425 protein-coding genes and 10 tRNA genes (2 of these 435 only partly in view) are annotated in these 461,373 nt (G+C 43.5%); 239 read left to right on the top strand and 196 right to left on the bottom strand.

What is annotated here, in order from left to right; genetic code table 11:
* The 3 genes in view from OZ660_RS10305 to OZ660_RS10295 are tightly spaced (at most 37 nt apart) and all read left to right on the top strand, a layout consistent with a single transcriptional unit that may run on beyond the window.
* A protein-coding gene (locus tag OZ660_RS10305) for a glycoside hydrolase family 13 protein (RefSeq protein ID WP_274743450.1) crosses the window boundary here: on the top strand, positions 1-1,538 show its 3' portion. The gene continues 277 nt to the left of window position 1, outside the view; the window shows 1,538 of its 1,815 coding nt (coding positions 278-1,815); its start codon lies off the left edge, out of view; it ends in the stop codon at positions 1,536-1,538.
* A 37-nt stretch (positions 1,539-1,575) separates the two neighbouring features.
* Complete coding sequence (locus OZ660_RS10300; protein WP_159624353.1) at positions 1,576-3,057, top strand: MFS transporter; 1,482 nt, start codon at positions 1,576-1,578, stop codon at positions 3,055-3,057.
* A 4-nt stretch (positions 3,058-3,061) separates the two neighbouring features.
* Positions 3,062-4,762 (top strand): alpha-amylase family glycosyl hydrolase, encoded by a 1,701-nt coding sequence (locus OZ660_RS10295; RefSeq protein ID WP_274740816.1) that lies wholly within the window; start codon positions 3,062-3,064, stop codon positions 4,760-4,762.
* A gap of 89 nt (positions 4,763-4,851) precedes the next feature.
* Here the strand turns inward: OZ660_RS10295 and OZ660_RS10290 are convergent, their stop codons facing one another.
* On the bottom strand, positions 4,852-5,889 hold the full coding sequence (locus OZ660_RS10290) for a LacI family DNA-binding transcriptional regulator (RefSeq protein ID WP_274740815.1): 1,038 nt from the start codon (positions 5,887-5,889) through the stop codon (positions 4,852-4,854).
* Between the two features lie 249 nt (positions 5,890-6,138).
* Between OZ660_RS10290 and glnS the strand changes: the two genes are divergently transcribed.
* Positions 6,139-7,806: a glutamine--tRNA ligase gene (glnS, locus tag OZ660_RS10285; RefSeq protein WP_202261535.1), complete on the top strand. Its 1,668-nt coding sequence runs from the start codon at positions 6,139-6,141 to the stop codon at positions 7,804-7,806.
* 92 nt (positions 7,807-7,898) lie between these two features.
* Here the strand turns inward: glnS and OZ660_RS10280 are convergent, their stop codons facing one another.
* Positions 7,899-8,642, bottom strand: a complete 744-nt coding sequence (locus OZ660_RS10280; RefSeq protein ID WP_226434309.1) for a YciK family oxidoreductase — start codon at positions 8,640-8,642, stop codon at positions 7,899-7,901.
* A 307-nt stretch (positions 8,643-8,949) separates the two neighbouring features.
* On the opposite strand from OZ660_RS10280, the gene OZ660_RS10275 reads away from it, so the two are divergent.
* From OZ660_RS10275 to OZ660_RS10260, 4 genes are all read left to right on the top strand, one after another.
* On the top strand, positions 8,950-11,562 hold the full coding sequence (locus tag OZ660_RS10275) for a VolA/Pla-1 family phospholipase (RefSeq protein ID WP_274740814.1): 2,613 nt from the start codon (positions 8,950-8,952) through the stop codon (positions 11,560-11,562).
* Between the two features lie 202 nt (positions 11,563-11,764).
* Positions 11,765-14,296 carry an acylase gene (locus OZ660_RS10270; RefSeq protein ID WP_274740813.1) on the top strand — a complete coding sequence of 844 codons (2,532 nt, stop codon included), beginning with the start codon at positions 11,765-11,767 and terminating at the stop codon, positions 14,294-14,296.
* 121 nt (positions 14,297-14,417) lie between these two features.
* Positions 14,418-15,440 carry a protease SohB gene (sohB, locus tag OZ660_RS10265; RefSeq protein ID WP_274740812.1) on the top strand — a complete coding sequence of 341 codons (1,023 nt, stop codon included), beginning with the start codon at positions 14,418-14,420 and terminating at the stop codon, positions 15,438-15,440.
* A gap of 61 nt (positions 15,441-15,501) precedes the next feature.
* Positions 15,502-16,146, top strand: a complete 645-nt coding sequence (locus OZ660_RS10260; protein ID WP_274740811.1) for a TetR/AcrR family transcriptional regulator — start codon at positions 15,502-15,504, stop codon at positions 16,144-16,146.
* 50 nt (positions 16,147-16,196) lie between these two features.
* On the opposite strand, the gene OZ660_RS10255 is transcribed toward OZ660_RS10260, so the two are convergent.
* Complete coding sequence (locus OZ660_RS10255) at positions 16,197-16,553, bottom strand: hypothetical protein (protein ID WP_274740810.1); 357 nt, start codon at positions 16,551-16,553, stop codon at positions 16,197-16,199.
* A 232-nt stretch (positions 16,554-16,785) separates the two neighbouring features.
* Here OZ660_RS10255 and OZ660_RS10250 point away from each other — a divergent pair, with 232 nt between their 5' ends.
* Both OZ660_RS10250 and OZ660_RS10245 read left to right on the top strand, forming a co-directional pair.
* Positions 16,786-17,547, top strand: a complete 762-nt coding sequence (locus tag OZ660_RS10250; protein ID WP_274740809.1) for a Nif3-like dinuclear metal center hexameric protein — start codon at positions 16,786-16,788, stop codon at positions 17,545-17,547.
* A gap of 13 nt (positions 17,548-17,560) precedes the next feature.
* Complete coding sequence (locus OZ660_RS10245) at positions 17,561-18,301, top strand: methyltransferase (RefSeq protein ID WP_274740808.1); 741 nt, start codon at positions 17,561-17,563, stop codon at positions 18,299-18,301.
* 2 nt (positions 18,302-18,303) lie between these two features.
* On the opposite strand, the gene OZ660_RS10240 is transcribed toward OZ660_RS10245, so the two are convergent.
* Together OZ660_RS10240 and OZ660_RS10235 are read right to left on the bottom strand one after the other, a co-directional pair.
* Positions 18,304-19,329: a 2-hydroxyacid dehydrogenase gene (locus tag OZ660_RS10240; RefSeq protein WP_274740807.1), complete on the bottom strand. Its 1,026-nt coding sequence runs from the start codon at positions 19,327-19,329 to the stop codon at positions 18,304-18,306.
* Positions 19,330-19,359: 30 nt separating this feature from the next.
* The gene (locus OZ660_RS10235; RefSeq protein WP_202261512.1) at positions 19,360-19,842 is read right to left on the bottom strand and encodes a glutathione peroxidase; all 483 of its coding nucleotides are present in this window, start codon (positions 19,840-19,842) and stop codon (positions 19,360-19,362) included.
* A 121-nt stretch (positions 19,843-19,963) separates the two neighbouring features.
* Here OZ660_RS10235 and OZ660_RS10230 point away from each other — a divergent pair, with 121 nt between their 5' ends.
* Positions 19,964-20,824, top strand: coding sequence for an NAD(P)-dependent oxidoreductase (locus tag OZ660_RS10230; RefSeq protein ID WP_274740806.1), 861 nt, complete (start codon positions 19,964-19,966; stop codon positions 20,822-20,824).
* A gap of 27 nt (positions 20,825-20,851) precedes the next feature.
* On the opposite strand, the gene OZ660_RS10225 is transcribed toward OZ660_RS10230, so the two are convergent.
* A complete protein-coding gene (locus OZ660_RS10225) occupies positions 20,852-22,438 on the bottom strand; it encodes a response regulator (protein ID WP_342455371.1) in 1,587 nt (528 codons plus the stop codon).
* Between the two features lie 294 nt (positions 22,439-22,732).
* On the opposite strand from OZ660_RS10225, the gene OZ660_RS10220 reads away from it, so the two are divergent.
* The 4 genes from OZ660_RS10220 to OZ660_RS10205 all read left to right on the top strand — a co-directional run bounded on the left by OZ660_RS10220 (position 22,733) and on the right by OZ660_RS10205 (position 26,542).
* Positions 22,733-23,887 (top strand): acyl-CoA dehydrogenase family protein, encoded by a 1,155-nt coding sequence (locus OZ660_RS10220; RefSeq protein WP_274740804.1) that lies wholly within the window; start codon positions 22,733-22,735, stop codon positions 23,885-23,887.
* A gap of 13 nt (positions 23,888-23,900) precedes the next feature.
* Positions 23,901-25,025: an enoyl-CoA hydratase/isomerase family protein gene (locus OZ660_RS10215; RefSeq protein ID WP_274740803.1), complete on the top strand. Its 1,125-nt coding sequence runs from the start codon at positions 23,901-23,903 to the stop codon at positions 25,023-25,025.
* A 123-nt stretch (positions 25,026-25,148) separates the two neighbouring features.
* Positions 25,149-25,982 (top strand): putative RNA methyltransferase, encoded by an 834-nt coding sequence (locus OZ660_RS10210; protein WP_342455318.1) that lies wholly within the window; start codon positions 25,149-25,151, stop codon positions 25,980-25,982.
* Positions 25,979-26,542: a D-glycero-alpha-D-manno-heptose-1,7-bisphosphate 7-phosphatase gene (locus OZ660_RS10205; RefSeq protein WP_274740801.1), complete on the top strand. Its 564-nt coding sequence runs from the start codon at positions 25,979-25,981 to the stop codon at positions 26,540-26,542. The genes OZ660_RS10210 and OZ660_RS10205 overlap by 4 nt, the downstream gene beginning before the upstream one ends.
* A 67-nt stretch (positions 26,543-26,609) precedes the next feature.
* On the opposite strand, the gene OZ660_RS10200 is transcribed toward OZ660_RS10205, so the two are convergent.
* Positions 26,610-28,127, bottom strand: a complete 1,518-nt coding sequence (locus OZ660_RS10200) for a DUF3413 domain-containing protein (protein WP_202261502.1) — start codon at positions 28,125-28,127, stop codon at positions 26,610-26,612.
* 9 nt (positions 28,128-28,136) lie between these two features.
* On the bottom strand, positions 28,137-28,355 hold the full coding sequence (locus OZ660_RS10195; protein WP_202261501.1) for a DUF1414 domain-containing protein: 219 nt from the start codon (positions 28,353-28,355) through the stop codon (positions 28,137-28,139).
* Between the two features lie 159 nt (positions 28,356-28,514).
* On the opposite strand from OZ660_RS10195, the gene yejK reads away from it, so the two are divergent.
* From yejK to OZ660_RS10180, 3 genes are all read left to right on the top strand, one after another.
* A complete protein-coding gene (gene yejK / locus OZ660_RS10190) occupies positions 28,515-29,621 on the top strand; it encodes a nucleoid-associated protein YejK (RefSeq protein WP_226434337.1) in 1,107 nt (368 codons plus the stop codon).
* Between the two features lie 65 nt (positions 29,622-29,686).
* Positions 29,687-30,562 (top strand): 6-carboxytetrahydropterin synthase, encoded by an 876-nt coding sequence (locus OZ660_RS10185; protein WP_159624398.1) that lies wholly within the window; start codon positions 29,687-29,689, stop codon positions 30,560-30,562.
* A 32-nt stretch (positions 30,563-30,594) separates the two neighbouring features.
* Positions 30,595-31,497 (top strand): M23 family metallopeptidase, encoded by a 903-nt coding sequence (locus OZ660_RS10180; protein WP_274740800.1) that lies wholly within the window; start codon positions 30,595-30,597, stop codon positions 31,495-31,497.
* A 90-nt stretch (positions 31,498-31,587) separates the two neighbouring features.
* Here OZ660_RS10180 and OZ660_RS10175 read toward each other — a convergent pair whose 3' ends face one another.
* Positions 31,588-33,393, bottom strand: a complete 1,806-nt coding sequence (locus OZ660_RS10175; protein WP_274743416.1) for a M61 family metallopeptidase — start codon at positions 33,391-33,393, stop codon at positions 31,588-31,590.
* A 177-nt stretch (positions 33,394-33,570) separates the two neighbouring features.
* On the opposite strand from OZ660_RS10175, the gene OZ660_RS10170 reads away from it, so the two are divergent.
* From OZ660_RS10170 to OZ660_RS10150, 5 genes are all read left to right on the top strand, one after another.
* A complete protein-coding gene (locus OZ660_RS10170) occupies positions 33,571-34,254 on the top strand; it encodes a PilZ domain-containing protein (RefSeq protein ID WP_202261497.1) in 684 nt (227 codons plus the stop codon).
* 88 nt (positions 34,255-34,342) lie between these two features.
* On the top strand, positions 34,343-34,804 hold the full coding sequence (locus tag OZ660_RS10165; RefSeq protein WP_202261495.1) for an Mpo1 family 2-hydroxy fatty acid dioxygenase: 462 nt from the start codon (positions 34,343-34,345) through the stop codon (positions 34,802-34,804).
* A 148-nt stretch (positions 34,805-34,952) separates the two neighbouring features.
* On the top strand, positions 34,953-36,026 hold the full coding sequence (locus OZ660_RS10160; RefSeq protein WP_274743415.1) for a sensor histidine kinase: 1,074 nt from the start codon (positions 34,953-34,955) through the stop codon (positions 36,024-36,026).
* Position 36,027: 1 nt separating this feature from the next.
* A complete protein-coding gene (locus OZ660_RS10155; protein ID WP_159624409.1) occupies positions 36,028-36,855 on the top strand; it encodes a LytR/AlgR family response regulator transcription factor in 828 nt (275 codons plus the stop codon).
* Between the two features lie 180 nt (positions 36,856-37,035).
* Positions 37,036-37,671, top strand: coding sequence for a DUF2799 domain-containing protein (locus OZ660_RS10150; RefSeq protein ID WP_274743414.1), 636 nt, complete (start codon positions 37,036-37,038; stop codon positions 37,669-37,671).
* An 88-nt stretch (positions 37,672-37,759) separates the two neighbouring features.
* Here the strand turns inward: OZ660_RS10150 and OZ660_RS10145 are convergent, their stop codons facing one another.
* The gene (locus tag OZ660_RS10145) at positions 37,760-38,755 is read right to left on the bottom strand and encodes an ATP-dependent 6-phosphofructokinase (RefSeq protein ID WP_202261491.1); all 996 of its coding nucleotides are present in this window, start codon (positions 38,753-38,755) and stop codon (positions 37,760-37,762) included.
* A gap of 213 nt (positions 38,756-38,968) precedes the next feature.
* On the opposite strand from OZ660_RS10145, the gene OZ660_RS10140 reads away from it, so the two are divergent.
* The 4 genes from OZ660_RS10140 to OZ660_RS10125 all read left to right on the top strand — a co-directional run bounded on the left by OZ660_RS10140 (position 38,969) and on the right by OZ660_RS10125 (position 43,260).
* Positions 38,969-39,811 (top strand): DUF6279 family lipoprotein, encoded by an 843-nt coding sequence (locus OZ660_RS10140; RefSeq protein WP_274743413.1) that lies wholly within the window; start codon positions 38,969-38,971, stop codon positions 39,809-39,811.
* Positions 39,812-40,176: 365 nt separating this feature from the next.
* Positions 40,177-41,094 (top strand): alpha/beta hydrolase, encoded by a 918-nt coding sequence (locus tag OZ660_RS10135; RefSeq protein WP_274743412.1) that lies wholly within the window; start codon positions 40,177-40,179, stop codon positions 41,092-41,094.
* A gap of 47 nt (positions 41,095-41,141) precedes the next feature.
* Positions 41,142-42,080, top strand: a complete 939-nt coding sequence (locus tag OZ660_RS10130) for an alpha/beta hydrolase (protein WP_274743411.1) — start codon at positions 41,142-41,144, stop codon at positions 42,078-42,080.
* 280 nt (positions 42,081-42,360) lie between these two features.
* A complete protein-coding gene (locus OZ660_RS10125; RefSeq protein WP_274743410.1) occupies positions 42,361-43,260 on the top strand; it encodes an AraC family transcriptional regulator in 900 nt (299 codons plus the stop codon).
* Positions 43,261-43,314: 54 nt separating this feature from the next.
* On the opposite strand, the gene OZ660_RS10120 is transcribed toward OZ660_RS10125, so the two are convergent.
* On the bottom strand, positions 43,315-44,955 hold the full coding sequence (locus OZ660_RS10120; protein WP_274743409.1) for a tetratricopeptide repeat-containing response regulator: 1,641 nt from the start codon (positions 44,953-44,955) through the stop codon (positions 43,315-43,317).
* A gap of 136 nt (positions 44,956-45,091) precedes the next feature.
* Here OZ660_RS10120 and OZ660_RS10115 point away from each other — a divergent pair, with 136 nt between their 5' ends.
* The 3 genes from OZ660_RS10115 to OZ660_RS10105 all read left to right on the top strand — a co-directional run bounded on the left by OZ660_RS10115 (position 45,092) and on the right by OZ660_RS10105 (position 47,104).
* Positions 45,092-45,658, top strand: coding sequence for a VC2046/SO_2500 family protein (locus OZ660_RS10115; RefSeq protein WP_274743408.1), 567 nt, complete (start codon positions 45,092-45,094; stop codon positions 45,656-45,658).
* A gap of 149 nt (positions 45,659-45,807) precedes the next feature.
* The gene (gene trhO, locus OZ660_RS10110; protein ID WP_274743407.1) at positions 45,808-46,803 is read left to right on the top strand and encodes an oxygen-dependent tRNA uridine(34) hydroxylase TrhO; all 996 of its coding nucleotides are present in this window, start codon (positions 45,808-45,810) and stop codon (positions 46,801-46,803) included.
* A 58-nt stretch (positions 46,804-46,861) separates the two neighbouring features.
* Positions 46,862-47,104: an EF-hand domain-containing protein gene (locus OZ660_RS10105; protein WP_159624429.1), complete on the top strand. Its 243-nt coding sequence runs from the start codon at positions 46,862-46,864 to the stop codon at positions 47,102-47,104.
* Between the two features lie 131 nt (positions 47,105-47,235).
* On the opposite strand, the gene OZ660_RS10100 is transcribed toward OZ660_RS10105, so the two are convergent.
* The 3 genes from OZ660_RS10100 to OZ660_RS10090 all read right to left on the bottom strand — a co-directional run bounded on the left by OZ660_RS10100 (position 47,236) and on the right by OZ660_RS10090 (position 50,030).
* A complete protein-coding gene (locus OZ660_RS10100; protein WP_274743406.1) occupies positions 47,236-48,576 on the bottom strand; it encodes a DEAD/DEAH box helicase in 1,341 nt (446 codons plus the stop codon).
* A gap of 93 nt (positions 48,577-48,669) precedes the next feature.
* Entirely contained in the window at positions 48,670-49,323 is a 654-nt protein-coding gene (locus tag OZ660_RS10095) for a CoA transferase subunit B (RefSeq protein WP_202261474.1), read from the bottom strand.
* Positions 49,323-50,030 carry a CoA transferase subunit A gene (locus tag OZ660_RS10090; RefSeq protein WP_159624431.1) on the bottom strand — a complete coding sequence of 236 codons (708 nt, stop codon included), beginning with the start codon at positions 50,028-50,030 and terminating at the stop codon, positions 49,323-49,325. Before OZ660_RS10090 ends, OZ660_RS10095 begins: the two co-directional genes overlap by 1 nt.
* Positions 50,031-50,134: 104 nt before the next feature.
* On the opposite strand from OZ660_RS10090, the gene OZ660_RS10085 reads away from it, so the two are divergent.
* Positions 50,135-51,022, top strand: a complete 888-nt coding sequence (locus OZ660_RS10085; protein ID WP_274743405.1) for a LysR family transcriptional regulator — start codon at positions 50,135-50,137, stop codon at positions 51,020-51,022.
* Positions 51,023-51,088: 66 nt separating this feature from the next.
* Here the strand turns inward: OZ660_RS10085 and OZ660_RS10080 are convergent, their stop codons facing one another.
* The 3 genes from OZ660_RS10080 to OZ660_RS10070 all read right to left on the bottom strand — a co-directional run bounded on the left by OZ660_RS10080 (position 51,089) and on the right by OZ660_RS10070 (position 53,509).
* The gene (locus OZ660_RS10080) at positions 51,089-51,916 is read right to left on the bottom strand and encodes a substrate-binding periplasmic protein (protein WP_274743404.1); all 828 of its coding nucleotides are present in this window, start codon (positions 51,914-51,916) and stop codon (positions 51,089-51,091) included.
* Positions 51,917-51,952: 36 nt separating this feature from the next.
* A complete protein-coding gene (locus OZ660_RS10075; protein ID WP_274743403.1) occupies positions 51,953-52,711 on the bottom strand; it encodes a hypothetical protein in 759 nt (252 codons plus the stop codon).
* A gap of 96 nt (positions 52,712-52,807) precedes the next feature.
* The gene (locus OZ660_RS10070) at positions 52,808-53,509 is read right to left on the bottom strand and encodes a sensor histidine kinase (RefSeq protein ID WP_226434501.1); all 702 of its coding nucleotides are present in this window, start codon (positions 53,507-53,509) and stop codon (positions 52,808-52,810) included.
* Between the two features lie 207 nt (positions 53,510-53,716).
* On the opposite strand from OZ660_RS10070, the gene cysB reads away from it, so the two are divergent.
* Positions 53,717-54,691 (top strand): HTH-type transcriptional regulator CysB, encoded by a 975-nt coding sequence (cysB, locus tag OZ660_RS10065; protein WP_039220248.1) that lies wholly within the window; start codon positions 53,717-53,719, stop codon positions 54,689-54,691.
* Positions 54,692-54,761: 70 nt separating this feature from the next.
* On the opposite strand, the gene OZ660_RS10060 is transcribed toward cysB, so the two are convergent.
* The 3 genes from OZ660_RS10060 to pabB all read right to left on the bottom strand — a co-directional run bounded on the left by OZ660_RS10060 (position 54,762) and on the right by pabB (position 58,309).
* On the bottom strand, positions 54,762-56,135 hold the full coding sequence (locus OZ660_RS10060) for an L-serine ammonia-lyase (RefSeq protein WP_202261465.1): 1,374 nt from the start codon (positions 56,133-56,135) through the stop codon (positions 54,762-54,764).
* Positions 56,136-56,280: 145 nt separating this feature from the next.
* Positions 56,281-56,853, bottom strand: coding sequence for a CoA pyrophosphatase (locus tag OZ660_RS10055; protein WP_274743402.1), 573 nt, complete (start codon positions 56,851-56,853; stop codon positions 56,281-56,283).
* Between the two features lie 22 nt (positions 56,854-56,875).
* Positions 56,876-58,309 carry an aminodeoxychorismate synthase component I gene (gene pabB / locus OZ660_RS10050; RefSeq protein WP_274743401.1) on the bottom strand — a complete coding sequence of 478 codons (1,434 nt, stop codon included), beginning with the start codon at positions 58,307-58,309 and terminating at the stop codon, positions 56,876-56,878.
* 230 nt (positions 58,310-58,539) lie between these two features.
* Between pabB and OZ660_RS10045 the strand changes: the two genes are divergently transcribed.
* Together OZ660_RS10045 and rmuC are read left to right on the top strand one after the other, a co-directional pair.
* Positions 58,540-60,069: a fumarate hydratase gene (locus OZ660_RS10045; RefSeq protein WP_274743400.1), complete on the top strand. Its 1,530-nt coding sequence runs from the start codon at positions 58,540-58,542 to the stop codon at positions 60,067-60,069.
* 126 nt (positions 60,070-60,195) lie between these two features.
* Positions 60,196-61,584: a DNA recombination protein RmuC gene (gene rmuC / locus OZ660_RS10040; protein WP_274743399.1), complete on the top strand. Its 1,389-nt coding sequence runs from the start codon at positions 60,196-60,198 to the stop codon at positions 61,582-61,584.
* Positions 61,585-61,712: 128 nt separating this feature from the next.
* Here the strand turns inward: rmuC and OZ660_RS10035 are convergent, their stop codons facing one another.
* The gene (locus tag OZ660_RS10035; RefSeq protein ID WP_274743398.1) at positions 61,713-65,684 is read right to left on the bottom strand and encodes a S8 family serine peptidase; all 3,972 of its coding nucleotides are present in this window, start codon (positions 65,682-65,684) and stop codon (positions 61,713-61,715) included.
* A gap of 546 nt (positions 65,685-66,230) precedes the next feature.
* Here OZ660_RS10035 and OZ660_RS10030 point away from each other — a divergent pair.
* From OZ660_RS10030 to rmf, 28 genes are all read left to right on the top strand, one after another.
* Complete coding sequence (locus OZ660_RS10030; RefSeq protein WP_274743397.1) at positions 66,231-67,418, top strand: thiamine pyrophosphate-dependent dehydrogenase E1 component subunit alpha; 1,188 nt, start codon at positions 66,231-66,233, stop codon at positions 67,416-67,418.
* Positions 67,418-68,395 (top strand): alpha-ketoacid dehydrogenase subunit beta, encoded by a 978-nt coding sequence (locus OZ660_RS10025; RefSeq protein WP_202265804.1) that lies wholly within the window; start codon positions 67,418-67,420, stop codon positions 68,393-68,395. The genes OZ660_RS10030 and OZ660_RS10025 overlap by 1 nt, the downstream gene beginning before the upstream one ends.
* A gap of 17 nt (positions 68,396-68,412) precedes the next feature.
* Positions 68,413-70,098 carry a dihydrolipoyllysine-residue acetyltransferase gene (locus OZ660_RS10020; protein WP_274743396.1) on the top strand — a complete coding sequence of 562 codons (1,686 nt, stop codon included), beginning with the start codon at positions 68,413-68,415 and terminating at the stop codon, positions 70,096-70,098.
* Positions 70,099-70,312: 214 nt separating this feature from the next.
* Positions 70,313-71,164, top strand: a complete 852-nt coding sequence (locus OZ660_RS10015; protein ID WP_274743395.1) for a 23S rRNA (adenine(2030)-N(6))-methyltransferase RlmJ — start codon at positions 70,313-70,315, stop codon at positions 71,162-71,164.
* Between the two features lie 23 nt (positions 71,165-71,187).
* Positions 71,188-73,050, top strand: a complete 1,863-nt coding sequence (locus OZ660_RS10010; protein WP_274743394.1) for a serine/threonine protein kinase — start codon at positions 71,188-71,190, stop codon at positions 73,048-73,050.
* The gene (tesB, locus tag OZ660_RS10005; RefSeq protein WP_159624460.1) at positions 73,043-73,900 is read left to right on the top strand and encodes an acyl-CoA thioesterase II; all 858 of its coding nucleotides are present in this window, start codon (positions 73,043-73,045) and stop codon (positions 73,898-73,900) included. The genes OZ660_RS10010 and tesB overlap by 8 nt, the downstream gene beginning before the upstream one ends.
* An 18-nt stretch (positions 73,901-73,918) precedes the next feature.
* Positions 73,919-74,440 carry a gamma carbonic anhydrase family protein gene (locus OZ660_RS10000; protein WP_274743393.1) on the top strand — a complete coding sequence of 174 codons (522 nt, stop codon included), beginning with the start codon at positions 73,919-73,921 and terminating at the stop codon, positions 74,438-74,440.
* Positions 74,441-74,930: 490 nt separating this feature from the next.
* Positions 74,931-76,052: a pyridoxal-phosphate-dependent aminotransferase family protein gene (locus OZ660_RS09995; RefSeq protein ID WP_274743392.1), complete on the top strand. Its 1,122-nt coding sequence runs from the start codon at positions 74,931-74,933 to the stop codon at positions 76,050-76,052.
* A gap of 233 nt (positions 76,053-76,285) precedes the next feature.
* The gene (locus OZ660_RS09990; RefSeq protein WP_274743391.1) at positions 76,286-76,981 is read left to right on the top strand and encodes an SIMPL domain-containing protein; all 696 of its coding nucleotides are present in this window, start codon (positions 76,286-76,288) and stop codon (positions 76,979-76,981) included.
* A gap of 12 nt (positions 76,982-76,993) precedes the next feature.
* Complete coding sequence (locus OZ660_RS09985) at positions 76,994-77,449, top strand: GAF domain-containing protein (protein WP_232369746.1); 456 nt, start codon at positions 76,994-76,996, stop codon at positions 77,447-77,449.
* 2 nt (positions 77,450-77,451) lie between these two features.
* Positions 77,452-77,742 (top strand): hypothetical protein, encoded by a 291-nt coding sequence (locus OZ660_RS09980; protein WP_159624468.1) that lies wholly within the window; start codon positions 77,452-77,454, stop codon positions 77,740-77,742.
* Positions 77,743-77,758: 16 nt separating this feature from the next.
* Positions 77,759-78,427, top strand: a complete 669-nt coding sequence (gene proQ / locus OZ660_RS09975; protein ID WP_274743390.1) for an RNA chaperone ProQ — start codon at positions 77,759-77,761, stop codon at positions 78,425-78,427.
* Between the two features lie 2 nt (positions 78,428-78,429).
* Positions 78,430-80,472, top strand: coding sequence for a carboxy terminal-processing peptidase (gene prc, locus OZ660_RS09970; protein ID WP_202265787.1), 2,043 nt, complete (start codon positions 78,430-78,432; stop codon positions 80,470-80,472).
* Positions 80,473-80,554: 82 nt separating this feature from the next.
* Positions 80,555-81,889, top strand: coding sequence for a sodium-dependent transporter (locus OZ660_RS09965; protein ID WP_274743389.1), 1,335 nt, complete (start codon positions 80,555-80,557; stop codon positions 81,887-81,889).
* A 42-nt stretch (positions 81,890-81,931) separates the two neighbouring features.
* A complete protein-coding gene (nhaC, locus tag OZ660_RS09960; RefSeq protein WP_274743388.1) occupies positions 81,932-83,407 on the top strand; it encodes a Na+/H+ antiporter NhaC in 1,476 nt (491 codons plus the stop codon).
* Between the two features lie 30 nt (positions 83,408-83,437).
* Positions 83,438-86,047, top strand: a complete 2,610-nt coding sequence (pepN, locus tag OZ660_RS09955; RefSeq protein WP_274743387.1) for an aminopeptidase N — start codon at positions 83,438-83,440, stop codon at positions 86,045-86,047.
* The gene (locus OZ660_RS09950) at positions 86,034-86,276 is read left to right on the top strand and encodes a DUF2835 family protein (protein WP_274743386.1); all 243 of its coding nucleotides are present in this window, start codon (positions 86,034-86,036) and stop codon (positions 86,274-86,276) included. The genes pepN and OZ660_RS09950 overlap by 14 nt, the downstream gene beginning before the upstream one ends.
* Positions 86,277-86,534: 258 nt before the next feature.
* Positions 86,535-88,598, top strand: coding sequence for a DUF1302 domain-containing protein (locus OZ660_RS09945; protein WP_274743385.1), 2,064 nt, complete (start codon positions 86,535-86,537; stop codon positions 88,596-88,598).
* Positions 88,599-88,610: 12 nt separating this feature from the next.
* On the top strand, positions 88,611-89,978 hold the full coding sequence (locus OZ660_RS09940; protein WP_202265775.1) for a DUF1329 domain-containing protein: 1,368 nt from the start codon (positions 88,611-88,613) through the stop codon (positions 89,976-89,978).
* Between the two features lie 79 nt (positions 89,979-90,057).
* Positions 90,058-91,104, top strand: a complete 1,047-nt coding sequence (locus tag OZ660_RS09935; protein ID WP_274743384.1) for a WD40/YVTN/BNR-like repeat-containing protein — start codon at positions 90,058-90,060, stop codon at positions 91,102-91,104.
* Between the two features lie 15 nt (positions 91,105-91,119).
* Positions 91,120-93,438: an efflux RND transporter permease subunit gene (locus OZ660_RS09930; RefSeq protein WP_202265771.1), complete on the top strand. Its 2,319-nt coding sequence runs from the start codon at positions 91,120-91,122 to the stop codon at positions 93,436-93,438.
* 194 nt (positions 93,439-93,632) lie between these two features.
* The gene (locus OZ660_RS09925) at positions 93,633-98,471 is read left to right on the top strand and encodes an NAD-glutamate dehydrogenase (protein WP_202265769.1); all 4,839 of its coding nucleotides are present in this window, start codon (positions 93,633-93,635) and stop codon (positions 98,469-98,471) included.
* 72 nt (positions 98,472-98,543) lie between these two features.
* Complete coding sequence (gene pyrD / locus OZ660_RS09920; protein WP_274743383.1) at positions 98,544-99,551, top strand: quinone-dependent dihydroorotate dehydrogenase; 1,008 nt, start codon at positions 98,544-98,546, stop codon at positions 99,549-99,551.
* Positions 99,552-99,617: 66 nt separating this feature from the next.
* Positions 99,618-101,714 carry a bifunctional 23S rRNA (guanine(2069)-N(7))-methyltransferase RlmK/23S rRNA (guanine(2445)-N(2))-methyltransferase RlmL gene (gene rlmKL / locus OZ660_RS09915; protein WP_274743382.1) on the top strand — a complete coding sequence of 699 codons (2,097 nt, stop codon included), beginning with the start codon at positions 99,618-99,620 and terminating at the stop codon, positions 101,712-101,714.
* Complete coding sequence (locus OZ660_RS09910) at positions 101,711-101,944, top strand: glutaredoxin family protein (RefSeq protein WP_274743381.1); 234 nt, start codon at positions 101,711-101,713, stop codon at positions 101,942-101,944. The genes rlmKL and OZ660_RS09910 overlap by 4 nt, the downstream gene beginning before the upstream one ends.
* Positions 101,941-103,881: an ATP-binding cassette ATPase Uup gene (uup, locus tag OZ660_RS09905; protein ID WP_274743380.1), complete on the top strand. Its 1,941-nt coding sequence runs from the start codon at positions 101,941-101,943 to the stop codon at positions 103,879-103,881. The genes OZ660_RS09910 and uup overlap by 4 nt, the downstream gene beginning before the upstream one ends.
* Positions 103,882-103,893: 12 nt before the next feature.
* Positions 103,894-105,657 carry a DUF3466 family protein gene (locus OZ660_RS09900; protein ID WP_202265758.1) on the top strand — a complete coding sequence of 588 codons (1,764 nt, stop codon included), beginning with the start codon at positions 103,894-103,896 and terminating at the stop codon, positions 105,655-105,657.
* A 286-nt stretch (positions 105,658-105,943) separates the two neighbouring features.
* Positions 105,944-106,120 carry a ribosome modulation factor gene (rmf, locus tag OZ660_RS09895; protein WP_159624501.1) on the top strand — a complete coding sequence of 59 codons (177 nt, stop codon included), beginning with the start codon at positions 105,944-105,946 and terminating at the stop codon, positions 106,118-106,120.
* Positions 106,121-106,206: 86 nt separating this feature from the next.
* On the opposite strand, the gene fabA is transcribed toward rmf, so the two are convergent.
* Positions 106,207-106,725 carry a bifunctional 3-hydroxydecanoyl-ACP dehydratase/trans-2-decenoyl-ACP isomerase gene (gene fabA / locus OZ660_RS09890; protein WP_202265756.1) on the bottom strand — a complete coding sequence of 173 codons (519 nt, stop codon included), beginning with the start codon at positions 106,723-106,725 and terminating at the stop codon, positions 106,207-106,209.
* Positions 106,726-106,858: 133 nt separating this feature from the next.
* On the opposite strand from fabA, the gene OZ660_RS09885 reads away from it, so the two are divergent.
* On the top strand, positions 106,859-107,146 hold the full coding sequence (locus tag OZ660_RS09885) for a hypothetical protein (protein WP_202265754.1): 288 nt from the start codon (positions 106,859-106,861) through the stop codon (positions 107,144-107,146).
* Between the two features lie 40 nt (positions 107,147-107,186).
* Here the strand turns inward: OZ660_RS09885 and OZ660_RS09880 are convergent, their stop codons facing one another.
* Positions 107,187-108,740, bottom strand: a complete 1,554-nt coding sequence (locus OZ660_RS09880) for a cryptochrome/deoxyribodipyrimidine photo-lyase family protein (RefSeq protein ID WP_274743379.1) — start codon at positions 108,738-108,740, stop codon at positions 107,187-107,189.
* Positions 108,741-108,761: 21 nt separating this feature from the next.
* The gene (locus OZ660_RS09875; protein ID WP_274743378.1) at positions 108,762-110,093 is read right to left on the bottom strand and encodes a DASH family cryptochrome; all 1,332 of its coding nucleotides are present in this window, start codon (positions 110,091-110,093) and stop codon (positions 108,762-108,764) included.
* A 113-nt stretch (positions 110,094-110,206) separates the two neighbouring features.
* Here OZ660_RS09875 and OZ660_RS09870 point away from each other — a divergent pair, with 113 nt between their 5' ends.
* The 8 genes from OZ660_RS09870 (at position 110,207) to OZ660_RS09835 (ending at position 119,909) form a co-directional block, all read left to right on the top strand.
* Positions 110,207-111,631: a cryptochrome/photolyase family protein gene (locus OZ660_RS09870; RefSeq protein ID WP_274743377.1), complete on the top strand. Its 1,425-nt coding sequence runs from the start codon at positions 110,207-110,209 to the stop codon at positions 111,629-111,631.
* Between the two features lie 3 nt (positions 111,632-111,634).
* Complete coding sequence (locus OZ660_RS09865) at positions 111,635-113,173, top strand: cryptochrome/photolyase family protein (RefSeq protein WP_274743376.1); 1,539 nt, start codon at positions 111,635-111,637, stop codon at positions 113,171-113,173.
* Positions 113,160-113,324 (top strand): DUF2256 domain-containing protein, encoded by a 165-nt coding sequence (locus tag OZ660_RS09860; RefSeq protein ID WP_274743375.1) that lies wholly within the window; start codon positions 113,160-113,162, stop codon positions 113,322-113,324. Before OZ660_RS09865 ends, OZ660_RS09860 begins: the two co-directional genes overlap by 14 nt.
* A 136-nt stretch (positions 113,325-113,460) precedes the next feature.
* Entirely contained in the window at positions 113,461-114,438 is a 978-nt protein-coding gene (locus tag OZ660_RS09855) for a putative oxygenase MesX (RefSeq protein WP_274743374.1), read from the top strand.
* A 20-nt stretch (positions 114,439-114,458) separates the two neighbouring features.
* On the top strand, positions 114,459-115,487 hold the full coding sequence (locus OZ660_RS09850) for a methionine synthase (protein WP_274743449.1): 1,029 nt from the start codon (positions 114,459-114,461) through the stop codon (positions 115,485-115,487).
* A 70-nt stretch (positions 115,488-115,557) separates the two neighbouring features.
* Positions 115,558-116,847 carry a DUF2254 domain-containing protein gene (locus tag OZ660_RS09845; protein ID WP_274743373.1) on the top strand — a complete coding sequence of 430 codons (1,290 nt, stop codon included), beginning with the start codon at positions 115,558-115,560 and terminating at the stop codon, positions 116,845-116,847.
* A 1,380-nt stretch (positions 116,848-118,227) separates the two neighbouring features.
* Positions 118,228-119,316 carry a tyrosine-type recombinase/integrase gene (locus OZ660_RS09840; RefSeq protein WP_274743372.1) on the top strand — a complete coding sequence of 363 codons (1,089 nt, stop codon included), beginning with the start codon at positions 118,228-118,230 and terminating at the stop codon, positions 119,314-119,316.
* 224 nt (positions 119,317-119,540) lie between these two features.
* The gene (locus OZ660_RS09835) at positions 119,541-119,909 is read left to right on the top strand and encodes a hypothetical protein (RefSeq protein ID WP_274743371.1); all 369 of its coding nucleotides are present in this window, start codon (positions 119,541-119,543) and stop codon (positions 119,907-119,909) included.
* Here the strand turns inward: OZ660_RS09835 and OZ660_RS09830 are convergent.
* Both OZ660_RS09830 and OZ660_RS09825 read right to left on the bottom strand, forming a co-directional pair.
* Entirely contained in the window at positions 119,906-120,274 is a 369-nt protein-coding gene (locus OZ660_RS09830) for a diacylglycerol kinase (protein WP_202265713.1), read from the bottom strand. The two genes, OZ660_RS09835 and OZ660_RS09830, sit on opposite strands and share 4 nt — an antisense overlap.
* A 153-nt stretch (positions 120,275-120,427) precedes the next feature.
* Complete coding sequence (locus tag OZ660_RS09825; protein WP_274743370.1) at positions 120,428-120,850, bottom strand: universal stress protein; 423 nt, start codon at positions 120,848-120,850, stop codon at positions 120,428-120,430.
* A 141-nt stretch (positions 120,851-120,991) separates the two neighbouring features.
* On the opposite strand from OZ660_RS09825, the gene OZ660_RS09820 reads away from it, so the two are divergent.
* A complete protein-coding gene (locus tag OZ660_RS09820) occupies positions 120,992-121,465 on the top strand; it encodes a c-type cytochrome (protein WP_274743369.1) in 474 nt (157 codons plus the stop codon).
* Between the two features lie 28 nt (positions 121,466-121,493).
* On the opposite strand, the gene OZ660_RS09815 is transcribed toward OZ660_RS09820, so the two are convergent.
* Positions 121,494-123,125, bottom strand: coding sequence for an FMN-binding glutamate synthase family protein (locus OZ660_RS09815; protein ID WP_202265707.1), 1,632 nt, complete (start codon positions 123,123-123,125; stop codon positions 121,494-121,496).
* A gap of 288 nt (positions 123,126-123,413) precedes the next feature.
* On the opposite strand from OZ660_RS09815, the gene OZ660_RS09810 reads away from it, so the two are divergent.
* The 3 genes from OZ660_RS09810 to bfr (OZ660_RS09800) all read left to right on the top strand — a co-directional run bounded on the left by OZ660_RS09810 (position 123,414) and on the right by bfr (OZ660_RS09800) (position 126,062).
* The gene (locus OZ660_RS09810; RefSeq protein ID WP_274743368.1) at positions 123,414-124,985 is read left to right on the top strand and encodes a cation:proton antiporter family protein; all 1,572 of its coding nucleotides are present in this window, start codon (positions 123,414-123,416) and stop codon (positions 124,983-124,985) included.
* A 133-nt stretch (positions 124,986-125,118) separates the two neighbouring features.
* Entirely contained in the window at positions 125,119-125,595 is a 477-nt protein-coding gene (bfr, locus tag OZ660_RS09805; RefSeq protein WP_159624555.1) for a bacterioferritin, read from the top strand.
* Complete coding sequence (gene bfr / locus OZ660_RS09800) at positions 125,595-126,062, top strand: bacterioferritin (protein WP_159624557.1); 468 nt, start codon at positions 125,595-125,597, stop codon at positions 126,060-126,062. The genes bfr (OZ660_RS09805) and bfr (OZ660_RS09800) overlap by 1 nt, the downstream gene beginning before the upstream one ends.
* Positions 126,063-126,128: 66 nt before the next feature.
* Here the strand turns inward: bfr (OZ660_RS09800) and OZ660_RS09795 are convergent, their stop codons facing one another.
* Positions 126,129-126,524 carry a hypothetical protein gene (locus OZ660_RS09795; protein ID WP_232369744.1) on the bottom strand — a complete coding sequence of 132 codons (396 nt, stop codon included), beginning with the start codon at positions 126,522-126,524 and terminating at the stop codon, positions 126,129-126,131.
* A gap of 312 nt (positions 126,525-126,836) precedes the next feature.
* Here OZ660_RS09795 and ccoN point away from each other — a divergent pair, with 312 nt between their 5' ends.
* The 12 genes from ccoN to OZ660_RS09735 all read left to right on the top strand — a co-directional run bounded on the left by ccoN (position 126,837) and on the right by OZ660_RS09735 (position 137,993).
* On the top strand, positions 126,837-128,270 hold the full coding sequence (ccoN, locus tag OZ660_RS09790) for a cytochrome-c oxidase, cbb3-type subunit I (protein WP_159624561.1): 1,434 nt from the start codon (positions 126,837-126,839) through the stop codon (positions 128,268-128,270).
* Between the two features lie 15 nt (positions 128,271-128,285).
* Positions 128,286-128,891: a cytochrome-c oxidase, cbb3-type subunit II gene (gene ccoO / locus OZ660_RS09785; protein WP_159624563.1), complete on the top strand. Its 606-nt coding sequence runs from the start codon at positions 128,286-128,288 to the stop codon at positions 128,889-128,891.
* A gap of 1 nt (position 128,892) precedes the next feature.
* Positions 128,893-129,054 (top strand): cbb3-type cytochrome oxidase subunit 3, encoded by a 162-nt coding sequence (locus tag OZ660_RS09780; RefSeq protein ID WP_131094652.1) that lies wholly within the window; start codon positions 128,893-128,895, stop codon positions 129,052-129,054.
* A 16-nt stretch (positions 129,055-129,070) separates the two neighbouring features.
* The gene (gene ccoP / locus OZ660_RS09775; RefSeq protein WP_202265699.1) at positions 129,071-130,024 is read left to right on the top strand and encodes a cytochrome-c oxidase, cbb3-type subunit III; all 954 of its coding nucleotides are present in this window, start codon (positions 129,071-129,073) and stop codon (positions 130,022-130,024) included.
* 168 nt (positions 130,025-130,192) lie between these two features.
* Entirely contained in the window at positions 130,193-130,672 is a 480-nt protein-coding gene (locus OZ660_RS09770; protein WP_159624567.1) for a FixH family protein, read from the top strand.
* Positions 130,672-133,074 (top strand): heavy metal translocating P-type ATPase, encoded by a 2,403-nt coding sequence (locus OZ660_RS09765; protein ID WP_274743367.1) that lies wholly within the window; start codon positions 130,672-130,674, stop codon positions 133,072-133,074. The genes OZ660_RS09770 and OZ660_RS09765 overlap by 1 nt, the downstream gene beginning before the upstream one ends.
* Before the next feature lies 1 nt (position 133,075).
* Positions 133,076-133,354 (top strand): cbb3-type cytochrome oxidase assembly protein CcoS, encoded by a 279-nt coding sequence (gene ccoS, locus OZ660_RS09760; RefSeq protein WP_226434400.1) that lies wholly within the window; start codon positions 133,076-133,078, stop codon positions 133,352-133,354.
* Positions 133,341-134,000: a sulfite exporter TauE/SafE family protein gene (locus OZ660_RS09755; protein WP_202265695.1), complete on the top strand. Its 660-nt coding sequence runs from the start codon at positions 133,341-133,343 to the stop codon at positions 133,998-134,000. Before ccoS ends, OZ660_RS09755 begins: the two co-directional genes overlap by 14 nt.
* Before the next feature lie 51 nt (positions 134,001-134,051).
* Complete coding sequence (gene fnr / locus OZ660_RS09750; protein ID WP_159624573.1) at positions 134,052-134,792, top strand: fumarate/nitrate reduction transcriptional regulator Fnr; 741 nt, start codon at positions 134,052-134,054, stop codon at positions 134,790-134,792.
* A gap of 170 nt (positions 134,793-134,962) precedes the next feature.
* A complete protein-coding gene (uspE, locus tag OZ660_RS09745) occupies positions 134,963-135,886 on the top strand; it encodes a universal stress protein UspE (protein ID WP_202265693.1) in 924 nt (307 codons plus the stop codon).
* Between the two features lie 163 nt (positions 135,887-136,049).
* Positions 136,050-137,003, top strand: coding sequence for a tRNA 2-thiocytidine(32) synthetase TtcA (gene ttcA / locus OZ660_RS09740; RefSeq protein WP_274743366.1), 954 nt, complete (start codon positions 136,050-136,052; stop codon positions 137,001-137,003).
* Positions 137,004-137,993 carry a patatin-like phospholipase family protein gene (locus OZ660_RS09735; protein WP_159624579.1) on the top strand — a complete coding sequence of 330 codons (990 nt, stop codon included), beginning with the start codon at positions 137,004-137,006 and terminating at the stop codon, positions 137,991-137,993.
* Here OZ660_RS09735 and OZ660_RS09730 read toward each other — a convergent pair.
* The 8 genes from OZ660_RS09730 to OZ660_RS09695 form a co-directional block, all read right to left on the bottom strand.
* On the bottom strand, positions 137,985-138,620 hold the full coding sequence (locus tag OZ660_RS09730) for a DUF2987 domain-containing protein (protein WP_274743365.1): 636 nt from the start codon (positions 138,618-138,620) through the stop codon (positions 137,985-137,987). The two genes, OZ660_RS09735 and OZ660_RS09730, sit on opposite strands and share 9 nt — an antisense overlap.
* Positions 138,617-139,408 (bottom strand): glucosaminidase domain-containing protein, encoded by a 792-nt coding sequence (locus OZ660_RS09725; protein WP_274743364.1) that lies wholly within the window; start codon positions 139,406-139,408, stop codon positions 138,617-138,619. Before OZ660_RS09725 ends, OZ660_RS09730 begins: the two co-directional genes overlap by 4 nt.
* The gene (locus OZ660_RS09720) at positions 139,401-140,132 is read right to left on the bottom strand and encodes a stress protein (RefSeq protein WP_274743363.1); all 732 of its coding nucleotides are present in this window, start codon (positions 140,130-140,132) and stop codon (positions 139,401-139,403) included. Before OZ660_RS09720 ends, OZ660_RS09725 begins: the two co-directional genes overlap by 8 nt.
* Before the next feature lie 76 nt (positions 140,133-140,208).
* Positions 140,209-140,835 (bottom strand): LysE family translocator, encoded by a 627-nt coding sequence (locus OZ660_RS09715; RefSeq protein WP_159624586.1) that lies wholly within the window; start codon positions 140,833-140,835, stop codon positions 140,209-140,211.
* 24 nt (positions 140,836-140,859) lie between these two features.
* A complete protein-coding gene (gene cobB, locus OZ660_RS09710; RefSeq protein ID WP_446698979.1) occupies positions 140,860-141,582 on the bottom strand; it encodes a Sir2 family NAD+-dependent deacetylase in 723 nt (240 codons plus the stop codon).
* Between the two features lie 35 nt (positions 141,583-141,617).
* A complete protein-coding gene (locus tag OZ660_RS09705) occupies positions 141,618-142,445 on the bottom strand; it encodes a sulfurtransferase (RefSeq protein WP_274743361.1) in 828 nt (275 codons plus the stop codon).
* A 45-nt stretch (positions 142,446-142,490) separates the two neighbouring features.
* Positions 142,491-142,985: a thiol peroxidase gene (gene tpx, locus OZ660_RS09700; protein ID WP_159624591.1), complete on the bottom strand. Its 495-nt coding sequence runs from the start codon at positions 142,983-142,985 to the stop codon at positions 142,491-142,493.
* 62 nt (positions 142,986-143,047) lie between these two features.
* Positions 143,048-143,749 (bottom strand): tRNA-uridine aminocarboxypropyltransferase, encoded by a 702-nt coding sequence (locus OZ660_RS09695; protein ID WP_226434410.1) that lies wholly within the window; start codon positions 143,747-143,749, stop codon positions 143,048-143,050.
* 272 nt (positions 143,750-144,021) lie between these two features.
* On the opposite strand from OZ660_RS09695, the gene OZ660_RS09690 reads away from it, so the two are divergent.
* On the top strand, positions 144,022-145,023 hold the full coding sequence (locus tag OZ660_RS09690) for an EAL domain-containing protein (protein ID WP_274743360.1): 1,002 nt from the start codon (positions 144,022-144,024) through the stop codon (positions 145,021-145,023).
* Between the two features lie 28 nt (positions 145,024-145,051).
* On the opposite strand, the gene OZ660_RS19885 is transcribed toward OZ660_RS09690, so the two are convergent.
* A complete protein-coding gene (locus OZ660_RS19885; protein WP_226434412.1) occupies positions 145,052-145,453 on the bottom strand; it encodes a winged helix-turn-helix domain-containing protein in 402 nt (133 codons plus the stop codon).
* A gap of 243 nt (positions 145,454-145,696) precedes the next feature.
* Here OZ660_RS19885 and OZ660_RS09685 point away from each other — a divergent pair, with 243 nt between their 5' ends.
* Positions 145,697-146,095, top strand: a complete 399-nt coding sequence (locus OZ660_RS09685; protein ID WP_274743359.1) for a DUF3718 domain-containing protein — start codon at positions 145,697-145,699, stop codon at positions 146,093-146,095.
* A 26-nt stretch (positions 146,096-146,121) separates the two neighbouring features.
* On the opposite strand, the gene OZ660_RS09680 is transcribed toward OZ660_RS09685, so the two are convergent.
* The 13 genes from OZ660_RS09680 to OZ660_RS09620 all read right to left on the bottom strand — a co-directional run bounded on the left by OZ660_RS09680 (position 146,122) and on the right by OZ660_RS09620 (position 156,374).
* Positions 146,122-146,208: transfer RNA gene (locus OZ660_RS09680), tRNA-Leu, on the bottom strand.
* 59 nt (positions 146,209-146,267) lie between these two features.
* Positions 146,268-146,341: transfer RNA gene (locus tag OZ660_RS09675), tRNA-Cys, on the bottom strand.
* A 39-nt stretch (positions 146,342-146,380) separates the two neighbouring features.
* Positions 146,381-146,456, bottom strand: a tRNA-Gly gene (locus tag OZ660_RS09670).
* A 163-nt stretch (positions 146,457-146,619) separates the two neighbouring features.
* Positions 146,620-147,198: a CDP-diacylglycerol--glycerol-3-phosphate 3-phosphatidyltransferase gene (gene pgsA / locus OZ660_RS09665; RefSeq protein WP_159624618.1), complete on the bottom strand. Its 579-nt coding sequence runs from the start codon at positions 147,196-147,198 to the stop codon at positions 146,620-146,622.
* A gap of 111 nt (positions 147,199-147,309) precedes the next feature.
* Complete coding sequence (gene uvrC / locus OZ660_RS09660; RefSeq protein WP_274743358.1) at positions 147,310-149,142, bottom strand: excinuclease ABC subunit UvrC; 1,833 nt, start codon at positions 149,140-149,142, stop codon at positions 147,310-147,312.
* 17 nt (positions 149,143-149,159) lie between these two features.
* Positions 149,160-149,804, bottom strand: coding sequence for a UvrY/SirA/GacA family response regulator transcription factor (uvrY, locus tag OZ660_RS09655; protein WP_202265674.1), 645 nt, complete (start codon positions 149,802-149,804; stop codon positions 149,160-149,162).
* A gap of 183 nt (positions 149,805-149,987) precedes the next feature.
* Positions 149,988-150,695, bottom strand: a complete 708-nt coding sequence (locus OZ660_RS09650) for a pirin family protein (protein WP_274743357.1) — start codon at positions 150,693-150,695, stop codon at positions 149,988-149,990.
* Positions 150,696-150,878: 183 nt separating this feature from the next.
* Positions 150,879-152,123, bottom strand: coding sequence for an aminotransferase class I/II-fold pyridoxal phosphate-dependent enzyme (locus OZ660_RS09645; protein ID WP_274743356.1), 1,245 nt, complete (start codon positions 152,121-152,123; stop codon positions 150,879-150,881).
* A gap of 10 nt (positions 152,124-152,133) precedes the next feature.
* A complete protein-coding gene (gene ovoA, locus OZ660_RS09640) occupies positions 152,134-154,248 on the bottom strand; it encodes a 5-histidylcysteine sulfoxide synthase (RefSeq protein WP_274743355.1) in 2,115 nt (704 codons plus the stop codon).
* Positions 154,249-154,586: 338 nt separating this feature from the next.
* Positions 154,587-154,678 (bottom strand) — tRNA-Ser (locus OZ660_RS09635).
* Positions 154,679-154,799: 121 nt separating this feature from the next.
* Positions 154,800-154,891, bottom strand: a tRNA-Ser gene (locus tag OZ660_RS09630).
* Between the two features lie 132 nt (positions 154,892-155,023).
* On the bottom strand, positions 155,024-155,836 hold the full coding sequence (locus tag OZ660_RS09625) for a dioxygenase family protein (protein ID WP_274743354.1): 813 nt from the start codon (positions 155,834-155,836) through the stop codon (positions 155,024-155,026).
* Between the two features lie 91 nt (positions 155,837-155,927).
* On the bottom strand, positions 155,928-156,374 hold the full coding sequence (locus OZ660_RS09620; protein WP_159624632.1) for a DoxX family protein: 447 nt from the start codon (positions 156,372-156,374) through the stop codon (positions 155,928-155,930).
* Between the two features lie 148 nt (positions 156,375-156,522).
* Between OZ660_RS09620 and OZ660_RS09615 the strand changes: the two genes are divergently transcribed.
* Positions 156,523-157,428: a LysR family transcriptional regulator gene (locus OZ660_RS09615; protein WP_274743353.1), complete on the top strand. Its 906-nt coding sequence runs from the start codon at positions 156,523-156,525 to the stop codon at positions 157,426-157,428.
* 70 nt (positions 157,429-157,498) lie between these two features.
* Here OZ660_RS09615 and OZ660_RS09610 read toward each other — a convergent pair whose 3' ends face one another.
* From OZ660_RS09610 to OZ660_RS09595, 4 genes are all read right to left on the bottom strand, one after another.
* Entirely contained in the window at positions 157,499-158,965 is a 1,467-nt protein-coding gene (locus OZ660_RS09610; protein ID WP_274743352.1) for a DUF3360 family protein, read from the bottom strand.
* A 96-nt stretch (positions 158,966-159,061) separates the two neighbouring features.
* The gene (locus tag OZ660_RS09605) at positions 159,062-160,120 is read right to left on the bottom strand and encodes an alpha/beta hydrolase (protein ID WP_274743351.1); all 1,059 of its coding nucleotides are present in this window, start codon (positions 160,118-160,120) and stop codon (positions 159,062-159,064) included.
* Positions 160,120-160,548: a hypothetical protein gene (locus tag OZ660_RS09600; protein ID WP_274743350.1), complete on the bottom strand. Its 429-nt coding sequence runs from the start codon at positions 160,546-160,548 to the stop codon at positions 160,120-160,122. Before OZ660_RS09600 ends, OZ660_RS09605 begins: the two co-directional genes overlap by 1 nt.
* 276 nt (positions 160,549-160,824) lie before the next feature.
* Positions 160,825-160,916 (bottom strand) — tRNA-Ser (locus OZ660_RS09595).
* 236 nt (positions 160,917-161,152) lie between these two features.
* Between OZ660_RS09595 and OZ660_RS09590 the strand changes: the two genes are divergently transcribed.
* From OZ660_RS09590 to OZ660_RS09570, 5 genes are read left to right on the top strand one after another with little or no spacing between them, the layout of a single operon-like run.
* The gene (locus tag OZ660_RS09590; protein WP_202265656.1) at positions 161,153-161,818 is read left to right on the top strand and encodes a Bax inhibitor-1/YccA family protein; all 666 of its coding nucleotides are present in this window, start codon (positions 161,153-161,155) and stop codon (positions 161,816-161,818) included.
* 55 nt (positions 161,819-161,873) lie between these two features.
* Positions 161,874-162,263 carry a sulfurtransferase complex subunit TusD gene (gene tusD / locus OZ660_RS09585; RefSeq protein WP_274743349.1) on the top strand — a complete coding sequence of 130 codons (390 nt, stop codon included), beginning with the start codon at positions 161,874-161,876 and terminating at the stop codon, positions 162,261-162,263.
* Positions 162,263-162,631, top strand: coding sequence for a DsrE family protein (locus OZ660_RS09580; RefSeq protein ID WP_274743348.1), 369 nt, complete (start codon positions 162,263-162,265; stop codon positions 162,629-162,631). Before tusD ends, OZ660_RS09580 begins: the two co-directional genes overlap by 1 nt.
* The gene (locus OZ660_RS09575; RefSeq protein ID WP_274743347.1) at positions 162,631-162,930 is read left to right on the top strand and encodes a DsrH/TusB family sulfur metabolism protein; all 300 of its coding nucleotides are present in this window, start codon (positions 162,631-162,633) and stop codon (positions 162,928-162,930) included. The genes OZ660_RS09580 and OZ660_RS09575 overlap by 1 nt, the downstream gene beginning before the upstream one ends.
* Positions 162,930-163,277, top strand: a complete 348-nt coding sequence (locus OZ660_RS09570) for a TusE/DsrC/DsvC family sulfur relay protein (RefSeq protein WP_274743346.1) — start codon at positions 162,930-162,932, stop codon at positions 163,275-163,277. Before OZ660_RS09575 ends, OZ660_RS09570 begins: the two co-directional genes overlap by 1 nt.
* A gap of 101 nt (positions 163,278-163,378) precedes the next feature.
* On the opposite strand, the gene OZ660_RS09565 is transcribed toward OZ660_RS09570, so the two are convergent.
* The 12 genes from OZ660_RS09565 to lrp form a co-directional block, all read right to left on the bottom strand.
* On the bottom strand, positions 163,379-164,077 hold the full coding sequence (locus OZ660_RS09565; RefSeq protein ID WP_274743345.1) for an SOS response-associated peptidase family protein: 699 nt from the start codon (positions 164,075-164,077) through the stop codon (positions 163,379-163,381).
* A gap of 21 nt (positions 164,078-164,098) precedes the next feature.
* The gene (locus OZ660_RS09560) at positions 164,099-164,434 is read right to left on the bottom strand and encodes a ribonuclease E inhibitor RraB (RefSeq protein ID WP_274743344.1); all 336 of its coding nucleotides are present in this window, start codon (positions 164,432-164,434) and stop codon (positions 164,099-164,101) included.
* Positions 164,435-164,636: 202 nt separating this feature from the next.
* Entirely contained in the window at positions 164,637-164,945 is a 309-nt protein-coding gene (locus tag OZ660_RS09555) for a hypothetical protein (RefSeq protein WP_274743343.1), read from the bottom strand.
* A 55-nt stretch (positions 164,946-165,000) separates the two neighbouring features.
* Positions 165,001-165,195, bottom strand: a complete 195-nt coding sequence (locus OZ660_RS09550; protein WP_274743342.1) for a hypothetical protein — start codon at positions 165,193-165,195, stop codon at positions 165,001-165,003.
* Between the two features lie 82 nt (positions 165,196-165,277).
* Positions 165,278-165,763 (bottom strand): helix-turn-helix domain-containing protein, encoded by a 486-nt coding sequence (locus tag OZ660_RS09545; RefSeq protein ID WP_274743341.1) that lies wholly within the window; start codon positions 165,761-165,763, stop codon positions 165,278-165,280.
* A 139-nt stretch (positions 165,764-165,902) separates the two neighbouring features.
* Positions 165,903-166,316 (bottom strand): DUF6559 family protein, encoded by a 414-nt coding sequence (locus OZ660_RS09540; protein ID WP_274743340.1) that lies wholly within the window; start codon positions 166,314-166,316, stop codon positions 165,903-165,905.
* Between the two features lie 204 nt (positions 166,317-166,520).
* Complete coding sequence (serS, locus tag OZ660_RS09535; protein ID WP_274743339.1) at positions 166,521-167,816, bottom strand: serine--tRNA ligase; 1,296 nt, start codon at positions 167,814-167,816, stop codon at positions 166,521-166,523.
* Between the two features lie 10 nt (positions 167,817-167,826).
* Positions 167,827-168,210 carry a fluoride efflux transporter CrcB gene (gene crcB / locus OZ660_RS09530; protein ID WP_202265634.1) on the bottom strand — a complete coding sequence of 128 codons (384 nt, stop codon included), beginning with the start codon at positions 168,208-168,210 and terminating at the stop codon, positions 167,827-167,829.
* Positions 168,211-168,292: 82 nt separating this feature from the next.
* A complete protein-coding gene (locus OZ660_RS09525) occupies positions 168,293-169,600 on the bottom strand; it encodes a replication-associated recombination protein A (RefSeq protein WP_274743338.1) in 1,308 nt (435 codons plus the stop codon).
* Between the two features lie 12 nt (positions 169,601-169,612).
* Positions 169,613-170,353 (bottom strand): outer membrane lipoprotein chaperone LolA, encoded by a 741-nt coding sequence (gene lolA, locus OZ660_RS09520; RefSeq protein ID WP_274743337.1) that lies wholly within the window; start codon positions 170,351-170,353, stop codon positions 169,613-169,615.
* A gap of 15 nt (positions 170,354-170,368) precedes the next feature.
* Positions 170,369-173,113 carry a DNA translocase FtsK gene (locus OZ660_RS19870; protein WP_342455362.1) on the bottom strand — a complete coding sequence of 915 codons (2,745 nt, stop codon included), beginning with the start codon at positions 173,111-173,113 and terminating at the stop codon, positions 170,369-170,371.
* A gap of 234 nt (positions 173,114-173,347) precedes the next feature.
* Entirely contained in the window at positions 173,348-173,833 is a 486-nt protein-coding gene (gene lrp, locus OZ660_RS09505) for a leucine-responsive transcriptional regulator Lrp (RefSeq protein ID WP_274743336.1), read from the bottom strand.
* Positions 173,834-174,061: 228 nt separating this feature from the next.
* Here lrp and ald point away from each other — a divergent pair, with 228 nt between their 5' ends.
* Positions 174,062-175,195 carry an alanine dehydrogenase gene (gene ald, locus OZ660_RS09500; RefSeq protein WP_159624671.1) on the top strand — a complete coding sequence of 378 codons (1,134 nt, stop codon included), beginning with the start codon at positions 174,062-174,064 and terminating at the stop codon, positions 175,193-175,195.
* Positions 175,196-175,298: 103 nt separating this feature from the next.
* Here the strand turns inward: ald and pyrF are convergent, their stop codons facing one another.
* The 10 genes from pyrF to gyrA form a co-directional block, all read right to left on the bottom strand.
* On the bottom strand, positions 175,299-175,997 hold the full coding sequence (pyrF, locus tag OZ660_RS09495) for an orotidine-5'-phosphate decarboxylase (RefSeq protein WP_202265626.1): 699 nt from the start codon (positions 175,995-175,997) through the stop codon (positions 175,299-175,301).
* A gap of 6 nt (positions 175,998-176,003) precedes the next feature.
* Positions 176,004-177,173 (bottom strand): lipopolysaccharide assembly protein LapB, encoded by a 1,170-nt coding sequence (gene lapB / locus OZ660_RS09490; RefSeq protein ID WP_159624674.1) that lies wholly within the window; start codon positions 177,171-177,173, stop codon positions 176,004-176,006.
* A complete protein-coding gene (locus tag OZ660_RS09485; RefSeq protein WP_232369740.1) occupies positions 177,173-177,433 on the bottom strand; it encodes a LapA family protein in 261 nt (86 codons plus the stop codon). The genes lapB and OZ660_RS09485 overlap by 1 nt, the downstream gene beginning before the upstream one ends.
* A gap of 116 nt (positions 177,434-177,549) precedes the next feature.
* A complete protein-coding gene (locus OZ660_RS09480; RefSeq protein WP_274743335.1) occupies positions 177,550-179,892 on the bottom strand; it encodes a PilZ domain-containing protein in 2,343 nt (780 codons plus the stop codon).
* Positions 179,893-180,124: 232 nt separating this feature from the next.
* Positions 180,125-180,412 (bottom strand): integration host factor subunit beta, encoded by a 288-nt coding sequence (ihfB, locus tag OZ660_RS09475; protein ID WP_014949641.1) that lies wholly within the window; start codon positions 180,410-180,412, stop codon positions 180,125-180,127.
* Positions 180,413-180,488: 76 nt separating this feature from the next.
* Positions 180,489-182,159, bottom strand: a complete 1,671-nt coding sequence (gene rpsA / locus OZ660_RS09470; protein ID WP_159624680.1) for a 30S ribosomal protein S1 — start codon at positions 182,157-182,159, stop codon at positions 180,489-180,491.
* 120 nt (positions 182,160-182,279) lie between these two features.
* A complete protein-coding gene (cmk, locus tag OZ660_RS09465) occupies positions 182,280-182,951 on the bottom strand; it encodes a (d)CMP kinase (RefSeq protein WP_159624682.1) in 672 nt (223 codons plus the stop codon).
* Positions 182,952-183,117: 166 nt separating this feature from the next.
* Complete coding sequence (aroA, locus tag OZ660_RS09460; protein ID WP_274743448.1) at positions 183,118-184,401, bottom strand: 3-phosphoshikimate 1-carboxyvinyltransferase; 1,284 nt, start codon at positions 184,399-184,401, stop codon at positions 183,118-183,120.
* Position 184,402: 1 nt separating this feature from the next.
* The gene (serC, locus tag OZ660_RS09455) at positions 184,403-185,488 is read right to left on the bottom strand and encodes a 3-phosphoserine/phosphohydroxythreonine transaminase (RefSeq protein ID WP_274743334.1); all 1,086 of its coding nucleotides are present in this window, start codon (positions 185,486-185,488) and stop codon (positions 184,403-184,405) included.
* Between the two features lie 95 nt (positions 185,489-185,583).
* Positions 185,584-188,298: a DNA topoisomerase (ATP-hydrolyzing) subunit A gene (gyrA, locus tag OZ660_RS09450; protein ID WP_274743333.1), complete on the bottom strand. Its 2,715-nt coding sequence runs from the start codon at positions 188,296-188,298 to the stop codon at positions 185,584-185,586.
* A 304-nt stretch (positions 188,299-188,602) separates the two neighbouring features.
* Here gyrA and ubiG point away from each other — a divergent pair, with 304 nt between their 5' ends.
* From ubiG to yfaE, 4 genes are all read left to right on the top strand, one after another.
* Positions 188,603-189,307 (top strand): bifunctional 2-polyprenyl-6-hydroxyphenol methylase/3-demethylubiquinol 3-O-methyltransferase UbiG, encoded by a 705-nt coding sequence (gene ubiG / locus OZ660_RS09445; protein ID WP_274743332.1) that lies wholly within the window; start codon positions 188,603-188,605, stop codon positions 189,305-189,307.
* A 603-nt stretch (positions 189,308-189,910) separates the two neighbouring features.
* On the top strand, positions 189,911-192,232 hold the full coding sequence (gene nrdA / locus OZ660_RS09440) for a class 1a ribonucleoside-diphosphate reductase subunit alpha (RefSeq protein ID WP_274743331.1): 2,322 nt from the start codon (positions 189,911-189,913) through the stop codon (positions 192,230-192,232).
* Between the two features lie 122 nt (positions 192,233-192,354).
* Positions 192,355-193,485 (top strand): class Ia ribonucleoside-diphosphate reductase subunit beta, encoded by a 1,131-nt coding sequence (nrdB, locus tag OZ660_RS09435; RefSeq protein ID WP_159624692.1) that lies wholly within the window; start codon positions 192,355-192,357, stop codon positions 193,483-193,485.
* 12 nt (positions 193,486-193,497) lie between these two features.
* Positions 193,498-193,770 carry a class I ribonucleotide reductase maintenance protein YfaE gene (gene yfaE, locus OZ660_RS09430; RefSeq protein ID WP_202265610.1) on the top strand — a complete coding sequence of 91 codons (273 nt, stop codon included), beginning with the start codon at positions 193,498-193,500 and terminating at the stop codon, positions 193,768-193,770.
* Between the two features lie 4 nt (positions 193,771-193,774).
* On the opposite strand, the gene OZ660_RS09425 is transcribed toward yfaE, so the two are convergent.
* Both OZ660_RS09425 and OZ660_RS09420 read right to left on the bottom strand, forming a co-directional pair.
* Positions 193,775-194,017, bottom strand: coding sequence for a DUF2164 domain-containing protein (locus OZ660_RS09425; RefSeq protein WP_159624696.1), 243 nt, complete (start codon positions 194,015-194,017; stop codon positions 193,775-193,777).
* A 75-nt stretch (positions 194,018-194,092) separates the two neighbouring features.
* On the bottom strand, positions 194,093-195,025 hold the full coding sequence (locus OZ660_RS09420) for a LysR family transcriptional regulator (RefSeq protein WP_274743330.1): 933 nt from the start codon (positions 195,023-195,025) through the stop codon (positions 194,093-194,095).
* A gap of 93 nt (positions 195,026-195,118) precedes the next feature.
* Here OZ660_RS09420 and OZ660_RS09415 point away from each other — a divergent pair, with 93 nt between their 5' ends.
* Positions 195,119-195,868 (top strand): SDR family NAD(P)-dependent oxidoreductase, encoded by a 750-nt coding sequence (locus tag OZ660_RS09415; protein ID WP_274743329.1) that lies wholly within the window; start codon positions 195,119-195,121, stop codon positions 195,866-195,868.
* Positions 195,869-195,969: 101 nt separating this feature from the next.
* On the opposite strand, the gene OZ660_RS09410 is transcribed toward OZ660_RS09415, so the two are convergent.
* Positions 195,970-197,013, bottom strand: coding sequence for a helix-turn-helix domain-containing protein (locus OZ660_RS09410; protein ID WP_274743328.1), 1,044 nt, complete (start codon positions 197,011-197,013; stop codon positions 195,970-195,972).
* A 154-nt stretch (positions 197,014-197,167) separates the two neighbouring features.
* Here OZ660_RS09410 and OZ660_RS09405 point away from each other — a divergent pair, with 154 nt between their 5' ends.
* From OZ660_RS09405 to OZ660_RS09395, 3 genes are all read left to right on the top strand, one after another.
* Positions 197,168-198,289, top strand: a complete 1,122-nt coding sequence (locus tag OZ660_RS09405) for an alkane 1-monooxygenase (protein WP_274743327.1) — start codon at positions 197,168-197,170, stop codon at positions 198,287-198,289.
* Positions 198,290-198,369: 80 nt separating this feature from the next.
* On the top strand, positions 198,370-198,684 hold the full coding sequence (locus tag OZ660_RS09400; RefSeq protein WP_274743326.1) for a hypothetical protein: 315 nt from the start codon (positions 198,370-198,372) through the stop codon (positions 198,682-198,684).
* 103 nt (positions 198,685-198,787) lie between these two features.
* Entirely contained in the window at positions 198,788-199,882 is a 1,095-nt protein-coding gene (locus OZ660_RS09395) for an NADH:flavin oxidoreductase (RefSeq protein WP_274743325.1), read from the top strand.
* Positions 199,883-199,995: 113 nt separating this feature from the next.
* Here OZ660_RS09395 and OZ660_RS09390 read toward each other — a convergent pair whose 3' ends face one another.
* From OZ660_RS09390 to dapA, 5 genes are all read right to left on the bottom strand, one after another.
* Positions 199,996-202,341 (bottom strand): sensor domain-containing phosphodiesterase, encoded by a 2,346-nt coding sequence (locus OZ660_RS09390; RefSeq protein ID WP_274743324.1) that lies wholly within the window; start codon positions 202,339-202,341, stop codon positions 199,996-199,998.
* 125 nt (positions 202,342-202,466) lie between these two features.
* A complete protein-coding gene (locus tag OZ660_RS09385; protein WP_274743323.1) occupies positions 202,467-203,354 on the bottom strand; it encodes a DMT family transporter in 888 nt (295 codons plus the stop codon).
* A 127-nt stretch (positions 203,355-203,481) separates the two neighbouring features.
* Entirely contained in the window at positions 203,482-204,195 is a 714-nt protein-coding gene (purC, locus tag OZ660_RS09380) for a phosphoribosylaminoimidazolesuccinocarboxamide synthase (protein ID WP_202265590.1), read from the bottom strand.
* 12 nt (positions 204,196-204,207) lie between these two features.
* Positions 204,208-205,311, bottom strand: coding sequence for an outer membrane protein assembly factor BamC (gene bamC, locus OZ660_RS09375; RefSeq protein ID WP_274743322.1), 1,104 nt, complete (start codon positions 205,309-205,311; stop codon positions 204,208-204,210).
* A gap of 12 nt (positions 205,312-205,323) precedes the next feature.
* On the bottom strand, positions 205,324-206,208 hold the full coding sequence (gene dapA / locus OZ660_RS09370) for a 4-hydroxy-tetrahydrodipicolinate synthase (RefSeq protein ID WP_159624715.1): 885 nt from the start codon (positions 206,206-206,208) through the stop codon (positions 205,324-205,326).
* Between the two features lie 449 nt (positions 206,209-206,657).
* Here dapA and OZ660_RS09365 point away from each other — a divergent pair, with 449 nt between their 5' ends.
* The 3 genes from OZ660_RS09365 (at position 206,658) to OZ660_RS09355 (ending at position 208,119) form a co-directional block, all read left to right on the top strand.
* A complete protein-coding gene (locus OZ660_RS09365; RefSeq protein WP_202265584.1) occupies positions 206,658-207,221 on the top strand; it encodes a glycine cleavage system protein R in 564 nt (187 codons plus the stop codon).
* On the top strand, positions 207,199-207,663 hold the full coding sequence (bcp, locus tag OZ660_RS09360; RefSeq protein ID WP_159624719.1) for a thioredoxin-dependent thiol peroxidase: 465 nt from the start codon (positions 207,199-207,201) through the stop codon (positions 207,661-207,663). The genes OZ660_RS09365 and bcp overlap by 23 nt, the downstream gene beginning before the upstream one ends.
* A 156-nt stretch (positions 207,664-207,819) precedes the next feature.
* Positions 207,820-208,119: a hypothetical protein gene (locus OZ660_RS09355; RefSeq protein ID WP_274743321.1), complete on the top strand. Its 300-nt coding sequence runs from the start codon at positions 207,820-207,822 to the stop codon at positions 208,117-208,119.
* Between the two features lie 41 nt (positions 208,120-208,160).
* On the opposite strand, the gene OZ660_RS09350 is transcribed toward OZ660_RS09355, so the two are convergent.
* Complete coding sequence (locus tag OZ660_RS09350; RefSeq protein WP_274743320.1) at positions 208,161-208,883, bottom strand: CPBP family intramembrane glutamic endopeptidase; 723 nt, start codon at positions 208,881-208,883, stop codon at positions 208,161-208,163.
* 100 nt (positions 208,884-208,983) lie between these two features.
* On the opposite strand from OZ660_RS09350, the gene OZ660_RS09345 reads away from it, so the two are divergent.
* On the top strand, positions 208,984-209,892 hold the full coding sequence (locus OZ660_RS09345) for a LysR family transcriptional regulator (RefSeq protein WP_274743319.1): 909 nt from the start codon (positions 208,984-208,986) through the stop codon (positions 209,890-209,892).
* A 47-nt stretch (positions 209,893-209,939) separates the two neighbouring features.
* On the opposite strand, the gene OZ660_RS09340 is transcribed toward OZ660_RS09345, so the two are convergent.
* Positions 209,940-211,016 (bottom strand): AI-2E family transporter, encoded by a 1,077-nt coding sequence (locus OZ660_RS09340; protein ID WP_159624725.1) that lies wholly within the window; start codon positions 211,014-211,016, stop codon positions 209,940-209,942.
* A 301-nt stretch (positions 211,017-211,317) separates the two neighbouring features.
* On the opposite strand from OZ660_RS09340, the gene bepA reads away from it, so the two are divergent.
* Positions 211,318-212,781 (top strand): beta-barrel assembly-enhancing protease, encoded by a 1,464-nt coding sequence (gene bepA / locus OZ660_RS09335; protein WP_202265576.1) that lies wholly within the window; start codon positions 211,318-211,320, stop codon positions 212,779-212,781.
* Between the two features lie 8 nt (positions 212,782-212,789).
* On the opposite strand, the gene OZ660_RS09330 is transcribed toward bepA, so the two are convergent.
* A complete protein-coding gene (locus tag OZ660_RS09330) occupies positions 212,790-213,314 on the bottom strand; it encodes a TlpA disulfide reductase family protein (RefSeq protein ID WP_274743318.1) in 525 nt (174 codons plus the stop codon).
* Positions 213,315-213,497: 183 nt separating this feature from the next.
* On the opposite strand from OZ660_RS09330, the gene arsC reads away from it, so the two are divergent.
* From arsC to OZ660_RS09310, 4 genes are read left to right on the top strand one after another with little or no spacing between them, the layout of a single operon-like run.
* Complete coding sequence (arsC, locus tag OZ660_RS09325; RefSeq protein WP_159624731.1) at positions 213,498-213,851, top strand: arsenate reductase (glutaredoxin); 354 nt, start codon at positions 213,498-213,500, stop codon at positions 213,849-213,851.
* Positions 213,851-214,450: an NAD(P)H:quinone oxidoreductase gene (gene wrbA, locus OZ660_RS09320; protein WP_274743317.1), complete on the top strand. Its 600-nt coding sequence runs from the start codon at positions 213,851-213,853 to the stop codon at positions 214,448-214,450. Before arsC ends, wrbA begins: the two co-directional genes overlap by 1 nt.
* Before the next feature lies 1 nt (position 214,451).
* Positions 214,452-214,871 (top strand): DUF2069 domain-containing protein, encoded by a 420-nt coding sequence (locus OZ660_RS09315; protein WP_274743316.1) that lies wholly within the window; start codon positions 214,452-214,454, stop codon positions 214,869-214,871.
* A 10-nt stretch (positions 214,872-214,881) separates the two neighbouring features.
* Positions 214,882-216,828: a hypothetical protein gene (locus OZ660_RS09310; RefSeq protein ID WP_274743315.1), complete on the top strand. Its 1,947-nt coding sequence runs from the start codon at positions 214,882-214,884 to the stop codon at positions 216,826-216,828.
* A gap of 17 nt (positions 216,829-216,845) precedes the next feature.
* Here OZ660_RS09310 and hda read toward each other — a convergent pair whose 3' ends face one another.
* On the bottom strand, positions 216,846-217,583 hold the full coding sequence (gene hda, locus OZ660_RS09305; protein ID WP_274743314.1) for a DnaA regulatory inactivator Hda: 738 nt from the start codon (positions 217,581-217,583) through the stop codon (positions 216,846-216,848).
* Between the two features lie 6 nt (positions 217,584-217,589).
* Complete coding sequence (locus tag OZ660_RS09300) at positions 217,590-218,990, bottom strand: DUF2066 domain-containing protein (RefSeq protein WP_274743313.1); 1,401 nt, start codon at positions 218,988-218,990, stop codon at positions 217,590-217,592.
* Between the two features lie 334 nt (positions 218,991-219,324).
* On the opposite strand from OZ660_RS09300, the gene purM reads away from it, so the two are divergent.
* The 4 genes from purM to fadE all read left to right on the top strand — a co-directional run bounded on the left by purM (position 219,325) and on the right by fadE (position 224,566).
* Complete coding sequence (gene purM / locus OZ660_RS09295) at positions 219,325-220,365, top strand: phosphoribosylformylglycinamidine cyclo-ligase (RefSeq protein ID WP_274743312.1); 1,041 nt, start codon at positions 219,325-219,327, stop codon at positions 220,363-220,365.
* On the top strand, positions 220,362-221,012 hold the full coding sequence (gene purN / locus OZ660_RS09290) for a phosphoribosylglycinamide formyltransferase (protein ID WP_159624744.1): 651 nt from the start codon (positions 220,362-220,364) through the stop codon (positions 221,010-221,012). The genes purM and purN overlap by 4 nt, the downstream gene beginning before the upstream one ends.
* Positions 220,972-221,715 (top strand): DUF3108 domain-containing protein, encoded by a 744-nt coding sequence (locus OZ660_RS09285; protein WP_274743311.1) that lies wholly within the window; start codon positions 220,972-220,974, stop codon positions 221,713-221,715. The genes purN and OZ660_RS09285 overlap by 41 nt, the downstream gene beginning before the upstream one ends.
* Positions 221,716-222,100: 385 nt before the next feature.
* Positions 222,101-224,566 (top strand): acyl-CoA dehydrogenase FadE, encoded by a 2,466-nt coding sequence (gene fadE / locus OZ660_RS09280; RefSeq protein ID WP_274743310.1) that lies wholly within the window; start codon positions 222,101-222,103, stop codon positions 224,564-224,566.
* A gap of 128 nt (positions 224,567-224,694) precedes the next feature.
* On the opposite strand, the gene OZ660_RS09275 is transcribed toward fadE, so the two are convergent.
* Positions 224,695-225,330, bottom strand: coding sequence for a response regulator (locus OZ660_RS09275; protein WP_202265560.1), 636 nt, complete (start codon positions 225,328-225,330; stop codon positions 224,695-224,697).
* Positions 225,331-225,501: 171 nt separating this feature from the next.
* Between OZ660_RS09275 and cmoA the strand changes: the two genes are divergently transcribed.
* The 9 genes from cmoA to OZ660_RS09230 all read left to right on the top strand — a co-directional run bounded on the left by cmoA (position 225,502) and on the right by OZ660_RS09230 (position 235,680).
* Complete coding sequence (gene cmoA, locus OZ660_RS09270) at positions 225,502-226,233, top strand: carboxy-S-adenosyl-L-methionine synthase CmoA (RefSeq protein ID WP_274743309.1); 732 nt, start codon at positions 225,502-225,504, stop codon at positions 226,231-226,233.
* A gap of 20 nt (positions 226,234-226,253) precedes the next feature.
* Positions 226,254-227,252, top strand: coding sequence for a tRNA 5-methoxyuridine(34)/uridine 5-oxyacetic acid(34) synthase CmoB (cmoB, locus tag OZ660_RS09265; RefSeq protein ID WP_274743308.1), 999 nt, complete (start codon positions 226,254-226,256; stop codon positions 227,250-227,252).
* A 94-nt stretch (positions 227,253-227,346) separates the two neighbouring features.
* Entirely contained in the window at positions 227,347-228,219 is an 873-nt protein-coding gene (locus OZ660_RS09260; protein ID WP_274743307.1) for a kinase, read from the top strand.
* Entirely contained in the window at positions 228,216-229,025 is an 810-nt protein-coding gene (locus tag OZ660_RS09255; RefSeq protein ID WP_159624758.1) for an HAD-IIB family hydrolase, read from the top strand. Before OZ660_RS09260 ends, OZ660_RS09255 begins: the two co-directional genes overlap by 4 nt.
* A 12-nt stretch (positions 229,026-229,037) precedes the next feature.
* Entirely contained in the window at positions 229,038-230,261 is a 1,224-nt protein-coding gene (locus OZ660_RS09250; protein ID WP_202265550.1) for a glycosyl transferase, read from the top strand.
* A 5-nt stretch (positions 230,262-230,266) separates the two neighbouring features.
* Complete coding sequence (locus OZ660_RS09245; RefSeq protein WP_274743306.1) at positions 230,267-232,021, top strand: sugar phosphorylase; 1,755 nt, start codon at positions 230,267-230,269, stop codon at positions 232,019-232,021.
* A 109-nt stretch (positions 232,022-232,130) separates the two neighbouring features.
* Positions 232,131-232,796, top strand: a complete 666-nt coding sequence (locus OZ660_RS09240) for a phosphoglycolate phosphatase (RefSeq protein WP_274743305.1) — start codon at positions 232,131-232,133, stop codon at positions 232,794-232,796.
* A gap of 195 nt (positions 232,797-232,991) precedes the next feature.
* Entirely contained in the window at positions 232,992-234,206 is a 1,215-nt protein-coding gene (gene moeA / locus OZ660_RS09235; RefSeq protein ID WP_274743304.1) for a molybdopterin molybdotransferase MoeA, read from the top strand.
* 109 nt (positions 234,207-234,315) lie between these two features.
* On the top strand, positions 234,316-235,680 hold the full coding sequence (locus tag OZ660_RS09230) for an MATE family efflux transporter (protein ID WP_274743303.1): 1,365 nt from the start codon (positions 234,316-234,318) through the stop codon (positions 235,678-235,680).
* An 82-nt stretch (positions 235,681-235,762) separates the two neighbouring features.
* On the opposite strand, the gene OZ660_RS09225 is transcribed toward OZ660_RS09230, so the two are convergent.
* From OZ660_RS09225 to OZ660_RS09215, 3 genes are read right to left on the bottom strand one after another with little or no spacing between them, the layout of a single operon-like run.
* Positions 235,763-236,464 carry a nucleotidyltransferase family protein gene (locus tag OZ660_RS09225; RefSeq protein WP_274743302.1) on the bottom strand — a complete coding sequence of 234 codons (702 nt, stop codon included), beginning with the start codon at positions 236,462-236,464 and terminating at the stop codon, positions 235,763-235,765.
* The gene (locus OZ660_RS09220) at positions 236,461-237,642 is read right to left on the bottom strand and encodes a vWA domain-containing protein (RefSeq protein ID WP_226433612.1); all 1,182 of its coding nucleotides are present in this window, start codon (positions 237,640-237,642) and stop codon (positions 236,461-236,463) included. The genes OZ660_RS09225 and OZ660_RS09220 overlap by 4 nt, the downstream gene beginning before the upstream one ends.
* Positions 237,642-238,478: an AAA family ATPase gene (locus OZ660_RS09215; RefSeq protein WP_025255415.1), complete on the bottom strand. Its 837-nt coding sequence runs from the start codon at positions 238,476-238,478 to the stop codon at positions 237,642-237,644. Before OZ660_RS09215 ends, OZ660_RS09220 begins: the two co-directional genes overlap by 1 nt.
* Positions 238,479-238,692: 214 nt before the next feature.
* Here OZ660_RS09215 and cysK point away from each other — a divergent pair, with 214 nt between their 5' ends.
* From cysK to OZ660_RS09180, 7 genes are all read left to right on the top strand, one after another.
* Positions 238,693-239,658, top strand: coding sequence for a cysteine synthase A (gene cysK, locus OZ660_RS09210; protein WP_274743301.1), 966 nt, complete (start codon positions 238,693-238,695; stop codon positions 239,656-239,658).
* Positions 239,659-239,954: 296 nt separating this feature from the next.
* Complete coding sequence (locus tag OZ660_RS09205; protein WP_274743300.1) at positions 239,955-240,245, top strand: hypothetical protein; 291 nt, start codon at positions 239,955-239,957, stop codon at positions 240,243-240,245.
* A 131-nt stretch (positions 240,246-240,376) separates the two neighbouring features.
* Positions 240,377-240,655 (top strand): hypothetical protein, encoded by a 279-nt coding sequence (locus OZ660_RS09200; RefSeq protein WP_274743299.1) that lies wholly within the window; start codon positions 240,377-240,379, stop codon positions 240,653-240,655.
* Between the two features lie 129 nt (positions 240,656-240,784).
* Positions 240,785-241,117 (top strand): Imm58 family immunity protein, encoded by a 333-nt coding sequence (locus tag OZ660_RS09195; RefSeq protein WP_274743298.1) that lies wholly within the window; start codon positions 240,785-240,787, stop codon positions 241,115-241,117.
* 131 nt (positions 241,118-241,248) lie between these two features.
* Positions 241,249-241,683, top strand: a complete 435-nt coding sequence (locus OZ660_RS09190; RefSeq protein ID WP_274743297.1) for a hypothetical protein — start codon at positions 241,249-241,251, stop codon at positions 241,681-241,683.
* Positions 241,684-241,806: 123 nt separating this feature from the next.
* Positions 241,807-242,154 (top strand): hypothetical protein, encoded by a 348-nt coding sequence (locus OZ660_RS09185; RefSeq protein WP_274743296.1) that lies wholly within the window; start codon positions 241,807-241,809, stop codon positions 242,152-242,154.
* A 125-nt stretch (positions 242,155-242,279) separates the two neighbouring features.
* The gene (locus OZ660_RS09180; protein ID WP_274743295.1) at positions 242,280-242,567 is read left to right on the top strand and encodes a hypothetical protein; all 288 of its coding nucleotides are present in this window, start codon (positions 242,280-242,282) and stop codon (positions 242,565-242,567) included.
* A 683-nt stretch (positions 242,568-243,250) separates the two neighbouring features.
* Here the strand turns inward: OZ660_RS09180 and OZ660_RS09175 are convergent.
* The gene (locus OZ660_RS09175; RefSeq protein ID WP_057791737.1) at positions 243,251-244,288 is read right to left on the bottom strand and encodes an IS110 family transposase; all 1,038 of its coding nucleotides are present in this window, start codon (positions 244,286-244,288) and stop codon (positions 243,251-243,253) included.
* A gap of 181 nt (positions 244,289-244,469) precedes the next feature.
* Here OZ660_RS09175 and OZ660_RS09170 point away from each other — a divergent pair, with 181 nt between their 5' ends.
* The 16 genes from OZ660_RS09170 (at position 244,470) to OZ660_RS09095 (ending at position 253,092) form a co-directional block, all read left to right on the top strand.
* Complete coding sequence (locus tag OZ660_RS09170) at positions 244,470-244,865, top strand: hypothetical protein (protein ID WP_274743294.1); 396 nt, start codon at positions 244,470-244,472, stop codon at positions 244,863-244,865.
* 117 nt (positions 244,866-244,982) lie between these two features.
* Positions 244,983-245,252 carry a hypothetical protein gene (locus OZ660_RS09165; RefSeq protein WP_274743293.1) on the top strand — a complete coding sequence of 90 codons (270 nt, stop codon included), beginning with the start codon at positions 244,983-244,985 and terminating at the stop codon, positions 245,250-245,252.
* A 132-nt stretch (positions 245,253-245,384) separates the two neighbouring features.
* On the top strand, positions 245,385-245,873 hold the full coding sequence (locus tag OZ660_RS09160; protein WP_274743292.1) for a hypothetical protein: 489 nt from the start codon (positions 245,385-245,387) through the stop codon (positions 245,871-245,873).
* Positions 245,874-246,006: 133 nt separating this feature from the next.
* Complete coding sequence (locus tag OZ660_RS09155; RefSeq protein WP_274743291.1) at positions 246,007-246,288, top strand: hypothetical protein; 282 nt, start codon at positions 246,007-246,009, stop codon at positions 246,286-246,288.
* Between the two features lie 120 nt (positions 246,289-246,408).
* The gene (locus OZ660_RS09150) at positions 246,409-246,798 is read left to right on the top strand and encodes a contact-dependent growth inhibition system immunity protein (protein WP_274743290.1); all 390 of its coding nucleotides are present in this window, start codon (positions 246,409-246,411) and stop codon (positions 246,796-246,798) included.
* Between the two features lie 105 nt (positions 246,799-246,903).
* Positions 246,904-247,362 carry a hypothetical protein gene (locus tag OZ660_RS09145; protein WP_274743289.1) on the top strand — a complete coding sequence of 153 codons (459 nt, stop codon included), beginning with the start codon at positions 246,904-246,906 and terminating at the stop codon, positions 247,360-247,362.
* Positions 247,363-247,475: 113 nt separating this feature from the next.
* On the top strand, positions 247,476-248,030 hold the full coding sequence (locus OZ660_RS09140) for a CbrC family protein (RefSeq protein WP_274743288.1): 555 nt from the start codon (positions 247,476-247,478) through the stop codon (positions 248,028-248,030).
* 124 nt (positions 248,031-248,154) lie between these two features.
* On the top strand, positions 248,155-248,454 hold the full coding sequence (locus OZ660_RS09135; protein ID WP_274743287.1) for a hypothetical protein: 300 nt from the start codon (positions 248,155-248,157) through the stop codon (positions 248,452-248,454).
* Positions 248,455-248,576: 122 nt separating this feature from the next.
* Complete coding sequence (locus tag OZ660_RS09130) at positions 248,577-248,861, top strand: hypothetical protein (protein ID WP_202265509.1); 285 nt, start codon at positions 248,577-248,579, stop codon at positions 248,859-248,861.
* 125 nt (positions 248,862-248,986) lie between these two features.
* Complete coding sequence (locus tag OZ660_RS09125; protein WP_274743286.1) at positions 248,987-249,535, top strand: hypothetical protein; 549 nt, start codon at positions 248,987-248,989, stop codon at positions 249,533-249,535.
* Between the two features lie 121 nt (positions 249,536-249,656).
* The gene (locus OZ660_RS09120) at positions 249,657-250,037 is read left to right on the top strand and encodes a hypothetical protein (protein ID WP_274743285.1); all 381 of its coding nucleotides are present in this window, start codon (positions 249,657-249,659) and stop codon (positions 250,035-250,037) included.
* A 116-nt stretch (positions 250,038-250,153) separates the two neighbouring features.
* On the top strand, positions 250,154-250,609 hold the full coding sequence (locus OZ660_RS09115; protein WP_274743284.1) for a hypothetical protein: 456 nt from the start codon (positions 250,154-250,156) through the stop codon (positions 250,607-250,609).
* Positions 250,610-250,720: 111 nt separating this feature from the next.
* Positions 250,721-251,395 carry a hypothetical protein gene (locus tag OZ660_RS09110; protein WP_274743283.1) on the top strand — a complete coding sequence of 225 codons (675 nt, stop codon included), beginning with the start codon at positions 250,721-250,723 and terminating at the stop codon, positions 251,393-251,395.
* A gap of 320 nt (positions 251,396-251,715) precedes the next feature.
* Positions 251,716-252,261, top strand: coding sequence for an NMCC_0638 family (lipo)protein (locus OZ660_RS09105; protein ID WP_274743282.1), 546 nt, complete (start codon positions 251,716-251,718; stop codon positions 252,259-252,261).
* A gap of 37 nt (positions 252,262-252,298) precedes the next feature.
* Positions 252,299-252,688 carry a hypothetical protein gene (locus tag OZ660_RS09100; RefSeq protein ID WP_274743281.1) on the top strand — a complete coding sequence of 130 codons (390 nt, stop codon included), beginning with the start codon at positions 252,299-252,301 and terminating at the stop codon, positions 252,686-252,688.
* A gap of 116 nt (positions 252,689-252,804) precedes the next feature.
* Entirely contained in the window at positions 252,805-253,092 is a 288-nt protein-coding gene (locus tag OZ660_RS09095) for a hypothetical protein (protein WP_274743280.1), read from the top strand.
* Between the two features lie 154 nt (positions 253,093-253,246).
* On the opposite strand, the gene OZ660_RS09090 is transcribed toward OZ660_RS09095, so the two are convergent.
* The 3 genes from OZ660_RS09090 to OZ660_RS09080 all read right to left on the bottom strand — a co-directional run bounded on the left by OZ660_RS09090 (position 253,247) and on the right by OZ660_RS09080 (position 254,166).
* Positions 253,247-253,501 carry a hypothetical protein gene (locus OZ660_RS09090; RefSeq protein WP_202265495.1) on the bottom strand — a complete coding sequence of 85 codons (255 nt, stop codon included), beginning with the start codon at positions 253,499-253,501 and terminating at the stop codon, positions 253,247-253,249.
* Positions 253,502-253,603: 102 nt separating this feature from the next.
* Complete coding sequence (locus OZ660_RS09085; protein WP_274743279.1) at positions 253,604-253,921, bottom strand: CcdB family protein; 318 nt, start codon at positions 253,919-253,921, stop codon at positions 253,604-253,606.
* A complete protein-coding gene (locus OZ660_RS09080) occupies positions 253,921-254,166 on the bottom strand; it encodes a type II toxin-antitoxin system CcdA family antitoxin (protein ID WP_202265493.1) in 246 nt (81 codons plus the stop codon). The genes OZ660_RS09085 and OZ660_RS09080 overlap by 1 nt, the downstream gene beginning before the upstream one ends.
* A 193-nt stretch (positions 254,167-254,359) precedes the next feature.
* On the opposite strand from OZ660_RS09080, the gene OZ660_RS19880 reads away from it, so the two are divergent.
* The 14 genes from OZ660_RS19880 to OZ660_RS09010 all read left to right on the top strand — a co-directional run bounded on the left by OZ660_RS19880 (position 254,360) and on the right by OZ660_RS09010 (position 262,318).
* Entirely contained in the window at positions 254,360-254,632 is a 273-nt protein-coding gene (locus OZ660_RS19880) for an excalibur calcium-binding domain-containing protein (protein WP_274743278.1), read from the top strand.
* A 66-nt stretch (positions 254,633-254,698) separates the two neighbouring features.
* Positions 254,699-255,064, top strand: coding sequence for a hypothetical protein (locus tag OZ660_RS09070; protein WP_274743277.1), 366 nt, complete (start codon positions 254,699-254,701; stop codon positions 255,062-255,064).
* Between the two features lie 132 nt (positions 255,065-255,196).
* Positions 255,197-255,664 (top strand): nuclear transport factor 2 family protein, encoded by a 468-nt coding sequence (locus tag OZ660_RS09065; RefSeq protein ID WP_274743276.1) that lies wholly within the window; start codon positions 255,197-255,199, stop codon positions 255,662-255,664.
* An 89-nt stretch (positions 255,665-255,753) separates the two neighbouring features.
* Positions 255,754-256,227 carry a nuclear transport factor 2 family protein gene (locus OZ660_RS09060; protein ID WP_274743275.1) on the top strand — a complete coding sequence of 158 codons (474 nt, stop codon included), beginning with the start codon at positions 255,754-255,756 and terminating at the stop codon, positions 256,225-256,227.
* A 96-nt stretch (positions 256,228-256,323) separates the two neighbouring features.
* Positions 256,324-256,608: a hypothetical protein gene (locus OZ660_RS09055; protein WP_274743274.1), complete on the top strand. Its 285-nt coding sequence runs from the start codon at positions 256,324-256,326 to the stop codon at positions 256,606-256,608.
* 105 nt (positions 256,609-256,713) lie between these two features.
* The gene (locus OZ660_RS09050) at positions 256,714-257,211 is read left to right on the top strand and encodes a DUF3592 domain-containing protein (RefSeq protein WP_274743273.1); all 498 of its coding nucleotides are present in this window, start codon (positions 256,714-256,716) and stop codon (positions 257,209-257,211) included.
* A gap of 66 nt (positions 257,212-257,277) precedes the next feature.
* Positions 257,278-257,736 carry a nuclear transport factor 2 family protein gene (locus OZ660_RS09045; RefSeq protein ID WP_274743272.1) on the top strand — a complete coding sequence of 153 codons (459 nt, stop codon included), beginning with the start codon at positions 257,278-257,280 and terminating at the stop codon, positions 257,734-257,736.
* 145 nt (positions 257,737-257,881) lie between these two features.
* On the top strand, positions 257,882-258,415 hold the full coding sequence (locus OZ660_RS09040; RefSeq protein ID WP_274743271.1) for a hypothetical protein: 534 nt from the start codon (positions 257,882-257,884) through the stop codon (positions 258,413-258,415).
* Between the two features lie 127 nt (positions 258,416-258,542).
* Positions 258,543-259,265 (top strand): SIMPL domain-containing protein, encoded by a 723-nt coding sequence (locus OZ660_RS09035; RefSeq protein ID WP_274743270.1) that lies wholly within the window; start codon positions 258,543-258,545, stop codon positions 259,263-259,265.
* 72 nt (positions 259,266-259,337) lie between these two features.
* Positions 259,338-259,646 (top strand): hypothetical protein, encoded by a 309-nt coding sequence (locus OZ660_RS09030; RefSeq protein ID WP_274743269.1) that lies wholly within the window; start codon positions 259,338-259,340, stop codon positions 259,644-259,646.
* Positions 259,647-259,657: 11 nt separating this feature from the next.
* Positions 259,658-260,014 carry a hypothetical protein gene (locus OZ660_RS09025; protein WP_274743268.1) on the top strand — a complete coding sequence of 119 codons (357 nt, stop codon included), beginning with the start codon at positions 259,658-259,660 and terminating at the stop codon, positions 260,012-260,014.
* Between the two features lie 141 nt (positions 260,015-260,155).
* Positions 260,156-260,617 carry a hypothetical protein gene (locus tag OZ660_RS09020; protein ID WP_159624813.1) on the top strand — a complete coding sequence of 154 codons (462 nt, stop codon included), beginning with the start codon at positions 260,156-260,158 and terminating at the stop codon, positions 260,615-260,617.
* 106 nt (positions 260,618-260,723) lie between these two features.
* A complete protein-coding gene (locus tag OZ660_RS09015; protein WP_202265477.1) occupies positions 260,724-261,233 on the top strand; it encodes a hypothetical protein in 510 nt (169 codons plus the stop codon).
* Positions 261,234-261,508: 275 nt separating this feature from the next.
* Positions 261,509-262,318 carry a PhzF family phenazine biosynthesis protein gene (locus tag OZ660_RS09010; RefSeq protein ID WP_274743267.1) on the top strand — a complete coding sequence of 270 codons (810 nt, stop codon included), beginning with the start codon at positions 261,509-261,511 and terminating at the stop codon, positions 262,316-262,318.
* Positions 262,319-262,381: 63 nt separating this feature from the next.
* Here OZ660_RS09010 and ggt read toward each other — a convergent pair whose 3' ends face one another.
* On the bottom strand, positions 262,382-264,139 hold the full coding sequence (ggt, locus tag OZ660_RS09005; RefSeq protein WP_274743266.1) for a gamma-glutamyltransferase: 1,758 nt from the start codon (positions 264,137-264,139) through the stop codon (positions 262,382-262,384).
* 14 nt (positions 264,140-264,153) lie between these two features.
* Positions 264,154-264,918 carry an enoyl-CoA hydratase gene (locus tag OZ660_RS09000; protein WP_274743265.1) on the bottom strand — a complete coding sequence of 255 codons (765 nt, stop codon included), beginning with the start codon at positions 264,916-264,918 and terminating at the stop codon, positions 264,154-264,156.
* A gap of 113 nt (positions 264,919-265,031) precedes the next feature.
* Between OZ660_RS09000 and rrtA the strand changes: the two genes are divergently transcribed.
* Positions 265,032-265,616: a rhombosortase gene (gene rrtA / locus OZ660_RS08995; protein ID WP_274743264.1), complete on the top strand. Its 585-nt coding sequence runs from the start codon at positions 265,032-265,034 to the stop codon at positions 265,614-265,616.
* A gap of 105 nt (positions 265,617-265,721) precedes the next feature.
* On the opposite strand, the gene OZ660_RS08990 is transcribed toward rrtA, so the two are convergent.
* The gene (locus OZ660_RS08990) at positions 265,722-268,211 is read right to left on the bottom strand and encodes a S9 family peptidase (RefSeq protein WP_274743263.1); all 2,490 of its coding nucleotides are present in this window, start codon (positions 268,209-268,211) and stop codon (positions 265,722-265,724) included.
* 225 nt (positions 268,212-268,436) lie between these two features.
* Between OZ660_RS08990 and OZ660_RS08985 the strand changes: the two genes are divergently transcribed.
* Positions 268,437-268,946, top strand: coding sequence for a glutathione peroxidase (locus OZ660_RS08985; RefSeq protein ID WP_274743447.1), 510 nt, complete (start codon positions 268,437-268,439; stop codon positions 268,944-268,946).
* Between the two features lie 126 nt (positions 268,947-269,072).
* On the opposite strand, the gene OZ660_RS08980 is transcribed toward OZ660_RS08985, so the two are convergent.
* A complete protein-coding gene (locus OZ660_RS08980; RefSeq protein WP_159624829.1) occupies positions 269,073-269,672 on the bottom strand; it encodes an FMN-dependent NADH-azoreductase in 600 nt (199 codons plus the stop codon).
* A gap of 257 nt (positions 269,673-269,929) precedes the next feature.
* Here OZ660_RS08980 and OZ660_RS08975 point away from each other — a divergent pair, with 257 nt between their 5' ends.
* Complete coding sequence (locus OZ660_RS08975; protein WP_274743262.1) at positions 269,930-272,401, top strand: CHRD domain-containing protein; 2,472 nt, start codon at positions 269,930-269,932, stop codon at positions 272,399-272,401.
* A gap of 60 nt (positions 272,402-272,461) precedes the next feature.
* On the opposite strand, the gene OZ660_RS08970 is transcribed toward OZ660_RS08975, so the two are convergent.
* Both OZ660_RS08970 and OZ660_RS08965 read right to left on the bottom strand, forming a co-directional pair.
* Positions 272,462-273,703: a cystathionine gamma-synthase family protein gene (locus OZ660_RS08970; RefSeq protein ID WP_274743261.1), complete on the bottom strand. Its 1,242-nt coding sequence runs from the start codon at positions 273,701-273,703 to the stop codon at positions 272,462-272,464.
* A gap of 81 nt (positions 273,704-273,784) precedes the next feature.
* Positions 273,785-274,420, bottom strand: coding sequence for a 1-acyl-sn-glycerol-3-phosphate acyltransferase (locus OZ660_RS08965; RefSeq protein WP_274743260.1), 636 nt, complete (start codon positions 274,418-274,420; stop codon positions 273,785-273,787).
* 191 nt (positions 274,421-274,611) lie between these two features.
* Between OZ660_RS08965 and OZ660_RS08960 the strand changes: the two genes are divergently transcribed.
* The 4 genes from OZ660_RS08960 (at position 274,612) to OZ660_RS08945 (ending at position 279,866) form a co-directional block, all read left to right on the top strand.
* Complete coding sequence (locus OZ660_RS08960) at positions 274,612-275,397, top strand: NRDE family protein (protein WP_274743446.1); 786 nt, start codon at positions 274,612-274,614, stop codon at positions 275,395-275,397.
* 239 nt (positions 275,398-275,636) lie between these two features.
* Positions 275,637-276,827 (top strand): amino acid aminotransferase, encoded by a 1,191-nt coding sequence (locus OZ660_RS08955; protein ID WP_274743259.1) that lies wholly within the window; start codon positions 275,637-275,639, stop codon positions 276,825-276,827.
* Positions 276,828-277,003: 176 nt separating this feature from the next.
* On the top strand, positions 277,004-277,693 hold the full coding sequence (locus tag OZ660_RS08950; RefSeq protein ID WP_274743258.1) for a TorF family putative porin: 690 nt from the start codon (positions 277,004-277,006) through the stop codon (positions 277,691-277,693).
* 43 nt (positions 277,694-277,736) lie between these two features.
* The gene (locus tag OZ660_RS08945) at positions 277,737-279,866 is read left to right on the top strand and encodes a methyl-accepting chemotaxis protein (RefSeq protein ID WP_274743257.1); all 2,130 of its coding nucleotides are present in this window, start codon (positions 277,737-277,739) and stop codon (positions 279,864-279,866) included.
* Between the two features lie 65 nt (positions 279,867-279,931).
* On the opposite strand, the gene OZ660_RS08940 is transcribed toward OZ660_RS08945, so the two are convergent.
* The 5 genes from OZ660_RS08940 to OZ660_RS08920 form a co-directional block, all read right to left on the bottom strand.
* Positions 279,932-281,494, bottom strand: a complete 1,563-nt coding sequence (locus tag OZ660_RS08940; RefSeq protein ID WP_274743256.1) for a hypothetical protein — start codon at positions 281,492-281,494, stop codon at positions 279,932-279,934.
* A 228-nt stretch (positions 281,495-281,722) separates the two neighbouring features.
* Positions 281,723-282,184, bottom strand: a complete 462-nt coding sequence (locus OZ660_RS08935) for a YaiI/YqxD family protein (RefSeq protein ID WP_202265453.1) — start codon at positions 282,182-282,184, stop codon at positions 281,723-281,725.
* A 23-nt stretch (positions 282,185-282,207) separates the two neighbouring features.
* Positions 282,208-282,969, bottom strand: a complete 762-nt coding sequence (locus tag OZ660_RS08930; RefSeq protein WP_202265451.1) for an SDR family oxidoreductase — start codon at positions 282,967-282,969, stop codon at positions 282,208-282,210.
* A 63-nt stretch (positions 282,970-283,032) separates the two neighbouring features.
* Positions 283,033-283,800, bottom strand: a complete 768-nt coding sequence (locus OZ660_RS08925) for an SDR family NAD(P)-dependent oxidoreductase (RefSeq protein ID WP_274743255.1) — start codon at positions 283,798-283,800, stop codon at positions 283,033-283,035.
* 149 nt (positions 283,801-283,949) lie between these two features.
* Positions 283,950-285,752, bottom strand: coding sequence for an acyl-CoA dehydrogenase (locus OZ660_RS08920; RefSeq protein WP_159624851.1), 1,803 nt, complete (start codon positions 285,750-285,752; stop codon positions 283,950-283,952).
* 137 nt (positions 285,753-285,889) lie between these two features.
* On the opposite strand from OZ660_RS08920, the gene OZ660_RS08915 reads away from it, so the two are divergent.
* Both OZ660_RS08915 and OZ660_RS08910 read left to right on the top strand, forming a co-directional pair.
* On the top strand, positions 285,890-286,879 hold the full coding sequence (locus OZ660_RS08915) for a GlxA family transcriptional regulator (RefSeq protein ID WP_274743254.1): 990 nt from the start codon (positions 285,890-285,892) through the stop codon (positions 286,877-286,879).
* A gap of 224 nt (positions 286,880-287,103) precedes the next feature.
* A complete protein-coding gene (locus OZ660_RS08910) occupies positions 287,104-289,380 on the top strand; it encodes a TonB-dependent receptor (RefSeq protein ID WP_202265443.1) in 2,277 nt (758 codons plus the stop codon).
* An 82-nt stretch (positions 289,381-289,462) separates the two neighbouring features.
* Here OZ660_RS08910 and OZ660_RS08905 read toward each other — a convergent pair whose 3' ends face one another.
* From OZ660_RS08905 to OZ660_RS08895, 3 genes are all read right to left on the bottom strand, one after another.
* Positions 289,463-289,819 (bottom strand): hypothetical protein, encoded by a 357-nt coding sequence (locus tag OZ660_RS08905; RefSeq protein WP_226434214.1) that lies wholly within the window; start codon positions 289,817-289,819, stop codon positions 289,463-289,465.
* Between the two features lie 136 nt (positions 289,820-289,955).
* The gene (locus OZ660_RS08900; protein WP_274743253.1) at positions 289,956-293,108 is read right to left on the bottom strand and encodes an efflux RND transporter permease subunit; all 3,153 of its coding nucleotides are present in this window, start codon (positions 293,106-293,108) and stop codon (positions 289,956-289,958) included.
* Positions 293,108-294,340 (bottom strand): efflux RND transporter periplasmic adaptor subunit, encoded by a 1,233-nt coding sequence (locus tag OZ660_RS08895; protein ID WP_274743252.1) that lies wholly within the window; start codon positions 294,338-294,340, stop codon positions 293,108-293,110. The genes OZ660_RS08900 and OZ660_RS08895 overlap by 1 nt, the downstream gene beginning before the upstream one ends.
* 427 nt (positions 294,341-294,767) lie before the next feature.
* On the opposite strand from OZ660_RS08895, the gene OZ660_RS08890 reads away from it, so the two are divergent.
* Positions 294,768-295,076 carry an isoamylase early set domain-containing protein gene (locus OZ660_RS08890; RefSeq protein WP_159624863.1) on the top strand — a complete coding sequence of 103 codons (309 nt, stop codon included), beginning with the start codon at positions 294,768-294,770 and terminating at the stop codon, positions 295,074-295,076.
* 100 nt (positions 295,077-295,176) lie between these two features.
* Here the strand turns inward: OZ660_RS08890 and OZ660_RS08885 are convergent, their stop codons facing one another.
* Together OZ660_RS08885 and OZ660_RS08880 are read right to left on the bottom strand one after the other, a co-directional pair.
* Positions 295,177-296,103, bottom strand: coding sequence for an electron transfer flavoprotein subunit alpha/FixB family protein (locus tag OZ660_RS08885; protein WP_202265435.1), 927 nt, complete (start codon positions 296,101-296,103; stop codon positions 295,177-295,179).
* On the bottom strand, positions 296,100-296,852 hold the full coding sequence (locus tag OZ660_RS08880; RefSeq protein ID WP_274743251.1) for an electron transfer flavoprotein subunit beta/FixA family protein: 753 nt from the start codon (positions 296,850-296,852) through the stop codon (positions 296,100-296,102). The genes OZ660_RS08885 and OZ660_RS08880 overlap by 4 nt, the downstream gene beginning before the upstream one ends.
* A gap of 371 nt (positions 296,853-297,223) precedes the next feature.
* Here OZ660_RS08880 and OZ660_RS08875 point away from each other — a divergent pair, with 371 nt between their 5' ends.
* From OZ660_RS08875 to fldA, 5 genes are all read left to right on the top strand, one after another.
* Positions 297,224-298,873 (top strand): electron transfer flavoprotein-ubiquinone oxidoreductase, encoded by a 1,650-nt coding sequence (locus OZ660_RS08875; protein ID WP_274743250.1) that lies wholly within the window; start codon positions 297,224-297,226, stop codon positions 298,871-298,873.
* Between the two features lie 117 nt (positions 298,874-298,990).
* On the top strand, positions 298,991-299,389 hold the full coding sequence (locus OZ660_RS08870) for an H-NS histone family protein (protein ID WP_202265431.1): 399 nt from the start codon (positions 298,991-298,993) through the stop codon (positions 299,387-299,389).
* A gap of 85 nt (positions 299,390-299,474) precedes the next feature.
* A complete protein-coding gene (locus tag OZ660_RS08865; RefSeq protein WP_274743249.1) occupies positions 299,475-300,248 on the top strand; it encodes an alpha/beta fold hydrolase in 774 nt (257 codons plus the stop codon).
* Between the two features lie 154 nt (positions 300,249-300,402).
* Entirely contained in the window at positions 300,403-300,621 is a 219-nt protein-coding gene (locus tag OZ660_RS08860; protein WP_159624996.1) for a DUF2788 domain-containing protein, read from the top strand.
* Positions 300,622-300,647: 26 nt separating this feature from the next.
* Positions 300,648-301,172: a flavodoxin FldA gene (gene fldA, locus OZ660_RS08855; RefSeq protein WP_202265427.1), complete on the top strand. Its 525-nt coding sequence runs from the start codon at positions 300,648-300,650 to the stop codon at positions 301,170-301,172.
* A gap of 83 nt (positions 301,173-301,255) precedes the next feature.
* Here fldA and OZ660_RS08850 read toward each other — a convergent pair whose 3' ends face one another.
* Complete coding sequence (locus OZ660_RS08850) at positions 301,256-303,262, bottom strand: methyl-accepting chemotaxis protein (RefSeq protein WP_274743248.1); 2,007 nt, start codon at positions 303,260-303,262, stop codon at positions 301,256-301,258.
* 313 nt (positions 303,263-303,575) lie between these two features.
* Here OZ660_RS08850 and fur point away from each other — a divergent pair, with 313 nt between their 5' ends.
* On the top strand, positions 303,576-304,004 hold the full coding sequence (gene fur / locus OZ660_RS08845; protein ID WP_159624877.1) for a ferric iron uptake transcriptional regulator: 429 nt from the start codon (positions 303,576-303,578) through the stop codon (positions 304,002-304,004).
* A gap of 57 nt (positions 304,005-304,061) precedes the next feature.
* On the opposite strand, the gene OZ660_RS08840 is transcribed toward fur, so the two are convergent.
* The 4 genes from OZ660_RS08840 to OZ660_RS08825 are packed head-to-tail and all read right to left on the bottom strand — an operon-like array spanning position 304,062 to position 307,393.
* Positions 304,062-304,928, bottom strand: coding sequence for a D-amino acid aminotransferase (locus OZ660_RS08840; RefSeq protein ID WP_202265423.1), 867 nt, complete (start codon positions 304,926-304,928; stop codon positions 304,062-304,064).
* The gene (locus OZ660_RS08835) at positions 304,925-305,875 is read right to left on the bottom strand and encodes a 5-oxoprolinase subunit C family protein (RefSeq protein WP_274743247.1); all 951 of its coding nucleotides are present in this window, start codon (positions 305,873-305,875) and stop codon (positions 304,925-304,927) included. The genes OZ660_RS08840 and OZ660_RS08835 overlap by 4 nt, the downstream gene beginning before the upstream one ends.
* Complete coding sequence (locus tag OZ660_RS08830; protein WP_274743246.1) at positions 305,865-306,608, bottom strand: 5-oxoprolinase subunit B family protein; 744 nt, start codon at positions 306,606-306,608, stop codon at positions 305,865-305,867. The genes OZ660_RS08835 and OZ660_RS08830 overlap by 11 nt, the downstream gene beginning before the upstream one ends.
* Before the next feature lie 59 nt (positions 306,609-306,667).
* The gene (locus tag OZ660_RS08825) at positions 306,668-307,393 is read right to left on the bottom strand and encodes a 5-oxoprolinase subunit PxpA (protein WP_159624884.1); all 726 of its coding nucleotides are present in this window, start codon (positions 307,391-307,393) and stop codon (positions 306,668-306,670) included.
* 65 nt (positions 307,394-307,458) lie between these two features.
* Between OZ660_RS08825 and OZ660_RS08820 the strand changes: the two genes are divergently transcribed.
* From OZ660_RS08820 to OZ660_RS08800, 5 genes are all read left to right on the top strand, one after another.
* Positions 307,459-308,349 (top strand): CvfB family protein, encoded by an 891-nt coding sequence (locus OZ660_RS08820; protein WP_274743245.1) that lies wholly within the window; start codon positions 307,459-307,461, stop codon positions 308,347-308,349.
* A gap of 8 nt (positions 308,350-308,357) precedes the next feature.
* Positions 308,358-308,750, top strand: a complete 393-nt coding sequence (locus OZ660_RS08815) for an OsmC family protein (protein ID WP_159624888.1) — start codon at positions 308,358-308,360, stop codon at positions 308,748-308,750.
* 198 nt (positions 308,751-308,948) lie between these two features.
* Positions 308,949-310,058, top strand: a complete 1,110-nt coding sequence (locus OZ660_RS08810; RefSeq protein WP_159624890.1) for an efflux RND transporter periplasmic adaptor subunit — start codon at positions 308,949-308,951, stop codon at positions 310,056-310,058.
* Positions 310,059-310,083: 25 nt separating this feature from the next.
* Positions 310,084-313,428 carry an efflux RND transporter permease subunit gene (locus OZ660_RS08805; protein WP_274743244.1) on the top strand — a complete coding sequence of 1,115 codons (3,345 nt, stop codon included), beginning with the start codon at positions 310,084-310,086 and terminating at the stop codon, positions 313,426-313,428.
* Positions 313,425-316,535, top strand: a complete 3,111-nt coding sequence (locus OZ660_RS08800) for an efflux RND transporter permease subunit (protein WP_274743243.1) — start codon at positions 313,425-313,427, stop codon at positions 316,533-316,535. The genes OZ660_RS08805 and OZ660_RS08800 overlap by 4 nt, the downstream gene beginning before the upstream one ends.
* Positions 316,536-316,642: 107 nt before the next feature.
* Here OZ660_RS08800 and OZ660_RS08795 read toward each other — a convergent pair whose 3' ends face one another.
* Together OZ660_RS08795 and OZ660_RS08790 are read right to left on the bottom strand one after the other, a co-directional pair.
* Complete coding sequence (locus OZ660_RS08795) at positions 316,643-316,990, bottom strand: DUF3718 domain-containing protein (RefSeq protein WP_274743242.1); 348 nt, start codon at positions 316,988-316,990, stop codon at positions 316,643-316,645.
* Positions 316,991-317,382: 392 nt separating this feature from the next.
* Positions 317,383-318,177, bottom strand: a complete 795-nt coding sequence (locus OZ660_RS08790; protein ID WP_226433130.1) for a DUF2189 domain-containing protein — start codon at positions 318,175-318,177, stop codon at positions 317,383-317,385.
* Positions 318,178-318,442: 265 nt separating this feature from the next.
* On the opposite strand from OZ660_RS08790, the gene OZ660_RS08785 reads away from it, so the two are divergent.
* Genes OZ660_RS08785 through OZ660_RS08775 form a run of 3 tightly spaced genes read left to right on the top strand, consistent with a single transcriptional unit; the run spans position 318,443 to position 321,626 of the window.
* A complete protein-coding gene (locus OZ660_RS08785) occupies positions 318,443-319,663 on the top strand; it encodes a pyridoxal phosphate-dependent aminotransferase (RefSeq protein ID WP_159624898.1) in 1,221 nt (406 codons plus the stop codon).
* 1 nt (position 319,664) lies between these two features.
* Positions 319,665-320,264, top strand: a complete 600-nt coding sequence (gene yfbR, locus OZ660_RS08780; RefSeq protein WP_159624900.1) for a 5'-deoxynucleotidase — start codon at positions 319,665-319,667, stop codon at positions 320,262-320,264.
* 18 nt (positions 320,265-320,282) lie between these two features.
* Complete coding sequence (locus tag OZ660_RS08775) at positions 320,283-321,626, top strand: anti-phage deoxyguanosine triphosphatase (protein ID WP_274743241.1); 1,344 nt, start codon at positions 320,283-320,285, stop codon at positions 321,624-321,626.
* Between the two features lie 8 nt (positions 321,627-321,634).
* Here OZ660_RS08775 and OZ660_RS08770 read toward each other — a convergent pair whose 3' ends face one another.
* Complete coding sequence (locus OZ660_RS08770; protein WP_274743240.1) at positions 321,635-322,459, bottom strand: hypothetical protein; 825 nt, start codon at positions 322,457-322,459, stop codon at positions 321,635-321,637.
* A gap of 267 nt (positions 322,460-322,726) precedes the next feature.
* Here OZ660_RS08770 and msrP point away from each other — a divergent pair, with 267 nt between their 5' ends.
* Both msrP and OZ660_RS08760 read left to right on the top strand, forming a co-directional pair.
* The gene (msrP, locus tag OZ660_RS08765; RefSeq protein ID WP_274743239.1) at positions 322,727-323,734 is read left to right on the top strand and encodes a protein-methionine-sulfoxide reductase catalytic subunit MsrP; all 1,008 of its coding nucleotides are present in this window, start codon (positions 322,727-322,729) and stop codon (positions 323,732-323,734) included.
* A 15-nt stretch (positions 323,735-323,749) separates the two neighbouring features.
* The gene (locus OZ660_RS08760) at positions 323,750-324,403 is read left to right on the top strand and encodes a sulfite oxidase heme-binding subunit YedZ (protein ID WP_274743238.1); all 654 of its coding nucleotides are present in this window, start codon (positions 323,750-323,752) and stop codon (positions 324,401-324,403) included.
* Here OZ660_RS08760 and OZ660_RS08755 read toward each other — a convergent pair.
* The gene (locus OZ660_RS08755) at positions 324,395-324,826 is read right to left on the bottom strand and encodes a YqaA family protein (RefSeq protein ID WP_226433135.1); all 432 of its coding nucleotides are present in this window, start codon (positions 324,824-324,826) and stop codon (positions 324,395-324,397) included. The two genes, OZ660_RS08760 and OZ660_RS08755, sit on opposite strands and share 9 nt — an antisense overlap.
* A gap of 224 nt (positions 324,827-325,050) precedes the next feature.
* Between OZ660_RS08755 and OZ660_RS08750 the strand changes: the two genes are divergently transcribed.
* The 3 genes from OZ660_RS08750 to OZ660_RS08740 all read left to right on the top strand — a co-directional run bounded on the left by OZ660_RS08750 (position 325,051) and on the right by OZ660_RS08740 (position 327,079).
* A complete protein-coding gene (locus OZ660_RS08750) occupies positions 325,051-325,449 on the top strand; it encodes a deoxyguanosinetriphosphate triphosphohydrolase (RefSeq protein ID WP_202265401.1) in 399 nt (132 codons plus the stop codon).
* 239 nt (positions 325,450-325,688) lie between these two features.
* Complete coding sequence (locus tag OZ660_RS08745) at positions 325,689-326,093, top strand: YchJ family protein (RefSeq protein ID WP_274743237.1); 405 nt, start codon at positions 325,689-325,691, stop codon at positions 326,091-326,093.
* A 224-nt stretch (positions 326,094-326,317) separates the two neighbouring features.
* A complete protein-coding gene (locus OZ660_RS08740) occupies positions 326,318-327,079 on the top strand; it encodes a substrate-binding periplasmic protein (RefSeq protein WP_274743236.1) in 762 nt (253 codons plus the stop codon).
* Here OZ660_RS08740 and OZ660_RS08735 read toward each other — a convergent pair.
* From OZ660_RS08735 to OZ660_RS08720, 4 genes are all read right to left on the bottom strand, one after another.
* A complete protein-coding gene (locus OZ660_RS08735; protein WP_202265395.1) occupies positions 327,064-327,645 on the bottom strand; it encodes a DJ-1/PfpI family protein in 582 nt (193 codons plus the stop codon). The genes OZ660_RS08740 and OZ660_RS08735 overlap by 16 nt on opposite strands.
* A 78-nt stretch (positions 327,646-327,723) precedes the next feature.
* The gene (locus OZ660_RS08730; RefSeq protein ID WP_274743235.1) at positions 327,724-328,083 is read right to left on the bottom strand and encodes a DUF4870 domain-containing protein; all 360 of its coding nucleotides are present in this window, start codon (positions 328,081-328,083) and stop codon (positions 327,724-327,726) included.
* Positions 328,084-328,259: 176 nt separating this feature from the next.
* Positions 328,260-328,595, bottom strand: coding sequence for an iron chaperone (locus OZ660_RS08725; protein WP_274743234.1), 336 nt, complete (start codon positions 328,593-328,595; stop codon positions 328,260-328,262).
* Positions 328,596-328,633: 38 nt separating this feature from the next.
* Positions 328,634-328,807: a hypothetical protein gene (locus OZ660_RS08720; protein WP_201283836.1), complete on the bottom strand. Its 174-nt coding sequence runs from the start codon at positions 328,805-328,807 to the stop codon at positions 328,634-328,636.
* 249 nt (positions 328,808-329,056) lie between these two features.
* Between OZ660_RS08720 and OZ660_RS08715 the strand changes: the two genes are divergently transcribed.
* Complete coding sequence (locus OZ660_RS08715) at positions 329,057-330,877, top strand: M2 family metallopeptidase (RefSeq protein ID WP_202265365.1); 1,821 nt, start codon at positions 329,057-329,059, stop codon at positions 330,875-330,877.
* Positions 330,878-331,079: 202 nt separating this feature from the next.
* Positions 331,080-331,715 (top strand): SDR family oxidoreductase, encoded by a 636-nt coding sequence (locus tag OZ660_RS08710; protein WP_274743233.1) that lies wholly within the window; start codon positions 331,080-331,082, stop codon positions 331,713-331,715.
* A 65-nt stretch (positions 331,716-331,780) separates the two neighbouring features.
* Here OZ660_RS08710 and OZ660_RS08705 read toward each other — a convergent pair whose 3' ends face one another.
* From OZ660_RS08705 to yceD, 14 genes are all read right to left on the bottom strand, one after another.
* Positions 331,781-332,338, bottom strand: coding sequence for a pyridoxamine 5'-phosphate oxidase family protein (locus OZ660_RS08705; protein ID WP_274743232.1), 558 nt, complete (start codon positions 332,336-332,338; stop codon positions 331,781-331,783).
* A gap of 25 nt (positions 332,339-332,363) precedes the next feature.
* Positions 332,364-333,143: a TatD family hydrolase gene (locus OZ660_RS08700; protein ID WP_274743231.1), complete on the bottom strand. Its 780-nt coding sequence runs from the start codon at positions 333,141-333,143 to the stop codon at positions 332,364-332,366.
* Positions 333,144-333,205: 62 nt separating this feature from the next.
* Positions 333,206-334,087: a DNA polymerase III subunit delta' gene (gene holB, locus OZ660_RS08695; protein WP_202265359.1), complete on the bottom strand. Its 882-nt coding sequence runs from the start codon at positions 334,085-334,087 to the stop codon at positions 333,206-333,208.
* Positions 334,087-334,743, bottom strand: a complete 657-nt coding sequence (gene tmk, locus OZ660_RS08690; RefSeq protein WP_159624930.1) for a dTMP kinase — start codon at positions 334,741-334,743, stop codon at positions 334,087-334,089. The genes holB and tmk overlap by 1 nt, the downstream gene beginning before the upstream one ends.
* Positions 334,744-334,831: 88 nt before the next feature.
* The gene (mltG, locus tag OZ660_RS08685; protein ID WP_274743230.1) at positions 334,832-335,851 is read right to left on the bottom strand and encodes an endolytic transglycosylase MltG; all 1,020 of its coding nucleotides are present in this window, start codon (positions 335,849-335,851) and stop codon (positions 334,832-334,834) included.
* 50 nt (positions 335,852-335,901) lie between these two features.
* Positions 335,902-336,753, bottom strand: a complete 852-nt coding sequence (gene pabC, locus OZ660_RS08680) for an aminodeoxychorismate lyase (protein WP_274743229.1) — start codon at positions 336,751-336,753, stop codon at positions 335,902-335,904.
* A gap of 128 nt (positions 336,754-336,881) precedes the next feature.
* Entirely contained in the window at positions 336,882-338,120 is a 1,239-nt protein-coding gene (fabF, locus tag OZ660_RS08675; RefSeq protein ID WP_159624936.1) for a beta-ketoacyl-ACP synthase II, read from the bottom strand.
* A gap of 83 nt (positions 338,121-338,203) precedes the next feature.
* On the bottom strand, positions 338,204-338,443 hold the full coding sequence (gene acpP / locus OZ660_RS08670) for an acyl carrier protein (RefSeq protein WP_012518211.1): 240 nt from the start codon (positions 338,441-338,443) through the stop codon (positions 338,204-338,206).
* 199 nt (positions 338,444-338,642) lie between these two features.
* Positions 338,643-339,383 carry a 3-oxoacyl-ACP reductase FabG gene (gene fabG, locus OZ660_RS08665; RefSeq protein ID WP_274743228.1) on the bottom strand — a complete coding sequence of 247 codons (741 nt, stop codon included), beginning with the start codon at positions 339,381-339,383 and terminating at the stop codon, positions 338,643-338,645.
* Positions 339,384-339,392: 9 nt separating this feature from the next.
* Positions 339,393-340,322, bottom strand: a complete 930-nt coding sequence (gene fabD / locus OZ660_RS08660) for an ACP S-malonyltransferase (protein ID WP_274743227.1) — start codon at positions 340,320-340,322, stop codon at positions 339,393-339,395.
* Between the two features lie 66 nt (positions 340,323-340,388).
* Positions 340,389-341,354: a beta-ketoacyl-ACP synthase III gene (locus OZ660_RS08655; protein WP_159624942.1), complete on the bottom strand. Its 966-nt coding sequence runs from the start codon at positions 341,352-341,354 to the stop codon at positions 340,389-340,391.
* Entirely contained in the window at positions 341,351-342,376 is a 1,026-nt protein-coding gene (gene plsX, locus OZ660_RS08650) for a phosphate acyltransferase PlsX (RefSeq protein ID WP_202265347.1), read from the bottom strand. Before plsX ends, OZ660_RS08655 begins: the two co-directional genes overlap by 4 nt.
* A 15-nt stretch (positions 342,377-342,391) precedes the next feature.
* Positions 342,392-342,562: a 50S ribosomal protein L32 gene (rpmF, locus tag OZ660_RS08645; protein WP_012518206.1), complete on the bottom strand. Its 171-nt coding sequence runs from the start codon at positions 342,560-342,562 to the stop codon at positions 342,392-342,394.
* 3 nt (positions 342,563-342,565) lie between these two features.
* On the bottom strand, positions 342,566-343,099 hold the full coding sequence (yceD, locus tag OZ660_RS08640) for a 23S rRNA accumulation protein YceD (protein WP_159625001.1): 534 nt from the start codon (positions 343,097-343,099) through the stop codon (positions 342,566-342,568).
* 166 nt (positions 343,100-343,265) lie between these two features.
* Here yceD and OZ660_RS08635 point away from each other — a divergent pair, with 166 nt between their 5' ends.
* Entirely contained in the window at positions 343,266-343,886 is a 621-nt protein-coding gene (locus OZ660_RS08635; protein WP_274743226.1) for a Maf family protein, read from the top strand.
* On the opposite strand, the gene OZ660_RS08630 is transcribed toward OZ660_RS08635, so the two are convergent.
* Positions 343,883-344,575 carry an HAD family hydrolase gene (locus OZ660_RS08630; RefSeq protein ID WP_274743225.1) on the bottom strand — a complete coding sequence of 231 codons (693 nt, stop codon included), beginning with the start codon at positions 344,573-344,575 and terminating at the stop codon, positions 343,883-343,885. The two genes, OZ660_RS08635 and OZ660_RS08630, sit on opposite strands and share 4 nt — an antisense overlap.
* Positions 344,572-345,519 (bottom strand): 23S rRNA pseudouridine(955/2504/2580) synthase RluC, encoded by a 948-nt coding sequence (gene rluC, locus OZ660_RS08625; RefSeq protein WP_159624950.1) that lies wholly within the window; start codon positions 345,517-345,519, stop codon positions 344,572-344,574. The genes OZ660_RS08630 and rluC overlap by 4 nt, the downstream gene beginning before the upstream one ends.
* Before the next feature lie 787 nt (positions 345,520-346,306).
* Between rluC and rne the strand changes: the two genes are divergently transcribed.
* The 8 genes from rne (at position 346,307) to OZ660_RS08585 (ending at position 357,864) form a co-directional block, all read left to right on the top strand.
* The gene (gene rne / locus OZ660_RS08620; RefSeq protein WP_274743224.1) at positions 346,307-349,693 is read left to right on the top strand and encodes a ribonuclease E; all 3,387 of its coding nucleotides are present in this window, start codon (positions 346,307-346,309) and stop codon (positions 349,691-349,693) included.
* Between the two features lie 109 nt (positions 349,694-349,802).
* Entirely contained in the window at positions 349,803-350,873 is a 1,071-nt protein-coding gene (locus tag OZ660_RS08615) for a phosphotransferase (RefSeq protein ID WP_274743223.1), read from the top strand.
* 89 nt (positions 350,874-350,962) lie between these two features.
* Positions 350,963-352,525 (top strand): sensor histidine kinase, encoded by a 1,563-nt coding sequence (locus OZ660_RS08610; RefSeq protein WP_274743222.1) that lies wholly within the window; start codon positions 350,963-350,965, stop codon positions 352,523-352,525.
* A gap of 50 nt (positions 352,526-352,575) precedes the next feature.
* Positions 352,576-353,250: a response regulator transcription factor gene (locus OZ660_RS08605; protein WP_274743221.1), complete on the top strand. Its 675-nt coding sequence runs from the start codon at positions 352,576-352,578 to the stop codon at positions 353,248-353,250.
* An 85-nt stretch (positions 353,251-353,335) separates the two neighbouring features.
* A complete protein-coding gene (locus OZ660_RS08600) occupies positions 353,336-354,142 on the top strand; it encodes an RDD family protein (protein WP_274743220.1) in 807 nt (268 codons plus the stop codon).
* A 433-nt stretch (positions 354,143-354,575) separates the two neighbouring features.
* Positions 354,576-355,037: a (2Fe-2S)-binding protein gene (locus tag OZ660_RS08595; protein ID WP_159624962.1), complete on the top strand. Its 462-nt coding sequence runs from the start codon at positions 354,576-354,578 to the stop codon at positions 355,035-355,037.
* A gap of 2 nt (positions 355,038-355,039) precedes the next feature.
* Positions 355,040-357,229 (top strand): xanthine dehydrogenase family protein molybdopterin-binding subunit, encoded by a 2,190-nt coding sequence (locus OZ660_RS08590; protein WP_274743219.1) that lies wholly within the window; start codon positions 355,040-355,042, stop codon positions 357,227-357,229.
* A complete protein-coding gene (locus tag OZ660_RS08585; RefSeq protein ID WP_274743218.1) occupies positions 357,226-357,864 on the top strand; it encodes a hypothetical protein in 639 nt (212 codons plus the stop codon). The genes OZ660_RS08590 and OZ660_RS08585 overlap by 4 nt, the downstream gene beginning before the upstream one ends.
* A 42-nt stretch (positions 357,865-357,906) precedes the next feature.
* On the opposite strand, the gene OZ660_RS08580 is transcribed toward OZ660_RS08585, so the two are convergent.
* The 4 genes from OZ660_RS08580 to OZ660_RS08565 all read right to left on the bottom strand — a co-directional run bounded on the left by OZ660_RS08580 (position 357,907) and on the right by OZ660_RS08565 (position 361,288).
* A complete protein-coding gene (locus OZ660_RS08580) occupies positions 357,907-358,422 on the bottom strand; it encodes a GNAT family N-acetyltransferase (RefSeq protein WP_274743217.1) in 516 nt (171 codons plus the stop codon).
* A 143-nt stretch (positions 358,423-358,565) separates the two neighbouring features.
* A complete protein-coding gene (locus OZ660_RS08575) occupies positions 358,566-358,817 on the bottom strand; it encodes a YfhL family 4Fe-4S dicluster ferredoxin (RefSeq protein WP_274743216.1) in 252 nt (83 codons plus the stop codon).
* Between the two features lie 3 nt (positions 358,818-358,820).
* Entirely contained in the window at positions 358,821-360,263 is a 1,443-nt protein-coding gene (trhP, locus tag OZ660_RS08570; protein WP_274743215.1) for a prephenate-dependent tRNA uridine(34) hydroxylase TrhP, read from the bottom strand.
* A gap of 116 nt (positions 360,264-360,379) precedes the next feature.
* Entirely contained in the window at positions 360,380-361,288 is a 909-nt protein-coding gene (locus OZ660_RS08565; protein WP_274743214.1) for a LysR family transcriptional regulator, read from the bottom strand.
* Between the two features lie 219 nt (positions 361,289-361,507).
* On the opposite strand from OZ660_RS08565, the gene OZ660_RS08560 reads away from it, so the two are divergent.
* Positions 361,508-362,158 carry a glutathione S-transferase family protein gene (locus OZ660_RS08560; protein ID WP_274743213.1) on the top strand — a complete coding sequence of 217 codons (651 nt, stop codon included), beginning with the start codon at positions 361,508-361,510 and terminating at the stop codon, positions 362,156-362,158.
* A gap of 3 nt (positions 362,159-362,161) precedes the next feature.
* Complete coding sequence (locus OZ660_RS08555) at positions 362,162-363,148, top strand: pyridoxamine 5'-phosphate oxidase family protein (protein WP_274743212.1); 987 nt, start codon at positions 362,162-362,164, stop codon at positions 363,146-363,148.
* A 27-nt stretch (positions 363,149-363,175) separates the two neighbouring features.
* Here the strand turns inward: OZ660_RS08555 and OZ660_RS08550 are convergent, their stop codons facing one another.
* The 4 genes from OZ660_RS08550 to topA form a co-directional block, all read right to left on the bottom strand.
* The gene (locus tag OZ660_RS08550; RefSeq protein WP_274743211.1) at positions 363,176-363,961 is read right to left on the bottom strand and encodes a leishmanolysin-related zinc metalloendopeptidase; all 786 of its coding nucleotides are present in this window, start codon (positions 363,959-363,961) and stop codon (positions 363,176-363,178) included.
* 125 nt (positions 363,962-364,086) lie between these two features.
* Positions 364,087-364,644, bottom strand: coding sequence for a GNAT family N-acetyltransferase (locus OZ660_RS08545; protein WP_274743210.1), 558 nt, complete (start codon positions 364,642-364,644; stop codon positions 364,087-364,089).
* 18 nt (positions 364,645-364,662) lie between these two features.
* Entirely contained in the window at positions 364,663-365,214 is a 552-nt protein-coding gene (locus tag OZ660_RS08540) for a DUF2058 domain-containing protein (RefSeq protein WP_202265247.1), read from the bottom strand.
* 110 nt (positions 365,215-365,324) lie between these two features.
* Positions 365,325-367,985: a type I DNA topoisomerase gene (topA, locus tag OZ660_RS08535; RefSeq protein WP_274743209.1), complete on the bottom strand. Its 2,661-nt coding sequence runs from the start codon at positions 367,983-367,985 to the stop codon at positions 365,325-365,327.
* Positions 367,986-368,380: 395 nt separating this feature from the next.
* Between topA and astB the strand changes: the two genes are divergently transcribed.
* The gene (gene astB / locus OZ660_RS08530) at positions 368,381-369,721 is read left to right on the top strand and encodes an N-succinylarginine dihydrolase (RefSeq protein WP_274743208.1); all 1,341 of its coding nucleotides are present in this window, start codon (positions 368,381-368,383) and stop codon (positions 369,719-369,721) included.
* Between the two features lie 86 nt (positions 369,722-369,807).
* Here the strand turns inward: astB and OZ660_RS08525 are convergent, their stop codons facing one another.
* Positions 369,808-372,354 carry a beta strand repeat-containing protein gene (locus tag OZ660_RS08525; protein WP_274743207.1) on the bottom strand — a complete coding sequence of 849 codons (2,547 nt, stop codon included), beginning with the start codon at positions 372,352-372,354 and terminating at the stop codon, positions 369,808-369,810.
* Positions 372,355-372,469: 115 nt separating this feature from the next.
* On the opposite strand from OZ660_RS08525, the gene OZ660_RS08520 reads away from it, so the two are divergent.
* Positions 372,470-373,816, top strand: a complete 1,347-nt coding sequence (locus OZ660_RS08520; protein WP_274743206.1) for a dicarboxylate/amino acid:cation symporter — start codon at positions 372,470-372,472, stop codon at positions 373,814-373,816.
* A gap of 132 nt (positions 373,817-373,948) precedes the next feature.
* Here the strand turns inward: OZ660_RS08520 and OZ660_RS08515 are convergent, their stop codons facing one another.
* The 8 genes from OZ660_RS08515 to dnaQ form a co-directional block, all read right to left on the bottom strand.
* Positions 373,949-375,175: a lipoprotein-releasing ABC transporter permease subunit gene (locus tag OZ660_RS08515; protein ID WP_274743205.1), complete on the bottom strand. Its 1,227-nt coding sequence runs from the start codon at positions 375,173-375,175 to the stop codon at positions 373,949-373,951.
* Positions 375,175-375,873, bottom strand: coding sequence for a lipoprotein-releasing ABC transporter ATP-binding protein LolD (gene lolD / locus OZ660_RS08510; protein ID WP_274743204.1), 699 nt, complete (start codon positions 375,871-375,873; stop codon positions 375,175-375,177). Before lolD ends, OZ660_RS08515 begins: the two co-directional genes overlap by 1 nt.
* A 242-nt stretch (positions 375,874-376,115) precedes the next feature.
* A tRNA-Asp gene (locus tag OZ660_RS08505) sits at positions 376,116-376,192 on the bottom strand.
* A 31-nt stretch (positions 376,193-376,223) separates the two neighbouring features.
* A tRNA-Asp gene (locus OZ660_RS08500) sits at positions 376,224-376,300 on the bottom strand.
* A gap of 30 nt (positions 376,301-376,330) precedes the next feature.
* Positions 376,331-376,407, bottom strand: a tRNA-Asp gene (locus OZ660_RS08495).
* A 30-nt stretch (positions 376,408-376,437) separates the two neighbouring features.
* Positions 376,438-376,514, bottom strand: a tRNA-Asp gene (locus OZ660_RS08490).
* Between the two features lie 226 nt (positions 376,515-376,740).
* Complete coding sequence (locus OZ660_RS08485) at positions 376,741-378,225, bottom strand: TIGR03503 family protein (protein WP_274743203.1); 1,485 nt, start codon at positions 378,223-378,225, stop codon at positions 376,741-376,743.
* Positions 378,226-378,331: 106 nt separating this feature from the next.
* Positions 378,332-379,051, bottom strand: coding sequence for a DNA polymerase III subunit epsilon (dnaQ, locus tag OZ660_RS08480; RefSeq protein ID WP_274743202.1), 720 nt, complete (start codon positions 379,049-379,051; stop codon positions 378,332-378,334).
* A 146-nt stretch (positions 379,052-379,197) separates the two neighbouring features.
* Between dnaQ and rnhA the strand changes: the two genes are divergently transcribed.
* The gene (gene rnhA, locus OZ660_RS08475) at positions 379,198-379,665 is read left to right on the top strand and encodes a ribonuclease HI (RefSeq protein ID WP_202265231.1); all 468 of its coding nucleotides are present in this window, start codon (positions 379,198-379,200) and stop codon (positions 379,663-379,665) included.
* A 21-nt stretch (positions 379,666-379,686) separates the two neighbouring features.
* Here rnhA and OZ660_RS08470 read toward each other — a convergent pair whose 3' ends face one another.
* Entirely contained in the window at positions 379,687-380,664 is a 978-nt protein-coding gene (locus OZ660_RS08470) for an NAD(P)H-quinone oxidoreductase (protein WP_274743201.1), read from the bottom strand.
* Positions 380,665-380,857: 193 nt separating this feature from the next.
* Here OZ660_RS08470 and OZ660_RS08465 point away from each other — a divergent pair, with 193 nt between their 5' ends.
* A complete protein-coding gene (locus tag OZ660_RS08465) occupies positions 380,858-382,051 on the top strand; it encodes a class I SAM-dependent rRNA methyltransferase (RefSeq protein ID WP_274743200.1) in 1,194 nt (397 codons plus the stop codon).
* A gap of 59 nt (positions 382,052-382,110) precedes the next feature.
* Here the strand turns inward: OZ660_RS08465 and OZ660_RS08460 are convergent, their stop codons facing one another.
* The 7 genes from OZ660_RS08460 to OZ660_RS08430 form a co-directional block, all read right to left on the bottom strand.
* Positions 382,111-382,344, bottom strand: a complete 234-nt coding sequence (locus tag OZ660_RS08460) for a DUF2061 domain-containing protein (protein ID WP_274743199.1) — start codon at positions 382,342-382,344, stop codon at positions 382,111-382,113.
* A gap of 178 nt (positions 382,345-382,522) precedes the next feature.
* Complete coding sequence (locus tag OZ660_RS08455; RefSeq protein WP_159625017.1) at positions 382,523-382,825, bottom strand: PilZ domain-containing protein; 303 nt, start codon at positions 382,823-382,825, stop codon at positions 382,523-382,525.
* Positions 382,826-383,017: 192 nt separating this feature from the next.
* A complete protein-coding gene (hrpA, locus tag OZ660_RS08450) occupies positions 383,018-386,977 on the bottom strand; it encodes an ATP-dependent RNA helicase HrpA (protein WP_274743198.1) in 3,960 nt (1,319 codons plus the stop codon).
* A gap of 265 nt (positions 386,978-387,242) precedes the next feature.
* Positions 387,243-388,574, bottom strand: a complete 1,332-nt coding sequence (locus OZ660_RS08445; RefSeq protein ID WP_274743197.1) for a Na+/H+ antiporter NhaC family protein — start codon at positions 388,572-388,574, stop codon at positions 387,243-387,245.
* A gap of 224 nt (positions 388,575-388,798) precedes the next feature.
* Positions 388,799-389,218, bottom strand: a complete 420-nt coding sequence (locus OZ660_RS08440) for a CBS domain-containing protein (RefSeq protein ID WP_159625033.1) — start codon at positions 389,216-389,218, stop codon at positions 388,799-388,801.
* A 222-nt stretch (positions 389,219-389,440) separates the two neighbouring features.
* Entirely contained in the window at positions 389,441-390,427 is a 987-nt protein-coding gene (locus OZ660_RS08435; RefSeq protein ID WP_274743445.1) for an isoaspartyl peptidase/L-asparaginase family protein, read from the bottom strand.
* Between the two features lie 243 nt (positions 390,428-390,670).
* Positions 390,671-394,246, bottom strand: coding sequence for an ATP-binding protein (locus tag OZ660_RS08430; protein WP_274743196.1), 3,576 nt, complete (start codon positions 394,244-394,246; stop codon positions 390,671-390,673).
* 200 nt (positions 394,247-394,446) lie between these two features.
* Between OZ660_RS08430 and sbcB the strand changes: the two genes are divergently transcribed.
* Positions 394,447-395,877 (top strand): exodeoxyribonuclease I, encoded by a 1,431-nt coding sequence (gene sbcB / locus OZ660_RS08425; RefSeq protein WP_202265221.1) that lies wholly within the window; start codon positions 394,447-394,449, stop codon positions 395,875-395,877.
* A gap of 94 nt (positions 395,878-395,971) precedes the next feature.
* Positions 395,972-397,627 carry a DUF342 domain-containing protein gene (locus OZ660_RS08420; protein WP_226433212.1) on the top strand — a complete coding sequence of 552 codons (1,656 nt, stop codon included), beginning with the start codon at positions 395,972-395,974 and terminating at the stop codon, positions 397,625-397,627.
* Here OZ660_RS08420 and OZ660_RS08415 read toward each other — a convergent pair.
* The 4 genes from OZ660_RS08415 to OZ660_RS08400 form a co-directional block, all read right to left on the bottom strand.
* Positions 397,624-399,012 (bottom strand): diguanylate cyclase, encoded by a 1,389-nt coding sequence (locus tag OZ660_RS08415; protein WP_274743195.1) that lies wholly within the window; start codon positions 399,010-399,012, stop codon positions 397,624-397,626. The genes OZ660_RS08420 and OZ660_RS08415 overlap by 4 nt on opposite strands.
* Positions 399,013-399,200: 188 nt before the next feature.
* Complete coding sequence (gene kynU / locus OZ660_RS08410) at positions 399,201-400,436, bottom strand: kynureninase (protein ID WP_274743194.1); 1,236 nt, start codon at positions 400,434-400,436, stop codon at positions 399,201-399,203.
* Entirely contained in the window at positions 400,426-401,391 is a 966-nt protein-coding gene (locus OZ660_RS08405; RefSeq protein ID WP_274743193.1) for an alpha/beta hydrolase, read from the bottom strand. The genes kynU and OZ660_RS08405 overlap by 11 nt, the downstream gene beginning before the upstream one ends.
* A 109-nt stretch (positions 401,392-401,500) precedes the next feature.
* Complete coding sequence (locus OZ660_RS08400; protein ID WP_274743192.1) at positions 401,501-402,676, bottom strand: thiolase family protein; 1,176 nt, start codon at positions 402,674-402,676, stop codon at positions 401,501-401,503.
* Positions 402,677-402,995: 319 nt separating this feature from the next.
* Between OZ660_RS08400 and OZ660_RS08395 the strand changes: the two genes are divergently transcribed.
* The 6 genes from OZ660_RS08395 to OZ660_RS08370 all read left to right on the top strand — a co-directional run bounded on the left by OZ660_RS08395 (position 402,996) and on the right by OZ660_RS08370 (position 410,036).
* On the top strand, positions 402,996-403,403 hold the full coding sequence (locus OZ660_RS08395) for a MerR family transcriptional regulator (RefSeq protein WP_159625046.1): 408 nt from the start codon (positions 402,996-402,998) through the stop codon (positions 403,401-403,403).
* Complete coding sequence (locus tag OZ660_RS08390; protein ID WP_159625048.1) at positions 403,400-404,569, top strand: isovaleryl-CoA dehydrogenase; 1,170 nt, start codon at positions 403,400-403,402, stop codon at positions 404,567-404,569. Before OZ660_RS08395 ends, OZ660_RS08390 begins: the two co-directional genes overlap by 4 nt.
* A 79-nt stretch (positions 404,570-404,648) precedes the next feature.
* Positions 404,649-406,256, top strand: a complete 1,608-nt coding sequence (locus OZ660_RS08385) for a carboxyl transferase domain-containing protein (RefSeq protein WP_274743191.1) — start codon at positions 404,649-404,651, stop codon at positions 406,254-406,256.
* Positions 406,257-406,267: 11 nt separating this feature from the next.
* Positions 406,268-407,086, top strand: a complete 819-nt coding sequence (locus OZ660_RS08380) for an enoyl-CoA hydratase/isomerase family protein (protein ID WP_274743190.1) — start codon at positions 406,268-406,270, stop codon at positions 407,084-407,086.
* 2 nt (positions 407,087-407,088) lie between these two features.
* Positions 407,089-409,131 carry an acetyl/propionyl/methylcrotonyl-CoA carboxylase subunit alpha gene (locus OZ660_RS08375; RefSeq protein ID WP_274743189.1) on the top strand — a complete coding sequence of 681 codons (2,043 nt, stop codon included), beginning with the start codon at positions 407,089-407,091 and terminating at the stop codon, positions 409,129-409,131.
* Between the two features lie 5 nt (positions 409,132-409,136).
* Complete coding sequence (locus tag OZ660_RS08370; protein WP_274743188.1) at positions 409,137-410,036, top strand: hydroxymethylglutaryl-CoA lyase; 900 nt, start codon at positions 409,137-409,139, stop codon at positions 410,034-410,036.
* Between the two features lie 60 nt (positions 410,037-410,096).
* Here OZ660_RS08370 and OZ660_RS08365 read toward each other — a convergent pair whose 3' ends face one another.
* The 3 genes from OZ660_RS08365 to OZ660_RS08355 form a co-directional block, all read right to left on the bottom strand.
* Positions 410,097-411,320 (bottom strand): MFS transporter, encoded by a 1,224-nt coding sequence (locus tag OZ660_RS08365; protein WP_274743187.1) that lies wholly within the window; start codon positions 411,318-411,320, stop codon positions 410,097-410,099.
* Between the two features lie 102 nt (positions 411,321-411,422).
* Positions 411,423-411,956, bottom strand: a complete 534-nt coding sequence (locus OZ660_RS08360) for an SRPBCC family protein (RefSeq protein ID WP_159625059.1) — start codon at positions 411,954-411,956, stop codon at positions 411,423-411,425.
* Positions 411,957-411,999: 43 nt separating this feature from the next.
* Positions 412,000-412,977, bottom strand: coding sequence for a nucleoside hydrolase (locus OZ660_RS08355; protein WP_274743186.1), 978 nt, complete (start codon positions 412,975-412,977; stop codon positions 412,000-412,002).
* A gap of 270 nt (positions 412,978-413,247) precedes the next feature.
* Between OZ660_RS08355 and glgC the strand changes: the two genes are divergently transcribed.
* The gene (gene glgC / locus OZ660_RS08350) at positions 413,248-414,534 is read left to right on the top strand and encodes a glucose-1-phosphate adenylyltransferase (RefSeq protein ID WP_274743185.1); all 1,287 of its coding nucleotides are present in this window, start codon (positions 413,248-413,250) and stop codon (positions 414,532-414,534) included.
* Between the two features lie 10 nt (positions 414,535-414,544).
* On the opposite strand, the gene OZ660_RS08345 is transcribed toward glgC, so the two are convergent.
* Both OZ660_RS08345 and OZ660_RS08340 read right to left on the bottom strand, forming a co-directional pair.
* The gene (locus OZ660_RS08345) at positions 414,545-415,354 is read right to left on the bottom strand and encodes an alpha/beta fold hydrolase (RefSeq protein WP_274743184.1); all 810 of its coding nucleotides are present in this window, start codon (positions 415,352-415,354) and stop codon (positions 414,545-414,547) included.
* Positions 415,355-415,420: 66 nt separating this feature from the next.
* The gene (locus OZ660_RS08340; RefSeq protein WP_274743183.1) at positions 415,421-416,746 is read right to left on the bottom strand and encodes a spinster family MFS transporter; all 1,326 of its coding nucleotides are present in this window, start codon (positions 416,744-416,746) and stop codon (positions 415,421-415,423) included.
* Between the two features lie 169 nt (positions 416,747-416,915).
* On the opposite strand from OZ660_RS08340, the gene OZ660_RS08335 reads away from it, so the two are divergent.
* A complete protein-coding gene (locus tag OZ660_RS08335; RefSeq protein ID WP_226433196.1) occupies positions 416,916-417,731 on the top strand; it encodes an acyl-CoA thioesterase in 816 nt (271 codons plus the stop codon).
* Positions 417,732-417,796: 65 nt separating this feature from the next.
* On the opposite strand, the gene OZ660_RS08330 is transcribed toward OZ660_RS08335, so the two are convergent.
* A complete protein-coding gene (locus tag OZ660_RS08330) occupies positions 417,797-418,636 on the bottom strand; it encodes an HDOD domain-containing protein (protein WP_274743182.1) in 840 nt (279 codons plus the stop codon).
* A 347-nt stretch (positions 418,637-418,983) separates the two neighbouring features.
* Between OZ660_RS08330 and OZ660_RS08325 the strand changes: the two genes are divergently transcribed.
* From OZ660_RS08325 to OZ660_RS08305, 6 genes are all read left to right on the top strand, one after another.
* A complete protein-coding gene (locus OZ660_RS08325) occupies positions 418,984-420,243 on the top strand; it encodes a glycosyltransferase family 4 protein (RefSeq protein WP_274743181.1) in 1,260 nt (419 codons plus the stop codon).
* 81 nt (positions 420,244-420,324) lie between these two features.
* Positions 420,325-420,648: a hypothetical protein gene (locus OZ660_RS08320; RefSeq protein WP_274743180.1), complete on the top strand. Its 324-nt coding sequence runs from the start codon at positions 420,325-420,327 to the stop codon at positions 420,646-420,648.
* A 10-nt stretch (positions 420,649-420,658) separates the two neighbouring features.
* Positions 420,659-420,853 carry a hypothetical protein gene (locus OZ660_RS08315; RefSeq protein WP_274743179.1) on the top strand — a complete coding sequence of 65 codons (195 nt, stop codon included), beginning with the start codon at positions 420,659-420,661 and terminating at the stop codon, positions 420,851-420,853.
* Positions 420,850-420,936 carry a zinc ribbon domain-containing protein gene (locus OZ660_RS19875; RefSeq protein ID WP_446698978.1) on the top strand — a complete coding sequence of 29 codons (87 nt, stop codon included), beginning with the start codon at positions 420,850-420,852 and terminating at the stop codon, positions 420,934-420,936. Before OZ660_RS08315 ends, OZ660_RS19875 begins: the two co-directional genes overlap by 4 nt.
* A gap of 10 nt (positions 420,937-420,946) precedes the next feature.
* A complete protein-coding gene (locus OZ660_RS08310; protein ID WP_274743178.1) occupies positions 420,947-421,540 on the top strand; it encodes a rod shape-determining protein in 594 nt (197 codons plus the stop codon).
* 127 nt (positions 421,541-421,667) lie between these two features.
* Complete coding sequence (locus OZ660_RS08305) at positions 421,668-421,892, top strand: hypothetical protein (RefSeq protein ID WP_274743177.1); 225 nt, start codon at positions 421,668-421,670, stop codon at positions 421,890-421,892.
* A 65-nt stretch (positions 421,893-421,957) separates the two neighbouring features.
* On the opposite strand, the gene OZ660_RS08300 is transcribed toward OZ660_RS08305, so the two are convergent.
* Both OZ660_RS08300 and OZ660_RS08295 read right to left on the bottom strand, forming a co-directional pair.
* On the bottom strand, positions 421,958-422,347 hold the full coding sequence (locus OZ660_RS08300) for a SufE family protein (protein WP_274743176.1): 390 nt from the start codon (positions 422,345-422,347) through the stop codon (positions 421,958-421,960).
* A 40-nt stretch (positions 422,348-422,387) separates the two neighbouring features.
* Entirely contained in the window at positions 422,388-422,780 is a 393-nt protein-coding gene (locus tag OZ660_RS08295) for a DUF2750 domain-containing protein (RefSeq protein WP_274743175.1), read from the bottom strand.
* 157 nt (positions 422,781-422,937) lie between these two features.
* Here OZ660_RS08295 and OZ660_RS08290 point away from each other — a divergent pair, with 157 nt between their 5' ends.
* From OZ660_RS08290 to OZ660_RS08270, 5 genes are all read left to right on the top strand, one after another.
* A complete protein-coding gene (locus tag OZ660_RS08290) occupies positions 422,938-423,615 on the top strand; it encodes a biliverdin-producing heme oxygenase (protein ID WP_274743174.1) in 678 nt (225 codons plus the stop codon).
* 120 nt (positions 423,616-423,735) lie between these two features.
* Entirely contained in the window at positions 423,736-424,545 is an 810-nt protein-coding gene (gene xthA, locus OZ660_RS08285) for an exodeoxyribonuclease III (protein WP_274743173.1), read from the top strand.
* A gap of 28 nt (positions 424,546-424,573) precedes the next feature.
* Entirely contained in the window at positions 424,574-425,215 is a 642-nt protein-coding gene (locus tag OZ660_RS08280; protein ID WP_274743172.1) for an energy-coupling factor ABC transporter permease, read from the top strand.
* A gap of 125 nt (positions 425,216-425,340) precedes the next feature.
* On the top strand, positions 425,341-426,531 hold the full coding sequence (locus tag OZ660_RS08275; protein WP_274743171.1) for an FIST signal transduction protein: 1,191 nt from the start codon (positions 425,341-425,343) through the stop codon (positions 426,529-426,531).
* The gene (locus tag OZ660_RS08270) at positions 426,528-427,928 is read left to right on the top strand and encodes a GAF domain-containing sensor histidine kinase (RefSeq protein ID WP_274743170.1); all 1,401 of its coding nucleotides are present in this window, start codon (positions 426,528-426,530) and stop codon (positions 427,926-427,928) included. The genes OZ660_RS08275 and OZ660_RS08270 overlap by 4 nt, the downstream gene beginning before the upstream one ends.
* Before the next feature lie 126 nt (positions 427,929-428,054).
* On the opposite strand, the gene OZ660_RS08265 is transcribed toward OZ660_RS08270, so the two are convergent.
* Positions 428,055-428,618 (bottom strand): phosphoribosyltransferase, encoded by a 564-nt coding sequence (locus OZ660_RS08265; RefSeq protein WP_202265170.1) that lies wholly within the window; start codon positions 428,616-428,618, stop codon positions 428,055-428,057.
* Between the two features lie 77 nt (positions 428,619-428,695).
* Positions 428,696-429,958 (bottom strand): lipoprotein-releasing ABC transporter permease subunit, encoded by a 1,263-nt coding sequence (locus OZ660_RS08260; protein ID WP_274743169.1) that lies wholly within the window; start codon positions 429,956-429,958, stop codon positions 428,696-428,698.
* A 136-nt stretch (positions 429,959-430,094) separates the two neighbouring features.
* On the opposite strand from OZ660_RS08260, the gene OZ660_RS08255 reads away from it, so the two are divergent.
* The 4 genes from OZ660_RS08255 (at position 430,095) to OZ660_RS08240 (ending at position 436,419) form a co-directional block, all read left to right on the top strand.
* Entirely contained in the window at positions 430,095-430,694 is a 600-nt protein-coding gene (locus OZ660_RS08255) for a PilZ domain-containing protein (protein WP_159625097.1), read from the top strand.
* 67 nt (positions 430,695-430,761) lie between these two features.
* A complete protein-coding gene (gene mfd, locus OZ660_RS08250) occupies positions 430,762-434,277 on the top strand; it encodes a transcription-repair coupling factor (RefSeq protein WP_274743168.1) in 3,516 nt (1,171 codons plus the stop codon).
* A gap of 1 nt (position 434,278) precedes the next feature.
* The gene (locus OZ660_RS08245; protein WP_274743167.1) at positions 434,279-435,883 is read left to right on the top strand and encodes a CsiV family protein; all 1,605 of its coding nucleotides are present in this window, start codon (positions 434,279-434,281) and stop codon (positions 435,881-435,883) included.
* A gap of 20 nt (positions 435,884-435,903) precedes the next feature.
* Complete coding sequence (locus OZ660_RS08240) at positions 435,904-436,419, top strand: cob(I)yrinic acid a,c-diamide adenosyltransferase (protein ID WP_274743166.1); 516 nt, start codon at positions 435,904-435,906, stop codon at positions 436,417-436,419.
* A gap of 50 nt (positions 436,420-436,469) precedes the next feature.
* Here OZ660_RS08240 and OZ660_RS08235 read toward each other — a convergent pair whose 3' ends face one another.
* Positions 436,470-437,285: a putative porin gene (locus OZ660_RS08235; RefSeq protein WP_274743165.1), complete on the bottom strand. Its 816-nt coding sequence runs from the start codon at positions 437,283-437,285 to the stop codon at positions 436,470-436,472.
* 144 nt (positions 437,286-437,429) lie between these two features.
* Entirely contained in the window at positions 437,430-438,440 is a 1,011-nt protein-coding gene (gene nagZ / locus OZ660_RS08230; protein ID WP_342455368.1) for a beta-N-acetylhexosaminidase, read from the bottom strand.
* Positions 438,441-438,538: 98 nt separating this feature from the next.
* Here nagZ and OZ660_RS08225 point away from each other — a divergent pair, with 98 nt between their 5' ends.
* A complete protein-coding gene (locus OZ660_RS08225) occupies positions 438,539-440,860 on the top strand; it encodes a penicillin acylase family protein (protein WP_274743163.1) in 2,322 nt (773 codons plus the stop codon).
* The gene (gene ybaK, locus OZ660_RS08220; RefSeq protein WP_274743162.1) at positions 440,857-441,324 is read left to right on the top strand and encodes a Cys-tRNA(Pro) deacylase; all 468 of its coding nucleotides are present in this window, start codon (positions 440,857-440,859) and stop codon (positions 441,322-441,324) included. The genes OZ660_RS08225 and ybaK overlap by 4 nt, the downstream gene beginning before the upstream one ends.
* Here the strand turns inward: ybaK and OZ660_RS08215 are convergent.
* From OZ660_RS08215 to pheS, 5 genes are all read right to left on the bottom strand, one after another.
* Complete coding sequence (locus OZ660_RS08215; protein ID WP_274743161.1) at positions 441,321-442,082, bottom strand: Npun_F0296 family exosortase-dependent surface protein; 762 nt, start codon at positions 442,080-442,082, stop codon at positions 441,321-441,323. The two genes, ybaK and OZ660_RS08215, sit on opposite strands and share 4 nt — an antisense overlap.
* Before the next feature lie 207 nt (positions 442,083-442,289).
* Positions 442,290-442,844: a hypothetical protein gene (locus OZ660_RS08210; RefSeq protein ID WP_274743160.1), complete on the bottom strand. Its 555-nt coding sequence runs from the start codon at positions 442,842-442,844 to the stop codon at positions 442,290-442,292.
* 114 nt (positions 442,845-442,958) lie between these two features.
* The gene (gene ihfA, locus OZ660_RS08205) at positions 442,959-443,258 is read right to left on the bottom strand and encodes an integration host factor subunit alpha (protein WP_131094149.1); all 300 of its coding nucleotides are present in this window, start codon (positions 443,256-443,258) and stop codon (positions 442,959-442,961) included.
* A 3-nt stretch (positions 443,259-443,261) separates the two neighbouring features.
* The gene (gene pheT, locus OZ660_RS08200) at positions 443,262-445,649 is read right to left on the bottom strand and encodes a phenylalanine--tRNA ligase subunit beta (RefSeq protein ID WP_274743159.1); all 2,388 of its coding nucleotides are present in this window, start codon (positions 445,647-445,649) and stop codon (positions 443,262-443,264) included.
* Positions 445,650-445,663: 14 nt separating this feature from the next.
* Positions 445,664-446,644: a phenylalanine--tRNA ligase subunit alpha gene (gene pheS, locus OZ660_RS08195; protein WP_274743444.1), complete on the bottom strand. Its 981-nt coding sequence runs from the start codon at positions 446,642-446,644 to the stop codon at positions 445,664-445,666.
* A gap of 353 nt (positions 446,645-446,997) precedes the next feature.
* Here pheS and OZ660_RS08190 point away from each other — a divergent pair, with 353 nt between their 5' ends.
* Together OZ660_RS08190 and OZ660_RS08185 are read left to right on the top strand one after the other, a co-directional pair.
* Positions 446,998-448,905: an acyltransferase family protein gene (locus tag OZ660_RS08190; RefSeq protein ID WP_274743158.1), complete on the top strand. Its 1,908-nt coding sequence runs from the start codon at positions 446,998-447,000 to the stop codon at positions 448,903-448,905.
* Positions 448,906-448,993: 88 nt separating this feature from the next.
* Complete coding sequence (locus OZ660_RS08185; protein WP_274743157.1) at positions 448,994-449,845, top strand: glycosyltransferase family 2 protein; 852 nt, start codon at positions 448,994-448,996, stop codon at positions 449,843-449,845.
* A 96-nt stretch (positions 449,846-449,941) separates the two neighbouring features.
* Here the strand turns inward: OZ660_RS08185 and OZ660_RS08180 are convergent, their stop codons facing one another.
* On the bottom strand, positions 449,942-451,039 hold the full coding sequence (locus tag OZ660_RS08180; RefSeq protein WP_274743156.1) for a glycosyltransferase: 1,098 nt from the start codon (positions 451,037-451,039) through the stop codon (positions 449,942-449,944).
* A 294-nt stretch (positions 451,040-451,333) separates the two neighbouring features.
* On the opposite strand from OZ660_RS08180, the gene OZ660_RS08175 reads away from it, so the two are divergent.
* On the top strand, positions 451,334-453,814 hold the full coding sequence (locus OZ660_RS08175; RefSeq protein ID WP_274743155.1) for a right-handed parallel beta-helix repeat-containing protein: 2,481 nt from the start codon (positions 451,334-451,336) through the stop codon (positions 453,812-453,814).
* Positions 453,815-453,889: 75 nt separating this feature from the next.
* Here OZ660_RS08175 and OZ660_RS08170 read toward each other — a convergent pair whose 3' ends face one another.
* From OZ660_RS08170 to OZ660_RS08140, 7 genes are all read right to left on the bottom strand, one after another.
* Positions 453,890-454,543: a PEP-CTERM sorting domain-containing protein gene (locus OZ660_RS08170; protein ID WP_274743154.1), complete on the bottom strand. Its 654-nt coding sequence runs from the start codon at positions 454,541-454,543 to the stop codon at positions 453,890-453,892.
* 139 nt (positions 454,544-454,682) lie between these two features.
* The gene (gene wcaK / locus OZ660_RS08165; protein WP_274743153.1) at positions 454,683-455,927 is read right to left on the bottom strand and encodes a colanic acid biosynthesis pyruvyl transferase WcaK; all 1,245 of its coding nucleotides are present in this window, start codon (positions 455,925-455,927) and stop codon (positions 454,683-454,685) included.
* Positions 455,928-455,942: 15 nt separating this feature from the next.
* On the bottom strand, positions 455,943-457,115 hold the full coding sequence (locus tag OZ660_RS08160) for a glycosyltransferase (protein WP_274743152.1): 1,173 nt from the start codon (positions 457,113-457,115) through the stop codon (positions 455,943-455,945).
* 48 nt (positions 457,116-457,163) lie between these two features.
* Positions 457,164-458,588, bottom strand: coding sequence for an oligosaccharide flippase family protein (locus OZ660_RS08155; protein ID WP_274743151.1), 1,425 nt, complete (start codon positions 458,586-458,588; stop codon positions 457,164-457,166).
* A gap of 194 nt (positions 458,589-458,782) precedes the next feature.
* Positions 458,783-459,880, bottom strand: coding sequence for a glycosyltransferase family 4 protein (locus OZ660_RS08150; RefSeq protein WP_274743150.1), 1,098 nt, complete (start codon positions 459,878-459,880; stop codon positions 458,783-458,785).
* 4 nt (positions 459,881-459,884) lie between these two features.
* Positions 459,885-461,204, bottom strand: coding sequence for an O-antigen ligase family protein (locus tag OZ660_RS08145; RefSeq protein WP_202265124.1), 1,320 nt, complete (start codon positions 461,202-461,204; stop codon positions 459,885-459,887).
* 2 nt (positions 461,205-461,206) lie between these two features.
* Positions 461,207-461,373, bottom strand: the end of a protein-coding gene (locus tag OZ660_RS08140) for a glycosyltransferase (RefSeq protein ID WP_274743149.1). The gene runs 973 nt beyond the window's last position; only the last 167 of its 1,140 coding nucleotides appear in the window; the start codon falls outside the window, past its right edge — the gene reads right to left on this strand; its stop codon occupies positions 461,207-461,209.

The raw sequence follows: 461,373 nt of genomic DNA, 5'->3' as shown, positions 1-461,373 counted from the left end.
CATATTCTTTGCTTAAACGAAAAGCGGGTTCAGCACAGCGACAGGGCTTTAGTCCCAAAGATGCAATTTATCTAATAGCGCCAGATCGATTTGCTAATGGTGACCCTTCAAATGACAACGTCGAGGGCTATAAGGACACAGTCGATAGGGCTGCAAAAGGCGGTCGACATGGCGGTGATATCAAAGGAATAATAGATAACCTCGATTACGTTAAAGAGATGGGCTTTACCCAAATTTGGACGATGCCTTTACTTGAAAATGCGATGGATAATTACAGCTATCACGGCTATTCAACAACAGATTATTATCAAGTAGATCCGCGCTTTGGTTCCAACCAAGATTATGTCGAGCTTAGCGAAAAAGCGAGTGAAGCGGGTATCGGTATTATTATGGATATGGTCTTAAACCATATAGGCAGCACTCACCAATGGATGAAGGACAAGCCTTCGCAAGATTGGATTAACAATAATGGTATATTTGTCGGTACGACGCATAAGCGTGAATCACTGCATGACCCTCACGCCGTAGAAAGCGATAAAATTGGGTTTAGCGATGGCTGGTTTGTTCCCACAATGCCAGACCTAAACCAGCGCAATCCTCACCTTGCTAACTACCTTATTCAAAACGCTATATGGTGGGTCGAGTTCGCAAATTTAAGTGGTATCCGCGTAGATACATACTCTTATCCTGATAAAGATTTTCTTAGCCAGTGGACTACACGCGTTATTGAGGAGTATCCAAACCTTAATATTGTCGGTGAAGAATGGTCAGTGAACCCTGCTATAACCGCATACTGGCAACGAGGCAGTCACAAACATGACGACTACGTCAGCGCCTTACCATCGGTCATGGATTTTCCATTACAAACTGCTCTGGTAAAAGCACTTGATAGTGCAGAGAGTTGGAATTCAGGTTTCATCAGTGTTTATGAAACACTGGCAACTGACTTTTTGTATGCAGAGCCAAATAACCTCGTTGTCTTTGCTGACAATCACGATATGAGCCGTGTGTTTACTCAACTTGGACATGATGTGCGTAAGTGGAATATGGCGATGACGTTTTTCTTAACAACGCGCGGTATACCTCAGGTGTTTTACGGCACAGAAATCTTAATGCAAAACGAGGGGACAACAGACCACGGCGTTATTCGTACTGACTTCCCGGGGGGCTGGAAAGAGGACACTGATAAAAATGCGTTTAATGGCAAAGGTTTGTCTGAAGAGGAGCGCTGGGCACAGCAACGAACAAAATCGCTGCTTTCACTACGCCGCGAGTACCCAGCACTTTTTGAAGGCGAGTTGAAACATTTTGCACCAAAGGATGGCTTGTACACCTACTTTAGAGTGAATGAAAACGATAAGTCTCGCGCACTGATGGTCATTTTAAATAAAGAAGAAACCGACGTTACTTTAAGTCAGTACAGAGAACTGTTAGGGCGCTACACTAAAATTACACGATTAGACGATGGCAAAGTTATGCGCACTTCAGATGTGCTATCTTTACCAGCAATGTCTGCCACAGTCTTCATTGCACAATAACTCGCAGTTTTAATATTAACAATAAATAGAGCAAACTATGCAAACAACACAACCTCGCCTGTCTTTTTGGCAAATTTGGAATGTCAGCTTTGGCTTTTTAGGTGTTCAATTTGGTTTTGCACTGCAAAACGCGAATGTCAGTCGAATCTTGTCAGATTTAGGTGCAGATCTACATTCACTGTCTTTGTTTTGGTTAGTCGCGCCTATTATGGGCCTAATTGTACAACCTATAGTGGGTTCAGCTTCTGATAGAACATGGAATAGGTTAGGGCGACGACGTCCGTTTATATTAGCGGGGGCGATTGCTGCGGTAATTGGTATGATCCTGTTGCCAAATGCGCCAATCTTTGTTGCCTTTTTAGCGCCTATGCTAATGGGGGCATTGATGGTGGCACTAATGGATGCGTCATTTAATGTATGTTTTCAACCATTCCGTTCGCTTGTATCAGATATGGTGCCTCCTTCGCAGCGCAATGTCGGATATTCGATTCAATCGCTCTTAATCAACATTGGCGCGGTTATTGGCTCTATTCTTCCGTTTGTGTTAACGAACGTAATCGGTCTTGAAAACACTGCTCAAATGGGAGAGGTTGCTCCTTCAGTAATGTGGGCGTTCTATATTGGAGCTACTGTTTTACTTGGTACCGTTATTTGGACGGTCATTCGCACTAAGGAGTATGCTCCAGATGAGTACAATCGCTACAAGGGCTTAAGCGATGCCGATGTGGCTGAAATGTCAAAAGAAAAGGCACCACTTTTGAAGCGTTTGGGCGAGTTCTTTGACCTTGTTGTTAATATGCCCAAGACTATGAAGCAACTTGCTGTAGTGCAGTTCTTTTCGTGGTTTGCACTTTTTATTATGTGGGTTTACACCACACCTGCTATTACGCAGCATATTTGGAACGTGGATAAGCAGTGGTTTGACCCTGCATTTATTGCTGCTGCACCTGTAGTGCCAGAAACTATCACAATGGCGAAAGGCGCTGCCGGTGATTGGGTGGGCATTCTCTTTGCTGCTTATTCAGTATTCGCTGCTATCTTCTCAATTTTTCTTGCGCGTTTAGCCGATAAATTTGGCCGAAAAATGGTTTATGCGGGGGCACTGGCGCTCGGTGGTATAAGCTACGTTAGTTTCTTGTTATTCCAAGATCTGACTATGGTTAACGTAAACTTACTTATCACTGAGGTTACTGTTCCTCTAGGCGCCGTAAAATTACTTATCCCAATGATAGGCGTAGGTATAGCATGGGCCGCTATTTTAGCGATGCCTTATGCCATGTTGGCGGGGGCGCTACCAGCAAATAAAACAGGTGTGTACATGGGTATATTTAACTTTACCGTTGCAGCACCTCAAATTGTATCGGGTTTAACCGCAGGCTGGATCTTAAGCAGCGTATTTGAAAATGATGCAAAATACATCATCGTAGTTGCGGGTATCTCAATGTTAATTGGCGCAATAGCAGTATTCTTTGTGAAAGAAGCAGATACAAGCGCATTACAAGAAGCAAAAGGAGAGTAGCGCGATGTCTTTTAAGCTAAAAGCACTTGCAGTAACCTTGACCTCGCTATTAACTGGCGCGTGTTCAACGCAACATGTGCACAACGACAGCCAGTTACAAACTAATGAAACGGCAATTGTTGGAACTACTGTGCCTTTTGCCAGCGAAGCGGTTTATTTTGTCGTTACCGACCGATTTGTTGATGGTGATCCTAGCAACAACCATGAAGACCAGGGTGGCGACCATCCAACTTGGCAGCTACCACTTGAAGGGCCCGACGGAAAAAAAGCCTATGTGGGTTATATGGGCGGCGATCTTAAAGGCATTTTGAATAATGCAGATTATATAGCCGATTTAGGTTTTACTGCTGTATGGATGACACCAGTAGTAGATAACCCCGATTATGCATTCAATGGTGATGAGCCTATTACTTATGGTGGCGCTTTTAAAGATGGTGGTAAAACAGGTTACCACGGCTATTGGGCCACTAATTTTTACAAAGCCGATGAGCACCTGATAAGTGATGATCTCAGTGTAAAAGATTACACAACACAAATGCGCGAAAAACACGGGCTTAAATCGGTATTCGACATTGTTGCCAATCATGGCAGCCCCAGCTTTACCATGGAAAAAGATCTACCGGGATACGGAGAGCTGTATGATGCTCAAGGAAAATTGGTGGCAGACCATGAAAATTTGGCACCTGAAGAACTGGACCCAGAAAATAATCCACTACACACTTTTTTTCATAACTATCCAGATCTAGTAAAGCTTTCTAACTTAGACGATGAAAATCCATTGGTGAGAGACTATTTGATTAATAGTTATCTGTATTGGATATCGCAAGGTGCTGATGCGTTTAGGATAGATACTATACGCCATGTCCCGCATTCATTTTGGCGAGAAGCTTCAGACCGAATCCGTGCAGAAAACCCTGACTTCTTTATGTTTGGCGAAAGCTTTGACTATGAAGCGAATAATATTGCGCAGCATACACTGAAGAAAAATGGTGGCGTAAGTGTTCTAGATTTCCCAATGCAAAAAGCGATGGTTTCAGTGTTTGAAAAGCCACTTGAAAGTGACTTTTCAGCACTTGAAAAGGTGCTATATCTTACGCACGGCCCTTATCAAAACCCTTATGAACTTACTACGTTTTACGACAACCACGATATGGCGCGTATGAATGCTACTGATGAGGGATTTATTAACGCACACAACTGGTTGTTTACGGTGCGTGGAATACCTGTTGTATATATGGGGTCAGAGGTAGGTTACATGCGTGGTACGGCTGAACATGCTGGTAACCGAAACTACGTGGGGCAAGATGTACTCGATAGTGCTATGTCTCACCCCATAGGTATCGCGCTAAAACGCATTGCAAACGTGCGAAAGACAACACCAGCGTTGCAGCGCGGCATTCAAGTTAATGTGGAATTAAATGGCCACAAAGCAATATTTTACCGCGTACTGCAAAATCAAGATAACGCACAAACAGCATTGGTGCTATTGAATAAAAGTGACCAGGCAGACAATTTCACTGTGAGCAACTATTTGCAAGAAGGCGAATGGGTTGAGCGCCTAAGCGGTGAAAAACGCACAATAGAAAAAGGACAAGTGTTGCAATCTCAAGTTGCACCTAATGGCGTACAAGTGTGGGTGTTAGAGGGAGCACCTTCTAATGAAGCATTACTAGAAGCGGTGCGCTTTCAGTTATCAAGACAATAACGAGCGGGTTACAAATATGCCGGAAACTAAAAAGCGCCTAATTAATGGCGCTTTTTTTATTGATTATTGGTTTTTAGTTGCCTTGTGCTCTAAAGCTCTACTGCTTTATCGCTGCCGCAAGATTGTCGGATAATAATATCTGCTGGCATCAAGTAATCTTCCACGGCTTCATTATTAATTGCTTTTAGCAACGTGTTGACCAGTAGCTCTCCTGCAAGCTTGGTATTTTGTTGGACGGTGGTTAGCGCGGGCGTGGTATACGCAGACACAGCAATATTATCGTAACCCACCACAGCGACTTGTTCGGGGACATTAATTTTAGCTTGTCGCAGCGCTCGAAGGGCACCCATCGCAATAAGGTCTGAGGCACACACGATAGCTTCTGGCAACTCATTGCTTTCAATAAGCGACTTCACTGCCAACGCCCCTGCATCTTCTGTAGAGATTGCATTGCGCTGTACACTGCGATGGCTTAACTTATTGGCATTTAGTGCGTGGTAATATCCATCAAAACGCGCTTTAAATTCAGGTGCGTGCTCCCCATTATCTCCTAGGAAGGCAAATGAAGTTTTGCCCAACGAAAGTAGATGCTCAGTAATACTTTGCCCACCTTGGAAATTGTCGCACCCAATACTCACCCCTGGATGAGCTTCATCTGGCGCGCCCCAGCGAACAAAATGCGTTCCCTGTGACTCTAGTTGAGCAACTTTTGTTTGGTAATCGGTATAGTCGCCGTAGCCGAGTAAAATAATGCCATCGGCTTTATTAGAATCCTCGTATTCTGCGTGCCAATCGTCCTCTAGGTTTTGAAACGAAACCAAAAGGTCATAATTTGCATGCGCACAGGCACGTGTAATACTTCCTAGCATCGCCAGAAAGAACGGATTAATCATTGAGTCATCAGAAGTAGGGTCTTCAAACAACAACAAGGCAATGGTACTGCTTTTTTGTTTCCTCAAGTTACTCGCGTTTTTATCTACTTTATAGTTAAGCTCGCGAGCAATTCGCTGCACACGGTCTCGTGTTTCTTGATTTACGAGCGGACTATTATTTAGTGCTCTTGAAACCGTAGACTGTGATACGCCTGCTAAATGCGCTATATCGAATGAGGTTGCTTTTTCTTTCATAAACACCATATTTTGCTGCTACGACAGTGTTATCGCACGAATTAGATTACCACAGTTTTTTATTGTTACCTGTATTTTGATGTCTTTTACAAACGTTTCAGGCCATTAGTGACCAATTTGTTACAACTTGTGCTCTTTATTCCATCAGTTGTTAGGCTTTACTTAATAAAACATGGTTGATCTAATTGTGACAGTGTTATACTGCAAAAAATTTTTATAGATTTATTAGTGCATAAGGGGAACATGCGAATGGCCGAGACTGAACATCGTCCGACCAACTTTATCCGTCAAATAATTGATAAAGACCTAGCCAGTGGGTTACATGACGCTATCAAAACGCGATTTCCACCAGAGCCAAATGGTTTTCTTCACATCGGCCACGCAAAGTCGATTTGCCTGAACTTTGGTATTGCACAAGACTATACCGGTACATGTAATTTGCGTTTCGACGATACCAATCCAGCAAAAGAAGACATTACTTTTGTTAACTCAATTAAACAAGATGTTGAGTGGCTTGGATTTACGTGGGATGGTGAGGAACGGTATTCATCGAACTATTTCGACCAGTTACACGCATACGCCAACGAACTTATCGATAAGGGCTTGGCATACGTCGATTTTTCTTCGCAAGATGTTATGCGTGAAATGCGCGGTACGCTAAAAGAGCCAGGAAAAAATAGTCCATATCGCGACACCGATGTTGAAACAAATAAGCGTGAATTTGCCAAAATGACGGCGGGCGACTACCAAGAAGGCGAATGTAGTTTGCGAGCCAAAATTGATATGGCTTCACCATTTATGTGTATGCGCGACCCTGTGATTTATCGCGTTAAGCACGCACACCATCACCAAACGGGTGATAAATGGTGTGTTTACCCTATGTACGATTTTACGCACTGTATTTCTGATGCTATCGAAGGAATTACACATTCATTGTGTACCCTGGAATTCCAAGATAACCGAAGACTGTACGACTGGGTGATTGAGAACATTAGCATTGACTGCACACCGCGTCAGTACGAGTTTTCACGTCTTAACCTCGAGTACACAGTACTCAGTAAACGTCGTTTAATTCAGTTAGTTGATGAACAACACGTAAGCGGTTGGGACGATCCACGTATGCCCACAATCGCCGGTTTGCGCCGTCGAGGCTATACCCCAGGTTCAATTGTTGAGTTTTGTAAGCGAATCGGTGTAACCAAGATGGATAACATGGTTGAAATGTCCATGCTTGAAGCTTGCATTAGAGATGACCTCAATGTAAATGCTCCACGCGCGATGGCCGTACTCGACCCAATCAAGCTTGTTATTGAAAACTATGATGAAGACAAGCATGAAACTTTGGTTGCGCCAAATCATCCGAATGATGACGCAATGGGCACGCGTAATATTGGTTTTAGTCGCGAAGTGTTTATTGAAGCAGAGGACTTCCGTGAATCTGCTAATAAAAAATTCAAACGTTTGGTATTAGACAAAGAAGTACGTCTTCGCAATGCATACGTTGTTAAAGCCAATCGCGTCGAAAAAGATGCAGAGGGCAATGTTACAACTGTGTACTGTACGTATGACCCAGACACGTTAGGGAAAGACCCAGCGGATGGCCGCAAGGTTAAAGGGGTTATTCATTGGGTTGACGCAGCAACTGCACAGGCAGCGGAATTCAGATTATACGACCGTTTGTTTAATGTTCCTAACCCAGCAGCTGAAGACAACTTCACCGATGCGATAAACCCAGATTCTCTTGAGATTAAACAAGGTTGGGTAGAAGCAGGGCTTGTTAATAATGTACCTGAGGTAGGTGCATGGCAGTTTGAACGCACGGGTTACTTCTGTGTCGATAAGGACAGCACGGACGATAAACCTGTATTCAATCGCACAGTTGGTTTGCGCGATACTTGGGCCAAAATAGGCGAGTAGGGCAGCGTCAATTGCGTTAAAAATCAAAAAGCCGCTATTTTATTAGCGGCTTTTTATTGAGTGGCACTTTAGACTTCTTTTGCTTTAGTCTTCTACTTAGGTTGGCAATCTAAAGATTGGCCATTTACATTCACACTCTCGTTACCCATTAAATATAAATACATTGGCATAATGTCTTTTGGTGTTTTCAACGTTTCTGGATTCTCAGCTGGGAATGCTTGAGCGCGCATATGTGTGCGTGTGCCACCTGGATTAATACAGTTAAAACGCAGTGATTTGTTTTGGTATTCGTCTGCCAGCGTTTGCATTACACCTTCTGTAGCAAACTTTGAAACTGCGTAGGTGCCCCAAAACGCGCGGCCTTTTCTACCAACACTCGATGTAGTAAAAATTACTGATGCGTTATCGGCTTTTTCGAGCGCAGGGATAAGCGCCTGTGTCATGTAAACCATACCATTGAGGTTTACTTGCATAACATCCTGCCATTCTTGGGCGTCGATGTCTTTAAACGCACTTAAGTGACCGAGAATAGATGCATTGTGTAACACGCCATCAAGACGACCGAATTGATCGATGATAGTTTGCGTCATTTGTTGGTAATGACTTGGCGTTGCACCTTTTAAATCTAACGGCACGATAGCTGGCTCTTCGCCACCCGCGGCGACTATTTCATCGTAAACAGCTTCAAGTTTAGCGACAGTTCGGCCCAATAGAATGCAAGTTGCACCATGCGCAGCATATGTACGTGCAGCTTCTGCACCGATACCATCTCCTGCACCAGTCACTAAAATAATTTTGCCCTTAAGTAAATCTTGCGGTGCATTATAGTCGTTCATGATTGTCCTTCGAATACATAGTATTAACCCGCGAATGTTTCGCGCTTTATATTGCACGAGATCATACTCAGACTGAGTCACAAGTAAAACATTCAATGAAAAATCTTAGTAAACGTAAAAAAAGTTAACAAAACTGGTTAACAAAACTTTGCAAAGTTGCAACAAAGTCAATAAGATTGAGGAAGATACAACTGGTCTAACATGTTTAAAGCACTTTTCTACGCTCGCAGGAACGAGGTAGAGAGAGCCAATTATCAAAGGCTTAGTTTTAGACAAAGAATAACAACAATGCTTGTAGGGAGTAGAGATGAGAAAACTCGTATTAAGTTCCAGTGTGGCCCTTGCGCTGGGTCTAGCAGGCTGTGGTGGCTCCGATGAAACCCTTTCTGACATTCAGGCCGAAACAGAAGTCCAAACGCCATTTTCACGTATCGTTTTTGATCCAGCTGCTGGCAACTTAAACGTTCCTAATGACCTTCTAATGCTTCCGGGCGATGATGGTTTCTTCGATTACACACTTAACATTCCTGTAGCTGATCCTACGGATTTTGGTGACCCTCAAAACGCACTGAACGTTTTGGACGGTTGGTCAACACAGCATCCATTTGTCATTGATGTACAAACGCCTCCTGGTACTTCATTAGACGCATCTTCACTTTCTGCGGGTGTGTTATTATTCGAAGCAACATTAGGTCTTGATCAGTCTGACCCTGACTGTGCACAGATTACTACACCATCTGCTGGTTGTAAGTTGGGTGATCAACTTACTTTTGGTGTTGACTACGTTTTAAGCCTAGTCGATAGCAATACTATTTCCGTTGTGCCGTTAAAGCCACTTAAGCCTGCTAAGGGTCACATGTTGGTTATGACAACGGCACTAAAAGATTCGTCAGGTAAATCTGTACAGGGTTCTACTACATGGGATTCTGTTCGCCAAGATATCAATACCAACCCACTTTCAAGTGATGCACAACTGTCACTACAAGGCTTAGTAAATTCATTGGTTAACCCGCTCATTGGCGCAGGTTATGCTCGCGAAGAAATTACTTATGTATCAGCGTTTACAACACAATCAGTTGCCAATTCATTAGATACCATCAAAAAAGTAATGGTAAGTGAATTTGCTATGCGTGCAGCTGCAGGTGATCAAACCGCAGGACAGGCACTTCCGGCTATTGTCGTTGGTGATGTAGACGTAGCGCCTACTGCAATGGAAGCACTTGGTCTAGTCAGCGCTGAAGCTGTTGCTGGTGCTATAGCACTTGGCAAACAGAGCCTACCACCTGAAGCTGCGCCTCTTATCCCACTTATTGATGCGACTGACTTCAGTGCATTACAAACATGTGCTGGATTAACAGGTACGGTCACGGGGCAATTGGCGGGACAATGGGGTTTAGTGAATGACTTCGCTGTGGAGGTTTCAACCGGTATTCTTGCGCAAGCAGGCCCATTCTGTGCGGCACAGCGTTACGAGGGTAACATTTCACTACCTTATTTCTTGGGTGTACCGAGCGCAGAGAATCCTCTTGCCCCGGTTAATACTTTCTGGAAAGCAGCATGTGACAGCGGTATTGTGTTAGCAGGTACGCCACAAGAAGTATTGGCGAGCGAATCTACAACTGCAGGTCCCAATGCCGTATTGTGTTCAGGTTTAGGTTTAGCTGATGTCCGTGTAAACGGTGAAATGCTAGACAGTGCACGAAATATTACTAAGTTCAATCCTTTCCCTCAGCCAAATGGCGGGAACATGGGTAACGAGACCTTAGATGTGCAGGTAACGGTACCAAACCCAGCTGTTGCTGGTGCGCTTGGATTCCCAATTACAATGCCTGAAGCGGGATGGCCTGTTGTTATCCTTGCTCACGGTATTACTAGCCAAAAAGAAGACATGCTTGCTATTACAGGAACCTTGTCTCTTGCTGGTATCGCAACTATTGCTATTGACCAACCGCTTCACGGCAGTCGTGGCTTTGATTTAAATGGCGATGGTATTGATGAACTTAACGCAACGACAGTAAGTGCAACGCACTACATGAACCTTGCAAGCTTGCCAACTGCACGAGACAACCTGCGTCAGAGCGTTTCTGATTTGCTTGGTTTGCGTCTAGGTCTAAACGCGGTGGTAGATACTACCGCAGCGCAAAACGTGAAGTTTGATACCAGTCGCGTTTCAATTATGGGTGTGTCGCTAGGTGCAATCACTGGCGGTAATTTCGCAGCGGTTGCTAATACATCGATGGGTGGTGACCTAGCGGCGTTAGACGGCATGTTTGCTGTTAATCAAGCGTCGCTTGAATCACCTGGAGGTGGTATTGCGCAGTTCCTTCTTGAGTCTCCAGCGTTTGGCCCTCTTATTAAAGGCTTATTGCTTTCTCAAGCGTCTGAAGACTTTGTGGCTCTGCTTAATCAGCTTTATGGTACGACAGACGTATCAGAAGCGGAATTGGCGTCTGCGGTAGCAACGTTTGAAGCTAATTTAACGGCTGAGCAAGCGGCAGCGGTAAACGCAGTGTTCTCTCAATTCGCCTTTGCAGCTCAATCGGTGATGGATGCAGGGGACCCGACTAACTATGCCACTATACTGGGTGAGACAACTCCAGTTCACATGATGACTGTTGTCGGTGATGGTAGTGAGGCAAACCTACCTGATCAGGTAATTCCTGTAAGCACAGCGTTACCACTAGCAGGTCAGTTACCATTGGCACAGACAATCGGTCTAGAGCAAGTTACTACTACACAGGGTCCGGGCACAGATCCTATCAGTGCGTTGGTGTTGTTTAATAGTGGCGCTCACGCGTCAAGCTTAAACCCTGCATCAAATGCTGCAGTAACAACTGAAATGCAAAAAGAGGTTGCGGGTTACTTGGCCTCAGATGCACTAGCTCTACCTATCTCTGATGTGACAGTAGTCGCTAATTAAAAGAAATATTAGTGTAAATTAAAAGCCGGCGTTTGCCGGCTTTTTTGTACGTAAATTATGATGTTGTTTGAATGTTTTATTATGTTAATGTAGTGTAAATTGGTCGGATCTGTTTGTGGTTAAGCCGCTTAAATATAGAGGGGTTTGCAGTGTTTGCAAAGGGAACGGCAAGTACATATTCATCTTTTAGGGACTATTTTTGATGAGAAAAAATAATAATTTCGCACCTATTCCAAGCGTATTAGCGCTTTCTATAACAGCACTACTCAGTGGCTGTGGTGACAACGATAATGATTTCAGCAATGTAACGCCAGTAACTCCTGAGCCTCCACCTACGGTAGCGCCCCCGCCAGCGCCTATTCCTGCTTTCGACACTGATGGCACGCTAACAGCAGATATTCGATGGACCACTTATGGTGTACCACATGTAACAGGTGACAACTTAGAAAGTATGGCTTATGGCGTTGGTTACGCATTTGCCCGCGATAATATGTGTGTATTGGCGGATCAAATTGTAAAATATAACTCTCAGCGCGCAAAATACTTCGGTCCAGACTTAGTACCTGGTAGTGGTGATTCGGCACACGTAATTAACGACTTTGGCTACCTTACGCTTGGCATCCGAGAGATTGCTGAGAACAATTTAGCCAAAATGTCGGTAAATTCGCGTGCTATGTTTCAAGGATACACAGCAGGCTATAACCGTTATCTGAGCGATACACCCGTAGAAGAACAAGACCCCAGCTGTGCTGGTCAGCCATGGGTAAGAGACATTGATAGTGTAGACTTGTTAACTTACTCATTAGGTGTAGCGCTTTTGCCTGGCGCTTCTAACTTCTTAGGTCCAATGTTTCTGGCAGCGCCAGAGGGACAAAGCTATTTACCTACTGCGGCTGAGTCTGTGCCGGATGCGGTTGCTTCATCACTTAAGTTTAACCCTGCGGTAACGATGCCTGAAAGAAATCCACAAGAAATGGGCTCAAATGGATGGGGCCTTGGCAGCGACAAAACAACTAATGGCAAGGGTATGGTGTTGGGTAATCCACATTTTCCGCATACTGGGAATCTGCGTTTTTGGAATTTTCACGCACAAGTACCTGATTACATGAATGTTACGGGAAGTTCGCTGGTTGGCCTACCTGGTGCTGTTAATATTGGATTTAACGAAAACGTTGCGTGGACACACACGTTTTCAACCGCGGAACATTTCGTGGTGTATCAACTGACGCTCGATGAAGATGATGCAAGCGGCCTCACTCACATGGTTGATGGCAATCGACGTACGATTTATGAAAAGCCTATGCAAATTGATGTTGCGGTTGCGCCAGGGCAAACAATTAAACTCAATAAAACGGCGTATTACACCAACTATGGCCCAATGATTGAAGTACCCGGTAATTTTGAGTGGGATAGTACCAATGCTTTTGCGATAAAAGATGCGAATTTACCTAATTTAGATATTGTTGACCACTGGCTAGCTATGAATATGGCCACATCAATGGATGAGTTTAAACAAGCCTTTAAAGATTACGACGGTGTGATCTTTAACAATACAATGGCAGCGTCAAGTGATGGCCAAGTGTTTTACATAGATGATTCAACGGTGCCTAACTTGACTGAAACGGCAATTGAACAACTAACGACTAACCCGCTACTAATACAAATAAAGGCTGCGGCCGGATTTACTGTATTGCCAGGTAATATTTCGCAGTTTGATTTTGATGGACCAGTGCCATACGAAGAAGCGCCAAAATACGAAGGAACAGATTCGGTTCAAAACTCTAATGACAGCTATTGGCTCACTAACCTTTCATCGCCAATACGTGTAGCTAACCCAATGTACGGTAACGTCGACTACCAGCAAACACTTCGCTCTCGAATGGGACAGAAGTTCATAGAAACTGAAGCGGGTAGCGATGGTACTTTTACACCAGAAGAAGTTGAATCACTGTTGCTCAATAACAGAAGCTACCTTGCTGAAGACATATTGCCTGATTTACTTCAAGCGTGTACAGCACAGGGTGACACACCAGTAAACGTTGACGGTACTGATGTGTCTATTGCACAAGCGTGTGATGCGTTGGCAGATTGGGATGGAACAATGAATACTTCAAGCACAGGTGCACATGTATTCAGAGAGTTTGCTTTCCAATTCAATCAGGCTCCACAGTGGGAAGTACCATTCTCTCTTGAAGAACCTGTAACCACGCCATCAGGCTTGGTTCAAAACACGGCTACGCTTGAACAAATGGCACGAGCAGTACAAGTAATTGAACAGGCAGGTGTAGACTTTGATGCACCATTTGGCGAAGTTCAGTTTGTTGAAAGAAGTTTGCCAAACGGAACTGCTTCTGGCGAGAAATTACCATGGGGTGGGGCACACAATATTGAGGGTGGTTTTAACGTCTTTGATAGTATTCGCAGTCGAGACGAAACCTTGTTGCCAAGACACAGTTATAACACCATCAATAACAACACAATTATGAGTGCTGAAGCGCAGGGCTATCATATCAACTATGGAACCAGTTGGGCGATGGTTATTAACTTTACTGATGAGGGCCCGAAAGGTAGAGGAATACTGACGTATTCTCAGTCACGCAAGTTTGGTAGTGAGCATTATACCGACCAGACTCGACTGTATTCTCAGCAACCGACGTTGCGTGACATTTACTTCACTGAGCAAGAAATAGACGACAATACGATAGAACAAGTATCACTATCGTCACAGCAGTAACAAAGCTGGTATCATTACGTAAATGCATCAGTAACCTGGATAAGCCATGTCGCTTAACCAGGTTACTTTTTACGTATAGTCGCTTATTGTTGTAAGCGTTGTAGTTTACTAGGAGTAGAGTTTGGAGTTTTTGTACGAATATGGTTTGTTCGTTGCCAAGGCAGTAACACTTGTTGTTGCTTTTGTCGTAGTTGTTTCAACGATTGTGGGCGTTGCGAGCAAACAAAAACCAGGAAAAGGGCAGCTTGAGATAACGTCAATTTCAGAGCAGTTGAAAGATGTAACGCAGTACGCAAAAGAAGTGTTACTCGATAAAGACGCGCTTAAAAAGCTTGCGAAAAATCAAAAGAAAGAAGATAAAGCAAAAGCGAAAAACAAGTCTGATGAATCTCCTCAACCTCGTTTATTTGTCATTGATTTTAAAGGCTCAATGGATGCGTCTGAGGTAGAACACTTACGGGAAGAGATCACCGCTATCCTTTGTGTTGCTGAGCAAGATGATGAAGTGTTGGTGCGCCTTGAAAGCGGTGGTGGTGTCGTTCATGGGTATGGATTAGCCGCTTCGCAACTTCAACGAATTAAAGAGAAAGGTCTTAAACTTACCATCGCAGTAGATAAAGTGGCGGCAAGTGGCGGTTACATGATGGCATGTGTTGCTGATAACCTTATCGCTTCCCAATTCGCTTATATTGGAAGCATCGGTGTGTTAGCACAGTTGCCAAATTTCAACAAGCTACTCAAAAAGAATGATATTGAATTCGAGCAGCATACGGCTGGCGAATTCAAACGTACATTGACCATATTTGGTGAAAACAATGACGAAGGCCGAGCGAAATTTAAAGAAGAGATTGAAGAAATTCATGTCCTTTTCAAAGATTTTGTTCATAGCCAACGACCAGAGATGGATATAGACAAAGTTGCAACGGGCGAATATTGGCCGGGTGTTAAGGCAAAAGCCTTAGGTTTAATAGACAATATTTCTACATCAGACGATTATATTTTGGCTCAGTACCCACAGCGTGAAATCTTTAGTGTTAAATATTCAATTAAAAAGAATGTTGCTGAGAAACTGGGAATGGCCGCTGCAAAAGTGTCAGAGCGAGTAATAATGAAAACGTGGAGCAAAGCGCGCCACTGGTTTTAATTAGAGTTGAGCGGAAGCCTTACCGCTCGTTCTCGAAAACAACAATGATAATAAGAGAATTATGGCACGGCACACTAAGACCGACATTTTAGATGCTGCGGAATTTTTGTTTTCTCAACAAGGATTTACGCAGACCTCTATGCGAGAAATCACGACCAAGGCTGAAGTTAACTTGGCATCAGTTAATTATCATTTTGGTAGTAAGAAAAACTTAATTCAGGCTGTCTTCAAGCGCTATTTCGATCATCTTATGCCAAAACTTGAGCAAAGTATTGATGAAATAGTTTTGAAGGAAGGGGTAGAGGGCATTGAGGCGTTGTTGTATGCGCTCATCCCTCCAATGCTTACACTTAACACGTTATCGCAGCATGGCACGGCGACGTTTGTTAAGTTATTAGGTAGAGGTTACAACGAAACGCAAGGGCACCTTAGACGTTTTATTATGAACGACTATGGCACATGTATCCGCTCATTGGTTAGTGCAATACGCCATTGCTTGCCGCAATTGCCTGAAGAGGAATTGTTCTGGCGCATGCACTTCGCGATGGGAAGTTTTGTTTTTTCCATGGCATCGAGCCAAGCGCTTACCGAAATTGCAGAGTCTGATTTTCACAAACATGTCGATATTGAAGAAGTAATGCGCCATCTTGTTCCCTTCGTAGCACAAGGTATGGCGGGCAGACTATCGCAGCCAATTCCAGCATAAAAAAACGCACCTCTTAGGTGCGTTTCTTACATTTTTCATCAATACTCTTATTAACGAGGCAAAGTGGCGCCGGGCGCTTTGTTTTTAAGCTGTTCGGCATAAAAGGCTTTCACTGAGAAACCAGACTTTGCGTTTGATTTAGTGGCCTTTGCTTTTGATGATTTTTTCTCGTTTGGCTTTGCACTTTTTGTTTCGCTTTTTGCTTTAACAGGCTCGCTTTTGGCGGTTTCATTTTTGTTACCTGATAGGTCTGCGGTCATTTCTTGTAGCTGTGCCAAGCGTACATTTTTGCCACCATCAACGCTGTACCATCCGCTCTTTGCCTCAATAGAAGGCGCTTTACCGTTTGCTTGCGTATAAGCCTTTGTGAATTCAGCGATTACTTGATCTTTGTCTAGGTTTGCCATGCTTTTTGCTCTTTATTTAATTTAGATGACGAACGCCTTGCTTCAACCCTTATATGTACATTACACAGGTGTACGTGTATTCGGCTTCCATTTAGCCAATAGTCATTGCAATTACCGCATAACAATATGGCGTATTGCACACGTTTACTGAATTAAAAGGTATAATAGTTAACGTTCGCGTGTTTTTATAACGTTTTTTGACCAATTTGTCTAACTTTCAACCGGAGGCGTCGTGTCAGTCACTAATTACGAATTAAAAAATTACCTTGATGGCATTTTGCGAGTTAATGAGATAGGTGACTACTGTCCGAATGGTTTACAAGTTGAAGGGAAATCAGTAGTTCAAAAAGTAGTGACAGGCGTAACAGCGTCTCAAGCATTGCTCGATGCTGCCGTTACGGCAAAAGCAGATGCCATTTTGGTCCATCATGGCTATTTTTGGAAAGGCGAGCCCGCACAGATTACCGGTATGAAAAAGAACCGGTTAAAAACATTACTCAGCCAAGACATTAACCTTCTTGCTTATCATTTGCCGTTAGATGTCCATCCAGAATTGGGGAACAATCGCCAACTAGGAAATCTGTTAGGCGTCGATGAAATAACCGCGGCAAGCAGTGTTAAACCAACGGGTGTTGTGATGCATGGCAACTTGCCAGAGGCACAGACAGCAAGCGAACTTAGTGACCGCTTAAGTTCATTGCTTGAACGCAAGATTTTAGTCGAAGGACCAAGAGATAAGCCCATAAAACGTATTGCATGGTGCACTGGCGGTGGTCAAAGTTTTATTGAGCAAGCTGTTGAGCTTGGTGTAGACGCGTTTGTTACCGGTGAAGTTTCGGAGCAAACGGTGCACACTGCAAGAGAGATGGGAATTACGTTTTTTGCTGCGGGCCATCACGCCACTGAGCGCTATGGTGTTAAATCATTAGGCGAGCATCTAGCCCAGCAATTTGATGTCGATGTCGAGTTTATTGATATTGATAACCCAGCCTAACAGGTTATCAAAAATGAAGAACGATCGAATATTTGATGGCATAGCAGACACATTTTCAAAAAATATCTATGGCACCACTAAAGGACGCCTGCGTCATACCATCTTATGTGACGTATTAGCGCCTTTTGTGGCTAAGCCACTTAAAGCGATTGACGTTGGTGGAGGGACAGGTGTGATGGCTGCACATCTTGCTTCGCAAGAGCATGATGTAGTGCTCACTGATGCATCGAAAGACGTGTTGCAGCAAGCAGAAGAAAATCTGAAGCTTTTAGAAGGGGTGACTATACGCCATCAGTACCTTCAAGAAATTGACGACTTGAACCACTTCGATCTGGTGTTGTGCCATGCAGTACTCGAATGGTTAGATGCTCCGTTTGATGCAATTACTCACCTTTTCAACAATATGCGGAACGGGGCAACACTAAGTCTCAGTTTTTTCAATCAAGATGCCAACTTATTTGCCAACGCGATTTATGGAAATTTTGACTATATTGCCAAAGGCTTAAAAGCAAAAAAGCAAGTGCGCTTAAACCCAAAGCAACCGTTAAGTGCAATGAAGGTAGTGGGTTTTTGTGAATCTCTTGGCTTTAAGGTTAAAGCCAAAGCGGGTATTCGGTGTTTCCACGATTATATGCGTGATATCAGCCATCAAGACAGTAAATATGAAGAACTGCTCAATCTTGAACGTCAGTATTGCATGTCAGAGCCTTATATGTGGCTCGGTAAATATTTTCATATCGTTTTAGAAAAATAGCGTTAAGTTAGAGGCACTAAATTGTCGTTGTTGATTATGTTACCGACCGTGACCGTGGCAATTTCATTAAGTGCTTCTTGAGTGAAAAAGCCCTGATGCCCAGTGATCAATACATTGGGAAATGTAGTCAGTCGTTGAAATATATCGTCTTGAATAATATCGCCAGAGTGATCGGCAAAAAAGAGTTCTGATTCCCGTTCGTAAACATCAAGTCCTAAGTGTCCAATTTTCCCGCTTTTGAGGCCTTTAATTATCGCGTTATCGTCAATTAGTCCGCCTCGTGAGGTATTGATTATCATTACACCATCGCGCATTAATGAAAGTGATGCTGGGTTAATTATATGGTGGCTGTCATTGTTTAAAGGGCAGTGCAGGGTAACGATGTTGCTATTATTCAATAGTTCTTCAAGGGAAACGTAATGCGCTCCCATGTTCACGATGTCGTCATCGTGAAAAGGATCGTAACACAGTATTTTGCACCCGAAGCCATTGAGTATTCTAATAACTGCCTTGCCGATTCGGCCGGTGCCGATGACGCCAACCGTCTTATTGTGAAGTGTAAAACCCAACAAACCATCAAGCGCGAAGTTTCCCTCCCGAACGCGATTATAGGCTTTGTGAGTCTTTCTATTTAACGTCAGTATTAACGCAAGGGTATGCTCAGCTACAGTCTCAGGACTATAAGCTGGCACACGACTTACACTAATTCCACACTCATGCGCCTGTTCAACATCTACATTGTTAAAACCGGCACAGCGCAACGCAATATGCTTCACACCACATTCGTGTAAAACTTTTACAGTACTTGCACAGACATCGTCGTTGACGAAAACAACAACGACATCAATGCCATGACATAATCGCGCGGTATCATTGTTTAATGCATGTTCATAGTAGTTAACATTAAAGGTAACTCCGCACCCATGCTTTTTCTCAAATAGGGGGGCAAAGACACGGCGCTCATACATTCGCGTACTAAAAAATGCGACGCTAAAGTGAGTGTTACTATTCGGTAGTGTAGTACGCATTCCAATGCCTCCCCGTAGCGTTTTAAGATGCTATTGCGGCAAAAGAGCCGCTATATCTTTTTCTATTTCGGATGGTTTCGCGGTTGGCGCGTAGCGTTTGACTACCGTACCGTTAGCGTCGACCAAAAACTTTGTGAAATTCCATTTAATACGCTTACTGCCAAGTAACCCCGGTGCTTTTTCTTTGAGCTCATTGTAGAGTGGCAAGGTATCTGGGCCGTTAACGTCTATTTTTTTAGACAACGGGAAGGTTACACCAAAATTCAGTGTGCAGAACTGCGCAATGTCTTCATCACTTCCGGGTTCTTGATGACCAAACTGATCACATGGAAAGCCGAGGATTTCTAAGCCATTTTCTTTGTGTGTTTTGTATAGCGCCTCGAGCCCTTCGTATTGTGGAGTAAAGCCACATTTACTTGCGGTGTTTACGATCAGTAGCACCTTACCTTTGTACTCGTCTAATGAAATGTCGCGGCCGTCATTTAACGTAATGCCATATTCGTAAATACTCACGTTTGTTTCCTTTTTTCTATTGTTATTGTGTAGAGCGCTTTAGTGCTTATTGGTGTTTGTGTTACATTCGAACCACATCGTAATGCTGCATCAATAAGACAATTACAAGAGTATATTTAGAATGACAGATTTAAAAGTAAGTTTTCTTGGGTTGGGCGTAATGGGCTACCCAATGGCCGGCCATTTAGTTAACGCAGGCTTAAATGTCACGGTGTACAACCGCACTTTTAAAAAAGCACAAGATTGGGCTAACGAATACAACGGACGTGCTGTCAGCACGCCTGAAGAAGCTGCAGAGGGTGCTGATATTGTTTTGATGTGCGTGGGTGACGACAATGATGTTCGTGAAGTGGCCAATCGTGCCCTTTCGGCAATGAAATCTGGCGCCATTTTAGTCGACCACACTACCGCTTCTGCCGATGTGGCAAGAGAACTACATGCATTATGTATGGCCAAACAAATAGGATTTCTTGATGCACCAGTCTCTGGAGGTCAAGCTGGCGCGCAAAATGGCCAACTTACTATCATGGTGGGTGGTGATAGCGATGTTTATGAAAAGGCTGAGCGAGTATTACAGATTTACGCACGTCATAGCCAGTTACTTGGCACATGTGGAAGTGGCCAATTAGCTAAAATGATGAACCAAATCTGTATCGCTGGAATTGTTCAGGGACTTGCCGAGGCGTTACATTTTGGGCAAAAGGCAGGCCTTGATTGTAATGCTGTTATTGATGTTATTAGCAAAGGCGCTGCCCAGTCATGGCAGATGGAAAATCGCGCTTCTACAATGTTAGAAAATAGCTTTGATTTTGGTTTTGCTGTCGATTGGATGCGAAAAGACCTTAATATCGCGTTGGATGAAGCACGAAAAAATGGCTCCACACTTGCGCTGACTGCTCTTGTCGACCAATACTATGCTGACGTTCAAAAACTGGGTGGTGGAAGATGGGACACGTCGAGTTTGTTAACTCGATTAAAGTAAAACCACAACGAACACATGCTCTGAACATCAGGTATGTGTTTGAACCCTTGCTTGTTCAGATAACTGCTTTAAACGCGTTTTGTTTGGCGCTGATAACACATCATTGTGAAGGGTTTCGAATAGTTGGTCTAAGTCGTATTTGCGATACACTCTAGTGTCTGACTCAATCATACTTTGTAGTAAGTTCAGTCCAAAAGCCGCGGTTTCTGGCGATAGGTGATAGGCGTCGTAAAAGTGTTTCATTGCAGCGTCTAGTTCGCCTTCTAAAAAGAGTTGCGTGCCTGTCTCGTTAATGGCGACAGCTTGTTCATGATTTAAACCGAGCGACTGGCCACCGCTGAATATTAACGCGTCATTGGTTACTTGTTCTGAAATAGCTTGTAACTCTTGATTTTTGTCTTTTGCCATAAGTAATAGTTCACCGGCTTTTCGTTCGTCACCCAAGCCGTGATGTACTTTAGCGGCTACAACAAGGGTGGATGGCTCTGTTCGCAAGTAATTGTCGATATATTCTGCTTCTAACAAATGGCTGGCTTTATCTACGTCATTATCTAATATGGCAGAATAAGCGAGTAGGTAGTCACGCTTTTGTAGTACCTGAGGATCGCCCTGGCTTCGACCCGCTATACCCACGAGCTTTCTTGCTTGAGACAAACTTTCTGATCTATTGGTCTCTGGTGCAGTTTCTGCCAGCATGAGGTAAAACTCGGCAAGTTCAAAAGTAAAGTCGTTAAATTGGTCTTTGGCACTTCTGTGCATTGCACGCTTTTTTTGCAGTAAATCAATGGCGTCAATGACTTTGTCTTGCTTTTGAAACGCCATACTTTTAAGCTTTGCGGCGGGTAAACTTAATTCACTGAATTTTATTTGATCAAGGTACTTCTCGACATCATCAAAAGCACTTTGTTCGAAAGACAAAGACGCTAACCATTCGAATGCTTTATCACGCGCTAAGCTTGAATTGACCATCTCATCCAACTGGGTTTTGCATTGTGACCAATAACCAGCCGTATATTGGCACTTAATTTTTCCCCACTGAGCCCACAATACTTTATCGGAATGCGTAAGGACGTCTTCGTAAATTTTTAACGCACGAAGAGGTTCACCATTTTCAAACAACAACCTAGCGTATAGTCGTCTAATATCTGCTACGAGGCGGGTAGGCACCCCTTCTTTTATTTTTCCATGAATAATACTGATGGCACGTTCCGTCTCTTTGTTGTCGAGTGCGTGCAACACATTCTTAACGTAGTCTCTGTATTGGAGATACTGCTTAATTTGCCGTGAAAGCGAAGCGATAGTGTAAGGTTTAATAAGGAGCACATCAGGCTGAATATCCATAATACGACCAATGGTCTGTGGTGCGCCATCAGAGGTAAGAAAAATAATCCCAGTACTTGGTTTTATATAACCAGATTCACGCAAGGTGTGGATCCACTCAACTCCGCTTTTACCCGCTCCGAGATGGTAGTCCATAAGCAATAATTCAAAATTTTGCTTTTTAAGCGCTGATTTGAGTTCATATCCTGAAGCAAAACTGCTTACCGATAAGTTGGCAATAGACATAAGATGGCCACGCAAGGCGGTGCGCGCAGTTGCGTTGTCTTCGACAATGGCAATTCTAAATTCCAAAATATCACAGCCGTCTATTGGGAGTATTATAAGCTTACCAGTCGCGTTGTAGAGTTTCACTATTCAAAGTGATAACTGATGAAATATTAAAATACCTTTGGCATCAAACCGCAAAGCGACACCGCTAAAAACACTGCAAGCGCCAATACGTCACAAAATATTTACGTTATTCAATACTTGTTTTTAACAAAATGGTGCCTTTACGTTTACGTAAGGGGTAACTATTGGGTAATGTGTTAACAATTACATTGATACAACAGACTATGGGTAAGCTTTATGAACTTTGAGTTAACCGACGATCAATTAGCATTTGAAGAAACCGCTAGACAGTTCGCGCAGCAAGAACTTGCGCCAAACGCAGCAATGTGGGATCGCGAACACCATTTTCCAGTAGAAGCAATTAAGAAAGCGGGGGAACTCGGCTTTTGTGGGTTATACGCACCAGAAGAGGCGGGCGGTCTTGGACTATCACGTTTAGACTCATCAATTATTTTTGAACAGCTATCAATGGGGTGTACCACTACCACTGCGATGCTGACCATACATAATATGGCAACCTGGATGATTGCTACTTGGGGAAGTGAATCCTGTAAGGCGATGTGGTGCGATCAGTTAGTAACAGGTGACAAGCTTGCTTCATATTGTCTAACCGAGCCTGGTGCGGGTTCTGATGCCGCGTCGTTAAAAACTAAGGCGACAAAAAACGATAAAGGCTATGTGCTAAACGGTTCAAAAGTATTTATCTCTGGTGCGGGTAGTACCGACGTACTTGTCGTGATGGCACGAACAGGTGGTGATGGCCCTAGCGGTGTGTCAGCATTTGCTGTTCCGGCTAATCTAGATGGTATCGAATATGGTAAAGCCGAAGAGAAAATGGGGTGGAATGCGCAACCTACTCGTATGATCACCTTTGACAATGTTCAAGTTGAAGAAGGCTGGCGTTTAGGCGAGGAAGGACAAGGCTTTAAAATGGCCATGCAAGGTCTTGACGGCGGGCGTATCAATATTGCTACTTGTTCTGTCGGTACTGCACAGCAAGCCCTTAATACTGCGCGAGCCTATATGACAGAACGCGAACAATTTGGTAAGCCAATTGCGGGCTTTCAAGCCTTGCAATTTAAGTTGGCAGACATGGCGACAGAATTGGTAGCAGCACGTCAAATGGTACGCATGGCTGCGTGTAAACTTGATAACAATGATGCTGATAAAACAACGTATTGTGCCATGGCGAAACGTTTTGCTACCGATGTTGGCTTTAATGTGTGTAATGATGCCTTACAACTTCACGGCGGATATGGTTACATAAAGGAATATCCGCTAGAACGTCACTTCAGAGACGTGCGCGTTCACCAAATTCTTGAAGGCACTAATGAAATAATGCGTGTCATCATTGGTCGACGATTATTAGCGGACGAGCGCAACGTACTGTAATCAAGGAGCACCTATGAGCCAAATGGAGCCAGTCGTCATCGTCGATGAGTTAAAGACCGCTTGCCAAGCATATGCCATTGGAAGACTAACATTAAACAAAGAAAAAGCGCTAAACGCGCTTGATTTAGAGATGGCAAAGATCATGCTGGACGCGCTCCAAGCATGGCAGAGTCGAAGCGATATTGTCGCTGTAGTGGTAGATGCTGCGGGTGAAAAAGCATTTTGTGCAGGTGGCGATATTGTGTCGATGTACAATGCCATGGTGGAAAGTCACGGGGAAATCCCAGCATTTCTTGAAGACTTTTTTAAGACTGAATACACCCTAGACTACACCATTCACAACTATGATAAACCTATTGTGGTATGGGGCAGTGGCATTGTAATGGGCGGTGGTATGGGACTGCTTTGCGGTGCCAGTCATCGAGTTGTTACTGAAACGTCGCGTTTAGCAATGCCAGAAATAACTATTGGTCTGTACCCCGATGTGGGTGGTAGCTACTTTTTGCCACGATTACCCGGAAAGTCAGGGTTGTTTCTTGGGCTAACTGGCGGGCAAATGAATGCCAGTGATGCGTGTTATGTCGGGTTAGCTGACCACTGTGTTGCTAGCAATCAAAAGCAAGCAATGCTCCATGCTTTGATTTCGCATAGTTGGGCCGATTGTAAGGCGTTGTCTGACGACGTATCAATGCTGCTCAACAATCTTGAAAAACCTGAGAGTGTAATAGCAGGCAATGTTGAGCCTAATATGTCGCTTATTGACGATTTGTGTCGCTTCAATAATGTAGAAGATGTTGTAAGCGCAGTATTAGGTGCTGATATGCAAGGTGACAAATGGTTATCTAGAGCACAGGCAACATTAGCTAAAGGCTCACCTATAACCATGCATTTGGTATTTGAACAGTGCAAGCGCGGCGCGTCTATGAGTTTGGCTGAATGCTTTAAGATGGAAGCGGATATGTCATGTCGTTGTGGTGAAAGCGGTGAATTCCAAGAGGGCGTGCGTGCTTTGTTAATTGATAAAGACATGAAACCAAAGTGGAAATACCCATCGGTGAGCGATGTACCAAAAGAAGTCATTGAGCGCTTTTTTACTTCACCTTGGACAGAAGACGCTCATCCGTTAAAAGCACTATAACAACATTTAACCGCGGAACTGTTATCTTTATCGGTTAGATAAGGACTAAAGCCCTAGCTGTCACTAGGGCTTTGTTTTTGGTAGACTCACACTTAAATTTTGGTAACCAAAGACGACATTGTTATGTGGCTATGCCCACTGTGTAAATCGGCTATCTCTTTGCATAGCAAGGCCATAAAATGTGAAAACAATCACAGTTTTGATAAGGCCAAATCCGGGTACGTTAACTTACTACCAGTGCAGTTCAAAAAGTCGAAAGTGCCTGGTGACGATAAAGCGATGGTAAAAGCCCGCCGTGAGTTTCATGAACTCAATGCCTACAAACCACTTAAAGATAGGCTTGTTCAACGCCTAGCACAGCACCTAATACCTTCAAATGATACCGCTTCTCTTGTTGCGGTTTACGATGCTGGATGTGGCGAGGGAAGCTATCTTGATGCCGTGGTCAACGGCCTAAAGCAGTTAGGCTATAACTGTAGTGGAGCGGGTAGTGATATTTCGAAAATTGCGGTGGAGATAGCTTCAAAGGCCTTCAAGACACATCAATTTGTTGTAGCAAGTAGTTTTGATTTGCCGCTTGAGGATGCATCACAAGATGTCATGATCCAAGTGTTTGCTCCGGGAAGCAACAGCGAATATGTACGTGCACTAAAATCTGATGGTTTATTACTTACGGTCGACCCTAGTGCTGATCATTTGTATGAAATAAAGTCACAAATTTACGATAACCCAAAAAAGCACGAATCAAAAGATACGCAAAGGGAGGGCTTACGCGCTGTATTGTCTGAGAGATTAACTTTTCCTATCACTCTTACATCGAAAGCGCACGCGCTAGCACTAATCAAAATGACCCCTTTCTATTGGAAATTACCTCAGGGACGGATTGACGAGATTGTAGAGTTATTGAGTGTAGTGACTGCTGATTTTCATATTCAACTGTGGCAGAAAGCAGAATGAACAAAGCCCTTTTTTTAGACCGTGACGGTGTAATTAATGTCGATCACGGCTATGTAGGACACTATGCAGATTTTCAATACATAGATGGCATTTTCACATTAATCCGTCGCTACCAAGACAGCGGGTTTGTCCCTGTTATTGTCACTAATCAAAGTGGTATAGCGCGGGGCTATTACACTGAATCAGATTTCTGTTTGCTTATGGAGCGTGTGCAGCAAGATTTTAGCGAACATGGCATACACCAAGTGCGCGTATATCATTGCCCACACCACGAACAGGGAAGTGTAGCTCAATTTGCCAGACCGTGTGATTGTAGAAAGCCAGCTCCAGGAATGTTGATTAAGGCACAGCAAGAGCTAAATATTGACGTGGCACGTAGTGTAATGATTGGTGATAGTTGGCGCGACATTGTGGCGGCAGATGCAGCAGGTGTGCGCCGCAGCTTTTACCTAACTAATGGCTCGATTACTCAAGAAATGTTAAAAGAACTTGATGAAAAGCATAGTGTAAATCAAGTGGCTACACTTGTTGAAATACGTGATATAGAAGAAGGAAGGTGAAAGTAATCTCGCGTTACGCGTAACGTAAATTGATAATAAAAAAGGCGCCGGTGTTGGCGCCTATTTTTTAGTTCTGTTTTGAAAAGCGAGATAGGTGTTTTATAGCTTGAGAGAGTAAATCTACATTTAATGCGTCATTACTTCTCTTGCCGGTTCTCATATCGCTTATCTCATAACTACCGTTACTTAATACATCAGTGCGCTTGTTGTCGTGGAACACAACAATACGCTCACCAGATGTACTAACCAGCCATGAACGAGAAGGTGACAGTAAATTTTGGCCAGTTGAATAATACGTTGCTGGCGCTGAGCAACCTAGGGCATTGAGAATTGTTGGCGCTAAATCCTCAGTGCTCGCAAGCGACGCTTTTAAGGGTAAATTACTTAAAAGGTGCCCTTTACCAAATTCACTTGAAAACCCAGTTGCTACAATAACGTCGTGCCCTCGAGATAGTGCATCTGACGCATAGCGATTGATGTCATCGCCATTAAGAAATGCAATATGTAAACCCTGATGATTATTAGTAAGCGGTTGTATATAGCCTGACAGTTGAGGAAGCGGCAATGCAACTTCACTGTGAATAGAAACAGGCATGCCTGAGCCAAGCGGCAACGCTAAAAGAACAGGGCGTTTTTGAGACAACGCGTCTTGGTATATTTCAGGTACACCGAACAACGTGGTCGTAATCAGCCCCTCAATACTACTTGCCGTTGAATAATAGTCACCAATAACATTTAATGACGTATCTGCAAATTCGGGTAATGGACTACTATCGGTTTGCACAACCACAGTAAGATTCTTACTGGTTTCTATAGAACAGTACACAGGTTCCGCAGGGTAGGTAATGCTGTGAATGTCTGGGTTGAATTGAAGCTGCTTACGCTCTTCGTAGGCGGCTAAGTCTAATAACCCATAACGAGACATCGTGGTTTTTGCTGTAGCAGGGTAAGACAATGGAAACATGTTGTCTTGTTTAATGATTGGCTGGTACAACTTAGCATCTGCCCATACATGAATAGCATGACTGGTTACAAAACAACTTACAAAGAACGTTGTGACCGGTATGCCGATTTTATAGCGTGAAAATCGTTCTACTCGCTTCCATATTGCATTGGCAAGCACAAGCTGAAAACCTAACCACACTATGAATAGCAAGAACAAAAACGCCCACTGTTGCCAGTTCTCCATTGCAATTTGGGATTGCGCTTGGTTTTTAAGCAAGTCAGCGGCATAAAAGCTGATGTGAAAACCTGTGCGATTGAACAACAGGGCATCGAACGCCAACAATGCTAATCCTACTGCAGCGATAATGGAGGCACTTGCTTTTATGACTCTTTGGTTACTGACTAAATAGCATAAAGGCAATATAAAAATAACAAAGCCAAAGAAGGTCATAAAGCCGATATGACCGAACCAGTTAGCTAAAAGGTAAAGGGTGCCGACACCCGTACCAGGCATAGGCGACGAGAAGACGAAAATTGACGCTATCACAATGGCAATTATGATATTGGCTAAAGCAAACCAATGGCCCCAATTGACGAGTTTGGTCACACGCTGGCGACGAGGTGATTCGGCAAGTATCATGCGAAACCCCTAGTTGCTCTTGACGCTTTTTTTCAAAACATCGGCAAACTGTGTGGCCATTGCCTCGCGGTTCTCTGGGCTTACTTGCGTATTCAATATATGGGTAATGACATTACCTAACACCATAAGTGAAAGGTCGCGATTTGCACCACCTTCTTCAAGTGTTAAAATAACTTTGTTCATTAGCGCTTCGAATTCGTCGTTGCTATAACGGCTGGTTTGGGGCATTGCTACGCCTCTTTTTTATGATTTCTTTGATAAAAAGAATGGTTTTACTCGTAAAATGATTATAATCGTTGTTTGAGTGAGTACAATCATTCATTCTAAAATCCCGCAAATCTTTGGATATTTCTGACACTTTTTAAGCAACAGGACACCCGATAATCTATGAGTGCACTGATTCATCACTTCGTTGTTCATCGTTTAATCGTTAACAAAGAAGAGAAAATAGAGGCTATTCCTCGCGAAAAATGCTTGGCCGTTACGCCTGAGATCGAGCTTCTTGCTCATCAAATTAATCACAGCTTTAATACAAAGCCAGGTAAAGGGGTAGGTCATTTTATAACTGAAGTGACGCGTGCCACCGAAGTCGAAAACGACGACGGTGAAAAAACAACCCAAGAAAGCACTCAGGATGTATCTGAGTTTGCTGTTGCGTTAAAGCAATACATGGATATCCACAAAGCGGCAGGCGATAATGTCGAAGACGCTTTTCACGGATTTTCAGTCGAGGCCACCAAACGCCTCGTAAAAACGTTGGCGGATACAGGGACAGTCGAAACCGGCTTTCTCATTTTCTGTCAGTACGAGTACTTAGCCACACAATATCTGATGATTACACTGCTTAACACACGTTCTCACGTTGAGGTGACCAATTCATTAGACTTGTCTGCAAGAGAGCACTTGGACCTAGCGAAAATGCAATTGGCCGTACGCTTTGATTTAACGCAGTGGGAAATTCAACCAGAACAACAGCGCTACGTCAGCTTTATAAAGGGGCGTATGGGTAGAAAAGTGTCTGATTTCTTTATGCAGTTTGTGGGCTGCGAAGAGTTAGTTGATGTTAAGCAGCAAAATAAACAGCTTATTTCAACGGTAGACGCTTATTTAGCCAGTGAGTCATTAGATCCTCAAGAGCAACATCAGCATCGCGAAGAAGTAAAAACCTACTTCAAAGAAAAAATTGATGCTGGCGAGAGCCTCTCTGTTGATGAATTAGCCAATCGTTTACCCAGTAATGAAGATACCAGCGCGAACTTCTCTTCATTTACGCAGTCATTAGAGGTACCGCTTGAAAAAGAGATTCAACCAGATCCAGCGGCCCTTAAGCAATTAGCTAAATTTACTGGGCAAGGTGGCGGTGTTTCAATTAGTTTTGAACGAAAATTGATGGGTGAACGCGTATTTTACGATCCGTCAACGGATACCTTAACCATACGTGGTATTCCGCCAAATTTAAAAGATCAGTTGAATCGTCAATCTTCTATGGACTAATCACTGCGCGCAGTGAATAAAAAAAGTATACTAGTAACAGAATATAAACTCGTTCCAAGGGTGTTATGCAATTATTTGTTAATGATCTGACAGTAATGGATTTCTCTTATCTGTGCCCCAAGCGCGGCATGGTAGGTGAAAGCTGGATTGTCGATGTGGTGTTGGACGGTGAGCTCAACGAAGAGAGCATGGTTCAGGACTTTGGTCACGTCAAAAAAAACCTAAAGCGGTTAATAGACGAATATGTTGATCACAAACTTCTCGTACCTGCTGAATACAGTGGAGCAGAAGTCATTCACGATGACGTAAGCGAGCAAGTTGAAGTTAGATTTACTTGTGAAGACGCGCGCAGCATTATGCTGCATTGTCCGGCTGAGGCGTACGCTTTTGTGTATAGCGATGTCATAGACATGGAATCGGTTGGCGTGTATCTAAAAGAGGTACTTGCTACACATTTACCTGAAAACGTAGACAACATTACGTTGAATTTGCGTGCAGAAGTCATTAATACGCCGTTCTACCATTATACTCACGGGCTTAAAAAGCACGATGGTAATTGCCAGCGCATCGCACACGGCCACCGTTCTAAAATTGATATTATTATCGATGGTAAGCCGTGCATGGAAAGCCAAGCATACTGGGCAAAGCGGTGGGAAGATATCTACATAGCTACGCGCGAAGATGAGATTGACTATCAAAAGCGCCAGCTTCAAGGGACAGTTGCATCGCCTTCTGATTATTATTGCTTTGCCTATGAGTCATCACAAGGCTATTTTGAGTTACTTATGCCAAAAGCTGATTGTGAAGTGATTGACACTGATTCAACGGTAGAATGTCTTGCTCAGTACCTGTTGCAAGAGCAAAAAAAGCGCACACCTGATGGTATCTGCCAAGTTATCGCTTATGAAGGTGTAGGAAAAGGCGCGACAGTTAAAGGCTAAACGGTAGCAACGGATAGTGTAAGGACAAAGTAATGTTGAACTTGGCTAAGCGTAATCTTGTAAATGTGTTAAGTGCAGCGGTAATCACATTAGGTTTAGGTTCTTTTGCAGCAATTACAGTAGGTGTACCAGCAGCATTTGCTAGTGACTCTATAGAAAGTTCTGCAGAAGACGTACTGGTACTCAATGGTAAACTAACACAGGGAGCACTTGTACGCGGCCAGGTTCCCGCTGGTGCCACGGTATTTCTAAATGATGCAAAGGTGGAAACTAACCGCGCTGGAAAGTTTGCTATTGGCTTTGAGCGCGAGGCCCCCTTGTCGCAGCAATTACGTGTTGAATTACCCACTGGCGAGGCAATAACACGAACACTTACACTACAAAAGCGTGAATATAATATTCAACGTATTGATGGTCTTGAACAAAAAATGGTGACACCGCCCGCTGAGGTCACCGCTCGCATTAAACGTGACAACATTAATGTCGCTAACGCCCGCAGTTCTAATACTGACATTGATGCATTGTTTACGCGTTTTGAATGGCCTGCCACGGGTCCTATCTCTGGTGTTTATGGCAGTCAACGAATACTAAATGGCGTTCCTAAATGGCCGCATTATGGCGTTGATATTGCGGGGCCTACCGGCACACCGGTATATGCTCCCGTTGATGGTATTGTGACGTTAGCAGATGATCTTTATTACTCTGGTAATACCTTAATTTTAGATCATGGGATGACGGTGTTTTCTACCTTTCTTCATCTTGACACTATCACCGTAAGCGTTGGTGATAAGGTTAAACAGGGCGAACAAATTGGAACCATTGGTTCAACTGGCCGTTCAACTGGGCCGCACTTAGATTGGCGTATTAACTTAGGCAAAGTGCGCTTAGACCCTCAAACTGTTGTTGCAGGTTCGCCGGAATCGTCTGAAAACTAGTACAACACGGTGCGCTATGTTCTAGAAGGCGTTTCACCAATTGGCAAAATTACGTAATAAAATACGAAAAACGTAAAAGCCAGATGATAACTAGTTAACAGCTAGCCAGTGTGCCAACTTTTCACTATCGACAATTTCAAAATATGCCATTTCTTGACGCGCAGGTATAATTGGCAAGTCTAGTGTTAATAATCTACCGTCGCGTATTACAGTCACATTCACGCAATCATCTTTAGTGGTATCGAGAATCCTCTGTAACTTCTGTGCGTTTACCACATGTTGGTTAACCGCAATGATAATATCATTCACCAAGATGCCGGCCTGCTGTGCGGCTAGGCCTTCGAAGACTTGCATTACCGTTAAACCAAGTTGTTCAGATTTTAGTGTGGCACCTAATTGATGGTGAATTGGTTTTTGTGTTGTTAATCCACCTTTATCATCACCAGAAACTCGCGCTCGCGTTTTATATTCCACGCCCATTTGAGTGACAATTTCATGTAAAGCCACATCTTGTGTACCGTAAACAACCGCGTCTAAATAGTGACTTACATCTATACCAAAATGTGTTCTACACAGTTTTTGTATTACATCGTCTGGTGTACCAATTTCACCTTTTCCGTAGTGTTCCCACAGCAGCTTCATCAGGCTGTCGATGTTATATGTGCCGTTACTTTCACTTCGAAGGAGTAAGTCTAAACCAAGGGCGATAATGCCACCTTTTGTGTAGTAACTTACAATATTGTTGGGTGCACTGGCATCTTGTTTATAAAACTTGGTCCATGCGTCAAAGCTACTTTCTGCAGCACTTTGCTTATGTCTACCTTCGTTTTGTAATAAGCGACTGACATTTTGAGCCACAATATCGAGGTATTTTTGTTCGCTAATCACACCAGTTCGTGCAAGCGTTACATCGTCGTAAAAGCTGGTAAAACCTTCGTATATCCACAATTGATTGGTATAGGTTTCACACGATAAATCCGGTGTAACCATAACTTCTGGTTTTATTCGCTTTACATGCCAAGTATGAAAAAATTCATGGCTGCAAAGGCTCAAAAAGGTAATGTAACCATCCGTTTTTGTTTCACTTTCGCCTATTAAAGGTAAATCAAAACGAGGATAAAGGAGTGCTGTAGAATATTTGTGCTCAAGTCCGCCAAAGCCATTATCTGCCAGCAAAGTCATAAACAAATAATCTTTTATGGGGTGTGGCTCACCAAATAAATTAAGATGGTGGCGACAAATAGGCGTGAGATCACACGCTATCCGCGCGTAATCAATATTATTATGGCCAGAAAATAATAAGGTAAAGTCAACACCGTCAACCGTGAAGGTATAGGTGTCAGCTTCGCCAACATAGATGGGATGGTCGATAAACTCTAAGTAATTCTCTGCACAAAAATACCATGTTGTTGCGACATCATCTGAGCTTATTGCACCGTTTACCGGCATTGATGTGTAGGCTTTCCAGTTTGCAAGGTGAGCATCGCACTTGGGCACGATTACCTTTAAAGTGCATGGAGCATTAGGTAATTCATCAACACTTAAAAAGGCACTAGTGCCATTTATGAATGCGTATTCATCATTAATAAACGCAGAGCGAATAGATAAATCATTTGCGTGAATCACGTAGGAAATTTGGCAAGGCTTACCTTGCGTGTGGACTCGCCATGTCTGCTTATCCTGTTTATCTATAGTGAGCGCCGTGTCTGCATTCGTCGCATTAATTGTTACTACGCTTTTTGCAAAATCACGGACCATATAACTACCTGGTATCCAACTAGGCAGGGAAAGTGTAATGAGTTTGTGGTCATGCTCAGGAATGCTTAACGTTACAGAAAACTCATTGGCACGCCAATTTGAAAGCGAGAGGGCGTAATGCAATGTTGAAGAGGCCATAAAACAACCTTTACGTGTGGATAATACTGATTACCCATACTATACAATGTATTAGCACGGTCTTAAATCAATTAACCATGATGCACATCAACCTAGGTCTATGAACATTTTGTCACTCACCGTAAAACAGGTTACATTGGTGTTATATCGTATAAACGTAAGAAAAATAGTCATAAAATGCCTGAGCAGATGCAAAGTAAACTGATAAGTTCTGAAGGTCTAGCATCCCTTAAAACTCTTGACCCGGGTGATGTAGTTGACTTGCAGATAGCCATGCCAGCTGCACCGAAACGAGTAAAAACAGAGTACGTTGGCATGCTAGTGGACGAATGTTTGTTGTTTCACATTCCTAATTCTGCGAAGTGGATCACTGTTCGAGATGCGCTGACTGTTGGTAATGATGTAGTAGTGCGCTCTGTATTAGAAGGTGACACCGGGCAGGTGATTGCGTTTCGTGTAAAAGTACTAAAACTGATGTCTAAGCCGTCTGGTCTGCTGGTGACGACGTTTCCTCGCCGTATTGAAAGCATTGGCCTTCGCTCAGCGAAAAGGGTGCAGTTGGGTATTTCCGTATCATTAAAGTCAGAGGTTTACCCTGATGATGAAACTGTGTCGGGCATAATTGTCGATATATCACCTAAAGGTTGTAAAGTTGCGCTTCAGGTAAAGCCAAACTGGGAAATCATGATAGATGAGTCAAAGGTTTTTCTTAACTATGCACTAGACTCAGAAGAAGTGTCGCTACAAGCTAAGGTAAAAAATCATAAGCTTGAGAAAGATATCGTGTACTACGGTCTTGCTTTTGATTGTGACGAAAAACTTGTGAACACGTTACTTTCACGGCATACGTTAATAAGCTAAGCACAGATGAATTTGCTTTTTTGCTTCGTGTTAATTCACGAGCACCCTGTAACTTAAAATAAAAACAGACAGAAATGGGGAGTGATTTATGAGAAGTATCGAACGACTACTGCTGCAATACGGTGAAAGCCATCAAAATAAAACAAATGTACTCATTCATGCTATCGCGGTACCAAGCATTTATTTCGTCACGTTAGGCCTTTTGTGGAGCGTGCCGGTACCTGATTTTATTGCACAGTTTTCAGTAACATGGGCACACATTCTCGCAGTACCTGTATTGTATTATTACTTTTCACTGTCTGGTCCTATTGGCGCTGCCATGACCCTATTAACTCTTGCCTGTTTTGGCGGTGTTAACTTATTAGTGTGGCTAAACATTTCGGTGTGGAAGTTCTGTTTGACTTTATTTGTTGTAATGTGGATTCTGCAATTCATCGGTCACAAGATAGAAGGGAAAAAACCGTCATTTTTTGAGGATTTACGGTTTCTGTTAGTCGGCCCTGCATGGTGGTGGGTTCATTGGCTCAAGCGACTAAATATTAGCTACTAGGTCAATACGCCCTCGTAATATCTCGCAGGTAAATGACAAAGATTGTCATTTACCTGCGACCAGTCGCATAGCATGCACGACCAAGGCGCTATGGGGATATCATTGCTTGCGTATAATCATCTATATAAGTTTCTAAATTGGTATTTTTGTGAGTCGCTTTCAGCGTGTAATCGAAAGTAATGAACGTTTGTTTTGGACTTTGCACAGTGCAGGCTGGGCAGGGTTCGCGATCATTTATTATATCGGGTCGTTTCTTCACGACGTTCGGCCTATTTGGGTATTTATCATATTACTCAATGCATATGCAGGGTGGTTGCTAACCATTCCGTTGCGGTACGTTTATCGCTGGGCGCGTAAGCAGTCGCCACTGAATATGATAATCATCGTTATCATTTCATGTTATTTAATTGCCTTACTTTGGGCAGTAGTTAAGAACATCAATTATTGGGAAATTTATAAACACGGCTACCGCCCTGATGAGTGGTACATGTATTTTACCAATACTATCAACTCACTTATCATGGTGGGATGTTGGAGTGGTGTATACTTTGGCATCAAGAACTTCCAAATGCTTCAAAAAGAGAAGCAAAATGCGCTTAAAGCCAGCACCATGGCGCATCAGGCGCATATTAAAATGCTTCGTTATCAGCTGAATCCTCACTTCCTGTTCAATACGCTCAACGCGATATCTACGTTGGTATTACTTAAGGAAAATGATACTGCCGAAGCGATGGTTTCCCGTTTAAGCGACTTCTTGCGTTATTCATTGGATAATGACCCCATAAAACGCGTGCCATTAGGTCAAGAAATTAAAGCGCTTAGACTATACTTAGAAATCGAAAAAGTGCGCTTTGACGATCGTTTAGAAGTGGTGTGGGATATAGACGAGCAGTGTGACGGAGCATTAGTTCCTAGCATGATACTGCAACCCATTATTGAGAACGCGATAAAACACGCGATTTCAAAAATGGAAAACGGCGGCCGTATTTCAATTACTGCGCGTACATTCGGCAATGACTTACTAATGGATGTTGCTGATAATGGTCCAGGCGCCGATATTAAAGATGGACAGCTTAGCCGTGAAAATGGTGTGGGTCTTGCCAACATTAAAGAGCGCCTGCAGTCGTTGTATCACCGAAATTTCGCATTTTCAATTGAACACAATCAGCCGTCTGGTGTACGTGTAAGAATACGCATACCATACGAAGTAAAGGACGTATAACATGACAAAGCGAGTAATAAAAACCATTGTAGTGGATGATGAGCCTTTAGCACGCAGAGGTTTGCGCGCTAGATTGGAACGTCATGACGATGTACAGGTGCTTGCTGAATGTCAAAATGGTTTAGAAGCCGTTAGCAGTATCTCTCAACACAGACCAGACTTAGTATTTTTGGATATTCAAATGCCAGGGCTCAATGGCTTCCAAGTAATTCATAAGTTACGTGAGTTAAAACAACCTATTCCAATGATTGTTTTTGTCACGGCTTATGACAGCTACGCAATTAAAGCATTTGATATACATGCGTTAGATTACTTACTTAAACCCGCTGATGATGAGCGTTTAGGCGCTGCACTGGATAAAGTACGTGAATATTTCTCAACGCAGCATCAAGATGAACAATCACAGAAACTGGTCAGCTTGGTGGCTGAATTAACCGGTGACGACTGTGAGGAAATTCTTCGAAAGCTTGCCAATGGCGAGCCAGTAGAAACTAACCCATATCCAGACGTATTAGCCATTAAGGATGGTTCAGAGGTAACACGGGTAAACGTACAAGATATTCAATGGATTGATGCCGCAGGTGACTATATGTGTGTTCATGCGCTTGATGGCATGCATATTATGCGCAAAACGATGAAAGAGTTGGAACAAGAACTCAACCCGCAGTTTTTCGTGCGTGTGCATCGCTCGGCCATTGCCAATATACGCTTCGTGAAGAAGTTAGTGAGTCATATTAGCGGTGAGTATCACCTAATCTTACAAAACGATACTGAGCTTAAAGTAAGTCGTAGTCACAGAGATAAAGTTAAAGCTGCAATGAAAATGTAGCGGTTATCTAAAGCTGATAATATCAAAAGCGTACTTCTCAAAAGTACGTTTTTTTTTGCATAAAATTAGCCTTATGGGTTGATAGTACTCTAAATTCCTTTGTTTTATACTTAAACGACTAAGCCGTTGTACTCAAAATAGTAGTGTAATGGACTACAGAATAATAAATGGAGATTGCTAATGAAAAATATGGCTGCGGTATCGGGCTTATTGCTTGGCGTTTTAGCGTTATCGTCGTGTGCTACCCTTGATAAGGACGAGTGCATGACGGCTGACTGGTACTCAATAGGTTTTGAAGATGGCTCGAAAGGGCGCTCCGAAAATTATCTTTCAAAACACAGAAAGGCGTGTGCAAAACATGGTGTAACGCCTGATTTTAACCAATATAGCCAGGGCCATAACAGAGGAACCGATAGTTTTTGTACGCCTGATAGGGCGCTGCGTATGGCGGCCGATGGTAGTCAGTTTCCCCAAGGTTGTGCAACTGACACTTATGAAGCGTTTGCTGTTGCCTTTGGTCAAGGTGAGCAAGTTTACGCGGCGAAGTTGGCAGTAGAAGCTGTAGAGCAAGCGCTACATGATGTCGAATACACAGTAGAAGAATTACAGCAACAAATCGCAGAAAATGAAGCGGCTATTGTGTCTGATGCCACAACTCAAGAAACACGTAGACAGTTATTGGACGACAATAGAGCACTGCAATTAGAGATTGACGCGCTATATGCTGAGCATGCTTTGCTATTAGAACACTTAGATGAAAAGGATATCGAGCTAAGGCAGCTCCTTAATTACTATGGCCTTTCTGGACTTAAATAGCGCTCGATAGGGAAGCTGTAATAGTCGTGAATCGCAAGCACTAGCGGGCAGCTAAACGCTTAACGAGTGCTTGCGATTAAATGTTCGATTAATATCGTTCGTTCATTAATGACTTCATTGCACAAATTTGAGCGTCGTTTAAAGGCTTAGCGTGTTTCCAAGTTTCTTCTAATGGCACAATGACAGGTCGTTGGTTAACTTCCCCTACCATAATGTTGGTGTGATTAGTTCCCACTAAACTAATAGCAAACTCACCGAGGGTTGTTGCTAGCAGCCTGTCTTGGCTAACGGGTGAGCCGCCGCGCTGTACGTGCCCCAAGGTCACTGGCCTAACATCATCAATTCCTTTATTGTTAAGCGCATTGCTTAGCCCCAAAAGCCCTTCTGGCCAAACGTTTTCGGCAACCACAATAATGAAACTTAGAGCGCCTTGTTGTTCGCGGCGTGCTTTAATCTGTTTTACTATCCTATTAAGCTCATCATCTGTGGTTTTAAAAAACTCTGGCACAATGACATAGTCAGCAGCCGAGGCTATCGCTGCATTTAACGCTAAAAAACCCGCATGTCGACCCATAACTTCCACTAAAAATATCCGTTCAAATGCATCTGCGGTATCGCGTACTTTATCGATAGAACTCATTGCGGTATCGATAGCGGTGTAATAGCCAATAGTGGCGTCTGTACCTGCTATATCATTGTCAATTGTGCCTGGGATCCCAATAATTTGTCCGTCCCAAAACTGGCTGAGGTGAGCCGCGCCTTTAAACGAACCATCGCCACCAATTACAACAAGGGTGTCTACTTTTGCCTTCCTTAGATTGTTCGCGGCTTGCTTTGCACCAGCGTCAGTCTTGAATGATTTACAGCGAGCGCTGCGCAAAATGGTGCCACCTTGTTGAATAAGGTTATGGGTTGTGTCGAAGCTAAGCGAAATAAACTCTTGCTCAAGCAATCCATTGTAGCCGTGTTTGTATCCCAGTAGTTCGTAACCTTCACATTTGCACTTAATAATTGCAGCACGCAAGCAAGCATTCATACCGGGTGCATCACCACCTGAAGTGAGTATCGCGACACGTTTTGACACAAATAAATCCTTCTAAAAAGACGTAAGTAGCTCGTAATCTAATGTTAGTACGTAGTAGTAAAGTAGATCATGCCACCATTAAGGTAAAGTGTTACTAAATAAAACTTTTTTGGCACTTTTGGAAATTTTGTTGTCTACATGCTAACTCATTACAGGGTGTTAGATGTTGACCCACATCACAGTTGGATAACCAACCGTTTAAGGAAAAGCGTTATGCGTTTGTTTGTTGTCGTTGTTTTTGTATCACTAATTTCTGCATGTAGCTCAAAGTTTGCCTACGATAATTTAGATTGGTGGGTGTACTGGTATCTTGATGACTATATTGAACTAAATAATAAGCAAGAAGAGCAATTTGATAGCTATTTACAGAAGTGGCTTAGTTGGCATAAGCAATCAGAATTAACTCGCTACAAAGCGCACCTACAGCAAGTCAAATCGCAAGTGATTAACAATGAGATGGATTACGACACAATCTACGCGCACATTGATATGGCTAAGGCTCACTGGGAGAGAGTGAGAGATGAAATTAGTCCTCAACTTGCAATACTTGCAAAAGAGTTAAGTGATGATCAAGTCGTACAGTTGTTTGCGGCACTTGAAAAAGATAACAAAGAAGAAGAAAAAGAGCGTAAAGAGAAGTTAGAGGAGAGTGCAGCCAAGCGCCTTGAGTCACGCATAGAGCGCATGGAAGAAAGCGTAGAAGAGCGAATTGGCAAGCTATCACAACCCCAAAAACAGATAATAGCCAGTTATGCGCAGCAGTTTGTCTCTACATCTGAAGAGTGGCTGAAATACCAAAGAGACATTCAAAATGCTGCAAGGCGTATTTTTGTAACCAGAAGCACAAATACCAACTTTGCAAATGACTTAACAACCCTGATGCAAAATCCAGAGCAATATCGCAGTGACGCGTTTAAACAAGCAAGTGCGCATAATACCAAGCTAACAGCAACAATGATGGCTGAACTCTTTACGACATTAAGTGCAAAACAAAAAGAAAAGCTAGTTAATGAATTAGACGAGTTAATCGATACTGTGGCTAAATTTCAGCGGTAGTGTAGTGGGTCTGCATAAATTCGAGTGAACTTTGTTAGCTAGATTTTTCAGACCCTTTCGTTGTGAACTGGCTTTAATGTAAGGAATATTGCCTATAGCCGTACCTTGAACTCACACACACTAAAAGTGCGGAATAGGCAAGAGGCTTATCCCGATTGGACTGTTAGTTTGGTTAATTCTATGTTCTCTCACATGAAAGTTAAGGTTTTATACACAACGTCGAAATGACATTTCAGGCAATCAGTTCGTTGTTTTAGGCAAACATTCTTATCGCTCACTTACTAAACTTAATCCTGTAGCAAATGCTGATGGAACAATAAGTCGGTTCAGCATCAACAGGTGTTTTTAGTTAAGGAGCGTTTAACATGAAAAAAGTCAACTTCCCGAATACAAATGGTCTTGATATAACGATGGCTGGAATGGTCTTTTTTCCGAAAGACTTTGATGAGTCTCAGACTTATCCAGCAGTTGTTGTTTCACACCCAGGGGGTGGTGTAAAAGAGCAAACTGCAGGTACTTATGCAGAAAAAATAGCTGAAAATGGCTTCATCGCACTTGCATATGATGCCTCTTACCAAGGTGAGAGTGGAGGCATACCGCGTCAACTAGAAAACCCTCATGTACGTACCGAAGACGTGAGTGCAGCAATTGATTATTTAACGACATTGCCCTATGTGGACAACAACCGCATCGGTGCTATGGGCATTTGTGCTGGTGCGGGCTATACCGCTAATGCAGCAATCAATGATAGACGTATAAAAGCCATCGGCACAGTTAGCATGGTAAATATTGGCCAAATGTTCAGAAACGGTTGGGACAACAACGTGAAAGACAGTGATGCATTGCCATATTTACAGGCCGGTTCTGACTCAAGAACGTCAGACGCAAGTGGTAATGATACCGCCACCATGCCAATGGCTCCGCTGAAAGAGGAAGATGCGCCAAACGAGGAACTCCGTCAGGCATGGGAGTATTACCACACCGACCGAGCGGCCTATTGCACTGCGCCTGGTCATGGTACAGCCCGAAGTCTAACGCAACTGATCAGTTACGATGCTTTCTTTAAAGCAGAAGCATTTCTAACTCAGCCGTTATTAACCGTTGTTGGTTCCGATGCCGGTAGTAAATGGATGAGTGATAATCTAATGGAGCGTGCGGCATCAACAGACAAAACAATGCATATCGTTGACGGTGCAAACCACATGGACTTGTACGATGGTCAAGACGAAATGGAGAGTGCTATCAGTGCACTAGCACCTTTCTTCACCCGTACCTTAGGTTAATTTTTAGCTTATAGGAGGCACTCGTTGCCTCTTATAAGCGGAGAAATATGATGAACAGTCACAACGTAACGTTTCAAAATCATAACATGAATTGGCCAATGGCCGCGTTGGTTCTATATCCGGATGACTTTGACCAAAACTCATCTTATCCGACGGTAATCAGCGTGCATCCGTTTGGTAGTTGTAAAGAGCAAACTTCTGGCACCATCTACGGCAAAGCACTAGTAAAAGCGGGGTACGTCGTTATAGCTTTTGACGCGAGTTTTCAGGGGGAATCTGGTGGTACTCCGAGATACATCGAAGACCCTTCGCAACGAGTGGAAGATATCAGCCGGGCTATCGATTATGCTGTATCGCTTCCTTATGTGGATTCAAACCGAATAGCTGGTATAGGTGTTTGCGGAGGCGGTGCTTACGTAATTAGCGCAGCATTAACCGAAAAACGTTTACAGGCGGTTGTGGGCATCACGCCTGTTAATCTGGGGCGGCTGTTTCGGGAAGGTTTCAGTGAATATAATCCTTTAGGCGTATTAAGTTCTATGGCTGAACAGCGTACAAAAGAAGCTAGGGGCAAAGCATTACAGGTTAATGAACTATTGCCACCATCTCTTGCTACAGCGACTGAATTGGGGCTGACAGAGAGAGACGTTTATGAAGCGACTGAATACTACAAGACATCGAGGGGGCAAAGCGAAGGTGGAGCTACCAAGATGGTATTCTCAAATGCGCAACGAATACTTAGTTGGGATGCGTTTGCTTTTGCCGAAACGCTATTGACACAACCAGTTATGACCGTAGTCGGAAAGAAGGTTGGCGCCTTTGGTGCGTATCGGGATGGTTTGGAAATCTATGGTAAAGCAATAGCCAGTAAAGACCGTCAACTCGTTGAATTAGATGATATTTCTCATTATGATTTATACGACAGAAACCAGCCCGTTTCTCTGGCGATGGAACAAATTTTACCATTTTTAGAAAAGCACGTTTAAGGAGCGTCAGTGAACCTAAGTGTGCTTAGGTTCACCATAATAGCTTTACAGCCCGGCACCACCTATTTTGACAAATTGCTAAGACAGTACATTCACTAATAAACAGGTCCTAGTATTTAATAGTATGTGTGTTAAACAATTTACCTACAAGTTTGAATCGTCGGTGAAACTAACTAACTCGTTACTTTTACGTACTAGGTGATAAAAAAACAAAGTTGAAAACAGCGTGTCTTAAAGCAAATGCATATAAAGTATGTTCAAAAATATCAGAGAGTATTCAATGAATCCTGAGCAGAAATCGGTTACAAGCAATGAGCTTTTTCAACTGTTAGAATCGTTCACCAGAAAAGAAGGGGACTTTGAATCGGGCATACAAGGTCTTACCGTACATGTACGCAATGCCCCAACGGAACCCTTACATTGCATCTATACACTTAGCCTGGCAGTTGTACTGCAAGGCGGCAAAGAAATTCTGCAAGATAATGAAGTTACCCACTGCACAGCGGGACAGGCAATGTTGACTACTTTTGATCTTCCAGTTGTCTCACATGTTTCTAGCGCCTCTCGACACTCGCCTTTTTTAGCATTGATATTGAAAATGGATTACTCACTTATTATGCAAACTTGCGCGGAGTTAAAACTATCAAAACCACCTAAAGATATACGATTTAAAGCATTGACATCATATGAAGTCGATGAAGGTCTTTTAGATGCATTCAAGCGAATGCTGACCCTTGAGAAACAATCAACAATTAAAGCAGGCATATTGCCGCTCATTCAAAAGGAGATTGTGCTGCGCCTACTAGATAGTCCTCATGGTATGCATCTTCGCCATTTGGCGGCGCTAGGCTCACCAAATGGGAATGTTTTGAAAGCTATAACGTGGTTAAAACAGAATTTTGCTCAGGGCATCGGCATGAATGAGTTGGCTGAAAAAGCACACATGAGTGCATCTACATTCAGGCAACATTTCAAGGCCCTAACTGGAACAAGTCCATTGCAGTATCAGAAAACACTTCGTCTTCAAGAGGCGAGGGATCAGATGCTTATGAATGGGCTAGATGCAACACAAGCTTGTTCTGCTGTAGGCTATGAAAGTTCTACACAATTCAGTCGTGAGTACAGCAGGCTATTTGGGTTGCCCCCTCAAAAGGACATACAGCGATTGAAGAACATATAAAAATAGTAATTAAACTAGCAAATAAAAATCACAGTTGAAAAAAACAATTACCGCTTAAAACCCAATATATTTAGACAACTCTTCTCTTAGATTAATGTATTTTTCTTGGTAGGGTGGCTTCAAATTCATATCATCAATCAGCTTAAAAAGGCGTTTACATTCGTTGATGATTTTCATTTCGACTTTGTCTTGCGTTTTGGCAATTTGCAGTAAGCATTGCAGCAGGTTTAGTGATACGCCAGTATTAACAGGGGCATAGCCTTGGGCTAGAGCAAACGATGCTTTGGCTCTTTCGTAATCTTGTTTCTGATAATGCTGAATACCTTCTCTATTGAACTGTTGATAATTAGCGAGGTTTTGTTGCGCTTTCTTTTCTTGCTCGCTAAGCATGGAGCTACTATTGGCATCTAGCTTGTCTTGTCTACCTTCTAATATCTTAGACAGTTCAAGTGCGTCATCATATTCGCCAAGTTTGTACATTACATTAATGCTATCTGGAATAAACGCAGTCGGTAGTTCAGGGTATTTATTTTCAAGAGCTATTTGAGAATCTGATAGATGTCGTTTGGCATCAATGAGTTTTCCATCAATGGCGCTGACTCTTGCATTTACAATTTTTCCGAATATCTCAACATCGAACTCCCTGTCTATACGTTGTAAATGTTCATCAAATTTACCGCGTTGTAGAGTGAGAAGTGCTTCTTGTTGGTACTTGTTTCGCTGTTTCTTATCGTCGGAAAATTCTGCAACATCTAGCATTGCGCGGATAATACCGCACCAATGAAGGCTATTTTGATACACAGTACGTTTTGATAAATCCCAAATCGCTTGGCTTGAACTTGCTGCTAATACCAAATCCTGATTGGCCCGCGCTATATTGCAGGCCTGAAAGTGGCGCGTAAGCGAGAAAGGCGATAACTTTATCGCTTCTTTGATCGCTTCTATAGCCGCTTCGCCTTGCTTTAGCGCTTGATTTGCCTGAGCGATGATATCGTGGGCATCTGCATTAAAGCGGTTCTTCTTTATAATGCGTTTTGCTATGGAAATAGCTTTCTCGTTTTGCTCAAGTTGTAGATACGTTTTACCTAGTGCTACCTGAGCCCACAGAACGGGTTTTCCATTTATATAGTCTTGTAACACATCAAGCGCTTTAGATGGTTCGTTTATTTGCCAATAAAGTTCGATAAGTAGTTGTTCACAATGACCTTTGTAATGTGATGGAGAGGCTAGCAGTTCTTCAATATGGTCTATTGCTGCATTATATTCTTGTTGTTCTATTAGGCGATAAGCCTCTTTAAGAAACTGACGCTTTTGCCAGGCTCTTATGATGCGAGACTTAAGTTGAACCTGAGAAAAAGGTTTAATCAAAAAGTCATCGGGGCGTCTGTCAATTGAACCTAAAACCACAGGTCTTGCGCTATCTGCACTAATCAGTACAAAAACGGATGTTGGGTTAATCAGTCGTCTTGTGCGGAGTTCTTCTATAAGTTCGTAGCCATTCTTGTTGTCGGCACCAAGGTGAAGATCACAAACTATGATGTCGAATTTATGCTTCTTACATAGGGAAACGGCTTGTTCTGCAGACGATTTTGTAACGACATCGGATACACCCATAGAATGCATGAGCCCTTTCAACAACAGCAGGAATGGGCGTTGATCTTCAACAATCAAAACTTGTTTGTTACTAAATTGCATTTCCAATCCATGAATGGGTATCGCTTATAGCAGTATGATTATCTATTACGCGATAGAGAGCAATAATAAGCTCAAGAAAAACATTATCTTGCCGACAACCTAAGTATAAATTTGTACGTGATAAACGCCAGATATAATGTCAGCAGAAGAGTTAAAGACAAATAACACACCCCCAATAGACCCAAGTCTATTTTGGGAGTCTAGCGGTATTCTGTCTAAGGCGACTTCTCAAGGCGCTCTATTTTCACTTTATTTAGCCATGCAACAACATGCATTGGCAGAACCCATTCACATCAATAGTGCCGATACACTTAACGACAATAAACGCGGTAGTATCGATTCAACGCTTGATGCCCTAAATCACTACCCAAAGGCCAAACTTGAGGCAACGCCAAGTGATTGGAAAAACATGTCTGTTTTGTCGGAATTAATGAAAACAGACATTGCAACCGCAAGGTTGTTTCACGTTATGAACCCTCAACCACTTGCGCAAACTAACAACAAATTGCGACTACCAGATGATGTAATAGATAACTGTAGCTATGGTACTCAAAAGCGAGTAACTAAAGCGTATTCTAGTACACTAGATGAAGATAACGCGATGCTGTTTGATGTTGTCGAACAAAGCCACGCGTTTAATGAAAGTCACGCGTTTAATGACAACTTAACGTCCCGCCGCTGGGATGAATCTGTTGTTGCATAAATTATCATTTACCCATCATTACTTTGACTGATGCTAATTGCCAAAAGGCATAAACCAGCACTGACGTAGATTTGTTACTCTTAATCTGCTATATTGCGCGCCGCATTTTTGCACTGGTCTTACGCTCCAATCAGCAAAGGTTTAAAAACATGTCAAAATATATTGTATGTGCGATGTATAAATTCGTTGCACTTGAAAATTTCAAAGAAATGCGTCAGCCGCTTCTAGAGGCGATGGAAAGTAACGGCATTAAAGGTACGTTATTACTTGCTCATGAAGGTATCAATGGCACGGTATCTGGCACGCGCGAAGGTATTGATGCGCTACTTGCGTATTTAAACAATGATACTCGAATTAATCCTATTTCTTTTAAAGAATCACTTCACGATGAACAGCCGTTTTATCGTACTAAGGTAAAACTGAAAAAAGAAATCGTAACCATGGGTGTTGAAGGTATCAACCCGCGCAAAACGGTGGGTACCTACGTGAAGCCAAAAGATTGGAATGCGCTTATCAGCGATCCGGACGTTACCGTTATTGATACACGTAACGGTTATGAAATTGAAATTGGTACATTCAAAAACGCCATTGACCCGAAAACGGAAACATTTAGAGAGTTCCCTGAGTACGTGTCAAAAGAACTAGATCCAGCGAAAAATAAGAAAGTTGCCATGTTCTGTACAGGCGGTATTCGCTGTGAAAAATCTACTGCCTATCTAAAAGAGCAGGGGTTTGAAGAGGTTTATCACCTTGAAGGTGGAATTCTTCAGTATCTTGAAGACGTGCCAAAAGAAGAATCTATGTGGGAAGGCGACTGCTTTGTTTTTGATAATCGCGTTGCGGTTAATCACGACTTAGAAAAAAGCCACTATGAGCAGTGCTATGCTTGCCGTCTGCCTATTACTGAAGAAGACAAACAAAGCGATAAGTATGAAGCTGGCGTAAGCTGTCCACACTGTTATGGCACTCATACAGACGAACAACTTGAGCGTTTCCGCGAGCGTGAAAAGCAGGTACAGCTGGCTAAGGCACGTAAGCAAGAACACGTGGGTACTGAAGCGCGTTTAACCATGGAACAAAAACGTCAAGAGAAAGCGCAAGCTCAGCGTCTACGTGCACTAAAAGCAAAAGAAAATCAGGCATAGACAGTAAGTTAGAAGGGCGTTACACTCGTGTTTATTGCAGTTGAAATAAGGAACGCGAGTGAGCACTCAACTTTCAGAATCTAAAATTGAAGAAATTAGAAAAGACTTCAGCTTTTTTGACCGTGATGGAAATGGTCAAATCGATTTGCCTGAATTCATCGAACTTCTTACGGTGATCTCACCAAAGACAAAAGCGAGCCACGTACAAGAAGGCTTTAAACTCATCGACAGCAACGATGATGGCTTTATTGACTTCGAAGAATTTTTAGAGTGGTGGCAGGAGTGCTGGTGGGAATACTAATTGAGTATTTTCTAGTAGCCATATAGAACTAAAAAGCGAGCTCAGGGCTCGCTTTTTTTGTATTAATTTTTTACGGCAATCGCTGCTTGTTAGCGGTTTTAGCCATTAGTACTTATCACGTAATCCACGGGTTACTCTTCGTCAGCGGTATCTGTGTCGTCTTCCTGTGGCTTTCTTGGTTTGCGTTTTATCGGGACCATACCCACATCTTCACCGCCCATCGTATCGATACGCTTTTTATGCTGTGGTTTAACCGGTTTTGCCACCCGTTTTTTACCTTGCGCGCCAGCTTGTTTGCTCGCTTTTTTCTTTGCTGGAGCAAAGCCTTTAAAAGTAGCGGCATGTTCTGGGTGAGCACTGCACTCTAACGCGTATTGCAAATGGTTTTTAAGTGCTTCAAAGCTCTTCCAATCGCGAGGCCCAACTAAGGAAAATGCTTCGCCTTTTTGTCCTGCGCGGCCAGTACGGCCAATACGATGAATATATTCATCGGCGTTTTTAGGAAGATCAAAATTGACAACTAAGCCTACTTTAGAGAGATCAAGCCCACGTGATGCTAGGTCTGTTGTAACTAAGATACTGTGTTGACCACGCGCAAATGAACTCATAATTGCAGCGCGCTGGTTTTGTGGTAGATCGCCGCGAAGCGCAATAGCTTCTAAACCGTCTTCGTTGAGCAATGCTGCAATGCGGTCAGTATCTTCACGAGTAGCGGTAAACACAATGGCTTGATTGTAAGAACGGTTCGCTAACTCAGCGTGTAATATGGCATCTTTGTTATCGACGTTATCTGCAAAGAAACATTGCTGTTCTATATCGCCGTGCTGGGCAGTTGCATCACCCACAGCAACGCGCACAGCACTTTTCGTTAATTGCCCCGTCATGTGCTTCAACTCAATATTATCGAGTGTGGCAGAGAACAGCATAGTTTGGCGTTTTCGGTGGTCTGCGTAATCGTTTATCATTTTAAGCTGTGCAGCAAACCCCAAATCAAGCATGCGGTCAGCTTCGTCAAAAATCAGCAGCTCCAGACCGTTTAGATATACGCTTTTATCGAGTAGATGGTCAGCTACACGACCCGCTGTGCCAACGATGATATGTGGGTTACGGCGCAGTGCTTTTACTTGATCATTATAATTTTCACCGCCAACAATTAGCGAGCAAGTAAGGTTTAACCCTGTGCACATCGACTTAGCCTCAATAAACACCTGTTTCGCTAATTCGCGAGTTGGCGCTAATATCAACGCGCGCGGGTCTTGACGACTAAGCGCTTTTTGCGACATTAAACGATTGATAGCTGGAACTAAAAAAGCGAAGGTTTTACCTGAGCCTGTTTTTGAAGACGCAATAATATCTTTACCTTGAATAGCCGGTAACATAGTGCGTTCTTGAATTTCGGTGAGCGTTGAAATGTTTTTAGTTTCAAGCTTAGAAATGATTTTATGGTGGACAGGTAAATCGGTAACTTGCAAAGGGATGCCTCTTATAATAACGAATCGGCGCATTATCCCTTAATGATAGACATAATGAAAGAAGAGGGCATAAAGATGCCCTCTAAAATATGATTAAAGTGACATTTCTACCACATTGTCTGGAACAATAAGCTTGCCCGCTGTTTTTTCTTTAATCTCGTCAATACTAACGCCCGGCGCACGCTCTTGTAGTATAAACGCGCCGTCCTGCACGCTAAGTACTGCCAAGTCAGTGATAATCCGTGTGATACAATTTACGCCAGTTAACGGTAAGGTACATTCAGGCAGTAGTTTTGAATTGCCATGCTTGTCAGTGTGAGTCATGGTAACAATGATGTTTTTAGCGCCAGCTACAAGGTCCATAGCTCCGCCCATACCTTTAACCAGTTTACCAGGTATCATCCACGAAGCGATGTTACCGGAAACGTCGACCTCAAACGCGCCAAGTACCGTAAAATCAACGTGGCCACCACGGATCATGGCGAAGCTTTCAGCACTGTTGAAAATGGAGGCGCCGGTAATTGCAGTTACCGTTTCCTTGCCTGCGTTTATCATGTCTGCATCTACTTCTTCTTCAGTAGGGTAACGGCCCATACCTAAAAGGCCATTCTCTGATTGCAACATAACGCTAATATCGTCAGGCACATAGTTGGCGGCCAATGTGGGAATACCTATACCCAAGTTTACGTAGTCGCCATCTTTAAACTCTTGCGCTACGCGCATGGCAATTTGCTCTCTAGTTAGCATTATACTGCCTCCTTGCTTACGATACGTCGTTCAATGCGTTTTTCGAATGAGCCTTTGATAACGCGGTTCACGTAAATTCCCGGCGTGTGAATTTCACTGGGAGATAACTCTCCAGGCTCTACGATTTCCTCCGCTTCTACGATGGTAATTTTGCCTGCAGTAGCTGCCATTGGATTGAAGTTTTGCGCAGTGTGGCGATATACACAGTTACCAAATTTATCGGCTTTCCACGCCTTAACAATGGCAAAGTCACCAGTGATAGCGTGCTCTAGAATATATGGGCGGCCATTAAATTCTTTTACTTCTTTACCTTCGCCAACGGGTGTACCGTAGCCAGTTGCTGTATAAAATGCTGGAATGCCTGCTCCACCTGCTCGCATTTTTTCGGCAAGGGTTCCTTGTGGCGTAAGTTCTACCTCTAACTCACCATTTAATAATTGTTTTTCAAACAAGGCATTTTCGCCCACGTAAGAAGACACCATTTTTGCGATTTGCTTATCTTCAAGCAATAAACCAAGGCCAAAACCGTCTACGCCGCAGTTGTTAGAAACTACGGTTAGACCACTGACGCCCATTGTCTTTATTTGTGCAATTAAGCCTTCTGGAATACCGCAAAGGCCAAAACCGCCGGCAATGACAGTCATGCCATCTTGTAAACCTTTCATTGCTTCATCATATGAAGAAACGACTTTGTTGAAACCTGCCATTCACTCTCTCCAATTTGAATTGTTAACACTAAGTATCAACATTGTTGCTTATTATGTAAAATCGAATTAATCTTGCGATTAATAAATTATATTAATTAATGATTATGGATATTTCCTATCGTCGATTACGCGCGTTTATAGAGGTTGCTAAGTCATCTACGTTCGCCGAAGCCGCTGTAAACTTACATCTAACACAGCCAGCGTTGTCGTCGTCAATTAAAAAAATGGAGCAACAATTAGGTGGCAGGTTGTTTGAACGCAATACCCGCAACGTAAGCCTTACACCAGAAGGTGAATTGCTATTACCTAATGCCATTAGGTTACTTCGAGATTGGGACAATACGTTCTCTGATATGCAGAACTTATTCGCGATGGCAAAAGGACAATTGTCTGTATGTGCTATGCCGTCTTTTGCTGAGTCGCACTTGCCGATATTGCTAGCCCAGTTTCACCGTGCAGCACCGAACGTAAACATACGCGTTATAGATATCGTTATGGAACAAGTGATCAATGAAGTAACAACTGGCCGTTGTGAGTTAGGTTTTTCTTTTGAACCTGAGCGTAAAGACGGTCTTATTTTTGAAAGCCTATTTCAAGACCGATTTGTGGTAGTTGCCAACAAAGAGCAAGCCGCAAAACTTAGCCAAGTGCCACTGTGGCGCGAATGTCTGTCACTGCCACTCGTTATGATGAACCGTGGATCTGCGGTAAGGTCATGGACACAAAATAAGCTACAGCAATATGGCGACATTAATATCGTGGCTGAAACAGGGCAATTGTCTACCCTAGGCAAGCTTATTAAACATGGGCTTGGGATTTCGATCATGCCGTCATTGTGTGAAACGCAAATGAAAAGTTTGGGCTTAGTGGTACTGCCTATTGAAACAGATCCATTGATAAAACGTATAGGGCTTATCCGAAATGCCAGAAAAGGATTGTCGGTTTCGGCTCAAAAACTGTGGGATTTGTGTGTGGCTTATTACGGTGATTAGTTAAAAGACTTAATGGGAAGCTCAATCTCAGAGCATCAGGTTTAAATACGTGGACAAATACCCTTGTTACTCTTCTAACAATTGCCTTTCAAGCCATTTGTTTTTGTAATGCTCTATGGCAAATTCTACTTCTCCATTGTCGACCTTAAGCTGTAAACGTTTATCAAATTCATCGATTATTGCGGTGCAAGCAGAGCGCTTGCTAAAACCGTGATGTACGACGGCATTGTTAGTTTCGAACACTATTTCAAACTGAGAGAGCATTTTGTTAGTCTGAAGAAATGCGTTCGCAGTTTGCTTGCCAATAACAAAATAATCGGTTCTACCCCGTGCAAGAAGCTCGAAATTTTCCCGTAGCCCTTTAACCTCAACGACATCTTGAACCGACAAGAATGCATCAATGTGCTCGCCGTGATTATCTCCAGCATTTACAGAGCCAATCAATCCATCCAACGCATCGAGGGATTGAATAGGTTGAGTTTCAGCAGATGCTTTTTGGTAAACGGCAACAGGGTTGCTGTAGAAATGGGCGTTTGTGTAGTGAAGGAACTGCTCACGTTCGTTGGTTTTTTTTAACGCGGGTATTAGGTCGATATGACCAGCATAGGCTTGTTGGAGTACACGTTTCCAAGGCCCAACATAGTCCGAACGCCACGCTATACCCATCTCGTTTAGAATTTGCCCGGTAATGTCGATAGAGGCGCCTATAATCTCGCCGTCTTGCTCCCAGTGAAAAGGCGCATAATCAGGATGGGCTGAAATGATGACTTCATCACAAGCATTGCTGAGGTGCTCGCTATCAATTAGTGCAACTGTCTTAAAAGTGCAAAAGAATAGAGTAAGCAATAAAAAGAGGCGAGGGGGTAATGCAGAACCAATTAAGTGTTTATACATATCGGCGTCCTTACCCCTTACAAAATTAGCGTTACGCTACCATTTCTTTTTCGGTGCGAAGAGTTCGTCTAATTCGTCGCGCTCTTCTGCTTGTTTCTTAGCGCGATCTTTTTCATTAACACTTTTAAGATTACTTTGTATCTCATAGAGCCATTCTTTTATCGTCGCCAGTCGTGAACTTGAATATTCATCTTGAGGTGTCTGATTTTCTAACGCCGCTTTGGCTTTTTCAAAATACTGCCTAGCAGAACCTAGCATGTTGGTTTGAAGGGCCGCTCTACCACGTTTCACCAGAGTTTCCACATTCACTTTAAGCTGAAGCCTTTCTAAATGCTTGTCTTCTTCTAAAAAAACTTTCGAATCAATTTGCCCTTTACTGTGTTCGGCTCGAATGATGACCCTCAGTTTTTTCACCGCCTGTATGTATTGAATAATAACTTTATCGTTGTCGGGAAGCGAGAATTCAGTTGACGCCGGAGAATTGTCAGATAGCGCCGTAGCAGCGGCTTGCTCAGTACTTGATATGCGCTGCTTTAACTCTGCTGTACTTGCCAATTCGTTCATTGTTTTCAATGAATTAAGAATGCGATTGTGAAGAATTCCCATAAGGCGAGACGACACTGGCATATTCACGCTAGCCGCAATAACATTTTCTGTCTCATCTACAATCGTCCGTTGCTTGGCTAGCTCAGCACGGCGCTCAGCTTCCTGTTTTTGCCTATGTTGCTGCATTGCGTTAATAAATATTGCTGCAATAAGCAAAACAACAATCAGGATTATGATAATCACGTACATGCGCGTGTTCCGTCTCTTTTATGCTTTTATTATAACGTTCATAGAAGTATGTGCGTAAAACGTTATTTTGTCTTCATTTATTATTATCGGTCAATACTACGGTATTTTTACTTCAAATACACTTCCACCGTAAACCCCACCGTTACTTAGCGCTATCGTGCCTGTTTTATCGCCCTGAGAATGTGCCTTAGCGATTAATTTGGCAAAAAACAATCCTAGTCCAGTGCGTCCTTGACTCAATTCAAAATCGGCCAATTGCTCGTGGCTTCTTGTCAGCATATCGCTAGGATATCCGCTACCATCGTCTTCAACTTTTAGCTGTAGAAAGCCATCATAATCAGCAGCAGACACTTTTATCTTTGATGTACCGTAACGCATGGCATTAATAATTGCGTCATTAAGCAAAAGGTAAATTAATTCTTCATCGAGATACCAGCGTAACTCTGATTCTATTTCTATCTCGATATTTATGTGTTTTTGATTTGTATAAAGCGTATTAGAACCTATAACGTCTTCAACGAGATCTTGGATGAAACACTCATCGACAGTGATAGGTAAACTTTCGAGTTCTGCTCGATACAACGACAGAATTTGTACCAGGTTGGTATTAAGTCTAGACGCCTCGTAATGGACGTTAGCTACTTGTTCTTGCGCTTCAGTGTTATCTACAGGAAGAACATGGCTAAGTGCTTCAATAGATTGAATAAGTAGAAATAGTGAGTTCTTCATATCATGTACAGCGGCAGCTAGTACCGAAGAGAAGTCGATAGTTGAAGTGACCTGCTTGCTACTCATAATGGTTAATATTATTTCCTGTGCCGTGTACTTTTTATAATGTCTAAGATTACGTAAAAAGGCGAATGATACTGCGATAAAATATTGAGTTTGTGCATATTTTCTACTTTATTATGCAGATTTTGTAATATCAACTAGCAAAAATAAGTGGTTTTGGTTATAACGATGGGAGTATAGTGATAATCCGGCGCAGTAAATGGTGTTTAAAATATGAAACTACAACAACTACGGTATATCGTAGAAGTCCTTAATAATAATCTGAATGTCTCTGCGACAGCTGAAAGTTTGTATACTTCTCAGCCAGGTATTAGCAAGCAAGTAAGAATGCTAGAAGATGAACTTGGCGTTCAGATATTTGGTCGTAGTGGGAAGCACCTAACACACGTTACTGATGCAGGTAATGATGTAATCAATATAGCGCGTGAAATTCTAGCAAAAGTTGAGAGCATTAAGGCAGTTGCGCGAGAGCACACTTTACCAGACCAAGGTAAACTCAATATAGCAACAACGCATACCCAAGCGCGTTACGCGTTACCTGATGTGATCCAAGGCTTCATGGGTAAATACCCTAAAGTATCGTTACATATGCACCAAGGCACGCCGTCTCAGATAAGTGACCTAGCCGCTAAAGGCGAGGCCGATTTCGCTATTGCAACTGAAGCACTGCATCTTTACAACGACTTAGTCATGTTGCCATGCTATCACTGGAATAGAAGTGTCATTGTAAATAAAGATCATCCACTGTCTAAAAAAGGAACGATAGATATTAGTGATATTGCCAAATATCCACTGGTTACCTACGTATTTGGGTTTACTGGGCGTTCGGAGCTGGACCAAGCATTTGAGCGCGCTGGGCTTACGCCTAAAATAGTGTTTACTGCCACCGATGCCGACGTTATCAAAACTTACGTTCGTTTAGGTGTAGGTATTGGCGTTATTGCGTCAATGGCAGTAAGTGAAGAACTTGATGATGATTTAGTTAAAATTGATGCGAGTCATTTGTTCGATTACAGCACGACTAAGATTGGATTTAGAAAAGGCTCGTTTTTACGCAGTTACATGTATGACTTTATTGAGCGTTTTGCGCCACATTTGACCAAAGATAAAGTGGAAAAAGCGATGATGCTTAAAAATAACGAAGAAGTAGAAAAGATGTTTAAAGGTGTAACGCTACCCGTTAAATAACGATAAAATTTAGATTATAAAAAAGGGGCTTAATTGCCCCTTTTTTATAATTTTGGTGGGGACAATTCCCTTAACACTCGATTATGTTTACCGCGAGGCCGCCACGCGCGGTTTCTTTATACTTGGTCTTCATGTCGTTACCGGTATCTCGCATCGTCTTGATAACTTTATCTAGTGATACTTTTTGTTCGCCTGTACCACGCAATGCCAAGCGCGACGCGTTAATTGCCTTAATGGCTCCCATGGCATTTCGCTCAATACAAGGTACTTGTACAAGTCCACCAACTGGGTCACAGGTTAACCCTAAATTGTGCTCCATGCCTATTTCTGCCGCGTTCTCGACCGACGCCGCAGTGCCGCCCATAATTTCAGCAAGAGCTCCAGCTGCCATAGAGCAAGCTACACCTACTTCGCCTTGACAACCTACCTCGGCACCTGAGATAGATGCGTTTTCTTTATACAAAATACCAATCGCACCTGCAGTGAGAAGGAAGCGGCTAGCAACTTCTTCATCGACTGGGCGAATAAATTTGTCGACGTACTGTAAAACCGCGGGAATTATACCCGCTGCGCCATTGGTAGGAGCTGTCACAACACGCCCGCCTGCGGCATTTTCTTCATTAACGGCGAGTGCAAACAAGTTTACCCAATCCATGGTTTGCATAGGATCATTGGTGTGTTCAGTTTGAAGCCTTCTATACAGCCCAGGAGCTCGACGTACGACCTTCAGACCACCAGGAAGAATACCTTCACTTTCGATGCCGCGCTGTATACAGGCTTTCATAACAAGCCAAATATTGTGTAGCTCTTGTTTTACTTCGTGCTTAGGCCTGAATGTAGATTCATTACGTAGCATGAGTGAGCTAATGCTAAGGCCATTTGTTTTACAAAGTGCTAGCAATTCTCCAGCCGTTTTAAATGGGAACGGAACTGATGCTTGCAGACTTGCTGCGTGTGCCTTGGTGGCATCGAAGTCTTCATCTTTAATGATAAAACCACCACCAATGCTGTAATAGGTCTGCTCGGCCAGCAATTCATCTTTGTGATAAACATAAAACGTTAGCGCGTTGGCATGTTTTGGTAGTGTTTTACGACGGTGAAATACAATGGCATTTTTGTTTGGAAAACGAACGGGCTTAGTACCATTTAGCGACAGCATTTCACTGTTGCGCACTTCTTCAAGCTTTGCGTCAATAGTGTCAACGTCTACTTGGTCAGGCAATTCACCTAATAGACCTAAAATTACTGCTTTACCGGTGCCGTGACCAATACCGGTTTGTCCAAGAGAACCAAAAAGCTCTACTTTAACGTGGTCAATTTTATTAAATAGTTCTGGCTGTTGCGCCAACTCACTGGCAAATTCTGCGCCCGCTTTCATAGGGCCGACAGTGTGTGAACTTGAAGGGCCTATACCCACACTGAACATGTCAAATACACTGATCATAGTATTTTCATCATTAAAACGAATTAATAGTAAGATCATGCATCTGAGAGCAAACAACTACAATACAGAAATGCTAATAGTGTGATTAGTTTTGCTAATACGCTGTAAACATTTATTTATAGTGCAGCAATTGGGCGCTATGCCACTAGGGATGAATATGGTGTGAAAGATTGCGAAGCAATGCAGCTGTTGCGCCCCAAATCATTTTGTCTTGCCATGGTATGAAATAAATAGGAAAGGTTTTGTTATTTCTGTGGGTTGTGTGAATCAAGTGATTCTTTCTATTTAAAAGGTGAGCTAGCGGTACTTCAAATGCACTTTCCACTTCGTTTCTGTCTAGTTTGGGCTCAAAGTCTGGGTTAACAAACCCAACAACAGGCGCGATTTCATATCCGCTAATAGTGCGATAGCGAGGCAACATACCGACAATATCTACATTTTTGGGCGGTAAACCAATTTCTTCGTCGGCTTCTCTTAGCGCAGCGTCAAAAAGGCTAGCATCGCTATTCTCAACAGCACCACCGGGAAAGCTTATTTGTCCAGGGTGATGTTTTAGGTGGTAGGCTCGCTCTGTGAGCAAAACACTTAACTTATCACCATAGTCGACAAGGGGAATCAGAACGGCGGCCGGACGACCCGCTTTTCGAAGCGGGTAATCGGGCTCTATGCGCGGAACACGCAAATGGTGAAACTGTGCAATAAATTCTGTTCTTGTCATGTTTTAAGTTACATGTATTAAGCTAATTAGTATTAAGCGACTCTAACACTGGTATTATCTTAGACACTTTATCGAATGTCTCTTGATATTCTTCTTGCGCCACAGAGTCAAGCACAATGCCGCCTCCAGCCCAACAATATAGTGTATTTTTTTCAGCCAGCAATGTACGAATACAGATACTAGAGTCCATATCTTCACGAAAGCCCATATAAAATATACTTCCGCAATAAATGTGTCTTCTATGTGGCTCGAGCTCGTCAATCACTTCCATTGCTCTAATTTTGGGGGCACCGGTAATCGAGCCACCGGGAAAAGCTGATTTAAGTAAAGTTAATGGCGACGTTGACTCATCAAGTTCACCGACCACTGTACTTACTAAGTGGTGCACAGCTTGGTAACTTTCAAGTGCAAACAACGCAGGCACGTTAACAGAGTGTGGTTTACAGTGCTTAGAAATATCGTTACGTAGCAAGTCAACAATCATAAGGTTTTCAGCGCGATCTTTTTCGGCAGATAGCAAACTTTCAGCACTTCGCTTGTCTTTACTTGGGTCGCTAAAACGCGGTCTGGTACCTTTGATTGGCTTTGTTTCGACAACACCATCTTTTACGCGCAAGAACCGTTCTGGCGATATTGAGGCTATGCTGCCAGAGGATGAATTGTAATAGGCTGAAAAGGGCGCGCAGTTTTGTGCTCTTAACTCTTTATACGCATTCCAAAAGCTACCTGTATAAGTTGCTGAAAAGCGCTGTGCCATATTTACTTGATAGCAATCACCAGCACGCAGGTAATCATTAATTTGTGACAAACACTGTGTGTATGCCTCTTTTGTAAGATTAGATTTAAATGGTGATGTTAGTGCAAAATTAGCGCGGTCGTATTGTGCTTCGACAAGAGTTTCAATGTCTGGAATTGTACTTCCGTCGCATGAGCAATAATAAAATGCACCCGTTTTGGTATCTTCGATAAGCGATTGTAAATAAAGACCAACAGAAAAATCAGCGCTTTGGTAATCTGATTGTGAGATTGAAGGAAGATTTTCATAATAGCGACCCGTGTCATAACCCGCCATGCCTGCCACGCCAATGATAAATGGCAACTCGCTTATGTCTTCAGAAGTGTCAACAGTTACACCGTCTAGCTGGCTATGGAGGTACTTTTCTACAGCCTCAAACGGTTTTTCATCCACTATTGTGTTTATATTGCGAATTGGGTCGTGAAGTGAAACGACTCCCTGTTTGGCTTCTACCACCAAAGAGGGGGAGTAAGTCATTATGTTATAGCGTCCGTCACTTTGCGTAGAGCCAGAAGTATCAAGTAACAACGCCCATGGCGTATGCGATATTTTCTGAAATATGTCAGTAAAGCATGCACATTCTGCTGTTTCTGGTATCAGCGAGCATAATTCTTGTTTGGATAAACGAGTAACCTTGATGGTAAACGGCGTGTGTTGCATAAAATGTATTATTTACTTCTTGTCTTTGTTATTCGGTGCTTGTGAAGCGTATATACTGTGTCTATTACTAGCACTCACATTTCACACTGGCGAGATAAAACCATTACTCTGACAAATAGTTAGAATTACGGTTACGCCATTCGTTTTACGTGGTGCGATGTCGCCAGATGCGCTAGTATACGCTTTTTTAGCTAGCTAAGACCACGAAAGCCAAATAAAAAGAGGATGTCATGACCGTTATTCGTCAACAAGACTTCATTGACAGCATTGAAGATGCCCTACAGTTTATTTCTTACTATCACCCTCTAGACTACGTTAAGGCAGTAGAAGAGGCTTACAACAAAGAGCAAAGCCAAGCAGCAAAAGACGCGATGGCACAAATTCTCATTAACTCTCGCATGTCAGCAGAAGGCAAGCGCCCTCTATGCCAAGACACAGGTATTGTTACTTGTTTTGTAAAAGTAGGCATGGGTGTGACATGGGATAAGACCGACATGACTGTGCAAGAAATGGTCGATGAAGGTACACGTCGCGCTTATCTTAATCCAGACAACCCGCTTCGCGCTTCAATCGTTGCAGACCCAGCAGGTGCACGTAAAAATACAAAAGATAATACACCGGCGGTTGTACACATTGACATGGTTGCGGGCGAAAAGATTGAAGTGATGATCGCGGCCAAAGGTGGTGGTTCAGAAAATAAATCAAAAATGGTAATGCTTAACCCAAGCGACGATATTGCTGATTGGGTGGTAAAAACGCTGCCCACTATGGGAGCAGGCTGGTGCCCACCAGGCATGCTGGGAATAGGTATCGGTGGTACTGCAGAAAAAGCAGCAGTGCTTGCTAAAGAAAGCTTAATGGACCCTGTTGATATTCAAGAACTCATTGAACGCGGTCCACAAACTACAGACGAAAAGCTACGTCTTGAGATCTTCGATCGCGTTAACAAGCTTGGTATTGGCGCGCAAGGGCTAGGCGGCCTCACTACCGTTGTTGATGTGAAAATTAAATCGCTTCCAACACACGCTGCGTCTAAGCCTGTTGCAATGATCCCCAATTGTGCAGCGACCCGTCATGCACACTTCTACTTAGATGGCTCTGGTCCTGCTGAATTAACTCCGCCTAAGTTAGAAGATTGGCCAGAAGTGACGTGGGAAGTTAGCGAAAATACCCGTCGCGTAAACCTTGACGACGTCACAAAAGAAGATATTCAAGAGTGGCAAGTGGGTGAGACCGTTTTGCTATCTGGCAAAATGCTAACAGGTCGCGACGCAGCGCATAAACGCATTCAAACTATGATGGAAAATGGTGAAGGTCTCCCTGATGGCGTTGATCTTACCAACCGCTTTATCTACTACGTAGGTCCAGTAGATGCAGTAGGTGATGAAGTTGTAGGGCCAGCAGGTCCAACAACCGCGACACGCATGGATAAGTTTACCGATATGATGCTTGAGAAAACAGGCCTAATTGGCATGATTGGTAAGGCTGAGCGCGGACCTGCAACGGTAGATTCTATAGCGAAACACAAAGCAGTTTATTTGATGGCTGTTGGTGGAGCTGCTTATCTTGTTTCTAAGGCAATCAAAAAATCGCGTGTAGTGGCTTTTGAAGATTTAGGTATGGAAGCAATTTACGAATTTGAAGTAGAAGATATGCCAGTAACAGTCGCAGTAGATAGCACTGGTGCAAATGCCCATAAAAATGGCCCAGCAATTTGGAAGGCAAAAATCGAAGATTTAGATAAATCGTTATCTGAATAACAGTTTATTTACCAGCTATTTAACGTGGCTGTTGAAATAGATTATAAACAGGTACCTTGAGTACCTGTTTTTATTTGTGTTTTTTGTTTATAGTGCTGTACAAAATAACAGTATATCGTTGGCGCTATGATTTTCGAACTTATTCAGTCTTCACCATTAACCATTCTAATTACGCTAGTTGTACTAGTCTTTTTCGGTATTTTTCTGTTGCTACGAAATATGCGACTAGAGAAAAGTAATACTGATAAACAAACAACCATTGATAGCTTATCTACTGAATTAATCACACTTCGCGAAAAGCAAACTCTGTTATCGCAACAAGCAGAGCAGGTGATCACACTTCAACAGGCCAATGAAGAGTTAAAAGATACACTAAACAAAGAGCGTATTTCATTAGCTAAAGCGCATGCACAAAATGATGCGCACCAAAACAGAATACATGCACTGATGGAAGCGCATGAAGATAAGCTTGCTGCGATGACGGCATCAGAGCAGCGCTTACAAACTCAATTTGAAAACTTGGCGAATAAGATTTTTGAAGAAAAGCAACAGCGATATACCCAGCAAACGAAGCAGAATATTGAATCGGTACTCGCGCCATTTAAATCAGAATTAGACAGTTTTAAACGCCAGATTTCTGAGCAACATATTAGAGAAGGGCAAGAGCGAGCGTCGCTTAAAACGGAAATTTTGAGCCTAAAAGCCTTGAACCAAAAGATTACCGAAGAAGCAGCGGCTTTAACCAACGCGCTCAAAGGGGATAATAAAAAGCAAGGCAATTGGGGAGAAGTGGTACTACAACGAATCTTGCAGGAGTCAGGCTTAAGAGAAGGGCATGAATTTGATACGCAAGTGGCAGCCACTTCACAAGAAGGGCGTAGATATCAACCTGATGTTGTCGTTCATTTGCCAAATGAAAAAGACGTTATTATCGATTCGAAAGTGAGTCTTGCTGCGTACGAACGATTTTATAACTGTGAAGACGAAGCACAGCGCGACATTTACCTAACTCAACATGTTGCTTCAATTAAAGGGCATATAAAGGGGTTAGGTGCAAAAGACTATCAATCACTTAAAGGCATTAAGACCCTCGATTATGTGTTGCTATTTATTCCGATTGAGCCTGCTTTCCTATTGGCCGTTGAAGAAGAGCCTGACCTAGTGACGCTAGCTCTTAACAACAACATCATGCTTGTAAGTCCTACCAATTTATTAGTTGCGCTGCGCACAATTAACAATATTTGGCAGTATGAATATCAAAACCAAAACGCCCAACTTATCGCTGAACAAGCGGCTAAGTTGTACGATAAGTTTGTGGGCTTTATCACTGATATGGAAAAGGTAGGTAAGGCTTTAGATGGTGCACAATCCAGTTTTGACAGCGCAATGAATAAGCTTAGTAGCGGACGGGGAAATATTGTAAAACAAATTGAAAAATTCAGAGAGCTTGGCGTTCAACCTAATAAAAAGTTAAATGAGAACATTCAGTCTTTAACAAATAAAAGCGATGATTAATCGTAATCCATATTTGAGCTTACTCACTCTAAGAGAGTATTGCCTACATGTTTGGTGTGATTTGACACAAAAAACAGGTTGAAAAAAAGGCCGCAGTTGCGGCCTTTTTAGTAGCTAAGCTTTATGCATTAAGCACGTTTAGCACGTCTACGTAGGTAGATAGCTGGCGCTAGAAGCAATGCTATCCAGCCCATTGAACCACCGTTTTTGTCTTTTACTTGAATAGTAACGGTCTCGGTTACTGTGTCGATACCGTCTGTTGCAGTCACTGTTACCGCAATGCTAGAGGCTTGCTCATGGCTTGGTGCAGTGTCTGTAATCTTCGTAGTTTGAAGACCATTCATAGTAATAGTAACGTCATCACCGTCAGCGTCAGTAGCAGAAGCGGTAACAGTAAATGTCTTACCTTCATCTACACTTGCTGGTGCGCTGATTGAAATTACTGGCGCGTCTTGTACACCTGCAACTGCAACTGCAACAGTACCTTCGCCAATAGTTTCGCCTTGTACTTCTTCACCTGCATCATTAGTTGTACCCATTACACGTACAGTGTACGTAAATGAATCTTCACCAAAGAAATCAGCGTTAGGTGTATAAGTAACCGTACCATCATCGTTCACTGTTACAGTGCCGTTTTCCGCAGCCGTAACAACTTCAACTGTTGATGGGTCTAGCTCTTCCTTGTCGATAGTAATAGGTGAGAACGTTCTAAAATCACCTGCTAAAGACGACATTGTGAAGTTGTTGATGATAGTGCTATCCATCTCGTTAGCTAGGATGTTCGCAGTAATAGATGCATCCTCATTAACTTGAAGCATATCGTCCATAAGTTCACCAGCTGCAACTACTTCACCCGCATAGCTGATTGATACTTGGTCGCCAGATACAGTAGACAGTACATACTCATCGCCTTCTACAGGAAGTGTACCTTGAAGACCTGCTGAGGTTAGAGAGGCTAGTGTAGTACCAACACTACCTGAAATGTTCTCAGCACCTACAACCGTTGCATATACAGGAGTGTCCATTGGGCCATATACATAGCTTACTTCACCTGATGCATAATCAAACCACAACTGGAAGTTAAACGATGTACCTGGTTCATCCCAGATTTGTGCATTTTCCCACTCAACAACAAAGTGTCCAGTTGTTAGGCTTACTGCATACATACTACCAGTGCCAGCACCACCAGCTAAGTCGAAGTCCGTCCAATAAGGTGCAACTACGTTATTTGGCTCGCTCAAGCTTGGTAAAATCTCGGCAAACGGAGTAGTAGTGTTACCTGAACTTGTGCCTAATGAAACAAAACCATTAGAAGATACTTGCATGGTTGTGTATTCAGTACCTAGGTAAGTAATAGGACGAGGAAGGTCAATTGGAACAGACGCGTCATCACATGAACTCGAACAAGTCAGTGGCGTTACACCAATTGCAGACATAGGTAGGTAACGTGGTAGACCAAAGCCTTCTAGCATGTCGCCAATGGTAGTTGCTGGAGCCATGTTGAATGACGCCGTGTTTAATGCACCTTCCCAAGTGATTTCACGCTTGTCAGCATCATAGGTTACTGGCTCTTGGTTACCATTTTTAACAGCTGATATTGTTGCAGGATTAATGTCGTATTTGTGATCTACAGTACCTTTAATACTAATCAAACCAGTAACGTCAGTATTGTTTGCATACGCTTCAGTAACTACAACTTCACCTTCGCTTGCAATACTCGTACTTACTTCACTATCAAATAAGCTAGGCTCATCGCTGCTTATTGGGAATAGCGCAACAGGGATAAAGTAATCAGTAGTCGTATCGTCTGTATCAGACCAATTGATACCACCGAAAGACCATGAGCCAGTTTCCGCTGTAGAAACGTCAACTGCTACCATAATCTCTGCAGAAGCACCTGCAGGTAGCGTTGCCATATCTGGCGTTACTGTAGCGCTAATCTGCGGGTCATTGAACATTGCAGTCGCATCAACAGTTACGTCTGAATCACTTGTGTTAGTTACTGTGATAGACATTTCACAAGATAGATAGCAGTCGGCATCTACAAGGCTAAGATCGCTATAGGTTAGCTCTACAGTAGTAGCGCGTGGTAAAGCAAGACGACCTGCACCCATGTCAAAGTTATCTGCTGGAGTTAGTGCATCTTCTTTTAGTACATCACGAACAGAAGACGTCACCAATGCACTCTTGATTTGTTGAGCTGACCAATCTGGGTGCATTTGTCTTAGTAGCGCAGCAGCACCAGCAACGTGTGGAGAGGCCATTGACGTACCGTTCTTAAACGAGAAGTTTTCTCCTTCGTGTCCTGGTGCATCTGGTGACTCACCAGAGAAAATACGAGTGCCTGGAGCAGCAAGGTTAGGTTTAAGGAATGTTGGATCGCCACCTGGACCACGAGAGCTGCTTTCGTTCATGATGTCAGCAAGACTGTCTGAAACGACGCGAACAATTTCAGCACCAATAGTAACATTTACTGCTTCATCTGATTCAGATACCAGTGTCGCTAATGCTTGACCAGTCGTTGCAGGAATCATCCACGACGGTACAGTTTGATCAGGGCTCAAACCACCCATTTGGAAAGGCGCTTCACCACGACCGTCTACGTTGTGCACAACAACAGCAATTGCACCTGCTGCCTCTGCGTTAGCAATTTTGTCAACGAAACCACATGTTCCGCGACTTACTAGTGCGATTGCTCCGTCAAAAACAGAGTCATCAGCAAATGGTACACAAGCTTCAACGTTTTCCGATTCAACATCACCAGCATAAACAATTGGAGCAGTCAGGTCACTTTCAACCACAATGTTCGGGTTACCAACAGAGTAAACCGCTGGAATAGTCCCAATCGTAGTGTCACCTTCAACCGTCATTTCATTGGCAAATAAACGGCCTGTAGTTGTGTTTGCAACAGTAATAACGTTGTCATCACAACCAGGGCAGCCAATAGTTGTATCACCTGGACCATCGTTACCTGCTGCAAATACAGTAACAACACCAGCGTCATTCATTGCTTCGAATACACCTGCGTAGAAGCTACTTGGCATACCGCCTGCGCCACCACCCCAAGAGTTGTTTACAATGTCAGCGCCGTCTTCAAGTGATGCTTCAAGCATTGAAAGAAGCATTGAAGATGCACCACTTGAGCTTGCAGGGTTTGCAGGCGTTGCATAAAGACCTTTATACACCATAAGGTACGCAGCTGGTGCAACACCTGAAATTTCAGCTTCTGCGCCATCACGCTCAGCCATAACGCCATAGTTACCAACAGCGGTACCGGCAACGTGAGTACCGTGACCGTTGAAACCTAGAGGGCTCTCATATTCTTCTTCTACTACGTCAAAACCTTCGACAATTTCAGCTGCACGCGCAACAATAAGTTTGTTGTTACAGAAGTCTTCAACCTCTGAGCAGTAATCATCTGTCGGTAGGGTAGCTGCATCTGGTGCAGTGAAGTTTTCACCACTAAACAGTGGGTTTTCAGGGCGGATACCACTATCTACGATAGCTACTTTTACGCCAGCGCCTGCAGTTTCTTTACCGCCAAACTGCTCCCATGTTTCAATTGCCCCGATAAGATCTAAGCTCGCATCCATTTGTGCGTGATGAATCACATCAGGATAAACTGCTTTTACTGTAGAAAGATTAGCTAATTTATCTAAAGCGCTTTTCGAAATAATACCGGCGAAACCATTAAATGCGGTGGTATAAGTCAAGTCAGCTTTAAATGAGCTATCGAAAGCTTTAATGCTTTGAATTACTGCTTGCTGCTTTGATTCTAGAAACGATCTGTATTCTTTTGCAGCATTTGATTTAAAGTCTACTTTTTGACCTTTATGCGCTGAAGCACTGCTAACATTTGGGTTAACACCACTGAATTGCGCCATTGGCACATCGTTTAGCTGAACAATAACACGAACGCTATTCTCGTTAGCTTGAATTGCGTTGGCTAGGATGTTTTTCTTATCGAAAGAAGCTTCAATTGCGTTTTTTTGCTCAACACTGAAACCAGTGATTGAAGTAGAGTCTGAAATTGCTAATGCACCAAAAGCAGATCCTGCCAGTGCGGTAGCAACTACCGTACTTATTAATGTTTTTTTCATAATTATTCTCGTGTGAATAGTTCCCTGGAGTCCAGCTTTTAAACTAGTCGTCCGCAATAAAGGTCATTCGCCTCTTTATTTATGCGGATTATCGCTGTGACTCAGTATTTCTAGCACACTTTTTTACGTTTTGTAATGTGTATTTCTGAATGAAACAAATTACATATTTTGTTACAAATGGTAAGAAATATTCATTTGATATAAGTCTTATTCTTCTTCATTTAATTGATTAAAAATTAATCCAATGATGGTTTTTTGTGCGTTTTCAATGTTATAGATGCGTCGCTTGATAGAAACATATGTTATGAAACAACGCGTTTCATTTATAGATAGAGATGTGATGTTTATCCTATCTATTTATCATATATTTTACATATGCTTTACCTTTTTAGGACGTATATCCTCATTTTTTAACATGCCGTAGTCGTTACATTTCTACTAAGTTCAAAAATACCTATGAATGAGAAGGACACTCCTTCACATCCTCTACTAGCATAGTGGCATCGAAATCATTTGTTTCAGCCCTCATTTATAAGGGGATAAAAAGTGAAAGACAGAAATCATTTGGCCGCAGTAAAAACAACAACTAAGGTCAACATTATCGAGAAAGGGGTAGTTGATATCCCAATGCTACAGATACTTTCTTCAGAGGGTACATTGCTTGACGATGCCGTTGAGCCAGAACTCAACCAAGAAGAAGCATTAAAAATTTACAACACAATGGAATACATTCGTGTTCTTGATGAACGAATGGTCGGTGCGCAGCGCCAAGGTAGAATTAGTTTTTACCTTGCCAGTACTGGGGAAGAAGCTGCATCAGTTGCTAGTGCTGCAGCGCTTTCTGATGACGATATGATTATGTCACAGTACCGCGAGCAGGGGGCACTAGCTTATCGAGGCTACACGACTGACCAATTCATGAATCAAATGTTCAGCAATGAGGCAGATCCTAACAAGGGCCGCCAAATGCCAATTCACTACGGTGATAAGCCGCTTAACTTCATGACAATTTCGTCGCCATTAGGTACACAAATTCCACAAGCGTCTGGCTACGCTTACGGTCAGAAAATGTCAGGCAAAGATGTTGTCACCATATGTTACTTTGGCGAAGGCGCAGCATCTGAGGGCGATTTTCACGCCGGGCTAAATATGGCTGCGGTACTTAATTGCCCTGTTATTTTCTTTTGCCGAAACAACGGTTACGCTATTTCTACGCCTGCTGAAGAGCAATTCGCAGGTGATGGTATTGCATCTCGTGGTCTTGGCTATGGCATTAAAACCATACGGGTTGACGGTAATGACGCGCTTGCGATATATGCCGCTACAAAAGAAGCGCGCCGCATTGCGATAGAGGAAGAATGCCCGGTATTAATTGAAGCTATGACTTACAGGTTAGCTGCGCACTCAACTTCAGATGACCCGACAGGTTACCGTTCACGTGAAGAGGAAGATAAATGGCGTGCTAAAGATCCTATCGCTCGTATGGCTAAATGGTTGAGCGAAAAAGGGTGGTTTGATGAGAAAGACAATAAAGCCAAAGTTGAGAAAGCACGTCAAGACGTACTGGCTTCACTAAAAAGTTGCGAAAAAACAGATGTATGTCCGATAGAAGATATTATTGAAGACGTATACGACACACCGCCTTGGCACTTAAAAGAGCAACTTTCCAACCTTAAAGCACATATCAAAAAGTACCCACAGATGTACCCTAAAACAGCAGGGAGAGTGAAGTAATGGCTAAAATGAATCTATTACAAGCGATCAACAACGCCCTTATTACCGCGATGACTGAAGACGAAAAAGTCATGGTGTTTGGTGAAGATGTTGGGCATTTTGGTGGTGTATTTCGTGCAACAAGTCACCTACAGGAAAAGTTCGGTAAGTCGCGCTGTTTTAATACACCATTGACTGAACAAGGTATTATCGGTTTCGCAAATGGTCTAGCGTCGCAAGGCTCAGTGCCGGTTGCAGAAATTCAGTTTGGTGATTATATCTTTCCCGCCTTTGATCAAATCGTAAATGAAACCGCTAAGTGGCGGTACCGTTCAGGTGGTCAATTTGACGTTGGCACATTAACTATCCGTACACCTTATGGTGGCGGAATCGCTGGCGGGCATTACCATAGCCAGTCACCAGAGGCTTTTTTCGCCCATTGCCCAGGTCTGAAAATCGTCATTCCTCGCGACCCGTATCAAGCTAAAGGTTTGTTGTTGGCCTCTATCCGCGACAAAAACCCGGTTCTTTTCATGGAGCCCAAAAGGTTATATCGCGCCTCTGTGGCCGATGTGCCTGAAGACGATTATGAATTGCCACTAGGTAAGGCAGATGTTGTTCAAGAAGGTAATGACATTACGTTACTTGGATGGGGCGCTCAAATCGAAATACTCCAAAAAGCCGCTGAGATGGCATTAGAAGATGGTGTGTCTTGCGAGATTATAGATTTACGCAGCATTCTTCCTTGGGATGTTGAGTCTGTAATGCAATCAGTTATGAAAACGGGGCGTCTTCTTATTAACCATGAAGCACCGCTAACAGGCGGCTTTGCAAGTGAAATTGCCGCTACTATTCAAGAGCGTTGCTTTTTGTACTTAGAAGCGCCCATTGCACGTGTGTGTGGCCTAGATACACCATATCCATTGGCGCATGAGAAAGAATACATGCCTGATGAAACTAAAACATACGAAGCTATCAAGCGTACGTTGCATTACTAAGTCAGGGTGAAAGTATTATGACAATAGAATTCATTCTTCCCGATATCGGTGAAGGCATTGTTGAATGTGAGCTACTTGAATGGCTCGTAGCTGAAGGCGAGCACATTGAAGAGGATCAACCGGTTGCCGAAGTAATGACAGATAAGGCGACGGTGCAAATTCCCGCAATGCATGCTGGTGTAGTTGAGAAATTGCACTATGCAGTGGGCGACATTGCAAAGGTTCATGCACCTCTATTTTCAATGACACCAGACGATGCTGTTGAGCAAGGTTCCGAGCAAAATACAAAAGAAGCAGATGAAGCGGTTGTATCGCTAGCAAATGAAGATAGTCAACAACTGACGGGTCAACTTGAAAGTGCCATTGAAGATTTTATTTTGCCCGATATCGGAGAAGGTATTGTCGAGTGCGAGATAGTTAAGTGGAATGTTGCTGAAGGCGATCAAATTGAAGAAGACCAAGCTGTTGTCGAAGTAATGACAGACAAAGCTGTGGTTGAAATTCCAGCAAAAAACGCTGGTGTTGTACATAAGCTTTACTATGCACAAGGTGATATTGCGAAAGTACACAGCCCGCTTTTTGCTCTAGCGGTAGAAGGTGATGTTCAACAGATAAATACCTCGTTTGAACAACCAGCAACGCCAAATAATAAGGACAGCGCTGCAAAATGCGATAACAGTGCTGTTGATACTAGCACGCCTTCGGCTAAGGCGGCCTTACCAGCAGACAATGCAAAATTTAAAGACGGTGAATTTGAGCCACCAATTGCTATACCAGGAAAGGTACTCGCTAGCCCAGCCGTCCGTCGTATTGCTCGCGAGCAAGGTATTGATTTGCTGAAGATAACGGGCAGCGGTAAAAAAGGCCGCATCCTAAAAACGGACGTTATTGAGTACGTTAGTCAAGCCGGTTCATCTGTAAAGAGTAAAGAAGGGCAGCCAAGTGATACACCTATAACGTCAAAAGGCGTTGGCATGGCTTCGAGTCAAGCAACGGGTGGTGTAAAAACCGAAAAAGTGCGCGGAATACAGGCCGCAATGGCTAAGCAAATGTCTGCATCAGTTTATACCATTCCGCATTTCACGGTTAGTGATGAAGTAGTAATGGACAACCTAATGGCACTTCGTCAGGCCCTTAAGCCAGACTTCGAAGCAAGGGATGTAAAACTTAGCTTCATGCCATTCTTTGTAAAAGCGATGTCTTTGGCGTTAACAGAATTTCCGGTTATCAATAGTCAGTTAAACGACGACGCCACAGAAATAAGTTACTTCGAAGACCACAACATCGGTTTTGCAGTTGATTCTAAAATTGGCTTGCTTGTACCAAATATTAAAGGTGTTCAGCACTTGTCGTTGTTTGAAATAGCAACACAAATGCAGGATATTATTAATCAAGCGAGGGAAGGGCGAGTGTCTGGTGAACACCTTAAAGGCGGCACTATTAGCATTTCAAATATTGGTGCTATTGGCGGTATTACTGCAACGCCTGTTATCAACAAACCCGAAGCTGCAATTGTCGCGTTAGGCAAAACACAAAAACTTCCTCGTTTTGATGATAACGGGAATGTTTTTGCACAGCATATTATGGCGGTTAACTGGTCTGGCGATCATAGGATCATCGACGGTGCGACTATGGTGCGCTTTAACAATCTTTGGATGAGTTATCTGACTCAGCCAGAAAAAATGTTGATGCACCTGCGCTAGCGAAGCAATACTGAAATACGTAAAGGCTAATGACATTGGTTATTAGCCTTTTTTTGTATACCAACACCAAATCCTATCGATGCACTATCACAATATAATGAAAGGCATGGTTCACCTTTAGCGTAACTATTTGTGTATTGGCTCATATGGTAACTGATGTGCATATCGGGGTAAGATAGCAGCTTTATCTATTATCGCGTTTTATCGAGGTTTTGTGCTTAGTTATCAACATGCATTCCACGCAGGCAACCATGCTGATGTTATAAAACACCTTTGTTGGTTAGGTGTCATTAATTCACTTAAAAAGAAAGATAAACCTTTCACGCTTTTTGATTCACATGCAGGGGCAGGTTGTTACGACTTTAGTGACGCGATGTCGTCAAAAAATAAAGAGTATGAGACAGGTATTAGTCGAATCCAAAATGTACATGCAGATTCGGCGCTACTAAAAGATTATCTTACGCTTTGCGGCACATTCTTAACACACAATAACTATCCAGGCTCGCCGGCAATAAGTGCAGTAGCGAAGCGCGAAGGGGATACGCTACATGCGATGGAACTCCATCCTGCGGAGTTCGAAAAGCTCAGTACATATTTGTATCGATTAAAGTCCGCTAATACCCATGTGCACAAGCGCGACGGATATGAAGGGTTACGAGCGCTTACGCCACCAAAGCCGAATAGAGGTGCAATTTTAATTGACCCACCGTATGAACGTGCAAGTGAATATTCTGATGTCATCAAAGGCGTAGAGCAGGTCCTCAAACGTTGGAAACAAGCTCAGATTGTTATTTGGTATCCACTTTTGTCTGCTCGCGCAGGTGCTAAACAAGGTGCTAGTGAGGTTATGGTAGATAAGCTGGCTCAAACTGGATTGCCATGTTTTAAAGCTGAGATAAAAATAGCACCGAGCTCAGAAGATGTAGGCATGTATGGTTCGGGCGTTTTGGTTATCAACCCTCCTTGGCAGCTCGACTTGCAACTAAGCACTGCACTAGACGATGTCATCAAAGACATGGGTGAAGCATCGACTGCTGAATTGACTTGGATAAACCAAGACACGTAACGTCGTGCCATAGGTAAATTAGTATGACCCAGCTCAAAGGTTTAAAGCATTTCTATATCCCTGATGAACAGTCAATTTACCTATTGTCTCATGCTGATGCAAAAAAGTTAAAAGACTGGGTGAACCTTTGCATTAACCAGTTGAGAAACTTAGGCTATGGCCAAATCGAATTACTAGGTAAAGGTGCGTTTGGTTTCGCGTTTGCGGGCATAGCGCCAGACGGTGAAGAGCGTGTATTTAAATTTTCAAGGATAACGCTCCCTCAACATGTGCAAGACCGGTTGGAAGAGGAAGCCTTTATGCTTTCACATGTCCACCATCAATATGTACCTCGTTTTATTGAGTATCAGCAAGTTAGAAAACAGTCTATTTTGGTAATGGCACGTGCGCCAGGTGAAGATTTAGAAAAGGTCAGCCTAAAGCACGGCCCATTGCCACCACGTGTTATTGTAAAAATTGCGGTTCAAGTGGGTGAATTATTGGCTAATTTTCGCCAATACAGTGAACAAGGTGAAATCAAGCCCATCGTTCACGGCGACATCAAACCGTCTAACCTTGTTTGGGATGATAAAAACGAAGTCGTTGGATTGATTGACTGGGGATCATCTGTATTTGCCCAAACTGATATCAACGGCCAATATGTGGGCAATAACGTGATGGACTTGATGTCAGGCGAACTGCATCAGACAAATGCTCGCCTTGGAGATGTCTATTTTATCGGGGAAGAGCAACTAAATGGTGCACTATCAAGTCCACGGTTTGACGAGCAAGGTCTAGCGAGTACGTTATATGCTCTGGCGTCTGGCCAATCTTGTCGTTATGGTAGCAAAGTTATCACACCATCATCGTTAGGCTTACCTAAGATGTTGGCCAATATTTTGGACTATATGCTAAGTGATGACGCTGAGAAAAGACGTCAAGGAGGCGACTATCTTTTTAACCACTTACATGTTTTAAAAAACATGGTTTTTACAGAAGATAGAGATTATCAATACCAACCACTTATACCCACATGGGTGTCGCATCAAAAAACAAGTATTGAAACTGTTGTTTATAGCTCGAGGAAGTCATACCTAAGGCAACAAGCCATACTGGGTGAAAAGGACGCACAAAATTTACGTTACATTGATGATGCGCAGTTTGATCGTTACTACAAGAATTATCTTCAAGGTATGGGTGATACTGAAAAGGCCTTTGTATCAGCCATTAGTCGCTTAGGTAAGTATCCAGTTGTAGGCGGTATGGCTGTTCGTTGGGAGCCGGAAGGAATATACGTCGACTCAAGTCTAAATCTTTATGATGAGTCGCTAAAAACCGCGTTCGAATTAGCGGTAAATAACGTAATCAACTTAGCCAGAGCAATTCACAAACCTGCGGTATTCAAATGTTGTATGTTCAACGCAAAGAACACCCTTCATATCGATAGAGAAAGTGAAGAAGACGAGTTCATTCCTGCACATGATTTAATTATCCCCTATGAGCTATCTCGGGTCTCTTCACATAAAGATGACTCTCGCACACATTCTTATTTTGAAGATGGTGACGACCCTGACGAGTTACTCAAGTTGCCAGGCGGCATAATTGAAACGATTAGGCAGCTTAATGCTATTCACCATACAGGTTGCATTATTTTTGAAGCGTTGCCTACCCATTTAAAAATTCATAATTATTATACGTTGCTTGATCACAGCCAAGAAAAGAATTTCAGAGAGTTATTATTAACATTGGTCAAGCAAATACCATCAATAAAAGGTTTAGGTATTTCAGGCTTTATGAAGTTACCCTATAAAGATACTCGCTTTTTTGAGCACAAAGCTAAGTTGCCAGAAAAGTACTATCCCAGAAATCCTAAAGCCGTAGTAGAAGAGAGCAATCACAATGTCTGAGATAAAACTATCATCTTTATTTGAGTTAGAAACCGTTGAAGCGGGCATTTATCGTGGGCAGAGCTGGGACCTGGGGTTTCGTGCACTATTCGGAGGGCAGGTTTTAGGTCAAGCGCTAGCTGCCGCCTATGAAACCGTAGAATCGGACCGAATTGCTCATTCGTTTCATACTTACTTTTTGTTACCCGGCGATGCTAAAAAACCGGTCGTTTATGATGTAGAAATTGTGAGAGATGGAAGAAGTTTTTCAGCACGACGGGTTAAGGCTATCCAAGACGGGCGCAATATATTTTATATGACAGCATCTTTCCAAGTACCACAAGAGGGTATGGAACACCAGCAACCTGTCATGCCGAATGTACCGCCCCCGCAAGAAGTTCAGTCTGATCTTGAATTTTATCAGGCCCATTTCGATAAAATTGCTCGCCCCATGCGAGAGGCACTTAGCTATCATGAACCAGTGGATATCCGAACCGTTGATGCTGCAAATTCATACCAGCCAGTAAAGCGAGAACCTACGCGCTACATATGGATGAAAGCGCGTAATCATTTGGCAGGGTCGTTATCAATGCATCAAGCTGCACTTGCCTATGCGTCCGACTATCATTTTTTAAGTACTTCTCTTCAGCCACACGGTGTCGCAGTTACAGATAAGTCATTGCGTATCGCTACAATTGATCACGCTATGTGGTTTCACCGTCCAATAGATATGAATGAATGGTTGTTATATGCAATGGAAAGTCCGTTTAGCGGAGGTTCAAGAGGATTAGTGCGCGGTCAAATTTTCAATCAGAAAGGCGAGCTAGTTGCATCAACAACACAAGAAGGCCTGATGCGCAAAGTTGATTAAATCGTAAGGGAGAACACCATGATTTACAAACTAGAAAGTCAAATTCCTCAAATGGCTGATAATACGTATGTTGCACCCGGTGCTCATGTTATTGGAAATGTTGAATTAAAAACTGGCAGCAGCGTATGGTTTAATGCAGTGCTACGCGGTGACATGGACAAAATAACGATAGGCGAGAACACCAATATTCAAGACGGTAGTGTTTTACATACTGACGAGGGGATTCCATTGACGCTAGGTACTGGTGTTACAGTAGGACATAAGGTGATGTTACATGGATGTGAGATCGGCGATTATTCACTTATAGGAATAAATGCAGTGGTCCTCAACGGGGCTAAAATTGGTAAGTTTTGCATTATTGGGGCGAATGCGTTGATTACTGAAAATATGGACATTCCAGATTATAGCTTGGTGGTTGGCTCGCCAGGTAAGGTTGTGAAAACGCTAGATGCCAGTGTAGAGCCCAAATTAAAAGCATCAGCAGCGCATTACGCAAACAATGCTCAGCAATACGCCGACAAACTTGAACCACTCGTTTAGCTAACTGCTCGATTAGCTAAGAGCCTTGCGAGTATCTTTATATTACCTGTAAAAACTTCCCCATAAAAAATGCCCAGAACAAACGTTCCGGGCCTAGGGGAATGGCTCATTGCTGAGCCGTGCGCTAACTTTTACAGGGAGAGTGTATGTAAAATCCTTCAAACGGACAATGATTATAGAATACATTTGGTTATTTTATAAACACAATGTGTGTGAATTTTATCTTACAACTCTCTTAACTCAGCAATTATTCAATTTACTCCCATAATTTCAATCAGATAGAAACTGGTCGGATCTTTACATAAAAGTGAATATATTTTATACAGGCTTTGCGCACTTTATGTACACAACTTATCCACTTTGATGTCATGTATGCATGACGCACTTGCCATTCATATTATTTATGTTCGCTACAGATGGTTGTGCACACATGCTTTCCTTGTACTATGTCTGATAACACCATTTTACAGAACAAAATAAGGATGGAATCATGCAATCGCTTTCTACTTTTCTTCCCCCTGAACGCACACTAATGGGCCCAGGACCATCCGACGTTAACCCTCGAATTCTTAATGCAATGGCTAGGCCCACATTAGGGCATTTGGACCCACTATTCATCGAGCTAATGGATGAGACGAAGTCACTTCTGCAATATGCATTTAAAACAGAAAACGCACTTACAATGCCCATTTCTGCGCCTGGTTCTGCTGGTATGGAAGCATGCTTTGTCAACTTGCTTGAGCCCGGAGACAAAGCGCTAGTATGTATTAACGGCGTGTTTGGCCTTCGTATGGTTGAAAATGTTGAACGCTGCGGTGCGGTGGCAGTGACCGTAAATAACACGTGGGGTGAACAAACGGACCTAAATGCAGTTGAAGACGCGCTTAAAGCGAACCCAGATATTAAAGTACTTGCCTTTGTGCACGCCGAAACATCAACGGGTGTGCGTAATGAAGCGAAATTACTCTGTGAACTCGCTAAAAAATATGATTGTTTGACAATCGTTGATGCAGTGACATCTTTAGGTGGTATTGAGTTAGATGTTGACGGTTGGAATATTGATGCGATCTATTCAGGTTCGCAAAAGTGCCTTAGTTGCGTTCCGGGTATTTCGCCTGTTTCTTTTAGTGAAAAGGCCGTAAGTGTAATACAAAACCGCAACACAAAAGTACAAAGCTGGTTCTTAGACATGAACCTTATCGTGGGTTATTGGGGGCAGGGGGCTAAGCGCGCTTATCACCACACAGCTCCAGTAAACAGTATGTATGCCATGTACGAAGCCTTATTGATTCTAAAAGAAGAAGGATTGGAAAACGCATGGAAACGCCATGCAAATGGCCATGCCAAGCTTGCCGAAGGGCTGGCTGATTTGGGCTTAGAGTTGACCGTTGATAGTGCCTATCGCTTACCACAACTTAACGTAGTTAAAATTCCTGATGGCGTAGACGACGCGGCGATACGTAAACAGTTACTTGATGAATTCAATTTAGAAATTGGTGCAGGTCTTGGGGAGCACGCAGGAAAAGTTTGGAGAATAGGGCTTATGGGATACGCTTGTAAGCCTCGCAATATAGACCATTGCCTTGCAGCGTTGCGCAGCGTTTTAAAATAATAAGCGCACAGTATGATTATTTTTAAGCCAGCGCAAATGCTGGCTTTTTTAATTGCCTCAAAAATACCACCACTCACCTCAAAAGTGATCTACCTAAACAGCCTATATGCGTAAAGTATAGAAACCTGTTTTAATGCCATTTGTGCCACACTACAGTGATAGGCTTCGTTCATAGTGCGTTCATCACACGTTGATAAGGTATTTATCATCCAGAACTATTTGAAAGGACTTTTATGACTTTTTATCGCAATAAATCACGAATTATTGGGCTGTTTGCTGTATTACTTACTGGGTTTTCGCAGTCAGTTTTAGCGAATGATGCAGTAATTAATGTTCAAGGAAGTGGTGCAATCGAGGTCACACCTAATGCTTATTCAGTAACTTTTGTCGTTGAAGAAGAGGGCGATACTGTCAGCAAGCTAAATAGTCAGTTAAATGCTGACTTACGCCAAGTGGTGCAGTTTCTATTGAGTCAGGGCATAGCGGAAAAGCATATACAAAGCATGCAGGTAAGGTTGCAACCGCGATATGTCAATACGCCTCAAGGTAGAGTTCAACAAGGCTTTAGTTTGTCGCGTGATATTATTGTCACATCTACAGATCTTGATACTTACGATAGTGTATTAGATGGCGTGTTAAAACGCGGAGTGGATAGAATACAACAATTTAATTTTATCGCACTGAGTGAACAAAATGCCTACGAACTTGCCCTTGTCGCGGCGGTGAAAGATGCAAAGCAACGTGCACAGCTTCTTGCAAAAGAATTGGGGATAGAAGTAGGCGAAGTTGTTGCAATCTCTGAAAGTGGTGGCAATATGCCGATTCCGGTTATGCGCGCCGAAGCAATGGCCAAAGATATGTCTATGTCTTTACCAGGGCAACAACGTGTTGAAGCGCGAATTAACGTAACGTTTAAAATTGTTCAATGACAGGATTTACGATTGAAAGAACAACTCTATAACCAGTTAGTCAGCCAAGCGCAAAGCTTGGTTTCTGGTGAGCATGACCTCATTGCAAATATGGCCAATATTAGTGCACTTCTTTTTAACCAACTGGAAGATGTCAATTGGGCAGGCTTTTACTTGTACAAAGAAGAACAACTTGTACTTGGTCCGTTTCAAGGGCAACCAGCGTGTATCAGAATTCCTATGGGCAAAGGTGTTTGCGGAACAAGTGCTGAAACACGTACAGTTCAACGCATTGCAGATGTGCATCAGTTCAAGGGACACATTGCATGTGATGCAGCGTCTAATTCCGAAATCGTTATTCCTTTAGTGCTAAATAACGAATTAGTCGGTGTATTGGATATCGATAGCCCCATTCACGATCGTTTTAGTGAAGAGGATGAGGTAGGGTTAGTAAAAATTGCCAACATCCTAATGGAATCTCAGCAATAATTATGAAAACGAGTGTTGATATACATGTTGTTCTGTCGACGTTTGAAGATATGGAAGACTTTCACGATGACCCAGATGAGGCATCTGAACGTTTAAATTTCATTCTTCATGCAATCTATGACGCCGCAGAAGAAGATATAGAAACGCAGCGATTAGAGCAAATTTTGCACTACGCATGGGAATCTTGGCAACAAGATAAGCATTTATTAGAAATAGATGACGACGAATTGCTTGATTGGGTTGACCACACGCTGGCAACTTGGGATGATGCAAGTAACGATGAAATCTCCTGAATAATTTAGAAAGTTAATGGAATCACCAGAGAAGTTTACAACCAGTAAGGAAGTTATTGCTTTCCTTGCAGAGACCTTTCCGAAATGTTTTAGCATTGAAGGCGAGGCCCGCCCACTTAAGATTGGCATTTTTCAAGATTTAGCCACTCGTTTAGAAGACGATGAACGTGTAAGTAAAACACTTCTGCGTTCTACGCTACGTCACTACACCAACAGCTGGCGCTACTTATATAGCATCAAAGAGGGTGCTAACCGCGTAGATCTAGATGGTGTTGAAGGCGATACAATCGAGAAAGAACACGCCGACCACGCGCAGCAACAATTGGAAGAGAGTAAAGCTAAGGCGGCTGAAAAGCGTAAAGCTAAGCAAGCTCAACAACCAAAGCGCAAAGAAAAACGTCAATTTAATCGCCCGAAAGGTGAAAAATCTGAAAAATCGGACCATGCTGATAGTAAGCGCGGAACTAAACCGAAAAATAACAGACCAAACAATACACCACCTGCAAAATTGACTGAAAGCGATTTGCAACAGGGAACGCTAGTTACCGTTAAACTAGGTAAGGCTCCTATGCCTGCAGTTATTACTGAAGTAGCGAAGGACGGCATTCACGTTCAGCTCGATTCAGGTATGGTGGTAAAAGTAAACGCAGACGCTTTACGTTTGGCACGCTCCAAGAGGTCGTAAATATGAAAGACATCCTTCGAATTTCCATTGCTAGTGCATTTCTTACCGTAGGGGTAGGTGCTGGCGCCGTTACTTCAACTCCAGAAGTTGATGAGCTTCCCATTCTTCAACAGGAATCTCAGCACAGTGTTGCAGCAAAACGCGTAAGCGCGCTTTTTACAAGGGCGCATTACAAGGAAATTTCGTTGGATGATGCTCTTTCTGCACGTGTTTATCAGCGCTTCGTCGACTCGTTAGATCACAACAAGCAAGTTCTTTTGCTTTCTGATGTTGTAAGTTTCGAAAAGTATCGCGGTTTGTTTGATGATGCATTGAGCAAAGGCAATTTATCGATTGCTTATGACATGTACAACGTGAGTGCAAAACGCCGAATTGAGCGTTATGAGTACGCGTTGGCATTGTTAGAGTCGGGCCCTTTCGACTTCGAAAAAGAAGGCGATAAGTTCTTTTATGATAGAGAAGATGCTGAATGGCCGACATCAACTGCCGAGTTAGACGAAATTTGGCGCCAGCGAGTTAAATACGATGCACTAAATCTAGTTTTGGCCGACAAAACGTGGGAAGAAGCCAAAGAGCTTCTAACCAAGCGTTACACTCGCGCAATCAAGCGCACCAAGCAAGCGAAAAGCGAAGACGTTTTTCAAACAGCTATGAATGCATTTGCGCGCACAATTGAAGCACATACAAGCTATCTATCGCCACGCAACGCAGATCGTTTCCAAATGGAAATGAATTTATCCTTTGAAGGGATTGGCGCTGTATTACAAAGCGAAGATGACTATACCGTCATCAAAAGCATAGTGCCTGGTGGCCCTGCCGATGAGTCTGGTGCAATTAAACCTGAAGATAAAATCGTTGGTGTTGCACAAGAAGACGAAGAGTTTGTTGATGTCATCGGGTGGCGCTTAGATGAAGTTGTCGAATTAATCAAAGGCCCTAAAGGCAGTACTGTGCGCTTGCAAGTAGAGAAAGGCGCAAGTGATGCAAAAACCACTTCTGTCGTTAGTTTAACTCGAGACAAAATTAAACTTGAAGATCGCGCAGCAAAATCTGAAGTGTACGTGCCTGAAACAGGCCCTCATGCTGGTGAGCCGCTTGGTGTAATCACCATACCTAGCTTTTACAACAACCTAAGTGTTGATGTGGCAAAAGAGATAGAAAGTTTAAAATCGCAAAACGTAAAGGGCGTAATAGTCGATTTACGTGGTAACGGTGGCGGCTCTTTAACAGAAGCTACGTTGCTAACAGGCTTGTTTATTGAAAAAGGGCCTGTGGTACAAATTCGTTACGGGCAAACCAAAGTAAGCGTGAATCGCGATACTGACGGCGAAGTAGCCTACGATGGACCACTTACTGTATTGGTTGACCGTTATAGCGCTTCGGCATCAGAAATTTTTGCCGCAGCGATGCAAGATTACAATCGCGCGCTAATTGTAGGTGAGCAGACCTTTGGTAAAGGTACTGTGCAGCAACACCGCGGCCTAGGTAAAATTTACGACCTTTACGATAACCCGTTAGGAAGCGTTCAATTTACTATTGCTAAGTTCTATCGCATCAATGGTGGTAGTACTCAACACAAAGGTGTTATTCCAGATATTCTTTATCCTTCGGCAATAGAGCCTGCAGAGTGGGGTGAAAGTCAGGCGGAAAATGCGTTGCCTTGGGATAGCATCAACCGTGCTAATTATACAACGTTTGCAGACGGCACCGCTGCACTGGATGTATTAACTGCAAAGCACAATAAACGTATTCTACAAAACCCTGAATTCTCTTACATTCAACAAGACATTTCGGAATATAAAGAGAATAAAGATAAAAACTATATCTCATTAGTTAAGTCAGTTCGTGAAGCAGAAAAGAAAGAAGCGGAAACTAAATCCCTTGCACGTGCTAACGAACGTTTACAGCGTATGGGATTAGAAACCGTCGCAACATTGGACGACCTACCTGAAGATATGGAAGAATTAGACCCATTCTTAGATGAAGCAGCCAATATCACATTCGACATGATTGAAACTGGCCGTTACGCAATTACAAGAAATTAGTGGTGACGGAAAAAGGGCTGGTCTATGGCCAGCCCTTTTTTTGTGTCTATAAAATACTAAAACAATAATAAAGGGAAATAACATGGCTATCAGAGGCGAATTTTCCTCTCGTATAGGATTCGTGCTAGCAGCAGCAGGTTCAGCAGTAGGGCTCGGAAACATCTGGGGCTTTCCTACGAAAGTAGCCAGTAACGGTGGTGCCGCGTTTGTACTTGTGTATCTTCTATTAGCGTTTGTCTTAGCATACCCAGTGTTAATGGCAGAACTCATTATAGGGCGAAGCTCACGCTCAAATATGGTCGATGCATTAGGTAAAATTTCGGGTAACTTCATTGGCCGCGCAACGGGGATCTGGGGTTGCATAACGGTGTCTTTGATATTGGCATTTTATGCAATTGTTGGTGGCTGGATGCTGGTCTATTTTGCAGATGCCGCCGTTCGTATCTTCGGTTTAACTTCAGCAAGCGATTGGCTACTTACCCCTTCGGTTACGCGTAACATTATTTTTTGTCTGTTTTTCATGGCATTAACTGCATTTATAGTAGTAGGTGGCGTTAAAGCGGGTATAGAAAAATGGTCAGTGCGCTTAATGCCAACATTGGTTATTTTAATTCTTGCACTGATTGTATACGTTAGCTTGCAACCTGGTGCGGTAGAAGGGTGGAGTGCATACTTGGTTCCAGACTTCTCTCGTGTACTCGATCCTGAACTCTTAATTAATGCCATGGGTCAGGCCTTCTTCTCTATGTCGTTGGGTGTTGGCACCATGCTGGTATATGGCTCTTATTTAAGTAAGTCTGAAAACCTTCCAACAATTGGTGCGTCTGTTGCGCTGGTTGACATTGGCGTAGCGGTTATCGCGGGCATGTTGATAATTCCTGCCATGTACGTTGCTCTTAATAATGGTGTCGAAATATTTACCCCCGATGGTGCGCTCATTCAAGGTGACACCCTTATTTTTAAAGTATTGCCCGCACTCTTTGACACTATTGGTTCAGTAGGTGTATTCGTTGCTTTTGCTTTCTTTGCGCTAATGGCCATTGCGGCAGTGACCTCATCTATTTCTATGCTTGAAGTTCCGGTAGCTTACATGGTTGAAAGTAAGGGGCTTAAGAGAAAGAAAGCCGTTGTGTTTATGGCTGCGCTTATATTCACGTTAAGTTGCATTATCATTCTTAACTTTGACAGCCTGTTCGGTTTTGTCATTGCGCTTACTACAGAATACAGTCAGCCTCTACTTGGTTTCGCTCTGTGTATTTTTGCTGGATGGGTTTGGAAACGCGATGCAATTTTAGCGGAGTTGAAAGAAGGCAATGCACATGCGGAACATGGTTTGTTCTGGAAGATATGGCCGTGGTACGTGCGCTTTGTATGCCCTGTAATTATCGCGCTAATGTTCTATCGCTCGGTTTTTTAACACCGGAAGAAGTATAAAAATAAGGTTTTAAAATTAAAAACAATGACGACTAAAGAATTAAAAACACCGTCTTTACTGGATGCGCTTATCCCGATTGTAGCATTGGTTGTAATGATGGGCAGTGCAGTGTATTTGTTCGAAGACAACTCATCATATGGCCCTAACCAAATTGCATTACTTCTTGCAATGGGTCTCGCTGCCATTATCGGCATGAAAAACGGGTTTAGTTGGAAAACAATCGAGAAGGGCATTGTAGACGGTATTTCAATGTCTCTTGGTGCGTGTCTAATTCTGTTGGCAGTTGGCTCGCTAATTGGTACTTGGATGTTAGCAGGTACCGTTCCTACACTCATTTATTTTGGTTTGGAACTACTTAACCCCTCGTTCTTTTATTCAGCTGCTTGCTTGATTTGCGCAGTGGTGGCTATGAGTATCGGGAGTTCTTGGACTACCGCCGCTACCGTAGGTGTCGCATTGATGGGCGTGTCTGCGGGCATGGAAATGTCTGCAGCGATAACAGCTGGCGCGGTGGTATCAGGTGCTTACTTTGGTGACAAAATTTCTCCATTGTCAGAAACAACAAATCTAGCACCCGCAGTAGCAGGAACAGATTTGTTTGAACATATTCGTTATATGCTTTGGACTACCATTCCAAGTTTTGTCATTGCACTTATTCTTTTCACCATATTGGGCTTCAGTGAAGTTGGTGAGGCAAAGGCTGAACGTATTGAGCAAATGCAAACATTGCTGAATGACTCTTTTGATTTGGGGTGGCATCTTCTTATCCCTCTTGTGGTATTGCTTACACTTGCCATTAAGAAAATGCCTGCATTCCCAGCGGTCTTTATTGGTGCGCTTCTTGGTGGTGTATGGGCGGTTGTTTTCCAATGGGACGTGGTTACTGCGATGGCAAGTGCCGACGACTCTACAAATATTGGCGCATTAAAAGTTGTTTGGACAGCATTATTTGATGGCGTAAGTTTTTCAACACCAGACGAAAACCTAAATAGCCTATTGTCACGTGGTGGCATGTCTTCAATGCTTAATACTATTTGGTTAATTATATGCGCGATGTCTTTCGGTGCTGTGTTAGAGCGTGTTGGGCTACTTAAACGCGCAGTGTCAGCTATTTTGCTCGGCGCGAAGTCGGCAGGTGATATGGTAAGCCGCACAATTTTAACTTGTTTTGGTACTAACTTGGTAACCGCTGACCAGTACATTTCAATAGTTATGCCTGGCCGCATGTATAAAGAAGAGTTCAAAAAGCGCGGACTCGACCAACTCAATCTATCACGTAGTTTAGAAGACGGTGGTACGTTGACATCGCCTCTTATTCCTTGGAACACCTGTGGTGCATATATGCACAGCGTGTTGCTTGTAAATCCGTTCGATTACATTTTTTATGCATTCTTTAACGTAATCAATCCGATCCTTGCTGTTATTTATGCGTACTTAGGTATCAAGATATTGCGCATTACTCCACCAACTGTAGCCGTTGACAGTCAAGGTAATCAGTAATTTAACGTAGGCTTTCTTTTAGGAGGATCTATGTCAGTTCAAGCTAAGCGCCGGGCGGATTATAAACCGCCCGCTTTTTCAATAGCGACAGTTGACTTACACATCACACTTCACCCCACTGAAACACAAGTTTGCAGTAAACTCGCCATATCACGCGAAGGCAAACATAATGAGCATCTTGTTTTAGATGGAGATAATTTACCTGTTAATTCACTTAAAGTTAACGGGCAGACTATTGGCACAGATAAGTCAGCATCAAGCTACTATGTGTTAACTGACGCTACGCTTTCTATCTACACTGAGTTGAATGAATTTAGTGTAGAGATTGAGACCACAATCGCGCCAGAGAACAATAAAGCGCTGGAAGGCTTATACCTTTCAGGAGGGGCATATTGTACACAGTGTGAAGCAGAAGGTTTTAGGCGTATAACGTTTTTCATGGACCGGCCTGATGTGCTTTCTGTTTATACCGTTACTGTTGTTGCCGATACTTCAGTGCCTATGTTACTCGCAAACGGTAACCCTATAGATAAAGGTGAGTTAGCAGGCAACATGCACTTTGTAAAATGGCATGATCCACACCCTAAACCCTGTTACCTATTTGCATTAGTTGCTGGTGATTTTGATTTACTGAGTGATACCTACACCACAATGAGCGGTAAAGACGTTGCGCTAGAATTGTATGTTGACAAGGGCAAGAAAGAACAGGGGCAATTTGCGCTTGAGTCCTTGAAACGCGCGATGAAATGGGACGAAGATGTATTCGGTCTTGAATACGATTTAGACATTTACATGATTGTAGCCGTCGACTTTTTCAATATGGGTGCAATGGAGAACAAAGGGCTCAATGTCTTTAATAGCAAATTCGTTTTGGCTGATCAGAATTCAGCAACAGATGATGATTTCTTCAATGTAGAATCTGTCATTGCACATGAGTACTTCCATAACTGGACAGGCAATCGTGTGACTTGTCGTGATTGGTTTCAACTAAGTCTTAAAGAAGGGCTTACTGTATTTAGAGATCAACAATTTAGTGCCGATATGACATCTGCGCTAAGTAACCGAATTAAGCACGTACGTGTTATGCGAGAGCATCAGTTTGCAGAAGACGCCAGTGCAATGAGTCACCCCATCCGACCTGAAGAAGTCATTGAGATGAATAACTTCTACACGGTGACCGTTTATGACAAAGGGGCTGAAGTTATTCGTATGTTCCATACGCTTTTAGGACCGGATGGCTTTAGAAGGGGCATGGATGAGTACTTCAAACGACATGATGGTCAAGCAGTTACCTGTGATGACTTTGTATCAGCAATGCAGTCTGCAACGTCGTTAGACTTAACGCAATTTGCAAGGTGGTATAGTCAGTCAGGCACACCAACGGTAACAATGCATCATAAAGCATTAGAAGGATGTCATACTTTTACGCTTTCACAGCACACAGAGCCGACCGCTGACCAAGCAGATAAGTTGCCACTGTATATGCCTATCAATATCGAAATAATTGATCAGGATGGGCATGCGTATACAGATAACGAAGGCCTTATCAATGAGGGTATGCTAATACTAAGTGAACCGTCAGTGACCTTTACCGTCACTGCACCTAATAAAGTGCTAACACCGGTTATTCTTGGCAATTTTTCAGCCCCTGTTAAAGTGGATAACGCACTCGATACATTGTCTCTACTGACAATCTTTAAGCACGCTAAAGACCCATTTAACCGATGGGATGCTATGCAAACCTTGTACGACAGATGTATTCAACAACTGGAGTCGTCACCTGGTAGTGCAATTAGCAATGACATATGGGATGGCATAAAAGAGGCGATTGCTCAAGAGCGTAGCAATGTTGAATTGCTTGGCGAGTGCCTAGTGATCCCATCATTTGAAACCCTGTGTCAGACAAGAAACAACGTTAAGGTTGATGCTTTACTGTCGGCAAGAAATGCATTTTGTCGCCAGTTTTCTATCGCGTTGGAGCAGGAACTATTAAATGTATTTAACGGAATAGAAAGTGTCGAGTATTGTTATGCCCAATCGGCGGTTAATGAACGTCGTTGTAAAAATGTTGTATTGGCGCACTTGGCACGACTTCCACAATATGAATCGCTGGTACTAACGCATTTTGAAAATGCTGATAACATGACAGACACGTTGGGCGCTTTAAAAAGTGCTCAGTACTGTGATAAGTCTACATTCGACAAGCTCATGGCTGCCTTTGAGTCTAAGTGGAGTCACGACCCGCTTGTTCTAGACAAGTGGTTTGCTTTGCATGCAACGCAACCATCAGACGATATATTTGCCACGATTACCATGCTTTGTGAACATCCACAGTTTACAATGAGTAATCCAAATCGCGTTAGAGCAGTGATGGGGAGTTTCGCTTTTTACAATAGTGAAAAATTCCATGCAATAGATGGTAGTGGGTACAAATTTGTTACTGATTATCTGTTAAAGCTTGATGGAGTAAACCCGCAAGTGGCTTCACGCATAGTAACGCCGCTAACCCAGTGGCAACGTTTTGCAACGGAGCATCAAGTACTGATGAAGCAACAATTAGGACGACTACTCAATCACAAAGGGTTAAGTAAAGACGTGTTTGAAAAGGTCAGTAAAAGTCTGGCATATGACAAGCACTAGTCCTACAGACACCACGTTTTATTTTTCTATTAATGTGCCTTACAACCAGTGTGAGGCACTTTACGCGCCATCAATTCCCAATGTTGTTATGTTGAGCGAATCGGGTCTCAACGTCCAGATTCCAACCAACCGTTTGCGCCAATTCGTAACATCAATAGGCGTAAGAGGGCGCTTTCGCATGATCGTAAGTGCCGACAACAAAATTAAATCTTTTGAACGCATTCGGTAACGCTCAATCACCTTTCCATTTCTATTTGACAAGCGGTTAAAAAATCTACGCAATTAGTGCAATTAATCAGCATGCTCATAAATGAATTTTATACTCGTGATAATCCATTAACTATTTGATACGGTTAATGTTGTAAAAATTGTTAACTGGTAGGATTAGTTCTTGCGGTTCTGGCAAAATGATGTAATGATTTTGTTAATCGTAATGGTTGGTCATGACGTCACGCAATCATTCGCGTCGACTTGGGAGTATAAAAATATGAAAAACAGGCCTAGCGCTTTTAAAATGTCACCGGTAGCAGCAGGAGTTCTCTCGCTGTTAGGTGCTGCCGCACTACCTGCACACGCTGCGAATTGGCAAGTGGGTGATGTAAGTATTTCTCTAGATTCTACATTCACGCTCGCCACAAGTATCCGTACAGAAGCAAGGGATTATGATCTTATTGGTAACAGTAACCATCCACAATTTGACTGGACTGGTTATCACGCAGCTTTCAACCCTTTATACCCAAGCGGTGACGTATGGGCGCTTGCTGACGGTGGTTATTCTACCAATGGCGACCTTGGTAACCTAGCTCACGATCCAGGTGATGCGTTTGCAACACAGGTTTCAGGTACTCATGAATTAGACATCAACTTTGGTGACTACGGCTTCTTCGCGCGTGGTTTCTGGTTCTATGACTTCGAACAAATGGACGGTGACCGACCTTATTCGAATCCAATTACCGGTAATCAGTACGACCTATGTCAGGACCCAGAAGCAGAAGATTTGCTATGTACTGATATCCGTTTATACGATGCATTTTTCTATGGCGACTGGTGGCTTGGTGAAAAGCCGCTAACAGTACGTATCGGTCGTCAAGTTATCAGTTGGGGTGAGAGTACCTTCATTCAACACGGTATTAATACAACAAACCCAGTGGACGTTACACGTGCGCGCGCGCCAGGTGCAGAACTGCGTGAAGTATTTCTTCCTGTAGGTATGGTTTACGCATCACTTGGTCTTTCTGACACTGTGAGCATTTCAGGGTATTACCAGTACGAATGGCAGCGTAGTTGGCTACCTGTGTCGGGTAGTTACTTTGCAGGTAACGACTTTGCTGGCGACGGTGGTCAGCGTCAGAATATTCAGTTGGGTTTCAGTGGTAACCCAGACATTGATTTGGACCACCTACTAACTGCATTAAATGGCTATGGCGATCTGCTTCGTTCTGGGGCTAACGCGGCTGACATTTCTCAGGCTTATTTAGCGTATCCAACTAAAGTGGCCATTCGTGGTTTTGGTGATTCAGCGCATAATGACGCAGACGATCAAGGTCAGTATGGTTTGCGCCTAACATGGTTCGCTGAGAACCTAAATGAAACAGAGTTTAGTTTCTATCACATTAATTATCATAGCCAACGTCCACTTATTTCAGGTAAAACATCTGACTTTACCGCTGCAGGCATTGGTGCAGATTTGGCATTCCTAGCTCAAAACACTGTTACACGTGACAACATCACGCAGTTAGGTGCTTTTACTCAGTCAGAATTCTTCTATCCAGAAGATATCAAACTTTACGGTATGAGCTTTAACACCAACATTGGTACTACAGCACTTGCGGGTGAGTTTGCATATCGCGTAGACGAGCCGCTACAAATTGATGATGTTGAGTTGCTTTACATGGGTATGCCTGAGCAGCTAGCTAACGCGGGTCTTCGTCCAGATTTAGAAGGCATTTCACAGCTTAACAATATTGGTCGCGCAGTAGGACCAGGTGAAACTGCACAAGGTTACTTGTTCTCTGATACATGGCAGCTTCAGTTCACTGCGTCTCACGTATTTGGACCTAAGTTTGGTGCTGACAACTTTGTACTATTAGGCGAAGCGGGCTACGTAAATATTGTAGACATGCCAGATCCAAATGTTATTCGTTTGAATGCGCCGGGTACAGCACGTACACCTTCGCTTGAGCCAACACCTACTGGTAACCCTCGTCAGGGTTTACATCAAGCACTATCTGATGGACCAGAAACTAACCCATTTGCAACTGATGATGCGTGGGGCTATCGTTTATTGGCTGTTGCTGATTACAACTCAATTTTTGCAGGAATGAATTTGCGCGTTCGCGGTACGTTCTCTCACGATGTGGAAGGTACTACGCCTGATCCTTTATTCCTTTTCACAGAAGATGTTAAGTCTGCTGCGCTTTCATTTACGTTTGACTACTTAAGTAAGTGGTCTGCTACGGCATCTTATAGCGCATTCTGGGGCGGCATTGGTACAACCAACGCGCTTTCAGACCGAGACTTCATTTCGTTTAACATCAAATATGCTATCTAAAGAGTGGTTTTTATGATTAGAAAAGTAGGAATTATCGCTGCGGCGTTATCGCTAGCCCTAACCGGCGCAAACGCTATGGCAAAAGTATCTGATGCAGAAGCCAACAAGCTGGGCAATGAACTAACTCCACTTGGTGCTGAAAAGGCAGCAAATGCTGATGGTAGTATCCCTGCGTGGACGGGCGGTATTACAGCGGCTCCAGCCGGATATACTGTAGGCGATCACCATGCAGATCCGTATCCAGAAGACAAAGTTTTGTTTGAGATCACTGCACAAAACTATAAAGAGTACTCAGAGTTTTTATCTGAAGGTCAAAAGAAATTATTTGAAGCGTATCCAGATACGTTCCGTATGCCGGTATATCAAACGCGCCGTTCGGCCTCTAACCCGCAAGCTATTTACGATGCAACGAAGGTTAATGCGACTCGCGCTGAACTACTTGACGACGGTAACGGTATAAAAGGTGCGGTGTTAGGTATTCCATTCCCAATTCCACAAAACGGACTTGAAGCAATTTGGAACCATATACTTCGCTATCGTGGTGAAGCGGTACAGCGTAATGGTGGACAAGCAGCTGTTACAACAGGTGGTGACTACAACGTTATTGGCTTTGATGAACAGCTACTTATTAAGTACGCGGAAGAGGGAGCTACACCTGAAAAGCTTACTGATGAAAACGTACTTTTCATGTTTAAGCAAAAGGTAACTAAACCGGCTCGTTTGGCTGGTACAGCACTACTTGTTCATGAAACGGTTGACCAAGTTAAAGAGCCACGTAAAGCGTGGACATATAACACCGGTCAGCGTCGTGTGCGCCTTGCGCCTAACATCGCTTACGACACACCAGGAACGGCAGCTGATGGTCTGCGTACAACCGACGACTTCGATATGTTTAATGGTTCTCCAAACCGTTACAACTGGAAGCTAGTGGGTAAGAAAGAAATGTATGTTGCGTACAATAACTATGCACTACATTCAGACAACGCTAAGTATGAAGATATTTTGAAGCCTAACCACGTAAACCCTGATTTAACACGTTGGGAAAAACACCGTGTTTGGGTTGTTGAAGCTACACTTAAAGAAGGCTTCCGCCATATTTATCAAAAACGTGTTTTCTTCATTGACGAAGACAGCTGGCAGATCCAAGTTGCTGATATGTATGATAACCGTGGCGAACTTTACCGCGTTAGTGTAGCGTATGGTGTGAACTATTATGAAGTTCCTACTCAGTGGTCTACGCTTGATGCGTACTACGACTTAAACTCTCGTCGCTATCTAGCAATTGGTTTAGATAACGAGGAAGAAATGTATGACTTCACCGTACGCCCTCGAGACGTAGAATTTACGCCTCAAGCGTTACGACGAGAAGGTATGCGCTAATCGCCTTGAACAACAAACGGTTGGCACTTGCCAACCGTTTTTGTATACAGACAATTATAAATAGGGGGAATGGTTAATTATGAAAAAAACCATTGCAGCGTGCATTGCCGCCACCTTTGCAGTTAATTATTCAACTACTGCATTTGCCGAAGAAGCATTCATGGCACCTTTGGTTGAGCAATCTGTTCTTTTGGACATAGACGCTGATAAATTTGTCGTTATTGTCGGTGAACGGGGTCACGTTTTAGTTTCTGAAGATGGTCAGACTTTTAACCAAAAAGCTGTACCTACGCATTCAACACTCACAGCAACGACGGTCGTTGGTGAGCACATTTGGGCAGTCGGACACGACGCTGTCATTCTTCATTCATCTGATAAAGGCGAAACATGGGAAGTTCAAAACTATCAGCCTGAATTAGAGCGTCCATTCTTAGATGTTTTATTTTTCGATGAAAAGCACGGTATAGCGGCCGGTGCTTACGGACTTTTTTATCGTACTACTGATGGCGGACAAAACTGGTCTGCTGAGCGCCATGCCAGTCTTCTTGACCCCATGGACAGAGAATATCTTGATGAAATTCGAAAAGAAGACGAAGCCTTCTATCAACAAGAATTAGAGTCTATCCTGCCTCACTTAAATAGAGTGACGTTAGATGGGAATACGCTTTACCTTGCAGGTGAGGCGGGTTTACTGGCTAAAAGTGAGAATATGGGTGAGTCGTGGGAACGCTACTACGTAGACTACACGGGTTCATTTTTTGATATCAAGCCGCTTGACGCTCGAACTGTGTTGGCGGTTGGTTTACGTGGCAATATTTTTGTTAGTCGCGATGAAGGAGAGTGGGAATATGTTCAAACTTGCTCGACAAGTACATTAAATTCCATTTTGGTTGGCTCTGAATCCAAAGTTTATGCGTTGGGCAACAACGGTATGATGATCAGTGCTCAGCGGCCACTTCCAACCAGTATGCGCGATCCCTATGCTAACCCTACAGACTGCAAAGCAGACGAAGGGATAGAAGTAACACAGATAAAAGATAAAGCCGCATTGTTAAATGCCACACAGTTTAAGGGCAATAGTATTGCCGTGACTGCTAATGGCATAAAAACATTAGCGCTAAAATAGGGCAGTATAAGAACAATGACCCAATTTCTAGAAAGACTTGTCTTTGGTAACCGAAAACTTGTAGTGGCACTTTTCGCTTTAGCTACGGTATTTCTAGGCTACCAAGCTTCACAAATGCGCCTTGACGCGGGATTTGAAAAGAATATTCCACTTAACCACGAGTACATGAAAACCTATATTGAGCATCGTCAAGATTTTGGTGGTGCTAATAACATATTGGTTTCAGTGTGTGACAAAGAAGGCAATATATATAACCAAAACTTTTTCGATACGCTAAAAAACGTTCACGACCAATTGTTTTTTATTAATGGCGTAAATCGTTCATTGGTTATTTCGTTGTTTTCACCTTCAACCCGCTTTACTGAAATTGTAGAAGGCGGTTTTGCAGGCGGCCCAGTTATTCCAGCTGACTTTAATTCTTCAAACCAAGAAGCACTTGACCTTGTTGCGGCTAACGTAGAAAAAGCAAACATAGTTGGGCGGCAGGTTTCTAGTGATTACAGCTGTGCCATGGTTACCGCGCAATTACTTGATATAGACCCGCAAACAGGTGAGCCTCTCAATACTTTAGCGTTAGCGGCTGAGTTAGAAGAGCAGCTTCGGGGTCAATACGAGAATGACAAGACCTCCGTTCATATTATCGGTTTCGCTAAGATGATTGGTGACGTAGCGGACGGTGCAAAAGATGTTTTAGTCTTCTTCGCTATTGCTATCGCTATCACAGCAGTAATGGTGTACTTCTTCTCGCGCAGTTTCATGCTAACGCTACTCCCACTAGTATGTTCAATTATTGCAGTTATCTGGCAGCTTGGGTTACTCACATCGATTGGATTTGGGATGGACCCAATGTCGATTCTTGTCCCATTCTTGGTATTCGCTATTGGCGTTAGTCACGGCGTTCAGATGATAAACGCCGTAGAGAAACAAGCAGTAACAGGAATCGGCGCAAAACGCGCTTCAATGGCGGCATTCAGAAACCTACTTGTGCCAGGCGGAATTGCGCTGTTATCTGACACGGTAGGCTTTATGACGTTGTTGGTTATCGATATCGGCATAATTCGCGAACTTGCCATTACAGCGAGTATGGGTGTTGCCGTCATCATTTTAACTAATTTGCTGCTGCTTCCGGTATTAATGAGTTTCCTAAAGCTTGACCAAAAATATATGGACAAGTTTGCAGGGAAAGAGAATGCAAACGCGAAGTTTTGGGAAGTTATAGCGGCGTGTTCACGTAAAAAACCTGCGGCTATTATTCTTGCCATCACGGCTGTGCTATTCGTACTTGGCCATTTCCAAGCACAAAATATGAAGATTGGTGATTTACATGCAGGAGCGCCAGCTCTCCATGAAACGTCACGCTATAACCAAGATACTTTCTTGATTACCGACAAATATGAAGTAACGGTAGATTATATTTCTATTTTGGTTGAAACCACACCTGAAGCCTGTACATCACACAGTGTGATGAAGGCAATGGACGACTTCCAGTGGAAAATGGAAAACGTGCAAGGCGTTCAATCTGCTGTTTCGCTAGCATCAGTTGCTAAAATTGTTAACGCGGGATACAACGAGGGTAACGTAAAGTGGCAAGTACTACCGCGTAACCAACAAACACTGGTACAAGCGATTTCGCGCGTTCCTACCTCGTCAGGTTTGTTAAACAGTAACTGTTCTGTAATGCCAATTATCCTATTTATGGAAGATCACAAAGCAGAAACTATCTCTCGTGTGGTCGATGCGGTTAAACAGTATAGAACCGACTATGAAACCGACGACATGAAGTTTAGCTTGGCATCAGGTCCAGTTGGCGTTATGGCCGCGACGAATGAGGCAGTAAGTGCAGCGCAAGATCCAATGATGCTTTATGTTTTTGGCGCCGTTATCGCATTGTGCTTAATTAGCTTCCGTTCAGTAAGAGCAACGTTAGTCGTTGTTATTCCACTGTACGTTGTATCGGTATTGGCACAGGCACTGATGACGTATCTTCAAATAGGGCTCACCGTATCCACTTTGCCAGTTATCGCACTTGGCGTGGGTATCGGCGTAGACTATGGTATTTATATCCTTTCGACGAAGAGCCTAATGTTGAAACAGGGAGCGACGGTTCAAGAAGCGTATTTTGCGGCGCTTAAAGAACGCGGTAGCGCAGTATTGTTCACAGGTATTACCTTGGCTATTGGTGTGAGTACATGGGTATTCTCATCGCTAAAATTTCAAATGGACATGGGTATTTTGCTTACCTTTATGTTCGTAGTGAACATGCTTGGTGCAATAATTGTACTGCCAGCACTGGCTAGGTTCCTATGGTGGAATAAGTGTGACCCTGGTGCATAAATTATTTTTGCATAGCTACGCATAAAAAAGGGCCTTTAGGCCCTTTTTTTTGGTGTTTTTTGCATACTTATCTATCCTGTTAAATTAAGGTTAAAATTGGGCTTTCAATAGCGTCATTTATTAGAGAAAATAGTTAGGTACTCAGCACTTATACCAACGAGACTGGTATTACCACTTTAAAAAAAGGTTAACAAATGACAGTCACCTCACAGCGACACTCAGTACTGCTAGATAACGTATTTGCATTGATAGACAAGAAAGTAGATACCAAGCAGAAGTCTCTTGTGCAGCAATTCGGACGTCTGTTGTATAAAAATATATCTAGCGATGATTTAGAAAATCGCAACGACAGCGACCTTTATGGTGCAACACTTAGTTTATGGAACGGATTAGCAAAGTTCGATAACGCGTCACCCTACATTCGTGTATTTAATCCAGAGATTGCAAAACATGGTTGGCACTCAAGTCATACCATCGTTGAAATCATCGTCTCTGATATGCCGTTTTTGGTTGACTCAGTGCGTATGTTGCTGAACCGTCTTAATATTACATCGCATCTGTTCCTACATAGCCCCATTGGCATAAAGCGAAACGACGCTAACAAAGTAGAAGCGTTTGCAGAGCCAGGACAGGCGCTAGATGGCGCGAAAAAAGAGACTGTTATCTTTATTGAGATAGATAGACAGACATCGAAAAAGGATATTGAAGCGCTCACACAAGAGCTTCACTCTGTAGTTGATGAAGTTTCGCTTGCAGTTCAAGACTGGCAAGACATGACAAATACGTTGCAAGACGTGATTAAAGGCAGCGCTAAGTACAACTGGCCTGTGTCTGCTGATACGAAGAAACAAACAAAAGCGTATTTAGAATGGCTGGGCGACCACAACTTTACAATGATGGGTTACCGTTATTATGAGGTTAAAGCTATTGAAGGTGATCACCGCTGGATCCCTCAAAATGATACAAGCTTGGGGTTGTTGAAAAATTCAATTAACGATCGCGAGCGTTTATTGTCGAAGCTGCCAGCGTCTGCGCGTGCTGAAGCACTTAGTCAAAACCCATTAATTTTGACTAAAACAAATTCGCGAGCGCGTGTACATCGCCCAGCTTACATGGATTATGTTGGCGTTAAGGTATTTAACAAAGAAGGGCAAGTTGTAGGCGAGCATCGTTTCTTAGGCTTGTACTCAGCCTCTTTCTACAATAATAGTGTTACGCAGCTACCTATTTTACGTGAAAAAATTAACCGTATTTGTGAACTTTCAGGTTTTGAACCTGGTACACATGCGTTTAAAGCGTTCACAAATATCATTGAAACATACCCACGTGACGAGCTACTGCAAACGCCAGCAGAAGAGCTTGCTCAAATTGTTATGGGTATCTTCCAGATGCAAGAGCGCGGCATATCGCGTTTGTTTATACGCAAAGACATCTTTGGTCGTTTCTTCTCGTGTATGGTGTTTGTACCAAGAGAGCGTTACAACACACAACTTCGTAAAGAAACACAAGCATTATTGAAAGCTTCTTTAGGCGCTACTGAAGAAGTCGAGTTCACCACATTCTTCTCTGAGTCTGTGTATGCACGTACGCATTACATTGCCCGAGTCAACGACAACAACGCGGAATTTGACGTGAAGGAAATAGAACAAAATATTATTGAGTTGACCAAAACGTGGAACGACCGCCTGGCTTCAGCTATCAGTGCCGCTCATGGTGAAGCATCGGGTAAAGCGCTAGAACGCAAATACAATAACGCGTTTTCTCGCAGTTACATGGAACATAACCTACCATCAGCTGCGCTTGTTGATATCGGTAAGCTAGAAATGCTAGACGACAATCATACGCTTGATATGTTGTTTTACCGACCTCAAGAAGAAGATGCAGACAGCCAAGTAGTTAAGCTTAAGCTGTTTCATAGAGCAGAGCCTATTCACTTATCTGATGTTCTACCTATGCTGGAGAACTTTGGACTACGTGTTATTGATGAGAGCCCCTACAAAATTACCTGCTCAGAAGGTGAGCGTAATTGGGTGATGGACTTCACCATGTTGCATAAAAGTGGACAACACTTTGACATGGAAAATGCACAAATCTTGTTCCAAGATGCATTCGCTAAAGTATGGTACAAAACTCTCGAAGACGATGCATTTAACCGCCTAATCTTGGGTGCCAATATGACAGGCCGTAAGGTTACTGTGCTGCGCGCCTACGCGAAATACATGCGTCAAACAGGCAGTTCATTCAGCCGAGATTACATTGCCAATACGTTGGCCAATTATCCAGATATTGCACGTTTGTTAGTCGATTTCTTCGACCAGCGCTTTAACCCAAAGAAAAAGCGTAACGAGAAGAAAGAAGAAGCGCTGTTAGAGACAATAAAAGCGCAACTAGACAACGTTAGCAACCTTGATGATGACCGAATCATTCGCCGCTATCTCGATATGATGTGTGCGACATTGCGTACCAACTTCTACCAGACAGACGATGCAGGTAATGAAAAGTCTTACGTTTCATTCAAGATGATGCCTGAATTGATCCCTGAAATGCCGCTTCCGCTGCCTAAGTTCGAAATCTTCGTATATAGCCCGCGTGTTGAAGGCGTGCACTTACGTGGTGGTAAAGTGGCACGTGGTGGTCTTCGTTGGTCAGACAGGCAAGAAGATTTCCGCACAGAAGTATTGGGCCTTGTTAAAGCACAGCAGGTAAAAAATACCGTTATCGTGCCCGTTGGCGCAAAAGGTGGTTTCGTATGTAAAAACTTGCCAGTTGGGCAGGGCAGAGAAGCCATCCAAGCTGAAGGTCAAGCGTGTTACCGTACTTTCATAACAAGCTTACTTGATATTACTGATAACATTGTAAACGGTGAAATTGTTCCGCCAAAAGACGTTGTTCGTTTAGATGATGACGACCCTTACCTAGTTGTTGCAGCAGACAAAGGTACCGCCACATTCTCCGATATTGCCAATGGCATTGCTGAAGAGTTTGGTTTCTGGTTAGGCGATGCCTTTGCATCTGGCGGTAGTATCGGTTACGACCATAAGAAAATGGGTATTACTGCTCGTGGTGGTTGGGAATCTGTTAAGCGTCATTTCCGTGAAATCGGTATCGACTGTCAAACCACAGATTTCACCTGTGCGGGTGTTGGCGATATGGCAGGGGATGTTTTTGGTAACGGTATGTTGTTATCAAAACACACTCGCTTGATTGCTGCGTTTAACCATCTACACATTTTCTTCGACCCGAATCCAGATGCGGCGGCAAGCTATGAAGAGCGTAAGCGCCTATTCGAAAATCCAAGTCTGAGTTGGGAAGACTACGACAGTAAATTGATTTCAAAGGGCGGCGGTGTATTTAATCGTTCTGCTAAGTCTATAAAACTGACGCCAGAGATGAAGAAGTGGTTGGGTACACGTCAGTTAACGATGACACCTAACGAGTTGATCCACAACATTCTTAAAATGCCAGTTGACCTGCTATGGAATGGTGGAATCGGTACCTACATTAAGAGTAAAAAGGAATCGCACTCTGAAGTGGGCGACCGTGCAAATGATGACTTACGCGTTAACGGTCGTGACGTACAAGCGAAAATCGTTGGTGAAGGCGGTAACTTAGGTCTTACCCAACTAGGTCGTATTGAATATGCGTCTAATGGTGGTCGTGTTAATACCGACTTCATCGATAACGTGGGTGGCGTAGATTGCTCAGATAACGAAGTTAATATCAAAATCTTGCTTAACAGCCTAGTAAACGATGGTGAACTTACGCTTAAACAGCGCAACAAGTTGTTATACGACATGACTGATGATGTGTCGCGCATTGTACTTAAAGACTGTTATCGCCAGACCCAATCTATTTCAATAACCGAAATGGCAGGCGTTAAGCAACTTAAAGAGCAACTGCGATTTATTCACGGACTTGAGCGTGAAGGGCAGCTTAACCGCGAACTCGAGTTTATTCCAAGTGATGATGAAATTTCTGATCGCGTTGCTACCGATCAAGGCTTCACTCGACCTGAGTTAAGTGTGTTGATTGCCTATGGCAAAATGGTGCTAAAAGATGCGCTCAATATTCCTGAGATCACTGATAACCCGTATCACGGTAAATTGTTAGTTGAAGCGTTCCCAGAAGTGTTGCGTAAAAAGTTTGCTGATCACATGCAACAACACCCTCTGCGCAGTGAAATTATTGCCACTAAGTTAACCAACAACATGGTTAACGATATGGGGCTTAATTTTGTATTCAGAATGCAAGAGGAAACCGGTGCTAGTGTTAGTGAGATTGCCGATGCATACGCTATTGTGCATGGTATCTTTAATATGAAGACGCTATGGGAGCGTATCGAGCAACTTGATAACGTTATTCCTGCTCAGCTTCAGCTTAAGATGCTAGATGAAGCCAGACGTATTATGCGCCGTGCTTCGCGTTGGTACATTCGTCACGGTAACAAAGCTCAGTCTATTGATGAAGCGATTGCGAGTTACCGCGGTACTTTTGATACGCTGTCTACCAATCTTCAACATTATTTGGTTGAAAGTGAATATGCACAGCTTGAAAAAGCAACGCAGAAATATATTAATGAGGGCGTACCACAAGATATCGCATATCAAGTGGCTAGCTTCTCAAATATGTTCTCAAGTTTCGACCTGGCACAAATTGTTGAATCAGATAAGCACGATACCGATGTGGTTGCGAAATTGTATTATCAACTAGGTTCTAAACTTGAACTGCACTGGTTCTTAGATCAAATCAACAATCAAACAGTAACTAACCACTGGCAAGCTTTGGCACGCGCGTCCTATCGAGAAGAGCTTGATTGGCAGCAACGTTCTATAACTGCCAACTTGCTTGCATCTCGTGAAGATTCCAAAGATGCAAATCAAATACTGGATGAGTGGATTGATAGCAATCAAGTGTTGTTAAAGCGTTGGTATCACATGATGTCTGAATTTAAGACAAGCAGTACGCATGAATTTGCGAAATTTTCTGTCGCTTTACGTGAATTGATGCTTTTAAGCGTGAAGTCTAACCATTAGAATACACGCACCTTAATAATTTAAGCCCTGTTGAACAGGGCTTTTTTATATTTGTGAGCGTTTATTACTGTCATGCAATCCTTAGTGCAAAAATTCTTACTTCAGTGCGAGCCTGAAAAAAGTCACGATTTCACCATTAACTGGTTGAATAAGACCCAACATACACCGCTGAAATGGATGTACAGCACACCCACAATCAAAAAGCCCGTCACCATTGCGGGTATGACATTTGACAACCCTGTAGGTTTAGCTGCTGGTCTTGACAAAAATGGCGACTGTATTGATGCGTTTTCTAGCATGGGGTTTGGCTTTGTTGAAATAGGCACAGTGACGCCACGACCACAACCGGGCAACCCAAAACCACGCTTATTCCGCATTCCTGAGAAGCATGCCATTATTAATCGTATGGGCTTTAACAATAAAGGTGTAGACCATCTTGTTGAACAAGTTAAAAAGGCACAATTTAAAGGTCCTATTGGAATAAATATTGGTAAAAACAAAGATACTGAAGAAAGTAAAGCGCTTGACGATTACTTGATTTGTTTAAATAAGGTTTACCCTTATGCAAGTTACATCACCATCAATATTTCTTCGCCTAACACCCCTGGGCTTCGCAATCTACAATACGGTGAAGCGTTAGATAAATTGCTCGCAGGCCTTAAAGCAGCTCAAGAAACCCTAACGCAAACACACGGTAAATACGTACCTTTGTTTATTAAAATAGCACCAGATTTAAGTGACGTTGAAATCGAAAGTATCGCCCAATCGTTAATAAACACGAAAATGGACGGTGTAATTGCCACTAATACCACCTTATCTCGTGACGCTGTTCAAGGTTTACCGCATTGTGACGAAATGGGCGGCCTAAGTGGTTCTGTAATGACAGACATGAGCTTAGCGGTCACCCGCAAGCTAGCCAAAGCGCTAGACCGTTCTATGCCCATAATAGGCGTTGGCGGTATTGACTCTCCTGAGGCGGCTAAAGCGAGGTTAGATGCCGGCGCATCATTGGTTCAGGTATATTCTGCTTTTATCTACCAAGGCCCGTCACTCGTTAAACGCATTGTAAACGCGTTATAATACATCTGAAACAATCTACTTTGGGTGCGTGAGGTTTCTTGCGCCCCTATCAAAACAGGTACATGAATGAATACAATTCTGGTGACGACCAGTCGCGGTCTTGACGAACTTCTCAAGCAAGAAGTGTTATCACTTTGTCCCGACGCCCAAATAAAACAAGGGCCCGGTACTATTCAGTTTGAAGGAAGCAAGGAAGACGCCTACAAACTTTGCTTGTGGTCTCGTCTTGCCAACCGCGTAATTTGGGTGTTAGCGACAGGGAAGGCAGGTGATGCCGAGGCACTCTATAACACCGCTATGAGCATAGATTGGCAGATGCACATGGGTTCTCGTCATACGTTATCAGTACAGTTCATTGGTACCAACTTTGCCATTAAAAACACGCAATTTGGTGCTGTTCGCGTAAAGGACGCCATCGTTGATTCTTTTGTCGAGCAAGGATTAGCACGTCCTTCTGTTGAAAGAAAGTCACCTGATATTTCGGTGTACTCTAGGTTACATCGCGATAACGTGATTTTAGGTATTGATTTGGCTGGCGCGAGCTTGCACCAGCGCGCATACCGTCAACAAACGGGAGATGCACCACTTAAAGAACATATCGCAAGTGCGATGCTTATTCGAAGTGGATGGACAGAAAACCAAGACGCGCCATTGGTCGACCTAATGTGTGGTTCAGGCACAATTGCCATAGAAGCGGCGTATATTGCACGTAATATTGCCCCAGGTATTAAACGTAGCTATTGGGGTTTTACGAAGTGGTTAGGTCACGAGCAGCCGGTTTGGGAAAAATTATTGAATAGTGCCATCGAGGCACAAAAACCGTCATGTGCGGGCATTTATGCAGGTGACTTTAGCCGTAAAATGGTGGCCATTGCAAAAGCAAACGCTGACTTTGCAGGCGTGTTTAATGATATTCAGTTTAGTCAGCAGGATGCGACAAAATCATCTCCACCTGTTTCTACACCTGGCTATGTAGTATCCAACCCGCCTTACGGTGAACGCTTGGGTGAACTCACGTCATTAATACCGCTTTTCAATGATTGGGGTAAGCGTTTTAAAGAAGCGTGGAAGGGATGGCATGTTTCACTGTTAAGTAGCAATCGAGATCTGTTGCGTGTACTGAAGCTTCGCGCTACCAAAGATTACGCGATGAACAACGGAAAGTTAGAGTGCCGCCTCGCAAATTATGTACTTGATGAAGAAAATACGGTGCAATTTGGTGAAGATGCCAGTAACCACGAATTTGCAAATCGTCTTAAAAAGAACTTAAAGCGAATGAAAGGCTGGATTAAGACGGCCAATACTAATTGCTACCGCATCTATGATGCAGATTTGCCAGACTATAACGTCGCGGTTGACCGCTATGGTGATTGGCTTGTGGTGCAAGAGTATGCGCCACCGAAGACAGTATCTGAAGAAAAAGCCCGCAAGCGCCTGCAAGAGGTATTGTTACATCTACCTGCTGTAACAGGTGTTTCACCCAAACAAATAGCGCTTAAAGTGCGTAGTCAGCAGAAAGGTACAAAACAGTACGAAAAGATAAATCAGTCTGGTGAGATGATGGAAGTGTTTGAAAACGGCGCTCGTTTTCTCGTTAACCTAACTGACTACCTTGATACCGGGCTCTTTTTAGATCACCGTAATACTCGTCAAAAAGTCATGCAGATGGCTAAAGATAAAGACGTACTGAATTTGTTTTCTTACACTGGCAGCGTGTCTGTTTTTGCAGCCAAAGGCGGCGCAAAGTCAGTTACAACAGTAGATATGTCTAATACGTATCTCGACTGGGCTAAGAAAAACGTAGCACTTAACAAGTTGTCAGGTCCACATGCTTTCATTCAAGCAGACTGCACAACATGGTTAGCGTCGCATAAGGGCAAATACGACCTCATATTTATTGACCCTCCATCGTTTTCAAATTCTAAACGCATGCAAAATACATGGGATGTACAGCGTGACCACGTCAAAATGCTAAGTGATGCGAAACAGTGTTTAAAAGAGGGCGGCACTATTATTTTCTCAAACAATAAACGCGGTTTTAAACTGGATGAAACAGCTATTAGTGAGCTTGGCCTATCAATAGAGAATATTACCAAGCAAACAATACCAGAAGACTTTGCTCGAAAAGGTAATATTCATCAGTGCTGGATACTGACATCATGAAGATTTTTTTCTATACCGGGCCACAGTGCAGTTTGTGTGATTTAGCAGATATTGAATTAAAAAACACCTCTTCGTTTAAAGCCCTAGAAGTAGAGAAGGTCAATATTCGCGAGAGCACTGACCTTTACCATTTGTACGGTGCCCGCATACCTGTGCTTAAACGAGAAGATAATAACAAAGAAATCGGCTGGCCCTTTTCGAGAGAAGACTTAGAGGAGTTTCTTCAGTGAGTATTCTGCAGTTAAAAGATATCACTGTGATTTACGGTAACCCACCACTGCTTGATGGCGTTGAGTTGGTAGTGCAACCTAAAGAAAGGGTTTGCCTAGTTGGCCGAAATGGAAGTGGCAAGTCCACTTTGATGAAAGTCATTGCTGGCGATGTTATCGCTGACGATGGGCAGCGTATTATTGAAAACAATACAGTCATCGCACGATTGGAACAAGATCCACCCCAGACCACAGATGTAACCCTATTTGATTATGTGGCAGAGGGCTTGTCAGATGTGGGTGAAACACTTAAAGCCTATTTTCATCAAACAAAACTGGTTGGTGAAGACCCAAGCGAAGCCAATCTAAACAAACTTCAGCGTTTACAAGAAACCTTAGAGGCGCGGGATGCATGGCAATTTGAACAGCAAATTGAACAAACGCTAACCATGCTCAAACTCGACCCAGATATATCGCTATCTACCTTATCAGGTGGGTGGCGCCGTAAAGCTGCTCTTGCTCGCGCGCTAGTTCGCTCACCTGATTTGCTATTGTTGGATGAACCGACTAACCACCTTGATATTGAAATGATTCGTTGGCTCGAATCTAGTTTAAGCAACTATAAAGGTGCAATTGTATTCGTTAGCCACGACCGTGCGTTTATTCGCGCAATGGCCACGCGCATTGTCGATTTAGACCGCGGAACCGTAACAAGCTACCCAGGCAATTACGAAACTTACCTTGAGAAAAAGCAGCACGACTTAGAAGTTGAAGCGTCGCAAAACGCTGAGTTTGATAAAAAGTTAGCACAAGAAGAGGTGTGGATACGACAAGGGATCAAGGCAAGACGTACTCGCAATGAAGGTCGAGTTCGTGCACTTAAAAAGCTCCGTGAAGAGCGCAAAGCTCGTCGAGCGGTGCAGGGCAGTGCAGTTGTAAACCAACACCAAGGCGGTCGCTCAGGCAAAATGGTATTTGAGGTTAAGGACCTCAGTTATAGCATTGAAGGTAAGCCAATTGTAAAAGGCCTTAACCTCAATGTATTACGTGGCGATAAGCTAGCGCTTATTGGACCTAACGGCAGTGGCAAAAGTACACTTATCAAACTATTACTTGGAGAATTGACACCTGATTCGGGTAATTGCAAACAAGGGACAAACCTTGAAGTGGCGTATTTTGACCAACATCGCCATGGCCTTGACCTAGAAAAGTCAGTGATTGATGCCGTTGGTGACGGCAAGCGCGATCTAATGGTTAACGGTCACCCTCGTCATGTTATCAGTTACCTGCAAGATTATTTGTTTACGCCAGAACGTGTTAACGCGCCCGTTAAATCGTTATCAGGTGGTGAAAAGAACCGCTTGATGCTCGCAAAATTAATGCTTAAACCGAGTAACGTATTAGTACTCGATGAACCGACAAACGACCTTGATGTTGAAACACTCGAAATGTTGGAAACTTTACTCAATGAGTATACGGGAACGGTATTACTAGTGAGTCACGATAGGGAATTTGTTGATAATGTTGCCAATAGCAGCCTTGTATTTGAAGGCAATGGGAAACTCAGAGAGTTTATCGGGGGTTTCACTGACGTTGAAAACTGGTATAAAGAGCAGCAGGAGAAGCGTCAGCAGATTGAAAAAGAAGAAAAAGCCAAGGTAAAGAATGAAACTAATTCAACTTCAAGCAGTCCTAGTGCTAAGTCTTCTCCCCGCAAGACGAAAAAGCTATCATATAAGGATCAGCGAGAGCTTGAATCATTGCCTCAAGAATTAGAGTCTTTAGAGGCTGAGCTTGAAGCTATGCAAGAACAGGTAAACGACCCTGATTTCTTCAAACAAGATAGTGATACCACCGCTAAGGCCCTAGCCGCATTAGCAGAAAAAGAAGAATTACTTTCCCAGAAGTATGCGCGCTGGGATGAACTAGAAAGTATGCTGGAAGATAATCAGCAGTAAATAGGATTTTAAATGAAACGAACTCAGCTTGCCGCCGCCGTTCTGTTGGCAACAGGAAGTGTTTCGGCAATGGCCGCGACCTATTCAGTGACGCCTCTTCCTTTACAGGATACCGCAGTAAACAACTTTGCCCGCTCAATAGACAACTCAGGCAAAATGTTAACTGTCGTTCAGCGCGAATTTAATCCGCCTGTCGATGTAGACCAGTTAGAAAATGACACTACATTTTTTACCCAGTTTGGTGCAGCACTAGAAAATGAAGATGACGCATTACAAGGCGTATTCACTGATGCTGACTACACACTTATCGTTAACTATCTGCTTTCAAACGTAGGGGCCACGCAAGGGCAAAAACTCGCGGAATACAGAACCTACATCACCGATACTCAAGATTTTTCATTAGTGCCTGGGTTAGACCAAGTTACTGATAAATTCGACGATTATACCTTTTCAGTAGAAGCTACTGGTCGCGATAGTTTAAACGGTGATTTTATCGTGGGTGACTCTGCAGGTCTTGTTGTACTTGATCCGTATGAGAACGAAGATGGCGATACCATTAACTACACCTACGCAGAATCTACTCAGCAAGCATTTGTGCAGGTAGCTGGAAATACTACAAAACTACCTCCGGTGGATGACACGTTGGGCGGTTATGCCTCTGCGCAAAGTGTTAACGAGAACCTGCAAGTTGCCGGATATAGCTCAGTGAGTTTCTTAGATGTGGTTAATGATGCAATTGACAATTGTGCTGACCCCGAGGCGCGCACCGACATTTCAGAAGGCCGTTGTCGCTCGAACGTTTATTCAGGCTCATTTGTTGTACCGCGCATTGACACCTACTTTATCAATGCAAGTACCCGCACAAGAGCATTGGCAAGTTTTGTACTCGCTGCTGAAGTAAATGCGACTATCTGGCAGTTAGACGCTACTGGTGATGTCATCAGTACACAAACCTTCCCGCTATTGTTCGAACGCGAAGAAGATGACACCAATCACTACTATAGTTACGCATTTAGCATAAACAATCAGGGGATTGCGGTTGGTGAAGCATTAACTGGTGACAGAGTTTCTGTAACCCGCCCTAATAGCTCAGCGTTGTTAGAGAGTGAACGTGTTGCAACCGTGTATCGCGATGGCGAGACAATTGAACTCCTACCCAGAGACGAGAATATCTTAAGCCAAGCAATAGATATTAATGACAACAACTGGGTGGCTGGGGCAGTCTTGCGTTCGCGCAGCGATATAGCGCGTTCACGATTATTCGCTTATAACCTAGATACTCAAGAACAGTACTATCCTGATGGTTTCTTTACGAGTTCAGGTGTTACCCCAAATGCCATTAACAACAACAATATTATTGTTGGTAAAGCAGATTCAGTTATAAGCAATGATTCCATCCGTCAAACAGCGGCGTTTATGTATAACATTGAAACGCAAGAGTTTACTGATTTGAACGATCTCATTGCATGTGACAGTGATTATGAGTTAGTTGAAGCGGTTGATATCAACGACAACAACGAAATAATTGCAAATGCCCGTGTTAAGAACACCAACCGTTATGCAACGGGTGTAGATATTATTAATAGTGATGGCGAAACAGAACTAGTTGATAATATTATTGCTGTAAAACTTTCTCCGCTAAGTAATGGCGATATTGAAGAATGCGAGATACCTGACGATGAACAACCCTATGAACGCCAGGGTGCGTCAATGGGTTGGCTAAGTGTGTTAGCACTTCTTGGTGTAGCGCTAATGCGCAGACGCATTAAAAAGTAATCACATTGATTGTGAAAAAAACCGCATCTTGATGCGGTTTTTTTTATGCCTTTGAGATGTAAAAACTGAAATATTTATGCATAAAAAATGTAATAAATATTTCATTTAAACTTCATCAATTTAAAGATTGTCAAGACCTTTAATTTTTTATTTTTCTTGAACCAATTGGTCAATTGCACTATCAAAGTAGTGTACGCAAAATTTTTCCGGCACTATCGACCTAAGATGATGTAGAGCGCTCGTGAAATGTTTTGTTGTGCACCCAACAAACAAAAGAGGCTAATCAATGAAAAGACAAAAAAGAGATAAACTGACTCGCGCACATGCAAAAGGCTATCAAGCTGGTATCAGCGGTCGTTCGAAAGAAAATTGTCCATTTCAGCAAAACGATGCACGTTCACAGTGGTTAGGTGGATGGCGCGAAGCGGTAGAAGATAGACACTTAGGTTTAAGTGTTAAGTAACACTTTCTCTTTTATGAACTGATTAAGCAAAAGGAAGAGCCCCTGCAAAGGGGCTTTTTTCTGTCTTAAATCCCTAAAGATTAAAACTAGAAATTGGACGTATCTTGAAATAGGCCTACTTTAAGATCTTTGGCCACATAAATTTCGCGACCATCAACTTCTACTACGCCATCTGCCATACCCATAAACAACTTGCGCTTAATAACGCGCTTCATTGTAATCTTGTAGGTAACCTTTTTCGCAGTAGGCAAAATCTGCCCTGTGAATTTAACTTCGCCAACACCTAACGCACGGCCTTTGCCGGGGCCTCCGCTCCAACCTAAGAAAAAGCCAACGAGTTGCCACATAGCATCTAACCCTAGACAGCCAGGCATTACAGGGTCGCCAGGGAAGTGACACTCAAAAAACCATAGATCAGGGTTAATATCGAGTTCTGCAATTATTTCACCCTTGCCGTGCTCACCACCATCTTCAGTGATTGAAACAACACGATCCATCATTAACATGTTCGGCGCAGGTAATTGACTGTTACCTGGACCAAACATTTCACCACGACTACATGCAAGTAAATCTTCTTTGTTAAAGCTATTTTTCTTCTCTGACATTCCCAGCTCGTTATTGTTGAATAATTTCGTTGCTAATTTAGCGAACACTTGTACGCCAAACAACTCTGAACAGTCATTTTTCTGAAGAAAAACGCGTGTTAGACTAAACGTAACGCAAAATTATGTGATTACTATGACAGATAAAAAAGCAAAAAAACGCAGCGAGAAAAGCCCTTCAGAGAAAGCTAAGGCTAATGCGGATAAACAACGTCGGTTTAGAGAGCGACAAAAAGAGGCCGGTAAAAAGCTTGTTCGCGGGTATGTAACCCCTGAAGCGAAAGCTTGTTATGATGAAATTCGCGAAAAAACAGACTGGACTGACAGCGAAGCCATGTCTAATGCGATGCGCTTAATGTACGCGGCCTACAAGTGCGGACAAATAAAGCTATTAAATGAGTGGCTCAGAAAAAATAATCGCTAGTAGAACATCTACGCATACATCGTTACGGTTTCGCTTCTGCCTAATGTGATGCTTGTTTTTGTTTAAGCCATGTGCGGCTTGGACTATTTTGCATTGTATGTCGTTCTACAATGCGTTTGGCATGTTTAATAACATCATCGCGTTCGCGATAGTCCCATAAACGTTTTGCCGTAAGTTTACTGAGCGCAGCTATATCGATTATTGGTTCTACGTAGTCTCGTGTTAAGTCAAAATCGAGCATTTGAGCTTCTAGGGGAGGGAGCAGGTGTGGTGCATGCACTGCGTCATCAGGGAGTTTCCTTAACTCGGGAACCCATTTTTTTATAAACACGCCTGACGGATCTAGCTTTTTTGATTGTGTGAGTGGGTTATACAGCCTGACAGTGTGTATACCTGTTATGCTGGCTTGCATCTGTATTTGGGGGTAGTGTATTCCGGGTTCGAAGTCTAAAAACTGCGTTGCAAGATAGTGTGCAGCTTTAAGCCAATGCACGTTTAAGTGATGACATAAAAAACTCGTTACCATAGCGCGCATTCTAAAATTAAGGTAGCCCGTTTGCGCGAGTGCGCGCATGCATGCATCGACCAATGGATAACCCGTTTTCCCCGTTTTCCAGAGGTAAAATCGGCGTTCGCATTCAGGACCCTCAATATAAGGAAAGTGCGCGTAACCATCGTTCATTGCCCTAAATTCAATGCTATGTTCACTTTCAAATTTCTGAATGAAATGGCAGTGCCAATGAAGGCGTGAAGTGAGAGCGTTTAATGCTCTTAGCCATTGTGCTTTTTGCTCGCCTTGTAAACGCCGCTTGTCACGCTTGTGATTTATAACTGCGTGGTAGGCTTGTCTTATAGATAAATTACCCCACGCAAGATAAGGGCTTATACGTGTACATGCTTCACGAGACGCTTCTGGTTGTGAAATATGTTTGTGGTAATTTATGCCGCGCGCTTCGAAAAAGTGTTTTAAAGCTTGCCATGCTCTGCGTTCACCGCCTTGTTGCATCTTGGAATTATGTGCTACTGATGGATTAATTGTTTGGTAATCACAATATTGTGCGAAGAGTTTTTCGTTGCCTTGCCAGTGCACCCATTTTGCATCATCAATAGGAAAATCGAACGTATTTTTGGCGAATTGTACTTCCCAATTAGCTTGCCAACGCGTTCTATTTGGTAAACCTCTTATTACCGCACCGTACTGACATTCTATAAATGATATATTTCTATTTTTCAAATAGTTAGAAACACTTACATCGCGGTTATACGTAACCTTTAAACCTATTTCCTGGTGACTCCTAACCGTGTTAACGCGATATTGTTTAGCAATAAGGCTAATAGCGTCAGCAGTTTCCATATAAAGTTGCAACACACGCTTGTTATTTGGCAATTGTGCATCGATGTCAGCAAGGCTTTGACTTACAAATCGCCAATGACGCTCATCCATATGAGGGTCACATAATAGCGATGGCTCCCAACAATAAAGAAGTAAGATATTTTCGTTATTATTGTATGCACTAAATAGGGGCTCATGATCGCGCAAGCGTAAATCCCGCTTAAGCCAAACTACTGTGATAGTGTCATTTGATGACTTCATTACCAACATCAACCGCAATTTCTATGTAGGCTTGAGCCATTTGGCGCGAAAGCTACCGTCAGTGTCGTAGATTTCAGTCTGTTTTTGTAGATTGAATTGTCTATGGCCTCTTGGGTCGCTACCTACACCTGCAAGGTACAGCCAATTGCCCCAATTGCTGCCTACGTCATAGTCTACTAATTGTTGCTCAAACCACGCCGCACCATAACGCCAATCTAGTCCGAGTTCATGCACGAAACAACTGGCTACAAGTTGCCTTCCACGGTTAGACATGTATCCGGTGTGAAGCAATTGGCGCATACACGCATCAACAATAGGGTAGCCTGTTGTGCCATTACACCATTTTTCAAAGGTTTCTTGATCATGCCGGGTGTTCGGAGCTCTATTTTGAATTCCAGAAAATGCGAACCACTGACTGTGATATTTTCGTTGTAGCCAATAAAAAAACTCTCTCCACAACAATTCAAAGTATATCCAATAGGTTGAATCATTCTTTTCAACAGTCTGCTCAAAATGCGTAACTTGTCTTACAACCTCTCTTGCTGAAAGTGAGCCATTTGCAAGCCATGCTGATAGTTTCGTACTGTGTCGCCATGTATCCAAAGCGTTTCTAGTTTCTTTGTATGATGAAGCGGCCTGCCATTCAAATAAGTAGTTTTGTAAATGAGCGAGAGCAGCGGTTTCTCCACCAATAAATTTTCCTTCTTCGTAAGAAAAACTATTACTCGTTGTAATGTCGTCAAATACCTCTGGCAATCGGCTTGGTAAGTGCTTTGGTGTGTAGCTCAATGGGAAATCTTGAGGTATCTCACAAATAGTACGCGGCGTTGACGCTTTTTCAATTTTGCGCCTAAACGGACTGAACACGTCTGGCATGCTATTTATGCTAAAAGGCAGGTCATTTTCATTAAATAGACCAAAGGTTTCTTGCGCTACAAATTCAACGGCGGAAAGTTTTTTTCTTAACTCATCTTCCTCACAACGCTCGTACCAACCATTGTGTACACTCATGCCAACATGTGTAAAAGATTCACTGTCGACAAGAGATGCTACGCAGCTAACAGGGTCGCCAGAGTAAATGTGAAGTTTGTGACCCAGTTTGAGCAAATTATTGGATAAATCCCACAGCGACTGTTTTAAAAAACGTAAACGATGAACGCCAATCCGTGACAGACCCATTTTATCTGTATTAAGTAGTTTCTCATCAAATATATAGATAAATGTGGCCTCATCGACACTTTCACACATCACTTTCAATGCTTGGTTGTCGTGTAGCCTTAGGTCGTTCTTAAACCAATAAAGCCCTCGTTTTGTTTGTTTTTTATCACACTGATTAATTGGTTGATTTACCATATATTTTCACTATTAGTTTTTTAATTTTCTAACGGATCCTGAACCGAAGGAACATCGTAGTAAGTGAAATACGTAACCGACTAAAAAATAGAACAACGAAAAAAGGAAAAATAGTGACCGTTCCTGTTAGCATCATGTGGTTCAGACAAGACTTACGCGTTAAAGACAATCCTGCGCTTAACGCTGCCTGTGATATGGGAAAAATTGTACCCATTTATATTTATGACGAGGCAACACCTGATGGAAGGATCCCTGGTGGGGCGAGTCAATGGTGGCTACACCACTCTTTAGCTTCATTAAAAGAACGCCTCAATGGACACCTTCAAATCTTTAAGGGCGATCCAAAGCAACTTATTCCTAAATTGTTAAAAGAATTCAGCGCCAAATCTATATTTTGGAATCGCTGCTATGAGCCATGGCAAAAAAATCGTGACACGGATATAAAAAAAGCCCTTGTAAACGACGGATTCGACGCACAGAGCTATAACGGAAGTTTGCTCTGGGAGCCTATGAAGGTACTCAAGAAGGATGGTACGCCGTACAGAGTGTTTACGCCTTATTATCGAAAAGGCTGTTTGCAAATAGATGAACCCAGATACCCTAAAGCACCGCCTGCGAGGATCACTTACGCCGATGTAAAGGATATTGGCGATGGGCTCGAAGCATTAGATTTGCTTCCAACAATACCGTGGGATGAAACCATTAAGTCTAGTTGGAAGCCAGGCGAAGAGGGCGCAGCTGACAACCTATCGAGTTTCATCGAAAACGCGGCACGAAATTATAAAGAAGACAGAGACATTCCTTCTGTAAAGGGAACATCGCGGCTATCGCCACATCTCCATTTTGGTGAAGTCTCTCCTAATCAAGTGTGGTACGCCATAAAAGATAAATTTGGAAATAGCGAGGATAAAAGTATTGATACCTACTTAAGTGAATTAGGCTGGCGCGAATTTAGCTATTACTTGCTGTATCACTTTCCCACATTGCCGAATAAAAACTTCAACGAAAAGTTCGATAAGTTCCCATGGCGAACTGATGCTAAAGCGCTCAAAGCGTGGCAAACGGGCAACACTGGCATTCCTATCGTTGACGCTGGCATGCGCGAACTATGGCAAACCGGTTATATGCACAACCGAGTACGAATGATTGTGGGGTCGTTTTTAGTGAAGAACTTGTTGCTGAGCTGGCATGAAGGCGAGCGATGGTTTTGGGATACCTTGCTCGATGCTGACCTTGCGAGCAACAGTGCCAGTTGGCAATGGGTCGCGGGCTCAGGTGCAGACGCAGCACCGTACTTTAGAATCTTTAACCCTATTTTACAGGGAGAAAAATTCGATAAAAAAGGCAACTATGTGCGTCGATATTGCCCTGAGCTTAAAAACTTGCCAGACAAGTACATCCACAAACCATGGGAAGCCCCAGGAATCATTGCGAAGGACGCAGGTATTGAACTAGGAAAGGACTACCCTAAGCCAATTGTAGATTTAAAAGCGTCACGCCAACGAGCGCTCGACGCATTTCAAGAGATAAAAGAGTAGGGTATGTCTTCACTCATATTAGTGCTTGGCGATCAGCTAACCGAAACGCTTCCAGCTATTGCGAATGCGCGTAAAACCAAAGACACAATACTGATGGCTGAAGTTCGCGAGGAAGCCACTTATGTTAAGCATCATAAGAAAAAAATCGCGTTTTTGTTCAGCGCCATGCGTCATTTTGCGAAGGCGCTGAAAGATGATAATTATCGTGTGGACTATGTGTCCTATCTTGATGACAACAATCAAGGTAGTTTACTTGGTCAAGTTAGGTATGCGTTAGATAATGGCAACTTTGAACGCGTGGTATGCACAACGCCTGGTGAACACAGGCTGCTTAAAAGTATGCAGCAGTGGGAGAACGAGTTAGGTGTTCCGGTTGAAATCTGCGAAGACAACCGCTTTCTGTCGACCCCTCAAGAATTTAGTGAATGGGCTCACGGTAAAAAACAGCTTCGGATGGAGTTTTTTTACCGAGAAATGAGACGGAAACACCACGTGCTGATGGACGGTAAAAACCCCATAGGTGGAAAATGGAACTACGATTCACAAAATCGTGAATCAATGCCCGAGACACACAAGGTTCCCAAGCACACCACGTTTGATATTGACGACATTACGCAGGATGTTATTGAGCTCGTCGAAAGAGAGTTTGAACATCATTTTGGTGAGCTAGATAATTTCTTTTTTGCTGTAACGCGCAAAGATGCGCTCAAAGTTCTTGATACATTTATTGAAGAGCGACTACATAACTTTGGTCAATATCAAGATGCCATGGTTGAAGGCAAGCCATGGATGTATCACTCACATATTGCCTTTTATTTAAACTGCGGTTTGCTTACTCCCAAAGAAGCCATTGACGCCGCTGAACGGGCTTATCACGCCGGTCAGGTTCCACTCAATTCTGCCGAAGGGTTTATTCGTCAAATTCTGGGTTGGAGAGAGTATGTCAGAGGGTTCTATTGGCACTTTATGCCTGGCCTCAAAACGGACAACTATTTTGGAAACACGCGCTCATTGCCATCTTTCTTTTGGGATGCCCAAACCAATATGAACTGTATGCGCCAGTGCATAAAAGAAACTGAGCAAAATGCGTATGCGCACCATATTCAACGTCTTATGGTAATTGGGAACTTTAGCCTGCTGACTGAACTTAGCCCGGAAGAAGTACAGGCTTGGTACTTGTTAGTCTATGCAGACGCCTATGAGTGGGTTGAACTGCCTAACGTTGCGGGCATGATTCTATACAGTGATGGCGGCAATTTGGCCAGCAAGCCTTACGTGGCAAGTGGTAGCTACATCAATAAAATGTCCAATTACTGTAAGAATTGTGGCTATCAAGTATCCAAAAAAACAGGGCCTAAAGCCTGTCCTTTTAACTACCTCTATTGGCACTTTATTGATAAACACAAAGAAAAGCTAAGTAACAACAATCGTATGGCAATGATCTATAAAACGTATTCACGCATGAAAGAAGAGAATATTGATGCGATGAAAGATGATGCTACGATATTTTTGACCAAGCTAACTAAGAATGAAGAAGTCTAACTTACCCTCCAAAATCTGCCCTGTTTGTGACCGTCCTTTTACTTGGCGAAAAAAATGGGAACGAGATTGGGAAAACGTAAAGTACTGCTCTAAGCGTTGTGCTTCAAATAAAGTAAAATCTCATGAAGCGGGACGCCCGGTCAACTCATGAATGTTATTAATACTTAAATGAATTAATACCATTTTTTTTCATACAAAAGACTCGGTATAACATTGCCATATTGTGATGCGTCATAAATGTTACTCAATGACGCTTAAGAAAAATATAGGCGATTGACGGGGCTTTCATGGACAATATTTTCTCATTTAAGATAAAACGAACACAGTTCGACGAAAATTACTCACCCGCAGAAACTACCAGGCTAACGACTAATTTTGCCAATTTAGCGCGCGGCCCGAAGCGAAAAGAAAATCTCAGTAATACGTTGAGGATGATTAACAATCGTTTCAATGCACTTGCACACTGGGACAACGGAAATGCAAATCGCTATTGTGTTTCGTTGGAAATCATATCGGTAGACATCGCCTTTAAAGGGGCAACTGACTATTTTCCTAATATTGAAATATTGCAGTCGTCCATAGTCGATACTTTTACGAGCACAAAGATTGAAGGTGTGGTTGGCAATAATTTCTCCTCTTACATTAGAGATTATGATTTCAGCGTGTTGCTGTCCAAGCACAATAAAGGCAAGAAGCAATTTACGGTTCCTGAAGGGTTTGGTGACTTACACGGAAAGCTATTTCAGTTATTTATTAATTCTGAAACCTACAAGAACGAGTTTTCAAAACTTCCTGTTATTTGCTTGAGCGTATCTGAAAACAAAACCTACACTAAAACTGACAATCTTCACCCAGTGCTTGGTACAGAATATGTGCCAGACTCAACTTCTCTAACTGAAGCATACTTCAAAAAGATGGGGCTAAATGTACGTTATTTTATGCCTGCTAACAGCGCTGCGCCGTTAGCCTTTTACTTTTGTGGAGATCTCCTCAATGGGTATACCAATTTGGAGTTGGTTAGCGCTATAGCAACAATGGAAACCTTTCAAAAGATATACCGCCCAGAAATATATAATGCCAATACAGCAGCTGGACGAATTTTCCAACCCAAACTGTCGCATCAAGATCATTCCTATACCACTATTGTTTATGACAGACAGGAACGGACTGAACTTGCTATTGCACAAGGGGAGTTTGTGGAAAAGGAATTTATCAAGCCATACCAGACAGTATTGAACGCGCTTAGTACACAAACTTCACTTTAGACATAAAGAAGCCCAACATGATACAAAACAAATTACCGACCTCGATTGCTGGCAGTCTGCCTAAGCCTGCATGGCTAGCACAACCTAAAACACTATGGTCTCCATGGAAACTAGAAGAAAGCCACCTTCAAGAAGGTAAGCGAGATGCGCTTCTACTCGCTCTTCATGCACAACATCATGCCGGCATCGATATTGTCAGTGATGGAGAGCAATCTAGACAGCATTTCGTCACAACCTTTATTGAAAACTTGCAGGGTGTTGACTTTGAACAGAAGAAAACCGTTCGAATACGCAATCGATATGACGCAAACGTACCGGTTATCAAAGGGCCTGTTGCTTTACAAGAACCAGTATTTGCACAAGATGCCAAGTTCCTACGACAGCATACGGCTAAGCCAATCAAGTGGGCACTACCTGGTCCTATGACAATGATTGATACGCTTTATGATGACTACTACGGTTCCCGGGAGTCACTTGCATGGGAGTTTGCAAAAATACTAAATCAAGAAGCGAAAGCGCTAGAAGCGGCTGGCGTTGATATTATTCAGTTTGATGAGCCTGCGTTTAATGTGTTTTTTGATGACGTAAACGAGTGGGGAATTGCCGCCTTAGAAAAAGCTACTGAGGGACTTTCTTGTGAAACGGCCGTTCACATATGCTATGGATATGGTATCAAAGCAAACACTGAGTGGAAAAAAACGTTAGGTGAACAATGGCGACAATATGAACATACATTTCCGAAGTTGCAGCAGTCATCCATCGATATAATTTCACTTGAATGCCATAACTCAAAAGTCCCAATCGAGTTACTTGAGCTAATTAACCGCAAAAAAGTTATGGTAGGTGCTATAGACGTAGCTAGTAATGTTATTGAAACGCCAGAGGAAGTGGCTAACACGCTGTTTCAAGCGCTCAAATATGTCGACAAAAATAACCTCATCCCTTGCACTAACTGCGGAATGGCGCCGCTTACTCAAGCAATCAGCGATGCAAAGCTTGATGCGCTAACACGGGGTACTCAACTAGTTAGGCGGGAGCTTGGTATTTAATATTGTATAGGTTAAACAATTTCGTCCTTCAATGCGTACAAACGTATATTAGTTAAGTATTGAGGGACGAATGGAAGCGCCAATTACGGTAGATAGATTGCGATTTTTAGTCTACCACTTTAAAGAAAAACTATGGGTAAAGCCTTTAGCCTTCTGCCTATTGTCTTTTATGTCTGTATTTGTTGCTAAAGTTGCCGACGGTACGTCATTGCATGAACATATCCCTGAAATAAAACCTGAATCCGTAGAGACGCTACTTTCCATTATGGCGTCAAGCATGATGGTGATAGCAACGTTCTCTGCAGGCACTATGGTTAACGCCTACGCGTCAGCAAGTCAGTCTTCAACGCCAAGAAGTTTAAGCTTAATAATCTCAGACGACGTGTCTCAAAACGCTTTGTCTGTTTTTATTGGAGCATTTATCTATAGCGCAGTAGCGCTTACCGTTATGAACAATGCGTTTTTCGGTAAATCAGGCACATTTATTTTATTTGCGTTAACTTGCTTTGCGTTTGTCATGGTTATTTTAACGTTTATTCGATGGGTAGATAGCGTTGCTCGACTAGGCCGTGTAGGCTCGACCGTGCTTAAAGTAGAAGCTGCTACAAAACGCGCGATAAAAAATAGAATTTCACGTCCATGTTTAGGTGCAGTACCGGCGAGCCAAGCAGCAGTGCAGGGGACCCATACCATATATAGTAAGCGAGTAGGGTACATACAGCTTATCGATATCGCTAAGCTTCAATATTATGCAAAACAAAACGATGTGTTTATTAATGTCGCCATGCTTCCCGGTGAATTTGTTACGCCCGAGAAGCCTATTGCTTATACAACACAACCAGTAAAAGACAATGACATTGAATGTGCATTTTCAATTAGTGAAACACGTTCATTTGAAGCTGACCCCAGATTTGGATTTATTGTGCTAGCAGAAATTGCATCTCGCGCACTTTCACCCTCCGTTAACGATCACGGAACCGCTATAACCATACTGAGCAGCATTACCCGATTGTTGTTGACTTGGGAGTACGATAACGAATGTACCCCTGAAGAAAGAAGTGAAGTTCTTAAAAATAAACCAGTAAAGTACGACCGTGTATCTGTGCCTGAACTGGTTGTTGAGGATATCTTCGACGACGCCTATACCAGTATTGCAAGAGATGGAGCTGATAAAATTGAAGTAGCAATCCGCATATTAAAGTCACTCATTACTGTGCACACAACATATCGTTCAAAAGATAAAAACTTTGAGAACGCTGCAAACAAATATTTATCGATAAGTTTCCAAAGAGCTAAAGAAACATTGTCTTTTGAAGAAGATATAAAACGCCTTGAAGAAGTATTTAGTCGTAGTAAGTAAAAATAGCGAATCGTTTGAATGTTGAAGTTATAAAACTCTCTGACTAGAAACATTGCAAAGAATTCGACACCTCATGAATTATTTCTAAAACTCCTATCTAGGTCACGTAATCTACGTTGTAAAACGCCTTCATATGCATTTCAAAATTTAAATTACGTCGAATTCCTTATCGTGCTCTACGTAAAATCTGACGACATATACCTCTAAACTTATTTCAGATTTTACGTAGCGCACGATTAAATTTAATACGCCTAAATCAAATCATCTGAGCCACTTTAAATTAAAAACACAGCTTTAAGCATAAAGTTCACACACAGGCCTGTATACCAACAACGCTGTCATGCCAAAAAGTCTGTAAGCAATCACAGCCAACAAACGAACCGAATAGAAAGACATCAGCTCCCTAATCTTCCATATATACAATTACGCATAATGTATATTATGTTAAATAAGATATCAAAGTAACTGGATAGAGAGTGCATTCTTGCTCTTTAAATTAACGTCCCTTTTGCTCAATTAGTTTTTTAATAAGTGTCTTTATTAAGGATGCTATTCAGAAATGAAAATTAGAATGTTATTTTCCAGATATGTTGATTGATGTTGGATTAACCGGATAAAAATTAGATGCTAATTCGACGTGCACTTATATTTAAATTATTTATTTCAAGCGCTATTTAATCAAAGCAGTTTAATGCTTTACCGCAATTAATAAGGATTGGAGTTAATAAATTCAGCTTTACACAAAAGGCTTACTTAAACTAATTAACTGATGTGGTTCTCACTAAAATGATAGTTTTTAGATATTTTGTCTAACAACAATTCGAAAACTAAAGTATTGTTAGCTTAGTTTATTTAACTTAGTAATTTTAAATCATTTAACACCTTAGCGATTTTCTAGCTATTTTTATCTAGCATAACCCAGCTACTTACACCCCCAGCAAGCTCATCTAACTCCATTTATCACGTTGTGCCTATCTACTAACTCTTTGAACAAAGATACGAGCTTAAACACGTGGAGCTAGGTTGTGAAAATTTTAATATTTGTTGATGTTTTTGATGGTCAATTATTAGGCGACGCTACGTGAAATCTGAATAGAATTGAGCAGCTGTATCCTGCAGATTTTACGTAGCATTACTTATAAATATTCGTTCAATTATCACGATTTATATAGTGGAAAGGTATACATTCCATTGGTTTTCGTTGCCATAACACGTCAGCACTGTATATATAAACAGCTTTTGTGCTAGTATGTGTAATCAGGTTAATACCTGAAATCTTTTAGACGTTAAGTACCAGTCTTTTGACCGTTCACGCATGATAATTACAGTTATCATGCGTGAATATGCTTTAAAAACAATAAGATAGCTGCATTTCCACCAATGTCAGAGAAACCGATTTATAATCTATTAGCCAACCACGTTCAAGGTGCATTAAATTCGCAAGCAGTTAGCAATCAAAACGCTAAAGTGAGTGACTATTATAGAGATATCTTTTCAAAGCTTCCTTTTAACACACAAAGAGCTTACATCAGCGACTACAATGAGTTTTCACTTTACTGCTCACAACAAGGCTTACCAGGTTTAACGAATGACTTTAATAGCAATGAGTATTGTATTAAGAGTTATGTAAGCACGCTGTGTGAATCACCACTAGCCTATCGAACGATAAAACGAAGACTTTCTGCCCTCAGTAAATTTATGGGAATAGCCAACTTACCTAATCCCATCATACGTTCGGTTTACCTTAGAGACTTCATAAGGCTCTCACTCATTGAAAACCAAAAGTATAGGATGTCAAATCAACAGGCCGTCCCGCTAACAATTGATATGGTAGAACACATCAATAATGTGGTTATTCCGGACTCTTTACTTGAACTCCGAGACCTGGCAATCATTAACATGATGTTTGACGCGTTGTTACGGGCCGATGAGTTGGTAAGAGTTCGACTCGAGGATATTTCTGCGCGTAATAATACAGTGTTGATAATTACGTCTAAGAGTGATCAAAGTGGTCAAGGTCAATATCGTTTTATATCGTCTAGTACGTTAACAATGGTCAATGAGTATATTACTGAAGCAAACACAGACACTAGTAGCAAGCTTCCACGTCATAGTAGTGATACAAGGAGCTTAAGAAAAGGTATCTTGTTTAGACGTGTAAATAATCATAAGACCGCATTACTTCCTTTTGATGAGCACGTACCTTCTCATCGAGCAAATGTGCTGAATTATTCTAGTGTCTATCGAATTTGGAAACGAATTGCTGTACGCGCCAACATCTCTGAAAACATTACACCACACAGTGGCCGCGTCGGAGGTGCTGTTTCGTTAGCCGAAGATGGAGCGTCACTTCCCGAACTACAGCTTGCTGGAGGCTGGAACTCTCCTGAAATGCCAGGTCATTATACGCGACAAGCTAATGTTAAACGTGGCGGTATGGCAAAGTTATCTAAAAAAAGAAAAAGGTAATATAATCAATTCCATAACCCATTTCAGATGCGTTACGCGTAACTTATAAAAGTTTTTTTTGAGCATGATTTGGGTTAATAACTATCTTCAAAATGGTCATGTCCCCTGCTCTATTCATGAGTTCTCTTTAAATTTAGTTTTTGTTCGCTGTACTGAGTCGAACTTAAAACGAAGATGCCCCGTATATATCACAGTTAAGCAAAAAGAGATTACAGGAGTTTTTAATGAGTAGTGGAATTGAACCTAAACACGGCAAGTTATTGGCAGAGATGATTGTTCCCTCGTCACATTGGCAATTACAACCTGAAAAACAAGATCCATTCACAAGCAAGGAAGCAGCGATAACCTATTTAAACAGTCATAATGAACCATTGTATATTCACGTGCCTTACGTTCAAGATGATATCAGCGGAGATAGAAATAACGGAGCGCGTATAACGGTAACTTCACGAGAAGACGACGTCGTTTTTACCATAAATGATATAAATAACGGTGGTGAGACCGCGTTGCATTTTTCTCACCTAAAAAACCTCGATAGTTCGCTGCGTACCCTGGTAGAGAGTTGCTGCGATAAAAAGATAGTAGCACTCTAGCTAAATCGAGGCAGTAGTATTAAACACCACGTAAAGATTGCCAGTGTCAGACTTACGAATACTGCAGCCGAGCCAATATCTTTGGCTCGGCCTATTAATACGTGAATATCTGTACTCACGTGGTCACATAACTTTTCTACCGCGGTATTAAGCAACTCTGTGATAAGCACTATAAATAACGACATAACAAGGAGTATGCGCTCTACATGAGTAACATCTAAATAGAATGCGACTGGTACTAAAATCACCATTGCTACAAGTTCTTGTCTAACAGCAGCTTCACTTTTAAATGCAGCTTTTAAACCTTTCATCGAATAATACGTTGCAAAAAGCAAACGTGAAAAACCAGTGCGTTTCGTTATCATTGTATTCCTAGTTCCATCTCTAGAATTACATTTATAGAATAACTGTTCACGCTATCTTATTAAGATGACAATCACGTTACCAAAAATCTAAAACAACGATAGCTTTCATATATTTATAAAAACTAAGCAGAGCGCTTTAAACCATTAACGTTATTATACCTTTACAGCCAACACGTCCGTTTTAACACCATGTAATACTGCGTTTGCCGTCGAACCAAGCAACAAGCGTAAACCGCTTTGACCGTGAGTTCCCACAACGATAAGGTCTGCACCAATTTTTTCTGCCATATGATGAATTTCATCTGACGGATTACCTATTTCTACATTTACGTGGGTATAGGGAATGTCGTGTCGCTGTGCGATATCTTTTAGCTCGCGCAAGGCCTGCTCTCTGACCTCTTCTGAGAAATCACGTTCCAAAAAAAGGCCATAGGGTTCCATGGTACTTTGCGGATAAGCGACGTACAGTAAATGTATTTTGTGACTATTGCCCGCTATTGCAACTGCCTTTTGAACAACAAGGTCGTAGTCTGAATAAACATCAATCGGAACTAAGATAGTTTCATATCCTTGCATCACATTCCCCTTTTTAGGTTCAATTTGTACATAAACACTATAGTTAAGGATTCAGAGGATATTATTGCGCTAGGTCAATATCTCAACGGTTTTTTGCGCCATAATTAAGATACATTTAAACAGCACGTAATGAGGGATAACATGTATAAAATGATAACAATCCTATGCATCACTATGCTTTTGGCTGCCTGTGAACAAGGCGCGAATTCGCCCCGAGGTTTCAGTTTACCTGAAGGGGATATGGAAAAAGGCTTTGAGGTATTTAAAAAATACCAATGCCAAGATTGCCATAGAATAGCAGGTGAAAAAGAGCGGGATGATGCGACATACTTGTTAGTTAAGCCTATACCATTAGGTGGCAGTAGTGGAAGAATTAAAACCTATGCTGAATTAGTAACAAGTATTATTAACCCTTCGCATAAGCTTACTCCTCGCCAGCCTGCAAGTTTTACGAGTGAAGACGGAGTGTCATTCATGAGGATTGTAAATGACGAATTAACGGTGACAGAACTTATTGATTTAGTCGCGTATTTGCAACCTAAATACAAAGTAACGCCATACCGTACCAGTGACTACCGCCTTTACCAACTCCGTATACCAGACAAAGCAGAATAGTACATAAAGCTTGAAAACTAGCGGTGTCTTAGGACACCGCTTTTGTTTCTTCTTCAATTTGCGCAAGTTGGCTACATGGCATAAAACTATTAGAGTTCGCCTCATTAAAATGCAGTTTAAAGCGTTCTGGTATGTCGTCAGTTAAGAAGCTTCCCGTTTTTACCAATGGAAATATTTCGTCATAACGCGCAATGCAACTCTGGTCTACCCGACGAAATATGTGTGTACGATTTAACTCGCTCGTTTTTATATGACCAGTAGAAGATAATATATCCATTAGCGCGTGAACGGTTTTTTTATGGAAGCGATAAACACGCTCATATTTGTCTTGTACATTCAAACCGGCTGCAAGTTTTGGATCTTGCGTAGCAACGCCTGTTGGGCATTTGTTAGTGTTGCACGATAAAGACTGAACGCACCCTAAGGCCAACATCATCCCCCTAGCACTATTACATATATCAGCACCTAAGCTCAGGTTCTTTGCTAATTGAAAAGCTGTAATTATCTTACCTGATGCGATGATTTTTATTTGATCTCTTATTGCGAAGCCAGTCAGACAATCATCAACGAACGCCAGCGCTTCACGAAGGGGAAAACCTATAGAATTAGTATACTCAAGTGGTGCCGCTCCAGTACCACCCTCGCCTCCATCAACGGTAATAAAGTCTGGTGTAACACCTTTTTCAACCATTGCCTTACACATCGCAATGAATTCACTTTTGCGTCCTAAAGCGAGTTTTATACCTATGGGCTTGTATCCACTGAGCTCTCTTAGTTGTGTGATAAAATCAATCATTTCAATAGGTGTGGAAAATGCTTTGTGTCTAGGTGGAGAGTCGACTTGCGTACCTGGTTCAACGCCTCTGATTTTCGCAATCTCTGGCGTGTTTTTGTGTGCGGGAAGAATACCACCGTGACCTGGTTTTGCACCTTGGCTCAGCTTTATCTCAATCATTTTAACGTTGTCTAAAGCGGCTTTTTCTTTAAAGAGCTCACTATCAAAACCACCGTCTTTGTTGCGGCAACCAAAGTAACCGGTACCGATTTGCCACACAATATCGCCACCATTTTCAAGATGGTATGGTGTTAAACCGCCCTCTCCGGTGTTGTGATAAAAGCCACCTTTTGCAGCACCTTTATTAAGCGCCTGTATAGCGTTTTTCGATAAACTGCCAAAACTCATTGCACTAATGTTCAACACACTCGCTTTGTAGGGCTTTTTACATAACGGCCCACCCACTGTGACTTTGGGGTTCGCTTCCATATCTTGTATATCACGGGCTGATAATGAGTGACCTATCCATTCGTATCCGTCTTTGTAGGTGTCTAGCTGAGTACCGAATGGAATGGTCTCGCGGCTATTCTTAGCACGTTGATAAACAATTGACCGAAACATGCGCGAGATTGGGGCACCACCAGTGTCTGTTTCAATAATATATTGCTGGATGTAAGGTCTAAGCGATTCAACAGTCCATCTTACCCGGCCGATAAGCGGAAAGTTTCTTAAAATAGCATGCTTAGTTTGGAAGACATCATATATTGCAAAGCACAGAAGCGTTGCCGACAAGAGCAAAAACCACCATATTGGACTCCACAAGAAACCAATAACAACGTTAACTATAACGAGTAAGACCAATACAGATAAAATGGTGGTCCGCATAAGATATCCTTATTAAAGTGCAGTAACTTATACTTACATAAATTGCCACGTTTTAGTTTGTTTATACAACGAAACGTCCATATTCTTGCACCACTTCCTGCTCTTTCTGGTTACGCATAACCATGAGGCGCCAAATTTAGCCATTCAAAACTGACTAACAGATGCCTCACGTTGGCATTACATGCTAGTCTAATTAAACGGTAATTCCTCAATTATGATGTACTTGTGCTACGTTGCAGTGCTTGTGCGTTAATGAATGTTATATAGATAGCGAGTGAAAGAGTTTTCATGGAGTATGCATTTCTTCTTTTTGCCTTCGTTTGTGGGCTAACAGTTAAACTAATTGGTATTCCGCCACTTGTAGGGTATTTGCTTGCTGGTTTTTTGCTAAACTTTGCGGGTTATGGTCTGACTGATGAACTCACCCAAATTGCAAATTTGGGTATCACCATCATGCTTTTCACTATCGGCCTCAAGCTAAACATTCGCGACCTTAGTCGACGTGAAGTGTGGGCGGGAAGCGTGTCACACACGGTGTTGTGGGTAGGTGTCATTACCTGCGTGGTTTATGGCGTTAGCGCGCTAGCGGCAAGTTACATAGATGGCTTAACATGGCAAAGCGCAGCACTAGTAGCATTTGCTTTGAGCTTTAGCAGTACGGTGTGCGTTGTAAAAGTACTTGAGGAAAGCGGAGAAAGTAAGACAAGGCATGGCCGACTGGCAATTGGTATTTTAGTCATGCAGGATGTTTTTGCAGTTGTTTTCCTTGTTGTTGCTACAGGCAAGTTGCCTACCGTATGGGCCCTAGCGCTACTTGCACTCTTTCCTGCCATGCCGCTTATCAAGAAAATGATTAATAAATCGGGGCACGGAGAATTACTGCCACTCACGGGGTTTATCTTGGCGTTAGGTGGTTATCATTTATTTGAACTGGTAAACATTAAAGGTGATTTGGGCGCGCTAATTTTCGGAATAATGCTGGCACAACATGAAAAAGCCTCGGAACTCGCTAAGTCACTATTAAGTTTCAAAGATCTATTTCTAATCGGCTTTTTCCTAACTATTGGTCTGACAGCACTGCCCGACATTACGATGATGTTGATGGCACTGGTGTTTTGCTTGCTTATTCCAATTAAAGCATTGCTGTTCTTCGGCCTATTTACCTCTTTGCGCTTAAGAGGACGCACCTCGTATCTCAGTAGTCTAGTGCTTTCTAATTATAGTGAGTTTGGCCTTATTGTTGGCGCGCTCGCTGTGTCACTTGGGCTTTTGGGCAATACATGGCTAGTTGTTATAGCGCTTTCTGTATCAATTTCATTTGTTATTACCAGTATTTTATATCGCACCTCACACTCTCAATACCATCGTTACAAAGAAAAAATTAAACGGTTTGAGAAAAACAGACGTTTAAAAGAAGACATTTACCCTACATTACATAATGCTGAGTTTTTGGTACTGGGCATGGGACGTGTTGGACGCGGCGCGTTCAATGCTTTATCTAAACTGACTGATGTAAACGTATGGGGCATGGATGCTGATAGAGTAAAAATTAAAGAACTTGCAGACGAAGGTCTCAATGTCATTTGTGGTGACGGCGAAGATATCGATCTTTGGGATAATTTAGATATTAAGGATGTTCAACTTGTGTTACTTGCCTTGCCATCAATTCAAGACTCTATCAATATTACACGGCAATTGAAAAACGCAGGCTACACTGGAAAAGTAGCAGCAATTGCACGCTACGAAGACGAAGTATCCTCTTTGTTAGAAAATGGAGTGGATAAGGTCTTTAACTTCTTCACTGAAGCAGGTCTCGGCTTTGCAGAGGAAAGTTTGGCCTATGCTCATTCGCAACGGTAATGCAGTTCTAAATGCGAACAATGGATGAATTGAGAAACGTTATCGTTTGTAAATATATGTTTTATATGGTTTTTTTGACATTCGGCATTTTAAGCACTAGACTTAACGCAAATAATGACTAAGGGTTTACACAATGCAAGGTGATAAACAAGTTGTAGCGAAATTAAACGAAGTACTGACAAGTGAACTTACCTCTATAAATCAGTACTTTCTGCACGCGCGCATGTTCAAGAACTGGGGTTTTTCAGAATTAAACGAGAAAAACTATAAAAAGTCGATTAAGGACATGAAGCAAGCGGATGACCTTATCGAACGAATTTTGTTTCTTGAAGGGCTGCCTAATTTGCAGGCATTAGGAAAGCTGTACATTGGTGAAGATACGCCAGAGATGTTGTCATGCGATGCGCGATTCCAAAAAGAACAGTTGCCTCTTCTTAGAGACGCAATCGCGTTATGTGAAGAAAAGCAAGATTATGTATCTCGCGATCTGCTAGAAGACATTCTTGAATATGAAGAAGAGCATTTAGACTGGATAGAAACGCAAGAATATCAAATTGATGCAATGGGTATTGAAAACTACCTACAAGCGCAAGTAATGGGAGATGACTAATGAAAGGTAACCAAGCAATCATTAACGGCTTAAACGAGCTACTCTCTTATGAGCTTGCTGCAATGGATCAATATTTTATTCATTCGCAAATGTACTTAGATTGGGGTCTCAATAAGTTGTACGAGCGAATTGATCATGAATTTGATGATGAGCGCGGTCATGCAACAAAGTTGATTGAACGCATGCTGTTTCTTGAAGGCACGCCAGACATGACCAAACGCACTGGCTTTAAGGTCGGTAAAGACGTGCCAGAGATGCTCGAAAGTGACCTACGCGTTGAGTACGAAGTTGATGCAAAATTGCGTGAAGTTATCGCATTATGTGAAACCGAAAAAGACTACGTAACGCGTGATATGCTTATTGTGTTGCTAGACGACACAGAGATGGACCATGCACACTGGCTAGAACAGCAATTGGGATTAATTAAGCGCATTGGTCTTGCAAACTACTTACAATCTCAAATGTAAATTGGTGAGCGCAGAATAAATGAAAAACGGTTAGCATAGGCTAGCCGTTTTTTTAACACGTTATAACTACTGCTGCGTAACAAAATAAAGATAGTTAGGTTTGTTTTGCCCTTTTACATTTAACCTTAGTTGCCAACGCATTACGGGTTCGCTACAACTACCCAACATAAACCAACCGGACCATTTGGTATCACTGTCAGAATCTAAAAGGACGGGTATTTTACCCATATACATGTTCACGCCTTCAATCCAGGCACTTTCAATTTCAACACCCGATGGAACGGTCAAAGAAAGCGTAATCGACTCTTCTGGAACAGGCTTGACAGAAAAATGGGCTATAGCAATACGGTCATCAATATTAAATTCGCACGTTTCATTAACGAAATTACAGCTATTTCTGATTCCATTGACTACATTAGTATCTGTATACGCGGTTGATTGAAACTTATGTGCTAAATACACACATCCTGCCACGACTAATATCGTGAGAAGTGGCAGTTGCAAATGTAAAAAATTTGATCGTTTCTTGTTATCGTTATTTAGCATTTCTTAAATTTTATGTATTTCTTCATTGACTGAGATCAAGCTTAGTTAGTTTATGGTATCTTTTTGTAATTAAAAACCTTATCATCCGCGTACCAACTGGCTTGGAGACAATAATTATTACTCTTTCCAAGCTCGGTGTGAAGCGCTAATCCTATTTTAATAGGCGTCATACCGCACTATTTTGGCAGTTGGAAACCATAGTTCATTTGAAGTGGAAGATTCATTAAAATGAGTGAAATAAGCCAAGCACAACCTGACTACAATTATAAAGTAGTTAGGCAATTTACCATCATGACAATAGTCTGGGGTATCATTGGTATGGGCCTAGGGGTATTTATTGCTGCGCAATTATTTGCACCTATGCTTAACTTTGACACACCATGGCTAACATTCTCACGTTTGCGTCCGTTGCACACTAACGCCGTTATTTTTGCCTTCGGCGGCTGTGCGCTATTTGCAACGTCGTACTACATCGTTCAGCGTACCTGCCAGGTAAGACTGTTCAGTGACAAACTTGCCGCATTTACCTTCTGGGGTTGGCAAGCCGTTATCGTTTTAGCTGTTGTAACCCTTCCATTTGGTTTAACCAGCTCAAAAGAATACGCTGAACTAGAATGGCCAATCGATATTCTTTTGGCACTGGTCTGGATCGCTTATATCATCAACTTTTTCGGAACCCTAGTAATCCGTAAAGTTTCGCACATTTACGTTGCGAACTGGTTCCTAGGTGCCTTTATGCTTACCGTTGCAGTTCTGCACATTGGTAATAGCATGGCTATTCCGGTTTCTTTCACTAAATCGTATTCATTGTATGCTGGTGCTGTAGACGCCATGATGCAGTGGTGGTACGGCCACAACGCGGTAGGTTTCTTCCTGACTGCTGGCTTCCTAGGGATGATGTACTACTTTGTTCCTAAGCAAGCAGGTCGCCCGGTTTATTCATACAGACTTTCAATCGTTCACTTCTGGGCGTTGATTTCTCTGTATATCTGGGCAGGTCCTCACCACCTTCACTACACTGCTCTACCTGATTGGACACAGTCTCTCGGTATGGTGATGTCAGTTATTCTATTCGTTCCGTCTTGGGGTGGTATGATTAACGGTATTATGACGCTTTCAGGTGCATGGCATAAACTGCGTACTGACCCTGTATTGCGTTTCCTTATTGTTTCATTGTCTTTCTACGGTATGTCTACCTTTGAAGGTCCAATGATGGCAATCAAAACCGTTAACGCTCTGTCTCACTATACAGACTGGACTATCGGCCACGTACACTCTGGTGCATTGGGTTGGGTTGCAATGGTATCAATTGGTTCTATCTACCACTTAATTCCAGTGCTATTCGGTCAGCCTGCAATGTACAGCACCCGTTTGGTAAACGTACATTTCTGGTTGGCAACAATCGGTGTAGTACTTTACATCGTAGCAATGTGGATGTCTGGTGTACTTCAAGGTCTAATGTGGCGTGCAGTTAACGCAGACGGTACGCTAACGTACAGTTTTGTTGAGTCATTAGAAGCCTCTAAGCCGTTCTACGTGGTTCGCTTCATTGGTGGTTGTTTCGTTGTTGCGGGTATGCTTGTTATGGCCTACAACACTTGGAAAACCGTTCGTGCCCCTAAAGGCAGTATCGCTGCAGATCCAGCGACTCAGCCAGCGTAATTAAGGAGACGAATAATGAAAAATCCACATGAGTTAATTGAAAAGAACGTTGGCCTATTAACTGTTTTGATTCTTATTGCAATCAGCTTTGGTGCCATGGTTCAAATTACGCCGTTGATGTTTCAACAACAAACAATGGAACCGGTACAAGGCTTACGTCCATACACTGCACTGGAACTTGAAGGTCGCGACATCTATATCCGTGAAGGATGTGTTGGTTGTCACAGCCAGATGATTCGTCCGTTCCGTGCTGAGACAGAACGTTATGGTCACTACAGTGTTGCTGGTGAATCAGTATGGGAACACCCTTTCCTATGGGGTTCTAAGCGTACTGGTCCTGACCTTGCACGTGTAGGCGGTCGTTACAGTGATGAGTGGCATCGTGTTCACCTGCTAAACCCGCGTAACGTAGTACCAGAGTCGAATATGCCAGGTTTCCCTTGGCTAGCGGAAAACACGCTTGATGGCGAGTTAACAGCTGACAAAATGGAAGTATTCCGTGGGTTCGGCGTTCCGTATACCGACGAAGATATTGCGGGAGCAAAAGCGGCAGTACAGGGTAAAACGGAAATGGAAGCCCTTATTGCTTATCTACAATCTCTTGGCACACACTTGAAATAGTATGGATCAGGGAATTGTAGGCAGCATTTTTACTGTCATCGTCTTTGTTTGCTTCATCGGCATTGTGTGGTGGGCGTTCAGCAGCCACAACAAGAAAAAGTTCGATGAAGCCGCAAACCTAGTGTTTGCAGACGAAGAAAAAGAAAAATCAAAAGAAGATTAGCAGGAGTCTTGAACTCATGAGTATGTTTTGGACAATTTGGATTTCAGTGATAACCCTAGGGTTAATCATTGGTTGCTACTTCCTTCTGCGCTGGTGCTTATCGAATCAGACAGGCGTGCCAGAAGGTGAGTCAATGGGGCACGAATTTGATGGTATCGAGGAGTTGAACAACCAACTTCCTCGTTGGTGGACAATTATGTTCTACATGACCATCGTTTGGGGTTTCCTATACCTATTACTTTACCCTGGTTTGGGTGCGTGGGAAGGCGTACTGGGCTGGAGAAGCTCTAACCAAAACGTGCAGTCGATTGAAGAATCGGTACAAGCGCGTATTGAAGCGAAAGAGCAAGGTAAACTGGTTGAGTACGACCGCGAGTTAGATTTTGCTGCTGAGAAGTTCGACCCGATCTTCGAAGCCTATGCGAAAGTTCCGGTTGAAGAACTGGCTAAAGATCCTGAAGCAAACAAAGTAGGTCAGCGTTTATTCCTACAAAATTGCTCTCAGTGTCACGGTTCTGATGCCCGCGGTCAAAACGGCGGCTTCCCTAACCTCACTGACAATGACTGGTTGTACGGTGGTTCGGGTGCGAAAATTGTTGAAACTCTTACGCTTGGTCGTAAAGCAGCAATGCCAGCATGGCTTGATGCAATGGGTGAAGACGGTATCGAAGAAGTCGTAAACTACGTACTTAGCCTAAGTGGTCGTGAAGTAGATCAGCAACTTGCTGACGCAGGTAAGGCCCGCTTTGCGGCCTGTGCAGCGTGTCACGGTATGGACGGTAAAGGCAACCAAATGCTTGGTGCTCCTAACTTAACGGATAATATCTGGCTTTATGGCGGAAGCCACAGAGCGGTTACAGAGACACTAACTTACGGTCGTAATGGTGTAATGCCTTCGTTCAAGAAAACCTTGGGTGATGACAAAATTCACGTAGTTGCGGCATACGTTTACAGCCTATCGAACGATTAATGATTTAAATCATTAAATATCGCAAAAAGCCTCGTTACCACGAGGCTTTTTTTATGAGAAAATACAGAGATATAAAAAGCATATTCACAGGTGTTTCCCGTTGTTTTTTGTTCAATTGAAAATGCCAATGAATATGTTGTTTAGCAGTAAATACGAGAACCTTTATCAATGAACAGACCTTGGTATAAAGAATTCTGGCCGTGGTTTCTTATCGCCGTGCCTATCGTCACTCTTATTATGGGAGGTGTACTTCTAAAACTTGCTATCTCAACAGAAGATAGTTTGGTTGTTGACGATTACTACAAAGAAGGTAAAGCCATTAACGCAACGCTAGATAAAGAAGCGTTAGCTAGAAAGCGTAATATCACTACAGACTTAACTATTGATAACGGAAGTATCGCCCTTAAGTTTCATTCTGGTATACCGCAAGAAGGCAATGCGTTAAAGCTCAGTTTTTATCACGTAACGTTGGAAGAAAGAGACATAAGTGTATTACTAAGTCGAGATGCTAGTGGTATTTACCGCGGTTTTATTGAGCAAAACATGGATGGTAAGTGGCGCGTTTCACTTACACCTTTTGATGAGAGCTGGAAAATTCAAAATACGCTTAACCTACCCTATTCTGGCACTATAAAGTTTAATCCATAATGTCACAGCACGACTGTTATCACTGCGGCTTGCCTATAGCAAGTTCCGATCAAGGCCAGTTTAATACTGTTATATTGGGGCAAACACGCGATATGTGTTGTCCCGGATGTCTGGCGGTGTCAGAAGCTATTGTAAACAATGGCTTAGAAGACTATTACCAATTTAGAACCGAGCCGGCAAAGAAATCTGACAATAGCATCCTCGATACCCTTGATAAGTTAAACGTATATGACGATCCTTCACTTCAGGAGGAGTTTGTCTATGACGAAGGGCAACATAAACAAATTCAGTTAACGCTAGAGGGGATTACTTGTGCAGCATGCGGCTGGCTAATTGAAAAGCAGCTTTCAAAAGTAGAAGGCATTAAACAGGTTGCGGTTAACGTGCAAGAGCGCCGAGCGTTGATCACCTGGTCACCACTGGAAATTAAGCTCAGTCAAATTTTAACTACATTGAAACGCATTGGTTATGTCGGGTCTCCTTTTCACCCTGATGACCACGAGGCCAGTTACAAGCGAGAGCAAAAGACCTTTCTAAAAAAGCTTGGTCTTGCAGGTATTATGACCATGCAAGTTATGATGCTTATGACTGGCCTTTATTTCGACTGGTTTGGCGCAATAGAATTGGAAACCAGGCAGTATTTCTATTGGGTAGCACTGACACTAACCACCCCCGTTGTGCTTTATTCGGGTAGCACATTTTACATAGGCGCAGTTAAAGCGCTTAGTGCAAAAACGGTAAACATGGATGTGCCTGTCACCCTAGCTGTTTTTGGTACTTATTTCGCAGGTATACGTTCTACTTTGCAAGAACAAGGTGAAGTGTATTTTGAATCTATCTGTATGTTTATTTTTCTGCTATTACTTAGCCGATTTTTAGAACATAGAAGCCGTCACCGTGCTGCGCAAATATCCGCGAATATGATGCAGTATGTGCCTGTGTCGGCTACCAAAGTAAATTCAGACGGTTCAATAAGTGAATGTCTCGCCAAGCAACTTGCTGTAGGCGATGTTGTACTAGTAAAACCCGGTGAAACAGTGCCTATTGACGGTACCGTAGTCGACGGTATGGCATCGGTAGATGAATCTATGCTTACCGGCGAGTTTAATCCTGTCTCAAAAAGTGAAAAAAGCACCGTGTATGGAGGTACCGTTTGCCAAGATGGCACTCTCACGGTTACCGTTTCTCAAACACTCAAAAATGCATTGGTGAATCAAATTGTTCGCCTTCAAGCGAGTGCGATGGCAAGCAAACCCAAAGCTGCGCAATTAGCCGATAATTTCTCGCGCTATTTTGTTAGCGCTGTATTGGTTATTGCAGGTTTAACTTACGGCTACTGGACTTTGCAAGGTAGCGAAGATGCATTTTGGATAACAATATCTGTACTAGTAGCAACCTGCCCTTGCGCATTAGGGCTTGCGACACCGTCAGCGCTTACCTGCGCAATGGCGAAACTAAACCGCCAAGGTATATTGTTAAAACGCGCCGATGCACTTGAACAAATCACCACAATCGACACCATAGCCCTTGATAAAACAGGTACACTTACAGAAGGTAAATTTACACTCACCCAACGCTGGTTTGCTGATGGTGTTGATGAAAACAGCGTTATGAACATTGCAATGGCACTAGAAATGCGTTCGGAGCACCCGATAGCCAAAGCATTTATTACCACGAGCGAATCAGGCAGCCAACCGCCTCATCAAGTTGAACAATTTACTGTTACACCAGGGGGTGGTATCACCGGTGTAATAAATAACGCACAATTTATGATGGGAAGTGCATCATTTGTAGCAGTCGACACTGCGCTTGTTCCAATAAACGCAAACGTGTATCTCACTGTTAACGGGAAGCTTTTAGGGGCATTTGAGGTCAGTGATACGTTACGAAAAGACACCAAAACCACCCTTAATGCCCTTGGGAAGCATAACTCACTTATTGTGCTTAGCGGTGATACCCAACACAATGTAGATACCCTATCACAGCACCTTCCCATACAGCTTGCAAAAGGTGGTCTTACTCCTGAAGATAAGTTTCACGAAGTACAGGCAATGCAAGCCAGCGGAAAAAAAGTGATGATGATGGGAGATGGTATTAATGATGCACCAGTATTAGCAAGCGCCGATGTTGCTATAGCGGTGGGTAATGCAACGGATGTAGCAAAAACCGCCGCCGATGTTATCTTACTTGGCGATCAATTACTTTCTGTTCCAGAGTTAATTACCACCGCCAAGCAAGTAAAACAAAAAATTAGGCAAAATATTGGCTGGTCTGTAGGTTACAACATTCTGATTCTACCATTTGCTGTATCTGGTTTGCTTTCACCTTGGATGGCTGTGGTAGGCATGTCACTAAGTTCTATTATTGTGGTGACAAACTCAACCCGACTATTGAGTAAGTAGCATGAGCATTATTTACGTCCTTATACCCATCGCCATCATTATCGTGGCCGTCGCTATCGTTATTTTCTTTTGGGCTGTAAAGTCCAATCAGTTTGAAGACCTCGATCGTCAAGGCTACAGTATTTTGTTTGATGATGATCTGTCGCCAGAGGAAAAACAACTTGCAGAACAACGTAAGAAACTGCAAGAAAAAGAAGAATTAACTCACTTATCTAAACACACGAACACAGCGAAAACATCAGTCAATCAACCTGAAAACGAGACTCATGGAAGGCATTAATTACTTCTCTGCCTTTCTCATTGGGCTCGCAGGCGGCGTTCACTGTGTAGGAATGTGTGGGGGTATTGTCACCGCACTACGAATGGTTACCCCAAAAGGCGTTTCACCCTTCCCCTATACCCTGACTTATAATATTGGGCGCATTGTCAGTTATACCATCGCAGGCGGTATAACTGGTTTTTTTGGAAAAATTGCCGCAGATTATATTCCTCTCGCAAATTATGCACTTTCACTGATTAGCGGCATCATGCTGCTGCTGTTGGCATGCTATCTCGGGCAGTGGTATACAGGCTTAACCAAACTAGAACGGTTGGGCAACGGGATATTTAAAAAAATACAGCCTTACTCTAAACGTTTTTTACCATTTAGAACGCCGCTGAGCGCCTTTCCCTACGGCTTCATTTGGGGATGGTTACCGTGCGGGTTAGTCTATTCAACTTTAACATGGTCATTGGCTTCTGGCAGTGCCTTGCAAGGTAGCGCAATTATGTTCTTCTTTGGATTAGGCACCTTGCCTACACTGATTGCGACAAGCTTGGGGAGTCAATGGTTGATCTCTGGATTTAAAAACACATTGGTTAGACAAGGGATCGCGAGCATAATGGCTATATATGCTGTTTATCTGATTTATCGCGCAATCGCCTAAATCTTGCGGTATCATAACAAAGTAAACCCTGTAATTTGTGAGTTAGCATTTATGAGCAAAGGAAGCCAATTCTCTATACATTGTCAAAACTGCAGTTTCAGTCATTTATGTCTACCAGTGGCATTGAATAAGACAGAAATTGAGTCTCTTGATGACATCATTGAGCGTAAAAAGCCACTCCACAAGGGCGATACGCTTATCCAAACTGGCGATACCTTTCGTTCACTCTTTGCTGTTCGCACAGGCTCTTTCAAGTCTTTTGTTACAAACAAAGAAGGTGAAGAGCAGATAACAGGTTTTCACTTTCCCGGCGATATCATAGGCTTTGATGCACTACGTGAAAATCAGCATCAAAGCTACACGCAGGCTCTTGAAACTGCAATGGTGTGCGAACTCCCCTACGAAACGTTAGATGAAATGTCAGTACAATTTCCAAAACTTCGTCACCAGATTATGAGCTTCATGAGTGCGGAAATTAAGCAAGATCACGATATGATTATGCTGTTAAACAAACGCACAGCCGAAGAGCGTCTCTTATATTTCATCTCGCATTTGTCTCAACGTTTTGAGGAACGTGGTTTTTCACACAGAGAGTTTCACTTAACGATGACTCGTAACGAAATAGGTAACTATTTAGGTTTGACCATCGAAACGATAAGTCGCCTGTTAAGTCGCTTCCAAAAAGACGGTATTATCAAGGTAGATGGCAAGCTTATTACTATTTTAGATTTTGATAGGCTTAGTACAAAACTAGAAGCACTTAACGGTCCCAGCGTTGTGTGTAACGGTTAGGAACCCTAATCAGCAACTGGTAACAAGATTAAGATTGGCGCTTTGTTTGCGCCTTTTTTATTTATTGATCTAAAACAACTAACGTTTTTAGTATTGTCGTTTACACTTACCTTAAGCGTCCAACGTATTTATAAAACTAAATACTAAGCTTTTGTTTATAAGGGGTAGTTATGATTGAGTACAAACGCATCCTTGCTGTTGTTGATGCCGAGCGAGACACACAACCTGCCTTAAGCAGGGCCTACGAATTAGCGTCAAAATTGGGCGCTTCAGTAACAGCCATGATGGTGGTATACGATCTCTCTTATGACATGACCACTATGCTTAGCCCTGATGAAAGAGAGTCAATGCGCGACGCTGTCACTAACGAACACGCCAAATGGCTATCAGGAGAGCTTCACAAGCAAGGCTATGGAGAAACTGATATTGTTGTTGAATGGAATAATCGCGCCTATGAATCAATTATTCATTATGCCTTGGACAATCAAATCGATTTAGTGGTTAAAGCAACTAAGAAACATGATGACTTGGCATCCGTTATATTTACGCCCACAGACTGGCACCTGATGCGTAAATGCCCTCGTCCAGTATTATTGGTAAAAGAGCACGATTGGCCAGAAGGTGGCGAAATTATTGCTGCTGTAAACGTAGGTACTGAAGACGACGAACATGCCGCGCTCAATGATAAAATTACCGTTATTGCCAACGACTATGCGTCGCTTTTAAAAGGGAATGTCAATCTTGTTAACAGCTACCCTTCAACACCGCTAAATATTGCTATTGAAGTCCCTGAGTTCGACCCTGACACTTATCATGATGCGGTTAAGCAGCACCACCAGAAAGAAATGCGCGCCCACGCACTTAAATATGGTGTACCTGATAATAAATGCGTAGTTAAAGAAGGATTACCAGAAAAGGTTATCCCCATGGTTGCAAAAGACATTGACGCAGAACTCGTTATCATCGGCACAGTTGGCAGAGTTGGCATTTCAGCCGCTTTGATTGGTAATACTGCAGAACATGTTATCGATGAACTGAACTGCGATGTGTTGGCACTCAAGCCCGACGGTTTTATATCACCGTTGGCAAACTAAGTACTGTGCAAAGTAGGATGTCAATATGCTAACCGAACAAGAGCTCTGAACGAACAAGTGCTCTGAGTAAACAATAGCGAATAAATTAACGCGCGCAGGCATGGTTTCGAAAAGGTGCTTTATTGTATAATGTGCCTTTTATTACAAACCAAGCTAGTTAATTATGAGTCTAGGCACAAATGGTGCTGATGCGGCGCCTTTAAATGCGACGCAAAGTAAGCAAAAGTACAACTTCAACAAACTTCAAAAACGCCTTCGCCGAAATGTGGGTAAAGCCATTGGCGATTTTGGAATGATTGAAAATAATGACAAGGTAATGGTGTGCTTATCAGGCGGTAAAGACAGTTACACCATGCTCGACATTCTTTTATTTTTAAAGAAAATTGCGCCTATTCACTTTGACATTGTTGCCGTAAACCTAGACCAGAAACAGCCCGGTTTTCCGGAGCATATTTTACCTGAGTATCTAGATAGCATTGGTGTCGATTACAAAATCGTCGAAGAAGACACCTATTCAATTGTTAAAGATAAAATTCCTGAAGGTAAAACAACCTGCTCTCTTTGCTCCCGTTTGCGTCGCGGTATTTTGTATCGCACTGCGAAAGAATTAGGAGCAACTAAAATTGCACTAGGCCATCACCGTGATGACATGCTAGAAACCTTCTTTTTAAATATGTTTCATGGCGGTAAACTAAAATCGATGCCACCAAAGCTTGTTAGCGACAACGGTGAACACATTGTTATTCGCCCACTAGCCTATTGCACTGAAAAAGATATCGAAAAATATTCTCAGGCAGCAGAGTTTCCTATCATTCCGTGTAACCTATGCGGTTCACAAGAGAACCTACAGCGCCAGAATATTAAAGCCATGTTGCAAGATTGGAATCGTCGCTTTCCAGGTCGTATCGAATCTATGTTCCGGGCGCTGCAAAACGTGGCACCTTCACACTTGGTAGACAGCAATTTATACGATTTTAAATCAATTACCACACAAGATGGCCCGGTAGAAGGTGGCGATATCGGTTTTGATCAACCCTCTTTTAATACAAGTGCAGATGAGAGCGCACTAGATAATGACAACACTATCGAAGTAGTCAATATAATGGAACCGCGATAAATGAAAATAGGACTTGCGTTAGGTGCTGGTGCAGCAAGAGGCTGGACCCATATCGGTATTATAAAAGCACTGGAAAAACTCGGTGTTAAGATAGATGTCGTTGCAGGTTGCTCTATTGGCGCATACGTCGGTGCTGCCTACGCAAGTGGAAAATTGGATGAGTTACAAGAATGGGCGTGCTCGTTAAGTGACTGGCAGGTGTTGGCGCTAATGGGTGTAGGCCTTCGACGTGGTGGAATTGCCAGCGGTCAAAAGGTGTTTGATAAGCTGTCTAACGAGTTTTGTGTTGAGAACTACGAAGATATGCTAAAACCTTTCGCCGCGGTCGCAACCGATTTGTATTCGGGCCGCGAAGTCGTGTTTAACTCTGGTCCCATTGGCGACACAATTCAGGCTTCATGTGCAATTCCCGCCCTGTTTGCGCCCGTTGCGCATGGCGATCGCTGGCTTGTTGACGGCGCTGTTGTGAATCCAGTTCCTGTCAATCTGTGCCGACAGTTAGGTGCGGATTTTGTTATTGCGGTAAACCTCAATGCAGATTTTCGTCCGTTAATGATTGAAAAGTTACGTCATGATCATGAAGAAAATCAACGTAAAACTGAAGACTTTTTTACTAAAAGTCAAAATGTGTTGAAGCAATGGTTTTCCCCGGATAGTAAGCAAGAAGAAAAAGAGCCAACTGTTGTCACCGATGAATCAATTGCTTCAGAAGTTATCGAAAAAATTGAAGAAGAAGTGACTGAAGTGCCCGCAAAAGCAAAGAAAAGTAACCCACCAGGTATCATGAGTGTGATGAGTAGCTCACTTGATATCCTTCAAGCACGCGTTACACGTTCGCGTTTAGCTGGCGATCCACCCGATATTCTTATTGAGCCTCAACTTACCGATGTGGGGATCATGGAGTTTCATCGTGCACAGGAGTTATGCACAAAGGGCGAAGAAACTATCGCCCGAATTGCAGAACAAATTAGGTATCAGCTTCTAACTTGATGCCATAGCGGTAATTCTTAACGGCGCTTCAGGCAGCGTAAGGTCTTTGGCGTCTTTTAACCATTCCTCATCTAACTGCATAATACCATTGTTGACCTTAACACCTTGTGGAGTAACGAAATCTAGGTGTTTATCGTTAAATTGCACCATTAACCCTTTAACTGAGGGCATCATAAACGACAGGAAACTTCCCATTTCGTTAAAAAAAGCAGCATACTGTTCATAGAGGAAGTCGAGCTCATCTTTGGTGTAATACTGTTTCAAATATTCAGGCTTAGTTTCCAACTGCACTGACATATCGCACACATTAGCCCGTTCTTCTAGTGAAATTCTAACCAGCGCATTAGCCAACTTTAGTGCTTTTTCAGCTGGCACAGTAAAGCGGCCTTCTTCGCTCACATCCAGCGGCATTTTTTTCTTGTCGGTGACAATCTCAGCTTGCTCAATTCCGCATAAGCGACCTTCACCAACTCGGATAAAACCAAAAGCGAACTGTAACGCTTGGGTATCCTCGTTATCTAATTTCTTAACATGGCTGTAAAAACGGCTATATTCAACATCAATGGTTTCGCTGAAAGTAAAGCCTGATACAAGTGATGAAGCCAGTAATAGTGCGGCGCGTATCATTCGGTTAAAAACTCCTCGTTAAATCGGATCATAGTTTGAAGCTCTTCGACGTAAGCGGCTCCACGCTCTGAGTAATTCATCAACCCTTCGGCTAACGCAACACCAGTAATAGGAATTTGGTTAGCTCGTAATCGGCTTCTAATTTCGCGTAAATCTTCATAGGCATCATGACGGTTCAAATTACGCATGTAGGTATACGTAGCGCGAGAAAGACTGTCGAATTTGGCAACTTCATGAGATGCACCATCGTTTCGTTGACTAGGCACAAAGCCACAGCCTTTCGAAAAACACCACAGTCCGTAAAAATTATACCCCTTGCGAGCAAAGCGACTCGTTCCCCAAGCTGACTCGTTAGCCGCTTGTACGAGAACAAGTTCAACAGGTAACACATCTATTTTTTGTAAAAGGGCTAACAGTTTCGTCTTTAGCGGTTGGTTAGATTTAACGCGGTATTCTTCTTCTAACCATACTATACGCGCTTCATCATCATCGCTTAAAGGCTCATTGGCGAGCGCTTTGCGATAAAGTGTTTGAACGTAGTGCCTTAACGTTAACAAGTAGGCATTTTGCTTTTCGACTTCTGGTCGTAAATAAGAAAAAAAAGCCGCCTTTTTTTCCTTAACATCGGTGTATTGAGAGAAATCTGGTACCGGCTTTTTTGCCTCTACAGATTGGGGCAGGTCGAGAATATCAGGCTCATCTTCAGTAAAAATTATGGCGTTTATCACAATAACGGCAAGAACACCGAGAGTGATAAGTACAATTTTTAATGTTTCACGTTTATGCATCGAAGCTAGACTCATTCACATCATTTTCTGATGCGTCCGTGCGTTGGCCCTGCTCCCCAATCAGTTCCTGATAGAGCAAGCCCATCATACTAAAATAAAAAGGCAAAACCCATATAAGCGAGAATCCCAACGTAAGTGGTGCCGTTATGAATAGTAGTGTAAACACAGCAAAAACAGCAGCAATCTGAGACCAATAGGCATTAAATACGCGGCACGACAAAATAATTGCGCTTATGGGCGTCATTTTTCTATCGGCAACCAACATAAGCGCAAACGATGATGCGATATAGAAATAGATCCCAGGTAGCAGAAGTAACACCAAACCAAGTTGTACCAGAATACTGTTTACAAGTTGCGTCAACGCTAACAAAAACAATAAAGGGAAATACTGAAAAATAGTAAAAACCGAGGTTTTAAGACCACGCGCTTGGGTAACACCTATCATGTATAGACCCGTCAGTAGTGGCGCAACGATACATATAGCGGCAATTTCAATAATAGATTGGTGCTCGAAGGTGTACGTTCCATCATCATGGACAGTAATGTATTGCTGTGCAAAAACACCAAGTACAACAAAGGTTAGAAACAGCACTACACTGCCCTGCAGTAAGGTTCCAAAATTGCTTTTCGTCAAGCGTGCAGCTTTTGACAAAAGTGCTTTAATGTCGAACTCATAGGCTTTTGCTAACGTTTGACTAAGACGGTCTGGATGTACTTCTTTCACACAACTCTCTTTAGCGAACTTGTTAAAACCGTTGGATTATATCAACTTACGGTGGTAATTGCCCGTCTGCCTTTTATCAACCAATGATTAACTTAGCGGCCAATCCAACAAGGAGTACGCCCATGGCACGGTCTAGCCAATACCCTTTTTTACCGATTAGCTCTGCCACTTTACTTGTACTTAACATGTAAGAAAGGAAGCAAAACCATAAACCTGTCGCAATAGACAAATAGATGCCATAACCAAGTTTTACGCCAAATGGTGTATCGATACTAATTATTGCAGTGAACAATGATAAGAAAAACAGTGTCGCTTTTGGATTCAGTCCATTTGTTAAAAAGCCCATCCATAACGCCTTTTTGGCAGAAATTTGCGTTTTCCCCTTCACTTCAACGGTAATCTCATCATCTTTGGGAGGGCCACTTCTAAGCGCGCCAATTGCAAGATACAACAAATAGGCCGCGGCAAGATAACTAAACGTTGTAAACAACCACGGTGTGGTGGCTATCACTACACTAAGGCCAACTAGTGAGTACGCCACGTGCAATAAAATGGCAGCGCCAATACCTACACTGGTATACATGGCAATTCGACGTCCATACGCCACGCTGTTTCTAACAACAATCGCAAAATCAGGCCCTGGGCTTGCCACCGCAACTAGGTGAACTAAGGCGATAGTTAAAAACTCGTTCATGTACTGCATGTAATGCGCCTCCTACAGCGCGAATTAATTAAATTGTGCAATGAGATCGTCAACGAGCTTTGGTACTACTTCGGTAGCCAGCCCCTGTCGCGACTCATCAAAAAGTGCATTGGTAGCGCCAAAAGCTAAATTAGCTTCTATGGTAAAAGCCCCCGCCTCTTTTGCGACTTGTACGAAGCCCGCCGCGGGATAGACATTTCCTGACGTCCCTATTGATATAAAAATATCAGCCATCGCTAAAGCATCATAGATACTATCCATGTGCATCGGCATTTCGCCAAACCACACAATATCAGGTCTAAGCGTATTTCTACCACAGCAGGGACAAGCCGTTGTACCATCAAAATCATCAAGCCATTCAAAACGCTTACCAGAATCACCACACCGTGCCGACTTTAACTCGCCGTGCATGTGTACTACGTTTTGAGAACCGCCGCGCTCGTGTAGGTCATCTACATTCTGAGTAACTAATAACAAATTTTTCCCAATGTGCGCTTCTAGTTTTGATAATGCCTTATGACCGGCATTTGGTTTAACACTAGCTTGTTGAAGTTGTGTACGACGTGCATTGTAAAAACGATAGACTAAATCGGGGTTAGCATGAAAAGCTTCAGGGGTAGCTACCTCTTCTATCCGGTGGTTTTCCCATAAACCATCATTATCTCTAAACGTTTTAATTCCAGACTCTGCGGAAATACCGGCGCCTGTTAACACGACTATGTTGGGCTTTGTCATTTTTGTGTTCACTGGATACTGTATTGGGTAGCTAATACTATTTCTTGCTATCTTTCGCATGTTACAGGGTACTGGGCATTAGCCCCCCACTCTGACCACGAGCCATCATAAACTGAAACTTGAGTCGCACCACATAGTAACGCAGCAGTACCAATGATACAGGCGGTTATACCTGAACCACAGGTACAAATAATGGGTTTAGTCAAATCGACGCCTGTTGAAGCAAATATGGCTTTTAACTCGTCAACCGGCGCAAAATGGCCATTTTTCAATAAACAGGTAAAGGGCAAATTGAAAGCCCCTGGCATGTGGCCAGAGCGAAGCCCCTTTCGAGGCTCTAACACATCACCATAAAACCTAGGTTCGCTTCTGGCGTCTACAAGTTGAACATCCGTATCAAGGGCTTCTAATACTGCGTCAGAACCTACGAACCAACCAGGTCGTGCATGGCCTTCATAGGAAAAGTTACCGTATTGTCGCTGTTCCGATAGAGGCAGGCCCGCGTGTTTCCAGGCAGGCTGTCCTCCGTCTAATAATCTTACATCTTGATGGCCGATAGCTTTTAACATCCACCACACTCTCGGTGCGCTGTACGTCCCTCTGGTATCGTAAACAACTAATGGCGTATTGTTTGTAATACCGAGATTTCCTAAATAAATGCTGAGCTGTTCTGTAGATGGCATACTATGAGGAAAACCCGTGGCATGATCGCTACCCTCACCATCGAGATCAAAATCTACAGAAGCAGGGAGCACCATAGCTTCACGTGCATCAGGTGTCTGCGTTACAGGGTCATCCATAACAGCTCTAACGAGTGTCATTGGTTTTTCTTGCATTAACGAAGCAAGTTCTCCAACTTGCAATAACACTGACATTACTCGCTCTCCTGCTTGGTAAATTCCTGCTTAAAAAACAATGTACTACAGCGCTGCTATTGCCGCTTCATAATTTGGTTCTTCAGTGGTTTCAGCAACTTGTTCGGTATACACCACTTTGCCTTCACCGTTTATTACCACCACACAGCGAGACAGTAGACCAGCCAGAGGAGCTGATGTAAATGTGACACCATAATCATCTCCAAAGCTTGAACGGAACGTAGAGCCCGTAATGACATTGTCGATCCCTTCTGCTCCACAAAAACGACCAGCAGCAAACGGCAAATCCGCTGAAACACAAATAACCGTAGTATTATCCAACCCAGCTGCTTGCTCGTTGAACTTACGTACTGACATTGCACACGTCCCCGTATCAATTGACGGGAAGATATTTAAAACTACGTTTTTCCCAGCAAGTGATGATAGTGATATTTCACTGAGATCAGCTTTGACCAAGGTAAAGTCCGGTGCATTGCTTCCAACGCTTGGTAATTCACCAACGGTTAATACTTCATTGCCTTGAAATGTAATTGAAGCCATATTCTTTTCCTTTAAGTTACGTTGATATAGTGGTAGCCAAACAACAATATCGCAAACAAAAGTTACTTTTTTACTACCTGCTCTTTTACTTGCGAAGACGCAAACGCCAACTTGTGCTGCAAATGGGGCTTGCCCTTTAAATACTCTCGCCTAAAAATACTAAAATAATGTGATAGTGTATTGGCACCCTCTTGTTGCCCTGCTAATTCGAGTACGCTTATACCGACCTCAGCAGTACAGTGTTGAAAGGCATGTGTTGATTCTCTAAGTAAATAATCCGAATCGCGTTCAGTACTTAACCCTAATACAGGAAGCTGGTGTAAGTAAGGGCTTTTAACAAACATTTTTTTTGCCTCGCGCCATGTACCGTCCAAGAAAATAAACAGAAGTTTTTTGTTACAGGGCGTTGGCGGCGTTGTAATACAACGGGATGGCTCAGCATATTCATGTGGAAACACAACAATGGGAAAATAGCGCGGGTCGTTAATCAAATTAAGCAACGCTGAATCCGGCTCTGTCCGCTTCCATAAGAATGCATGGTTATCTTCTACTACATCTGCAATTAGTCGGCCTGTATTGGTAGGCTTGTAGTACTCTCCTTTATACATCAAAAACAAAACCGCGATATCAGTGCCGGGTGTAGGCTTATGTGCGCAAATGCAATTCAATTTTGGTAATAGACACACCTCGCAACGTATTACTTTACTACCACGGGCGTGAAACGGGCGTACTGCGCTTTCTAATTCTGCAGCACGCAAAGACATAATAGAGTTCAAAGTAGTATGTATTCATCGGTAACGTATGTTGGTAATTTAACACAAAAAGCTAGCGCGCTATAACAATTCACCTTCATGAGAGTTGTAACCGAACCAAGTGGACTTCTACATCGTAATGATTACGTCACAATTCGGAGAGCGTAAATATGTACTGTGCTGACTGTGAGACTGTAGATGATTACTTTTTTCAAAGGACAACCTTTTGGATTTTTGTCCCCACTGTAGAAACCTTTGGAAAAGTCGCGAGTCTTTGTGGTTCGATGCAATTACCCGCAAAGCAAGAATCCTCACATTGCATATCTTGTGAAGTGGAATACTCTGCAATTTCAGGTTTCATTACCTCACTAAATGGTGCCCTTGAAGTTAAAGAACTTGAAAACACCAAGGTTACTACGTCACAGACTCAAGACGTTCCCGGTATTGATGAGATGGGTAGAATGACAACCTTAGCCATCTTAATCTATCGCTTTCAGGCGAAGTGGCTGATTGAAAGTGTTGAAAAAGAGCGATATGAAACCTGGTATCAACCAATCGTTAATGCGCGCGATAAAAGCCTGTTTGCCAATGAGGGGTTGTTTCGTATTCGCGATGATCACGATGCAATCGTGCCACCTAGCTTAGCATTTAAATTAGCGGAACAGTCAGACTTGTTATTTTCGCTTGACCTTGTAGCTAGAAGATCTGCGGTTGAGTGTGCCGCAAAAGCAAAGCTCAATGGAAAGCTGTTCATTAATTTTAACCCTTCCAGCATTTACGACCCATCCTATTGCCTAAGAGCAACTGCCGCTTCAATTAATGAAATTGGTATGAAGCCTGAAGATGTTGTATTTGAAGTGACTGAAACGCACCGTGCGAACGACTTAAATCAATTAAAGGGTATTCTGGCATTTTATCGTAATGCAGGGTTTCAGGTTGCCTTGGATGACATTGGTTCAGGATGGTCCGGATTAAACTTACTTCAATCATTAAGGCCTGATTATGTGAAAATTGATATGGAATTGGTTCGAAATGTCCACATTGATGAATACAAACAGAATATAGTCACGAACCTCATTAAGATTGCTAAAACAAATCACATTGAAGTTATTGCCGAAGGAATTGAGTGCGAAGAAGAAGCTCTGTGGTTAACTATGGCCGACGCAGACTACCTTCAAGGATACTTTTACGGAAAACCACAACCGATGAAGCCTAAACTGACCGAAGAAGATGCTCAAAAAGTCGAATCGTCACTTAAACCACTCGACAAGGCTGCGCATGTTTAGCCGACGCCGAGGGGCCTAAAACGACAGTTCAATGTTGAGATAGCAAGCGTTGCAACATATTGTGAAAGCGGTGGTAATGATGTGACAACCAATTTTTTATCGAAGTAGCCAAATCTTCATTGCAGCTTAATTCTACGAAACGATATCCTACACTAGGTATCGTTTCTATCCGCCACATCCGCTTTTTATCTATTTTTTTTATTTGTGCGCGCAACCGCGATACTGTGTGATTTATATTGTCATCGCACACATGCCTTCCACGCCATACGCTTTGTTTTATGGCCTCACGACTTACCACTTTATTTGCATTTTGTTTTAGTAAAGAGAGAAGTGATGAGCATTGCGGTGACAACAATGTTTCTCTTCCGTCACTTGTTCGCAACAGATGAGATGAGCTATCGAATGTAAGGGTTATCGTTGATTTGTCCATGCTGAATAATCGCACGCAACAACAAAATAATAGCCTTTAGTCTAGTACATTATCATGAAACCCGCGTTCATAAACATGACAAAGCGCAGCTTAAATGCGACAAAACGATGAATTACCGTATAAAATTTTTTCATAAAATTTGTCGGCAAAATTCATCGTAAAGCACCTCCTCGAGACCTAGCATTTAAAGCACCTTATGAAGTAGTTGGGTCAATACAAACAAATTATTCGAGGGATTTTGTAATGAATGTATTTAATAAAAAACTAGTCACTTTGGTAATGAGTGCACCGCTTCTAATAACATTTAATGCCATTGGTGATAGTGGTTATGATAAAGCAATCGAAGATGACTTAATTTCGGTATGCAAAAGCGCAGCACTTAACGACAAACATGGCGTGAGAAAATCAGCTTATAGTATTTTTCCCAACACAAAACACATGTCGAATTCATTAAGAACCCTTTCTCAAGGTTTAGTGTGTAACGGAATGCAAGTGACAGAGTTTGCCAGAGTTTATGGTGCTGATGATACTTATGCCATGTTCAAGCGCTATTCACCGCAACGTACGAAAGTTGAAATTAAAGATATTGAAGTTTCGTATCAACGAGAAAACCTAAGCAACATTACAGCAGTACTTAAATAGGTAATTCAATGAAAATGGTAGATAAATGGTGCCCGGGGCCGGACTTGAACCGGCACGCTGTTACCAGCGAGGGATTTTAAATCCCTTGTGTCTACCAATTTCACCACCCGGGCATCGGGTTGCTTTTCAGCAAGGTGTCAGGCGTAGAACCTGATGCTGCGATGCAGCTTTGTGGAGGCGGAACCCGGAGTCGAACCGAGATAGACGGATTTGCAATCCGCTGCATAGCCATTCTGCCATTCCGCCAGTGCGACTGGCGCTGATTAAGTTATCTCATTAAGAGATTGGAGCGGGAAACGAGATTCGAACTCGCGACCCCGACCTTGGCAAGGTCGTGCTCTACCAACTGAGCTATTCCCGCATACCTTAATCGTACATTTCGTTTCGGTGATGTCCTCTCGAAATGTGGGGTGCATTCTACCTACCCATTCAGAACTGTCAATACGAAAAAACGTTTAAATTGAGATAAATGCGTATTTTTATGATCGTTTGCTATTTTTTTATTCACTTTGATTAATGTACGATCAATTTCCTTTCAATGCGCCACCTTTAAGGTGAGGCCACGCAGCTTTTGTATAGACAATCATTGACCAAATTGACAGCACTGCAGCAATATAAAGAAGAATATAACCCAGTGTCACCCAATAAATTGGAAAGCCCATAAATGTTTCTAGACCAGAAAGTAATCCAATTAATGCTAACATTTGTGCTGTTGTTTTAGCTTTTCCTATAAATGATACTTTTACCGCTTCACGAACACCATTTGAGCCCATCCATTCTCTTAATGCCGACACATAGATTTCTCTTACCAACAAGGCAATTGCAGGTAATGTAATCCATAAGGTGGCGTAACTATGTGTGATCATTAATAGTGCTGCCCCTACAATTAACTTATCTGCTACGGGGTCGAGAAATGCGCCGAAGGGTGTAGATTGTTGTAATTTTCGTGCAAGGTAACCATCAAACCAATCAGTAATCGCAGCAAGCCAAAATATAAAAGCGCCTGCTTCATGCGCCCAACGCCAATCAAGAAAATAAACAACCACGAATACAGGAATAAGAATTACTCTAAATAAAGTAATACAGTTTGGAACAGTCCACATAAAAAATACGTCTCAGTTTTGTGCCTCTATGGGCGTTTAGCGCAGCTTTATCGCTTTCATTTTTGTAACACATTACCCTAAAATCGCGTGTAATGCTTGTGTGCATGCGTTTTATTGGTGAAGGTGATCGTAAATAGTCTCCGCCAATTCTTGACTTATGCCAGGTACACTTGCAATTTCATCTCTACTGGCTTTCTTAAGCCCTTGTAGCCCTCCCATAAATTTAAGCAGTTGTTGTCTACGTTTTGCCCCAATTCCAGGAATACTTTCAAGACTTGATGTGGTTTTCACTTTTTGGCGTCGGTTTCTATGCCCTGTGATAGCGAAGCGGTGAGATTCATCACGGATGTGCTGAACCAAGTGCAGCCCCGGAGAATGGCTTTCCATCGACACCACATCATGACTACCTGCAAGTATCAGCGTTTCAAGGCCGGGCTTACGCGTTACACCTTTGGCTACGCCCAGTAACATTGGTTTTTTATCATGCGGCCAATCTTCGAAAAACGCTTCAGCTTGTGCAAGTTGCCCTTTACCACCATCAATCAACAGTAAATCGGGGATCTTTTGCACTTCTTTAACCGACTTATAACGGCGTTTAAGCGCTTGCGCCATAGCGGCATAATCATCGCCAGGCGTGATACCTTCGATGTTATATCGACGGTAGTCACTTTTTAGTGGCCCTTCACGGTTGAACACTACACACGACGCTACCGTCTGCTGGCCTGATGTATGACTAATATCAAAGCACTCCATGCGCTGAAGCGGCACATCGATATCAAGGGCATCTTCCAAATCCAGGTAACGGGCAAAAACAGACTTCTGTTGACTGTACTGCGCTTCAAGTGCAGTTTGCGCATTGGCTTGTGCTAGTGCTAAATATTTGCGTTTTTCTTCCCTAGCCCCTTTGAAAAAAGTAACTTTATGCCCTGCTTCGCTGGCAAGCACCTCAGCAATGGCGTCTTGATCACTTAGTGTTTGAGCTAACACAATTTGCTTTGGAATGACTTTATTGCCCGCTAAATAAAATTGAAGAAAGAAAGATTCAAATACCTCTTGCTCGTCGGCTGTATTGGGAACCTTTGGAAAAAATGCTTTGCTCCCGAGCAATTGACCATCGCGAATAAACATGACTTGGATACAAGCCATGTTGCCTTTAAACGCAAAGCCAAAAACATCCATTTCGTCTTGAGTACCTGCTACCCACTGCCGCTCCTGTACCTTTCTTAACGCATTTATTTGATCGCGATATCGAGCAGCGGCTTCAAAATTTAGGCTTTCACTGGCTTTTTCCATTTTCTCTACAAGGCTGCCAATCACTTGCTGATTTTTCCCCTTTAGAAAAAGACGCGCAAAATTGACCTGCTCTTTATATTCTTGATCAGTGACGTAGCCTTCAACGCAGGGTGCGCTGCAACGTTGCATTTGATACTGCAGACAAGGCCTACTTCGAGCACGATAGTAACTGTCTTCACATTGTCTTACGGGAAAAATGCGTTGCATTGAGCGCAAGCTTTCACGTACCGACCACGCACTGGGATAAGGGCCAAAATATTCACCCTTTTTCTTCTGAGGGCCGCGGTGGAAAGATAAACGAGGATGCTGATGATCAGATAAAAATATAAACGGATACGACTTATCATCACGCATAACCACGTTATAACGCGGCTTGTATTTCTTGATGAAGTTATTTTCAAGTAGAAATGCTTCCGTTTCACTGTTAACCACAGTGACGTCCATTTTGGCTATTTGACTGACCAGAGCACGTGTTTTGGCGTTGTCTAGATTCGCACGAAAATAACTGGAAACGCGCTTTTTAAGATTCTTCGCTTTACCAACATAAATAACCTCATCCTGACTGTTGTACATTCTGTACACGCCAGGTTGAGAGGTTAAGTTTTTTAGGAATGCCGCTGAGTCGAAATCTGAAGGTTGTCGCTTTGACATAATGCGCAGGTTAACGCCTATAGTAAATTGGGGTCGATAAGCTTATGGCGCAGAGCGAGATGTGTTAGCTCAACGTCCGATGTCACGCCCAACTTATCAAACATACGGTAGCGATAGGTATTAACTGTTTTTGCGTTAATACTCAGTTCACTCGCGATATCTGTTACGCGTTGGCCTTTTGTTAACCGTAGCGCAATGTTAAGTTCTCTACTCGATAAATCGTTAAATGGATTATCTGAATTAGGCGAAAGTTTTCCTATTGCAATGCTATTGGCTACTTCGCTATCAACATACTTTTGACCACCCACAACTTTGTGAATTGCTAATATTACTTCACTCGGCTCGGCGTCTTTAGTGAGAAAACCGTATGCACCCGCTTCCATAACTTGCATTGGAATGGGACTTTCTTTGTGCATCGACAAGCATATTACACGCGTATTTTCAGACATGCGGACAATTTTTCGGGTAGCTTCTAAGCCACCTATACCAGGCATGTTCACGTCCATGAGTACCACATCTGGAGCGTCTTTTCGGCACAATTGTACCGCGTCTTCACCGTTTCTTGCTTCACCAAGAATTGTGAAATCGTCTACGTCTTCCAGAATTCGGCGTATCCCTGTTCTGACCAAATCATGGTCATCTGCTAGGACTATTTTTATCACTCTAGTATCTCACTGACTTCAGTTTAAGGTAACTACTGAAATAAGGGCTGTTCGCTGTACTTTACCAATACAAACAAACCGCCCCAAAATCACTCGTCCGTCATCATACCATGAGTTACGCTTACGTGAAGTGCAGATACACATTTTGTAAATAAATTATTGATATAAAGCAATTTTGCAATGTTAACTTGGCAAGTCAAACCAAAGTGCAACCAGGTCATTGCTCGCAATAATATCAATAGTGTCGCTTTCAAAAACACCCACTGCATCACCGTGGCTAAGAAGGAGTATTTCTTCTTCGCTACCCACTTTCACTTGCGCGTTACCACTTACAATATGCAAGTAGCCCTTGCGTTTACCGGTTTCAAGTGAAAGTTGCTCGCTTGCGTTTAATTGTAGTCGGCTAATTGATGCATCTTGCTTTATCTTAAGTGAGTCATCTTTACCGTCACTGCTTACGAGTAATTCTAGTTGAGCGTCGCTACCAAAGGTTTTTTGCGCATAACCCGGCTCGCCACCTTTCTCACTAGGTACAATCCAGATTTGTAAGAAATTAACCGGTTCATCACTCGATGGATTAAACTCCGAATGCATTATGCCTTTGCCCGCACTCATCACTTGCACATCGCCCGCCGGGACCACATATTCATTGCCTGTACTGTCTTTGTGCTTCAACGCACCATCGACAACGTAGGAAATGATTTCCATGTCCCTGTGGCCGTGGGTTTCAAATCCTCTACCAGCCTGAACAACATCATCGTTAATTACACGAAGTGCAGAAAACCCCATATGCTTTGGATCGTAGTAGTGACCGAACGAAAAACTATGCTGACTTTGCAACCAACCGAAATCTACTTTGCCACGGGTATGTGCTTTTCTTAGATAAACCATAAACCTTCTCCTCAAGATAATGGTTACCCGCAGTTTGAATGCAGTAGTGTCCTGAACGACAACCACATGCTGAAAATAAAGTATGCGGGTAACTTCACAATGGAGATCATTATACGACCTAAATGATAGGATAAAATTTCATATAATTGCCCTTATCATTCTACATAACAGAATTTAGGATGATTAATTGGCTGAGAAAAACAGACGGTTTAGGGCTTGTTCAATATGTATAGGGTGACAGGCAAGGTTCATTCTAATGAAGCCATTGGCACCAAATTGTGCGCCGTCGTTAACAATAACACCGAGGGTTATGCATTGGTTGATGTCTTCAGCTGGCTTAAAAACGTGGTTAGATACTGGTTTTGTTAATGTGATCTTGCGTAAATTTAACCACAAAAAATACGTTGCTTGACCCATTGTGTAGTCTGCATCAATACCGTAATGAGCAAAATAAGTGTTGACCAACTTGCGATTAAACCCAATGGCGGCGCGCATTGTTTGAAGCCAACCTGACCCATAGTGATAGGCACTGATTAATGCCGCTTTAGCAACTGGCCCAGCCTCTAAGTGACGTTGACTCAGTGAGCGCTTAAGCGCAGCTCTCTTTTGTTCATGTGCAATGATGGCATAGGACGCCCCCGGCATACTTGATAAGTTGAATGCTTTATTGACGCTATTCACATGCACTATGTTTTGAGACTGCGCTAACCCCGCAGAGCCCCCAAACAATGGAATAGCATTAGGGCTATCTTGTTCAACAAATCCTAGTTCTGCGTGCACCGCATCGATGATCAAAACAATATTATGTTGTTCGCAAAAACGAATAATATCGACCTGATTTACGTGCGTCAGTACAGTGCCATCAGGGTTATTGGGGTGACATAGTACAAATGCTTTCGCGTTTTCATTGAGTGAATTTACATGTATTTGGCTATCTGACACGTAAACAGGACTGGGCTGCATATTATTAAGAGTAATAACGTCTGTTAAAGGTCCGTAGGTAGGCGATAACACCATCACTTCATCGCCTACATCGCAAAACGCTCTTAATGCGCTATCAACAGCACTGATCACACTTGGCACTTCAATTACATGGTGCGCTTTGACATCACAGTCAACACCCAACGAGTCCCCTACCCGGTTGTGCCAATCAGCAACTGCATTTGCAAATGGCAATGACTGATATCCATACTGCTCACTAATCTGCGACACAAGGGCGTCAATAACACATTGCGGTGGTTCTGCGTCCATATCGGCAATCCACATCGCAATATAGTCGTCAGGCGCACTTGGGAAACGCGCTGATACGCCAGCAAATTTTAAGCGCGTTGAGACGTGCTTATCTGCAGGTTGTTTTTGCCACACATGTTGGTATGGCAAAAACGCTGACGCTAGGCTGTTGAAAACAAGGGTTGTATTAACTTCCATGTACCTTGGGTCACTTCACTTTTTGAAACACATTAAACTCAGACAGCGTGTGCTGGAATTTGCGCTTGGTTTCCCTAATAACAAAAGGAATTGACTCCGGCTCGCCAATGCGAACAAAAGCAGAACCTAAACTTTGTTCAAGTGCCTGTGTGGAACTTAACGTTTCACCGTTCTCGTCTTTATATCCACCCAACCACTCTTTGCGTTCTGTGTATTCCTCTAACCAAGTAAACGGACTTGCAACTATAAGCATTCCACCCGCATTTAAACGCTTTTGCATTTCGCTAAGTACTTTGCGTGGGCTGTACACCCTATCAATTAAGTTTCCAAGGAAAATAAGGTCATACCCAGTGAACTGGGGTTTTAAGTTACAAGCATCGCCTTGCGCAAAGGCCACTTTAGACGTTACATCACTCAGTCCAAGAGATGATAACTTGCGTGAGTGGAAGGACGTTAACTCGCCCTCTTCGATAAGGTGGTAGCGAATTTCTTGACGTTCCTGCATATCAAAAGCCGTTTTGATAAAACGCGCAGAAAAATCGACGCCGTCTACATGGTCGAAGAAAGTAGCCAGTTCAAATGTAGAACGACCAACAGCACAGCCAAGATCAAGCGCTTTACCATTGCCGCCCTTGCCCACTTCAACCATTTTTGCGATACAAAACTCAGCACTTGCCTTAGCAAAGTTCGGGATACCATAGTACTGGTCTCCGTAATGAAATTCGCTATATTGAGAAACCTGAGTATCGCTTTCATAGTCAAAATCGTTCACGTTAATTACGCTCTCACTTTGAACATATCTAAAACCTGCGTGTTGGAAAAAATGACGTCTAAACGCATAACGGCTGTCTTTCATTGCCTCATTACCCGTTGAGATCCAACTGCCCCCTTTAAACAAATTATGTTTATTGTCATAAGTCGGTGTAGTGAAATCATCGTATAAAGGATGTACTTTAAAGCCATCGAAAGGATAAATGGGGGTTTCTGTCCACTGCCAAACGTTACCTACGACATCAAAAAAATCCCCTGATTGATTAACGTTAACCGGTTCACTGGACGCGTATTTCTGAAGTGCAATATTAAATCCGTTATCATATATCGACTGGGTAACGCCAGCATAGTCGCGTAAAGCAAACCACTCATTTTCTGTAGGTAAACGAATAGTCTTACCCAGTTGTTTACTTTTGTAATTACAAAATGCTTTCGCTTCGTGATAGTTAACGTCTACGGGCCAGTCCAATGGCAGATCGTGTTCCTCTAGCATACTGCGATAGCGGTATCCTGACGCTGTTTTCACCCAAAAAACGGGATGAGTGGCCTGCGTGTACTCACGCCATTTATTGCCCTCATCTTCCCAATAATCAGCGTTGGTATAACCACCGTCCTCGACGAATGCGAGAAACTCGCCATTGCTTACAAGGTACTTTGCCGCACTAAACGCTTTTACTTTTTCTTGTTGATTACCGTATTCGTTGTCCCAACCATAGTATTCGCCGTCCCACGACTTTGAACTTGTGACTGTTGTCGCTGGCACGTTTATCAAGCCATTTTCGGGTGTGCTATTGGTTGTAAAGGTTGTACACCTAGGCCAATTTTCATTTTGCTTTACCGAGCTAACAGGAAGTTGTCTAATTAATACCGACGAGGTTTCAAGGTGAATACGCTCATGTTCAATACCCATAATTACTGGCCACATGGGGCTTTCCCAGTTAATGGGCATACTGAATGATAATGTGTCGATGAGGTCGCAAACCAGTGTTCTCACTTGATTTCGGTATGTACGTACCGCTTCAACACTTGGCCAATCATAATTGTCATCGTTCAAGTCATCCCAACTCATTTCATCGACGCCTATGGCGAACAATGATTCGAATTTAGGATTAATCCGCTCGTTTATCGCTTTAGCCAAAACTAATTTATTTATGAAAAATGTAGCGGTATGTCCAAAGTAGAAAATAAGTGGGTGCCTTAGCTTTTCTGGCCGTTCGTAAAAGGCATCGTCATTGGCCAAACATGAAAAAAGTGATTCGTAGGTATCGAATGAATCAAGAAAATACGCTTTAATTTCAGCGCGCTTTTGATCTACGGTTCCCTTCCTTAGGTTGAGCGTGGGCATTGCTTGCATACTATCCTCTCGGGTTCTCTGATTTTCTTACTGCTGATCACGCCGAAAACCAAAGATTAACAGCGGATAGGAAGAATTAGTCTCAGCAGTACGGTTTAACTAGTAGCAAATCTATTTATTTTTATCAGGCTTCAGTGAATAAAACACTATATATACATAGACTTTATGATGAAATGCAGTTTAGTTACAAAATAGAGACAGGATGAGATCAGATTTTATTTCATATGAAAGCGAAAACCTTAGGTCTGGTGGGCTAATAATGGGCTTCTCACCCTCACTCATTCATACTTTTCTTAACGTATAAAAAAACCCGCAACAATGTGCGGGTTTCTCGAAAATGGCGGAGAGTGAGGGATTCGAACCCCCGGTGGGTTTGACCCCACGTCTGATTTCAAGTCAGGTGCATTAAACCGGGCTCTGCCAACTCTCCTGAAGTGGTGTGTATAATAATGAATTTATTCACTCTGTAAAGCACAAATTCAATAAAATCAATCAAGTGGTTAAAAATTTAGCATAAAAAAACCCGCAACAATGTGCGGGTTTTTCGAATGTGGCGGAGAGTGAGGGATTCGAACCCCCGGTGGGTTTGACCCCACGTCTGATTTCAAGTCAGGTGCATTAAACCGGGCTCTGCCAACTCTCCTGAAGTGCTGCGTATAATAATGAAAAAAATAAGTGTGTAAAGCGCTAATTACTGTAAATCTAATCAAGTGCTGATTTGATAAACAATATGCTCAAAATTTGGCTTTAAAACACTTAAAATTCGTAATATACGCTAGCTATGTTGCCACAAAAACATGCTTGCAGGCTTGTCCAATAACGTTAGCCGATAAAATTTGTCTGCTGCGCGTTGATTTGCCCCATAGCACACATGAAGTGGTAACAAATGCTCTTCTCTGGGATGGGCAAATGTAGCCTCAGGTGCATCTTGCCAATGAATTAATGCATCAAGTCTATGTTCATTCTCTAAAAACTTAGTTGTCATGGTTTCTTGCAGCCACAAATCAAATTGCGCTGCGCGCTCATACAATGATTGCTCGCGTTTAAAGAAAGCACTCATATTGTGAAACGATGAACCTGAACCCAATAAAAGAACATTATCGATACCGCTTTTTAGTATGGCTTCGCGTATAACATTACCCAATGTGAGATGAAAATTAGGCTCAAGGGTTTGTTTAAGTGACACTTGAATACACGGGATGTCAGCGTTTGGAAACATTATTTTTAGGGGAACAAACATTCCATGATCGTAACCCCGCTCCTCATCTAGCTGCGCTGCAATACCATTTTGACTAATCGTCTCACAAATGTGTTCAGCAACATGTGTATTACCCTTCGCAGGATAGGCAATTTTATATGCCTTATCAGGGAAACCATAATAATCGTAATACAACTCGGGGGTTGCATTTGACTGTACAGAAACAAACGGTGCTTCCCAATGCGCACTAACAACAATAATCAAATCAGGCTTATCCATATCGCTAACAAGCTGCTGTAATGTAGTCACCATTTCCGTGTGACTGCTGTCACCTAGCAGTGGCAATGGCCCCCCTCCATGAGAAATATAAGCGGTTGTTAATTTTGTCATAACACACCCTCCACTATCGCTTATTGTTACAAACGTAGATACAAAAAAAGCGGTAGAGACAATCGTCCTACCGCTTAACACACTGATCTGTTTATTCAAATTTACTTGCTATAGCTTTATCGACAGAGAACTTTCCGCCGCCTTGTATAGCAAGGGCAACGGTAATGGCAAGCAACGACAACGCGAACTCATAACCGTTGTTACTCATGAATAAACCATTGCTAAAGTGAACACTGAAAATAGCGATTACCATAGTAAAAGCACTAACGATAGCGGCTGGTCGAGTGAGTAAACCTAAAATCAGCGCTATACCTCCGAAGAATTCCGCACTGCCCGCCAGCAAAGCCATCAAGAAGCCTGGCGCCAGACCAATGCTTTCCATCCATTGACCAGTACCTTCTAAACCGTAACCACCAAACCAAGCGAATAATTTTTGCGCGCCGTGCGCAGCTAAAATAATACCCGTAGGTACACGTAGTACAAGATTCGCTAGGCTGTCGTTAGTTGTAAATAGTTTATTTAGTAGTTGCTTGTTCATGATCGTTTCCTCAATATTTCGATTTCATTTCACGTGTTAGCGGGGATGGCTAACGGTATGGATATAGAATAGTTTCCAATATGATTTGAATAAAGACGTCAAATATTGAATGATTACCAACAAAGCGTTTGCAATTGGGTGAAATACAATGGACAGAATTGATCTTTTAAAAACATTTCTCGTTGTGGCGACTGAAGGTAGTTTTACGAGAGCTTCAATAAAACTTAATACCTCTAATCAGTTAGTCAGCAAATACATTGCCCAATTGGAGAAACAATTAGATGTAAGGCTATTTAACCGAACCACACGAAAAATTCACCTCACTGAAGCAGGGCAACAGTGCTTACAACACGCTAGGCACATAGTTGAAAGTATGGATGACATGCAGGGTCAGTTGGGCTTACTCAACACCCAAGCAAAAGGCATTTTGCACGTTAGTGCACCTGTGTCATTTTCCACACTTCATTTGTCATCTTGTTTAGGGGCGTTCCAACAGGCACATCCGCAGGTATCGGTAAACCTGCAATTAAACGATAGAAAGGTCGATGTAGTAGATGAAGGCTTTGACGTTGCGCTTAGAGCCGGACAACTAGCTAGCTCGTCGCTGGTGGCGATAAAAATAACGACAATAAAGTTAACTCTCTGCGCGTCACCGGCTTATTTGAAACAGTACGGTACACCTTCTCATCCATCTGAGCTTCACCCAGATCACTACCTTGAATACGCTTATGTTAATTACGACAACGACGACTCTGAATTAATACAAGCGCTCAAAGCTAATGCGCAAAAACGTACTCCACGCCTAACAGCAAATAATGGAGAGGTACTTACCGACGTTGCAAAACATGGGCTCGGTTACGTTTTACAACCAACCTTTATTGCATACAACGCCATAAAAAATGGGGAGCTTGTGCCAATATTAGAAGACTTCGTTCCACAATCTATTGCGCTTTATGCCGTTTACCCCCATAGAAAGTTGGTTTCCAATAAACTGCGTGTTTTTATCGACTTTTTAAAAGCGTATTTTGCAGACACGCCGTATTGGGACGAGTGATTATTCAATAGCACTGCGTTGAAAATCACTGTCCACAACACACTGTTAATAGTGTTAAATCAAGTAGCCACTACGTTCTAAATGTTTCCATAATGGCTGGAACCCCTGGAAACATGCCAATAAGGGCCATCACCATACAAAGTACAGCAAAGGTAACACCGGGTATTAGCCACCGACCTCGTTTACCTAGTTCTTCGGCTCGGTCTTTACATCCAACCAAACCTAAATTATCTAATAACATGGTAAATGACCAACCAAATACAGGGTTAACAAGTACCGACGAAATAACTACCAATGCCGCAGACTGGGTAGTTTTGCCCTCACGTGTCATCTGCATGCCAGCTTCCATAAGGGGGAGAAAAACCCCTACAATTAAAGCCACACACAGCACAGGTGGCCAAATCGCTAAATCCATTGGATATCCCCACAATGCGGCAATGATGCATAGTATACCTGTAACCAAAGCACCACCCGGAATTGGTCGACGAGCAATGGATGCAGGAATTATGTACGTCCCCCAAGACGAAGCAATGTTTCCCCCCCCGAGTAAACTTCCTACCGCCTGTCTACCAGACGCTGCGATCATGGTGTCATCAATGTCCATCAACGCTCTTTCACTCTTTTTAGGATAACTGAGTTTTTGAAAGACTTGGTGTCCTAGGAAATCGGGTGACCACATAGCAACGGCTAATACTGCAAAAGGAAGCACAGCGATAAAGTGTGAAAGACTAGGAAGCCCAAGTTGCCATCCACTTGACTCACCCCACCAATACGAAGGGTTTAAATGTGGCATGCCTGGCGCTGTAGTGAATTCAAAAGGTGCGCCTAATGCAAGCGCTAGCACTGCGGCCATGGCTGCACCTAAAGGAATGGCTAGCCATCGTTTTTGAATGTGCTCTAACCATGCATACATCAATATGGTGGCAATAAGCACAACAAAAGCAAGATATGCCAAATCGTAAGATTCGGCCCATGCAAATAACTTCTTAACCTGGCCGGTTATTCCAATAAACCCCAAATACAGCAGTAGACCGCCGCACACACCATTACTGGTTAGCTTAGCAAGCGCACTTCCACCTTTTGTAATGCCCAACAATAAACCAAAAACACCAATTAGAAGGCCAAGCGCCATTGGGTGACCGCCAGAAGCTACGATGATTGGTATAAGCGGTAGTAGAGGACCATGTGTACCAGCCAAATTGGCAGAGGGATTGAGGAAACCAGAGACAAAGATTACAAAAAGCACCGCAGCAATAAGCAGTTCAAATCTTACATTTTCAATTACAAAATCAGCGGACAAGCCTAGTGGCGCAGCAAAGGCCCCTACTACAGCGGCAACCATAACAATTTTACCAATGGTAGCGGCAACACCCGGTACGAGATCTTCCCACTCAATACCGTAGTCTATAAAGGGTAAGTTAGGACGCCACCGCTTCGGTGATAATACTTGCAGTTCATGATTGAGGTAGTCTTCTCGATTTTTGAAGTTTGAACTGCCTTTGTGAAGAGATTGATAGCTGGGTTGTTCGTTTGACACTTAACACCTTCGTACTGCGCGAAAAAAACGCAAAGCCTAAAGGTGTCGGCTACAGGTCACAATGCGACTCTGGTCGTATACTTTAGTATAACACCATCAATCGATCTCACAGTTTTGCTGCCCTTCGATGGAAATTGAGCCAACTATCTCGGTATCGTCCAGATCAACTTTTGTATTTGTCATATCACTTATAAAATCTGTCAATAATGCTTCGTTAATCATAGCCATCATCTGAATATGGCTCAGCGACGAGTACTGCCTTACAACAATATCGCTTTTTTTCTTGAGCAATTCCGGTAGCTCTATGTTACTGCCTACAATCTCATCTTTTAATGACATGTAAATCCGTGTTTTGTGTGCTCTTGTAAGCGCCAGATTTTGGGAAACGTTAACGTCAAAAGGCACTATATTTGCGCTTTCAAATAGAATGTCTGTGGCACTGATTATATCTTCGCTGTCTATCAGCCAAGAAAAGGCGTTGCCATCTTTATGTTTATTAAACATTGCTAACGCTGAGTCAGTAAAGCTGACCATTGGTGCAATTAGATAAAGGTTTACGTTATCCAGTTTTTTGGCAAGTGTACTTGCTGCAACAGCCCCCATTGAATAACCAACTAAGTGTACCTTTGTGGCAGGGTGCTGATGTATGAAATGCTCTATCGGTTCAACGCTCCCTAAACCGAATGTGAAATTTTCTCCATGCTCGGGTTTGGGTGCTACAACAACTGATGCGCCGGTGATGTGTGCTAACCAGCGTTGCAGTAAAACAACGAACTGTGGCTCCATCATATATCCTGGAAAAATGATGATAAGCTCATTTTGTAAAACTTGCGTCGCAATTGGCTCTTTAGTGCCTGCATATGTCCATTTAGTGGTTGAATTTCCACCAATAAGCGTCAAGTCTATGCTAAACCCTTCGTCATTAGCGTGGTTTTTAGAATGGCGTAAGGCATATAGCTCAATACAATTGTGCGGTTCACTACATGCTAGGTTCGTCTCAACAATTTGACTCAAGTCAGCTTCAATTTCATTCGCTTCAGGGTTTGCAATTCGATGGGCAATATACGACGCGCAACCGCTAAGTGCAGCGAGAGCTATAGCCAATGCTCCAACACGAACGACTGAGAGTAAAAAGGTTTGACTCGTCCGATTCATCAACTACCCGCCCTATCATGAAGACGAGCAATAGTAGTAAACGTTTCAAGCGACTTTTTCACATGGCTTTTAGAAACGGGCGTAATGCCGGCTAGCCAGCAATTGTTTTCGTGCGCGATATCAAGCTTTAGCGCAATCTGCATAACCAATGTCGTTAAAGTATGTGCAAATTGGGCAACGCCTAGTTGTTTTATTTGATTACTAAAGGAAGGTACTTCTTGAGTCACCTTTGATGACATGATTTCTGTCATAATCTTTTCATGAATACACGCCGCTAACTGTCTATGCGTGATGGGGGTGTTTAAGGGATATGTGCACGCCAGAAGGGCTTTATCGTTTTGACTCACTGATGTGTCTAAAGGCACCCAGAAACCAAAGGCGCGTTGAGTTGAATTGGCGCTATTTACAATATTCGTGTCGTCTTGCATTGTGTCTTCCTTGAACCTAACGCAAACGAAACCGTATTATAAAAGTCTTTAAAGTTCAAATACTAAAAAGCAAAAAAACCGCAACAGTGTGCGGGTTTTTAGGATATGGCGGAGGGATGTGCTCGGGTACATCCTGTACCCGCCCCTTCGGGCGCCTTCGGCGGCACCAATCGTTCCCGACGATTGGTCGAACCCATGGGATTCTTATCAAGTCCGCATTTTCCTTCAAACAAAACAAAAACGCCCCACATTGCTGTGAGGCGTTTTTGATTAATATGGCGGAGAGTGAGGGATTCGAACCCCCGGTGGGTTTGACCCCACGTCTGATTTCAAGTCAGGTGCATTAAACCGGGCTCTGCCAACTCTCCTGAAGTGCTGCGTATCTTAATGATATTTTTATGACTGTAAAGTGAAAAATGAAAAAAGTTGTTTAAGTGCTGACATTTCAATCAAATACATCAAAACTTACACATTTAAGCTGGTTTTATCGTCATCTAACATCAATTTCATATGAAACCACTTGAAAATGGGAACTAAAAGCCATACAACATACACTAAATAATTGTGTACCATTTCGGTCATATAAGTCCTATTGGAGGAAACAATGGATCAACGTTCGATGTATTCAAGTGCATCTCAACCATCGGTATTGCAAACGAACAAGGTTCTACGCAATACCTATATGCTGCTTGCGATGACACTAGCGTTTAGTGCGGTTTGTGCTGGTATAGCAATGGCGGTAGGCATTTCTCCTATGATGTCCCTTGTTATGACTATTGGCGCATTCATTACGCTTTTCGTAGTGCAGAAGAAAGCAGATTCTGCATCTGGTATTTACTGGGTATTCGCCTTTACTGGCTTAATGGGCGCTTCTCTTGGCTATACACTGCAATATTATCTTGCTTTCGCTGGTCCAGGACTAATTATGGAAGCCCTAGGTGCAACAGCGTTGGTATTCTTTGCATTATCAGGCTATGCATTAACCACTAAGAAAGACTTTTCGTTTATGGGCGGCTTCTTGGTTGTTGGACTAGTTGTCGTATTGGTAGCAGCAATTGCAAACATCTTCTTTGCAGTGCCGGCTGTTAGTCTAGCGATTAGCGCTGCTATCGTGTTTATTATGTCTGGATTCATTCTATTTGACACCAGCCGTATCATCCACGGTGGTGAAACTAACTATATTCGTGCGACAGTTGGGTTATACTTAAATATCTACAACTTGTTCACGTCAATCCTTCACCTACTAGGTGCTTTTGGTGGCGACGATTAATTGCACGTTTAAGGTTTAATAATAAACACCCCTTAATCGGGGTGTTTTTGTTTGTATGGCAGAATACTCAGTACTTATTACTACATCACCGTTTCATGGCGATAGCGCTATGCGCGCCCTCGCCTTCATAGAAGGTGCAATTGCCAATGGTGATACCATTAACAACATTTTCTTTTATGGCGATGGTGTGTATCACACCAATAACCTTATGTTACAAACTGGCGACTCACATTTCGCACATGGCGATTGGAAACAGCTCGCCACCACCCATGATATTCAATTACTGGTTTGCATAACGGCCGCAGTTAAACGAGGCATCGTCAGCCAACAAGAAGCACAAGAAAATGGCATTGGCTTTGCCAATTTACACGCGCCGTTTGAACAGGCCGGTCTTGGCGAGTTTTTTACCGCCCTTCACGAATGTAACCGACTGGTACAGTTTTAATGGCTACGTTACTTATACGCTTCACACAAAGCCCCTACGGCAGCACAACAAGCCAAGATGGATTAGACTTCGCGCTAGCCGCAACTAACTATGGCCATGACTTAAAGGTGCTTTTTGAAAATAACGCTGTACTTCAGTTAACTAAAGCCGATTCAATAAAAGGGTTAAAAAATCATAGCAAGCGCTTAGCGTCTATGCCTTTTTTTGATATTGAAGATTGTTATGTGTGTAAGGACAGTGCTACTGCACTTAATATTGATCACACGCTAAATAATGTCGCATTGTTTGAAGAACTCGACTGTCAGTGGATTTCAGCCGATGCCAAGCTAGCGCTAATCAACAGTGTTGACCATGTGGTGACGTTTTAATGCTTATTTTGATTACTCATCCTCACCTTTCTTTAGCAGACAAGTCACTTTTGAGCGCCACAATTAAACAGTCTACGTTTGTGGCTGTAGTGTGTACTGGCGACGGTGTTTACGCCCCCATGTTAAACCATGCTCTTTTTGAAGCGCTATTGACCTCTACCACTGGCAATATTGAATTGTGTGCGCTCAAAGATGACATGGCAACGCGTGGCGCTAATTTAGTTCAAGGTATAAAACCAATTTCAAATCAAGATTTCGCTGTACTTTCGTCAGCACATCAACAATGGGTAACACTGTAATGACGCAAGAAACTTTTAGCTTTTCTTACAATGGCAAAGATATCGCAACTGACAAAGCGGGTTACCTATTGGACTACAAACAGTGGGACGAAGGAATGGTTGAAGTATTAGCCCAAGAAGAGAGTATTGAGCTTACTGAAGCCCATTGGGAAGTTGTACGGTTTGTACGTGCGTTTTACGAAGAGTATGAAACGAGCCCAGCTATTCGGGCATTAGTTAAAGCAATGGCTAACAAATTTGGTCCTGAAAAAGGTAACAGCCGCTATTTACAAAGACTGTTCAAACGCGGTCCTGCCAAACAAGCCACTAAGCTTGCTGGACTTCCGAAGCCAGCTAAGTGTTTGTAGCTAAACAATATTTTCACTAAGGAAAATTTTGTTAGTAAACATAAGAGCAAGTTACGCATAACCATTTGGTTACGAATAACCTTTGTTCGCATCTAGAATGCTTATGACGCACTTAATGGAATAGACTCACCTAATGGCTCAGCGCCTTTAAAGGTTTTAACGCTTGTCACTTTAAGGTCAGTATAAATTTTCGGGGTTACAAGAAGCTGCTCTACCTCATAGTTTGCATCCCCATGAAGCCATGCTTCTATTACGCTTTTATTGTGTGGTAGAAAGCACGGAATAGACTTCTCGTGAAACTGGCTAAACCCTTCTACAGGCGGGCGCGTGATTACGGCACATGAATACAAACCATTACTGAAAATACGATATACTGCGCCAAGCAAAAACGCGCCGTTTTTAGGTTCTATCAAATAGTGGGATTTACCTTTTCCCGTAGAACTAGGGTTAGATTCACCAATAGCGGTCGCTACCACAACGCCTCTACGATGCGTTATTGCCTTTTTCCAAAATGGGCTATCGATATTCCTAGCGTTAAACGTAGTCCGTTCACCTAATTCTAATTCCTGCCCTTGAGGCTTTGCGTCAAACCACCATGTAGCGTCTATGGTCTTTGATGGGCTTACAATAAGGTTGGTAATACGTTTGCTTGCGATTTTCCCAAAGGCCGGATAGAAGTTGATGACGTTGCCGTCTGTCTTTTCATTCTCAAAAAACGGAATAGTTTGCTGTAACCCTACTTCTTCCAGTAACGCAATAACGGCCGGAGAGTCTGTAACACGCTGAATAAACCCACACATATTGCCCCCATACGTTCAAAGCTAAGCCTTTAGTACCACTCGCCAGTTATTAATGAATGCGTGATGTCTTGACGCTAAATCGTTGATCCAGAAAGTGGTGATATCCATATTTTTTTCAGAAAGATAACTGCCTACTCTAAGCCTACAAGAACGCGTTTCTTGACCATCTGTTTGTTTTATTTTTGTATACGTGCTTGGCGCTGATTTCAAAAGGTCGGACGTCAATGCAGAAAGCGTATGCTCATCATCAAAATGCATATCGTATTCAATAGTGTGAAAAGCGCTTACATCGACACCAGTATTTGCCAGAAGAGATACTTTTGATAGAACATCTTCTGTATTCAACACGTTGCGCATAAACCTGTGTGCACCTAAATTGATTGTTCGGACTTTGTATGGACTGATTAAAACACACTTTGCATAAAGACATAATAAGAATTATATGTCAGAAGTATGACGTACTGAGAATTTACAACCCGACGTCAAAAGTGAAACCGACGGGTAAGCGAAGTATCGCACTCGGGTTACTTCGCTATCCTTATGGTCGTGTTTATAAATACTAGTCGCAACGGTAAGACTCGAGTTCAGTCTTTTTCACAATGCGGCAAATGGTAAAAGTTGATTTTGGTTTCAGATCCATAGTGCTGCCTTTAGTACCGTCAAACACGTATGCATAGTTTTGACTATCATAAATAGCAACTTCCCACTTCTTTCCTTTGGGCCTTGTTAAAAAAGACACACTATTGGGCATACCAATTTTATCTCTTAATTCTATAAATGAATCACCAATTTTGGGATAACTATCAGATGCTAGGGTAAAGGGAAGATAAAAGATGCCTATTAGTGCGAGGTATCGTGCTTTTTTCATAAATAACATTCCTTGTTTAACTGCACACAGACTTTAACGCTTCAATATTTGGGTGTCAAAGCACAGGCTTCGCCATCAACCATTTTGTCGTAAAGCCCGCGCTGGTAAAGAGCGCCACTACTCCACACAACCATGGTAAGGCTCCTTCCCAACCGCTCCATTTCATTTGAGCAAACCCGAATACGAAAATATACGCGACCAGTGCCCATACCAATACTACACTAATTAAATTTCCTATTTGTGATGTCATGAAAATCCTTTACAAGTTGTTTCCTATAGACGCTACGCTAATTACAAGCCCGTAGCGCCTGAACTGTTGTTACACAACACAGCTATGCTTGCGAACGCGAGGCACCGATTAGTTTTTTTTTGCTCGTGTGCTCCCATGATACATTGAATACTAACAACAAAAAGCCAGCAAAAAAGCTCAACCCGCCAAAGTATAAATAGCGAAAGTTTCCGTGTAATTCATACTGTTGGTCAAAGTTAGCCCCTTTTAATGTGGGGATAAGAATATCAACAATCCATAGTCCAAAAAACACACTGGATAGCGCAAAAGCAACCAACCAAGCGTATTTGATAATAAAGCCTAAACTCATGTTTTCAAATGTACTAACGGTTTGTAATTCAAGGGGCGTAACGCCAAACACAGAAGATAGTGCTTTTGTCGTTTCAAGTGAGGCGACCCCACTTTTTTCAACTCGCTGTATAGTTCTAACGCTCAGGCCACTAGCTGATGCCAGCTCCTCCTGACTCCAGCAATTACTCGTTCTCAACGTTAAAATTTTTTTCGTGTTAAGTTTCACTTCGTTACTCATTTTATAAACCCACTTATTGTAAAAAGTGAGGTAATTTTAACTAATACTTCGAGCAGCCCCCTGACATTAACTCGACACGCCCATGCCATTGTCATGACATTAACACGACAGTAACGTGACGATACCGAAAATATGAGATTTATTCTCCACCACCACCGCCGCCATCAGAAAAACTACCGCCATCACTACTGCCCATTGAAAACCCACCACTGTCATTTGCAGCCATAGATTCAAGTGATGTAAAGCTAAAATCGTTTGTGTTGTTAAAACACACAAGCGCAATTTCTTCGCGTAGCGACGCGTAATCACACGACGTATTTAATTCGTTTTGAATGTCAGAAAATGCTAAGGGGCTGCAAAACATTGCATAAGCATAAAGAAATTCATTGGACGACATTGATGAGTTGCGATATTTACTAAACCTGTCCTTAAGCGCACGATCTACTTGTCCTTTTGTGTAGCACTCGTTTTTACCAAACAATGCCACAAGCGTTTTCGGTAGCTTTCTAGCAAATTTTTTGATCTTCCGTTTTCGTTTGAAATTCTCGAACATTTTTAATCCCTTCTAAGGTAACTATTCAATCTATTTTACCGCGCAATAAAACCAGCATTGCACTATAGAAGCGACTAATCAACAAACAAAATTCTAACGCGCGTAACGCATATAACGATGTAAACAAAAAAAGGCCCAGCGGTGGTAGCCGCTGAGCCTTTAACATCTAGCATCAAATTGCAACTTGACGCAACAGTAACAAAGTTACTGCGCTTTGATAACCTCTTGGCCATTCATGTATGGCACAAGCGTTTTAGGTACAGTCACACTGCCGTCTGCTTGTTGGTTGTTTTCCAGTATCGCAACTAATGTACGACCAACCGCAAGACCAGAGCCGTTAAGTGTATGCAGCAATTCTGGTTTGTTTGTCTCTGGGTTACGGAAACGCGCTTGCATACGACGAGCCTGGAAATCCAACATGTTTGAACATGATGAAATTTCACGATAGGTATCTTGGGCAGGCAACCACACTTCTAAGTCGTATGTTTTACACGCGCCAAATCCCATATCACCAGTACATAACAACACTTTGCGGTAAGGCAATTCAAGTTTCTGAAGAATAACTTCTGCATGGCCTGTTAGTGCTTCAAGGGCATCAAAACTGTCTTCAGGCTTAACCAACTGTACCAATTCAACCTTGTCAAACTGGTGTTGACGAATAAGTCCACGAGTATCTCGACCATATGAACCTGCTTCAGAACGGAAGCACGGTGTGTGCGCCGTCATTTTCACAGGCAATGATTTGGCATCAAGAATTTCGTCACGCGCGATATTTGTAAGTGGCACTTCAGCGGTCGGGATAAGGCTTAGGCCTTGACCTTCTTCTGTTGCGGGTTTTGTGTGAAACAGATCTTCACCAAATTTTGGCAACTGGCCTGTACCGTAAAGGCTATCGGCATTAACCAAGTAAGGCACATACATTTCTTGATAACCGTGCTCTTGGGTGTGCGTGTCTAACATAAACTGCGCAATAGCGCGGTTTAAACGCGCGATATCGCCACGCATAACCACAAAGCGACTACCCGTTAACTTGCTAGCAGTGGCAAAATCCAAACCATTGTTAAGGCCTTCCGCTATATCAACATGGTCTTTAACTTCAAAATCGAATGTACGAGGCTCACCCCAACGCGAAATTTCAACATTGTCGTCCTCGTCCTTACCTTCTGGTACAGACTCGTCGGGCAAGTTCGGAATGCCTTGCGTAAACGTGTTAATTTCTTCTAGTAACGCGTTAAGCTCTGTCTTTGCCGCATCCAACTCATCGCCAAGCTTACCCACCTCAGCAAGTAGAGGCGCAATATCTTCACCTTGCGCTTTTGCTTTACCAATGGATTTACTTCGTACATTGCGTTCGTTTTGCAGATCCTGTGTTCTGGACTGAAGTGTTTTTCTTTTTTCTTCAAGCGAACTGAAAGCTGCTACATCGAGGTCAAAACCACGGGCAGCCAATCGCTTGGCTGTTTGTTCTATATCGCTTCGCAAACACTTTGGATCTAACATGTGTTTCTAATTATCCTTTCATTAATTCAATTGCTAGCCACCCTGCTAACAAGCAGGCGCCAACGTTAAGAAATACATTTGCTATCGCTCTTTGCCATAGCCCATTTTCTAGTAAAGTTAACGTTTCTACAGAGAACGTTGAGAATGTGGTAAACGCGCCAAGTAATCCAACACCAATTAACGCTCTATAAGGCGAATCGGCCAAATCATGACGCTCTATAAAGCCGTACAAAATCGCCAAAGCGAACGACCCTACAACATTCACGGTTAGTGTACCAAACGGCAGGTGTTTTCCAAATAAGGAATCTACCGTAGTTGTAACAAAATACCGCAAACAAGCGCCTGTTGCGCCGCCTGCGGCAATAAAACAGTACAACGCTATCCCTTGAGGCACGATGTCACTCCCAATCTTCTCAAATTTTGTTTATTTATTAGGCACTAAAGTGCACGAGCGTGCAATGCCTTTTGACAACACTTTACCGCTTATTCCTACTTTGTGCATTAAGTGAATCAAGATAGTCACGTTTTGCTTTTAGTGCTTTTTCTAAACCGCGCTCGTTGGGGGTGTAAAAGCGCTGTGGACCGATAGATTCAGGAAAGTAGGTTTCACCTGCAGCAAACGCATTCGGCTCATTGTGTGCATAGCGATAACCATCGCCATGGCCTAGCTCTTTCATCAATTTCGTAGGCGCATTTCTTAAATGCATAGGAACTGGGGCATCTGACGTTTTTCTCGCCAGTGCTTTAGCATCATTAAACGCCATGTAAACGGCGTTGCTTTTTGCTGCAAGTGCACAGTATACCGCAGCCTGTGCAATAGCTCGCTCCCCCTCAGCAGGTCCAACGCGGTGAAACGTGTCCCAGGCATTGATGCACAGTTGCATAGCGCGAGGGTCAGCATTACCAATGTCTTCTGACGCAATAGCAAGAAGTCGCCTTCCAACATATAACGCATCACCGCCACCGTCGAGGATCCTAGCGTACCAGTAAAGCGCTGCATCAGGGTCAGAACCGCGCACTGACTTATGAAAAGCTGAGATCAAATCGTAGAAGGTGTCGCCCTTATTATCGTAGCTTGCCACCTTTTGACCAACGGCCTGCTCAATATCACCGATTGATATACTTGCGCCATTAGTAAAATCAGCAGAAAGCTCCAAATAGGTCAATAAGCGCCTTGCGTCACCACCACTTAGCTCAATTAGCGCTGCTTTTGCATTCTCTTCAATGCTCAGGCCTCGCTGTCCTAGCCCTTTGTTTTCATCTTTTAAAGCCCGTTCTACTAATGTGTCCAGAGCTTCTTGTTCAAGGGGCTTGAGCACATACACCCTCACACGCGATAACAATGCGTTATTAAGTTCAAAAGACGGGTTTTCAGTAGTAGCACCAATGAAAGTCACTACCCCCGACTCCACAAACGGCAAAAACGCATCTTGCTGGCTCTTATTGAACCTGTGTACTTCGTCAACGAACAATAGTGTGCGTTGATTGTACCTCGCATTTTCTTCAGCAGTGTCCATCGCCGCTCGAATGTCTTTCACACCTGAGGTCACTGCCGAAATACGCAAGACTGATGCGTTTGTGTATTGTGCAATCAGTTCAGCAAGCGTAGTTTTACCGGTACCCGGAGGCCCCCATAAAATCATTGAGTGACAATGACCCGCTTCAAGCATCTTCCGCAAAGGCTTGTCGTTGCCCAAAAGGTGAGCTTGGCCGCTGTATTCTTCGATTGAGGTAGGTCGCATTCGCGCTGCAAGCGGCGCAAATGCCTGATTAGCTTGATTCATTAGCGAAGAGAACTACCGTTGATCATCCACAATATAACTGTCGGGTATGTCTACTGAGAACGTGTCTGCAGCTAGTGGAAAACGCGTTTCAATATTATTGAAAACTAACGTACTAATTTGCTGTTGGGCGTCCAACATATTAAGCGCAGCCAGTTTGTTGTCTTGGTTAAAAGTAAGCGTCAGTGTTTCAATCTGCCCGCCTACTTCTTTAGGCGTTATTTGATAGCTACTTAGCATCTGGGCAGCCGCTTCGCCCTCAACACTAGATGTATCAACTTTGTGAATTGTAAACTTATTCCACGTTTCAGCATCACTGGCTGTTAAGAGCACGATAGGATTATCTTTAACTGCTTGATCTTGTGAAATAACCGTAACTTGCTCGACAAATGAATCGACATTCCATACTGCACTGCCATCAGCTATCAATAGAGTTTCGTCAGGAAATGTGGTTTCCCAACGCAGTTTATTAGGGCGAGTCATAGTCAGCACGCCTTGCGCCTCATGAACAATGTTCTGCTCAGCATCAACAACGGTTTGTTCAAAACCTGCGCGGAATTGTTTCATGTCCCGTAATAGTACTTGCAAGCTGTCACCGTCTGGACTGCTACTTGTAGCTACCGCACTAACCTGTTCTTCAACATCGCTTGAAGGAGTAATTGAATGTTCATCGCTAATCTCGTAAGCGCTATACGCGGTATTCGAGCACGCTAATGCCAAAGCACTTACAAAATACACTGATACGGCTTGTTTCATCGTTCTACTCCGTGTCTACTCTTTGTGGACTGGTGGCGCGAGTACCTCGCGATTACCGTTATGTCCCTGTGCACTTACGACCCCACTCATCTCCATTTGTTCCACTAAGCGCGCTGCTCTGTTGTAACCAATTCTAAATTTACGCTGTACGCTACTGACGCTAGCGCGTCTTGTTTCAGTCACAAAAGCCACGGCTTCATCATAAAACGCATCGAACTCTTGATCTTCACCTTCAGGTTGCTCACCCGGCAATAGCACCTCTGCAGAGGCTTCGCCGTTTAGAATCTCATCGATGTACTCTGGCTCTCCACGCTTTTGCCAATCGGCTACTACGGCATGTACTTCATGATCGTCAACAAACGCGCCATGTACACGCGTAGGTACTGGGCTTCCAGGTGGTAGATAAAGCATATCTCCCATTCCTAGTAGGGTCTCTGCGCCTTGCTGATCTAATATAGTTCGAGAGTCTATTTTACTTGAAACCTGAAACGCGATACGAGTTGGAATGTTTGCTTTAATTAAGCCCGTGATGACGTCAACAGACGGTCTTTGTGTTGCAAGAATTAAGTGAATCCCAGCTGCACGCGCTTTTTGAGCGATACGCGCAATAAGTTCTTCTACTTTTTTACCCACAATCATCATCATGTCGGCAAACTCATCAACCACAACGACAATCGCTGGAAGTTTCTCTAAGTCGGGCGCTTCTGCGTCCATACTTTCTTCACTCTTCCATAGCGGATCTTTTATTGGCGTGCCGTTGGCAATGGCTTCGGTCACTTTGGCGTTGTAGCCTTTCAGATTTCGCACGCCAAGCGCACTCATCAAACGGTAGCGTCGTTCCATTTCTCCGACACACCAACGAAGCGCATTAGCCGCTTCTTTCATATCCGTCACAACTTCGGCCAACAAATGCGGAATACCTTCATATACAGAAAGCTCAAGCATTTTAGGGTCAATCATGATCATGCGAACGTCTTCTGGCGTGCTCTTATAAAGCAAACTCAGGATCATCACGTTCACGCCCACTGATTTACCAGACCCCGTAGTACCTGCAACTAACAGGTGTGGCATTTTCGCTAAATCAACTACTACTGGTTTACCGGAGATATCAGCGCCTAGGACCATCGTTAGTGGTGACTTATTAGATTGGAATGTGTCACAGCTAATGACTTCGCTTAAGCGCACCATTTCTCGTTTCTTGTTTGGAAGTTCAAGCCCAATGACCGACTTACCGGGAATGACCTCTACAACGCGAACGGATATCGCCGACATGGCGCGCGCCAAATCCTTCGACAGCCCTGTTATTTTGCTCACTTTAACACCCGGTGCTAGGTCAAGCTCAAAACGTGTAATCACTGGACCTGGGAATACGCCCACAACGGTAGCTTCAATGTTAAAATCAGCGAGCTTTTCTTCTACTAGTCGTGAGATACCTTCAATTTCTTCAGGCGTTAACGGGTTTTCGTGTTTATCAGCGCGCTCTAGAAGGTCAAATGAAGGCATTGGCGGTAAATCAGGATCGATCTCCCCTGCCCTCGCTTTAACCGGTTTTGCACCGAGCGCCGCGGGCGCAAAATTCTGTTCGACAGGCGTGGTTGGCGCAACGTGCTGCTCGGTGGGCTTAATGTCTTTTTCCACATAATTAGCATCGTCATGATGCTGGGCAGGTTGCGTTGAAACTTCGGGTTTTGTGCCAGTTTCATACGGCATATCTTCATCAAATTCTGCCAAGTCGTCAAAATTGATATGAGGGCTTTGCTGCGCGTTTACATCTTTTTCCGCCTCATTCGCTTGGACTGGCTCATGAGTTTTACCAAGACCGACCTTGTCTTTGATGCCGCCTGTTACCGCTTCACGCATACTCGCAAACGAAAAGCTCGCTTTCTTTGGTGCATCACCTTCGTTGAGATCATCAGCCTCATTACTTGTCGATGAAGACGCATTTGTTTCATCATCAAATGCATAGAACGGTGGTTCTTCAATAGCGCTTTCAACTGAAAATGTAGGCTCACTTCGAACAGCGTTGCGTTCTGTCTTTTTAGGTTGCTGCTGCGCTTCGCTCACATCTTCTACTGGCGGCTCGGCGCGCATTGACGTTATATCAAGTTCGCTAGGCGAATGTTGCTCTTCATTCTTGTTCGCCAATGCTAACTTTGGCATCTCAAGCGCAAGTAAGCTCTGTGGGGCGCTAATGAGTTTCTTCAATAACCAAAGTGTTCCTTCTCCTACCTTGTCTACTATTGTTAACCAACTGACCCCGGTTAACAGCGTAAACCCAGTGCAAAAGAAACACAGAAGGAGCAAAATAGTGCCGGCCGTGTTGAAATACGGGACCAATGCAGAGCTAATTACGTCACCAACAAAACCGCCTGCTGAAAAATTAAATACATCGTTAAAATTAATGCTCGCGATACCTGTTGTGCCTAGCGCCATCAACAAGCCGCCGACAATACGAAGGCCAATAGTTAAATAATCAAATTCGTCCAACTCTTTGATGTGTTGAAACAAGAACCAGCCTAGAAAGGCTGCGCCGAATGGCAATAAATACGCAAGATAGCCAAATGTGAACAATAGTAAATCAGCTATCCAAGCTCCCGTTGCACCAACCCAATTGTGGACATCGAGTTGTAATCCTGCCTGACTCCAGCCTGGATCGCCTGGATGAAAAGATGCAAGTGCCAGCAATAAGAAAAAAGCGAAAACACAGGCTATTATCATGCCTGCTTCCCACACTCGCTGAACTCCTGTTAATCGCGCCATAACCCTAAAAACCTTCAATTAACGGGGTACTTGTCAATTTGGTAACCAGACAAGTAACCTAAACACAGTGACAAAAGGCTTAGCGAACCTTCTGTGTTCCTTACTTATTATTATCGTATTGCTCTTTTATTAAGCTTTAATGTGTCTTGTATCCAGCCTTATCCTTAGGAGAAATACAAACACTGTATTTTTGCACAGCCTACCACAAAACGTAATAGTTCAGCCATGCTTTCGTTACTTCAAGTTAATACGCAAAGACGACGTACTCTTAACTTCTTCCATTACAACATAGGTTCTAGATTCGCTCACTCCCGGTAAGCGCAACAAGGTGTCACCTAGCAACTTGCGATAGCTACCCATGTCAGCAACACGTGCTTTCAATAAAAAGTCGAAATCGCCAGACACAAGATGACATTCTTGGATGTCGTCGTGTAACTTAACCGCAGCAGAAAATTCTGCAAAGATATCGACAGATGTTTTCGTCAGCGTAATTTCAACAAAAACCAGCATTGCAGCACCAAGCTTTTCCGGGTCAACCACAGCATGATAGCCCTTAATATAGCCTTGGCTTTCCAATCGCTTAACCCTTTCAAGACAAGGACTAGCACTCAATCCTACTTCTTTTGCCAGTTCTACGTTTGAAATGCGGCCGTTTTTTTGTAGTTGAACCAAGATATTTCTGTCTATTCGGTCAAGGTGTTTTGGCGTTTTCACCAACATATTAAATTTCCTAAAATAGCACTTACACCAAATTATATTCCAATAAGTGACATTCTTCAGCAGATAGTTCGTTTTTTATTGTCGTATACTCGCCGACATAACGCCCTTGTTATTAATGCGGTTGTTTCTTGTCCTTTATAGATTAAAGGCCAGAGCTCAACTAGCCTTTACATGACATTTAATCAATACGAGCCATTAAGAAGCTCACGCAATAAAAGAGGATTACGCATGTTAGTTGGTGTACCAAAAGAGATTAAAAATCACGAGTATCGTGTTGGCTTAACGCCTGCAGCCGTAAAAGAATTTGTTAGCCACGGCCACAATGTACTTGTAGAAACTAAGGCAGGTGATGCAATTGGTTTCACTGACGAAATGTATGTTGAAGCAGGCGCTGCAATTGCATCTACTGCTGAGCAAGTATTTGCTGAAGCTGAAATGATTGTAAAAGTGAAAGAGCCTCAGCCAAACGAATGTAAAATGTTGCGTAAAGGCCAAACTCTTTATACCTATCTACATTTAGCACCAGACCCAACACAAACAAAGTTGCTTGTTGAATCAGGTGCAACGTGTATTGCTTATGAAACGGTAACCGACGATCGCGGTGGTCTTCCACTACTTGCTCCAATGAGTGAAGTAGCAGGTCGTATGTCTGTTCAAGCCGGAGCTCATTACCTAGAAAAAGCACACGGTGGTAGCGGAACACTATTAGGCGGCGTACCGGGCGTAGCTCCGGGTAAAGTATTGGTTATTGGTGGTGGTGTTGTAGGTATTAACGCAGCGAAAATGGCTCTTGGCCTAGGCGCTGATGTAACTCTACTTGACCGTTCACTACCAAGACTTCGTCAACTAGACGATATTTTCAATGGTCAGGTTAAAACAGTTTACTCAACGGTAGACGCCATTGAGCACTATTCTTCAAAAGCTGACCTAGTCGTTGGTGCGGTACTGATCCCTGGTGCAGCAGCACCAAAACTATTAACGCGCGAACACATTGCAGCTATGAAGCCTGGTTCTGTATTGGTCGACGTTGCTATTGATCAAGGTGGCTGCTTTGAAACATCAAAAGCAACTACACACCAAGATCCAGTTTACATGGTTGATGATGTTGTACATTACTGTGTTGCTAATATGCCAGGTGGCGTTGCACGCACATCAACAATGGCGCTTAACAATGCAACCTTACCCTTTGGTCTAGCCCTTGCGAATAAAGGACCAGTTAAAGCAATGCTTGAAGACAAGCATTTACTTAACGGTCTGAATGTTCACGAAGGTAAAGTGACGTACAAAGCCGTTGTAGATGCACTAGGCGCTGAACTAGGTCTTACGTATACGCCAGCTGAAGCAGCACTTAAAGGCGAATAACGCCTGCTTAACGTGATGTAACATAACTAGACGTTACTCAACTAAAAAAAAAGCTCGGATATGTTTTCACATTCCGAGCTTTTTTATGTGGTTAAAAGATTTGCTATGCGCTTATAGAGGCATTTACTGCTTTTAACACGGCAATGGGATCTTCAGCTTTAGTAATGGGTCTTCCCATTACTAGATAATTCACGCCTGCTTTTATTGCGTCAGGCGGCGTCATTACTCTTTTTTGATCGCCCACATCAGCACCAAGTGGGCGAATACCTGGCGTAACAAGCAGAAAGTCGTCGCTGTGTTTTGTACGCAATGCCTGTGCTTCTTGCGCTGAACAAACAATACCATCCAGGCCCGCTTGCGCAGTTAAGTTTGCTAACCGCAGTACTTGCTCTTCTGGTGTCACATTGCTTATTACATCAGCTAATTGCGACTCGTCCATACTAGTAAGTACGGTCACAGCGATAAGCTTAGTTGATGGGTGACTACTATTAGCAATTGCTTCTTTAGCGGCTTGCATCATAGGAATACCGCCAGATGCATGAACATTCACCATCCAAACACCCAACTCTGCGGCGGCCTTACACGCTTTTGCCACTGTGTTGGGGATGTCGTGAAATTTAAGATCGAGAAAAACATCAAAGCCCTTAGCAATAAGTGCTTTAACAAATTCAGGACCGAATAATGTGAACATTTCCTTGCCCACTTTCAATTTGCATAAGCTAGGATCTAGCTTATCTACAAAAGCAAATGCAGAGTCTTTGTTGTCATAGTCTAAAGCAACAATAACGCGTGGGTCGTGCATGTTTAATTATTCTCCGTCTAGCCCTTTAATTGGTTTCACTACGCCCCATTTTTTGCAGCTGGGGCATAGCCAGTATAGTTTACGACCAGAAAAGCCACAGCTGTTACAACGATACTTGGGGCGTTGTAACATTTGTTTTTCAACCAGTTCTTTTAACAACCGCAAGCTGTCGGCCGTCGTTTGATCTGACAGTTGGTCGATGTATAAGCCCATTAGCGTTTTGAAACCGCGCATGGTAGGACGCTTGCGCAACTGTTCAAGTAAATATTCTGCCGCTTGTGCCGTGTCGCCACGTTTAAGTAATACATCAACCATTGCCAAATAGGATGTGGCGCACTCTTGCCAGTGTGCTTCCAAGTTTTGTTGAAACGCTTCCCAGTCTCCAGTTTCTTCAGCGATTTTTTCGAGACTAGGTACTGCTTCGCTGAACCAATTAATATCCCTTTCTGCCACTTGTGTGAAATACGCGTTGGCATCGGTATAGCGTTTCTGGTTAAGTGAGATTTCGCCCAGCATAAGCCAAGGCCTTACGGCATGTTCGTCTGCATTCACGGCTTTTTGCAGTAAGGTCAATGCGGCGCCTTGGCTTTCATTTTTAAGCTCAACCGCAGCCTGCTCACAATAAAAATGGGCTAAACGCTCACAAACCTCATCATTGTCGCCATGACATTGAACCATACGCTCAGCTAGCTCTATTGCGCGCTCCCATTCTTTGGTGGTTTGGTAAATACTGAATAGTTGCTGCTGTGCGACTAGGTAATGCTTTTCACTATTAAGTAATTGCAGAAATGCATTTTCAGCGCGCTCGAGAAATCCGGCTTGCGTGTAATCGTGCCCCAACTCTCTTAACGCATTTTCACGTTGTGCAGGTTGAAGCTCATCGCGGCTAACTAGGTTTTGATGCACTTTAATTGCGCGGTCAATTTCCCCTCGATGACGAAAGAAGCTGCCCATCGCAATATGCGTTTCGACCGTGTCGCTATTGACGTTGATCATTTTAATGAGTGTATCAACAGCTTTATCGGGCTGGTCAGATAAAAGAAAATTCAGCCCTTTATAATAGTGTTTAGAGAGAATACTTGACTGTTTTCTTTGCGCTTGGCGGACACTATTTCGGCCCATTATCCAACCGTATCCAGCCGCAACAGGCAAAAGTAGAAACAGCAGTTCAAGCATTAGTGTTGTTGTTCCAATCGCTGAATTTTATTTTGTGCTGCCATAAGTTGTACACGCAAACGCAGCCAACCTACCAGCATAACCAGAACACCAATTGCCACCCCAATCGCTAGGGTGATAGCAATTAACGTAGACATACGTAAATTCGCTTGAGCGATAAGGTAATTTACGGTTACTTGAGATTCATTTAGTGCGCCAATAACAAATGCAAACGTTAATAGCACTAAAATGAGTATGAATGTCAGGATCCCTTTCAACACTAAACCCTTTTTATTGATTTATTGATAAGAATAGCAAATTGCTCAAAGAGATAATAGGAAAAAGCGAGGGTGAAGGTTCATCTCATTACACTAGATACGTAACAAGCCAGCACGAGTTATGCCGCCCCTTCTCTCTCGGTGTCTGGTCTTTCCGCTTTTGCTATTAGGTTATCAACAACCAAATCGTGATGTAATGCCGACATATTAGTGATAAAGATGCAATGGGTATAACCTGCTTGCATTGTCTCAAGTTTGTCGTACATGGCTTTATCGAGTTTAGAAAGTTGTGCCAGTCGCTTTTTCGTCAATGGCGTTGTAGCGCCATGGCAGCGCACTGCGGTCACATCCGTAGCACTGAGTTGGATTTTACTCTCATCAAGTTGATTTTTGATTTGTGTCCGCAGCTTTGAATAAAGGAAGTCACGTTCTTTGATATAAACTAGTCTGCTATCACTTTTTCTAACGCAGTGAACAACAAGTGCTTGCTCAGAGGTTTCTTTAAACATCGCCTCTAATATTTGAGATTTTGGTTTGGCTTGCCCTTTGTCTGCGAAAAAACCATGAAGCGGGATAATGTTTTGCGTGCGAGAGAACGGATATAAATCGTCTGAAGCGTCGCTTTGGTAAACCGTTTTTAATCTATCTAGAGTAAACCGGTTCATTACGCACAATACCGATAGCGAAGGCATATGCCTAACGGCCAGCTCCCAGATAAAACGGTGGGTGAGGCGCTGTGTACGCGCAATATCGTTTAGCTTGAAATAGGCAGAGTTCTCTTCGACCATAGAATCAACACTGGAACTCACTTTGGCTTTGCGCGCGTCTTCCGTTAAGCACAAACGAACAACGCCATTATCAGCGTCATAGTGCACTACCTTATACTTTTCACCTTTAATTTTAAGGTCTGGTATTGTAACGCGAATTTCTTGCTGCACATCGCTGTTAGGCGCTACTTTTAACTTCATGCCACTTGCACTTAAGTCAGAGACACGGGCATCGATTGATGACAACAACCCTGTTTTAATTGACGCAGCCTTATCCATTAAATATCGCGTTTCGCAGCGCCTATCTAAGTCTTCCTCCATAACATAATCAATTTGCCAGTTCTTTCCACTGGCTTTTAACGTCTTGGACAAAGGCTTAAAATCACATTTAGCAAGCAACGATAAATTACTGAGATAGTTTGTGACATCTTTACAATAAAGCACGTGAGTAATTTGTGCTAAATGCTCGAAGTCCCTGCTTGCGATGTCGTGAATGGCGAAAGCTTTGATTTTATCCTGTTTACTCACTTCATCTAAGCGACAATGAGTACAAATAAAATCCTCGCTTTTTGCCAACAAATACACGAGCGCATTTAATTGACCGAGCGCGAGTAGTTGACGATGCGTGGCGGTGATTTGAATATTGCCACTTTTTGTCTTGATATTACCGTGAAATACATACGCTTCGTTGTATTTTCTCAGTTCTTCAACCAAGGTCGCAAAAATGGGCTTATCTTGCAGACTTGCCAGCGCTTTGGTCGAGTTATTGTGTTCCACGTTAGCTTTAGTATAAAGCGCAATAACTGGCTTTAGCGATGTTTTGTTCGGTGCTAGAAAAACCGGAAGCCATGGGCTATTTTCTAAAATGCGATCGCGCTCTAGTTCTTGCATGGCGCGCTCAATTTCTAAATCACGCTGCAATGGTTGCTTGTAAGCCGTAATACTGACGTAGCGCTTTAACGCGGTAACTAGCGCAGGGTCAAGGTCATCAGGAAAAACAAAACTCGACTCATACTTACCTAAATGCTTGTTGTATTTAACCGACTCTAACTCTAGCGTTACGTCTGTTGGTTCTTTTGTAAGTCCAGCTATTTCGGGCAAGGTAAAGGTAAGCTTATCGCCAGTGCTTGCATTAGGTGGGCGCTTGGTCTCTAGGGAGAACCCTTTGTATGACAGCGAGCTTATTGCACAGTGCCTGCCCTTTTCGAATTGAGCCGACGCAAGCGTGAAATTCGGCCGAATCGCGATATCATCACCAAAATCAATATCGGTGAATGATTGGCTTTCAACATTAAATGCATCGACAATCTTTTTGAATTGCTCTTTCTTTATCTGCGACTGGTAAAAGTCAGAATTCATCACCGATTCAAAAACACCCACGGTGTATCTGTCTTGATAAAGTGATGTTTCGTTTTTAAGTATTTGAGCCCCTACTTTGTCTAAGCGCATCTGAACACCAAAGTGCTTAAACTTCATTACAGGGAATTGTGCAAAGGCAGAGTTATCAGCAGGCGCATCAGTAAGTGACGTTAACCGTACCACTTCCTCTTTGACAACTTTCCTTACGCTACTTGGGAGTCTTTTTGAGAATTTGTTTATCCCCTCTAACAGTCTGTTTTGCTGTTCATAGGGGATTAAAGCACGTATGAGCGGCTGATATTGCTTAATAATTGATTGTTCGTCGCCGGCTGACATTACTTCTACTAATACCGTTTTATTATTATCTGGATAATATATAACCGTATTAATCTACCCGTCAATAGACAAAGTCAACTAAACAAAAGTATAAAAAGCAACCAAGATGATGTTTTGATGGAAAATTAATGTTAATAAAATAGTAAAGCCGCGTTATTTTCACGCTGCTATTGGATGTTAGATTGGACTTGGATGTATTAAAAAAGCCGCTTTTCAGCGGCTTTTAAAATTTTTATGCAATTGACGCATCTACTCTTTCACGAAGCTCTTTCCCTGGCTTAAAGTGCGGTACATATTTACCGTCAAGCTTTACTGTTTCACCCGTTTTCGGGTTTCTACCTACGCGTGGCGCACGGTAGTGAAGAGAAAAGCTGCCAAAACCTCTAATCTCGATACGCTCACCTTTTTGTAAAGTTTGCGCCATCTGCTCTAGAAGCTCTTTAATGGCCAGTTCAAGTTCCTTCGCAGGAATATGACGCGCTTGATCCGCGAGCCGTTCAATTAATTCAGACTTGGTCATGCTTAACCTCATTGTCAATATTATTGTTTAAACAGCTATCGCGAATTGGGTGTGCATTTGCACACCCACAAAAGCATTATTCGCCTTTAGCAGCTTTAAATGCTTCTGCCATCGCGTTAGCGAAACCAACATCTTCTTGTTGGTTAACTTTATCGATAGCTTCTTTCTCGTCAGCCTGATCTTTCGCTTTAACAGATAGGTTAACAGTGCGGTTCTTACGGTCAACGCCCATGAACTTCGCTTCAATGCTATCACCAACGCTTGCTACTTCTGTTGCGTCTTCAACACGCTCTACAGCAAGATCTGCAACGCGGATGTAGCCGTCAACTTCTTCAGCTAGGTTTACAGTAACGCCTTTCGCATCAACTGCTGTTACTGTACCAGTAACGATAGCACCTTTCTTGTTATCTGTCAGATACTTGTTGAAAGGATCTTCTTCGATTTGCTTAACGCCAAGAGAGATACGCTCACGCTCTGGGTCGACTTGTAGTACAACTGCAGAGATTTCGTCGCCTTTCTTGTAGTCGCGAACCGCGTCTTCACCAGACTTGTTCCAGCTGATGTCAGAAAGGTGAACTAGACCGTCGATGCCGCCGTCAAGGCCGATGAAGATACCGAAGTCAGTGATTGACTTGATCTTACCAGACACTTTGTCACCTTTTTCGTGTGACTCAGCAAAAGTTTCCCAAGGGTTAGCAATGCACTGCTTAAGACCTAGAGAAATACGACGACGCTCTTCGTCGATTTCAAGAACCATTACATCTACAGTGTCACCTAGGTTAACAACTTTAGATGGGTGGATGTTCTTGTTAGTCCAATCCATTTCAGAAACGTGTACAAGACCTTCAACGCCGTCTTCGATTTCAACGAAGCAGCCGTAATCAGTAAGGTTAGTAACCTGACCGTTGATCTTAGTACCTTCTGGGTAACGAGAAGCAATTTCTTGCCATGGATCGTTGCCCATTTGCTTCATACCAAGAGAAACACGTTGCTTCTCTTTGTCGAACTTAAGTACTTTAACGTTGATTTCGTCACCAACATTCACGATTTCACTTGGGTGCTTAACGCGCTTCCAAGCCATATCAGTGATGTGTAGTAGACCGTCTACGCCACCAAGGTCAACGAACGCACCGTAGTCAGTAAGGTTCTTAACGATACCCTTGATTTCGTGACCTTCTTCAAGGTTAGCAAGAAGTGATTCACGCTCTTGGCTGCTTTCAGCTTCGATAACTGCACGACGAGAAACAACAACGTTGTTACGCTTAGCGTCAAGCTTGATAACTTTAAATTCAAGCTCTTTGCCTTCTAGGTGAGTAGTGTCACGTACAGGGCGTACGTCTACTAGTGAACCAGGAAGGAACGCGCGTACACTGTTAACTTCAACAGTGAAACCGCCTTTAACTTTACCGTTGATAACGCCCTTGATAGTAACTTTATCTTCGTAAGCTTTTTCCAGCTCAACCCACGCTTCGTGACGCTTCGCTTTTTCGCGAGATAGGATAGTTTCACCGAAACCATCTTCAACTGCATCTAGTGCTACGTCTACTTCGTCACCGATAGCGATTTCTAGTTCGCCTTCAGCGTTCTTAAATTGGTCTGCTGGGATAGCACTTTCTGATTTCAAGCCCGCGTCAACAAGAACGATGTCTTTGTCGATAGAAACAACAGTACCTTTTACAATTGAACCAGGGCGTGTTTCTAGTTCTTGTAAGCTTTCTTCAAAAAGTTGTGCAAAATTTTCAGTCATAAGTCTCAAATAAACTTTTAAGTTGATATCCACGCTTCTAATCCGGATAACGTGGGGTTATTAAAATTAGTCGCCACTTCCTGTAGCAACACTGCTTTGGATGCGATCAGCTCTCGTCTGTTAAAGGCGTGAGGAAATAATATCCATCGCTTTTTCAAAGACTTGGTCAATATCCAAGTCCGTTGAATCAATAATTACAGCATCTTGTGCCGGTACCAAAGGGGCAACCGCGCGTTGTGTATCACGCTCGTCTCTTGCCTTGATATCGGTTAAAAGGCGCGCAATATTAACATCCATGCCCTTAGCTTTCAACTGGCTATAGCGACGCTCAGCACGGGCTTCAGCGCTTGCGGTAAGAAAAATCTTAACCGGCGCATCTGGGAAAACCACCGTACCCATGTCGCGACCATCTGCCACCAAACCAGGGTCTTGTTGGAATGCACGCTGCCTACGAAGCAGTGCTTCACGCACTCTTGGTAGTGCTGCTACTTTTGAAGCCACTGCGCCTACATCTTCAGTGCGAATATCGTCAGTGACATCTTCGCCTTCTAAAATGATGCGCGTTGCTTCTTCATTCGTCTCAAAACTTACGTCGAGACCGGTTGCAAGAGGAACAACACATTCTTCATCATCACACGGAAGGTCGTGGTGTAGTGCGGCAACTGCTAGTACGCGGTATATTGCTCCGCTATCTAAAAAGTGCCACCCTAATTTCTTTGCTAATAAGCTACTTAACGTACCCTTACCAGCACCACTAGGACCGTCAACCGTGACTACGGGTGTGGAATGCATACCTGCTCCATCATCTAATTACAAAAATCGCGCGCAATTATACGCTTTACTTCAAGATAAGCAATGCCACCTGAACAAGGTGGCATTGTACATTTGACTAATTTTGATACAGAGTCACACTGAAATGCGCTTATATTAGCGCTATTCGGGTGCCCTAGTAGCGACGTTACGCACTGTAAAGCGTCTTAAATCGTGTGAAGTAGTCAGGGAACGTCTTGCGCGTGCAGGCTGGGTCGTTAATAGTCACCGGCGTATCACTTAGTGCCACTAACGAGAAGCACATTGCAATGCGATGGTCATTATACGTATCGATTTCTGCATGCTTAAGTTGGTCAGTTGGCCATACTGTTATGTAATCGTGCCCTTCTTCAACCTTGGCACCTAACTTTTGAAGTTCTGTCGCCATGGCATTTAGTCGGTCTGTTTCTTTAACGCGCCAGTTGTAGATGTTTGTCATGGTCGTTGGACCTTCTGCAAACAAAGCTGTTGTAGCAATGGTCATGGCCGCATCTGGAATATGGTTCATGTCCATATTAACCCCTTTAAGTGGTGCGCCCGTCACTTCAACGTATTCATCGTGCCACACTACCTTTGCGCCCATCGCTTCAAGCACATCAGCGAAACGAATGTCACCTTGTATGCTATTTTGGCCTATACCAGTTACGCGTACCGTGCCACCTTTAATTGCGCCAGCGGCTAGAAAATAAGACGCTGATGATGCATCACCTTCAACCATAAATTTACCGGGCGCAACGTACTTTGCATCGCCCGATATGGTAAATGTCTGGTAATTATCGTTATCTACCGATACTCCGAATTTGGCCATCGTATCTAATGTGATATCAATATAAGGCTTAGAGACAAGTTCACCTTTGATACGAATAACCACGTCACCAGTGAAAAGTGGCGCAGCCATCAACAGGGCTGTCAAAAACTGGCTTGAAACACTTCCGTCAACTGACATTTCGCCGCCGCTTAGCGTTTTACCTTTTATTTGAAGTGGTGGAAAACCATCATTTTTCAAATAAGTAATATCGGCATTGGCCTCGCGTAGTGCATCAACCAAATCACCAATCGGGCGTTCTTCCATGCGAGGCTCACCAGTAAGCACAGTATCAACATTACTTGCCGCAAGTGCCGCACATAGGGGGCGCATTGCTGTACCCGCATTGCCCAAAAATAACTCAAGGGGTTCTGCAACGTCAAAAGCCCCATTGTTACCTTGTACGACACAACGTGTTTTGTCTTCATTCAGCTCATAGCTGACACCAAGCTTGGTCAGGGCATTCAGCATATGTGAAATGTCATCACTGTCTAACAGGTTCGTTAGTTCTGTCTGGCCTTCTGCCAGTGCCGCAAGTAACAATGCACGATTAGACAAGCTTTTTGAGCCAGGTACATTGACCTCTCCCGATACCTTTGCAATCGGGTCTAATGTTAACTGCTCCATTTTATCCATTCACTCTTTCAAATTCGCGCATAAATTCAACTAGCGCCACAATGCCTTCAACCGGCATTGCATTATAAATACTGGCACGCATGCCCCCTACCGAACGATGCCCTTTTAGCGCGAGCAGCCCAGCGTCTTGAGATTGCGCTAAAAATAGCTTGTCGAGCTCAGGATCTGCCAAATGGAAAGGCACATTCATTTTCGAACGATTGTCTGGGTGAACTTTACTTGAATAAAAGTCAGAGCTATCAATGGCTGAATACAGCAACGCCGCTTTTTCGCTGTTGCGTTTGGCCATTGCGTCTACACCGCCCATGTCTTTTAACCATTCAAATACAAGGCCTGCCAAATACCACGAAAATGTTGGTGGTGTGTTATACATTGAGTCAGATTTTGCCGCTAGCGCATAGTCGAAAATAGACGGTGTTTCCTTACGTGCTTTTCCTACCAGATCGTCGCGAACAATAACCACTGATAAACCACTAGGACCAATGTTCTTTTGTGCACCTGCGTATATGACACCGTGTTTCGCCACATCAATAGGTTGCGATAGTATGGTAGATGACATATCAGACACTAACGGTACATCGCCTGCTTCAGGTAGCCAATCAAAGGCAATACCGTCTACAGTTTCATTAGGGCAAAAATGATAATAGGCTGCGGTTTGGTCAATATCACTTAGTGAGGGATTAGCAACGTACTGTAGGCCATCTTTGTCGGTAACATTACCTACCACCACTGCGTTGTTGTACTTCTCAGCTTCTTCAACTGCGCCTTTTGACCAAGAGCCACTTACTAAATGTAAGCTAGTGTCGCTTGAACTGGAAAGGTTTAGCGGCACAGCAGCAAATTGACCACGACCGCCACCATGCGTGAACAGTACGTGATAATTAGATGGCACTGACAATAGGTCACGAAGATCTTGCTCCGCCTTTGCCGCTATTTCAATGAAGTCTTTGCCACGGTGGCTTACTTCCATTACTGAGCAGCCTAAGTCGCGCCAGTTTGTGAATTCAGCTTGGGCTTTTTGCATCACTTCCTTTGGAAGCATTGCAGGGCCTGCGCAAAAGTTAAAAACCTCTTTCATTGCGTTTTTCAACACCTGTAAAAATAACAAGCGGCTTAAGCCGCTTGTTTGAAAGAACACTGATAATGCGCGTACGTTAATGTCGCGCGCTACCCCTACTCTTCTGTCGTTGAGCTATCGCCGTCTTGTGCGGCGTTTTCTTGCTCTTGAACTGCAGTTTCTGCTTGTTCAGATGCATCTTCAGAAATTATCAGGTTACCGTCTTCATCAAACTCTTGTAACTCTTCAACTTCTTCGATGCGCTGTAGACCAACTACATGTTCACCTTCAACGGTACGTATCAAACGAACACCTTGTGTATTACGGCCTACAACCGATACTTCGCTTACGCGGGTACGCACTAGTGTACCCTGGTCACTGATAAGCATAATTTCGTTGCTTTCGTCCACTTGCACAGCGCCAACAACTTTACCATTACGCTCAGAGACTTTAATCGATACTACACCTTGTGTCGCACGACTCTTCGCTGGGTAGTCTTCTAGCGGCGTACGCTTACCGAAACCATTTTCAGTGGCCGTTAAGATTGGACCATCGCCTTTCGGTACGATAAGAGAAACTACTTTCTGACCGTCTTGAAGCTTAATACCACGCACACCCGTTGCCGTTCTGCCCATTGGACGAAGCGCTTGGAGTTCTTCGCCTGTTTCAGGATCGCGCTTCACTTCGCCAGTTTCGCTGTCGCGAAGCTTTTCGTTGAAGCGAACCACTTTACCCGCGTCAGAGAACAACATAATGTCGTCGTCACCGTGGGTGATGTCTACACCAATTAGCTCATCGCCTTCATTAAGGTTAACTGCAATGATACCGCTTGAACGTGGGCGAGAATATAGGCTTAGATCTGTTTTCTTCACGGTACCGTTAGCCGTAGCCATCAGTACAAACTTACCTTCTTCAAACTCTTTGATTGGAAGAATAGCAGTAATACGTTCGTTTTCTTCAAGTGGAAGAATGTTCACGATTGGGCGTCCGCGCGCATTTCTGCTTGCAAACGGCAACTGATACACTTTTAACCAATACAAACGACCGCGTGTAGAGAAACACAAAATGTGGTCGTGCGTATTTGCAACAAGTAATCGCTCGATGAAATCTTCATCTTTCATCTTCGTCGCCGACTTACCACGACCACCGCGACGCTGCGCTTCGTAATCAGTTAATTTCTGATACTTAACATAGCCTTCGCGAGACAGTGTAACCACTACATCTTCTTGTTCGATAAGATCTTCAATGTCGATATCGTGGCTTGCTGCAGTAATTTCTGTACGGCGTTCGTCGCCAAATTCATCACGTACTTTTTCAAGTTCTTCTTGAATTACTTCCATCAAACGCTCAGGGCTGTTTAGGATATGAAGTAGTTCAGCGATGATTTCTAGAAGTTGCTTATATTCTTCTAAAATCTTTTCATGTTCTAGACCCGTCAGTTTATGTAGACGTAGATCAAGAATAGCTTGTGCTTGTTGCTCAGTAAGATAGTACTTGCCGTCGCGAATACCAAATTCAGGCATTAGCCAATCAGGACGCGCTGCATCATCGCCAGCACGCTCTAGCATTTGCGCTACGTCACCTAAATCCCAACCCTGTGCAACAAGCGATTTCTTCGCGTCTGCTGGGCTTTGCGATGCTTTAATCAACTCGATAATTGGGTCGATGTTCGCAAGAGCAATTGCAAGACCTTCTAAGATGTGTGCACGGTCACGGGCTTTACGCAATTCAAACACAGTACGGCGAGTAACCACTTCACGACGGTGAAGGATAAACGCTTCAAGTGTTTCTTTAAGGTTAAATACCTTGGGCTGACCGTTATCTAGCGCAACCATGTTGATGCCGAATACTGTTTGCAACTGTGTATTGGCATATAAATGGTTAAGCAGTACTTCAGCAGATTCGTTGCGTTTGACTTCAATAACAATGCGCATACCGTCTTTATCAGACTCGTCGCGCAGTGCAGAAACGCCTTCGATACGCTTTTCTTTTACCAGTTCAGCAATTTTCTCAATAAGACGCGCTTTGTTAACCTGGTAAGGAATTTCGTTTACAACAATGGTTTCTTTGCCATTATTGTCAGTCTCAATTTCTGCTTTAGCACGTAGATAGATTTTACCACGACCGGTGCGGTATGCATCTTCAATACCTTTACGGCCGCTAATCATTGCAGCTGTTGGGAAATCTGGACCTGGAATATACGTCATCAAATCATCAATGGTAATTGATGGGTCTTGGATAAGCGCAACACAGCCATTGATAACTTCAGTCAGGTTGTGAGGCGGAATATTTGTCGCCATACCAACCGCAATACCAGATGAACCATTTACTAACAGGTTTGGCACCTTAGTAGGCAATACTTCTGGGATATGTTCTGTGCCGTCATAGTTTGGCACAAAATCAACAGTTTCTTTGTCGAGATCGGCTAGCAGTTCATGAGCGATTTTTGCCATGCGTACTTCGGTGTAACGCATTGCAGCTGCCGAGTCACCATCAACTGAACCAAAGTTACCCTGTCCGTCTACAAGCATGTAACGCAGTGAGAAAGGCTGCGCCATACGAACAATAGTGTCGTATACAGCAGAATCACCATGAGGGTGGTATTTACCGATAACATCACCTACCACACGGGCAGATTTTTTATACGGCTTGTTAAAGTCGTTTTTCAGTTCGTTCATAGCGAACAGCACACGACGGTGCACTGGCTTCAAGCCATCTCTTACATCAGGCAATGCTCGCCCGACAATAACGCTCATCGCGTAATCGAGGTACGAGTTTTTTAACTCTTCCTCAATATTAACGGGGAGGATTTCTTTAGCGTTATCAGACATAAACTGCTTAATCCCTTTATCTTAGTTTGTTCTGCGTTATCCATTGCAGCCACTTTACAGCAATTGTGAAAGCGGCTCTTGGGCGCGCATGGTTATTATTATGTGGGTCATAATGTTGCTTCGAGTGTACCACTTGATGACAGAATTATGTAGCGCTTAATTACGCTTATTAATCAACAAAAAGGCAAGCGATTATTTTTCGTTCAGACAGATACAGAAAAAGCAGTTTTATAACTAAAAACAGTAAAACACGCCGCCAAATTGCGATATGTTAATAAGAGAGAAGTTAAGGATTGTTTTACCTATGACAAACGTCGACCAACAAGAAATTAATAAATTTTCTGAGCTCGCCTCACGCTGGTGGGATCCCGAAGGCGAATTTAAACCGCTTCATTTAATTAACCCGCTTCGACTTGATTTCATCAATCAGCACAGTGAGGGTTTGTTTGGTAAACAGGTTATCGATATTGGATGTGGTGGCGGTATCCTTGCCGAATCAATGGCTAAAGCGGGTGCTACCGTAACAGGTCTTGATATGGCTGAGGCGTCATTAGAAGTCGCTAAACTTCATGGTTTAGAATCGGGAATAAAAGTAGCTTACGTTTGTTCAACCGCTGAACAGTTCGCGCAAGATAATGCTGGTAAATTTGATGTTGTCACTTGTATGGAAATGCTAGAACACGTACCCGACCCCGCTTCAGTTGTTATGGCATGCGCAAAGTTAGTTAAGCCAGGTGGCCATGTGTTCTTTTCTACACTCAATAGAAACCTGAAGTCTTATTTAATGGGCATCCTTGGTGCAGAATATATTCTTAAACTCGTCCCTAAAGGCACCCACGAACACAGCAAATTTATTAAACCATCAGAGCTTATGGCGATGACAGATCAGGCAGGTCTTTTGCCTCGCGATATGACAGGGCTTCATATGGATCCGATCTCTCAAGGTTTTTATCTTTCTGCCAACAATGTAGACGTAAACTACTTACTGTATACCGTTGCACAAGATTAGACGTATCCAAGGGTACAGATAATAGTAGATGCACATTGTTGTGCACCTACTATATACAGTGTATTCAAAATAAATTAACACAACATATTGGGTCATGGTGATATTTTAAACACCATATATCGTGTTTTTATAAAAACGAGTTTCTAAGAATAAATTAATTTTTTTCGAAATCAGTTTAGCAAAAACGCTTGCAATCCCGATATTTTACGCTTGTAGAACGCTAAAAAGTTAGTTGTTACTAACGTAAATTTCATGCCAGTTTGAGTGCTTGAAATACCACCAGATATTGGGTTGCAATCGAGGCAAAACCTCACTATCTTGTGTTTAATTCAGCACGTGATCCCAAGATCAATTAACGGAATCAAAACAGATCGCGCAGAGATGCGCCATTCGACTCCGCTGAAATAAACAAGCAATACAAGAAATATATAAGCAGTCTCTACTTCATATCTTTATTCGGTATTAGTCTAGGCCGCTTTTGTGTGTGCTTTTGTTAGATCTGTAAAAACCAGACCAACAGCATGCGCATTAAAAAATTAATTATAAATGATAATGGGCAGCATAGCCCACGCATCAAGCGCTAACAGACATACGGCCAGTAACATGAACAACAACTTATTTGTCACCAAACGAAATGGTGAAAAAGAGTCCATCGACTTAGAGAAAATCCACAAAGTCGTCACATGGGCGGCAAAAGGACTAAATAATGTTTCTGTTTCACAAGTTGAAATAAAAGCACAAATTCAGTTCTTTGACGGTATCAACACCAGTGAAATCCACGAAACGCTAATTAAGTCTGCCGCAGATCTTATCTCTACTGATGCGCCTGATTACCAATATTTAGCGGCTCGCCTAGCGATTTTCCATCTACGTAAAAAAGCTTATGGACAGTTCGAGCCACCAGCGCTTTTCGATCATGTTGCCAAAATGGTTGATGCCGGCAAATACGACAAACACTTGTTAGAAGATTACACTGCTGAAGAGTTTGCTGAGATGGATACGTATATCGATCATTGGCGTGATATGAACTTCAGCTATGCAGCCGTAAAACAGCTGGAAGGTAAATACCTTGTTCAAAACCGCGTTACTGGCGAGATCTATGAGAGTGCTCAGTTCCTGTACATTCTTGTAGCGGCATGTTTGTTTGCAAATTATGATAAAAACGTACGTATGGACTACATTCGCCGTTTTTACGATGCCGCATCAACATTCAAATTGTCACTACCAACGCCTATTATGGCGGGTGTTCGTACCCCTACTCGTCAGTTCAGCTCATGCGTATTGATTGAGACAGGTGACAGCCTTGACTCAATTAATGCAACAGCAAGTGCTATTGTTAAATACGTGAGCCAGCGCGCAGGTATCGGTGTTAACGCAGGTCGCATTCGTGCGCTAGGTAGCCCTATCCGTGGTGGTGAAGCCTTCCATACTGGCTGTATTCCTTTTTATAAGTACTTCCAAACAGCGGTTAAAAGCTGCTCTCAAGGCGGTGTTCGTGGTGGCGCTGCTACCTTGTTCTACCCTATTTGGCATATGGAAGTTGAATCACTATTGGTACTTAAGAACAACCGCGGTGTTGAAGAAAACCGTGTGCGTCACCTAGATTATGGTGTTCAGTTCAACAAACTCATGTATCAGCGCATGATGAAAGACGGCTACATTTCATTGTTTAGCCCATCAGACGTACCAGGCCTGTACGATGCGTTCTTCGCTGACCAAGACAAGTTCGAAGAGCTTTACGTTAAATACGAAAACGACGACAGCATTCGTAAAAAGCAAATTAAAGCAATGGAACTGTTTAGCTTGTTCATGCAAGAGCGTGCTAGCACAGGTCGCATTTATCTTCAAAACGTTGACCACTGTAATACACACAGCCCGTTCAACCCAGAAGTTGCCCCTGTTCGTCAAAGTAACCTTTGTCTTGAAATTGCACTACCTACTAAACCGCTTCAGCATGTTAACGATGAAAACGGTGAAATTGCACTGTGTACGCTATCAGCATTTAACTTAGGTGCTATCGAATCGTTAGACGAATTCGAAGAACTAGCAGACCTGGCGGTACGTGCACTTGATAACTTATTAGATTACCAAGACTATCCTGTTCCAGCGGCTTACAATGCAACAATGGGTAGACGTACATTAGGCGTAGGTGTAATTAACTTCGCGTACTACCTAGCTAAAAACGGTGTTAAATACTCTGATCACAGTGCTAATGGTCTGGTTCACCGCACGTTTGAAGCAATGCAGTATTACCTACTCAAAGCATCAAACAATCTTGCGAAAGAAAAAGGTGCGTGTCCTAAGTTTAATGAAACAACGTACTCGCAAGGCATTATGCCAATCGACAGCTACAAGAAAGACCTTGATAGCGTGTGTAATGAGCCACTTCATTACGATTGGGACGCGCTTCGTGAAGACGTTAAGACACATGGCTTACGTAACTCTACGTTGTCTGCGCTTATGCCGTCTGAAACATCGTCTCAAATTTCTAATGCAACAAACGGTATTGAGCCACCACGTGGTTTCATCAGCATTAAGTCAAGTAAAGACGGTGTACTTAAGCAAGTTGTACCTGAGTACGAAACGCTTAAGGATCAGTACGAACTGCTTTGGGACATTCCATCGAACGATGGTTACCTACAGCTTGTAGGTATTATGCAGAAGTTTATCGACCAAACTATCTCTGCTAATACAAACTACGACCCAAGCCGTTATGAAGGTAACAAGGTGCCAATGAAGCTCCTTCTTAAAGACCTTCTTACAACGTATAAACTGGGTGTTAAAACGCTTTACTACCATAACACTCGTGACGGTGCGTCAGACACTTCAGCACTTGATGCTAAAGCCAATGTACCTATGCCACGTCAAGAAGAAGTGGTCGTAGAGGAAGACGATGATTGTGCAGGCGGTGCGTGTAAAATATAAATAACAATGCACCACCTGTTAGATGGCAAGCGCGGCAATAATGCCAACTTGCCATCTATAGTTTCGCAGCAAGAACACAAATAATAATACGCGTTAATCATTAAGTTTTTAGTTAGGCCATCATGAAATACACTACGTTTAATCAGCAAAGTACAAATCCATTGGTTGAGCCAATGTTTTTCGGTAACCCCGTAAACGTTGCGCGCTACGACCAGCAAAAGCATGCCATTTTCGAGAAACTTATTGAGAAACAAATAAGCTTCTTTTGGCGTCCAGAAGAAGTAGACGTTTCGCGCGATCGCGTTGACTTTCAAAAGTTAACCGACCCAGAGAAGCATATCTTCATTTCAAATTTGAAATACCAAACGCTGCTAGATTCTGTACAAGGTCGCAGTCCTAATATTGCTTTTCTACCTATCATCTCGTTACCAGAATTAGAGACATGGGTAGAAACATGGTCGTTCTTCGAGACAATTCACTCTCGTTCGTACACACACATTCTGCGCAACCTGTTCTCTGATCCTAGTGAGATTTTTGAAGATATCGTTGTTAACGAAGAAATTAAACGCCGCGCGGCTGATATTTCGAAATACTACGACGACCTTATTTTTGCTACGCAGCTTTGGCAAACACAAGGCGAAGGTGTTCACACTGTAAACGGCACTGCTTACACCGTTAATATGTACGAATTAAAGAAAAAGCTTTATTTATGCATGAACTCAGTAAACGCACTAGAAGCCATTCGTTTCTATGTTTCGTTTGCCTGTACCTTTGCATTTGCGGAACGTAAGCTAATGGAAGGCAACTCAAAGATCATTCGTTTGATTGCACGAGACGAGAACCTTCACCTTTCATCTACCCAGCACATTCTTAATTTATGGGCGAAAGGTAAAGATGATCCAGAAATGGCACAAATCGCCGAAGAGTGTAAAGACGAAGCGCGCGCAATCTTTATGAACGCGGTAGAACAAGAAAAGCAATGGGCTGATTATTTGTTCCAAAACGGCTCAATGATAGGGTTAAACAAAGAAATTCTGTGTCAGTACGTAGAATACATTGCCAACCAGCGCATGACAGCAATTGGCCTTGATGCACCGTTTGACATTAGCAGTAACCCACTACCGTGGATGAATAACTATCTGAACTCAGACAATGTGCAAGTTGCTCCTCAAGAGTCTGAGATTAGTTCCTACTTAGTTGGTCAAATAGACTCTGCGGTAAGCGAAGACGATTTCGCTGATTTTGAGCTGTAATCTTACAGCTTAATGAGTAGTGAAAAAACGAGGCTTCGCATCGATGTAGTCGATGTGGGGCCTATTGACGCCCCTGTCGATAAAACAATTTTAAGTGCTTTAGAAGCAAGTGATGTTCATATTCACTACCATTGCCGTGAGGGCTTTTGTGGTGCTTGTAGAACAAAGCTTTTGGAGGGAGAAGTAGAATATACTACAGACCCGCTTGCGTTTATTGATGACGACGAAATACTTCCCTGCTGTTGCATAGCCAAATCGCCCCTTAAAATAAAAGTGCCTTTGTAAGCAACTACACCTCTTTTTCTATGGCATACAAATCTTCATCTATCGATTCGAGACGCGCTTCAAACACCGCTCTGGCATCGCGCAACCCACTGTTGTAAAACACGCCGCCCATTTCTTTTGCTATAAATTCAAGAAGAAATTCACCGTCAAATTGACCAAGCTCAACCCCCAGTTCATTATCAAAGTATCGCTGTAATTTATCAATTAACGCAGATTTTTCTTCGCTACTAAATGTAATGTCGCTCATATTCTTTCCTTTAAAATTTAACCATTTATGTTATCGACTTGGGTTCAACTGCGTTTTTGTATTAGTGCATTCGTGCTAACCATTGTCGAGAAATAGCCCTTCACATAGTTTTCTTAGCGTATCAACAAACCACTTCATGGACGCAGATTGGCCAAGCTTTCTATTAAAAATCGCGTGAGTTTTTGTGTAATCCACATTTGATTCAAAAGGAAGCTCAACGATGGCCAAGTCGTACTTGCTCTTATACTTGTTTGCAATATGCCGAGGTAAAGTAACGAGTAAATCAGATGTAGAAATAATATCTGGTGCAGGCGAAAACTGGTTAATAATTAATGCTACGTGCCTTTTAAGTCCCAGTGACATTAACATATCGTCCACAAAGCCACGTACGTCTCCTTTTGGACTGATTAACAAATGACGACCTTCCACGTAACGCTGTAGCGTTAACTCATCATAGTGTGAAAGTGGGTGGCCTCCCCTCATTACACACACATAATCGTCTTCTATTAAGGTAACTTTTTCAATTCGCTCAGGCAAATCACCAAATGCACTAATGGCTATATCAATTTGCTGATCATCAAGCAGTTCTATCGCTCTTCCTTCCATAGGTCTTGTTGTTATAGACATATTGGGCGCATGTAAACTGAGGTAATGGGCAAGCTTAGGCATTGCAAGTGCAACAAAATAATCGTGCGTTGCTAAACGAATCGTAACCTCAGATGTACTTGGATCGAATGTCGCAGGCGCTAATGCTTGCGAGAGCTCAGCTAACGCTTTGCTGACCGCAGGTGCGATGTCCAACGCTCTAGACGTTGGTTTCATACCATTTGGGCTTTTCACGAACAGTTCGTCATTCAATGCATGCCTTAACCTGCTTAGCGCATGACTTGCTGCAGGTTGGGAAAGGTACAGTGCATCAGCTGCTTTCGAGACGTTTCTGTAACGCATCACTGCGTCAAAGACACGTAGCAAGTTTAGGTCAAATACATTTAAATTCATATTGTGCATAACACTTATACCGTTAATTCATTTCAAACATTAACCGGGTGTTACTAGGATATCAATACCGCTTAGGTATTTAACATCAATTGGAGATTTGAAATGACAACACTAAACGACAAAGTAGCAGTAATTACGGGTGGTAATAGTGGTATTGGGCTAGCCGCAGCAACACTTTTTATTGAGCAAGGCGCACGTGTGGTCTTGTTTGGAAGAAATCAAACTACGTTAGATGAAGCAGTGTCAAAACTTGGCCCTCGCGCTGTTGGCGTTCAAGGTGACGTCACGAATTTAGACGACCTTGAAACCCTTAAGGATGAAACATCGATGCGTTTTGGGCAAATAGACATTCTTTTTGCAAACGCAGGGCTTGGTGTTTTTTCACCTATCGAAAATATTGACGAAGCTAGCTACGACAAACAGTTTGATATAAATGTAAAAGGCGCATTTTTTACCGTGCAAAAATTGCTACCGCTATTAAAAAATGGCAGCAGTGTCATACTTACCGGGTCAGCCGTGCATGAGAAAGGTGTAGCAACGGGCAGCTTATACTTCGCAACAAAAGCGGCAGTGCGTTCGCTTAGCCGTACACTTGCGTCCGAACTAGCGCCAAAAGGAATTCGTGTTAACACGTTAAGTCCAGGTATCGTTAGAACAAACTTTGCAGAAAATACTAACATCGCGTCTGACGATTTTGAGGGCTTTGTAGGTATGGTGGCTTCACAAGCGCCGTTACAAAGACCAGGCACTATGCAAGAAATTGCGAATGCCGCACGTTTCTTAGCAAGTGATGAGTCTTCTTATATGACGGCTGCAGATCTCGTAGTCGACGGTGGATGGATGAACGTATAGGATAGCGATGCCCGTTTTCTGGTCTTCAATATTGGTTTATAAGATCATGTCGTTTGAAGGCCAGAAACGCTTATCTCGCATACTATTTTAGGCCCTTACATTCAAAAAGCAGATGGCGGTCGCCCGTAGTAATTGACAAATGCGCGACGGAAATTTGTAGGCTCGGTATAGCCCAATTGATACGCAGTTTGTTTTACACTTAGCCGCTTTACAAACAACAAGTCCAAAGCTTTGCGCATCAGCGTTTTTTCGCGTTCTTTTCGAAAGCTTGTATTCTCTTTTTCCAATTGCCTATGCAAGGTTCTCTTGCTTATACACAGCGCGTTGGCAGCGCTCTCAAGTGAAGGTATCGTTGCATTATGCTGCCGTAAGAAATGCCTAAGTTTTTCAGTAGCATTGTTTACTACCAGCGCTTCGTACTCCATTTCACAAAGCTTTACAGCATAATCAAAACTTACTTTGTCACTATTAACGAGTGGTTGATGGGCCTTTGATTTGTCCAATACAATCGCACAATACGGTTGGTCATAAAGCCTTTCAATGTCTGGTGCACTACACTCTGAGTGAAGATGTTGACGATGGCTGTTACAACCACACTTTTCCGTTGAATAATCAAAAATTACACGCGATATTACTGGGCTGTTTCCTTCGCTAACAAGGCTACTATGTAAATTGAGCAATGCTGAGGTAAGTGCATCTATAAAAAATTGATGTACATGTTCTCGCCAATATAGGTCGTGCACGGTTACAACTATATCGTTATGCTTCTCAATAATGTGTAGTTCCAGTCCGGGCACTCGCATTGCAATAAAGCGTTCAAACAGCGAAATAATATCGATTACAGTTGGGCTATTCATTATGGCAAGCCCAAAGGGGCCGTGATGGATTAACTGTAACGCTTCTCCTAATAGTACACCTGGTCTTTTTATGCCGTGGCCTTCAACGAGATTATTAACCAGTATGATAAAGTGTTCAGCAGCCATCTTTGCACCGGCTTGCTTGAACTGTTCATAGTGAAGTCCCTGCTTATCTAAACAAGATGCCAGTGCCACGCCATTACGTGCAAGTACCTTTTCAAGTTGCATAATATAAAATGTAGGCACACTGCTTACATCATTATCTGTAATTTCTAGGTTGCTGCTCATGCTTACACGTTGTCGTCACAGTGGATCACGCAAAAATGTTAAATTACTGTAAGCACCTTGGCAATAAATGATTCCCCCTTGTCAATTTACGCACTCTTTGTCACAACTAATTTAAGGCAAACTCCTCTACTCTGTTTCTGTATGGATGGTTGTCATGCTGCATTATTTTAAATTCTTTAACTTTTACATCGCAGTGCTATTTGGCCTGATTTCTATCTGGTTTGGTGGCAACGCTATTTACTTAGGCTTTGCCTTATATTTAGCATTTTATGTATTAGGTGATGCGTTATTGGGCGATGACTTATCTGAGCCCCCATTGCTTAATGCGGGGTTACTGAAAGTCATGCTTTATAGTGCCCTTCCTCTATCTTGTTGCATTTTAGCTACAGCACTAGCGCTTGTATCAACGCCTAGCGCCCCACTTCCCCATTTGCTATATGCGCAGTTCAATATCGACATCAACGCTTTCACACCGCAGGCAACCACAATGCAAACTATCGTAGCAATTCCTTTTTTAGCACTTATGCTAGGTGGTGTAGCAACGGTTGTCGCCCATGAGTTAGTTCACCGTGTTGGTAACCCTGTGGCGGTGTGCATTGGACGATGGTTGCTTGCTTTTAGTTTCGACGCTAACTTTTCAATTGAGCATGTCTATAACCACCATGTAAAAGTTGCAACGCAAGATGATCCTGCTACTGCACCTCGTGGGCGTGATGTTTATACCCATTTTGTCATTGCCTTTATGGGTACCCAACAAGCTGGCTGGCACATCGAATGTAAACGGCTAGAGCGAAATAAGTTGCCCAAAATCAGTCTACATAATAAATGTATAAGGGGTTGGTTAATGAGCGCCTTTCTCGCCTTGGTGGCATTTAGCATCGCAGGTATTAATGGCATCGCAATGTTTGTTGCCCTTGGTATTAGTACAAAATTTACACTTGAAATTGTAAATTATATGGAACATTACGGACTCGTCCGTTGCCCGCGCCAGCCTGTTAGACCAAGGCACTCATGGAATTCAAATCGACGCATCAGTTGTTGGACTATGTTTAATCTGCCGAGACACAGTCATCATCATGCGCAAGGCGCAGTGCCATTTGAGAAACTAAAAGCCCTGCAAGACTCTCCCCAAATGGTAAGCGGGTACATATCAACTATGGTGCTCGCACTTATTCCTCCGCTTTGGTTTCGAATAATGGAAAAGAAATTGGCCCATTGGGATGAACACTTTGCAAGTGATAGAGAGAAAGAAATTATTGCTAAGCAATTTAAATGATTTCAATACAGAAGGTCATGAAATAGTGTTGGCCTGGATATGGCATAAGGTTATAGAGACAAAAAACGAGGAAGTACTCTATGAAATACCGAAATTTAATTGCCTCTGTAACAGTGAGCAGTGTACTTGTGATTTCTCCTTCAGTTTTTGCCAAAAATGGCGACAAGGATAAATCACTTCCACCGGGTTTGGAGAAAAAGCTTCAACGTACCGGTGAATTACCCCCTGGATGGCAAAAGAAGCTCGCTGTCGGTAATGTAATGGAAACCAGAGTTTATAAACATTCTCGCGTCGTCGTGCCTGTTGATAGAAAAGGCGTGATAACCGTTCAAGTAGAAGATCGTGTTGTCAGGCTTATTCAGGCGACCCGTGAAATAGTTGAAATACTCGACTAAACCATTCGCTTATAAGGCACTATCACTAATACGAAATTGACTTACTATTGGGTGAGATTACTATTTCTTGCAACTAAGCAACTGACTGGTTTAAGGAATAGTAATGACCACTCCCCTTTTTACACCCTATACAAGCGAAAAATTAACCTTAAGTAATCGCATTGTAATGGCGCCGATGACCCGCCAATTTTCACCTAATGGTATTCCAACTAACGACGTTGCTGATTACTATCAAAGACGCGCACAAGGTGGTACCGGACTAATTATTACCGAAGGTACTACGGTAAATGACAACGTCGCGACAATGGACGCTAACATTCCACAATTTCACGGTGAACAAGCTCTCGCTGGTTGGAAACGTGTGGTTGAAAAGGTACACAGTGAAAATGGGAAGATCATGCCTCAACTATGGCATGTGGGAATGGCACGAGTAGCAGAAAAGGCGCCTTTTCCTGAACTACCTAGTGCAGGACCTTCGGGACTATTTAAGCCCGGAAAGCAAGGTGCAGAACCGATGACTGTAGCGCATATTGAAGCGGTCATAGAGGCGTTTGCACAAGCGGCCTCTGATGCTCAAGCTATAGGAATGGATGGCGTTGAAATACACGGCGCGCATGGTTACCTGATTGACCAGTTTTTTTGGGAAGGCACTAATCAGCGCACTGATAGTTGGGGCGGTAACATGGAAAACCGTAGTCGTTTTGCCGTTGAAATCATTAAAGCCATTCGTGCAACTACGTCTCCCGACTTCCCAATTATTCTTCGCTATTCACAGTGGAAGCAACAAGACTACACCGCACGTCTTGCCCACACGCCACAAGAACTTGAGCAATTCTTGCTTCCACTAAGCGACGCAGGCGTGGACATTTTCCATTGCTCGCAGCGCCGATATTGGGAAAACGAATTTGAAGGCAGTGAGTTAAACCTTGCGGGCTGGACTAAAAAACTCACAGGTAAACCGACAATAACCGTCGGTTCGGTTGGTCTTAATGATGACTTCTTCGGTGCATTTAAGGGCCAAGATTCCAGCACGCGCTCTGTTGATGACTTACTGGAACGACTTGGCGCTGGTGAGTTTGATTTAGTCGCGGTCGGCAGAGCGTTGCTTCAAGATCCTAACTGGGCCAACAAAATAAAAGAAAATCGTATGGATGAACTAGAGCAATATTCTGGAAAGGCCTTAGCGTCACTATCCTAGTGTAAGTTCGTATGAACTGCCTTATTACCATACGGTTATTTTGATAAAAAACGTTAAGCGGGGCTTATGGAAGTTATCCATTGACCCCGCTTTATTCTGAGCGCTTTTTTCTCTTAGCCTTTTTCGTGGCGCCTGATTAACAGCGCTTCAAAATCGGACTTAGATAATGGCTTTGCGAAAAAGTATCCTTGACCATAGTCACAACCCATCGATTTTAAGATCTCTAGTTGCTCTTGCGTTTCTATGCCTTCAGCGACTACCTGTATCCCCAGTTTTTTCGCCATAACGATGATAGCTTCACACAACACTTTGTCGTTACTTACCTCTGTCATAGAATGCACAAAGCTTCGATCAATCTTTATATAATCAGTTGGAAATTTTTTAAGGTACGATATTGAAGAAAAGCCAGTTCCGAAGTCGTCTAGCGCAATGCTGACGCCTGCTTGTCGGAATTGGAACAATTTTTTGGTGACCTGAGAATTAGCATCCATGAGCAAGTTTTCGGTGATTTCAAGCGAGACAGCATTGGGTGATAACTCATTGTCCAAAAGCTTCAGTAACCAATCCATAATATTGGGGTCACGATGAAAATAGTGATTTGGTGAGGTATTAATACTTAACTGTAAATCGGGGCACAGCGATTCCCGCCACTTAATGGCATCTTGGCAAACTTGATCAAATACCCAATTGCTAATTTCAATAATAGTGCCTGACTCTTCTGCTACTGGTATAAATTCATCAGGTCTTATCAAACCTCTATCTGGGTGCTGCCATCTTAATAATGCCTCTGCTTTAGACAGTCGATTTGATTGAATATCGATAATAGGTTGGTACTCAATATAAAACTCACAGTTGTTTAGTGCATTGCGTAAATCATTTTTATACGACAACCGTTTCAATGCCGACTCTTGCATTTCCTTTGAGTAAAATTGATGACTGTTTTTTCCCTGAGCCTTAGCGCCATACATGGCTTGATCAGCGTTTTTGAGTAACGCTGTCACATCGTCACCATCATCTGGATACAAAGTAACACCAATACTCACACTAGTATGAATATGCCGTTGTTGCAGAACATAAGGTTCGGATATTTCTTTAAGCAGTTTTTGGATAATGTTATCTAAATCACGCGAACGGGTTATGCCACCGAGTAAGATTACAAATTCGTCGCCGCCTAACCTCGAGGCTGTATCCTCTTGTCGTATGCACTTTTGAATACGTGCAGCACACTCAATCAGTAACATATCGCCCACATCGTGGCCGAGGGTGTCATTTACGTCCTTGAAATTGTCTAAATCTAGGAAAAGTACCGCAACTTTCGTTTTGTCTCGTTTAGCTTGTGAGAGCAGTTGCTTTAATTGTTCTTCCATCAAATTGCGATTTGGCAGAGATGTAAGCACATCAAAGTTGGCTTGGCGCCAAATTAATTGGTTAGCTCTTTCTCTTTCAATTGCAATACTGGCTATATGTGCAAATTGTTCAATAAGAACAAGTGCATCAGCACTTGGTTTGGATGATGAACGATGGTATATCGCAAACGTGCCTAAAACACTGTTGTCGGCCCCTCGAATTGGCTGAGACCAACAGGACCCGAGATTTGCCTGTTTAGCCAGTTCTGACCATGCCGACCAGTAAGGATGTGTCGCAATATCTTCAACAACGGTCAGTGCATTAGTAAATGCCGTATTGCCACACGAACCAACCCCTGGCCCTATCTCAACCCCATCAATGGCGTCGTTGTAGAAATCGGGTAACGAAGGTGCAGCCCCCATCACTAAACGATTACCTTCGAGAAGAAGAATACTGCACATCTGGCCTTTGTATTCTTTTTCGATTGCAGCCACAATTTCCGCTAAGACAGATTCAAGTGATTTAGAGGTAACGACCTTTTCTAATATGGTACTTCTTACCCTAGCAAGCTTTTGAGACTCCTCGGCGGTGGCTTGATATTGCTTTACTTGCTTTAAGAGCTTTTGCTGATTTTCTCGCAGTAATTCGGTTTCTACTATTTTGCCTAAATCAGCAAGTTGTTTGATTTGGTCTTTATTAAAAGTCTTAGGCGTACTATCAAAAACACATAGGGTTCCGACAGGCAAACCTTCAATCATGATATTCACCCCTGCGTAGAAACGAACTTTTGGCTCGTCAGTTACAAAGGGGTTATCAGCAAAACGTTTATCTTTTAATGTATCTGATACTACGAGATAGTGTGATTCTGCAATTGTGTGCGCACAAAACGCCTGATCTCTAGGCGTTTCTTCCATGTCGACGTTTACCGTCGACTTAAACCACTGACGATCCGCATCTATTAAGGATATAGTTGAAAACTTGCACTGAAATAATTGTGTCGTAAGGCGTGTTATTCTATCAAATCGCTCTTCACGCTCAGTATCAAGCACGTTAAGACGATTCAGCGCTTCTAGCCTTTCCAACTCATTGGCAAGTTTAGGGGGAATGATCAAGGTTGTACCTCAAGCTGTCTCAACGAGTACAACGCGTACCGCTTTTAAAACACACTGTGTAACTATATAAACTTTACGCCATATTACAAAAAAAGTTCAATATTTAACTAACCTGAAACGCAGTATCAATGGCGATTCTGACGCTTTATCACCAGATAAATGCCTAACAATGTCATGGTAGAAGCGATCACAATTTGAATGGTTAATAACTCTGCGAGGAATAACCAGCCCATCGCTGTGGCTATGATCGGCACACTCAATTGTACTGTTGCAGCCGTGGTCGCTTTGAGCAGTGGCAATGCGCTATACCAAATAGCGTAACCACATGCTGATGCAATAACACCAGACATTATAGCCAACACAACGCCTGTCTCATCCCATGTAAAACTATTCGGATAAGAAACGACAACGCTCAGTGAAAATGGTAGGCAAAGAATGCTGGCATATACAAAATTTCCACTGGTGCTTAAGAGTGCTGATTGGCTTCGTTTACCTATAATCGAATACATCCCCCAGGCTATGCCGGAGATAATCATTAGCGCACCAGAAAATATGGAAGGCGCCACTGACGAGGGCAACATCAATACTATCAACCCCGAGAAAGCCAGTAAAAACCCTCCCCACTGAACAAAGGAAAACCGCTCTCCATTAATAAATCCGAAACCTATCATGGTAATTTGTACAGAACCGAAAAGTAACAAAGCACCACTACCTGTAGACATACCGATATAGGCAAAAGAAAAACAGACTGCATATAAAAATAGCGCGATACCGCCTCGATAACTGGCGTTTTCTTTAAGTGTACTAAAAAGCGTGCTGATTTTATTTTTACTAGGGTCGCCAGTTAGCGTTAGCAGTGATAATAGTAGAAGCGATATTGCGCCACTGGTTAGCCTGATCACAGTGAATAAGGTTGGATCAATAGTCGTATTACTCAATGCCATTCTGCACAAAAGTGAGTTAGCCGCAAAGGCCAACATCGCTAACGAAACCAACCACAATGTCTTATACAAATTTAAGCCTTAAATCACGATTTGATATCACACATTTTGATGTCGCACATGATTAAATAGAAATAATTGTAGAAACAAAAAGAGGACCGCTATGGTCCTCTTTTCAATTCGATTTTTTGTGCACCCGTTAAAGCGAAAGCCCTAAGCGTTCTGCCACTTCAATGTACGTTTCAACGACCGAACCTAAACCCTGTCTGAAACGGTCTTTATCCATTTTCTTACGGGTTTCTTTGTCCCACAAACGACAGCCGTCTGGCGTGAATTCATCGCCGAGTACAATATTGCCATCTTTATCAACGCCAAACTCAAGTTTATAGTCAACAAGAAGCATACCTGCATCATCAAACAACTGCTTAAGTACACTGTTTACTTTAAAGGTTAATGCCTTCATTTCAGCTATTTGTGCTTCAGTTGCCCAACCAAATGACAAAATATGATAGTCATTGACCATAGGGTCATGAAGTGCATCGTTTTTGAGGAAAAACTCGAAAATAGGTGGGTTAAGCTCTTTGCCTTCTTCCACACCAAGTCTGCGGACAAGTGAACCAGCAGACAAGTTTCTCACCACACACTCAACTGGGATCATGTCGAGCTTCTTAACCAAAGACTCAGTATCAGAAACAAGCGCTTCAACTTGCGTTGCAATGCCAGCCTCTTCAAGCTTAGTCATAATAAAGTGATTAAACTTGTTGTTTACTTCACCCTTACGCTCAAGCTGCTCAATCTTCTCACCATCAAACGCCGACGTATCGTTGCGAAAGTGTAGAATTAGCTTGTCGCTATCATCAGTGTAATAAACAGTTTTTGCTTTACCGCGGTAAAGCTCATCGCGTTTTTCCATTCTCAGTCTCAGTTATATATCAAGGTTATCTTCTGACATGACCTCAGCAAATGCACTGTAAAGGTCGGAAACCTGATTTGCTTCAAACGGTACACTTTCATTGTTCATGAAAGTTACTGAAGTGCGCTCTGCACCTGCTTGAGCAACTTTCAAACGATAATCGCCTTTCTTAAGTAGCTTTTTATCGCCTGAAAACAAACCGTCCCACCAGCTGCCTTGATCACCATTATAGGTCACAAACAACAGGCCGTTCGATTTATCTAAATCTTTAACGTCAAAACCGAGCTTTCTTAGCACCAACAGCATTCTAGGCCATACAACATCGTATTTGGCGTCAACGACATACGCTGCATCACCATCGGCGTTAAAGCCCATTTCGGTGTTGATACCCTGACGAATTCTTGCAATACGGCGAGTTTCGGCCAACTGGATTTGATACTCGTAATGACCGATAACTTGGTTTAGTACTTCAACTTCTTCACGACGCTCTTGCATTGAAGACACATCTGCAACTACGTCGTTGCCTAGTGTTTGCATATAGTCTTTAAGCTTTACCGTAAGTGCAGCACTGCGCCCATGTGGTTTAACGTCTAGACTAAACTCGAAACGACGTCCAATTTCACTTTCTTCGTCAATAAAACTATACCAAGGACCATCTATTTCTTTGGTAATGATCATCCAGTCTGTGATCAGTACTTTTTCTTCTGGGCTGAAGCTGTCAACACCAATGCCCTCTTCATCGAGAAAACTTAAAAGTGAATTCCAAATAGCCTGACTTAGCGGCTGGCTGTCATCAACTTGGTCGAACCAAATTGTTGCAGAGTTTTTACCTTCTTCGACATGAGAGCCTGTCACTAACGGCAACACCAAAGCAGGAGACTGTACTGCTAGTGTTTTACCAACAAGCGTGGCATCAGCTTTTTTACCTAATGGTGGTAAAGCGAATTCATCAGAAAAATTAGGAGAATCTAAATCGGCAGGTACCTGTAAAACTTTTTGTTCTTGAGTTTTTAAATATTCATAGCTACCCGACGCGGTCTTTCTATCTGTTTGGCTTGAACAACCTGCAAGTGCAACCATCGCCACTGAACTTGCTATAGCCAGCGTTCTATTCATCTGTGTTCCTTATTAACCAGAAATCAATGCGTATTTTTTTAGTAGTTCTTCGATACGTTTTTGGCTTGATAGTTCCGGTAAAACCATAGGTAATCGCATAACTGCGCTTTCCATCATGCCCATTTTATATAATGCCCATTTGGGCATTACTGGATTTGGCTCGATAAATAGCTCGCTATGAAGCAACGAAATCGTGCTGTCAATATCGCGGCATTTATCAAAATCTTTATTAAGTGCAGCTTCACACATTTGTGCAATCGCCTTCGGCACTATATTAGCCGTAACGGAAATGACCCCATGTCCACCTTCACACATAAATTCTGCGCTTGTGCCATCGTCGCCACTTAGTAGCACGAAATCATCGGGAACAAGAGGTTGTGTTTCTTTAAGGCGAGCAATACTGCCTGTTGCGTCTTTAAGGCCCACTATATTTTTGTGGTTTGCCAGTTCTGCAACAGTTTCTGGCAGCATATCGGCAACGGTTCTGCCTGGGACGTTATATAGAAGAACGGGAAGATCGCTTGCATCTGCAATAGCGTTAAAGTGCGCTATCATTCCAGCTTGTTGTGGCTTGTTGTAATATGGCACTACACTTAGAAAGCCATCAATACCTACCGAACCTAACTGTTCAGTAAGAAAAATCGCTTCAGCGGTAGAATTAGCACCACTTCCTGCAATTACCGGAATTGCACCAGAGGCCATCGCCACCGTTTCTTTAACCACATTTACGTGTTCATCAAAAGGAAGTGTCGCAGATTCGCCAGTTGTCCCAACAGATACAATGCCGTGGGTACCCTGCTCAACATGAAACTTTACAAGTTTCTCTAGAGACTTGTAATCAATATCGCCGTTTTGAAACATCGGCGTGACGAGTGCTACGTAACTACCAGTAAACATAATCTCTCCGCAAAATGTGAGCGCACATGTTAAATACGTCAGTGCTTAAACACAAGTGATAGCGTGCGTAAAATGACAAGTATTTGACAATATCTTATTCAAAGCGTCGAAAAAGGCACTGACTTATAAAAAAACTCTGTGCTAACATCTTGCTAGTTAGGGAATTTAACTGATGTTGTTTAAAATTCATCCCCTTGTTAACTGCAGCCCATTTGGCAGGTATAACAAGTCATGGTGATTTTATAGCGAATTTGCTATCGGCAGCTGGTTAAACCAACCAACGTATAAAATTTTACGTGTGCAATTTGTCAAAAAACGATTGGCGCTAAACCGTGCTTTTAAATAAAAACACAGACTATGCCAGTCGCCGATGTTAGGTGGATATCTGACAATTTACACGCTTTTAAAACAGCAGCGGCCATTGTGCCTTTGAGCTTGAAGAATACTAGATGTCAAAACACCAACTTATTGTCACTATTCTGGGAACAGACAAGAGTGGCATTCTCAGCGAAATAGCCAGCACGGTTTCTGAGGCGCAATGTAATATTCTCGATAGCCGACAGGCAATTTACGGACGCGAGTTCTCGCTTACGATGATAATCGAGGGAACACAAAGTGCAATTACAAAGGCAGAGTGTATACTGCCAGCGTTGTTTCAGCGCCTTGATCTATTGTCGATGATGAAGCGCACGAGCCACCACGAAAAACAAAATTTAGAACACTTATTTAATGTAGAGTTTAGCGGCGAAGATGCAGCAGGCTTGATTAAGTCTGTTACGGGCTTTTTTGCCGAGCGCCATGCCATGATTAGCGCGTTTAGACAGCGCACATTTAAAGATAAATTGACCGGCAAAGACAACATGCGATGCAAATTTGTGGTGTCTTTACCCGCATCGGATAACTTAGATGCCTTAGAATCTGATCTAATGGCCCTGTTTGCTACGTTAAATGTCACAGGTAAAGTTGTCGATAAACAGAAAAAGGATCCTAATGAAAACGTTACAGGCTGGTGATAAAGCACCACAATTCTCATTGCAAAACCAAAATGACGAAACGGTCTCGCTAGCAGATTTTGCTGGAAAAAAAGTACTTGTTTATTTTTATCCAAAAGCAATGACACCAGGATGCACAGTCCAAGCGCAGGGCTTACGCGATATCAACAATGAGTTGACTTCGAAAAATGTCGTGGTTTTAGGGATAAGCCCTGATGCCGTAAAACGACTGCCTAAATTTATCGAAAAAGAGAGCTTAAACTTTACGCTGCTTTCCGATGAAGACCATGCTGTTGCAGATGCGTTTGGCGTATGGGGCCCTAAAAAGTTCATGGGTAAGGAATATGACGGGATTCACCGTTTAACGTTTTTGATTGACGAGAACGGTGACATTGAACATGTGTTTAATAAATTTAAAACGAAAGAACACCACATTGTTGTTTTGGACTACTTGAATAACTAAATAATTCTAAGCACTGTGTATTAAAAGCCCCTCGTTTGAAGGGGCTTTTTTTTACCTACGCTCCAAAGCTCACGTTTTCGTTTCACCTTTTGTACTATCGGTTTATTTAATCAAAACAACTTGATTAACATTGCTATTCAATTTTTGAAACAACAATTGTTGCATTTAAAAGCTATGTTCAAACCCCATTATCTCTATTTTTTAGTTCTTGCTATTACTGGCTGCACTAGTGCTCAGGCTCCCGCTTACCAAGAAGACAGAGCGCCGGAGAATAGAACTGAATATAACGGCCTGCGCGGTGTTGTGCAGCAACAACGCGACCAAAACTATCTGATGAGCAAAACATTATCTGAGAAATGTAATAACGCAAAAGTCGACCTTGTTGTAGCGCAATCGCAAGACAATAAGGAAGACATGGCAACACAAAAGCGCATCATCAACGAAACATGTAGATAGTGCGACGCACAGTGATTTAGGCGTTCTATTTTACCGTTTTTTTACCGGCTAGAATAACTCGAACTGTAATTATCAGCGTGTTTTCTTTGCGTAATGAAATATAAGAGTCCTACGTACGCATCTTGTAAGAAATGCAGGACAATAACCACAAAAAGAGAGCCACTTAAAAGGTAAATTATCGACAATACCGCGCCGACAAGCGCTGTCCGTAATACATTGTTCCAACCTTGATAGACATGGCACAAGCCAAATAAAGCACTCGATACTACGACTGATAAAGGTAAACCAATATATTCATCCAACGCGTGCAATAGATAGCCTCTAAAAAGTAGTTCCTCACAAACACCTGCACACACAGAGACACCACAGATAAACCATCTTGCTTCATTTACATTACTTGGAAGTAAATAGTGGAACCCGTTGAGTTGTTTCGCAATTTTGGCTAGTTCCCTCTCATTATCAACCACGCTACGAAAACTTATTAACAGATAACCAACGATCACTACTACCCCAAAAAACGCAATGCATTGCGATACGTTAAAATCTATAACCAATCCCAACTCATGCGCCGATACGTCACCGAGAGCCATTAAAGTGAAAAGCAACGAGGTGGGCACAAGCAATAGTAGTATCGTTTCTTGATAAGCCCGCACCTTGGTTATTTTGCCGGTTGTTATTCTTTGCTTCGTGCTCCCTGAATCAATAAGTTCAATGGCTGGTAGTAATGCAAAACACATTAACAAGAGTACTTCGATAAACATCATAGTGTAGTTCGCCTAAATGGGTAATCGTTGCCTATGATATTGACCAATCATATTAAATAAATAATATTCTATTTTAGGATAACTAAACTAAAAGTTTACTATGATAAAGATTGAGCTCATCGATTCTTTTTTGCTGGTAGCTAAACTGGGTGGAATATCAAAGGCCGCGGACAAAAAATCCTTATCCGCAATGGCCCTAAGTAAACAAATGCGATTGTTAGAAGAACGCGTCGGGCATCCTTTGTTTATCCGCACCGGACGACGTATAGCGCTAACAGAGTTTGGCAACAAGTTTAAAAATGAAGCAGAGAAATTAGCGCAAAGCCAAGCATCATTGCTTAACTGGCTTGACGAAGTATCAGGCACTGTAAGTGGAACACTTCGGGTATTGTTTCAATCACCGATGTTGTGTGACGAGACAATTATTCCTTGGTTACCACAATTCCTCGATACGTACCCCAATATAAATGTCGAGCTTGATGTCAAAGAATCGCTTATTGATATTGCAGAAGACGATTATGATATTTTTTGGGGTATAAGCGAGTATTTAGGCGAGCAATGCCCTAACCTAAAACGCAGAGATTTGTGGACTTCACGCTATGGCGTTTATGCCTCACCACACTACATTGCAAAACGTGGCCTACCGTCTCACCCTGATGATTTAGACTCACACGACATTGTGGGTTACCTTCACAATCAGCCATCAAACGTATTAGTGCTACAAGAGCGTGGACGCCCTATTTACCGTACGCTGAGCCAACGCGTTGCCAGCGTAACTGGAATGGTAGAGTTAGCCATTGCAGGGCTTGGTTTAGTTAATGCCGGTGACGATGTTAAACAAATCGACGATGCCGTTAAGGCAAAACAACTGATCCCGGTACTAGAGGATTATTGGTGGCAAGAAGCGAAAGTCTTTATTTATTATCACAACGTAAGGCACCATCAGCCAAAAGTGAAAGCATTCATTGACTTTTTCTTAGCTAAGCGGGATATATGGGCAAACGCTTAGTACCACTAAAAAAGGGGCTTATCGCCCCTTTTGTTATTCCGTTGCAGTTATGATTCTACTGGTTCAGTGACCACAACAGGGTTACTCGACCAAGCAGTGACCACGGCTTTAACAAGCGTTGCCAGTGGAATGGCAAAAAATACACCCCAGAACCCCCACAACCCACCGAATACTAAAACGGCGATGATGATATAAAGCGGGTGTAAGCTTACCGCTTCTGAAAATAATAATGGTACCAATAAATTACCATCAAGGGCCTGAATAATGCCGTAGGCTATCATCAAGTACCAAAACTCAGGGGTTATCCCCCACTGAAACATAGCCACTACCGCTACAGGAATGGTAACAACCGCGGCGCCGATATAGGGAATTAATACCGAAAACCCTACTAGCACACCCAGCAATATGGCGTATCGTAAGTCCATCAAGACAAAGGTGACGCAACTCACCACGCCTACAATAATGATTTCAATAACCTTTCCACGGATATAATTGGCAATCTGAGAATTCATCTCATGGCCAACTTGCGTAATAAGGCGACGTTCTTTGGGTAGAAGGCGTGAAATACTGTCGAGGAAAAACAGTTTATCCTTCAGCATAAAGAAAACCATGAGAGGCACTAAAATCACGTATACCAATAGCGCAGCCAAATTTGCGATATTGCTAAAAGACGCAGAGATCAATGTCTCTCCCACCTCTACCAATTTATCATTCAGACCTTCCATCATTTGATGAATTTGATAAACCTGCACATAGTCAGGATATTTATCAGGTAAGGTTAAGATCCATTCCTGCGCTTTTTGCCATATTAATGGTGTTTCCTGAATAAGATTTACGCTTTGCTTTGAAATAATCGGCACTAGACCTATGAGGGTGAATATCGTTAGGGTGATAAAGCCCATCAATACAACGGCACAAGATAAAGTGCGGCTTACACCTATATTGACCAGTCGTGTCACCGGCCAGTCGAGCAGATAGGCAATGACTGCCGCTACCAGTACTGGCATGATTAGTTCGCCCCACAGCAATAAAATTGCAGTGGTGAAAAGGATCAGTATTAGCAGCATTGCTGCATCAGGATCGGAAAATTTGCGTCGGTACCATCGACCAAAAACGCTAATCATAATGTCGCCTAGATAAACCAAAGAATAGGACAGGCATCATAGTTTATTGCGCTAGTTGATAGCAATACGAAGAGTGTAAGAATCTTTGAAAATCAAACTGGTATGATGTTATTCAAAGTCTGTTTTAACGCGGTAAATCTCACGTAAATTGTCGATGAGCGTGTTACTAAATAGGTCTGATAGTGGTATAACTGTGTTAATCACGAGTAAATGTACAAAAGAAACGATAAAAATTGAAACTGTTTAACAACTTAGCGCTCTAAGTAGTTAGCAAAATAACGTGTTCAGAATTTGTAGGTTCATGATAAAAAAGATTTCAACATCTCTGGTTGCCCTTTCTTTTGCGCTTACTGCAAGCCTAACGGCCATAGCGCAAGACGCCAATTACAGCAATAAAAATGCACTCCCAGAAATAGGTGTTGTAGCATCTGATGCTATATCGCTTGATAAGGAAATGATCGTTGGAGATGCGGTAATGCGTCAAATGCGCGGTCAAAGCCCCCTTATTTCAGACCCTGTACTTGATGAGTATTTGCAAGACTTGGGCAACCGCCTTGTAGTGCATGCCGAGAATGCTAAATTTCCCTTTGAGTTTTTCTGGGTAAACAATGATGCTATTAATGCGTTTGCATTTTTTGGTGGTCACATTGGCGTACACACGGGTTTAATGCGTCGAGCGGAAAACGAAAGCGAGCTAGCATCTGTACTTGCTCACGAAATTTCACACGTAACCCAGCGCCATATTGCGCGACGAATGCAAGCGCAACAACGCTCATCACCTTTGGCAATTGCGTCTATGATTGGCGGTATCTTGATAGCAATGGCAAATCCAGAAGCGGGTATTGCCGCAATGCAAGCTGGCTCAGCGGCGTCTGCTCAACTGCAGATTGACTATACGCGCACCAATGAGCAAGAGGCCGACAGAATTGGAATTACCATGCTGGCACGGGCGGGATTTGATCCAAGAGCCGCAGCAAGCTTTTTCTCGACAATGGCGGAAGAGTACCGCATGGTGTCAAGACCACCTGCACGCCTGCTCACTCACCCATTAACCGAAACGCGTATTGCTGATGCAAGAAATCGTGCTGACGATTATCCGCGCCGCAACTTACCGATCAATAAGCAGTTTGAACTAGCGAAAGCACGTATCAAAGCACGCTATTCATTTGATGCCGATTACGCCGTTGAATATTTTCAAGCATCAGTTGAACAAAAGGTTCAGCGCAGCAAAGAAGCCAGTTTGTATGGCCTGGCGCTTGCCTACCTGCGTGCTGAAGAAACCGAAAAAGCGCAAGACATTATGGTGAAACTACTCGCCAATGATTCAAGTAATTTGTTTTATCTAGACGCGATGACTGATATCTATATCTCACTCGGCGAGCCGCTTAAAGCCGTGCAAATGCTTGAGCCCCATGTTACGCATAACCCTCGAAATCAAGTACTGGCGTTAAATCAGGCTAATGCACTTATTAGCGCTCAGAAATATGATGCCGCAATAGAGTTACTTAAAGATTTTCTATTAGTGAAAAAAGACTATCAAATTGCCCATCAATTAATGAGTGAAGCGTATCAAAAAGCCAAACGCTTTTCTCAGATGCATCAAAGCAAAGCGGAGGTCTACGCCCTTTACGGTGCCTATAATCGTGCGGTAGACGAATTGCAGTATGCCTATAACTTTGCCGGTGATGACCACCTACAAAAACAACGCATTCGAGCGCGCATAAAGCAATTTAGGGATCAAGAAGAACGCTTACAACGTCTGTAATATGCGCGTTACTTTCTTATGGTGACAACGCCGCTCTGCATTTCTGTAAGGCGGCGCTTTATTTCCTTGGATGTTACCTCTCCCATTATCGTGTCTGCTACTTTTCCATCAGGCCCAATAATAAATGTTGCTGGCAGGTAAGAAGGCTTTTGCATAGGTAAAACGGTACTATCCTCTGCAACGATAATGGGGATATGAATATTGAACTTCTCTGCCATCTCGCTAAGGTCGCTCTCACTCTTTCTATCGTAATTAATTGCGAACAAAAGCGTATTCTCTGGCAATTGTCTATTAAACGCGTTTAATTCCGGCATTTCTCGTAAACATGGTGCGCACCAAGGAGCAAAGTAATTAATAACGACCCAGTGTTCGGTTAAATCGCCCCATGTGTATTTTTGACCACTTAGAATACGAAAGTCATGCTGTATTTTATTTTGTTGCGGCGCGATTAAGAGCTGATAGCTCGCTACCCCAGCAACGCCAGCACAAAATAAAAGCGCCAACATACCGAGATTTCTAACCAATTTATTCACTCATACACCCTTGTATTCATTTCGTGATGACGACACATCGCTTCACTCATTTCATTCATATTGCCAGATGCATTTAGTCAAAAACAACTATTTAAATATAGGTATACTATGTGGCATCAAGGTTGACTAAATCAACAACTTAACAAATCAACGTGTTAAACAAGACTAACGATGAGAATAACCATGACAGATGTTTCTATTATTCATAACCCGCGATGCTCTAAAAGCAGACAAACCCTTGCGCTACTAGAAGAAAAAGGCGTCACGCCCGTTATCGTTGAGTACCTCAAAGCCCCCTTATCGGAGTCGGAAATTAAGGACATATTTAAAAAACTTAATCTTGAATCAGTTCGCCAGATGATGCGTACCAAAGAAGACGAGTACAAAGCGGCCAATTTAGGTGATAGTAACGTGACTGACCAGCAGCTGTTTGCGGCGATGGCGACAACACCAAAGCTCATTGAACGACCTATTGTAATTAATGGCGATGCCGCCAGAATCGGCCGCCCACCAGAATCAGTACTGGATATTTTATAATGTCACCTGTTCTCGTGCTTTACTACAGTCGAAATGGCAGTACAAAGCGCCTTGCCGACGCCATAGCACAAGGCGTGAGCGCGCTCGATGTGCCTGTTATAGTGCGTACTGTGCCAAGCTTAAACCCAAGCGAAGACGATGATCGCTCACCCGTTGCAACAGTGACATTACAGGAGCTGGAACAATGCAGCGCATTAGCATTGGGGAGTCCAACTCGGTTTGGTAATATGGCCGCACCAATGAAGCACTTTCTCGACTCAACAAGCAGTTTGTGGCTTAAAGGCGCACTTATTGATAAGCCAGCATGTGTATTTACGTCATCATCATCGATGCACGGTGGTCAAGAATCTACGCTGTTATCTATGATGCTACCGCTTATTCACCATGGCATGGTAGTGTGTGGTTTACCTTATAGTGAACCCGAACTACACAGTACAACGACAGGTGGCAGCCCTTACGGCGTTAGTCATGTGGCACACCATGATTTTGCCAACCCGCAACAATTGAGCGACGACGAAAAAGCGTTGTGTATGGCTCAAGGCAAACGGCTAGGGCGCTTTGCAAAAGTACTTAGCCAACAAGCACCCTCGGAGAAATAATATGGCACCCGATACGCGTTTCTTTCGCTATCTCGCATTAGTTAGTCACACATTACTTATCGTTTGGATAACATTGTGGCAATTTACCTTTACCAAGGAGCACACTTACTCACCTATTTTTATTGCTCTGTTTTACATCCTACCGCTACTGCTTCCATACTGGGGCGTGCTTAAAGGTAAGCCCTACACACACGCATGGGCAAACTTTGTCGTTTTGTTTTATCTTATTCACGGGTGCACTGTTGCCTACGCTGTTCCCGCCGAATTTTGGTATGCGACCATAGAGATTGTTTTGTGCACTGGTATGTTTGTGGGCTGTAGCGCTTTTGCACGTAAGCGCGGCAGAGAACTTGGTTTAGGACTCAAGAAACTCAAAGAAGAAATGAAAGAAGAGAAAGCCTACTTTGAGGGCCAACAATAGAGGTAGAGTTATGAAAAGCTGGCGTTTTTACCTTGCTGCGGGGTTTGGACTTGTTTTTATCGCCGCATGTGGTGGCTCGGGTTCAGATTCGCCAGCTTCTCCACCTGTAACAGACTCACCGACAGGCATTACTATAGATGGCCCAACTGATGCTCGCGTCGGTGATAGTGTCGATTTTGCTGTAGTAGCCCCATCAGGGCGACAGATTACTGCTATTGCCTGGCAAGTAACAAACCTAGATTCACCGCCGCTCGGTGCACATACACAAGCAGTGGGTTTTGACGCACAACGTGCAGGCGACTACGTAGTAAGTGTTGAATTAACCTTAGACGATGGACGCCGGTTAGATGATGTACTTACATTATCAGTAACCAATTCGAATGAACCAATGGCGGTGTTACGCCTAGGTCATGAAGCCACTGAAAGCGGCCGTGTTTCTTTATCAGTAAATACCCAAAAACTTAACGGTCTTACCGTTACCGCCATTGATTGGACACAAACCCGCGGACCACAAGTTAACGGGTTTTCATTCGATGACGGTGATATAAGCCATAACATTTATTTTCAAGCACCGCGTGTTAGTGCAGACAGTATTATTACCATAAACGCTACCCTAACATTATCAAACGGGACGCAACTCAGTGATAGTGCCTCTGTGGTAGTCAAAAACGTTGATGTTGACCTTGACGGTTTCTTTGTCGATAGCGACACAAATGAAACGGTAAGCAGCCATATGCAACCGTACAGGCCTGATAGCCCTTATGCATCAGCACTTAGCCAATGCGTTTACAATAACCAAGTAAAAAGTAGCTGTCGTTTCTCAACTCTCCCGCTTATTGGTCAAGAAACAGAGTCTCCTTCTATTGATGATATCTTAGATAGAACTTATGTGTCGCATCCTTGGATGGGTGATGCGTTTAAACGTTTTTTAGAAACATCGCAAAGCAAGGACGACATGCTTAAACTGCTTAGAGCAACAACGGCAGTAGTTATATCTTACGATATTAGACCTTCTTACTATTGGGTTGCTACTGGGGCAATTTATTTAGACGCAAACAACTTTTGGCGCACACCGCAAGAGCGCGACACCATCAACACACGCCCAGATTATCGCAGCGGATTTGGTAGCGACTTAGATTTTACGAGTAGTTGGCGTTATATAAAAGAGGGAGAGTATTACTTTCCCATTCTAACAAGCTTTAACGCTGCTGATAGACTCTCACGAAGTAATAGTGAAGTTGAAGCTGCACTGACATGGCTGTTATATCACGAACTTGGACACGCCAATGACTTCTTTGATTACACAGAATGGGACAACCTTGCCCCTAGCGAGAGCCCACTTTCCGCTTACAATGATGCCGCACCGATTTCTACATCGCTATCTAATGCGTTGCCACTCACCTCATCGCAACTGCATGCTGTTGCCCAAGTTCGCTATGGAGGCCAAACAGCAACAGCAGCGCAGCGTAATTACACCGCATTACAGATAGCTAATTGGTTCGAAACTGACGGCGCAGTATCGTTTTATTCTTACTATACTGAGCGCGAAGACATCGCCACCCTCTTTGAGCGGTTCATGATGTTGTATCGGTTGGGTGTCAGCGCCGACCTTGGATTATTTGCTCAAGAGCGTATTGATGATGGTAGCTTTACCATTACATGGGGGCAGCGTAACCGGGTAAGTGACGATAACGTAAAACCAAGAGTAGACTACGCAGTGAGCCGCATACTGCCCAATCTCAATGTACCTGACATTCAAGCGAGCCTACCCTCACCCATTATGCTTCCAACTGATAGATCATGGCGTGAGACCGTGTCGTTTGGTGTGTCATCAAATAACAAGACTGATGTTGTTGAAAGTAACGCATCTCACAATCAACAAGACGGATCGAACTCACTTACGGTAAGTGATGAATTAGAAATGATAAAACGCATTGATAACGGCAAATATCAGTAAGCAATTGTAATAAAGGGTTAAATAAGGCCTAGTTCACGTTTAACCATTGCCACTGACAAACGTTTTTGTTCCTGCAACGAGCGCGTATCTAGTCTTGCCAATAAGGCCATTAGGCTCTTTAAGTCACGCTCACTGTGATTCAGCAAAAATTGTAGCGCTTGATTTGACAGTTTAAGCCCTCTTTCGGCCGCTCTTAGTCGCACGGCTTCTTCACGCCCTGCATCATCAAGGTGATTAACGTGGTAAATAACACCCCACGCCAGCCTAGAACGCAGATCTGGCAGTGTAAATGCAGGGTTTGATGGTCCTAAATGACTGGTACATATTACCAGCGTATGCTGTGTTTCACTCACGCGATTTAGCAGGTCAAAGAGTGCTTCTTCCCATCTTTCATCACCCGCAATGGCATGGATATTATCAAGGGCAAGTACTGATAAATTCTCGAGCCCTTCGAAAATATCGTAAGACCAAGCCTGAAAATCATTCATATTAAGATACAAGTGATTAACTGATTTTTCAGCGAGTTGATGGCACATAGCAAACAACAAATGACTTTTACCGATAGCCGACGCACCAAGCAAAGTAACGAGGGGGAGTTTGAGCGTAGACAAATGCCCTAGCCCTTGTGCATGACGCCAGTCAGGGAGCGCTATAACGATGTTCTCAAGTAGCGCCACCACTTCTTCATTGCCTACATTGACGAAACTATCAAAGTTTTCGTCGATGGGCAGTGTCACTGGCAAAGGTAATTGCATGCTTTTCTAATTACTCCAGTAAAAGCTGTGCCCTTCCACTGATTCGCCATGTGCATCAGTGACTGGCCGCAATTTCGTCTCAAGTCGAACACTATTTAATAAGTCGTCAACCGTACCTACTAATGTGAGCGCAAAAGTCGCTACCGTGCCTGATTGCTCAATTAATGTCGCGCTTTCGATAACACTCAAACTGTTTAGATAGGCTTTAACACTCGCATAGCTGCCAATGGTTCCTACATTTGCGATAGACACGGTTAGCACTTCGCGCTCCGAGGCATCTATACCCACAACAGCATACAAAGAGGATAGATAATTTGAATACGCATCGACAAGTTCACTGGCAAGTAATTCAGGTGTGTCGCCATAGATACTGCCATAACTCACTTTGCCACCACCTATAAACACCCAATCCAATGCAAAATCACCCTCGTCTGCACGTTTCGCATAGTGAGTAAATTCGTCCATCGTAAACGGGGCCAGCGGTTGCGCTTGTGTATTAGCATTCGTTTCAGCCATACCCAAAGCTGAATTGTCGCCTATTTCAGTTTCCTTCGTGACGTCGCTGTCGGCACTGATATCGCTATTGCTGTTGGTAATACCCTCTGGCGTATCACGTTCAATGTTTTGATCAGACATACGCGCAGGTTCACTGTCGAGCACGTCCTCTAACGAGTCTACCGTGCCAGAAGCAACAACAGTTTCTGGTAACTCGGGTATTACGGTAGGATCGTTCTTATACACCCGTGCACCGATGATGTTATCAATGCCATAGCGCACTGAGGCCGTTTGCAAAGGTTCAACAAATCGTCCCCACACGTCATATGTAGTGATATTCACATTGTCGGTGAGATCCATTAACGGCAAGCTAAGTGGAATGCCGCGTTCTTTAGCTGTCTGCTTCAACGTGAGAGTAAGTTCTGATTGTGAAGATTCTTCAAGAATAACGCGTTTATCTTCATCAGATACATCCTGCGCTATCCAGACAATAGTTTCTGGGCGACGGTCTCCCCACAGCGGTAACATTTCACGCTGAAGCAGCTCTGTTAGCTTAGTGTTATCAAATTCGGCAACGTAATATGTGCGATTGCCGTCAAAGTCGAAACGATAAGAACGTAACATCGCTTGGGGTGTACGCAGTGCCGCTTTTACGCCTGCATTGTCGAGAACCGCTGTGCTTCCAGACATTTTTACGAACACCTGTTTAAGCGCTTCCTTTAATGCGGCTTGTTGTGTGCGTTGGCTTTGATCGCTTACTTCAATGTGCGCTTCATTGACAATGACACGTTGTGCAGCGAAAACACTGGGCACAGCGTTTAACGTCAACAATGCACACACACCTGCGATCCTTGCGCCCTTAAATACGCGACTAACATAATGACTAGCGTTGCGCTTAACCATTGTTAACATCCAATCTCCATTCGTTTTTAAAACCAAACCGTTACCTTTAACACCTTATGAATTTAACTTCATCATTACGTTACACAAGGCTAATACGCTTCAAATTTCTATTCTCTTTTATATTGGGGCTAATTTCATCCTTAAAATGAAAAAGATTGTGACACATTGTTTTTCGATACCAGCAATTTAGCACTAACCTTTTGGTCAACATCTGTTTTAAATAGGCAAAACCTAGAAAAACTTCTGCAAAAAAAAGACCATAAAAACCCTGTGACAAATTGGACTTGTGTCTACTTACTGGTAGAATCCGCGTTTTTCTACCTCTTAGTTCCAGGGCCCAAACGTGAGCGAAAATAAAACCTCTTTAAGTTACAAAGATGCAGGCGTAGATATCGACGCAGGAAATCAACTTGTTGAACGTATTAAATCTGTTACCAAAAAAACACACCGCCCCGAGGTGAAAGGTAATTTAGGAGGCTTTGGTGCGTTATGCGAGCTCCCTACTAAATATAAAAAGCCGCTTCTTGTATCTGGCACCGATGGTGTTGGTACAAAACTAAGAGTTGCAATGGACGCCAACCGTCATGATGGTGTGGGAATCGACCTTGTTGCAATGTGCGTAAACGACCTGATTGTTCAAGGCGCCGAACCTTTGTTCTTCCTTGATTATTACGCCACGGGCAAGCTTGACGTTGATGTTGCAGCATCAGTGGTAACTGGTATTGGCGCAGGTTGTGAACAAGCAGGCTGTGCCTTGATTGGTGGTGAAACAGCTGAAATGCCTGGAATGTACCATGACGGCGACTATGACATAGCCGGCTTCTGTGTGGGTGTTGTTGAAGCTGACAAGGTTATCGATGGCACAAACGTTAAACCTGGCCAAAAGCTCATCGCATTAGGTTCATCTGGTCCGCATTCAAATGGTTATTCATTGGTTCGTAAAATCATTGAGGTAAGCGGTGCTAACGTTAATGAGAACCTTAACGACAAGCCAATTATTGACCAGTTGCTTGAACCAACGCGTATTTACGTCAAGTCGGTGTTAGCCCTATTAGAAGAAGTAGAAGTTAGCGCAATCTCTCACATCACTGGCGGTGGCTTCTGGGAAAATATCCCTCGCGTACTACCTGAAGATGCCAAAGTCGTTATTGACGAATCTACATGGGAATGGCCTGCCATTTTCTCTTGGTTGCAAGAGAACGGTAACGTGACGCGCCACGAAATGTACCGTACTTTTAACTGCGGTGTTGGCCTTGTTATTGTTATTGACGAAGCAGATGTAGACAACGCGTTGTCTATCCTTAAACAGCACGGCGAAAACGCGTGGGTAATTGGTGACATTGAAACCAAAGACGGCGAAGAGCAAGTAGAGATTAACGCGTGAGTGAAGCTGTGACTAAGTTATGTGTATTAATTTCGGGTAATGGTAGTAATTTACAAGCTATTATTGATGAAATAAAAGCACACCGTTTGAATGCACAAATTAGTGGTGTGATCAGTAATCGTCCAAATGCCTACGGTTTAGAGCGTGCAAAAGAAGCGGGCATTGAAGCAGTATGTATTGATCATACGCAATATGAAGACCGCATCGATTACGATAACGCCTTGAAAGCACAAATCGACGCATTTGGTGCCGATTGTGTTGTGCTTGCAGGCTTCATGCGTATTCTAACACCTGAGTTTGTAAACTATTTTTCTGGAAAATTAGTGAACATTCATCCATCTTTGTTGCCAAAGTACAAAGGGTTGAATACGCATCAGCGCGCTATTGATAACTCAGACACTGAACACGGTGTTAGCGTTCATTTTGTAACACCCGAGTTAGATGGTGGTCCTGTCATTATTCAAAGCCGAGTACCGGTGTTTGAAGATGATACAGCAAGCGATTTAGCCGAGCGTGTTCAAGAGCAGGAGCGCCGCATTTATCCACTTGTGCTATCTTGGTACAGCGCGGGTCGACTTAAGATGCGAAACAATAAGGCTGTTTTAGATGATCAAGAACTTCCAGAATCTGGTTATGCGAGCGAGTAAAGGGCTTGTAAGTTGCACATTGCTGACACTGTCTATGTCAGCAATGGCACAAGACTCCCAGAGCGACGCACTGTCGCTTACGCCTTACAAGGCAACGTATACCGCGTATAAATGGGACGATGATGTTGGCGAAGCCAGCATAGAGTTATCTAAATTAGGTAACAATCAGTATTCGCTGCTATATACGTCAAAGGTATCTAAGTTTTTCCTGTCTGATAAGCGCAGTGAACACTCGATTTTTACTGTAAGTGATAACACTCTTGTGCCATCACAGTACTTTTATGACCGTTCTGGTACTGGGCCAGATAAAGCATTAAAAGTCACGTTTAGTCATCAAGGTAACGGTAAAATTAATGTCGAAAATGGCGATACTTTTGATTGGAACGGTGAGTTTGATAATCAAATATACCGTCTAGACCTTGCTAAGCAGCTGGCAGAAGGAAAAACTTCACTCTCTTATGACTTCGTAAACTACCGTGGAGAGTTGCGTCATTACGGCGTTGAAGTTGTAGATAATGAAACTCTGTCCCTGCCCTATGGCAAGATTGAGGCAGTGAAGGTGAAGCTTATTCGAGACTCAAAAAAACGTGAGACGTTTGCATGGTTTGCTCCTTCTTTAAACTATGCACTTGTGCGTTTACAACAGTTTAAAGAAGGCGATGAACAAGGTGACATAAAGCTTAAGTCATTCACTGAGCTGTAGTCGATTTTGGTATCGTCTTTTGTCATCGTATTAATCTGCCGAGTTTAACATCTTGTTAAACTCGGCAGTTTGTTTTTAGCATGACAATAGTGCGTTTATGTTGTGCATTAATGTTGCCATCCACAAATATTAAATTCCTGTCAAATACCGCTAGTTATCTGCATGTTGAATAGCGATCTATAAGCAACAGCTATACTAATAGGTGCACCCTATTATTTATGCAGTTATTAATACAATATTCATGTAAAAATCTTGATCTTTGCCCTATTAAATAATAGGTTTACAGCATGCTGGTCTGACCTCAATTTGCACTGGTGCATTGTGAAGTGCTCACCCCAATTGAGCAGCGACCTGTATAATGTTCAACGCCTTTCAGGAGTGAAGTATGGCAGATTTTATATGGTTTTTACTGGTGGTTTTGACACTAGCTGTTGCTAGCTATAAACGCACCAGCTTGGTAACGGCAGTTGCCATGGGCGCAGGTGTCATGATTTTAGGCACCCTCTTTGGCGATATCGGCCTTTTAGGCTGGGTGGTATACCTGGCATTAACACTTCCTTTCACGCTATCGAACATCAGACAGCAATACATTTCAACTAAACTACTTGCGTTCTATCGCAAAGTTATGCCTGAAATGTCGAGCACAGAACAAGAAGCTATTGATGCTGGTACTGTATGGTGGGACGGTGATATTTTCAGCGGTAAGCCAGACTGGGATAAGTTACACCGCATCCCTAAAGGGCGTTTGACTGCTGAAGAGCAAGCGTTTCTAGACGGTCCGTGTGACACGGTATGCTCTATGGTAGACGAGTGGCAAATCAATCACAAAGATGCCGATCTACCTCCTGAGATTTGGCAGTATCTAAAAGATCATAAGTTCTTCGCTATGATCATTAAGAAGCAATACGGTGGTTTAGAGTTTTCTGCCTATGCGCAATCTCGTGTACTACAAAAGTTGGCCGGTGTCAGCGCTGTATTATCGAGCACTGTTGGGGTTCCTAACTCATTAGGCCCAGGTGAACTACTTCAGCACTACGGTACCAAAGAGCAACAAGACCACTATCTACCGCGTCTTGCAGCTGGTGAAGAAATTCCTTGTTTCGCGCTTACCGGCCCTGAAGCAGGTTCAGATGCAGGTGCGATCCCTGACGTGGGTGTGGTTTGCAAAGGCGAATTCAACGGTGAAGAAGTATTGGGTATGCGCCTTACCTTCAACAAACGCTACATCACGCTTGCGCCGGTTGCGACGGTTATAGGACTCGCATTTAAACTTCAAGATCCAGATGGCCTTCTTAGCGACAATAAAGAGCCAGGCATCACGTGTGCCCTCATTCCTCGCGACACCAAAGGCCTTGAAATCGGTCGTCGTCACTTCCCGCTTAATACGCCATTCCAAAATGGTCCAATTAAGGGTGAAGATATCTTTGTGCCTATCGACTATATCATCGGTGGCCCGAAAATGGCAGGTCGCGGCTGGCGTATGCTTGTAGAGTGTTTGTCAGTGGGTCGTTGTATTACCCTTCCTTCATCAGCAGCAGGTGGCGCTAAGTCGGTATCACTGGCAACTGGTGCGTATGCACGCATTCGTCGTCAATTCCGTATGCCTGTAGGTCATATGGAAGGGGTTGAAGAGATGCTGGCTCGCATCGGCGGTAACGCTTACTTGATGGATGGTGTGACGCGCTTCTCAACCGTTGGTGTTGACCTTGGCGAAAAACCTTCGGTAATTTCGGCAATCTGTAAATACCACCTGACTGAAAAAATGCGTCAAGTTATCAACGATGCAATGGATGTTCACGGTGGTAAGGGCGTAATGCTTGGGCCAAATAACTACCTTGGTCGTGGTTATCAAGGTGTGCCTGTTTCTATTACCGTTGAAGGTGCAAATATCCTTACGCGAAACATGATGATTTTTGGTCAAGGTGCAATGCGCTGCCACCCGTTTGTTCTTAAGGAAATTGAAGCAGCTTCAATTGAAGACAGAAAAGAAGCGCTAAAAGCATTTGATAAAGCGGTATTTGGTCATATTGGTTTTGCCGTAGCGAACACTGTACGCAGCATCTGGTTCTCGTTAACTAACGGCGCGTTTAGCAGTGCACCATTTACTGATGAAACAGCTCGCTACTACAAGCTTCTACAGGGTTATAGTGCAAACTTAGCATTGCTTACTGACGTATCAATGGGTGTACTTGGCGGTGATTTAAAACGTCGTGAACGCTTATCTGCGCGTTTAGGCGATATTCTAAGTGGCCTTTACTTAGGCAGTACAACACTTAAGCGTTTTGACGAAGAAGGTCGCCTTAAAGAAGACTTACCGCTTCTTCATTGGGCAATGCAAACTATCTTACACGACATTGAAACCGCTATTGATGACTTCTTGGCGAACTTCCCGAATAAAGCCATTGCAGTCGTTATGCGCGCTATGGTTATTCCATTTGGCCGTCGTGTTGGCAAGCCATCTGATAAAACAGAGCATGCCATTGCGCAAATGCTACAAACGCCTTGCTCTGCACGTAGCCGTTTAGGCTATGGCCAGTACTTAACTCGCGAAGAAGGCAGCTTAATGGGTGACCTAGAGCAGACGCTTGATGACGTTTTGGCAAGCGAGCCCATTTTCGAGCGTATTTGTAAGCATAAGAAAGCTAAGTTGCCATTTACGCAACTTGAGAAGCTTGCTGATGAAGCGCTTGCAGAAGGCGTTATCAACGAAGACGAAGCGAATCTGCTGCGTAAAACTGAAGCGGGTCGTTTGCGTACCATCAACGTTGACGATTTCGACCACGAAGAATTGGTAGCAAAGATAAACTCGTCTAGTGCATCGACTAAAAAGCGTGGTGGCAAGGCAGCGTAAGCGCGTTGACCATTACACGTTCCTAACTATAAGGCCGCTTAATAGCGGCCTTTCTTATTTGGTTAGTCTGTTAATCTGACATAAAAAAACCGGAATAAACTCCGGTTTTTTTAATCAATTTACAAATACTAGCTAAGCTGAAGTTTGTCCATTAATAGAACTGCCTGAGTTCGGGTATTAATTTCTAGTTTACGCAGTATGGCGCTGATATGTGCCTTAATGGTTGCTTCGGTAACATTCATCTCATGTGCAATTTGTTTATTCATCAGACCTGCACGTAAATACGACAATACTTGAATTTGCTTAGGGGTTAACTCGCGGAATCGCTGAAGTAGAACCTTCAGTTCGTCATCAACTTTATCGAGTTCTTCTTCCATTCCCTCTGGTAGCCATTTTTTACCTGCTATTATATCTACAATCGCTTGCGCTATTTCGCGCGTTGCAGATACTTTAGGTATGAAACCCTGTGCGCCAAGACTCATAACCTGAGCAACAACTTCAACGCTATCACTACCTGAAATTACGCCAACGGGAATATCAGGGTATTGCTCACGAAGTGTAATTAGGCCGTTGAAGTACTCTCCACCAGGCATATTTAAATCAAGAAGAACCAGTTCGACGCCATCGAATTCATTTAATTTTTCAAGTGCTGATTCAAGACTTCCTGCCTCGATGATTTGCGAATTTTCAAAGTAGGGTTCTAACGCGCCGCTTAAAGCTTCGCGAAACAATGGGTGATCGTCTGCTACTAGAATTCTCGTCATTAGCGTTACTGCTTCCTTATTGTATTTGTTGATAGATTAATACTTTCGTTTAGTAACGAAAAGCCCTAAACCTTAAAAATAGACTAAATTTCAAGAAAATTGGTGTTTTAGATTGGCATTTTCAATTCAAACGTTAAAATTGCGGCCCAAATCACGAAATGAAGGCCTATTGTGAAGAAACACGACAACATTTATGCAAACCCGCTCAGTAAAGTAGCCGACTTTAAATTTGACGAGTCTGTGGTAGATGTGTTTCCCGATATGATCCAACGTTCCGTACCGGGATACGAAACGATTATTCACACTATCGGTGAACTGGCCAAAAGCGCGGTAAGCGATAATTCTAATGTATACGACTTAGGGTGCTCTTTAGGGGCTGCAAGTTTGTCTATAGCGAGAGCAACTCAAGACAAAACGTTTAACATCATAGGCGTCGATAGTAGTGAGGCAATGGTTGAGCGTTGTAAACGTGTTGTGCAAGCATTTACACTGAAAAACCCTATCACCATTGAGCAAGCCTATGCTCAAGAGGTCGAGATTACAAATGCATCAATGGTAGTGATGAATTTCACTCTACAGTTTATACCTCCAGCCGATCGCGCTGCGCTATTATCTAAGATATACGAAGGGTTGAACCCTGGTGGCATTTTAGTGCTGTCAGAGAAAATTCGACACCCTACCCTAAGAGGAAACGAACTGCTTATCGACTTACATCACCAGTTCAAACGCGACAACGGTTATAGCGAGTTAGAAGTGAGTCAAAAACGCGCAGCGTTGGAAAAAGTGATGCTAACCGACACATTCGAAGAACATGAAACTCGCTTAAAAAATGCAGGCTTCAGCGATGTAGTAATGTGGTACAAATGCTACAACTTCACGTCTTTGATTGCGGTTAAAGCTTAAGCCGACATACTAGGAACAACATGAGTAAACTAGAAAACATTTGGTTTAACGACTGCTATAAATCGTTATTAGACAGCCCACTTGCCCACTGGCTACAAACACTTCCTGCATTAATGGACGTATGGCAGCGCAACGGAAAACACGGTGAATTTGATAAGTGGTGTAGGTTACTCAATAAATTGCCCAAACCCGCCTGCAGCACCATCGATTTGAAAAATACTGTGACTATAGGAAGTGAAAAAGACGTTGATACCTATACGCAAAAACAAATTGAAGGCTTATTAAAACAATTTATGCCGTGGAGAAAAGGTCCATATCATGTCCACGGCATTCACATAGACACGGAATGGCGCTCGGACTGGAAGTGGGACCGTGTTGTACCTCACATAGCGTCACTAGAAAACCGGCACGTATTAGACGTGGGCTGCGGAAGTGGATATCACATGTGGCGCATGCTCGGCGAAGGTGCCTCTCGCGTTATTGGCGTCGACCCAACGCAGCTATTCTTCATTCAGTTTCACGCCATAAAGCACTTCATGCAAAACGAAAATGTTGCCACAAACAATATCCATTTTCTTCCTATGGGCATTGAAGACATGCAACCGCTGAAGGCTTTCGATACCGTATTCTCCATGGGCGTGCTGTATCACAGAAAAGACCCTATGGCGTTTTTAACACAGCTTAAAGACCAACTTCGCAAAGGCGGCGAGTTGGTGCTTGAAACGCTAGTGGTGGACGGCGATGAAAATACCGTACTAATGGCGGGCGAGCGTTACGCTCAAATGCGTAATGTCTGGTTTTTACCTAGCACTGCGGCACTTACCGTTTGGCTATCACGCCTAGGCTTTGAAAATATTCGCGTGGTGGATGTGAATCACACGACATTAGACGAGCAACGCTCAACGCCTTGGATGGACACGCAATCTTTGAAAGATTTTCTCGATCCAGAAGATATTACCCGCACCATTGAAGGCTACCCTGCACCACAACGAGCCGTTATTGTAGCCAACAAGAAGTAATTACCTTTCCTAAACCAACGACTCTGTGTTGGCATAAATGTTGTAACCCTAATCTGCTAAAGTGTAAGTAATCTGCATTGATTAGGGTGACAACATGGACATACATGGCTTTCTAGCAACACATCAATTGCCAAGTAGCTATGCAGAGATTGCACAAAAATGGTTCACTCCACTATGTGAACGGCTACTCAAGCACCAAGAAGGTGCATCAAAACCTTTCGTTGTGGGCATCAATGGATGCCAAGGTTCTGGAAAATCCACATTAACCAGCTTTATTGAAGCCTTTTTAACGTCAGTACATAGCAAACGCGTTGTGTCCTTGTCTATCGATGACTTCTATCTTGACCAATCACAGCGTAACGCGCTGGCTATAAAGGTACATCCATTGCTGAAGACTCGCGGAGTACCTGGCACACACGACACAACTTTGGCGCTCACTACACTTCGACAACTTGAAAGTGGTCAGCCCACTGCCCTCCCCCGGTTTAATAAAGCAACTGACAATCCGCAGCCCAAAGCGCAGTGGCCTGTGGTAAGCGAATCACCAGACTTCGTTATCCTTGAAGGCTGGTGTGTTGGTGTGCCTGCACAATCTGCTGATGATGTTAAGCGACCGATTAATCATCTTGAAGAAGTAGACGATCCACTTGGTATTTGGCGATCTTTTGTCAATACTGAATTAGCAGGTGAATACCAAGCGCTGTTTAACAAGATCGACTATAGCGTAATGCTGAAAGCGCCCTCGTTTGATTGTGTTTACCAATGGCGTCTAGAGCAAGAACACAAACTAGCCGCTTCTGTACAGGGCAAAGGCGCTGGCATTATGAGTGACGAAGAAGTGGCAAACTTTGTGCAACACTATCAACGCATTACAGAGCACGCACTTAATTGTTTGCCCAACAGATGCGACACGGTTTTTATATTAGATTCAACAAGAAAGATAACAGAACAGGATGTAAAACAATGACGAAAACGCTTGTTTTCACCGATATGGACGGCACGCTGTTAGACCACCATACCTACTCTTTTGAGGCGGCGAAACCGGCTTTAGCGGCATTAAAACAAAAAGATATTCCCGTAATACCCACTACCAGCAAAACCTTTGCTGAATTGGAGCCATTGCGAGAGCGGATAGGATTGGATGGCCCCTTTATTATCGAAAATGGTGCTGCGATTTTTATTCCTCATGGCTTTTTTAAGCAAAAGCCTAGTGGCACCGTGTGGGTAGATGGCTATTGGTGTAAAGCCTTTATCTCAAATAAGAACTACTGGATTAAGTTACTTGAGAAGATGGGTAGCGACTTTGATGGTAAGTACAAACAATTTTCAAAAATGTCGCTAGATGAAATTCAAGAATGTACTGACCTTGACGAACACTCCGCATCGCTTGCAGCTAAACGGCAATTTGGTGAACCCATTTTGTGGCTAGGAAGCGATGATGAAAAGCAGCGCTTTTTAAAAGCGGTGAAAGACAGAGGCGCCTTCCCACTAGAAGGAGGCCGATTCATTCACGTCTCAGGCAACTGTGACAAAGGTCAAGCGCTTAAGTGGCTTGCCAGTGAATACCAAAAACAGCACGTGACCAAAGTGAACACAGTAGCCCTTGGTGACGGTAAAAACGACGTGGCGATGCTAGAGGCAGCGCATACCCCTATAAGAATATTATCACCGGTAAATCCTCCACCCGAAGTACAAAAAGAAGAGGTATATACCAGCACCCTAACTGGCCCTGAAGGCTGGAACGAAATGCTTACTCAATTATTATCCCTTTGATCAGGAGGACACATGGCTGATTTTTATCAAAATGGTGTGGTGACAACGTTACATAATTTGGCTCGACGTCCTACCGAAGAACTCGAAGCAGAGCTTCTTCAATTCTCGCAAAAACGCCCTATGGCGCTGATTTTGCCCTCATTATTTTCAGAACTAGAAGGCGACGCGCTTCCGCATATCGTTAATGAACTCACCGAAGTTCCATACTTGTCTGAAGTTGTTATCGGTTTAGATAGAGCCAATCAAGAACAATACAAACACGCGCTTAAATTCTTTGGAAAACTACCACAGCACCACCGCATATTATGGAACGATGGCCCTAGGCTTAAAGCGTTAGATGAAGAGCTTCAAGCCCAAGGCCTTGCGCCTAAAGAGTTGGGTAAAGGGCGAAACGTATGGTACTGCATGGGCTATGTACTGGCGTCGAACCGAGCTGAATCGGTAGCACTGCATGATTGTGATATCGTGACTTACGAGAAAGATTTACTTGCCCGCCTCATCTACCCGGTGGCTAACCCGCAGTTTAACTATGAATTCTGTAAAGGCTATTACGCGCGTGTCGCTAATGGAAAAATTAACGGCCGTGTTTCTCGTTTGCTCGTAACGCCCCTCTTGCGCGCACTTAAACGCATAATGGGCGACAACGAGTATCTTGAGTTTATGGACAGCTTTCGCTATCCACTAGCGGGAGAATTCTCGTTTAGACGCGACGTGCTTAATGATATTCGCATTCCAAGCGACTGGGGTTTGGAAATTGGCGTACTGTCTGAAATGCACCGCAACTATTCTCACAACAGACTGTGCCAGGCAGATATTTGTGACATTTACGACCACAAGCATCAAGATTTATCGCTTAACAACGACCAAGGCGGCTTGTCGAAAATGTCTATCGACATTACCAAAGCCATTTTCAGAAAGTTGGCCACACAAGGCTATACTTTCAGTAATGAAATGTTTCGCTCGATTAAAGCAACCTATTTCCGCATTGCGCTAGACTTTATTGAAACCTATCACAACGACGCCGTCATGAACGGGCTTAGCCTTGACATTCACAGCGAAGAAAAAGCAGTAGAAATGTTTGCCAGCAACATTATGAAAGCGGGTCAAAACTTTTTAGAAAACCCCATGGAAACACCGTTTATACCAAGCTGGAACCGCGTGACCAGTGCTGTACCCGATATTTTAGAGCGTCTTTTAGAGGCGGTTGAAGCTGATACTGCAGAATTTATGGAGTAAGTAATATGGCATGGGACCTTCTCCATGACAAAGTAAAACACCATCTTGAAAGTATTTATGCCGATGTAGCGCTTGATGTCTCGTACGAGACATTAGCGACTGATTTAATGAATACTATCGGCATCAAGTCAGATGCCGATATTGCCTCGCCTCAATCTCATCACAATTATTGGGATGAGGAAGACATTGTAATGATCACCTATGGTGACAGCGTGATAGATGATGACGAGCGCCCGCTTGTGACGCTTAACCGCTTTCTTCACCGCTACTGCAAAAATACGATAAATAACGTGCATATACTGCCGTTCTTTCCGTATAGCTCTGACGATGGCTTTTCTGTCATTGATTACTCGACAGTTAACGAAGCGCTTGGCTCGTGGGACGATGTTGAAGATATTGCCAAAGATTACGGGTTAATGGCTGACCTTGTGATAAATCACTGTTCAGCAAGAAGCGTGTGGTTTGATAATTTCATTAAAGGTGAAGGGCCGGGTTCTGACTACTTTTTTACAGCGGATCCGACTGATGATTTGTCGATGGTAACCCGACCACGGGTTTCGCCATTGTTGCGTGAAACTGAAACGGCTAACGGCACCAAGCACGTGTGGTGTACGTTTAGTCACGATCAGGTAGATTTTGACTTCAGAAACCCCAAGGTCCTACTGGCTTTTGTTGATATTATTCGCCTATACATCGACAAAGGCTCGAAGTTGTTTCGACTAGATGCCGTCGCATTTCTATGGAAAATTGTGGGCACGAATTGCATTAACTTGCCGCAAACGCACGAAGTTATTCGCTTATTGCGCACTTTGATTGAACATGTCGACCCTTCAATTATTATTATTACTGAAACCAATATTCCTAACCGCGAAAATCTAACCTATTTTGGTAACGCCAATGAAGCGCACGCCATCTATAATTTTTCATTACCGCCACTATTGGTAAATACCTTGGTAACAGGTGACTGCACCTATTTGAAAAGTTGGATGATGAGCATGCCTCCTGCACAAAATGGTACTGCGTATTTCAACTTTATTGCTTCGCATGACGGTATTGGGCTTAGGCCAGCTGAAGGTTTGCTAAGTGAAGAAGAAATATCGGAGTTGGTGCATACCATGCAGCACTTTGGGGGTAAAATTTCATGGCGTGCGTCTGATCACGGTCAGCAAAAGCCTTATGAAATAAACATTACCTTGTTTGATGCACTTCAAGGCACCACCAAGGGCCCAGATAAACATCAAGTAGACCGCTTTATTTGCGCTCATGCCATCATGCTAGGTATGGAAGGGATCCCAGGGCTATACATTCACAGTTTGTTGGGTACCTCAAACGACTACGAAAAAGTCGCCAATACGGGCCAAAACCGTTCTATAAACCGACGTCGCTGGGACTTAAAAGAACTAGAAGCATTACTTGATTCGCCTTTCTCGCAGCATCACAAAGTACTAACCCGTTTGTCGCAGCTTATTCGCATAAGAAAAGCACAACCGGCGTTTCACCCTAATGCTACACAGTTTACGCTGCAGTTAGGTACACAGCTATTTGGTTACTGGCGACAAAGTCTAGACAGAAAACAAAGCGTATTCTGCATAAGTAACATTAGCGATGAAGGCCAAACCGTATTGTTGTCAGATATTAACTTAATTGGCACCGATAACTGGATTGATCTTATCTCTCGAGATGAAATTGCGTTAGCAAGTGGCAGTTTGCAGATGAAGCCTTACCAAACGCTTTGGATTAGTAACCAAGACTTTGAGTAAATAGTACTTGCGCTAGTAAACGAAAAGCCGGCGCATAAACAAACACTGACCGCGGAAGGGAAGCTGCGGTATTATACTTTTCGAAGTTCCATCAATACACAGGGTAGTAATGCAACCTATTTCCACATTTATCTTTGACCTAGACGGCACCTTAGTCGACTCAGTACCCGACCTCGCCCACGCACTAAACGCTACGCTACATGACATGGGCTTACCGACATACCCTGAAACCACAATAAGGCATTGGGTTGGTAATGGTGCGCGAATGCTGGTTGAACGGGGGCTAAGTGGAAGTACAAGCATTTCCCATGGCCAAAGTAATGCACAAGTAGACGCGGCGCTTGATAAATTTTTAGCGCATTACCGCGTATTGGTATGCCAGTACTCCAATTTGTACAAAGGGGTATTCGATACACTAGCAACGCTAAAACGCAAGCAGTACAACCTGGCGTTGGTAACGAATAAACCCGAGGAATTTATTCCACCAATTCTTAACGCGTATTCATTAAATGACATGTTTTTGGTAACGCTTGGCGGCGACTCTTTACCTGAGAAAAAGCCTTCTCCCCTGCCCTTGTTACACGTTAGCGATACCCTTAACGTGATGTCAGAGACGTGCATAATGGTGGGCGATTCAAAAAATGATATACAGGCGGCCAAGGCCGCTAATATGAGGTGTGTCGGGTTAACTTACGGTTACAACTACGGCGAAGATATTGCCATTCATGAACCCGACTGGGTGTTTGATTGCTTTACCCAGTTATTGACGTTGTAAAAAACTAAAATACCCCGTGATGCCCCTTCCAACAGAACAAAGTGACGTTCTTAATGGGTAATCAACTTTCCATCCTTTCACGCGGTTTCACAAAACCCCGGTTAAAACCAACATTAATCTTTGGTATAACGTTGGTTTTTCTGTAACATCCGCTGTTCATTAATATACAGAACAACAGTTTATAAGGTGGTTGGTATGTCATCTAAATGGCTTTCGTTAGAAGAAGCGCTGTCTAAAGCACTCGATGCCGCTGCGCCTATTAGCGAGACTGAACAAGTGAGTATTTTTGATGCCACCAACCGCATACTGGCCGATGATGTTGTGGCCACTGTAGACGTACCGCCTTGGGACAATTCCGCTATGGACGGATACGCCGTTAATACCGCGTCGCTTGACGGCGAAATGCCTCTTAACGTGCAAGGTGTAATTACCGCGGGCATGGAGGCAAGCACTCCACTACAAGCGGGCCATGCGTTTAAGATAATGACAGGCGCCCCTATGCCACCGAAGGCCGACGCCGTGGTAATGATTGAAAACACCGACGGTGGCAAAGACAAAGTTTGCATTACGAAAGCGCCCTCGTCTGGTGAGAATATTCGTAAAAAAGCCAATGATATTGCCGTTGGCGATGTGCTAGTAAAACAAGGTACGCAGCTGTGCGCAGAGCACCTTATGTTATTGTCTTCGCAAGGCAAAAGCGACGTTACCGTGTACCGTAAACTTCGCGTTGGCGTGGTAGCTACCGGGTCTGAATTGGCGCACCCGGGAAGCGAACGCGCCAGCACACAAATTTACGAGTCGAACCGCGTGGGCGTAAGCAGTATTTTGCGCAACGAAAACGTGGATATTATCGATTTTGGTATTGTTGAAGATGACGAAGCCTCACTACGCGCGCTTTTCACTGAAGCTAGTACCAAAGTAGATGTAATGGTAAGCAGTGGCGGCGTATCGGTTGGCGATGCTGACTATGTAAAAGACATTATAAGCGAACTAGGCAACATTGATTTTTGGAAGATTGCGGTTAAACCCGGTAAGCCATTTGCCCTTGGGAAGATAGGCAACACCTTATTTTGCGGTTTGCCTGGCAACCCTGTGTCGTCATTTGTTACGGCAAAGCTGCTAGTAGTGCCCGTAATTAAAAAGCTGCAAGGGCAAGACGGTAACTACGAACCACTTTATATCAACGCTAACATTACCCGAGATGTAAAACGCCGCGCGGGACGACGAGATTTTCAACGTGCAACCATGGTGAAAAACGCAAAAGGCGAATGGGAAGTAACACCGTTTAAATCGCAGAGCTCTGGTGTAATGACGTCAATTACCTCGGCCAACTGTTTAATGGTGATCCACGAAGATATTGCCACCCTGAACAAAGGCGACAGTGTACCGGTGATGCCCTTTCACCTTTAAAAACGAATTAGCCGCAGTGACTGCGTTTAAAAGCGCGTGGCAGCATACAAACATAAAGCGTGTTGCAGCACATTGTGCGCACACGATGACTACTTGAGACAACACACTCGTGAACAAGAAACGCTTCCTACTGGAAGGTAGAGATATATTAAAACTGGCGTGGCCTTTATTGGTTGCGCAAATTACACAAATGCTAATGGGCGTAAGCGATACCATTATGGCGGGGCGTTACAGCGCAACCGACATGGCTGCTGTTGCCCTTGGTTTTAGCATTACTGTACCGCTTTTGTGCTTTATTCAAGGTATAGCGCTGGCTTTGCCGCCTATTATTTCGCGCTTGCAAGGTAACAAGAACATAGAAGGCATTGCCGATGCGTCGCAGCAGGCTGGCTACTTGGTATTTTTTGTAGGTGTAGTGGTTACCGCGCTATTACCGTTTACCGAAAGCATAGTATCGCTATTTCCCATGGCACCAGAGCTTTTCACTATTACCGTAGACTACGTTACCTATGTGCTCCTGGCCATGCCTGGCTTTGCGCTATATCAATGGCTACGTAACTATTGCGAAGGTTTAGGTAAAACTAAACCCACCATGACGATTACTGTTATTGGATTGTTGGCTAACGTTGTAGGTAACTACATGTTTATTTACGGTGCAGGGCCAATACCCGCAATGGGTGGCGCAGGTTGTGGAGTGGCTACCGCCATCGTTATTTACACCATGCTTATTGCAACATTTGTGTACGTGCGTTTTGCCCCTGCCCTTAAAAAATACAACCTATTTGGCAAGGTATATAAACCTAATTTCACTACCATAAACCGTACGTTTAAGATGGGCTTACCCATTGCCATGACCATTTTGTTTGAGGTAACGCTATTTTCATTAGTAGCACTGCTGCTGGCTCCATTTGGTGCCAATACAGTAGCCGCGCACCAGGTAGCACTTAACTTCTCGGCGTTAATGTTTATGTTCCCGATGAGCATAGGTATGGCAGCAGCAATTCGTATTGGTTATCGCATAGGTCAAAACAACGGGCGACAAGCCAAAATAGCAGCACGTACGGCTATTTTAATTGGCTTTTGCACTGCAGCGTGCACCGCTACGTTCACCTTATTAGCAAAGGGCTTTATTATTGGCCTTTATACTAGCGACGAAGCCGTATATACCCTAGCTAATGCGCTACTGATTTACGCCGCACTGTTTCAGCTGTCTGACGCTGTGCAGGTTATTTCAGCCAATGCGCTTCGTGGTTACAAAGACACGACAGCGATGTTTATCATTACGTTTGTGTCGTACTGGCTAATTGGCTTACCCACAGGCGTGATCTTAGGCAGAACCAACTGGGTGACTGCTGAGCCCATGGCAGCAGCCGGCTTCTGGATTGGGTTTATTGTAGGGCTAAGTGCAGCCGCTGTGATGTTGGGCGCACGTTTGCTTTATATTCAGCGCCCCGGTGCGACGTTGCGCGCTTAGTATTGGTATTGCCACATTATCGGTATTACCACAACGCACATGCACAGCACTAAAATAACCTAAAAGCGCCGCTACACGCAGATTAATCTGCCAGCGGCGTCCAGTCTTGAGGGGTGTCTATATCAAACTGCGCATTAGGTATAGACACCGCAGTTACCTTCCCTTCTTTTTCATAGCCTTTGATAACAGGCTTTGCTCCCACATCGCCCGTTAAGGCCAATAACGCTTTAAACGCTGTCGCAGGGAATATTGCCGGAACCGTATGCTTTGGCTTTGTTTCAAAAGGACTATTGTCACTTCCATCATCACTCCATTTACTACACACAATATGCGCCGGATTAGCACAAGACGCCGCGACCAAATTGGCTAAATCGTGCGCCGTTAATCGGGGTAAATCTGCAAGGGTAATGAGTATATGGCTGGGGTTTGCCTGACTAGCTTCAAGACATGGTGATGCGCTGCCTAAAAGGAACTTAACGCCCTCGCGAATACTTGACGCAATGCCTTCTTGCCATAGGCTATTAGTGACAAGGCTAACGGGTTCATGCGCTAATGCGTCACGCACGCTAAGATCCCATTTACCCGTGACCACAACAGGTTGTGGCAAGTAATGGATTGCGAGGGTAGCGTGGGAATTTGTCACACTGGGCAGTTCCAGCAGCTGCTGGGCACTATGCGCCACTAACGGTTTGTTAGATACTGGGTGAACCGACACTAGCTTGTTACCGCCAAAGCGGGCACTTTGCCCGCCTGCCAGTAAAATACAGCCTAATCGATAGCTCATCGGCTGCGACTTAAGCCTTTAATTGCGTCGGTTAACCCTTCTAAGGTTAAACCGTACATCCTGTCTTCCATGATTTCACGAATGATCTTAATAGACGAATAATACGGCCAATAGTTTTCAGCCTGCGGGTTTAGCCATACCGCGTTATTGAAGTGATTAAGCAAACGCTGTAACCATACGCTGCCCGGCTCTTCATTCCAGTGCTCTACACTGCCGCCTGGGTAGGTAATTTCATACGGCCCCATGGTGGCATCGCCAACAAAAATCACTTTGTAGTCTTTACCGTAGCGATGAATGATATCCCAAATAGGAATGCGCTCTTTGTTGCGGCGCAGGTTGTCTTTCCATACCTCTTCATACACACAGTTGTGAAAATAAAAATACTCTAAGTATTTAAACTCTGACTGTACGGCAGAAAACAATTCTTGGGTGCTTTTTACGTGAGGGTCCATAGAGCCGCCCACATCAAAAAACATCAACACCTTTACCGCGTTATGGCGTTCTGGCGCCATATGAATATCTAGCAAACCGCCCTTTTTCGCCGTTTCACCAATGGTGGTTGGCACATCAAGCTGTTCGCTGGCTCCAGTACGTGCAAACTTTCTAAGCTTACGCAGGGCTATTTTAATGTTACGCGTACCCAGTTCCACGTCAGAACTTAAGTTTTTAAACTCGCGCTTATCCCACACTTTGACCGCAGAGAACTTTCTATTGCCTTTTTGCCCAATACGCACGCCTTCTGGGTTATCACCATAGGCGCCAAACGGCGATGTACCGCCCGTACCAACCCATTTATTTCCACCTTGGTGGCGCTTTTCTTGTTCTTCCAAGCGTTTTTTCAAGGTTTCCATTAACTCTTCAAGGCCGCCTGCTTTACGAAGCGCCTCGCGCTCTTCAGGGCTTAGGTTTTTCTCTATTTCTTTGCGAAGCCATTCTTCTGGAATGTCTTTACCAAACAAATCAACCGACTCTACCCCTTCAAAGTACTCGGCGAACGCCCTATCGAACTTATCGTACTGGGTTTCATCTTTCACCATGATGGTACGCGCTAGGCTATAGAACGACTCAATATCGGCATACACCACATGCTTTTCCAGAGCTCTGAGTAAATCAAGTAACTCGCGAAGCGTGGTTTTAACCTGATACTTTCGTAGCGTGAAAAAGAACTGAATAAGCATTAGCGGCGCGCCATAAAGACCAGTTTTTCAAACAAGTGAATGTCTTGCTCATTTTTAAGCAGTGCACCGTAAAGCGGTGGAATGGCTGCTTTGCCGTCTTTCGAGTGAAGTGCCTCAGGTGGAATGTCTTCTGCAACTAACAGCTTCAGCCAGTCGATAAGCTCAGAGGTAGATGGCTTTTTCTTCAGCCCAGGCACGTCACGAATTTCAAAAAACGCTTTTAATGCTTCATCAAGCAGCTTTTTCTTTAAATCAGGGAAATGCACGTTCACAATTTCCTGCATTTCGTCAGGGTTCGGGAACTGAATATAATGGAAGAAACAGCGGCGCAAAAATGCATCAGGCAGTTCTTTTTCATTGTTCGACGTAATAATAACAATAGGACGCTGCTTTGCCACAACGCGCTCTTGTGTTTCATACACAAAGAACTCCATTTTATCGAGCTCTAGTAACAAATCGTTTGGAAACTCGATATCAGCTTTGTCTATTTCATCTATCAATAGTACCGGGCGCTTTTCGGCACTAAACGCCTCCCACAGTTTACCTTTAACAATATAATTGCCAATGTCGTGCACGCGATCATCACCTAGCTGCGAGTCGCGCAAACGCGATACGGCGTCATATTCATACAAACCCTGCTGCGCTTTGGTGGTTGACTTAATGTGCCATTGAATAAGCTCGGTGCCTAAACTTTCAGCCAGTTCCTCGGCTAACATTGTTTTACCTGTGCCTGGCTCGCCCTTAATTAATAGCGGGCGCTCTAGCGTAATGGCGGCATTAACCGCTAATTGTAAGTCTTTGGTTGCGATGTAATTAGACGTGCCACTAAAAGCCATGGATGTTGTACTCCGTATAATTCTTCGTCTTCATGTATTTTAACAATAACATATAGCTAAAAAACACTTTGCATTTTTGCGTTTGGGACCAATGATATAGGGGTATGACGAAATCCCCTAATTCACGCTATGAATTATTAACTATTAAAAAGGTCGTACAGATCACGACAGAACGGGGTTTCCTAGAAATTAAGGAACGAGGTAAGGATTGAAAATGAACGTATTTGAAGATAATTCCCTATCGATTGGCCGCACGCCACTCGTCAAACTTAATCGCGTAACATCAGGTAATGTGTACGCGAAAATTGAGTCGCGCAACCCAAGCTTCAGCGTTAAGTGCCGTATTGGTGCCAACATGATTTGGGACGCGGAAAAACGCGGTGTCCTTACTGAAGGTAAAGAAATTGTAGAGCCTACCAGTGGTAACACAGGTATTGCCCTTGCGTTTGTTGCTGCATCACGTGGATACAAGCTAACGCTTACCATGCCTAGCAGCATGAGCCTTGAGCGCCGTAAACTACTTAAAGCGCTAGGTGCAAACCTAGTACTTACTGAAGCACCAAAAGGTATGAAAGGTGCAGTAGCGGCAGCACAAGAAATTGTGAACTCTGACCCAGACAAATATGTGCTGCTTCAGCAGTTTGATAACCCAGCAAACCCAGCTATTCACGAAAAAACCACTGGCCCAGAAATTTGGGAAGACACAGATGGTAAAGTGGATGCGTTTGTAGCAGGTGTAGGTACGGGCGGCACAATTACTGGTGTTAGCCGTTACCTTAAAAACACCAAAGGTAAGGCAATTACTTCAGTTGCGGTTGAGCCTACTGATTCGCCAGTAATTACGCAGGCGCTTGCGGGTGAAGAACTAACCCCTGGTCCGCACAAAATTCAAGGTATTGGCGCAGGCTTTATTCCTGGCAATCTAGACCTAGACCTTATTGACGAAGTTGAGCAAGTGACCAACGAAGAATGTATGGACATGGCACGCAAGCTAATGACCGACGAAGGTATTCTTGCAGGTATTTCATCTGGTGCAGCGGTAGTTGCCGCTAAGCGTTTTGCTGAGCGCCCAGAGAACAAAGACAAAATTGTTGTAGTACTTCTAGCGAGTGGTACAGAGCGTTACCTAAGTAGCCCACTGTTCGCTGGCGCGTTCGACGAGCAAGAAGAAGTGCAATAAGCACCTATTCTGATTACATTGAAAAACGAGGCTCAGGCCTCGTTTTTTTGTTTGTGGAAACAAAAATTAAATGCTGGATATAAATACAGTTTCCCGCAATTTAGAAAAGCGAAAAAATAAAAAAGATATTTTCCGCCTTTCACCTTCGCCATTTGCACTAATTGTTGTAAGACGTTGATGTGGATTTATTTACGTGAGAAAGTTAACGAATTATTTGAGTGATAGATGGATAAGGTCCGCATTGTAAAAAGGATTTTTTCCGTACACTAAATTGTTATATGAACAGGAAAAATTGAGTGCAACTCCCATTTTCAACATTTTTATTTTTAACTCGTTTAGTGGGTTTGTGCTTTATCTTTGTCGGACTAATATTTGGCTATTCTGCGGCAGAGTTACTTTTTGACCCAGAAGCTACAGTTATCGTTAATGGTATTGAAAGAAATGACAGGGAAGCTAAAGGCACATTTTTGTTTATGCCCATCATTTTAATTGGCGTTGGCTTTACTCTTTGTAATATCAAACCTAAAAGCTGGCACAAATATCGTCAGGCTAGGTCAATTTTTTGGTCCTTTTTTCATGGAAAGTAGTTCATATAACAAAACGCTCAAGTCGCAACCCGCTACGCGGGTCGCTGGGACAAAAACACAATGCGGCTTCGCTATTATCGCATTGCGCTTTTGCCCCTTAGCTTAGTGTTATGTAGCACAGGGAATTCAAAATGAAGGAATCTGAAAAACGTCTTTACCGAGCTACTGATGAAGTTCTTTTTTACCTATGGGATCCAATAGGAGTTAAAGACGTTCCTGCTGCGCGAGACGAATATCAATCGTATCTACCAAAAGTATTTAAACTACTGGTTTCGGATGCTAAAGATCATGAAATTGCAGCTTACTTATGCTACATCGAAGATTCATTTATGGGGTTGCGGGGAAACAAACCACATGCCATAAACATTGCCAACCTTTTGCTGGAAGCAAAGGAGTTCTATTTTGAGTAAGCTACATAACAAAAAAATAAAGTCACTCACTTCGTTCGCTGGGACGCATACACGTGGGCTGCTTCGCATTTTAGCCCACGCGCATGCGCCCCTTATTTAGAAGTTATGTGCTAAAGGGACTCTCACACTATGAGTTTTAAAAACTGGAAAACAGGATTTTGGTTTTGCTTTGTTCTTTTACTTTTTTCAAATTGGTATTGGTTCTTTGCTGTAGTTGACCAAGCAATAACTAACAAATATACATCAATGGAACTCTACTCTCAGGAGAAAGCTGTAACTGAGTTAGGAAAACTCATTGTCACTGGAATAGAGTCCAAGTCGAAAAAGGATGTGATTTTCCTTTTACGTCAAGCAAATCCAGACGCCTTTATCGTGGACGGCGAAGATGTTATCAGCTACCAAAATATAAGCTTTTACTTTAAAGATGATAAGCTTATAAGTATTGGCGAACCACGCACATAACAAACAACTGTAGCCGTTCGCTGGCGCTCACTGGGACAATAACACGCAGGCTCAGTCGCTCCGCTCCCATTTTAGCCTGCGTATTATTGCCCCTAAGTTGGGCGTTAGGCACCAAAAAAGAAGGTTTAAGAATGGACTCTCGAATCAGCATACCAACTGACAATATATATAAATTTTACGCTCTCTTCGGTTTAGCATTCTGTGTGGCTGCGTTAACAATGTTTGTCCTCGCGTATAACTCACATTTTGAAAGCACAACTGAACTTTCTATGCAGTTGGCTAAGCTCGACACCTTAGCAAAATTGACAGAATTCGAGGAAGCACAAAAGAAAATACTCGAAAAACAGATTGAAATTGGTAATTCAAATAAAGATTTTTATATGACTATAATCAGCGCATCTCTTGGTTTTGGGCTTGTAGTCATGATTAGCGGCTTCATAAGGTGGCACTACAAAGTCCAACCGCAAATCGATAAGATGATGGCTCTAAAAATCGAGCAATTACAAGTAGAGCTATCAAGAGGCAAAAAGCATGTTCCGTTTTCTCGTAGGCGCAATGGCGCCTAACAATCCGCTGTAGTCGCTCGCGGGCTCGCTGGGACACAAACACGAGGGCTGTGTCGCTTCGCTCGGATTTTAGCCCACGTATTTGTGCCCCTAAGCGGGGCGTTAGGTTTCAAGGTGAGTGTTGTGAAATTGGTTGGCTCTAAAACTGAACGAGAAATAAGATTGGAGCTTATAAAGAGCACTTCATCCGTATTTTCAGAATCTTCTGAGTCTCACGTAAAAACCTTCTTTTTAGATAATGACATGGATTTCTCCAAAGTAATTGTTTTGAGTTCATTTCCAGATGATAGGGTTATTTATTATTGGCTACTCATAGACTGTCGGATGGTTGGAAGAGTGGAAGTCGAACTAGATAATCCGGAATGTACAGGCATGGATACTTTTACTCTTCTCGAATACAGCCATAAATTAAGTAAAATCCAACAAATAAAGTTAGCTGTTGCAATGGACTTGTTGGCAACTGAAACCTAACAAAACACTAAAGGCGCTCGCGCTGCTCGCTGGGACGCTAATACATGGGCTGCGTCACTTCGTTCCTAATTTTAGCCCATGTATTATCGCCCCTTAGTGGGGCGTTATAAGCCACAGGAAAATTGATGGATTTGGTTTATTTATTGGCAGGGATTTGTTGCATTCATTTGGCTTGGGCATTTTTAAATACATTAGCCGTTAACAACACGCTCTTTATTAAGAAAAGCTCTCAAGTTGTAACTTTACTCGCTAATTGGCTTGTACCGATAATTGGGCCACTTGCCACTTTACTAATTCTTCGTTTAATAAACCCAAAATCTAATAATGGCAACCCCGTAAAAGACCATTCTGGTAGTGGCAATTTGTATTCAGGCAACGAGGGTTCAGATTCGGGTGGTAACAGTGGAGATTAATTTCAAAAACAGTGATGTATTAAGAATGGCTTATAACAAAACGCTTAAGTCGCAACCCGCTACGCGGGTCGCTGGGACAAAAACACAATGCGGCTTCGCGATTTTCGCATTGCGCTTTTGCCCCTTAGCTTAGTGTTATGTGCTTATCTGTGAAAATGGAGTTTTTAGTGCTTAGAAATATAAAGGTTATTAGTCTAATCGCTCTTATATGTTTAATAGCTATGTTCGCGTTTGCGGCATATAGAGTGGAAACATGCGGCTATGATTGTGGGCTATTTTCTGTTTCATCTGGCACAGCAACCGTCTTTTATTACCTATCATCTCTATGGTTAGGTTTGCTTGCTCTAATCGTACTATTAGCATCAACTTTTTATTCTATATTTCTAACTCGCTTTAAGGGGTAAAGGCCGTTGGAACAAGGCAGTTTTGTAATCGCACATAACAAACAAATTATGGCACTCGCTGTCGCTTATGTGGACTCCCCATAGTCAACAACTATTTTTGCCATTCAAGATGTAATGCGTGCTTATGTACGAGCTCATAATAGGAAGCTATCCCGGCTCTATGATATTTACGCGAACTTGATGCCACATCTCGCTGGCGGGCTTTTATGCCCTGAGCGCAGCACTGGCTTACCAAGCTGATTTTTATCTCGTATGGCGCATTTAGTCGTTAACTTAAAACTAAGCAGCTAATAACTCTGCTTTATATTCAGTTCCGTTGCGTAGCAACGAAAATGCCGTTCTAACTGTTTTGTTGGCCAGCGCCACAGCAGCGCACCGTTTACCTCGCCGTTCTACTAACCCTTTAATCCATTCATCTTTCTTAGTTCGTGAATCACGTTTAACTGCCTGGTTTACTGCTGACATCGCACCTGCAACCAAGTTAGCGCGCAATGACGAATTCCGGATATTTTTACCTATAGAACCCAAGCGCACTTTACCACCCGAAGAATGTTGTATTGGCGTCAAACCAATACACGCAGCAGCGTCTCGCGCTTTTTTGAAAACACCCAACTCACAGCAACCTAGCGCTATGTAAAGGTTAACCGCATTTGTCGGGCCAACACCTTCTATCTTCATGAGATTTTTGCAAGCTTCTGATGCTCTGCTGGCTCTAGCTACACTCTGTTCGTAGTGCTTCACGAGTTCTATACTCTTAAGGTATTGATGCCATGCCGTGTGTAAGGCATCTCTGAATATCGCGCTAAATCCATTTTCTGCATCTTCTAATATCGACTGTATAGCACTGTTCAACCCCGTATCTGTTGGTGATAACTTAATGTTGAACTCTAAAAGTAACGAACAAAGTTGATTCCCGTAAGCAACTTTATGCTTTACTGACAGTTGATGCATACGAACAAGTGATTGAAGCTCTTGCTGCTCCTTAGACTTCCCGCTAATAAAATTCACGTTACTAAGTTGTGATGCCTGTAAAACCGCCTCGGCATCATTCTTATCAGTCTTTTGGTTTTGACGAATATTCGATACAAGCTTAGCTGATATTAAACGGGCATCATGCCCGTATTCGCGCGCACATTGATACCAATAATTTGACGTAGCACACGCTTCGAAAACAACTGTCATTGGCTTTTGAGTGGCTAGCCAATTAGAAAAAGCGGTGGGCGTCATCGCCATATTGCGAATTATTTTATTCGATTTAGCAACGCAAACTTGAATCTCTTTTTTTGCTAAATCTACACCAGTGAGCATATTATACATGCATGGACTCCTACCTAACCTTTGTGTGTGACAACGTAAATGTTAGACCAACCTATTAGGTTGGGGAGTCCAATTATCTCGTTGGGACACAAACACGCAGGCTCCCTTCGCTTCGCTCCGTATTATAGCCTGCGTATTTGCGCCCCATATTTGGAAGTTATGCACTCCAAGGAAGATATTGATGCAACCAGATTTTTCAAAATATTCAAAGCAAGAGTTAAAGGACTGCCTTGATGCAATCGATCATCAAAGATATCCAGAACGAGTTGCTGAAATACAAAATAGACTTAATCACTTTTATGAGAAAGAACAGGAGCGAATAAGTAAAACTCCTCTGCACGAAAGGAAAAAAGAACAAAAGAAAAATCGTAAATCCAGCCTTGGCTTTTTGTTACTTTGGGCCGGTTATTGTATTTACGTATTAATTTCTGGGCATATTCCAAGTCGGTTCGGCGACGGAGTAACTTTAGAAGAAAATCCGATTTTGTTTTTTCTCTTTTACGGCTTTTTCCTTTATCTTTTAGTTTTCCTTATTGTGCTTACATATGAACACTGGTTTGGCAAAGAACGTGCCTAACAAGGCGCTGAAATCGCAGTCACTTGCGGCAACCGCTGGGACGCATACACGCAGGGCGGCTTCGCCATTTTACCCTACGTGCCTGCGCCCCTTATTTAAAAGTTAGGTGTTCCAAGGATGACAAATAAAGATGGTGGAGATACTGAGCTTGCATTTATCGGAGCATTAAGTCTCTGGTTGTTAGTATCTCTAATTAGCTGGGTTGCTTCTCATTTCTATTACGCATGGCAAAGCAATGAACCAATCGAATTTACTTCACGAGGTTTAAGGTTTATGAATTTACTTCCGGCTAGCATTCAATTTGCGATTAACGTTTCTGTTGTAGCATTCTTTACATATGAGGCTGCAAAGCAATCAGTTAAGTTTGTAAAGCTGTTGCGTGGTTAGCCAGTTGCTATTTCGGCGCACACCTAACAAAAAAATCAAGTCGCCCGCTGGCACAGACTGGGACGCATACACGTGGGCTGCTTCGCATTTTAGCCCACGTGCCTGCGCCCCTTATTTAAAAGTTAGGTACTTATGAATATTCCGAAGGTAGACACATGGTTTTTCGAAAAGGCAGAGTTCCATCACCCTAGTGTGCTTAGCATCAAACTGGTTGAGGGTGTTAAGTCAAATGAGCGAGAAATGGTGTTGTCTGATACTGATACTCCGATCGGGCCTTATTTCCCTGTTAAGGTGTTGGAAACGAGTCGAAGTCTACGAGTCATCTTTAACGAAGTGGTTTCGTTCCATATAATTGATGAGTCTTACTCTTCACCTACAGAAAAATTAGATATTACCCATGAATTCGGCCCTGTAAGAAAGTGCAATGGCCTCGAATATCAAAAGTATGTGCAGTCAGACAGTATTGTTGATCAAACTGGGCCTGATGAAATTTTGGGGTATTATATCTGGACAGAAGATCAGACGGTGTTTGTTCTTGCAACCGCTGACCCAAAAGTCCTAATAAGTGACGAGAAGTCTAATACCTCCGTAGAGCGAGGAGATACCTATTTTAGTCAGTAGAACGTACCTAACAATCACGTTAAGCCGCTCGTAGACTCGCTGGGACATTAACACGTGGGCTCTGTCGCTTCGCTCGGATTTTAGCCCATGCACTATTGCCCCTTATGTGGGTGTTAAGTGTCACAGGAACTTTATGGATAAGTTGATGAAATGGAAACTAATTGAAAATGAACTTCGTCAAGCGCATCAACTCCTTCCAAAGGATATCAAACAATCTGATTTTGGCTATAGAGAAGAAGATTTCTTAGAGTATCTCAGTCATAACGAGCTTGGGTTGGCGATGGAAGAACTAGATGGAGTTATAGTGGGCAATCCTTCTCCGTCTAAAGAGTTTTGGCAACACTTAGTGAACGCCGCAAACCTTATGAATAGTAAAAAAGAGCCAACTTATAGGCAGTTTATAGACGCCACATAACAAAAAAATTAAGTCGTGGGCTAAAGCCCACTTGGACGCTAATATGCAGGGCCGCTTCGCTATTATGCCCTGCGCGCCTGCGACCGTTATAGAAAAGTTAGGGCACATCTAGGAAATCACATGGACAAGTCTAAAACACTGGAAGTATTGGAAAATGATTTTTGGATAGATCCTGACTTTAAATCTAGTCTTGTCGTCGCGTGCCATCAACTAAGAAAAATACCACTCAAAGACCTTTCGCCCGAAAACCTTCGTTTACTTATCGGGCAGGAAATCGGGCTCAACTACTTGGTACCGATTGCTCTCGATATCCTTGAGAAAGATTTACTGGCTTCGGGCGACATGTATGATGGTGACTTGTTATGCTCTGTAGCACGAATTAAGAGTGATTTTTGGGATAGCAATGAAGGTTTGAAGGCCAGGGCTTTAGACTTAACAAGTTCAATAACTTCGGCACTAGAAACTCTAAAAGAAGCAGACGACTTATTTAAAGGTAAACTATCGTGGTAATGGGTCCTACCAAACCGATCAAGCTCACTCGCTCCGTTCGCTGGGACAATTCCTCGCATGCAGGCAATTGCCCCTTCTCGGGGCGTTATACGCGCGAGTAACATTATGAATTTGGCAGATGAAATAGGACTTTCTGATTACAAGATCCTCAAGGATGAAGCTGCGTTAAAAGTCGCTCAAAATTGGCTCAAAGTCTTTTGTATCCACCGGACCTCTTTCAAAGGGATCAGAGGTGGTAAATCTTATCTATGGGATGAAATTCATAGCGACAACCATAATGCGGATGCAACAGCAGAATTCGAAAAGCACTTTGCAACTAGCTATTATCTCATGTTGGATAACTTTGGTGAAAATGAGAAAGAAATTTATGTCTCAACTCAAAAGCCTGCTGGAAACGCAAGACTTAAAGACTTCCATGTTTTTCCTAAAAATTTAGCGTGGTCAATCGCATTCACCCACGAGGACGGATATATTGGACCTAAGTTTTTCAAACACTCAAATTACGCTAAATTAAACAAAGAAAATGAAAAAGCGTTCAAGGAATTATCAACGTGGCGCGTATAACAAAAAAATTGAGGCAATCACTTCGTTCGCTGGGACGCATACACATGGACTGCTTCTCATTATAGCCCATGGGTATGCGCCACTTATTTAGAAGTTAGCCATTAAGGAGGAACATGGAACTTCCTAAGTTTAAATATCATTCTGATCCGTTAAAGTCAGGTTCAATCATTGAGTCAGATGCAGTTTGCCTGTGCTGTGGTAAAGCCACCGGATTTATCTATGGTGGGCTGCCCTATTCTGAAGTCGAATTAGAAGACTCAATATGTCCTTGGTGTATCGAAGATGGTACTGCCCACAAGAAATTTGATGCGGAGTTCACAGATTTTGACGGTATAGGTGGATATGGTGATTGGGACGACGTGGCTTCATCAGTCAAGGAAGAAATAACCTATTTAACTCCTGGTTTTACTGGTTGGCAACAGGAAAAGTGGTGGACGCATTGTAATGACGGTGCAGATTTTCTTGGTTGTGCCGGATTCAGGGAGATAAATGAATACGGTCAGGATTTAGAAGTCAGTTTAAAATCCGAGGCAACCGCGACGTACGGTCTAAAAGACGGAGAATGGGAAGGCTTCTTTCAGTCACTCGATGCTGATGGGTCACCAACTGCTTACATATTTAAATGTATTCATTGCGGTAAACTTGGCGGCTACATTGACTTTGATTAACATGATGGCTAACAAAAAATAAAATCGTGGGCTAGTGCCCACTGAGACGCAAACACGCAGGGCCGCTTCGCTATAACGCCCCACGCGTCATCGCCTCTTATTGCAAAGTTAGCAGCCAAGAGAAATGAATAAGTATCTGTCAGGTATAAGAAGTTCAATATTAACAATTTCTTGTGTGGCATTAGCGATTTCGTATTTCACACAATCAAGTTTACTCTTTGCCGTTGAGTGTATTTGTGTTGTTATTGCTGTGACTCAATTAGTACATATGCCAGAAGAATTGCCAAGTGGTTACGACAATCCGGATGGTGAAGAAATACACCCTAAATGGCTTATTTTGTTTTCGCTTGGGTTGGCTCTTTTATTATTTTTTGTTGGCTGGTTGATTCCAACTCTGTGGGAGTACGTGGCATTTAGCAGCTAACAACCCAATCAACACATTCACTGCGTTCGCTGGGACACATACACGCGGGGCGGCTTCGCCATTATGCCCTACGTGCCTGCGCCCGTTATTGAAAAGTCATGTTTCATATTAAGGAAGTCGAAATGAATAATCAGGAGACCCAACTTCGAATCTTGGCACTTGCCATTTACGAGCTCAAAGGACTATTGGGTAATCATCTAGGCAGTACAACTAACGAAGTGACCAGTGAAAAAATATCTGCGCACCTTGCATTTTCACTCCACAATGAAGCTCTTGCCATCATAGAAAACAAACCGGAACAATTTGATATAGAAGCTTTACTATCTAAAATCACAGCAATCGATAGAATGTTTAAAACTGATTTCGCGAAACTTTTCGCTAAGACAATCAATGCAAAAGAAACATAACGCTCAAGTCGCAACCCGCTGCGCGGGTTGCTGGGATAAAAATCACGTGGGCTGTCATCGCTTCGATCGTTTTTATAGCCCATGTATTTTGCCCCTTAGCCGGGTGTTAAACGTCAGGAGGACACATGAAACACTTAATCACAACAACTCTAGTTTTATTTTCTTTTTTCGCAGTTGGCGGTGGATATTACAGCCCGAGTATTGATCAATATGATCCGGTGACTGGCTTATACTTTAAGAGTGTAAAACTAGAAAAAGAATCAAGCTTCTTAAGCAGCAGTGACGAAGCTATTGTGAATATTTTTATATATGACCCCTCCAAAGACTCCGGCTATTATTTGTTTCCCGAAAATCACGAAAAACAAATAGTTGCTTTATCTTTTGAAACAGCTCTGAAAGACGGAGTAGTCGAGTTTAATAACAGTTATTCATCTCCGGTCAAAAATAATACCGGCATCATTGACAGACAGCCAAAACCGACAATGTTAGTTGTAACAAGAGACAGTAAAAAACAGACTGATACATTTTTCACTGCAAATAAAATCACAGGTAACCCTAAGGAAATTGGGAAAATTCACTCAACAAGCAATTGGCATATAGACGTTAAGAATTCAAAGATTAGAGTTGTTAGGCAGGTGGGCAATAAAATTAAAATGGAGAGCCTGGCATGGTGACGTATAACAAGTCACTCACTTCGTTCGCTGGAACGCATACACTTAGGCTGCTACGCAGTATAGCCCACGCGTATGCGCCCCATATTTAAAAGTTAGGGTAACCGGAAAAAGGAATTTTCAGATGAGGTTTTTAGTTTTATTTTTTCTTTGTAGCTTTGCGGTCAATGCAGAAGACGGCTTATTCACTCGGCTTGTATTCGAAAAACAGGAAATTGGCTCGAACTTGCTGCAAAGTTATAACACCGGCGTACTTGCGGACTTCAATTCCTCTAACACCCTAAAAATCTCAGATCTGTATCAGATTGCAATGACCAATAGAGTCATAGAAGATGGTAAGGTCAATATATATTTTTCTCTCAAGGATACGTCTACAGGCAAGCCATACAACGTTGGTGCTGATGCTAGAGACTTCACAATTGGACAACAAGAATCATTTGAATTTACCAACAATGGGTATATTTATACCCTTATCATTGATACATCTTTCGGCAAACTACCCTAACAAAAAGGTTAAGTTGCCTGCTGGCGCGGGCTGGTACGCATACACGGAAGCTGCTTCGCAATATTGCTTGCGCGCCTGCGCCCTTATTAAAAAGTTTTGCACTTTATAGGAAATTTATGAAAAGGATTTTTTGGTTTACTTTAGTTTTGCTTTTTTTACTAGCAAACGAATATCTCTCTAAATTTTTACTTGCTGTTTTTGTAGGGCACCTAGAGTTTGATTCCGCTGTTGAGCGAACGTTTCAATATTCAACTATTAATAGTTATCTATTTTCTGCTGGCTTTAGAGCTATTCCATTCATCGTTTTAGGTCTTTTTGCTGCTAAATCAAATTTGAGTTCTACTACATTTGGCCGAATTGGCATTTGGATTATAATGCTACTCAACACTTCATTTATTCTGCACGGCTATTGGGGAATGCAGCACTCGTTATTCACTGATGCACATACTTCCTCAACATCTGCTTTGGCTATACTTTGGATTCCAATCTGGGCATCTTTTTTCACTATTATCGGATGCATGGTTTTGGTTGTTATAAGTAAAATATTTAGGTCCTTTCATGCACGAGCATAACAAAAAAATTAATTCGCTCGCTGAGTTGCATACATGCAGGCTGCTTCGCATTATAGACCACGTGCCTGCGCGCCCTTTTTAGAGTTAGGTGCTAGAAGGATTGAGCTACTTATGTTTAAAAGGATTTTGTTGTTCGCTGGTCTTTTGTTTTTTTATTTTCTTGCGTCTGTTCTGATTCATGAAGCTGGCCATGCTTTTTCGGGAGTAGTTTTCGGGCTTGGAACACCAATTATCAATATCTGGCCCGGTATTGAACTGTTCCCGAGTATTGGCGCAACCGTTTCAACTACAGCCTGGCCTGGGAGTTCGGTTGCTTATGTCAGCTTTATTCCAGAAACACCTAGGTTTGTAATTGAATTTCCTGAGTCCGTCCAATCATTAAAACTCAAGCCTGAGCTTAAAGTAGTTACAAAGAAAACCTCCCAAGACGGTGACTTGCTGCCAATTGTCGGTCTCATGGGAAGTGGTACCACTTATCTAGTTTCTCTTTTTTGTACACTGTACCTCTACTTCATAAAGCCAAAGGGCGTTTATAGAGTACTTGCAGCGTGTGGCACATTTTTGTTCTACGACATACTTTGCTATACAGTGTTTCCTGTCTTTTTCGGAATGCCGCATCTCATTTTTATAGGCGGGATGCACCCTGAGCCAATAATTTGCCTTGTTGGCATCGGATATTCTTATGAAATCGCGATCGCATTGGTTTTATGTATCTGTGCCGCTCAGACTTTGGCACTTTGTTATTTATCGAGAAAAGAAGGGCTTTTTAAACTAAAACGCACCTAACAAATACTACAGGCGTTTGGGGCGTTTATTGCCGGTCGCCCTTATCGGTGTTTTGGTCTTTGCGCTAATCTCTTTAGGCAATCTGCAATTCACTTCACGTCAAAAATGGACCTTACTATTGTTTCAAATATTTACGATGGTTAGCTATTTAGTGTATTTTTATTTGGTACTTCAGTACGGTGGGCCTCATTGATGCAACTGGCAACTAACAAACAAATATAGCCGCTCACTACGTTCGCTGGGATGCATACACGCGGGACGGCTTCGCCATTATGCCCCACATGTCTCATCCCGTTATTGGAAAGTTAGGCATACGGAATATGAATCGAGTTAAATCTTACATTATTGCAACCCTTCTTCTTTCAACCATTGGGTGTAAATCAACTCTAGCAAAAGAAGATGAAGGTCTTGCTCTACGAAAATCAACGCCAATCCAGTTGTTCATGGGAACGTGTGTAGTCGGTCGTCAAAGCCCTGCGGCTTTAGAGCAATCAGCCAAAAGAAAAGGATTCGTAATTGCACCTGAGCAAATTTCTCAAAATTACCTAAAAGGTAACGCAGGCAAAGCTTGGTACTTGAAGAATGATGAGGGTAATTTCGGACTTGCATTACTAGAAAATGGACTTTGTTCTGTATACATACACCAAGGTGAGCCAAATACAATTCAAGCAAGTTTGGAAGCTTGGTTACCTCGCAAAGGCAGCGGGTTTACTTATAAAAAAGAGTTGGTTTCGCAATCTGGTAGTCTAACTACAACTTCATATACATTGTATCAAGGTAGTAGTTTTCTAGAACAATGGGTAATAACAGTAAATAGTGCCAAACCTAGTAACTTAGTTGCGGTGATGTCATACCAAGGCGCCTAGTACGCCTAATAAGTTCATCAAGAAAGGACGCAAATGAATGTTGCAGTTAAAAAGGATATTTTTGTTTATCCCTCTATCAATCCTTTTCCCTGTTGTAGGCGTTGCATTATTGGTTTTAGTATTTGAAATGTTTAAAGTACCTGTGCCAGATGTTATGTTTATTACAACATCGTACCTTGTGAGTAGTATTTTAACTTTTGTAGTTTTTTGGTGGTTTGCTAGCGGATTAAATTCAAAACCATACCAGCACGCCATTATCCTTCTTATTTGCAGTTGTTTAATCTCGACTGTTTTATCTACACTCGTTATGGGCGAACTATATCTTTCAACCACATTCGCTTTTGATACATTTATTTCGTGTGTGGTTGTATTCGTAGCAACAAAAGTAGGATTCAAAAACAAGGAGATATTAAAGAATGTCTCCTAACAAACAACCGTAGCCGTTCGCTGGCACTTGCTGGGACGCTAACACATGGGCTGCATTGCATTATATTCCATACGTTTGAGCCTCTTAAGCGGAATTTATATGAACAGGAATGTTTAGTGATAGAAGTTCTTTTTTCTTTAGTGATAATGATTGTTGAAGTTGCTATAGCTGTCTGCACATTTATTATTGAACTAGTCTCGGGTGCTTTTGTAGCAGTAGGCTCCACTATTGGCGTATTCGATTTTTTTCTACTTGTTTTTGTTCTACTAGCAGAGCTAATTGTATGGTTATTGCTATGGTTCAAGCAGCTTTTACTCTCTGCAATCAAGCTAGAGAGGCCAGCAGTAGTACCAAGACCTGTGTTTTGGCGACCTAAAGCAAAACCTAAAAACAAAGAGAATTAAAATTCGCGGTTGTTTTAAGTGGTTCGTATAACAAAAAAATTAAGTCGCCTGCTAGCGCGGGCTAATACGCATACATGTGAACTGCTTCGTATTACTGCCCACGCGTCTGCGTCCCTTATTTAAAAGTTAGCTACTAGGGCTATATGAGAAGTCTTCAATTACTTAGCTTATTATTTTTATTAGTATCGGTCTGTTTATCGTATTTGATATTAATTCCAATAGAACCTGACTCAAGTGGGGCATCTGCGGGGGCTGCTGGCCTTTTATTAATGTTTACAGTGCTTCCACTATTTTGTTGCTCTGCTTTGGGCTCTATCACTTCGACAATTGCGCTATTAAGCCCTAGAATACGAAAGATTTTTAACTTTACAGGTGTGTTTTGGCTCTTGATTTGGTTTCTCAATGCCATTTTATCTCTAGGCTATATCGCGTTTGGCCTACATGTGTCATATATTAATATTTTTAACTAAGGCAACTAAAACTAAAGGCACTCGCGCTGCTCGCTAGGACGCTATATTCCTGTAATAGCGAAGTCTATTGCATCTATCAGCAGTTCTCTGGATTGCGCCAATGTACCAACGCGATCATTGAGCACGTCTTCGGGTATGGAACTTAGTTGTTGGGCTAAAAATAAGTATGTTGCGCCTTCGAATTCTATCGAAGGAGTCAATTTTTTCATGTAAAGACTGTTTCTAGTATTGCTATTTGTTAACGGTACAACCAGTCTTGTTGCCAACTGATCAATTACAGAGTTTTGAACATCAACAAGAAAAGGGTAAGCTTTATTCGTTTTCTTACTTGGGTTTCTGTAAACATCAAACTGCGCCATTAGAAGTTCCGGTACTCATCACCTATACAACCGTTCTCAGCAACAAATTCATTGTATGCAGCAATGGCAGCTTTGTTTTCTTTTTTCCACTTCTCTGCTTCAACATTTTTTAGCTTGTCTTTAAGTGCTTGCTCTAAGGTTGCAGACAGGTTAACTTTTAAATCTCGAGCTTTTTGCAGTAAATCGCTGTTCAAGCTTAAATTTGTCGCTTTCTTTGGGGCATGGATGTCATATAAATCTTGCATTTTTATTGCTCCAACTAATATCACCACCAAGTATACGCATGCGAATGCGCATTGCAAAGCATGGGTTGAATACATAAAACGCATTAAATCGCTCGCAATCTCGCTGTTACGCATACACGTGGGCTGCTTCGCATTTTTGCCCACGTATCAGCGTCCCTTATTTAAAAGTTATGTACACAGGGAAGAACTATAAATGCCAAAGAAATTATTATTACTCTTACTCATTTTAGTTGGAGTATTTATTTATTCTAAAAACAATCAAAACGTGGAAGTAATTCCACAACCTACTGTATCTAATCAAGAAAGTGTGATTCAAGCAGATCGTTTTTCATTTCGTTGCGATGGTAGGCAACACTGCAGCCAAATGACGTCGTATGAGGAAGCAAAATTTTTCTTAGAAAACTGCCCAAATACTAAAATGGATGGAGACAATGACGGGATACCATGCGAAAGGCAGTTTCAGTAAAGTACATAACAACTTAATCAGCACACTCACCTCGTTCGCAGTACTGCTCAATCTAGGAAGATAACAATGATAAAAACAACCACTCTGCGCTCTATCTCTGTTTGCATTGTCCTAATTGCGGGCTTCGCGATGGCCAGTGATATAAATACACTAGAAGGTGTATGGAAACACGCTAGCAAACCGGCCTATATTGAATTCAATTTAGATTCGGGTATCGCTAGTGTTAAAGAGCACCTGACACACAAAGAAAAAACTGGCTTAACAGTCATCAAAAACATTGTTAAATCGCAATCATCAAATGCTAAGTGGTTTGGAGACATGTTCGATGGTTACAAAGACCAATACGTACCCGTAACTATCATATTAAGTGACCGAACTGTTTCAATTTTCGACTCAGACAACAATGAAGTCCTCACCCTTCTTAAAGAATAGCGTCGCACATAATAAGGAATACAATGAAATATCTCACTTTATTAGTAATTTTTTAGTTTTAATTGGCTACTAAACAATACCCAGAGTCGAGAACGGTATCGTAAATGAAGACCAAAAATTAAGGAAAATTCAGTGAAAACGGCACTTTCAATTTTAATGTTTTACTTTGTATCTATGACTGCCCTATCAGCAGAACCGCTTGACGAGTCGAAGCTAAGGGAGTTAACGAAGCAATTTATAGAAGCAAAAAACCTACGCCAGCAACCTAATTCGGATGAAAAGGACGTTGATTACTTTTTGTCATTCCTTGCAGATGACTTCAAGGATGAGCACGTAAAATTTAATGTGACTGTTACGAGTAAAGACGAGTTGCGTTCTGCAATGATCGCAAAGCTAGAAGACAAAATATATTTTAGCAACTTAAACATTTTAGACATTATGGTAGGTCGCAATGTTACGTTTGTTAAGTTTAAAGAGCATGCCAAAGGGCATCCCAGCCATATGAATAAACCTATTGAATACACTGCGATTAACATTATGTCGCTGGAATTCAACGAACATGGAAAAATTAAGCACATAAGACGACACCATGGCCTGTAAATAGTGTTAGCTTCGTACCTAATTTACAGTGCTCTATTCAAATTACTGCCACGTTCAATGAATCAGTCAGTCGAGCCAAGGAATTATTAGTGTTGAACAAACAATTGATTATAGCGATCTTCACGTTATCACTGTCACATGTTGCGCAGGCCAATATTGACCAAGAAGACATTAAAAAAGAAGTACTGGATTCTTTTAAGAGCCTTGTAGAGGCTTCAAAAAAGCTAGATGCTAACGCGTATTTTGAACATTTTGATTCCGATAAATTTGTGGGTTTAAACAGTGACGGTACAAACTGGAACGATCTAAATGAACTTACTCCAGTTGTAGATGCAGGGTTTAACTCGATACAGAAAGTTACATCGCTTGAGTTCCCCAATGTGAAGATTTCAGTTATTGATGACAAGACTGTCATTTTGGTAAATGAGTTTACGCAAACTGTTTTACTCAAAAATGACACAACGCACACTGTCTCAGGCGGTGGAACACAAGTATGGTCTAAACACAGCGGCCAGTGGAAATTAGTGAGTGTGTCAGCTAGCATAAAACCTTTAAAAAGGTGATGACGGAAACTAAAACGAATACCTATATTAATTGTGCTAGCATGGCGTAGGCTTAGTGTAATGTAATATAAAAAGTGGACATTTAAAGGACTAAATATGCATCAGATTTTTGAAAACAGGGAAAAGATTGCCAAACTATTATTCGGTTTATGCTTAGTTGTTTGGGTTGTTACTTGGCTTTACTCAATAGCATTTGAAGAATGGGGGCTGATCGCAGGTTTTTTTAAAGGTTTGGTTTATGGTGGAATCTTGGCCATCATTCCGTTTATTGTTGCTTGCTATGATGGCGTTCAATCAAAATTCAAGTCGCCCTCCCTTGTTAATCTACTTTTCATCTCCGGAATATGGATTATTGCAGTGGGGCTTCTGTATTGGGCATAGTAATTCACAAACAGGTCAACTCACTTGATTATTCATACCGTACACTTTGGGTGGCTTCGCTACTGTAGCTAAGTAGTATTTGCTCAATCACGAAACAGATGCACTATGGACGCTTTGAACTACTTACAGAAAATGATTGGTTTGGCATCTGAAGGAGAGCTTCAGGGTATATGGTTTTGGGCGTCATTATACATGCTTGTGGTTTGTTCGTTCTCCACCTACTTTCAAATTAGAACGCGGTTTTGGGCTTCAACTCAGGGGAAATTACACAAGCTTGGCATTGAAACTTTCGGAAATACAAACGAACTATCCGAACAACAGTATCAGGGCAAAGCGCTTTATTCGTATACTGTTGACGGAAAAAACTATCAGGGAAAGCGCATTTCGCCTTGGGTGATTGTGACTAATTACAATGCAAGAGCGCTACTTGCAAAACAAACATCAGGCGTTCACGTAACCTCTCAAAACGAAGTAACTGTTTTCTACAACCCCAAAAAGCCAGAAAAAAGCTTTTTACTTAAAGCCAACAAGCTTGGCATAGTAGTGACATTCGTTACGGCAATAGCGCCCTTGTTAAGCTACCTAGCCCGATTTCATACTTAACGTGAATAAAACGCTTTGCCATTATATCCCAAACACCTATGCCCTATCGTACTATAAGGAAGCCCCATGCGTCGTTTTTTTGCACTTGTACTGTCAGGTCTTTTATCGCATTCGGTATTAGCTGAAGCAATAAATGAACACAAAAACATCGAACGAGCAGTTCTCGATTACATCGAGTCGCAACATCAATCGAAACCCGAATTAATGGAAAGAGGGCTAGACAAAAAATTAGCAAAGCGAACATATTGGGAATCTAAAGAGGGATCAGAATACATTATGGAAACTGACTTCGACACCATGGTTTGGGTGGCCGAGAACTACAACAAAGAAGGTGATAAATTTCCTTCTTCTCCGATGGTTGACATAAAGATTTTAGATATCGATAACCGAGTTGCATCTGTGAAGCTAACTGTTGATGAGTGGATTGACTACATGCATTTATACAAGAACGAAAATGATGACTGGAAAATCATCAATGTTCTGTGGCAATACCACGATGCCACTAGGCATTCGAGTAAGCAGTAAATAAATGATATTAAGCAATCATTAAATAATTACGCGCAGCCTAATTATTGGGATACAAAAACAGTTACAGTTTTTTGTTTCATTCTGCGCGACTTCGTTGCTATTTTGGCATAGTGCAATTAAAGCTGTCGATCATGGAGAGATCATGAAAAATGTTTACTTGTTCATTCTTGTATTGCTGTTATCCAGCTGCTCAAGCATTCCAATATCAACAATGATAAAGTTTCGCAGCTTTAACGAGCAAAGTTTCGTCGCGTTGAATGGCTCTGAAATACGCTCGAAAATAATCGTGTCACAACCCTTCACTCTTGGTTTAGAAAAAATCAAACTGAGTCTAACGTTAGACAATGACAAAGGTGTGAGGAATTTCACCTACCCTCTTGATCTTGACATGCAAAAGACTATTGCCGCACAAGATGGCTTTTTCACGTCAACACCAGCGAGAACAGAATACACTTTCAAACTTTCCGAACTTGCAGTTAAGAATTTTAAAGAGACACAGAATCTAATTTCAGACCAGTTCAAGGGGGAAACGTCTTTTTCAATTGCAGCAGGCTTCAATGAAGAGCCTACCGAAGGCCAGTTAGTAACGCTCTCAATTTTGCTGCAACTTGATGAGGAAGATGGTTACTTTACACTTATCGACAACGCCGACATCGACGTAGGCAATGAAGATTAACAGGAAACGGAAATAAATATGAAGCACAAACTGAATGCAGATGATGATGTTTGGGTTCATAGTTAAACTGCTCAGCATAGAGTTCAACACGAACACCGTTAGTTAATTTCCGGTACAAGGAGGTTTTATGAAGTTTCTCGCCACAATTCTTTTAGCTATATACCCATTAAGTCTTATTGCCAGTGTACCAAATGACAGACATATCGTTGTTGAAGGTCAGTCAAAAATTACCGCTGCTCCTGATATGGTCATTGTCACGTTTGAAACAGAATCGCAAAATGTCACTAGCCTGCATGCAAAGCAAGTTGTCGATAAAAGGATTAATAACCTTTTAGCAGGACTAGAGAGATTTAGTGTCGACGACAAGAATGTTACTGCGTCCAGCATAACTACATACGCAAATTACATTTACACCGACGATGATAAAAAAGTGCTAGACGGTTATATTGCGAGTCGCACTGTAAAAGTAACACTCAAAGAAATTAGTATGCTGAACGACCTTATGAATTTTGCACTTGAAATAGGCGTCAGTGAAATAAAAAATATTGAATTCCAATCCTCTCGACAAGAAGCGCTCAGGCAAGAGGCGGTTGCTAATGCTGTAAAGGATGCCAAGCATCAGGGCCGTACAATGGCTAGTGCGTTTGGCGCAAAATTAGGTAATGTTTATAGCATCAACTCAGCGACACAAAACCATTATGATAGATATGGTTTTAATGATGCCATTGAGACAATACAAGTTACAGGTTCAAGAATTGAAGCCGAAGAATTCGAGCCAGGTCGCTATTTACAAGAAAACATTGTGTTTAGCGCCACTGTACATGTGGTATTCGATTTAGAGGTCGATTAATTCGAGCAAAATCATGGCAGCATTGCTGTCTAAGCACCAACGGAAGCACATAAATTAGCTAAAAGGATTTTTATGACATTTATACCCTTTTCAACTGTCAAGACACAGAATCTGACTTTACTTCTAGTTACCGCAAGGGCAATTGCTTACCTTGCAGCCGTGTTGTTTGGGCTTGGCTGTCTTCTTATTCTGGTGAATTTGATTATAAGTGTTATGCCTCCCGCTGAAGTTGAAGTAGCGGGTACTAAAACCTTAATGCAAAGTAACGGCTTTGGTATGGCGTTGGGCGGGGCTGTCATAGTTGCAGCATCGCTTGTTACCTTTGCAATATCAGGTGCATGTGCTGCGCTCGTGAGTTGGGAATACAATAGAGCTAAATAAGGAAGAACAATATGAAACTTTTACCCTATGTCGTTGCTGTACCATTATTGATGTTTTCTTTTACCTGTAATGCGGTAAGCGATAAAGAGCAGCTTGAGCAACAAGTAAATGAATATAAAAAGCTCGGTTTGCTTGCGAATAAGTGTAGTGAATCGGGCAAAACATCATCAACGGCGTGCCGAACGTTTATAGGTATGTTCAATGAGGGCGAAATTGCTGAAGTGTTAGACTCATTTAGCAAAAATTTGGGTACGCACATTTCAATAGACCAAGATTTAGCTTTCGAAGGGCTTGATGCAATTACCGACATAATAGATACCCTCAACTTTTTGTTTGACGAAAAGTTGAAGAGCACAACTCGACTGTAAGCTAATAGATTATTTAGCTTTTTTTCGAAGTGAATATCCATTTTTTGCCACAAAGTTAGTTGAAATACAGTGTAAAATCGTTGATTATGCATCTATCGACTACTAAAAATTAGAAATGGAATTCAGCAAAAAGGTCTCACAATGAAAACAGGTAAGTGGTACGCCCTATTCGGGCTTTTTACATTATTGTTTTTAGCTGCATGTGATAAAAAACAAGATGACGGCCTTGGTCGATATGGAATGTTGGACGAGAGTACGCCGGAATACACAACTGTAACGTTTCTAAGAAGTGTATATGAAGACGATAACCTCGACCGTGCTATCGCGCTGTCGAGTGAAAAAATGTCTCGTATTCTCACTCGCTACCACTCAAATAGAAACGTACAGCGCCACCTACTTAACTTGCGCTACGACACCGTAATTATTACCCCTCAAAATTCAGGTGGCGTTGGCCGCTCTGAGTTCTCAGAAACATCTACTATCACCGTATTCTTAAGTGGAATGTATGGTGATGACAAGATTGAAGACCTACGCAGCATCGATCTGGTGAAAGAAGATGGTGAGTGGAAGGTTAACAAAATTCACCCCGATACTTATCTGTAAAAGAAACACGTTTTCTATGCAATGGCTCTGAACTTAGGAAGTTGAGAGCCATTTCATGTTCTTAAAAAAACACACTTAGCAACAACAATAAAAAAATGGAGTTATGATGGAATCAAGACTAATCAAGCTTGGATTATTTGGTGCACTACTACATTGTGGGGCTGCGTTTGCTGATGATGACGCAACACTGCTCAAGTCGTTTCACGACTATGGCATTACCAAATGCGATAGCTTTATTCTTGAGAATAGTCGATTGCAGGGCAACTGGAACTATTACATTAATAAACACGCTAATGGCATGGACGGTATAGCTACTGAAGTTACCATTACGCGGATCTGGGGAACAAAAGGCGACACGGTTAAGACTGAAGATACCTATATTCAAACAGCTAAAAACTGTTATCTACGTAATACTTGGACAGTAACTTATCCTGGTACATGTAGTGAAAATGTTGATGGGAATTTTTGGTACGTTTCTACAGAAATGCCAAATAAAGACTACACCACATACAAAAATGCGGGCGGTATAGAGTTACATGCAAAAGAAATCGCAATGGGTAACTTTAAAGCGTGTGTGCAAGAAGGATCTAAGCGTTCTTCACAGCCTCATGGCTAAGTAATCTAAGATTAAACTGCTATTGCACAGGTTTATGTAAGTAGGCCTGTGCGAAAACTTTCGCTTCCCTGCTTTTCAGCATTCCTATTTGATTTTCTTGCTTACCGTTTCTTGGTAGCGTTTATTACTTTTTTAGCAACAAATGACAACTGCTTAGCCAAGACATGATCAGGCAAATTATTCACTATTTCTAAGAACTTCGCATATAATCGGGGCATTATGGAAGCAAACCGATTGCTATAGGTAATCACCCTAGAGATTATGTGGAAACACGAATGAAGCTAGCAATAAAAGTTATAGATGCATTTACAGATAAGCAATTCAGAGGAAACTCCGCCGCTGTTATCGTACTTGATAGATGGTTGCCAGATGCGCTCATGCAGTCTATTGCAATTGAAAACAATTTGTCAGAAACCGCATTCTTACTAAAGGAAGAAAACGTAACTGAAGACACCTTGGTTTATCATATTCGCTGGTTTTCGCCAGTAACAGAAATAGACTTTTGCGGTCATGCTACATTGGCCTCAGCACATGTTGTTTTTGGTCTTTTTCCCGATAGTCACGAGATAGAATTTGTTGCCGATGCAGTTGGCGTAATGCGAGTGGAAAAGAAAGCCGACGGTTTTATACAAATGAATTTCCCCTCGCGTGCTCCTCAAAAACCTGATTATATCCCCTCAGCATTACTTGACGGCTTATCTATCGCCCCTAGTGCAATATTGCAAAACGATCAGGCATATTTTGCGATTTATGATAACGAAGATGATGTAATGCTAGTTGAACAAGATACTTCACAGATCAAAAAGCTTGCCCCTTACGATGTGGTAGTTACCGCGCCGAGTAAGCATTTTGACTTTGTTTCGCGTTATTTTTGGCCTGCCAATGGTGGTGACGAAGACCCCGTAACGGGCTCTATTCATACAGGACTAGCCCCCTACTGGTCTCAACAACTTGGCAAAAAAGAACTGGACGCCTACCAAGCATCTAAACGCGGAGGTGTACTAAAGTGCGTGATAGCGGGTGATAGAATTTTAGTTTCGGGGCAGACCGTACAATACTTATCAGGTGAAATTATTATTAGGTAAAAACGGGAAGTCTTTTTAAAAGCAACTTCCCATTCCTTACAGTCTAATGGCACCGCTTTAGAGCTACTTACCTACAGCAATACCTTCTCTGCGCGGGTCAGCACCACCAATTAGCTTACCCGATTTGAACTGTATTCCGTGCAGACCGCTGTTTAAATCTACCACCTTCACGTTGTGGCCAAGTTCCGTCAACACGCCTTCTAAGTTGGCGATAGGTGTCCCCTTTTCAAGTGCAGTATAATCGTTGCGGTTTGTAATTTTGGGCATATTAATCGCTTGCTGTATATCAAGGTCAAAATCGATAACCCCGATAAGCGTTTGCGCCACATAGCTTACGATTCGAGAGCCGCCAGGCGACCCTACTACCACTTCTAAGTTGCCTTCTTTATCGAACACCATAGTGGGACTCATGGCACTTCTTGGACGCTTTCCTGGCTCAACACGGTTGGGCACTGGGAATCTATCTTTTGTTGGTGAAAATGAGAAGTCGGTTAGTTGATTGTTCAACAGAAAGCCTTCAACCATTATGCCTGAGCCAAACATAAACTCGATGCTAGTGGTCATCGATACCGCATTGCCTTCTTTATCAACAATAGACACATGTGATGTATTAGGCAGCTCCATTGACGTACCTAATGCAACGTTTGCCTCTGCATACGGGTTGCCTGCACGAGCTCGACGCCACTTTTTGTCTACATCGATATTCTGTGCACGGCGTTCTAGGTAAGCTGTGTTGATCATGGCTGCAAACGGCAAATTGGTGAAATCGCTGTCTGCTATGAATTTTTCTCGATCAGCGTAAGACATAGCGCTCGCCTGAGTATACAAATTCGCAAACTCGACCGAGTCAGGTGAGTATTTACTTAAATCAAACCCTTCTAGCATTTTAAGAATTTGATAAACATTAACACCGCCAGAGCTTGGTGGGGCCATGCCGCAAATACGCTTCTCGTGGTATAAACCACAAACAGGCTCGCGTTTTACTGGTTCATAACTCGCTAAATCTTCAAGTGTCATTTGCCCTGGATTAATTTCAGCGCTATTCACGGCATCAACAATTTTCTGCGCAACTTCTCCTTTTAAAAGGTAATCACTGCCTTTGTCTGCAATGCCCCTTAATGTTTTGGCAAGCTTTCGGTTTTTCTTGATCACGCCTTCTTGCAAAGGATTACCAGCAGGGAAAAAATACACTGAACTAGCAGGGAACGTTTTCAGTCCCGGGTGGTAATCTAGTGCAACTAATTTTGCTAAGCGTGGGGATACCTTGAACCCCTCTTCGGCTGTGGTTATTGTGTCGTCAAACAGGGTATTCCAAGGCAACTTACCAAACTCGCTTTGAGCCATTTCAAGCGCTTTAACTGCCCCTGGTACGCCAACTGATTTGCCGCCCACAACCGCATCAATCCATCGCATAGGGCTATTGCCTTTCATGAACCAATGAGAATTCACTGAGGTAGGTGCTGTCTCGCGACCGTCAAATGTGTGTAGTACCTTATTCTTGTTATCCCAATAAAGAATAAACGCGCCGCCACCAATGCCTGAAGACTGAGGCTCAACAAGCGACAGCATAGCCTGTACAGCAACCGCGGCATCTATCGCGCTCCCGCCCTTTTCAAGAATGTTTTTTCCCGCCCAAGACGCATAAGGATTAGCTGCAACAACCATGTACTCTTGTGCTTCAAAGGCCTTTTTCTCAATATAACCTGTTGCGGCTTCTGGCTCCCCTACTTCGCGAGTTTGTTTAGCATCAACACCAAAAACAAAACTGGTAAATAACGCCAGGGTAATAACGGAGGCTTTTAGAAAAACATTGCGTCTCAAAATACGGATTCCTCTTATCTGAATTTTTCAGGGTTTATGGGGCGTTTTTTCAAAAAGGCATCAAAGGCTTCTTGTGCAGCTGTCGTACCTAGTGCTTCGAGAAATATATCAAACTCTTCGTTCATATGAAGCGTAATGCGCTCACCATCACCTTTTAACAGCGATTTAGTTTGCATAAGAGAGAACATTGGCTTTTCAACGAGCTTTTGGGCGGTATCATTAACAACCTGCGAAATCGAATTTGCCTCTACAATTTTAGTGAGTAATCCAAATTGATAGGCCTCTTCGGCACTAAACGGTTCACCCAACATCAACCATTCTGCAGCTTTTATATGCCCTGCTACTTTGGGTAGAAGATAACTTGATGCATATTCGGGAACAAGCCCTAAATTGATGAATGGTAGAACAAATCGGCTATCTGGTGTGGCATAAACAAAATCGCAGTGAAGAAGTAACGTGGTACCAATGCCTACCGCAACACCATGTACTTGGGCAATTACTGGCACTTTACATTCAGCGAGCGCCCGCATAAACGATGCCGTTTCGGGTACATGAGCATTGTCTTGTTGCTCTGCAAAATCGCTAATATCATTGCCAGCGGTAAAACAATCACCAGCACCTTTAATAATAATTGCTTTAATGGTTTTATCTTCTTTTATGTCGAATATTGCATCAGCCATGACTTGATACATTTCTCGAGTAAGCGCGTTTTTCTTTTCAACTCTATTAATGACAATAGATAAACAATGATTATTCACTTCAGTAATAATATGAGACATAAGCGTTCCTTTACTCTTGAATTTTCGAACAATTAACGAGGTTCGGTTTTAACCTCTCGGGCAACTTCTGTATCATAGCCAGCAATTTCTATTATAAAAAATAACTAACACTAATGATGTCACTGCCGTTTTCCTTTAAGTATAGTGCTGGCCCCCTATTTGTCGCAGTTTGTGCCACAATTGCATTTTTCTTTGAGCCTACATCAGGTAATTATTTAGCCTATGACCGTTATGCTATTCAAGGCCTTGAAACGTGGAGACTAGTAACCGGCAACCTTGTGCATACGAACGGTTTTCATTTATTACTGAATTTGGCAGGACTCGCATTGTTATGGGCGCTTCACAAAGAGCACTATCGCATTGGCTTATTTTTAAAGGTGTTTGTTTGGTGTTGTATTGGAACAAGCGCCGGTCTTTACTTCTATTCGCCTGATCTTATCTGGTATGCCGGGCTTTCTGGGGCACTTCACGGACTATTTGCATGGGGAGCATGCATGGATATTAAAGAGAAAGTGCGTTCTGGTTGGTTACTATTGTTAGGGCTTGCCATCAAGGTGGGTTATGAACAATTTGATGGCAGTAGCGCACAAGTTGCTGCGCTTATCGACGCCAAAGTTGCTGTTGATGCTCACTTATTTGGGGCATGTGGAGGTCTTATCATCTTCGCGCTCATGCTTTTGACCGCAAGAAGACGCTAGCCATTTCTTTTATCTTAATTTAGAGAATCCCATAAAAAAAAAGTGCGGTACGCTTTAGAAGCCTACCGCACAACACTTAGCCTTATTAATTGCTAATTCAAGGAACTATAAGTTCTCTTCAAACAACTTATAAATACGGCGGTATTCATCTAACCACGAGCTGGGTTGCACAAACCCGTGAGGCTCCACCGGATAAATTGCAGTTTCAAAGTTTTCTTTTTCAAGCTCAATCAAACGCTGAACTAATCGAACTGTGTCATGGAAAAACACATTATCATCAACCATAGGCGCATTGATTAACAGAGGCTTCTGTAAACCTTCGGCGAAATAGATTGGTGAACTGCGCTCATATGCGATTGGATCGATATCAGGGGTATTTAAAATATTCGCAGTATATGGCGTATTATAGTGCGCCCAATCAGTAACAGGTCTAAGCGCCGCGCCAGCAGCAAACAAATCTGGTGCTGTAAACATCGACATAAATGTTAAGAAGCCACCATACGAACCACCGTAGGTACCAATGCGCGCACGATCCACATTCGCATTGTCCACCAGCCAATTCACACCATCGCGTAAATCTTGTACTTCAGGCGTTCCCATTTGACGGTAAATGGCGGTACGCCAATCTCTACCGTAACCAGCACTTGCGCGGTAATCCATATCAAGTACAACGTAACCTTGTTGAACAAGCATGCTGTGGAACATGTACTCTCTAAAATAACCCGACCAACCAAGGTGTGCGTTCTGAAGGTAACCCGCACCGTGATTAAACACTACCGCTTTGTTGGACGTTTTACTGTCGTAATTTTCAGGCAAGTAAACACGCGCATAAATGGGTGCATCAGTGTGCGACGATGGAATTGCTACTACTTTAGGCACAGCCCAAGGTAATGCATTAAAGGTGTCGCTGGTACTTTGTGTAATCTGCGCAGCAGCAACAGCTTCCTGCGCTGGTTTAACGTACAATTCGGCAGGTTTATTCACTTTACTGTGGCTCAACACCAACTGCGAACCATCGGGACTCAGCACATAATCCGTCATACCGTTTAAGTCGGTCATCGTCTCTATGCTTTTGTCAGACAAGTCCGCGCGGTAGATTTCGTAAAGCCCTGGATGTTCAATATTAGCCTTGAAATACAGATAGTTATCATCCGGCGACAACGTAATGTCATCAACGATATACTGACCGCTGGTCAATGCTACAGGCTTTTCGCCGGGCGTTTGTAGGTACAAATGTGCATAACCACTATGTTCTGACTGGAAGTAAAGTGTTTCACTATTGTTTAACCAATCAAATGCATTGAATCGATAATTTACCCATGCGTCATCATGCAGGCGATGTTGGTTTTCTAGCGACTTATTCTCTAAGTTTACCGTGGCTATCCAACGGTCTTTGTTATCCCACGCTTCAAGCATCACAGCAACGGCTTCACCATTTTTGTGCCAACGTATAGAGGGCTTAGTCCAATACCAGCTTTGTAACAGTGTAATGGGGCGCGGCAAGCGATTCACTTCATAGCTTTCGCCATTTGCTTTTGCATTTTCCGTTTTTACGCTGGCAAGTACGTCATCGTTATAGCCCGGCAGACTAAAGTAATTTAGCGCACTCTTTTCACCAGTTTTTAAGTTCAGCAGCCATAATTCGTGGTTTACTGGCTCTGCATCCGCCACACGTTGCCTCACTGATTTAGCTGCAATACGGCTATCTTCTTGTATGTAGTGCGGCATTATATCGCTATCGTCGCGGTTCGGTTTGCTTTCCGTTGTCGCCACAACTGCGTAGTTCCCAGCAGGCGATACACTAATACCAGCTAGTCTATGAGACTTATCGAAATAGAACGGTGCAGGTGCTACGCTAACGTTACTTTGCGCCAACACTTGCTCGGCGTCTTCTTTCTCTAGTCGGTTCTTACGCTGAAGAGCGATATACTGAATGAGTGTATGTTGCTCTTGTGCAATATAATCCTCTGCTGGCTCAACGGCCTTGGGTTCATCAGCGAATTCCCAGCTTAATAGCTCTTCTCGTGTACCCGTTTCTAAGTTAATAGCAACAAAACGATTACCGCTTAGTGCCATCAAACGCCCATCAGTCATAAATGAAAGATTGGATAGCGAGTTGCCACCGCGTGTTAGCTGTACCGTTTTACCATTAGTAAACTGAATAAACACGCTATCTTCAAAAGCAAAAGCGATGACACCGTCGTTTCGCACCACGCGCTCGTCAAAGCGGTATTTGTGCAAGTCAGATAATGGCGCCTTTACAGCCTCGTTGGGCGTGTTGATATCGGCGATATAAACGTCCGACAATGCACTGTCTTGTTTTTCTCTTTCAAAAACAATTTTACTACCATCAACTGACCAGCCCATATCTGTTGGTAGTGCACCAATCCACTGAGGATCTGCCATTACTTGTTTAAGCGTGATTTTGCCATTTTGCACTGCCATCGGCATTTCAACCTCAGGTGTAACGGCTTGTTGGACCGAAGGCACAGGAGACGCTGTCGCCGTAGTGGAGGTATTGCCCGTTGTACTAGCACAACCAGCCAACGCGAAAGTAACGCTGGCAGCGAGAAATAAAGTAGAATATTTTTTCATTATTTTAAGTCGTTATAGGTGAAACTCGACAATATTATACGCAGAGCCAACCTTATATAGTCAACGTTCATCGTTATGGTTTGTGAACCAAACGTATTCATATTCCGTTTTGCTATTAGATTTACGTCATTATTTATTCAATGAAGATAATAGAGAAACAACGATCAGAGGGTGTAATAGATGAAAGTAACAAAAGTGGTTGCAACATTAGCAGCAGTACTAGCGATGTCGAGTGTCCCCGCTGCCGCTAGTGAGTGCCCTAGTGTGTTGAAATTTATGAAACGTAAACTTAACTCACAGGAAACCGTGAATTTATGTGATGAGTATGGCGGTAAAACACTGTTGGTTGTTAACACTGCTAGTTATTGCGGATATACGCCACAGTTTGAAGGCCTTGAAACCCTTTACAGTGATTATAAAGACAAGGACTTTGTGGTACTGGGCTTTCCCTCGCACGATTTTAATCAAGAGGATAATGATGAAGGTAAAACGGCTGAGCTTTGTGAGCTAACCTACGGCGTTAAATTTCCGATGTTTGAGCCAACCTCTGTTACAGGTGAAGACGCCGACCCAATGTATCGCATGCTTAAAGCCGCAACAGGTAAAGCGCCATCGTGGAATTTCAACAAGTATCTTATCGATGCCTCTGGCAAAAAAATTACTCACTACCCTAGCTCAACAAAACCTACTGACGCGTCTTTTATCGCCGATGTTGAAGCATTGCTAAACGAATAGACCTTTTCTTCAGGCAAAAAAAGCCCCGCGACATTCGCGGGGCAACAAGCACACTCAACTTGGAACACACTATTAGCTCAAACAACTTCCAACGTTTTTGCTAACTGCATATAGTTAGTCTGCGAGTTATTCAGATAGTTCAATAATTTTTTCACTGGCTGCTGAAAATGCATTTTTCGCTTGCTCCTCGCCCATTGCAAGCCCTTCTGCATAAACAAAGTTTACATTGCTAATACCCACAAAACCCAAGAAGTGTTGAAGATATGGAGTTTGTGTATCAAAGTCAGTACCTGCATAAATACCACCGCGCGCAGCAAATACAGTTGCACTCTTGTTCTCTAGCAATCCTACTGGGCCATTCTCAGTGTATTTAAAGGTAATTCCAGCACGCGCAACACGATCAAAGTACGCCTTTAGACTTGATGGAATGCCAAAGTTGTACATTGGTACCGCCAATACAATTTCATCGGCTTGCTTTACAGATTCCACGATTGAGTCTGAACGATTTGCTAGTACATGTTGCGCTTCGCTTCGTTCTGCAGGTGCAGTCATCCACGCCTGCATTTCCTCGCTAGATAGATGAGGAAGCTCCATAGTCGATAAATCAACGCGCTTAATAGACACGTCACCTTTGGCTTCTAGCTTTGCTAAATACTCATTTGCAAGCTTTGATGAATTACCTTGTTCGCCGTTTAGACTTGAATAAATTGCTAATACTGTTTTCATGACTGATCTCCTGTAGTGAGTACGTTTACTTTAGTGCAGACTTGCAAACAGTAAAATTAGTATAAATGAACCAACTCATTCTATTTTTTAGAACAGTAATGTCGCAGGTTACCCACGTTTATTCCTTTTTAACAATAATGACCTTTCGGTTTTAGTTCACTTATTAAACAAGCTTAATGTTAGTTATTTGCTTAAACTTTTGGCTAATTGGCGGCGTAATGGTTGTGCAGCAATTGTTAATAAAAAGGAAATAAGATATGAATCTGAAACTCAAAGCCGCATTGCTCGTTGTGCCGCTCACACTCACAGGCTGTTGGCTAGATGACGATGATGATGACGCCCCAGCCCCCCAACCCATGCCCGATCCAACGTTTGCTAATGTAAGAGTGATCCACAGTGCATCAGATGCTCCATTGGTCAATATTACTGCCAACGATGCCATTTTGAACGGGTTAGAGAATGTTGACTATCAAGTGGCTTCATCACGCTTTGAGGTTGCTACGGGTACATACGATATAGGCGTTACCGCCGTTTTACCCGGTGATGACGCTGAGGTGCTCCAAGCTGATGTTACGCTAGAAGAAGATATCAATTATGACATTTTTGCTGTTGGAAACGTCAGCGACGAGACACTGGCCTTTTTAACGGTAACAAGTGCTGAAACACCGGTAGAAGCAGGTAATGCACAAGTACAAATTGTTCACGCTGCATCAATGGCTCCCACCGTCGACATTTATGTTACTGCTCCTGGCACTGATTTAAGTGCAGAACAACCACTTGTTACCGCATCGTTTACTGATTTCACTGACCTACTGCAAGTTCCAGCAGGCGACTATCAGGTTCGTATAACACCGGCAGGTGAAACAACTGTAGTTTATGACTCTGGCACGGTTAATCTTGCTGATGGTGCCGATTTACTCATCGCTGCAACCAATAACGTAGGTACAGGCGATTCCCCAGTGACTCTGCTTGCCGCCGATGGAACAGAAAGTTTCAAAATTTGGGACTCAAGCGCCACCTCAGATGTGCGGGTAGTACACGGTATAAGTGATGCACCAGCAGTTGATGTTATCGCAAATAACGAAGTTCTACTCGTAGACGGCATACAGTTTCCTCGCACGACTGACTATGTTTCTGTCGCGCCTGGCGACTATGTTATCGACGTAGTCGCAGACGCTGACAATAGTATTGTGGCCATTGATGATGCGCCGTTGTCACTTGAGATTGGCATGAGATATACCGCTATTGCGAATAACACATTAGCAATGCCAGAACTTGACGTGCTTGTAGATATGCCTCGCGCCATTGCGACTGAAGCGAAAGTGCGTATTGTTCACGCTTCGCCAAGTGCAGGCAACGTGGATATTTATGTTACCGCAGACGGTGAAATAGATGCTGTCGATCCAGCGTTTAGCGATATTCCCTACTCGACAGACGATTTAGCGGAGACAGGTTATGTTAGCCTAGCCGAAGGTGACTATGTCGTTACTGTGACGCCTACAGGCACTAAAACAGCGGCAATTGAAACTGGCGTGCTTTCGCTAGAGAACGGTGGTGTGTATACCGCAATTGCACTAGACGGTGCAATGGACGGTGATTTACCTCAACTAGCATTGCTAGACGACCTAGCACCACCCCCTCCGCCGTTTAACGCCGATATGACATATAATGTATCGCTAAGTGGTTCTCAAGAAGTACCAGCGGTTACTACAATGTCGTCGGCCTCGGCTGTGGTTGAGATTGATGAAGACCTGCCAGCGTTTAGCGTAAGTGTTGATGTATCAGGTTTAACTGACGTGACAGGCGTACATGTTCACGATGGCGGCATTGGAATGAATGGTCCAGTAGCATTTCCATTAACAGACGCCGGTGATGGTACGTACGTATTGGCTGAAACGACAATTTCACCGAGCAATCTGGCTGCGTTAACCAACGGCGAGTGGTATTTAAACGTGCATACAGACGCTAACCCTAGTGGCGAAGTGAGAAGTCAAATTGTTGCTGACACAACCGCGGTTGTTACCTTCCCATTAAGTGGCAATCAGTCTGTACCCGCGGTAGATACAATGGCGTCGGGATCCGGTTATGCCTTGTTTGATACGACCGATAATTCAGTGTCACTGGTTGCGGTAACAACGCTAGAAAATGCAACCATGGCTCACATCCACAGTGGATTCGCAGGCGAAACTGGTGGCGTAGTAGTGACCCTTGTTGAAAGTGATGAAACAGCAGGTGTATGGATGACTGACGGCAGTGTCAGTTTAGATATGGCAACTGCTACGCAATTATTGTCGGGCGGTCACTATGTTAACGTGCATACAGAAGCCAACCCTAGTGGTGAGATCCGCGGTCAAATAACGCCAGATAATATTCAGGTGTATGGCATTACCGCGACTGGGGCTCAAGAAGTTCCAGCAGTGACAACTGATGCAACTGGTAGCGGTGCGTTTACACTAAATACCACGACAGGCGCACTTTCAGGCTCAGTAACAATTGCAGGAATGACTGCCACCATGGCGCATATTCACGAAGGTGAAGCTGGCGTAAACGGCGGTGTTGTAATCGCACTCACTGAGGGAATGGATGGCATGTGGTCTGTACCTGCCGACACAACACTTACTGAAGCACAAATGACAACAATGGAAGCCGGTGGCTATTACACTAACTTTCATTCAGCAGCGTTCACAAGCGGAGAGATCCGCGGCCAAGTGACACTAGGTTTCGAGTAACTTGCTCTCAAATTAGTCACAAAGCAACAAAAAGGGGCATACGCCCCTTTTTTTTGTTTTTTACAATGTGGCTAACGCTTTATCAAAGTCGGCAATTAAATCAGCGGTATCTTCAATGCCCACAGAAAGTCGCAGCATTGAATCAGAAATCCCCATTTTTTGACGTTCCTGTGCCGTGTTCTCAAAATAGATCGTTGGTGCTACCGGCAATGCCAGAGTGCGATTATCCCCTAAGTGGGTTGCACAAATTACAAGCTCCATCTGATTAAGAAATGCAACGGGGTCGGCTCCTTCCACTAAGTCAAAACTTAGAATAGCGCCATACCCATTGTTCAAGTGCTCTCGGGCAGTAAAGTGCTGTGGATGATCGGCTAAGCCAGGATAAAACACTTTAGCGACTTTTGCGTGGTTGTCTAAGAATGTTGCTAACTGCATTGCATTGTACTGACTACGCGCCATACGCAGTTCGAGGGTTTCCATTCCCAGTGCTATCGCGCTGGCCGATTGCGGCGCAAGCGTTGCCCCAAGGTCACGAAGCCCTTTTTTCTTAATCTGCGTCAGCCCCCATTGAGAGACATCGTCAACCTGATAAGCCGGCTTTATATTGCTAAATTGTTGCCAATCAAACACGCCAGTATCAATAACGGCACCGCCTAACACATTACCGTGGCCTGCGATATATTTGGTTAACGAGCAAAAAATCAGCGATGCTTTAACCTCTTTTGCATAAAACAGCGGCGGTGGTGTCATGGTGTTATCCACCATAAACAGAATACCTTTCTCTTCACAGAACTGACCAATACCACGTAAATCCGCAACTTGGGTGACTGGGTTAGCAACTGTTTCGGTGTAAACGCCTTTAGTATTGGGCTGATAAGCCGCTTTTACGTATTCAATATCAGTAACATCAGTAAACGTAACCTGTACACCAAAGTCCTGAATCGTTTCAAAGAAGCTACGGGTATTACCGAACAAGTATTGACTGACAATTAAGTGATCGCCTGACTTTACCAGTGCAAAAAGCGCACTGCTAATAGCGGCCATCCCCGTTGCAAAACACAGCGCCCCTACTCCACCTTCAAGGTCGTTGAGCATATTTTGTAGTGCCGCGACAGAAGGCGAAGATGAACGGGAATATACGTGTGCGGCACGTTTGCCTTGAAACGCATCGATAATGCCCTGTGCGTCTTTAAATTCAAACAACACTGAGTTTGAAGTACTGGTATGAACACCACCGTGCTCTGGTGCGTTTAACATGCGATCAGCATGAACCTGACGGGTTGTAAATCCCTGTTTTGTCACGTGTTAAGCTCCGAATATGATGAAAGCGACTTGGATTATCACGACTTTACTAGCGCCAATTATCTCTGCGATAGCATTGGCCTACGACCGTGTTATGCAATTTTTTGGATATTTTGCGCAAACAGTATCATAAAACGCATAAATAGTTTGCATTTGTTCATCTATGTTAGTCACTTTCTGAATAATCGGTCCCAGTACAATGGCCTTTTTAGCATAGTCGATACCAATAACTTGAATGGGGATTTCAGCCTCACGCGCAATATGCATAAACCCCGTTTTCCAAGGAAATATCGGACTACGTGTACCCTCTGGTGCCAACGCAAGAATAAGATCATCAGCTTGCTTAATTTGAGTTGCGATAACACTAACCACACCATGAGCCTTACTGCGCTCGATGGGAATTCCCCCCAATCGGCGAACGACAGCTCCAAGTGGCGGCTTGAAAATTGTGTGCTTACCAAAAAAGTTTAAGTTTAACCTAAATGAAAAAACCACAAATAAGCCAATGAAAAAGTCCCAATTAGACGTATGTGGTGCCACGGCAATAATAGCTTTTCGTTCATTGATAAACTCACCTTCTACAACCCATCCCCGCTTAGTAAGTAGCCATGTTGCAAATCGCGATAGCCATCGCGGCCATTTGCGAGACACTAATTCACCAATATTAACCTGTGATAAAGGGCGACGATGTGACTGTGTTTGTGAACCCGTATTCATTATTGTTATTCTCTTACTGCTGCCCTGCATAATCGATGTACCAATATTTTTCGATTATGCGGAGAAAGGTGCGGCGAATGATGCGGCACAAGATGACGTGTTTATCCTCGATCATAATTGATGTTTCTTCATTGTAAACATTTAGTTAACATTTTAGCGCTTGTATGCGTATTTTCAGTAGTGAGACCTTTATGTGTATCTTGTTTATCGCTAATAAAATGCGACGGGACTTCCCACTTATCATCGCGGCAAATCGCGATGAGTTTTACGCTCGACCTACTGCCCCCTCTGAATTTTGGAATTCACATCCCACGGTGCTCGCTGGTCGAGATTTGGAAGCAGGAGGAACATGGATGGGCGTTACGCGTAACGGGATAATTTCTGCATTAACGAATGTACGAGAGCCGCACAACCTCAAGCAAAATGCGATATCTAGAGGAGAGCTCGTTGCTAACTGGCTTTCATTGAACGCAAGTACATCAAAAAATAAAGTGGAAAACGATAGCCAGCATTACCTTAGCCGGATACGTGAAAACAGGCACCACTACAACGGCTACAATTTGCTGTTTGGAAATATTAATAAATTGCGTGTTTACAATAATGTGAACGACACCACGCACACTATTGAAAAAGGCGTGTATGGGCTTTCAAATGCAGATATCGCCACCCCCTGGCCAAAAGTAACTCAAGGTGTAACAGCACTTAACCACTACGTGAACAATGCAAGACTTATAGACCATGAATCATTGTTTGAATTGTTAGCGCAAGATAACAAAGCTGAAGACGACGCATTGCCCGATACCGGTATTGGTTACGAATGGGAAAAAGCACTATCGTCGATTTTTATTCACACGCCCAACTACGGTACGCGCACATCCACTTTACTGTTAGTCGATTTGAACAATCAAATAACCTGGGTGGAGAGACGCTTCGACGAACACGGTAAAGCACAGGAAACACGTGCTTTCACATTGTAAGTTATCAAGGCTTACTCCTCTGTACACTTAGAGACTAAATCAATTAGCGCGTGTTATAACCGATAATTGATGCGAACAAGTCAATACACTTTAATGGCCCACAGTTGAAATAAATTGTTCGTTTACAGCTTTACACCTAGCTAAATTGAAATATTTTCAACCAATAGGGGTCGTTTTTTCTACCATCGGTGGCATAATGCCTGCCTGCTATTATTTGCATACCAACGTGAGGACATATCGTGTTTGAAGTATTACCCCATCTCGCCCCAGATCCAATTCTTGGCCTGTCAGCTGCTTATCGCGAAGATACCAACCCAAATAAAATCGATTTAGGTGTTGGCGTATATAAAGATGAGCAAGGTAATACCCCTATTCTTTCAAGTGTTGCGAAAGCACAGAAGGTGCTTCTAGACACAGAGAAAAGCAAAACCTACATTACGCCACAAGGCAACCAAGGTTTTATCGACGGCATGTTGTCTTTGTTGTTAGGTAAAGGCAGCCCTGCTTTATTATCTGATCGCGTAGCAGCGGTTCAAGCGCCAGGTGGTTGTGGCGCACTGCGTATTTTGTCTGAACTACTTGCGCGCTGTAATGAAAACGCAAAGGTATGGGTAAGCGACCCGACTTGGGCTAACCACATCCCGCTTATCGGTTCGGCCGGTCTTCAGATTGAGACCTATCCGTACTTCGACAAAGCGTCGGCCAGCATTCGCTTTGATGCCATGATGGACACCCTTCGCAATGTTGAAAAAGGCGACATCGTATTGCTTCACGGTTGTTGCCACAACCCAACGGGTGCAGATTTGACTAATGCGCAGTGGGATGAAGTGTTGGCGGTTGCTAAAGAACGTGAGTTCCTGCCATTCATTGACGTTGCTTATCTAGGCTTTGGTGAAGGTTTGGACGAAGATGCTTATGGCATGCGTTTATTGGTAGAAAACCTGCCAGAAGTTATTGTGGCAGCATCATGCTCTAAAAACTTTGGTCTTTACCGTGAACGAGTTGGCCTAGCGGCAATTATCACTGCCGATACCGCAACCCGTAAAATCGCGCAAGGACAAATTCAGTCAATTGCCCGCGGCATTTACTCAATGCCACCTAGCTACGGCGGCGCACTCGTTGACATTATCCTATCAGATGAAGCACTTAATAATGAGTGGGTTTCAGAAGTAAATGAAATGCGCGACCGTATGAAGTCTCTACGCGCAATGCTTGTGCAAAACCTTCATGATAACGGCTCACCAAAGGACTTCAGTTTTGTGAATGATCAAAAGGGTATGTTCTCATTCTTGTGTATTACCCCTGAACAAGTTCGTGAAGTTCGTGAAAAACACAGTGTTTATTTTGTTGACTCAAGCCGCGTAAATATTGCAGGTATTAACCAAGAAAACGTTGAAACCTTAGCAAAGGCACTTGTTTCAGTACTATAACGCTTCCGGTTTATGCTAAAAGCCATCACCTTTGACGCGTGATGGCTTTTTAATTGGACCACCAAGGCCAATGTGCTTACCTGTCTATTTCTTAATTTCTTTTGCTTCAACTTGTCATAAAGCCGTTTAGTTAACTACGCTTATTAGATTCGTAAAAATCTTATATACGTAAGCCTATGCGCAAACTTACTGCTTTGCCCGTCCAAGCACTCTTGTGCTGCGCTTTCACTCCATTTTGTTATGCTGATGTGTCTATCACCACCACGCTGGTATCAGACTATTTATTTAATGGTTTGTCTCAAACTAACGACGAAGCCACGTTACAAGGCTCTTTAGATTGGTGGAATGATTCGGGTTGGTATGCGGGAAGTTTTGCATCGGGTGTTGATTATGGTCAAGGTACCGATTACGAAGTTGATTTTTATGCCGGTCATACAGGAAACGTAAATGAAAGCTTGGTGTACGATGTAGGCGTTGCCCGCTATCTATACTTAGGTGGTGATGAGAGCAGTGAATTTAACTATACCGAGTTCTATGCTGCTCTCAATTATAATGAAACTCGCGTTCAAGTTTGGTACACCGATGACTATTTTGGTGTTGGTGCTCGGCATTACATTGTCGCGCTTTCTCAAGGCTATCAAATCAACGATAGTGTTTATTTAACGTTTCAGATAGATCGCTCCACAAGCTTGGATCCCGACATATACAGTTGGGACACTAATGATGACGACTATATTCACATAAAGGCCGAAGCGGCTTTTGAGTTATTCGGTTTGGCCTGCAGTTTAGGCTTAGAAAAAACCGACTTAGATTATGATGACGATGTCAAACTACTCGCTACAGTTGGATATACGTTTACGTTTTAAATCAACACCACATTCACATCTATACGTTAGTACGGGGTAGCCCATGTTTTTTGAAGGGAAAAGTTTATCGCTAAAATTGCTTCTAGTTGTCGGCGCACTCTTTGTCATTATGTCTACCTGCTACATTGCCGTGAGCATTTATTCACTCAATAAAACTGAATCGGTAATTGTTAATGAAGTCAGTGACGAAGTCTCTGCTCAAATTGAAGATACTGTTCGCTCTAGAGCAAATACTATTGCCGCACAAATAGGAAATCTGTTTGAAAAGTCATTTTCGGTTCCGAAGGGAATTGCTACACAGATAAAAAGTAATATTGAAGGCGATATTCAAGCACCACTTACACGTGAACAGGTAGAATCGATGGTTGGAAATGCACTTGCAGCGGCCGATGTATCGTCGCTATATGCACAGTTTGAAGACAATCAATTTGATGGTCGCGACAGTCAATTTACCAGTGGTTATTCTCATTCGGTGGATGGACGAGGCACATTTGAGGTGTACTTTGTGAAAGAAGACAGTGGTGCCATTTCACAGGAGCCTATTGAGGATGCCGAAGAAAAACATGACACTACGCTAGACGAATATGGCTTCAGAGCAGCTGAATGGTACCTCTGTTCAGCAGATTCGTTAAAACCCTGCGCCTCTAACCCTTATAACTATGAAATACGACCCGGCTATAGCGAATTGATGACAAGTTTAGCCGTGCCTGTTGTGGCACAAGGAAGGTTTAGAGGCGTGGTGGGCGCAGATTTAAACCTACCGATACTTCAGCAACTTGCCAGTAACCTTAAGGCATCGTTATATGGTGGCAACGCTAAAGTATACATCGTTAGCCATAAAGGCTTCTTAGCGGCGGCAACGGACCATGAAGATAGTTTAGCTAAGCCATTTAGTAGTGTGTTTGATAAAAGCAAAGCGTTGTTAGATACATCAGGGAAAGATGTCACTACGAACATAGGCAACTTTTTGTATGTCGTACAACCCATTATTATAGAAAGCGCCGGTGTTAGTTGGGAGTTAGTGGTAGGCATTAACGTTGATACCGCTATGCAGCCCGTGACGAATGTATCAGAGATGATTTCAGATGAAATCACCAGCATTTTATCTAACACCTTTATCATTGCTGTTGTACTTACCATTGCAGCCCTTGTGCTGATTCAGCTTTTTACACGAAGCATTATTCGTCCTGTGGAAATGGTGTCGGATCGCATGACAGAACTTGCCGGTCAAGGTGGAGATTTAACGCAGTCTATTAACGTCCACTCTCACGCCGAGCTAATCAACTTAAGCAATGGATTTAATCAGTTCAGGGAGACCGTTAGAGAGTTATTAGACGCTGCTAAAAAGGCAGGCATACAAGTTATTGACCAAAGCGAAATCAGTAAAGAGAATGCCCAAAAAGCACACCAGCAAATTTCTATTCAACAAGCTGAAGTTGAAACTATTGTAACGGCGATTACAGAGATGTCCTCTACCGCCCAAGAAGTCGCCAATACAGCATCTTCTGCTGCTGATAATACAAACGCAGCAACGCAATCAGTGAAAGATACAGAGGCAGAAGTATCAATTGCGTCACAGCAAGCTTCACAATTATCCAGTGAAATTAGCGGAGCGTCAGATGCGGTAAAAGCGGTATCTCAACGAAGTGAAAACATTAGAAAAATACTTGATGTCATTGGCTCAATAGCAGAACAAACAAACTTGTTAGCGCTTAATGCGGCCATTGAAGCAGCACGAGCTGGTGATCACGGGAGAGGCTTTAGTGTCGTCGCCGATGAAGTACGCGCCCTCGCGTCAAAAACCGCAGAATCGGTAGGTGAGATTTCTCAGGTGATCACCGCCCTTCAAAATGAAGTGTCACATACCGTAGACATTATTGAGCGAGGTACGCAAAAAGCCGAAGACGCCGCTTCTCGAGCTAATGCGGCATTTGAAAAAATGAAAGAAACCGTGAAGCAAATTGAAGAAATTAATCATCGAATAATCCAAATTGCAGCAGCGGCTGAAGAGCAAAGTCAAGTATCGGAAGAATTGAATAAAAATATGGTTGTGATCGGTGACTCTACTAAAGAAATTGCGTCGCTCTCGCAAATGTCAGAGGCTAGCGCCGAAAATATCTACGAGTCGTCACATAAATTAATAGAGCAACTGAATAAGTTGAAGACAAGCTAACACATAAAGCCACGTGAGTAATACTAATGGCTTCACTTAAGTGTGAAGCCTGCTAGAAGAGCAATTTAATAGGAATCTGGATTAAATACACCGTTGTAACGACGCTTGTCATCTCGCTTCCAAAACTCTATAGCTGGGACTTGGCTTTCCCACACATCAGTTGCATTCCACGTATATTCATTCTTGTATCGCAAGTGGAAGAACTCTAAGTCGTAATGGCTTTCGTTTCTGCACTCTTTAAAGAAAAGATTGGATTTTTTAGAAATTATAAATTCAGCTTGGCTTAAAAACTGAATTTGTCTGCGCGTGATGATTTTGCATATTGGTTCATCAACATCAACGGGATATAAAGACGACACAATCGCTTTTTCTATTTGCCCTGATTCTTGTTGGATAACATACAATCCAGAGCCTAGCGGAAAACGGCCGACCATCTTTAAAAACGCATTTACATGCTCTGCGCGGTACTGTTTGTCGACTCGCCCCTGATCCAAAATATCGTACGCGCGATAAATTTGCTGATAATCAAAATCTTCTTTTGTCGACAACAAAAACGACGCGTAAGTCATAGGAATACGCAGTAAATCACCTAATTCGTGACGCTCTGCTTTCAGCGACTCCAGCATTTTGAGCATAAAAGCAAGTTGCCTACGTTCATGGGTTACGAACGTGTCTTTATGTTCTTTACTGGTATATTTTATAGTTGGGATACCCACACCTAACTTGAGGTAGTCCGCCGTTTTCTTCTCAATGATAGCCAATAACTTAGTTCGTTCACTTTGACTGAGCTTACGATAGCGATCATCACCTAACACCTGGTTAGCTTCTGGGCTATGCATACCTATCGATTGCAGTAATGCTGCTTTTGCGATGGGCTTTAATACGTTTTCGCGATAGGCCATTTTGATGTCGGCAGGCATTGGCTTAAATGTATGATTACTTACATCATCACTTATCCCTTTATCTACCATCAAACTAAAACGCTCACCTTGTGGAAATAGTTTGTTGAGTTCTTCTTTTAAAAACGGCGTTTCAAATTTGGATTTAAGGCGCAACTCTTCAAACAACGCTATGGTTAACGCCGTAATATAAATCGGCTTGTAACGTTCATTTCTGATATGGCGTACTTTTTCTTTCGGCGACGGCGTTGAAAGTGCAATGGTACCTAAAAATTGGCTAAATGTTCTTTCACCATTAAGTAGGTTAAGCATGTAATCAGTAAGGTGATCAAGGTGTTCATAACGCTTGTTACTTTGCACGCGTAGTTTGTCTTCTAACGCGCGCAGTTCATTATCGCTATTTGTTTGCTGTGCAACCAAACGCGCCATATAACGCTGCGCCGAAGGTTGACCTTTTATCGACGGGTACTTCCCTTTTTCCTTGCGATAGTTTTCTATGTACTCAATTTGATCTTGGTAAGTATTTACCTTGTGCTTGAGTACGGTGAGTCGCCGATAATCCTGAGGGTACTCTTCAAAAAAGACTTCTGCATCCCTCACGAGCTCGCGATAACTTTGTCGATACTCTGATATTTTGCGTGAAATATCACTCACCATAGTGGGAATTTGAGACAGTTTGTCCTCCGCCCACGACGGCTTGTTATTTTTTGATTTGCTATCAATCAGCATCTATATTCACACTTATGATTCAGTGATCGTTTTCGTCACTCGTTATTATTATTGCCAGTCTACGGCGTATAGTTTCACGATTAGCGCAGCACGTGAACCGCCCAAATTAGACTAAAGTCCTACATATTTCAGAATAAACACAATATTGGAACTATTCAATAGGTTAGGTGAATACACTACTTTTCGCTAGTGACATGCGATAAGCCTATTACTCACACACCTGGTTCGCTACTTAGTTTGCGCTCTTAAACCTTGCGTGAGTAACCTATCTAATGCATTAGCGAAGTTTTGTTTATCGCGCTGAGAAAAGGCTTTAGGCCCCCCTGTGTGTTCACCACTTGATCGCATAGTATCCATAAAATCTCGCATAGTCAGCGCTGCGCGTATCGAAGACTTATCGTATTCATCACCGCGTGTATTAAGCGCCATTGCGCTTTTTGAGAGGACGTCTGCTGCAAGTGGAATATCGGAGGTAATCACTAAATCTCCAGCTTGACATTTTTCTACAATGAAATCGTCAGCTGCATCAAAGCCTGAGGGCACCAACGTTAAAGTAATATGCTTGTCTGGTGGGACAGACATAGCGTGATTAGCCACCAAAGACAAAGGCAGACCGGTACGTCGGGCTGCCTTAAATAGGATCTCTTTGATAACTGCAGGGCACGCGTCAGCGTCTACCCATATATGCATAGTAGTATCTCTTTAGCGAACAATTACGCTAGCATACCACCATCAACAACCACTGTCGTGCCTGTGGTGTAGCTAGATGCATCGCTTACTAAATATAATACAGTACCCGCCATTTCATCGGGGTCAGCAACACGGCCAAGCGGAATGACTTTAAGTGCATGCTTAAGGATCTGTTCATTAGTAGTTAGCGCAGAAGCAAACTTAGTGTCGGTTAAACCTGGCAGCAATGCGTTAACGCGAATGTTTAGTTTACCGCATTCCTTAGCAAATGATTTTGTCATGCTAATAACGGCTGCTTTCGTGATCGAGTAGATGCCCTGCATGTCGCCAGGGGTTACACCATTTACAGACGCCGTATTAAGAATGACGCCACCGCCCTGCTCTTTCATCATTTTGCCGGCTTCAATGGACATAAAGAAGTAACCACGAATATTTACATCAACGGTCTTATTATACGCGCCAAGGTCGGTATCAAGGATGTGACCAAAAAAGGGATTTGCTGCGGCATTATTCACTAGAATATCGAGCTTGCCGAAATCACGTTTAATTGTATCGAATGTGTCTGTAATTTGCTCCATTTCACCTACATGGCAAGCAAGAGCTGTAGCTTTACCACCCGCATCACGAATAGATGACGCTACAGCCTCGCAACCGTCTATTTTACGACTGGATACGATCACGTGCGCACCATATTGTGCTAATAAGCGCGCAATTGATTCGCCGATCCCACGGCTTGCCCCAGTAACCAACGCCACTTTTCCTGTTAAATCGAAGAGATCTTTCATTATAGAGTCCTTGTAATCTTTGTATTTAAGGTAGTTAGTTTGACCAACATTGTCGCACGTCTGTTAGGCGAGCATGCCGCCATCTAACACTACCGATTGACCAGTCATAAACGATGATTCATCGCTGCAAAGCCAGGCGATGGCGTTAGCGATTTCCTCTGGCTTACCTAACCGTTTCATTGGGTTAGCGCCGACTAAACCTTTTTGTCCACGCTCGTCGAGTTTGGCAAGAACGCCTTGAACCATAGGCGTATCGACAAAACTTGGACAAACAGCATTAACGCGAATATTGGCGCGTGCGTATTCGACTGCGGCAGATTTAGTTAGGCCGATAACGCCGTGTTTTGATGCGCTGTACGCGCTAATCATAGGCGCAGATCGTAAACCTGCTACAGAGGCAATATTTATAATGTGTCCACCACCCTTTGCCGTCATGTGGTTAAGTGCATTTTTCATGCAATACCATACACCTGTTAAGTTAACCTGTATGTTTTTCATAAACATAGCATCATCAACTTCGGTTAAGGGCGCGGGGAAATGGTCGATACCTGCGTTATTAATGATAACGTCGAGTTTTTCAGCCTGTGAAAGCGCTGCGTTAAACATTGCTTTCACTTGCTCAGGGTCAGTAACATCGACCGCGACCGAGTACGCATTGCCGCCCGATGCTTTAATCGATGACACCAACGATATTGCGTTGTCTTCATTGAGATCGGCAACACCCACCAAGGCGCCTCTTGCGGCAAGTACTTTTGCAGAGGCTGCGCCAATTCCTGAGCCACCACCTGTAATAAGAATATGCTTGCCTTCAACGTTTGCTGCAACGTTCATATAGTTTGCTCCGCTTCTGGTGCTTGTTTGGCGTAATCCACCTTACAAACCTTATTTATTAGTTATTGTTGTCTTGTGAGTTGTGACCGCAGTGCGTATTAACCGCACCGCGACGTTAGCTGTACCCACCTTTCGCTCAGCTGCCTAGTCTAAAAGTAACTGGCTTTTACGTTGTTACAGGTCGCGTCACTTGACGACAATACTTCGATATCACGAGACACCAGCGGTAGTTCCCAATTCACAAAATATTCCGCCGCGGCGAGTTTTCCTTCATAAAAATCGACATCTTGTTCACCGGCGCCTTTAACAAGAGACTGTTCTGCAACATTTGCTTGGCGAAGCCAAATCCAGCTCACGACACAAGCCGAAAATACGTTTAGGAAACAGCTTGCATTGGTGAGCAGTACCGACTGTTTGTCTGAGCGCAAATCACCCGCGGCTTGTTGGATTAATGCACCCAGTTTATCTAGATAAGGTTTTAACTTTGCAGATAGCGCTTGTGCTCGAGGTGTCTCAGCGCGTTTCATGTCTGACGTTACCCGAGATAACAATACTTGTAATCCTTTCCCCTCGTGCTGCCATAGCTTTCTGCCCAGTAAATCGAGCGCCTGTATGCCATTGGTACCTTCGTGAATTGGATTTAAACGATTGTCACGCCAACACTGTTCTACTGGGTATTCACGGGTATACCCTGCTCCACCGAGGATCTGAATCGCCAAATCATTTGCCTTTGGCCCAAATTCTGACGGCCACGCTTTAAATACCGGGGTAAGTAAATCAAGTAATTGTGATAGCTCCGTGCGCTTGTCTGAATCAGTCTCTGTTTCAAGCTCATCAATAAGCATGCTGCCATAAAGGCATAATGACATACCGCCTTCACAATAGGCTTTTTGCGCAAGTAACATGCGACGTACATCACCATGATTAATAATTGGCGTAGGATCATCCTCTGGCGCCAGATTCGGAGCTGCTCGACCTTGTGTTCTATCTTTTGCATATTCCAATGAATAGCGATAACCGCGATAGCCTATCATTGCCGCACCATAGCCCACACCTATCCGCGCTTCATTCATCATCATGAACATATAGCGTAAGCCTTGATGGGGCTCACCAATAAGATAACCGTGACAGTCTCCATTCTCACCAAAGGTTAGCGCCGTAGACGTGGTGCCTCGATAGCCCATCTTGTGAATAAGACCCGCTAGGGTTACATCGTTGCGCGTCTGTGGATTGCCGTCGCTGTCTAATCTAAATTTCGGTACAGCAAACAGCGAAATGCCCTTAACGCCAGCCGGGCCACCAGGTATTTTGGCTAGCACCAGATGCACGATGTTATCTGACAACTCATGCTCACCACCTGATATATAAATTTTGCTACCTTTTATACGGTAAGTACCATCGTCTTGGGGTTTAGCAGAAGTACGAATGTCGGCTAGCGACGACCCTGCATGAGGCTCTGTTAATGCCATAGTACCGGTAAATTCACCAGCTAACATTTTTGCAAGAAATGCTTCTTTTATGTCACTTGAAGCGAAGTGCTTAATAACGTTAGCCGCAGCAGCGGTTAAAAATGGATAAGCTGTTGTAGAAGGGTTTGCAGCAAGAAAATATCCCGCACAGGCATTCATCACGGTCACTGGCAATTGCATACCACCGTCTTCGAAATCGAAATGGCCAGCAATGAAACCTGATTCTCGATACGTATCAAACGCTATTTTAACGTCATCAATCATAGAAACCTTATGACCATCAAACGTAGGCTCGTCCTTATCGGCCACTGCGTTATGTGGCAAAAATAACTCTTCTGCCATTTTCTCAGCCATATCGATAACGGCATTGAAGGTTTCTACGTTGTGTTCTTCGAAACGTGATTTGTCACAAAGCGAAGCCGTATTGAGTACTTCGTACAATTGAAACTGCATTTCACGACGGGGAATAAGTTGATCTGCCATGGTGTCCTCCACGAAAACTTGTTAACACATTGTGTCACATTCGTTACCATGCCATCATTGTCATTAATGACACAATTATGGTGATTAACGCCAACTATCACTACACCTTATTATTTGCAATAAAATAAATTATTTTTATGAATAAAACGCCCCACACTGTCACCGTCTTAGGATTTAACCACGCACTAGCCTCTGCCATTACTGGCGCACTAGATGTGTTCGCTTTTGCTGGAGTCAGTTGGCAGCGTATACATCAGTTACCTACTACACCGAAATTTCACGTGCAATTGGCCAGTGCCCATGGACAACCGTTCCAATGCTCCAATCAAATTACGCTAAATCCCAACATTGCTATAGAAGATGTGTCTCAAACGGATATTTTGCTTATACCCACAATTGGAGGCGACATAGACACTGCATTGCGTGATATTCAACCGCAGCTTGTGCACATTAAGCGCTTACAAAAAATGGGAGCAGATATTGCGGCTAATTGCACAGGCACATTTATACTAGCGGAAACGGGATTATTGCAGGGGAAGGTAGCCACTACTCACTGGGGCTATGCTGACAAGTTCAAACAACACTATCCAGACGTACTATTGCGGCCCGACAAAATGGTGACTGAACACGACAATATTTATTGCGCTGGTGGTGGGATGGCGTGGATTGATTTATCCATTTTGCTTATTGAACGATATTGTGGACATCAAGTTGCAACCGATACGGCCAAATCTCATGTACTTGATGTTTCGAGGACGAGTCAAACCATATATGCCAGTAGCCGCCAACGTCACTTTCACTCAGACAAGGATATCAGTGCGGTTCAGTCGTTCTTAGAAGGTCATTTACACGTTAAGTTATCGCTTGAAGATGTTGCCAACAAACACAACATGACCGAGCGCACCCTACTTCGCCGTTTCAAAAATGCATGTGATACAACGCCATGGCAATATCTTCAAAGCTTGCGCATTGAACATGCGCGAAAACTCTTAGAAACCACCAATATGCAACTTGAAAAAATAGTTAATGCCGTTGGATATGAGGATATGAGTTCATTTACTCGGCTTTTCAAAAAAATTACTGGCTTATCACCGTCACAATACCGAGCAAAATTCAAACGCTTGTGATAGATATCTTGCACTAAAAACGCTCAAAGTGGTTCAATTGGTCAGTTTATGGGCAACCTCTAGCCCGCAAAAAATAAAGCGTTCAAACGATCGACGCACATTTTGCACAAAAATGGGGTTTTTATAGGAAAGTTTGTGTAAAATGCAACGCCAAGCATGAAGTAATATTTTTTATGCCTAAAACACTACAAAAGTATAATGTTACAAAACATCTTGGTGGAAACATGAGAACACATAAAATCGCCACGCTAGCACTGGCTGTTAGTGCTGCGTTCAGCTCATCAGTTCTTGCACAAGAGGCCGAAACGACACAAAAAAAAGAAGCCTCACTTGAACAAATTACCGTAACTGCACAAAAGCGTACGCAATCAATTCAAGAAGTACCTATTTCTGTTGCAACACTTAGCGGTGAAAAATTCGAAAGCCTTTTCTCAGGCGGTGAAGACATTCTTGCCCTAGCCGTTCGTGTACCGGGCCTATACGCTGAGTCATCAAACGGTCGTGTCGCACCACGTTTTTATATCCGTGGTCTAGGCAACACTGACTTTGACCTAGCGGCATCTCAGCCGGTTTCTATTATCATGGATGAAGTGGTAATGGAAAACGTGGTACTCAAAAGCTTCCCACTTTTTGACGTTCAGCAAGTAGAAGTACTTCGCGGTCCTCAAGGCACGCTTTTCGGTCGTAACACAACAGCGGGTATTATCAAGTTTGATACCGTTAAGCCTACTCAAGATGTAGAAGGTTACGGAAAAGTTGGTTTCGGTTCATTCGGCACAATGAACATTGAAGGCGCAATCAGCGGCGGTTTAACAGACAATTTGTCAGCGCGTCTTTCTGTACTTTCACAAGAGCGCGATGATTACATCGACAACGCTTTCACAGGTGAAAACGATGCAATTGGTGGCTACGATGAAAAAGCCTACCGTCTTCAACTACTTTGGGAACCTTCAGCGGACTTCTCTGCCCTTCTAAATGTTCACGGACGTGATCTAGAAGGTACAGCATCTATTTTCCGTGCTAACGTTTTCGATAAAGGTAGCAACGACCTTAACGCTAACTACGATCGTGAGACCGTATATTACGATGGCGACCTAACGGGTGACGGCATCGACAACAACCCGCAAGAGTACGACGGTTTTGGTACATCACTAAAACTTGAATACGATATGGACACAGTGACGTTCACGTCAATCTCTGCGCTTGAAACCGCAGAAGGCTCTAGCCTTGGTGATATAGATGGCGGTTTCAACCGTGCAGATGGAACATCTGGCCCAGGCTTTATTCCTTTTTCAGCGGTAACACAAGATCGTCTTAACGACCTTGAGCAATATACTCAAGAATTCCGTCTTGCAAGCAACACCCGTGATGCAATGAACTGGCAAGTGGGCGCGTTCTATTATGACGCATCATTCAACGTAACCAGTATCGATGGCTTCTTCGGCGCAACTACGGTATTCCACGATAACCAAACGTGGGCCGTGTTTGGTCAAAGCTCATACCAAGTAAATGACAAGCTAAACGTAACTGGTGGTATCCGCTATACACACGACTCTAAGAGTCTTGTAGTTGGTGATCAGAACGTAAACGGCTTTGCATTGGTTATTGGTGCTGCAAGCGTTCAAGACTACGACGATATCGACGTTGACGACGGTCAAACTAGCTTCGAACTTAGCGCAAACTACCGTGTAACAGACGATATGTCAGTATTTGCACGCTATGCAAATGGTTTCCGCGCTCAAACGATCCAAGGTCGTGACGTAGCATTTGAAGGTGCTCCTTCTGTTGCTGATGCTGAAACAATCAACTCGTTTGAAGTGGGTATTAAGTCTGATTTACTTGATGACACTTTACGCTTAAACGCTGCTGCATTCTTCTACACTGTAGACGACATGCAATTCTCAGCAATTGGTGGCGGCAATAACTTCACTGCGTTAGTAAATGCTGATAAAGGCGAAGCGTATGGTTTTGAAGTTGACGCTCAGTGGCTAGCAACTGATGAGTTAACTTTCACAGCAGGTTACAGCTACAACCACACAGAAATCAAAGATGATTCATTGACAGTATCACCTTGTGGAACTAACGCTGGTTCAGGCTTTACAGGTAACTGTACTGTAACTGATCCGCGCCCAGATGGTTTTGTTGCATCAATTGATGGCAACCCTTTCCCACAAGCGCCTGAGTCAATCTTTAATTTCACCGCGCGTTATGCAATTCCAATGGGTGATGATGGCGAGTTCTTCGTATTCACCGACTGGGCATTCCAGGGCGAAACTAACATCTTCCTATATGAAGCTGTTGAGTTTACTACCGATGATAACTTCGAAGGTGGTTTACGCATTGGTTATGAAAACTTTGCACACAACTACACTGTTGCTCTATTCGGTCGTAACATTACAGACGAAGACAACGTTAAAGGTGCTATCGACTTTAACAACCTAACCGGCATCGTTAACGAGCCTCGTGTTTGGGGTGTAGAGTTCAAATACACTTACTTCTAAAAAGTAATCACAATTCAATGTAGCTGTTGGCTACATTGGCTTGCATAGAAAGCGGTGGTGTTTTTAAACACTACCGCTTTTTTTATGCGGCTAATTGAATATGCTCTGCATGTTTTTGTACAAGTTGCTGAAGCTTTCGGCATACCTTTACCCAGCGGCTTACTTTTTGGTAATACACTTGCTCGATAAGCGCACCTTTCTCGTCAAACAAAAAACTTGCTAATTTGCCCTTGTTGCCCGGCATATAAAAATGGTGAACGGTAAAATTGCGCGAAAGTGGCGCACTCACTACTTTTTGGTACATACAAAAAGGTAACGTATTGGCACGTTCGTCACCGCCTGTAAGTCGCGCTCGTCTTTGAAACGTGTCGTAGCCAAGGTCAGCCATAATACCGTGCTTGGATATAAGCTGATCTACCGCTTTTATTCCTGTTTGCATAATGCCTGCTCCAAAATCAATTAGACTCAAAATAAACCATACTGATATTTATACAGTATATGACCATTTGTACAAATTGCAAACAAAAAAAGCCGCTCAATAGAGCGGCTTTTAAATTACGGCACCGTAGTGTTAATTAGCTTGGGCTGTTTACCTGAGTATCATTCGCTAGTTGCGTATGTTTTCTGCCTTTAAACACATTTTTGATGTCATTCAAAATGAGATAAAGCGCAGGTACAAGTAGTAGTGTAATGATAGTGGCAAACAGAATACCGAACGCCAATGAAATCGCCATCGGTATTACTATCTGTGCTTGTAAGCTTCGCTCAAATACAATTGGCATCAAACCCATAAAGGTTGTTAATGACGTTAAAATAATTGCTCTAAAACGCTGAGTACCAGCACTGATTGCTGCATCCATTAACGAAAGGCCTTCTTTTCTGGCTCTGTTAACGAAATCAACCATGATCAAACTGTCGTTTACAACAACACCTGACAACGCGATGATACCGCAAATCGACAATACACTGACCGCCATTCCCAGCACTAAGTGACCAATAATTGCGCCCACAATACCAAATGGGATCACCGACATTATAATGAAAGGTTGGCTGTATGATTTAAGCGGAATCGCGAGCAATGTGTAGATGGCAAATAGTGCAAACAACAAGCCCTGCATCAAACTAAACATCGCATCGGCTTGCTCTTTGGAATTTCCTTGTAGCTGAAATTCTACACGCGGGTAACGATCTAGCAAATCTGGCATCACATTTTCGATAACATCATTAGTGATTTCTGAAGGATCCATCAATGCTTTGTCTACTACACCGGTTACCGTAACAGAGCGCTTTCCATCAACACGAATGATTGAGTCAAAACCCTGACCCACGGTGAAGGTAGCAACCTGTTCAAACGGTATCTCTTGACCACCTGGCGCACGGATACGCATATTTTCTAAATGTTCAATTGAGCTACGTTCATTCTTTGGATAACGCACCATCACTTTGATTTCTTCGTCATCACGCTGAATACGCTGAACTTCAGCCCCGTAGAAACCAAAACGCACTTGTTGTCCTAACTGCTGCAGCGTTATACCCAACGCATCGGCCTGAGGTTTAAGCGCCAATAGAATCTCTTCACTGCCCCCAGAAAAAGTATCGTTTATATCTGTGACGCCTTCATAAGCATTTAGCTTGTCTTTCAATTCATCACTGATTGCCCGCAGCGCTTTGATATCGCTTGAGCTAAATTCAAAACTCAAGTCTGCACCACCACCAGGGCCACCCGGCGAACTGATATTAAGTACTTTTACGCCAGGAATTTCAGGTAACTCTTCACGCCACATCTCTTGAATTTCAAAGTCAGTAAGTGTGCGGGTTTCGCCCTTCGTTAATTCGGCAAAAATTTCGCCACCTAAGTTGCCATTATCGTAAGCAACGGCGTGTTTAATAACATTTTCACCCGTATCTTTAGCAACTTTATCGTCCATTCGATGCATCGCCGCTCTAAGCGTATTCAATACGTCGTCTCGTTGTTCCAAAGATGAACCAGGTTCAAGCTCAAAGCTCGCTATCATAAAGTCACTAGGGATACTGGGGAAAAATACAAAGCGCACTATACCGCCGCCAAACATGCCAACGGTAAGAATTAGCGTTGCCATGAACACCGACACTGTGGTGTAGCGATTACGAACGGCTTTCGCTAAAAATGGGGCATATTTGTTATGTATAAAAGTTTTGATCCCTTCACTAAAGAAGTCTCTGAAGCGCTGAAATGCATTAGCTTTTTCGGGATCATAAGGCTTAAGTTTCATGTGCACTAAGTGAGCCGGCAAAATAAGTTTAGACTCAATAAGCGAGAATATAAGGCACACAATAACCACCATGCCAATGGTTTTCCAAATGATACCAAATGGGCCAGATACCATTAACATGGGCGAGAAAGCAGCAATGGTAGTCAATACGCCGAAGGTGGCCGGCATTGCAACCTTTTTTACGCCTGCAATAACGTTATCAGTGCTATGCCCTTTTTTGTCTATTTCAGAATAGGCTGACTCTCCCATAATGATGGCGTCATCAACCACAATCCCTAATACAAGGATAAATGCAAACAGGCTCAGCATATTGATAGAAACGCCAACCATATCCAATGGCATTACTAGCAAAGTGCCTAAGAAACAAACCGGTAGACCTACAATTACCCAAAACGCCAGTTTAATTTTCAAAAATAATGACAATACGAGGAATACCAATAGCGCACCAAAGAACATGTTTTCAAGCATCATGTTTAAGCGGTCTGCCAGATAAAATGAGCTATCGCCCCACGTGTCTGCGGTAATGTGTGCAGGGAATTCTGCTTTTTTAGTGTCGACGTAATTGTTAACCTGCTCAGATATTTCCAATGCGTTTTGGTCACCAACTGCTCTTACTCGAAGGCTAACAGCAGGCTTATCGTCAAACATTGCGTATTGGTTGTTCTCGATAAAACCGTCATTGATGTAGGCAACGTCACCTAACGTAACGCGAGTACCATTGGCATTGGTCACCAACACTATTTGAGAGAAATCCCAACCGGTGTACGCCTGCCCTTTGGTTCTAAGTAATATATCGCCATTTTCGGTGCGAATCGAACCACCAGGTAAGTCGATACTTGTTTGACTTAAACGAGCTACCACATCAGCAAACGTTAAGTTGTACTTCTGTAAATCAACCTCAGAGAGCTCGACAGAGATTTCATAGTCGCGGGCACCTACAACTTGCACACTCGAGATACCGGGCAAATTAGCGATATCATCTCGCAAATCTTTTGCAAATTCTTTTAATTCACGCTCAGACGCATCACCGTAAACCGACAACCAAATTACGTCCTGTTGAATTTTCTGGCGATAAATAACCGGCTTTTCCGTGTCAGCAGGAAAACGAGGAATAGCGTCTACTTGTACTTTCACTTCATCAAGAAGCGACTGCACATCGTAGTCCTCTTCCACTTGAATACTCACCGTTCCCATGCCTTCTACCGCAGTGGAATTGAGCTGTTTAATACCTTCTAAGTCCTTAACCGCTTCCTCAATTTTTAGCAGAACGCCCTCTTCTACCTCTTGAGGAGCAGCACCAAGGTAAGGTACACGTACATTGATAACGTTAATTTCGAAGTTTGGAAAAACCTGTTTTTGAATATTTGCCGCGCCAAACAAACCGCCAACAATTAAAAGCCACATCAGCAAGTTTGCCGCCACATTGTTGCGTGCAAACCATGCGATAAGGCCGCTTTGCGTATCGATGCGACTCATTATTGGCCTCCGCCAGCGGTTGTGGTTTCAATAGCGGTATCATCACTTCCCTTGTCAGATTCAGCTTCGTCTGACAAGACTGGCTCATCACCTGGCAAACGTACTTTCATACCGTTATAAGGGTTTGGAACCGCTGAGGTTACCACTAAAGTACCTTCTGCAATGCCATCGCGAATGAACACTTCTTTTGCCGTAGTTCGCGCTACATCAACGTGTTTAATTTCAATTTCTCTATTGTCATTAACCGTCAGAATTGTGTTGTCTAAACGCAAAATACTGCGAGGTAACACCATAAGGTTTTCGTTTTGGCGCGAGGTTATCTCTGCTTCAACAAATTGACCGAATCGCAATGGCGCTTTATGTGACGCGTTTACATTGTAAGGGTCTTGCACCTCAACAATGGCATAAACAACACGACTTCCTGTATCAAGCACGCCTTCTGAACGCACTAATTTGCCCTGCCACGATTGTTTAGTACCACCTACAGATGCAGTGAGAGACACGGGCGCTCCGTCGCTTGACTGACCCGCAATGTTTACAAACATTAAATCACTGTCGGTAATAGGCAATCTGACTTCAGCGGTATCAGTTGAATACACTGTGCCAATTGGTGAGCCCGTTGCGACAAACTGGCCTAAATCGATACTGCGCTCAACCACAATGCCATTATAAGGTGCAGTAATTTTTGTTCTTTGCAAGTTGCGCTTCGCGCGTTCAAGTTTAGCTTCAGCAGCCTTCACATTGGCTTGTTCTTTCGCCAATTGTGGTTTACGTAAGCCAAGCTCAGGTGGTGCAACACTATTGACCGAGCGCCACTCTTGCTCTGCAACTTTCCCACGTGCGATTTCTTCTTGAAGCGCAGCTTGGGCCTGCGCAAGTTCAGCTTCTGCTAGCTTTAAATCTGTTTTGTAATCGTCTTGCTCTAATGTGGCTAACACATCGCCTTTCTTAAAGGTGCCGCCAGCAATAAAGTTGTCAGAAAGGCTAATCACTTGCCCACTAACTTGCGCACTTAATGAAGTCTTATTGCGCGGTACAACATTGCCCTGCGATTTCACGATAAAGTTTACAGGTTCAGAAGTAGTGGTCTTTGCATCGACAAGAAATGCAGGCACCTCGACCGGCACTTGCTCGGGCGGTTTTCGAGAACTAATCATGATGGCTGCAGCAATAAATGCCAGGATGATAATGCCAAGTGGAATGCCACTTTTCATTAAAACAGAGTTTTTCATTTACTATCCCTAGGAACACTTGCATGGAAAATCAGCATCTTAGGACGCTGATTGAAAGGCTAAAGAGTCGCTACACCACGCCAAGTAAAATTAAATTATTATTGTGTCGTTAATAGTTTACTGATTTTACGAGCCATATGCTCAATTAAGTTTGTTAAATTTTGTGTATTGATTGTGACGTAAACTTCGCTATTGAGTGAGTGTTTTTTATACACATTGTTAATAGGTTGTATACCTTGCTCAATTGGCTGTGGCTAATATAAAAAAATGCCAAAAGATTACAATCGAAGATTGATAAATACGCATTTTTCGATGATTATTTAACCACTCATAGTCTATGAGTTAACCGAAAACTGTTTCACTTAACGTTTTGTAGCGTTGCAGTTTCGGAATTTGAAATTTCGCTACGTTGAAGGGAAAACACATTATGAGTCTTAAGAAACAATATCTTAAATCTAAACCTCTGTGCAAAGTGACGTTTCGACTTGACGCCGAAGCCGCACGGGATGCCAAAGAGGCAGAACTTTGTGGAGACTTTACAGATTGGAAAGCACAGCCGCTTACCATGAAGAAGTTAAAAAGTGGCGATTTTACACTTACTGTCAACCTCGAGACAGATCACGAGTATCAGTTCCGCTATTTGCTTGACGGTGAAAAGTGGGAAAACGATTGGGACGCCGATGCCTACATTCCCTCCCCAGTGAGTGTAGAAGATAACTCGGTTGTTCGCGTTTAACTGACTTTTAAATAATAAATCCATTCCCTACAAAAAAGGCTGCCATCTTGATGAAGGCAGCCTTTCGTCTTTTTGGCTTTTTATGTCACTGCTTTTGGTTTTACAGTGAACCTTCCAGCTCAGGCAGAACGTCAAACAAGTCACCCACCAAACCATAATCAGCAACTTGGAAGATTGGGGCTTCTTCGTCTTTGTTAATAGCTACAATGACTTTAGAGTCTTTCATACCCGCAAGATGCTGAATAGCGCCTGAGATACCTACTGCGATATAAAGCTGAGGCGCAACAATTTTACCTGTTTGACCTACTTGCATATCGTTAGGTACGAAACCAGCGTCAACCGCCGCACGCGATGCACCAATAGCAGCGCCTAACTTGTCGGCAATACCTTCAAGTAGTTTGAAGTTGTCGCCGTTTTGCATGCCGCGACCACCAGAAATTACCACTTCTGCTGCAGTAAGTTCAGGACGCTCTGACTCTGTAAGCTCTGCTGATACAAAGTCAGACTTTTCACTGCCCTTAACAACATCAATAGCAGTCACCTCTGCACTACCACCTGTAGCAGCGGCGTCAAATGACGCTGCGCGAACGGTGATAACTTTCTTCGCATCAGACGATTGAACTGTTGCAATAGCATTACCTGCGTAGATAGGGCGAACAAACGTGTCTTCGCTTTCTACACCGATAATGTCAGAAATTTGTGCAACATCTAATAACGCCGCTACGCGAGGCATGAAGTTTTTACCTGTTGTTGTTGCCGCTGCAACAACATGGCTGTAATCGCTAGCAAGCTCTACCACTAGGTCAGCAGTATTTTCAGCTAACTGGTGCTTATAAGCAGCGTTATCTGCAACGATAACTTTTGCTACGCCTTCGATTTGCGCCGCGGCTTCAGCAACTGCTTGGCAACCTTCACCAGCAACAAGTACATGGATGTCACCACCCATTTTTTGTGCTGCGTTTACAAGCTTGTGCGTTTCCGTTTTTAAGCTTGCATTATCGTGTTCTGCATATACGAGTACGCTCATGAGATCACCTTTGCTTCATTCTTTAACTTGTCTACTAGCTCAGCAACGTCTGCTACTTTAATACCACCCTCACGCTGTGGTGGAGGCGTTACTTTTAGTACTTTAACGTTTGACTCAAGCGCTACGCCAAAATCAGCAGCCGCTTTAACATCAAGTGGCTTGCGCTTCGCCTTCATAATATTAGGAAGAGACGCATAACGCGGCTCGTTTAAGCGAAGGTCTGTGGTCACAACAGCAGGTAGTGACAATGCCACAGTCTGAAGGCCGCCGTCGATTTCACGCGTTACATTAACTTTTTCGCCATCGACAACCACTTCTGACGCGAAAGTACCTTGCGGCATGCCAGTAAGTGCCGCAAGCATTTGACCCGTTTGGTTATTATCAGAGTCGATACTCTGCTTACCTAGAATTACAAGCTGAGGTTGCTCTTCTTCAACAATTTTTGCTAAAAGCTTTGCCACTTGAAGTGAATCAAGGTTTTGGTCGGTATCGATTTGGATACCACGATCAGCACCTAGGGCAAGTGCTGTACGAATTTGTTCTTGGCAGCTTTTATCACCAATTGAAACAACAACGATTTCAGTGGCTACGCCTTTCTCTTTTAATCGAACGGCTTCTTCAACCGCAATTTCACAAAAAGGGTTAATGGCCATTTTCGCGTTAGTAAGGTCTACGCCAGATTCGTCTGCCTTCACTCTTACCTTCACGTTGTAGTCGATCGCGCGTTTGACCGGTACGAGTATCTTCATATTTACCTCAATTGTTGAGTTCGTCGGTGTCTATTACGTTTTACTAATAATTAACTATTAAAAATTAAAAACGTATTACATCACCACGCGTTTTGAAACTTTAACAATGTACTCTACGTTAAAAAAGAAACCGTGGAACGTACGTTTTATATAGGCTAGCTTTAAAACGCCATTAACACCACGTTCGCGAACATATATAATGTGTCGCCAGTTAACGTTAACGTAAACTGCTCTGCAATGTACTTACTGTTGACGTAAACGTCAACCTGCATTACCTTTCAGAGCGACATTTAATTTACATGTTTTTGACACATCGCATTATTTGTTTCATCAATAGTGCACTATAAAAATACGAACATAAGGAGCCTCCCGTGGAACGAGAATCGATGGAGTTTGACGTAGTCATCGTCGGTGCCGGCCCAGCTGGATTATCAACTGCTTGCAAACTTATGCAGCTTGCCAATGAAAAAGACCAAGAACTCATGGTTTGTGTGGTCGAAAAAGGCTCCGAAGTAGGTGCACATATTCTATCAGGTGCTGTATTTGAGCCCCGTGCGCTTAACGAACTGTTTCCTGATTGGAAAGAGAAAGGCGCGCCTCTTAATACCCCTGTTACTGAAGACCACATCTATTTACTTAAAGATGAAACCAGTGCGAAAAAGCTACCAAACGGTATCACCCCAAAAACTATGCACAACGACGGCAACTATATTGTGTCTATGGGTAATGTTACGCGCTGGTTAGCTGAACAAGCTGAGCAACTTGGCGTAGAAGTATTTCCGGGCTTTGCCGCCTCTGAAGTTATCTACAACGACGATGGTAGCGTTGGTGGCGTGATTACTGGCGACATGGGTGTAGGCGAAAATGGCGAGCCTAAAGACGGGTATATGCCGGGTATGGAACTTCGCGCGAAATACACCGTGTTTGCAGAAGGTTGTCGAGGACACCTTGGTAAAGAACTGATTTCACACTTCGAGCTTGATAAAGAAAGCTCACCTCAGCATTATGCTATTGGTTTTAAAGAGATTTGGGATATCGACCCAGCAAAACATCAACCAGGACTCGTTGTTCACAGTGCAGGCTGGCCGCTTGATGATGCAACGGGTGGTAGCTACTTATATCACGCAGAAGACAACCAAGTATTTGTTGGCTTAATCGTCGACTTGAACTATGACAATCCTTATTTGAGCCCATTTGACGAATTCCAACGCCTTAAACATCACCCTGTATTTAAGCAATATCTAGAGGGCGGAAAGCGCGTTTCTTATGGTGCTAGAGCTATCGCAAAAGGCGGGTTTAACTCGTTGCCTAAAATGACATTTCCAGGCGGCCTTTTAGTAGGTTGCGACGCGGGCACACTAAATTTTGCCAAAATTAAAGGCAATCACACTGCCATGAAATCGGGTATGTTGGCAGCGGAAAGTATTTTTGAAGCAATTAGCGAAAATGCAGAGGCGCCAGTTAAAGAACTAACCAGCTTTACAGAGAAATTTAAATCGTCTTGGTTATACGATGAATTATTCCGCTCACGTAATTTTGGCCCTGCTATTCATAAATTGGGTAACTTCTGGGGCGGTGCGTTTAATACCCTTGAACAGAACTTCTTTAATGGCAATCTGTTTTTTACCATGAAAGATGAGCACAAGGATTACGCGCAACTAAAAGAAGCTAAAGATGCCAAAGATATCGCGTATCCTAAGCCAGACGGAGTGCTAAGTTTTGACAAGCTATCTTCTGTATTTCTGTCGAATACTAACCACGAAGAAGACCAGCCGTGTCACCTTCAACTAAAAGATCCAAGTATTCCACTTCAAGTGAACTTGCCCAAATATGCTGAGCCTGCGCAGCGCTACTGCCCTGCCGGCGTGTATGAAGTCATCGAAGAAGAAGGCGAAAAGCGTTTTCAAATTAACGCACAGAACTGTGTTCACTGCAAAACCTGCGATATTAAAGATCCAAGTCAAAATATTCGCTGGGTTGTGCCAGAGGGCGCCGGCGGTCCAAATTACCCAAATATGTAATTCGATAGCCACTAGAGCGTGTTATTTTTAAAAGCGAGCATTGCTCGCTTTTTTTTTGTGCTAAATTTATTTACTATCCAACATAATTAATAAGTTAAACGTAATTAAGGTTAATTAATGAGCGAGTTTCTAGATATTTTAACCCATGGAAGACGTTTGCAAGGTGCTGTTAAGGAATTAAGCATTAATGAACTTGAAGCAATTCAAGAAAAACTTGGCAGCATAATTGAGAAGCGCAAAGAAAAAGCGCAGGCTTTAGAAAAAGCCGAACAAGAAAAAAGAGAAAAACTCGCTGCCATAAAAAAACAAATGGAAGAAGCAGGTTTAAATGTTGAAGATTTAAAAGCGCTTTCGTTACAACCGAATAAGAAAACCGGGAAAAAGCGCCCTGTTAAATACAAATTAGTTGATGAACAAGGCAACGAGCATCTATGGACAGGAATAGGACGCATGCCGCGTGTATACAAAGATGCATTGGATAGTGGTAAGTCACTAGACACATTTTCTGTAAACTAACATCCTTGTATTTAAGTAATAAAAGAATAAGGTCTGTTTTTACAGGCCTTATTTTATTTTTAGTTAGCTAAGTAACAGGTCTATTGTGAATTTAAACTATAAGCTTTCAAAAAATGACGACACTTCACCCTGGCTAGTGTTAATTCATGGCTTGTTTGGTAATGCCGATAATTTAGCAGGTATTAAGCGCCATTTTGAATCACATTTTAATGTAATAAGTGTGGATTTACCTGATCATGGTGAGTCACCATGGACTGCGGGATTTGATATTTCAGACGCTGCAAAGAGCATTTACGAAATACTCCAATCTCTGTCTATCACCACCACTGCTGTCTTAGGGCATTCCTTAGGTGGAAAAGTAGCGATGCGACTTGCCCTTAACCACCCAGACAGTGTTTCGCACCTTATAGTAGCGGATATAGCCCCAGTGTCTTATCAACATAGCCACCAAGCGGTTTTTGACGGTCTGAACGCGGTTCCGCTTGAGAGCATCACTAGCCGAAAAGATGCTGAAAGTGCCATGGCACAACATGTTAAAGAGCCTGGTGTCCGTCAGTTTTTACTTAAGAGTTTGTACCAAAAAGAAAATGGCGATTGGGCATGGCGATTCAATGTAAGAGGCCTTTATGACAGTTATCAACACATTATTGATTGGGAACAAACCAATCAGCAATTCAATGGGATAACCTTGTTTATCAAAGGCGCGGAATCAGACTATATCACCGCTGCACATCGCGATGCGATTGCGCGTTATTTCCCCAATGCGAAAGCGCACATTATCGAAGGCACTGGCCACTGGTTGCATGCCGAGAAGCCTGCGGCTTTCAATACGGTAGTAGAGCGTACTTTATCGAAATAATAGAGGGTGGGTATAATAATTGTCTAAGTCGTGTGAACCGACTGCCTTTCTTTAGATGAGAACGACAACTATTACATAATTTTGAACGTTTTGTTCTCTGACACGCGTTCAAGGTGTGATATAGTTGCGCCAGATTTTTTTTAGTATCAAAACTATGCTTGCAGAAAACTACGAACTCATTGAGTCCATCATGTTGTACGGCGGGTTATTCATCTTATTTTTATTGATGGGTTTCGCAGTTCACGATGTATTACGTAAGAATGACGTGCCACTTATTGGACGAGTGGTAACTTACGGTGTACTAGGTTTAGGTGCACTAGGCTTTCTTGCGAAAGGTATCATTGAATGGTTCTGGCTTAGCTCAGGCGTTTAATTTGTAACGGTTAATAGAGGTTATATATGGCAAGTGTTGGCCTATTTTTCGGAAGTGACACGGGTAATACCGAACATGTTGCGAAAATGATCCAAAAGGAATTGGGTAAACAGCTAATTGATGTTAAAGACATTGCCAAGAGCAGTAAAGAAGACATCGCTGAATTTGATCTACTCATTTTCGGTATCCCAACATGGTATTATGGTGAAGCGCAATGTGACTGGGACGATTTCTTCCCTGAGCTTGAGCAAATTGATTTCACAGATAAGTTAGTGGCCATCTTTGGCTGCGGTGACCAAGAAGATTACGCAGAGTACTTCCTTGATGCGATGGGAATGGTGCGCGATATCGTTGAAGCGAAAGGTGCTATCCTCGTTGGTCAGTGGTCAACCGAAGGTTACGATTTTGAAGCGTCGAAAGGCATGGCAGATGACAATCATTTTGTTGGCCTAGGCATTGATGAAGACCGTCAGCCTGAATTAACTGACTCTCGTGTTAAAGCATGGTGTAAGCAAATTCACGATGAATTGTGTCTTGCTGAATTAGCGTAAGTACTACCGACTTTTATAAAAAAACCGCTCTTTTGAGCGGTTTTTTTATTGCTGGACATCTCTTTGTAAGAGCTGCGCCACTGTTAGAGCTGGAAGCGCTCAACTGCTTTTCGCAAGCTTTCAGTCTGTGCATCAAGCATCATGGTAGACTCATTGGACTGGCGCGTACTTTGTGCGCTTGCATCAGCAAGGGCAACAATTTTATTTAAGCTCTCTGCGACATCACCTAACAACACGTCTTGTTGCTGTGTATCGGATACAATATGTTCATTGATATTACTCAAACGCTTAATGATGGCGCGCACACTTTCAACTTGCTCTGATACTTGTTGGGTAATTTGAACCCCTTCTTGTGCTTGTTCACGCCCAGATTTAATCGCCTTAACAGCTTCGGCAGCATCTTTTTGTAAGTTGCCAATCATTTGCTCAATCTCTTCAGTAGAGTCATGCGTGCGATTAGCCAGCGTTCTCACTTCATCGGCAACAACAGCAAATCCCCTTCCCTGCTCACCGGCACGCGCAGCCTCGATAGCAGCGTTTAGCGCAAGCAAATTGGTTTGTTCCGCAATGGTTTTGATTACATCGAGAATACTACCAATGCTGCGTGAATTTTCGTCTAGACGACCGATTATCTGCGCTGAATTATCTGCCTGCTTAGCCTGACTTTCAACCTGCTGACGATTGCGCTCCACCAGATGGCCGATATCGGTACTTTGCTGTGTGATATCCTTCAATGCGTGCATGGCGTCGTTTATTTGCGCTAAATTGCTTCGGCTCTTGTCTTGAACGTCTTTTGTATTAGCTGATGTAACTGTTACCTGCTCGCGCTGTTTATCAACTTCAGCCAAGCTTTTATCGCCAAGCTCAACGCTTTCTTTTGTTATCTCAATCAAGCGTTTTTCTTGCGCTAAAATGTTGCCAACCAATTCTCGTAAGCTCTCCGTTAAGCTATTCACTTTCGCTGAAAGCGCAGAGAACTCATCGTTGCCCTCTTCAGGCAATTTGGTACTTAAGTTTCCTCGGCTTAGTTGAGAGAGCCCACGATTTATGCGCCCTAGGGGTTTCGAAATGCTGCGCGTTACGATCACAGCAAGACCAATGGCGGCAATCATGCCTACAATAGCGACAATAATATTGCGGACTAAGTTGGCCTGAACCGACTCTAAAATTGCATTTTGCCCGTTGAGCGACTGTGTTTGCACTGATTCGAACAAGGCATTGATGTCAGCCAACGCGGTATTTAACGAGTCATTTGCACGCTTCTGCGCTTGCGCTGCATTTTCAATTTGAGCGAGCTTTTCTTGCTGAAGGGCAATCAAACCATCGCTTCCATTTACCGCGTTAAGTAACAGCTCGTATTGCTCATTAAATGCTGCCACTGTACCGCCATCATCAACAGTTGTGGCTAATCTATTCACGTAATCTTTATCGACTTGTAAATTGCTTAGCTGATACTTCAAATCTTCAATAATATTTGCACTTTGTTCAGCACTAACTGACTCAGCCAATTCAACAAATGAGTCGTTCATCGTAAGTAGTTTGTTATCAATAGCAGTACCAGCACCAATAAGGGTTTCTATGCTGGGGTCATTGCCCTCTAAATAGGATAAGTCGAGCATAAGCGCACTGGCTTCATCGGCCACCATTAACACACTCTCTAACTGGCTTTTCAGCGCAGTTTCAATTTGCATCCGCTTGGCAATTGCAGTGTACATTGCGTTGCTGTTACTTACATAATCAGCACTCACTTCTACTGCATTACTCGCCATCGAATTGCCCGGCATGAGTGCTTTCAAGGTTGATAAGTCTTGGGAGAATGCGTCTGACAAATCGTCGAAGGTTGCTTTATTTTCACGTAATTCAGCGTCTGTCTCTACATGATAACCGTTTGCTGTAATGACCGATAAAGACAGTATTTCCGTCTTTACTTTTACCATGCTAGTTTGCACCGGCATTTTTTGCTCAACAACATCTAGCGCAGAGTCTTTAATACTGCTAAGACCGAAATAAGAAAGAATACTAGTAAGTAATAAAAGACAGCCAAATAGGCCAAAGCCGAGTGTAATTTTATTTATTATTGTTAACTGCATGGGTACTTCCAACGAAAAAACATGCTAAATATCCAAGGCAAAATTCCCTGATTTAAGTTTAGTTTAACAGGATGTTAATTCAATTCATCAAAAGTTTAATTTATTTTGCATATTTGTTAGGGTTATCTTGCACTTACTGGCTGGTCAGGCCAGAAGTTACGCGGTCTGTAGCGAATTAATTTTTTTCACATCTTTTAGGCAGCGGACGAAAATTATTCACACTTTGAAACTTTCCACGGTTTTTCTTTTAAAATGCTTCAAGTTACCTATAATAACCCCAAAATAGATATTCACTCGTTCTTAGTAGGTTGTAATGGATCAAAATAAAGAATTGAAAAAAGCAGGGCTTAAAGTCACTCTGCCTCGCCTTAAAATTTTACAAATTCTGCAAGAGCCAGAAAACCAGCATATCAGTGCTGAAGACGTCTATAAGATCCTCATTGAACAGGGTGAAGAAATTGGCTTGGCAACGGTATATCGCGTGCTCAACCAATTCGACGATGCCGGTATCTTAAATCGCCATCACTTTGAAGGCGGTAAGTCAGTGTTCGAAATAAGCCATAAAGATCATCACGACCATCTTGTGTGCTTAAAGTGTGGCAAGGTCATCGAGTTTGAAGACGACATCATTGAAGAGCGTCAAGAAATGATTGCTAAGCAACACAATATGAAGCTTACGCACCACAGCCTTTACCTTTACGGTGAATGCACCGATGGCAATTGCGATAACGCGCCTGATTAAGCCCACTTAATCAATAAAAAGCTAATCAACAAAAAAGCCTGCTTGCGCAGGCTTTTTTTATGCATCGAATTTATAGGCGTGATAAGCGTTAATGGCCCGTTCCCAAATATCACCTACCTGCCCATTACCAATGGGCTTGCCATCAACTTCAGTCACTGGCGCAACCTCCTTACTCGATGACGTTAACCATACTTCATCAGCGTTTAGTAATTGCTCTTTGCTGAACCATGCTTCAGCTACATTTAGACCTGCTCGGTTGAACGCTTCTATTGCAATAGCACGCGTTATACCGGGCAACAACTCATTATTTAGTGGCGGTGTAGTAATTACGCCATCTTTTACGATAAATACATTACATGAGCTTGCCTCTGTAACCATTTTGTCGCGGTTATACAAGATGGTTTCGTTGACGCCAGCTTCAACGCCTGATTGAAAGTGCATAACGTTTCCTAACAGCGACGTAGATTTTATGTGACATCGTTGCCAACGTTTGTCTTGCTCTAGCGCCACCTTAAACGGCTTTGCTAGCGCTTTTTCGGTTGGTTGAGGCGGGGCTATCTCAAACGCAAAACCAAATACTGTAGGCGCAATATCTTTAGGGTAGGCATGAAAACGCTTTACGTCAGCTCCCCTACTAATATGAAAGTACACCCCAATATTGCCGCTTGTGAAAATGTGTTGGTTTTCATCAACTAATTGCGAAAGAATGTTGCCCCATTTGTCAGTTGAATAGGGATTAGCAATGTCTATAGCACTCAGCCCATTTGCCATACGTGCCATATGACCGTTGAACCCCACCGCTTTACCCGCATAGGTAGGTATGACTTCATAAATCCCATCACCGAATAAAAACCCTCTATCCATAGGAGATATCTTAGCTTCAGAAAGCGGTAAAAACTCGCCATTTAAAAATGCAATAGTCACAGTAATTCTCCTTGTAATTGGCGTCGACGACACAGTGACAATAAGTTGTCTGCCCTCGCCGCCTCATGATTCTGATAGGTAAAACTAACCTTCTCTCCCGGCACGGCCTGGGCTAATCTGTTTATATCTAATGGATTCACACACCCCAACTTGGGGTAGCCCCCCAAGGTTTGTCTATCTCTCATCATAACGATGGGTTGCCCGTCAGGAGGTACCTGTACAGCGCCAATGTGGACTGCCTCAGAGCGAAGTTTATTATGGCTACAGGCTACGTCAGGGCCTTGCAGTCGGTAGCCCATACGATCAATAGACGACGTAACCGTATAGTCACTCGTTACAAAGATACGCTGTGCGACACCACTAAACTGTTCAAACTGATATCCTGGTATCAGTCTAATTGGCGCCTCTAAGCTATAATTGAAACGTTTTTCAAATGCCAAAGTACGTACTGATGCACTCTTAACTTTTGAAAGCGTATTTTCATTCACATTAAAGCTATCGCCATTGGCGAGCGCACTGCCGTTGCCGTGCAGTCCCCCCAATAATTCTCGTGATACCGTACATGCACTATTGGCAAAGAGTGGCGTGTCCCAACTACCACAAATTGCTAAATATGCTTTACTTCCCATATATTCACTGCCAAAGGTAACTTCATCGCCAGCAGTAACATATAAACTCTCATAACTTGGCTGTTCGTGACCGTTTATTGTCACCTTAACTGCCCTTCCTGTTACGGCAATTATGCAATGACTACTAAAGCGCGCGGTTAATGTACCCATGGCCTCAATACAAGGTGTATTGTCTAAATTAAACGCAAGAAAATTGGCCCATGAAAATGCGTCTTCATCCATTGGACCAGATTGACTAAATCCATCCCTTTGTCGCCCTACGCGACCGTTATCAACAATGAGGCTAAATAACCCTTTATCGACAATTTCAACCTTCATGATATGCGTAAAACTCTTCTTCTGATATGGCAGTAAATTTCACTGTATCGCCAGCTTTAAGCAACGCCGTACTTTCATTTTCGCTATGGTTCACCATACTTAGTGGCGTCAGTCCCAATAGGTTCCAACCACCTGGTGAGTCACTGGGATACACCGCTGTTTGTCTATCTGCGATTGCAACTGCACCTTTTGGCACGCGTTTTCTTGGCGTACTTAAACGCGAACATGCCATAACCTCGGGCAATTCTCCCATGTATGCGAAACCTGGTGCAAAACCAACGGCGTAAACAGTAAATGTGCAGCCTGTGTGCAGCGCGATAATCTCATCAATACTTAATGACGTTTTCTTACTCACCACACTTAAATCACTAGCACTCGGAGCGCCATACCACACAGGTATGGTTTTAGTGGCACTGTGTGGTAACGCTGAAACATTTTGATTTTCCACGCCTTCATTTGCTGCCTGACGAGTTGAAAGCGCCCTCAACCATGCATAAACACCATGGGTGTCGATGTCTTCAATATTAAAAACAAGCAACAGGCTGTCGTAAGATGGCACACATTCTTTTAACCAAAGTGGTGAGTTGATTGAGCTTTGAACAGCGCTATCAATCATTGCCAGCCACCTTTGACATGCGGCATTCGCTTTATCTAATGTATCGCCTTTAAAGTAGAGTATGACGGCGTCAACACCCACCGGCGTTAGCCGCTTTATGTCGCCAAACAATTGCATGTACTTTCCTTGATAAATGTGTTCTTAATGAGGCAATGATATTGAATTGTAGAGTTATTTTAGCCAATTGCTTTAATTTGGCGCGCTATTTCTACCGCCCCGGCGGTATCACCGTGCACACAAAGGCTATCGGCTTCAATGTCCAAGGTTTTTCCTGATACGGTAGTCACGGTATTGTGTTTTATCATTTGCTCTGCCTGGGCCAGTGCGTCTTGCTCTTTTAACACCGCCCCGTCCATAGTCCGTGGTGTCAGTAGCCCCTCATCGGTATATCGCCTATCCGAAAACGCCTCGAACAATAACGGCAAATCAAAAGCACTGGCTTCATGACGAAGCACATCATTGTGACGAGTAGCTTGAACCATTAGCGCTAATTCGCCTTTACCCATTTCAGCCACACTCTTCATTACTGCATGGCGAATAGTGGTATCTTTCATCATATCGTTGTAAAGCGCACCGTGGGGTTTGACGTAAGCCACACTGGTGCCGCAAAGTGCAGCCATGCCGCTTAGCGCGCTTACTTGGTATTGAATCATGGCAATTAATTCGTCGCTTGGAATTATCATGCTCCGTCGACCAAAGCCTTGCAAATCTGGGTATGATGGATGTGCACCAACAGTTACATTATGCGATGCAGCCAAGCTTAACGATGATTTCATCACTTGTGGGTCGCCTGCATGAAAGCCACACGCAATGTTTGCTTGGTCGATAAGCGCCATAATGTCGCTTTCAACAGGCATTGACCATGCACCGAAACTTTCACCTAAATCGCAATTTAACTTCATAATGGTTTAGCTCTTACCCTCAATCCAGTATCATGTTACCTGTTCTTTTTAAAAAGTCAGTTCTAATGATAAATATTGGAAAAATTAATACATTGCAGGTCGTGGGCCAATACCCTTTTGGCTACGCTTTAGCACCTATTGTCACCAACGTTGGTGCACAAGACAACGTTTATAATGCTGAGCAAGACGAGCAGCAAACGGTGACGCTCAGTCTTGATGAAGTTGAAGGGGAACTAGCAGAGGGTCATGAATTATCGGTGTTCGTGGCAACCGATCAACGTGGCGAACTGTATGCAACGCTTAAAACACCTAAAATTCAGGTAGGCGAAACAAAAATATTAAAAGCGGTTTCTGCCACCAACTTCGGTGCGTTTTTCGACTGGGGGCTTGATAACGACCTTCTCGTGCCCAACGATTATCAAGCGCAACCAATAAGTGCGGGCATGTATTACGTCGTACACACCTTTTTTGATGATAAAACCCAACGTATTTTGGGTGCAACTAAGCTGCACTACTTCTTAAAAGAAAACAGTGCGTACCTGAATGAGGGCGACGTCGTATCTTGCTTGGTCTACGCCAAAACGGAATTAGGCTTTAAAGTTGTTATTAACGAACAAAGCCTTGGACTAATTTTCCATAGCGATGCATTTAAACCACTAAAGGTTGGACAAGCAACCGAGGGTGTTATTAAAACTATTCGTGAAGATGGAAAAGTGGACGTTGCCTTACAGCGCGTAGACAAAAGTGGCCGTGACGCACTTCAGCAAGCGATTCTAGAGGACTTAGAGGCTCATGGTGGTATTTCAACCCTAACGGATAAAAGTGCCCCTGAAGCTATTTACTCTCATTTTAATGTAAGCAAAGCGGCCTATAAAAAAGCGCTTGGTGCGTTATATAAGCAGAAAAAAATTACTCTTAGCCCTGATGCTATTCGATTAAACAATACAAACGATTAGGACATACAATGAAAGCGCATGTTTCTTGGGATAAAGACCTTACTTTCACTGGCACCACTGACAGTGGTTATAAAACAGTTATGGATGGCAGCGGCAAGGCGATTTCCCCTATGGAGTCGGTATTGGTTGCTGTAGGTGCATGTTCAAGCGTTGACGTGGTAGATATAATCAAAAAAGGACGTTTTGATATTACCTCATGCGAGTGTGAATTAGAGGCTGTTCGCGCTGACGAGCCACCGCGTGTATTTACAAAAATTCATGCGCATTACACCGTTTCGGGTGAAGGCATAAGCGAAAAAGCCCTTGCACGCGCAGTGCAGCTTTCAGCGGAAAAATATTGTTCTGTAATGCTAATGCTAACCGGTAACGTGGATATAACCACCAGCTATACTTTAGTGTAATGAACTTAAACATAGTCAATCTCGCTATCGCTTAGTGAAAAAAGCCAACCTTTAGGGTTGGCTTTTTTATTGAAACCCTTTGTTACACATGTATCCCATTGATTATTAAGCCTTTTAACATTAGTTAACATCTTTGGCATGTTAGCTGCTGTAAACGGTCATTATTATATAACGACTACAACGTTAGGGCTTTTGACCATGGATACTACACAACGTACAACACCTGTTTTCGCTACTCACACTTTCCGCACTCTTGTTTTAGGCACAACTTTAGCTGCCCTGTCACTGTCGATGACAGCGTGTTCAGACGCTGATGCAGTAGACAGTAGCGCGACTCCCGAGGTGGTAGAAGAAACCGTTTTTGCCATTCCTGTTGAAACACAAAGCATTCGCACTGGCGATATTACGTCGACCTATGACACGACGGCGATTTTAGAAGCGCGTGAAGAAGCTTTTGTGGTTGCAAGAGCTTCTGGGATCATCGAAGACATATTCGTGGAAGAAGGCGACTATGTAGAAAAAGGTCAAGTGTTAGCACAACTTGATAAACGTCGTTATGAGTTAAACTTGGCCAAAGCAAACGCTGACTTGACGGGCATTGAAAGCGAACTCGATAAAGTAAACAAAGTTTACTCTAAAAAGCTTATCAGTGACGATACTTACGACAAGCTTAAAGCTCAGTACGAATCGGCAAAAGCCTCTGTTCGCTTAGCAGAACTTGATTTAAAAGAAACGACGATAACTGCGCCTATCAGTGGTTATGTTGCTTCGCGCAATGCCAAAGTAGGCAACCTAACCGAATCGTTCCAACGTGAACGCATGTTTCATATCGTGCAACTGCGCAACTTACAAGGCGTGGTTTACCTACCTGAGAACGAACTACCAAATGTCACGGTAGGACAAGGTGCCACGCTTACTGTAGCGGCATTGGGTAATCACGCGATTCACGCAAACATTGAACGCATTAGCCCAGTTATCGACGCGGCAACTGGCACATTTAAGGTAACACTTAAAGTACCAAATGAAGACAATCGCTTAAAAGCAGGTATGTTTACTGACGTATCGCTTGAGTATGCAACACACGCAAATGCCACTTTGCTGCCACGCCGAGCACTTGTCACTATAGATAACAGCCATAGTGTATTTGTTGTTGATAACGGCAAAGTAAAAAAAGTGAACGTTTCGACTGGTTTTGAAAATAACGAAGTGGTTGAAGTTATCAGTGGCCTAGAAGGCAACGAAGAAGTGGTAACAGCCGGTCACCAGAACTTGAAAGACAGTGCTCCTGTTGAAGTAGTTAACAGCTAAACTGGCGAATCGAGGAGTTACTATCATGCGTATTGTTGATATCGCCGTAAAACGTCCCGTAGCAGTCAGTATGTTTACTTTTGCTGTACTGCTATTTGGAATGGTCTCGCTAGGCAGATTGTCGGTTAACTTACTTCCAGATTTGTCATACCCAACCCTTACTATACGCACCGACTACGACGGTGCCGCACCAGGCGAAGTAGAACAGCTAGTTTCAAAACCTATTGAAGAAGCAATCGGTGTGGTTAAAGGTGTAAGAAAAGTCACCTCTACCTCCCGCGCAGGACAATCTGATGTCGTACTTTCTTTTGCTTGGGGTACAGACATGGACTTTGCCAGCCTTGAAGTACGAGAGAAGCTTGATGTACTGCAGTTGCCTTTGGACATTGAAAAGCCTCGCCTACTGCGTTTTAACCCAAGCCTTGACCCGGTTATTAAATTGGGGCTAACCGCTCAAACAGACAATGTCAATTTAACAGTTGAGCAAATGAAGCGGCTTCGCTTATACGCAGAGCAACAAGTAAAACGCTCACTAGAATCAGTAGAAGGCGTTGCTGCCGTGCGTGTAGGTGGTGGCTTAGAGAATGAGATCCACATTCTTATCGATCAACAAAAAGCCAGTCAGCTGTCGATTCCTATCACGACTATTATTGACCGCGTAAGCACTGAAAACATTAATGCTGCGGGCGGTCGCATCGATAATGCAGCGCAGGCATTCTTAGTGCGTACCCTCAATCAATTCGAAAACCTAGATGATATTAAGAATCTCTATATTGGCCGTTTTGAAGGCAAAAATATTCAGTTAAAAGATGTAGCTACTGTCGAAAGTGCCTACAAAGACCGCGACGTTGTTACTCGCTTTAACGGGAGCGAAGGTGTTGAGATTGCCATCTACAAAGAAGGTGATGCGAATGCAGTTAATGTGGCTCAAAAAGTTGCAAATCGTTTAAATGAGGTTAACCAAAACCTTCCCACAGACTATACATTGGCGCAAATATACGACCAAAGCGTGTTCATCAAACAAGCGATAGACAACGTAAAGTCGGCAGCCGTTATTGGTGGCGTGCTGGCTATGTTGGTCCTTTATCTGTTCCTTAAAGACTTTTGGGCTACAGTAATTATCTCTGTGTCAATTCCAGTATCCGTAATTGCCACGTTTAACCTGATGTACGCCAACGACATAAGCTTAAATATGATGAGTCTTGGTGGTATCGCCTTGGCTGTTGGCTTACTTGTTGATAACAGTATCGTGGTACTTGAAAATATCGATCGTCACAAAAAGCACAAAAATGCGTTGGGCGATAATAACGCTGAAGCGCTCGCCGCCAGTGAAGGTACAAAAGAAGTATCTGGCGCCATTGTGGCTTCAACGTTAACCACCATGGCAGTGTTTGTGCCACTCATTTTTGTTGAAGGTATTGCTGGTCAATTGTTTAGAGACCAAGCATTAACCGTATCGTTTGCACTTGCTGCTTCACTTGTTGTTGCCCTTACGCTTATTCCTGCAATGGCGCATAAGAAGAAAAAGCAACAGCTAGATCACGAAGACACCTTTACAAGTGCGCCAGCCCCCTTCCCCACATCGCTACTTGGGAAAATAGGGTACTACATTACGCTTCCTGTGCGCTTAGTATTAAAGCTAGTTTCATTGCTGCTTGCGGCAATAGTTACAGTCGCGATAGGCACTTGGCAAATCATTAGCAAGCTGCTTGGTTTTGCGTTTACGCCGCTTATCTTTATTTTCAACAAAAGCTTCGATGTCCTTGCCTCAGGTTACGAAAAACTACTGAAGATTAGTTTGCGTGCAAGAGTATTTGTCCTTTTCACTGCCTTCGCACTTGCTGCAGGCGCGGTTACCTTAGTGCCGAAACTAGGCATGGAGCTTATCCCTACGCTTTCCCAAGGTGAATTTTCGGTTGAAGTAACGCTACCCGCGGGTTCACCACTTACTCGTACCGACGAAGTAATGAACGAGTTGGCTCAAGTGGCTGTTCAACCTGTTTCGGGTGCATCTTCTGACCAGAGCATGGTGCTGCGCACTTATGCCATGTCAGGTACAGGTAGCTTGATAAGTGCGGCGCCAAACCAAGGCGGTGATCATTGGGGTCGTCTTAACATTGTGATGAAACCTAACGCGACAGAGCAAGACATGCTTGCTGTTAAACAACAACTTCGCGACCACCTTGGACTTATGCCTCAGGTCCAAGCCACGTTTTCTGAGCCTGAACTCTTTAGCTTTGCCTCGCCTATCCAAATTGAAGTTGCCGGTTATGATTTAAACCAACTTCAACAGTACGGCGATGCAATTGCGACAAAGTTAGCCAGCTATCCAAATTTTGCTGATGTAACCACCAGTATCCGCGATGGCAACCCTGAACTAAAAATTGCATTTCACCACGCTAAACTTGCACGTTTGGAACTTGATGCTGCAACTGTTTCCGAGCTAATTGCAGCGAAAGTGGGCGGTCGTGTTGCCACACAATACAGTGTTGAAGACAGAAAAGTAGATGTGCTAGTACGTACGTTTGAAAACCAACGTAATGACATCGCTAGTGTGCGCGCTATTGTAGTAAATCCTGGCGCATCCCAGCCTATTCCACTCAGTGCCGTCGCTGACGTATTCATGAGTGTGGGACCCAGTGAAATCACTCGTGTAGGTCAACAACGTGTTGCGCTTGTGTCTGCAAACCTTGCGCAAGGTAAGTTAGATAAAGCGGTAGCAATTGCCAATAAGGTGTTAGATGAAACACAACTGCCTTTATCACTAAGTGCACAGGTTACGGGTCAAAGTGAAGATATGCAAAACAGCTTCCGTTCGCTGCAATTCGCGCTAGCGCTGGCAGTATTTATGGTATATCTGGTGATGGCATCACAATTCGAGTCGCTGTTACACCCTTTGCTGATATTGTTTGCTGTACCACTGGCGGGCGCCGGTTCAGTATATGGACTGTGGCTAACGGGTACGCCGCTTAACGTTGTTGTGTTTATAGGACTTATCATGTTGTGCGGTATTGTGGTGAATAACGCTATTGTTCTTGTCGATCGCATTAACCAACTACGCCGTCAAGGTATGGAAAAGCAATCGGCTATTATCGATGCTGCTAAAACACGTTTGCGCCCTATCGTAATGACCACGCTGACCACCATTTTAGGTTTACTGCCCATGGCCTTTGGATTGGGCGAAGGCGCTGAAATTCGCACGCCAATGGCCATCACCGTCATTTACGGCCTGTTGTTTGCCAGTTTGCTAACCTTAATCCTTCTACCGGTGCTATACAGCTTGTTCGATACCAAAAAGGTGCTGGCTCCGGTGAGCAGCAACGAACCTAGCGCACAACACGATGCTGTACAAAAAGGAGGTGTGTTATGAGCACACCATCTCAAAACCAGCGTGACGCTAACACGCCACCGCTAGGCAAAATAGCGGGAATTGGTGCAGCATTAGCACGGTTTGCACTGAATAAGCCCGTTACTATTGGCATGTTGTTCTTGTCGATGTTGTTGTTTGGTTTGGTATCGGGTCGACTGTTGCCGTTAGAGAAGTTTCCCGGTATCGATATTCCAGAAATGGTCGTTCAAATTCCCTACCCTGATGCAACACCGGTAGAAATTGAAACTATGATCACACGCCCCGTCGAGGAAGCAATAGCCACAATGTCAGGGATAAAGCGGCTTCGAGCGCGCTCATATGACAATATGGCCGAAGTTATTGTTGAATTTGATTGGGATGAAAACTTAAAAGCAAAAAGTATTGAAGCGCGAGAAAAGGTCGACGCTATTCGCCATGAGTTGCCCGACGATATTGAGCGCATTATGGTGTACAAGTTCAACACTAATGATATGCCCATCTTCCAGTTGCGCGTATCAAGTGACAGAGACCTATCAAACGCGTACGACTTACTCGATCGCAACTTAAAGCGCCCATTAGAACGTGTTCCTGGCGTGTCGAAAGTAGAATTATACGGCACTATGAAGCGACAAATTACTATTCGCCTCGATCCAAAGAAAATGACGACCTATCAGATTGATAGTGCGCGTTTGCAGCAACTTTTACAGGGCGCAAACTTCTCATTAACTGCAGGCTATATGTATAACAACGGTGAAAAAATTCTGGTTAATCCAACCGGTGAATTTACCGACGTGAACGATTTTAAAAACATGTGGGTTACACGCAATGTGCGCTTATCGGATATAGCGACTGTGACTTACGAGTTACCAGAACGCAACGAAGGTCGACACCTTGATCGTACGTTTGCTGTAGGCTTTAACGTATTTCGTGAGTCGGGCAGCAATTTAGTTGAGGTCTCTGACGCAGTGATGAAAGTTATCGAAGCGGCTAAAGAAGATCCTGAATTCAACGGTATTAGCTTGTTTGTAATGGATGACACTGCCAAAAGTGTTACGTCTTCACTTAGCGACTTGCTTAACGCGGGACTACTTGGCGCTTTGCTTTCAGTGATTGTGCTTTACTTATTCTTGCGACAGCTTACCACCACGCTAATTGTTGTGCTTTCGGTACCTTTCTCTATCTGCATCACGTTAGGTGTAATGTTTTTGTTAGGTTATACCCTAAACATATTGTCGTTAATGGGACTCATGCTGGCCGTAGGGATGCTGGTCGATAACGCAGTGGTAATTACCGAAAGCGTATTTCAAGAGCGTCAACAAGATAACAATATTGCCCGTGCCACGCAGATTGGCGTGAATAAAGTCAGCCTTGCGGTTATTGCAGGCACCGCCACCACGGCTATTGTGTTTTTGCCCAACATTATTGGTGTCAAAATTGATGTCACCATATTTCTTGAGCACGTTGCCGTTGCTATTTGCCTTTCACTTTTTGCATCGCTATTTATTGCTAAAACGCTAATACCTCTGCTCACCACTAAAGTTGCTATTCCTGTGGTGAAAACACCTACAACGCCAAAATACATCAGTGGTTATGGTAAAGCGTTAAGTTGGATGTTAAAAAATCAGGGGAAAACCTGTCTTATCGCCTTACTTATTCTAGGCTCTACAGTAATTCCTATGGGTGCAGTAACAGGTGACGATGAAGGTAATAATAACCAAGAGCGTGTTTGGCTTAACTACCATATAACGCAGAATTTCACCTTGGATGAAGTGGAAAAAACCGTTGATAAGATGGAAGCCTATTTATATGAAAACCAAGAGCGCTTTCACATCAAACAGGTCTACACCTATTTTACAGCGGGACACGCGGTAAGTGGTATTACACTGAACGACGAATTGCCTGTACCAGTGAGTAAAATAAAAGAAGATATACGCGAAAATATGCCGTCATTTGTACGCGCTCGCCCCTCTTTTCAGTGGGACAGCGGTAATGGCGGAGGCGTTCGCGTAACATTACTTGGTGAATCTTCAGAAACCCTACTATCAATATCAGAGCAAATTATTCCTATCCTTGCCAATATTGATGGGTTGGAAGATGTGAAAGCAGATACGGGTTCTACCCGCGATGAAGTGCAAATTCGCGTTGATAGAGAAAAAGCCAATCGTTTTGGTATTCAGGTCGACACTGTCGCGAATTTGGTTGCTACCGCCCTACGCGGCAATAACCTTAGAACATTTCGCTACGGTGATGCCGGTGAGGTGGATGTGCAATTAAAGTTTGGTAGCGATGTTCAAGCGTCCCTCAGCGAACTTAAAAACATCAATATTGGCTTTGCTCAGGGACAATCTATCAACCTAAATATGATTGCTGACTTTACGGTTAAACCTCAGTTATCGCAAATAAACCGTAATTACCGCCAGACCGCGTTGGCTATTGGGGCAAATTTAGAAGGTGAAACCACCACTGAACAGGCCCGTGCACGTATTGAACAAGTACTGTCTAACATCGAATTGCCAACAGGTTATAAGTGGACCCTAGATGGCAGCTTCTCGCGTCAAGACGAAGCGTTTGCAGTAATGCAAATGAACATGTTGTTGGCACTTTGCATGATATACGTGGTAATGGCCGCGTTGTTTGAATCGCTAGTATTACCCACATCAGTGATTACATCGTTACTGTTCTCATTTACGGGCGTATTTTGGGCGTTTATGGTAACCGGTACTCCCATGTCCGTAATGGGACTAATTGGTATGCTGATACTAATGGGCATAGTCGTCAACAATGGTATCGTGCTTGTAGATCGTATTAATCAACTGGTCAATGAGGGCTTGTCGCTCTATGACGCAGTACTAGAAGGTTGTATGACACGTATTCGACCTATCTTGATGACAGTTGCCACTACGGTTCTTGGACTCATTCCACTGGCAATGGGTAGCACGCGCATTGGTGGTGATGGCCCACCCTATTCCCCAATGGCTATCGCTATTATTGGTGGCTTAGTATTTTCCACAGTAACGAGTTTATTCTTAGTTCCATTGGCTTATGTTCTGCTGCTAAAACTGCGCTTTAAAACACAGCGACTCTTTAACGCTAGCAAAGCGCGCGTTGAACGCTTGGTAAAGGTGTGAATCAATAGAGCTTACTAATAGAAGCGGGTTGGCATGACATACACACTAGGTGTTTGTTCTGCTAACCCGCTTTTTTATGGCTGGTGGGGTTTAACACTACCACCCGCTTAACTGCGCGACGTTAGATATTCATAAACCGCATTGGCATCGCGTTCAACTGAAAACTCAATTAGACTGCTGCCATTACAGGTTAATCCTTCTTCTGATGTTACCATTCGCAGCACCTCGCGTTGACTTGCACCAATGCGACCTACATTGCGTGATAAACTAGAGCGAAGTACTTTAATATCGTCATTAACGATTGCTTTGCAGAACCCTGCAAATTGTGTCTCACCCACAAAACGTACATCTTTTTGTGGTGCTGCTGCGCTGACACTGAATGTAATTGCTGAACTAACTAATAACGCCGAAAGGGTTATGAGTGTTTTCGCTCGTTTTTCGAATTTGTGTTTCATAGTGCTGTCCTATTTCATTAATAAAGCTGAATATCGAGGCTGAATATCAAGTTAATACCGTAATCGTGAATAGCTACGCGCTAAGCACACTTACTTTATGCACCAATAACTCGAATTTTGCTGTTGAAAGAATGTGGCAGGACAGTAAAAATTCAGTAAAACAGTATGTTACAAACACTTTAAAAACATAACCCATTGAAATAAATAACTATAATTCCAACTTATATATTTATTTGCTATTTCACTGATAGGGGTAATTCGAAACTAATATAACGAAACCAAAAAAAAAGGCCTCTTGTGAGACCTTTTTTTGTAATTTTAACAAAATTATTAAGGATATTTGTTAATAGACACCAGAATCACTATACAAATCCTGTAATTAAATTACTTTATTACTCGTATTTTCGCTCGCGTTTGGTTTCAATTGCATCAATGTATGCGTGCCAAGATGCATAACCAATCAGTGGCATTAAGATAATAAACCCAACAAAGCCGGTTACGAATCCAATAGCAACGGCGCTGAATATAATGGCCCCCCATATTAGCATTGGTACTTTATTTAACCATACCGCATTGACACTGGTTAACACTGCTGTGCCTAAATCCACTTTTCGCTCCATCAAAATTGGCTGAGTGAACGCGGTTATAAATAGCATTGCAAGCGTAAAGACCGCACCCACAATTGTGCCCAACATTAGAAACGGCAACAAACTCTCGAGGTCATTCTCAATGTATGGTGGATAAAGTGCATGAATAAGCGATGCAACGCGCAACCAAAAGATCATCATTACCATAAGTAAAATGGCAAATCCCCATTCGTTGAAAGCGTTTCGACGCATAGCGCGAAGTGAATGACGAAGTGTAGGTTTATGCCCTTTCTCCATCTCCCAACTCACATCATAGAGGCCTGCAGCTAAGAATGGTCCAATCAGCATAAAACATACAATGGCGGGCAGAATAACTAAATGCCACCCTGTCATCTGCACAAGGTACATAATACTCCATGGAATTATGGCGAAAAGTACGCCATAGAAAAAGGTTAGTCCTGGCGCGCGCATGGCATCCCGCAATCCAAGAGATAACCACTTAATTGGATCGCCAACGTCTAATTCCTTACAAGGAATAACGCGAGCAATACCACTTTGTGTAATGGCGTTCTCTGGAGTCTCTTTAAAATGATGCGACATATATTTATCACCTCTAGTTGTGAACCTAGTACTGGCGTATTTTTACACGCCTTATTACTACGATAGGCTCAGATTAAAAAGTTCACAAGCTATTAACAATAAATTTATTAATAAATTACAACCGAGATATTTATCCTACTGTCTGTGCAATAAATAGCCTTTCAATCAATAAACACTCTATTTATAGTAACTATAGGTGAGAATACCGTCGCATAGTTGGTAAGTTTGCGATAATCTCGGGGTATGTAAATCAACCAGATAGACCATGAAAACTGTATCTCGCTCACATAAATTAGATAACGTTTGTTACGACATCAGAGGCCCTATTGCTGCACAAGCAAGAAAAATGGAAGATGAAGGCCACCGCATTCTTAAACTTAATATCGGCAACCCTGCCCCATTTGGTTTCGAAGCCCCTGACGATATCGTAAAAGACGTGATCCACAACCTGCCTACGTCTCAAGGATATTCAGACTCAACAGGAATTTATGCTGCCCGCGTGGCCGTAATGCAGTACTACCAACAGCGCAATATCAAAGACATTCGTGTTGATGATGTTTATATCGGAAATGGTGTGTCCGAGCTAATTATGATGGCAATGCAAGCATTGCTTAACCATGGCGATGAAGTACTTATTCCAAGTCCCGACTATCCATTGTGGACCGCTGCGGTAAGCTTATCGTCTGGCTCACCTGTGCATTATCGTTGTGACGAGCAAGCAGGTTGGTTTCCAGACTTAGATGATATTAAAAGCAAGATCACAAGCAAAACTCGCGCTATCGTGCTAATCAACCCTAATAACCCCACTGGCGCAGTTTATGATGAAGCACTTCTGCAAGAAGTAGTTGAAATTGCAAGACAGCATGGACTTGTCGTTTTCAGCGACGAAATTTATGACAAAATTCTTTATGACGACGCAAAGCATACCAGCATCGCCTCGCTTGCTGATGATGTGTTCTTTGTAACTTTTGGCGGGCTAAGTAAGAACTATCGCGTGGCTGGCTTTCGTTCGGGATGGCTAGTGGTGAGCGGAAACAAACGTCTTGCGACTGACTATATTGAGGGGCTCAATATTTTGTCGTCTATGCGAATGTGTGCCAATGTGCCCTGTCAAAGTGCGATACAAACGGCGCTAGGTGGATACCAGAGCATTGATGATTTAGTAAAAGAGAATGGCCGTTTACGTATTCAACGAGATGTAACTACAGACATGCTAAATGGCATTGACGGCATTCATTGCGTTAAACCTAAAGGCGCCATGTACTGTTTTGCTCGCGTTGATGAAAAGAAATTCAACATCAAAAACGACGAACAAATGGTACTGGACTTATTGAGTTCAGAAAAAATACTTTTAGTACACGGCCGTGCTTTCAATCTAAATGAAGGCGTGTATTTCAGACTCGTGTTTTTACCGCATAGCGATGTTCTGGTGCCAGCACTGCATCGTATTGGCAACTTCTTTAGAACTTACAAACAAGGGGCCTGATGTGTCTGATAAAAGCCACTTTTTTGCTCATCTGGCGCGTTTAAAGCTGATTAATCGCTGGCCGTTAATGCACAATGTGCGAACAGAAAATGTTCAAGAGCATAGTTTGCAAGTCGCTATGGTGGCGCACGCGCTAGCCCTCATAAAAAACAAGTTCTTTGGTGGCACCCTAAATCCTGACCGCATTGCCACTGTTGCAATGTTTCATGATGTTTCCGAGGTATTAACCGGCGATTTACCCACGCCGGTAAAGTACTTTAATCCAGCAATTAAAGAAGAGTATAAAAAGATAGAAAAAATTGCTGAAAATAAGCTAATCGAAATGGCCCCCGAAGCGTTTCGTGAAGATTATGCTGCACTTATCGATCACCACCATCACAGTGAAGAAGAAGCCTTTATCGTAAAAGCAGCCGATGTGTTGTGCGCCTACCTCAAAACGCTGGAAGAACTTGCTGCGGGCAACCAAGAGTTTAAACTCGCCAAGAAGCGATTAGATAAGATACTCAAAGAGTATCACTCTGAAGAAGTGGACTACTTTTTAACGCGATATGTACCAAGCTTCTCATTGAGTTTAGATGAGATCACGCAAGACGAAATGTAGCTACCGAGGGACAGTGTTGTGACAGGAGTAAATTGGGAGCAAGCATTACACGAACGACGCCTACCCAGAAGTGTGAGTCGCGATGGCGATCATCGCAATCCGTATCAACGCGACAAAGCCCGTGTGCTTCACAGTGCAGCATTTAGGCGTTTGCAAGCCAAAACCCAAGTGCTTGGAGTTGGCTTAAGTGACTTTTATCGCACTCGTCTTACCCATTCACTTGAAGCGGCACAAATTGGAACCGGTATAACAGCGCAACTATGTGGAAAATTTCCCGATATCGCTGACACGCTCGCTCTTGATGCAACGCTTATTGAAACCTTGTGTTTAGCGCACGACATTGGCCACCCGCCCTTTGGACACGGTGGCGAAATAGCGCTTAATTACATGATGCACGAGCACGGCGGCTTTGAAGGAAATGGCCAGACATTTCGTATTATCTCCAAACTCGAACCTTATACCGCTGAGCACGGTATGAATTTATGCCGCCGAAGCGTTTTAGGATTAGTGAAATACCCCAATTTTATTGACACGCTTCACAGTCAAAGTACCTTGCCTGAACGTCCCACATCGTTGCGCAGAGTTAAAGCTGAAGACTGGCATCCACCTAAAGGACTATTTCGCTGTGATGAACCTTTATTTGATTGGCTGTTAGACCCTTTTAGCCAAACTGACAAAGACCATTTGATGCAGTTTTCAACAAGAGAAAACGGTCACAGCAAAACGCAATTTAAGTCATTTGACTGCTCGATAATGGAATTATCCGATGATATTGCTTATGGCATTCATGACCTTGAAGATGCCATTGTGATGGATATGGTGCACAAGCACCACTTTATTGAGGATGTAACCCTTCCCTTAATAGCCTTAGACGTACCTTGGCTTTCTAACAACATTGAGACACTAACCCACAAGCTTTTTAGTGCACAGCACCACGAAAGAAAGAATGCCATTGGTGCCTTGGTTAACAGTTTCATTACTGCAATTGAAATACAAGGTATTGAGGGCTTCACGCATCCCCTATTGGCGTTTAACGCCACTATGCCTCACGTTTTTGCCGAGGCGCTAGAACTGTTTAAGCGCTTTGTGTTTAGAAAAGTAATACGTCGCCCAGATGTACAACTGCTCGAGTACAAGGGGCAATTGGTCGTTATGGAGCTCTTTGAAGCATTTGCGTCTGATCCCACGCGCCTTCTCCCAGAGAACACGCAAGTTCGCTGGCGCAAAGAGCAAGAAGCAGGCAATGGCATGCGCGTACTTTCAGATTATATTTCTGGCATGACAGATGAATTTGCTTCGCGCCTTTATGGCAGTATATTTTCTCCCAAGCAAGGCGGTATTCAAGACAGCTTTCATATGTAATGACTAGCTCAGGCTCCCTCAAGAGCACTTTCTAGCCAAGGAATGTATTCTACTTCAATGTAGCTATACACCCGGTCTTTAAGTGATGCCGCTGGAATAATGCAGTCTTTCTCTAACTGTTTCATTACTTTTTTCGTAGCTCGTTCACGTGTATAAGCACTCGTCTGATTATACGCCACGGCTAGGTTGCGAAGAAGTAACGCGATATCGATTCGCTCATCCAGTACGCCCTCTGGTGAACGCTTATGAAAGTCGGCAATCGAGCGATATATCTGCGTCATCAACACTGTTTCTCGTGACACAAGGCCATACATTTTGGCAGAGAGATTCAATGTAGCCTTATCCGTTTTGCTAAACCGCGTTTCATGGATTTGCTTAAAAAAGTTGTTTTCAGCACCTATTAAGGAATCAATGGCTTTTAATGTCACCTCAAGTTTTTGCTTACCGAATAACGTACAACTTAAAAATTCACGTCGCTTTATTTTGTCTTGGGAGTAGCGATTTTTAGTTTTATCGTAAAGTTTTGTTATTGCATCTAGCGTCTTACCAGATGTACGGCGGTGTGAGTTTTCAGTCAAATATTGTAAGGCCAGAGTTGCAACTACCATATCGGCTAATTGTATCTGGGGTGCGGATAAAACGTCTTCGATAGTGGCTAGTGTTGCGTCTTCATCATCGTTGGCGCTACCCGAAATTAAAGAATGATACAAAGAAAAACTTGTAGCAGAAGCGCGGTCAATAAACACAAATGCATAGCGACTTGTTATATCGTCACCGCGGGCCACTGACACTTCAAGAGTCAAGGCTAAGCAAAGCAAAATAAATATTCTCACAGCGTATTTCTTCCTTAAAACGCGCGACACATCCTATGAAACGTACATTTACACTACTGCTCTGCGTCTACTAAGTCAAAAGTGTTAATTAATTTTTGAAATAAAACGGGTATGACTTGGGTCTTAGTTAACGTGTGTTTGAAACCAAATGGTATCGTTCTCGTACTAATGGATAATTAAAAAACCAACTATTCCATTAGTAAAAGCGGTATTTAGGCAGTCAGGTTTGTAAGAAAACGAATCTGTTAACAAATTAAAGGTGAAGTAATGCCCAAACCATTTAAACCATCAGTACAACTTAAAGACTATGACGTTACCGATGAAAACGTTTATATGAATCGACGTTCATTACTTAAATCCATGGGGTTCATTGGTGCATCAACACTGTTGGCAAAGTCAGCAAGTGCTGCTGGGTGGTTTTGGGAAGATGATGAAGAAAAAGTCCCTTTTAAAGCAGAACCCTTAGAGTTTAGCCAACCACCTAAATTTCAGATATCAGAAACCAGAACGCCTGAAAATAAGGTCATTTCATACAACAATTTTTATGAGTTTGGTACAGCAAAAGACGCGCCTGCGAAAAATGCATCCGAGTTTCAAACAAACCCTTGGACACTGACAATTGACGGACTGGTAAAGAAACCGATTACGTTAGACTACAGTGCGTTAACTACTCGATTTCCGCTTGAAGAGCGGATATATCGCTTGCGCTGTGTAGAAGCTTGGTCGATGGTCATACCTTGGGTTGGCTTTGAGTTAGCCGCACTTATAAAACAGGCTGACCCATTAATGTCAGCAAAATATGTGGCATTCGAAACACTTTATGACCCAGACCAAATGCCCGGGCAACGTAGTCGTTTTATGGGGGGCGGTATCGACTATCCGTATGTTGAAGGCCTACGTCTAGACGAGGCCATGCACCCTCTCACCGTGATGGCGGTTGGTTTGTACGGAAAAACGCTGCCACCGCAAAATGGTGCGCCAATACGACTCGTAGTGCCATGGAAATACGGTTTTAAAAGTATTAAATCTATCGTTCGGATCCGATTAACTGATAAAGAGCCACCAACAACCTGGAACAAGCTTGCTTCAAATGAGTACGGATTCTATGCAAACGTAAATCCTAATGTGGCTCACCCGCGTTGGAGCCAGGCCAGCGAAAGACGCATTACAACAGGCGGTCTACTGACAAGAAACCGAATAGATACCCAACTATTCAACGGTTATACAGAGGTAGCACCTATGTACAAAGATATGAACCTATCTCGTTATTACTAGGCGTTGCTGGATATTATGCCATTGAAAAAAAAGCCACTACGCCTCAGCCTACTTCAGCGCCGTTTGATAAAAGCGTCATTGCATATAACGTTACTTGGTTATTTGTTTTGGCTTTTTTATGCAGGAGTAAATGATAATTTAGGCCCAGATCCCGTTAATACACTTATTAACGAAACGGGTATTTGGGCTATACATTTGCTCTTAACAACCTTGCTATTAAGCCCGTTAGCGCGGTGGCTACCGAGCCCTGAACCATTGCAATTTAGGCGTATGATCGGTGTTTACAGCTTCGTTTATGCATTTGCTCACCTGTTTACCTATGTGTTTTTTGAAATCCAATTAGATTTGGCGTTAGTCGCAAGTGAAATAGTGAGCAGACCTTACATCGTCGTTGGTATGACTGCATTACTTTTACTTTTGGCCCTAACCGCAACGTCTTTTAAACGCGTTCAACGCAAAATGGGAAAGCGCTGGCAGAAGCTTCATAACACGGTTTATCTCATTTTGCCGCTGACACTACTTCACTTTAGTTGGTCTCAAAAGACCTTTTGGCAAGAGCCAGTTTGGTATTGGCTAATAGGTATTGGCGTGTTAACGCCGCGTTTTAAGAAATGGATTAATCAGTACAAGCAGAAGCAAGTTAGGAAAAAGCGAACAACGTTAGCTTAAAATATATAGCAGTACGGCATAACGCGCGGTCTTACAAAAGGCAACGCAAAAAAGAAAAAATACAAAATGCGTGCGTAGTGTGCCTGCAACCAAAGTGATTGGGTCTCCGATAACTGGGACCCACGCTAATAACAGGCTCCATTTCCCCCACTTCATATAGATATCGCTCGCGCGCTCAAAAGTACTTTCTTTTATCCGTAACCATTTAATGGCTATTACCTTTCCGTATTTTAGCCCCAACACATAATTAACCAAAGAGCCAAGCACATTACCCAGCGACGCAACTATAAGTAAATTAAGCGCCGATAGCCCGGAAGAATAAAGCGTACCAAGTACCACTTCTGAGCTTAACGGTAATATTGTTGCCGCTAAAAACGCTGACAAAAATAGTCCCACATACCCTAAGCTTGATAAACCAGCCACCAGTCCTCCCCAGTACCTAGCACTAACATTATTGTGCGAGTTATACCAAACATACCGTTTCTAGTCACAGTAAATATCCATAAATTATAAACACTTATGATCAAACGTTCGGTTTGAGCAAAAAAAATACAACTTAACACTTGCAAACCATACTAATTAAAACTACTGTATACACATACACGCTGTATAGAAAAACAGTTAACTAGATTTTATTAGGAAGAGTTATGAATATTTCATCAGTTTCTCGTTTCAACATGTTGCGTACTTCTGTTTCAAATGTTGTACAACTTCCTCTTCCCTTCGAAGGTTTTCCTGGAGAAGGCAGAAGTAACAATCCAAAGGGCTGGAATTATTTGCTTGCTAGTTCAGTCTCATTTTCAAAGGATGTTGATCATGCAATTCGCATTCAAAAACCAGATAGAGAAAAAATGCCTGAATGGATAAGCAAGCTAATAACAGGTGGCCAATGTAAAACACTGTATGTAGAAAACATCGATCTTGATTTACAACCCACCGACAGTGAAATGATTAGGAAACTGTGTGAGCTTTACTCTGTGAGTTTGGTTAACGTGCGTGTAGACAGTTCTAACGAGCAACAAAACCTGGCCGTAGGACCTTGGTAGTCTCATCATTTACTAAGCAACTCGTTCATTGTAGATATGGTGGTGCTTTTGTGCCTATTTAATCTTGTTGCTAAGGAAAATTACTGAAACGGCTACGTATCGGATATATAATGGCTCGCTAATTTAAGATTTTAACGGCCTTTCCTATGCGCTGCTTTTGCTGCTCTTCTAATTCTTTTAAGAATTGTTGCGAACCTTTTTTATCAGGCTCTGTAACGCCTGCTTTTGCAGAACAACTAATGCGCTCACGTTTCACCGCTTACGCGCTTAATAAGTTCGACTATGTATTAAATACCTACACCGAAGAAAAACGAAACAACCTTAGCGTTAATGAACTGGCGGATAGCGCAACGGGTGCTACATGGTTTGCCCTTGTAATCAATAAATCATCACAATTACAGTTAGAGTCTGAACGTTTGACGCTGACGCAAGACACAGTGGAATTCACTGCCTATTATTTTGAGAATAAACATGTATATCAGCTGCATGAAACATCCAACTTTGTCAAAGAAGACGGACTGTGGCGCTATCATGATGGCCTATTGCATGATGACTGTGGCAAAGTAAAGTTGGGGCGAAACTTACCTTGCCCATGCGGCAGCAACAAAAAATTTAAGCAGTGTTGTGCATCTAAAGCTCGATAAGCAATATTTTGATGACATTGTATTGCGTTATTACTAAATTCAAATTCATCCTAATTGCTAATAACGCAAGCCATGCCAGCTAAGTCATTTTAAAGTACACTGTTGAGCTAATATCAGGAGATATGATAAATGTGTTGTACTCTGGCTCATTTCTTCGCCATTTGAGGTAGTGGCTTTGTCGCTCTTTAAAATAAGGTGAAGTACTGCTAGTAGAGGTTTTAAGTATGATTCGCTTCTTGTTAATCATCGCAGTTTATTTAGCGAGCGTTAAAGCATACGCTACCCCCATCAAACTTACACTTGCCATTAATTCGCCAGGTACTCCCCCACATTTGTACTTCGACGCTGCCCAAAAGCACTACGTAGGTGTTATTCCCGACATTTTGACCACCGCAGAAAATGACAATGCGATAGAAGTGACTTATGTTGACTCTCATAGAAGCAGAAGTGAAACGTTTGTTGCTGAAGGTCAGCTAGATATGTTTTATTCAAGCCTTGAATGGTTAGATGAACCCGAGCGTTTTATTGCGACTGATCCCATTTTTTTACATAAAAGCTACCTTTATTCCCACAAACCTTTGCCAACAGGTTTTGGGGCAAACGCTCACACCCACGCTCGAATATGCACAAGACGAGGGTTTCACTACCCCGGCCTTCAACCTTGGTTTGATGAAGGAAACCTTGTTCGAATCGATTCGTCTAACCATGAGACCATGCTTAAAATGGTGTTACTTGGAAGATGTGACGCTGCCGAGCTAAATGTGAAAAATATGCGGGCATTGCAGCAACAAGATATGTTTAAAGGGCTACCGTTTCACCGCTCTGAGACTCCAACAAGTGTTGTGGCGGCAAGATTAATAATGCATCCGTCTCAGGTTGAAGCGAGAAATGTGCTCAATAACTACATAAGGGAGTTTTTAGCGCAGGACTTGTACGAGGAATCTCTTAAACGGCATATCAATAATACACGTTACTCACCTAAGTAATGCCAATCATATTCCATTTGTCGAGCCACGGCCCTAGCAGCATCAAGACCACTCAACGTTGAGACCACATAAAGACTCATATCTATCCCTGCCGAAATGCCACCTGAAGAAATATATTTACCGTGATGTACCCAGCGCTTGTCTCTTACAACATCAAGCTGTGGGAACATTGTCTGTAACGACTCTTGATCTTCCCAATGTGTGGTGACCGGCATAGCTTTATAAACATCGGCAGCGGCGAGTATAAACGCGCCGGTACAGACACTGCAGGTGATTGAGGTTGTATCGTTGCAATGCCTAAGCCACCTCAGAACACGTTCATTATCTAACATCGCAAAATGTTCACCTCCCACTACGCACAAGATGTCGAGTGGTGGGTGATTGGATATAGAATAATGTGGCACTATCGGCAGGTTTCCACGCGCATAAATCGTATGTTTAGCATCAGATATGGTAAAGATATTCCACGTTTCTTCAACCAACCGCTTAGCAACGCTGAATACTTCAAACGGTCCACCAATATCTAGCACTTCAGCCTTATCATAGATAAAAATACCGATATTCACGTTATCCCCAAACCGTTTCCAAGTACATAGACCGATGCCTGATTTAACACCTCAGGCATCTTACTGTTGTTATTTCTATCAGCCCTTGAAAAACTGAATGCTTAAAGGGTATGGCCACAATTCACCGTTGTTCGCTTTCATCGCTGCAACAATAGCAAAAACAAGGTTGAGCAAACCTAAAATAGCAAAGCCGATAAAGCCGATAAGAATAAAAGCAAGTACCATACAAACCACAGAGTAAACAAGTAAACTCAAAAGCCAATTTGCGGTAACTCTGCCGTGTTGATTTATTGCCTCATCCTGATCTTTATTCGCAATCCACAGGACAATAGGTAAGATGAGCCCAAGCCCTGGAATAATAAAGCTCGTTAGCTGGCTAAGGTGAATTACCGTGCAGTAAGTACGACTCGTCATTCCCCAATACATTTTTTCTTCCATTGATATCGCTTCCTTTTTTATGAATTTTATAAACCTGACGCATCTACATGATCTTGTTTTGTGCGTATTATTTATACTTTAATCGACTTCGGAACTAATCACCATATCGATATTTATATTTGTCTTATCATCACCTCAAAGATCTGTAGCGCGTTTAAGTTGATAAACATGCACCGTTAGTGGTCGAAATCCATTGCACTTGTTATGACCTGCTTTAACGCGTCAATCGGCAAATCATCCTTATCTTTGAAGTTGATGCAACCTGTACCTGTTTTGATCATAGGGTAACATTGCTTAAATTGTTCTAGGTGCTGCGCAGAGCAAGTATAGAGCGATACGTAATTTTTTTGATTGGCAATCGCCACCCAGCCAGCGTCTATAGAGAACGTAGGCATTTTATACTTCATTGAAACTTCTGCATTGGGATAGAGCGAGAGAATAAGGTCAGACAGCAACTGAACCTTTTGACGACGGCCTTCCACAAGGCCCTGAATATACTCATTCACTGTCATATATCACCCCACATTGTGAAATTGGGAAAGGTACTTTGCTATGAACTCGTTTTGTTTCGCTTAAGTGGAAATATTCCCAACCAAAACCCAGCTTCGCACAAGAAACCAAGCAAAATGAACAGAAACGCACCCGACTTCATCCCCATGCTGTAGAAGAATAATGCAGCAAACAACAAAACCAATATAAGTGCAAGACGACCAAGCGCTTTCATACGACTTCCTTATTTATCATCACGCGCAAACCTATAGCGCGTTAAACAACGTTATTATAGTCACAACTATGGCGTTTAGGTCTAAAACCAAGGCACTGATACCGCTTAATTTTGTAAGTTTTTGTACAGCAATACACCAAATACACGGTGCGTATGCTAATTTTGTTTTACAAATCATCGGTGGCGTTTCACAATGGTTTCGCATGTCTTTGTAAATCACAGCAAAATCACAATAATTAAGGACAGACAATGATCAAGCACAAACGCACGTTGCTGGCCGCTTTAGTTAGCGTGTCATTGTTTGGTTGTGGCGAAAGCACAACACAAACAACCACAACGCCAAGCTTAAGCGCCGCAGACGCAAAAGCATTTCTAGCTCAAGCACAAAGCGATATCGAAAAAATGCAGGTTCCCGCTGCACACGCAGAGTGGAGTTATGCGACCAACATTAACTATGATACCGCTGCTGTTAGCGCCTATTTCAACGAAGTTCTTTCAACAAAAGTGGCAACATTAGCTAAAGAAGCCGCCAAGTTTAATGACGTCGACGTTGATGCTGACACCCGCCGTCAGTTGGACCTGCTAAAAAATGGTCTAACCATGCCACCGCCTTCAGATCCACAAAAGGCTGAGCGCTTGGCGAAAATTGGTTCAGAGCTTAGCGCCATGTATGGCTCTGGCGAATATTGCAACGAAGAAGGTGTTTGCAAAAGTCTCGTAGAAATGAGCGGTGAAATGGCAAGCGTTCGCGATGCAGATCTGCTGTTAGAGTATTGGAAAGGCTGGCGCGATGTGTCTAAGCCCATGGCGCCGCTTTATGCAGAGCAAGTTAAAATTGCCAACGAAGGGGCTGCTGAACTGGGGTTTGCTAATGTCAGTGAACTGTGGCGTGGCAAATACGACATGCCAGCGGATGATTTTCCAAAGGAACTTGATCGCCTTTGGTCTCAGGTTGAACCATTCTACGAGTCGCTTCACTGTCACGTTCGTGCAAAACTTGGCGAGCATTATGGTGAAGACGTTGTACCTCAAGATAAACCTATACCTGCGCACTTACTCGGCAACATGTGGGCGCAAACATGGGGTAACGTATACGATATCGTTAAACCGCAGCAGGAAATGACGGTACCAGACGTCACTGCGGCACTAAATGCACAAGGTTACGATGAGCTTAGCATGGTCAAGCAAGCAGAGTCGTTTTTCTCGTCGTTAGGCTTTGAAGAGTTGCCAGAAACCTTCTGGGAACGCTCAATGTTCCAAAAGCCAGAAGGTAGAGACGTTCAATGTCACGCTTCTGCATGGGATTTGGATGACAAAGATGATCTGCGTATCAAAATGTGCATTCAAAAAACAGGCGAAGAGTTTAACGTCATTCACCACGAATTGGGTCACAACTATTATCAACGTGCCTATAAAAACCAGCCGCTTTTATATCGCGGTTCAGCAAATGACGGCTTCCATGAAGCGATTGGTGACACCATTGCCCTTTCAATCACGCCGAAGTATCTAAAGCAAATTGGCTTAATTGATGAAATTCCTGATGCATCTAATGATATCGGCATGTTGATGCAAGTTGCGTTAGACAAGATTGCCTTCATTCCATTTGGTCTAATGGTAGATCAGTGGCGTTGGAAAGTAATGTCAGGCGAAGTAGCGCCTGAACAATACAATGACTTGTGGTGGGAACTTCGTGAAAAGTACCAGGGTGTAATGGCCCCAGTCGCACGCGGCGAAGATGCTTTCGATCCTGGTGCAAAGTATCACGTTCCGGCGAACGTCCCCTATACACGTTATTTCTTAGCGCACATTCTACAGTTCCAATTCCACAAAGCGTTATGTGATATTGCTGGCGATGAAGGCCCGCTTAACCGCTGTTCAATTTACGGTAGCGAAGAAGCAGGGCAAGCGTTGAATAAGATGCTTGAAATGGGTATGAGTCAGCCTTGGCAGAATGCCCTAGAGACGCTGACGGGCTCGCCAGAGATGGATGCGAGCACTATTGCAGCATACTTCGCCCCATTGAAAACATGGCTAGATGAGCAAAACGCTACGCGCCAATGTGGTTGGTAAGCGTTATTTGCTAAATTGTTGATAACTTATGTCAAAGCCTCGCACCTGCGAGGCTTTTTTATTGGCGCTGTCTTTACACTATTTTCGTAAATTGCTTTCTAACGACCCACTATGTATTTCAGCGCAACAAGTGATCGCATATCTCTGAGCTGACTATAAATCATTGAGTTTATAAAACGCGACATGCAAGGAGGTTTATTTTATGGCTACCGTTCTCGTGATTGGCGCATCAGGCCAAATTGGTAAACAAGCAACCGGAAAGTTGCTTGAAGCAGGACATCGCGTTATTGCGCCAGTGCGCAGTCCTGACAAACTATCGGACATTCAAAGCGATAGCTTAACCGTTGTTGAACAAGATTTAGAGAAAGACTTTTCAGCGCATTTTGAGGGCGTCGACGTTGTTGTATTTACAGCAGGCTCTGGTGGAAACACTGGCGCTGACAAAACCTTAATGATTGACCTATGGGCTGCTCGTAATGCAGTAAACTATGCCAAAGCAGCTAACGTATCGAAATTTGTCATGGTGAGCTCCATTGGTGCAGGTGATCCCGATGCTGTTGATTCTGCTATTAAGCCCTATCTCGTGGCTAAGCATATGGCTGATGAACATCTTATCAATAGTGGTTTGTCGCATGTTATTCTGCGTCCGGGAACCTTGCTCAATGAACCGGGTACACACTTAGTTCGCACAGACATGCCAACGAATAAAAGTGAAGCGGTAATAGCAAGAGAAGACGTAGCGACAGCTATTGTTGAAAGTGTTTCTCGTGCGAGCAACGAAAATCTTATCACACACCTATTTAAAGGCGATACGCCGATTGCACAAGTACTAGAGTGATGGATTGTTGCTTGTAATCAAAATCTTGCAATTAGAATTACGAAAGCCCCAATATAGGGGCTTTTTTAAGGGATAAGCGACTGGCTAGACCAATTATCGTTTTTATCAAGGTGATGTCGTTCACGATACTGAGGGTTGCCCCTTAAATTTAAATAGTCCACCTCGTAAATAGCCAGTAAAATTACGCAAAAGTGCGTTGGTACATCTTCAAAGTGACCGTTTATCGTAAGTGCACGCTCATCATTGCGAACACTACCCGGCTCGCCCCATAGGAATTGTTTCTTTCCTGCATCAGACAGTTTATGCCACTGCGCAGTGACAAGCGTTGTGTCATCCTCAAGCGTAATCACTGTTGATAGCGTTGAGAACCTGTATTGCTCACGTGTCTTAGAAAAATACCAGCACACTTGTGCTTTAGGGTTATCACTGAGTTGCTGATATTTTTCTGAGCGGGTATCCGAAATTACCATCAATTGGTTGTTATCAGTTAATCCACGATACACAACTGTGCGGCAAAATGGCATTCCCGCTTCATCTACAGAAGCAAGCTGAAAATAACGACTTTCAGGCATGCTGCGCGATTGATGTAGACTCTTTGTCAGTCCCTGTCGCCATCGTGGCATACGCTTCTCTCCTTACCTTCAAACGTTAAGCTGATTGCTTACGTGCCAAAGAGAACAATTCATAAAAATTTTGCGTCGTAATCGTTGCTAACTCTTTGACCGTTATTCCTTTGAGATCAGCAATAAATTCTGCAACTTCAACCACATAACCTGGTTGATTTTGCTTACCTCTATGAGGTACCGGTGCAAGCCAAGGTGAATCAGTTTCAATCAGTAAGCGATCAAGTGGAATAGCCTTTACAACGTCACGTAATTCATCAGCAGAATTAAACGTCACAATGCCTGATATCGAAATATAAAACCCAAGCTCCATTGCAGCTTGTGCCATTTCTAGTGATTCAGTAAAGCAATGCAAAACCCCTTTGGTGTGCGGTGCTTTATGTTCGCGAAGCAAATTAATCGTGTCTTCTCGCGCATCTCGGGTATGGATAATCAGCGGCTTATTCGTTTCATTCGCCACTTTGATATGATCGACAAAAGACGTAAGCTGGACCGATTTGCTTTCGGGGCTATAAAAATAGTCTAAACCCGTCTCGCCTATCGCTACCACCTCATCGCGCTGCGCCTTTTCAAGTAGAACTTCGTAACTACAGGCATCATCTTGATGCAGTGGGTGAACGCCACAAGACACCGATACATCGTCAAACGCTTTTACGGTATCAAGCATGGTTTCATAATCATTAACCGATACACAAACGCATAAAAAGTGCTCCACACCTCTGGTTCGTGCAAAGTTGAGGGTTTCAGCTAACGCTTCTGGACCTTGCTTCAATCTGTCTAAGTGACAGTGAGAATCTACAAACAAACTACACCTTTATAAATTATTAAGTAACACTACATAATTTTTGCACACGCAAAGTATGAGCATTACCGTTGAAATTGTTTTAATAAACCAAATAACACCATCGACTTGTTCACCCCTGGATGCTGAAGCGTTTTTACCGCTTCTACACACGCGCTATAGCGCGCATAGTTTTGGGGATGCTGATGTTTCACGTATGACTGATGCGCCTGCAATTGACACCAGTGTGCAACCTGAATTGCATGATCTTGCCATTTATTGGCAAGTATTTGTGGCTGCATCTTAGGGTCGCCAGCTAACAATGCCTGCATGCCATCGGTGTATACGCGATAATTAAAATCATCCTCTGTGCCCAAAGCCGCTTCTAGACGCAAAGGTGCATTTCCGTATGCCGCAAGCAGCGCTTCATCCACATTTTGTACGCCCTGCTCGTTTAAGTAGTTCAAACTTTGCTGCACCGTAGGCAATGGCAATACGTGCTTTTCACAACGACTTAAAATCGTAGGCATAAGCTTATTCACACTGTGCGTTATCAGCACCAAGTATGTGTTATTTGTGGGCTCTTCGAGCGTTTTCAACAATGCATTAGCCGCTGCTTCAGTCATGGTATCGGCTTGCGGTATAAGGAGTACTTTATTCCCGCCCATCTGCGCCGTTCCCGATAACTTTGCGATCCCTTCTCTTATCTTATCAACACCAAGCTGTTTTTCGCTCTCAAGAATATGGAAATCAGGGTGATTGCCGGCTGAGCGCAAGTGACAGCTTTGACATGTTCCACAAGGGCCAGATATTGAGGGCTGCTTACATAACAGTGTAAAACTCAATTGTTCGGCCAAGTGGTATTTTCCAATACCTTTTGCACCAGTAAACAGTAATCCATGATGGAGCTTTCTCGCATGATAACGCGAGATAAGGGATGTGTATAAATCAGAAAACCAGTTGAGCATTAGTTGTTACACGGCGTTGAAGATTTACTGTGAGATTGCTCTTGGATATAGTGCTCAACCACATCTAAAACATCTCTATGAACGTCATTCATAGGCTGCATAGCGCTAACGACATGTATTGCATTATCTTGTTCTGCCAATGCTAGATAGCGTTCACGGGTGCGCTCGAAAAATGCAAGGCCAGCCTGCTCGATACGATCTAGTTCGCCGCGTCCACGAGCTCGAGCTAAACCTTCACTAGGTTCTACATCCAGATAAATGGTCAAGTCGGGTTTGAATCCGTTCAGTGCAATAGCACTTATCGCACTCATCGTATTCTCACTTACGCCCCTACCTCCGCCTTGATAAGCTTGAGAAGATAAGTCGTGGCGATCGCCCACTACCCAACTGCCTTTCTCTAAAGCAGGTAAAATTTTATTCGTTAATAGTTGTACACGTGCCGCATACATTAATAGTAGTTCAGTTTCTTCGGCAACATTTTCTTCCCAATCATGCTTTACACACTCTCTAATGGCTTCAGCCATTGGCGTTCCACCAGGCTCTCTGGTTTGCTCAACAACTACACCATGAGCGTTAAGCGCGTTTACTATAAGGCCAATAACCGAACTTTTACCCGCACCTTCAAGGCCTTCTACTACTATAAATTTTCCGCGCATATCGTCTTTCTTTATCTCTTGTTACGGGACATGAAGTGGCTATTGCCCTACATGCTATTGCCCGAATTGCTTAAAAGGGCATCACCTATTAGCGTTTAAGCTGGTATTTTCGCACAGCAGCGTTATGTGCTTCCAGTGTTGTCGAAAATTGATGGCTGCCATCGCCTTTTGCGACAAAATATAGCGCATCAGTCGGTTTAGGCTGAAGTGCTGCGTGTATCGCCGCTTTACCTGCCATTGCTATAGGAGTTGGTGGTAGGCCTTTGATTACGTAAGTGTTATAAGGTGTTGGTGTGCGCAAATGTTTGCGTGTAATGTTGCCATCGAAATTAGGACCGATTCCGTAGATAACCGTCGGATCAGTTTGTAAACGCATATTGCTATTAAGCCGATTAACAAAAACGCCTGCTATAAGATCACGCTCTTCGGGCACTGCGGTTTCCTTTTCAATAATACTGGCCAAAATAAGCGCTTGATAAGGATCTTCCAACGGTAAATCTAGGGCTCTCGTTTGCCAGGCCTTATCGATATAATCAATAAGGGCGCGATGTGCTCGGCTAAGAATTTCACTCGCTTTTGTGCCTTGTGTAAAAAAATAAGTATCTGCAAGATACAACCCTTCGTTATGTTCAACGTCATTACAACACCATTGGGTCTTGGTTTGGTTTACTGTAGCTGCCAGGGTGGTGTCATCAATATCGAAAATTAATTCTGCGTGCCCACTTAATGTTTCTGCCCATTGAGACAGCGTGAGTCCTTCTACTAGGCTTACTGCAAACAGGAATTCATCACCCCGCGTGAAAATATTGAATACATCAACTAAAGACTGCCCTGGACTTATCATATAGGTTCCAGACTTTACCGACGTGTCGTTAGCAAAAAATTTAAGCCACACTTTACCTACCAGTGGCGTTACGTCTGTTGCACCCTGATTTCTAAGTTGCTTCAAAGTGCGATAGGCATTGCTCCCCTTTTCAAGGGTGAACAACGTATCTTGACCAATTGTCAGTGGCGCATTTACCTTACCCGAAATATAAAGCACGCTTGCAGACAAGCAAACAGCGGCCAACAAGGCTATTGTAAGACAGATAATTACCACTCGCTTCATGCTTTAACATTCCTAGTGTTAGATAGTAAAAGTGCTGACACGGGTTTCACCTATAAATGTTTACGTAGGTGTCGAGCAAGCTCCTGTTGAGGCTGGCTATCAACCTGATACCGCACAATGCTCGCGTCGGGAAAGGTAATAGCATTAACGGGCATAACCCCCATTAATGCGTTTGTCACTACGACACACTCGGCTTTCGCTAGATCGCTCAGCGCATATTCACCCACATTTAACGCTTGATTGTCGTTGAGTAATGCCTGAATTAAGCACTGCCTTACTACACCATTTACACCACTTCCTTTGAGCGATGGCGTATACCAAGTACTGTTCGCGTAAAAGAAAACGTTACCGATACTGCTTTCAACAACGTGATCTTGTGTATCACACACAATGGCATCATCGGCACCCGATGCTTTAATTTCTCGCTTTATTAAGACTTGTTCTAGTCTATTCATATGCTTCACACCGGCCAATATGGGTTGTATGGCTAGCGCGGTCTCTGCACAAATAAGAGCCATTCCTTGTTCGGCTAACGCTGTATAATGGACAGGGTATGGATGGAAAGAAAAGCGCACCTGCGGCACACTCTCATCATCTCTCGCGTAGCCTCGCCCACCGATACCGGCTGAAACATGCACTTTGAGCACTTGCTTGGTGCACTCAGATTGTGTCGATACATTGTTGGGGACTTGCTTTGTTGCAAAATCAACTATCGCCTGTTCAAGCGCTGTTTCATCGAGTGTTATACCAATAGCACTCGCATCGTAGATAAGCCGATTGATATGAAAAGAGAGTAACTGCGGCTGGCTGTTTTCAATACATAAGGTAGTAAATACCCCATCGCCATAATTAAAAGCCCTGTCGCTAGGCTGTATGGGTGTATCGTCGGTGATAATTTGCACTGCGTACTCAGTATGACTCATGGGCATATAATATATGGTGAGTATACCAAGTTGTTGTAGTCAAACAAGAAAGGCAGCTATATTGCTGCCTTTCTAATCGATTTTTAACTAAATCACATGTTTGTTAGTTAAATTCGCTTGAATATCAGTGAGCCGTTTGTCCCGCCAAATCCAAATGAATTACACAGCGCGTAGTCCGACGTAAACGCTTTTGCCTTATTGGCAACAAAGTCTAAGTCACAACCTTCACCCGGCTCATCTAAATTGATGGTCGGCGGTGCCATTTTGTCACGCAGTGCCAAAATAGTGAAAATAGCTTCAACTGAACCTGCAGCACCAAGCAAGTGACCTGTCATCGATTTAGTAGAGCTGACTAACAGATTATAGGCGTGGTCGTTAAACACGCGCTTCACCGCTGCTACTTCAGCAATATCACCGGCAGGTGTTGAAGTACCATGGGCATTAACGTAACCAATTTCATTGGCGTTTACGTTAGCATCGTTAATCGCGTTTTGCATGGAAGCCGCCGCGCCTTCACCATCTTCTGGCGGAGACGTCATGTGGTATGCATCACCACTCATACCGAAACCAACAAGTTCAGCGTAAATGGTAGCACCACGCGCTTTCGCTGATTCGTACTCTTCAAGCATAACGACACCAGCGCCCTCGCCCATCACAAAACCGTCACGGTCTTTGTCCCATGGACGGCTTGCTGCCTGCGGGTTGTCATTACGTGACGACAATGCGCGTGCTGCGGCAAAGCCAGCCATACCAAGCGGCGTAATTGACGCTTCTGCACCGCCTGCCAGCATGGCGTCTGCATCGCCGTAAGCAATTGTTCTTGCGGCAATACCAATATTATGAACACCTGTTGTACAGGCAGTCACAACGTTTATATTCGGTCCTTTCAATCCTTCCATGATAGACAAGAACCCTGAAATCATGTTCGTGATAGTTGAAGGTACAAAGAAAGGAGAAACACGCTTAGGGCCGCTATTTAGCAACTTGATGTGGTTTTGTTCGATTTGTTCTAAACCACCGATTCCTGAACCGATCGCCACACCTACGCGATGCGCATTGTCTGCTGAAATAGATAAGCCAGAATCGACAAGAGCCTGTTTACCCGCGGCAATGCCAAGCTGGATAAAACGGTCCATCTTTTTCGTTTCTTTCTTTTCAATATATTCCTGCGGGTCAAAATCGTTGATCTGACCTGCAAAACGGGTTGAATAATTACTGCAATCAAAATGGGTGATTTCACCGATGCCGCTCTCGCCTGCTAGCAATTTGCGCCATGTGTCTTCGCTATTCAGACCTAATGGTGAAAGCATTCCAAGACCAGTAACCACTACGCGACGTTTTGTCACAAAAAGTCCTCGCTTTGGAACTAAAAAAGGTAGGAGATACAAAAACGGCTCTAGAGTAGAGCCGCTTTTTCGCTACTTAAGACTTAAGCGTCTTTGTTCGCGTTGATGTAATCAATAGCTGATTGAACGGTAGTGATTTTCTCAGCTTCTTCATCAGGAATTTCTGTATCGAATTCTTCTTCTAAAGCCATTACCAGTTCAACTGTGTCAAGTGAATCAGCGCCTAAATCGTCAACGAATGAAGCTTCTGCTTTTACTTCTTCTTCTTTCACGCCAAGTTGTTCAACGATGATTTTCTTAACGCGTTCTTCAATGTTACTCATAATTCTAGGTTTCCCTTAAACGTCACTAGATAATAAAGTTGCCGCTAGTTTATTTTGCAAGGTCAGCCCTTGCAAGCACCAGATTAAACTAATTTTCTGGTCAAACCAGCGACATTCCAAATTCGTAAAATACTATTTTTACATCCAAGTTCGGGTAAATACCACCCCAAACTAAGGAAAATTCGCAATTTTTGCGAATTTACCCCATATACATTCCACCATTTACATGGATAGTTTCGCCTGTAATATAGGCAGCACCGTCGCTCACTAAAAAAGCAACAGTGGCGGCAATTTCATCAGGTTCACCTAAACGGTTCGCCGGAATATCTTTAAAAATGGCTTCTTTTTGGTCGTCACTCAATGCTTTTGTCATGTCTGTGTCGATAAAGCCAGGTGCTACTACATTGATAGTAATACCACGAGAAGCCACCTCACGCGCCATAGATTTTGAAAAACCAATAACGCCAGCTTTCGCTGCAGCATAGTTAGCTTGACCCGCATTACCTGCACTACCTACTACCGAACCGATATTAACAATTCGCCCAAAGCGTTTTTTCATCATACCGCGAAGCACTGCTTTTGACAGGGTAAATATTGAGGTCAAATTGGTATCAATAATGTCTTGCCATTCTGCGTCTTTCATGCGCATTAACAGATTATCGCGCGTGATACCGGCATTATTAACTAAAATGTCGATACCACCGTGAGCTTCATTTATCGTTTTGATAGCCGCATCAACACTGTCTTTATCAGTCACGTTGAGTGCAAGCCCCTTACCGCCGAATTCACCAAGGTAGCCAGAAATAGCGTCAGCACCACTGTCGCTAGTTGCCGTTCCAATCACCGTTGCACCTTGCTGCGCAAGTTGCGTCGCAATCGCTTTACCGATACCACGGCTAGCACCTGTGACAAGAGCAATTTTTCCGTCTAATTGACTCATTGCAATTCCTTATTGTTTTAATGCTTCCACACCCTCAGGTGTATTAACTGAAAGAGAATCAAGGCTCTTATTGATGCGTTTATTGAGGCCTGTAAGTACTTTACCCGGACCGACTTCAATAATGCGCTCTACCCCTGCTGCAGCTAGATATTCGACTGTGCGTGTCCATTGAACTGGGCAGTACAATTGACGAACAAGTGCATTTTTAATTGCTTCGCCTTGCGTCTCAATCGTTACATCAACATTATTCACGATGTTGATTGCAGGTTCGTGAACGTTTAAAGAAGATAGCGCATCTTCTAACTTATCGGCAGCAGGGCGCATAAGTTCACAATGCGAAGGTACACTCACCGCTAGTGGCAATGCGCGCTTCGCACCGGCTTCTTTACATGCGTTGGCCGCTTGCTCTGCCGCGTTTTTCTCACCTGCTATAACCACTTGGCCAGGAGAGTTAAAATTCACTGGCGCAACAACGTCGCCTGTTGCGATAGCCGTTTGCTGACAAATATCGGCAATTGCTGCGTCTTCAAGGCCAATGATGGCGTACATCGCTCCCGCGCCTGCTGGCACCGCTTCCTGCATATACTTACCGCGCGCCTCTACTAGTTTAACAGCGTCAGCAAAATCCATCGCGCCGCCACAAACTAATGCTGAGTACTCGCCCAAACTATGTCCAGCAAGATAATCTACAGCCAAGCCTTGTTCGCGTATAACACGCCAAATCGCAACACTGGCAGTTAACAATGCCGGTTGTGTAACGTGCGTTTCATTTAACTTGCCATCTGCGTCGTTTTGAACTAAATCCCACAGGTCATAGCCCAATGCGTCTGACGCTTCTTTGAACGTCGCTTCTACAATTGGTGAGGTTTCTGCCAATTCTTTTAGCATGCCCACACTTTGCGAGCCCTGCCCGGGAAAAACACAGGCTGTTTTTGTCATATCGATTCCTTATTATTTTTTTACTAGAAACGAGAAAACACTAAAAAAGTGCGATATTAGCAGGACTTAATAGCGAACAAGCGCTGAAGCCCATGCAAAACCACCACCAAATGCTTCTAGTAATAAATGCTGCCCGCGCTGGATGCGTCCATCGCGAATAGCCGTATCTAATGCAGTAGGCACGGTGGCCGCTGACGTATTACCGTATTGCTCTAAGGTAAGCACTACTTGGTCAAGCGACATATTCAGCTTTTTCGCTGTAGCTTTAATAATTCTAAAGTTTGCTTGGTGTGGTACTAACCAGTCAAGATCAGATTTTTCCATACCGTTCGCGGCCAGTGTCTGTTCCACCACTTCTGAAAGCTTAGTCACGGCAACTTTGAATACTTCATTGCCACGCATAACTCCCCAGTTTTCGTGCACAGATTGCTCATCACCACGCGTTGGATTACCCACATACAGCAAATCACCATGAGATCCTGATGCGTTAATGTGGGTGGATAAGATACCTGGCTCGTCACTGGCTTCAATAATGGTCGCCCCTGCCGCGTCACCAAATAAAATAACCATGGTTCTGTCTTCAGGATTTATAAGGCGACTCAAGCAATCAGTGCCCACTACAAGAATGCGTTTAGCCATTCCCGATTTAATATACTGATCGGCAACGCTTAATGCATAGCAATACCCCGCACACGCAGCTGCTACGTCGAAAGCGGGAATGCCGTCTATATCGAGAATTCGTTGAATCTCACATGCTGTGCTGGGAAGCGCATATCGACCGCTAGTGGTCGCGCACACAATCATGTCGATAGATTTAGGGTCGATGCCAGCCATTTCAATGGCTTTTTTACTGGCCTCTGCTCCCATGGTAGCAGCGGTTTCATCTGCTCCAATAATACGTCGCTCTTTTATGCCCGTGCGATCAGTGATCCATTCGTCACTGGTGTCTACCATTAATTCTAAATCTGCGTTTGTACGCACTTCGCTGGGATAATAGCTACCTGTTCCTATAAAGCGTGAATATTTGCTCAAAGCTGCTCCAACAATACCGTTTCTATCTTTGTTTTTATCTTTTCAGGTAAATGCATCTTGGCCTCTTTCATTGCTTGTACAATGGCATAATAAAAGGCGTCTTTTTGTGCATTTCCATGACTCTTGATAACAATGCCGCGCAATCCTATCAGACTCGCACCGTTATACTGGTCGGGGTTCACACTGTTATAGATAGATTTCAGTAATGGGAAAGCAATTTTTGCAAGCAAACGCGTATAGAAATTCTTCTGTGATTGGCGTTTTACTTCATTTATCACAAGCTTAGCTAAGCCTTCACTCGACTTAAGCGCTACGTTGCCCGTGAAGCCATCAGTCACCACTACATCAGCGTGATCGGTGAAAATGTCGTCACCTTCAACATAACCAATGTAGTTAATTCCTGGGGCATCTTTAAATAGTTGGTCGGCGGATTTTACTTGTGCGTTACCTTTTATATCCTCTTCGCCGACGTTGAGTAATGCTACGCGGGGAGATGCTATTCCAGCCACTTCTTGCGCCAACACAGAACCCATAACGCCATACTGAAACAAAATTTCGGGTGTACAGTTAACGTTGGCACCAAGGTCGAGTAAAAAAACATTATGGTGCCCAGTCGTTGGCATCATATTTATAAGCGCTGGCCTATCGATACCCGATAAGGTCTTGAGCAAATAAAAGGATAGGGTTAATAACGCACCTGTATTTCCTGCGCTTACACATGCATCAGCTTCGCCGCTTTCGACAAGCTCGATAACACGACGCATGGAGGAATCTTTTTTGTGTCTTAATGCTGAGGTTGGCGCCTCGCCCATTTCAACAACTTGAGAACAATGCTTGACGGTAACGCGACTACGCTCAGCGTCGGTTAAACTTTGAATGCCAGCATGAATAATGTTTTCATCGCCACATAACGTAAAATTCACGTTGGGATGAAGTTGGATAGCCTTTACGGCTGCAGGAAGGATAACAGGGGGACCATGATCGCCCCCCATGATATCTAACGCGATGGTTAGTGTAGACAAAATGTAGTCGCCGTATTACGCGCCGATTACTTTCTTGCCTTTGTAATAACCGTCAGCGGTCACGTGGTGACGACGGTGAGTTTCGCCCGACGTTGAATCGACAGACAAAGTCGCGCCTGTCAATGCATCGTGTGAGCGACGCATACCGCGCTTAGAACGCGTTTTACGATTTTGTTGTACTGCCATAACTTACTCCTGGTCTCGCTTAAGTTCTTTCAAAACCGCGAAAGGGTTTTGTCGCTCTTGTTCCGGTTCAATCTTTCCAAACGACATATCGTCTTGCTTCACTGTACACTCCGACTCTGCATGAAGGGGCACAATTGGCAATGATAATAGTAGCTCGTCTTCAAAAATTTGAAGCAGATTAACTTCTCCATGGTCGTTGACCTCTACCGGCTCGTAAGCCTCGGGAATGATGTCATCGTCTTCCTGCTCGTCTCCCTGCACTGGAGTAAAACAGAATTCCGCTTCCACGGGATAATCGAGTTCACCATTACACCTTTGACAGATAAGTGTTACCTGCGTGGCTAAGTGACCGTGAAAGACAGTAAGACCCTGCGCGTCTTTTTCGAACTGTACTTCTGCGTCCACATAGTCATTGCATCGGACAACTGCCTCGCTCAATCGTTCCATATCTTTAGACGCAATCACGCCCCGATAATCGGAACGTTTCATTGCACTTTTAATCGGTTCAACCGAATGAGGGAGTTTCACTTTCTGCATAGGGCGCGCATGATATAGGGTCAACCCCTTTGTGTCAAAGCAAAATTGTGAATTAACGAGGAATAAACCACTATAAATCAACTACCGTTATAAAGTAACATTACAACTTCGTAAACCATGTACAAGATTCCGCTACATCAAGATGTTACCACATAAAGGAAATTCAGTGACTAACCTTGTTCTCGCTTCATCGTCACAGTATCGCAAAATGCTACTCGCCAATATCGGTATACAGGTAGACACCTGTTCTCCTGAAATCGATGAATCACCGCTTCCGAACGAGACAGCCACGGCACTGAGCTTACGTTTAGCACAACAGAAAGCCGAAAAAGTGGCGCAACAGCATAGTGGCACATTTGATGAGCACATTATTATCGGTAGTGACCAAGTTGCCCTAGTTGAGTCACCCTCGGGCCCAAGGTTACTTGGTAAACCCCTCTCTATCGAAAACGCTGTAGACCAGCTTCTTCTTTGCAGAGGTAAAACCGTAATTTTTCACACCGCTATTTGTTTACACCGTGCAGCGACCAATACAACCGTTACCGAGGTTGAAAAAACAAAAGTTGTGTTCAGACACAACACTGAAGATGCGCTGCGAGCCTATGTTGAAAAAGAAAGACCGCTGGATTGTGCCGGAAGCTTTAAAAGCGAAGGTATGGGCGTTTTACTCTTTGAGCGGATTGAAAGCCGTGATCCCAACAGCCTTATAGGTCTACCCGTCATGTTGCTTAATGATTTATTAGCGACTCATTTTGACGTAGACCTATTGGCAATGGCAGCGCGTTAACCAAGCAGTGCGTGTTCCAACTCTTTTATCGAATGCACCAACGCAACCGGCGCAAGGGCTTCTAAGTGAACTTGCGCGTGAACGCCGTAAGACACCCCTATTCTGTCCATACCAATGGCTTTAGCCATTTGCATGTCGTAGGTAGTGTCTCCAATCATCACCGCTTCATCAGAAGAAAAACCTAACTCATCCAATAACTGTAACAGCATATCGGGGGATGGCTTAGATGTGGCATCATCTGCAGTGCGAGAGCCGCTAAAAAATACTCCGGTTTCAGTTTGAGCCCATGCCCTATCAAGCCCTCGTCTTGCTTTACCTGTCGCAACAGCAAGCGTGCAGCCTGCAGCTTTAAGGCGCTCAAGCATGGGAACTACACCTTCAAACAAAGGGCAAGGAGTAGTGTCTTGTGCAACAAACGCATCTTTGTACGCCTGAACCAATCGCTCGGCTAAGGCTTCGTCACTAATAGCAAAAAGCTGCATAATTGCAGGTTTTAAACTAATTCCGATGATATGCCCTACCTCTTCATACGTTGGAATGGGCATGTCACACTGCTTAGCGGCAAACTGCATACAGTTGACAATTTTATCTGCCGAGTCCATCAAGGTGCCATCCCAATCAAAGATAACCAACTTATACCGCGGGATGCGTTGCTCGGCACTTGTTTTATTTACTTTGTCTGTCTTCATGCTTCTAGCGTTTTTAATGTAGCGCTAAGGACGTCATCAAGGGGTGCAGAAAACGTTACTCGCTCCTCAGTTGCAGGATGAAGTAGTGAAATACTGCGTGCGTGTAGGAAAAGTCTGTTGAGCCCTTTTTGTCGCATAGCCGCATCGAACTCGTTATCACCGTATTTTGGATCACACGCAATAGGATGTCCGGCGTGTAAACAGTGGACGCGTATTTGGTGAGTTCGCCCGGTAATAGGCGACGCTTCAACAAGCGTTGCTCCAGCATATTCTTCCAATATGCGATAGCGGGTTTCAGACGGTTTACCATCGTCACTCACGCTAACCATACGTTCGCCCGACTGTAATATATTTTTGCGAAGCGGTGCTTTAACTTTAAACCGATTGGTAGGCCACTGACCTGCAACTAAAGCGTTGTAGCGTTTATCCATTTTACCTGTGCGCAATTGCTCGTGCATATGACGAAGTGCAGAACGCTTTTTAGCAATTAAAATGCAACCTGATGTATCGCGGTCAAGTCGATGGACTAACTCCATGAATTTGGCATCTGGACGCAGTGCACGCAATCCTTCAATTAGACCAAAGCTTAATCCACTGCCACCATGAACGGCCATACCAGAAGGCTTATTGATAACCAAAATACGGTCATCTTCAAATAATATGTGCGACTCTAGGGAGGCTATTTTATCTAGCTTTGGAGACGGTGCGGGCGCACCTTCCGATACCCTAACAGGCGGAATTCTGATTACATCGTCAGCCTGCAACTTATACTCTGGCTTTACTCGCCCTTTATTCACGCGCACTTCTCCCTTTCGCAAGATTCTGTAAATCATGCTCTTTGGGACGCCTTTTAGCTGCGTGCGCAAGAAGTTGTCAATACGTTGACCAGCGAGGTCGGCTTCTATCGTTACAAAACGAACTTTTTGAGGTGCTTCATCTTTCATGGCGACATTATACCCCAATGCGCAACCGTCGACATACTGGAAAGTTTGATTTTGCTTAAATTTGTTCTTATCGCCTCTTTTTTAAGCAAGCGATGTATTTTGTTGTATGATAAAACCAAATAACCTTGATTTATTCACATGCTATCCTTGCTAAAAACGGCATTTTGGTGCGATAATCATCGACGTTTTTTACATGGATAACTTCGCATATTGACAACGGCTGAGAAAAGGTACAAAACCAAATAGCCCACTGTGTGAAACCCTACGTTAAAAAACACTAACAAGACCGAAGCAACAACACTCGAAAATACTGTGTGTTGTTTTAACTTGTAAACGAAAAAGCATGGTTTGCGTGTCGGTGGCATCAGCAATGAAAAATAATTTTCATACCGACCCAGCTAGAGAGGCAACGACTACACTGCCGTGGATAAAGCGGAGCCATTGCTTGCGAACATAAAATAAGTTTGCCGTTTAGCTAACAGAATTAAATGACAAACAAGCGAATGCATTAACTTCGCTTGTAACAAAGAATTGAGTAATAAGGGCCAGTCGCTCCCGACATCCTTAAAGCAGTGTGACTACACCTCGGTTACGTGCATGCATTAGGCTTGCACCTCTTTGCGAAGGTTTTGAAAAAGCGTTATTAGACAACGTTAAGTCACCCACCAGGGATAATGCGACGTTACAACAAGGTCCCCGTCCAGCCGTGAGGTTGCGCGGTGAGGGTTTGCACATGTCACTTTAATTTTGTGTCTTAACGGCTGTACTAAAAACAGAGTTAGATACAATGAAAAGAATGTTGATCAATGCAACTCAGCAAGAAGAGTTGCGTGTTGCCCTCGTAGATGGGCAGCGGTTGTACGATTTAGATATTGAAAGTCCAGGACACGAACAAAAGAAAGCAAACATCTATAAAGGTAAAATTACCCGCGTAGAGCCTAGCCTAGAAGCTGCTTTCGTTGACTACGGCGCTGAGCGTCACGGTTTCCTACCCCTTAAAGAAATTGCCCGCACTTACTTCCCTAAAGGTTACAAATTCGAAGGCCGCCCAAACATCAAAGATGTGATTAAAGAAGGCCAGGAAGTTATCATTCAGATCGACAAAGAAGAGCGCGGTCAAAAAGGCGCAGCGCTAACAACGTTTCTGTCGCTAGCAGGCAGCTACCTTGTATTGATGCCAAACAATCCTCGTGCTGGCGGTATTTCACGTCGAATTGAAGGTGATGAGCGTACTGAACTTAAGGAATCACTAAGCAAACTTGACCTGCCTGACGGGATGGGACTCATTGTTCGAACTGCGGGTGTAGGTAAGTCTTACGAAGAATTAGAGTGGGATTTAAAAGTACTATTAAAGCACTGGGAAGCCATCTCAGAAGTTGCCCAAGAACGCGAAGCGCCGTTTCTAATTCACCAAGAAAGTAATGTTATTGTTCGTGCTATCCGTGATTATCTGCGTCGCGATATCGGCGAGATCCTTATTGATAAAACGAGCATTTACGAACAGGCTCTTCAGCACATTCAATTAGTACGCCCTGATTTTGCCAACCGCGTAAAATTGTACCGTGGCGAAGTACCTCTGTTCAGTCATTATCAAATTGAAAGCCAAATTGAGTCAGCGTTCCAACGGGAAGTTCGCTTGCCTTCAGGCGGCTCAATTGTTATCGACCCGACAGAAGCATTAACGTCTATCGATATCAACTCCGCACGAGCAACAAAAGGCGGCGATATTGAAGAAACGGCGCTTAATACCAACTTAGAAGCAGCAGACGAAATTGCGCGTCAATTGCGTTTACGCGACTTAGGCGGCCTCGTCGTTATTGATTTCATCGACATGACCCCTGTTCGCCACCAGCGCGAAGTAGAAAATCGCATGAAAGATGCTGTGCGCAGTGACCGAGCACGAGTGCAATTAGGTCGAATTTCTCGCTTTGGTCTTCTTGAAATGTCACGTCAGCGTTTGCGTCCGTCGCTTGGTGAATCAGCACATCACGTATGTCCACGCTGTTCTGGCCACGGCACTATTCGCGGTACAGAGTCATTGGCACTGTCAATATTGCGTATTCTTGAAGAAGAAAGCATTAAAGAAAATACAGGACAGATTGAAGCACAGTTGCCTGTACCTGTTGCGACTTACCTACTTAATGAAAAGCGTAAATCGATACAGCTACTAGAAAAACGCCACGGTGTTAATCTACTGCTTATCCCTAATGCAAACCTAGAGACCCCACATTATCAAGTGTTGCGCCGTCGCCCAGATGACGTTGTATCTGATGCCAGCTATGAAGTGGAATTAATGCCTGCAGTTGAAGCAGAAACAGAAACCACGACATCGGCACCTGTAAAACGCGAAGAACCAGCACTTAAAGGTTTGGTTGCGCCAACAGCAGCGCCAGTAGTTGCACCTAAAGAAACTCCTGTTGCCGCTAAGTCAGACGACGTGCCATCACTATTAGCACGCATTGGCAAATGGATCAGCGATCTGTTTGGCAGCGAAGAAGAGCAAGAATCGAACAAAGATAAAAAGCAACAGTCTGGAAACAAAGGTAAGCAATCGCGAAACCGCAACAATGACGACCGCCGCCGTAAACCGCGCAATAAGAACAATCGTCGCAACAACCAATCTCAACAAAGTAAAGATGGTGAGCAACAAGACAATCGCAAGTCGCGCAATGAACAGCGTTCAGAGCAAGACGACAAGCGCAACAACAAAGGCCGTAAGCAGCAGCGTAAACCTCAGCAACAAAGAGACGACCAGCAGAAGCCTAAACAGGACAAGCCAGACGGTGAGCAGCAAGAAAACCAAGCGCAGAAGAAGCGTGAGGTGGCCGAGCGAAGAAAGCGTCGTGACAAACGCCGCAGCGTTCGTGTGAAAAAAGATGAGAATGGCCAAACTGCCAACGAAAATCTAGCCACGCAACAAGCAGTAGCAGAAGAATCGACACAACAAGTTGCACCAGCTGAAAGCAAACCAAAGCAGTCTAAGCCAAAGCAAGACAGACCAGCTAAAGCTGAAAAGCCTGCAGATACGCACAGTCAGCAAAATAACCAGCAAAGTAACGAAGACGTTACTGAAAAACCGGTTGAAGCAGCACAAAAAGCTGATGTTGCTAATGCACCAGTTGACACTGTTGAAGAAAAGCAAGCTGTAGATAATGCCGAGTCGAAAGACGTAGCGGGTGAAGACACAGCGCAAAAGCGTGAAGGACGTGGACGTTCAAGACGCTCTCCTCGTCATGTTCGTGCAGCTGGCCAACGCCGCAAAAAAGAAGCGCAGCAGACTGACGAAGGTTCAGTTGATAACACGCCTTCGGTTGATGAAGCTGAAACGCAAGCAAAGCAGCCTGGAAAGCTTGAATCGCAAGCACCTGCCCCTGTTGAACCAACGAGCGTAGCTGACGAGCAGAAGGAAGCTCAAACGGTGACAGTTGAAGAAACTCAAGCACAAGAGCCTGGTAAGCTTGAACCTGCAGATGCACAACCTGTCACTGAAGACGCGAAACGCGAAGAGGCCAAAACAAAGATTGAAGCTGTTCAAGACGAACTTCAATTTGAAGCGCCTTTAGCCGATGAGCCATTAGTTACAGAGCCGTCAGCGAGCGAACAGCCTTCAGCGGGTACAGAGCCTTCAGCGGATGTAGAGCCTTCAGCAGACGTAGAGCCTTCAGCGCCTGAACAGCCATCTTCAGACAACGAAGATACGCACGCGTCTGACACAGCTACTGACAACGCAGAGGAAGCGCCTGCAAAAGACACGGCTGCCACTGCACCAGTGATTGAAGAAGCACAAACGCCTAAGCAAGTTGAGATTAACCTTGCCGAAGCGTCGACTTCTGAAGTGAGTACTGAGCAAGCGCCAGTCGCCGAAACAGCGCCAGCTAGAGCGGTTAACAACAGTTTAGCCGCAAGCGGTAAAGGCAAGCGCGGTGCTTCGCATCCTATGGCGCTGCCAACTGCAGTTAACGACGTATTTACTGACGTTGCATTAACAGCAAAAGCAGACGACTCACGCCCTGCCCTTGCCGTTTCGGGCAAAGCAGCAGCAATGACACATGTTTCAGCAAGAGCGTCTGCGCCTACAACACTCCCACAGAGCGTTGATGACGCTGCACCGGCCTCTGCCGTTGTTGAAAGTGAAGCTGATGCAGTCGATGATAGTCAGGCACAAGGCGTTTAATATCTTGTGCGATTGACTCCGCAGTTGAAAAAGCCGCTTCTTAGCGGCTTTTTTGTTCTTAATGTAAGCTATGTACTCGTAATTTTAGCGGCAAACTTCACTCGACCTTATGACAGCATCAATAGACAACGCGTTCATACAGTTTATCGAATCTACCTGCAATGCTCGCTTAAGCGACGTAAAGCTTATCCAGTCGCTGTGGAGCGGTTATGGCGCTTGTTTTCGCGCTAATCTTCACTATCGTCATGCCTACACGGATAGTCAAAACAAAACGGTTCCCGTTGTTGCCAAGTGTACAGCGCCACCCGCTACGTTAAACCATCCTAGAGGATGGAATGGTAAACCTAGCCACGATAGGAAGTTGGCGTCGTTTGCTGTGGAAAATAGCTTCTATCAACACCTTCAACCCTATACCAACGCACAATGTAAGGTTCCGTCGTGCATTGCAACTAACCAGACAGGTAACCGTACATTTCTGGTTATGGAAGATTTACGCGCTTTGGGGTTCACTGAAACCGCAGATACCCTAAGCGTATCCCAAGCAGAAACAGTTTTGTCTTGGCTAGGCGCTTTTCACGCTCAATTCCTCGGTGTACGAGACACCATCAAAAACAAAGGAATTTTGGTTTGGGATGAAGGTAGCTATTGGCATCTTGGCACACGAAAAGATGAATACGATGCAATGGCAGCGGGACCACTGAAAACCCATGCCCATGCTATCGCAGATGCACTTTCAAATGCATCCTACCAAACACTTATTCACGGTGACGCCAAAGTAGCAAACTTTTGCTTTACCAAACAATTTGATAAGTGCGCAGCAGTAGATTTTCAGTACACCGGTTTCGGTGTGGGAGTGAAAGATGTGGCTTATTTTCTGGGTAGTGCGCTCTCAACGCGTGATCAGCACCAGTCCCACACCCGTTGCCTTGATGTTTATTTTGATGCATTAAGAAATGCTTATATTAACCGTTGTAACATGAAATCAACAGAGACTTGCCTGTTACCATTATCACACGCTATCGATATTGACGACGTGATTGAACAGTGGCGCGCTTTATATTGCGTCGCGTGCGCCGATTTTCATCGCTTTCTTGCAGGGTGGAGCCCAAGTCATTGGAAGATAGATGATGAATTAGCCTCTCAGACGGAAAAAGCGTTGCACATGTTTAAGACCTGTTGACGTTTTATTGTAGCGGAACGTGTTCCATCTTGAGCTTGTAAACGTATCAAACGATGAAGTCACATTAACAATAATGACAAGTCGTTACCATGTACAAACGCAAGCTATATTTATTTGGGCTGCTATCTACCTTCATTCTTCTTATTGCGCTAGCAAGTGCCGCTGTTTCAGCACATCTAACGCGTACAAACTTGGCTCAAAGTCAGCTCGCTCAGTCGTTATTGTCTGAACATCAGCAACTTTCAAGCATCTCTTACCGATTGTTTAAGCAACTTACTGATGAGCTTATTTTTGGTAAAGATGCCAACCAAGCCAAAGTTCGCAATAAACAACAACTCATTAATCAGTCAATACTACGCATAAAGCAGCTGGAACTAGAGCAACGTGAAGCACTAGGCGAAGCTATTACCCAAGGCAGCGTTGAAGACACAGATGCGCTGGAGCAACTCATTCAAAGCATTGTCGATGAATTTAGGGCAATTTCACTAAGTAATGACAGTGCACCATTATATCAACAGCAACGTTTGCAAAACCTGCTCGAGATAACCATTGATAATCAATTTCGCGAGGCGATTAACTCTGCGGTAATACGTCAAACACGTGTAGTTTCAGACATAAATGCACGCATTGAAACGCTTAATTCAAGCATTGTATGGTTCACTATTAGTTTGGGGCTTATTACCTGCCCTTTCATACTGCTGGGGTGCTATTGGCTCTTCAACGCGCTATACCAACCGCTCACTATCATACGCACGGGCACCGACGCTATCGCGTCGGGAAATTACCAGTATCGACTACCAGAAACTCTCGACGATGAGTTTACCGATTTAGTGAAAGCATTAAACTCTATGATTGCCAGATTATCGGAACATGAAGATAAAGCCGCAGCGTATCGCAAGCAATTGGAGTTTGAAGTAGAAACTCGCACCCGAGCCTTGAAAGAAGCGAATAGTAAACTTACACAAATCGATGCTAAACGTCGTCAGTTTATGGCCGATGTAAGCCACGAACTACGAACACCACTTACGATTATTCGAGGCGAAGCACAAGTCACTCTGCGCCAGCACAGTGCTGACAATGATGTTTACAAGGAAACTCTGCAAACCATACTAGAGCAAGCGGTTAACTTAAGTAAACTTGTAGATGATCTCTTGCTACTTGCCCGTGCTGAAATGCATGAGTTTACACTCGACTTTTCGAAACACGATTTGCACGCATTACTTGCACAACAAGTTAGACTTTGGCAGAAAGTCACCAAGTCCCGTGAATTCATCTTAAACTGGACACTGCCTCAGCCCGTTGATGTCTTTATTGACGAGGGACGAATAATTCAAGCTCTCACCATATTGGTTGAAAACGCCCATAAATATTCTCGTGAACAAGAACCTATTGCGATAAACGTCAGCGCTTGTGAAAGCATGGTTTGTATCCATGTTGTCGATATTGGCGACGGAATATCGTCAAGCGATCTAGACCATATTTTTGAGCGCTTTGTTCGCCTAAAGAGAAAAGGTGACGGTATGGGCTTAGGACTTTCTATTGCAAAAGCAATTGCTGAAGCACATGGCGGGAAGCTAGAAGCCAAATCAACATTGGGTGAAGGCTCGACGTTTACTTTAATGTTACCGGCCGATTACAGTGGAGATGCGTGAGCATTGTATTTAGCAACAAGGAATTGGGACGAACGAGAGAGTAATGTGAAATGAAAATTTTAATTGCGGATGATGAAGCGCCGTTGTTACGTTTTTTATCTCGCGGCTTAACGGCCGAGGGATACGAATGTGTAGAGGAAAGCACGTTACACAATCTTGTTACTCGCATTCGACAAGAATCGCCTGCTATCGCTGTTTTAGACAGAATGTTTGGCGACGAAGACAGCGTGGAGTTACTCAGTACCATTAAAGCGATGCCCAATGCACCTATGGTGTTACTGCTCACAGCCGTTGATGACGTTAAAGAGCGGGTAAATGGGCTAAAACTTGGTGCAGACGACTATCTATGTAAACCGTTTGATTTTGATGAGCTGTTAGCCAGAATAACTGCACTTAGCCGCAGAGCGTCAGCCCCGCAGGACAGAGAACGTCGCGGGGTCGGCCCGCTCATTATTGATGAAGAGTCCAGAATTGCCACGTTAGAGGGTAAAGAATTATCCCTTACTAAGTTAGAATACGACACGCTCTATTACTTTGTTGAAAATGCCGGCAAGGTCCTTTCCAGAGAACGTATTTTAAGCCGCGTGTGGCGAAGCCATAGCGACCCGCTTACCAACGTTGTAGATGTCTACATAAGTCGCCTACGCCAAAAGCTTGCCCAATGTGAGTCCCTTCACATTGAAACATTAAGAGGCAACGGATACCGACTATCGCAAAAACAATAGCCTACCTTTTTGTACTAACAAAGTAGTTAAAAAGCGGCACACTTGTGTGTAAAGTGGAGGTTTCGAAGATCAACACGGATGTATTATGCCAGAACGCCTTCACCAACTAAGTACACCATCCTCGGCTACTGACGACACCTTAGAAAGTGAACCAAAGCAACATGTAGAAACAAAAGATATTGTTACGCCATATGCCTTTGGCGTGTCTGATTCACTACTTGGTACTCGATTAGCTACCCCTTTTCAACGTGGTGTAGCACAAGGTATCGACTTGTTTTTAGTTGTGGTACTGAGCTCTCTTAATGCATTTTTTCTAGCGGTTATCGCTACAGCCACATTTTATAAGGCGAGTAATAATTTGGCGCATAATCCAAAACGCGCAACCACGCGAGCGTTACTAAGAGTTGGTGGCGCTATTATATTGTTATGGACAGTGCTACTTGCACTTGATTTCGCATTTGAGGAGCCTGCTTATCAAGTAGACAATGAGTATTCAAGCTACGACGATAACACTGCAGATTCAATGGAAATTGAAAATGAGGAGGCCATTGTTGAAAGTACACCCTCTGCGACTTCAACCTACAGTATCATTGAATGGATAAAGGGGTTTATATCAGACCTCGGACTGGGTTTCGGCTGGGCAGCTCTGTATTACAGCGTGTTTACTGCATGGTTTAATGGAAAAACGCCCGGCAAACACATTATGAACATTCGTGTGCTTAAGCTTGATGGTAGCGGGCTCTCATTATGGGAAAGCTTCGGACGCTACGGCGGCTATGGTGCTGGTTTAGCAACTGGCTTACTAGGCTTTATGCAAATATATTGGGACCCTAATCGACAAGCTATTCAGGATAAAATATCTGAGACCTTAGTTATAAGCGCATCAAAATAAAAAATAGCCCAGTACACACTACTGGGCTAAGTGCTACCCTGAAGGCTTGGGAGTACCTGTTAAGGGCGCTAGGTGACCACATGTTTGAGGTCAAGGAGAACACACTGATGAATACTTTCGCATCCACATCTTTATAGTACTGCAGCCTCCTTTCGTTATCATTGGCGCAACATTAATAGAAGATTAATAGCGCATTAACCGATTCTGTGTCGCACAATTCCCGCTAATGTCACCACTGCAATGTCACATTGTATTGAACCTAAATGTTTTGCACACGTAAACATTCTATTAACTATACTTTGCATTACGTAAATGCCATCTAAAGCGCACTGTTTTTTATTGTGTGCTTTTTTACTACCTCGATTAGTAGCCGCCCACTAATCACAAACAAAGCAATGTTTGTCGCAGTCTGACAAAAAAGCCCGGAGATATTATGAAGATTTCGATGCGCGTAAATAATAATGAGCGCGAGCTTGAAGTAGACGGACAAACGCCGCTGCTTTGGGTTTTGCGCGATGAACTTAACATGACAGGCACAAAATATGGTTGTGGAAAAGCGCAATGCGGAGCCTGTACTGTTCATCTAAATGGTAATGCTGTTCGCTCTTGTGTCACGCCAATCAGTGCCGTTAACAACAGTTCTGTCACTACTATTGAAGGTATAGATAACAAAACAGCTGCTGCCGTAATGAAAGCATGGGAATCTTTGGATGTGCCGCAATGCGGTTTTTGTCAATCTGGGCAAGTAATGAGCGCTGTAGACTTACTAACGAAAAAGCCAAATCCAACAGATGAAGATATTGACGCGGGTATGGCAGGCAACCTTTGCAGGTGCGCCACTTATGTGCGCATACGTCAAGCCATTAAAAATGCTGCAGCTGAATTGGAGGCTTAAGAATGCATATGCCACAGGAAAAAACCGTTTTTGACCGCCGCCAGTTCTTAAAGGCAAGTGTCGGTATTGCCACAGGTCTGATAGTAGGCTTGTACCTACCTCTTCGTAACCGAGCCGTTGCCAGTCAAGATACGCCCATGCAACCCAATGCATATATTCACCTGAAACCCGACAACACCATTACGGTTTTGGTAAAACACATAGAAATTGGGCAAGGTGCATTTACCGGCATGGCTACCTTAATTGCTGATGAAATGGATGCAGATTGGTCACAAATGAAAGCTCAACATGCACCCGCGAATGCTGAATTGTATAAAAACTTGGCATTTGGCATACAAGGTGTTGGTGGTTCAACAGGGCTTGCAAACAGTTACATGCAGATGCGCAAAGCGGGTGCCATGATGCGCGATAGTCTGGTAAGAGCCACTGCAGATAAATGGAATGTGAGCCCTGACAGTATTGAGGTAACAAAAGGCGTTATACATCACAAAGCCTCGGGCAAAAGTGCTGTTTTTGGAGAGTTAGCAGAGGCCGCATCAAAAATTGAACCCAACCAAAATCCCGCTCTAAAGTCTCCTGAATCATTTATTTACATTGGTAAGCCAGTGCCAAAAATTGACACTACCGTTAAAACCAACGGCACAGCGCAATTTACACAGGATGTTCAACTACCTGATATGCGCTATGCGGCTGTTGCTCACCCTAGTCATTTTGGCGCAACGATCAAAGAGGTCGATGACTCGAAAGCTAAGAAGGTTGCCGGTGTTCTAGGCGTGCATAAAATCAGTAGCGGTGTTGCGGTAGTCGCTACTTCAACTTATGCGGCACTAAAAGGTAGAGACGCGCTTAAACTCACCTGGGATACAACGAAAGCGGAAACGCGTTCTACTGATGATATAACGCAAGAGTATGTGGATAAAACCACAACCACAGGAATAAAAGCGGCAAGTCACGGAGATACAACGACTGCACTCAAAAACGCACAAAGCACGTTTGAAGCCGTTTACACCTTTCCCTACCTTGCCCATACCCCTATGGAAACGCTGGATGCGGTAGTAAGAGCGAATAAAGATGGAACGGTTGAGGTTTGGATGGGTAGCCAAATGCAAACTGTTGACCAAGGAACGGTAGCATCTGTATTTGGCGTGAAGCCTGAATATGTTTCAATAAACACGCAATTAGGGGGTGGTACATTTGGTCGACGCGCCCAACCTACCAGTGGTTTTGCAAAAGAAGCTGCTGAAATAGCTAAAACGCAACCTAAAGGTACCCCAGTGAAACTAATGTGGACCAGAGAAAATGACGTGCAAGGGGGGCGCTATAGACCACTCACCGTTCATCGCGTGGTTACGGGAACCGACAACAAAGGCAATATCAACGCATGGCAGCATGTTATTGCCACTCAGTCTATTGTAGCGGGCTCGCCGTTTGAGCAAATGATTAAGGATGGTATTGACCCAACATCAGTGGAAGGTGCAAGTGATTTCCCCTACACCATCGCAAACCGTGATGTTTCATTGCATACCATGAGTAACCCTATCCCTGTACTGTGGTGGCGTTCGGTGGGGCATACTCACACGGCATACGTGGTCGAAACAGCCCTTGACCACGCCCTTTCTAGAACAGAAACCGATCCTATTGAAGGGCGCCGTGCACTGCTGAAAGATTCGCCGCGAGATTTGGGCGTATTAAATGCGGTGGTTAAACTTGCTGATAGTGCCGGAAAAACACCTGTGGGCCATGCCCGCGGCATTGCCGTGCATAAATCGTTTGGCACTTATGTTGCACAAATTGCTGAAGTTACCAAAACTGATGACGGCTTGGTGAAAGTAACGCGCGTTTGGTGTGCGGTAGATTGTGGACTGGCAGTAAACCCCGACATTGTGCGCGCACAAATGGAAGGTGGCATAGGGTTTGGTTTAGGCGCTATTCTCGAAGAAGAAATTACGCTAGGCAAAGGTGGTATGGTTGAGCAAAGTAACTATGACTCCTATCACCCATTGCGCATGCCATCTATGCCAGAAGTCGAGGTGGTTATCGTTCCATCAGGAGAATCTCCCACAGGTGTCGGAGAACCAGGCGTACCACCGATTGGTCCTGCTGTGGCCAACGCATGGCGTTCGCTAACGGGTCAAATGATCACCAACCTCCCGATGAACAAAGCGATCCGACGCGCCCAGGAGGCATCATGAACCCTATTAAAGTAACGCTGCTATTTATCACAATTACGCTGTTGGGTGCGACTTTGCTTGACCGAGTACACGCTCACAACCATAGTGCAGATGATGCCAGTTCATTAAAAGCACCTGAGGATTTTAAGCATTTATCTTCAGAGGAAGCTTATTCCAAAGCCGTATTCAAAGAACTGGGCAAAGTTATTCAGCATCCAAGATGTATTAACTGCCATGTTGAAGATGTACTATTGCAAGGTGACGACCAAAAACCACACATGCCACCTGTCGAGCGGGGCGTAGCGGATATTGGCGTACCCGGTATGATGTGCAGTACATGTCATGGCGCTGATAATGTGGATGTGAAAGAAGACTGGTCAATGCCCGGTCACGCACCTTGGAAAGCCGCACCCATCAAGCAAAAATGGCTGGGCAAATCGCTTAGCGAGATTTGTGCACAATTGAAAGATCCTGAACGCAATGGCGGAAAGTCGCTTGATGCCGTGGTTAAGCACATAGCCGAAGATGGCTTAGTGGGCTGGGGTTTTCATCCCGGTAAAGGTCGAGAAAAAGCGCCAGGAACGCAGGAAGAAGCTGGCGCATTAGCAAAGGCCTGGGTGAAATCTGGTGCGCATTGCCCATCTCAAAGCATGTAGTTTAGCGATATAACACAACACTGAAGGTCAGCTTACTATGGTTTACCCGTTGTGAGCTGACCTTATCATGTCGATATGCGGTATATCATCCTCGAGGTACATGTCAGACGTCGCCACAAAACCAAAGCTCTCGTAAAAGCCTTTTAAGTATTCTTGTGCACCTATTTCAATATCTTGACCTGGCCATAAGTTCTCACAATGCGCTATAGCACTTTGCATTAGCAGTTTACCTGCGCCCTTCCCTCTAAATGATTGACGCGTAGCCACACGCCCAATGCTTATAGACGGGTAACTTAAGCCGGCTGGTAAAAGTCGTGCACATGCCACTAACTCTTCGTCTTTAAAGCCCATTAAGTGGTGAGTTTCGCTGTGGCGGTCTTTTTCATCTAGTTCCGGATAAGGGCAATTTTGCTCCACAACAAACACGTCTACGCGCAACTTGAATAACTCGAACAATTGATTATTGCCCAGTTCGTCAAAAGTAAGTGCTTTCCATGTAACTGTCTTACCCGTAGCTTTTGTCTCCGTAGCTTTTACCCCAGGATCTACTGTCCTCATAACCGTATGACCTCACGCGTATTTTAGTAATTTTTTATAGCTTGATGATGCCTTACCCACTTAAATATTCAAGACACATTTTCCATAAGTGAAAAGCAAATGCGCTAAGTCTATTTTGCAACGTAATGCGTCTGTTTTAGCACTTAAAGCTCACTATTAAGCGCAATAAACTTATCAGCTAAATCATCGAGGGTTTCTTTGTATAATGGATCAGGTTTTACGACGTCTATTGGGCAGACTGCCACACAGGTTGGCGCATCATAATGACCTACACACTCGGTACAGCGAACAGGGTCAATTTCAAACACTTTTTCCCCCATACTAATGGCTTTATTCGGACATTCCGGCTCGCACATATCACAATTTATACAAGTCTCTAAAATTTTAAGCGCCACCTGTTACCCCTTTGCATACTGCTTGTCTTGTTTAAACGGATTGCGTGTATCAACGCCTTCGCTTAAGTTCCTTAACAATAATGCGTATGACAGGTCGACTTCAGATGGCACGGGTATTTTTACTTGATGACCTGAGCCTTTGGCATCGTCAATGGCATGGCCATTTTTGTCTAGCATGCTGTCCAGTATGAAATGCAAATTACCTTGTGGTGTCATCAACTCAAGTGAATGCCCCACACAAAACTTATTTTTTACGTCAACAATGGCAAAGCCGGTGGTTTCGCATCGCGATACCACTTCGCCCACAAACTGCTGCTTGTCACTTACCGAATGGCCATATTCGTAATTCTGGTACGCGTGATGAGCATGACGGCGAAGAAATCCTTCGGTGTATCCACGATGCGCGAGGGTCTCTAAACTGGCCATTAAGTTTATATCAAACGGCTTTCCCGCCACCGCATCGTCAATGGCCTTGCGATACACCTGTGCCGTTCTAGCGCAGTAATAATGTGATTTAGTTCGACCTTCTATTTTTAAACTGTGTACTCCCATTTGAGTAAGTCGCTCAACATGCTGAACTGCGCGCAGGTCTTTTGAATTCATGATGTAGGTGCCATGCTCATCTTCAAATGCAGGCATGAGTTCACCAGGCTTTTCTTTTTCCTCAAGCATGAACACGTTAGAGCTCGGCTCGCCGTCACCAAGCGTAGGAATGACAGCGTTTGGATCTACTTGAGTAACCCCTGCTTGAACAATCTCTCCCGTTTCATTCTCTTGTGCACCTTTTACGTCGTACGACCATCTGCACGCATTGGTGCAAGTCCCCTGATTGGGATCCCTTTTATTCATGTATCCCGACAGAAGACAGCGACCAGAGTAAGCCATACAAAGCGCGCCATGCACAAAGACTTCAAGCTCCATGTCAGGGACTTGCTCTCGAATTACCTCAATTTCTTCAAGCGACAATTCGCGCGACAAGATCACGCGCTCGATACCTTGTGTTTGCCAAAATTTTACCGTTGCATAGTTCACGGCATTTGCTTGAACGCTTAAGTGTATGGGCATTTCAGGATATGCTTCACGCACCAACATAATAAGCCCAGGGTCCGACATAATTAACGCATCTGGTTTCATTGCGATTACAGGGGCAATATCTTTAAGGTAGGTGTTAATTTTACTGTTATGAGGCGCAATATTACTGACCACGTAAAACTTTTTGCCCTTCGAGTGGGCCTCTTTTATACCAACTGCCAAATTTTCTAAGCTGAATTCGTTGTTCCTTACACGCAACGAATAGCGAGGCTGACCTGCATAGACAGCATCTGCACCATAGGCAAACGCATAACGCATATTGCGCAAGCTGCCTGCTGGGGCCAACAATTCGGGAACAGCTACAGGTGAAAGTGCTGATGAAGGTGAATTAACATTAGGTGTTTCAATTGACATAGGTAAACCGCTACTAGACGCTTTAAGTAAAAGCGGCGGATTCTATTGAGCGCTAGCACATTCAGCAATCGCTAGATAAGGCGGATTTGATGGAGATCAATAAAATAGTCGCACAACTAGTTTTTTGCGTTTAGGTAAGTGTTTTCTGCCAGTGCATTTTTTATATAGGTAATAAAAAGTTTTACTTTTTCTTGATTGTGGCGCCCCTCAAGACTAACGGCTTGAATAGGCAATACCGTGTCTTCATAGGTATCCAGTACTTTTACCAACTCCCCACTTGCGAGTTCCTCTGCCACTTGATAAGACATGCATCGCGTTACGCCAAATCCGCGCTTAACCGCGTTAATTGCGCTTCTATTCTGATTACACTGATACCGCGGTTTTAGCTTTACGGTTATCGGTTTTTCGTTCGTGTGGTAAGTCCACACGGCGGGCTCATTAAAACGGGTGGGATACACAATAGTATGCTGTTTCAAATCTTCAGGCGTAATTATAGGGCTATTCTCTTGCAAATAGTGAGGCGAAGCGCAGGTCACTCGGCCAACAAAACCCACTGTTGTTGCAAATAATGACGAATCTTTAGGCTTACCGATGCGAATGGCCACATCGATATTATGCTCTATCAAATCCACGATATTGTCATACATAAATCCATTAACCGACACATCGGGAAAATCCTGTAAAAACGAGGCAATTATGGGCGTTACATAGCGCTCGCCAAATAAAATAGGCGCAGTAACGTTCAGTACGCCACTGGGTTTTATTTGAATACCCGCCACTTGTGCTTCTATATGATCGATGTCTTCAAGGATCCGCTTTGCGTGAGTGAGATACTGCCCTCCCGCTTCGGTTAAACGAATTCGCCGTGTCGTTCGATGAAACAGCTTCGTATTCAGCGATTGTTCAAGCCAAGACACTGCTCGAGTTACCGCTGGCGCAGAAATAGTCAGGGCTTCGGCCGCTAACACAAAACTATTGTGTGCTTCGACAGTAACAAACACTCTCATTGCAAATAGCTTGTCCATCGTTCTCTCCCGTCACTTTTCGTCACTCACAAACCAACTATTACAGATAATGAAATAATAACTTTCAAAAATACACAATTATTTTCCAATGAATTAGCAATATCCTTATCACATGAACCTAGTAGTACCCGCCGTCTAATCTGGCAAGGTGCTACGCGCCCAGATGACTTTGTAAGCCTATCTGAACTTGAACTTTAACCCGTAAACGAGGACGAACTTATGTCTACTAATACAGTTTCACCTATCACCCTTTATCAAAATATCAAATCTGGACACTGCCATAAGGTGTCCTTATTTATGCATCTCATCGATGTGCCTTTTACTACCGTAGAGCCCAATATGGGCAGAGGCGAACACAAAGGTGATGCATTTTTAGCAATGAATCCATTTGGTCAGGTCCCTGTTATTCAAGATGGTGGCATTACGCTATCAGACTCCAACGCCATTCTTAGTTACTTAGCGAGCGCATATACTTCAGCGCCTTCAACGTGGTTAGGGGAAACACCACAAGAAATCGCGGCCATTCAGCGTTGGTTTTCAGTTTCTGCAGGTGAACTCGCACGCGGACCAGCCGCAGCACGACTAGAGTATGTATTTGGTGCAACTATTGATGTTGAACGTGTACTCGCCACTTCGGTTTCATTGTTGACGACTATGGAGCGCCATTTGGCAGAGCAAAACGAAAAGTACCTGGTAAGTAATCGATTAACTGCAGCAGATATCGCGATGTACAGTTATATTGCTCACGCTCCAGAAGGTGGCGTTTCATTAGTTAACTACCCCAATATCAATGCGTGGATTGGCAACATTCAAGCGTTACCTGGCTTTGTTGCTATGCCGAGTTCAGAAATTGCAGAAGCTCGAGTATAAATTATGAAAACGCCTCATTCTTCAGACAGTTTAGTACCCGTGTTTCACGAGGGCGAAGTGTTTGCGCAAGATACGTTAGGGATCTCCAAAACGATAGCGCAACGAACACAAGGCTTTATTCGCCCCTTTATGCCAGCCCAGCACAGAGCATTTTTTGAATCCGGGCCATTAATGATGGTAGGACTACTCGACCAATCTGGTCACCCTGTCGCGTTACCTGTCTGGGGAGATGAGGGGTTCGTTCGCTCACCTTCTGAAACGCGCTTGCAACTTGGCTTGTCTCAGAGCGCCTTTGCGTTAATCGATACGCTACTGGGTCTTGATGTTAACACTGGCAGTAAAATAGGCATACTTGGATTAGAGCTTGCGACCCGAAGACGTAATAGGCTCAATGGCGTAATAAGCCACCTAAAGGGGAGTGATATTCATGTATCTGTTGAGCAGAGTTTTGGTAACTGCCCACAGTATATTCATACCAGAGACACGCAAAAAGTCAGTAACTCAGGCGCTTTGCAGAAAGTAACTCACAAAAATGTTCAACGGTACAACGGCCTCACTACTCATCTGCAACAGGTGGTGTCAACGGCTGAAACCTTTTATATTGCATCGCGTCACGCTACACTCGGGCATAATTCAAATGAAGGTATAGACGTGTCTCACCGCGGTGGAAAGCCGGGTTTTATTAACGTTGAGGCTAATTCATTGCTAACACCTGATTTTAGCGGAAACAAGTTTTTCAACACCATAGGCAATATTGTACTAGATGGACGTGTGGGGTTATGCTTTTTTGAAAACACGACGGGGACGCTTCACTTTATACAAGGTAATGCCACTGTCATTTGGGAAACGGACACGCTGCCTGACTTTGACGGCGCTGAACGCTTTATTCACATCACTGTTGAAAACGCAATAAGCATAGATAACCTCTACCCTTTCCGACACGAGGTCATCACACGCTCACCTGCCGTTGATAGCACTGGCGTGTGGTGAGGCGTAGTTATCATATTGCTTATCAGCTTAGCGTGATGTTTTTTTTCGATTGGCTAAACAAAAGCAAAGTGCAAGTGCAAAAAGCCCAAGGGTTGATGGCGAACTCACCGCATGAGTCACGATCGTAAGGTAGCCAATGTCAGCAAATGAAGCGATTGTTGTGTTACTTATCGTGGTAGGAACCGGCCCTAAATAGCCTGTCATGAGATCAGACGCGCCACCAGGCCAACCTTCATCCCAATGGCCGTTTGCGGTACCGGGTCCACCATCTAATTCCACAGGCACAAAATCTGCACCTGAGTCAAATTCTTGCCGATAGATATCAAGGGCATATTCGCCAGTGTAACGACCTGAGCCCTGTACGTAGACATTCTGCGTGCCAGGAAAATACCGTCCCGCATCCCACAATGTACCAAAGCCAATGACATGCGCCATTTCATGTACAACAACATCAAATAATAGATTTGCCCGCTCAAGTGCATCAAGGTCGGCTGTATCGAAGCGCATAGTACCGCGCGTGGTGTAAATGATCCCTACGTCAAGCGCCTGTGCGATTGAGCTTGGCCCCGCTGAGCCCAGCACATTTCCAACGCCATCGATGTTTTCACCACTGGCAGAAATAACCAAATTAAGGTTAAACGCGCTTTGCACACCTGGCAGTACGAATTCCCAAAAGTTTACAGCATCATCGAAAATATCGGCTTGAGAGGACGATAAACCTCCCACATTGTTCACTGTAATGTTAAAGAAACCCGCCATGCTCTGCGTGCTTACAAACAGCATGGCAAAAAGGAAAGAGCGAATACTCGACATACAAAAGCGCATACTGGCCAGCCTCAGGAAATTCACGGTGAATTGCTTATCTAGTTATAGACAAGATTGTTGGATTGCGAAACTACACGTAGTTAGATTCGAACTAAAGTCGAAAATGATTAACGTTATATCTCGATGATGAATCGCGCCACTTTGATATCGCCTACCTCTATGGTTGAATCAAGCACACCACCCACTGATTTGATCATGTTTTGCGATGCGTGATTATCAAAGTAACAATGAACATGTAATTGACTGTTATTGGCGTGGCCAATATGGCGTGATTTTGCTATTTCACATGTCCATCTTAGCAGCAGTGTGCTCAAGCCTTTGCCACGGGCACTTGGCCTGATTCCTAAGCCGATATGACCGCCCACATGGGCTATTTCGGCATTCAGACGCTGTCTAAGGTTAGACACACCTAGCAAGGTGTTGCCACGCACTAACCAGAATGTAGCACTGTCTACATACCCTTTAGGGAGATCAACACCTAATCGAAAGGCTTCTAAACGGTCAAGATAATGGTTAAAGTCTGACGCATCGAGATCTAACACAAACGGATAGCGCTCTTCATCGCCTAACTCAGCAATGTATTCACGATAGCTAGATTCAAAGCGCGCAGACGGCGTAACCAATTGATACGTCACGCCATCAATACACGACTGTTTTAAGAATTCAGACACGCTCATCGACTCAATCAATTACCACGTAAGATCGTCAGGAATTTCATAGTCTGCGTACCAATCGTCCTCGTCTTCATCTTTACCATCGTTACCACTCTTATCAAGGTCAGCGCGGTAAATCACAGAACTTGCATCGCGCTGGGCAATTTTGTCAGCCACCGGCGTAGGAACAAGTTCATAGGCATCATCAAGTAACACTACGGTTAAACGCCCTTTTGTCACTTGTTTATGCATTTCTTCACTCACGTACATACGCTTTACCACGTTGTCATGAGTGAAGTTCAACACAGTGTCGCCTTTACGGTCTTGCTTATTAACGGTAATTAATTGACGAACTTGTGCCGCTATAGAGCGTTTTTCACGCTCTTGCTGCTGAAGCTGGTTTAATTCGCGCGAACGCGCTTTCTTTTCTTCAGCTGCTTGTTGGGCCGCGATAGTGGCTTCATCTACCACGGGCTGCTTTTGTTTGTTCTTTTGCTTCTGCTTTTTGCGTTTGTCTGCGCGTGCTTGCTTTGCTGTCGCTTTATCTGCTAAACCAGCTTTAAGCAATTGGTCTTGTAATGAGGCCATGCTTTTTCTCTACTACGTAAACGTTTTTAGTATTGTACAACGTTTTGGTTACTCGCAAAAAGCCCGAGAAAAACTCGGGCTTTGTAAGAGCGTGTTAACAAGCTAAATGCTTATTTTTTCTTTGCTTTGGGTTTTGCAGCTGGCTTCTTGGCCGCTTGCTCCTGCCACTTACCATCGTCGTACCACGCCGACCAACCTGTTGCTTTGCCATTTTCGTTTTCAGACATAACATACTGTTGTTTGGTTTTTCTGCTATAACGCACGATAGCAGCATTGCCGTCAGGGTCGGTTTTTGGCGCATCTGCCAGATAGTAGAACTTCGGTGAAATTCTATCTCTAAAGCGTGCTAACTCTTCCACTTTTGGCGCGCGTGTCTCACGCGATTTAGGGAAGTTATGTGCAGCTAGGAAAATACCTGAAGCGCCGTCTCGCAACATAAAGTGCGCGTCTGACTTTTCGCACGGCAATTCCGGTAAATCAACAGGATCTTCTTTAGGTGGCGCGGCTTCGCCGTTGCGCAGCAATTTACGCGTGTTCTTACATTCTTCGTTAGTACACCCGAAATACTTACCGAATCGACCGTTTTTAAGCTCCATATCGCTGCCGCATTTATCACACTCGATAATGGGCCCGTCATACCCTTTAATTTTAAAGGTGCCGGTTTCAACTAATGTGCCATCACACGTAGGCGTGTTACCACAGACATGAAGCTTACGCGTTTCATCAACAAGGTAGCTGTCCATTGCGGTTCCACACTTAGGGCAACGCTTTTTAGAACGAAGTGCTTCTGTTTCCAGCTCTTCTTCATCATCAACCTTCACCACTTCATCACCTGGTGTAAGGTTCATGGTATTAGTACAACGCTCCTTCGGCGGCAGATTGTAGCCAGAACAGCCCAAGAATACCCCTGTTGAAGCTGTTCGCACATTCATTTCTCGGCCACACTTGTCACACTCTATGCCCGCAGGTACAGCTTGATTTAAGCGCATACCGCCTTCTTCAGGGTCTTTTTCAGCGTTTAGCAACTTGCCATAAAAACCGCTGTAGAAGTCGTTCAGTACGTCTTTCCAATCTTTATTGCCTTCTGCAATATCATCAAGCTGTTGCTCCATGTTTGCAGTAAAGTCGTAGCTCATCAAATCGTCGAAGTTTTCCATTAGACGATCGTTAACGATTTCACCCATTTTCTCTGCGTAGAAACGTTTATTTTCTAAACGAACGTAACCGCGATCTTGAATAGTTGAAATAATGCTAGCGTAAGTAGAAGGACGCCCGATACCACGCTTTTCCAACTCTTTAACCAACGACGCTTCGTTAAAGCGTGCAACTGGCTTGGTAAAATGCTGTTTAGGATCAAGCGCTTTCAAGTTAAGCACGTCGCCTTTTTGCACATCAGGCAACATTAATTCTTCATCGCCCTTCTTGCGAAGCTGTGGCTGTACACGTGTCCAACCATCAAACTTAAGCACACGGCCTTTTGCAGTTAATTCATAGTCACCTGCAGCAACCTTAATGGTTGTTGCATCATACTTAGCTGGTGTCATTTGACACGCCACAAATTGACGCCAAATCAATTCATATAAACGCTGTGCATCGCGTTCCATGTCACCTAAGCTTGCAGCGCTAATACTTACATTCGATGGACGAATAGCTTCGTGCGCTTCCTGAGCCCCCTCTTTGCTGCCGTAGCGAATGGGTGAGTCAGGCAAATATTTGTTGCCAAAATTATCTGAGATATAAGCACGTGCACTATCCAGTGCTTCTTGGCTCAAATTAGTCGAATCGGTACGCATATACGTGATGTAGCCAGCTTCATAAAGTCGCTGCGCCATCATCATGGTTTTCTTAACACCAAAGCCTAAACGCGTACTTGCGGCTTGTTGCAATGTCGAGGTAATAAACGGTGCAGAAGGACGGCTTTGTGTAGGCTTCGACTCACGGCTTTCAACGGTATAGTTCGCCCCCTCTAAGGCGGCCAGTGCCTTATCAGTTTCGGCCTTATTTTTAGGCTTAAACGCATTCCCTTGATGCTTGGCAACCAGCATGCGAAGGGCCGCTTTTTCCTTACTTGTTAAGTCGGCATGTACATCCCAGAACTCTTCAGGAACAAAGGCTTTAATCTCGCGCTCGCGCTCAACAACCAAGCGAACTGCAACCGACTGAACGCGTCCAGCGGAAAGGCCGCGCGCAATTTTTTTCCACAGCAGCGGAGACACCATAAAGCCGACAACGCGGTCTAAGAATCGACGAGCTTGTTGGGCGTTAACCCGAGAAATGTTGAGCTCACCTGGGTCTGAAAACGCATCTTGAATGGCATTCTTAGTGATTTCGTTGAATACCACACGCTGATAGGTCTTATCTTTTTTGCCTAGCAACTCTTGCAAGTGCCATGCAATCGCCTCTCCCTCGCGATCCAAATCGGTTGCGAGATAGATAGTGTCAGCATCTTTAGCCAGCTTTTTAAGCTCATTAACGACTTTTTCTTTGCCTTGTAGCACCTGATAGTGTGCTTTCCAGTCTTTCTCTGGATCGACACCCATTCTGTCTACAAGTTTTAAATATTCGTGTCGGCGAAGGTATTCTTGTCTCTCGTCTTCGCTTAAAGTTTTGAGTTCTTTTGCTGGTTTTTTAGGCTCTACTTTGCCTAAAGCCTTCGTTGGAAGATCTCGCACGTGGCCAACCGAACTTTTTACGATAAAATTTTTGCCAAGATATTTATTTATCGTTTTCGCTTTGGCTGGTGACTCGACTATGACCAGTGATTTTGCCATATAATTGAACTAAACCTATTGATTTTAAATGACTTATTACGTCAAATACTGAAAATTGGAGCAACCTTGCACTATATATAGGGTACTCGCTCTTTTTTAACATATATCTACAAAGTGAATGGAAAACAAGATCTTCTTCATACTTATTCTTTCTACTGCTTTAAACGCGCACAAAAACCGTTCAAATTTTAACCACCTTGATTGGCATTGCCTTTAAAAGCCGTATAATGCCAGCCATTACAACCTAGCATGCGTCAACGCAACCGTGCGCTTTTGCATTGAAGTTTGACACATCTAACCTAAGCCTACTGGGCAATAAAAGTGCATCATTTGTCTTTCCTATCGCCTTAGCAGCATAGAAGCCAAATGAGAAAACACCAAAAATGAGGGAATGTATGAAGCAGTTTGAAGTCAATTTTGATGGCCTTGTTGGCCCTACCCATAACTACGCTGGCTTATCATTTGGTAATGTTGCTTCTTTGAACAATGCAAATGCTGTAAGTAGCCCAAAGCAAGCCGCCAAGCAAGGACTTGCTAAAGCAAAAGCGCTAGCAGATATGGGAATGGTTCAAGGGGTTTTAGCGCCGCAAGAACGCCCAGATATTGCCGCATTGCGCAGATTAGGCTTTACAGGCTCTGATGCACGAGTGCTTGAAAGCGCTGCAAAGCAATCTCGCGAGATTTTCTTAGCATGTTGCTCTGCTAGTAGTATGTGGACTGCAAATGCTGCTACGGTGTCTCCTAGCGCCGATACTTCCGATGGACGGGTGCACTTTACCCCTGCAAACTTAACAAACAAGTTTCACCGTTCATTAGAGCCACAAGTCACGGGTAATATTCTGCGCGGGACCTTTGCGAACGAAAAGCATTTTGCACATCACCAGCACTTACCTGACAATGAACATTTCGGTGATGAAGGTGCCGCTAACCATACGCGTTTATGCAGCAACTACGGCCAAGCCGGTGTTGAGCTATTTGTATATGGCCGTCACGCATTTGACACCAGCAAGCCTGCACCTAAAAAATTCCCAGCCCGTCAAACACTTGAAGCTTGCCAAGCCGTTGCGCGCTTGCATGGTCTAGATGATGATGGCGTTGTTTACATGCAGCAAAACCCTGATGTTATCGACCAAGGTGTTTTCCACAATGACGTTATTGCGGTGGGTAACCAAAACGTATTGTTTTTCCACGAACAAGCGTTCTATCAAAAAGAAGCGGGCCTAAAAGAGCTACAGGCGAAATTTGGTGATGAGCCACTGCATTTCATTGAAGTCCCCACCGATGAAGTGTCGGTATTAGACGCCGTGAAGACGTATTTATTTAACACACAAATAATTACGCTACCAAGTGGCGAAATGACTATTATTGCGCCGACAGAGTGTGAAGAAAATGACGCGGTTAAGCGTTATTTAGACAAGCTTGTCACACTAGGCACACCAATTACGTCGGTAAATTATTTCGATGTTAAACAAAGTATGCGTAATGGTGGTGGTCCTGCTTGTTTGCGCTTGCGCGTTGCGATGAATGACCAAGAGTTGGCAGCGGTTAACCAAAATACATTAATTAACGACGCACAATTTGCACGATTAAATGCGTGGGTAGATAAACACTATCGCGATCAGCTGAGTGAAGATGACTTGCGTGATCCGCAGTTACTTATTGAGTCACGTACTGCACTTGATGAGCTAACACAGCTATTGAAACTCGGCTCTGTTTACCCATTCCAGCAAGGGTAAAATAAGGGAAAAGATAAACCAAACGTAAAAGCCGGCTTCAAAGCCGGCTTTTTATTTTCTAATTTACCGCATATGCCTTAAAGACCCTATGGCGTTACTTCGGTACATTGATCTTCGACACCAAATGGATTAGGCGGTGGCGGAGCACCTTCGTCGGTAACATCATCGCCAGAAATGCCTAACGTATATTGCATCGTTGCTCTAGCTTCACTGCCCGTCGACTGACCAAATACCGTAATGGTAGCGTCGTACCATACTGCATAGCTTCTCGGATAAATATACTCAAGCTCTGCATAACCGTTTTCGTCAGTAACTGCATCACCTGCAAACGAAATTGTACCTACCAAACCTGGGGTCAATTGCATATCGCCGTTAGTGTCTTCATTACTAGGCGTTGTGTCTAAAATACCATTATCATTGATATCTTCTGATCTACAGTTCTGGTTAGTGACTGCAACCCAGATAGAATCATCTTCATTAAAGAACCAGCTTCCTGTGCGATATTCGCCGTCGTTCACAAATTTAACTGGACTTACTGATGCAGTAAGGTTCACTCCACTCACTGGACGACCTACTGAATCTGATACAAATACACCGAAGCGTTTCGTGTAAGATGTTGAGTTTGGCTTTTCTATTTCATTACTGATACCAATAGAGATATCAAACGCTCGTGCACCAACGGTAAGCACAACGTCATCTTCAATAGCTGGGTCATCTGCAACAAAAGCAGTAATTACCACAGCTTCTTGAGATGAAACAGAACCAGAGGTGAATACAGTTGTTGCAATCCCTTTACTGTCGGTTGTAGCTTGGGATGGAGACACAAAGCCTGTCGACACATCTGAAACAGTAAAGTTAACCACGCTATTTTTGACCAAATTGCCTGCTTCGTCTCGCACCACTGCGCTAATAGTACTTGTCTGCCCATCAGGACCAAGTATATCTAATGACGCGTCTGCAAGAATTGTGTGTGGTGTGGTCGCAATAAACTCAATTTGGGTTAGCGCAGAAACCAACACGTTTCCACTTCCGTCATTAGCTGTTGCCGTAATTGAAGAGATTCCGGCATTTGTTGAGCTAATATCAATAGTCGCCTGACCGTTGGAATCGGTAACGACAGTAGGGCCACCTGAGATTACACCGCGCGATGCACTAAAGGTAATGTTTTCACCAACTACAGGTGTATTGTTTTGTCGCCACTGGACCGTAATCGTTTGCGATTGTCCTACAGGCACTTCCTCTGTAGGCAAGTTTATAAAGTTAAACTCGTCTTGTTGTACTTGAACGGTAAAGGTTGCATCTGCATTTAGTGCGCTCGCAGTTATCGTATCTTCACCCGACGTAGATGCCGTGTATGTCACAGTTGCTTGACCATTTGCACCAGTATTCACGGTGGTAGCGCTAAGTGAGCCATTCGTTGCAGTTAACACCACATCTTGGTTCAAAATAGATGTTCCGTCTGAATCCTGTACGCGAATAGTATAGTCAACACTGTCGTTTAGAATTACCGATGATGCACCGTTAATTGTTACTTCAGTGCCGGTAATGGTGATATCAACGGTTTGTGTTAGTGAACCTGCTGAAGCAGTAATAGTGATGGTGCGATTGGACGCATCGTTTTGTGAGGTTAAAATAGCGCGTGCAGTACCATCAGCTTCGGTCTGAGGTTGAGTCAATTGCAACTCTACGCCTGCACCTGACTGAGCAGAGAAACTCACATCAACACCTTCCATCAATACACTTTGATCATTTTTGACTAGCGCAATTAACTCGACTTCGTCGCTGCCGCTAGACGCCAATTGAATACTGTTTGCGTAAAGTTCTAGTGTAGCCGGCTCTTCACTAACCACTGTGCTACCTGTCGAGCTAAATGTAGTAGAAGCTGTCTCGCCAGATGCCGTTGTAACCGTGACTTGCCCATCACCAGACGCTGTGCCAACTGACATACCTATAGTGGCAACCCCTTCATCACTGGTAAGTGCGGTCGCGGTGTCATTGGAAAACTCGGCTAAGTCGTCGTTGCTAAGTGAAAAGGTTAACAGCAAATCGTTTTGTGGCGCACCCGAGGCATCGGTCACTGTGGCAACGGCTACCAACTCGTTGTTTGACGTTAAATTGTTGTCTTCTTCACCTGCGGCATTCTGCAATGTAAGGGTTACAGTAAGTTCGGTTGGTGTAGTCGATATTGCGGTAGCCGAGAACGTTGTACTTCCGGTTTCCCCCGTGCTCAAACTCGCCGTTATCTCACCATCACCTGACGCGGTGCTGGCATTTAGCCCAATGCGCGCCACGCCATTATCGTTGGTACGAGCCGTACCCGTGTCGTTGGCGAACTCAGCTAGCGCGGCATTGCTCAATGAAAAACTTAATAGTGCATCTGAGTGCGCATTTCCGTCTTGATCTCTTACCGTTGCAACAACGGTTAAGCTATTGTCTTCAGATAAATTATTGTCGCTATCGCCGGACGCATTTTCCAGAGCAAGAGAAATTGTATAAGTAGGTGTGGTCGTACCACCGCCGCCACCGTTACCCGTGTCGGTATCATCTCGAGAGACTGACGAACCGCCTCCACCACATGCTGTTAGCATAAATATTGCGCTAAATACGCTTAGCGTCTTCGCGAATGTCGACATAATTCGTTCCTGAACCTCTTTTATTGACAATTGCGTCGTTTTTTATGTTTAAAAATCAACTGAATCTGGCACACTACGGGTGATTAAAAATATAAAAAATGCACAGGAAACATTAATGTCTTCATCTGCACACAAATACAGTTTAACCGCTCGCATCTTTATCGGCATGTTTGCCGGTATCTTGATTGGTGTCTTACTTCAATTACTGTTTGATGATAGCGGAGATTTTGCGTTTTCGGTATTCGGTTTCGAGTTCTCAACGTATAACATTCTTGTCGAAGGTATATTTTCTACCTTAGGGCAAATATTTATCGCCAGTTTGAAAATGCTGGTTGTCCCTTTGGTGTTCGTCTCTCTAATATGCGGTACTAGTACACTGTCAGACCCCAGTAAACTGGGTCGTCTGGGGGTAAAATCTGTCGGTTTGTATATTGTCACAACGGCCATTGCGATAACACTGGCTATGAGTATGGCATTGCTATTCCCTCCAGGTGAAAGTGGAAATCTGAGCACTGACGTCGTGTATCAGGCTAAAGAAGCCCCGAGTTTGTCTGATGTTATTGTGAATATGTTCCCTAGTAACCCAATCAATTCAATGGCACAAGGCAACATGCTGCAAATTATTGTATTTGCTGTGTTATTTGGTATTGCAATGGCCATGACTGGCGATGCCGGAAAGCGTCTTACGGCAGTTTTCGAAGATATCAACACGGTAATTATGCGCTTGGTAACCATTATTATGAACCTGGCGCCATACGGTGTATTTGTGTTAATGGCTAAGTTGTTTGCAACCGTAAGTGCCGAGACCATTTATGATTTAGTTAAATATTTCGGGCTCGTATTTATAGTGTTAATTATTCACGGACTCGCAACCTACTCCATTTTGCTTAAGCTACTATCAGGCTTAAGCCCAATTATGCTATTTAGAAAAATGCGTGACGCCGCGCTGTTTGCGTTTAGTACTTCAAGTAGTAGCGCTACCTTACCGGTGACCATGGAGACCGCCAAAAACAAGTTAGGTGTCGGTAACTCTGTATCGTCTTTCACCTTGCCGTTGGGTGCGACTATCAACATGGATGGTACAGCCATAATGCAAGGGGTTGCTACGGTATTTATTGCACAGGTTTATGCCGTCGACCTCACCATGAGTGACTACCTAATGGTTATCCTTACCGCAACGCTTGCGTCTATCGGCACAGCCGGTGTACCAGGAGTGGGCTTGATTATGCTTGCCATGGTACTCCAACAAGTGAACTTGCCGGTGGAAGGCATTGCCTTAATCATTGGTGTAGACCGCTTGCTAGACATGACGCGCACGGCAGTTAACATTACCGGCGATTGTATGGTGTCGTGTATTGTTGCAAAAAGTGAAGGTGATCTTGACGAAAAGGTGTTTAACGACCCGAAAGCAGGGCTTAAAGAAGAAGATGTTGATTTTGAACACTTCGAGAAAAACACCTAGACATGTACACAGGCAAAAAGGCAGCGTTAACGCTGCCTTTTTTGTGCGTGTCTGATATTGGTTATGGTACCCGCCGAAAGCCTATCCGCTCAGAGTAAGTAAGCTACCATGCGGTTTCTACGCGGTTTCGTATCAATGCAATGCAGAAGATGGGTTTACTTTGGCTGCTTTGTGCGCTGGGTACAGTGTTGCAACCACGCTAAGTAGCATCGCCACAACGGCTGTAATAACCACATCTTGCCAATGCAAACTCGACGGCAGAAAGTCAATGAAGTAAATGTCGCCAGACAGCACTTCTACGCCCAAGGCATTTTCAATAGATTTAACAATACTGGACAAATTTGGTGCAACTAATAACGCTGACAATACACCAGCTGTTATACCAATCGCGCCATTAATCAGCCCTTGATATATAAACGCATTGCGGATCAAACCATCTGTCGCTCCCATGGTTTTCAAAATCGCAATTGCAGATTGTTTTTCTCGTACGGCCATTACCAGCGACGACACAATGTTAAAGCAGGCCACAGCAATAACGAGCGTTAGTGCTATATAAACGACAACCTTAACTAATTGGATATCGTTGTAAAGGTGTCCTTGTGTTCGTGTCCAGTCAGACATGTATACCGCTTGTGGGAAGCTATAGCCTATATCACGCATTTTTTGGTATGCGATAAAAGGGTCATTAAAAGTAAATCGAATGCCTTGCGCTTCAGCGACAATACCCGCTGCTTCAGACGCAGCTTGAAGATGCATCAGTCCTATTTGATTATCGAGTTCCCCACCAATAGATAACACGCCACTCACCACTAATTTGACACTTTTTGGCGCTTTAAACGTTAAATCTGATGTGGCCTGTGGAATTAGAACCTGCAACGAATCTCCTGGCTTTACGCCCAACGTACTTGCAATCCCCTGCCCTAACAACAAACCAGAAGGTGTGTCGACAAATTGCTGCCAATGCGCCTTAGAAACTTGGTCTTCATAGGGGTTTTCACCTTTAGTGATTGGCACACCCGTTATGCCAATCGCCTTTAACTCGCCCTTGTATTGCAACATGCCAGTGAGTGTTGTGTAAGGCGTCACTTTTGCAATCTGAGAGTCTTGCTGAAAACGATAGAGTTGAGCATCTAAATGTTCAATTCCTCGGCTATCTACACTAAACAATTCGCCGTGAGGTATGACTTTCAAAATTCGGTTAGTAAGCTCTTTTTCAAAGCCATTCATGACACTTAGCAGCACAATAAGTACAAAGCACCCAAGAGCAATACCAACGGTTGATGACATTGAGATAAAGGAAATAAATCGTTGTTGTGCACGCGTTTTTCTAAAGCGGTTGGCCAATTCCAATGCCAGCATTACACTGGCTCCTGAGCGGGTTGGTTACTCACAAGTTGACCATCTTTTATTTTTAATACGCGATCCATTTTACTTGCCAGCGCTATGTCATGTGTTACTACGACAAATGCGGTTTTCTTTTTTTCACTTAGTGAGGTAAGTAGCTGATAGATTTGTTCGCCTGTTGAGTCGTCTAGGTTGCCGGTTGGTTCATCGGCCAATACAACAGAAGGTTCAGTAACCAGTGCTCTAGCAATGGCTACACGCTGGCGTTCTCCGCCAGACATTGCCGATGGTAAACGTGCTTGACGGTGAGATAACCCGACTTCGTTTAACAATACTTGTGCTTTCTCTTGCGCTGCTTTAGCAGAAAGCCCGCGGATCCGAAGAGGCATTGCTACATTTTCTAGTGCGCTAAATTCACCAAGTAAGTGATGAAATTGATAAATAAACCCCATTTCATCATTGCGTAGCTTAGCCAATGCATTAGGCGACAAGGTATGCAGTTTATGCCCTTTAAACTCTACTTCACCACGGGTGGGCTTATCAAGGCCGCCAAGTATATGCAATAGTGTACTTTTACCCGACCCAGAGCTGCCCAGTATGGCTACGTGCTCACCGGCTTTAATAGATAACGATACATCGTGAAGCACTGGTGTAGCAGTACTTCCTTCGTTATAAGTCTTATGTATATTGCGGCAAAGTAGCACATCCTGCATGGGGTAAATCTTCTCGTTCTTTTCAAAAGTAAATGGTATCGCTAAACCCTATCAACACCAATGGAAAAATAAAAGCATGCATAGCATTTTGGTGTGATTGCGCAAAAGACAGACTAAAAATAGGGATAAACGATTTATATCTGAAAAAGACGTACTTGTACGAGATGTCTAAAAGGAATTATTTTGAAAGGGGAAATTGCCATTTATCTTTAACTACATGATGAATGAAACCTAAAGATAAATGGCGGAGCGGACGGGACTCGAACCCGCGACCCCCGGCGTGACAGGCCGGTATTCTAACCAACTGAACTACCGCTCCGCATAATGGGAAGCGCGCTTATTTCGATTAATGGCGGAGCGGACGGGACTCGAACCCGCGACCCCCGGCGTGACAGGCCGGTATTCTAACCAACTGAACTACCGCTCCACATAATCGAGAATGCGCTGTATAACTAAATGGCGGAGCGGACGGGACTCGAACCCGCGACCCCCGGCGTGACAGGCCGGTATTCTAACCAACTGAACTACCGCTCCGAAGACCTTTTAGTTATACCATTGAAAGAGTGGCGGAGCGGACGGGACTCGAACCCGCGACCCCCGGCGTGACAGGCCGGTATTCTAACCAACTGAACTACCGCTCCACATCTTCAATGTTATCAGTCATTTGACTTGGCTGTTGTTGCCCTGTCCCCTGACTGCGGCGCAGATAATACGTATTCCCCCATGTGGAGTCAACGCTTTTTATTAATAAAATTGTCATCTGCGGTTTGTTTGCCTGTAATTTAGACATTGTGACGAAATATAATTCAAAGTGAATAAATTAACGCCACCAAATTCTAAACAATAGTTAGCAGAACCAACCTATTCCTATTTCGCACTCTCTTTTGGCTTTTTCTTAAATATGCCAAAAAGCTTCATTAGTCCTTTAGGTTGGCCTTCCATAGTAAGATCAGCATCAGTGGTGGGACTTTTCTCCTTGTTCACGGGTGCTGCTTTAGCTTTATTGCCTTTTTTACGCTTCAGGACAATAACCACAGCAACCACAATACCTAGTAATAAAATGGAGCCGTTTACTGCCACAAGCAGCAACGTTAACGTAGTTGGATCCATTTCATCTTTTTCTGGCATCTTTTCACTGTCAGCGTTTTGCATGTCAGCAACAAGCGGTTCGCTCCCATCGACGATAGGATCGTTACCATCAATAAGGGGGTCTTCGACTTCGGGTTCTGCTGGGCCTTCAGCTAAGAAGGTGTACTCCGGTACATCTAATATAAAATCCCTTCCATCCGTCGTCGTACCGTAGGCCGTTAACTTTACGCGAAAGATACCTTCTTCATAAGCAACGATAAGATGTTCTCTGGGCTCGCTACCGCCTTCGGTAAGCGAGAAATTTTGCATATCTGAATTTGGAAAACGTATTTTGCCGTCAACTAACAGCGACTCGATATCAACCAACTCTCGGTTCACGTCGATAATAATCTTGTGATAACCCGCACCGCCTCCATCAAGCACAACGTCAATTGAAACTGGGTTTCTGTGCAAGATAACCATTGGGCCTTCTTGCTCTCTGGTGTACATCGGTGTTTTCACCCGAAAAATAGGTTTCCATTCACCTGGAGCCACTTTTAAGTTGAACTGCCCTGTAAAAATGCCATCACCCGGACGCTCATCCATGCCCCGACCATTGTCTTGAAAGGTTGCTATGTTTTGATCGTCAGCGCCAAAATTATCGTAATTGGGATTGTTTGTACTTATGAACTCGATATCTAAATCGACAACATTCCTAAACTGCTTGTTCTCGATAAGCTTGCCGCCGTTAGTTAAATAGGCAGTAGACTTTAATATTTCGCCAGCGAATAAGAGCGTAGGTAATGGATCAGCATGCAATTGCACATCGGATAGAACCATCACTTTACTGCCCTTCAACACTTGACCAACAGCTTGCCATGGGCCAGGGACTGGGTTCTTTATTTTGATCATGTCGAAAGTATCGGCGTCGTACCACTCTACTTTCTCTTCATCTACTCGGCTTTGAAACAACTTAGAGCCATCAGGTCGCACTAGTACCACAGGTGCTGAACCATACTCTCTAAAAAACACCATGGTGACTTCTTCTACGTTGTAGTCCACCCTGAAACGATTGCGTAACAGCTCAATAGAGTTAGTGTATTCATCACCTAAATCACTCAACGGTGATAAATTAGTTTGCTCTTCTTGTGAGTTTGTATTTTGGTTCTGTGAGTTTTGTGAAGAAGGGCTTTGCGCTGGTGTAGCTTGCACAGCACCGTCGAGCCGTTGGCGCGCCTCATCTTGCTGTGCAGCTTGTGATTGCGCAGCGACGTGTGTGTGCATAAAGGTTAATAAAAAAAGTACACTATAAAACCACACTTTCACGCTTAGCTGCTCCTGCATTCATTTTTTTGAATTGTTGATAGGTAACACTGCCCTACTGGCGAATTTAAGACACGCCTTCAGGCTCGGGACGCCACAAGCATTTGCCCCCTGCATTTTGCACAATGTCTAAACGTGCCTCATGCTGTGTTAATTCATCGGCGCTAGCTTTAATAACCTTTAATTTATTTGCGTTGCGTTGAATACGTCGAATAGCAGTTGAATCTGCATCGCTGCTTCCCGTTGAGGCTAGTTTAAGCTTGGTTTGCCCACCGGTCATTAACAGATATACGTCTGCCAAAATTTCAGCATCGAGCAAAGCGCCGTGCAACGTTCGGTGACTATTATCTATCCCGTATCGCTTACACAACGCATCTAGATTATTTTTCTGACCAGGGTGCATTTGACGCGCCAATACCAGGGTATCGAGTACGTCGCAGATATTGCTAGTAATAAGCCCTTTCGTGGCAGGCTCCATATTAAACTCATGATCCATAAAGCCAACGTCAAACGGCGCGTTGTGAATAACGAGTTGGGCACCTTTAATGAAGCTCACGAATTCTTGAGCAACTTGAGAAAATGTGGGCTTATCCGCTAGAAATTCATTAGTAATACCGTGAACTTCGATGGCCTCTTGTTCAATATGGCGACCTGGATTGATATAAACATGAAAGTGGTTGCCCGTAAGACGACGGTTCACAACTTCAACACACCCAATCTCGATGATACGGTGGCCTTCTTTTGGCTCAATACCTGTGGTCTCAGTATCTAAAACAATTTGGCGCATGGAACCTCTACTATTATTACGCTTTCATTTTTTGATAGTATATCAACCCCTTTGCAAGACGCTAAGGGAAATGCACCGATTATATCAAGACAGATAAAAAAGTAGCACTGTCTGTAATAGTTATTACAGCGGTAAAAAGGAACCTAATGACGCAAAAAACCTTACACATCTATACTGACGGCTCTTGTTTGGGCAACCCTGGTCCCGGCGGGTATGGTGCTGTACTTATCTATAAGCAACACCGCAAAGAGCTAAGTGACGGGTTTGCTCATACCACGAATAACCGTATGGAATTGTTAGCGCCTATTGAAGCACTAAACAGTTTAACTGAGCCGTGTAATGTAGAGATGACCACTGACAGCCAGTACGTTAAAAACGGTATTAATCAATGGATCCACAATTGGCGCAAGAACGGTTGGCGTACTGCAGATAAAAAGCCGGTCAAAAATGCTGACTTGTGGCAGCGCCTTGACGAAGCAGTAAAAAAACACAATGTTAACTGGCATTGGGTGAAAGGCCATTCTGGACATCCAGAAAACGAGCGATGTGATGAACTGGCCCGCAATGCGGCAGAAGCTAAGCCTACCCAAGTAGATGCAGGCTTCACTGGCTAATTAAGTAACGGCTTTTAACCTCTACCACGACACCACAATTTTGCCTTGCGTATCGTTGTTCTCTAACCGTACGTGAGGTTTATCAATGTCTTTTATCTCATAATGAGTATCAATGTTTACCTGCAATTCACCGGTACTAAAAGCGTCTAAGCACACACTTGAAAAATCGTGAATTAAATCTGCTTTATACTCATCATTTCGATTGCGCAATGTCGTGCCGATAATGGAAGCTCTTTTACCTAATAGCAACGCCATATCAAGATTGTCAGCATAGCGACCTGCCAGCATTGCAAGATACACCACCAAACCGTCTTGCTTGAGTACTTTTAGGTTTCGATTGAGGTAGTCGCCCCCAACCATATCAAGCACCATATTGACGCCTTGCGGCCATGCTTCTCTTAATACCTCATCAAACGCCTGCGTTTTATAATTAATAAGCTGCTCAGCACCATTTTGACCGCACAATGCAAGTTTATCGCTGCTAGACGCCGTTACTGCGCAATGCACACCCCAGTACTGACATAGTTGCGTGGCCGCTAGACCAACGCCGCTGGCTCCACCATGAATAAGCGCATATTCGGCCGGTTTAATATGTGCAATAGTTCGCAGACATTGGAACGCAGTTAGAAATACTTCAGCCAAACCTGCGGCTTCATAAAAAGCCATCGCTTTCGGGATACGCATTAAGTGCGCTGGGTTTACAATGACTTCACTGGCATAGCCTCCTCCAGCGACAAGCCCAAAAACGGCCTCACCCACGTTAAATTTGCTGACGTTATCGCCAACTTCACTGATAACACCAGCAACCTCAAGTCCCAGAATGGTACTTTCTCCAGGTGGCGCAGGATAATGCCCCTGACGCTGTAGCGTGTCGGCGCGATTAATACCAAACGCGCGAACCTCAACTTTCACTTTGTCCAAAGGTGTTGTTAACCCTTTTTGTGATTTAACGGTTAACTTGTCAGGTCCACACCCTTTTTCATAATCGACAAACTGCATTACAATCTCCGTTTCGTTTTTTCGTAACACCCTCGACATCTGTGTCTATACTCTCACAATACTGTGCGCGTTGACTCATAACAATGCAATGTTAATTGGCATCCACCAACAACCATTTAACGATTTAAGTCTTTTGGGATTTGCGTATAATCGCGCCCTCACAACAGAAACACGATTACACACGAGAAACTACATGTCAGCACACGTCATTTTGCAGCCATCCCGAGACAAATCACTTCGTCGCAAGCATCCATGGGTTTTTGAAAGTGCCGTTGCCGAAGTAAAAGGACGCGCGCGTATGGGCGACACCGTCGACGTATTTGATGCTGAAGGTGACTGGTTAGGACGCGGCGCATTCTCTCCAAACTCTAAAATTCGTGTGCGCATGTGGACATTCAAGAAAGAAGAAAGCATTGATAATGGCTTTTTTCTACGCCGCTTAGAAACGGCATTACAACTGCGCAGACGTCTTTTTGACCCTGCAAAGACGAATGCATTTCGTTGGATAGCGTCTGAAAGTGACGGTCTGCCCGGCATTACTATCGACGTATACGACAATGTAGCGGTAGTACAACTGTTAAGTGCTGGTGCTGAAAAACACAGAGACAAAATTGTCTGGGCCATTACGAAACTGATGCCCGACGTTCATGTGTATGAAAGAAGCGATGTTGACGTACGTAAAAAAGAAGGACTTGAGCCAGTCACCGGCGTTCTTCACGGCGAACCACCTATGCAGGTGACGGTAAAAGAAAACGGTATCAATATTGTGGTTGATATAGAGAACGGCCATAAGACAGGCTTTTACCTCGACCAAAGAGACAGTCGTGCTGCCGCCGCGCATTACGCTCAAGATGCGGATGTCTTAAACTGTTTTAGCTATACAGGTACTTTCTCATGTTACGCCCTAGCCGGTGGCGCGAAGTCAGTAACTAATGTTGATGTATCACAGCCCGCACTTGACCTTGCCAAACACCATGTAGCAATTAACGGATTTGATGAAAACAAAGCCAGTTATGTGAATCAAGATGTATTTAAGGCACTTCGTGAATATCATGACAGCAACACACAATTCGATATGGTGATTTTAGATCCGCCCAAATTTGTTGATAGCAAAGCGTCACTCAATCGCGCTGCGCGAGGGTATAAAGACATCAACCTTTATGGCATCCATGCAGTAAAATCAGGCGGCTTGCTATTAACCTTTAGCTGTTCAGGGCTAATGCCCCAAGATCTCTTCCAAAAAGTGGTCGCAGACGCCGCACTTGATGCAGGGCGCACAATAAAAATTATTGCGCGACTCAATCAAGCGTCTGACCACCCAATTATTGGAAGCTACCCTGAAGGATACTACCTTAAAGGCTTGGTTTGCGAAGTCACCGACAATTAGTTCTCCTCACGGTAACGCTTTAGGTAGTGGGCTAGCCACTGTTTTACAGCGTTAGCTTTCTATAGTGTGAACTGAGTGCGAGGTCGAATAGAGGCTCGTTTGCTTTTTTGATGCACGTGCCCTCGCTGCTCAAGCTTTTTCCAAACCAACTCGTGAAAATAAAAGGCTATAGTGTTAATTGCCGGCTCAATCAGCGCAACCGCGCCCCCCACTACTGCGCTGCCCGTGAGCAAATACGCCACTGTGAATGCGACACTGAAGTGCAGAATTGCGAATGTTACTGTCTTTTTCATCAAAATAACCCTCTTGTCCACCATAACGGACCAAATCGTTAATGAGAATTATTATTAAATACGAAAAAAGAAGAAAATGGATTTACTCGAACAGAATGTTCAAGTTTTTAGATTGGCACATAAGACGAGCAACACAACTCGTCTTGAAGGTGAAACGGCTAGACTGCCGTTTCGGTGCTTATTTCATTTGAGAGATTTCAACGCCGATTACGCAGCTCGATTCAGACTCAGGCTCACAACGTACTACCGTGGCAAGTGCTGCCAAAGACGGTATTTGCGAGCTCGATGACTCAATCGCTACGCTTACTTGGGTACCCACTTCTATAGATGGCTCATCTACTTCAAGCGACATACCTGTTGCGCTGATATCTTTACACATTGCCTGCATGGTGCGGCTCGACTCATCGTCAGTGATCTGCAACTGACAAGGCGAATTTACCATCATCCTGAAAAAATTTCGCTTATCGTCGTATCCCAACATGTCTACTTCTCCCGAAAATTAGCGTAACGCTTACGACTTCATTTGTTGTTATAGGGTGCTGATGATCAGTTGTCAATCAGACTGTTTAATTATTATTCAAATATTCACACAGACCCAGCGTATTTATTACGTCACTGCCACCAGTGTCGAATTTAACTATAGTCTTTAAATGAAATCATGTCACTTTGCACGCTAGAATTCATTCAAATAAAGCGTGATGCGTTTTGCGGAAATGGGATAGGCCGTACCAAGCTGCTGAGCAAACAGTGAAACGCGCAATTCCTCAATCATCCACTTCGCGTCTTTAAGGTCTTGTGGCACTTTACCCTTAGGGTATTTAGCACACACTTTCTCCCATTCCTTTATCGACTTTTCGACGGTTGCCTGATGCATTCTGTCCTTGTTCGGGTCAATTGGCAGTTTTTCAAGGCGACGAGCAAGCCCCTTAATGTAACGGTTCCAATCATCAAGACGCGCTTCGCCTATCTGTGAAACAAAACCCGGGAACACCAGCGATGCAAGGTGTGCTTTGCAGTCACCAAGTGCATTTATCATTGTTAAAGGCACGTTGCCTTTCATTTGTTTCTGACACTGATGCGCAAGTGTTAGCCCCTGCTCAACCTGTTTAGCAATTTCTAACACACGGTCATTTATATCTGCGCGCGCTATTTCTAGGCACGCCTCAAAATCGGCTTTATTTCGAATATCAGTGTTATTGGACTGACAATAATCGCTTACAATGGCGTCTATACCGGCAAAAATACAATCATCAATAAGCGCCTTTACTTGACCAAAGGGATTGAAATACAGACCCAGTTTCGCTTTATTCGGTAGCTTATTTTGCAGGTAATTGAGTGGAGAAGGCATCGCATTTTTGATAAGTACATTCACGCCTTGCTTGTGCATGGCCTGCGCTTTTTGTGCTTCATCGATAAGTGCGATATCCACTGTATCGCCTTTTTGTACAAGTGCAGGAAATGCCTGTACTTCAAACCCTCCCACTTTTTGCACAAAAGTTTCGGGGAGGCTTTCAAAGTCCCATTGCGAGATATCACTTCTTTCTAGCTCTGGTGTGGCGGCTTTTTCAAAGGTTTGCTTCACCTGCCCTGCACACTGTTGCTTGAGCGCATGTAAATCATCTCCCTTGGCAATATTATCACCGCTGTCACTTACCACGGCAAAGTGCATTTTTAAATGCTTATCAAGCTGCTCAAAGTTCCAATCCTCACCGTCAATCACAACCCCCGTCATTTTGCGTAGCTTATCGCTTATAGCCTCAACAATAGGCACCGGGCGGTTGTTTTTGTCTGTTTCGCTAATATCTGCCAAACACGCTTGTGCAAAGTTTGGCGCTGGTACAAAGTTCCGACGTAGTCGCTTTGGCAATGTCTTTATCATGCCTACAATCAAATCGTGACGTAAGCCTGGCACTAACCAATCAAATCCTACGTTTTCAACTTGATTTAACACAGGCAAAGGTATCACTACGGTTACACCATCATCTTCAGCGTTTGGTTCAAAATTGTATCTAAGCGGTAAGGTTATGTTGCCTTGACGCCATACGTCAGGAAACGCGTTGGCAACCGACTGACCCGGCTGCTGGCGATATACGTCTTCTTCTTTGAATGTAAGCGCGTCGTTGCTGCCATGTTGTTTGAACCACTTTTTAAACGCGGCATCGTTATTAGCTTCTACCGGTATGCGTTTAGCATAAAAGTTCACCAACTCTTCATCATCAACGATAAGATCGCGACGTCTCGTTTTCTGTTCAAACTCATCAGCTTGTTCTAGTAATGCCTGATTTTCTTGTAAGAAGCTGAAGTTTAGCTTGGTGTTACCTTCCACCAATGCTTCACGAATAAAGAGTTCATGACAAATTGGTGGGTCTATAAGGCTATAGACTTTCGCCCGCTTCATCACAATCGGCAGCCCGAAAAGCGTTACTTTTTCATAAGCGATGACTGCGCCACGCTTTTTCGACCAATGTGGCTCAGAATAACTACGCTGAACCACATGCTCAGCAAGTGGTTCAATCCAGGCAGGATCAATTTTGGCAACCATGCGGGCAAACAACTTAGATGTTTCAACTAACTCGGCGGCCATTACCCATTTGGGCTGAGATTTGGCCAAGCCGGAGCCGGGAAAAATCATAAACCGTGTGTTGCGTGAGCCCATGTATTCACGTTCTTTATCTTTAAAACCCAAGTGGGATAACAAGCCGCTTGCAATCGCCTGATGAATGGCCTGATAGTCAGCGTCGTGCTTTGTAATGCCCAAGCCTAACTCTGCTATCGACTTCTTGAGCTGACTTACGATATCTTGCCATTCTCGCATTCGTAAATAATTGATGAAATTCTGCTTACACCATTTGCGAAGTTGATTTTGGCTTAGTGCATTTTGCTGAGTTCTAAACGCTGTCCATAGGTTGTATAGGCTTATAAAGTCAGAATCTTTATCGTGATATTCACTGTGCTTTTCATCCGCTTGTTGTCGCTTTTCTTGCGGCCGCTCTCGTGGGTCTTGAATAGATAAACCCGCAGCAATAACCATGACTTCATTCACAGCATTGGTTTTTTCAGCCTCAATCACCATCCGAGCGTAGCGGGGGTCAATGGGTAACTTCGCCACTTGTCGACCGAGTGGTGTCAGCTGCATCTTGCCTTTTCGCTTTACAATGGCTTGAATTTCCTCAAGCAGCCTAAAACCGTCATTAATGTTGCGATTATCTGGTGGCTGAACAAATGGAAATGCTGCAATATCGCCAAGCCCCAACGCCAGCATTTGCAAAATTACAGAAGCTAAGTTGGTACGAAGTATTTCTGGGTCAGTGAACTCTGGGCGCCCCAAATAATCCTCTTCACTGTATAATCGAATACAAATACCGTCAGAAACTCGCCCGCATCGCCCAGAACGCTGATTAGCAGAGGCTTGTGAGATTGGCTCGATGGGTAAACGTTGTACTTTGCTGCGCGCACTATAGCGAGAAATACGCGCAAAACCGGGGTCGATAACATATTTGATACCAGGTACGGTAAGCGACGTTTCGGCCACGTTGGTCGCAAGCACGATACGCCTGCCACTATGCGATTGAAAAATGCGATTCTGTTCAGCGGCTGACAACCTTGCATACAAAGGCACAATCTCTGTATTGCGATAATGTTGCTTGCTTAGCGCATCTTGAGTGTCACGTATTTCACGCTCACCACTTAGGAACACCAGAATGTCACCCGGCGCTTCACGCATAAGTTCATCTACAGCATTCACAATAGCGTCGCTTTGGTCAATATCATCACCCGCATCTTCAGGTGCGTGATAGCGAATTTCTACAGGGTACGTTCTGCCGCTCACTTCAATAATGGGCGCATCATTAAAATGCTTAGAGAAACGCTCAGGATCGATAGTAGCCGAAGTAATGATAAGTTTTAAATCTGGGCGCTTATCGAGCAACTGACGCAAATAGCCCAACAAGAAATCGATGTTCAGACTGCGCTCATGGGCTTCATCGATAATAATGGTGTCGTACTGATTTAAAAACCTATCTTGCTGCATTTCAGCAAGCAACATACCGTCAGTCATCAGTTTAACGTAGCTGCGCTCGCTCACCTGATCGCTAAAGCGAATTTTGAAACCGACCTTCTCACCTAAGGGCGTATTCAATTCCTCTGCTATACGCGTTGCCACACTACGTGCTGCAAGACGTCGAGGCTGTGTATGGGCAATCATACCGTTAACGCCACGCCCCAACTCTAAACATATCTTGGGGAGCTGCGTCGTTTTACCCGAGCCTGTTTCACCCGCAACAATCACTACCTGATGATTAGCAATAGCTGCCTTTATATCTTCTTTCTTGTCACTAACGGGTAGAGGTGGATATTCAACATTAGGTAAATTATCTTGACGCCACGTTCGCTTGGCAATTGACGCATCAATGTCTTTTACAAGCTTGTCGTACTGCGCTTGCACGTTGCCTTCATTAGTAGGTGTCTTGTCGCCTTGACTATTGCTAGCGCTATTTTTGCTTAGATCTTTGTTTTCTCTATCATTGAGTTTCTGTGAAAGCTGCGTGATACGACGTTTCAGTCGAAACTTATCAGCACTTAAGCATTCGTCGAGTTTGAGGTACAAAGGTTTTATGGCAATGGGTGAAGACAAAATTGCATCCTACAGAATTTCTAAAAACAACAGTCGTTAGGTCCGCTCTCGCACCATTTTATCGGCTCGATTCAAGCTAGCGTCGCCATCACTGAACAGCGTGCGCCAGGCTTCAGATAGTTATTCTGAGCCTATTGTTTTACATTTGTCGTTGGACCTGAATGATAATGGGCGGTGATCCTAGAAGATACCGCCATAAAAAGCCAGTACAAGGCTGCGAAACACCACACAGCACCGTACATCAAGCAGTTGATACTACGTATTTTCAAGCACTTTGGGTTAATTCGTCGTCTTGCACTTCTTTAAAACGTGGAAACCCAAACCAAATGGCAGCGACACCAAAAACAAAAATGAGCATGGGATACCAGCAGTATGGCGTTATCGCTAATGGCGAAATACCCACAACTGCGGCAGCACTAAGTAATTGCGCTCCATAGGGTACAAGCCCCTGAAAGCTACACGAAAATATATCGAGTAATGACGCTGTGCGACGAGGGTCAACGCCATATTTTTCGTTCAAGTCTTTCGCTATCGGACCGGCTGTAACAATAGCTATAGTGTTATTTGCAGTCGTAATATCTAAAAAACTTACAAGGCTTGCGATACTAAATTCTGCCCCTTTTTTCGAGGTTACTTTACGCGTTAAACGCTCAATTAGCCACGTTATACCGCCGTTGGCGTGCATGAGTGCGACAATACCACCAATGGTGATCGCTATCATCGCTAAGTCCTGCATCCACCCCATACCCTTTTGAATACTTTGCATCATTGAGAGCGGTGTAAAACTGCCTTGAACCACCCCCACAACGCATGCGCTGGCTATGCCTACAGCGAGTACACTTATAACGTTAAAGCCGGTAAGTGCGAAGGCGATAATACAAAGGTAAGGAACAATTCGCCAAAAGTCGTAGTCTTTACCTTCCACAATTCCCGACGTGTCAACGTCAATCATCAGTAGAAGCGCCATAGTCACAATACAAGCAGGAACTGCTACCATCAGGTTCGCTCGAAATTTGTCTTTAAGCTGCACACCTTGCGTACGTGTTGCAGCAATGGTCGTATCTGAAACAAACGATAGATTATCGCCAAACATGGCGCCACCAACTACAATGCCGAGTGCCATTTCTACCGGAAGCCCAAGGTTTGCCGCAAGGCCTGCACCAATAGGAGATAGCGCCGTTATCGTCCCCATCGACGTGCCCATCGCGAATGATATAAAGCAACAAATAAGGAATAAACCAGGCAAAATTAGCGCCGAAGGTACAAATTGAAGTGCCATATTCACGGTGGCGTCACGCGCACCAATATCAATGGTTACTGCATAAAACGCACCTGCCAATAGAAAAATTAGCACCAGTAAAATAATGTTCTTATCACCACCGCCTTTGCAAAAGGTTTGTACTTTCTGTGAAAAGCTAACCTTTTCTCCTTTAGGATTAAGGCATAGTCCGTAACCTGCACTGATAAAAAACGCCACAAGAATAGGCATAGCTGTTATGTCATTGGTAGTAATACCGGTTACAACGACAAGGACTACAAACAGCAATATGGGAGTAAGACCTAGTGGGTTTGGCGCTACTGAACTATTTTGATGCACTTAAAACTCTCTGATGAAATTTTGCGTTAACTTAGCTAAAGCAACATTGTGTTGATGCAATAGAAAAATAAGACAGTGAAGAATAAAAGGTTTTGCTTGTATTGCAAAGGGAATTAGCGATGATAAATGGAGTGAGTAGATAGAAAAAGGGAGTTTGGGAACATCATCATTGGTATTACCACGCTGACTCAGTTCCCTATCGTAATATTGGCAAAACTGGCTACCTAGCCCGCGCGCTGATAACCATCATTAAGTTGAACATCAATAGCCCGCAATACTTGTGTACGGTTTATACACCCTAACAGTACGCCGTCATCATCCACTACTGGGTACACTCTCGGTTTGTCTTTTAAGAGCAACTGCGCCAACTCTATGACCGACATATAAGGCTTTATTGTTATCACTGGTGTTTTCATAATTTCGCCGACGCGGCAAATTTGTTCACGGTAATAACTAGAGGCAATCATTTGCGCTATACAGTCTTGTTCTGATAAAAAACCTACCACCCGCCCTTTAATGTCAAGTACAGGCCCACCACTTTGTCCGCTCGAAAGTAATGCCTCAACCGCCTGCGCCACAGGCATGTCAACATTCAGCTTAACCGGATGGGTATTCATATAATCACTGACTTGCAACGATTCCATTTTCTTTTCTCCAGCCGCGGCGCCTACGGTGACCGATACTGCATTTATTTGGCGTTACGGCACATCAATTATTCTAGACACATGTGAAAGCTTTCCCCCACATACTAAAGACTAGACGTTGAAAGCTCTGCAAGCCAACTTTTTAACATTAAAGTTACAATAAACATGTGCTTCTTCGTTGATGGTGTCCACTAAGACGGTAAAAGACACCATCGAACCTGATTAGCCTTTATATATGGCAACAGTTACCACACCTTCAGTACTAATACTGGCGCGGTACATTCCTTTGGAATTAAATGGCATGGCTATATTACCCAGCTTGTCTATAGCAATTACACCACCGTCACCCTTTGCTTCAACCAACACATCGTTGATAACTGTGTTTGCGGCTTCGTCTAAACTCACGTTTTGGTATTTCATACGAGCGCAAATATCTGCTGCCACATGGTAGCGAATAAAGTATTCGCCATGCCCTGTTGCCGATACTGCACAACTTTCATTATCTGCGTAAGTGCCGGCGCCAATAACGGGCGAGTCGCCAATTCGGCCATAGCGTTTAGCAGTCATGCCTCCGGTCGACGTGCCAGCCACTAAGTTGCCTTCGCTGTCTAGTACAACCGCCCCTACGGTGCCAAACCGTTCGTTGCCTTGCTGGCTTCCATAACCTGTTGATGCTTGGGCCATACGCGCTTTGGCTTTATCTAATGCTTGCTTGCGAAATTCAGTATCAAATATTTTGTTATCCACCTGCTCTAAGCCATTTTCAGCAGCGTAAGCTTCAGCGCCCTTGCCCGAAAGCATGACATGAGGAGACTCATTCATTACCAATAATGCCGCCTCAATGGGGCTTTTTATGGTTTTAACGCCTGCAACTGCGCCTGCGTTTTTGGTTCCGCCGTGCATAATAGACGCGTCTAGTTCATGCTCACCGTCAAACGTGTATACCGCTCCAACACCTGCATTAAATAGTGGGGAAAGCTCCAATATCTTAATGGTTTCAACAACCGCTTTTTCGCCTTTCACACCTTGCTTAAGTAGTGAATAGCCGTGCTCCACAGCTTCTTTAAGTTTTGCCTTATACGCTGCTTCTTTTTCAGGTGTCATTGAAGACTTCAAAATTGTGCCAGCACCACCGTGAATGGCTATGGCAACATTCGGCGTTGTTGGCTTTTCACCATTTGCGCTCGCTGATAGGCTTGCAAATAGCATCACGAACACAGATGTTAGAAGAATAGAAGCGCGTCTTGAATACGCGGCTATTAGAATAATTGCATCGCGGATTGTTGAGGTGGAAATGGTTAGTGGCAAAGCGCTCTCCTTGGTCATTTGTTATTCTTCTGTTGTACAGGTGAAGCATTTATCAAGCAACCATACTAGATGGAAATTCACGAGTTTTCTATGTGCTGTTGATTGAGGCGCAATCTACCTAAAGCGTGCTTTTTAACAACATGACTATGCCACGTCCATTATTTTTAAAAACAAGGATAAATCCGCTTCCACCGCAGGTACTTGCTCAAGCGCGTCATACCATCGCTCAGCCTTAGCGAGTGCCCAAAGCGACTCAAAGTCGCTTTGCAATTGCACCGCGCCAATATCAGCAGACATGCCTTTTAACTTCAACGTAAGTAATTTCACCTGTTCAGCGTCTTTATGTGCTATGGCTTTTTCTAGCAGCTTCACTTTATCAGGCGCACTGTTAGCAAACATATTACAAACACGAGAGAACAGTGCTTTATCGCCTTTTATTCTAGCTATCGCATTATCTTTATCCCAATAGCGACTCTTAGGTACTGCACTGGACAACCCCTGCACTTCGTCATTGATATTATTAATCAGTTTGTCGACCAACGGCGAAACGTTATCGGTATGATAACCCGACCTTTTCATCCGCTCAGCTAACCAGCGCTTCACTTTAGGAATAAGTACTTCGGCCATCACTGGCTTTGTTGTGAAGTCATCCATGCCCACTTCAAGACACTTTTCTCGCTCGCCTAACATCGCGCTCGCCGTCATGGCTATAATGGGGACGTCTATGAATGTTTTTCCAGCTTCACCATCCCTTATTGCGCGAGTTGCTTCATAGCCATCCATATTAGGCATTTGACAATCCATCAAAATGGCATGGATCTGTTGTTGCTTTTCTTCACATTTCTGTAAAAACGAAATGACCTCTTCACCATCGTTACAGGTAAAGACATTTATTGGTAACCCCTCTAAAACCCCTTTTGCAACTTCACGATTTATCAGATTATCATCGACAACAATAACGTTGGCATTATCAACAGCCCGGGGCTCTTTTGAAGCGGAATAATCAGTGCCTTGTAAGGTCTTTACATTAGAGTGTTGTCCTAAGTCATCCAAGTGAATATCTGAACTTATGGGCGTCAATGTTGCGCCGTGGTGCGTTTTAGAAAGCGTTGTGAGCGTTGTACTGAATAAAGGCTTGTGCAAATATTGGGGCACGACTTCTGTATACTTATGCTGAGCCGCGTCAATGCGTTGAAGTATATATACCTCAGGCATGCTGTCCTTTTGACTGTTTAGTGCAGCCTGCTTCCATATTTCGTCTAGTGAATACAATAAAGCACTTGATTCGTCTAGCAATATGGCGTCATAGCACGTCAATGTTATGTCCATTCCCGCTTTATCATCAATAATGTCTACCATTGCGCCGGCATCAAGCAACAGTGAATAAAGGTTTTCTTCCAGTGGTTTGTATGGCGCACTTACTGCCCACTTTTTATGCGGGCATTCACTATTTGTTTTATACTTAACATTGTTGTGAGCGTCTTGATTTACGTGTGAAATGGGATAAGTAACAAAAAACGAAAACGCACTTCCAGCATCTTGCGTTGACCTAAAGGAAATATCGCCCCCCATCAATTGAGATAATTGTTTACAAATAGAAAGCCCTAGCCCAGTTCCACCGTATTTCACGGCGACGTGAGAATCAGCTTGAGTAAACGGCGTGAAGAGTTTCGACTGATTCTCCTTTGCTATCCCCATTCCAGTATCAATAACGCTAAAATGAAGCTCTTGTTCTTCACCCTGCCCGCTACAGATTGCCGCACTCAACAGGATATGACCGCTTTCTGTAAATTTTATCGCGTTGTTTAACAGGTTGTTGAGAATTTGACTTATTCTATGAGGGTCAGAGTAAACTGTAACGTCTGATAATGCAGTTGTGTCGACGAGTAAATGCAGCCCTTTGTCTGCGGCTTTCACTACAAATACTCTTGCCAGTGATTCTATAAGCGATATCGGATTAAAATTCTGGTTATTAATATCCAATTTACCCGCTTCAATTTTTGACAAATCGAGTACGTCATTGATAAGTGTACTTAAACTATTGCAGCTTACTTCCATCATCGACAACAACTGCATCGACTTCTCGTTAAGCGAATGACGTTTTAGTAACGACAGTGATCCAACAATTCCGTTAAGTGGCGTACGCATCTCGTGACTGATATTAGAGATAAATGCACTTTTTATTTCACTGGCCTTCTTGGCCTCTTTAGTTGCCGTAACTAGGTCAATCGTTCGGCGCTGCACTTTCTCTTCAAGCTCCAAATTAATTTTCTCTACCGCGGCTTTGGCGTGGCGTTCGTCAGTAACATCTCTTATCACTACCGCTATACCTGTTAAATTATCCTCATCATTGAGAATTTTCGACGCGGTAATTTGCAGGTATTTTTCATCACATGAATTATCAGAGAAATGTGCTGAAAAGGTAGTTTGTGTCTCAGCTTCGGAAAACGCCATTTCCAAGCCCAACGACGCAAGGGGTTTACATGAAGAATAATGATGACCTATTACTAACTGGCTTGGTACACAAAACATTGTTTCGGCTGCCATATTCCAGCTCTTTACCTTGCCTTTGCTGTCAACGCTAAAAATGGCATCCTTTGAACTTGCGACAATAGCGGCTGACTCTCGTCTGAGCTTAGCTAGCGCTAAACTGCTTTTACTACTTCGGTAGACAAACCATAAGATACATGCCAAAACCGATAGAATTATCAGGACAAAGCTATAAACAGCTATGCGCTTGTCACTGATTATGCCATTAACGCTATGTTGATACGTTAACACATGCAAATTAAGCGGCTTGAGTGAACTTGTAGGCGATAAGTTAAAGGATTGCGTTACCGCATAAAACGCTTCATCAGAATTTCGCAGAGGCTGAATAGTAGCGAAACCAGGAGATAAAGGAGAACGGTATTCACTCGACCACTTCACTTCCTTGTTAAGGTCTTTTGAAAACACTTTATTGGGGTCTGGATGTACAATGAAAAAGCCATCGGCATCCGTCACGATGAGTTGTTGAGCACCGAAGAGCATGTCTTGCATTTTAGTCAGAAGGATCTGCGCGTTAATATTTGCGATTATGAAGCCAAAACGCTCGCCATTTTCACTGAATAAGGGCAGCGACAAACGCAACACACTCTTATAAGGAAACTCTATTTCTCCGTATTCTCGATTTAGATTAATGTTGGAAATGTAAAATTCATTTCTATTTTTGCTAACACTTTCAACATAGTAATCGCGATTACCTTTTTCTTGTAACTCAGGTTGAGCAACAATTTCTATACTTTTGCCGACTTGCTCGACCCGAATAAATTCGCTTCCCTTTTCATCGGCAAGTATGATTCGCAGTTGGTCAATTTCCCTATTATTCTCCATAAACACTGCAAACATGCTTTCAACTTGGCGCTTCCACTGCTCCGTTGACATTCCCTCTTGGGTATCTACTTTGTCATTCAAACTTGCGTCAACAACCCCTTGCACAGCAGGTGAACTATGCAAAAACCGCAATGTATCCATATAGGTTCGTAAATTCGCATCCACTACGTCCACAACTTCCTGAGCGCTTTCTGTTAGTGCTTCAAAAGTCTGTTGTTCGGCACTTTGGCGAATGCGGTTTTCAAAAAAGACAACTGTAACAACGATAAGGAAAATTGAAAGTGCCAAAGCCCACAGCAAAGTGCGCTTTGCTTTTAGCAATGATAAGTGATGGAGGTTTGCGGACAAAAGAAGACTATCCAAATTAGCTCTGACTACATAAAAACTAGTCAGTAAACGCCATTTACGCAAGTAAATGAACGACACATAAGCAGCGTGAACTGCCTGCAAGCCTCCCTACAAAGCCTAAATATTGGGCAGCATTTGGTATTCAAAATTACGCAGTGTAAACTGCCTTCAAAATACATATAAAATTCACTTTGGTGATTATGCACACACCTACTTTTCTTTGGCACGATTTTGAAACTTTTGGCACCAGTGCACAAAAAGATCTGCCCTGCCAATTTGCCGCGGTAAGAACAGACCTCTCGCTCAATATCATTGGTAAGCCAATTAACATAATGAGCGCAATCGCCAACGACTATTTGCCACACCCTGAGGCGTGTTTGGTCACTGGAATTACGCCGCAGCAAACGCTGCGCGACGGTTCAAACGAAGCCGATTTCGCTGCTCGCATCTTTCAAGAGATGTCGACACCGAATACCTGTAGCGTTGGATTTAATAGCATACGCTTTGATGATGAAGTGTCGCGCTTCCTGTTTTACCGTAACTTTTACGACCCTTATTCGAGAGAGTGGCGAAACGGCAACAGTCGCTGGGACATTATTGACCTTGCGAGGGCTTGCTATGCACTGCGCCCCGAGGGCATCAATTGGCCAACACGAGACGATGGTGCACCGAGCTTTAAGTTAGAAGCGCTTACCGCAGCAAATGATATCGGACATCAAAATGCCCATGATGCATTAAGTGACGTGTATGCAACGATTGCGCTGGCAAAACTGATTAAAAATAAACAGCCAAGACTTTTCGATTACGCATTCTCACTTAGAAGTAAGCACACCGTAATGCAGCAAATCGATTTATCGAAACCGTCGGTATTACTTCACATATCTTCGAAATTACCTGCCAAACAAGGTTGTTGTACGTGGGTTATGCCAGTGGCTAAACATCCCACCAACAACAATGCGTTTATTACTGTGGATTTGGCTCACGATGTGGAGTCACTTATCTCTGATTCAGCCGAGGAGATAAGAAATGCACTGTATGCTTCAGCGGATGAGTATGACTCACCGTTAGAGCGACCAGGCTTAAAACTGATTCATGCAAACCGCTCACCTTTTATTACAACAGCCAAAGCGATGACGGAAGAAAATGCAGCGCGTTTGGGGCTAGACAGAGAAAAGTGTTTGGATAACTACCGTAAACTTGCGGCGCATCCAGAGTTAGCAGAAAAGCTCGCTCAGGTTTTCACCATTGACGAGCGTGCAGACGAACACGATATCGACCATGCCTTGTATAGTGGAGGGTTTTTAAATGACGAGGATAAGCGTTGGTGCGAGCAAGTTGTATCATCTTCACCGGAAAATCTAGCGACGTTAGCAGAAAAAACACAGCACGAAGGACTCAAAAAGCTACTATTTAGGTATCGTGCTCGCAATTACCCAAACACGCTTACTGCTGATGAAGTAACGCGATGGCAGCATCACCGACAAGCGCGCCTTACCGATCCTAACTCTCATGGTTCGATAACAATCGAGCAATACATGATGCGATTAGAGCAACTGGCACATGAACATCACGATAACCCAGAAAAACAGGCAATATTAAGAGCACTCTTTCAATACGCGGAAAACCTTTGACGGATGTGTGGGATGAGCATAAATTAAAGGATACTAAGTATTTTTTTAATGCCGCCGATAACAAAATTACAAGTGCGCAAGGAAAATAGAAGTGATGAATGGCGTAGTTATTAGTTTCGATGAATCAAGAACCTATATTGAGTTAACACTAAAGCCTGCTGAGTTCGCCTCAGAGGTAAGCATGAGTGACATAATCGATGAATTATCATCAGGAGAAACTAAACGCCTTTATATCTCAGAGAAATCACTTAAATCAGCCTGCGATACCGCCAATCATTACTTTAAAACCGGTGATGACACCGAAGTAAACGAACGCATTGGTGAGCGCAAAAACGCAGAGGTTGAATTTCGAGTCCCAGAAGATGCCATGCAAGCGAACCTTGTACTTACCACGCCATACGGCGGCAAAATGCCTTCACTCAATGCCATCAAATTGCTAGCACAGAAAAACAAAATTGTTCGGGGCTTGGGGATTAAGGCAATCGCATCGGTGCTTGAAGAAGCAAAACACGTCGAGCCCGGAACCGTTATTGAAAAAACCGTTGCCAAAGGTCTACCGGCGCGAAACGGCAAGAATTCGAAGTTCATTCCCCTTGTGCCTAATGCGTTAGAGCGCGTTTTAAAACCGCAAACCGGCAAGGGCGAACGCGTTGATATGCGCAACTTGGGTGAAGTAATTTGCGTCAAAGTAAATACACCCGTGCTACGCAGAACACAGCCAACACAAGGCCGGACAGGCTTTGACATTAAAGGCAACAAGATTGAAGCAGTGGCAGGTGAGTGGGTAGAGTTTAAAATGGGCGGCGGAACTGTAGTGTCAGATCATGACGCCAACCTGCTAATGTCGTCTATTTCAGGGATGCCAAAGTATCGCGACCAAACCATGCAGGTTGACGACACCTTTATTTGTACCGGTGTCAATGTCGGCTCTGGTCATGTGAACTACGAAGGTGCTGTATTAGTTAACGGCGATGTTACTGAGAAGATGGAAATTAAAGCCGCTGGCGATGTTACGATTAACGGCTTTGTTGAGTCAGCATACATTGAGTCTGGTGGCGATATTATCGTTACCGAAGGTGCAATGGGTAAAGTGAATGATGGCGACAGCGAATTTCATTGTAAGCTTGTGGCAGCAGGTAGCGTGCATGTTCAGCACGGCCAAGGCATTGAGGTGCAGTGCGGCGGCAACATTACCATAGGCAGGCAATTAGCATATAGCAAACTACGCTGTGGTGGCTCAGTAACCGTAGGTCAGATTGACAACCCAATGGGTAATCTTTTTGCCTGCGACATTGTCAGTCAAAATAAAATTGAGGCGGGAACATTAGGTGCGGTATCTGGGAGTACCCTTAAAATCGACTTTAGTCCGGGTTTTAATCTGTTGCTGGAACGAAAGGAATCGTTAGACGAACTTTTAAAGCAAATTCGCGAGAACAACTTAAAGCACAAAGAAAAAATAGAGTTACTACAAAGTAAGAAAGTGCCAAAAGAGTTACAACGCAAAGTCACTGAAGCTCTAGAACTGTTTAACAACGAAAGTGCGTTATTAGAGTGGATTGAAAATAAGGCCAATGATGTTAAACAGGCCAAAGAGCAATACCAGCAAGATATCAAACTGGTTGCTAATAAACGTTTATACCCTGGTGTTTCAGTTAAGCTAAATAACCGAAATTGGCGTTCAGAAAGAGAGTACGACCGGGCTCAAATTCGCTATGACGCGCATCAATGGCACTACGAGCCTATCGTTTAATCAGCCACAGAGACATTACCATATCCAAGGCGCTTAGATTGATATAGCGCCTTTATTGTACGTTCAAACCACTCGTTGAACTCTTCATCTTCATGAAGTTGTGTCATGCCTACAGCAATCTTAAACGTGTCGTTAAGTAGTTGATGACCTAACATACAATTTAAAAGCCTGTCGGCGAGTTTTTTTGCATGCTCCACTGACGTTTGTGGACACAGCACAATAAACTGCTCATCACTAAAGCGCGATACTACATCGACTTCGCGTACTGTACTTAAGCAACTCGCTGCAACAACTTTAAGCGCATCTTCTTTGGTGTTCGTATCGAAATTAAACTGCTCATCGTTAATACTCGTTAGCTCAACAACGATAAGTGACGCCGTCGTGTGAAAGCGTTGAAAACGCGAGATCTCTTCTTCAGCCCGCTGAATCATATGATTTCGGTTATACAAGCCTGTGACATTGTCGTGTGAAGACAAAAACGCGAGTGTTCTGTTCTTCTCTAGTAATGCCGCCTGCAAGGTGCCTATTTCTTCATTTTTCTGTTGAATGATGCGTGTAAAGTGCCCACGGTAACGCTTTCTCGCGATGATAAGAAGCAACACCATAAGCACTACAGCAACTGACAAGAACAGTTTAAGGTAATCGCGACTGTAGCGAACTTGTACGTTATTCCATTGCTTATATATTTCTACTTTGCGATTCTCAGGAATACGTTCAATGGCGTAGTTAATCTTATCTACCAAGTAACCATAAGATTTGTTAACACCGAATGCTAACGAATCGAACGGCTCTGCGTAGCCTACTATGATTAAATCTTTAAGTTTGAGATTGTTGATGTGCATATTCACACTCATCAAGGACCCCACCATAACGTCAAATTCGCCATTTGCTAATTGTTTCAAGCCTTCTTGCTCAGATGCAATAAGCTTTAGCCGCAAACTCGGATAGTGGCGAGAAATATATTCAACTTGGCGATAACCTTGTACAACGCCTACAGAACGGTTGCCCACGCCGCCATACCCTTGCAGCATAGGTGTACCTGACTTGGCAACCAGTACATTTGGCGCCTCAAAGTATGGCAAGCTAAAATCCAGAAACTGCCTTCGATAATCAGACGTGTTTAACATGGGAATAACGCGGCACTTCCCTTGTTGAACGTATTCAAGGCTTTGCTGCCACGTTTGTGTTGGCACTAGGGTAAATTTAAGATCGGAAAGTTCAGAAACAATATCTAGGTACTGCGCAGAGATACCGATATGAGAACCATTACGGATTGCTTCATAGGGTGCCCAATTGGGATCAATACAGTATGTAACCTCTTCAGGCGCTGAATTATCGTTACTGTTCGTGTTTTGCAGGTATGCGAAGCTTGGAGTAGCTACCACTAACGTTACCCAAAAAAACGCCTGAAAAAAATAACACTTAAACACCCTGCTCAACAGTACCTCTACGACCCAACTATTATTGACATCAACCGCGAAGTATTAACGCTTAATACGTAAAAAGCAATATTTTCACACTATAAATCAGATATTTGCTTAAACTTAAGGTTTGTACTTTGTTTTTCCTTACATTAGGTAACGGCTTGTTTTTGGCGGAAAACATCATGCTTGTATTCTTGCTTCTTGATAATTTCGGAAAGCTTCTGCACAGCGATTTGAATATCTTTAAAACACAAATATAGCGGCGCAAAACCAATTCGCAGTATGTTGGGGGCCCTAAAGTCTGCAATAACTCCCTTTGCAATCCACGCCTGACAAATGGCGTAGGCATCGCTATGTGCAAGCGCAATCTGGCTACCACGATTATCAACATTGGGACTTACCAACGTAAACTCATCCAACACACCTGTACTTTTAGCCTCTGCAATGAAAAATGCTTGAAGCTTTTTTGATTTCTCATCGATAGCTTTTAGCGATACGCCGTCAAATACGGTAAGCGACGCTTCAAGTATGCTCATACCTATCACGCTAGGTGTCCCGCTAAGATTTTGCTTAATACTTGGGTCGGGCGTGTAGTCAGGTGAAAACTCAAAGGGGGCACTATGTCCCATCCAACCTGAGAGCGGTTGTTGGTAATCTTTTTGATGACGCTGGGCAACATACACAAAGGCCGGCGCGCCTGGACCACCGTTAAGATATTTGTAGGTACACCCCACAGCAAAGTCCACATTACAGGCATCAAGGTCTACAGGAAATGCCCCTGCACTATGCGCAAGATCCCACAATGTCAAAATACCTTTGCTCTGAGCAAATGCTGTCACCCTTTGCATATCGAGCTTTTTGCCCGTGCGAAAATTCACTTGGGTAAGCATAACTACAGCGACGTCTTCATCAAGTTCATTGCAGATGTTGCCTTCATCTATGTAGCGAAGACTGTATTCATCGCCAAGTAGGTCTAACAACCCCTGAACCATGTAAATATCAGTGGGGAAATTATCACGGGTAGTAGCAATTACTTTACGTGACGGATTCATTTTCAACGCAGCGCTCAACACTTTAAACAGGTTGATAGAAATAGAATCACAGCAGACTACTTGGCCAGACGCAGCACCAATGAGTTGACCAATACGATCTCCCACTCGTGATGGCATCGAAATCCATTGATGCTGGTTCCAACTAGTAATTAACCCATCACCCCACTGTCGCTTTACAACATCATGTGCACGCACTTCGGCCGCTTTTGGCAGAGGTCCTAGCGAGTTACCGTCTAAGTAGATAGTGTCTTGGGGAAGAGCAAACTCGTCACGTTTTAAGCGCAATGGGTCTTTATCATCTAACTGCTCAGCAGAAAAAACCTTAGTAACCATGCTGACTAATAACCTCTAATAATGCGTGAAATGATGTCGATTCAGGATGTAACCAATCAAAGTGTCCACCAGACGGAACAATGGTTGATGCAGCCCCTGTCAGTGATGCATGGTGCACTGGCACAATGCTATCGCTACTACCGTGAAGCAAATGAAAGGGAATATCACTTTTTGACGAATCTGGCGTGGCTGCAGTGTACGCAGACTCTGCCGTACTAGGTTCGCCCCCCATAAATGCCGTTGTAGCTGACTGGCAGCTATTTGTGCCCATCGCATATTTTGCTACATCGGTAATTGCAGCTAGGCCAAGTACACTTTGAATCTGAACGTTGGTGTTATTCACGTGGCCACTTTTGATAGCACCTGGCGACATAGTACCTGGAAAATCAGCACCTAGCGATTGTGCCGCTAACAAAGCAAGATGTCCCCCTGCTGAGTGACCCGCTAGTACAACAGTTTGTTTACTATTATTGCGCGCCACATCATCTAATGAAGCAGTAATGCCCGCCGATACGTCGTGCAAGCTGCCTGGCCAACCACCACCTTCATCGCCAGTTCGACGGTATTCCACTGCATACGTGGTGATACCTTTCTCAGCAAGTGCGTGGTAAAACCCTTTGGCGTGATTTAAGTCGTAGGTGTTGAGCCAACAGCCACCGTGAATAAATACTAATGCAGCATTAGCTGGTGCGGTTGCGCGCCATACTTCGACGCGCTGCAACGGATCTTCGCCGTAGGTGATTGTGCTATCTGAAGGGCGAGTTTCCAGTGAAAGTAGCTCACCATACCCAACCTGTGTGCGCATTGGTGCAGGCGTTTGAGTTTGGACTTGATTTGGGTCTTGATTCTGGTCACTGACTGATACAGCTGACTCGCCCTCGCTGGCGGGCAACGAAGTACTCGTGAAGATGAATAGTGCTAGCAGTAAGCGCAATGAAACCTTCGTTTTATCCATGTTAAATGTGCTTTTTTTGTTTTATTAATTTTTATTTTTAACGTCATTAAAACACAAGTGGCACCTTCATTGGTGCCACCGAAAACATTAAAACTTCTTTAGGTTTACACTAAAGCATTTCTACTGCAAGTGCTACACCTTCACCACCGCCAATACACAGTGACGCAATACCTTTTTTACCGCCACGCTGTTTCAGTGCGTGTAGCAAGGTCACAAGAATACGCGCGCCTGATGCACCAATTGGGTGACCAAGTGCACATGCGCCGCCTTTTACGTTAACTTTTTCAGCGTCTAGACCCAATTTCTTTATGGCCAACATGGTCACCATGGCAAACGCTTCGTTAATTTCAAAAAGGTCTACATCTTCTTTTTGCCAACCCGCTTTATCGAGCACTTTTTCCATCGCGCCAACAGGAGCAACAGTAAAGTTCTCTGGCTCGATAGAGTGTGTGGCATGAGCAACAACACGGGCTAGTGGTACTAGGCCAAGCGCATTTGCTTTACTCTCACTCATCACCACCAGTGCTGCTGCACCATCAGAAATTGAGCTTGAGTTAGCCGCAGTTACTGTGCCGTCTTTCTTAAAGGCAGGTCGCAGCGTTGGGATTTTTTCTGGGCGCGCTGAGCCTGGGCCCTCATCAGTATCAACTACCACATCACCTTTTCGTGTAGACAGAGTGACAGGCACGATTTCATCGTTAAACGTTCCGCTATTAATCGCTTCGTGTGCTTTAGACAGTGAGCTAAGTGCAAACTCGTCCATTTCGCCGCGGGTAATGCTTTCTTCATCTGCAGTGTCTTGTGCAAAACACCCCATAGCCTTGCCATCGTAGGCATTTTCCAAGCCATCAAGCATCATATGGTCTAGCACTTGTCCGTGCCCCATACGGTAGCCGGTGCGAGCTTTTGGCAACATATACGGCGCATTACTCATGCTCTCCATACCACCAGCGACAATGGTTTCTGCACTGCCTGCTTTAATTAAGTCGTGCGCCAGCATGACAGCTTTAAGGCCTGAACCACACACTTTATTGATAGTGGTTACGCCCGCGCTCAGTGGTAATCCCGCGCCTAATGACGCTTGACGTGCAGGTGACTGTCCAAGACCTGCAGGTAACACACAGCCCATGATCACTTCGTCAATTGCTGACACATCTAGGTTTTCAACCGCTGATTTAATCGCCACTTCGCCAAGGTGTGTGGCTGACACGCCTGACAAGCTGCCGTTAAAACCACCCATAGGTGTGCGTTTAGCCGCGACTATCACTACTGATTCGTTACTCATAACCATGCCCTTAAATTTCAATAAAATTAATTACTTAACTAGCTAAAGATGTTCGCTTGTATAAAAAAGTAAACACCCTTAAGTGTGACAACTTACCGTCAACACCATGAAAAATTGACGTTAGTAAAATGTTACTTTACCTTAACGTAAATTGTAATTAACGTTAACGTAAACCTGTACTATGACAGTGTCAACAAAACACTACGTATTAGTGCATCACAATTGAATAGCACGTTAGTGCTATAAACGTAGTTACATAACCCACTTTTTAAAAGAAAAGTGAGGTAGCAAGAAAGCGCTTAAAAATAAGGTACATGTAATGAACAAGTACGACGACGAAACGACTTACGCCATTGGCGAGCTTGCTCGCGAATTCGACATAACACCTCGCTCTATCCGTTTTTACGAAGAGCAAGGCTTAATGTCTCCATCGAGAACCGGACAAAACCGCGTTTATTTGAATAAAGATCGAGTGCGACTCAAGCTTATTCTTCGCGGCAAACGCCTTGGTTTTTCGTTGGCTGAAGTCAAAACCTTGTTCGACATGTACGACAGCAACCCTAATTCGGCTGTTCAGTTAGAAGCCATGTTGGAAATGACTGAACAAAAACGTGCCGTGCTGCGTCAACAGCTTGAAGATATTCAAATGCTGATGACGGAACTTGATGATGTAGAAGCACGTTGCCGCGAAGAACTCGCAGAACTCAAACGAGGAAAAATTGCATGAATACCGCTTACCCTACTCTAAACTTTGGCCTTGGCGAAGACATCGACATGTTGCGCGATCAGGTGTATCAGTTTGCGCAAAACGAAATTGCACCATTGGCCGAAAAAGCAGATGCCGACAACCAGTTTCCAAACGAGCTATGGACCAAGCTGGGCGACATGGGTTTGCTTGGCGTCACAGTTTCTGAGCAATATGGTGGTTCAGACATGGGCTATCTTGCACATACCGTTGCGATGGAAGAAGTCAGTCGTGCTTCAGCGGGCATCGGTTTGAGCTACGGCGCGCATTCTAACCTTTGTGTAAACCAAATTTTCAAAAACGGTAACGATGCCCAGCGCGAAAAGTATTTGCCTAAACTGGTATCGGGTGAGCATATCGGTGCGTTGGCAATGAGTGAGCCAAACGCAGGTTCTGACGTTGTTAGCATGAAACTAAGAGCGGAAAAGCGCGGCGATAAGTATATTTTAAACGGCAACAAAATGTGGATCACAAATGGTCCAGATGCACATACCTTTGTTATTTATGCGAAAACTGACGTAAACGCAGGCCCACGCGGCATTACTGCGTTTATCGTAGAACGTGATTTCCCTGGCTTCACTCGCGCGCAAAAGCTCGACAAGCTAGGTATGCGCTCGTCGAACACTTGCGAACTGGTATTTGAAGATTGTGAAGTACCGGCTGAAAACGTCATCGGCAACGAAGGCGAAGGTGTACGCGTATTAATGAGCGGCCTAGACTACGAGCGTCTTGTACTTTCTGGTGGCCCGCTAGGCATTATGCAGGCCTGTATGGATGTTGTTGTACCGTACATTCATGACCGTGAACAATTTGGCCAGTCAATTGGCCAATTCCAGCTGGTTCAGGGCAAAGTTGCAGACATGTACACCCAAATGAATGCGGCCCGCGCTTATGTTTATGCGGTAGCGAAATCATGTGATCGCGGCGAAACTACGCGAAAAGACGCCGCAGGCGCTATCCTTTACTCTGCCGAGCTAGCAACCAAAATGGCATTAGACGCTATTCAGCTACTGGGCGGTAACGGCTACATCAACGAATACTCTACTGGTCGCCTATTACGTGATGCTAAGCTTTACGAAATTGGTGCAGGTACATCTGAAATTCGCAGAATGCTTATCGGCCGAGAGCTGTTTAACGAATCAAAATAATAAAGCCGTTAATCTCACTTTTAGTACCAAACGACAACACAGCCTCTTAATTTAAGAGGCTGTCACACAAGGAGGGGTCATGCCCGTTCTTCGCTCTACGATTAATGTGAAATCTGAAACCTTTGTTGCCAATAGCGAGGCTATGCAGGCGCAAGTGGACGATCTTCTCGAAAAAATAAATCAAATTACACAAGGTGGTGGTGAAAAAGCCGCCGAGCGCCATGTTTCTCGTGGCAAGCTATTACCTCGCGATCGTATTAATGCGCTGATAGATGAAGACACGCCATTTCTTGAAATTGGCCAACTTGCGGCGTGGGAAGTGTACGAAGACTATGTACCCTGCGCGGGCGTGGTAGCCGGTATTGGTGTGGTCAATGGCGTTGAGTGTATGATTGTTGCGAACGATGCAACAGTTAAAGGTGGTACCTACTACCCTCTTACCGTTAAAAAGCACCTTCGCGCGCAAACCATTGCCGAACAAAACAATCTACCTTGTATTTACTTGGTAGATTCAGGCGGTGCTAACCTGCCTCGCCAAGACGATGTATTTCCTGACCGTGAGCACTTTGGCCGCATTTTCTTTAATCAAGCCAATATGTCAGCCAAAAACATTCCGCAAATAGCGGTCGTTATGGGGTCGTGCACCGCAGGTGGTGCCTACGTGCCAGCCATGGCCGATGAAAGCATTATTGTTAAAGAGCAAGCCACTATTTTCCTTGGTGGTCCACCTTTGGTAAAAGCCGCTACAGGTGAAGTGGTTACTGCAGAAGAGCTTGGTGGAGGCGATGTACACACGCGTATTTCAGGTGTGGCTGATCACTTAGCCAATAACGACCATCACGCGCTGTCGCTAGCGCGCAATGCCATTGGTAGATTGAATCGCAAGAAACCTGAAACGGTAGACGTGACCGACATCAAGCCACCACGTTACGACAGCAAAGAGATTTACGGCATTGTACCTGCTGATAGTAAGCAGACCTTTGACGTTCGTGAAATCATTGCTCGTATCGTTGATGACTCTGATTTCGACGAATTCAAACCGCTTTACGGTACAACGCTGGTGTGTGGCTTTGCACGCATCTTCGGCTACCCGGTGGGCATTGTTGCCAATAACGGTATTTTGTTTGGCGAAAGTGCATTGAAAGGCGCTCACTTTGTTGAGCTATGTGCCATGCGCAAAATCCCCCTTGTGTTTTTACAAAATATTACCGGCTTTATGGTGGGTAAACAGTACGAACATGGCGGTATTGCAAAGCACGGTGCAAAAATGGTGACAGCAGTAGCCTGTGCCAATGTACCAAAACTTACCGTATTAATTGGCGGTAGCTTTGGCGCCGGCAACTACGGCATGTGTGGCCGTGCTTACGATCCACGCTTCCTGTTTATGTGGCCAAATGCACGTATCTCGGTAATGGGTGGCGAACAGGCCGCAGGTGTACTGGCACAAGTAAAACGCGACCAAAAAGAGCGCGCAGGCGAAAGCTGGAGCGACGAAGAAGAAAAAGCGTTTAAGCAACCGGTAATCGATACTTACGAAAAGCAAGGTCACCCGTACTACGCATCAGCGCGCTTGTGGGATGACGGGGTTATTGACCCTGCCGATACACGCCTTGTATTGGGTCTGTCTTTATCTGCCGCACTTAACAAGCCAATTGAAGACACTCAATTCGGCATCTTCAGAATGTAGGAGCGATGAATATGGAACAAGCTGTAACCTACGTTGTTGATGAGCGTGATGTCGCCATCGTAACGTTGAATCGCCCAGAAAAGCACAATGCTTTTGACGATGAAATGATTGCCGAATTAACCCGCTTGTTTAAGCAAGCGGGTGAAGATACCAGAGTGCGTGCCCTTGTACTGCAAGCCAAGGGTAAAAGCTTTAGTGCAGGCGCTGACCTTAACTGGATGAAAAAAATGGCAAGCTACACCCAAGCGCAAAACGAAAGCGATGCGATGGGCCTAGCTACCATGCTGCAAACACTGTACGCATTGCCCAAACCCACTATTGCACGTGTGCAAGGCGCTGCGTTTGGTGGGGCGGTAGGCCTCATTGCCTGCTGTGACATTGCCATTGGCAGCAAGCTAAGCAAGTTTTGCTTAAGCGAAGTAAAAATTGGACTTATTCCAGCCACTATTAGCCCTTATGTTGTTGAAGCAATGGGCGCTCGCGTATGTCGCCGTTATTTCCAAACTGCCGAAGTATTTTCTGCGCGTCGTGCAAGACGCTTAGGCCTGCTAAGTGAATCGGTAACCGAAGACGAGTTGGATAGCACGATTGACGGCATTATCAGCGGTATCGTTAAAAATGGACCACACGCTGTCGCGCAGTCAAAAGCGTTAGTGCAGTGGGTGGCGTCTCAGCCTATTAACGATGCGCTGCTGGGCGAAACCAGTAAACTGATTGCTCAAATACGTACATCTGAAGAAGGCCAAGAAGGTTTAGGTGCCTTTTTAGAAAAGCGTAGCGCTGCTTGGATAAAGCCAGCCGCACAAGATAACGCGGGGTTGGAGAAATAAAGATGATTAATAAATTACTCATTGCTAACCGTGGCGAAATTGCCTGCCGCGTTATTAAAACAGCCAAACTGTTAGGCGTAAAAACAGTAGCGGTTTATTCAGATGCAGACACCCAAGCACGCCATGTAAAAATGGCCGACGAAGCCGTGTATTTGGGTGCTTCACCATCAAAGGAAAGCTACTTACGCGGCGAACTGATTATTGAAAAAGCAAAGCAGCTAGGGGTAGATGCCATTCACCCTGGCTACGGTTTTTTATCAGAAAATGCCGATTTTGCTAATCTTTGCGCGAGCAACAACATCATTTTTGTTGGCCCTCCTGCTTCTGCCATCGAAGCCATGGGCTCTAAATCTGCGGCAAAGCATATTATTGAAAAAGCCGGCGTACCGCTTGTGCCGGGTTATCACGGTGATGATCAAGATGAAGCCGTATTAAAAGCGGCCGCTGATGAGATGGGCTACCCGGTGCTGCTTAAAGCAGCCGCGGGTGGTGGCGGTAAAGGTATGCGACAGGTATGGAGTGAAAAGGAGTTTTCACAAGCCCTTAGCGCCGCTAAGCGCGAGTCGATGGCAAGCTTTGGTGACGACCACATGTTGGTTGAAAAATACCTTACACGACCGCGTCACGTAGAAATTCAAGTGTTCTGTGACACCTTAGGTAATGGCGTTTACTTGTTTGAGCGCGACTGTTCTGTACAGCGTCGCCACCAGAAAATCATTGAAGAAGCCCCTGCCCCAAATATGTCGCAAGATATTCGCGAGAAAATGGGTGAAGCAGCTATTCTTGCCGCGAAAGCGATTAACTATGTTGGCGCAGGTACGGTTGAGTTCTTGCTAGATGAAGACGGCTCATTCTATTTCATGGAAATGAACACTCGTTTGCAGGTAGAGCACCCTGTGACAGAAATGATCACAAATGAAGACCTTGTTCAGTGGCAGCTTTCAATTGCTGAAGGTAAGCCCATTCCTAAGCAGCAAGAAGAGCTTACGCTTACCGGCCATGCGTTTGAAGCACGTATCTATGCCGAAGATCCAAACAATGAGTTTTTACCTTCAACAGGTACGTTACACCTTCTACAACCGCCTACAGAAAGTGACGTAGTGCGCGTAGATACCGGTGTAGAACAAGGCGATGAAGTTAGCGTGTATTACGACCCTATGATTGCCAAATTGGTGGTATGGGGCGAGTCACGCGAAGTAGCGCTTAAACGCCTACTCCACGCGCTTGGCAACTATCATATTGAAGGCGTATCAACGAACATCGATTTTCTAAAACGCGTTGCTAGCAATCAAGCGTTTATCGACGCAGAGCTAACCACAACGTTTGTTGAAAAACACAATGACGACTTATTTGCCCCTGCACCAGAAAACGCCCAATTTAATCGCGTAACGTTACCTGCTATGGCGCTACTTGCCTTAACACACCGCCAAGCGATGCAAACCAAGCGCAACAATGCCAATAACAAACAGCTTTCTGTTTGGGGTTCAGCAGGAGCGTGGCGTGCAAACCTTACTCACAATGAAGTAATGCAGTTACAGGTAAACGGCGACACGCTTGATATTAGCGTAAACCATACTACTACCCTAGGTGAATTGGTATGGAACCTAACCATTAACGGTACTAAGCATGTGGTTTCAGGTGAATTAACTGCACTAGATGCCAACAGCGCTCAACTTCACGGCGTTATCGACGGTTACAAGACAGTGTATAGCGTGTGCGAAAAAGACGGACACTTCACGCTGTTTAACAACGATACTCACGCTAGCTTTGATGTTGTTCTACCTTCACTGGGTGATGACAGCGATGCAGGTCACGACGCCAACTTTGATGCGCCAATGAACGGCACTATTGTTGCCCTGTTAGTAGAGCCAGGCACGAAAGTAGAAAAAGGCCAGCCTATCCTGATTATGGAAGCCATGAAAATGGAGCACAGTATTGTTGCCCCTAAAGATGGCGTGGTTGACAGCTTTTACTTCAACGCTGGTGAACTGGTTGATGGTGGCGCAACGCTACTGGCCTTTACCGCCGATGGCGAAGAGGAGTAAATGCCATGGCATTCCCATCACAAGTAAGTATTGTTGAAGTAGGCCCTCGCGATGGCCTACAAAACGAGAAGCAACTGGTAACCACTGCAGATAAGCTAACGCTAATTAACATGTTAGGAGACGCGGGATTAACGCGTATCGAGGCAGGTAGTTTTGTGTCGCCCAAATGGGTGCCACAAATGGCCGATTCGGGTGATATTTTCAAACAATTAACCCGCAAGCAAGGTGTGCAGTACTCTGCCCTCACCCCTAACATGAAAGGCTTAGACGCTGCCCTTGAAGCGGGTGTTGAAGAAGTCGCCGTGTTTGGTGCGGCCTCGGAATCTTTTTCGCAAAAGAATATCAACTGTTCAATTAGCGAAAGCCTTAGCCGCTTTGAGCCGGTTATTGAAAAGGCCAAAGCTCTCAATATTCCTGTGCGCGGCTATGTGTCATGTGTAATGGGCTGCCCTTACGAGGGCAAAATAGCGCCCAAAGCCGTAGCCGATGTGTCTAAGACCCTGCTTGATATGGGCTGCTATGAGATATCGCTGGGCGACACCATAGGCACTGGCACACCCGGAGCAACGAAAGCCTTGATGGATGAAGTGTTAAACGCCATTCCAGTCTCTAAGATTGCGGCACATTTTCACGACACCTACGGACAAGCACTGGTTAACCTGTATACCGCAATGGAATACGGCGTAGCAGTGATAGATTCAGCCGTGTCTGGCCTGGGCGGCTGTCCTTACGCCAAAGGCGCCAGTGGCAATGTGGCAACTGAAGATGTGGTGTACATGCTAAATGGTATGGGTATTACCTCTAACGTAAACATGGATAAACTGCTGGATACATCTCGCTTTGTGCAAAGCGTGCTGGGCAGGTCGCCAGTATCGAAGGTAGCAACGGCACTGCTTGCCAAATAGGCAAGCAAATAAGTGCGGATACCAATATTAAAGCGCAGTATGGTTTTTACCTACTGCGCTTTATTTTTCTTTAGGCAAAATCAAGGTGGTCACAATTGCCAAGGCAATCATAGCTGCCATCACGTACACCACAGAAAACGACAATACGGGCGTTAGGGCGGCATACAAGCTACCAAATGCTAACAAAATGAGCCCAATAGAGGTATTTGAGAAACCCACCAGCTCTGTACGCTCCTGCCCTTCCTTAACATCCAAACTGTAGGTCTTTCGCCCCGTTCTGACGCCTGCGTGGGCAATAGACAACACAAAGAACAGCGCGGCTGACAGTACGAGCGATTCTGAATTGCTAACGAGTAATCCAATACACGCAACAAGCGCCATTGCCCCTGCTATTTGAAGGGTAAGCCTTGCGCTTTTATCAGCAACCTTTCCCCACACCAGCGACGATAAGAGCGTCGCTAACGCTTCTGCGCCTATATAAATAGGTAATAGATCGGCTGCGTTTTGTTCCTTCTGCAACATAAAATATGGCGCAACAAGCGCAGAGTGAACAAAGAGCCCCCTCACGAATATAAACTTGTAAACAGTGCTGTCGAATTTAACACTAAAAAGTGAATTTTTATTGTCATTAGTGTGGTTATTTTTTGTGTTGCTGTTTTCGCCGTTCTCAACATTTTCAACATCAACATTGGTTTTTATGGGCCACATACACACTAGCGTTAATGCAAATACACTAGCACTAAAACCTAATATACCCATGAGCATATAAGCGTCCAATGTATCGCTGAATACAAACAACGGCAGTGCAATCGCTAGCGTCGCAACTCCGGAAATCGTTGAAGCGGTGCCAATTAAGTTTCCGCGCTCTCCTTTTTTAGCAACATCGGCTTCCATATCTTTAACGGTAAGCGAGCACGCAGAGCGCCCCAAACTAAGCAATGTAAGCGCACCAAGTACAACCATTCCTGCCGTCCACCCACTCATAGCACTATTACTCGCCAGGACAAGGGCGCTTAAAATGAGCGCTACAGAGAACGCCTGCACAGCCATACCCGCGCGCCACACACTATGTCGCTCACTATGATTGCGAAGATAAAAAGTGAGTAGCGCTTGAGGCAATAATGCCCCGGATTCTCGTATGGGCACTAGCCACCCGATCATCCAAGAAGGAGCACCCATTGATATTAGAAGAGCCGGAAGTGTGGTTTTGGCCGAAATTAGTAAATCAGCGAGCTTGTTTAATGACAGACCCGCAATAAGTCGATGTTTTTTATTAGTTAGCAAGACAGTGGATGCCCAGTGCGTTTTGATTTTCTTTTTAAACGCACAATTAGGTGCTAAAGATCACATACACTGGGCGTTAGGCAAGTATTGAATCCCCCACTTTTAACCTTTATTCTCAACGATGGTCTTTAAGTTCTCCAAGCCCATTTCAAAATCGGGTCCAATAAGGTCGTCGATAAACAAAACGAAAAAGCGGTTCACTGGATTATTGTCGACTTCGCCCTCGTCACGCCAAGTCACTTGCGTACCTTCAGCGACTTCCTTCATTTCGACTGTGCCTGTTGACCCCATATCAAACTCTGGAAAATACAACCGATAAAGTACGCGTTTATTGTGCTCTAATTGGGTAATTTCCATCTCACCGTCGCCTTCAGTATCGCTTTTCCACTCTGAGCGCATACCAATAGCCCGGTCTGGGCCCGAATAGTCGAGCTCCATTTGCGGGTCACGCTTAAACCACACGCCCCACTTTTGCCATTCCCTTAAATCCACGATATACGGATATACTTCAGCAGGCTGCGCATCAATGGTGATCCTGCGCTCAACGCTATATTCCTTTGGGATAAAAAAGCTTGTTGCCACAAATAAGACGATAACCACGCCAACAATACCCAACAACTTTTTCAATACACCCATCTGATCCTCCAAAATGAATTATAGCTTAAAATATAACATTTTATTAACAAAAGTCACTGGGCGCTTGACTAAATTCACCACTCAAATAATGAATGACCATATTTCTAACAACATCAGCGTCTACCTCTGCAACCCAAGACACCTCGCCTTTCGATGTGTCACTACGACGGGTCTGCCCTGCATTGGGTGTAGCTATTCCTACCTCAATATTGCCACTCTCGACCCGATAATGCTTACTCGGTAAAGCCAACATGCACGTTGATAAAATATCCCAAAGAAAATACGTAAACTCGTAGGACGGAATAGCAGTAACGGTTGCAGCCCAAAACTGCCCGGCCAAATCGGATACGGGGGTTTGAGACGCTGCAAGCTTTTCCAAAAACGACCAACTGACGGGAAGCGAGTTCGTAGCATCAAGGGGCACGAGTAAAACATTGACGCCACTATCAATGAGATCTTTTGTTGCTTTTGGGTGCCAATATGCATTCCACTCTGCGGTGCCGTTGTGGTCGTGCATGGCCACATTACCTTTTACGTCAATTGCACCACCCATCCATACAACACGCTCAATATTACTTTTCACATGAGTACCATTTTGCTCGTCAGTTATCGCGGCAGCTAAATTAGTGGCTGGACCCGTCATTAGCACTGTCACTTTTGACGGATGCTTTGAAATGGTTTCTTGCATCCATTCGTGAGCAGGTGCATTACTTACGTTTACGCTATCGCTATTAGTACGCAACATCACGGGCATAGCGTGACATACCTTAGGCTGTGCACGCCACTCTGGAGGAAATGGGTTAGGCCCAGATATATTTCCCACACAAATGGGGATATGAGTATTACCCGTTAGGCTGAGAATTTTTTTTGTGCTCAATACAGCGTCATCTGGGTAACAATCTGCAGGCGTAATACTTACGCCAATAACGTCGATATTCGGCAAACGAAGTAATAAAAGCAGCGAAAGTAAGTCATCTATACCACCGTCATGGTCAAATACTACTGCCTGTTTTGCTGACATAATGAAACAATCCTTTAAAAAAATTTACCAAAAAATAACATCGCACAAAAATGAAACTGTCATTCTAAATATTCTTGTGTAATATGAAGTTAGGTTATCACGAAGTCCTTGGGACTGTTGATGTTTGTATTGCATAGTTATCGCACTGAATATTCGCAAATCACTGTCAAAGGACACACCACGTGTAGCGCTGTTAATCGCTTACCTTCGTTTTCTTTCAATATTTCTAACGATACACCGTTGTCGCTTTATTACAGGAGTTTTTAGGAAATGGCAGATCAAAGTTCTCGTTACATCAGTAACCTTACACGCGATACCTATGCGCTAATACTCGCAGGTGGAAAAGGTTCCAGATTACACGAACTCACTAACTGGCGCGCCAAGCCAGCACTCTATTTTGGTGGAAAATTTAGAATCATTGATTTCCCCCTGTCTAATTGTGTTAATTCAGGTATTCGCCGCATTGGTGTAGTTACCCAATATAAGTCGCATTCACTGATACGCCACCTCGTCAGAGGCTGGGGGCACTTTAAGAAAGAATTGGGTGAGTCAGTTGAAATCCTGCCTGCTTCTCAGCGATTTTCAGATAGCTGGTATGAAGGTACCGCAGATGCGGTTTTCCAGAATATTGATATTATCCGCGACGAGCTGCCAAAGTACGTAATGATTTTATCTGGTGATCATATTTATCGCATGGACTATGGTGATATGCTAGCCAAGCACAAAGAGTCGGGGGCGAAAATGACGGTGTCGTGTATGTCGGTACCTATTGAAGAGGCCGCTGGCGCGTTCGGTGTTATGTCGGTAGATGAAAGCTATAGAATAAACGGTTTTGAAGAAAAACCAGCCTCCCCTACGCCACTACCCAATGACAGCAGCAAATGTTTGGCATCAATGGGAAATTACGTATTTGATACTGAATTTTTGTTCGAGCAATTGCGCAAAGATGCTGAAAACATGGGCTCTCAGCGAGATTTCGGCAAAGATATTATTCCTTCAATTATTAAAGATCACCCAGTGTACGCCTATCCATTTGAACAAAGTGGCAGCGACAATGCGTATTGGCGTGATGTAGGTACCATTGATTCATTTTGGGAAGCCAATATGGAAATGGTTGCACCGGTACCACAGTTAAACCTGTATGACAGAAAGTGGCCTATTTGGACTTATCAAGAGCAGCTTCCTCCCGCCAAATTTGTATGGGAAGACCATGACAGACGTGGTGAAGCCATTAACTCGGTGGTATCTGGCGGTTGTATTATATCGGGATCAACGCTGCGTTCCTCTATTTGCTTTTCCAATGTACGGGTACATTCGTACGGCCTCATAGAAGACGCAGTTATTCTGCCTGACGTTGAAATTAAGCGTCACTGCAAATTAAAGCGCGTTATCATAGACCGTGGCTGCGTTGTGCCCGAAGGCACCACTATTGGCTATGACCACGAACAAGATAGAGCTCGTGGTTTCCGTGTATCTGAAAAAGGTGTGGTGCTAGTCACGCGCGAAATGTTGGGCCAGCCAGTGGGTGGTCTGAAAAAGTCTACCGTAGCTGAATAGCGATCAGTTTTTAACTTTTACTATTCCACTTGTTCAAGGTAGCAGTTACAAATGCTGCTACCTCTTCAGGATGCTCCAGCGGAAACATATGTCCTCCTCGCATCACCTTGTGCTCAATCTCATTATGTTGCATTAAACGAGCATACATTTGCGGCTTACATACGTTGCTTTTATCGCCGGTCACTAACACCGCAGGACACTGTAGTTTGCCTTTGTACTTACCCAAATTATGCGGAACATTGCGAAACAACTCTGCCTCCACATCGGCGCGAAATGTTAGTGATATAGCGTCTCCCTTTTGTGCGGTAACCGATTTTACGTAATCGCGTACGCAGCGCTTATCCATATCTCTAAACAGTGCTTTTCCGTGAAAATAGGCTTCCATATCGGTATGAAGCGGCCAACTAGTATTACGTGTTTGCGCCAATTTCGCTGGGGTTAGCTTATTAATTAAAGGCGTATGTTTAGCAAACTTAAAAAAGTGACTTAATGGGCCAACTACTAATGGTGGGTCGAATAATATTAAACCCCGAAAAAGCTCAGGGGCCTCGCAGGCTGCCATGTAGGTAATTACGGCACCGAACGAGTGACCAATGCCAAACACGCCTCGCGGATCCTTGTTTTCTTTTTCGATATGGTGAATTAGTTCTTTAACTTGATTACGCCAATTGCCGTTAACTGGTAGTTGCGGATCATGCCCAAAGCGTTCTACATGAAGACGGTTAAATTCGCTTGGCATGGCCGAAAACATGGCATTGTAACAACCAGCAGGAAACCCATTGGCATGGGCGAAATGAAAACTCAAATCTGAAGATGACACGTAAACCTCGGAATATAAAAAAGAAAAGGGGCGATGGCCCCTTATTCCAATCTTGCCGACATAGTACTATAAGCCTCTCGCCTCTGCCATTTCCCAATCTTTTACGATTTTTGTGCTTGTCCATAGAAAAACCGCAATAGACAATGCGTAAGGTATTACAAGGTAGATAAGTGACTGTCTCAGTGCTTCGGTTTCACCAAGAGAAGGCACTAGCGCTTGACTGATAATACCGGTAAGTGTTGGGCCACCACCCAAAGCGATAATATTGAGTACAAAGAAAAATAACGCAGTCGACATTGCCCGTACATTCACCGGCGCAAGCGTTTGTGCCATAGCAAAGCTAGGCCCTAAGTACGATCCACTGGTAAATAGTAAAAGTGCCATTAGCCCAACGGAGAGCCATAGATCTTGTACTTGGAGCGATACATAAAACGCAGGTACACCTATAATAAGGGCTATCGCAGGCAACAAAGCATAGGCTTTCTTATTATGTTTTCCCCACCTATCCGCAATATAACCGCCTAACCACACCCCTAGCGCATAGGCAGTACCATTGATGATGCCGAACACAATCAGCAGCTGTGTAATATCAAGGCCAGCAAAAGCACGAACATAATAATCTATGATCCAAGTAGAAATAGCATAGTTTCCGAACGAACCGAACGAAATACCCAACGCCATTCCCCACCACGTGGGCACTTTTAGCAATGTTTTCAATGAAGCTTTTACACTTGGCTTATTGGCTTGCTCTGCTTCACTCAGTACCGTGACAGTGCGCTTGGGTTCCTTAACAGTAAACTTCAATAACAGCGCTAGTAAAATACCGGGAATCCCCACACTGTACATTACTGTGCGCCAATCCGCTGAGCCGCCTTGAAGAAAAAAAGCTGATGCAAAAAAAGCCAACATAACTCCAAATGGAATGCCTAACGAATAAACCGCTAAAGCACCTGCACGCTTTTCCTTGGGGAATAAGTCGGAAATTATACTGTGCGATGGTGGACTGCCGCCCGCTTCACCAATCCCTACGCCAATTCTAGCAATGGCCAATTGCATATAATTAGCAGCCAATCCAGACGCAGCAGTAAAGCCACTCCAAAGAGTCAGTGATATGGCAATAATATTAACGCGGCTGTAGCGGTCTGCAAGCCATGCAATGGGGATCCCCATTACCGTATAAAGTAGCGCAAAGTAAATGCCTTTTAGCCAGCCTAGCTGCGCATCATCTAAACCCAAGTCCGCTTTGATAAAGGGAGAAAGAATGCCGATGATCTGCCTGTCTATAAAATTGAAGGCATACACTAAGGTGAGAACGAACAACACATAGTTGCGGTAACTTCTAGATGTTCCAGCTTCGCTTGCAGGAATACCTTCAACGTGAGTCTGAGCCATAACTATCCTTTTCGATAACGATTTCCCAGTCTACGCACTAGGCAAAAAAATGCACAACTAATTGTTACTTATTTGTTAACATAACGAAAATTTCTAAGAGAGTCTTTCTGTTCCCTAGCGCTTGAGGTACGATGTGTGCTCATCAACTCATCAGACCAGACAGGCAATTATGACGGTAGACGAACTGTTAACTATTCCCGCATTAACGCAGACTTCTGACAATACATGGAAAGTCGATGGACTTGTTATTCCTAAAACCTGGGGACAAGGGCGTACCGCCTTTGGAGGCATTTCAGCAGGAATGCTTTATAGCGCCGTTAAACAGCAGGTACATGACGACAGAGTGCTACGCTCTTTTACAACTAACTTTGTAGGCCCACTATCTTTAGAAGCGCCTTTCTCAATTGAAGTAACCCTGCTGCGCACAGGTAAGAACGTGTCTCAATATACAGCACACGCAATACAAGATGGAAAAAGCTGCGTATTTTCACAAGCGTGCTTTGGTGTAGGAAGAGCGTCGGCAATTCGCGTTGAGAATACAGAAACGCATTCTATGGCCACGCCAAATAAAGCGAAGTTCATACCTCAAATCCCCAAAGTAACGCCTAAATTTCTGCGATACTTTGACCTATCTATTGATGAAGGCGGTGTGCCGTTTACTCGCAAGAAAACAAGCCATTATCATGGATTTATGCGTTTTAAGCAGCCTCCAGCTGAGATTACTGATGCGCATATCATAACCATGATTGACGCATGGCCGCCTACGCTACTGCAAATGATGAAACTGCCTGCACCAGCAAGCACGGTGAGCTGGAATTTAGAGTTTATCCACCCGCACAAACCTGTGTCTCCAACAGACTGGTTTGCTTACCAGGCGCATACACGCCAAGCAGCTGACGGTTATGGGCACACTGAGGCCACTATTTGGGATAAAGACAACGAAGTGATTGCAATTAGCCGTCAAACCGTTGCGATATTTGACTAAGGAATAAAAAAACCTGTTTGTTTTTTAACAAACAGGTTTTTTCTCAATGGTATTTCACGTAAAGACTAGTAAAGCATAAAGGCGTTTGGATTAAACAGTGATATTACCGATATGCACTGTAAATTAGTAATATCCAACGCATCTTCTAAATCTTCGCGATTTAACGATAACGCATCATGCATTTCGGGCTTTAAATTATGATAGCTGGGGTAAACCTCAGGATTTACGTTATCTAACGCCAATACATAAGAAAGCTGAAGTATTCTGTCTTCGGGAAATTCACCTTCGTCGTCATGAATACGCTCTATAGGTTTATAGATAGTTTCAGGAATACCCCACTTTTCAATGAGTTTTGCCGACAATGTATTGTAGGTAAATCCAAGCACACCAAATTGCAATTCTGATGGACTGACACGCGCATTGAACGCCTGACAACGCTTAGCAGCTTCTGGCATTAATGAAACAACAACCAATTCACCAATATTATGCAACAGGCCCGATACGAACGCGCGTTCAGGTTCGCGAATATTTCGCATGTCTGTAAAGTATTTGGCAAGTAGACCACATGACACGCTCTGCTCCCAGAACTTATCAAGGTCAATAATTTGCCCATCTACTTCGCTAAATGCTTGACTGACGCCATAAGCCAGCGCCAAATCGTAAGTAGAACGAGTCCCAACAACTTGGATAGCACGCGTGATAGTGTCTATTTTATTGGGAAAACGATAAAGTGCAGAGTTGGCCACACGCAGAAGCTGTGCAGCCAATGACGGGTCGAAGGCTATAATGTCGCCGATGTCTTCAATACTTGAAGCTTCGTCGTCCATACAGGCTTTCAATCGCGTAACAGAGTCTGGTAAAACAAAAAGGTCTTCTGCTTTTGAAACAAGTTCGTCTAAATTCATTCTTGCACGATCTCCAATGCAACCTTCATTAACATAGAACAAAGGCACGTCCTTTAGCCCGCATCTTTTTATGTATAGGCGTAAAAAATGATTAGGTCAATAAAATATGTGTAGTAAAAAAGTATGATTTTCTTACTATTCATATACTTAAGCATAACTACGAAAAGTATTTCATCCGTGTTTTATCGCTTGTAAATAACCATTCCATTGAAGCACATCGCACTATTATACCAAGCTAACTTAACAATTAAGATAGCTTCTTAAAAAAAGCGCATCATAACTCTCATTGCTTCTATGTTAATATTGCGCTTTGTAATACTTTTTTATTATTTTTACCCTTATCTATTATGAACCTTAGCGCTGTTATTATTGGCTACGTGTGGCCTGAGCCCAATTCCTCCGCTGCTGGCCAAAACATGCTTTCTATCATTAAGAGTATGTGCTCTGCCGGTCACAAAGTAACGTTTTTAACTGCCGCTACTGACAGTGAACACAAAACCGACTTAGAAAGCTTAGGCGTTGATAGTCGAGAGATTACACTTAACTGCAGTAGTTTTGACAGCCTCATTGAAGACCTCGCGCCTGATATTGTTGTTTTTGACCGCTACATGACCGAAGAGCAGTTTTCGTGGCGAGTTAAAGCGTGCTGTCCCAATGCGCTGCGCGTACTTAATACCGAAGACCTCCATAGCTTGCGTCAAGCAAGACACAACGCTGTGAAAATGCACGGTGATGCTAAACTGGCTGACCTCAACACCGAGCTTGCCCAGCGAGAAATAGCGGCAATACTTCGTAGCGATATCACTTTGGTTATTTCAAAGCATGAAATGCAATTACTTACCGAGCATTATCAAGTTCCACGCAGCCAGCTCTTCTACTATCCACTACCTACAGACAAATCAGTGCCTGAATCGCCATCATTTACTGACCGCGCACACTTTGTTCATATCGGCAATTTTCGACATGCACCAAATTGGGATGCAGTACTTCAGCTGAAGCAGTTCATTTGGCCTGCAATTCGACAAGCGTTGCCAGACGCTCAGCTTCATATTTATGGTGCCTATCCGCCCAAAAAAGCCACACAACTACATAATGAAAAACAAGGATTTATCGTTAAGGGCTGGGCGAAAAGTGTTGACGACGTAATGCAAAATGCACGTGTGCTACTGGCGCCGTTGCGCTTTGGTGCAGGCGTAAAGGGTAAGTTCTTAGATGCAATGCGTTTCGCCACACCTAGTATTACCACATGGATTGGCGCAGAAGGTATAGCTGATGATAACAGCTGGCCTGGAGCCGTTTGTGGCGCTGACATAGATCAGGCTAAAACGATTGACGAATTCGCTAAACACGCTGTTGCGCTTTACAACAACGAAGAAATTTGGGCAGCAGCGAGCCAAAAGGCGGTTGAATGCGTAGCGCTATTTTCTCAACAAAAAGATGCCCTTCCCCTTGAGCCTTACTTAACTAACGTAATTGGAAGTATAGCGCAGCACCGACAAGGATTGTTTTTGCAAAGTTTATTGTGGCACCAAACATTGACGGCGAGTAAGTACATGAGCCAATGGATTGAAGCAAAAAATAAAAAACCAAAGCCAATAGCAAGCTAAACGCTCTATCGTATGCAGGTAGAATTAGTCACTAGCACACTGGCAGTGCGCATTTTAGCAAGTAGTTAAAAAGGATTTAAAATGAAAAATAGCGTTTTTTACCTAGTCGTTTTGGCAATTACTGGTTGCGCAAACACGCATTCCTCTTATGAAGAAGTTGCAACTAATGAATTTAAAATTACTGCTTCTGGTCCAGCCGATGATGGAAAAGCAGTTCTAGAAAAAGTAATTCTGAAAAAAGCATCTGAATTGTGCAAACATACTGGATTTAAGCTACAAGCGACTGGGCTTGGAGAGGACATCATCTTTTCTGGAATTACAGAGCAACCAACAAATGGAAGTTGGCATGGAAATAGCTCTAATACAATTCAAGCCGTTGCCACAGTTATATGTACAAAGCGTTAATGGACTTACTATGTTAGGAAAAATATTTGGTATTATCTGTTTGGTTATGGGCTTAATTTTAGGTAGCTGGATAGGATACAACCTCTTTATTGAAGCGCTACCGGCAACTGAAGGCAGAAGCCCAGTGCCAGCAATTGGTCTTACTGCAGTCTTCTTTTATGTAGCTTACTCTCGATTAAAGCCACAAAAACTGGAAAATTCGTGACAATTAGCTGTCCTGATTGTGGATTCTCTGAACTCTATAAGAGACAACGTAACACCACCGGAACCTTGTTAGAATTTTTTTAAAGAGCATTACGTGTTTACAAAGTTTATTGAACGGTTTTCTGCAACGCTTTATGTGCAAATCTGGGAAAGTCGATTAAAAGTGACCAACGTGACCAATCACACAGTATTTGATGACTCTCCTACCGTTGTAATACGAACCACAGAAAAAGGCCACAAAGTAATTTCAGGCATTGGTAAAAATGCCGCAAGCACGGTACAAAAAAATGAAGTTGTCGTAAATCCGTTTTCACATCCTAGAGCACTTCTTTGTGATTTTTATGTCGGTGAAAAATTGCTGCAACACGCGTTTAAAACGATTTTAAATACAAGTTGGCTTCGCCCACGTCCAAAGGTGATCATTCACCCAATGGAAAAAGTAGAAGGAGGCCTTACAGCAATTGAGGAACGTGCATTTACAGAGCTAGCATTAGGCGCTGGGGCTAGCGCTATTACACTTTATGTTGGCAAGCCGCTTGAGGTACAGCACGTAGATTTCGAGAAATTACAAATAGAACTTAGAACGAGTACTCAAAGTGAATCACCGTCTCAGTCAACCAGCAATGTTGGCGCACTTTTTATTTGGGTCGCTATGATTACCCTCGCAATTTGGCATTTTAGTAAATAGAAATCTATCGATGTTGTTGGCTCGTTCACAGTAAACTTGGTATCGTATAGATCGGCGCTACCGAGAGAAAACAGTAAAAATACAATATCGCGCTTTCGGGGCTTTGCCCATTATTGAGGATAGAATAATGAATATGAACGCCACTTTCGTTGGCCAACTTGCCTTTGCGTTTGCAATTGTGTGTGCACTTGTTGGTTATTTTTTAGGAAAACGAAAAACTAATCACCCTATACTGCTTGCAATAACTGGCTTTCTTTGTGGCATAGTTCCACCATTTGGCGCCGTATTTATTATGGTGATGGCGCTAAAAAAAGACCGTGTAGATACAAAGGTTGTTTCTAGCAGCAACTGATATACAGCGCCAATATGGTCTGCTAACCCAGACCTAAAAACGAAGGCAATACTCTTAACCTACCGTTAGTCGTCGGTTTGTAGACGTTTGATCACTGCTTTTATACCGTTACCCCTAGATTGGCTTAGGTAACGGTCGAGTTGACAAGCTTGCAAATACTGCTCGAAATCAAACTGTATTCTCTCCTGTGGAACAAGGCTATTCGCTTTCTCCAACAGTACAGCCAACACACCGCGTATTATCTTACTTGGAGAATAACCTTCGAAATGGCCATCTTTATTAAACAGCCAAACAGGGCTTTCACAGCCTGGTACAGCTGAGTGCTCATCACGCAGAGACTCATCAAGCGGCGTAAGTTTTTTCCCCGCTAGCATTAGCGTACGGGTAAATTCATCCCACCCTTTCGCTTTTGCAAGTTCATTTGCTATGGGGGGAAAGTTATTACTTTCTGTCATTTATTAATGTATCGATTACTTATCATGGATAAGGCAGGCCTTATTCACTTAGCGCTGCACTTAAATCTTGTGCGGTCATTACAAGGTTCTCAACATCACTGGTTGTGGGGAACATCACCAACTCTACACCGTTTTTCTCTAGGCCCGGTAGCCAAGTCTGGTTAAATTCATCAAGTGATACATTCGCGCACTGACCATCTACTCCATTGGTAAGTACAAATGCATTGGCTAAATCGCGATGTGGGAAAACGGGTAGTTGTACACTTTCACCGTCTTCAAACATGACAAAGCCTTCAGCGCCTTGCACCATCCAAATTTCTTTTGCTTTTAGTACATAAGTTACCACTAGCTCTTGTCGGTCTTCGGCCGAAAGCTTCATTGCTTGCTCTACAACGGTATCGCTCAACTTTTCTGATATTGTTTCTGGAAACACAATTCATACCTGTATTTGATTTTGCGGCAAGTATACCCGCACTATCGAGTGGCGCAATCTACTTCGCGATAAAATGCGTATAACGTATTAAAACCTGATAGCATTACGGCTTGTTATTTAAATAATCAGCCATAGAAAACGTACAAGAATAATTATCATGCACAACATTTTCTCCGCGCTAAAGCAAGGCACGCAAGCCAATCACACGATATTAGAAAATACGCATCCCTTTTCGTTATACCACCAAACATCTTCATTTGATGTGACTGTTTATGAAGAGGTACTTTCGGTAATGTATTGGTTTCATAGCGCGGTTGCAGGTGCACTGCAGGAGAGCGCAAAGCGAAATAGCGATCTTTTACCACTGCTAACACACATTAATATTGATAGTGTGCTTGATGCCCTTAACAGCGATTTAGCGCAGCTCAGAGCCAACAGTGTATCAAACGACGTTACGTTAAGTACGTTAAGTACGTCAAAAGATGAGAGTCCAAGTCTTGTAGACTTACCCTCATTTTATAGTGATAGCAGTCGTACTATTTCTGCCCTTTATGTATGGTTAGGATCATCCATGGGCGCAAATATTATTGTTAGGCGATTAGCGACAATATCTCCTGCTCCACCAACTCATTATTATGCAGCAATGAGTCAGTGTGGTCGTGCATGGGTTACCTTCAAACAACACGTTGAAACCCTCATTCCTTCACTTTCGACAGGAACCCCTCAATTAGCCCGGCATATTGTTGAAGATGCAAACAGCTGGTTCGCCTATCTAATTGCATTGGGTGAGGCTAAACAATCAACTTCTCTGCCTGTGCAAGCTCAAAAAGCATAAATATACTTAATCTTCGACTCCCTAAAATTGCTTTAAACTTACGCAATTGCATGAATAGCGAATTGGTAATTGCGTTGTTTCTGGTAAACTTGCGCCAAACTTATTAATACAAAAGAACGCATGAAAGTAATCTCATTTAACATTAATGGTATCCGCGCTCGCTTACATCAGCTTCAAGCGTTAATTGATGCCCACCAGCCAGATATTATTGGCTTGCAAGAAATTAAAGTGCATAACGAACAGTTTCCTGTGAAAGACGTAGAGGCTATGGGTTATCACGTATATTTTCACGGCCAAAAAAGTCATTACGGCGTGGCCTTTCTCGCTAAAAAAGAACCAGAGTCAGTAACCATGGGCTTTCCGAGTGACGATGAAGATGCACAACGCCGTATGATCATGTTGAAGACAACAGATGACAGCGGCAAGCCAGTTACCATCTTAAATGGCTATTTCCCGCAGGGTGAAAATGAAAAGCACGAAACTAAGTACCCTGCTAAGCGCAAGTTCTATCAAGATTTGATGGCTTACCTCAATGGTAATCACACGCCTGATGATCAAGTCATTGTAATGGGTGATGTTAATATCTCACACACTGACTTAGACATTGGTATTGGCGAAGAAAACCGTAAACGCTGGTTGCGTACAGGTAAGTGTAGCTTTTTGCCTGAAGAGCGCGAGTGGCTAAATACCGTTATCGATTGGGGCTTTGAAGACAGTTTTCGTGCCTTGAATCCGAAAACAGATGATAAGTTTTCATGGTTTGATTACCGTTCAAAGGGGTTCAATGACAATAGAGGTCTACGTATTGACCTTATTTTGGCAACAAAGTCATTGCACGCTAAGTTAACCGATGCGGGTATCGATTACGTACTCCGAGGCATTGAAAAGCCTTCAGACCACGCGCCAATTTGGGCAGTGTACAGCGACTAGTTAACGTTTAAATTTAACAGGAATTGTAGTGAGCACACTTCAAACCATTGCCCTTTTGGTATACAGCGGCTTTTTAGTTGGTGCACTAAAACACCTTGATGTGGCTCACTTCCTTAAAAATAAACATCAGCAGCACTTAGTATTTGGCAGTGCTGCAAGTTTGTTTGTTCTGTGGCTTTTCAAAGCTGGCATTTACGACGGCTTAGATGTTCATTTTCTAGGTCTGTCTATTGTAACCCTTATGCTAGGGTTTCGCCTCGCTATAATTACTGCTTTTATTACATTACTGGGTTCAACAGTTGTTGGGTTTAACGCTTGGGAAAATATTGGTGTAAACGGCTTAGTCGGCACTATCCTCCCAATAGGTATTACTTACCTGTTTTACATGTTGTCGTTTCATCGTATTACCAGACAATTGTTCGTGTATATTTTTTTATGTGCGTTTTTCCCTGCGGCACTTTCCATAGCGCTTAAAACACTTACCCTGGGTTTATTCTACTATACCGAAGGCACTTACCCATGGGACGTCATTTTCGACAACTACGTTTTGCTCATTCCTCTATTGGTATTCCCAGAGGCGCTTTTAAATGGAATGGCGATTACATTACTCGTCATTTATCAGCCAACATGGGTATACACTTTTCACGATAAATTCTATTTAGACAAGTAATGTCTATCTTTTAATAGACAACTGCATCTTTCAACGCAACTACAGCAAATTTGAACTAATGTTTAATAAGATTTTGATAGGAATTCCCTATGCTTTTAGGGGCATTGGAATACTGGTAGGTCTGTATGCAGATAATCACCCACTCTTTAAAACATCATTCAACAGAAGCGCTCAATGTGGAATTAAACCAGCTGTTGAGCACTCACAATTACTCTGTAGTTATCGCCTATAGTAACTGCATACATAATTCAGAGCAAATACAGCAAGTTTTCTGTGCTCATACCACTTCCTTTATGCTGGCCACCTCATGCCTTGGCGCTCTGCATTGTAATGCTGAAACGACAAAAGCGAATGCTGACATCTCTTTATTTTGTATTGATGACAGCCAAGGTGCTTACGGCGTGGGTAGTGCCGCTTTGTACAACGAAATGACTAATCAAAGTGAGCCTTTCAACGCAGGCGCTCGGGCACTTGAACAAGCCCTTGCGAATGCCGCTAGGCCCTATGAAAGTCCAGCATTGATATGGTGTGCGTTACCGCCTGGCGAAGAGGAGCGTATTCTGGAAGGTTTTGCCAGCGTCGTAGGAGAACAAGTGCCCATTTTTGGTGGTTCAACTGCAGACAATACCGTAGAGGGTAATTGGTGCACTGCAACTGCAGATACTTGTGGGGCTAATACAATAGCGGTCTGTGTGTTGTACCCCTCTACTCCACTGGGTTTAAGTTACAGTTCTGGTTACAAACCTACTGGAACTGTGTTTACGGTAACATCAGCTCGTGGAAGAAATTTAGTAGCATTAAACGGCCAATCCGCAAGTCAGATTTATAACAGTGCTACCAACAACCTCATTGAAAACGAGCTCAGTGGCGGGCAAATTTTAGGGCTCACGTCATCAGCACCTTTGGGTAAACCCGTCGAGCTGGAAAACGGCGCGTTTAATTATTTGCTTTGCCATCCTGATGAAGTTTGCCTTGATGGCAGTCTTAACGTTTTTTCAGAAGTACACGAAGGTGACGTATTAACCCTCATGGAAGGCAATATTGATAGCCTCACATCTCGGGCAGAACGGGTGATTACTAACGCAATTATGCTTCTTCCGCAAAATAAAACACCTGTGGGTGTGCTTATGATTTACTGCGCAGGTTGTAGGCTTATGGTGGGAGATGCCATTGTACCTATGATTGAAAACCTGCAATTAAAGTTTGACGGTTTGCCCATATGCGGCCCATTCACTTTTGGCGAACAAGGACGATTCCTTGATGGCAAAAACAGGCATGGCAATTTGATGATTTCAGCTGTTGTGTTTTCAAAATGAATAAAGATTACGAAAACGTTTTAGAAGATCTTGCCCTCGTTTATCGACTAAAAGAGCAAGCTGAAGCCCATAAGAAAGAAAGTGATGCCTTGTTAGCGGGTACGCGAGCTTTGCTGACCGCCACCAGCGAACAAGAGCTTTATAAGAAGATGTTTGGAATTTTTAAAAGCCTCTACAACTACGAAGTATGTTTTGTGCTTGAAAACGATAGTAAGGGAAAAATGCGATGCACTAACAGTACTTTTTCGCCGTTGTTAGACTCACTGTGGGACATCGATGAAACATTATCAAAAGCCATAAAGAGCACCCCCGTCGCCCTGTTCAATATCAAAATGCAGCCAACGTGGCAGGCGCACCTTGATACATTCGATATCCCTGTAACCTCGGTGTTGTACTGCCCTTTTAAAGTGCACTCCCAACATGCGGTTATTGTGTTTTGTCACAATACCTTGGGCTATTACACACAGGAATATGTAGATATGGCTAATCGCTATCGTACGTTCACTGAACAAATGGCCATGAGTGTTCAAGCCAAACTCATGGCGCTTGAAACGGTTCGTTTAAAAGAAGAGAAAGCGCAAGTTGAAAAAAGCCTTATTGATTCTGAAAAGATGGCGTCACTGGGGTTGCTCGCGGCGGGTGTTGCGCATGAAATAAATAACCCTATCGCGTTTATTAATAGCAATATACATTTTTTAAAAGACACTTTACCTAGCTTATCGACGATGCAAGATATTGTTGTATCGCTAGCCAAAAGTTCATCAGATCAAGAGCGAGCACAACTAGCTGACCGCGCTACAACTTGGGCGCAACAAAATAAGCTCGACTCGTTAAGTGACGAAATTGCAGATATTTGTGAAGAGTCTGAAGAAGGCCTAATGCGCGTAACCGAAATTATAACCAGTTTGCGATCATTTTCTCACGACGCTGATATTGCAGATGATGAAACAGTTAATGTCGATGACTGTGTAGCACACGCACTGCGCTTGGTGAACAGCGAACTGAAACACAGAATTGAGATATGTCAGTACCTTAATGAACCACCAGCGATTAAGGGTAAAACCGGCAAGTTAAATCAAATATTGGTAAACCTATTTGTAAACGCAGCACAAGCAATGGAAGACGGTGGCACACTTACTATTCGTTCTTGGCACGACAAACAAAATAATACAACGGTTTTGCAAGTCACAGATACTGGATGTGGAATAGAAAAACATGCGTTACAGAAGCTATTTGAGCCCTTTTACACCACAAAACCAACAGGCAAAGGGACGGGGTTGGGGCTATATATCTCTTTCTCCATCGTCGAAGCCATGGGCGGCACAATTTCGGTGGACAGCGAAGTTAACGTTGGCACTACGTTCACCCTCACCTTTCCAACACCTGACTTAATGTAACAGCGCCGTACATTGACCGTGACGGTGACAGCATAAACAGCCCGCAGACCACACTAACTTGTTAGATATAAAAAAGCCCCAGACGAATGTCTGGGGCTTTGATTTTATAGGTAAAGTGCGTACAGCTTACTTTTGAAACAGGATATCCATTACGTCAGCAAGTTCGCCTTTACCTTCGCGAATTTCTTCTTCAGAAAGGCCTGCAATTTCATGTGGAAACACTAACCATTCGTCACTTTCGTTTACGTAGTAGTCTGGTACTAAGTCAGTGGTATTGTTTTGCGGCTTATACCAAGGACACGCAATACGGATGTCTTTTGGCATGTTTAGACGCATAAGTTTATTAATTTGCTTAATAAGTGCTTCTACACTGCGACCTGAGTCGAATACATCATCAACAATAAGCAACTTATCATCTGCGTTTGCGTTCTCTACCAGATAGTGCAAACCGTGAACACGGATCTCTTTAGACTGCTTATTGATACCATAGTACGACGATGTGCGCACCGCGATGTGGTCTGTTGACGTGTTCTTGAACTCGAAGAACTCCTGAACCGCGATACCAATTGGAGCACCACCACGCCAGATACCAATAATAAAGTCTGGACGGAAGCCATCTTCATACACCTTTGACGCTAAGCGAAAGGAATCCTGTAAAAGCGATTGCGAGGTGATAAAATTCTTGTTCATGACGTCTCACTGGGCAAAATTTAAAAGACCGCGAGTATAGTGAATTTCAACCAATTTTGCACGGCAAATTCAATGAATTATTCGTTTTGTAGTGCCTGAGACGGCTGAATTTTCATCGCTTTTCTTGCGGGATAGATACTGGCGCTGACGCAAAGTAATAGTGACAGCCCAGTTATGCTGACTATCTGGACCATATTCATCTCAATTGGCAAACCACTGCCATCTGCCGATAACGCCAGAGGCGAACCAATAAGTGCCAAAAAATTGTTTAGTTGAAGAGTTACCACCACACCTAACAACAGCCCTATCGCAGCACCTTTTACGCCGTTAAATAATCCATTTAACACGAAAATCCACATTATGGTGCTTGGTAGCATGCCCTGTGTTTGCAAAACCGCTATGTCACCTTGCTTTTCGGTTACAACCATTACCAATGCTGACACTATATTAAATGCAGCCACTGCGATAATTAGCAGCAACATCAGCATCATCATATTCTTTTCCATTTTCACGGCATCAAATAATGGCCCTTGACGCTCTCGCCACGTTTTAATTTGCGCGGCGTCTATGTGAAATGATTCGGTTAGCTGTTCAACAACAGCGAGGTAGTTAAATGCATCACCTAAAAACAGACGCTGTGAAATACCTTCTCCTTTAGGGTCACGAAGCAACCTATTTACATCATCAAGATGCATATAAATGACTTTATCGTCCATTTTAGACCCCATATCAAAAATACCCGCCACCGTGACAAGGCGCTGGCTTGGCATTCGACCAAAAGGTGTATATACGCTGGCACCTGCTACCATTACGCGTATGCGATCTCCTACCCGCGCATCAAGTTTGACCGCAAGTGCTCGTCCAATAACAACATGAAAACTGTTGGGTGTAATATCTTCGAATCTTCCTTGCTCCAGTTTGTTCGCTACCATGGTATGCATCAGCATTGCGTTTGGTTCAACACCGTGTATCTGTACGCCACGCAAATCCGTACGGCTTTGCACCACAGCTTCTGCTTCGCGAAATGCCATTGAAGCGGTTACACCCACTACTTGGGACTGCGTGTTTAACGGCGTGGCTAACTCAATATGGGGAACAATGCCCAAAATACGTTGCTTCAATTGGCCTTCGAGCCCATTCATCACTGACACGACAATGATTAACGCCATAAGACCAAGCGCAATGCCTGCTACTGAGAAACGGTTAATGAATGAGACAAAGCTGTTCTGGCTAGCTTTATTCGATTTAGCGTAGCGATAAGCAATAAATGCAGAAAGCGGATAGAAAGAAGAAAACATAGCGCCTTGTTTTGAAAGTAATACGGTAATATGCCTCGCCATTCACTATGCTATTAACCATGACGTAAAAAGCTGGCGAGAGTGGGTTTATGTTGCAAAGCAGTAAACCCGAAATAGTAAAGTGGTTATACTACGTGTAAGCTACTGGCTGCACAAGAATTAGTGGCAGAGGAATGAAGTGAGCGAGCAAAGCCTAGAACAAAAACAAGCCCAATTCGACGAATATTTTTCAATCACGCATGGTATTAATGTCAATGTACGTGCGCTTGAAAAAGGCGAACCCGTACCCGATGAAGAGGGAATAGAGGAAGCAATGCCCTATGCGTTTCGCATTGCCAGCGAAATGGCGGCAATTGAAGCTCAAGCGCTGCGCCCTTTGCGGAATTTGAGCGAACACGCAGAAACCTTAGCCGATTACCTCAATCATCAATCGCGAAAAATCGACCTTATGATGTCGTTTGTGCTTCACCAACAGGACGAACCTGAATATCGCTTTAAATCGGTCAAGTTTGGTGGCGGTGGCGTTATTGTTGACATGCAATCGCCACTAAACGTAGGACAGCACGCTGAACTTAAATTATTTCTTGATGCCGAAGCTGCCGCAATTTTTTGTTATGGCGAAGTCATTAGTTGCGAGCAAACTGACACGGGTTATCATACTGCGTTTATATTTACGACTATTCGCGAACCCGATCAGGAATTACTTGTACGTGCAAGTTTGCACATTCAAACATTGCAGCTTAGAAAACGGGCACAAGAAAAACGTTCGGGATCCTAAACGATACTTTTAGCAGTATATATCGCCGTATTAATTGGTATTACGTGAATTTTAAAAATAGGAAGTCATGACAGCTAGCTTATTATCGCTGCCTTTACCAGCGCCGAAAAAAGACGCATCATCACAAGATCATAAACAGTGGGGTCAACTACAAGGTAGTAGCGCCGCGCTGTGTATTAGCCAGGCGCTAAATCAGTATAGTGGTCCTATTGTGCTTATTACTGCAGATACGCCTTCTGCCATGAAACTGGAAAAGGAGATAGCATTTTTCCTTAAAGGTGGCGTAGGCGATAACAAGCGACTGGCTAATACACCGATTACGTTGTTTCCTGATTGGGAAACACTGCCCTACGATTCATTCTCACCACACCAAGATATTGTTTCGCAGCGTCTTGAAACCCTATTTCGATTTACCCAACAGGTAGACGGTATTTTCATTGTGCCTGTTAATACGCTGATGCAGCGTTTGGCGCCTACCGATTACCTTGCCAAATATCTGCTAATGCTAAATAAAGGAGATACGCTAGATAGGGATCAATTTAGGCGCAACTTAGAGCAAGCTGGTTATTTGCACGTTAGCCAGGTAATGAGTCATAGCGAATTCTCTGTTCGTGGCAGTATTATTGATTTGTTCCCAATGGGGAGCGACCAACCGTTTCGCATAGATTTATTTGACGACGAAATTGACTCAATTCGCTATTTTGATACCGAGACACAACGTTCAGGTGAAGCGGTTAATGAAATTCGCTTGTTGCCGGCTAGAGAGTTCCCCACAGACAAAGACGCTATTACGTTATTTCGACAAAATTTTCTGGCGAAGTTTGATGCTAACAACGCGTCTGAAAGCGTGTTTGCTCAAGTTAGTAAAGGCACTATGCCAAGTGGCATTGAATATTACCTCCCACTCTTTTTTGAGAAAACCGCCACCTTATTTGACTACTTGCATCCTAAAAGTTTGTTGTTGCTACATGGTGACGTGCAAGATGCCAGCGAGTTTTTTTGGGCCGATGTGCAAGAGCGTTACGAGCAATATCGCTATAATTTAGCACGTCCCCTGCTCGCCCCTGACGAGCTATTTTTACCAATAAATGAGTTATTTGGTGCCATTAAGCAATGGCCTCGGGCATCGCTTTTTAGCAGAGTATTAGATGAAAAAGCCGGCACCACTAACCTTCAGTGTGAATTGCTTGACGATATCGCCATCAACGCGCAGAAAAAAATACCTGCGGAACGCTTAATGGCAACCGTACAAAGCGCCACCGCAAGTGGCGCTAAAGTGCTATTTTGCGCTGAAACCCAAGGCCGTCGGGAAGGTCTACTTACGGTGTTAGCGAAAGCGGGTATTAAACCTACGCTCGTGGATGACTTTAATACATTTATCGGTAGTCACGATACCATTGGTATCACCGTTGGTATGGTAGAGCATAGCTTCAGATGGCAAAGCAAAGAAGGTGAACTATTCTTTATCACCGAGACCGAGTTACTAGGTCACAAGGTAAGCCAAAGACGTTTACGCGATAAAAGAACGGCCACCGATGAAAGTGCCATTATTCGCAATCTAGCGGAGTTATCTATTGGTCAGCCTGTAGTGCATTTAGACCACGGTGTTGGCCGCTATTTGGGGCTACAGACTCTTGATGCAGGCGGCGTTGCCACCGAGTATTTGTGTATTGAATACGCCAAACAGTCAAAGCTTTATGTTCCGGTTGCTTCACTGCATTTGATTTCACGCTACACAGGCGGTGATGCAGACAGTGCGCCGGTTAATGCGCTGGGGTCGGATGCTTGGAGCAAAGCGAAACAAAAAGCAGCAGAAAAAGTGCGCGATGTTGCCGCCGAGCTGCTCGACGTTTATGCCCGCCGCGCGGCGAAGCCCGGATTCGCCTACAAAATAAACTGGGACGACTACCAGTCGTTCGCTGATAGCTTCCCGTTTGAAGAAACCCCTGACCAAGCGCAGGCCATTGCTGCCGTTATGCATGATATGGGCAGCCCATCAGCGATGGACCGCCTTGTATGTGGTGACGTGGGCTTTGGCAAAACGGAAGTTGCAATGCGCGCTGCATTCCTTGCCGCCAATGCCGGTAAGCAAGTTGCTATTTTGGTCCCCACTACGCTGCTTGCACAACAACACTACGAAAACTTTAAAGACCGCTTTGCAGCTTGGCCTTTTGAGATTGAAGTGATGAGCCGATTTGTAAGCGGTAAAGCACAAAAATCGGTAATAGAGCGCATTGGTGAAGGTAAAGTCGACATTGTTGTCGGCACACACAAGCTGCTATCGAGTGACATCAAGTACAAAGACTTAGGTCTAGTGATTATCGATGAAGAGCACAGATTTGGTGTTCGTCAAAAGGAAAAACTGAAGTCGTTAAGAGCCGATGTAGATATTCTAACGCTTACCGCAACGCCTATTCCTCGTACGCTCAATATGGCCTTGTCTGGCATGCGTGATCTTTCCATCATTGCCACAGCACCTGCACGACGCCTATCAATTAAAACCTTTGTGCAGCAGCGCAATAAAGCCGTTATTCGCGAAGCGATTATGCGGGAAATTTTACGTGGTGGTCAGGTATATTTCCTTCACAATGAAGTAGATAGTATTGCGCGTACTGCTGAAGAAATTGCCGAAATTGTACCTGAAGCCCGTATTGCCGTGGGCCACGGCCAAATGCGCGAGCGTGAATTAGAAGGCGTTATGAGTGATTTTTACCACCAGCGGTACAATGTACTGGTATGTACCACGATCATAGAAACGGGTATCGATGTCCCCAGTGCAAATACCATTATAATGGACCGAGCGGATCATTTAGGCTTAGCTCAGCTTCACCAATTACGAGGCCGCGTGGGTCGTTCGCATCATCAAGCCTATGCTTATTTGCTTACGCCACACCCTAAACGCATGACAAAAGATGCGGTGAAACGTTTAGATGCCATCTCGCAGCTAGAAGATCTAGGCGCTGGGTTTGCCCTTGCCACTCACGACCTTGAAATACGTGGTGCGGGTGAATTATTGGGTGACGACCAATCAGGCCAGATTGCCAGTATTGGTTTTAGCCTGTACATGGACATGTTGGATAAAGCGGTCAATGCCCTTAAAGAGGGGCGAGAGCCATCATTAGATGACGCCATGGCCGGACACACTGAAGTTGAGTTGCGAATACCCGCGTTACTACCGGAAGATTATATCGCTGACGTTAATACGCGTTTATCACTTTATAAGCGTTTAGCAAGTTGTCAGTCGCAAGACGATATCGATGAATTTCAGGTTGAATGTATTGATCGCTTTGGTTTGCTCCCTGAACCGGCTAAAAACCTCATTGAAGTGGCTGAAATTAAAATAAAAGCGCAAGAAATTGGTATTCTTAAAGTAGACTTGTCTGCCCAAGGCGGTACCATAGAATTCAAAGAAACAACAAAGGTCGATCCAGGTTATATCATTAAGCTGGTTCAAACTAAGCCAAATACATTCAAGTTTGAAGGAAGCCAAAAACTTCGCTTAGTAAAACAGACCGATACCGCTAAAGCGCGAATTGCGTTTATTAGCGATATCATTGCCGATTTTGTAAAGGAGTCGCGGTAACATGAAGTTAATTCGCTGGTGTTCGTTGATTGCATCATTTAGTGCACTTTTAGCCAGCTCCGCTCGTGCAGATGAACCATGGTGGTTCGACGTAGAAGTTATCGCGTTTAAAAGAAACGTGGCGTTAAGTGAACTTGAAGAGCAATTCACCTTTGCCGATACGTTACATGCACCTCGCGCTGACGCCGACCTTATTGGCGATGTTATTTCGCCTGATATTAGCTGGCTCAAACAAGGGTTGGCCGTTTGTGACGTTGATACTCAACCCTCATGGCCCGCGTTCCCCTCGCTTGATATTCCACGTAGCGATGTGGACTTCTTGTCTTTGCCACCGCATGTTTTAAGCGGCAATGAAACTGACGATAGCGCGCTCAGCGCCACTCCTTCGGCCACGGCAACGCCTGAGGTGAGTAGCGGTGATACAGATTCTGAACAAGTTGCTAGCTTCAACGATGCACAGAATCAAGGGTCTGATGCACTTGAATATGAAAGCGCACTTGAGTATGAAAGCACACTAGCCTATGACGGCGCGTTAGATCTAGACCAAGAGAACTCAATCGGCCCAGATGCCTTTGCAATAGCAAAATATTGGTTGTCTTTTTTCGGTGTGAAAAAAGGCGACGTTTTTAGTAATGAAAACGAAAATGCATCTTCTATCACAGTACCAAAATTCACATACTGTAACGTGCAAAAGCCTTGGCTTAATGTGGAATCACACTATGATTCTGTTACGTGGAAAGTGGACAACCCGAACAACCGCTTACCCGCGCCCAGTAGTTTACCCATTATTATCGAAGGTCACGACTGGCCATTAGCATCAAAAGCCCACTTGCTTACGAGTAACCAACAATCTTTGTCATCAATATCGCGACAAATTCGCAGCAATCGAGAACTTGAGCGGCTATTTCATTTGACCTGGCGCCAGCCTGTTTTGTTTGGCAAAGACAATGCGTTTGATGTGCGCCTTTACGGTGGAAAGAATTATTCAAGTGAGTTTGAGTTAAGCGGTGAGCAGCGTAAGGATGTCACTACCATTGATGAGAATACGGCAGAAATTAGCGCCACTCATGGCTCTATCGATGAGCTGTTTAACAATGGATTGTCTTCACAAACACAGCCGATGGAAAATAGTGACGAGCCGACAGTTAGTGCACTGCAAGATATATTCGACGACTTAGAAAAGCGCTTGGCGAACCCTACTCCTATCGATTACGGCGAGTTTAAGGCGTTAGATGAAACGGTAATGTCTGATGCAAGCGAAGATGATGCATCGCGAAATGCTCTACGTACACCTATTTGGGAAATTGACGGCACCATGAAGGTGTTTCTCAAGTACATTAACCGCGTGCCCTATTTGCATATTGATAGTGACATGTTTTATCGACAACCCGTACCAGAAACTTACTTAGGCGGCGATGAAAACGAACTATCCCTTGATGAGTCAACAACAGCTCATAACGTAACCTATAGACTTGCCTCAGTACCTTTGGCTGAACAGCGTCGCGTCATTAGCACACAGTTGCATTACTTCGACCACCCTTTGTTTGGTTTTGTTGTTCAGATCCGCCGTTACAAGCGCCCTGAAGATGACAGTAATGCGCAATAATCGAAAGGCAAATATATTTCATGAAAATTTATACACGCACAGGTGATAAGGGTAGTACACAAATTTATGCCGATAAGGCAGTACGTGTGGAAAAAGATGACTTAGTTGTAAAAAGCTACGGCGACATTGATGAGCTAAACAGCCATATTGGCTTATTGGCCGCAACGGTCTCGGTACAACACAAACCCATGCTTCATGATATACAGCGCAATCTTTTTCAGGCTGGATTCGCCATTTCAGCTAGCTCAACGCTAACGGATAAAAACATAGATGCGCTTGAAACACTTATCGACACATTAACAGCGAAAATGCCCCCTAATACTTCTTTCGTGTTGCCCGGTGGTAGCAGAGCAGCAGCCCAAGCTCACGTTTGCAGAGCAGTTTGTAGACGTGCAGAAAGAGCGGTAATTAGTCTAGCCAAACATTACGACGTTCCTGAAGTCGTGCATGCTTATCTCAATCGCCTTAGTGACTTTTTGTTTACGTTTGCACGCTTTTTAAATATTGAGGCAGGCGTAGAAGAGGTGCCTGTATAACGTACTTTGTACTTAGCAAAGTGCGTTATACAAGTGTATGAAAGGCAAAATTAGAATCTAAATGTACCTAGTAGTGTTGCAGAGCCTAGGTTGCCATCATCGGTGTCGTAACCCAAGCCAAAGCGAATTGAGGCATGTGGGTTAAACCAATAGTCAGTACCCAGCTCAATAACGTTATCAGACCCAAAGCTGTCGTTGTTTTCGAAAATTGCGCTCACGCCAACGCTCCAGTCTGCCTTAACGTAATAGTTGGCATCGATTTCAATTGATAGATCATCGTCAAAGTAAGTACCTCGGGCTTGCACATCCCAACCCGGTGTAAAACTGCGCATTTGTGTGCCAAAGCTGGTATATCGTGCGAACACACTTACGCTAAGTTCATCGTCACTTCTTGTAATTTTATCACCTGAGCGGAAGAAGCTTTCTTCATAATCGTAAAAATCGAAGCCCGCACCATATTCCCAATGATCATTAGCGAACGTCGATACGTCTAGACCAAATCGGTGCAACGTTTCTTCATAGTTACGTGAATCGTTTGCGACGCTTCCGTAGCGCCCTCTTAGCACCAATGAGTTTGAATAGAACCATTCACCATTCACGTTAATTGCATCGAGGTTATCAATACCAAAGTAATCAACCGAAACGTTATTGGTACGCTGTAGATAAGGGCTGATGGTCCAAGGTTGCTCGTCAATATCGACTGACTCAAGATAGTAGCGGTAGCTAACACCAACAAAGTTGTCATCAGCATCTCTGACGTCAGCAAAGCCAACACTCACTTCGTGATTAATGGGCACCGACTGTGCAAACGCACATGGTGTAAGTGATAACGCTAATAAAGAGGTAGAAAAAACCCGTAAAAACATAGAACGTCCTTGTAGCAAACGTGTTAGAAAATTCGAAAGCTAGAGTATGGACGTTCTTTTCTGAATGGAAGCTGAATACACGCCGCAACCGATTAATAAATAAGCAAATGTTACGTACAGATTGCTATAATATGAGTTGCTGAACTATCGTTCATTTAGGCGATTAATTAAATGTATTGCATCGTCATAATCTTGTCTTATACCCAGTTTAAGGGTTCGCCCGTAAAGTGACAAAACTCGCTCACTTTTTTGAATATCTTTGGGCAATTGAGACGACACCCTTGCAACTAAACCATCCAGAATCTGTTCAGCGCCTTTGGGGTTGTTGCAGGCTAAAACCATATCGCACCCCGCATCAAGGGCTGCTTCTGCGCGCTCTAGATAGCCGCCAGCAACACTAGCGCCATGCATCGATAAGTCATCAGAAAATATCGCTTTCTGAAAACCTAGGTTCTCTCTGAGTATCTGCTGCAACCAATAAGGTGAAAACCCCGCTGGTTTATCACAAACCTGAGAGTAAATAACGTGGGCAGGCATAACGCCATCAAGCAAATTGCGTTCAATGAGCCGCTCAAATACAACCATATCTGTTTGCCGTATTTCGTTGTACTCTCGCTCATCCACTGGCAAAGCAATGTGTGAATCAGGAGCGACACTACCGTGCCCAGGGAAATGCTTGCCTATTGCAGGCATATTTGCTGATTTCAATCCTTGAATAAGTGCAGTAGCTAAGCGAATAACGTCATCTGCATTATCGGCAAACGCCCTATCACCAATAACTTGCGACACGCCGTTAACATCAAGCACGGGGGCAAAGCTAAAATCGATATCAAGCGTTTTAAGTTCGTAAGCAAGCGCCAGCCCGCAAGCTTTTGCGTACTTTTCGCTTTCGTCTTGATGTTCAGACTGCCGCATAATATCGCCCATTGCGGGTAGTGCAGTAAAACCATCGCGAAAACGCTGTACTCGTCCTCCCTCATGATCAACGCCTATCAATATAGGGCGTTTGGCATAACGGCGAATATCTTGAATGAGTGCAGCGAGCTGCTTTTTATCATGATAGTTTCGAGCGAATAAAATTAAACCGCCTACCACGGGGTGTGCTAATTTTTCTTTCTCTTCGCTCTGCAATTCTTCAGCATGGCAGTCGAGCATTAAAGGGCCCACGAGCCCCCCTTGTAAGCTGTCATAAAACATCACTTCAAATTTTGTAAATCTCTGGTTAGGATAGAGAAAAAAAGGGAGTATTACACGTGTTAAATTGGATCAAATGGCTTGTAATTGGTTTATTGTCCATACTCGCCCTTGCCGTCGTTTCCTTGTACGCTTCTCTTAGCCTAAGTTTGCCCTCACTAGATGGTAACAGTAATACCTATCACGTGAACGCTGTGACAGAACTCAGCCGTGATGCAACCGGGTATGCCGTTATAAAAGCTGACGATATTTTTGATGTCGCTTACGCTCTTGGTTTTGCTCATGCTCAAGATCGCTTTTTCCAAATGGATCTTCAACGAAGAGCCGCCTCAGGCAATTTATCTCGATGGGTTGGAAAAGTAGCGCTGGAACGAGACAAAAACATTCGCTTCCATCAATTTGCACAGCGCGCCCGCGTTGTCTATGAAAACCTTCCCGCTCGACAGCAAGAATTATTAGTGCGTTATGCTCATGGTGTTAATGATGCATTAGCGGAAATGACAGTTCCACCTTTTGAATACTTAGCTGCTGGAGTACAACTAGAGCAATGGCATCCAACCGATAGTATTTTGGTGGTGTACAGCATGTACCTCGACCTACAAGGTAGCCAAATTAGCTTAGACATGGCCCGTACCATGCTTAAAACACTGTACGGTGATGAAATATATAATTTCATTACTCAGCCAAGTCACTACCAAGCTGCGCTAGATGGAAGCGAAACACCGCTGTTTGACCAAGCCATTCCCACTTTTCCTGATAATGCAGCAGATGCCAACGACGATAAGAACGCAAGCGTCGCATACACTGGTACCGAGCTACCGGATATTGGAAGTAATAACTGGGCTGTGACGGGAAAGCTCACCACCACGGGTTCAGGCATGCTGGCCAATGATATGCACCTTGGCCTTCGAGTACCCATTATATGGTATAAGGCACAGCTAAACTATGAAGAAGCGGGTGAGCAAGTTCAGGTAACCGGCGTGTCGTTACCCGGGTTGCCTGGCATTGTCGTGGGTACCAATAATCATATCGCATGGGGCTTCACCAATGCCAATGTCGATAATGTTGATTGGATAGCGTTAGATGATGATACGCAAACACAATCTTACACTCGACGTATTCCGTTACCGGATGGCGAACATACTTACACTATAGAAGTAAGCCAATTTGGGCCTGTACGTGTGGTAAACCAAAAGCGATACGCGCTTAATTGGGTAGCGCACCAGCCGTTTGCGGTAAACTTGGGTATTATCAATCTGGGGGCAGCTAAAAACCTCACTGAGGCCATGTCGGTGGGTAAAACCATTGCCATTCCTACACAAAACCTCGTTATTGTTGACGAACTCGGCAATGCGGGCTGGATGCCTGGTGGCGCTGTAATGGATCGTGAGAGCGCAAGTTATGTCGCCATTTCAGAACAATCACTAAAAGCTGAAAGCCCCAAAAGAGCGACGAATTTGCCGTCGGTCGTGAACCCTGAACACGGTAGAATATGGACGGCAAATGCGCGCGTGATTTCTACACATGATTTACCAAGACTAGGCGATGGTGGCTATGCGCTTGGTGCTCGTGGTAGACAAATTCGCGATCGCTTATTTGAAAAAGATAGTTTCACTGAAAACGATTTCTACGCAATTCAACTGGATAATCATGCCCAATTCCTCATGCCATGGCATAACCTTTTATCAGGGTTGCTGCGGGTACAAGATGTTGAGTTTAAGCCAGACCTTGCTTATTTGAATACCTGGAACGCATGTGCTTGTGAAGATTCTGTGGGTTATACATTAGTTAAACACTTTCGTAGTGAAGTTATTCAAACGCTTTTCGGACGTATTTTGCAGTCAATAGACCGAAAAGGGGTTAATAGCAGAACGCTACTTCGAGGTATTGAACCGGCTACGTGGCAACTCATCCATGAACAACCCAGCAGTTGGCTACCAAAAGGCACGGACAGCTTCGATGAACTTTTGGTCGACGCCTATCGAAGGGCTAAACACAAACTTCTTGATACCTATTCCCCCGTCGAAGCAGATATGGAAACGCTAATCTGGGGTAACGTAAATAAGCTGCGTGTTTCTCACCCTTTTGCATCTCAAATTCCGTACATTGGACAATACCTGAATATGCAAACCGTTGAGGGCTTCGGTGATACTTATATGCCTGCTGTGCAATCGCCAAATTTTGGCGCATCGCAACGATTGTTTGTAAGCCCCGGCCATCTAGAAGATGCCATTTTAACCTTGCCTGGGGGCCAATCAGGGCATCCGCTTTCACCTTATTACACGTCGGGTTTCAGTGATTATGCAACACACGCTGCTACCCCACTGTTGCCAAGTGATATTGAACACACTCGCTTATTTTACAAAAAAGAAAACGAATGACGCCCGCTATAACGCTATTGCAGAAAAAAGGTGTTAAACACCACGTACTCAAGTATGAACATGACACCAACGCTTCCTCTTATGGGCTAGAAGCGGTTGAGAAACTTGAACTGAATGCAAGCACCGTATTTAAAACCTTAGTGGTGAGCACTGATAAAGGCACGCTTGCGGTAGCCATCGTGCCTGTAAACAACAAACTCAGTGAAAAGAAGATGGCAAAAGCCCTCGGTACAAAAAAAGTGGTGATGGCAAAAAGTGAAGACGTCATGACCTCAACAGGGTATGTGCTTGGTGGGGTAAGTCCACTAGGACAAAAGAAAAGACTTACTACTGTTATACACGACAGTGCAGAAGCACTGTCAGACATTTATGTTAGTGCAGGAAAAAGAGGATTGGAACTTTCTCTTTCTCCCACCACACTGGCTATGCTAACGCAGGCAACCTTTGCTGATATTACCGCTTAGCGTGTGCCGAGCTTTGGCGCTACTGCATAACGCTTTTGAGCCTTTCGGTACATCAATAATAGCGCGAATGAGAATAGCGCTAACGCACTAGGCTCTGGTACTGATTGTATTCCCACTCTTGATATAAACGCCCCTGAACTGGGTAGTATAGTAGTTAACACAGTGTGATTATCACTTTCAAAGTTACTGCCATAGAAGCGTATTGACGTTAAAGCATCTGTGCCTGTTTCTGCGAAAAGGTTCACAAAAGCAAAAGGCTCCCACGATGCATGATAATCATCTCTTGAATTAGGGTTTCCCCAAAATGGATTGCCAAAGTGCTCTGACGTGAGCGCAGGAGAATTCAAAATATCAGAAGTGGTAAATTCTAATGGTTCAGACACTGTATTTACTGTAAGTTTGTTACCTGCATCGCCAGCACTCCACCAGAACCCGAAATAGCCGACAGGGTTGTTAAAAGTAAGCTCTATCGCTCCGCCAGCAGGAATAAACAAATAATTTCCGTTTCCATCTGCCCCACCCCATTTATTCGCGCCGTTTATACGAACGCCGCCTTGAAGCACACGGTATACACCAAAGTTAGTAATGATACTATCTGATACTCTTCCCCTTGACTGCCTATCAAAAGTCTCAACGTTCGACACGCCAGCAGGGCCTACTGCAATATCAGGGTCAGACAGCGTGAAAATGAGCCCTGCAAAAAGAGGGGATGAGAAAAGGCATAAACTTAACGTAAACAAAGCAACTACGGTTTTCATCTTTAGCTCCAAGGCTATTAAACACAGAATGTTTACCTTAGATAGCTATAGCCATGCCAAAACATCAAAGCATTGTTTACATTGAATTTATTCCGAAAACAGTACTATTTCGAGCTACTCCCCATATTGTTTTTTGCTTTTTGCGAAGCACTTTGCGACAAAAATGGAATATCTAAAACTGAGTTAATTAGAGCAATATGGCTTAGGCTATTGCTCTAAATTTTCAGCTTGTTCACGCCATTGCTGCTTGGCTTTATTTAGCGAGAGGTCGTCTACCGTGTTTGAGCCTGAAAGCGTTTTAGCCATTTGCTCGATAATGGCATCTCGTTTTTCAATTAAGGCATCGGTTCGTGGGAACAAGTCTTTTGCTTCAGGGTATTGTTGTTTAAGGCTTTCAACTTCTTCTAGAGAGTAGTAGCGGGCCTCAAAGGCTTCGTTATATAGCTGTCGCTTTGCATTAAAGACTACATAGTCTTTTGCCGTTTCTGATTTGAGATAGTCCAAATCTTGCTTAGAAAGGTTAGCGGCCTCACCTACATTTACCGCCTGCTCTAGCCACTGTTCAATGGCTTGAGTATTTTTCTCTTTTACCGCAGTTTTCACACCGGCTTGCAAATCGCTCGCATGCAAAATTTCCATTACGGTAATTAAAGGCACTTCTGCCGCTTGTTGATCCCGCTTATCGGCATCTGAAGACAAATAGGCAAACCACGAAAGCGCCGCAACCACAATAGCAACAACAATAACAAGCGCTTTTTTCACACTTACCTCCATAAATACTGCATAAGGAAACCAGCGCGAATGCGCTGCTTTATAAGAAGCAATACAAAAAGAGCGAGAAAGCTCGCTCTTTTATATATTGTAACGACCTAGTGATTACTGGTCGATAGGTGCTGAGTTTTCAACTCGGCTTTTCAGTTTTTGACCCGGGCGGAACGTTACCACTCGGCGTGCTTTGATAGGAATGTCTTCGCCCGTTTTTGGATTACGGCCAGGACGTTCGTTTTTATCACGCAGGTCAAAATTACCAAAACCTGACAGTTTTACTTGCTCACCAGATTCTAGAGCGCTTTTAATTTCTTCAAAGAAAAGCTCTACCAGATCTTTTGCATCGCGTTTATTGATGCCTAATTTCTCGAATAGGTGTTCAGCCATCTCGGCTTTGGTCAATGCCATAGTTTACTCTCTTAACGCGGCCCCAAACTCAGATTCCAGACCTTTAACCACAGTATCCACCGCTTGCTGAATCTCAGCTTCTTCTAAGGTTTTATCCGGATCTTGTAAATGAAGAGACAAAGCAAGGCTCTTGTAACCAGGTTCAATTCCCTTGCCTTTGTACTCATCGAACAAGTTTAGAGCAACTAGTTGATTTACGCCAATTTTTTCTATGTAAGAAAGTACATTTCCTACACGCACTTCATCTTTAACCGTAATAGCAATATCACGGCGGTTCGATGGGAAGCGCGATACTGGTACAGCAGACGGTAGTTTGCGGTCTGTAATGGCATCTACCACTAACTCGAACACAAATACGCGGCCGTTAACACCAAGCAATTTTGTAAACTGCGGGTGTATAGCACCAATATAGCCAACTTCTTCATCATTAAGCAAAATTTTTGCAGTCATACCAGGATGCAACGCACTATGCTCGCCCGTGACGAACTGGAACTCGCCCGCTCTTCCGGTTAACGCAAGCAACGCCTCGACATCAGCCTTGGCATCGAAGAAATCAACTGGGCTATCGCCCAAATCCCAATGTTCTTCGTTACGACGCCCTGCTACTACACCACCAATTACTTGCTGTTGCAATACACCATTTGGCGCATCTTGTTGAGGAATAAAGCGTAATCCTGTTTCAAACAAACGAATTCGCTGTTGTTGACGCTTCTGATTGTACGCAGTTGCACCTAGTAAACCGGGCCACAAACTCACGCGCATTATTGACATATCTGAGGATATTGGGTGTGGTAAAACCATGCCCTTCACATCTGGGAATAATGCATTTTGAATTTTCGGGTCAACAAACGAATAAGTAATCGCTTCATTATAACCACGGCTAAGTAGCAACGACTTCATTGTATTTAACGGCAACTTAGCTTCTTGTGAAGGCAGCATTGCTAACGTGGCTTTTGGTGCCACGTTTGGAATGTTGTTATAACCGTATACGCGCGCAATCTCTTCAATCAAATCTTCTTCAATTGAAATATCGAAACGATAGCTAGGTGCAACCGCTTCCCAGCCAGCTTCAGTTTGCGTTACGTCTAAACCAAGGCGGTTGAGCATTTCCGTTACTTTTGCATCGTCAATGCTAATACCAAGCACACGAGCCAAACGTTCGCGACGAAGCGTTACTGTTGCTTGCTTAGGCAATTTGTCTTCAGACACGGCTTCAACAACAGGGCCTGCTTCACCACCGCAAATTTCAATTACCAGTGCAGTAGCGCGCTCCATGGCTTTTCGTTGAAGCTGAGGGTCTACACCACGCTCATAGCGGTGCGAGGCATCGGTATGCAAGCCGTATTGGCGTGCTCGACCCATAATGGCATCACGCGCAAAGAATGCACTTTCTAACAAAATATCTTGTGTTTCAGCCGTTACACCTGAATGTAAACCACCGAAAATACCTGCCATCGCTAGCGCTTTGTTATCATCAGCAATTACCAAAGTATTGCTTTGCAACTTAGCCTCGGTTTCATCTAATAATGTCAGCGTTTCGGCTTCATTAGCCATACGCACATTGATGTTGCCTTCAATGCTAGCAAGGTTGAACGCGTGCATTGGCTGACCAAGTTCTAGTAGTACGAAGTTAGTCACGTCAACGATAGGGTCGATGCTGCGAATTCCACAACGACGTAACTTTTCAACTAGCCACAATGGCGATGCAGCTTTAACGTTAACGCCTTTAACTACACGGCCCAAATAACGAGGGCAGGCATCATCTGCGCTTAGCGTAATTGACAGTTTATCGTCAATCGTTGCGTCTACTGCAACGACTTCAGGCTCGCATACGTCAAGGTTGTTAAGTACGCCAACTTCACGGGCAATACCACGAATACCTAAACAGTCTGCGCGGTTTGGTGTTAGGTCTACTTCAATGGCGTTATCGTCTAGAGCAAGGTAGTCGCGAATGTCTGTACCAATAGGTGCATCCGCTGGAAGCTCAATAATACCGTCGTGGTCTTCGCTAATACCCAGCTCAGAGAAACTACATAGCATGCCGAATGACGGCTCGCCGCGAAGCTTTGCTTTCTTAATTTTAAAATCGCCTGGCAATACGGCACCAACAACAGCAACTGCTACTTTTATGCCCTGACGACAGTTAGGCGCACCACAAACGATATCAAGTAGCTCATCGCCACCAACGTTAATTTTAGTAACGCGCAGTTTATCGGCGTTCGGGTGCTGACCGCACTCTACGACTTCACCGACTAGCACGCCTTTAAAATCACCTGCTACTGGCTCTACACCGTCTACTTCCAGGCCAGCCATGCTCAACTGTTCAGACAGCTCATGTGCCGACAGCGATGGGTTAACCCACTCTCTTAACCATTTTTCACTGAATTTCATGTTTACTCTCTGCCTTAGTTGAACTGCTTAAGGAAACGAAGATCGTTTTCAAAGAACGAACGTAAGTCGTTAACACCGTAACGAAGCATGGTTAAACGTTCTACGCCCATACCAAAGGCAAAGCCCGTATACTCTTCTGGGTCGATACCCACTGCTTTAAGTACATTTGGGTGAACCATGCCGCAGCCCAATACTTCTAGCCACTGACCGTTTTTACCCATAACGTCTACTTCAGCTGAAGGTTCAGTAAACGGGAAGTAAGACGGACGGAAGCGAATTTCTAGCGACTCTTCAAAGAAGTGATGAAGAAAATCGTGAAGAATGCCTTTAAGGTCAGTAAAGCTCACGTTTTTGTCAACCATCAAGCCTTCCACTTGGTGGAACATCGGCGTGTGAGTTTGGTCGTAATCATTACGATATACACGGCCAGGCGAGATTATACGCAGTGGCGGCTTTTCTGCTTCCATTGTGCGAATTTGCACGCCAGAAGTCTGTGTGCGTAGCATCATGTCAGGATTAAAATAGAAGGTGTCGTGGTCTGCACGTGCTGGGTGATTCGCAGGTATATTCAGCGCATCAAAGTTGTGAAAACCGTCTTCAATTTCAGGACCCGTTTTAACCGAAAAGCCAAGTTCGCCAAAGAAAGATTCAATGCGCGCAATAGTGCGGCTAACCGGATGCAAATTACCCGGCTTTTCTGTGCGACCAGGAAGCGTTACATCAACGGCTTCTTCAGCAAGCTTCTTGTTAAGTTCAGCCGTGCGCAGTAACTCGCCTTTTGCTGAAATAGCTTGCTGAATAACCTGCTTAGCTTGGTTAATTTTTTGGCCCGCGGCAGGACGTTCTTCGTTTGATAACTTTCCAAGCCCTTTAAGTAAGTCGGTAAGCTTACCTTTCTTACCCATGAATTCGACCCTAACTTGGTCAAGTGTGGCTGCATCTTCTGCAGCGTCAATCTGGCTCTGTGCCTGATTGATAATAGCGTCAAGCTCCATGTTTTCCTCAATATACATGATGACTGCATGGCCAAAGCATTGTGAGATTAATTCTGTGCGCTAAGGCTTGCCTGAAATAAAGGCAGTAGTTTACACGACAGCAAGACGTTACCGCTACCCTATATGGCTGATAATGGCAGATTTTTGGTTGATAAAAGAGAATGTGAGTTTAGGTTGCACAATTTTTTTAGCAAACGCGACCAACATTGGGGCGATTTCTTTTATATGTAACAGAAAGCACTGAAACTAATAACTCAAATGCCTCAGCGCTGGGAGTGCTTCGGCTGAACTAATCTCATTAAGGCATGCATTCTGCTTAGAAAACAAACAACCCATATAGCCGGACAATAAACTTGACCTTTAGAAACGATATAAACGGACTAAGAGCGATTGCAGTTTTATCAGTGGTAATTTTTCACTTTTTTGAAAGTGCATTGCCAGGTGGTTTCGTGGGAGTTGATGTCTTTTTTGTCATATCTGGCTTTTTGATGACTGCCATTATATGCAATAAACTTGAAAAAGACGCTTTCAATTTATGGGAATTTTTTTATTCCAGAGCTAACCGAATAATTCCTGCATTGGTCACTCTTTGTTCTGTGTTGATAATATTGGGCTGGCTTTTTCTTTCGCCGTATGAGTATTCTGAGCTTGGCAAACAAGTAGTGTCTTCAGTGACCTTTACATCAAATATTCTCTATTACACACAGTCTGGTTATTTTTCTTCTAACTCTATGGAGAATTGGCTTCTACACACTTGGTCATTATCTGTTGAGTGGCAGTTTTATATTTTATATCCTTTGGCCGTTTTTATTATTCACCGCTTTGTAGGTCTTAAAGCACTGAGATCTCTTGTGCCAGTTATGGCACTTATAAGTCTTTCGTTGAGCATTTGGCTTACACCTAAGAACCCAAGCCTGGCGTATTTTGTGCTACCAACCCGCGCGTGGGAAATGTTAGCTGGCGGCGTTGTATTCCTTTTTCCAATGAAAATGAACAGTAGGCTCAAACTGGTCGTTACACTACTTGGCATTTTTGCAATTGCTCTGTCATGCTTCATTTTTTCGGAAAATACGCTTTGGCCAGGTTATGCAGCATTATTACCTGTTGTTGGTGCTGCACTAATTATTTGTGCTAACCATCAAAATAATCTCGTTTTGAACAATAGTGCAATGCAATTAATAGGAAGTTGGTCATACTCGATCTATTTATGGCACTGGCCGTTTGTCGTAGCGATTTACACTTACAAGCTTGGAATTGAATATTCCGTTTTATGCTTTGCCTTATCGATATTGATGGGCTTTTTAAGCTTTAAATTTATTGAGAGTGTTTCATTCAGTAATAAGGGTATCTCGTTAAAAGAAAGACTGACAAACAAATCCGTATTGTCATCGATAACAGTAGCCTTGCTTGGCTTAACTATCTTTGTATCAACCGGCTTTATTCAGCTCGCCCCAGCTCAATATCAAACTCTTATATCTGACGTTCAACCCAGTCCTTTAAGAAGTCGTTGTCACATAGAATCACATCAGCCTCCCGAGAACGCTTGCACATACTTTCATGAAGACAATGCAAAGTGGGCTACATTCGGCGATAGTCATTCAGTAGAGCTTGCCTTCGCACTAGGTACTGAGCTGAAGCAATTAAACGAAGGAATAATGCATTTTAGTTTTTCTGATTGTGCGCCAGCCTATGGCATGCCTCATAGCTTCTCAAAGTGTGCAAAATGGTATAACGAGTCGATAGACTACATTGCTACAAATGCAGAAATTGAGAATGTCGTTTTTGTTCACAGGTATTCAAGCCAAATTGTAGGTGGTTCAAACAAAGCCTACCCAAATCAACCTAAGAGTAATCGCACTGACAGAACTGATTTGCTTTTACACAATATTGATAGGGCAATAGCCAAGCTAGCTGCTACAAAACAAAATGTATTTATCATTTACCCTATTCCTGAATTACCACAAAACATTACAAGACTAATCGACAAAGAGCTGGAGGCTAATAATAATTTTGAACACATAGCTGGAACTGAATACGACTGGTACACTAAACGCAACGAAATCATCATCAAGCACTTTGAAAACGCAAGTTACCCGTCAAATGTCGTCTTTATTGAACCTGCGAAGCAGTTTTGTGGGAATGATTATTGCTTCTCAGTAAAGAATGGACGGTCTTTATATTTCGACGATGACCACCCTTCGCTTTTTGGCGCCTCGCAAATCGTGAAGAGCATTCTTAATTCAATACAAGAAATTAAGTAATGCGAGTATGTTTTTGTCATAACGGATTGGCATCTTCAATCATTATCGAATGGACTGCAGCGCTTTCATTTACAACACGGACTAAATAATGCAGAAAACCTTTTCAGTCGTAATTACGACCCACAATCGCCCTGACTATTTGCAAGAGTCTTTAGCTGCAGTGCTAAAGCAGTCAATCACTCCTAAAGAGGTGTTTGTAATAGACGACGGTTCGTCAGTTAGCTATGAAGAGGTTCTTTCTCAGTTTCCGAGCGAACGATTTACCTATGTCAAAGTTCCAGTAGCGTCAGGAGCAAATGCCGCTAGAAACCTTGGCATTTCGAAATCTACAGCCGACATAATTGCGTTTTTGGATGATGATGATGTGTGGGATGCCAACTACTTAGAAACACATTTAGAAGCGCATGAACACGCAGATGCGGTAACGTGTGGGTACCGTTTTCTAGAAACTCCAGACAAAATTCACATTAACCCTATTGAGGTAATTACTACCGATGTTATCAAGCGGGGAAACAAATTCTGCGGAATGAGCGGTGTTACCTGTAAAACCGAGTTGGCAAAACGCCTGCAGTTTGATGAAGAGCTCAAAAATAGCCAGGACTGGGACTTCTTTGTTCGAATAACATTAGAAAATGCAGCTTTTCACAATATTCCTAAGGATATCTACTTTTATCGCCGGGGGCATGTAAGTATTTCAACAGAAGTAGCAAATATGCCAGTAGAAAAAGTATTTCCACGATTAAAGGCATTTAAGAAACACAAAGCATTATTAGGAAAAGAAGCATACAACGATAGAGTTGCTAACCAAATTTTAAGCCAAATTGGTAAAAAGAATAATAAGTTACGCTGGATAGCTCTCTCAGTGCAAGAAGCTGGACTTATTGCCACCGGCAAAGTTATTTTGGGAAAAGACAGAATAAAAAGAAAGTTCGCGCGCTAGTCTAATTGTCAAACCAAGTGATTATTTCACAAATCAGCACTGGTGTTTGAGTTAAAAAACCAGTGCTTTTTATTTTCCCCACCTAGACCATCATGACTAAAGTGTATTAATAACCTCTGCATACTGCTTAGCTACACGCTGCCAACTAAAATCAGCTGCTTGTTCGACTGGCTTGCTGCCCCAGTCGTTGGCTATAGCAGTTGACAGAGCTTTGGCATATTCCGCCACATTTGTAACGTCACAAACAATGCCTGCGTCGCCGATAAGCGTTCTTCTCATTGCATCATCTGTTGCCACAACGGGTAGACCACTTGCCATAGCTTCAAGATATACTCGTCCAAACGGTTCATCCTCAGACGGTAAAGTAAATATGTCTGCAGATCGATACACTTTGGGTATATCGGCGAAGTCAACTTTGACTATTTTGAACCTATTAGCACCGAGTGCCGCTTCACACTGTGAAGTAAAGTAACGTAAATCAGGGCCGTCACCACAAATTAATAAAGAGACATCGTTAAGTTGGCTAACCGCCTTTATTGCTAAGTCGAAGCGCTTATGATTTTGACGGTTCAGTGCGCCAACAGCAAGCACCACAGTGCCTGGCAAACCATGCTCAAACGACTCCCCTTGTGTGCTAAATAGTGACAAATCGACACCATTAGGAATAATTTCTACTCGCTGCTGTGGTGCAATAGAATGAACATAACGCTTCGTTTCTTCGTTGAATACAACCAAACAATCAGGTTTAAATTTTAGATTTCGTCTCAGCACCTTCCCGCCTGACACCATGCCCGCTCGCTCGGTGTACAAAATGGGGGTATTAAATAATTTCCTGATAACATAGGCTACGGCTAAACCACCATAATCGTTATTCGGGTAAATTACATCGGCTCTTTTGAACATTAGATAGGGTGTATAAGTCAAAAAGCTTGTCATGGATTCAATCAATAGCGACGGATTTGAGACAAAGCGTGTAAGAAACCAGTCTGCTACCTTATTACGTTGAACTTTCTTTACTTTACCGCGAGGAATACAAGGGATAACAACGCTATGTTCACTGCATTTAGAGGCGCTCAATAACTTCACATCAAAAAATGCAGCCAGGTGTTGTGCCATTTCGTATGCACTGAGCTGTGATCCCCCACTTGACGAAAAACCCGCTTCGGGATGAATAACTGCAATTTTTTTCTTCATAAAATATCCATTTATCACTCTTTTTGAGCCTACCCTTTCTTGATGACAGCAATATGAAGTGACACACCATGCTCATCTTACTTGTTATCATCTGTCTTCGTGATTGTTTGCAAAACGATTCGCAAACAATAAGAGCAGCAATAACAATGCCATAGTCCTTACAAGCCCTTAAATAACATGTCAGATGACCAATTACTGAACCAAGATGGCTTGCAGCACGTTACCAAAATAACTACCCTTTAAGAGCTATACGTCTTCTCGCTCTACAACGTGCTTTGCAAGCAAGGAATTCTCATGAGCCGCTTTCTTACCAAACCCACTTATAGCCAAGTTGCGTTTATCGCATTAGTGCTTACATGTTTAATCTCATGTACCTCTATTAACACTGTTAGCACACCTGAAGTTAAGGGCCGCCAATCAGGTGAACTGTTGCAGATTTATCTAGCCGAGCATGCTAGCACAGAAACAACGTCAATCATTAGTGCGCTCAAGCGCTACAAAGGGCCCGAGCAAGTTGAACTGCTTGTGAAACAATATCAGGCTCACATCGCCTCACTCTACAGTTCGGGAGTTTTACAATATGGATTAAGAGACGCTAAGTCTGCAAAAAGCGCGGCGCTTTCTTCGCTTACACCTGAGGAAGCAACCGCCATTTTTGCGCTTTATCCTATAGATTCCGCGAAATGGATTAAACTTCTTGCAGCTCACTCACAGCTGACTAAGCACGAAATTGCTGAGTCAGCAATAACAGCTGGTCTCGACCCGTCTAGGGTGTTTACTGCAACAGCTTCAGGCATGCCGAACACTGTTACACCGCTTATACACTCTCTGGGGATTGTGATATACGGTCAAGATGAAACCAGCACAAACACCGTGCGCTTTAAGAGCGCTTCACAATCCACTTGGATTGATGCGCTTCCATTGTCTTGGGAACCTGTATTCGGCAGCTTTGCAGGGAGCATCGTGTACCTGGAACCAAACACGCTATACGACATTGAAGTTACTGTTCATAATAGCGACAACCAAGTGCAAGTATATCGCTTTCAAGAAGCCACTCAACCAAACACTCCACCGATAGATCCCAACAAAATATATTATCTTTCTGACATTTACGATGGTGGCCAACTTGATTTAGCGGCGCTCAATATACAAGGCAGCCCTATTGGTTATGCCAAAATTATTGGTGACGGCCCCGTAATTGATGCTGGTAATGAGTTTACATCGGCGGTTCATCTAGGCTCACAGTCTTATGTGGTTCTTGAAAACCTAACCGTTAGAGGCGGGCTTCGCTATGGTATTCATGCAAAAAAAGCACACCATATTTGGATAAGTGGCTGTGATGTTGCAGAATTTGGACGCGTTGCAGGCGATATTAGAGACAATATTGCCTATAGTAGTCCTACTGCAAACTCTCCCATAAATTACGACTCAGGTATTTACTTAGAACGCAGTGGTATTGCAGTTATAGAAGAGTGTGACATACACAGCCCCAACCTAGGCTCAAATCACTGGGGCGACGGTCACCCGAAAGGTGCAAATGCGCTTCAAGTTTGGGCATATCACGATGATGAATCTCTACGGGGGCAAATGATTGTCAGAAACAATCGTTTCTACGGTACACATGAGCACCGATTTAATGACGTTGTAGAAGGAAGATTGAATTTCGAAAGACGTGGGGGCTTCGTAAGAGACTCTGCTATTTACGGCAACTATTTTGCCTATGCCAACGACGATTTAATCGAGATAGATGGTGGTCAACAGAACGTATTGGTATATGACAATGAGATGGAGCAAGGCTATGCAGGTATTAGCATTGCGCCCAACATGCTTGGACCTAGTTTCATCTTTCACAATACTATTCGCAATCTCGGTGATGAACGGGGCAAGCAATGGACAGCGATAAAAGCTGGCGGTCTGATATCGAAGCCTGCAGGACAAACCTTAATATTTGAGAACTTCATTAGCGGCGTTAGAAATGGAATTGCTGGCTCCAAAGTAAATGATGACACGACATTTTGGATAACTTCGCAAAATAATGTTTATTTGACTGAAAATACTGGGTATTCGGTTGGCTACTGCATTTTCGATCAAGAAAAATATTACTTAAGCTCAAGTACCAATGACCTGTGCTTCAATAATACAACCATGGATATTAGATACGAATTTAACTTCGACCGTATTATTGCGCACCCCATGTCAACTGATAGTGCATACAGCGAGTTTATTCGTCAGGCTGGTTTTGAGTCTTTCGTCATCGATGAGTCGTTTAAAATACCCAACATTAGCGATGGGCAACATACTTCACCATCAACGTCACCTTCTCCAACAGAATGGCGTTTAGAGACCACTTTAGACAACATTTCTGCTCTGCCAACGCAATATGAATACGGCTCAGTATTGATGGACGGCCAGCGCACAATCACGCTTACCGGCAATAACTGGCAGGCTATTCCAGTAAATCAAACCATTAGTCCTACGACAATACTTGAACTTGAACTCTCACTAGAGGGCGAACCCGAAATTGTGGGGATTGGCTTTGAAACAGACCTTGATGTGGACAGCGCTAGTGTCGTCAGGTTTTCTGGGTCGCAAGTTTGGGGAATCGATGGGACATCAACATTTGATGAAACAAGTCAGAATATATCGTTCCCTATTGGGCGCTTCGTCACAGGTAACATTCAATACATTATCCTTGTGCTCGATAATGATAAGGCACAACCTTCTGACAACGATAACGCTGTAACGTTTAGCAATATAACGCTTAAAAACGAATAGACGACGTCTATTACTCAATTATATCTTGGGGACGAACTCATTAAAAAAGGAGGCTAATGCCTCCTTTTTTAAAAATTAAATCATCTTTTTTCGACGAGATGAATAAATGACCATTAACGCCATAGCAAGTAAACCTAAATGAGTTGGCTCGGAAACTGGTGTGCTACCAAAATCCAATGTCTGGCATACAAGTGCATTATCACAAACTTGAACGTTTGAAAACGAAACAAAAGAACCTGACTGGTTTTTGTCGTTATCTAAAACAAATACCATTCTGTCAAATAATCCAGTGATGTAACTGCCTACATCAATCGTAAAATCAACCGCGCCGTCACCACTAGCATAGCTGCCAAAAGCTGTCAGTGGATTCTCACGAGTAATCTTCGCTATCTGTGTCCCACCAACAAATACGAAGTTATCAATGCTGCCATACGTGTAGGTATCATCTGTTTCAAAACCAATACCATAAAGCTCTGCATTAAGTCCTGTCGCTTCTATTGTAAATTTTAGAATCGATGAGCTTGTTAACGTCACTCCATGAAGAATATCAACCCATCTGTTACCGCTAATTGTAACTGTACTACCGTTGTCGCTAACAATTTGTGTACCGGTCTTGGTTTGGTTACCCCAGCTTGAAAATGTGTAATCATCAAAATTAACGAAGGACGCATTTGCAACACTGCTAAAACATAGTGCCGCTGTGATCAGAGCTTGCTTGATAAACTTCATTACTACTTCCTTTGACTAATACTTAAGGTCAAATACTTCTACTACAACGAATTCAGCAAATATAATGCCAAATAAATAAATCCCTTTACATTCAAATAACTAGAAATATGACAAAGTGGCCATGTAAAATAATTTGACGCTATCTGTTGGAGCTATGAAGCTGTGCAATCATTGATGCCGCTCTGTCTTTCTCGTTTTTCACTGCTTCTGAAACAGCACCCTTAACGGCTTCCTGCTTTGCTAAAGAGTCTAACACTTTGTCTGCAAGTTCACCATTAATTAGCTGCTCCAATGGTATGCCAAATTCAGATAAACCGAGTTGGTTCATAATCCCTTCAGATTTATGCTCATAATTGAGCGCAAACGCGGGTGTGCCGAAATTCATAGAGATAATGGCACTGTGAAGACGAGTACCTATAGTGATTAAACATTCACTAAGGACCGTTCCCAGCTCTATATCATTAAACTCATCCATTACTACTTTAAATTTGCTTCCATCTTCTATCTGCTTTAGTACCCTGTAAGCAACCATACGATCATCTTTCTGATACCCGTCTATACCCGTACACGTGGAGCAGGCTAAAACTTGAAACCCCTTTGTAATGAGAGTGTTACATAGATCAGCGAACGCCTTTTCATAGTTCTCTTGCTTTATTCCGAGCCTTTTATCAAATGGCTTAAGCTCACGCAATGTAATTGCGACGGTATTACCATTTGAAAGAAATGTTTTTATTGCGCTGTTCTCAATAGCGACTTTGCTTGGCCTTACCAACCACGCAGTATCAGCACCCTCCACGTAAGAGGCAGGCAAAGAAAACTTATCTTCCAATAGTTTTTTGCTCACGGACTCTCTAAGACCTAACACTTTTGTTCTGCTAAATACTAATTCTGCAACTTCACAGAACTTTTGGTCTTCAAAAGGGCCAACCGAGTGTCCCATAAAATAAAGTGGCTTGTTCGCTGCTAGTACACATAACGAGTGATGAAACTGCCCTGTTCCATATAAATCAACAAAAAACGAACCACCAACTTGTACGACACAATCGTATTGCTTTATTTCTTCTATATATGCTTTGAACTCAGGGGGTAACCTGTCGTGCACTTCTGTATTTTTAGCTGACGAAATTAACCTTTCTAATAACGCTGGCTTATGAAGCTTATTTTTGACTTTGGCAACTATGCCACCTGAATATTTTTGGTATTTGTAAAGCCAGTCTTTAACAAATGGACGAGATAACAAAAACTCAGAACTGGTAGGAAATCGAGAGACCAGTGTCAGATCAACGTTGGGTATCTGGCTTTCTAGCTCTTGAATAAGCCCTCTCAAAATTGCACCATCGCCCCTATTGCCACATGTGTGATTTCCAATAATTAAAATTTTCATATTTGTATATCCGTTTTACTTGAGTACATGTGAGACTAATTGGTCTGTGAGCAAGCTAGCATTAAAGTCCTGCTCGACCTTTTCCCTTGCGTTTTTTCTAATGACGTCAAGATTGTTATTTACTGATATTTCTTTAATTTTTGCTGCTATTGCTTCTACGTTACGTTCTGGAACTAAAAAGCCCGAATAGCCATCTTCAATTAACTCTGGAATACCACTGTGAATTGTTGACAAAACGATAACGCCGCTAGCCATTGCCTCCATCAAAGAAACGGGTATTCCCTCTTTATCACCTTTACTGTCTTCTACAGAGGGTAATAGAAAAAGATCCGTTGATTTAAGTTCTGCAGCAACGGCCTCAGGAGGACACGCACCTTTAAAATTCACTCTATGCGCATTTGGGTGCCCGCATACAATGGCCTTAAGACTTGGTAGTAGCTGACCGTCTCCGATAATTGAATAGCGACAGTCGATATCACAACTAAGTACCGCTTTAATTGCGAACTCCAACCCTTTTTTCTCTGTTGCTCGCGCGACCGAAAGTATTTGAAGAGGCATATCGAGGTTTCTGTTTTGAAATGAGAACGTGTTTATATTGACTCCCATGTGAACGACATCAATACATTTTTCTTTTGCACCAAGGGAAACTAGTGATGCCTTCCAATGTTCACTGATTGGCAAAAGCGTGCCAGTTAAACGACCGTACTCCTCACCCCAAATGGATAATTGGTCATAGCGACTTATTTCATAGCCGTGAAAAATAGTGAGCAATTTCTTGCATTCTAAAAGACCTGCCCGTCTTAAATGGTCAATTACTACTCCATTATTTCCAAAGTGAGCGATGCAGACATCCATATTAATTTTTTGGCTTTTAAGGAACCAAGCGAGACAGAACAGATCTTTTGCCAAAAAGAAATTCTTTTTAGACAAAAAGCCGTAGGCAAGTTTGATTAAATTATGTCGTTTGCGTGAGATGGCGCAATAGAGTGCTCCAAGTAACATGAACAAATAAGAACGCTTCGAGTGAGTTCGAGGGAAAATAGACGTCACCTCATGGCGAGATTCGTCGCCAAATAACGACTTGACCGCTTCATTGTCATAATCGACTGGGTTTACAGCTAAGACATGCACGTCCAAGCCTGCCATCTTAAGATCTCGAACCTGATTAAGTACAAAAGTCTGTGACAAAACAGGAAACGTCCTTACAAAAAAATACACTTTGTTGGAAGGAGACATTTAAAATCCTTTTACTCTGATTAAAGATTGCTTGGGTCCTTTGGTATAAAGGAAGACAGCGAAAGCAACAATACCCGACACGCAAGCGACAGCGGCCTCTTGCACAAGAAAGATTTCGGGAATCATCGGTATTGCAAAATATTTAAAAATAATAAGAGGCAGCGCAAAAAGAACGACAATCCAGGCCATATTTTTCGCAGAGTAGATAAAAGGAACCTTAGCAATATGAGCAATAAAATAGTAGCTAACAAAAGGAAATAAAATCAACTGAAACACTGCCATCGACGCCACCAATGATAAAACGCCAAATTGTGATGATGTATAAATGACTATTGTATTTGGTATCAAAAGCGCGATGTTCCACATAAAGTTACGCTTCGTCATTCCAGTGGCCTGTACAAGTGGGCCAACAAGGTTTGAACTTGCCACGCGAACAAACCAAAACGCTGCCAGGCATGACAAAACCCACGAGTATTCCTCGTAAGATTCACCAAACACGAGAACCAACACTAAGTCAGAAAAGATAATAATCGGTACGTAGATCATCGCTAAAATAAAGAGCTGCAGAATATAGAAATCTTGATAAACACGCTGTAGGGTTTGTTTTACCTGCTTTACTTCGGCAAATGCTGGCAACGCCACCTTGCCTACAACAGGCTGTAGTGCCTGGGCTGGGCGGCTCGCTAGTTGTTTTACCACATGATAAACCCCCATTTGGGCAGCGGGTAAGGTGATGGCTAAAATCATTACGTCGAGTTGTTTTCGGACAATATTGAGTGACTGAGAGCCAAAATCAAAGATACCGTAACTAAAGGCTTCTCTGTAAACGCTAGTATCGACGTGATGTGAGAGCTTTACATGCTTTCCGAGAAATATGATAAACCCAATTAAACGTAAAACCTGATAAACGACCACCGCTCCCACTAAGCATAATAGCTCTAACTCTGCGTTGGTTATTGCAAAAATAAAGGATCCAATCTTTGCAGCAATATCAATTTGAGCGATGGTTTGGTGTTCAAAGTGCTTCATCCCTACAGCTTGGTATTGAGAAGATAGTGAAGAAATAACAAGTAAAATGGTGGCTAGTCGGAGTTCTTGGACAATAGCGTCATAGCCAAATTGCGTCGCAATAAATGGCGCTAAGATATATAACAACCCGCTAAAGATAGCCCCTATAGCGAGGGCAAGAAAATAAATTGCGTTAGACGTTTTTTCGTCCACATCACTTTTATAGATTAGAAAGTTTGAAATTCCACCGAGGGCAAAAGCGACAAATATTTCAAGAATTAAGTTTACTACTGCAAACTGACCAAAAACACTTGGCGCAAGAATTCTAACCAATATTGCTAATTGCAGCATGGTTAAAGATAGATTTACTATCGTAGAAATGGAAGTCCACGATGTCGCCTTAATAAGTCTACTCACAAAATATCCTAATATCCTTGTCGGATCTTACTTTGAGAATGTTTTAATTCTCTTGAATTGGTTTAGTTCGCCACATAGATAACTTGATTAACATAAACGACAGACATTCAAATTCGATATAGCTGCTGTCATCCAAGTCGCATAAGTCTTAAGTTAAGGCGTTTATTCACACCTTGGGGCGGCGTTTAAAAATGCTACGCTTTCAAGCCATCTACATAGCCGAATGTGACATTTGAAATACTTTCCCAGTCGTACTTTTCTAAATAATCGCTGCGATTTAGTGTGAGGTTGAGCTCATTAAGACCAGAGAGCTTTTTTGACAACTCGTAAACATTGCCTACGGGGAAGTAGCAATCTTTTGGCGCTTCAATATCGATATTAGGTGAAATATCACTTAGCAAAACAGGGCACCCAGCGCTGATTGCCTCAAGCGCTACGATAGGCAAGCCCTCGTGATAAGAAGGCAACACAAAAACCTTTGCATGCTGATAAAGGGCTTTTAATTCATCTCCACCCCGACGGTTAGCAAAAATCACATTGTCGGTTGCAGCTTCCCTCAACTTGTTGGAATAAGTACTATGGTGGTCAGTATCACCCACTATCACCAGCTTTAATTCACTGTTTGATTGAACAAATGCATCGACTAAGTCATGAAAGCCCTTTTCTGGCACCAGTCTTCCAACCGTAAGAATATAGTGCTGCGGCGTAAGCTCTAGTTCACTCGGAAGGTGATTACTTGAAATTTCACCTGTAAAACGCGGCAACATACCATTTGGCACAAAGCTTATTTTCTCGGCGTACGATGGATATTCCTCTCTTAAGGCACTAGTTAGCGTGCGACCTACTACCAATACTCTATTGGCAAATGTTACAGCCATTTTTTCGCCGAATTTCAAAACCTTCTTAGCGAATGGGCTCCATTTCTGACGGTTATAATCAGCACCATGGTGAGTCACCATCACTTTCATGCCCAATAGTCGTGCAAGGGGTGAGAATAACGCAGGTCCTATTGCATGCAGATGCACAATGTCTGGCCTTACAAAAATCCTTGCATAGAGGATTGCAAAAAATGTGTGGACAAACGTTTCTAATAACGTGTGCTGAATCGCCCACAAACTAATTACCTTAACGCCCTGGTATTCGTACTTTTTACCCTCAACATAAGGGGACCGTGCAATGACTGTCACATCAGCACCATTTTTTACCATCTTTGGATATAACTGTTGACAGTGAGACTCTATGCCTCCCATTACATCAGGGATACCTCGCAAACCAATTGCACAAATCTTCATAAACCTATTCCGTGGGAGTGGATACTGATAATTTAACTGAGTGAACTCGAGACGGCACATTAGTAGAAAGCGCCAATGTCACGCCGATTAAAATTGCGAAAAATATTAAGCCTTCAATGTTCCATAGCGGCATAGTTGCTAGGTTCATTGTTAAAAATCCTATGAGTGATAAAGGTAAAATCTTGGCTAACCGTTTGTCCGAAACAGTGAGTGTGATTAGCAGCGAAAATATACACAAATAAGCGAAGGTGACTAACCCAAGATAACCATATTCATAAAGGTATGAAACGTACGTATTGTGCGCATACACATCAAAAACACCTCGCCATGACTCTGGCCCAAAGCCAACCAACTGTCTCACCATATCTGAATTAATGAGTGCATCGATATACTGACTCCAGATATAAACGCGTGCGGACATTATGTCCTTTTCAGCTTCACTGAAATACATGGGAGATTTAAAAATGAGATCTAGATTAGAAGCCAGTGTACCCACATCAGCAAACCGCTCTTGCATTGACACTGACAGAGCGACAAACACCAGTACTAATACCATTGTAACTATTGTTAAAACTGGCGCTTTCTGTGATGGTTTTAGACGTTGTTCAACCAGCGAGTAATAGAATATTGCTGCTATAGGTAAAATAGTAAGTATGGCTGTTCGATAATTTACTAACACAAGCAATACGACAGAAAGTGTAAATAGTGATGTGCGAAACTTAATGGCATTTCTTTGAGTAAGACCAACTAAGAACACGAAGCTCACAATAATCATGGAAAAAGCCGCTTCGTGATTGTAGCCGCCGATGTAACTTGCCGACCCATCATTTTCGGTAGCTTTCACTTCACCTAAAAGAATGGACAATATTTGAAGTGTCACTGGCATGAAGAAGGCAACTAGCAATTTCTTGAAAGTTTCGGATTGTCCCTGAGCGCGCACCGAAAGAAAGATTGCGCCCGCGAGAACCAGAAAATAACACCACTTCACCAACACATTGATTGTGCCCGGTATTTTAAGGTTAACAAACCCACTTATTGCGATTGCTAAAAATAGAAAATAAAAAGGTAGCAACTTGCGAAGCGTAAACACTTTGGTGGGAATCAGTAATAAACCGAGGCCCGCTACTGATATACTAGAGAGCGCATTAATAGAAAAGCCGGCGATGAGTGAAGGGTACGTGATGGTATGAAATGCAGATAAAAAGAAGCGCAACCATATTGCACAAATCGCAAAGGCCAAATATTTATTGCAGTTACCGGTAATAGTTCGGTAAACCAAGATAAGGCTTACCAACCCAACTATTACTTTCATTCCTTCAAACATATCTATTGTGTTACCTGATCAATAATGGCAATAACTTTTTCTCGAAAAGCCGGGTACGAAAACGTTTCAGCGCACGCTGAACTTTTCACTTCATAAGCATTAAGCAGTTTCGGTTCTGCGAGCTGGTGCATGGCATCTACAATGCCCTGCTTGTTGTTCAATTGACATA

This window comes from Alteromonas sp. 009811495, assembly GCF_028865455.1.
Lineage (GTDB): Bacteria > Pseudomonadota > Gammaproteobacteria > Enterobacterales > Alteromonadaceae > Alteromonas.
This window is presented reverse-complemented; position numbering and strand designations above follow the sequence as displayed.

Excerpts from the sequence above, each read along its gene's own strand:
- OZ660_RS09860 (WP_274743375.1), top strand. The coding sequence starts at position 113,160 with ATGAAGAAGTCTAACTTACCCTCCAAAATCTGCCCTGTTTGTGACCGT.
- tesB (WP_159624460.1), top strand. The coding sequence starts at position 73,043 with ATGTCTGAGATAAAACTATCATCTTTATTTGAGTTAGAAACCGTTGAA.
- OZ660_RS10120 (WP_274743409.1), bottom strand. The coding sequence starts at position 44,955 with ATGCAATTTAGTAACAAACAAGTTTTGATTGTTGAAGATCAACGCCCA.
- OZ660_RS08940 (WP_274743256.1), bottom strand. The coding sequence starts at position 281,494 with ATGCTGATTGATAGCAAATCAAAAAATAACAAGCCGTCGTGGGCGGAG.
- mfd (WP_274743168.1), top strand. The coding sequence starts at position 430,762 with ATGACAGCTAGCTTATTATCGCTGCCTTTACCAGCGCCGAAAAAAGAC.
- OZ660_RS08880 (WP_274743251.1), bottom strand. The coding sequence starts at position 296,852 with ATGAAGATACTCGTACCGGTCAAACGCGCGATCGACTACAACGTGAAG.
- OZ660_RS09340 (WP_159624725.1), bottom strand. The coding sequence starts at position 211,016 with ATGATTAGCGTTTTTGGTCGATGGTACCGACGCAAATTTTCCGATCCT.
- OZ660_RS09540 (WP_274743340.1), bottom strand. The coding sequence starts at position 166,316 with ATGTTCGAGAATTTCAAACGAAAACGGAAGATCAAAAAATTTGCTAGA.
- OZ660_RS09965 (WP_274743389.1), top strand. The coding sequence starts at position 80,555 with ATGGCTATCAGAGGCGAATTTTCCTCTCGTATAGGATTCGTGCTAGCA.
- OZ660_RS09835 (WP_274743371.1), top strand. The coding sequence starts at position 119,541 with ATGAGTAGTGGAATTGAACCTAAACACGGCAAGTTATTGGCAGAGATG.
- OZ660_RS08405 (WP_274743193.1), bottom strand. The coding sequence starts at position 401,391 with ATGGATAAAACGAAGGTTTCATTGCGCTTACTGCTAGCACTATTCATC.
- OZ660_RS09220 (WP_226433612.1), bottom strand. The coding sequence starts at position 237,642 with ATGCTTATTCAGTTCTTTTTCACGCTACGAAAGTATCAGGTTAAAACC.
- aroA (WP_274743448.1), bottom strand. The coding sequence starts at position 184,401 with ATGGAGCAGTTAACATTAGACCCGATTGCAAAGGTATCGGGAGAGGTC.
- OZ660_RS10150 (WP_274743414.1), top strand. The coding sequence starts at position 37,036 with ATGAAAAATATGGCTGCGGTATCGGGCTTATTGCTTGGCGTTTTAGCG.
- OZ660_RS08615 (WP_274743223.1), top strand. The coding sequence starts at position 349,803 with ATGACAGCATCAATAGACAACGCGTTCATACAGTTTATCGAATCTACC.
- OZ660_RS09365 (WP_202265584.1), top strand. The coding sequence starts at position 206,658 with ATGTCAAAACACCAACTTATTGTCACTATTCTGGGAACAGACAAGAGT.
- cysB (WP_039220248.1), top strand. The coding sequence starts at position 53,717 with ATGAAACTACAACAACTACGGTATATCGTAGAAGTCCTTAATAATAAT.
- OZ660_RS10020 (WP_274743396.1), top strand. The coding sequence starts at position 68,413 with ATGACAATAGAATTCATTCTTCCCGATATCGGTGAAGGCATTGTTGAA.
- ald (WP_159624671.1), top strand. The coding sequence starts at position 174,062 with ATGTTAGTTGGTGTACCAAAAGAGATTAAAAATCACGAGTATCGTGTT.
- OZ660_RS08320 (WP_274743180.1), top strand. The coding sequence starts at position 420,325 with ATGAAAAATAGCGTTTTTTACCTAGTCGTTTTGGCAATTACTGGTTGC.
- OZ660_RS09840 (WP_274743372.1), top strand. The coding sequence starts at position 118,228 with ATGTCAGAGAAACCGATTTATAATCTATTAGCCAACCACGTTCAAGGT.
- pabB (WP_274743401.1), bottom strand. The coding sequence starts at position 58,309 with ATGCAACACACGCCGTTTACCATCAAGGTTACTCGTTTATCCAAACAA.
- tpx (WP_159624591.1), bottom strand. The coding sequence starts at position 142,985 with ATGGCTTCAATTACATTTCAAGGCAATGAAGTATTAACCGTTGGTGAA.
- OZ660_RS10245 (WP_274740808.1), top strand. The coding sequence starts at position 17,561 with ATGAAGAACGATCGAATATTTGATGGCATAGCAGACACATTTTCAAAA.
- OZ660_RS10260 (WP_274740811.1), top strand. The coding sequence starts at position 15,502 with ATGGCACGGCACACTAAGACCGACATTTTAGATGCTGCGGAATTTTTG.
- OZ660_RS08325 (WP_274743181.1), top strand. The coding sequence starts at position 418,984 with ATGAACCTTAGCGCTGTTATTATTGGCTACGTGTGGCCTGAGCCCAAT.
- fadE (WP_274743310.1), top strand. The coding sequence starts at position 222,101 with ATGGCAGATTTTATATGGTTTTTACTGGTGGTTTTGACACTAGCTGTT.
- msrP (WP_274743239.1), top strand. The coding sequence starts at position 322,727 with ATGCCCAAACCATTTAAACCATCAGTACAACTTAAAGACTATGACGTT.
- OZ660_RS10130 (WP_274743411.1), top strand. The coding sequence starts at position 41,142 with ATGATGAACAGTCACAACGTAACGTTTCAAAATCATAACATGAATTGG.
- OZ660_RS08795 (WP_274743242.1), bottom strand. The coding sequence starts at position 316,990 with ATGAAACACAAATTCGAAAAACGAGCGAAAACACTCATAACCCTTTCG.
- OZ660_RS08630 (WP_274743225.1), bottom strand. The coding sequence starts at position 344,575 with ATGAAGACAGACAAAGTAAATAAAACAAGTGCCGAGCAACGCATCCCG.
- OZ660_RS08805 (WP_274743244.1), top strand. The coding sequence starts at position 310,084 with ATGCGTATTGTTGATATCGCCGTAAAACGTCCCGTAGCAGTCAGTATG.
- OZ660_RS09650 (WP_274743357.1), bottom strand. The coding sequence starts at position 150,695 with ATGGTTTATCTAAGAAAAGCACATACCCGTGGCAAAGTAGATTTCGGT.
- trhP (WP_274743215.1), bottom strand. The coding sequence starts at position 360,263 with ATGTCAATTGAAACACCTAATGTTAATTCACCTTCATCAGCACTTTCA.
- OZ660_RS08390 (WP_159625048.1), top strand. The coding sequence starts at position 403,400 with ATGAATACCGCTTACCCTACTCTAAACTTTGGCCTTGGCGAAGACATC.
- OZ660_RS08335 (WP_226433196.1), top strand. The coding sequence starts at position 416,916 with ATGACGGTAGACGAACTGTTAACTATTCCCGCATTAACGCAGACTTCT.
- rrtA (WP_274743264.1), top strand. The coding sequence starts at position 265,032 with ATGATGTCACTGCCGTTTTCCTTTAAGTATAGTGCTGGCCCCCTATTT.
- OZ660_RS09980 (WP_159624468.1), top strand. The coding sequence starts at position 77,452 with ATGAAAACGAGTGTTGATATACATGTTGTTCTGTCGACGTTTGAAGAT.
- OZ660_RS08895 (WP_274743252.1), bottom strand. The coding sequence starts at position 294,340 with ATGAAAAACTCTGTTTTAATGAAAAGTGGCATTCCACTTGGCATTATC.
- OZ660_RS09560 (WP_274743344.1), bottom strand. The coding sequence starts at position 164,434 with ATGCGCAACGTGTTGAATACAGAAGATGTTCTATCAAAAGTATCTCTT.
- OZ660_RS09175 (WP_057791737.1), bottom strand. The coding sequence starts at position 244,288 with ATGTATAATATGCTCACTGGTGTAGATTTAGCAAAAAAAGAGATTCAA.
- OZ660_RS08585 (WP_274743218.1), top strand. The coding sequence starts at position 357,226 with ATGAACCCTATTAAAGTAACGCTGCTATTTATCACAATTACGCTGTTG.
- OZ660_RS10275 (WP_274740814.1), top strand. The coding sequence starts at position 8,950 with ATGAGAAAACTCGTATTAAGTTCCAGTGTGGCCCTTGCGCTGGGTCTA.
- OZ660_RS09300 (WP_274743313.1), bottom strand. The coding sequence starts at position 218,990 with ATGTTAACAATGGTTAAGCGCAACGCTAGTCATTATGTTAGTCGCGTA.
- OZ660_RS08580 (WP_274743217.1), bottom strand. The coding sequence starts at position 358,422 with ATGAGGACAGTAGATCCTGGGGTAAAAGCTACGGAGACAAAAGCTACG.
- fnr (WP_159624573.1), top strand. The coding sequence starts at position 134,052 with ATGAGCAAAGGAAGCCAATTCTCTATACATTGTCAAAACTGCAGTTTC.
- OZ660_RS10220 (WP_274740804.1), top strand. The coding sequence starts at position 22,733 with ATGAACTTTGAGTTAACCGACGATCAATTAGCATTTGAAGAAACCGCT.
- OZ660_RS09110 (WP_274743283.1), top strand. The coding sequence starts at position 250,721 with ATGTTTAAAAGGATTTTGTTGTTCGCTGGTCTTTTGTTTTTTTATTTT.
- fabA (WP_202265756.1), bottom strand. The coding sequence starts at position 106,725 with ATGTCAGAGAAGAAAAATAGCTTTAACAAAGAAGATTTACTTGCATGT.
- OZ660_RS08985 (WP_274743447.1), top strand. The coding sequence starts at position 268,437 with ATGTCGAGTGTCCCCGCTGCCGCTAGTGAGTGCCCTAGTGTGTTGAAA.
- glnS (WP_202261535.1), top strand. The coding sequence starts at position 6,139 with ATGGCCGAGACTGAACATCGTCCGACCAACTTTATCCGTCAAATAATT.
- OZ660_RS10295 (WP_274740816.1), top strand. The coding sequence starts at position 3,062 with ATGTCTTTTAAGCTAAAAGCACTTGCAGTAACCTTGACCTCGCTATTA.
- OZ660_RS10280 (WP_226434309.1), bottom strand. The coding sequence starts at position 8,642 with ATGAACGACTATAATGCACCGCAAGATTTACTTAAGGGCAAAATTATT.
- OZ660_RS08175 (WP_274743155.1), top strand. The coding sequence starts at position 451,334 with ATGAGCCGCTTTCTTACCAAACCCACTTATAGCCAAGTTGCGTTTATC.
- OZ660_RS10060 (WP_202261465.1), bottom strand. The coding sequence starts at position 56,135 with ATGATCAGTGTATTTGACATGTTCAGTGTGGGTATAGGCCCTTCAAGT.
- yceD (WP_159625001.1), bottom strand. The coding sequence starts at position 343,099 with ATGCAGAAAGTGAAACTCCCTCATTCGGTTGAACCGATTAAAAGTGCA.
- OZ660_RS08315 (WP_274743179.1), top strand. The coding sequence starts at position 420,659 with ATGTTAGGAAAAATATTTGGTATTATCTGTTTGGTTATGGGCTTAATT.
- OZ660_RS08460 (WP_274743199.1), bottom strand. The coding sequence starts at position 382,344 with ATGAAAAAGACAGTAACATTCGCAATTCTGCACTTCAGTGTCGCATTC.
- glgC (WP_274743185.1), top strand. The coding sequence starts at position 413,248 with ATGGCAGATCAAAGTTCTCGTTACATCAGTAACCTTACACGCGATACC.
- OZ660_RS19885 (WP_226434412.1), bottom strand. The coding sequence starts at position 145,453 with ATGGACAAATCAACGATAACCCTTACATTCGATAGCTCATCTCATCTG.
- OZ660_RS09755 (WP_202265695.1), top strand. The coding sequence starts at position 133,341 with ATGGAAGGCATTAATTACTTCTCTGCCTTTCTCATTGGGCTCGCAGGC.
- OZ660_RS09935 (WP_274743384.1), top strand. The coding sequence starts at position 90,058 with ATGAAAAAAACCATTGCAGCGTGCATTGCCGCCACCTTTGCAGTTAAT.
- OZ660_RS08300 (WP_274743176.1), bottom strand. The coding sequence starts at position 422,347 with ATGACAGAAAGTAATAACTTTCCCCCCATAGCAAATGAACTTGCAAAA.
- OZ660_RS09180 (WP_274743295.1), top strand. The coding sequence starts at position 242,280 with ATGGATTTGGTTTATTTATTGGCAGGGATTTGTTGCATTCATTTGGCT.
- serC (WP_274743334.1), bottom strand. The coding sequence starts at position 185,488 with ATGAAAGAGGTTTTTAACTTTTGCGCAGGCCCTGCAATGCTTCCAAAG.
- OZ660_RS09030 (WP_274743269.1), top strand. The coding sequence starts at position 259,338 with ATGACATTTATACCCTTTTCAACTGTCAAGACACAGAATCTGACTTTA.
- OZ660_RS09550 (WP_274743342.1), bottom strand. The coding sequence starts at position 165,195 with ATGACATCACAAATAGGAAATTTAATTAGTGTAGTATTGGTATGGGCA.
- OZ660_RS09405 (WP_274743327.1), top strand. The coding sequence starts at position 197,168 with ATGCTGCATTATTTTAAATTCTTTAACTTTTACATCGCAGTGCTATTT.
- OZ660_RS09420 (WP_274743330.1), bottom strand. The coding sequence starts at position 195,025 with ATGCACAATATGAATTTAAATGTATTTGACCTAAACTTGCTACGTGTC.
- rnhA (WP_202265231.1), top strand. The coding sequence starts at position 379,198 with ATGACGCAAAAAACCTTACACATCTATACTGACGGCTCTTGTTTGGGC.
- OZ660_RS09415 (WP_274743329.1), top strand. The coding sequence starts at position 195,119 with ATGACAACACTAAACGACAAAGTAGCAGTAATTACGGGTGGTAATAGT.
- OZ660_RS08610 (WP_274743222.1), top strand. The coding sequence starts at position 350,963 with ATGTACAAACGCAAGCTATATTTATTTGGGCTGCTATCTACCTTCATT.
- nagZ (WP_342455368.1), bottom strand. The coding sequence starts at position 438,440 with ATGCTCGACTGCCATGCTGAAGAATTGCAGAGCGAAGAGAAAGAAAAA.
- OZ660_RS08910 (WP_202265443.1), top strand. The coding sequence starts at position 287,104 with ATGAGAACACATAAAATCGCCACGCTAGCACTGGCTGTTAGTGCTGCG.
- OZ660_RS08745 (WP_274743237.1), top strand. The coding sequence starts at position 325,689 with ATGCGCTCACGTTTCACCGCTTACGCGCTTAATAAGTTCGACTATGTA.
- OZ660_RS08710 (WP_274743233.1), top strand. The coding sequence starts at position 331,080 with ATGGCTACCGTTCTCGTGATTGGCGCATCAGGCCAAATTGGTAAACAA.
- OZ660_RS09015 (WP_202265477.1), top strand. The coding sequence starts at position 260,724 with ATGGAATCAAGACTAATCAAGCTTGGATTATTTGGTGCACTACTACAT.
- OZ660_RS09545 (WP_274743341.1), bottom strand. The coding sequence starts at position 165,763 with ATGAGTAACGAAGTGAAACTTAACACGAAAAAAATTTTAACGTTGAGA.
- ihfA (WP_131094149.1), bottom strand. The coding sequence starts at position 443,258 with ATGGCATTGACCAAAGCCGAGATGGCTGAACACCTATTCGAGAAATTA.
- OZ660_RS09260 (WP_274743307.1), top strand. The coding sequence starts at position 227,347 with ATGGACATACATGGCTTTCTAGCAACACATCAATTGCCAAGTAGCTAT.
- bfr (WP_159624557.1), top strand. The coding sequence starts at position 125,595 with ATGAAAGGTAACCAAGCAATCATTAACGGCTTAAACGAGCTACTCTCT.
- arsC (WP_159624731.1), top strand. The coding sequence starts at position 213,498 with ATGACAGATGTTTCTATTATTCATAACCCGCGATGCTCTAAAAGCAGA.
- OZ660_RS08760 (WP_274743238.1), top strand. The coding sequence starts at position 323,750 with ATGCCATTGAAAAAAAAGCCACTACGCCTCAGCCTACTTCAGCGCCGT.
- lrp (WP_274743336.1), bottom strand. The coding sequence starts at position 173,833 with ATGTTGGTGAAAACGCCAAAACACCTTGACCGAATAGACAGAAATATC.
- OZ660_RS08945 (WP_274743257.1), top strand. The coding sequence starts at position 277,737 with ATGTTTTTTGAAGGGAAAAGTTTATCGCTAAAATTGCTTCTAGTTGTC.
- OZ660_RS08395 (WP_159625046.1), top strand. The coding sequence starts at position 402,996 with ATGAACAAGTACGACGACGAAACGACTTACGCCATTGGCGAGCTTGCT.
- OZ660_RS09865 (WP_274743376.1), top strand. The coding sequence starts at position 111,635 with ATGTCTTCACTCATATTAGTGCTTGGCGATCAGCTAACCGAAACGCTT.
- OZ660_RS08925 (WP_274743255.1), bottom strand. The coding sequence starts at position 283,800 with ATGAACGTTGCAGCAAACGTTGAAGGCAAGCATATTCTTATTACAGGT.
- OZ660_RS09410 (WP_274743328.1), bottom strand. The coding sequence starts at position 197,013 with ATGAGCAGCAACCTAGAAATTACAGATAATGATGTAAGCAGTGTGCCT.
- OZ660_RS08980 (WP_159624829.1), bottom strand. The coding sequence starts at position 269,672 with ATGAAAACAGTATTAGCAATTTATTCAAGTCTAAACGGCGAACAAGGT.
- OZ660_RS10205 (WP_274740801.1), top strand. The coding sequence starts at position 25,979 with ATGAACAAAGCCCTTTTTTTAGACCGTGACGGTGTAATTAATGTCGAT.
- OZ660_RS09170 (WP_274743294.1), top strand. The coding sequence starts at position 244,470 with ATGCAACCAGATTTTTCAAAATATTCAAAGCAAGAGTTAAAGGACTGC.
- dapA (WP_159624715.1), bottom strand. The coding sequence starts at position 206,208 with ATGTTTACTGGTAGTTACGTAGCACTCGTCACGCCGATGTTTCAAAAC.
- trhO (WP_274743407.1), top strand. The coding sequence starts at position 45,808 with ATGTCAAAATATATTGTATGTGCGATGTATAAATTCGTTGCACTTGAA.
- OZ660_RS09940 (WP_202265775.1), top strand. The coding sequence starts at position 88,611 with ATGATTAGAAAAGTAGGAATTATCGCTGCGGCGTTATCGCTAGCCCTA.
- OZ660_RS08705 (WP_274743232.1), bottom strand. The coding sequence starts at position 332,338 with ATGCCACGATGGCGACAGGGACTGACAAAGAGTCTACATCAATCGCGC.
- OZ660_RS08825 (WP_159624884.1), bottom strand. The coding sequence starts at position 307,393 with ATGAAGTTAAATTGCGATTTAGGTGAAAGTTTCGGTGCATGGTCAATG.
- OZ660_RS08470 (WP_274743201.1), bottom strand. The coding sequence starts at position 380,664 with ATGCAGTTTGTCGATTATGAAAAAGGGTGTGGACCTGACAAGTTAACC.
- OZ660_RS10000 (WP_274743393.1), top strand. The coding sequence starts at position 73,919 with ATGATTTACAAACTAGAAAGTCAAATTCCTCAAATGGCTGATAATACG.
- OZ660_RS10090 (WP_159624431.1), bottom strand. The coding sequence starts at position 50,030 with ATGGCAGGTTTCAACAAAGTCGTTTCTTCATATGATGAAGCAATGAAA.
- OZ660_RS09910 (WP_274743381.1), top strand. The coding sequence starts at position 101,711 with ATGAAGATTTTTTTCTATACCGGGCCACAGTGCAGTTTGTGTGATTTA.
- OZ660_RS09770 (WP_159624567.1), top strand. The coding sequence starts at position 130,193 with ATGAACAGACCTTGGTATAAAGAATTCTGGCCGTGGTTTCTTATCGCC.
- OZ660_RS08800 (WP_274743243.1), top strand. The coding sequence starts at position 313,425 with ATGAGCACACCATCTCAAAACCAGCGTGACGCTAACACGCCACCGCTA.
- nhaC (WP_274743388.1), top strand. The coding sequence starts at position 81,932 with ATGACGACTAAAGAATTAAAAACACCGTCTTTACTGGATGCGCTTATC.
- fur (WP_159624877.1), top strand. The coding sequence starts at position 303,576 with ATGGATCAAAATAAAGAATTGAAAAAAGCAGGGCTTAAAGTCACTCTG.
- OZ660_RS09825 (WP_274743370.1), bottom strand. The coding sequence starts at position 120,850 with ATGCAAGGATATGAAACTATCTTAGTTCCGATTGATGTTTATTCAGAC.
- xthA (WP_274743173.1), top strand. The coding sequence starts at position 423,736 with ATGAAAGTAATCTCATTTAACATTAATGGTATCCGCGCTCGCTTACAT.
- OZ660_RS09000 (WP_274743265.1), bottom strand. The coding sequence starts at position 264,918 with ATGTCTCATATTATTACTGAAGTGAATAATCATTGTTTATCTATTGTC.
- OZ660_RS08290 (WP_274743174.1), top strand. The coding sequence starts at position 422,938 with ATGCACAACATTTTCTCCGCGCTAAAGCAAGGCACGCAAGCCAATCAC.
- rne (WP_274743224.1), top strand. The coding sequence starts at position 346,307 with ATGAAAAGAATGTTGATCAATGCAACTCAGCAAGAAGAGTTGCGTGTT.
- pyrF (WP_202265626.1), bottom strand. The coding sequence starts at position 175,997 with ATGCACGACCCACGCGTTATTGTTGCTTTAGACTATGACAACAAAGAC.
- OZ660_RS09685 (WP_274743359.1), top strand. The coding sequence starts at position 145,697 with ATGAATGTATTTAATAAAAAACTAGTCACTTTGGTAATGAGTGCACCG.
- OZ660_RS08920 (WP_159624851.1), bottom strand. The coding sequence starts at position 285,752 with ATGGCAGATCAACTTATTCCCCGTCGTGAAATGCAGTTTCAATTGTAC.
- OZ660_RS08305 (WP_274743177.1), top strand. The coding sequence starts at position 421,668 with ATGAATATGAACGCCACTTTCGTTGGCCAACTTGCCTTTGCGTTTGCA.
- OZ660_RS09195 (WP_274743298.1), top strand. The coding sequence starts at position 240,785 with ATGAGTTTTAAAAACTGGAAAACAGGATTTTGGTTTTGCTTTGTTCTT.
- OZ660_RS08885 (WP_202265435.1), bottom strand. The coding sequence starts at position 296,103 with ATGAGCGTACTCGTATATGCAGAACACGATAATGCAAGCTTAAAAACG.
- OZ660_RS08595 (WP_159624962.1), top strand. The coding sequence starts at position 354,576 with ATGAAGATTTCGATGCGCGTAAATAATAATGAGCGCGAGCTTGAAGTA.
- OZ660_RS10055 (WP_274743402.1), bottom strand. The coding sequence starts at position 56,853 with ATGACAAGAACAGAATTTATTGCACAGTTTCACCATTTGCGTGTTCCG.
- OZ660_RS09050 (WP_274743273.1), top strand. The coding sequence starts at position 256,714 with ATGGACGCTTTGAACTACTTACAGAAAATGATTGGTTTGGCATCTGAA.
- uvrC (WP_274743358.1), bottom strand. The coding sequence starts at position 149,142 with ATGTCAAAGCGACAACCTTCAGATTTCGACTCAGCGGCATTCCTAAAA.
- wrbA (WP_274743317.1), top strand. The coding sequence starts at position 213,851 with ATGTCACCTGTTCTCGTGCTTTACTACAGTCGAAATGGCAGTACAAAG.
- OZ660_RS09715 (WP_159624586.1), bottom strand. The coding sequence starts at position 140,835 with ATGCAGTACATGAACGAGTTTTTAACTATCGCCTTAGTTCACCTAGTT.
- cmk (WP_159624682.1), bottom strand. The coding sequence starts at position 182,951 with ATGCATTCCACACCCGTAGTCACGGTTGACGGTCCTAGTGGTGCTGGT.
- OZ660_RS10125 (WP_274743410.1), top strand. The coding sequence starts at position 42,361 with ATGAATCCTGAGCAGAAATCGGTTACAAGCAATGAGCTTTTTCAACTG.
- OZ660_RS09345 (WP_274743319.1), top strand. The coding sequence starts at position 208,984 with ATGATAAAGATTGAGCTCATCGATTCTTTTTTGCTGGTAGCTAAACTG.
- OZ660_RS09070 (WP_274743277.1), top strand. The coding sequence starts at position 254,699 with ATGATAAAAACAACCACTCTGCGCTCTATCTCTGTTTGCATTGTCCTA.
- fabG (WP_274743228.1), bottom strand. The coding sequence starts at position 339,383 with ATGAGTCAATTAGACGGAAAAATTGCTCTTGTCACAGGTGCTAGCCGT.
- OZ660_RS09105 (WP_274743282.1), top strand. The coding sequence starts at position 251,716 with ATGAATCGAGTTAAATCTTACATTATTGCAACCCTTCTTCTTTCAACC.
- cmoB (WP_274743308.1), top strand. The coding sequence starts at position 226,254 with ATGAGTAAACTAGAAAACATTTGGTTTAACGACTGCTATAAATCGTTA.
- OZ660_RS08330 (WP_274743182.1), bottom strand. The coding sequence starts at position 418,636 with ATGAATTTAGACGAACTTGTTTCAAAAGCAGAAGACCTTTTTGTTTTA.
- OZ660_RS09620 (WP_159624632.1), bottom strand. The coding sequence starts at position 156,374 with ATGAACAAGCAACTACTAAATAAACTATTTACAACTAACGACAGCCTA.
- OZ660_RS09880 (WP_274743379.1), bottom strand. The coding sequence starts at position 108,740 with ATGAAGTCATCAAATGACACTATCACAGTAGTTTGGCTTAAGCGGGAT.
- OZ660_RS10185 (WP_159624398.1), top strand. The coding sequence starts at position 29,687 with ATGCAATTATTTGTTAATGATCTGACAGTAATGGATTTCTCTTATCTG.
- OZ660_RS08810 (WP_159624890.1), top strand. The coding sequence starts at position 308,949 with ATGGATACTACACAACGTACAACACCTGTTTTCGCTACTCACACTTTC.
- OZ660_RS10195 (WP_202261501.1), bottom strand. The coding sequence starts at position 28,355 with ATGCCCCAAACCAGCCGTTATAGCAACGACGAATTCGAAGCGCTAATG.
- nrdB (WP_159624692.1), top strand. The coding sequence starts at position 192,355 with ATGAAATACACTACGTTTAATCAGCAAAGTACAAATCCATTGGTTGAG.
- tmk (WP_159624930.1), bottom strand. The coding sequence starts at position 334,743 with ATGCGCGGAAAATTTATAGTAGTAGAAGGCCTTGAAGGTGCGGGTAAA.
- OZ660_RS08930 (WP_202265451.1), bottom strand. The coding sequence starts at position 282,969 with ATGAAAGATCTCTTCGATTTAACAGGAAAAGTGGCGTTGGTTACTGGG.
- lolD (WP_274743204.1), bottom strand. The coding sequence starts at position 375,873 with ATGCAGGATGTGCTACTTTGCCGCAATATACATAAGACTTATAACGAA.
- OZ660_RS08340 (WP_274743183.1), bottom strand. The coding sequence starts at position 416,746 with ATGGCTCAGACTCACGTTGAAGGTATTCCTGCAAGCGAAGCTGGAACA.
- rlmKL (WP_274743382.1), top strand. The coding sequence starts at position 99,618 with ATGAATACAATTCTGGTGACGACCAGTCGCGGTCTTGACGAACTTCTC.
- OZ660_RS08785 (WP_159624898.1), top strand. The coding sequence starts at position 318,443 with ATGAAAACTGTATCTCGCTCACATAAATTAGATAACGTTTGTTACGAC.
- OZ660_RS08590 (WP_274743219.1), top strand. The coding sequence starts at position 355,040 with ATGCATATGCCACAGGAAAAAACCGTTTTTGACCGCCGCCAGTTCTTA.
- OZ660_RS08435 (WP_274743445.1), bottom strand. The coding sequence starts at position 390,427 with ATGCTATTTGCAAGCCTATCAGCGAGCGCAAATGGTGAAAAGCCAACA.
- rmuC (WP_274743399.1), top strand. The coding sequence starts at position 60,196 with ATGATTTTCGAACTTATTCAGTCTTCACCATTAACCATTCTAATTACG.
- OZ660_RS08355 (WP_274743186.1), bottom strand. The coding sequence starts at position 412,977 with ATGTCAGCAAAACAGGCAGTAGTATTTGACCATGACGGTGGTATAGAT.
- bamC (WP_274743322.1), bottom strand. The coding sequence starts at position 205,311 with ATGAATAGAACGCTGGCTATAGCAAGTTCAGTGGCGATGGTTGCACTT.
- OZ660_RS09950 (WP_274743386.1), top strand. The coding sequence starts at position 86,034 with ATGACAAGCACTAGTCCTACAGACACCACGTTTTATTTTTCTATTAAT.
- astB (WP_274743208.1), top strand. The coding sequence starts at position 368,381 with ATGAAGCAGTTTGAAGTCAATTTTGATGGCCTTGTTGGCCCTACCCAT.
- tusD (WP_274743349.1), top strand. The coding sequence starts at position 161,874 with ATGGCAGAATACTCAGTACTTATTACTACATCACCGTTTCATGGCGAT.
- OZ660_RS10210 (WP_342455318.1), top strand. The coding sequence starts at position 25,149 with ATGTGGCTATGCCCACTGTGTAAATCGGCTATCTCTTTGCATAGCAAG.
- OZ660_RS09080 (WP_202265493.1), bottom strand. The coding sequence starts at position 254,166 with ATGCAAGATTTATATGACATCCATGCCCCAAAGAAAGCGACAAATTTA.
- OZ660_RS08935 (WP_202265453.1), bottom strand. The coding sequence starts at position 282,184 with ATGCATATATGGGTAGACGCTGACGCGTGCCCTGCAGTTATCAAAGAG.
- OZ660_RS08830 (WP_274743246.1), bottom strand. The coding sequence starts at position 306,608 with ATGCAATTGTTTGGCGACATAAAGCGGCTAACGCCGGTGGGTGTTGAC.
- yfaE (WP_202265610.1), top strand. The coding sequence starts at position 193,498 with ATGAGTAGTGAAAAAACGAGGCTTCGCATCGATGTAGTCGATGTGGGG.
- OZ660_RS08360 (WP_159625059.1), bottom strand. The coding sequence starts at position 411,956 with ATGGGTGTATTGAAAAAGTTGTTGGGTATTGTTGGCGTGGTTATCGTC.
- OZ660_RS09275 (WP_202265560.1), bottom strand. The coding sequence starts at position 225,330 with ATGACGAGAATTCTAGTAGCAGACGATCACCCATTGTTTCGCGAAGCT.
- OZ660_RS08400 (WP_274743192.1), bottom strand. The coding sequence starts at position 402,676 with ATGAGTAACGAATCAGTAGTGATAGTCGCGGCTAAACGCACACCTATG.
- OZ660_RS10175 (WP_274743416.1), bottom strand. The coding sequence starts at position 33,393 with ATGGCCTCTTCAACATTGCATTACGCCCTCTCGCTTTCAAATTGGCGT.
- OZ660_RS09690 (WP_274743360.1), top strand. The coding sequence starts at position 144,022 with ATGCAATTACCCGCAAAGCAAGAATCCTCACATTGCATATCTTGTGAA.
- OZ660_RS10085 (WP_274743405.1), top strand. The coding sequence starts at position 50,135 with ATGGATATTTCCTATCGTCGATTACGCGCGTTTATAGAGGTTGCTAAG.
- OZ660_RS09025 (WP_274743268.1), top strand. The coding sequence starts at position 259,658 with ATGAAACTTTTACCCTATGTCGTTGCTGTACCATTATTGATGTTTTCT.
- OZ660_RS09810 (WP_274743368.1), top strand. The coding sequence starts at position 123,414 with ATGGAGTATGCATTTCTTCTTTTTGCCTTCGTTTGTGGGCTAACAGTT.
- OZ660_RS08905 (WP_226434214.1), bottom strand. The coding sequence starts at position 289,819 with ATGCAAACAGGAATAAAAGCGGTAGATCAGCTTATATCCAAGCACGGT.
- OZ660_RS10170 (WP_202261497.1), top strand. The coding sequence starts at position 33,571 with ATGCCTGAGCAGATGCAAAGTAAACTGATAAGTTCTGAAGGTCTAGCA.
- OZ660_RS09780 (WP_131094652.1), top strand. The coding sequence starts at position 128,893 with ATGGATCAGGGAATTGTAGGCAGCATTTTTACTGTCATCGTCTTTGTT.
- OZ660_RS09055 (WP_274743274.1), top strand. The coding sequence starts at position 256,324 with ATGCATCAGATTTTTGAAAACAGGGAAAAGATTGCCAAACTATTATTC.
- ttcA (WP_274743366.1), top strand. The coding sequence starts at position 136,050 with ATGAGTCTAGGCACAAATGGTGCTGATGCGGCGCCTTTAAATGCGACG.
- OZ660_RS08370 (WP_274743188.1), top strand. The coding sequence starts at position 409,137 with ATGGCATTCCCATCACAAGTAAGTATTGTTGAAGTAGGCCCTCGCGAT.
- OZ660_RS10155 (WP_159624409.1), top strand. The coding sequence starts at position 36,028 with ATGACAAAGCGAGTAATAAAAACCATTGTAGTGGATGATGAGCCTTTA.
- ihfB (WP_014949641.1), bottom strand. The coding sequence starts at position 180,412 with ATGACCAAGTCTGAATTAATTGAACGGCTCGCGGATCAAGCGCGTCAT.
- holB (WP_202265359.1), bottom strand. The coding sequence starts at position 334,087 with ATGCTCAACTGGTTTTCTGATTTATACACATCCCTTATCTCGCGTTAT.
- gyrA (WP_274743333.1), bottom strand. The coding sequence starts at position 188,298 with ATGTCTGATAACGCTAAAGAAATCCTCCCCGTTAATATTGAGGAAGAG.
- ybaK (WP_274743162.1), top strand. The coding sequence starts at position 440,857 with ATGACGCCCGCTATAACGCTATTGCAGAAAAAAGGTGTTAAACACCAC.
- uspE (WP_202265693.1), top strand. The coding sequence starts at position 134,963 with ATGATTGAGTACAAACGCATCCTTGCTGTTGTTGATGCCGAGCGAGAC.
- OZ660_RS09120 (WP_274743285.1), top strand. The coding sequence starts at position 249,657 with ATGAGGTTTTTAGTTTTATTTTTTCTTTGTAGCTTTGCGGTCAATGCA.
- OZ660_RS08815 (WP_159624888.1), top strand. The coding sequence starts at position 308,358 with ATGAAAGCGCATGTTTCTTGGGATAAAGACCTTACTTTCACTGGCACC.
- serS (WP_274743339.1), bottom strand. The coding sequence starts at position 167,816 with ATGTTAGATCCAAAGTGTTTGCGAAGCGATATAGAACAAACAGCCAAG.
- OZ660_RS08485 (WP_274743203.1), bottom strand. The coding sequence starts at position 378,225 with ATGCACACACACGTCGCTGCGCAATCACAAGCTGCACAGCAAGATGAG.
- OZ660_RS09100 (WP_274743281.1), top strand. The coding sequence starts at position 252,299 with ATGTTGCAGTTAAAAAGGATATTTTTGTTTATCCCTCTATCAATCCTT.
- OZ660_RS09735 (WP_159624579.1), top strand. The coding sequence starts at position 137,004 with ATGAAAATAGGACTTGCGTTAGGTGCTGGTGCAGCAAGAGGCTGGACC.
- OZ660_RS10165 (WP_202261495.1), top strand. The coding sequence starts at position 34,343 with ATGAGAAGTATCGAACGACTACTGCTGCAATACGGTGAAAGCCATCAA.
- OZ660_RS08420 (WP_226433212.1), top strand. The coding sequence starts at position 395,972 with ATGAATGGCGTAGTTATTAGTTTCGATGAATCAAGAACCTATATTGAG.
- OZ660_RS08915 (WP_274743254.1), top strand. The coding sequence starts at position 285,890 with ATGAATAAAACGCCCCACACTGTCACCGTCTTAGGATTTAACCACGCA.
- OZ660_RS09160 (WP_274743292.1), top strand. The coding sequence starts at position 245,385 with ATGAATATTCCGAAGGTAGACACATGGTTTTTCGAAAAGGCAGAGTTC.
- OZ660_RS09130 (WP_202265509.1), top strand. The coding sequence starts at position 248,577 with ATGAATAATCAGGAGACCCAACTTCGAATCTTGGCACTTGCCATTTAC.
- OZ660_RS10215 (WP_274740803.1), top strand. The coding sequence starts at position 23,901 with ATGAGCCAAATGGAGCCAGTCGTCATCGTCGATGAGTTAAAGACCGCT.
- OZ660_RS09310 (WP_274743315.1), top strand. The coding sequence starts at position 214,882 with ATGAAAAGCTGGCGTTTTTACCTTGCTGCGGGGTTTGGACTTGTTTTT.
- OZ660_RS08550 (WP_274743211.1), bottom strand. The coding sequence starts at position 363,961 with ATGTCGAGTATTCGCTCTTTCCTTTTTGCCATGCTGTTTGTAAGCACG.
- OZ660_RS09990 (WP_274743391.1), top strand. The coding sequence starts at position 76,286 with ATGACTTTTTATCGCAATAAATCACGAATTATTGGGCTGTTTGCTGTA.
- OZ660_RS09765 (WP_274743367.1), top strand. The coding sequence starts at position 130,672 with ATGTCACAGCACGACTGTTATCACTGCGGCTTGCCTATAGCAAGTTCC.
- OZ660_RS08850 (WP_274743248.1), bottom strand. The coding sequence starts at position 303,262 with ATGCAGTTAACAATAATAAATAAAATTACACTCGGCTTTGGCCTATTT.
- OZ660_RS08725 (WP_274743234.1), bottom strand. The coding sequence starts at position 328,595 with ATGACAGTGAATGAGTATATTCAGGGCCTTGTGGAAGGCCGTCGTCAA.
- OZ660_RS09140 (WP_274743288.1), top strand. The coding sequence starts at position 247,476 with ATGGAACTTCCTAAGTTTAAATATCATTCTGATCCGTTAAAGTCAGGT.
- hda (WP_274743314.1), bottom strand. The coding sequence starts at position 217,583 with ATGCAATTACCTTTGCCAGTGACACTGCCCATCGACGAAAACTTTGAT.
- ccoN (WP_159624561.1), top strand. The coding sequence starts at position 126,837 with ATGAGTGAAATAAGCCAAGCACAACCTGACTACAATTATAAAGTAGTT.
- topA (WP_274743209.1), bottom strand. The coding sequence starts at position 367,985 with ATGGCAAAATCACTGGTCATAGTCGAGTCACCAGCCAAAGCGAAAACG.
- OZ660_RS08275 (WP_274743171.1), top strand. The coding sequence starts at position 425,341 with ATGCAGATAATCACCCACTCTTTAAAACATCATTCAACAGAAGCGCTC.
- OZ660_RS09570 (WP_274743346.1), top strand. The coding sequence starts at position 162,930 with ATGACGCAAGAAACTTTTAGCTTTTCTTACAATGGCAAAGATATCGCA.
- cysK (WP_274743301.1), top strand. The coding sequence starts at position 238,693 with ATGAACGTATTTGAAGATAATTCCCTATCGATTGGCCGCACGCCACTC.
- OZ660_RS08900 (WP_274743253.1), bottom strand. The coding sequence starts at position 293,108 with ATGAGTCGCATCGATACGCAAAGCGGCCTTATCGCATGGTTTGCACGC.
- OZ660_RS08820 (WP_274743245.1), top strand. The coding sequence starts at position 307,459 with ATGATAAATATTGGAAAAATTAATACATTGCAGGTCGTGGGCCAATAC.
- bepA (WP_202265576.1), top strand. The coding sequence starts at position 211,318 with ATGATAAAAAAGATTTCAACATCTCTGGTTGCCCTTTCTTTTGCGCTT.
- pepN (WP_274743387.1), top strand. The coding sequence starts at position 83,438 with ATGTCAGTTCAAGCTAAGCGCCGGGCGGATTATAAACCGCCCGCTTTT.
- OZ660_RS08555 (WP_274743212.1), top strand. The coding sequence starts at position 362,162 with ATGAAAACGCCTCATTCTTCAGACAGTTTAGTACCCGTGTTTCACGAG.
- OZ660_RS08265 (WP_202265170.1), bottom strand. The coding sequence starts at position 428,618 with ATGAACAAGAATTTTATCACCTCGCAATCGCTTTTACAGGATTCCTTT.
- OZ660_RS09930 (WP_202265771.1), top strand. The coding sequence starts at position 91,120 with ATGACCCAATTTCTAGAAAGACTTGTCTTTGGTAACCGAAAACTTGTA.
- OZ660_RS08440 (WP_159625033.1), bottom strand. The coding sequence starts at position 389,218 with ATGGAATCGTTGCAAGTCAGTGATTATATGAATACCCATCCGGTTAAG.
- OZ660_RS08975 (WP_274743262.1), top strand. The coding sequence starts at position 269,930 with ATGAATCTGAAACTCAAAGCCGCATTGCTCGTTGTGCCGCTCACACTC.
- OZ660_RS08950 (WP_274743258.1), top strand. The coding sequence starts at position 277,004 with ATGCGCAAACTTACTGCTTTGCCCGTCCAAGCACTCTTGTGCTGCGCT.
- prc (WP_202265787.1), top strand. The coding sequence starts at position 78,430 with ATGAAAGACATCCTTCGAATTTCCATTGCTAGTGCATTTCTTACCGTA.
- OZ660_RS08240 (WP_274743166.1), top strand. The coding sequence starts at position 435,904 with ATGAAAATTTATACACGCACAGGTGATAAGGGTAGTACACAAATTTAT.
- OZ660_RS09200 (WP_274743299.1), top strand. The coding sequence starts at position 240,377 with ATGAAGGAATCTGAAAAACGTCTTTACCGAGCTACTGATGAAGTTCTT.
- pgsA (WP_159624618.1), bottom strand. The coding sequence starts at position 147,198 with ATGTGGACTGTTCCAAACTGTATTACTTTATTTAGAGTAATTCTTATT.
- OZ660_RS09625 (WP_274743354.1), bottom strand. The coding sequence starts at position 155,836 with ATGACAAAATTAACAACCGCTTATATTTCTCATGGAGGGGGGCCATTG.
- OZ660_RS10075 (WP_274743403.1), bottom strand. The coding sequence starts at position 52,711 with ATGTACGTGATTATCATAATCCTGATTGTTGTTTTGCTTATTGCAGCA.
- OZ660_RS09925 (WP_202265769.1), top strand. The coding sequence starts at position 93,633 with ATGACAGTCACCTCACAGCGACACTCAGTACTGCTAGATAACGTATTT.
- OZ660_RS10180 (WP_274740800.1), top strand. The coding sequence starts at position 30,595 with ATGTTGAACTTGGCTAAGCGTAATCTTGTAAATGTGTTAAGTGCAGCG.
- OZ660_RS08170 (WP_274743154.1), bottom strand. The coding sequence starts at position 454,543 with ATGAAGTTTATCAAGCAAGCTCTGATCACAGCGGCACTATGTTTTAGC.
- OZ660_RS09900 (WP_202265758.1), top strand. The coding sequence starts at position 103,894 with ATGAAACGAACTCAGCTTGCCGCCGCCGTTCTGTTGGCAACAGGAAGT.
- OZ660_RS08245 (WP_274743167.1), top strand. The coding sequence starts at position 434,279 with ATGAAGTTAATTCGCTGGTGTTCGTTGATTGCATCATTTAGTGCACTT.
- OZ660_RS09645 (WP_274743356.1), bottom strand. The coding sequence starts at position 152,123 with ATGGAAGTTAATACAACCCTTGTTTTCAACAGCCTAGCGTCAGCGTTT.
- OZ660_RS08150 (WP_274743150.1), bottom strand. The coding sequence starts at position 459,880 with ATGAAGATTTGTGCAATTGGTTTGCGAGGTATCCCTGATGTAATGGGA.
- mltG (WP_274743230.1), bottom strand. The coding sequence starts at position 335,851 with ATGAAGCGAGTGGTAATTATCTGTCTTACAATAGCCTTGTTGGCCGCT.
- OZ660_RS09010 (WP_274743267.1), top strand. The coding sequence starts at position 261,509 with ATGAAGCTAGCAATAAAAGTTATAGATGCATTTACAGATAAGCAATTC.
- OZ660_RS09165 (WP_274743293.1), top strand. The coding sequence starts at position 244,983 with ATGACAAATAAAGATGGTGGAGATACTGAGCTTGCATTTATCGGAGCA.
- OZ660_RS09225 (WP_274743302.1), bottom strand. The coding sequence starts at position 236,464 with ATGAGCTATCGATTAGGCTGTATTTTACTGGCAGGCGGGCAAAGTGCC.
- OZ660_RS10200 (WP_202261502.1), bottom strand. The coding sequence starts at position 28,127 with ATGATACTTGCCGAATCACCTCGTCGCCAGCGTGTGACCAAACTCGTC.
- lapB (WP_159624674.1), bottom strand. The coding sequence starts at position 177,173 with ATGCTTGAACTGCTGTTTCTACTTTTGCCTGTTGCGGCTGGATACGGT.
- pyrD (WP_274743383.1), top strand. The coding sequence starts at position 98,544 with ATGCAATCCTTAGTGCAAAAATTCTTACTTCAGTGCGAGCCTGAAAAA.
- OZ660_RS19870 (WP_342455362.1), bottom strand. The coding sequence starts at position 173,113 with ATGGCGCGATTAACAGGAGTTCAGCGAGTGTGGGAAGCAGGCATGATA.
- OZ660_RS08600 (WP_274743220.1), top strand. The coding sequence starts at position 353,336 with ATGCCAGAACGCCTTCACCAACTAAGTACACCATCCTCGGCTACTGAC.
- lolA (WP_274743337.1), bottom strand. The coding sequence starts at position 170,353 with ATGAAACAAGCCGTATCAGTGTATTTTGTAAGTGCTTTGGCATTAGCG.
- OZ660_RS09875 (WP_274743378.1), bottom strand. The coding sequence starts at position 110,093 with ATGGTAAATCAACCAATTAATCAGTGTGATAAAAAACAAACAAAACGA.
- OZ660_RS09945 (WP_274743385.1), top strand. The coding sequence starts at position 86,535 with ATGAAAAACAGGCCTAGCGCTTTTAAAATGTCACCGGTAGCAGCAGGA.
- proQ (WP_274743390.1), top strand. The coding sequence starts at position 77,759 with ATGGAATCACCAGAGAAGTTTACAACCAGTAAGGAAGTTATTGCTTTC.
- OZ660_RS08235 (WP_274743165.1), bottom strand. The coding sequence starts at position 437,285 with ATGTTTTTACGGGTTTTTTCTACCTCTTTATTAGCGTTATCACTTACA.
- wcaK (WP_274743153.1), bottom strand. The coding sequence starts at position 455,927 with ATGAAAATTTTAATTATTGGAAATCACACATGTGGCAATAGGGGCGAT.
- OZ660_RS09525 (WP_274743338.1), bottom strand. The coding sequence starts at position 169,600 with ATGAATCAAGCTAATCAGGCATTTGCGCCGCTTGCAGCGCGAATGCGA.
- ccoS (WP_226434400.1), top strand. The coding sequence starts at position 133,076 with ATGAGCATTATTTACGTCCTTATACCCATCGCCATCATTATCGTGGCC.
- OZ660_RS08455 (WP_159625017.1), bottom strand. The coding sequence starts at position 382,825 with ATGTTGGGATACGACGATAAGCGAAATTTTTTCAGGATGATGGTAAAT.
- OZ660_RS09565 (WP_274743345.1), bottom strand. The coding sequence starts at position 164,077 with ATGTGTGGGTTTATTCAGCGTGTTACAGACTCTCCGGCCGTTATTGCG.
- OZ660_RS09190 (WP_274743297.1), top strand. The coding sequence starts at position 241,249 with ATGGACTCTCGAATCAGCATACCAACTGACAATATATATAAATTTTAC.
- OZ660_RS08890 (WP_159624863.1), top strand. The coding sequence starts at position 294,768 with ATGAGTCTTAAGAAACAATATCTTAAATCTAAACCTCTGTGCAAAGTG.
- pheT (WP_274743159.1), bottom strand. The coding sequence starts at position 445,649 with ATGAAATTCAGTGAAAAATGGTTAAGAGAGTGGGTTAACCCATCGCTG.
- OZ660_RS09250 (WP_202265550.1), top strand. The coding sequence starts at position 229,038 with ATGGCTGATTTTTATCAAAATGGTGTGGTGACAACGTTACATAATTTG.
- OZ660_RS09575 (WP_274743347.1), top strand. The coding sequence starts at position 162,631 with ATGCTTATTTTGATTACTCATCCTCACCTTTCTTTAGCAGACAAGTCA.
- OZ660_RS08380 (WP_274743190.1), top strand. The coding sequence starts at position 406,268 with ATGGAACAAGCTGTAACCTACGTTGTTGATGAGCGTGATGTCGCCATC.
- OZ660_RS10240 (WP_274740807.1), bottom strand. The coding sequence starts at position 19,329 with ATGCGTACTACACTACCGAATAGTAACACTCACTTTAGCGTCGCATTT.
- ovoA (WP_274743355.1), bottom strand. The coding sequence starts at position 154,248 with ATGCAAGCAATGCCCACGCTCAACCTAAGGAAGGGAACCGTAGATCAA.
- OZ660_RS08860 (WP_159624996.1), top strand. The coding sequence starts at position 300,403 with ATGCTTGCAGAAAACTACGAACTCATTGAGTCCATCATGTTGTACGGC.
- OZ660_RS09315 (WP_274743316.1), top strand. The coding sequence starts at position 214,452 with ATGGCACCCGATACGCGTTTCTTTCGCTATCTCGCATTAGTTAGTCAC.
- purC (WP_202265590.1), bottom strand. The coding sequence starts at position 204,195 with ATGGAAAAACGCGATGAGCTTTACCGCGGTAAAGCAAAAACTGTTTAT.
- fldA (WP_202265427.1), top strand. The coding sequence starts at position 300,648 with ATGGCAAGTGTTGGCCTATTTTTCGGAAGTGACACGGGTAATACCGAA.
- OZ660_RS10035 (WP_274743398.1), bottom strand. The coding sequence starts at position 65,684 with ATGAAAAAAACATTAATAAGTACGGTAGTTGCTACCGCACTGGCAGGA.
- OZ660_RS08145 (WP_202265124.1), bottom strand. The coding sequence starts at position 461,204 with ATGTTTGAAGGAATGAAAGTAATAGTTGGGTTGGTAAGCCTTATCTTG.
- OZ660_RS10095 (WP_202261474.1), bottom strand. The coding sequence starts at position 49,323 with ATGCTAACTAGAGAGCAAATTGCCATGCGCGTAGCGCAAGAGTTTAAA.
- OZ660_RS09045 (WP_274743272.1), top strand. The coding sequence starts at position 257,278 with ATGCGTCGTTTTTTTGCACTTGTACTGTCAGGTCTTTTATCGCATTCG.
- OZ660_RS09135 (WP_274743287.1), top strand. The coding sequence starts at position 248,155 with ATGAATAAGTATCTGTCAGGTATAAGAAGTTCAATATTAACAATTTCT.
- OZ660_RS09695 (WP_226434410.1), bottom strand. The coding sequence starts at position 143,749 with ATGTCTTTGCGTGCTGCAGAATTAGAAAGCGCAGTACGCCCGTTTCAC.
- OZ660_RS10290 (WP_274740815.1), bottom strand. The coding sequence starts at position 5,889 with ATGAAAGAAAAAGCAACCTCATTCGATATAGCGCATTTAGCAGGCGTA.
- OZ660_RS08715 (WP_202265365.1), top strand. The coding sequence starts at position 329,057 with ATGATCAAGCACAAACGCACGTTGCTGGCCGCTTTAGTTAGCGTGTCA.
- OZ660_RS09830 (WP_202265713.1), bottom strand. The coding sequence starts at position 120,274 with ATGATAACGAAACGCACTGGTTTTTCACGTTTGCTTTTTGCAACGTAT.
- OZ660_RS09040 (WP_274743271.1), top strand. The coding sequence starts at position 257,882 with ATGAAAAATGTTTACTTGTTCATTCTTGTATTGCTGTTATCCAGCTGC.
- OZ660_RS08525 (WP_274743207.1), bottom strand. The coding sequence starts at position 372,354 with ATGTCGACATTCGCGAAGACGCTAAGCGTATTTAGCGCAATATTTATG.
- OZ660_RS09125 (WP_274743286.1), top strand. The coding sequence starts at position 248,987 with ATGAAACACTTAATCACAACAACTCTAGTTTTATTTTCTTTTTTCGCA.
- OZ660_RS08990 (WP_274743263.1), bottom strand. The coding sequence starts at position 268,211 with ATGAAAAAATATTCTACTTTATTTCTCGCTGCCAGCGTTACTTTCGCG.
- OZ660_RS09600 (WP_274743350.1), bottom strand. The coding sequence starts at position 160,548 with ATGCAAGACGACACGAATATTGTAAATAGCGCCAATTCAACTCAACGC.
- OZ660_RS09995 (WP_274743392.1), top strand. The coding sequence starts at position 74,931 with ATGCAATCGCTTTCTACTTTTCTTCCCCCTGAACGCACACTAATGGGC.
- OZ660_RS08180 (WP_274743156.1), bottom strand. The coding sequence starts at position 451,039 with ATGAAGAAAAAAATTGCAGTTATTCATCCCGAAGCGGGTTTTTCGTCA.
- OZ660_RS08515 (WP_274743205.1), bottom strand. The coding sequence starts at position 375,175 with ATGCTGGCATTGGAATTGGCCAACCGCTTTAGAAAAACGCGTGCACAA.
- OZ660_RS08385 (WP_274743191.1), top strand. The coding sequence starts at position 404,649 with ATGCCCGTTCTTCGCTCTACGATTAATGTGAAATCTGAAACCTTTGTT.
- OZ660_RS09555 (WP_274743343.1), bottom strand. The coding sequence starts at position 164,945 with ATGAAAAAAGCACGATACCTCGCACTAATAGGCATCTTTTATCTTCCC.
- OZ660_RS10270 (WP_274740813.1), top strand. The coding sequence starts at position 11,765 with ATGAGAAAAAATAATAATTTCGCACCTATTCCAAGCGTATTAGCGCTT.
- OZ660_RS08565 (WP_274743214.1), bottom strand. The coding sequence starts at position 361,288 with ATGGACAAGCTATTTGCAATGAGAGTGTTTGTTACTGTCGAAGCACAC.
- OZ660_RS08965 (WP_274743260.1), bottom strand. The coding sequence starts at position 274,420 with ATGAATACGGGTTCACAAACACAGTCACATCGTCGCCCTTTATCACAG.
- OZ660_RS08185 (WP_274743157.1), top strand. The coding sequence starts at position 448,994 with ATGCAGAAAACCTTTTCAGTCGTAATTACGACCCACAATCGCCCTGAC.
- OZ660_RS09395 (WP_274743325.1), top strand. The coding sequence starts at position 198,788 with ATGACCACTCCCCTTTTTACACCCTATACAAGCGAAAAATTAACCTTA.
- OZ660_RS10025 (WP_202265804.1), top strand. The coding sequence starts at position 67,418 with ATGGCTAAAATGAATCTATTACAAGCGATCAACAACGCCCTTATTACC.
- OZ660_RS10255 (WP_274740810.1), bottom strand. The coding sequence starts at position 16,553 with ATGGCAAACCTAGACAAAGATCAAGTAATCGCTGAATTCACAAAGGCT.
- OZ660_RS08835 (WP_274743247.1), bottom strand. The coding sequence starts at position 305,875 with ATGAAGGTTGAAATTGTCGATAAAGGGTTATTTAGCCTCATTGTTGAT.
- OZ660_RS08870 (WP_202265431.1), top strand. The coding sequence starts at position 298,991 with ATGAGCGAGTTTCTAGATATTTTAACCCATGGAAGACGTTTGCAAGGT.
- OZ660_RS09725 (WP_274743364.1), bottom strand. The coding sequence starts at position 139,408 with ATGCATAAACGTGAAACATTAAAAATTGTACTTATCACTCTCGGTGTT.
- fabD (WP_274743227.1), bottom strand. The coding sequence starts at position 340,322 with ATGACAAAAACAGCCTGTGTTTTTCCCGGGCAGGGCTCGCAAAGTGTG.
- acpP (WP_012518211.1), bottom strand. The coding sequence starts at position 338,443 with ATGAGTAACATTGAAGAACGCGTTAAGAAAATCATCGTTGAACAACTT.
- OZ660_RS10230 (WP_274740806.1), top strand. The coding sequence starts at position 19,964 with ATGACAGATTTAAAAGTAAGTTTTCTTGGGTTGGGCGTAATGGGCTAC.
- OZ660_RS08540 (WP_202265247.1), bottom strand. The coding sequence starts at position 365,214 with ATGGCCTCATTACAAGACCAATTGCTTAAAGCTGGTTTAGCAGATAAA.
- OZ660_RS09090 (WP_202265495.1), bottom strand. The coding sequence starts at position 253,501 with ATGGCATTGAGAAACCAAATCAAGAGCCAAAACACACCTGTAAAGTTA.
- OZ660_RS09255 (WP_159624758.1), top strand. The coding sequence starts at position 228,216 with ATGACGAAAACGCTTGTTTTCACCGATATGGACGGCACGCTGTTAGAC.
- moeA (WP_274743304.1), top strand. The coding sequence starts at position 232,992 with ATGTCATCTAAATGGCTTTCGTTAGAAGAAGCGCTGTCTAAAGCACTC.
- OZ660_RS08520 (WP_274743206.1), top strand. The coding sequence starts at position 372,470 with ATGTCTTCATCTGCACACAAATACAGTTTAACCGCTCGCATCTTTATC.
- OZ660_RS08270 (WP_274743170.1), top strand. The coding sequence starts at position 426,528 with ATGAATAAAGATTACGAAAACGTTTTAGAAGATCTTGCCCTCGTTTAT.
- OZ660_RS08740 (WP_274743236.1), top strand. The coding sequence starts at position 326,318 with ATGATTCGCTTCTTGTTAATCATCGCAGTTTATTTAGCGAGCGTTAAA.
- OZ660_RS10115 (WP_274743408.1), top strand. The coding sequence starts at position 45,092 with ATGTCAGCAGAAGAGTTAAAGACAAATAACACACCCCCAATAGACCCA.
- OZ660_RS09285 (WP_274743311.1), top strand. The coding sequence starts at position 220,972 with ATGATCAAGAACTTCCAGAATCTGGTTATGCGAGCGAGTAAAGGGCTT.
- OZ660_RS09085 (WP_274743279.1), bottom strand. The coding sequence starts at position 253,921 with ATGGCGCAGTTTGATGTTTACAGAAACCCAAGTAAGAAAACGAATAAA.
- OZ660_RS09245 (WP_274743306.1), top strand. The coding sequence starts at position 230,267 with ATGGCATGGGACCTTCTCCATGACAAAGTAAAACACCATCTTGAAAGT.
- OZ660_RS19880 (WP_274743278.1), top strand. The coding sequence starts at position 254,360 with ATGCCAAAGAAATTATTATTACTCTTACTCATTTTAGTTGGAGTATTT.
- ccoO (WP_159624563.1), top strand. The coding sequence starts at position 128,286 with ATGAAAAATCCACATGAGTTAATTGAAAAGAACGTTGGCCTATTAACT.
- OZ660_RS09705 (WP_274743361.1), bottom strand. The coding sequence starts at position 142,445 with ATGTCAGTGTTATTGCAAGTTGGAGAACTTGCTTCGTTAATGCAAGAA.
- ubiG (WP_274743332.1), top strand. The coding sequence starts at position 188,603 with ATGACAAACGTCGACCAACAAGAAATTAATAAATTTTCTGAGCTCGCC.
- nrdA (WP_274743331.1), top strand. The coding sequence starts at position 189,911 with ATGAACAACAACTTATTTGTCACCAAACGAAATGGTGAAAAAGAGTCC.
- kynU (WP_274743194.1), bottom strand. The coding sequence starts at position 400,436 with ATGGTTACTAAGGTTTTTTCTGCTGAGCAGTTAGATGATAAAGACCCA.
- sbcB (WP_202265221.1), top strand. The coding sequence starts at position 394,447 with ATGCACACACCTACTTTTCTTTGGCACGATTTTGAAACTTTTGGCACC.
- OZ660_RS08215 (WP_274743161.1), bottom strand. The coding sequence starts at position 442,082 with ATGAAAACCGTAGTTGCTTTGTTTACGTTAAGTTTATGCCTTTTCTCA.
- rpsA (WP_159624680.1), bottom strand. The coding sequence starts at position 182,159 with ATGACTGAAAATTTTGCACAACTTTTTGAAGAAAGCTTACAAGAACTA.
- OZ660_RS09350 (WP_274743320.1), bottom strand. The coding sequence starts at position 208,883 with ATGATGTTTATCGAAGTACTCTTGTTAATGTGTTTTGCATTACTACCA.
- OZ660_RS09240 (WP_274743305.1), top strand. The coding sequence starts at position 232,131 with ATGCAACCTATTTCCACATTTATCTTTGACCTAGACGGCACCTTAGTC.
- pheS (WP_274743444.1), bottom strand. The coding sequence starts at position 446,644 with ATGGAGCTTGACGCTATTATCAATCAGGCACAGAGCCAGATTGACGCT.
- OZ660_RS08730 (WP_274743235.1), bottom strand. The coding sequence starts at position 328,083 with ATGGAAGAAAAAATGTATTGGGGAATGACGAGTCGTACTTACTGCACG.
- OZ660_RS08750 (WP_202265401.1), top strand. The coding sequence starts at position 325,051 with ATGAATATTTCATCAGTTTCTCGTTTCAACATGTTGCGTACTTCTGTT.
- rpmF (WP_012518206.1), bottom strand. The coding sequence starts at position 342,562 with ATGGCAGTACAACAAAATCGTAAAACGCGTTCTAAGCGCGGTATGCGT.
- OZ660_RS10140 (WP_274743413.1), top strand. The coding sequence starts at position 38,969 with ATGCGTTTGTTTGTTGTCGTTGTTTTTGTATCACTAATTTCTGCATGT.
- OZ660_RS09580 (WP_274743348.1), top strand. The coding sequence starts at position 162,263 with ATGGCTACGTTACTTATACGCTTCACACAAAGCCCCTACGGCAGCACA.
- OZ660_RS10300 (WP_159624353.1), top strand. The coding sequence starts at position 1,576 with ATGCAAACAACACAACCTCGCCTGTCTTTTTGGCAAATTTGGAATGTC.
- OZ660_RS09820 (WP_274743369.1), top strand. The coding sequence starts at position 120,992 with ATGTATAAAATGATAACAATCCTATGCATCACTATGCTTTTGGCTGCC.
- OZ660_RS09115 (WP_274743284.1), top strand. The coding sequence starts at position 250,154 with ATGAAAAGGATTTTTTGGTTTACTTTAGTTTTGCTTTTTTTACTAGCA.
- rmf (WP_159624501.1), top strand. The coding sequence starts at position 105,944 with ATGAAAAGACAAAAAAGAGATAAACTGACTCGCGCACATGCAAAAGGC.
- ccoP (WP_202265699.1), top strand. The coding sequence starts at position 129,071 with ATGAGTATGTTTTGGACAATTTGGATTTCAGTGATAACCCTAGGGTTA.
- OZ660_RS10045 (WP_274743400.1), top strand. The coding sequence starts at position 58,540 with ATGACCGTTATTCGTCAACAAGACTTCATTGACAGCATTGAAGATGCC.
- OZ660_RS09815 (WP_202265707.1), bottom strand. The coding sequence starts at position 123,125 with ATGCGGACCACCATTTTATCTGTATTGGTCTTACTCGTTATAGTTAAC.
- OZ660_RS08260 (WP_274743169.1), bottom strand. The coding sequence starts at position 429,958 with ATGGCGAGGCATATTACCGTATTACTTTCAAAACAAGGCGCTATGTTT.
- bcp (WP_159624719.1), top strand. The coding sequence starts at position 207,199 with ATGAAAACGTTACAGGCTGGTGATAAAGCACCACAATTCTCATTGCAA.
- yejK (WP_226434337.1), top strand. The coding sequence starts at position 28,515 with ATGAGTGCACTGATTCATCACTTCGTTGTTCATCGTTTAATCGTTAAC.
- OZ660_RS10135 (WP_274743412.1), top strand. The coding sequence starts at position 40,177 with ATGAAAAAAGTCAACTTCCCGAATACAAATGGTCTTGATATAACGATG.
- OZ660_RS09730 (WP_274743365.1), bottom strand. The coding sequence starts at position 138,620 with ATGATACGCGCCGCACTATTACTGGCTTCATCACTTGTATCAGGCTTT.
- OZ660_RS09400 (WP_274743326.1), top strand. The coding sequence starts at position 198,370 with ATGAAATACCGAAATTTAATTGCCTCTGTAACAGTGAGCAGTGTACTT.
- OZ660_RS08605 (WP_274743221.1), top strand. The coding sequence starts at position 352,576 with ATGAAAATTTTAATTGCGGATGATGAAGCGCCGTTGTTACGTTTTTTA.
- OZ660_RS09035 (WP_274743270.1), top strand. The coding sequence starts at position 258,543 with ATGAAGTTTCTCGCCACAATTCTTTTAGCTATATACCCATTAAGTCTT.
- OZ660_RS09590 (WP_202265656.1), top strand. The coding sequence starts at position 161,153 with ATGGATCAACGTTCGATGTATTCAAGTGCATCTCAACCATCGGTATTG.
- OZ660_RS08720 (WP_201283836.1), bottom strand. The coding sequence starts at position 328,807 with ATGAAAGCGCTTGGTCGTCTTGCACTTATATTGGTTTTGTTGTTTGCT.
- OZ660_RS09615 (WP_274743353.1), top strand. The coding sequence starts at position 156,523 with ATGGACAGAATTGATCTTTTAAAAACATTTCTCGTTGTGGCGACTGAA.
- rluC (WP_159624950.1), bottom strand. The coding sequence starts at position 345,519 with ATGAAAGATGAAGCACCTCAAAAAGTTCGTTTTGTAACGATAGAAGCC.
- OZ660_RS09150 (WP_274743290.1), top strand. The coding sequence starts at position 246,409 with ATGGACAAGTCTAAAACACTGGAAGTATTGGAAAATGATTTTTGGATA.
- bfr (WP_159624555.1), top strand. The coding sequence starts at position 125,119 with ATGCAAGGTGATAAACAAGTTGTAGCGAAATTAAACGAAGTACTGACA.
- OZ660_RS09020 (WP_159624813.1), top strand. The coding sequence starts at position 260,156 with ATGAAAACAGGTAAGTGGTACGCCCTATTCGGGCTTTTTACATTATTG.
- OZ660_RS08960 (WP_274743446.1), top strand. The coding sequence starts at position 274,612 with ATGTGTATCTTGTTTATCGCTAATAAAATGCGACGGGACTTCCCACTT.
- OZ660_RS08560 (WP_274743213.1), top strand. The coding sequence starts at position 361,508 with ATGTCTACTAATACAGTTTCACCTATCACCCTTTATCAAAATATCAAA.
- OZ660_RS09885 (WP_202265754.1), top strand. The coding sequence starts at position 106,859 with ATGACAGATAAAAAAGCAAAAAAACGCAGCGAGAAAAGCCCTTCAGAG.
- OZ660_RS09845 (WP_274743373.1), top strand. The coding sequence starts at position 115,558 with ATGGAAGCGCCAATTACGGTAGATAGATTGCGATTTTTAGTCTACCAC.
- OZ660_RS09155 (WP_274743291.1), top strand. The coding sequence starts at position 246,007 with ATGGATAAGTTGATGAAATGGAAACTAATTGAAAATGAACTTCGTCAA.
- OZ660_RS09605 (WP_274743351.1), bottom strand. The coding sequence starts at position 160,120 with ATGAATCGGACGAGTCAAACCTTTTTACTCTCAGTCGTTCGTGTTGGA.
- OZ660_RS08465 (WP_274743200.1), top strand. The coding sequence starts at position 380,858 with ATGTCAGCACACGTCATTTTGCAGCCATCCCGAGACAAATCACTTCGT.
- OZ660_RS10080 (WP_274743404.1), bottom strand. The coding sequence starts at position 51,916 with ATGTATAAACACTTAATTGGTTCTGCATTACCCCCTCGCCTCTTTTTA.
- OZ660_RS08790 (WP_226433130.1), bottom strand. The coding sequence starts at position 318,177 with ATGTCGCATCATTTTAAAGAGACTCCAGAGAACGCCATTACACAAAGT.
- OZ660_RS09145 (WP_274743289.1), top strand. The coding sequence starts at position 246,904 with ATGAATTTGGCAGATGAAATAGGACTTTCTGATTACAAGATCCTCAAG.
- OZ660_RS09425 (WP_159624696.1), bottom strand. The coding sequence starts at position 194,017 with ATGAGCGACATTACATTTAGTAGCGAAGAAAAATCTGCGTTAATTGAT.
- OZ660_RS08375 (WP_274743189.1), top strand. The coding sequence starts at position 407,089 with ATGATTAATAAATTACTCATTGCTAACCGTGGCGAAATTGCCTGCCGC.
- dnaQ (WP_274743202.1), bottom strand. The coding sequence starts at position 379,051 with ATGCGCCAAATTGTTTTAGATACTGAGACCACAGGTATTGAGCCAAAA.
- OZ660_RS10010 (WP_274743394.1), top strand. The coding sequence starts at position 71,188 with ATGACCCAGCTCAAAGGTTTAAAGCATTTCTATATCCCTGATGAACAG.
- OZ660_RS09480 (WP_274743335.1), bottom strand. The coding sequence starts at position 179,892 with ATGTCAGCCGGCGACGAACAATCAATTATTAAGCAATATCAGCCGCTC.
- OZ660_RS09855 (WP_274743374.1), top strand. The coding sequence starts at position 113,461 with ATGGACAATATTTTCTCATTTAAGATAAAACGAACACAGTTCGACGAA.
- OZ660_RS09215 (WP_025255415.1), bottom strand. The coding sequence starts at position 238,478 with ATGGCTTTTAGTGGCACGTCTAATTACATCGCAACCAAAGACTTACAA.